At 29.2% G+C, this 377,575-nt stretch carries 330 protein-coding genes and 1 tRNA gene; 138 read left to right on the forward strand and 193 right to left on the reverse strand.

Annotated features, from left to right (window positions below; genetic code table 11):
* Positions 1-133 precede the first annotated feature (133 nt).
* From DS884_RS05915 to DS884_RS05930, 4 genes are all read left to right on the forward strand, one after another.
* A complete protein-coding gene (locus DS884_RS05915; protein WP_113786116.1) occupies positions 134-841 on the forward strand; it encodes a DUF547 domain-containing protein in 708 nt (235 codons plus the stop codon).
* A 72-nt stretch (positions 842-913) separates the two neighbouring features.
* A complete protein-coding gene (locus tag DS884_RS05920) occupies positions 914-1,249 on the forward strand; it encodes an arsenosugar biosynthesis-associated peroxidase-like protein (RefSeq protein WP_093869767.1) in 336 nt (111 codons plus the stop codon).
* A gap of 77 nt (positions 1,250-1,326) precedes the next feature.
* Positions 1,327-2,379 carry an arsenosugar biosynthesis radical SAM (seleno)protein ArsS gene (arsS, locus tag DS884_RS05925; RefSeq protein WP_093869766.1) on the forward strand — a complete coding sequence of 351 codons (1,053 nt, stop codon included), beginning with the start codon at positions 1,327-1,329 and terminating at the stop codon, positions 2,377-2,379.
* A 26-nt stretch (positions 2,380-2,405) separates the two neighbouring features.
* Positions 2,406-2,930, forward strand: coding sequence for a rhodanese-like domain-containing protein (locus tag DS884_RS05930; RefSeq protein WP_113786117.1), 525 nt, complete (start codon positions 2,406-2,408; stop codon positions 2,928-2,930).
* Here the strand turns inward: DS884_RS05930 and DS884_RS05935 are convergent.
* Genes DS884_RS05935 through DS884_RS05950 form a run of 4 tightly spaced genes read right to left on the reverse strand, consistent with a single transcriptional unit; the run spans position 2,927 to position 6,804 of the window.
* Positions 2,927-4,189, reverse strand: coding sequence for an outer membrane protein assembly factor (locus DS884_RS05935; protein ID WP_113786522.1), 1,263 nt, complete (start codon positions 4,187-4,189; stop codon positions 2,927-2,929). The two genes, DS884_RS05930 and DS884_RS05935, sit on opposite strands and share 4 nt — an antisense overlap.
* Positions 4,189-4,920 carry a hypothetical protein gene (locus DS884_RS05940; RefSeq protein ID WP_113786118.1) on the reverse strand — a complete coding sequence of 244 codons (732 nt, stop codon included), beginning with the start codon at positions 4,918-4,920 and terminating at the stop codon, positions 4,189-4,191. The genes DS884_RS05935 and DS884_RS05940 overlap by 1 nt, the downstream gene beginning before the upstream one ends.
* Positions 4,910-5,911 (reverse strand): glycoside hydrolase family 113, encoded by a 1,002-nt coding sequence (locus DS884_RS05945; protein ID WP_113786119.1) that lies wholly within the window; start codon positions 5,909-5,911, stop codon positions 4,910-4,912. The genes DS884_RS05940 and DS884_RS05945 overlap by 11 nt, the downstream gene beginning before the upstream one ends.
* 23 nt (positions 5,912-5,934) lie before the next feature.
* A complete protein-coding gene (locus DS884_RS05950; RefSeq protein ID WP_093869762.1) occupies positions 5,935-6,804 on the reverse strand; it encodes a transporter in 870 nt (289 codons plus the stop codon).
* A 141-nt stretch (positions 6,805-6,945) separates the two neighbouring features.
* On the opposite strand from DS884_RS05950, the gene DS884_RS05955 reads away from it, so the two are divergent.
* The 6 genes from DS884_RS05955 to DS884_RS05980 are packed head-to-tail and all read left to right on the forward strand — an operon-like array spanning position 6,946 to position 14,059.
* Positions 6,946-8,289 (forward strand): NAD(P)/FAD-dependent oxidoreductase, encoded by a 1,344-nt coding sequence (locus DS884_RS05955; RefSeq protein ID WP_113786120.1) that lies wholly within the window; start codon positions 6,946-6,948, stop codon positions 8,287-8,289.
* Between the two features lie 4 nt (positions 8,290-8,293).
* Entirely contained in the window at positions 8,294-9,916 is a 1,623-nt protein-coding gene (locus DS884_RS05960; RefSeq protein WP_113786121.1) for a 4Fe-4S binding protein, read from the forward strand.
* Positions 9,906-10,454, forward strand: a complete 549-nt coding sequence (locus tag DS884_RS05965) for a toxin-antitoxin system YwqK family antitoxin (RefSeq protein ID WP_233487117.1) — start codon at positions 9,906-9,908, stop codon at positions 10,452-10,454. The genes DS884_RS05960 and DS884_RS05965 overlap by 11 nt, the downstream gene beginning before the upstream one ends.
* A gap of 3 nt (positions 10,455-10,457) precedes the next feature.
* The gene (locus tag DS884_RS05970; RefSeq protein WP_113786122.1) at positions 10,458-11,150 is read left to right on the forward strand and encodes a glycosyltransferase family 2 protein; all 693 of its coding nucleotides are present in this window, start codon (positions 10,458-10,460) and stop codon (positions 11,148-11,150) included.
* The gene (locus DS884_RS05975) at positions 11,150-12,640 is read left to right on the forward strand and encodes a cellulose synthase family protein (RefSeq protein ID WP_113786123.1); all 1,491 of its coding nucleotides are present in this window, start codon (positions 11,150-11,152) and stop codon (positions 12,638-12,640) included. Before DS884_RS05970 ends, DS884_RS05975 begins: the two co-directional genes overlap by 1 nt.
* Entirely contained in the window at positions 12,641-14,059 is a 1,419-nt protein-coding gene (locus DS884_RS05980; RefSeq protein WP_233487118.1) for a mannosyltransferase, read from the forward strand. It abuts the gene before it with no gap.
* 65 nt (positions 14,060-14,124) lie between these two features.
* On the opposite strand, the gene DS884_RS05985 is transcribed toward DS884_RS05980, so the two are convergent.
* The 8 genes from DS884_RS05985 to DS884_RS06020 all read right to left on the reverse strand — a co-directional run bounded on the left by DS884_RS05985 (position 14,125) and on the right by DS884_RS06020 (position 27,218).
* Complete coding sequence (locus DS884_RS05985; protein WP_113786124.1) at positions 14,125-14,709, reverse strand: acyltransferase; 585 nt, start codon at positions 14,707-14,709, stop codon at positions 14,125-14,127.
* Between the two features lie 45 nt (positions 14,710-14,754).
* Complete coding sequence (locus tag DS884_RS05990; RefSeq protein ID WP_158530820.1) at positions 14,755-15,510, reverse strand: energy transducer TonB; 756 nt, start codon at positions 15,508-15,510, stop codon at positions 14,755-14,757.
* Positions 15,511-15,620: 110 nt separating this feature from the next.
* Positions 15,621-16,343, reverse strand: a complete 723-nt coding sequence (locus DS884_RS05995; RefSeq protein WP_093869755.1) for an energy transducer TonB — start codon at positions 16,341-16,343, stop codon at positions 15,621-15,623.
* A gap of 61 nt (positions 16,344-16,404) precedes the next feature.
* Positions 16,405-16,785 (reverse strand): VanZ family protein, encoded by a 381-nt coding sequence (locus DS884_RS06000; protein ID WP_113786126.1) that lies wholly within the window; start codon positions 16,783-16,785, stop codon positions 16,405-16,407.
* On the reverse strand, positions 16,757-17,137 hold the full coding sequence (gene gcvH / locus DS884_RS06005; protein WP_093869753.1) for a glycine cleavage system protein GcvH: 381 nt from the start codon (positions 17,135-17,137) through the stop codon (positions 16,757-16,759). Before gcvH ends, DS884_RS06000 begins: the two co-directional genes overlap by 29 nt.
* A 30-nt stretch (positions 17,138-17,167) precedes the next feature.
* Complete coding sequence (sprA, locus tag DS884_RS06010; protein ID WP_113786127.1) at positions 17,168-24,253, reverse strand: cell surface protein SprA; 7,086 nt, start codon at positions 24,251-24,253, stop codon at positions 17,168-17,170.
* Between the two features lie 20 nt (positions 24,254-24,273).
* The gene (gene ruvA, locus DS884_RS06015; protein ID WP_093869751.1) at positions 24,274-24,855 is read right to left on the reverse strand and encodes a Holliday junction branch migration protein RuvA; all 582 of its coding nucleotides are present in this window, start codon (positions 24,853-24,855) and stop codon (positions 24,274-24,276) included.
* A gap of 80 nt (positions 24,856-24,935) precedes the next feature.
* A complete protein-coding gene (locus DS884_RS06020) occupies positions 24,936-27,218 on the reverse strand; it encodes an NADP-dependent malic enzyme (RefSeq protein ID WP_113786128.1) in 2,283 nt (760 codons plus the stop codon).
* Positions 27,219-27,353: 135 nt separating this feature from the next.
* Here DS884_RS06020 and DS884_RS06025 point away from each other — a divergent pair, with 135 nt between their 5' ends.
* From DS884_RS06025 to DS884_RS06040, 4 genes are all read left to right on the forward strand, one after another.
* Complete coding sequence (locus DS884_RS06025; RefSeq protein WP_093869749.1) at positions 27,354-27,962, forward strand: PAS domain-containing protein; 609 nt, start codon at positions 27,354-27,356, stop codon at positions 27,960-27,962.
* A 106-nt stretch (positions 27,963-28,068) separates the two neighbouring features.
* The gene (locus DS884_RS06030) at positions 28,069-28,689 is read left to right on the forward strand and encodes a PAS domain-containing protein (RefSeq protein ID WP_113786129.1); all 621 of its coding nucleotides are present in this window, start codon (positions 28,069-28,071) and stop codon (positions 28,687-28,689) included.
* A 458-nt stretch (positions 28,690-29,147) separates the two neighbouring features.
* Entirely contained in the window at positions 29,148-29,483 is a 336-nt protein-coding gene (locus DS884_RS06035) for a hypothetical protein (RefSeq protein WP_113786130.1), read from the forward strand.
* A 2-nt stretch (positions 29,484-29,485) separates the two neighbouring features.
* Positions 29,486-29,812 carry a hypothetical protein gene (locus DS884_RS06040; RefSeq protein WP_113786131.1) on the forward strand — a complete coding sequence of 109 codons (327 nt, stop codon included), beginning with the start codon at positions 29,486-29,488 and terminating at the stop codon, positions 29,810-29,812.
* Between the two features lie 17 nt (positions 29,813-29,829).
* Here DS884_RS06040 and queG read toward each other — a convergent pair whose 3' ends face one another.
* The gene (queG, locus tag DS884_RS06045) at positions 29,830-30,759 is read right to left on the reverse strand and encodes a tRNA epoxyqueuosine(34) reductase QueG (protein ID WP_113786132.1); all 930 of its coding nucleotides are present in this window, start codon (positions 30,757-30,759) and stop codon (positions 29,830-29,832) included.
* 124 nt (positions 30,760-30,883) lie between these two features.
* Here queG and DS884_RS06050 point away from each other — a divergent pair, with 124 nt between their 5' ends.
* Positions 30,884-33,505, forward strand: a complete 2,622-nt coding sequence (locus tag DS884_RS06050; protein ID WP_113786133.1) for an AsmA-like C-terminal region-containing protein — start codon at positions 30,884-30,886, stop codon at positions 33,503-33,505.
* A gap of 254 nt (positions 33,506-33,759) precedes the next feature.
* The gene (locus DS884_RS06055) at positions 33,760-36,225 is read left to right on the forward strand and encodes a DUF5686 and carboxypeptidase regulatory-like domain-containing protein (protein WP_113786134.1); all 2,466 of its coding nucleotides are present in this window, start codon (positions 33,760-33,762) and stop codon (positions 36,223-36,225) included.
* Positions 36,226-36,549: 324 nt separating this feature from the next.
* On the opposite strand, the gene DS884_RS06065 is transcribed toward DS884_RS06055, so the two are convergent.
* On the reverse strand, positions 36,550-37,632 hold the full coding sequence (locus DS884_RS06065; RefSeq protein WP_113786136.1) for a CNNM domain-containing protein: 1,083 nt from the start codon (positions 37,630-37,632) through the stop codon (positions 36,550-36,552).
* Positions 37,633-37,713: 81 nt separating this feature from the next.
* Positions 37,714-38,097, reverse strand: a complete 384-nt coding sequence (locus tag DS884_RS06070; RefSeq protein WP_093869716.1) for an ankyrin repeat domain-containing protein — start codon at positions 38,095-38,097, stop codon at positions 37,714-37,716.
* 176 nt (positions 38,098-38,273) lie between these two features.
* On the opposite strand from DS884_RS06070, the gene DS884_RS06075 reads away from it, so the two are divergent.
* The 3 genes from DS884_RS06075 (at position 38,274) to DS884_RS06085 (ending at position 42,350) form a co-directional block, all read left to right on the forward strand.
* A complete protein-coding gene (locus tag DS884_RS06075) occupies positions 38,274-39,221 on the forward strand; it encodes an OmpA family protein (protein WP_113786137.1) in 948 nt (315 codons plus the stop codon).
* Positions 39,222-39,244: 23 nt separating this feature from the next.
* The gene (locus DS884_RS06080) at positions 39,245-39,832 is read left to right on the forward strand and encodes a hypothetical protein (RefSeq protein WP_113786138.1); all 588 of its coding nucleotides are present in this window, start codon (positions 39,245-39,247) and stop codon (positions 39,830-39,832) included.
* 187 nt (positions 39,833-40,019) lie between these two features.
* Positions 40,020-42,350: a GH92 family glycosyl hydrolase gene (locus tag DS884_RS06085; protein WP_113786139.1), complete on the forward strand. Its 2,331-nt coding sequence runs from the start codon at positions 40,020-40,022 to the stop codon at positions 42,348-42,350.
* 41 nt (positions 42,351-42,391) lie between these two features.
* On the opposite strand, the gene DS884_RS06090 is transcribed toward DS884_RS06085, so the two are convergent.
* The 8 genes from DS884_RS06090 to DS884_RS06125 form a co-directional block, all read right to left on the reverse strand.
* Positions 42,392-43,531, reverse strand: a complete 1,140-nt coding sequence (locus tag DS884_RS06090; RefSeq protein WP_113786140.1) for an ATP-binding protein — start codon at positions 43,529-43,531, stop codon at positions 42,392-42,394.
* Between the two features lie 6 nt (positions 43,532-43,537).
* Positions 43,538-44,290, reverse strand: coding sequence for an SDR family NAD(P)-dependent oxidoreductase (locus DS884_RS06095; RefSeq protein ID WP_113786141.1), 753 nt, complete (start codon positions 44,288-44,290; stop codon positions 43,538-43,540).
* Between the two features lie 136 nt (positions 44,291-44,426).
* Positions 44,427-45,353 carry a hypothetical protein gene (locus DS884_RS06100; RefSeq protein WP_113786142.1) on the reverse strand — a complete coding sequence of 309 codons (927 nt, stop codon included), beginning with the start codon at positions 45,351-45,353 and terminating at the stop codon, positions 44,427-44,429.
* 152 nt (positions 45,354-45,505) lie between these two features.
* Positions 45,506-46,357: a DUF3078 domain-containing protein gene (locus tag DS884_RS06105; RefSeq protein ID WP_113786143.1), complete on the reverse strand. Its 852-nt coding sequence runs from the start codon at positions 46,355-46,357 to the stop codon at positions 45,506-45,508.
* Positions 46,358-46,433: 76 nt separating this feature from the next.
* Positions 46,434-47,282, reverse strand: a complete 849-nt coding sequence (locus tag DS884_RS06110; RefSeq protein ID WP_093869708.1) for a DUF3078 domain-containing protein — start codon at positions 47,280-47,282, stop codon at positions 46,434-46,436.
* 28 nt (positions 47,283-47,310) lie between these two features.
* Positions 47,311-47,817, reverse strand: coding sequence for a DUF2480 family protein (locus DS884_RS06115; RefSeq protein WP_093869707.1), 507 nt, complete (start codon positions 47,815-47,817; stop codon positions 47,311-47,313).
* Between the two features lie 8 nt (positions 47,818-47,825).
* The gene (locus tag DS884_RS06120) at positions 47,826-48,146 is read right to left on the reverse strand and encodes an iron-sulfur cluster assembly protein (RefSeq protein ID WP_093869706.1); all 321 of its coding nucleotides are present in this window, start codon (positions 48,144-48,146) and stop codon (positions 47,826-47,828) included.
* 10 nt (positions 48,147-48,156) lie between these two features.
* On the reverse strand, positions 48,157-48,582 hold the full coding sequence (locus DS884_RS06125) for a SufE family protein (protein ID WP_093869705.1): 426 nt from the start codon (positions 48,580-48,582) through the stop codon (positions 48,157-48,159).
* 190 nt (positions 48,583-48,772) lie between these two features.
* On the opposite strand from DS884_RS06125, the gene DS884_RS06130 reads away from it, so the two are divergent.
* Together DS884_RS06130 and DS884_RS06135 are read left to right on the forward strand one after the other, a co-directional pair.
* A complete protein-coding gene (locus DS884_RS06130) occupies positions 48,773-49,699 on the forward strand; it encodes a PfkB family carbohydrate kinase (protein WP_093869704.1) in 927 nt (308 codons plus the stop codon).
* A 79-nt stretch (positions 49,700-49,778) separates the two neighbouring features.
* A complete protein-coding gene (locus DS884_RS06135) occupies positions 49,779-51,677 on the forward strand; it encodes an amidophosphoribosyltransferase (protein WP_093869703.1) in 1,899 nt (632 codons plus the stop codon).
* A gap of 87 nt (positions 51,678-51,764) precedes the next feature.
* Here the strand turns inward: DS884_RS06135 and DS884_RS06140 are convergent, their stop codons facing one another.
* From DS884_RS06140 to DS884_RS06175, 8 genes are all read right to left on the reverse strand, one after another.
* The gene (locus tag DS884_RS06140; RefSeq protein WP_093869702.1) at positions 51,765-52,163 is read right to left on the reverse strand and encodes a hypothetical protein; all 399 of its coding nucleotides are present in this window, start codon (positions 52,161-52,163) and stop codon (positions 51,765-51,767) included.
* 107 nt (positions 52,164-52,270) lie between these two features.
* The gene (locus DS884_RS06145) at positions 52,271-54,937 is read right to left on the reverse strand and encodes a TonB-dependent receptor (protein ID WP_093869701.1); all 2,667 of its coding nucleotides are present in this window, start codon (positions 54,935-54,937) and stop codon (positions 52,271-52,273) included.
* A gap of 146 nt (positions 54,938-55,083) precedes the next feature.
* Positions 55,084-56,652: a glucose-6-phosphate isomerase gene (gene pgi / locus DS884_RS06150; protein ID WP_093869700.1), complete on the reverse strand. Its 1,569-nt coding sequence runs from the start codon at positions 56,650-56,652 to the stop codon at positions 55,084-55,086.
* A 2-nt stretch (positions 56,653-56,654) separates the two neighbouring features.
* On the reverse strand, positions 56,655-57,932 hold the full coding sequence (locus tag DS884_RS06155; protein ID WP_093869699.1) for a M23 family metallopeptidase: 1,278 nt from the start codon (positions 57,930-57,932) through the stop codon (positions 56,655-56,657).
* Between the two features lie 88 nt (positions 57,933-58,020).
* On the reverse strand, positions 58,021-58,797 hold the full coding sequence (locus tag DS884_RS06160) for a DUF3108 domain-containing protein (protein WP_113786144.1): 777 nt from the start codon (positions 58,795-58,797) through the stop codon (positions 58,021-58,023).
* A gap of 87 nt (positions 58,798-58,884) precedes the next feature.
* Entirely contained in the window at positions 58,885-59,805 is a 921-nt protein-coding gene (locus tag DS884_RS06165; protein WP_113786145.1) for a tryptophan 2,3-dioxygenase family protein, read from the reverse strand.
* A gap of 166 nt (positions 59,806-59,971) precedes the next feature.
* Positions 59,972-61,135 carry a 4-hydroxyphenylpyruvate dioxygenase gene (hppD, locus tag DS884_RS06170; RefSeq protein WP_093869697.1) on the reverse strand — a complete coding sequence of 388 codons (1,164 nt, stop codon included), beginning with the start codon at positions 61,133-61,135 and terminating at the stop codon, positions 59,972-59,974.
* Between the two features lie 148 nt (positions 61,136-61,283).
* Positions 61,284-62,441 (reverse strand): homogentisate 1,2-dioxygenase, encoded by a 1,158-nt coding sequence (locus DS884_RS06175; RefSeq protein WP_093869696.1) that lies wholly within the window; start codon positions 62,439-62,441, stop codon positions 61,284-61,286.
* 290 nt (positions 62,442-62,731) lie between these two features.
* On the opposite strand from DS884_RS06175, the gene DS884_RS06180 reads away from it, so the two are divergent.
* From DS884_RS06180 to DS884_RS06210, 7 genes are all read left to right on the forward strand, one after another.
* Positions 62,732-65,140 (forward strand): TonB-dependent receptor, encoded by a 2,409-nt coding sequence (locus tag DS884_RS06180; protein ID WP_113786146.1) that lies wholly within the window; start codon positions 62,732-62,734, stop codon positions 65,138-65,140.
* A 124-nt stretch (positions 65,141-65,264) separates the two neighbouring features.
* The gene (locus DS884_RS06185; protein ID WP_113786147.1) at positions 65,265-65,594 is read left to right on the forward strand and encodes a hypothetical protein; all 330 of its coding nucleotides are present in this window, start codon (positions 65,265-65,267) and stop codon (positions 65,592-65,594) included.
* 2 nt (positions 65,595-65,596) lie between these two features.
* Positions 65,597-65,899 carry a hypothetical protein gene (locus DS884_RS06190; protein WP_113786148.1) on the forward strand — a complete coding sequence of 101 codons (303 nt, stop codon included), beginning with the start codon at positions 65,597-65,599 and terminating at the stop codon, positions 65,897-65,899.
* Positions 65,899-67,965 (forward strand): PepSY-associated TM helix domain-containing protein, encoded by a 2,067-nt coding sequence (locus tag DS884_RS06195; RefSeq protein ID WP_113786149.1) that lies wholly within the window; start codon positions 65,899-65,901, stop codon positions 67,963-67,965. Before DS884_RS06190 ends, DS884_RS06195 begins: the two co-directional genes overlap by 1 nt.
* A 7-nt stretch (positions 67,966-67,972) precedes the next feature.
* A complete protein-coding gene (locus DS884_RS06200) occupies positions 67,973-68,638 on the forward strand; it encodes a class I SAM-dependent methyltransferase (protein WP_113786150.1) in 666 nt (221 codons plus the stop codon).
* Positions 68,639-68,640: 2 nt separating this feature from the next.
* Positions 68,641-69,186, forward strand: a complete 546-nt coding sequence (locus tag DS884_RS06205; protein ID WP_113786151.1) for a flavodoxin — start codon at positions 68,641-68,643, stop codon at positions 69,184-69,186.
* Between the two features lie 185 nt (positions 69,187-69,371).
* On the forward strand, positions 69,372-70,508 hold the full coding sequence (locus DS884_RS06210; protein WP_113786152.1) for a DinB family protein: 1,137 nt from the start codon (positions 69,372-69,374) through the stop codon (positions 70,506-70,508).
* A gap of 26 nt (positions 70,509-70,534) precedes the next feature.
* Here DS884_RS06210 and DS884_RS06215 read toward each other — a convergent pair whose 3' ends face one another.
* From DS884_RS06215 to DS884_RS06265, 11 genes are all read right to left on the reverse strand, one after another.
* Complete coding sequence (locus DS884_RS06215) at positions 70,535-70,870, reverse strand: 2Fe-2S iron-sulfur cluster-binding protein (protein WP_093869688.1); 336 nt, start codon at positions 70,868-70,870, stop codon at positions 70,535-70,537.
* A gap of 6 nt (positions 70,871-70,876) precedes the next feature.
* Positions 70,877-71,224, reverse strand: a complete 348-nt coding sequence (locus DS884_RS06220) for a hypothetical protein (protein WP_113786153.1) — start codon at positions 71,222-71,224, stop codon at positions 70,877-70,879.
* A gap of 11 nt (positions 71,225-71,235) precedes the next feature.
* On the reverse strand, positions 71,236-72,135 hold the full coding sequence (locus DS884_RS06225; RefSeq protein WP_233487119.1) for a sterol desaturase family protein: 900 nt from the start codon (positions 72,133-72,135) through the stop codon (positions 71,236-71,238).
* A gap of 73 nt (positions 72,136-72,208) precedes the next feature.
* Positions 72,209-72,529 carry a hypothetical protein gene (locus DS884_RS06230; RefSeq protein WP_113786154.1) on the reverse strand — a complete coding sequence of 107 codons (321 nt, stop codon included), beginning with the start codon at positions 72,527-72,529 and terminating at the stop codon, positions 72,209-72,211.
* Positions 72,530-72,577: 48 nt separating this feature from the next.
* Entirely contained in the window at positions 72,578-73,633 is a 1,056-nt protein-coding gene (locus tag DS884_RS06235; RefSeq protein ID WP_093869685.1) for an NAD(P)/FAD-dependent oxidoreductase, read from the reverse strand.
* A gap of 131 nt (positions 73,634-73,764) precedes the next feature.
* On the reverse strand, positions 73,765-74,001 hold the full coding sequence (locus tag DS884_RS06240; protein ID WP_093869684.1) for a NifU family protein: 237 nt from the start codon (positions 73,999-74,001) through the stop codon (positions 73,765-73,767).
* A gap of 6 nt (positions 74,002-74,007) precedes the next feature.
* Positions 74,008-75,138 (reverse strand): Mrp/NBP35 family ATP-binding protein, encoded by a 1,131-nt coding sequence (locus DS884_RS06245; protein ID WP_093869683.1) that lies wholly within the window; start codon positions 75,136-75,138, stop codon positions 74,008-74,010.
* A gap of 156 nt (positions 75,139-75,294) precedes the next feature.
* Positions 75,295-75,630 carry an MGMT family protein gene (locus DS884_RS06250; RefSeq protein ID WP_093869682.1) on the reverse strand — a complete coding sequence of 112 codons (336 nt, stop codon included), beginning with the start codon at positions 75,628-75,630 and terminating at the stop codon, positions 75,295-75,297.
* Between the two features lie 3 nt (positions 75,631-75,633).
* Complete coding sequence (locus DS884_RS06255) at positions 75,634-76,245, reverse strand: LysE family transporter (protein WP_093869681.1); 612 nt, start codon at positions 76,243-76,245, stop codon at positions 75,634-75,636.
* A 13-nt stretch (positions 76,246-76,258) separates the two neighbouring features.
* Positions 76,259-76,930 (reverse strand): tRNA (guanosine(46)-N7)-methyltransferase TrmB, encoded by a 672-nt coding sequence (gene trmB / locus DS884_RS06260; protein WP_093869680.1) that lies wholly within the window; start codon positions 76,928-76,930, stop codon positions 76,259-76,261.
* A gap of 12 nt (positions 76,931-76,942) precedes the next feature.
* On the reverse strand, positions 76,943-77,161 hold the full coding sequence (locus DS884_RS06265) for a DUF6341 family protein (RefSeq protein ID WP_113786155.1): 219 nt from the start codon (positions 77,159-77,161) through the stop codon (positions 76,943-76,945).
* Positions 77,162-77,203: 42 nt separating this feature from the next.
* Here DS884_RS06265 and DS884_RS06270 point away from each other — a divergent pair, with 42 nt between their 5' ends.
* A complete protein-coding gene (locus DS884_RS06270) occupies positions 77,204-78,109 on the forward strand; it encodes a DUF6427 family protein (RefSeq protein WP_113786156.1) in 906 nt (301 codons plus the stop codon).
* Positions 78,110-78,111: 2 nt separating this feature from the next.
* Here DS884_RS06270 and upp read toward each other — a convergent pair whose 3' ends face one another.
* The 5 genes from upp to DS884_RS06295 all read right to left on the reverse strand — a co-directional run bounded on the left by upp (position 78,112) and on the right by DS884_RS06295 (position 83,958).
* A complete protein-coding gene (gene upp / locus DS884_RS06275; protein WP_113786157.1) occupies positions 78,112-78,765 on the reverse strand; it encodes a uracil phosphoribosyltransferase in 654 nt (217 codons plus the stop codon).
* Positions 78,766-78,848: 83 nt separating this feature from the next.
* Positions 78,849-79,397, reverse strand: a complete 549-nt coding sequence (locus tag DS884_RS06280; protein WP_113786523.1) for a hypothetical protein — start codon at positions 79,395-79,397, stop codon at positions 78,849-78,851.
* A 74-nt stretch (positions 79,398-79,471) separates the two neighbouring features.
* Positions 79,472-81,847: a TonB-dependent receptor domain-containing protein gene (locus DS884_RS06285; RefSeq protein WP_113786158.1), complete on the reverse strand. Its 2,376-nt coding sequence runs from the start codon at positions 81,845-81,847 to the stop codon at positions 79,472-79,474.
* A gap of 140 nt (positions 81,848-81,987) precedes the next feature.
* Positions 81,988-83,115 carry a helix-turn-helix domain-containing protein gene (locus DS884_RS06290; RefSeq protein ID WP_093869675.1) on the reverse strand — a complete coding sequence of 376 codons (1,128 nt, stop codon included), beginning with the start codon at positions 83,113-83,115 and terminating at the stop codon, positions 81,988-81,990.
* 69 nt (positions 83,116-83,184) lie between these two features.
* Positions 83,185-83,958: an alpha/beta fold hydrolase gene (locus DS884_RS06295; protein WP_113786159.1), complete on the reverse strand. Its 774-nt coding sequence runs from the start codon at positions 83,956-83,958 to the stop codon at positions 83,185-83,187.
* 65 nt (positions 83,959-84,023) lie between these two features.
* Here DS884_RS06295 and brnQ point away from each other — a divergent pair, with 65 nt between their 5' ends.
* Positions 84,024-85,316 carry a branched-chain amino acid transport system II carrier protein gene (gene brnQ, locus DS884_RS06300; RefSeq protein ID WP_113786160.1) on the forward strand — a complete coding sequence of 431 codons (1,293 nt, stop codon included), beginning with the start codon at positions 84,024-84,026 and terminating at the stop codon, positions 85,314-85,316.
* 75 nt (positions 85,317-85,391) lie between these two features.
* On the opposite strand, the gene DS884_RS06305 is transcribed toward brnQ, so the two are convergent.
* The 6 genes from DS884_RS06305 to DS884_RS06330 all read right to left on the reverse strand — a co-directional run bounded on the left by DS884_RS06305 (position 85,392) and on the right by DS884_RS06330 (position 92,828).
* Positions 85,392-85,892 carry a DUF3575 domain-containing protein gene (locus DS884_RS06305; RefSeq protein WP_093869672.1) on the reverse strand — a complete coding sequence of 167 codons (501 nt, stop codon included), beginning with the start codon at positions 85,890-85,892 and terminating at the stop codon, positions 85,392-85,394.
* A 62-nt stretch (positions 85,893-85,954) separates the two neighbouring features.
* A complete protein-coding gene (locus tag DS884_RS06310; RefSeq protein ID WP_233487120.1) occupies positions 85,955-89,308 on the reverse strand; it encodes a hypothetical protein in 3,354 nt (1,117 codons plus the stop codon).
* Positions 89,309-89,513: 205 nt separating this feature from the next.
* The gene (locus DS884_RS06315) at positions 89,514-90,728 is read right to left on the reverse strand and encodes a 6-bladed beta-propeller (protein ID WP_113786162.1); all 1,215 of its coding nucleotides are present in this window, start codon (positions 90,726-90,728) and stop codon (positions 89,514-89,516) included.
* On the reverse strand, positions 90,718-91,398 hold the full coding sequence (locus tag DS884_RS06320; protein ID WP_113786163.1) for a DUF4974 domain-containing protein: 681 nt from the start codon (positions 91,396-91,398) through the stop codon (positions 90,718-90,720). Before DS884_RS06320 ends, DS884_RS06315 begins: the two co-directional genes overlap by 11 nt.
* A 136-nt stretch (positions 91,399-91,534) precedes the next feature.
* Positions 91,535-91,804: a hypothetical protein gene (locus tag DS884_RS06325; protein ID WP_113786164.1), complete on the reverse strand. Its 270-nt coding sequence runs from the start codon at positions 91,802-91,804 to the stop codon at positions 91,535-91,537.
* 241 nt (positions 91,805-92,045) lie between these two features.
* Positions 92,046-92,828, reverse strand: a complete 783-nt coding sequence (locus tag DS884_RS06330; protein ID WP_113786165.1) for an amidohydrolase — start codon at positions 92,826-92,828, stop codon at positions 92,046-92,048.
* A 78-nt stretch (positions 92,829-92,906) separates the two neighbouring features.
* On the opposite strand from DS884_RS06330, the gene DS884_RS06335 reads away from it, so the two are divergent.
* Positions 92,907-95,660 carry a PD-(D/E)XK nuclease family protein gene (locus DS884_RS06335; RefSeq protein ID WP_113786166.1) on the forward strand — a complete coding sequence of 918 codons (2,754 nt, stop codon included), beginning with the start codon at positions 92,907-92,909 and terminating at the stop codon, positions 95,658-95,660.
* A gap of 25 nt (positions 95,661-95,685) precedes the next feature.
* Here the strand turns inward: DS884_RS06335 and DS884_RS06340 are convergent, their stop codons facing one another.
* Positions 95,686-96,219 carry a GNAT family N-acetyltransferase gene (locus DS884_RS06340; protein WP_093869668.1) on the reverse strand — a complete coding sequence of 178 codons (534 nt, stop codon included), beginning with the start codon at positions 96,217-96,219 and terminating at the stop codon, positions 95,686-95,688.
* Positions 96,220-96,267: 48 nt separating this feature from the next.
* A complete protein-coding gene (locus DS884_RS06345; protein ID WP_113786167.1) occupies positions 96,268-96,690 on the reverse strand; it encodes a molybdenum cofactor biosynthesis protein MoaE in 423 nt (140 codons plus the stop codon).
* Positions 96,691-96,797: 107 nt separating this feature from the next.
* Here DS884_RS06345 and DS884_RS06350 point away from each other — a divergent pair, with 107 nt between their 5' ends.
* The 3 genes from DS884_RS06350 (at position 96,798) to DS884_RS06360 (ending at position 99,617) form a co-directional block, all read left to right on the forward strand.
* Positions 96,798-97,088: a YciI family protein gene (locus DS884_RS06350; RefSeq protein ID WP_093869666.1), complete on the forward strand. Its 291-nt coding sequence runs from the start codon at positions 96,798-96,800 to the stop codon at positions 97,086-97,088.
* Between the two features lie 59 nt (positions 97,089-97,147).
* Entirely contained in the window at positions 97,148-98,335 is a 1,188-nt protein-coding gene (locus DS884_RS06355; RefSeq protein WP_113786168.1) for a phosphoglycerate kinase, read from the forward strand.
* Between the two features lie 241 nt (positions 98,336-98,576).
* Positions 98,577-99,617 (forward strand): NADP(H)-dependent aldo-keto reductase, encoded by a 1,041-nt coding sequence (locus DS884_RS06360; RefSeq protein ID WP_113786169.1) that lies wholly within the window; start codon positions 98,577-98,579, stop codon positions 99,615-99,617.
* A 99-nt stretch (positions 99,618-99,716) separates the two neighbouring features.
* Here the strand turns inward: DS884_RS06360 and DS884_RS06365 are convergent, their stop codons facing one another.
* The 3 genes from DS884_RS06365 to DS884_RS06375 all read right to left on the reverse strand — a co-directional run bounded on the left by DS884_RS06365 (position 99,717) and on the right by DS884_RS06375 (position 105,475).
* A complete protein-coding gene (locus DS884_RS06365) occupies positions 99,717-100,994 on the reverse strand; it encodes a hypothetical protein (protein WP_113786170.1) in 1,278 nt (425 codons plus the stop codon).
* Between the two features lie 82 nt (positions 100,995-101,076).
* Complete coding sequence (locus DS884_RS06370) at positions 101,077-102,594, reverse strand: G-D-S-L family lipolytic protein (RefSeq protein ID WP_093869662.1); 1,518 nt, start codon at positions 102,592-102,594, stop codon at positions 101,077-101,079.
* A gap of 4 nt (positions 102,595-102,598) precedes the next feature.
* Positions 102,599-105,475, reverse strand: a complete 2,877-nt coding sequence (locus DS884_RS06375) for a TonB-dependent receptor (protein ID WP_093869661.1) — start codon at positions 105,473-105,475, stop codon at positions 102,599-102,601.
* Positions 105,476-105,666: 191 nt separating this feature from the next.
* Between DS884_RS06375 and DS884_RS06380 the strand changes: the two genes are divergently transcribed.
* From DS884_RS06380 to serS, 3 genes are all read left to right on the forward strand, one after another.
* A complete protein-coding gene (locus DS884_RS06380; protein WP_113786171.1) occupies positions 105,667-106,605 on the forward strand; it encodes a bifunctional riboflavin kinase/FAD synthetase in 939 nt (312 codons plus the stop codon).
* A 151-nt stretch (positions 106,606-106,756) separates the two neighbouring features.
* A complete protein-coding gene (locus DS884_RS06385) occupies positions 106,757-106,984 on the forward strand; it encodes a helix-turn-helix domain-containing protein (protein WP_158530821.1) in 228 nt (75 codons plus the stop codon).
* A gap of 68 nt (positions 106,985-107,052) precedes the next feature.
* A complete protein-coding gene (gene serS, locus DS884_RS06390; RefSeq protein ID WP_113786172.1) occupies positions 107,053-108,327 on the forward strand; it encodes a serine--tRNA ligase in 1,275 nt (424 codons plus the stop codon).
* 57 nt (positions 108,328-108,384) lie between these two features.
* On the opposite strand, the gene DS884_RS18555 is transcribed toward serS, so the two are convergent.
* Complete coding sequence (locus DS884_RS18555; RefSeq protein WP_176974359.1) at positions 108,385-108,528, reverse strand: hypothetical protein; 144 nt, start codon at positions 108,526-108,528, stop codon at positions 108,385-108,387.
* 207 nt (positions 108,529-108,735) lie between these two features.
* On the opposite strand from DS884_RS18555, the gene DS884_RS06395 reads away from it, so the two are divergent.
* The 5 genes from DS884_RS06395 to mgtE all read left to right on the forward strand — a co-directional run bounded on the left by DS884_RS06395 (position 108,736) and on the right by mgtE (position 113,272).
* Positions 108,736-110,511, forward strand: coding sequence for a tetratricopeptide repeat protein (locus DS884_RS06395; protein WP_093869657.1), 1,776 nt, complete (start codon positions 108,736-108,738; stop codon positions 110,509-110,511).
* Positions 110,512-110,593: 82 nt separating this feature from the next.
* Positions 110,594-110,923, forward strand: a complete 330-nt coding sequence (locus DS884_RS06400) for a DUF4286 family protein (RefSeq protein ID WP_093869656.1) — start codon at positions 110,594-110,596, stop codon at positions 110,921-110,923.
* A 2-nt stretch (positions 110,924-110,925) separates the two neighbouring features.
* Positions 110,926-111,120, forward strand: a complete 195-nt coding sequence (locus tag DS884_RS06405; protein ID WP_093869655.1) for a hypothetical protein — start codon at positions 110,926-110,928, stop codon at positions 111,118-111,120.
* Positions 111,121-111,129: 9 nt separating this feature from the next.
* Positions 111,130-111,942, forward strand: coding sequence for a 16S rRNA (adenine(1518)-N(6)/adenine(1519)-N(6))-dimethyltransferase RsmA (gene rsmA, locus DS884_RS06410; RefSeq protein ID WP_093869654.1), 813 nt, complete (start codon positions 111,130-111,132; stop codon positions 111,940-111,942).
* On the forward strand, positions 111,923-113,272 hold the full coding sequence (mgtE, locus tag DS884_RS06415; protein ID WP_093869653.1) for a magnesium transporter: 1,350 nt from the start codon (positions 111,923-111,925) through the stop codon (positions 113,270-113,272). Before rsmA ends, mgtE begins: the two co-directional genes overlap by 20 nt.
* Here mgtE and DS884_RS06420 read toward each other — a convergent pair.
* Complete coding sequence (locus DS884_RS06420) at positions 113,259-113,945, reverse strand: LysE family translocator (protein WP_113786173.1); 687 nt, start codon at positions 113,943-113,945, stop codon at positions 113,259-113,261. The genes mgtE and DS884_RS06420 overlap by 14 nt on opposite strands.
* Positions 113,946-114,004: 59 nt before the next feature.
* Positions 114,005-115,048 (reverse strand): ferredoxin--NADP reductase, encoded by a 1,044-nt coding sequence (locus tag DS884_RS06425; RefSeq protein ID WP_113786174.1) that lies wholly within the window; start codon positions 115,046-115,048, stop codon positions 114,005-114,007.
* 163 nt (positions 115,049-115,211) lie between these two features.
* On the opposite strand from DS884_RS06425, the gene DS884_RS06430 reads away from it, so the two are divergent.
* The 5 genes from DS884_RS06430 to DS884_RS06450 are packed head-to-tail and all read left to right on the forward strand — an operon-like array spanning position 115,212 to position 118,240.
* The gene (locus DS884_RS06430; RefSeq protein ID WP_113786524.1) at positions 115,212-115,550 is read left to right on the forward strand and encodes a PadR family transcriptional regulator; all 339 of its coding nucleotides are present in this window, start codon (positions 115,212-115,214) and stop codon (positions 115,548-115,550) included.
* A 2-nt stretch (positions 115,551-115,552) separates the two neighbouring features.
* Positions 115,553-116,209 carry a hypothetical protein gene (locus DS884_RS06435; protein WP_113786175.1) on the forward strand — a complete coding sequence of 219 codons (657 nt, stop codon included), beginning with the start codon at positions 115,553-115,555 and terminating at the stop codon, positions 116,207-116,209.
* The gene (locus DS884_RS06440; RefSeq protein WP_113786176.1) at positions 116,209-116,877 is read left to right on the forward strand and encodes a hypothetical protein; all 669 of its coding nucleotides are present in this window, start codon (positions 116,209-116,211) and stop codon (positions 116,875-116,877) included. Before DS884_RS06435 ends, DS884_RS06440 begins: the two co-directional genes overlap by 1 nt.
* Positions 116,878-116,879: 2 nt before the next feature.
* Complete coding sequence (locus tag DS884_RS06445; RefSeq protein ID WP_113786177.1) at positions 116,880-117,536, forward strand: hypothetical protein; 657 nt, start codon at positions 116,880-116,882, stop codon at positions 117,534-117,536.
* A complete protein-coding gene (locus DS884_RS06450; protein ID WP_093869647.1) occupies positions 117,533-118,240 on the forward strand; it encodes a hypothetical protein in 708 nt (235 codons plus the stop codon). Before DS884_RS06445 ends, DS884_RS06450 begins: the two co-directional genes overlap by 4 nt.
* A gap of 10 nt (positions 118,241-118,250) precedes the next feature.
* On the opposite strand, the gene rsmI is transcribed toward DS884_RS06450, so the two are convergent.
* A complete protein-coding gene (gene rsmI / locus DS884_RS06455) occupies positions 118,251-118,922 on the reverse strand; it encodes a 16S rRNA (cytidine(1402)-2'-O)-methyltransferase (RefSeq protein WP_113786178.1) in 672 nt (223 codons plus the stop codon).
* A gap of 65 nt (positions 118,923-118,987) precedes the next feature.
* Here rsmI and dxs point away from each other — a divergent pair, with 65 nt between their 5' ends.
* Positions 118,988-120,754 (forward strand): 1-deoxy-D-xylulose-5-phosphate synthase, encoded by a 1,767-nt coding sequence (gene dxs / locus DS884_RS06460; protein WP_113786179.1) that lies wholly within the window; start codon positions 118,988-118,990, stop codon positions 120,752-120,754.
* Positions 120,755-120,815: 61 nt separating this feature from the next.
* On the opposite strand, the gene DS884_RS06465 is transcribed toward dxs, so the two are convergent.
* The gene (locus tag DS884_RS06465) at positions 120,816-121,322 is read right to left on the reverse strand and encodes a hypothetical protein (RefSeq protein ID WP_113786180.1); all 507 of its coding nucleotides are present in this window, start codon (positions 121,320-121,322) and stop codon (positions 120,816-120,818) included.
* 52 nt (positions 121,323-121,374) lie between these two features.
* The gene (locus DS884_RS06470) at positions 121,375-124,056 is read right to left on the reverse strand and encodes an Ig-like domain-containing protein (RefSeq protein WP_113786181.1); all 2,682 of its coding nucleotides are present in this window, start codon (positions 124,054-124,056) and stop codon (positions 121,375-121,377) included.
* Between the two features lie 191 nt (positions 124,057-124,247).
* Between DS884_RS06470 and DS884_RS06475 the strand changes: the two genes are divergently transcribed.
* On the forward strand, positions 124,248-125,126 hold the full coding sequence (locus DS884_RS06475; protein ID WP_113786182.1) for a hypothetical protein: 879 nt from the start codon (positions 124,248-124,250) through the stop codon (positions 125,124-125,126).
* A 66-nt stretch (positions 125,127-125,192) separates the two neighbouring features.
* Here the strand turns inward: DS884_RS06475 and atpG are convergent, their stop codons facing one another.
* The 28 genes from atpG to gdhA form a co-directional block, all read right to left on the reverse strand.
* Positions 125,193-126,053: an ATP synthase F1 subunit gamma gene (gene atpG, locus DS884_RS06480; RefSeq protein ID WP_113786183.1), complete on the reverse strand. Its 861-nt coding sequence runs from the start codon at positions 126,051-126,053 to the stop codon at positions 125,193-125,195.
* A gap of 63 nt (positions 126,054-126,116) precedes the next feature.
* Positions 126,117-127,697, reverse strand: a complete 1,581-nt coding sequence (atpA, locus tag DS884_RS06485) for a F0F1 ATP synthase subunit alpha (protein WP_093869641.1) — start codon at positions 127,695-127,697, stop codon at positions 126,117-126,119.
* A gap of 21 nt (positions 127,698-127,718) precedes the next feature.
* Positions 127,719-128,276: an ATP synthase F1 subunit delta gene (atpH, locus tag DS884_RS06490; RefSeq protein ID WP_093869640.1), complete on the reverse strand. Its 558-nt coding sequence runs from the start codon at positions 128,274-128,276 to the stop codon at positions 127,719-127,721.
* A 7-nt stretch (positions 128,277-128,283) separates the two neighbouring features.
* On the reverse strand, positions 128,284-128,781 hold the full coding sequence (locus DS884_RS06495) for a F0F1 ATP synthase subunit B (protein WP_093869639.1): 498 nt from the start codon (positions 128,779-128,781) through the stop codon (positions 128,284-128,286).
* A gap of 93 nt (positions 128,782-128,874) precedes the next feature.
* Complete coding sequence (gene atpE, locus DS884_RS06500) at positions 128,875-129,063, reverse strand: ATP synthase F0 subunit C (RefSeq protein ID WP_053973883.1); 189 nt, start codon at positions 129,061-129,063, stop codon at positions 128,875-128,877.
* A gap of 54 nt (positions 129,064-129,117) precedes the next feature.
* A complete protein-coding gene (gene atpB / locus DS884_RS06505) occupies positions 129,118-130,257 on the reverse strand; it encodes a F0F1 ATP synthase subunit A (RefSeq protein WP_113786184.1) in 1,140 nt (379 codons plus the stop codon).
* A gap of 136 nt (positions 130,258-130,393) precedes the next feature.
* Positions 130,394-130,774 (reverse strand): DUF6168 family protein, encoded by a 381-nt coding sequence (locus DS884_RS06510; protein WP_199488190.1) that lies wholly within the window; start codon positions 130,772-130,774, stop codon positions 130,394-130,396.
* Entirely contained in the window at positions 130,767-130,997 is a 231-nt protein-coding gene (locus DS884_RS06515) for an AtpZ/AtpI family protein (protein WP_093869637.1), read from the reverse strand. Before DS884_RS06515 ends, DS884_RS06510 begins: the two co-directional genes overlap by 8 nt.
* Positions 130,966-131,373 (reverse strand): polymer-forming cytoskeletal protein, encoded by a 408-nt coding sequence (locus DS884_RS06520; RefSeq protein WP_093869636.1) that lies wholly within the window; start codon positions 131,371-131,373, stop codon positions 130,966-130,968. Before DS884_RS06520 ends, DS884_RS06515 begins: the two co-directional genes overlap by 32 nt.
* 22 nt (positions 131,374-131,395) lie before the next feature.
* Positions 131,396-133,639, reverse strand: coding sequence for a tetratricopeptide repeat protein (locus DS884_RS06525; RefSeq protein WP_113786185.1), 2,244 nt, complete (start codon positions 133,637-133,639; stop codon positions 131,396-131,398).
* Positions 133,640-133,728: 89 nt separating this feature from the next.
* Complete coding sequence (locus DS884_RS06530) at positions 133,729-134,424, reverse strand: ABC transporter ATP-binding protein (protein ID WP_093869634.1); 696 nt, start codon at positions 134,422-134,424, stop codon at positions 133,729-133,731.
* A gap of 12 nt (positions 134,425-134,436) precedes the next feature.
* A complete protein-coding gene (locus DS884_RS06535) occupies positions 134,437-135,915 on the reverse strand; it encodes a DUF5687 family protein (RefSeq protein ID WP_113786186.1) in 1,479 nt (492 codons plus the stop codon).
* Positions 135,916-136,032: 117 nt separating this feature from the next.
* Positions 136,033-136,434 (reverse strand): hypothetical protein, encoded by a 402-nt coding sequence (locus DS884_RS06540; RefSeq protein WP_113786187.1) that lies wholly within the window; start codon positions 136,432-136,434, stop codon positions 136,033-136,035.
* The gene (locus DS884_RS06545; protein WP_113786188.1) at positions 136,435-136,914 is read right to left on the reverse strand and encodes a pyridoxamine 5'-phosphate oxidase family protein; all 480 of its coding nucleotides are present in this window, start codon (positions 136,912-136,914) and stop codon (positions 136,435-136,437) included.
* A 7-nt stretch (positions 136,915-136,921) separates the two neighbouring features.
* Positions 136,922-137,533 carry a hypothetical protein gene (locus tag DS884_RS06550; protein WP_113786189.1) on the reverse strand — a complete coding sequence of 204 codons (612 nt, stop codon included), beginning with the start codon at positions 137,531-137,533 and terminating at the stop codon, positions 136,922-136,924.
* A 53-nt stretch (positions 137,534-137,586) separates the two neighbouring features.
* Entirely contained in the window at positions 137,587-138,168 is a 582-nt protein-coding gene (locus DS884_RS06555; RefSeq protein WP_113786190.1) for a Crp/Fnr family transcriptional regulator, read from the reverse strand.
* Positions 138,169-138,306: 138 nt separating this feature from the next.
* Entirely contained in the window at positions 138,307-138,807 is a 501-nt protein-coding gene (locus DS884_RS06560; RefSeq protein WP_113786191.1) for a DUF1761 domain-containing protein, read from the reverse strand.
* A 197-nt stretch (positions 138,808-139,004) separates the two neighbouring features.
* Positions 139,005-139,994: a DUF4837 family protein gene (locus DS884_RS06565; RefSeq protein ID WP_113786192.1), complete on the reverse strand. Its 990-nt coding sequence runs from the start codon at positions 139,992-139,994 to the stop codon at positions 139,005-139,007.
* 5 nt (positions 139,995-139,999) lie between these two features.
* Positions 140,000-141,529, reverse strand: coding sequence for a lytic transglycosylase domain-containing protein (locus tag DS884_RS06570; RefSeq protein WP_113786193.1), 1,530 nt, complete (start codon positions 141,527-141,529; stop codon positions 140,000-140,002).
* Between the two features lie 37 nt (positions 141,530-141,566).
* The gene (locus DS884_RS06575; RefSeq protein WP_113786194.1) at positions 141,567-142,328 is read right to left on the reverse strand and encodes an exodeoxyribonuclease III; all 762 of its coding nucleotides are present in this window, start codon (positions 142,326-142,328) and stop codon (positions 141,567-141,569) included.
* Positions 142,329-142,335: 7 nt separating this feature from the next.
* Complete coding sequence (locus DS884_RS06580; protein ID WP_093869623.1) at positions 142,336-143,115, reverse strand: hypothetical protein; 780 nt, start codon at positions 143,113-143,115, stop codon at positions 142,336-142,338.
* Positions 143,115-143,342, reverse strand: coding sequence for a hypothetical protein (locus tag DS884_RS06585; protein ID WP_113786195.1), 228 nt, complete (start codon positions 143,340-143,342; stop codon positions 143,115-143,117). Before DS884_RS06585 ends, DS884_RS06580 begins: the two co-directional genes overlap by 1 nt.
* Before the next feature lie 2 nt (positions 143,343-143,344).
* Positions 143,345-144,001 (reverse strand): 3-oxoacid CoA-transferase subunit B, encoded by a 657-nt coding sequence (locus DS884_RS06590; RefSeq protein WP_093869621.1) that lies wholly within the window; start codon positions 143,999-144,001, stop codon positions 143,345-143,347.
* A gap of 2 nt (positions 144,002-144,003) precedes the next feature.
* Positions 144,004-144,705: a CoA transferase subunit A gene (locus tag DS884_RS06595; RefSeq protein WP_093869620.1), complete on the reverse strand. Its 702-nt coding sequence runs from the start codon at positions 144,703-144,705 to the stop codon at positions 144,004-144,006.
* A gap of 20 nt (positions 144,706-144,725) precedes the next feature.
* Entirely contained in the window at positions 144,726-147,029 is a 2,304-nt protein-coding gene (locus DS884_RS06600; protein WP_093869619.1) for a penicillin-binding protein 1A, read from the reverse strand.
* The gene (locus DS884_RS06605; RefSeq protein WP_113786196.1) at positions 147,029-147,532 is read right to left on the reverse strand and encodes a gliding motility lipoprotein GldH; all 504 of its coding nucleotides are present in this window, start codon (positions 147,530-147,532) and stop codon (positions 147,029-147,031) included. Before DS884_RS06605 ends, DS884_RS06600 begins: the two co-directional genes overlap by 1 nt.
* Positions 147,513-149,078, reverse strand: coding sequence for a regulatory iron-sulfur-containing complex subunit RicT (gene ricT / locus DS884_RS06610; RefSeq protein ID WP_113786197.1), 1,566 nt, complete (start codon positions 149,076-149,078; stop codon positions 147,513-147,515). The genes DS884_RS06605 and ricT overlap by 20 nt, the downstream gene beginning before the upstream one ends.
* Positions 149,079-149,344: 266 nt before the next feature.
* Complete coding sequence (gene gdhA, locus DS884_RS06615; protein ID WP_113786198.1) at positions 149,345-150,688, reverse strand: NADP-specific glutamate dehydrogenase; 1,344 nt, start codon at positions 150,686-150,688, stop codon at positions 149,345-149,347.
* Positions 150,689-150,879: 191 nt separating this feature from the next.
* Here gdhA and pheS point away from each other — a divergent pair, with 191 nt between their 5' ends.
* The 4 genes from pheS (at position 150,880) to DS884_RS06635 (ending at position 154,100) form a co-directional block, all read left to right on the forward strand.
* Positions 150,880-151,899: a phenylalanine--tRNA ligase subunit alpha gene (pheS, locus tag DS884_RS06620; RefSeq protein ID WP_093869615.1), complete on the forward strand. Its 1,020-nt coding sequence runs from the start codon at positions 150,880-150,882 to the stop codon at positions 151,897-151,899.
* A 4-nt stretch (positions 151,900-151,903) separates the two neighbouring features.
* Positions 151,904-152,443 (forward strand): phosphatase PAP2 family protein, encoded by a 540-nt coding sequence (locus DS884_RS06625; protein WP_093869614.1) that lies wholly within the window; start codon positions 151,904-151,906, stop codon positions 152,441-152,443.
* The gene (locus tag DS884_RS06630) at positions 152,444-152,839 is read left to right on the forward strand and encodes a hypothetical protein (protein WP_093869613.1); all 396 of its coding nucleotides are present in this window, start codon (positions 152,444-152,446) and stop codon (positions 152,837-152,839) included.
* A 256-nt stretch (positions 152,840-153,095) separates the two neighbouring features.
* Positions 153,096-154,100 carry a hypothetical protein gene (locus DS884_RS06635; protein WP_113786199.1) on the forward strand — a complete coding sequence of 335 codons (1,005 nt, stop codon included), beginning with the start codon at positions 153,096-153,098 and terminating at the stop codon, positions 154,098-154,100.
* Positions 154,101-154,162: 62 nt separating this feature from the next.
* Here the strand turns inward: DS884_RS06635 and DS884_RS06640 are convergent, their stop codons facing one another.
* From DS884_RS06640 to DS884_RS06660, 5 genes are all read right to left on the reverse strand, one after another.
* Complete coding sequence (locus tag DS884_RS06640; protein WP_113786200.1) at positions 154,163-155,329, reverse strand: hypothetical protein; 1,167 nt, start codon at positions 155,327-155,329, stop codon at positions 154,163-154,165.
* A gap of 286 nt (positions 155,330-155,615) precedes the next feature.
* A complete protein-coding gene (locus DS884_RS06645; RefSeq protein ID WP_093869610.1) occupies positions 155,616-155,978 on the reverse strand; it encodes a cupredoxin domain-containing protein in 363 nt (120 codons plus the stop codon).
* Positions 155,979-156,012: 34 nt separating this feature from the next.
* The gene (locus DS884_RS06650; protein WP_093869609.1) at positions 156,013-156,570 is read right to left on the reverse strand and encodes a carboxymuconolactone decarboxylase family protein; all 558 of its coding nucleotides are present in this window, start codon (positions 156,568-156,570) and stop codon (positions 156,013-156,015) included.
* Between the two features lie 396 nt (positions 156,571-156,966).
* Positions 156,967-157,812 carry a helix-turn-helix domain-containing protein gene (locus DS884_RS06655; RefSeq protein WP_093869608.1) on the reverse strand — a complete coding sequence of 282 codons (846 nt, stop codon included), beginning with the start codon at positions 157,810-157,812 and terminating at the stop codon, positions 156,967-156,969.
* A gap of 67 nt (positions 157,813-157,879) precedes the next feature.
* The gene (locus DS884_RS06660) at positions 157,880-158,452 is read right to left on the reverse strand and encodes a DUF3109 family protein (protein WP_093869607.1); all 573 of its coding nucleotides are present in this window, start codon (positions 158,450-158,452) and stop codon (positions 157,880-157,882) included.
* Positions 158,453-158,600: 148 nt separating this feature from the next.
* Between DS884_RS06660 and DS884_RS06665 the strand changes: the two genes are divergently transcribed.
* The 5 genes from DS884_RS06665 (at position 158,601) to DS884_RS06685 (ending at position 163,211) form a co-directional block, all read left to right on the forward strand.
* Positions 158,601-159,182: a MarC family protein gene (locus tag DS884_RS06665; RefSeq protein ID WP_093869606.1), complete on the forward strand. Its 582-nt coding sequence runs from the start codon at positions 158,601-158,603 to the stop codon at positions 159,180-159,182.
* Positions 159,183-159,794, forward strand: a complete 612-nt coding sequence (locus DS884_RS06670; RefSeq protein ID WP_113786201.1) for an FAD-dependent oxidoreductase — start codon at positions 159,183-159,185, stop codon at positions 159,792-159,794. It abuts the gene before it with no gap.
* Positions 159,795-159,798: 4 nt separating this feature from the next.
* On the forward strand, positions 159,799-160,713 hold the full coding sequence (locus DS884_RS06675; RefSeq protein WP_113786202.1) for a glutaminase: 915 nt from the start codon (positions 159,799-159,801) through the stop codon (positions 160,711-160,713).
* A 131-nt stretch (positions 160,714-160,844) separates the two neighbouring features.
* The gene (locus tag DS884_RS06680) at positions 160,845-162,128 is read left to right on the forward strand and encodes a metal-dependent hydrolase family protein (RefSeq protein ID WP_113786203.1); all 1,284 of its coding nucleotides are present in this window, start codon (positions 160,845-160,847) and stop codon (positions 162,126-162,128) included.
* A 72-nt stretch (positions 162,129-162,200) separates the two neighbouring features.
* Positions 162,201-163,211, forward strand: a complete 1,011-nt coding sequence (locus DS884_RS06685) for a hypothetical protein (RefSeq protein ID WP_113786204.1) — start codon at positions 162,201-162,203, stop codon at positions 163,209-163,211.
* A gap of 9 nt (positions 163,212-163,220) precedes the next feature.
* On the opposite strand, the gene DS884_RS06690 is transcribed toward DS884_RS06685, so the two are convergent.
* Together DS884_RS06690 and DS884_RS06695 are read right to left on the reverse strand one after the other, a co-directional pair.
* Positions 163,221-163,910: a LytR/AlgR family response regulator transcription factor gene (locus DS884_RS06690; protein ID WP_093869601.1), complete on the reverse strand. Its 690-nt coding sequence runs from the start codon at positions 163,908-163,910 to the stop codon at positions 163,221-163,223.
* A 7-nt stretch (positions 163,911-163,917) separates the two neighbouring features.
* Positions 163,918-164,598, reverse strand: a complete 681-nt coding sequence (locus DS884_RS06695) for a sensor histidine kinase (protein WP_233487122.1) — start codon at positions 164,596-164,598, stop codon at positions 163,918-163,920.
* Positions 164,599-165,066: 468 nt separating this feature from the next.
* On the opposite strand from DS884_RS06695, the gene DS884_RS06700 reads away from it, so the two are divergent.
* Genes DS884_RS06700 through DS884_RS06710 form a run of 3 tightly spaced genes read left to right on the forward strand, consistent with a single transcriptional unit; the run spans position 165,067 to position 167,897 of the window.
* The gene (locus tag DS884_RS06700; protein WP_113786206.1) at positions 165,067-166,560 is read left to right on the forward strand and encodes a hypothetical protein; all 1,494 of its coding nucleotides are present in this window, start codon (positions 165,067-165,069) and stop codon (positions 166,558-166,560) included.
* A gap of 40 nt (positions 166,561-166,600) precedes the next feature.
* Positions 166,601-167,491 carry a tetratricopeptide repeat protein gene (locus tag DS884_RS06705; protein WP_113786207.1) on the forward strand — a complete coding sequence of 297 codons (891 nt, stop codon included), beginning with the start codon at positions 166,601-166,603 and terminating at the stop codon, positions 167,489-167,491.
* A 19-nt stretch (positions 167,492-167,510) separates the two neighbouring features.
* On the forward strand, positions 167,511-167,897 hold the full coding sequence (locus DS884_RS06710) for a DUF1573 domain-containing protein (RefSeq protein ID WP_093869598.1): 387 nt from the start codon (positions 167,511-167,513) through the stop codon (positions 167,895-167,897).
* A gap of 291 nt (positions 167,898-168,188) precedes the next feature.
* Here the strand turns inward: DS884_RS06710 and DS884_RS06715 are convergent, their stop codons facing one another.
* The 3 genes from DS884_RS06715 to DS884_RS06725 are packed head-to-tail and all read right to left on the reverse strand — an operon-like array spanning position 168,189 to position 171,650.
* Positions 168,189-168,935, reverse strand: a complete 747-nt coding sequence (locus DS884_RS06715; RefSeq protein WP_093869597.1) for a succinate dehydrogenase/fumarate reductase iron-sulfur subunit — start codon at positions 168,933-168,935, stop codon at positions 168,189-168,191.
* 9 nt (positions 168,936-168,944) lie between these two features.
* A complete protein-coding gene (locus DS884_RS06720; RefSeq protein WP_093869596.1) occupies positions 168,945-170,960 on the reverse strand; it encodes a fumarate reductase/succinate dehydrogenase flavoprotein subunit in 2,016 nt (671 codons plus the stop codon).
* 12 nt (positions 170,961-170,972) lie between these two features.
* Positions 170,973-171,650: a succinate dehydrogenase cytochrome b subunit gene (locus DS884_RS06725; RefSeq protein WP_113786208.1), complete on the reverse strand. Its 678-nt coding sequence runs from the start codon at positions 171,648-171,650 to the stop codon at positions 170,973-170,975.
* Between the two features lie 266 nt (positions 171,651-171,916).
* On the opposite strand from DS884_RS06725, the gene DS884_RS06730 reads away from it, so the two are divergent.
* On the forward strand, positions 171,917-172,111 hold the full coding sequence (locus DS884_RS06730) for a hypothetical protein (RefSeq protein ID WP_113786209.1): 195 nt from the start codon (positions 171,917-171,919) through the stop codon (positions 172,109-172,111).
* Positions 172,112-172,215: 104 nt separating this feature from the next.
* Here the strand turns inward: DS884_RS06730 and DS884_RS06735 are convergent, their stop codons facing one another.
* From DS884_RS06735 to DS884_RS06745, 3 genes are read right to left on the reverse strand one after another with little or no spacing between them, the layout of a single operon-like run.
* On the reverse strand, positions 172,216-172,899 hold the full coding sequence (locus tag DS884_RS06735) for an alpha/beta fold hydrolase (RefSeq protein WP_113786210.1): 684 nt from the start codon (positions 172,897-172,899) through the stop codon (positions 172,216-172,218).
* Positions 172,899-173,519 (reverse strand): DUF6973 domain-containing protein, encoded by a 621-nt coding sequence (locus tag DS884_RS06740; RefSeq protein WP_113786211.1) that lies wholly within the window; start codon positions 173,517-173,519, stop codon positions 172,899-172,901. Before DS884_RS06740 ends, DS884_RS06735 begins: the two co-directional genes overlap by 1 nt.
* Before the next feature lie 11 nt (positions 173,520-173,530).
* Positions 173,531-174,331: a S24 family peptidase gene (locus DS884_RS06745; RefSeq protein ID WP_113786212.1), complete on the reverse strand. Its 801-nt coding sequence runs from the start codon at positions 174,329-174,331 to the stop codon at positions 173,531-173,533.
* 317 nt (positions 174,332-174,648) lie between these two features.
* Between DS884_RS06745 and DS884_RS06750 the strand changes: the two genes are divergently transcribed.
* The 22 genes from DS884_RS06750 to DS884_RS06845 all read left to right on the forward strand — a co-directional run bounded on the left by DS884_RS06750 (position 174,649) and on the right by DS884_RS06845 (position 195,505).
* Complete coding sequence (locus tag DS884_RS06750) at positions 174,649-178,158, forward strand: hypothetical protein (protein WP_113786213.1); 3,510 nt, start codon at positions 174,649-174,651, stop codon at positions 178,156-178,158.
* A gap of 227 nt (positions 178,159-178,385) precedes the next feature.
* On the forward strand, positions 178,386-178,754 hold the full coding sequence (locus DS884_RS06755) for a hypothetical protein (RefSeq protein ID WP_113786214.1): 369 nt from the start codon (positions 178,386-178,388) through the stop codon (positions 178,752-178,754).
* Between the two features lie 290 nt (positions 178,755-179,044).
* Positions 179,045-180,400 (forward strand): HNH endonuclease, encoded by a 1,356-nt coding sequence (locus DS884_RS06760; protein WP_147239378.1) that lies wholly within the window; start codon positions 179,045-179,047, stop codon positions 180,398-180,400.
* Complete coding sequence (locus DS884_RS06765; protein WP_113786216.1) at positions 180,397-180,813, forward strand: SMI1/KNR4 family protein; 417 nt, start codon at positions 180,397-180,399, stop codon at positions 180,811-180,813. The genes DS884_RS06760 and DS884_RS06765 overlap by 4 nt, the downstream gene beginning before the upstream one ends.
* Before the next feature lie 441 nt (positions 180,814-181,254).
* Entirely contained in the window at positions 181,255-182,028 is a 774-nt protein-coding gene (locus DS884_RS06770; protein ID WP_113786217.1) for an HNH endonuclease, read from the forward strand.
* Positions 182,025-182,450 (forward strand): SMI1/KNR4 family protein, encoded by a 426-nt coding sequence (locus tag DS884_RS06775; protein WP_113786218.1) that lies wholly within the window; start codon positions 182,025-182,027, stop codon positions 182,448-182,450. The genes DS884_RS06770 and DS884_RS06775 overlap by 4 nt, the downstream gene beginning before the upstream one ends.
* Before the next feature lie 139 nt (positions 182,451-182,589).
* Positions 182,590-182,718, forward strand: a complete 129-nt coding sequence (locus DS884_RS06780) for a hypothetical protein (RefSeq protein ID WP_113786219.1) — start codon at positions 182,590-182,592, stop codon at positions 182,716-182,718.
* A 4-nt stretch (positions 182,719-182,722) separates the two neighbouring features.
* On the forward strand, positions 182,723-183,136 hold the full coding sequence (locus tag DS884_RS06785; protein WP_113786220.1) for an SMI1/KNR4 family protein: 414 nt from the start codon (positions 182,723-182,725) through the stop codon (positions 183,134-183,136).
* 85 nt (positions 183,137-183,221) lie between these two features.
* Entirely contained in the window at positions 183,222-183,362 is a 141-nt protein-coding gene (locus DS884_RS18410; RefSeq protein ID WP_158530822.1) for a hypothetical protein, read from the forward strand.
* Between the two features lie 217 nt (positions 183,363-183,579).
* Positions 183,580-183,987 (forward strand): hypothetical protein, encoded by a 408-nt coding sequence (locus DS884_RS06790; protein WP_113786221.1) that lies wholly within the window; start codon positions 183,580-183,582, stop codon positions 183,985-183,987.
* Positions 183,988-184,218: 231 nt separating this feature from the next.
* Positions 184,219-184,650: a TIGR02594 family protein gene (locus DS884_RS06795; RefSeq protein WP_113786222.1), complete on the forward strand. Its 432-nt coding sequence runs from the start codon at positions 184,219-184,221 to the stop codon at positions 184,648-184,650.
* Entirely contained in the window at positions 184,643-185,062 is a 420-nt protein-coding gene (locus DS884_RS06800; RefSeq protein WP_113786223.1) for a phage holin family protein, read from the forward strand. The genes DS884_RS06795 and DS884_RS06800 overlap by 8 nt, the downstream gene beginning before the upstream one ends.
* 91 nt (positions 185,063-185,153) lie before the next feature.
* The gene (locus DS884_RS06805) at positions 185,154-185,861 is read left to right on the forward strand and encodes a phage tail protein (RefSeq protein WP_113786224.1); all 708 of its coding nucleotides are present in this window, start codon (positions 185,154-185,156) and stop codon (positions 185,859-185,861) included.
* An 89-nt stretch (positions 185,862-185,950) separates the two neighbouring features.
* Positions 185,951-186,640, forward strand: coding sequence for a hypothetical protein (locus DS884_RS06810; RefSeq protein ID WP_113786225.1), 690 nt, complete (start codon positions 185,951-185,953; stop codon positions 186,638-186,640).
* A 135-nt stretch (positions 186,641-186,775) separates the two neighbouring features.
* Positions 186,776-188,440: a hypothetical protein gene (locus DS884_RS06815; RefSeq protein ID WP_113786226.1), complete on the forward strand. Its 1,665-nt coding sequence runs from the start codon at positions 186,776-186,778 to the stop codon at positions 188,438-188,440.
* 5 nt (positions 188,441-188,445) lie between these two features.
* Positions 188,446-188,616, forward strand: coding sequence for a hypothetical protein (locus DS884_RS18415; RefSeq protein WP_158530823.1), 171 nt, complete (start codon positions 188,446-188,448; stop codon positions 188,614-188,616).
* A complete protein-coding gene (locus DS884_RS06820; protein ID WP_113786227.1) occupies positions 188,613-189,473 on the forward strand; it encodes a hypothetical protein in 861 nt (286 codons plus the stop codon). The genes DS884_RS18415 and DS884_RS06820 overlap by 4 nt, the downstream gene beginning before the upstream one ends.
* A 141-nt stretch (positions 189,474-189,614) precedes the next feature.
* A complete protein-coding gene (locus DS884_RS06825; protein ID WP_113786228.1) occupies positions 189,615-190,214 on the forward strand; it encodes a hypothetical protein in 600 nt (199 codons plus the stop codon).
* Between the two features lie 13 nt (positions 190,215-190,227).
* On the forward strand, positions 190,228-192,933 hold the full coding sequence (locus DS884_RS06830) for a hypothetical protein (protein ID WP_147239380.1): 2,706 nt from the start codon (positions 190,228-190,230) through the stop codon (positions 192,931-192,933).
* Between the two features lie 5 nt (positions 192,934-192,938).
* Entirely contained in the window at positions 192,939-193,487 is a 549-nt protein-coding gene (locus tag DS884_RS06835; protein ID WP_113786230.1) for a hypothetical protein, read from the forward strand.
* 285 nt (positions 193,488-193,772) lie between these two features.
* Complete coding sequence (locus tag DS884_RS06840) at positions 193,773-195,032, forward strand: hypothetical protein (protein ID WP_113786231.1); 1,260 nt, start codon at positions 193,773-193,775, stop codon at positions 195,030-195,032.
* Between the two features lie 44 nt (positions 195,033-195,076).
* Positions 195,077-195,505 (forward strand): hypothetical protein, encoded by a 429-nt coding sequence (locus DS884_RS06845; protein ID WP_147239381.1) that lies wholly within the window; start codon positions 195,077-195,079, stop codon positions 195,503-195,505.
* Positions 195,506-195,576: 71 nt separating this feature from the next.
* Here DS884_RS06845 and DS884_RS06850 read toward each other — a convergent pair whose 3' ends face one another.
* The 4 genes from DS884_RS06850 to trxA all read right to left on the reverse strand — a co-directional run bounded on the left by DS884_RS06850 (position 195,577) and on the right by trxA (position 201,169).
* The gene (locus DS884_RS06850) at positions 195,577-196,914 is read right to left on the reverse strand and encodes a deoxyguanosinetriphosphate triphosphohydrolase (RefSeq protein ID WP_113786233.1); all 1,338 of its coding nucleotides are present in this window, start codon (positions 196,912-196,914) and stop codon (positions 195,577-195,579) included.
* Between the two features lie 80 nt (positions 196,915-196,994).
* Positions 196,995-199,394, reverse strand: coding sequence for a ribonucleoside-diphosphate reductase subunit alpha (locus DS884_RS06855; RefSeq protein ID WP_093869578.1), 2,400 nt, complete (start codon positions 199,392-199,394; stop codon positions 196,995-196,997).
* 175 nt (positions 199,395-199,569) lie between these two features.
* Positions 199,570-200,541 carry a ribonucleotide-diphosphate reductase subunit beta gene (locus tag DS884_RS06860; protein ID WP_093869577.1) on the reverse strand — a complete coding sequence of 324 codons (972 nt, stop codon included), beginning with the start codon at positions 200,539-200,541 and terminating at the stop codon, positions 199,570-199,572.
* Positions 200,542-200,809: 268 nt separating this feature from the next.
* Complete coding sequence (gene trxA / locus DS884_RS06865; RefSeq protein WP_093869576.1) at positions 200,810-201,169, reverse strand: thioredoxin; 360 nt, start codon at positions 201,167-201,169, stop codon at positions 200,810-200,812.
* A 173-nt stretch (positions 201,170-201,342) separates the two neighbouring features.
* Here trxA and DS884_RS06870 point away from each other — a divergent pair, with 173 nt between their 5' ends.
* Positions 201,343-203,502 carry a prolyl oligopeptidase family serine peptidase gene (locus DS884_RS06870; protein ID WP_093869575.1) on the forward strand — a complete coding sequence of 720 codons (2,160 nt, stop codon included), beginning with the start codon at positions 201,343-201,345 and terminating at the stop codon, positions 203,500-203,502.
* A gap of 139 nt (positions 203,503-203,641) precedes the next feature.
* Complete coding sequence (locus DS884_RS06875) at positions 203,642-205,720, forward strand: M13 family metallopeptidase (RefSeq protein WP_113786234.1); 2,079 nt, start codon at positions 203,642-203,644, stop codon at positions 205,718-205,720.
* A gap of 93 nt (positions 205,721-205,813) precedes the next feature.
* Here the strand turns inward: DS884_RS06875 and DS884_RS06880 are convergent, their stop codons facing one another.
* Genes DS884_RS06880 through DS884_RS06890 form a run of 3 tightly spaced genes read right to left on the reverse strand, consistent with a single transcriptional unit; the run spans position 205,814 to position 207,003 of the window.
* Positions 205,814-206,032, reverse strand: a complete 219-nt coding sequence (locus DS884_RS06880; RefSeq protein WP_093869573.1) for a hypothetical protein — start codon at positions 206,030-206,032, stop codon at positions 205,814-205,816.
* Positions 206,033-206,035: 3 nt separating this feature from the next.
* Positions 206,036-206,458, reverse strand: coding sequence for a hypothetical protein (locus DS884_RS06885; RefSeq protein WP_113786235.1), 423 nt, complete (start codon positions 206,456-206,458; stop codon positions 206,036-206,038).
* A gap of 5 nt (positions 206,459-206,463) precedes the next feature.
* Positions 206,464-207,003, reverse strand: coding sequence for an RNA polymerase sigma factor (locus DS884_RS06890; protein ID WP_113786236.1), 540 nt, complete (start codon positions 207,001-207,003; stop codon positions 206,464-206,466).
* Positions 207,004-207,137: 134 nt separating this feature from the next.
* On the opposite strand from DS884_RS06890, the gene DS884_RS06895 reads away from it, so the two are divergent.
* Positions 207,138-208,073, forward strand: coding sequence for an ABC transporter ATP-binding protein (locus DS884_RS06895; protein ID WP_113786237.1), 936 nt, complete (start codon positions 207,138-207,140; stop codon positions 208,071-208,073).
* Positions 208,074-208,150: 77 nt separating this feature from the next.
* Here DS884_RS06895 and DS884_RS06900 read toward each other — a convergent pair whose 3' ends face one another.
* Positions 208,151-208,600 carry a 3-oxoacyl-ACP synthase gene (locus tag DS884_RS06900; RefSeq protein ID WP_113786238.1) on the reverse strand — a complete coding sequence of 150 codons (450 nt, stop codon included), beginning with the start codon at positions 208,598-208,600 and terminating at the stop codon, positions 208,151-208,153.
* A complete protein-coding gene (locus DS884_RS06905; RefSeq protein WP_113786526.1) occupies positions 208,597-209,703 on the reverse strand; it encodes an NAD(P)/FAD-dependent oxidoreductase in 1,107 nt (368 codons plus the stop codon). The genes DS884_RS06900 and DS884_RS06905 overlap by 4 nt, the downstream gene beginning before the upstream one ends.
* A 70-nt stretch (positions 209,704-209,773) precedes the next feature.
* On the opposite strand from DS884_RS06905, the gene DS884_RS06910 reads away from it, so the two are divergent.
* Positions 209,774-210,253 (forward strand): hypothetical protein, encoded by a 480-nt coding sequence (locus DS884_RS06910; protein WP_147239382.1) that lies wholly within the window; start codon positions 209,774-209,776, stop codon positions 210,251-210,253.
* Between the two features lie 71 nt (positions 210,254-210,324).
* On the opposite strand, the gene DS884_RS06915 is transcribed toward DS884_RS06910, so the two are convergent.
* From DS884_RS06915 to DS884_RS06925, 3 genes are all read right to left on the reverse strand, one after another.
* On the reverse strand, positions 210,325-211,866 hold the full coding sequence (locus DS884_RS06915; protein ID WP_113786240.1) for an aldehyde dehydrogenase family protein: 1,542 nt from the start codon (positions 211,864-211,866) through the stop codon (positions 210,325-210,327).
* 334 nt (positions 211,867-212,200) lie between these two features.
* Positions 212,201-215,377, reverse strand: a complete 3,177-nt coding sequence (locus tag DS884_RS06920; RefSeq protein ID WP_113786241.1) for a M4 family metallopeptidase — start codon at positions 215,375-215,377, stop codon at positions 212,201-212,203.
* A 136-nt stretch (positions 215,378-215,513) separates the two neighbouring features.
* Positions 215,514-216,392 carry a helix-turn-helix domain-containing protein gene (locus DS884_RS06925; protein ID WP_158530824.1) on the reverse strand — a complete coding sequence of 293 codons (879 nt, stop codon included), beginning with the start codon at positions 216,390-216,392 and terminating at the stop codon, positions 215,514-215,516.
* 364 nt (positions 216,393-216,756) lie between these two features.
* Between DS884_RS06925 and DS884_RS06930 the strand changes: the two genes are divergently transcribed.
* Complete coding sequence (locus DS884_RS06930) at positions 216,757-217,809, forward strand: isoaspartyl peptidase/L-asparaginase family protein (RefSeq protein WP_113786243.1); 1,053 nt, start codon at positions 216,757-216,759, stop codon at positions 217,807-217,809.
* A gap of 78 nt (positions 217,810-217,887) precedes the next feature.
* Here the strand turns inward: DS884_RS06930 and DS884_RS06935 are convergent, their stop codons facing one another.
* From DS884_RS06935 to DS884_RS06965, 6 genes are all read right to left on the reverse strand, one after another.
* On the reverse strand, positions 217,888-219,750 hold the full coding sequence (locus DS884_RS06935; RefSeq protein WP_113786244.1) for an ABC-F family ATP-binding cassette domain-containing protein: 1,863 nt from the start codon (positions 219,748-219,750) through the stop codon (positions 217,888-217,890).
* 291 nt (positions 219,751-220,041) lie between these two features.
* Positions 220,042-224,418: a GEVED domain-containing protein gene (locus tag DS884_RS18640; RefSeq protein WP_233487123.1), complete on the reverse strand. Its 4,377-nt coding sequence runs from the start codon at positions 224,416-224,418 to the stop codon at positions 220,042-220,044.
* 75 nt (positions 224,419-224,493) lie between these two features.
* Positions 224,494-227,946 (reverse strand): GEVED domain-containing protein, encoded by a 3,453-nt coding sequence (locus DS884_RS06950; RefSeq protein WP_113786245.1) that lies wholly within the window; start codon positions 227,944-227,946, stop codon positions 224,494-224,496.
* Between the two features lie 232 nt (positions 227,947-228,178).
* The gene (locus tag DS884_RS06955) at positions 228,179-231,661 is read right to left on the reverse strand and encodes a M4 family metallopeptidase (RefSeq protein WP_233487124.1); all 3,483 of its coding nucleotides are present in this window, start codon (positions 231,659-231,661) and stop codon (positions 228,179-228,181) included.
* Between the two features lie 68 nt (positions 231,662-231,729).
* Positions 231,730-234,420, reverse strand: coding sequence for a GEVED domain-containing protein (locus DS884_RS06960; protein ID WP_233487125.1), 2,691 nt, complete (start codon positions 234,418-234,420; stop codon positions 231,730-231,732).
* Positions 234,421-234,693: 273 nt separating this feature from the next.
* Positions 234,694-237,408, reverse strand: a complete 2,715-nt coding sequence (locus DS884_RS06965; protein ID WP_113786246.1) for a GEVED domain-containing protein — start codon at positions 237,406-237,408, stop codon at positions 234,694-234,696.
* A gap of 179 nt (positions 237,409-237,587) precedes the next feature.
* On the opposite strand from DS884_RS06965, the gene DS884_RS06970 reads away from it, so the two are divergent.
* From DS884_RS06970 to DS884_RS06995, 6 genes are read left to right on the forward strand one after another with little or no spacing between them, the layout of a single operon-like run.
* A complete protein-coding gene (locus DS884_RS06970; RefSeq protein ID WP_113786247.1) occupies positions 237,588-239,246 on the forward strand; it encodes an ABC transporter ATP-binding protein in 1,659 nt (552 codons plus the stop codon).
* 51 nt (positions 239,247-239,297) lie between these two features.
* Complete coding sequence (locus tag DS884_RS06975) at positions 239,298-240,314, forward strand: sugar phosphate nucleotidyltransferase (protein ID WP_113786248.1); 1,017 nt, start codon at positions 239,298-239,300, stop codon at positions 240,312-240,314.
* Positions 240,292-241,290, forward strand: a complete 999-nt coding sequence (locus tag DS884_RS06980; RefSeq protein ID WP_113786249.1) for a tetratricopeptide repeat protein — start codon at positions 240,292-240,294, stop codon at positions 241,288-241,290. The genes DS884_RS06975 and DS884_RS06980 overlap by 23 nt, the downstream gene beginning before the upstream one ends.
* 20 nt (positions 241,291-241,310) lie before the next feature.
* Entirely contained in the window at positions 241,311-242,078 is a 768-nt protein-coding gene (locus DS884_RS06985) for a DUF4292 domain-containing protein (protein WP_093869555.1), read from the forward strand.
* Positions 242,079-243,290 (forward strand): murein hydrolase activator EnvC family protein, encoded by a 1,212-nt coding sequence (locus tag DS884_RS06990; RefSeq protein ID WP_093869554.1) that lies wholly within the window; start codon positions 242,079-242,081, stop codon positions 243,288-243,290.
* A 22-nt stretch (positions 243,291-243,312) separates the two neighbouring features.
* Entirely contained in the window at positions 243,313-244,347 is a 1,035-nt protein-coding gene (locus DS884_RS06995; protein ID WP_093869553.1) for an AI-2E family transporter, read from the forward strand.
* 48 nt (positions 244,348-244,395) lie between these two features.
* Here the strand turns inward: DS884_RS06995 and DS884_RS07000 are convergent, their stop codons facing one another.
* Together DS884_RS07000 and DS884_RS07005 are read right to left on the reverse strand one after the other, a co-directional pair.
* A complete protein-coding gene (locus DS884_RS07000) occupies positions 244,396-244,908 on the reverse strand; it encodes an acyl-CoA thioesterase (protein ID WP_093869552.1) in 513 nt (170 codons plus the stop codon).
* Positions 244,909-244,978: 70 nt separating this feature from the next.
* Positions 244,979-245,881 (reverse strand): SPOR domain-containing protein, encoded by a 903-nt coding sequence (locus DS884_RS07005; RefSeq protein ID WP_113786250.1) that lies wholly within the window; start codon positions 245,879-245,881, stop codon positions 244,979-244,981.
* 96 nt (positions 245,882-245,977) lie between these two features.
* On the opposite strand from DS884_RS07005, the gene dprA reads away from it, so the two are divergent.
* Positions 245,978-247,075, forward strand: a complete 1,098-nt coding sequence (gene dprA, locus DS884_RS07010; RefSeq protein WP_113786251.1) for a DNA-processing protein DprA — start codon at positions 245,978-245,980, stop codon at positions 247,073-247,075.
* Between the two features lie 45 nt (positions 247,076-247,120).
* Here dprA and DS884_RS07015 read toward each other — a convergent pair whose 3' ends face one another.
* On the reverse strand, positions 247,121-248,521 hold the full coding sequence (locus DS884_RS07015; protein WP_113786252.1) for a PKD domain-containing protein: 1,401 nt from the start codon (positions 248,519-248,521) through the stop codon (positions 247,121-247,123).
* 69 nt (positions 248,522-248,590) lie between these two features.
* On the opposite strand from DS884_RS07015, the gene DS884_RS07020 reads away from it, so the two are divergent.
* A complete protein-coding gene (locus DS884_RS07020; protein ID WP_113786253.1) occupies positions 248,591-249,649 on the forward strand; it encodes a hypothetical protein in 1,059 nt (352 codons plus the stop codon).
* A gap of 1 nt (position 249,650) precedes the next feature.
* Here DS884_RS07020 and DS884_RS07025 read toward each other — a convergent pair whose 3' ends face one another.
* The 11 genes from DS884_RS07025 to DS884_RS07080 all read right to left on the reverse strand — a co-directional run bounded on the left by DS884_RS07025 (position 249,651) and on the right by DS884_RS07080 (position 260,025).
* Entirely contained in the window at positions 249,651-250,364 is a 714-nt protein-coding gene (locus tag DS884_RS07025; protein ID WP_113786254.1) for a DUF6503 family protein, read from the reverse strand.
* 113 nt (positions 250,365-250,477) lie between these two features.
* Positions 250,478-251,377: a hypothetical protein gene (locus DS884_RS07030; RefSeq protein ID WP_113786255.1), complete on the reverse strand. Its 900-nt coding sequence runs from the start codon at positions 251,375-251,377 to the stop codon at positions 250,478-250,480.
* Between the two features lie 89 nt (positions 251,378-251,466).
* The gene (locus DS884_RS07035; protein WP_113786256.1) at positions 251,467-252,327 is read right to left on the reverse strand and encodes a DMT family transporter; all 861 of its coding nucleotides are present in this window, start codon (positions 252,325-252,327) and stop codon (positions 251,467-251,469) included.
* Positions 252,308-252,865 (reverse strand): metal-dependent hydrolase, encoded by a 558-nt coding sequence (locus DS884_RS07040; protein ID WP_113786257.1) that lies wholly within the window; start codon positions 252,863-252,865, stop codon positions 252,308-252,310. The genes DS884_RS07035 and DS884_RS07040 overlap by 20 nt, the downstream gene beginning before the upstream one ends.
* Before the next feature lie 11 nt (positions 252,866-252,876).
* On the reverse strand, positions 252,877-253,515 hold the full coding sequence (locus DS884_RS07045; RefSeq protein WP_093869542.1) for a LysE family translocator: 639 nt from the start codon (positions 253,513-253,515) through the stop codon (positions 252,877-252,879).
* 57 nt (positions 253,516-253,572) lie between these two features.
* Positions 253,573-254,160, reverse strand: a complete 588-nt coding sequence (locus tag DS884_RS07050; RefSeq protein WP_113786258.1) for a Crp/Fnr family transcriptional regulator — start codon at positions 254,158-254,160, stop codon at positions 253,573-253,575.
* A gap of 4 nt (positions 254,161-254,164) precedes the next feature.
* Positions 254,165-257,509, reverse strand: coding sequence for a transcription-repair coupling factor (gene mfd, locus DS884_RS07055; RefSeq protein ID WP_113786259.1), 3,345 nt, complete (start codon positions 257,507-257,509; stop codon positions 254,165-254,167).
* A gap of 344 nt (positions 257,510-257,853) precedes the next feature.
* The gene (locus DS884_RS07065) at positions 257,854-258,186 is read right to left on the reverse strand and encodes a biotin/lipoyl-containing protein (RefSeq protein WP_113786260.1); all 333 of its coding nucleotides are present in this window, start codon (positions 258,184-258,186) and stop codon (positions 257,854-257,856) included.
* Positions 258,187-258,225: 39 nt separating this feature from the next.
* Complete coding sequence (locus tag DS884_RS07070) at positions 258,226-258,729, reverse strand: nuclear transport factor 2 family protein (protein ID WP_113786261.1); 504 nt, start codon at positions 258,727-258,729, stop codon at positions 258,226-258,228.
* Positions 258,730-258,810: 81 nt separating this feature from the next.
* The gene (locus tag DS884_RS07075; protein ID WP_113786262.1) at positions 258,811-259,401 is read right to left on the reverse strand and encodes a hypothetical protein; all 591 of its coding nucleotides are present in this window, start codon (positions 259,399-259,401) and stop codon (positions 258,811-258,813) included.
* A gap of 60 nt (positions 259,402-259,461) precedes the next feature.
* Entirely contained in the window at positions 259,462-260,025 is a 564-nt protein-coding gene (locus DS884_RS07080) for a YceI family protein (protein ID WP_113786263.1), read from the reverse strand.
* A gap of 117 nt (positions 260,026-260,142) precedes the next feature.
* Between DS884_RS07080 and DS884_RS07085 the strand changes: the two genes are divergently transcribed.
* Positions 260,143-261,012, forward strand: a complete 870-nt coding sequence (locus DS884_RS07085) for a winged helix-turn-helix domain-containing protein (protein WP_233487126.1) — start codon at positions 260,143-260,145, stop codon at positions 261,010-261,012.
* A gap of 11 nt (positions 261,013-261,023) precedes the next feature.
* Here the strand turns inward: DS884_RS07085 and DS884_RS07090 are convergent, their stop codons facing one another.
* Both DS884_RS07090 and DS884_RS07095 read right to left on the reverse strand, forming a co-directional pair.
* Positions 261,024-262,322 carry a restriction endonuclease PLD domain-containing protein gene (locus DS884_RS07090; protein WP_113786264.1) on the reverse strand — a complete coding sequence of 433 codons (1,299 nt, stop codon included), beginning with the start codon at positions 262,320-262,322 and terminating at the stop codon, positions 261,024-261,026.
* A gap of 1 nt (position 262,323) precedes the next feature.
* Complete coding sequence (locus DS884_RS07095) at positions 262,324-263,538, reverse strand: DNA cytosine methyltransferase (protein ID WP_113786265.1); 1,215 nt, start codon at positions 263,536-263,538, stop codon at positions 262,324-262,326.
* A gap of 505 nt (positions 263,539-264,043) precedes the next feature.
* Here DS884_RS07095 and DS884_RS07100 point away from each other — a divergent pair.
* Both DS884_RS07100 and DS884_RS07105 read left to right on the forward strand, forming a co-directional pair.
* Positions 264,044-264,478, forward strand: coding sequence for a TerB family tellurite resistance protein (locus DS884_RS07100; RefSeq protein WP_113786266.1), 435 nt, complete (start codon positions 264,044-264,046; stop codon positions 264,476-264,478).
* A gap of 50 nt (positions 264,479-264,528) precedes the next feature.
* Entirely contained in the window at positions 264,529-265,116 is a 588-nt protein-coding gene (locus tag DS884_RS07105) for a hypothetical protein (protein ID WP_113786267.1), read from the forward strand.
* Positions 265,117-265,167: 51 nt separating this feature from the next.
* On the opposite strand, the gene gltX is transcribed toward DS884_RS07105, so the two are convergent.
* Both gltX and DS884_RS07115 read right to left on the reverse strand, forming a co-directional pair.
* The gene (gltX, locus tag DS884_RS07110) at positions 265,168-266,682 is read right to left on the reverse strand and encodes a glutamate--tRNA ligase (RefSeq protein ID WP_113786531.1); all 1,515 of its coding nucleotides are present in this window, start codon (positions 266,680-266,682) and stop codon (positions 265,168-265,170) included.
* Between the two features lie 143 nt (positions 266,683-266,825).
* Positions 266,826-267,665 (reverse strand): hypothetical protein, encoded by an 840-nt coding sequence (locus DS884_RS07115; RefSeq protein WP_113786268.1) that lies wholly within the window; start codon positions 267,663-267,665, stop codon positions 266,826-266,828.
* Between the two features lie 415 nt (positions 267,666-268,080).
* Between DS884_RS07115 and DS884_RS07120 the strand changes: the two genes are divergently transcribed.
* From DS884_RS07120 to DS884_RS07135, 4 genes are all read left to right on the forward strand, one after another.
* On the forward strand, positions 268,081-271,401 hold the full coding sequence (locus DS884_RS07120; RefSeq protein WP_113786269.1) for a DUF4175 family protein: 3,321 nt from the start codon (positions 268,081-268,083) through the stop codon (positions 271,399-271,401).
* Positions 271,402-271,460: 59 nt separating this feature from the next.
* The gene (ybeY, locus tag DS884_RS07125) at positions 271,461-271,877 is read left to right on the forward strand and encodes an rRNA maturation RNase YbeY (protein WP_093869531.1); all 417 of its coding nucleotides are present in this window, start codon (positions 271,461-271,463) and stop codon (positions 271,875-271,877) included.
* 31 nt (positions 271,878-271,908) lie between these two features.
* Complete coding sequence (gene mnmG, locus DS884_RS07130; protein WP_093869530.1) at positions 271,909-273,786, forward strand: tRNA uridine-5-carboxymethylaminomethyl(34) synthesis enzyme MnmG; 1,878 nt, start codon at positions 271,909-271,911, stop codon at positions 273,784-273,786.
* 1,148 nt (positions 273,787-274,934) lie between these two features.
* Positions 274,935-275,795: a class I SAM-dependent methyltransferase gene (locus DS884_RS07135; RefSeq protein ID WP_093869529.1), complete on the forward strand. Its 861-nt coding sequence runs from the start codon at positions 274,935-274,937 to the stop codon at positions 275,793-275,795.
* A 139-nt stretch (positions 275,796-275,934) separates the two neighbouring features.
* On the opposite strand, the gene DS884_RS07140 is transcribed toward DS884_RS07135, so the two are convergent.
* The gene (locus tag DS884_RS07140; protein WP_113786270.1) at positions 275,935-276,333 is read right to left on the reverse strand and encodes a DoxX family protein; all 399 of its coding nucleotides are present in this window, start codon (positions 276,331-276,333) and stop codon (positions 275,935-275,937) included.
* A gap of 124 nt (positions 276,334-276,457) precedes the next feature.
* Between DS884_RS07140 and DS884_RS07145 the strand changes: the two genes are divergently transcribed.
* Both DS884_RS07145 and DS884_RS07150 read left to right on the forward strand, forming a co-directional pair.
* Positions 276,458-277,384, forward strand: a complete 927-nt coding sequence (locus DS884_RS07145; RefSeq protein ID WP_093869527.1) for an SPFH domain-containing protein — start codon at positions 276,458-276,460, stop codon at positions 277,382-277,384.
* Between the two features lie 18 nt (positions 277,385-277,402).
* The gene (locus DS884_RS07150; RefSeq protein ID WP_093869526.1) at positions 277,403-277,720 is read left to right on the forward strand and encodes a heavy metal-binding domain-containing protein; all 318 of its coding nucleotides are present in this window, start codon (positions 277,403-277,405) and stop codon (positions 277,718-277,720) included.
* A 64-nt stretch (positions 277,721-277,784) separates the two neighbouring features.
* Here the strand turns inward: DS884_RS07150 and tatA are convergent, their stop codons facing one another.
* From tatA to rnr, 3 genes are all read right to left on the reverse strand, one after another.
* Positions 277,785-277,976, reverse strand: coding sequence for a twin-arginine translocase TatA/TatE family subunit (gene tatA / locus DS884_RS07155; RefSeq protein WP_113786271.1), 192 nt, complete (start codon positions 277,974-277,976; stop codon positions 277,785-277,787).
* A gap of 33 nt (positions 277,977-278,009) precedes the next feature.
* On the reverse strand, positions 278,010-278,687 hold the full coding sequence (locus DS884_RS07160) for a head GIN domain-containing protein (RefSeq protein WP_093871964.1): 678 nt from the start codon (positions 278,685-278,687) through the stop codon (positions 278,010-278,012).
* A gap of 123 nt (positions 278,688-278,810) precedes the next feature.
* Positions 278,811-281,006 carry a ribonuclease R gene (gene rnr / locus DS884_RS07165; protein ID WP_113786272.1) on the reverse strand — a complete coding sequence of 732 codons (2,196 nt, stop codon included), beginning with the start codon at positions 281,004-281,006 and terminating at the stop codon, positions 278,811-278,813.
* 117 nt (positions 281,007-281,123) lie between these two features.
* Here rnr and DS884_RS07170 point away from each other — a divergent pair, with 117 nt between their 5' ends.
* The 4 genes from DS884_RS07170 to DS884_RS07180 all read left to right on the forward strand — a co-directional run bounded on the left by DS884_RS07170 (position 281,124) and on the right by DS884_RS07180 (position 283,768).
* Complete coding sequence (locus DS884_RS07170) at positions 281,124-282,038, forward strand: diacylglycerol/lipid kinase family protein (protein WP_113786273.1); 915 nt, start codon at positions 281,124-281,126, stop codon at positions 282,036-282,038.
* Between the two features lie 76 nt (positions 282,039-282,114).
* Positions 282,115-282,273 carry a hypothetical protein gene (locus DS884_RS18420; protein ID WP_158530825.1) on the forward strand — a complete coding sequence of 53 codons (159 nt, stop codon included), beginning with the start codon at positions 282,115-282,117 and terminating at the stop codon, positions 282,271-282,273.
* A gap of 620 nt (positions 282,274-282,893) precedes the next feature.
* A complete protein-coding gene (gene rpiB, locus DS884_RS07175; protein ID WP_093869522.1) occupies positions 282,894-283,328 on the forward strand; it encodes a ribose 5-phosphate isomerase B in 435 nt (144 codons plus the stop codon).
* Positions 283,322-283,768 carry a GNAT family N-acetyltransferase gene (locus tag DS884_RS07180; RefSeq protein ID WP_199488191.1) on the forward strand — a complete coding sequence of 149 codons (447 nt, stop codon included), beginning with the start codon at positions 283,322-283,324 and terminating at the stop codon, positions 283,766-283,768. Before rpiB ends, DS884_RS07180 begins: the two co-directional genes overlap by 7 nt.
* A gap of 22 nt (positions 283,769-283,790) precedes the next feature.
* Here the strand turns inward: DS884_RS07180 and DS884_RS07185 are convergent, their stop codons facing one another.
* Positions 283,791-284,360, reverse strand: coding sequence for a pseudouridine synthase (locus DS884_RS07185; RefSeq protein ID WP_113786274.1), 570 nt, complete (start codon positions 284,358-284,360; stop codon positions 283,791-283,793).
* A gap of 224 nt (positions 284,361-284,584) precedes the next feature.
* Entirely contained in the window at positions 284,585-286,039 is a 1,455-nt protein-coding gene (locus tag DS884_RS07190) for an ArnT family glycosyltransferase (RefSeq protein ID WP_113786275.1), read from the reverse strand.
* Positions 286,040-286,195: 156 nt separating this feature from the next.
* Here DS884_RS07190 and recA point away from each other — a divergent pair, with 156 nt between their 5' ends.
* The 6 genes from recA (at position 286,196) to DS884_RS07220 (ending at position 298,913) form a co-directional block, all read left to right on the forward strand.
* A complete protein-coding gene (recA, locus tag DS884_RS07195; protein WP_093871962.1) occupies positions 286,196-287,203 on the forward strand; it encodes a recombinase RecA in 1,008 nt (335 codons plus the stop codon).
* A 202-nt stretch (positions 287,204-287,405) separates the two neighbouring features.
* On the forward strand, positions 287,406-292,682 hold the full coding sequence (locus DS884_RS07200) for a GEVED domain-containing protein (protein WP_113786276.1): 5,277 nt from the start codon (positions 287,406-287,408) through the stop codon (positions 292,680-292,682).
* Between the two features lie 141 nt (positions 292,683-292,823).
* Positions 292,824-295,571 (forward strand): lamin tail domain-containing protein, encoded by a 2,748-nt coding sequence (locus DS884_RS07205; protein WP_113786277.1) that lies wholly within the window; start codon positions 292,824-292,826, stop codon positions 295,569-295,571.
* Between the two features lie 123 nt (positions 295,572-295,694).
* Positions 295,695-296,555: a GyrI-like domain-containing protein gene (locus DS884_RS07210; protein WP_113786278.1), complete on the forward strand. Its 861-nt coding sequence runs from the start codon at positions 295,695-295,697 to the stop codon at positions 296,553-296,555.
* 28 nt (positions 296,556-296,583) lie between these two features.
* Complete coding sequence (locus DS884_RS07215; RefSeq protein ID WP_199488192.1) at positions 296,584-298,266, forward strand: amidohydrolase; 1,683 nt, start codon at positions 296,584-296,586, stop codon at positions 298,264-298,266.
* 110 nt (positions 298,267-298,376) lie between these two features.
* The gene (locus tag DS884_RS07220) at positions 298,377-298,913 is read left to right on the forward strand and encodes a GNAT family N-acetyltransferase (protein WP_093869515.1); all 537 of its coding nucleotides are present in this window, start codon (positions 298,377-298,379) and stop codon (positions 298,911-298,913) included.
* Here the strand turns inward: DS884_RS07220 and dut are convergent.
* Complete coding sequence (dut, locus tag DS884_RS07225; protein WP_113786279.1) at positions 298,910-299,341, reverse strand: dUTP diphosphatase; 432 nt, start codon at positions 299,339-299,341, stop codon at positions 298,910-298,912. The genes DS884_RS07220 and dut overlap by 4 nt on opposite strands.
* Before the next feature lie 95 nt (positions 299,342-299,436).
* Between dut and DS884_RS07230 the strand changes: the two genes are divergently transcribed.
* The 3 genes from DS884_RS07230 (at position 299,437) to DS884_RS07240 (ending at position 302,597) form a co-directional block, all read left to right on the forward strand.
* The gene (locus DS884_RS07230) at positions 299,437-300,432 is read left to right on the forward strand and encodes an NAD(P)H-dependent glycerol-3-phosphate dehydrogenase (RefSeq protein ID WP_093869513.1); all 996 of its coding nucleotides are present in this window, start codon (positions 299,437-299,439) and stop codon (positions 300,430-300,432) included.
* Between the two features lie 223 nt (positions 300,433-300,655).
* Positions 300,656-301,315, forward strand: a complete 660-nt coding sequence (locus DS884_RS07235) for a hypothetical protein (RefSeq protein WP_093869512.1) — start codon at positions 300,656-300,658, stop codon at positions 301,313-301,315.
* Positions 301,316-301,325: 10 nt separating this feature from the next.
* Positions 301,326-302,597 carry an MFS transporter gene (locus tag DS884_RS07240; RefSeq protein ID WP_113786280.1) on the forward strand — a complete coding sequence of 424 codons (1,272 nt, stop codon included), beginning with the start codon at positions 301,326-301,328 and terminating at the stop codon, positions 302,595-302,597.
* A 2-nt stretch (positions 302,598-302,599) separates the two neighbouring features.
* On the opposite strand, the gene DS884_RS07245 is transcribed toward DS884_RS07240, so the two are convergent.
* A complete protein-coding gene (locus DS884_RS07245; RefSeq protein WP_093869510.1) occupies positions 302,600-303,133 on the reverse strand; it encodes an RNA methyltransferase in 534 nt (177 codons plus the stop codon).
* A 113-nt stretch (positions 303,134-303,246) separates the two neighbouring features.
* Between DS884_RS07245 and mutS the strand changes: the two genes are divergently transcribed.
* Positions 303,247-305,856, forward strand: a complete 2,610-nt coding sequence (gene mutS / locus DS884_RS07250; RefSeq protein WP_113786281.1) for a DNA mismatch repair protein MutS — start codon at positions 303,247-303,249, stop codon at positions 305,854-305,856.
* Positions 305,857-305,859: 3 nt separating this feature from the next.
* Here mutS and DS884_RS07255 read toward each other — a convergent pair whose 3' ends face one another.
* Positions 305,860-306,309, reverse strand: coding sequence for a type II secretion system protein GspG (locus DS884_RS07255; protein ID WP_093869508.1), 450 nt, complete (start codon positions 306,307-306,309; stop codon positions 305,860-305,862).
* An 83-nt stretch (positions 306,310-306,392) separates the two neighbouring features.
* On the opposite strand from DS884_RS07255, the gene DS884_RS07260 reads away from it, so the two are divergent.
* Positions 306,393-307,730, forward strand: coding sequence for an MATE family efflux transporter (locus DS884_RS07260; protein WP_113786282.1), 1,338 nt, complete (start codon positions 306,393-306,395; stop codon positions 307,728-307,730).
* A 105-nt stretch (positions 307,731-307,835) separates the two neighbouring features.
* Here DS884_RS07260 and DS884_RS07265 read toward each other — a convergent pair whose 3' ends face one another.
* Positions 307,836-310,682, reverse strand: coding sequence for a glycoside hydrolase family 2 protein (locus tag DS884_RS07265; protein ID WP_113786283.1), 2,847 nt, complete (start codon positions 310,680-310,682; stop codon positions 307,836-307,838).
* 329 nt (positions 310,683-311,011) lie between these two features.
* Here DS884_RS07265 and DS884_RS07270 point away from each other — a divergent pair, with 329 nt between their 5' ends.
* The gene (locus tag DS884_RS07270; protein ID WP_113786284.1) at positions 311,012-311,779 is read left to right on the forward strand and encodes an enoyl-CoA hydratase/isomerase family protein; all 768 of its coding nucleotides are present in this window, start codon (positions 311,012-311,014) and stop codon (positions 311,777-311,779) included.
* Here DS884_RS07270 and DS884_RS07275 read toward each other — a convergent pair.
* The gene (locus tag DS884_RS07275; RefSeq protein ID WP_113786285.1) at positions 311,776-312,657 is read right to left on the reverse strand and encodes a sterol desaturase family protein; all 882 of its coding nucleotides are present in this window, start codon (positions 312,655-312,657) and stop codon (positions 311,776-311,778) included. The two genes, DS884_RS07270 and DS884_RS07275, sit on opposite strands and share 4 nt — an antisense overlap.
* A 244-nt stretch (positions 312,658-312,901) precedes the next feature.
* A complete protein-coding gene (locus DS884_RS07280) occupies positions 312,902-313,774 on the reverse strand; it encodes a GyrI-like domain-containing protein (protein WP_113786286.1) in 873 nt (290 codons plus the stop codon).
* Between the two features lie 237 nt (positions 313,775-314,011).
* On the opposite strand from DS884_RS07280, the gene DS884_RS07285 reads away from it, so the two are divergent.
* Positions 314,012-314,461, forward strand: a complete 450-nt coding sequence (locus DS884_RS07285; RefSeq protein WP_093869502.1) for a 6-pyruvoyl trahydropterin synthase family protein — start codon at positions 314,012-314,014, stop codon at positions 314,459-314,461.
* 158 nt (positions 314,462-314,619) lie between these two features.
* Here the strand turns inward: DS884_RS07285 and pth are convergent, their stop codons facing one another.
* The 3 genes from pth to DS884_RS07300 form a co-directional block, all read right to left on the reverse strand.
* Positions 314,620-315,186 (reverse strand): aminoacyl-tRNA hydrolase, encoded by a 567-nt coding sequence (gene pth / locus DS884_RS07290; protein ID WP_093871961.1) that lies wholly within the window; start codon positions 315,184-315,186, stop codon positions 314,620-314,622.
* A gap of 119 nt (positions 315,187-315,305) precedes the next feature.
* Entirely contained in the window at positions 315,306-315,890 is a 585-nt protein-coding gene (locus tag DS884_RS07295) for a 50S ribosomal protein L25/general stress protein Ctc (protein ID WP_093869501.1), read from the reverse strand.
* A gap of 22 nt (positions 315,891-315,912) precedes the next feature.
* Positions 315,913-316,854 (reverse strand): ribose-phosphate pyrophosphokinase, encoded by a 942-nt coding sequence (locus tag DS884_RS07300; protein WP_113786287.1) that lies wholly within the window; start codon positions 316,852-316,854, stop codon positions 315,913-315,915.
* A 192-nt stretch (positions 316,855-317,046) separates the two neighbouring features.
* Here DS884_RS07300 and DS884_RS07305 point away from each other — a divergent pair.
* A tRNA-Leu gene (locus DS884_RS07305) sits at positions 317,047-317,130 on the forward strand.
* 236 nt (positions 317,131-317,366) lie between these two features.
* Here DS884_RS07305 and DS884_RS07310 read toward each other — a convergent pair.
* The 12 genes from DS884_RS07310 to DS884_RS07365 form a co-directional block, all read right to left on the reverse strand.
* The gene (locus tag DS884_RS07310; RefSeq protein ID WP_113786288.1) at positions 317,367-318,458 is read right to left on the reverse strand and encodes a helix-turn-helix domain-containing protein; all 1,092 of its coding nucleotides are present in this window, start codon (positions 318,456-318,458) and stop codon (positions 317,367-317,369) included.
* A 2-nt stretch (positions 318,459-318,460) separates the two neighbouring features.
* Positions 318,461-320,989 (reverse strand): ATP-binding protein, encoded by a 2,529-nt coding sequence (locus DS884_RS07315; protein WP_113786289.1) that lies wholly within the window; start codon positions 320,987-320,989, stop codon positions 318,461-318,463.
* A 53-nt stretch (positions 320,990-321,042) separates the two neighbouring features.
* Positions 321,043-321,963, reverse strand: a complete 921-nt coding sequence (locus tag DS884_RS07320) for a Wadjet anti-phage system protein JetD domain-containing protein (RefSeq protein WP_113786290.1) — start codon at positions 321,961-321,963, stop codon at positions 321,043-321,045.
* Position 321,964: 1 nt separating this feature from the next.
* Positions 321,965-325,141, reverse strand: coding sequence for an AAA family ATPase (locus tag DS884_RS07325; protein ID WP_113786291.1), 3,177 nt, complete (start codon positions 325,139-325,141; stop codon positions 321,965-321,967).
* Positions 325,134-325,823 (reverse strand): condensin complex protein MksE, encoded by a 690-nt coding sequence (locus DS884_RS07330; RefSeq protein ID WP_113786292.1) that lies wholly within the window; start codon positions 325,821-325,823, stop codon positions 325,134-325,136. The genes DS884_RS07325 and DS884_RS07330 overlap by 8 nt, the downstream gene beginning before the upstream one ends.
* The gene (locus DS884_RS07335; RefSeq protein ID WP_113786293.1) at positions 325,793-327,091 is read right to left on the reverse strand and encodes a hypothetical protein; all 1,299 of its coding nucleotides are present in this window, start codon (positions 327,089-327,091) and stop codon (positions 325,793-325,795) included. The genes DS884_RS07330 and DS884_RS07335 overlap by 31 nt, the downstream gene beginning before the upstream one ends.
* A gap of 136 nt (positions 327,092-327,227) precedes the next feature.
* On the reverse strand, positions 327,228-328,916 hold the full coding sequence (locus tag DS884_RS07340) for a hypothetical protein (protein ID WP_113786294.1): 1,689 nt from the start codon (positions 328,914-328,916) through the stop codon (positions 327,228-327,230).
* Positions 328,913-330,379 carry a hypothetical protein gene (locus DS884_RS07345; protein ID WP_147239383.1) on the reverse strand — a complete coding sequence of 489 codons (1,467 nt, stop codon included), beginning with the start codon at positions 330,377-330,379 and terminating at the stop codon, positions 328,913-328,915. The genes DS884_RS07340 and DS884_RS07345 overlap by 4 nt, the downstream gene beginning before the upstream one ends.
* Positions 330,380-330,517: 138 nt before the next feature.
* Entirely contained in the window at positions 330,518-331,630 is a 1,113-nt protein-coding gene (locus tag DS884_RS07350; RefSeq protein WP_113786296.1) for a UvrD-helicase domain-containing protein, read from the reverse strand.
* Entirely contained in the window at positions 331,627-333,267 is a 1,641-nt protein-coding gene (locus tag DS884_RS07355) for an ATP-dependent nuclease (RefSeq protein ID WP_113786297.1), read from the reverse strand. The genes DS884_RS07350 and DS884_RS07355 overlap by 4 nt, the downstream gene beginning before the upstream one ends.
* A gap of 13 nt (positions 333,268-333,280) precedes the next feature.
* Entirely contained in the window at positions 333,281-334,396 is a 1,116-nt protein-coding gene (locus tag DS884_RS07360) for a Fic family protein (RefSeq protein ID WP_113786298.1), read from the reverse strand.
* 278 nt (positions 334,397-334,674) lie between these two features.
* Positions 334,675-335,280 carry a tyrosine-type recombinase/integrase gene (locus tag DS884_RS07365; protein WP_113786299.1) on the reverse strand — a complete coding sequence of 202 codons (606 nt, stop codon included), beginning with the start codon at positions 335,278-335,280 and terminating at the stop codon, positions 334,675-334,677.
* 503 nt (positions 335,281-335,783) lie between these two features.
* On the opposite strand from DS884_RS07365, the gene DS884_RS07370 reads away from it, so the two are divergent.
* Positions 335,784-336,392, forward strand: coding sequence for a hypothetical protein (locus tag DS884_RS07370; RefSeq protein ID WP_113786300.1), 609 nt, complete (start codon positions 335,784-335,786; stop codon positions 336,390-336,392).
* Here DS884_RS07370 and DS884_RS07375 read toward each other — a convergent pair whose 3' ends face one another.
* Positions 336,393-337,190, reverse strand: coding sequence for a hypothetical protein (locus DS884_RS07375; protein ID WP_113786301.1), 798 nt, complete (start codon positions 337,188-337,190; stop codon positions 336,393-336,395).
* Between the two features lie 366 nt (positions 337,191-337,556).
* Here DS884_RS07375 and DS884_RS07380 point away from each other — a divergent pair, with 366 nt between their 5' ends.
* The 3 genes from DS884_RS07380 (at position 337,557) to DS884_RS07390 (ending at position 339,306) form a co-directional block, all read left to right on the forward strand.
* Positions 337,557-338,276 (forward strand): hypothetical protein, encoded by a 720-nt coding sequence (locus tag DS884_RS07380; RefSeq protein ID WP_113786302.1) that lies wholly within the window; start codon positions 337,557-337,559, stop codon positions 338,274-338,276.
* 286 nt (positions 338,277-338,562) lie between these two features.
* Positions 338,563-338,886, forward strand: coding sequence for a hypothetical protein (locus DS884_RS07385; RefSeq protein WP_113786303.1), 324 nt, complete (start codon positions 338,563-338,565; stop codon positions 338,884-338,886).
* A gap of 135 nt (positions 338,887-339,021) precedes the next feature.
* The gene (locus DS884_RS07390) at positions 339,022-339,306 is read left to right on the forward strand and encodes a hypothetical protein (RefSeq protein ID WP_113786304.1); all 285 of its coding nucleotides are present in this window, start codon (positions 339,022-339,024) and stop codon (positions 339,304-339,306) included.
* 174 nt (positions 339,307-339,480) lie between these two features.
* Here the strand turns inward: DS884_RS07390 and DS884_RS07395 are convergent, their stop codons facing one another.
* The 10 genes from DS884_RS07395 to DS884_RS07440 form a co-directional block, all read right to left on the reverse strand.
* The gene (locus DS884_RS07395; RefSeq protein WP_113786305.1) at positions 339,481-340,059 is read right to left on the reverse strand and encodes a DUF1835 domain-containing protein; all 579 of its coding nucleotides are present in this window, start codon (positions 340,057-340,059) and stop codon (positions 339,481-339,483) included.
* An 82-nt stretch (positions 340,060-340,141) separates the two neighbouring features.
* A complete protein-coding gene (locus tag DS884_RS07400; RefSeq protein WP_113786306.1) occupies positions 340,142-343,159 on the reverse strand; it encodes an efflux RND transporter permease subunit in 3,018 nt (1,005 codons plus the stop codon).
* Positions 343,152-343,556: a DUF1573 domain-containing protein gene (locus DS884_RS07405; protein ID WP_113786307.1), complete on the reverse strand. Its 405-nt coding sequence runs from the start codon at positions 343,554-343,556 to the stop codon at positions 343,152-343,154. Before DS884_RS07405 ends, DS884_RS07400 begins: the two co-directional genes overlap by 8 nt.
* Complete coding sequence (locus tag DS884_RS07410; RefSeq protein ID WP_147239384.1) at positions 343,557-344,738, reverse strand: hypothetical protein; 1,182 nt, start codon at positions 344,736-344,738, stop codon at positions 343,557-343,559.
* Positions 344,739-344,803: 65 nt separating this feature from the next.
* Positions 344,804-345,085 carry a hypothetical protein gene (locus DS884_RS07415; RefSeq protein ID WP_147239385.1) on the reverse strand — a complete coding sequence of 94 codons (282 nt, stop codon included), beginning with the start codon at positions 345,083-345,085 and terminating at the stop codon, positions 344,804-344,806.
* Positions 345,086-345,205: 120 nt separating this feature from the next.
* Positions 345,206-346,276, reverse strand: coding sequence for an efflux RND transporter periplasmic adaptor subunit (locus DS884_RS07420; RefSeq protein WP_113786310.1), 1,071 nt, complete (start codon positions 346,274-346,276; stop codon positions 345,206-345,208).
* A gap of 67 nt (positions 346,277-346,343) precedes the next feature.
* Positions 346,344-347,390, reverse strand: coding sequence for a hypothetical protein (locus DS884_RS07425; protein WP_113786311.1), 1,047 nt, complete (start codon positions 347,388-347,390; stop codon positions 346,344-346,346).
* A 12-nt stretch (positions 347,391-347,402) separates the two neighbouring features.
* Complete coding sequence (locus DS884_RS07430; RefSeq protein ID WP_113786312.1) at positions 347,403-347,804, reverse strand: DUF1573 domain-containing protein; 402 nt, start codon at positions 347,802-347,804, stop codon at positions 347,403-347,405.
* Between the two features lie 4 nt (positions 347,805-347,808).
* Positions 347,809-348,930, reverse strand: a complete 1,122-nt coding sequence (locus tag DS884_RS07435; RefSeq protein WP_113786313.1) for a DUF4221 family protein — start codon at positions 348,928-348,930, stop codon at positions 347,809-347,811.
* A gap of 57 nt (positions 348,931-348,987) precedes the next feature.
* Positions 348,988-349,221 (reverse strand): hypothetical protein, encoded by a 234-nt coding sequence (locus DS884_RS07440; RefSeq protein WP_113786314.1) that lies wholly within the window; start codon positions 349,219-349,221, stop codon positions 348,988-348,990.
* 285 nt (positions 349,222-349,506) lie between these two features.
* Here DS884_RS07440 and DS884_RS07445 point away from each other — a divergent pair, with 285 nt between their 5' ends.
* Positions 349,507-352,608 carry an efflux RND transporter permease subunit gene (locus tag DS884_RS07445; RefSeq protein ID WP_113786315.1) on the forward strand — a complete coding sequence of 1,034 codons (3,102 nt, stop codon included), beginning with the start codon at positions 349,507-349,509 and terminating at the stop codon, positions 352,606-352,608.
* Here the strand turns inward: DS884_RS07445 and lepB are convergent.
* Positions 352,603-353,622, reverse strand: coding sequence for a signal peptidase I (gene lepB / locus DS884_RS07450; RefSeq protein ID WP_113786316.1), 1,020 nt, complete (start codon positions 353,620-353,622; stop codon positions 352,603-352,605). The two genes, DS884_RS07445 and lepB, sit on opposite strands and share 6 nt — an antisense overlap.
* A 169-nt stretch (positions 353,623-353,791) precedes the next feature.
* Here lepB and katG point away from each other — a divergent pair, with 169 nt between their 5' ends.
* Entirely contained in the window at positions 353,792-356,065 is a 2,274-nt protein-coding gene (katG, locus tag DS884_RS07455; protein WP_113786317.1) for a catalase/peroxidase HPI, read from the forward strand.
* Positions 356,066-356,132: 67 nt separating this feature from the next.
* Here katG and DS884_RS07460 read toward each other — a convergent pair whose 3' ends face one another.
* The 6 genes from DS884_RS07460 to DS884_RS07485 form a co-directional block, all read right to left on the reverse strand.
* Positions 356,133-357,248: a molybdenum cofactor guanylyltransferase gene (locus DS884_RS07460; RefSeq protein ID WP_113786318.1), complete on the reverse strand. Its 1,116-nt coding sequence runs from the start codon at positions 357,246-357,248 to the stop codon at positions 356,133-356,135.
* A complete protein-coding gene (gene moaC / locus DS884_RS07465; protein WP_113786319.1) occupies positions 357,241-357,717 on the reverse strand; it encodes a cyclic pyranopterin monophosphate synthase MoaC in 477 nt (158 codons plus the stop codon). Before moaC ends, DS884_RS07460 begins: the two co-directional genes overlap by 8 nt.
* Positions 357,718-357,842: 125 nt before the next feature.
* The gene (locus DS884_RS07470) at positions 357,843-358,133 is read right to left on the reverse strand and encodes a GIY-YIG nuclease family protein (protein WP_113786320.1); all 291 of its coding nucleotides are present in this window, start codon (positions 358,131-358,133) and stop codon (positions 357,843-357,845) included.
* A 96-nt stretch (positions 358,134-358,229) separates the two neighbouring features.
* Positions 358,230-359,438: a molybdopterin molybdotransferase MoeA gene (locus tag DS884_RS07475; protein ID WP_113786321.1), complete on the reverse strand. Its 1,209-nt coding sequence runs from the start codon at positions 359,436-359,438 to the stop codon at positions 358,230-358,232.
* Positions 359,439-359,611: 173 nt separating this feature from the next.
* Positions 359,612-360,604: a GTP 3',8-cyclase MoaA gene (gene moaA / locus DS884_RS07480; protein WP_113786322.1), complete on the reverse strand. Its 993-nt coding sequence runs from the start codon at positions 360,602-360,604 to the stop codon at positions 359,612-359,614.
* A 69-nt stretch (positions 360,605-360,673) separates the two neighbouring features.
* Positions 360,674-362,443: a MutS-related protein gene (locus tag DS884_RS07485; RefSeq protein ID WP_113786323.1), complete on the reverse strand. Its 1,770-nt coding sequence runs from the start codon at positions 362,441-362,443 to the stop codon at positions 360,674-360,676.
* A gap of 70 nt (positions 362,444-362,513) precedes the next feature.
* Here DS884_RS07485 and uvrC point away from each other — a divergent pair, with 70 nt between their 5' ends.
* Both uvrC and DS884_RS07495 read left to right on the forward strand, forming a co-directional pair.
* Positions 362,514-364,304 (forward strand): excinuclease ABC subunit UvrC, encoded by a 1,791-nt coding sequence (gene uvrC, locus DS884_RS07490; RefSeq protein WP_113786324.1) that lies wholly within the window; start codon positions 362,514-362,516, stop codon positions 364,302-364,304.
* A gap of 2 nt (positions 364,305-364,306) precedes the next feature.
* The gene (locus DS884_RS07495) at positions 364,307-366,508 is read left to right on the forward strand and encodes a patatin-like phospholipase family protein (protein WP_113786325.1); all 2,202 of its coding nucleotides are present in this window, start codon (positions 364,307-364,309) and stop codon (positions 366,506-366,508) included.
* A gap of 3 nt (positions 366,509-366,511) precedes the next feature.
* Here DS884_RS07495 and DS884_RS07500 read toward each other — a convergent pair whose 3' ends face one another.
* Positions 366,512-367,552 (reverse strand): sensor histidine kinase, encoded by a 1,041-nt coding sequence (locus DS884_RS07500; RefSeq protein ID WP_093869489.1) that lies wholly within the window; start codon positions 367,550-367,552, stop codon positions 366,512-366,514.
* A gap of 64 nt (positions 367,553-367,616) precedes the next feature.
* Entirely contained in the window at positions 367,617-368,315 is a 699-nt protein-coding gene (locus tag DS884_RS07505) for a response regulator transcription factor (protein WP_113786326.1), read from the reverse strand.
* 324 nt (positions 368,316-368,639) lie between these two features.
* On the opposite strand from DS884_RS07505, the gene DS884_RS07510 reads away from it, so the two are divergent.
* A complete protein-coding gene (locus DS884_RS07510; RefSeq protein WP_113786327.1) occupies positions 368,640-369,356 on the forward strand; it encodes a 3'-5' exonuclease in 717 nt (238 codons plus the stop codon).
* 3 nt (positions 369,357-369,359) lie between these two features.
* Here DS884_RS07510 and DS884_RS07515 read toward each other — a convergent pair whose 3' ends face one another.
* The 5 genes from DS884_RS07515 to DS884_RS07535 are packed head-to-tail and all read right to left on the reverse strand — an operon-like array spanning position 369,360 to position 372,697.
* Complete coding sequence (locus DS884_RS07515; protein WP_093869486.1) at positions 369,360-369,758, reverse strand: hypothetical protein; 399 nt, start codon at positions 369,756-369,758, stop codon at positions 369,360-369,362.
* Between the two features lie 10 nt (positions 369,759-369,768).
* The gene (locus DS884_RS07520) at positions 369,769-371,088 is read right to left on the reverse strand and encodes an outer membrane beta-barrel protein (protein ID WP_113786328.1); all 1,320 of its coding nucleotides are present in this window, start codon (positions 371,086-371,088) and stop codon (positions 369,769-369,771) included.
* Positions 371,089-371,628 carry an RNA polymerase sigma factor gene (locus DS884_RS07525; RefSeq protein ID WP_113786329.1) on the reverse strand — a complete coding sequence of 180 codons (540 nt, stop codon included), beginning with the start codon at positions 371,626-371,628 and terminating at the stop codon, positions 371,089-371,091.
* A 24-nt stretch (positions 371,629-371,652) separates the two neighbouring features.
* On the reverse strand, positions 371,653-372,369 hold the full coding sequence (locus tag DS884_RS07530) for a hypothetical protein (protein ID WP_113786330.1): 717 nt from the start codon (positions 372,367-372,369) through the stop codon (positions 371,653-371,655).
* A gap of 13 nt (positions 372,370-372,382) precedes the next feature.
* Positions 372,383-372,697 (reverse strand): DUF4377 domain-containing protein, encoded by a 315-nt coding sequence (locus tag DS884_RS07535; protein WP_113786331.1) that lies wholly within the window; start codon positions 372,695-372,697, stop codon positions 372,383-372,385.
* A gap of 71 nt (positions 372,698-372,768) precedes the next feature.
* Between DS884_RS07535 and DS884_RS07540 the strand changes: the two genes are divergently transcribed.
* The 5 genes from DS884_RS07540 (at position 372,769) to DS884_RS07560 (ending at position 377,304) form a co-directional block, all read left to right on the forward strand.
* Complete coding sequence (locus DS884_RS07540; protein WP_093869481.1) at positions 372,769-373,743, forward strand: acyl transferase; 975 nt, start codon at positions 372,769-372,771, stop codon at positions 373,741-373,743.
* A gap of 69 nt (positions 373,744-373,812) precedes the next feature.
* Positions 373,813-374,577, forward strand: coding sequence for an NYN domain-containing protein (locus tag DS884_RS07545; RefSeq protein WP_093869480.1), 765 nt, complete (start codon positions 373,813-373,815; stop codon positions 374,575-374,577).
* A gap of 65 nt (positions 374,578-374,642) precedes the next feature.
* Complete coding sequence (locus tag DS884_RS07550) at positions 374,643-375,098, forward strand: YHS domain-containing (seleno)protein (RefSeq protein WP_113786332.1); 456 nt, start codon at positions 374,643-374,645, stop codon at positions 375,096-375,098.
* 3 nt (positions 375,099-375,101) lie between these two features.
* Positions 375,102-375,539 (forward strand): YHS domain-containing (seleno)protein, encoded by a 438-nt coding sequence (locus DS884_RS07555; RefSeq protein ID WP_113786333.1) that lies wholly within the window; start codon positions 375,102-375,104, stop codon positions 375,537-375,539.
* Positions 375,540-375,657: 118 nt separating this feature from the next.
* The gene (locus DS884_RS07560) at positions 375,658-377,304 is read left to right on the forward strand and encodes a glycerol-3-phosphate dehydrogenase/oxidase (RefSeq protein WP_113786334.1); all 1,647 of its coding nucleotides are present in this window, start codon (positions 375,658-375,660) and stop codon (positions 377,302-377,304) included.
* The last annotated feature ends 271 nt before the right edge of the window (positions 377,305-377,575 follow it).

Here is a 377,575-nt window from a genome sequence, read left to right on the forward strand (position 1 = left end):
TTCAAGTCCCGCCTTCAGTACAAAACCTTAACATTTATTTGTTAAGGTTTTTTTGTTTTATGATTCTGGAATATTTTTTGTAATGTATTAATTAATTACCCGTCTAAATCACCAGTTTAAAACAATATGTAAAATGCGAAAAATATTTTTAATCCTTAGTCTTTCTTTTTTTATAAATTCATTTAGTCAAACAGCTGTTTTTAATTCATTATTAAAAACACATGTTGATAGTAAAGGAAATGTGAATTACAAAGCATTCAAAAAAGATGAAGCTAAACTACAAACCTATCTAGATTATTTAGCTAAAACTTCTCCTAAAAAAAATTGGTCTGCTAATAAAACCAAAGCTTTTTGGGTAAACGCTTATAATGCCTATACTATTAAATTGATTTTAGACAATTATCCTTTAAAAAGTATTTTAAAAATTAAAAAGAAAGGTAAAGATGCTTGGAATATAAAATTTGCTAAAGTTGGTAATAAAACATATACTTTAAATCATATTGAACATAAAATATTACGTAAACAATTTAACGATCCAAAAATTCATGTTGGAGTGAATTGCGCTTCTGGCTCATGCCCTCAATTGGGTAACTTTGCCTTTACTGAAGATAATTACGAAAGTAAAACAACAGATTTAATGAAAAAATTCATTAATGACCCTAAGCGAAATAAAATATCTGAAAAGAAAATTCATTTATCTAAAATCTTTGAATGGTTTGAAGGAGATTTTACCAAAAATGGGAGCTTAATTGATTTTTTAAACAAATACTCAAAAACTAAAATTAGTAACAAAGCCAAGATTAGTCATTTACAATATGATTGGAATTTAAATGGAAAATAGCAGTGCCTCTAGCAAAAGTAATTGCAAAAACAATTTGTATTTTTACTTTTCAACCAAAAAATAATTGAACAAATGTCTAAAACATATTACGACCCAGCTGACTTAAGAAAGTTTGGTAAAATAACGGAGTGGAACGAAGAATTAGGTACTAAATTTTTTGATTATTACGGAAAAGTATTTGAAGAAGGAGCTTTAACTGCACGTGAAAAAAGCTTGATTGCTTTAGCTGTTGCTCATACTGAACAATGCCCTTATTGCATTGATGCTTATACTAAAGATGGATTACAAAGAGGTGTAACCAAAGAAGAAATGATGGAGGCTATTCATGTTGGTGCTGCTATTAAAAGTGGAGCTACCTTAGTGCATGGAGTGCAAATGATGAATAAGGTAAATAAATTAGAAATGTAATATTTCTATAAAAAATTACTTCGAACATAGCTATTATATAATATTTAACTACGTTCACCCCTACTCAATATTAAAGTATGACTAAAAAATCGCTTTTAGCAAGAAATAATGATTTAGCAAATACACAGCGTCAAATAGAAATTTTATCAAATGGAATTTTTAAAGATGAACTGCCAACTTTTGCTAAAAAAATTAGAGAAACAAACCAATTTCCTCTTCGCCCTAAAAAGTTAGAGGTATTACAAATTAATTTAGGCTACATGTGCAATCAGGTGTGTGCTCATTGTCATGTTGATGCAGGTCCTGATCGAAAAGAAATAATGACAAAGGAAACTATGCATCAATGCTTAAAAGTCATTAAAACTACTGGCGCCCATACATTAGATTTAACTGGAGGTGCTCCTGAAATGAATCCTAATTTTAGATGGTTTGTTGAAGAAGCTGCAAAGGCTGGAATTAAAGATTTTATTGTTCGTTCAAACTTAACAATTATAAGAGCCAATAAAAAGTATTACGATTTACCTGAATTTTTCAAAAAACACAATGTTCATGTTGTTAGCTCTATGCCACATTGGACTCGTGGAAAAACTGATAAACAGCGTGGTGATGGTGTTTTTGATAAATCTATCAAGGCTTTACAAGAGTTAAATGCAGTTGGTTATGGTATAGAAAACACAGGATTGAAACTAGATCTTGTTTACAATCCTTCTGGGGCCTTTTTACCTGGAGATCAAGCTTCGATGGAAAAAGACTTTAAAAAAGCTTTATCTGATGATTTCTCTATAACTTTTAATAGCTTATTTGCTATTACTAATTTACCTATAAGTCGTTTTTTAGATTATTTAATCGCTTCAGAAAATTATGAAGATTATATGCATGCTTTAGTTGAAGCATATAACCCAATGGCTGTAGAAAATGTAATGTGTACCAATACATTATCTATTAGCTGGGAAGGTTATTTATACGACTGCGATTTTAACCAAATGTTGAATTTAAAAGTAGCTAGTAAAGTAAAACATATTTCAGAGTATAACGAAGAATTACTTCAAGATAGAAATATTATTATAAATCAACATTGTTATGGATGTACAGCTGGTGCTGGAAGTAGCTGTCAAGGCACAGTAACTTAAAAAGTTATGTTTTATATCAACTCAAAATGAAAAATTTAATTTACATCTTTTTATTCTCTTTAGCTTTTTCTGTTAATGCACAGAAAAACTTAAATGAATTGTTAAAAAAGTTTAATACCGAAAACATTCCTTACATCACAAGCAACGATTTAAATAAATTAATACAGCAATCTATTATCTCTACTCAAAATAATGATCAAATTATTTTACTTGACTCTAGGGAGCCTAAAGAATATAAAGTAAGTCATATTAATAATGCTATCTGTGTTGGATATGATCATTTCAATATAAAAGAAACTATAAAAAAACTACCCGTTAACAAAAACACGAAAATCATAGTTTATTGTTCATTGGGAATTAGATCAGAGGATATTGCTGAAAAACTAAAAAAAATAGGTTATACAAACATTTATAATCTTTATGGAGGCATTTTTGAGTGGAAAAACCAAGGCAACCAAGTAGTAAACAAACAACAAAATACTACTGAAAAAATACATACTTTTAATAAAGAATGGAGTAAATGGCTTTTAAAAGGTGAAAAAATTTATTAAAAATACTGACCTATCCCAAAAACAATTCCTTTAGATGCGTTTTTAGTTAATCCGAATCCATAATCTATTCTAAAAACTGCATTGAATATTTTTTTATTAATAAATCGCAAGCCTATACCTGAGTAAACTCTAATATTTTCACTTTGGTAGAAATCACTTAGGTCTCCTCCTGGCTCTCTCCAAGAACCAAAATCAGTAAATGCATTTCCTTGTAATACAAACCATTTCTTTTCAAAAAGAGTATATCTATACTCTGTATTCCAAACTATACTTCCAGTACCTCGATCTACTAAAATACCTACACCTCTCAAATTAACATTATTATCTAATGCAAATGGAGCGAAAGGGCTTTTTAAATTCGATGACAGCCCTACTCGTAAACGATTAGCCCAGTTTCCTTTTTCACCAATTCGTTTAAAGTAAAATAAATCATTCCATGCTACTAAAAAATCATCTTGATATGCATTTTTACTAGTAACATACTGACCATAAAACTGGCTTTTAAAACCATCTATGTAATGATAATAATAGTCCAAATCATCATAAGTATAAACTAGCTTAAGTAATTTTTTATTAATATTCAGTTTTTGAGGTACATTACTTGCTGTATGACCGCTCAAGTAATTATACCTTTCTTTAAAAAAATTTATTCCAAACTGGATGTTATTCTTAAAATCTATTTGACACAGAGCTAAAATTTCATAAGAAATATTTTGATATTTATAGTTTGCAGATTTATCATCAAAATACAAAGGCTCTTCACTGCTCCAATTCTGATGGTTTACAGCTAACCCAAAATGCTTTGAAAACAATGTAGGTGCTTTAAAATTTACCCCATAAGAATCAAACCCATTTTGTTGATAAAAGGCACCTAGAGTCATATTTCTACCTAAAAAATTATAATCATACAATCCTAATTTATATGCTAATCTTTTATTCGTTGTTGTCCATAAATTTACTTCAGGAATTATTGTAAAATTTTCTTCAATATGTATAAAAACATTGTAGTAATTTTCATGAGAATGAAAAACTTGAAAATATGCATGAGAAACAGCAGGTAACCTTTTTAAACGAATAATATCTTTTTCTATTTGTAAAGAATCTAATAAATTACCTCTCTTAGTATCTAACAGTTTTAAAACTGTTTCTTTTTTAGTTTTTTTAATTCCTTTTACTTTTACATCAACAACTATTTTCTTTTGAGAAAAGGTTGAAAATGAAAACAATAAAACAATTAAAACTGCGTACAATTTTTTCATTATTTCCCTATAAATTGCTTTTGAATAACCAAGTTTACCCAATTATCTTCACTCACTCCCATCATTGTAAAATGGTATTCTTTATTTTTTATTAAAATTGGCGGATTATCTCTAGTTACATTTAAAACCACATTACCTGTTTTATAATATTGAAACCATTTATCGTAAGTATAGGTTCCAGATAATAAATCATTATCTGAATTTGTTACTACTTGAAAATAAATAGCATTTTCTTTTACTTTTCCGTCTCCCCAAGAAAACTTTGGCATTAAAGGGGTACTTGTATCTATTGAAACACTAGTAGACCATTCAGTAGGCTTTGAACTATTTTTTAGCCTTATTGGATTTGAAATATGTAGCTTATTATTAGATTCATAGGTTACAATACTCCAAACTTCATTTTTACTTTCACGAACAAATCTTTGTAAATACCCATTAAACACATCCTCTTTTTCAAGTGAAACCTTATTATATAAGGTAAAATCATTTTTATCTGAATTTACACTCTCGGTTTCAAAATACTGAATATTGGTTGCTCCCAATATTGGATAATAAAAAATATAAGAAACATCCGTATTGTTTTTATCACTTGCAGCACAAGCAATAACTTCATCCTTTGCTAAATGACTTTTTTGAGTTATATATGTTTGTAAAGTATCTGTTGTAATTTCATTTTTTGAACACGACAAAAGTAACAACACTAAAAAAAAATATATTATTTTATTGTTCATACGCCTTTTTTATTATCAATTCAGCAGGTTTATTTTGTGGAGTAAATCTATTGTTTTTGATCCCTCCTACTTTAGTATGATCATGAAACCACTTCCATAAAAAACCACCGGCAAACCAATTCTCTTTCCAAAACTGTTGATAAATTGCTTCTAAGGCATTACTCTGATTTTTTAAATCTACATTACCTTCTACCCTATCTGAATTCCATGGTTCTTTACCTGTATAATGAACACTTCTGTATCCAAATTCTGTAAATAAAACAGGCTTATTTACCTTTTCCCTAACTTTAATTATTTGATTTTTATGCGATTGCCATCCATCAATAAAATCTTGAATTGTTGGTGATTTTTTGGTACTTAAAGGAAAATAAGCATCAATCCCTATAAAATCTACATCAACCCAAAATGGCACCCTCTTAAATTCATCCCAGTTAGCGGCATATGTGAGTTTTCCTTTGTAAACTTCTCTGATTTTAAGAATTAATTTACTCCAATAATCTGGTCGATTTTCAACAAATTTTTCTAACTCCGTACCAATACATAGTATTTCTGCATTTATTTTTTGAGCTAATTTTGCATACGTTAAAATAAATTCTGAGTAAGATGCCTCTAAAATCTTCCAGTTTTCTTCTGAATTCATTCTTATAAATCCTGTATATTCTCCTCTCCAGACCCATAACTGAGGCTTCAACATTACTTTAATATCATTTTTTCTAAATTCAGTTGAATATTGCTCTATTCCTTTTTCAGTTTCACCAAACCATTGTCTTGAAGAATTAAAAGTAATCTTAGGAGAATTCAAATCTTTAATAAAACCAAAAGGCATCAACGTAACATAATTCGCTGACACCTTTTTTATGGGTATAATATTATCTTGATTAATTTTGTTTGGGGATGCAACAAAACTAATTCCATTTATTTTTTTTGTTTGGCCATCACAAGACCAATATAAAAAAACAACACTTATTAAAATGAGCCATTTATTTTTCATAGCTCCAATTTACATTTTTTCCATTAAAACAAAGCTCTAAGTCCAATATTAAAACTCTGACCTAATCCAGTATTTTCTCCTCTAACAAACTTACTATACAATGCTTCTAAATTAAGTGTTTTAGATAATTGATATTTTCCTCCAAAACCTAAAGCTGTATAATTTTGTGTAAAATCACCGAAGCGTTGAGCATGTTGAACAAAGGCTAATACAGTAGATTCATCCGATGGGAAATAACTTAAAAAAGCTCCTGGAACCAATAAAAAAGTGTTGTTTGCAAAACTTTTTTCTTCTCCAAAATTATATTCAGTATTTAACTCTGTAAACACTTGCCATTTTCCACTATCAAATGTGTAATCATAAAAAAATCTATTTTGAAATGTCCATGCTGTTTGATCTAAAAACACTCCATTTGCATCAGACTCATCACTTACTAAAGGAATATGTATTGCAGACTGAATAGAGAAGTTACCTACACTTTCAAGTGGCTGAAACTTTATAGCTGGTGCAATTGACGTGATACCTTTTCTATCTGTATTTGTATCTTCTAAACTAAAAACAGATAAAGCTTGACGACCACTAATTGTATTTGATCGGAACTCTACTATAGCTCCAACATTTATTCTATTATTATCAGAAATACCAGTAAAGGCTTCTACTGTAGAAGTAAAGTAATTTTCTCTAGGTTTATCAGCTGTAACGCCATTAAAATTACCTTTTGTTTCTGTATATAAGTTATTAAAAAACTTAATATCCCATTGTCCTTTATCTAATAATCTTGATGGTGTATACGTTTGAATATTGCTTTTTGTATTCTCCTCTTCTTCTTGTGCAAAAGATTGAAAACCTATTAATACCAAAGCAAAAAATAAATACTTAGTGCTATTTCTCATTATAAATTATTTTAATTAAAGCTTAGGTCGATAAAAATAAAACCTACTTACATCAACCTTTTATTTATACTGATTCTAAATTTAATACTCAAATTAAGTTCTTAACTTTAAGTGCGACCTAATTTGCAAATCAACTTATTTATGGAACACGTTGTAATTATTGGTAATGGTATTTCTGGTGTCACTGCTGCTAGACATATTAGAAAACTATCCGACAAACAGATCACTATCATTTCTTCAGAAACAGATTTCTTTTTTTCAAGAACAGCCCTAATGTATGTTTACATGGGACATATGAAGTTTGAACACACACAGCCTTATGAACCTTGGTTTTGGAAAAAAAACAATATCAATTTAAAAAAAGGGTTCGTTTCTAAAGTTCATTCATCAAAAAATGAAATTGAACTTAAGGGTGGTGAAACCGTTAATTACGATACTTTAATTATAGCTACGGGCTCTAAACCTAATAAGTTTGGTTGGCCAGGACAAGATGCTAAAGGAGTAATGGGAATGTACCATAAACAAGACCTAGAGAAATTAGAAAAATATGCTCCTGATAATGCAACATGTAAAAGAGCAGTTATTGTAGGTGGCGGGTTAATTGGTATTGAATTAGCAGAGATGCTTCACAGCAGAAACATTCCAGTTACTTTTCTTGTTCGTGAAACTAGTTTTTGGAATACTGTTTTACCTAAACAAGAATCTGCTATGATTAATAATGAAATTATTGATAATCATATAGATTTACGTTTAGGTGTTAATTTAAAAGAGATAAAAACTGATCAAAACGGCAAAGCCACCTCTATTGTTATTGCTGAAACTGGTGAAGAAATTTCTTGTGATGTTGTTGGTTTAACTGCTGGTGTTTCTCCAAATGTTGATTTTATAAAAGATTCTGAAATTGAAATTGGACGTGGAGTAAAAGTCAATCGTTTTTTAGAAACAAATATCTCAAATATATATGCTATTGGAGATTGTGCCGAACAACATGAATCTATTGGGCAAAGACGTCCTATTGAAGCAGTATGGTATACTGGAAGAATGATGGGAGAAACTGTTGCTCAAACAATTTGTGGTAATCGCATAGAATACAAACCTGGACACTGGTTTAATTCAGCCAAGTTTATTGATATAGAATATCAAACTTATGGTTGGGTTTGGGCTGAACCTAAGAAAAATGAAAGTCGTTTTTACTGGGAACATGAAAGTGGAAAGAAGTGTATTCATATAAATTTTAACAAAAAAACGAATGAATTTATTGGTATTAACACCTTTGGAATTAGGATGAGACATGAGTTTTTTGATCGAGTTTTAACTGAAAAACAAACTATTGAATACGTTCTTGAACATTTATCAGATGCTAACTTCGACCCTGAATTTTACAAATTACATGAAGCTGAAATTGTAGCTAAATTCAATCAAGAAAACAACACCAACATTCAACTAAAAAAGAAAAGCTGGAAACGAATCTTTAGCAAAGCTTAAAAATATGAAAACAATAAAACAAATAGGATTAATACTATTCTTAATAGGACTAGCCATTTTTACAGGAACCATTTTTACAGGTTCTTTTAGTTTAACTGAATCGGAATTGAATTCTTTTATTAACGAAAAAGGTTATAAAAGTGAAGTCATAAAAAAAGAACTTAGCAGTGCTATTGTTACAAATGAAGATTTAAATATTTTTAAATTTTCTAGTAGAGTTAGAAATGCATATAAAAATTCTAATGATCATTATGATCAATTGATTTCAAAATATGATTCAGAAAAAAACTGGGCAAAAAAAGGAGAACAATATCAATTCAAAATATATGGAAAGCCACATACTTTAAGTTATGAATTAGCAAAAAAAGCTGGTAAAGGATTAATGAAAAATAATGCTGGCTTACTTTGGCTACTTACTTTTGGATTAGGTATTATAGGGGCACTTTTATTTATACTTCCTAATTTTATTCTTTTAGGAAATGAAGGAATTAAAAATAACGGAATTTACTTAGATTCTTCAACTAATAAAGGTTGGATAGCATGGTTGGTACTTATATATCTTGTATCATTCTATTTATTATTATACTTCTTACCAGATTATGTGGTTAATTGGACTTATATTTTAGATCCGATTAGTAAATCACTTAATGGTGGGCCAGCTAGTCAATGGTTTGTATATGGTTTCTTATATTGTGTTATTATGCTTGTTATGGCTGTAAGAATGTATATAAAATACAGACATAATAAATATCAAATTATAAGAACGACTTCAGTTTTATTTTTTCAAATTGTATTTGCTTTTTTAATTCCTGAAATCATGACTAGCCTTAACATGCCTGGATATGATTTTAAAAATGCATTTCCTTTGGATTATGATTTTTTCTTTGAATGGAATTTAGATAGCTTAACCAGTAGCGGGTCCATAGGTATATTTATTTTAGTTTGGGGAATACTACTTACATTGGTAATTGTTCCTGTAATGGTATATTTCTTTGGAAAAAGATGGTACTGTTCATGGGTTTGTGGTTGTGGTGGTTTAGCTGAAACTTTAGGAGATCCTTATAGACAACATTCAAATAAAAATATGAATGCTTGGAAACTTGAACGTTGGTTAATTCATTCTGTTTTAGTATTTTCTTTAGTTATGACAATAGTAACTTTGCACTGTTATTTTACTGGTACACAATCATTTTTAGGCATAAAATCTCAATGGATTAAAGATACTTATAGTTTTTTAATTGGAGCTTGGTTTGCTGGTGTAATTGGAACTGGGTTTTATCCAATTTTCGGAAACAGAGTTTGGTGTCGTTTTGGTTGCCCTTTAGCAGCATACATGGGACTGGTACAACGTTTTAAATCTCGTTTTAGAATTACTACCAATGGAGGTCAATGTATTTCTTGTGGTAATTGTTCTACGTATTGTGAACAAGGAATTGATGTACGATCATATGCCCAAAAAGGAGAAAATATTGTTAGAGCAAGTTGCGTAGGTTGTGGTATTTGTTCAGCAGTATGTCCTAGAGGTGTTTTAAAACTAGAAAATGGTCCAGAAGAAGGTCGTATTAACCCAACAGAAGTTTTATTAGGTAATGATGTTGATTTAATGAAACTAGTTAATGAGAAATAAAAGGTTACATGCTATTTATTCTTCTAAAAAAAGGAAGAGTATTTCATTACTGTCATATAAAAAAAGAATTATCATTTTTATAATATTCTTTTCATTGACTTCTATATTATATGCTCAAAAAAAATATTCTAAAGTTTACTATAATAATGGAAATTTAAAAGAAGAAGGCTGGTTAAATAATAATAAAAAAGTAGATTTTTGGAAGTTTTATTACAAAAATGGTGTTTTAAAAAAACAAGGACACTTTAAAGCTAATTTTCCAGTAAAGTATTGGTACTTTTACCGTAAAAATTCATCAAAAGAAAAAGAAGGGCATTTTATAGGAGGTAAACAAAATAAATGGTGGTTATATTATGATAAAAAAGGTACTATAAACCATAAATGCCAACTTAAAAACAACAAAAAACATGGGTATTGCCTAGTTTATAAAAAAAAGGAACTAGTAAAAGCTGTGAGGTTTAGAAATGGTAAAAAAGTAAATGAATGGACGGATTTTTCTTCATTTAAAGAAGAAAATAATTTGACGGATTTAAAATAAAAGATGAATCAACTAATAAAAGTTATTATTCCTGCATATAATGAACAGGATTCAATAGCTAATGTCATTAAAGACATCCCTTCTGTAGTAGATGAAATTATTGTTGTGAGTAATAACTCAACAGACAACACTGAAATAAATGCTAAAAATGCTGGCGCAACAGTATTACTAGAAAATCGAAAAGGATATGGATATGCTTGTTTAAAAGGAATGGAGTACATTGCTAATCAAACAAAAAAACCTGGAGTTGTTGTTTTTCTTGATGGGGACTACTCTGATTATCCTGAACAACTTACAGAAGTTATTGCACCAATTATAAATGATAATATTGATTTTGTAATAGGATCACGAGTAAAGCGACTACGTGAACAAGGTTCTATGACTCCACAACAAATATTCGGCAATTGGTTAGCAACCTTTTTAATGAAACTTTTTTTTGGTGCAAACTTTACTGATCTTGGTCCGTTTAGAGCTATAAAATATGAAAAACTACTAAACTTAAATATGGAAGACAAAACATATGGATGGACAGTAGAAATGCAATTAAAAGCATTAAAACAAAAATTAACGTATGTTGAAGTTCCTATGAAATATCGTAATCGTATTGGTATTTCTAAGGTTTCTGGAACAGTAAAAGGCAGTATATTAGCTGGCTTTAAAATTTTAGGTTGGATATTTAAATACAGTTTTAAATAATGGTTTTACAATACACAATAATTACATTATATACAGTATCATTGATTCTTATTTTAATGTATGCGTTAGCACAATTAAACTTACTCTTTAATTATTTAAAAGCTAGAAAAAAGCAAGATGACTCTCCTAAACTTGATTTAAGCAATCCTAATGAAATTCCTTTTATCACTATACAGCTTCCTGTATATAATGAGTTATACGTAATGGAACGTTTGTTAGATAATATTGCAAAAATTAAATATCCTAATGAAAAATTAGAAATACAAGTTTTAGATGATTCTACAGATGAATCAGTAATTTCTACAAAAAAACATATTAAGAAACTTCAAGAATCAGGACTAGACATTCAACATATTAGAAGAGAAAATAGATCTGGCTTTAAGGCTGGAGCTTTAAAAGAAGGGTTAAAAATTGCAAAAGGAGAATTCATTGCTATTTTTGATGCCGATTTTTTACCAAAACCTTGTTGGCTAGAGAACACAGTTCCTTTTTTTAAAAATCCAGAAATAGGAGTTGTACAAACTCGCTGGGGACACATAAATAGAAACTACTCTACTTTAACAAAAATTCAAGCATTTGCTTTAGATGCACATTTTACACTAGAACAAGTTGGAAGAAATAGTCAAGGGCATTTTATCAATTTTAATGGTACTGCTGGTATATGGCGTAAAGAATGTATTTATGATGCTGGAAATTGGGAAGGAGATACTTTAACTGAAGATTTGGATTTGAGTTATAGAGCTCAATTAAAAAAATGGAAATTTAAGTATTTAGAAAATGTTGAAACTCCTGCTGAATTGCCAGTTATTATCAGTGCTGCTCGTTCTCAACAATTTAGATGGAATAAAGGTGGAGCTGAAAACTTTCAAAAGATGTTAAAAAAGATCATTGTGAGTAAAAACATTTCTTTTAAAACTAAAGTTCATGGAGTTTTACATTTATTAAATAGCTCAATGTTTACTTGTATATTTTTGGTTGCAGTTTTAAGTATTCCTATGTTATATATAAAAAACGAATATGGACATTTAAGACTTTACTTTCTAGTCATGAGTTTTTTCGTTGTAAGTACTATTATTTTTTTTATATGTTACTGGTATATGTACAAAAAAACGTACGGAACTGGATTTTTTAATTTTATAAAATATATCGGAGCATTCTTTTCATTCTTTTCTATTGCAATGGGATTTTCTTTACATAATACTATAGCTGTTTTTGAAGGTCATTTTGGTAAAAAAAGTGAATTTGTAAGAACACCAAAATTCAATATTAAGTCACTTAAAGACAATTGGAAAAACAATAAATATATACGTGCAAAAATTTCACCAAATGTTATTATTGAAGGCCTTTTGGCTATTTACTTTGCTTTTGGTATGTATAGCGCTTTTATAGTTGGCGATCAGGGTGGTGATTTTGGTTTATTTCCATTTCACTTAATGCTATTTATTGGCTTCAGTTATGTGTTTTTTAAATCAATTTTTTCTAAAGCATAAATGTGGAATTACAAAAAATATAATTACATAATTTTAACAGGTTTTGCACTAATCTTATATTTTTTATTTGCTTATTTATTAGAAAGAACATCTTTTTATAAATTACTTTTTTTATGGATTAGTTTATTTAGTTGCTCCTATTATTTATACAGAAGTAGAATTACAGATTTTAGTTTTTTAGTTTATATTTCTATTTTATTTAGATTCATTTTTTTATTTTCAGATCCAAATTTATCTCAAGATTTTTATCGATTTATATGGGATGGACGAATGCTTTTAGAAGGTTATAATCCATATTTATCATTACCTGAAACATTTATTGAACAAAGAAACTACCCCATTAACCAGACTGTAGAATTATATAATGGTATGGGAGCAATGAATGGTAGCCATTATACAAATTACCCTCCTATTAACCAGCTATGCTTCTTTATTGCTTCATTGATTGCTAATAATAGCATCATAGGGTCAGTCATTGTTATGCGATTAATTATAATCCTAGCTGATATTGGTATTTTATTTTATGGTAAAAAACTGTTAGAAAAACTACAATTACCAGCATCTAATATTTTTTTATACCTATTAAATCCATTTGTTATTATTGAACTAACAGGTAATTTACATTTTGAACCTGTAATGTTATTCTTTTTAGTTTGGGGTTTATATAAGTTGAATCAAAAAAATTGGGTACTAGCTGGTGTCTTATTTGCTGTTTCAATATCTGTTAAGTTAATCCCTCTGCTATTTCTACCTATATTTTATCAATTATTTATAAAAAAAGAGGAAACAATTTTTAAAGGCTTAAAAAAACTAATTGGATTCTATCTTGTAATTTTTGTAACTATATGTTTATTGTTTCTTCCATTTTTTTCTTCTACGTTTATTAGTAACTACAGTAAATCTGTAGGATTATGGTTTAAAAATTTTGAATTTAATGCTAGTATTTATTACTTAGCTAGAGAAATAGGATATTTGTTTAGAGGGTATAATGAAATCGCTATTATCGGTAAAATAATGCCAGCTTTAACAATAGTTTTTCTAAGCTTAATTAGTTTTTACAAGAAAAACAACTCAATGAAACAAATAATAACCTCCATGTTATTTGGTTTATCTTTCTATTATTTTACAACAACAACCATGCATCCATGGTACTTATCGACTCTTATTATACTTTCTGTATTTACAAAATACCGTTTTCCAATTATTTGGAGTTTGGTAGTTATTTTAAGTTATCAAGCTTACGCCAATACTCCATGGAAAGAGAATCTATGGTTTATTACCTTAGAATATTTAGTTGTATACGGATTTTTGATTTATGAAGTGTTTATAAAAAACAAACCCACTCAAAAATTGAGTGGGAAAAATTGCTATGAAAAAGAAAAAGAAAGTGGTTTGTTCAACCACAACTCAAATATATAAATATTTTTATTTTTTACAAAATTTTTTTTACAAAAAAATAACTATTTCATAATCAAGACTATTTTCTAGTTCATTTTATCAACTAATCCATTATCTTTTATATACTTGTCACCTGACTCAACGCACTCAGCAATTCCATTTTTATCAAAAATTAAACGATGTCCAAATTCACTAACCCAACCAATTTGTTGAGATGGATTCCCTACCACTAACGCATAGGGTAGCACATTTTTCGTTACTACTGCTCCAGCTCCTACAAAAGCATATTCTCCTATTGTGTTACCACAAACAATTGTTGCATTAGCTCCAATACTAGCGCCTCTTTTAACATTTGTTACTTGAAATTCATTTTGTCTTTTTATTGCACTTCTTGGATTTATTACGTTTGTAAAAACCATAGAAGGTCCTAAAAAAACATCATCTTCACAAAACACTCCAGTATATATAGAAACATTGTTTTGAACTTTAACATTATTTCCTAAAACTACTTTTGGAGATACAACTACATTTTGGCCAATATTACAATCGTTTCCTATAATACAGTCAGGCATTATATGACTAAAGTGCCAAATTTTAGTTCTTTCACCTATAATACATCCATCATCAATAATAGATGTTTCATGTGAAAAAAATCTTTTTATTTTACCCATATTACAAAAATAAAAAACTCAACTTAAAAAGTTGAGTTTTTAAAATTATTCTACCATGAATGTTATGGGCAGTGTATATCTTACTTTTACTGGAACATTATTTTGTTTACCTGGTGTAAACTTAGGAATTTTATTTACTAAATTTTTAACCTCCTTTTTTAACTTTATATGTGGTGCTCTTATTTTTAAATCTACAATATTTCCTTCTTTATTGATTACAAATTGTGTTGATATTCTATACTTACCAGACCTCATCCCTAAATCTTGCGCTATTTCTGAATTAAAGTATCTTTGCACATGCTGTTTTATTTTTCTTTCCAAACACTTTCTACCTTGTTTCTCACTTAACCCTTCACAGCCTCTAAAAATTGGTGCATTTTGTAAGTTACGCATAGTTACAGGGTCATCATTTTTATTAATTATTTCATCCTCATCAGACTCTGGTAAATCTGTTACATCTATTATAGGCTCATTATCTGTTACAGGTAAATCAATAACATTTTTAATTACCTCATCGTTATCAACCTTTTTAATTTTTGTTAAGTCAAGCTTTACTTGCTTTTTTGGTGCTGTTTTAATAGCACTCTTCTTTACTTCCTTAACAAATATTTTAGGTAATTCGTCAATTGAATAATTCTTAGGAATTTCTTCTCCAAAAGTAACAGGCATATTTTCTTTTTCTTTAGTTTCATATTCTAAAGCAAAGTATACAATAGACAAAGAGAACACTAGACCTAATTGCATAAATATTGTTGAAAATTTTTCTAACTGTTTTCTTGGCATTTTTTTTGGCAATTTCATAGTTATAAGTTTTAATGTTAATGCTATGTTAAAATCAAGAAACATGCCAATAAAAAAAGCAACTCGAAAATGAGTTGCTTTTTTATATCTATAAGTATATTGTGTCTATGCTATTCTACATTAAAAGTAATTGGCAATGTATATCCAACTCTTACTGGTCTTCCTCTTTGTTTACCAGGTAACATTTTAGGTAACTTTTTTGCTATACGAATAGCCTCCTTCTTTAATCTTGGGTGAGGTGCTCTAGCATTAATTTGTTCGATATTTCCAGTTTTACCTATTTTAAAAACTAAATAAATTTTCTTTTTCCCTGGAGCTAAACCTAACTCATTAGCTAATTCAGCGTCAAAATAACGTTGAACGTGTCTTTGCATCTTTTTATTTAAACATGCTTTCTTTTGAGCTTTAGTTCCTGAACATCCTGGAAATACAGGTACATCTTCAATAATTGAAAATGGCACATCTTCTACAACTTCTTCTTCTTCTTCAGCCTCTTCAATTTCTTCAACTTCGACAGCCTCAGACTCATCAGTTTCAGTAGATTCGATTACAGTTTCCTCAACTTCTTTTTCGTCCTCTACTATCTCAATCTTTTCAGGAGCTGGTGGTGGTGGTGTATTTTGAGGTGGCTTTGGTGCTTCAGGTTGAATTTCGATTGTTTCTTCTTCAATTTCTGATGCCATATTAGCCATCCCTAAATCTCCGTATTCTTTATCGTATGTTTTATTTTCAATTGCTACATATGTAACAAATAAAGCTAAAACCAAACCTAGTTGCATAAACAACTTACTATAATTCTCTAAGTTTGATTTTGGATTTTTTTTGATTTCCATCCTTTCTGTTTTTTAATAGTTCGCTAATTTAATTAATTTATTTCAACTTATACAAGCTAATTTACCAAATAGTATCTTTTTTATAAAAAAAGACGCTAAATAATGTAAATGCCAAAAGAACTCCTACTGAATTTGCTATTACATCATAATAGTCTCCAGTTCTATATACCGTAATTGTAGCTTGTAAAACCTCAATAATTATGCCGTAAATCAAACAACAAATAGATACAATATAGGTTTGATATTTTGTTTTAACTAAAGCTAACAACCAAGAAAAAGTAAGAAAGAAATAAGCAATTGAGTGTTCAATTTTATCAATATTGCTAATTGAGATTGGTTGTTTACCTAGCTTTATTAAACTAAGAATAGCGATACTTATTGTAATAAATATCGCTATTATGATTCTGTTTTTCTTATCCTTGAATAAGTTCTTGATAAGCATCAGCACTTAATAAACCTTCTAATTGTGATTCATCTGATATTTTAATTTTAATCATCCAACCTTTTCCATAAGGATCTGAATTCACCAATTCAGGCTCATCTTCTAAACCTTCATTGAATTCTGTAACCTCTCCAGATAAAGGCATAAATAAATCTGAAACTGTTTTTACTGCTTCTACTGAACCAAAAACTTCTTCTATTTCTAATGTGTCATCTAAAGAATCTACATCTACATAAACGATGTCTCCTAACTCTCCTTGTGCAAAATCCGTAATTCCTATAGTTACTACGTCTCCTTCAACTTTAACCCATTCGTGGTCTTTAGTGTATTTTAATTCTGATGGAATGTTCATTGTATTGTTGTTTTATATTTTTGTTTGTTTTTAATTTCCTAAGTTATATACTAAATTAATACCAGCATTGATTGATTGTCTAGGGAAAGTAGTTGAAACTGCATAATTAAATGTTTGGTGATTGTAATAAAAAGATGCAGTTAGATTTCTACTTAAATTATAATCTGCTAAAAATTTTATTCCAAATAACCTTTCTCCCCCTGTTACTTGATTGTTCTCTTTATCAACACTTCTTATTAATGTTAAATTGTCTCTTAATGATATATCTGCTCTAAAGTTGATGTCTCCTTTTAATGTTTCTTTTTTACCCGTAAATCTGGTTACAAATTTAACATCTCTTATCTTATATCCAAATCCAATTACATATTCTGTTCCATTTATATCAGTTATTGTATTATTGTTAAAATTTAGTGTTAAACTTCTATCTCTTCTAATTTCACCTTTAAAGGATAATGAATTTTTCATTCTAAAATCAACCTTAATTAATGGTGAAAATTCATCTATTAAAGTTGCCGACGAAATTAATAATTCTGGATGATAATTACCAGAAGTATTTACTTTGACTGATGTTGGACCTTCATACTGTAAGTTATTAGTATAATTACCTATCGTATAAGACGATTTATATCCATGAGACACTGTAAACGAAGAGAATGTTTTCTTAAACCATTTAAACTTCATTAAACCGTTATAACGAAGCGTCCAGTTAGGTATAGGAATGTTTTTAAAGATTCCTGTACTTACAGAATTTGGACTACTACCAGAATAAGCTGCTAAAAAAGCTGGTAACATTGCTTGTTGTCCACTTTCTTTAAACCCATTGACTGGTTGAGCTGTTGTAGCTAATCTATTTGCAATTGTTGTTCTATAATTTAAAAAGTTTTGATACAAAACTTCATTATTTGTGAACATTGTACCTAACATAAAATGACTGATACTATAATTTCCTGTTTCAAAAGATTTAATATTTGGATTTTGTTCAAAACCACCATTTCCATCAGAAATTACATCTAGTTGTTGGGTAATATTACTCGTTTGAATTCTATTACCTCTAAAATCGATTGTTAAACTTTTTAATGGTTTTACAGAAATGGTATAATCTAATTTTCTGTTACTAGTTCTACCATAGTTTTTATTATAATATTCTTGCCCAGGAATACTTCTAATAATCCAATTATTATCAATCGCTGTTCTTAAAATATCAGTTTGGCTACCAAATACAAACCCAAAAGTAGGAGCAAGACCACCATCAAAATTATTTCTACCAAGAAAACCAACAGTTGGTTTATATCCTTGTAATAAAGTTCCGTTGTTTTGGCTATAATTAATTTTAGCTCTCTTTACTGACGTTAAAACATCATATAACCCTTTCAATGCTTTTTTTCCAAAACCAGCATTCTTTTTTAGTTTTGCTTTTTGAGCTACTTGTTTACTTCCTAATTTTAAAGATCCTTTCTTAATTGGTCCCTTCTTAGCTCCTCTAATTAGCAATTTATCTAGCTTTAATACCTTATAGAATCGTCCGAAATCTATTGTAGTGTTTAAATTATGTGTGTTGGCATTTTGTATCATATTCCCAACTTTATCTACATAACTTTGTGAAGCCGCCTTCCAATCAAAATCTGCTGTATATCCATAATCAGCAGATATAAAACTTAAATAAGGTAATTTATTAATAGGAACCTTATATGTTGCATTTAATTTTTGGTGGTAATTATTAGGACGTCCAATACTAAAAAACTTATCATATATTTCTAAGTCTTCATCCCTACCAAAACTATCATAAATATAATTATTAGTAGCATTGAAGTTTAATTTTAACGACTTTGTTAAATCAAAACCAATAGTATAATCCCAATCAAAAACAAAATTACGTTGTTTAAGTTCTGGCTGTGGTGATAACCCTTCTATTAAATTTCTTGATTGTTGTGCACTATAATTTCTATTAATTCTTGAATTTACTGCAATATTTTTAGGAACAGGATTAATATTTAAATCTTTAATAAATCGTAAATATCTATTACTAAACATTTTTGATTTTTTGAATGGCTCAACTATCCAAGGTTTAAAGTTAAAATTATAACTAGCTCCAGCCATCACATTTTGATTGACATATTTTTGAATATTGTAATCTTTATGAAACTCTTCATTAAACGAATATGAAACTGAAAAATTTTCTACATCATAAAATTTCTGCTTCTTCTTACTTTCAGGGTTTCTATTCTTTTTAACGTTAATGAAACTTATGCTTTTTCTTCTAGTATAATCTTGAGAATTTTTACTGTTAGGGTTTTTATCTAATGCATCTTCTAGTTTTATATCTTGAAATTGCGGATCATATTTAGGATCTCTAAACTCTTCTCCATAACTATAACTCATAGGTATTTGCATGTTCCATTTTTTGGGCATCATTTTTCCTACCTGAACATTTGTTGCTACATTATATTGTTTTACTTCTTCAATACTTCTTTGCTGTACTCTATCTTCAACATTTCCAAAACCAATTGTAGACATTCTTCCGCCTATTGATACATCTGCAACATCAGCAAAATTAGCATCTGCATTTAAAACAGCTGCCCATCCTCCTTTATTATCAAAACCAACAGCTCGCAACTCATTAAACCAAACCTCAATTGTTTTAGGTACAGCAGAATTATTCTTCACACCTAACATTACTGTTCGTATTTGTGCTAACGTTGGATTACCTTTTACCGATATCTTTAACCCATTTGTACTTACTCCAGAAAATACATCAGTTAAAGACCCAGTCCTTTCCAGTTTAAGATTAGCTAACTCTTCTAAGAAAATATCTAAATTATTTTCCTCTGGCCATACCTTATCTGACTCAGGTGTTCCAGTAGTACTAGAATAAATTAATGGTTTTTCAATTTCATAATAATTTTCATTTAAATCTGTTCCTAAACGAATAATAGCTACACTTTCAGTGTTTTCTCCTTGTTTTGCTATTCTATTAGGATCTTCAGCATGCACAAACATTCGTAAATTTTTATATCTACGCATATCTATACTTATGTTTTTATAGATAGTTCTAAGTGAATCAGCAGGTAAATCAGAAACTTTTAAAGTAACAGATTGTTCATTTTGGCGTTGAACTCTATTCGTTCCTTGTAACTGTTCTCTTTCAATACCAGGAGGTAGAGCATACTTATCACTATTTTGCTCTATATTAACAATTCCTATTTCAAATTTATTAATTTCAGTGTTAGGAACATTTTTTGTGTATCTCCTCCAATCACTACGAACCAATTCTAATTCTCCAAAACGTAATACAACTGGTATTCTAAACTGTGTAACAAACATTCTTACAAAACGAATACTATTAAAATCAGTAATTCCATTTACTGGTGTACCACCTTTTACTGGTATTCTAAATTGGTACCATCTAGTTGTTCTTGATTGACCATTTGACAAAGTAACTGTGCTATTTTTAACATCAACTATATTGTTAAATCCAACACCTTTATCTAACTCTGTTTTATTTAACGGTATTTCATATTCAAAATAACTATTAACAGGATTCATCGTTTGATCCTTATTAATATCTTCTGTATCTGGATATGTAGATGATGATGTAGGATATGCTTCTGTTGACTGCCCTGAAGTAGGTGAGTTACCCTGAGTATTATTAAAATTCTTATAACGAGTTAAAATAGATGCATTAACAGCATCTAACTCACTACCTCTAAAAAACTGAAAATTATCTCCAGACGGATCTGATAAAGCTTTGTATTCAGCTGGAAAAGATGATATACTGTGAAAATCACTTTTCTCTTCGGCATCACTTAGCCCATCTAATCCAACATCTTGATTTGTTCTAGCATTGTCATCTGAAGCAAAAGCATATAAGATGGAAGGATTAATTGGAGTGTAACCCCAAACTGATTCTCTAACATTACTACCATTAGTTTTAATACCTGTTTCTGGTAATCCATTTTCATATTGCTTACTACCATCACGTAAAATATCTTCTGATATATTTCCTAAATTTATCAATAACTTACCATGGTTAATTGCATCTTTAGGATTTGCACCAACTGGTAATCCTTCGGATTCAGTTATAGAATAGTTTTCATACGGATCCATTAACCAAAACTGAATATACTCAACATTTGCCTGTTCAAAATTATTTGTTGTTAATGGACGCATAATACCACCCCAACTTTCTTCAGGTTTTTTAAGTGTTACCTTATCATTTCCTGCATCAATATCAACTTCAGTTGTATTTGTATTAAAATTATAAGGACCTCTTTCATTAGGATAGTACGCTAAATCTAATGTTCTTACTAAATTTTGTTGTGTAATATCTAAATCTACATCGAATAATTCTTCATATCTAATTTGACGAACTTCATCTCTTGACAATTCATTTTCATTGATATTACCTGGTCTATTAGTACTTCCATAAAAAAGTTGATCGACATTATACCAAGCTATCTTAGCTCTTTTATTATTATAAACTAAATTATTTACTTCTTTTCCTTCAACTTCTAACCCTTGTGATTCAGGTGTACTTGCCAAAAACCACTGTTGAGGAGAATTTAAATTAATAGGAATCTGTGATGCTTCAAAATCATCTAAATATGAGGTAGCTGTTCCATTTACATCAATACCGCTAGGTGATCCCGGTAGTAAATATGCCATATCAGCTCTTACTGATATTTTTGAAGGAACATCAGTCTCTACATATGGTAATTTATTTGCTAGTTTCGTAAAATAAGGTACTTCAGATGAATAATCTAAATTGAAACCAATCATTGTGTTATCAATTGGTTCTCCTCCAAAATTAACTTTTGGAGTAATAGGCTTTTCACTAACATTTAAAAATGTACCACCTATAGTAAAGTTCTCTGCAAATCGATGTTCAACATCTATTCCGATAAATGTTTTTCTTTGTTGATTAAAAAAAGTATTGTTTTCTACAGTAGCATTAATAGGTGTTCCTGAAGCTTCTAATCCAGGGTCTAAAACTTGCACTCTCCCTAATTGATAATCTACCACATAATCAATACCTTCAACTAATTGTCTTCCTCCAGCTGTAACTTTTACTGAACCCCTCGGTATATTAAATGCTCCTAATGATATTCCTCTACTTGATTCTGATTTAAAGTATCCTTTTAAAAAGTATTTATCCTTATTTTGAAATTCATTTTTTGCTTGAATTTTAGTTGTCAAGTATAAATCTTTAAATAGATATTTACTTTTATCGGCTCCAACTAATTTTGAATCTAAATATGAATTTTCTCCAAATGGTTCAGGATCTGGAAATATAATATATCCTTTTTGTGAATTTACAGTTGCTCCTTCTATAAAATCAAAAAAACCATCACCTCCTGCTACTTCATACTGACTTTGATCTAATCTATCAATATGTAAAACTTGCATTAAAGGGGTTTCTTTTATACTGGAACTACTGGCATTTTGTAATGTATTTTGTAAAGTTCCAGTTTGATCATCACGATATAATAAATCAAAACGAAAACCTTGTTGCTGTAAAGGATATGCGCCTATCGCATATACATTTTTCATCATTAATCTCCATGTAGGAAATGACTCATCTAAATTAGTAACAGAATTTTTTCTAACCGTAGTTAATATTTCACTTCTAAGTAATTTTACTACTAAATTTGCTGGGGCAACAACTCCATCATTTGAAAACTCCCCTACTTTAAAAACCGTTTCATTATTAGATGCTCCAACTACAGTATATTCATAGGCTACAGCTAAAACCTCTCCATCATTTAATCTTCTATTTAATGATATAAAACCTAATTGTGGATGTAACTTATATTCATTAGCCTGAAGTTTACGTGCATTTTGCAAATATGAAAAATCTGTACCTTGAGTAGCTTTTTGAGGAGCAACAACTCCATCTAAAGTACTATTCATTGTTGCGATATCTCTAAGACCACTAGTATTTGTTAACAACCCTCCAAATTCGTTTACTTCATTATAAGGTATTACTTTTCCGTTAACAGTAACTAAGTTTGGATTATTAGTTACTTGAGTTTTCACCTTATTTTCATCTTTAGACTCTCCTATATCAGCAAGTGCAACAATACTTCTAAAGTCAGTAACACTTTGTGTTCTATTGGTAACCCAAACTTCTACTCTGGTTATATTTATTGAACTATTTATTAAAGGATATTGTTTTAGTGCATCCTTATAGTTTTCTCTAAAATATTGTGATAAAAAGAAGTGACGATCATTATCATAATCAGAAGCTCTTAATTCAAACTCTTCAATCGTAGCTCCACCTTCGGCTACAACTGTTTTTGATTGCGAATTTTGTTGAGAAAATGCAGCTGTAACACGAGTTTTTCCAAATTGTAATTCTGCCTTTACCCCAAATAAAGCCTGAGCACCGTTTATTAATGAATTTTTAATAGGCATACTTATGTTACCTGCATCAATACCTTGAATAATATCGTCTTCAGTTGGTGTGTATTCTAATTTTATAAGATTTTGGAAATCAAAAGTAGATTGCGTATCATAATTAGCAGTAACTTTTAATCGTTTTCCTACTTTGGCTTGTAAACTTGCACTTATTTGTTGGTCAAAATCAAAAGTAAAACTACTTTGATTATCTATTGATATTTGTGGATTTTCATTATTTTGATAAACACCTCCTAATTTAATATTTACTTGTCCTCTAGGAATAACCTCAACTTCATTTCCTCCAAAAACAGATTCAAAAAACTTTGAGTTCACATAATATTTTGGTAACAAGTTTTTTCTAGCTTTATTATTTCCTTTTTTTCTTGAATTAGTTGCATCAACTTTTTCTTTAAAATAGTCTTTCATATCGTTTTTTAAACGATACTTTTCATATTCTCTTGGAGTCATAAAAACTGGAGTCCCTATATAATAATCTCCAATTTTTTCAACTATTACAAACTTATTTATAGCTTTATCGTATCTGACTTGAAACTGTGAGGGATTATTTAAAAAAAGTTTTCCTTTTTGACTAAAATTAAAATTATACTTAAGTGGTATAACTGTATCTTTTTTTACTCCTTGTTTATTATTATTCGTAATACTTTGTGAAAACGAAACAACACTTACTAGCAAAGTAAGTGTTGTAAATAATTTATTCATAAATGTCTTTCCCAACTCTATTATAAGTTTTTTAACGCCTGCTTTATAAGCTCTTCTACAGTAGCTTCAGGTGTTACTTTTAATATATTATTAACTACTTTATCTGCTTGTTTCCGAGCAAATCCTAATACCTCTAAAGCAGATAACGCTTCTTCTTTATTTGTATTGTTTTGTTTTAATGAAACTTCATCTAAATCAAAGGTTTTTAGAATTTTATCTTTCAAATCAACAATAACTCTTTGTGCTGTTTTAACACCAATACCTTTAACTGATTGAATTAACTTTACATCTTCAGAAGCTATTGCTTGTTGAATTTCTTCAGATGTCATAGAGGAAAGCATAGTCCTTGCTGTACTAGGTCCAACCCCAGATACTGAAACTAATAATCTAAAAATTTCTCTTTCTGTTTTATTAATAAATCCAAACAAAGTATGTGCATCTTCTCTAATTGATAAATGCGTATATAACACGATGTTCTCATTTTCTGGTAATAAAGAAAATGTATTTAAAGAGATATGTAATAAATATCCAACTCCATTACAATCTACTACCACATAGGTTGGATTTTTCTCTACAAGTCTTCCTCTAATTTGTGTTATCATTCATTAATTTTTTGCGTTGTCTAAAGTAGAAAAAATATTTGTTTTTAAAAACACTCATTTTCAAGGTTTTTCCCCCTCTTTTACATTGTTTTTTTTAATGATTTATTTTGTGCATCAACTACAGCAACTGCTGCCATATTAACCATTTCATCAACACTAGCTCCTAATTGTAATATATGAACTGGCTTGCTCATACCTAACAAAATTGGCCCAACAGATTCAACTCCGTCTACCTGCTTCATTAACTTATACGTAATATTAGCGGCATCTAAGTTTGGAAATATCAATACATTAACTCTTTTTCCATTTAATTTAGAAAACGGAAATTCTTTTGCTAACAAATCTGGGTTTAATGCAAAATCAGCTTGTAACTCACCATCAACCACAACATTTGGGTAATTTCTATGAATATAAGAAACTGCTTCTCTAATTTTTGCAGAACTTTCTGACTTTGATGATCCAAAGTTTGAAAAACCTAACATAGCTACATTTGGCTTCATTCCAAACATTTTTGCCAAAGTAGACGTTAATTGTGTAATTTTTGCTAAATCTTTGGCCGTTGGATTGATATTAATAGTAGTATCAGCTAAAAACATTGGTCCTTGCTTAGTAAGCATTAGGTTTGTTGCTGCTACTCTAGTAACTCCTTTATCCTTTTCTATTAGTTCTAATATTGGTTTTACTACTGATGAATAAGGTCTAGAATATCCTGTAATCAAAGCATCAGCTTCACCACTATTTACCATCATAGCTGCAAAATAATTACGCTCACGCATTAATTTTTTAGCTTCAAATAGAGTTACCCCTTTTCGCTGACGTGTTTCCCAGAAAAAATCAGCATAACGATTTCTTCTTTCCTCTTCTTCATCTATTTTTGGATCGATAATTTGAACATCACCTGTAAAGCCAAGTTCTTCTTTTAATTCCAAAATGACTTCTTTTCTACCTAATAAAATTGGAATACCAATTTTCTCTTCATAAACTCTTTGAGCTGCTTTTAATACATCTAAATGATCAGCTTCAGTAAATACAACTCTTTTTGGATTTTTCTTAGCTCGGTTATGTAATAATCTTATTTCTTTACTTCCTGTACCTGATCTATCCATTAACTCTTCTCTATACTTCCCCCAATCTTCAATAGGCTCTTTAGCTACTCCTGAATCCATAGCTGCTTTCGCAATTGCTGGAGGGATTTCATAAATTAATCTTGGATCAAATGGCTTTGGTATAATATAATCTTTTCCAAAAGAAAGACTTATTTCATCATACACTATATTCACTTGCTCTGGCACTGATTTTTTAGCTAAATCTGCTAATGCATGTACAGCCGCCATTTTCATTTCTTCATTAATTTTTGATGCTCTTACATCCAATGCACCTCTAAAAATAAAAGGAAACCCTAAAACATTGTTAACCTGATTAGGATGATCAGATCTTCCTGTTGCCATAATAATATCTTCTCTTGTAGCAACTGCCACATCATAAGAAATTTCAGGATCAGGATTTGCCATAGCAAACACAATAGGATTTTTTGCCATTGATAATAACATCTCTGGTGTAACTACATTACCTTTAGATAACCCTATAAAAACATCTGCATTATGCATTGCTTCTTCTAAAGTGTTTACATCCTTATGTGTTGCAAATTCTGCTTTTTGTGAAGTAAGATTATCTCTATCATTTCTTATTACACCTTTACTATCACACATAATAACATTTTCCCTTTTAGCTCCTAGAGCTAAATATAAACGAGTACATGATATCGCAGCTGCTCCTGCTCCATTTACTACAATTAGAACTTTAGAAATATCTTTACCATTAATTTCTAAAGCATTTTTTAATGCCGCTGCAGAAATAATAGCTGTACCATGCTGATCATCGTGCATTACAGGAATATCTAATTCTTCTTTTAACCTTCTTTCTATCTCAAAAGCTTCAGGTGCCTTAATATCTTCAAGGTTTATACCTCCAAAAGTAGGTGCAATTGCTTTTACAGTTTCTACAAATTTATTTACATCAGTTGCATCAACTTCAATATCGAATACATCAATATCTGCAAATATTTTAAATAGTAATCCTTTTCCTTCCATCACAGGCTTTGATGCCTCAGGACCAATATCTCCTAAACCTAAAACCGCCGTTCCGTTTGATATTACTGCTACTAAATTACCTTTAGCAGTATATCTATATACATTGTCTTTATCTTTTGCTATTTCTAAACAAGGCTCAGCAACTCCTGGGGAATATGCCAAAGACAAATCGTGTTGAGTTGCATACTTTTTAGTAGGAACTACAGAGATTTTTCCTGGCTTTGGTTTTGCATGATATAATAAAGCTTCTCGTCGTTTTCTAGATTCGCTCATAATAATGTTGTTTGTATTAACTGACAAATATACATTTTGTTCTGTTGTAAAAACAATTTAGAAACTGATAAAAATCATATTTAATTATCCTTTATTAATAGATTTTTGCGGCAACCAAAATAAAAAAACTAAATTATGGAAACTCCCCCAAAACAAATTATTAACGAAGAGGTAAAATGGGACAAGACCCAAACAATTGTAAGTAAAACGGATTTACACGGAACGATTTTATATGCTAATGATATTTTTACACAAGCTTGTGAGTATAGTGCCATTGAATTAATTGGCGAACCTCATAACATAATTAGACACCCAGATATGCCTAAAGTAGCATTTAAAGTCTTATGGGAAGCTTTAAAAAAAGGTGAAAACTTTCATGCCATCGTTAAAAACTTAACTAGAACTGGAAGATATTATTGGGTTATTACTGATTTTACAGTTGATAAAAATGAACAAGGTGAAGTTACTGGTTATACAGGACGAAGAAAAGCTGTTCCAGAAGGTGTTATTAAAAAAATTGAGCCACTATATAAAACATTACTTGATATTGAAAAATTAAAAGGCGAAAAGGTCAGTGAATTATATTTTGAAGGTTATTTAAAAGAAGAAATAGGCAAGAACTATAACGAGTTTGTTGTTGATTTATTTAAAGAGGAAAGTAAAAAAGAACAGTACGATACTCCAGCTAATAAAGATAAAATTAAAAAAGGCTTAAATTGGTTTTTCTTTGGTGATTTCCTTTAGCAAACCACCCCTATTTTAAAAATAAAAAACAGTAACTTTTATTTAAAATTAAGGTTACTGTTTTATTTGTTTTAATTATTTTTGTTTAGACTAAATAAAGTATTAAATGACAAAGATATCCCCCAAACCAATCAAGATTATAAACGAAGAAGTAAAATGGGATAAAACCCAGACAATCATAAGCAAAACGGACATTCATGGTACAATTTTATACATGAATGATGCTTTTGAAGAAGCTTCTGAATACAATAAAATTGAATTAATTGGTGAGCCCCATAATATTATTCGTCATCCTGATATGCCTAAAGTGGCATTTAAAGTTTTATGGAACGCTTTAAAAAAAGGTGAAAATTTCCATGCTATTGTTAAAAACTTAACAAGAACCGGTAGATACTATTGGGTGATTACCGATTTTACAGTTGATAAAAATGAGCAAGGTGAAATTACTGGTTATACCGGACGAAGAAAAGCTGTACCAAATGGTGTTATTGAAAAAATTGAGCCTTTATATAAAACACTTCTAGAAATAGAAAAAATAAAAGGAGAAAAAGCAAGTGAGTTATACTTTGATGCTTTTTTAAAAGAGGAAACTAAAAAAACTTACGATGAATTTGTTATCGATTTATTTCAAAGTGAAATAAGAGACACCAAAATCCTAGAAAAAGACAACAAAGAAAACAAAATTAAAAAAAGCCTTAATTGGTTTTTCTTTGGTGATTTTTTATAGAAAAGAATAAAACTATTTAAATATTAGTTTGCTAAAAACAAAAAGCCGTTTCTATCTAAACGGCTTTTTTATAAATCTATAACCAAGCTTACTTACTTTATTTTTCAAATAAACACGAACAAAAACTTAACAATTTGATAATAATTACTTAGTCTATTTTATTCATGACATTTAACTTTTGTATTCAAATCAATTTTTACTATGCTTGGGTTTTTATTTGCTATTTTTAATTTAAATGGTTCACTGTAACGTCTAATGACTTTGTCATTTCTATACATAATGTATAAAATTATGTAGCCTTATTTCAGGACGGGTCATTGTAAATACTAACGGTAACGAATGTGTAAGTAATAGATAATAAGAAAAGGGATTTTGTATTTTAGCTAAACAAATAAGTTATATCTTAAAATTTAATTAAATACAAATAATCTTATTCACTTCACTGAAACAAGAAAATAATGAAAACTAAAAACAGCAAAAAAGACATCTATTTTATTCTTATGATTTGTATAGGATTAGCTTCATTTGGTTATTATCTTAGTTCAGAAGAAAAAAGACAATTAGAGAAAAGTCATTTATATACTATTGGTACTATTATTAAAAAATATAGAATACCAAAAAGAGGCTATCGTATAAGATATAGATACTCAATAAACGGTTCTTCTTATGAAGAAAACCAAGATTTAACAATAAAAGTAGACTTGGTCAAATTAGGGGATAAATTTAAAGTTAAATATTCTGACGAAGACCACTCTGTAAGTGAATTGATTTTTGAAAAAAGAATAAACAATTAGTAATGAAAAAAAACAACTTAATTTTTCTTTTAGTAAGTATTTTAATTATGATTTTTTTCTCAGTTTATAATAGTAATATAAGTCTTTCAAAAAATAAGAAAATAGAAATTATAGGAGTAATTAATGATATAATCTATGATTCAAAAAAAATCCCATCAATTTTTGTTAAAGGTGAGAAGTATTATCTAGCAAGGTTTAATATAAGAAAAAGACATGATTTACAAATAGGTGATTCAATTTTCAAAAAAAAGAATAGTAAAATATTAGAATTACATTCAAAAAGTAGTAATGGATATATCAATACTGAAAATTTTGAATTAAAAAAATAAATAAATTCCCTATTTATTTAATCACCCTTCAAAAAAGAAATAGTACGTTGCAAACCAATAAATTTGGTTCGTTTTACTGCCGATTTTTTAAATACTTTACTAAATGTTTCTTGCGTTAACTCTTGCCAATCTCGCTTAGTTATTTCTAATAAATTTTCTTGAGATGAAAACAAAGGTTCAGCATGTGGTTTAGAAAAACGATTCCATGGGCAAACATCCTGACAAATATCACATCCAAACATCCAGTTTTCCATTTTTTCTTTGAAAGTTGAAGGAATGGAATCTTTAAGTTCAATTGTTAAATATGAAATACACTTACTACCATCAACCGTATTATTTGGTAAAATAGCTTCTGTTGGGCATGCATCAATACAACGAGTACATGATCCACAATGATCAGTAGTAAATGGATGATCATACACCAATTCTAAATCAATAATTAATTCGGCTAAAAAGAAAAAAGACCCTTGCTGTTTCTGTATTAATAATGAATGCTTCCCATTCCAACCCAAACCTGCTTTTTCTGCCCAAGCACGTTCTAAAACAGGAGCAGAATCTACAAAACAACGCCCAGACACCTCCCCTATTTCATCATGTATAAGCTGTAATAATGCTTTTAACTTACCTTTTATAATTTGATGATAATCTTGCCCATAAGCATATTTAGAAATCTTATAGCTATCTTTTGATTGAACTTCCTCCGGAAAGTAATTATACGTTAATGATATTACAGATTTTGCGCCCTCTACTAACAATGTTGGATCTAATCGCTTATCAAAATGGTTTTCCATGTACTTCATTTCACCATGAAAGTCATTTTTTAACCACGCTTCTAAACGAGGTGCTTCTTTTTCTAAAAACTCAGCTTTTGCAATACCACATTCTAAAAACCCTAATTTCTTAGCTTGGGCTTTTATAAAATTAGAATATTGCTCTTTTTTACTCATTTATAGTTCGTTTTCAAAAGCAAAATTACCAAAACTTTTATTTTTATAGTTTTCTTAGCGATATGTTAACAAATAAATACTGAACTTTGCCCGTTAGTAATATATACTTTAAAATATTTCCTCTATGAAAAAAGTTTATAAAATATTGATTGGCTTTGTTTTAGTCATTTTCATTTTATTAGTAAGCATTCCTTTATTATTTCAAGATAAGATTCTTGGTTTGGTTAAAGAAACTGTAAACAACAACGTAAATGCTAAGGTTGATTTTTCTGATGGTAACTTAAGTTTACTAAGGAATTTCCCAAATGCATCTGTTACACTTTCTAATGTTTCAGTAATAAATCATAAGCCTTTTGATGGAGATACTTTACTGTATGCGAAAGACGTTGTTTTAAAACTAAAACTTACTGAACTTTTTAAAGCTTCTTCTGACCAATTAAACATAAAATCTTTTACTATTGACAATGCTTTGGTAAGCGTAATGGTTAATGAAAAAGGAAAAGCAAATTATGATATTGCTAAACCTTCTACTGAAGTTACAGTTAACGAAGAAGCTTCAAAAGAAAGTGAACCGTCTACTTTTGGATTATCAATTGACGGTTATAGTATTAGTAACACCACTATTAAATACAACGATAAAAAAGGAAAAATGTCTCTTTTATTGAACGACTTTAATCATAGTGGTTATGGTGATTTTTCTCAATCAAACTCAGAATTAACTACCAAAACAACATCTACCATTTCATTTGGAATGGACAATGTTTACTATGCCAAAAATCAAAAGATATCTTTAGATGCTATTCTTGGAATGGATTTAGTAAATAAGAAGTTTTCATTTTTAAAAAATGAAGCTAAGCTGAATAACCTAGCTCTTGTTTTTAATGGTTTTGTTCAAATAAATGAGAATAACCAAGAAGTACATATTGATTTTAAAACTCCATCATCTGACTTTAAAAATTTTTTAGGCTTAATTCCAGAGGTTTATGCTAAAAACATCGCTGATGTTAAAACCACAGGAAACTTTAGTGTAGCCGGAAAAGTATTTGGAACCATTGATGAAAAGAACATTCCAAAACTGGATATAGCTGTAAATGCTAAAAACGCCTCTTTTAAATACCCTGACTTACCTAAAAGTGTTCGCAACATAAATATCAACGCTCAATTAAAAAACACTACTGGGAAGGTTAAAAACACCTTTATAACCATTGATAATCTTTCTTTTAAAATTGATGAAGATGTTTTTTCTGGAAAAGGAAGTTTATACAACTTAACTACAAATCCGTTAGTAAAAGCAAATTTAAACGGAACTTTAAATTTAGCCAATATTAACAAAGCCTACCCTGTAGATTTAAAAAATGAACTAAGTGGTAAATTAAAAGCAAATTTGCGCACTAGCTTTGATGTTGATGCTATTAAAAAGAACATTGTTAGGCGTATTAAAAATGATGGTACTATTGAGGTAAGCGATTTTGTTTTTTCTTCAAAAGATATTGTAAACCCTCTTAAAATAAAGAACACCAAAATTAATTTTGATCCTAAAGTTATTTCACTAACAAAGTTTGATGCTAAAACTGGAAAGAGTGACATGAATGCTACTGGAAAAATTAATAACCTTCTTGGGTTTTTATTGTCAAACAAAAAACTACAAGGTACTTTTAATGTGAAATCTAACAATTTTTATGTGAGTGATTTCATGCAAAAAAACACAGATACTCCTACCAACGATGATACTTCAAAAGAAGAATCGGAAACTAAAGAGATTTCAACAGAAGAATCACTAAAAATTCCAGCTTTCTTAGATTGTAAAGTTTTAGCAGATGCTAAAACTGTTCATTATGACAACTTAACTTTAAAAAATGTAAAAGGAACTTTATGGTTAAAGGATGAAAAAGCTATTTTACAAAATGTAAATGCAGGAATTTTTAACGGACAAATAGCATTAAATGGGGAAGTAAATACCCAGAAGAAGCAGCCTACTTTTGCTATGAAATTAGGAGTTAAATCATTTGATATTTCTCAATCTTTTACTCGTATGGATTTATTAAAATCATTAAGCCCAATTGCTGGTGCTATGAATGGAAAATTAAATTCAGACATTAATTTAAGCGGTAGTTTGAATAAAGATTTCACCCCAAACTTAACTTCAGTTTCTGGAAAAGCTTTAGCTCAACTTTTAACTACTAAAATTAACCCTGAAAATTCAAAAGCTTTAAGCTTATTAGATAATAAATTATCATTTATAGATTTAACAAAACTAGATTTATCAGACATAAAAACACATTTATCGTTTAAACAAGGAAAAGTAGCAGTAGCTCCTTTTAAATTAAAATATAAAGATATTGGCATTAATATAGGAGGAAGTCATGGTTTTGATCAGAGTATGAATTATAACGTTACTTTAGATGTTCCTGCTAAATACTTAGGAAGTGAGGTATCTGGCTTATTATCAAAACTAAGCGCTAAAGATCAAAACATAACGGTACCAGTTACTGCAACGATTACAGGAAACATGACATCTCCAAGTGTTACTACTGATTTATCTTCTTCTGTTTCAAAATTAAGTCAGAAATTAATTCAACAACAAAAAGACAATTTAGTTAAAAACACGTTAGGAAATTTACTAGGAAAATCTAAAAAGGATACAACTAAAACCTCAACAAGTACCAAAGATGCAACCGTTAATAAAGTAAAAGATGTTTTAGGAGGTTTATTTGGTAAAAAGAAGAAAGAAAAGAAAAAGAAATAACTATCTGCTTCTTTTAGCAATAATACACATAAGGTTTCCTAAATTGATTAGGAAACCTTTTTTATTTATCAATACCTATGCTGAACTTTTTATACCTTAAACTTTTTAGCTAAAAAAATTATTCAGGCAACCATTTATAAAAAACGTGTGTCTATGTTTTTAAGATTTCTTTGTAACATCTTTAACATTTTGTAGTCATATTACTGATTTTATATCTGTTAAGTTTGTTACCAAACTAATATTAAACCAAAACTATGAAGAAAATAACTACATTTATTTTTTTACTTTCCTCTATTATTAGCTTTTCTCAAATGAAAGGTAAAATTACTGACACTAAAGGAAAATCACTCCCTTTTGTTAGTGTTTATTTAGAAAACAGCATCACTGGAACTACTTCAAACAACAATGGTGATTATAATTTAAACATTGAAAAAACAGGAAACTATACTATTATTTTTCAATTTTTAGGATATAAAACAGCTAAAAAAAATGTAACAATTAACAAGTTACCTTTTATTCTTAACGTTTCACTTCAGGAAGAACAAGTTTCTTTAGATGAAGTTCAAATTAATTCAAAAGAAAACCCAGCAAATGCAATTATTAGAAATACCATTGCAAATAAAAACAAGAATACAAATAAGCTAGGTAAATACACTTCAGACTTTTATTCTCGTGGAATGTTTAAAATTAAAAACGCTCCTAAAAAAATTCTAGGTCAAGAAGTTGGTGATTTAGGCGGAGGGTTAGATTCTACCCGTAGTGGTATTATGTACCTTTCAGAAACTATTTCAAAAATAACATATCAAAAAAAACCAAAGAAATTTAAAGAACACATCGTTGCTTCTAAAGTTTCTGGTCAAGATAACGGTATAAGCTTTAACCAAGCAGATGAAGTAAACTTCGATTTTTATGAAAACTCATTTGATTTAGCTGGAAAACAAATGGTTTCTCCAATAGCAGATGGTGCTTTTGGATATTACAAATATAAATTAACTGGTGTTTTTTACAATAAAAATGGTAAGCTCGTTAACAAAATTGAATTACTTCCAAAAAGAAAAAACGATCCTGTTTTTAATGGTTTTATATACATTGTAGAAGACGATTGGTCAATATATGGTGCCGATGTTAATGTTTCTGGTTCTCAAGTAGGTGTACCCATGGTTAAAAGTTTACATATTAAACAAAACTACAATTATGTACCTGCTATAAAAGCCTGGACTTTGGTTACACAAACTATAGATTTTAATGCTGGTATGTTTGGTATTAACTTTAATGGTCGTTTTTCAGCGGCATACTCAAACTACAATTTCACACCAAACTTTACTGAGAATACATTTACAAATGAAGTATTATCTTTTGCCGAAAATGCAACTAAAAAAGATACCACCTACTGGAATACTATAAGACCTGTTGCCTTAACTAATGAAGAAGTTTCTGATTACAAGTTAAAAGATAGTATTAAAGTAATACGAAAATCTAAAAAATACTTAGACTCTATTGATCGTAAAAGAAACAAATTCAAACCTCTTAACATTCTTACAGGGTATAGCTATGATAACTCATATAAGAAATGGTCTGTTAATTTTTCTTCACCTATAGAAAACTTAAATTTTAATACTGTTCAAGGATGGAACTCAGGTTTAAGTTTGAACTTTAATAAACGCTTAAACAAAACAGGAAAAGGGTTTAGCACAGGTGTTGCTGTTAATTATGGACTATCTGATAAAAAAGCTAGGCCAACAGGATATTTCTCATATAAATGGAACAATACTTCTCGACCTATTTTAAATATTTCTGGAGGAATAACTACAAGTCAATTTGATGCTAAAAATCCAATTTCTAAATTTTGGAACACCATAAGTTCTACCATGTTTGAAAGAAACTACATGAAAATTTATGAAAAATCTTTTGCAAAAGTATCTTTTTCTCAAGAAGTGATTAATGGATTACGTTTATATTCAAGCATAGAATTTGCTGACAGAAAGCCTTTATTCAATACAACAGACTATGTAATGTTTCCAAAAAAAGACATAGCATACACTTCTAATAACCCTATTCAGCCCTCAAACTTTAATAGTTCTTTTACACCTCATCAAATGTGGTCATTTAATCTAGGGGCATCAATACAATTTGGTCAAAAGTACTGGTCGTATCCAAATAGAAAAATAAACATTGGTAACAAAAAATACCCTTCATTATACATTGGATATAAAAAGAACTTTGGTTCTGGAAATAGTAACTGGAATTCAGATGTTATTTATTCACAATTATATCAAAACATTGGACTTGGAAATTGGGGAAGATTTAAATATAAAATTAAGGGAGGACTATTTTTAGACAAAAAAGATATACCTTTTATGGATTATGCCCACTTTAATGGAAATCGCCTATTAATAGCTCCGAATAGTAATTATTTAAACGGCTTTTTAGCGTTACCTTATTACCAATTAAGCACAAATGATAAACATGGTGAACTACATGCTGAACAAAACTTTAAAGGCGCACTATTAAGTAAAGTACCACTTTTAAATCAATTAAACTTTCATTTAGTAGCAGGAGCTAAAGGTTTATTTACTGGTGGAAACAAGCCGTATTCAGAATTCTCATTAGGGTTAGATAATATTGGCTTCGGAAAATGGCGCTTTCTTCGTGTAGATTTTGTACGTTCTAACTTTAATGGGCAAAAAGAAAATAGAGTTCTTTTTGGAATTAAATTATAACTTATATCCTATACCAAATAATATAATTCTAGGCATTATATATGTTCTAGTATCAAGAAATTAGATAGTCTGAAAAACTATTGCTCTGTTTAAATGTTTCATCTGTTAAATTTTGAGCAGTAATTTTAAAATTCCAAGGGCTATCTTCTTTTTGATAAAATAAAGATGCATTTGTTATACTATACCTATTACTTTGGTCTTCTGTTTGATTTTTATAATTGTAATAACTATAATCAAAAGTCAACTTAAAAACTAGTCCTTATAATTTAAAAAAGCGAATAAATAATTTATTCGCTTTTAATATTTTATAAAACAGAAAACAACTTATTCTTTTTTTTCTTCCTCATCCTCACTAACGATCCCTAAGCGTTTAGCTCTTTGTTCCCAGTTTTTTCTAGCAAAACTTTGTAAATCTGCAACATTATCACTCTCATCCATAATTTCAAATCCTAGCAAGGTTTCAATTACATCTTCTTGAGTAACTAATCCGCTTACTGTTCCAAATTCATCAACAACCAACGCTAAATGTTCTCTTTGTTCAATTAATTTATCAAATAAGTTAGGAATAGAAAGCTCTCTATCTGCAATAATAATATCTCTTTTAATACTTTTTAAAGGCTCATTTCCTTTATTATTAATTAGAGAAAGTAACAATTGATCTTTTAAAAAATACCCAGTAATAGTATCTGGATTTTCAGAATAAACTGGTATTCTAGAAAAACGTAATGCTTTATGTTCGTCAAAAAACGACTGTATTGTTTGATTTTCATCAGCTGATTTTAAAACTGTACGTGGTGTCATGATATGTTTTGCTTGTACTTCTTTAAATCCTAACATATTACGTATCACATTACTTTCATTTTCATGAAAAACACCTTCTTGTTCAGCTATATCAGTCATAGCAGTAAAATCTTCTCTACTTAAAACACTTTCACCATGAGCTCCTTTACCAAACATTTTTGTAAATAACTGTAAAACCCAAATAAGTCCTGTATACTTACATACAAATATTAATATATTTAAAGCCTTAGTAGAAAAACCTGCTAAAGACTTCCAATAAGTAGCTCCAATAGTTTTAGGTATAATTTCTGAGGCAACAAGTATTAATATTGTCATTATTGCAGATACAATAAAAACTCCATTTCCATCGTCACTAAAAGCTTTTTTTGCCTCAGCACCAACCATAATAGCACCTACAGTATGGGCAATAGTGTTTACAGTTAAAATTGCTATTAATGGCTTATCTACATCCTTTTTCAAAGTTTCTAAACCTTTCGCAAACGCTTTTCCTTCTTTCTTTTTTACATTAACAAAAGTTGGTGTTACACTTAACAGAACAGCTTCTAAAATTGAACATAGAAATGAAAAGAGAATAGATAAAGTTGCGTAGATTATTAATAAAGTCATGTTTTTAATTTTTTTGCTAAATTAAATAAAAAAAGACTGTCCTTTATAGACAGTCTTCATTCAAATAATTATATGCTATTTTTAGTTTTTCTCTAAGGCTCCTTTTAAAACTTCGTAAGCCTCATTTGCCTTAGACATTTTTGCATACTGTAAAGCAGTATATCCTTTATTTGATTTTGTTTTTAACTTAGCTCCGTTACTTATTAAAAGCTTAAGTATTTTTACTTTATTATACCTGGCTGCAAACATTACAGGAGTTAGTCCCATAGACTTTCTATTGATGTTTGTTCCATTATTTATAAAAGCTTTTACACTTTCATAATTTCCTTGTTTTATCATTTCGCAAAACGTACTAAGTTTTACATATTCAACAGAAGTTTTTATAGGTGCTTCTATTGTGTTAGATGCTTTAATTGTGTTAGCAGATACAAGAACGATTAATGCTGTAAATAATAATTTTTTCATGAGATTGATTGTTAAGTTATGTTTCCTATAAGACTATGTTTTTATAAAAGTGTTTCATTAATTTATACACCTTAACATTTATTTAGCAGTAAGTCTTAAAATTTCGTGAAAAACAAAATTTTATTTTTCAATTAATTTTTAATAATTTAACAATCAATAATTTAAACCATAAATTAATGAGTAAAAAATCAATTTATTTATTAGGTATTCTGCTAACCATTATTATTGGATCAATTTTATATTGGTATATGTGTTGTACTGTTTGCTATGCTGAAAGTTGCGATAGTTCTAAACAAAAAAACCAAAAAACAAGTAATGAAGAAGTAAGTAAACCTAAAACTAAGCACCCAACTTCACTACCTTTTAGTATTAAAGATACTCGTGGGAATTTAGCCTATGAAATCAATGAAAATTTCAATTTTAACACCTCCGGTTTTTCCATTCGTGACTCTGTATCTACTTCATTAAATAATGGGATTTCAATGATTAGAGAATATTTAAACTCAGATGAAAACAAACGCCTTAATATTACGGGGTATTATATGAATGATGAAAACAACAACTCAGCATTTCCTAACTTAGGGTTAGCTCGAGCTAACTCTGTTAAAAATTATATGGTTTCTCAAAATATTTCGTCAAAACTAATTAATACCTACGGAGAGTTAAATAATGATTTAGTCGCTAATAAAAACAACATTTTATATGGCCCTTTAAAGTTTGATATTTTTACAAGAACTGATGAGGCTTTAAAAAGTGATGAAACTCTAAAAAAAGCTTGTGAAACTATTAAAGAAAGCCCATTGTTTATATACTTTAAAACAGGGCAAGCAAGTATTAATTTAACTCCAGAACAGCGTCAAAAATTTGCTGATATCTCAAAATGTGTAGATAAATTAGGTGTCATAATTCAAGTTACTGGCCATACAGATAATACAGGAAATAAAGATGGGAACATGAAGTTAGGTTTGGATAGAGCTAACTTTATAAAAACATATTTAATTAAAAATGGGATTTTATCTCAAAATATAACTGTTGCTTCTGAAGGTCAAAATACTCCTATTTCAGATAACACAACTGAAGAAGGTAGAGCAAAAAACAGAAGAATTGAAATAACTATTAATTAAAATAATCATAAAAAATTAAAAACATGACTTTATTAGCAATCCATATACCATGTTGGTTAATTCCATTATTAGTTGGTGCCATTTGTGCTTTTCTAGGATATTTATTAGGTACTAGTAAAAATAACAACAACGATACCCTTAATGATAAAATTGCAAGATTAGAGGCTGACTTAGCTGCTTGTTCAAAAGCAAAATCTACATTACAAGCAGATTTAGATCTTTGTACTAAAAACGCTAAAAATTTAGAAACTAGTTTAGAAACTGCTAAAACAAATATTGCTTCTTCACTTACAAGTAACGCAAACAATAATATACCTTTTAATGCTACTGATGCAAAAGCTGCTTTTGGTAAAAAAATAAAACAAGATGATTTAAAAGTGGTTGAAGGAATAGGTCCCAAAATTGAAGGTCTTTTTCATAATTTCGGAATTAAAACATGGAAGTCCTTAGGGGAAACTTCAATAGAAAAATGTCAAGAAGTACTAAAGAGTGGAGGAGATAGATATAAAATACACAAACCTGGAACTTGGCCTAAACAAGCTCAACTTGCTTATGAAGGTAAATGGAAAGAACTAAAAGACTGGCAAGACAAACTTGATGGTGGTAAATAATAAAAATACGTTCTATTAAAACAATAAAACCTTGATTAATTCGAGGTTTTTCTTTTTTTGTTTATTAATTAACAAAAAGAATTATTTTGTTTGAATTCGATAATTATTGATATAAAAATATTTTTAAGGAGGTTTTTAGATGTTTTTTTGCTTTTTTAGCACTACAAACACCTTTTTATTAAAAATTATGAAACCTTCAATTAAATTCCCTTTTCTTTTAAGCTTATTTCTTTTAGGAATAAGTTGTCAAAAAAAATCAACAGATAATATTGTTGAGAGTAAATCAAATATAGATTTTACAAAATATGTGAATCCTACTATAGGAACCAGTAAAATGGGACATGTATTTCCTGGAGCAACTGCTCCTTTTGGAATGGTTCAACTAAGCCCTCAAACTAACTTTGAAGTAATGTTCAATAAAGATGGTTCATACAATAAAGAAACGTATGAATATTGTGCAGGATATCAATATAAAGATTCAACCATTATTGGTTTTGCTCACACTAACTTTAGTGGAACAGGTCATGCAGATTTGGGTGATTTTTTAGTAATGCCTACTACAGGTAGTTTAGTACTAGATCCTTTAAAAAAGGCAGACAATTCTAAAGGTTTTTATTCTACATTTTCTCACACTAAAGAAAAAGCATCACCTGGTTACTATAGTGTAAATCTGGATAGCTATGGCATAAAAGCTGAATTAACAGCTAGCGAACGTGTTGGTTTTCATCAATATACTTTTCCAAAATCAGAAGATTCACATATTATTTTAGATTTAGTTTATAATGTATATCATCACAATAATAAAAATGTATGGACATTTATTCGTGTAGAAAATGATACGTTAGTAACTGGATACAGGCAAACTAAAGGATGGGCAAGAACTAAAAAAGTTTTCTTTGCTATGCAGTTTTCTAAGCCATTTAAAAGTTATGGTCATAAGAAATACAATAAAGAAACTTATGATGGCTTTTATAGAAGGTTTAAACAAAATAAAAACTTTCCTGAAATGGCCGGAAAAGATATTAGAGCCTATTTTAATTTCAATACTGAAGAGGGTGAAAAAATAAATATAAAGTTTGCTTTGTCTCCAGTAAGTACTAATGGAGCTTTAAATAATTTAAAAACTGAAATACCACATTGGGATTTTAACAAAGTCAGAGAAAAAACTAAAGCTAATTGGAACAAAGAACTACAAAAAATTGAAGTAGAAACATTAACCGAAAATGATAAAACTACATTTTATACTGCTTTATATCATACCAACTTGTCACCTATTTTATATGAAGATGTAGACGGAAAATATCGTGGATTAGATCAAAACATTTATACTTCTGATGGTTTTACCAATTACACTATTTTTTCTCTTTGGGATACTTATAGGGCATTACATCCTTTATACAACATTACACAACCTAAGAGAAATAACGACATGATAAAATCAATGCTAGCCCATCATGATCAAAGTGTACATAAAATGCTACCTATTTGGAGCCATTATGCTAATGAAAATTGGTGTATGATTGGATATCATGCTACTTCAGTAATTGCAGATGCTATGGTTAAAAACGTAGGGGATTTTAACAAAAATCATGCTTTAAAAGCTTCAACTAATACGGCAACTGTAAAATATTTTGACGGCATTGGTGAATACATGAAATACAAATATGTTCCAGATGACAAAAGCCATTCTTCAGTCTCAAAAACATTAGAGTATGCTTATAATGATTGGTGTATTGCTCAAGTAGCTAAAAAAACTGGAGATATTAGTATTGAAAAAGAATACTTATCAAGATCAGAGTACTATAAAAATGTGTATGATTCTTCCATTGGTTTTATGAGACCAAGATTAACTAATGGTTCTTTTAGAGAAAATTTTGATCCAATGGACACTCATGGACAAGGATTTATTGAAGGAAACGCGTGGAACTATGGCTTATATGTACCACAAAATATAGATGAAATGATTAAAATGATGGGAGGAAAAGAAAAGTTTAGTAAACAATTAGATGAATTATTTACCACAGAAATTGATGATAAATACATAGCTAATCATGAAGACATAACTCGTGATGGAATTATAGGTAATTATGTACATGGTAATGAACCTGGGCATCATATTCCATACTTATATAATTGGACAGGGCATCCAGAAAAAACTCAAAAACGTGTTCGTATGATTATGGACAGTATGTATGCGTCCTCTGTAGAAGGGTTATGTGGGAATGATGATGCGGGTCAAATGAGTGCTTGGTATATATTTAGTAGCCTAGGGTTTTACCCCGTAACTCCTGGATCTCCTTATTATGCCATTGGTAGCCCTAACATTAAGAACGCTACAATTCATTTAGAAAATGGAAAAACATTAAAAATCACAGTAAAAAACCAAAGTAAAGAAAATGTATTTGTAAAAAATGTTTTGGTTAATGGTAAAAAACTAGAATCCTTTTTGCTTTCGCATCATGATATAACTAATGGTGGTGAAATAATTTTTGAAATGAGTAACCAACCTAATAACTAGTTTTTCAAAAAAGGCGTTGGTAAATAAACACTAACGTCTTTTTAACTATACTTTACTTTACGTAATACACGTAATGCTTCTTTATACTTTACATAAGTTGTTTTATCCTCCAAATCTCGAATATAGTTTTTTGCTTTCTTTAATTGTTTTGATGCCTCTAAAAAACCATTCAAATAACAAATTAAATAAGTTGTAGGAAGCTTTAAAACATCTACCTGCTCAGTTAAAGTTAAAGAAATTTCTTTTTCAATTTTTGAAACTATACTATTATTAGTATTGTAAATATGGTGCAATATTTTTTTATCAAATTGAGGGGGTTCAAACAAAAACTCTGAAGCTATATCGTGTATTCCATTATCTTTAAAATGAATAATTGTTTTCTCTAATGGATATCTTTTTTCACTAGTATCTATACCTAACAAAATATATTCAGTTATAATAAACGAATTCTCATTGAAAGAAATTTGAACATCATCTAAATCAGAAAAGAATAATCGTACTTGTTCATTAACTAACTCTATGTCTACTCGTGAAAAATAAACCTCTTTATTTATTAAAGTTTCTTTTCCTGCCCAGCACAACACAAATTGCTCTTTAAACACCTTATATTGAGGATTGTATTCTTTTTTATGTTTTTTAAAAAAATCAAAAACCCCATTCAATGTTAACTCTATATTATTCCTAGCATTTTTTTCAATAGCCTCAACAATAGGTTGATTTGTATTTTTTACTTCAAAAAAACCTTCAACTGGTATTGAATTACTTCCTCTTCTATAAAAAACCGCTCCTTTTGGATACTTCCAAGCTGTTTTTTTTAACGATGACATTTCATTATTAGGGTATATAGTAACTAATCCTACTACTTTATAGCGAGGTAATCTAGGAAATGGTACATTTTCATACTCAATCTTAGGAGGATTATTTAAATATGCATTTACCAAATTTTGGATTTTGCTATCATCAAAAAAATCAACTCCAATAATTTTATTCTTCTCATCTTCTACCCCAATAACTATATATGAATTATTATCAGGATTAGAGTTAGACAGTGCACAAACATGCTTTATAAATTTAGCCTTTCCTTCTCTTGAATTTAATGACAACTGTTGCTTCTTATCATAAAAGCTATTTTCATCATTTTTAGAAAGTAAATTCTTAATTAAAAGCCGTTTGTTAATCACTTTTTATTAATTTTTATTTAAAACTGTAGCGCTTGCTTGCGCAGTAGGATACACTATTAAATCTTCAATATTTACATGATAAGGCCTTGTTATCACAAAATGAATAATATCAGCAATATCTTCTGCTTGTAATGCTTTATATCCCTGATAAACAGTTTTAGCTTTATTTGTATCTCCTTTAAATCGTACATCTGAAAACTCTGTTTCAACTAAACCTGGATGTATTGCACAAACACGAATATTATGTTTATTTAAATCTAAACGCATTCCTTTATTTAAAGCATTTACAGCAAACTTAGACGCACAATAAACGTTACCATTAGGATACACTTCTTTTCCTGCAATAGAGCCTATATTTACAATAAAACCATCATTTCTCTCAACCATTTGAGGAATTATTGATTTTGAAACATATAATAGTCCTTTTACATTACCATCAATCATAGCATCCCAATCATCAATACTTCCTTCTTGAATAGAACTTAATCCATGAGCGTTTCCTGCATTATTAATAAGAACATCTATTTTTTTAAAGTCATCTGGCAAACTATTGATTGCTTTTTCTACTTGATCTTTAAAACGAACATCAAATTGTAATGTATGTACTTTAGTATATTTTAAAAGCTCTTTTTCTAGAGTTTTTAACTTTTCAACACGCCTTCCGCAAATTACCAAGTTAATATTGTTTTTAGCAAAAAACATAGCTGTCGCTTTTCCTATTCCTGATGTAGCACCTGTTATAAAAGCAGTTTTTCTCATTTTAAGTGTAATTTCTATAAAGGTAATTTTTTTTATGTAAACAAGATGTTATAAAAAATAAAAAACCGCTCCTCTCGGAGCGGTTTATTTCAATTGGTTATTAAAAATAACCAACCAAAAATCAACTAACCAAACTTTATTTTAAAACCTTTCTTTGAACGGTTTGTCTCTTTATCTTAGTACGTTTTCTTCCACTGTTCCTTACAGCTTGTTTCGCACCTCTTTTTTTATCTCCTTTTAAATATTGTACAAATCCTCTTCCAGAAAATGTATACGTTGTTTCAGATCGTAAATGGTATAATGATACCGTTTCATCATTTATAACGCTTAATTCGAATTTCTCAGTATCTCCACTATCATAATTAAGTGTTAAAACTTTTAGATCATTATATCCTCTAACATCAGCTACTTCATAGCCTCCAATGAAATCCCACTTTATATTATCAATATTTGTGCCAAACACATCATGAGATGAATAAAAAGTCACGTCATTTTCTGGTGTGAACTGTAAAAAATGCTCTTTATCAAACACATTTGAGGTTCCTCCTTTAGCATCAGTTCTTTCCCAAGCTATGTATTCTTGTAAAAAATATTCTATATTCTCGTAAAACAATTTATCATAATCAAAGTTATTAACCTGGTATCCAACTAAATAATAACTAACATTTTGAGATAAATAATCAATTCTTATTTCATTATCAGATAATTGAACTACTTCAAAATCATAATTTCCATCTAAACTATGACTAGTTTCAAGAACATTATTAAAAACACCATATCGTCCAACAGAGATCCCAAGACCATTTCCTGTTTTTCCTATATCTACTATATTATTATTTGCATACATTCTACCACTTAAAAATGATACCGTAAAAGCTTTGGATATAAAAGGAACACCTCCTGAACCTTGAGTTTTATGATAATCTATATACCATAAATCGTAACTAGAAATAAGTTCATTTAATGAAACAGCATCATCTATAAATTCATCATTTGTAACAACACAAGAGGTTAATGTAGTTCCTGTTATTATTAATAGTAAAAGTAATTTTATACGTTTCATAAGCACTAATTATTATGGTTATGCTTAAACATTTTCAAATTTTGTGCCAAAAACAATTTTGCTTACAAGATCATAATTTCATATAACCAAATTCAAACAAAAAAAGACTGCCTAAAAAGACAGTCTTTATATAAAATATTTTTATTATTATCTTAGAAATTATAGTTTACTCCTAAACCAAAAATTTCTCTTGTTTGAAAACCTTCATACGCATTATCATCATAAATTGCTTGTAGTGCTAAATTAGCTGATAAGTATTTATTAATTTTCATAACAACATTAACTGTATAATCAATATCTACATTTTGAGCTTCATCTAAATAATTACTATATAAATTTAAGATATTTTCAACAGATACATTTTCCATAATATTTATTTTATAATACCCATTTATTGCAGCTCCAAGTTCATATCTAGTAGTTTCGCCTGGTTTAACACCAAAATAACTTGCTCCAGCAGGTAAACCAGCAGTAAATTGATTATCAACAATAATTAATTTTGAAGTTGCTGGTGCAAAATTAACTTTTAAATTTTCCGATTTTTTCCATAACATACCTGGACCAAACTGAAAGTAAGCAGGAGAGAAAAAATGAGATTGTTGAACACCTTCATTATATGTTGAAGACATTTGTGTTTTAAAATTAAAAAAAGCAGAATAATACCAATTTCCAGAAGCTTTTTTACCTGCTAAAGAGTTAAACTCAAAACGATCATCTGTTTTTTTAGCACCTTCATTTTTTATTTTTGTTAAACCATAAGAAGCAATAATTTTATTATCCCAAGTCCAATCTCCTTTAGCATAATTGAAATCGTAATTTATCCCTAATGTTCCTGAAATATTATTAACACCTCCAGCTAACCAATTATTAAATGCAGATTGATTGAATAAAAAAGAAATGTTTCCTCCTCTTTTCCATCCTTCTTTTGGCTCTTCTTTTTTTTCTTGGGCGTTAACTACTAACGTTCCAAATAACATTGCGATAGCTACTATTTTTTTCATCATTTTAAAATAATTTAAATTTTAGGGGCGCAAAAGTACGCCTTTACTTTTGTTTAAGACAACCTAATTTTTACAAAAGTCACCTTTTATGGAAAATATAATTTAGCCCTAAACCAAATACCTGTTTGAACTGTATTTTACTAGAGGCATTATCATCTATGATGGCATGAAAACCTAAATTCATAGAAAGATACTCATTTATCTTGATAAAAAATCGCATTTGATAGTCAATATCAATATTTTGAGGGCTATTTAAATAATCAGAATACACAGTTAAAATATTCTCCATTTGAACATCCTTCATAACATCAAACTTAAAATATGCAGACAAGTTAAACCCTAAACTAAAACTTGAATTATCACCTTGAGCCACACCATATTTTCCAGAAAACTCATCAGAAACAAATGTAAATCTTGCAGTAGCTGGCGCTATATTTATTCTTTGATTGTCAGATTTTTTCCACAACATACCAGGCCCAAAACTCCAATAAGCTGGTGATAAAAAATCTGAAATAGGTAACTTTGGTGTTTTTTTATAATCGTATCCTCGTGTATATTGAGTTCTAAAATTACTTAAAAAGGAAAAAAACCAATATTTATCTGCTTTTAACCCTAATAAAGAGTTGTATTCAAATCGGTCTCCTGTTTTTCTAACCCCTTGCCCATCTACATAACTTAACCCATAAATTGAAGTAATCTTATTATCCCAACGCCAATTATTTTTGTTGTAATTAAAATCATAATTTATGGCAATATTTCCAGCAATAGTATTACTACCACCAGCAACCCAATTAGAAAATGTAGATTGATTAAACAAAAAAACAAGCTTACCTGTAACTTCCCATTTTTTAGGGATACTGTCTTTTTTTTCTTGAGAAAAACTAATTAATGAACAACTAATTAATAGCGTAAAAAGAATTTTCTTCATTTTACAAATACTTTACAAATAAGATTAATTATTTTCTTTTAAATAAAGGTACTGTTGAACATGCTTCACCAAACATAATAGTTTTTGCTATAGGTTGAATTTTTTCAATTAGCAAAGTATATGCAGAAGGAGGTATAGGTTTATTAGCACATCCTTTAATTATTACAGGCTTATCTTTAAAACTATTAATATCAAGTTCATTAATTATTCCTTGGTATAAAACAGTTTCAAGTAGCTCTAAATTACCAATTACTACTTTTTTTGCATACAGTGACAATTCCGTAGTTAATAACAAGTATGCCCAAGAAGGTATTATAGCATCTGAGCTGCAAGTTAAAGCAACAAACGAATTTTCATATTGAGACCAATCATGATTTTTAACATCCTGTCTAAAGTCTTTTTCTTTTAAAATTAACTCTTGAAAAAGCCAATCTTTAATATCAAAAACTACTCTAGTACCATTTGGATAATAATCTTCTAAGTCAATAGTAATTAATTTACTACTTGCTACTCTATTTATAATTTCTTCAGCCATTTTTAAACTTATAAAAGACCTAACTCTAATTTTGCTTCTTCACTCATCATATCTTGCGTCCAAGTAGGGTCAAAAGTAATTTCTACTTCGCAATTATTAATCTCTTTTAATGTTTTCACTTTTTCTTCTACCTCTACTGGTAAAGTTTCAGCTACTGGACAATTAGGAGATGTTAAGGTCATTAAAATTTTCGCATCATTTTCCTCAGATATAAAAACATCATAAATCAATCCTAATTCATAAATATCTACAGGTATTTCTGGATCAAAAATTGTTTTTATAACACGTACTATTTTATCTCCTAAATCTTCTAAATTCTCTTCAGTCATAATTAATATTTTAATTTGTCAATTTAGTTTGCTGAGCTATCGCATACATTTTTATTTGCTTGACCATAGACACTAACCCATTTGCTCTTGTTGGACTTAAATGTTCTTTCAACCCAATTTCATCAATAAAACCAGTATCCGCTTCTAAAATAGCTTTAGGTGTTTGATTTGAAAAAACTCTTAACAATAAAGCCACTATACCTTTGGTTAAAATAGCATCACTATCGGCAGTAAATGTAACAATATCTCCTTCTAAATTAGAATGTAACCATACTTTAGATTGACATCCTTTTATTAAATTCTCATCTAATTTATAAGTATCATCTATTAAAGGTAATGATTTGCCTAATTCAATAATGTATTCATAACGTTCCATCCAGTCATCAAACATTAAGAACTCATCAATAATTTCTTCTTGTATTTCTTTGATAGTCATTTTTTAAAACTATTTTTGCACAGTCTAAGACTGGTTTTGTATTAAAAGTGCAAAATTACGACAAAAAAGGCATTTTTATGCTTATAAAAAATAAAGTGAACATAATTATTAATTTTTGTTAGGTATTGTTATAAAACCTGACTTAAAACAGTAAAAAGTTCTTTCCTTTTGGAAAGGTTAAATTAAACTTATGAGTAAATTATTAGCGGTTGGTACTGTAGCTTTTGATGCTATTGAAACACCTTTTGGTAAAACAGATAAAATTTTAGGAGGATCAGGAACATTTGTAAGTTTGGCTGCTGCTCAATTTGGCGTTGAAACTGGTGTAGTTTCTGTTGTTGGTGGTGATTTCCCAGAATCATATTTAGATATGATGAAGAACAAAGGAATTAATACTGATGGAATAGAAATTGTTAAAGATGGTAAAACGTTTTTTTGGAGTGGTAAATATCACAATGACATGAACTCTCGTGATACTCTTATTACTGAATTAAATGTTTTAGAACATTTTAAACCAGTAGTTCCTAAAGTATTTAAAGATTCAGAAATTGTGATGTTAGGAAACTTACATCCATTAACTCAAGCTTCTGTATTAGATCAAATGAATGAAAGACCTAAGTTAGTAGTTTTAGATACTATGAATTTCTGGATGGACATTGCTTTAAATGATTTACATGAAGTATTAAAGCGTGTTGATGTAATTACTATTAATGACGAAGAGGCTAGACAATTGAGTGGTGAATATTCTTTAGTAAATGCTGCAAAGAAAATTCATGAAATGGGGCCTAAATATGTAGTAATAAAGAAAGGAGAGCATGGAGCTTTATTATTTAATGAAGGTAAAATGTTTTTTGCTCCTGCATTACCTTTAGCTGAAGTTTTTGACCCAACTGGTGCTGGTGATACTTTTGCTGGTGGTTTTTGTGGATTTTTAGCAAAAACTGAGGACATTTCTTTTGAGAATATGAAAAACGCCATTATTTATGGTTCAAACTTAGCTTCTTTTTGTGTTGAAAAGTTTGGAACTCAACGAATGGAAGAACTTACGAAAGATGAAGTTCAAGAACGCTTACAAGCGTTTAAAGAGCTAACACAATTTGACATAGAATTATCATAACATACAAGTCCGCAGATAAACTGCGGATTTTTTTATACACAACAACACTAAAAAACACAACTAATAAACACTTTTATAAATGAGCGACGCTTTAAAACATGAATGTGGAATTGCTATGGTAAGGTTATTAAAACCTTTAGAATACTACAAGGAAAAATACGGTACCGCATTTTATGGAGTTAACAAAATGTACCTGCTTATGGAAAAACAGCACAATCGTGGTCAAGACGGTGCTGGGATGGCAAGTATAAAATTCAATGTAGAACCTGGAACAAGATATATTAGTAGAGTTCGTTCAAATAAATCACAACCAATACAAGATATTTTTGGTCAAGTTAATGAGCGAATCAATGGTATTTTTGAAAAGAATCCTGATAAAATTGATGATGTTCAATGGCAAGAGGAAAATATGCCATATATCGGAAATTTATTTTTAGGTCACGTTCGTTACGGTACATTTGGAGGAAATAGCATAGAAAATGTACACCCTTTTCTACGTCAAAGTAACTGGAGACATCAAAGTTTAATTGTTGCTGGTAACTTTAACATGACTAACTCTAAACAATTAATGAAAGAATTGATTGATTTAGGACAACACCCAAAAGAATCTGCCGATACAGTTACTGTAATGGAAAAAATTGGACACTTTTTAGAAGATGAAGTTTCTGATACATATTTAAAAGCTAAAGATGTTGGTTTAAATAAAAAGGATGCTTCTCCTTTTATTGAAGAACATCTAGATATACAACGTATTTTAAAACGTTCATCAAGAAATTGGGATGGAGGTTATGCAATGGCTGGTTTATTAGGACATGGTGATGCATTTGTTTTAAGAGACCCAGCTGCTATAAGACCCGCTTTTTATTATCAAGATGATGAAGTGGTGGTTGTAGCTTCTGAACGTCCAGTTATACAAACTGTTTTCAATGTTGACATTGATAAAATTAAAGAAATTGATAGAGGTCACGCTTTAATTATTAAGAAAAACGGAAAAACTACAATGGCTCCTATTCTAGAACAAAGACCTAAGAAAGCTTGTTCTTTTGAACGTATCTATTTTTCTAGAGGTAGTGATGCTAGTATATATGAAGAGCGTAAAAATTTAGGGAAATTTGTTTTTCCTGAAGTTTTAAAATCTATTAATAGTGATATAGAAAATTCTGTATTCTCTTATATTCCTAACACAGCCGAAACCTCATTCTTTGGAATGATGGAAGCAGCTGAAGATGTATTAAATCAACAAAAAACTGACGCTATTTTAGCCGGTGGTGGGAAATTATCTAAAGAAAGAGTTATTGAAATTTTATCAACTCGTCCGCGATTTGAAAAAATAGCAATTAAAGATGCAAAATTAAGAACATTTATTACTGATGATAGTAGTAGAGATGACTTAGTTGCCCATGTTTATGATGTTACTTATGGAGTTGTAAAGCCTACTGACAATTTAGTTATCATTGACGATAGTATTGTTCGTGGAACAACTTTAAAGAAAAGTATTATTAAAATATTAGACAGATTACAACCTAAGAAAATTGTAATTGTATCTTCAGCTCCACAAATTCGTTATCCTGATTGTTATGGTATTGACATGGCAAGAATAGGTGATTTTATAGCATTTAAAGCCGCTTTAGAGCTACTTAAAGAAACAAATCAATATCATATAGTATATGATGTATATCAGAAGTGTATAGAGCAGCAGAATAATCATGATAAAGATATTGTTAATTATGTAAAAGAAGTTTATGCTCCTTTTACAGATCAACAAATTTCTGCTAAAATAGCTGAAATGCTTAAAACTCCTGAAATTAAATCAAATGTTGAAGTGATATACCAGCCAGTAAGCAAGCTACACAAAGCATGTCCTGAAAACTTAGGAGATTGGTACTTTACTGGTGATTATCCTACTGATGGAGGTCATAGAGTAGTAAACCAAGCTTTCATCAACTTTTATGAAGGTAATGACAAAAGAGCTTATTAAATAGTAACTCTCTTAGGAATACTAAAAAAACAAAAAAGCTAGATATATAAAAATATCTAGCTTTTTTTATAAACTACCTATTAAAGTTTATTTTTTTTGTAAAACATACTTCGTTCCATTAAACTCAACATTCATAACAAAAACATCATCTCCTGGCTTCCATACATTATAAGAAACAGCAAGTTTTTGTCCTTTTTTGTAGTTAGGAAAATTATTTAATAGAATCTTACTGATTTTTGCTAACCTAACCATTACAGTTTCCTCATCGTACCCTTCTCTTATATCAAAATTACTAAAACCATTGCCTACTAATGAATAATCGTCATCAGTTAATGTATATTTAATCACATCATTTTGTGGCTTAAATTTAGATGTTTTCTCTATAGAAGTAATTGGGGAATTATCTTTTGAAAAAGTTTCTGTAGTGCTAATTAAAATGCAAAATAACACTATAAAAAACCCAAATGAATTATTACTCTTAACCATCTTTTGTTAAATTTTAATTGGGCACAAATTTACTAAATTTATATATATATAAAAACCACCTCATATGAGGTGGTTTTAAATTATATTTAATTAGTAGTTAAATACTATTAAAATTCAAATCTAACAGAAGTATTCCATGTTCTTCCGAAACCAAAGTATACTCTATTTCTTACATCAATTCCTCTATAAGTAGTTGAACCAGATGTAGCATGAATATTAGTTGCTGAATCAGAAATATAAACTTCATTAGTTAAGTTGTTAACGTTAAAACGGAATTTTAATTTCATTTTATCATTAAGCTTTAATTTATATGATACACCTGCATTTATTAATGAGTGACCAGGAAGCTGTAAAGATCCTAACGCTGCTGTAGTTTTACTAGAAAAAGCAGCTGGAGATATACTAGCATATAACCTAGAAGCATAAAATTGATCAATATCAAATTTTAAAGACTCAGTAGCTTCATATGTAAAACCAACTCTAGCTGTTGTTTGTGCTTGATTACCAGCTTTAGCTCCATCTAAGTAAAAAGTAATGTTATCTTGTACTAAATCGTTGTTTTGATCGTACTCAGTACCAATAGCTTCACCTTTGTACTCAAAGTCACCTAAAGATATCATACCTTCAATTTTCAGTTTACCAAACTTAGCAAGAGTTTCTAATTCAATTCCAGAGTGAACTTGCTCAACTCCGTTAATTTGTACAAAGTTACCTCTAACTGAACCTCTTCCTCTTAAAAATCTATCTTTCCATGAAGTTCTATATGCATTTAATTTAACAGCATAGTTTTCATGACTAAATCCATAACCAACTTCATAATTTATGATTTTTTCATTAGTTAAGAATGGATTAATATCATTGTTAGTAAAACTTGTGTATACTGAGTTAAAGAAAGGTTGTTTAGAAATAAAACCAGCATTAAAGAATACGTTATGTGCTTCATTAATGTTCCAGTTAAGTCCCCCTTTAATATTACCTCCAATTAAATTTTTAAAAGAAGATGCTTGTTCAGTACCGTTATGAGCTCCTAAGTTAAAGTAATCAACTCTTTGGAAACCTTGTTGAGAAATACCCCCTTGTAAGTAAGTAGATATTTTATCATTTTTGTATTCAACTTGTCCAAAAGCACCTAACCAACGTACATTACCATCATTGTAATATTCAATTTTTTGTTGATCAGAAATATTTTGCCAAGGGTTAAAGCTTGGAGAAGCTTCAACGAAATCAGTAATATTTCTATTTGGGTTATTTCTATCTCTGCTATCAACATAACCAGTAGCTCCTAATAAGTTGTTTACAACTCTATAGTGAATTCCTTTATAAGTTCTTACGTCAATACCTAAATCCCAACTTAAGTTTTCATTTGCATCATTATGGAAGTTAACAACTGCTCCATACCAGTTATGAGAATTCATAGAAGCTCTTCTTGTTAAACCGTTACTTCTATCACTGATAGTACTAGTTCTATCTGCTCCGAAATCAGGAACACTTCCTCCAGCATTCCACTTAGCGATATCATCAAAACGAACAATACCATTAGAATCTCTTAATCTTGAATCAAAGTCTCTGATGTTATTTACATCTCCAATAGGACCTGTTCCTCCTCCACGTCCCCATGAAGCATAAACTACAGTTGATAATTTTGAAGCATCAGAAATTGTCCAGTCATGGTTTAATGACATAACAGGCTTGTGGTAAAAGTTTCTTCTAAATGAAAACTCTTCTCCATTTAAATATCCCCAAGCTGCGTTGTATTTAATATTTGGCTCTCCACCTACTCCATATTTTTGGTAAGTAGAAATAGATTCAGCATAACTTCTTTGGTTGTGCCATTGTGGAGCTCCTGTAAAAGTAAATTCTAATTGGTGATCATCATTTACTGCATACCCTAATCCAATAAAATAGTTATGCCCAACAGCTTTTGTACCATCAACGTAACCATCTTGTTGTGTTCTACTTAATAAAATAGAAGCAGAAAGACCGCTTTCTAATTTCCCTGTAGAATATGATGCTCTGTATTTCATATAGTTATCATTACCATAACTAAATCCTACATTACCACCTTCTCTTTGTTGTGAAGTTTTTGTTACAATATTAACTGTACCTCCAACAGAAGCATTAGCTAATTTAGAAGAACCTAAACCTCTTTGTACTTGCATAGCTGAAGTAACATCAGATAACCCCATCCAGTTAGACCAGTATACTCTACCATTTTCCATATCATTTACTGGAACACCGTTAATTAAAACAGCAACATTTTCTTGATCAAAACCTCTAATAGAAAGTCTAGAATCACCAAAACCACCACCTTGTTTAGTTGCATAAACTGAAGGTGTAGATTTTAAAATTTCAGGAAACTCTTGAGATCCTAACTTCTCTTGAATTTCTTCAGCTCTAATAGTAGAAGATGCAACTGGAGTTTGTCTATCTTTAGCGATATCAATTACTCCTGTAATAACTACTTCCCCTAATACATTAGATGGTTGTAATTGAATTTGTCCTAAATTGGTTTTAGCTGATGTAAAAGATACATTTTTAGTGTCGTAACCAACAAAAGAAACCTCAACTACTCCTGAATTAGATTTTGAGTTCAACGTAAATTTACCGTTGAAATCAGTTCCAATTCCGTTAGTAGTCCCCTTAACTACAACGTTTGCTCCTGGTAATGGTTCACCCATTTCGTCAACCACAATACCAGTAATCTTGGTTTGTCCTACAACTGCAGCAGTTATAAAAAACAAAGCCACAAGTAATACATTTTTAATTTTTTTCATTATCTAATCTAATTTGTTATTAAATGCTTGGCAAAATTCCTGATTTTTAACTTTACCAATATTAACTTAACGTTAACATTTTTTCAGATAACCTAAAATAAATCACTTATTTTCAATGATTAGAAACAATTCTAATTAATAAAATTTTAACTATATAGTATTTTTTCTGTTAATTCCTTCCCCAATTCAACACCAAATTGATCATAAGAGTAAATATTCCATAAAACTCCTTGAGTAAATACTTTATGTTCATACATTGAAATTAACATTCCTAAAGACTCAGGTGTCAGCTTTTTAAATATAATTGTGTTGGATTGTTTATTCCCTTTAAACACCTTATACGGAAGTAGTTTGTTAACTTTTTCAAATTCTCCTTTAGTTTTCAATTCTAAATGCACTTCTTCTTTAGTTTTACCAAAAGACAATGCTTCTGTTTGAGCATAAAGGTTTGCCATTAATTTTTTATGATGATCTGCTAATCCATTCAATGGTTCTTCAAAACCTATAAAGTCAGCAGGAACTATTTTAGTTCCTTGATGCAATAACTGCATAAATGCATGTTGCATATTGGTACCTGTTCCACCCCAAACTATAGTACCCGTTTCATAAGTAACTTCATTACCATTTCTATCTACCCCTTTACCGTTACTTTCCATAACAGCTTGTTGCAAATATTCAGGTAATATATTTAAATATTGAGAATACACAAAAACACCTTCAGTATCACAACGAAAAAAGTTGTTATACCACAGGCTTAATAATGCTAAAATTACTGGTATGTTTTTATCAAAATCAGTCTCTCTAAAATGAATATCCATTTTTTCTGCTCCATTTAACAAACGCTTAAAGTTATCGAATCCAACAGATAAACTTATAGATAACCCAACAGCTGACCATAATGAAAAACGACCACCTACCCAATTCCACATTGGGAAAACATTTTTCTTATCTATCCCAAAATTCAGTACCGCATTAATATTTGATGAAACAGCTACAAAATGTTTTGCTACATCAAAAACTGTTGCTGACTTTAAAAACCAATCTCTTATTGTATTTGCATTAGTTATCGTTTCTTTTGTACTAAATGATTTTGATACAACTATAAATAATGTAGTTTCTGGATTTAATTTTTTTAGTATTTCAAAAACATGGTCTCCATCAACATTTGAAACAAAATGTGTATTTAATTTATTTTTATAAAACTTTAACCCTTCAACAACCATTTTTGGTCCTAAATCTGAACCACCTACTCCTATGTTAACTACATCTGTTATAGCTTTACCTGTATAACCTTTCCATTTTCCTGAAATAACCTTATTACTAAAAGCCTTAATTTTTCTTAAAGCGGTTTGAACAGGAGGTTTTACATCTTTACCATCTACAAAAACAGGTTCATTACTATTACTTCTTAATGCTGTATGAAGAACAGACCTGTCTTCTGTCACATTAATCTTATCACCTGTATAATATTTTTCTATGGCATCTTTCAAATCTATTTCCTCAGCCAAGGAAATAAGTTTGCTTAAAGTTTCTTTTGTTATATGATTTTTAGAAAAATCTACATGTAACTCTTCAAAATTTATAGAAAAGTTTTCTTTTCTATTTTTATCTTCTTTAAACAACTTTCTAAGCTGATAATTTTTAGCTTCTCCATAGTGCTTTTCTAATTTCGCCCAGGCTTCTGTTTTTGTAGGATTAATGTTTTTTAAAGGCATAATTACTTGGTAGCTAATGTTTCTTTTTCAACAAAAATAGCTGTAGTTTTTTTAAAAAAAGGAATGCTATCTAATTGTTTTTTTAAAGGTTCTATAAAATTAAAATATCTTGGCTTAATGCTATCTTTTAATGGCTTAGCTGAAGGTAATTTTTCACGAAATGGATCTACTTGTCTACCGTTTTTCCAAAAACGATAACATACATGAGGTCCACTGGTATTACCTGTCATACCTACTAAACCTATAATATCTCCTTGCTTCACATAATCTCCGACTCTCACCTTTCTTCTTTTCATATGCAAATACTGAGTACTATATGTGCTATTATGTTTCACTTTAACATAATTACCATTACCTCCTCTTCTAGCTGATTCCACAACTGTTCCACTCGCAGTTGACATTATTGGAGTTCCATAAGGAGCAGCAAAATCAGTTCCTCGGTGTGCTCTAACTCTACCATATAAAGCTATCTTTCTTCTTAAATTATAACGTGAAGATATTCTATACTGAAACTTTATAGGTGATTTTAGAAAAGTACTCCTTAACATATTTCCTTTTTCATCGTAAAATTCAGCTATATTCTTTATAGAGTCAGCTACAAACTTATAAGCATATAAATCTTCTCCTTTATGATTAAACAAGCCAGCTTTTACTTCTCCATACCCAACAAAAACAGTATCATTAATAAATTTCTCTTCATAAATAAGTTTAAATTTATCACCTTTTTGCAATCTATAAAAATCTAATGTCCATGCATAGATATCTGCTACTGTGTTAGTCAATGTAGGTGTTAACCCTAAACTATCCATAGTAACAGATAAATTAGAATAAATTTCTCCTGCTATTTCTTTTTCTACAATTTTAACTTTCTTTTTATGCTTATATGCAGAAATTACAGAATCTTTAAAATTTATAATTGTTGCATTGACTTTATTATGTTTATAAATAAATACCTGAGCTTTTTTAATTGAATCTTTTGATGTCAATATTGTATATGGTTTTCCAGATCTAACTCTTCTTACATCAAAAGTTTCTTTAATTGTAGTGGCTATTTTATTTATTTTAGGATACATTACATGATGTCTATCTAAAATAAGTCCAAAACTATCTCCATTTTTTATTGTATCATGTACAACATTATAATTATCTAAATTAAACCCATACAAGAGCACTGGTTTTGGTTTTTCAATTACCTTAGTCTCAATTATCTCTCTTTTTTCTTCTTTTTTACAAGAGAATAAAAAAGTAAATAACACTAGTAAAATGGTGATTTTTCTCAAGGAGGTTGTTTTTAATTGCCTATTCTCGCAAAAATACAAATATTTATATTTGTATTTAACACTTTAACAATACTTAAACAACTTAAAGTTAATCTACTATTATTTCGAAAGGATTAGCCAATCCTCTGTATGCTTCTAATTCTGCTCGTAACGACCCAACAGCTAGTGATGCTTTCATTTTAATTGGCACTTTATTATCATCTGCAGTTATCCAAACCGTAACACTTTCTTGTGCCTTAAAAACCCTACCAGCCTGAACTAAAGGCCTGAATTTCTGAGTTTTAACCTTTCCGAATTTTGTTTTTAAAGTTTCATAACCTAAAAAACGAAGTTTAAAAGGGTAACTTTTATCATCAAAAAACATATCTACATTAATCTCTTCTCCCTTTTTCATTTTCTGAGTATCATAACTTCTTAAAAAATAAAAAGTAGATATCATATCTTGAGGACTCTTTATTGAAATAACACTATCTTTTTGCTTTGTAAAATCTTGTACATAAGCTGTATTATTTTCATAGTTAAAAGACACATTTCTTTTTTTCTTAAAACCTCCTTCATTAATATCCCTTTTAAATAAATATGGCCTTACCTCATCAGCTGTAAAATAGCTTTCATACTTATCTTTCACTTCAAAAAACCAACTTATCATACCAGTAGTCCAACCTCTTCCTGTTGCATGAATTACATTTCTATTTTTTAACTTTTCATCTTTTAATTCTAACACGGCAGTTCCAGCTCTTAAAAAACCACTGTAACTCATTTTATAACGCAACCATTCTCCTCCTTTAAAAGCCACAGGCCTTTCTTGAGATGAAACATTTATTGCTAAACAAAGCAATACTATTAATAGTTTATTTATTTTCATAATATTCAAACTTATGAAATTTAATAGACAATTACCATTCCAAAAATAAAAAACCATTAATTCAATAAATTAATGGTTTTTTATTTTTTAAAAGGTTCCCCAATTTTTCAATTCTTCTTCACTCCATAAATAAGGAAAAAATATTCTACGTTGGTATTTTGGATGCATATATTTGCGCCAATTACTTCCTCCTGTTGCTTCTAAATCTTTTTCTCCACCACCTAAATATTTTCCTGCAGCATTATAATGTGCCATTACCCATTTTACATTTACAGTATAATCATAATGACGCATAGCTTTTACTAATTCTTCATTCTTTTGAACATCCTCAGGTAATTCTTTGAATTTTTTAGACAAATTACAGTCATTGTAATCTTCCATAAACTCAATAAACTCTCCCATATATTTTTTCTCGAAAAGCTTTATAAGTATTGTTTTCTCTCCTGTTTGATGATTTTTACCAGCCGCTTGCCAATACAAATGCTCAAACGCATTTTTAAAAGATGAATCTCGATCAATTGTATCTCTATATCTAACATCAATTAAGTTAATTAACTCTGTTGAAGCAAACTCTATTTTACGATATTGCGCACTTTGAAACCCACTAGCTGGTGCCAAAGTATTTCTAAACTTTAAATACTGATCAACATCCATTCCTTCTCCCATTACACTAAATGAACTGCACAGCATATCAAAATACCTGCTTACCCTCATTAAGTGTTTTGAAAATTTTTCTGCTGTTATTACTTTTTTTGAAAGTGAAATTTGATCAATTTCCCATAATATCATTTTAAACAACAGTTCATTTACTTGATGATACATGATAAAAACCATCTCATCTTTTTCTGTTGTTCTAGGAATTTGTAAACCTAACAAAGCATCAGTTTGGATATAATCCCAGTATGTAATAGGTGTACTATGCAACAATCCTTCTAAAATAGTATTTAAAGGTACACCTAATTTTTCATACTTCTCTTCTAATGCTTTTAATATATCGTCTTTACTCATTTATCTATTTTTTAATTAAAATTTATTTTATATTCTGATTAAAATAAATTTTATGAGAAAGGTGATTTAATATTTTTAAAAATCTGATTCATTTTTTTATAAAAAAGAGAACCAAGAATTTAGAGTTTTATCTTTTTCTTGGTTCTGTTAATCTTAAGATTTAGGTTTAGAGCGTTCCTCTTTTTGCTTGTTCTCTTTCTATAGATTCAAACAACGCTTTAAAATTACCTGCTCCAAAACCTCTTGCTCCCATTCTTTGAATTATTTCAAAAAACAACGTAGGTCTATCTTCAACTGGTTTTGTAAAAATTTGTAATAAATATCCTTCTTCATCAGCATCAATCATTATTGATAGCTTTTGTAACTCACCAATATCTTCTTTCATCATATCTCTATGCTCTCCTAATCTATTAGGAATATCATCATAATATGCTTGTGGTGGTGGTGGTAAAAACTCAACTCCTCTTGCTTTTAATTGACTTACAGTAGAGATTATATCATCAGTAGCTACTGCAATATGTTGTACTCCTGCTCCTTCATAGAAGTCTAAATATTCTTCAATTTGAGATCTTTTCGCTGCTTTAGCTGGTTCATTAATAGGAAACTTAATACGTCCGTTTCCATTAGACATCACTTTACTCATTAAAGCTGAGTATTCAGTATGAATTTGCTTGTCATCAAAAGACAAAAAGTTTTCAAACCCCATTACTTCTTCATACCATTTAACCCAAACATCCATTTGGTTCCACCCTACATTTCCAACCATATGATCAATATATTTTAATCCTACTGGCGTTGGGTTATAGTCAGATTCCCACTTTTTGAATCCTGGCATAAACGTACCTTTATAATTTTTACGCTCAACAAACATATGAACCGTTTCTCCATAAGTATAAATTCCAGCTCTAACAACTTCACCATGCTCATCTGTTTCAACAGTTGGCTCCATATAAGATTTCGCCCCACGCTTGGTTGTTTCTTCATATGCGCTTCTTGCATCATCTACCCAAAGAGCTACTATTTTTACACCATCACCATGCTTCACAATATGATCATTAATAGGTGATTTACTGTTTAAAGGAGTTGTTAAAACTAAACGTATTTTATCTTGAACTAATACATAGCTTACTGAATCAGTAGAACCTGTTTCTAAACCTTTGTAGGCTAATGATTGAAAACCGAATGCCGTTTTATAAAAGTGTGCTGCTTGTTTTGCATTACCAACATAAAACTCTACATAATCTGTTCCTAACAATGGAAGGAAATCTTGTGCTCCTTCAAATATTTTTTCTAAACCGTAGTTTACTGATTTTACTTCTTTTTTACTCATAATAAAACCCCATCCTAACCTTTCTTTGACAGAAAGAAACTCTTAACTGGGAATTAAAAGTCTTTAATTTTTTATTTATTAAACTATAACCTATGTTAAAAAGAAATAGTTTTATTTACCTTATACTCAATCACTAATACTGAACTAATTATTCTAACCAAGATTTGTAATAATCTTCATCTGCAATTTTCATTGCCTCTTCAGTAACTTGTAATGGTTTAAATGTATCAACCATTACAGCTAATTCTTCAGTTTCAGTATGACCAATACTTCTTTCAGCTGCTCCTGGGTGTGGACCATGAGGAATTCCCGCTGGATGTAAAGAAATATGGCCTTGATCAATATCATTTCTACTCATAAAATCACCATCTACATAATATAAAACTTCATCTGAATCTATATTACTATGATTATACGGTGCAGGAATTGCTTTTGGATGATAATCATATAAACGTGGCACAAAACTACAAATTACAAATGCATTAGTTTCAAAAGTTTGATGAACTGGTGGTGGTTGATGAATTCTACCAGTAATTGGTTCAAAGTCATGTATAGAGAACGCATATGGAAAATTATAACCATCATAACCTACTACATCAAAAGGATGAGATGCATATACCATTTCTATAATTTCTCCTTGTTTTTTTACTTTAATTAAAAAATCACCTAACTCATTATACGTTTCTAATTCTTCCGGCCTTCTTAAATCTCTTTCACAAAAAGGGGAATGCTCTAGTAATTGGCCAAACCAGTTTCTGTAACGTTTTGGTGTATATACAGGTGAATATGATTCTACAATGAATAATCTATTATTTTCATCATCAAAATCTAGTTTATAAATAATCCCTCTAGGGATCACTAAGTAATCTCCGTATTTGAACTCTATGTTTCCTAACATAGTACGAAGTTTCCCTGTTCCTTTATGAATAAAAATTACTTCATCAGCGTCTGTATTTTTATAAAAGTAATCTTTAGTAGACTCTTTCGGAGCTGATAAAATTATATTACAATCTGAATTTGTTAATACAACTTTTCTACTTTCTAGATAATCATTTTCAGGAGGAACTTGAAACCCTCTGAAACGATAAGATTGTATATTATTAGCTTTTGCTATTTTTGGCGCAACTGAATACTGTTTACGAATTTCTTTGACCATTGTTGGTCTATGTTCATGATAACTATTAGTAGACATTCCGTCAAAACCAATAGTTCCAAATAATTGTTCGTAATACAAACTTCCATCTTCCTTACGAAATTGAGTATGACGCTTTGGTGGAATTTTTCCTAATTTATGATAAAAAGGCATATTTATTTTAGTTTAAAGATTAATACTTAAATTTTTATTGTCTTTAAACTTTATTATTCGGGATTTCTCTTTATGAGAAACTTTAGAAGTATAAGCAAGTCTTCAAAAGGACTACAAGCCATCATAATTTATAATTCTTCTTACAAATATACAGAATATTCTATCTATTAAATATCGAAACTTCAAAACATTAGTTTTTTTTATTTAAATTTAATCTAAATAAGTTTTGCTGTTACATTTTAATGAAATATTTTTGCTGAATTAAATTTTATTAAATCTAAATAAATACAATGAAAGGAGTAATAACCGCCATTATGCTATTTTTAGTAATGGCTAATTCTGTAGCGCAAGGGGGATCTATCAGCGGAACAGTAGTAGACAACAATAACGAACCTTTAATAGGTGTTAACGTAATAATTAAAGGAACTAAAAATGGAACTCAAACAGACATTGATGGTAATTTTAAATTAAACACTAACAATAGAGGTGAAAAAACACTTGTCATTTCTTATATCGGATTTAAAACTAAGACTTTAGTAACCGATGGGAATTCAAAAAAATTAACAATTACAATTTATGAAGGAAATGAATTACTTAATGAAGTAATTGTAGACACAAATAGAAAAAATAAATTTTCGAGAAAAAAATCAGCTTATGTAGCAAAATTACCTTTAAAAAATATTGAAAACGCTCAAGTTTACAGTACTGTTACCAATCAATTATTAATTTCTCAATCAGTTATTAGTTTTGAAGAGGCGCTAAAAAACACTACGGGTGTAGAAAAATTATGGTCATCAACTGGTAGAAGTGGTGATGGTGCAGGTTATTATGCAATTCGTGGTTTTTCAATTCAACCTCAACTAGTAAATGGAGTACCAGGAATAACAAATGGATTTATTAATCCTGATAATGTTGAAAGAATTGAAGTTGTTAAAGGACCATCTGCTACTTTGTTTGGAAGTACTGTGACTTCTTATGGTGGTTTAATTAATATTGTAACTAAAAAACCCTACAAAGGAACTGGAGGAAACATTACTGTTGGTGGAGGTTCTTTTGGGTTTAAAAAGTTAACAGTTGATTTTAACACGAACCTTGAAGATAACGAGGATATTTCATTACGATTTAATGCTGGATATCAAACTGAAGATAGTTTTCAAGATGCTGGATTTAGAAAATCTTTATTTTTAGCTCCTGCCATTTCTTATAAAGTAAATAATAGGTTAACATTAAACTTTAACTATGAGCTTTCATCTACTGATCAAACTAACCAAGCTTTTTTATTTTTAAATAGAGGAGCTGCGTTAACTTTTAAAAATTTAGGTGAACTAAATTACGACAGAAACAAATCATTAACTAGTAATGATATTTCTATTAAAAACCCAACTCAAAATTTCAGAGGAGAGATTGCTTATAAAGTTTCTGATAATTGGTCATCACAAACAATTATTGCTGGTGGTAATGCTAAATCCAAAGGACATTACACTTATTTATATAATCTTCGCGCAAATTTATTCGGTTTATATGCTCAACAAACAGATGCAGAAACTAATACATTAGCATTACAACAAAACTTTACTGGTGATTTTAAATTAGGAACTATTAGAAACAGAGTTGTAATTGGTGTTGATTATTTAAAATCTCAAATTATGGATAATAGTTCTGGTTTCAGAGGAATTAATGTTACAACACCACAAGGTCAATTAATTCCAGTACCAGCAGCTTTTGGTTTCGCAAATTTGCCTACAAATCAAGCTAGCCTTAGTGCTGTTTTAGCAAATGTTCCAAGATCAAATACTGATATTAATCAAGATGTTCTTAGTGGATATATTTCAGACGTAGTAAATATTTTACCAGAATTATCTGTTATGGCGGGAGTTCGTTATGATAGATTCAAATATGATGGTGATGCAAATGATGCTACTGATGATCAAAAAGCATATTCAAAATCTACTTTTTCACCTAAGTTTGGAATTGTTTACCAACCTATACTGAATCAATTATCAGTATTTGCTAATTATCAAAACGGCTTCTCATACGTAAACCCAGAAATAGTACCTATTGATGTAGCTAACCCTGCTGCTGGAACAAAATTACAATCATACGATTTAGAACAAGCTAACCAATTAGAGTTTGGTGTAAAAACAAACTTATTCAATAATAAATTAGAAGCTTCTCTTAGCTACTATGATATTACTGTAAAAGATAAAATAATGGGATTCGGTGCTAGCAAGCAACAAGACGGAACTGTTAATAGTAAAGGTTTTGAGTTAGAACTAAATGCTAATCCTATAGAGGGCTTAAACCTCCGTGGTGGATTTAGCTATAATGATGCTAAAGTAACAAAATCAGTTTCTAGGCCAGATTTAATTGGAAAACGTTTAGCTGAAGCTGGTCCAGAAACATCATACAACTTTTGGGCTGATTATAAATTCTTAGAAGGAATTGCTAAAAACTTTGGTTTAGGTTTCGGTGTTAATGGTGCTAGTGATTATAACACTATGGTTGGTTACCCTATAGCTGGTGATTTTATTCTTCCAGCATACACCATTTTTAATGCTTCTCTTTACTATGAGCATGATAAATTTAGAATAAGTGTAAAAGCAAACAATTTAACTGACAAAGAATATTATAAAGGTTGGAGTACGGTAACTCCGCAAGCACCTAGAGCATTTTTAGGAACTTTAACATATAAATTTTAATAATAATTTTCACATAAATTGTGTCTATTATAATTTGAATTGTCATTTATTAAATGCGAGCATAACTCATTGTTTTTGAACTTTGAGTTATGCCTTTTTAAATAATTACATAAATAACTTAAAGATGAATACAGTTATACTATTATTAAATTTTATGAGTGTTTTTATGTTATTAAACACTTCTAAGGAAGCAATTTTGCATAATAATTTATTAGAGAAGTTGATAAAAAACAATGCCTTAAAAGTTAAAATTATTGGCCTTATAGTAGTCCTACTTTCTTTTACTACTTCTGCAGTAACATATGGAATAACTACTGGTATATTAATAAACTTAACTCTTTTATTATTAACTCTAAGTATACTCATACTTTTTAACCCTATTAAGGAAGCAAATTATAAATTTCTCATTCTTCTTTTTATAATAAGTATAACTATAGAGTTTTTAACATCATAAACATGCCTGCAAACACTAAATATTTAACAAAATCACCTTCACAACAATTCGCTAAAGTATCAGCAGGAGTTTTAGGTGGTTATATAATCAGTGCATTATTGCATATGGTTTTAGCACTATGGTTACCATATTCAAAAGAAATAATGGTTACTTCAATCTTTAGTACGTTTATAGTATGGTGCACTTGCTTAATTATTCCGTTTCTATTTAAAAATGGATGGAAAGCTTGGGCTTTATACTTAATCATTTCCTTGCTGTTATACATAGCATATTATTTTGGTAACCAAAACAATCCCTTTTTATAATGAGCAATCGAAACTACAATGTTTTTTTTAACACGCACACTATTAGTGGAATTGTAATTAGTGTTGCTTTATATATAATATTCTTTGCAGGTGCTTTTGCTTTATTTAAAGAAGAGATTCAACTCTGGGAAGAAGGAAAATCGATTAGTCATACTGAACGAAAAAATATAAATTACAATGATATTTTATCTTCGTTAGATAAAAATTACGAATTAACAGGAAGAGATTTACATATTAATTTTGGAGAAAAAAGCGATCATATTTTTGTTAATATGACTGCAAGTAAAGACACATTAGCTTCTGCTAAAGGAAAGGTTCCTAATTACTTTTATGTAGATATTAAATCAAAAGAAACCAAATCTTATATTGAACAATATAGCCTTGGAGAATTTCTATATCGTCTTCACTTTTTTCAACAGTTTCCTGTTATAGGTATTTATTTAGCCGGTTTTGTTTCCTTATTTTTTTTATTTGCTATTGTAACAGGTGTCATTGTACATTGGAAAAAAATTATTCCTAAATTTTATTCTTTTAATCCTAAAGCAATTTTAAAAAAGGTTTGGACTGATGCTCATACAGCACTTGGAATTATAGGTTTACCCTTTCAATTTATTTTCGCTGTTACTGGAACCTATTTTGGGTTAAGCATTTTAGTATTACTTCCTGCTAATTTTTTATACAATGGTAATCAAGATAAGTTATTAGAAGACTTACGTCCTGAACGTAAAAACTATGAATGGGTTTCAACATCAAATGAAGAGATGCCTAGTTTTAATTCTTTTGTTCAAAAAACAGCTGATCATTGGGAAGATTTTCACCTTACGCAAGCGTTTATAAAAAATTATGGTGGTGTAAATATGAAATATACCATAATTGGTGAATTAAAGGAGAGTAATCGTTTTGTTGGAATAGGAAGATTAATTTTTGACCCTTATACTGATAAAATAGAAGTAGAGAAAAATCCAAATAATTTAAATTATAATGAAGATACTCAACGTGTATTAACACGTTTACATTTTGGTGATTATGGAGGGTCATTTATCAAAATCATCTATTTCATTCTTTCATTAATCACTTGCTTTGTCATTATTACTGGCGTTTTAATATGGATTGAGGCTCGTAACAAAAAAAGTATGACTATACGTCAACGTTTATATACTGCAAAAGTTGGACATATTTACCTTTCCATTTGTTTATCTATGTTACCCGTTACTGCGTTAGCTTTTTTATTTGTAAAACTCACCAACGGATATTATACTGACAAACAAACTAGTATCTACTATTTTTACTTTATTACTTGGCTAATATTTATTGCTTTTTACAGATTTAAAAGAGACAATTACTACACCAACAAAACATCTTTATTGCTTGGTACTATTCTTGGATTTTTAATCCCAATTAGTAACGGTGTTATAACTGGGAATTGGGTTTGGAAAACATACATCAATCATCAATTTGAAATTTTATGTATTGATTTATTATGGACTTTCATTGCACTGTTTTCATTGCTGTTTTACTTTAAAATAAAACCAACTATTAAAACTAAAAGTGCCTTTTCTAAAGCACCTATAGATTATAAAAACTTAAAAGCTTTAAAAGAGGAAGAAGCTTTAAAAAACAATACAACTCCTCAAAATAAAACTACTATTAACACTAATACACAAATACCAATGAAAACAAAAATTTCACTTTTATGGATATTCATCGCTATCGGATTTATTTTTCATCATATATACGGTTTAGCAACAGTATTTTTTAACGAGTCTGTCTTTATTGAAGGATCAACAGGAGAAACACCATTTTGGGCACACCAATGGCGTATTTTAATGGAAGGACTAGCACTTACATTTGGATTATTAACTATTGAAGTTTCTAAAAAGTGGTATATTTTAACATCATTTGTTTGGGCTTTTATTTTAGGTTTATTTAATGTTTATCATATTATTACTGCTGTTATATATGAAGCCTCAAATATATCTGAGATTTTAATTTTATTATTATTAGTCATAGCAAATGTGTTTTTGATTAAGAACATAAACGAATGGAGAAAAGAAACTATTAACTAAAAATACAATGGAAAAGAAGCTCACAAAAGAAGATTTAAAAGAAATAGAAAACCAATTGAGTTGCCCTAATGGTTCAAAAGGTATAGAAATTGCAAACTCTATGAATGTTAATAACATTAGCATGACCAAAACTTCTATTGAACTTCTAAATATTGCTAACAATGATATTGTTTTAGAAATTGGCCACGGTAACTGTGGCCATCTGAAATACCTTCTAAACAAAGCATTGAATATTCATTATATAGGTTTAGAAATTTCTAAAACAATGAATCAAGAAGCTATACTTAATTCAAATAATATAGATAGCGCTATAAATGCATCTTTTCAACTATATAACGGGGAAAAACTTCCTTTTGAAAACAATTCAATAGATAAAGTTTTTACAGTAAATACAATTTATTTCTGTAAAAAACCAATAGCTTTTTTACAAGAGATCTCAAGAGTTTTAAAAAAAGACGGTGTTTGCATTTTAACTTATGCTAAAAAAGAATTTATGAAAACACTTCCTTTTGTAAATTCAAAATTTAAACTATATACAACTGAAGATATAAGATTATTGTTGAAAAACACTCCCTTTAAGATAACTAACACAATACATAAAACAGAAAACAGAAAAAGTAAAACTGGTGATTATGTAAATAGAGAATATACATTAACCATATTAAAACAATGAACATGAATAATAAAATAGGAATAATTTACGGATCAGACACTGGTATGACAGAAGAAATTACTCATAACATTGTAGATGAATGGAATGTTAGTGATGTTGAAGTTATAGAAGTTTCAAATGCAAGCTTGTCAGATTTTGAAAGATTTGATTTTTTAATTTTGGGGCTTTCAACATGGTATGATGGGGATTTACAAAGCGACTGGGAAAGTTATTTTGATGAATTTAAAACTATTGATTTTTCAAACAAAACAGTTGCCATTTTTGGTTTGGGTGATCAATATGGTTATGGAGAGTATTTTATAGATGGTGTTGGTATTCTAGCCAAAGTTGTTATTGCAAATGGTGGAGAAATAATAGGAAAATGGTCTACAAAAGGCTATGACTTTACCGAATCAAAGGCCGAAATTATAGGGGAAGATTTATTTTATGGCTTAGCTATAGATGAAGACAATGAGCCAGAACTAACTCAAAATCGTATTAATAACTGGTTAGCCATTTTACAAGAAGAATATAATAATGTTACTGTTGAATTAGCTCTCGGGGGCTAATTCAACTTCTAAGCTAACTACTTTTAGTTTTATCTATTATCACTTTAATAGATATTTCATAAAAACCAAGAGGTAAACAATTAAATCAATAGTTTATTTATATTTTAACTTTTCTATTAAGGTTTTCTTTAAAAATTATATTTTCGCCTAAATTTTTAATTCACTAAACGTAATTATTTAAAACCATGAAAAAGTTATTTTTTATTTTCTTTTTATTCAGTATCTCTATTTTTTCTCAATCTAAAAAAGAAATATCTAGAAGCTGGACTTCTTTTACACAATCTATTGATATAACATCTGATTCTGAAATAAAATTCAAGTTAATTGGAAGTATTAAAGTTGAACCTGCTGACAAAATTGCTTGGGCAGGCTTATGGGCAAGAGTAGATACAAAAAACTCTGAACGAGGTTTTTTTGATAATATGCAAGATAGAGGTGTAAAAGATAACAATTGGAAAGAATACACCATTGAGGGTACTTTGAACAAAAACTCTAAAAGTTTAAATTTTGGGGGATTATGTATTAATAATGGTAAGTTTTATTTTGACAATATAAAATTGTTCATAGAAGATGAAAATGGAGAATTTAAAAAAGTTAGCATTCTAAATAGTGATTTCGAAAAAAAAGTAGCTAATCAAGAAATAAAAAGCTGGAGAGAATCTACTAATAAGAAAAAAATTAGACGAATAAAAGAATTTAAATTATCATCTAGTTCAGATGCAGTTTCTGGTAAAAGATCATTATTAATCATCGGCTCAGGTATTAAAGTTCCTGAATATGAGTATGGTAAAATAGGTAAAAAGGATGCTGAAAACCCTCAAATTGACAATATGATTTCTATGCTAGAAGATTTAAAAGCTAGAGTTCATCGAATAGTAAAAAACCTACCTCTTGAACATGTTGATCACTTACACGATCCTAAAGCAAATCGTATTGGTGCGTTGGTAATGCATTTAGCTGCAGCCGAAGTTTATTATCAGAAATACACGTTTGGCAAATCTGTTTTTGAAGAAAAAGAACCTGAATTATGGAAAGCTGGAATGGATTTAGATGAAAAAGGTAGAGAAATACTTAAGGGCAAACCAATAAGTTATTACTTGGAAATATTTGATGCAGTTAGAAAAAAAACTATTGAAGAATTACGAAAAAGAGATGATAAATGGTTTAAAGAAGTAAACCCTGGAAAAACATTATCTAATCAATGGTCTTGGTTTCACATTATGGAACACCAATCTAGTCATTTAGGTCAAATTTTATTTTTGAGAAAAAGATTACCTCCAATCAAAAAAGAAGTAAAGATTAAAGAACAAGTTAAAAATTAAATTTAACCAACAATAACACAGTTGAATTAGCTCTCAGGAGCTAATTCAACTTCTAAACCATCCATTTCAGGAGTCATTTGTATTTGACACCCTAAACGACTGTTATCTTCTACATCAAAAGCTTCAGCTAACATTGCATCTTCATCATCAGTCATTTCAGGTAATTCATGATCAGATTTCACATAACACTGACATGATGCACACATTGCCATACCTCCACAAATACCTATTGTACCTTCAGGAGCTAATTCATAAGAACGAACAACTTCCATTAAATTCATTGCCATATCAGTAGGTGCAATAACCTCATGAGTAACCCCTTCCCTATCAGTAATTTTTATTTTTATATCCTGAGTATCCATTATTAATTATATATATAATTGTAATCCAAAAAGCTTAAATAAAGGAGTTGTAGCAACTAATACTATTAAAACATATATGATTGCTTTAACCCAAATTGAAGTACTCTCTCCTATTAAATAATTGCTTTCTATAGTTCTTTCTTGTAAAAGAATATCTTTTGAATCGTAAATTGAAGCACTTACATTTAACTTGATTGTTTGGCAGCTTGATATTTTACCATAATACCAAATCAATAAACTAACAACAATGCATGACCCTAAGAAAAAAGCAAATAAATCATAACCTGACAAACCCGTTTTATAACTTAATCCCAAACAATTAATTACTCCTAATAAATCAGCATTTAAATTCATAGTTTACTTTTTTAACAATTCACTTTCTTTTTTCTCAAAGTCTTTGCTCTTTTATCTTCTCCGTCATGGCTCCAACCTGGTGAGTTAAAAATATAATTTAGCTTATCTTTCAACTTACTAGCTCTCTTAACATCCTTCCAAATTGCTCCATATTCATGAGTTGCTACTTTAATAGGGTTGAATGTTTCAATATTTACTGTTAATCCATATACAGGTTTATCAATATTGGTTAATTCTTTAGAAAATGTGCCAAAAATTCTATCCCAAATAATTAAAATTCCTGCATGATTACAATCCAAATAACGAATATTTGAGGCATGATGAACTCTATGATGTGATGGCGTATTAAAAATAAACTCAATTGGTTTAGGCAACTTATTTACTAACTCTGTATGTACAAAAAACTGATAAATTAAACTTACTCCCATCATAATAAACATCATTAATGGATCAAAACCTAAAAGAGGTATCCATAACCAAAAGAAAAACTTATGAACACGTTCACCAACTCCTTGACGCAATGCTGTTCCCAAATTCATATGGATTGATGAATGATGCGGTACATGGCCAGCCCAAAATAAACGAACTTCGTGATTTAAACGATGAAACCAATAATACGCAAAATCATCTGCAAATAATAAAATAACCCATGCCCACCATTGACGTTGAACGATATCTTTCAAAGGACTTATTTCATGTAAATAGAAAAAAGCTACGAAAGCAAGAATCTTAGGAATAAATTCAATTATTGCAGAAAAAACCATCATTAATAACGAAACGCCAGTGTCTTTACCATGATATTTTTCTTTTGCAAATTGATATTCAACCAACATTGAAATAAAAAATACTGGTAATGCAAAATATAAAAGCTTATCGCTTGCTAATTGTTCTATGTAATCAGTTAATGTCAATTATTTTTTTCTTAATATAAATTCAACTTTCTTTCTTAAGATACTTTTTTAATGTGTTGTTTAAACAAGTTATTTATAAAAAGTATTCAATACCTAATAACTCATGCAAAGGAGTAATAATAACTATAAAAACAAAAGCAATTACAAATAAATCAACCCAAATAGAATTTTTATCTTTTGTAAAGTAATTATTCTTTCCTTGTAAAAGAATGTCTTTAGATTTATAGATTGGAATATCTAATTCAAAAACAGTAGCCTCTTCCTTTCTTTTTATAGATTTTTCTATATATTTAAGATAAGAAATTAAAATAAATAAAGAACTTATAACAAAAACATCAAAACTTGTAATCAAGTTTTCAAAAGGATTAATTATTAAGAAATTTAAAGCAATCATATTTTTAATTTAATTATTATCTAAAGTAAAACTTAAACTCTAATTGAGTTACTCAATTTTTTTAACTACAGCTTTAGGCGCCTCTTTTCTGGTTCCATCAAAACCATCAACACCACCTACAGTAGTATATTTCATTACATATTTTTTATCTGGGAAAATTCTTTTATAAGCGCTTTGGCACATCAATGTTGCTTCATGAAACCCGCATAAAATTAACTTTAATTTACCAGGATATGTATTAACATCACCAATTGCGTATATACCAGGAATATTAGTTTGATAATCTAATGCATTGTTTACTTTTATGGCATTTTTTTCAATTTCTAACCCCCAATCAGCAATAGGACCTAATTTTGGAGATAAACCAAACAATGGAATGAAATGATCCGTAGGTAAAGTAAATGCTTCTTTATCTTTTTGTTCAACTATAACACCTTCTACCGTATCAGTACCAACGATTCCTTTTACTTCAGCTGGTGTTATTAACATTAACTTTCCAGCATCTTTTAACTCTTGTACTTTGTCAACAGAATCTAATGCTCCACGGAATTCATTTCTTCTATGAATTAAAGTTACAGATTTAGCTATATCAGTTAAGAATATTGACCAATCTAAAGCAGAATCGCCACCTCCAGCAATTACTACGTTTTTATCACGATACAACTCAGGTTCCTTAATAATGTATTCAACTCCCTTATCTTCAAAATCAACTATATTTGGAATAGGTGGTTTACGTGGTTCAAAACTTCCTAACCCACCTGCAATAGCAACTATTGGTGCTTGATGTTTAGTTCCTTTATTTGTAGTAACAATAAAGCTTCCATCATCTTGTTTTTCAATAGTATCTGCTCTTTCTCCTAAAGTAAACCCTGGCTCAAATTGTTTAATTTGCTCCATTAATTTATCTGTTAGATCACCTGCTAATATTTCTGGGTAAGCTGGAATATCATAAATTGGCTTTTTAGGATATATCTCTGAGCATTGACCACCTGGTTGTGCTAAAGCATCAATTAAGTGACATCTAAGTTTTAGTAGCCCTGCTTCAAAAACCGTAAATAATCCTGTTGGTCCTGCACCTATAATTAATATGTCTGTTTGTATCATTTCTTTTACAAAAATATTCTTTTTTTATACTGAGATTCCTGTCTTAAAATATAAAGACAGGAATATTTTTTAAATAATTAAATGTTCAAATTTACAGTGTAAACTTAAATTAAAAACTGATTTATATCAGCCTATGCTACATTAATCACCTCTTTAATTTCTGGTGCATATTTTTTAATAGTAGCTTCAACTCCATTTTTCAAGGTCATTTGATTTACTGAACATCCACTACAAGCACCTTCTAATTGAACTTTAACTGTATTTTCTTCAATAGATAACAACTTAATATTTCCTCCATCACTTACTAAAAAAGGACGAATTTCTTCTAAAGCTTTCTCTACGTTATTTCTTGTTTCTGTTGCTGCCATAACTACTTATTTTGTACTACAACCACTCATTGTTGTTATTCTAACAACTTCTGTTGGTGGTAAATTTGCATTTCTTTTTAATAATTGTGAAACCATTTCTTTTGTAGCATTTGTAAACGCTTCTGCTAATGGTGTATTTTCTTGTAACGCTACGGGATGACCCACATCACCTGCTTCACGAATACTTTGCACTAAAGGTATCTCTCCTAAAAAGCTTGTATCTATATCTTCTGCTAAATTTTTAGCTCCTCCTTGACCAAAAATATAATATTTATTATCAGGTAATTCCGCTGGTGTAAAATACGCCATGTTTTCAACAATTCCTAATACTGGTACATTGATGCTTTCTTGTTTAAACATTGCTACTCCTTTTTTAGCATCAGCTAAAGCAATGTTTTGTGGAGTACTAACTACAACTGCTCCATTAATTGGCACAGCTTGAACTATTGATAAATGTACGTCTCCTGTTCCTGGAGGTAAATCAATTAATAAAAAATCTAGCTCTCCCCAATCTGCATCAAATATTAATTGATTTAATGCTTTTGAAGCCATTGGGCCTCTCCAAATAACTGCTTGATTAGGGTCTGTAAAAAAACCTAAAGACAATAACTTTACTCCATAATTCTCAACTGGCTTCATTTTTGAACGCCCTTTAACATTTACAGCTAATGGTTTTTCTTGGGCTACATCAAACATTAAATGTTGTGAAGGCCCATACACATCGGCATCTAAAACACCAACTTTAAATCCCATTTTTGCTAATGAAACTGCCATGTTAGAAGTTATTGTAGACTTCCCTACACCTCCTTTACCAGAAGCTATAGCTATTATATTTTGGATGTTTGGAATTTCTTTTCCTCTTATTTGATTTGGGTTTTCTTTAGGCGCTACCTCAACTTTAACGTTTACCTTAACGTCTATCTTTTGATCTACATGCTCATGAATTGCTTTCATGATTTCAACTTCAATTTTCTTCTTTGCTTGTAAAGATGGATTATTGATTGTAACATCTACTATTACCTCTTCACCAAAAGTTACAACATTCGTTACATTTTCGTTTTCTACTAAACTTTTACCTTCTCCTGGAGCAGTTATTGTTTCTAACGCTTTGTATATATCTTGTTTTTTAAAACTCATTTTGTCATTAACTTTATACAACTAGCTTTAAACAGGTTGTTTATATCTATTTTATCTCAGCTACAAAGATACGTTTTAGCCCTTAGAAAATAAAGCCTTTAAATTAGGAATATTTATAAGGCAATAAGTAGTATTTATATAGCTTATCATCTTATTTTAACTCAATTCTTCTAAAGGATTCCAAAACACATTTTTAAAATTTTGAATTTGGTTATCAACAACTTCAATCCCTTCGCTTTCTAACAATTGCTGCATTAAATTTGTTCCATCAAAATGATGTTTTCCAGTAAGAAGTCCTTTTCTATTCACTACTCTATGTGCTGGAACTTCTTCTTTTTGATTACTTGAGTTATTCATAGCCCACCCAACCATTCTTGCAGATTTGGCCGCTCCTAAGTAGGTAGCAATTGCACCATAACTTGTTACTTTACCATAAGGAATTAAACGTGCTACATCATACACTCTTTCAAAAAAATTATCTGATTTGCTCATGCTTTAAAAATACGATATTAAAAAAGAGTACAAAGCAACTAAGCTCATTACAATTCCAATAAAAACATTGAAATATTTTGTTACCCTTAACAAATTGTTTTCAAACTTATTAACCAAAAAAACATAACTTGATAGTACCAAAAACACTCCTAATACAGAGCCTAATCCAAAAAAAATAGTTGAACTTGTCGTTTTCATTAGCCAACCATACATTAAAAAAAATTTGTACTCTACAATAAAAAAAGGAATGGCAAACATATTTATTAAAGACAGTACCATTCCTAAAGAAAAGCTATTTTCAATATATACTCTATTTTCTGATGTTTTTTTGGTAAGTCCTTTTTTAATAAAAACTATTGAAAGTATAAAAAAAACTATTGCAGCAATCTTTTTAAGATAAGCAATTAGTTCAGGGTATTTATTCAAAAAAGACATTAATGAAATTGAAACAAATAATTGAAGAACTACAATTAATAAAACTCCTAAAATAAACTTATGAGCTTCATTTTTACTTTTCTCTAACCTTATCTTGCTTGCTGTAATATTTAACATGCTCGGAGACATGTAACCAATGTAAGATGTTACAAAACCAAGAACCAAGTTAGACAAAATCATTTTTTAGGTGTTTTTAATATTTCACCCTAAATTTGACGTATGTTATTGGTTTTCCTTTCTCCAAATATTGTTTTTCGTAAAAAGTTTGAGTACCCGTTACTTCCTCTGGCGAGTAATAATCTTTATATACATCATGATTAGCATGCAATATTTCATGCCCTTCACCATGCAATAAACCTAATGTATAACCATGCATAAATTCACTATCAGTTTTTAAATTAATAGTTCCTTCAGGCTTTAATATATGGTTATACTTCTTTAAAAATTCAGAATTTGTTAAACGATGTTTTGTTCGTTTATATTTTATTTGTGGGTCTGGAAAAGTTATCCATATTTCATCAACTTCATTTTCTGCAAAAATAAAATTAATTAATTCTATTTGTGTTCTAATAAAAGCAACATTTTTCATGTTGTTTTCAATAGCAGTTTTTGCACCTCTCCAAAATCGAGCTCCTTTAATATCAATTCCAATAAAATTTTTATCTGGATTTTTTTCAGCTAGTGCTATTGTATATTCACCTTTACCACATCCTAATTCTAAAACGATAGGATTTTCATTCTCAAAAAAGCTTTTCCACTTCCCTTTGTGCTGAAAGTTGTCTATTACTTCTTCTCTTGTAGGTTGAATAACGTTAGGAAACGTATCATTTTCTTTGAAACGTTTTAATTTGTTTTTACTTCCCAATGTATGTAGAAATTAAGCTTTGTCTTCTATTCCTTCATTTTTGAAACGTAAAGATTCTTTCATCCAATACGCTAATAAAACGATAAGAACTAACAAAAACACCCAGTTTATAAGGTTAGAAGTCCACCAACCAGCATCTGATTTTGCCACTTCTAAGCGTAACCACTTAAATGGTATTAATATGAATTCAAAAAAATCTCCTATTAATCTAAAAATATTTAAACCTAACATAACTTGATTATCTTTACGTTTGCAAAAATATAAAAAGAATCGATGTTAGCCAATTTTTTCAGCAAATCTAAGCCTGTAAATTTTATAGTGCTTTTTCTACTGTTTTTGAGTTACTATTTTGTAACCTTATTTTCGAAAAATATTACGCTTTTTTCTATTGGTAAAGAACTTTTTTTATTTATCGTGCTTTTTTCTATTTACATTTTTATAATCACTAAAAATGAAGTAACATTCGATAATTCTTATGCCTTTCTTTTTTATACTATTTTAATAGGTTTTTTCATCAAAAATATTGCAGTAGGTTCTGTTTTTTATGCCAACTTAACCATTTTACTTTTTCTTAGAAAAGTATACAGCTTACAATCTTCTAAAAACATTTTTCATAAACTTTTTGACGGAGGGCTATGGTTAGGTATTTCTTTTATAATTGAGCCATTTACAATCTTTTTTGCTTTATTACTTTATGCATCAACATACTTACATCAACGCTTTACTTATCAAACATTATTAACTCCTGTTTTAGGATTTATCTCTCCTGTTTTTTTATATTTCACCTATTGTTTTTGGTATAATGTTTTAGAAAACTTTTTTCTACTTTTTTCTTGGAAGGCTCCTTCTGACTTTAGCTTATATTTAGAAAACGATTATTTATTTTCTATTGTTTTTATTGGTTTTTTTACATTATTCGCCATATTATTAAAAACTCCAAAAGCTTTGGCTGTTCTTAATCGTTTTAGAAAAAATTGGATCTTAGTTTTATTTCATCTTATTGTTTCTGGAGCTGTATTTGTTTTAATACCAAACAAATCAGGTATTGAATTTTTATTTTTATTATTTCCTACATCAGTTATTTTAGCTAATGGACTAGAAATATTTCAAAAAAAATGGTTTGCTGATGTTTTCATTATAGTATTTGTAATTGCTTCAATTACTGTGTTTTTTCTATAACTTTACATTTTAACTCCAAATGCTAAATCGCCAGCATCACCTAAACCAGGTACTATGTAGCCTTTTTCATTTAAATTTTCATCAATAGCTGCTATCCATAAATCTGTATTATCAGGAAAATACTTTTTTATATAATCAACTCCATCAGATGACCCAATAACTGATACAATATGTATTTTTTTAGGACTTCCATATTTTTTAATAGCTTCATGAACTGCTACTAAAGATTTACCAGTTGCCAGCATTGGATCAATTAACAATAATGTTTTATCGTTTATAGATGGCGAAGCAAAATACTCTACCACAATTTCAAATGCTTCATCATTATTTGGATGATGCCTATAAGCAGAAATAAAAGCATTTTCTGCATCATCAAAATAATTTAACAAGCCGTTATGAAGAGGTAATCCTGCTCTTAAAATTGAACACAATACCACATCATTTACTGGAATCTCTTTTTTCTTTTCACCAAGCGGTGTTGTTGTTGTTATTGAAGAAAAGTCTAATTTTTTACTTAACTCATATCCTAATATTTCTCCTATTCTTTCAATATTTCTTCTAAAACGCATTGCATCTTTTTGAACTGAAACATCTCTTATTTCTGATAAGAACTTGTTTAAAATAGAATTTTCTTGAGATATGTGGTGTATTTTCATAAAAAACAGATTTAACGCTAAAATACAAAAAAGAAAGCTTTACTATTAACTAGTAAAGCTATTAAAACATATCGTATTTTCTTTTAAAATCTATACCCTACTCTAAAGCCTAAGTCTACTCCAGTTCCTCCTTCATTGAAATCAAAATCATAAACATATCCTACTCCAACAGAAAATTCATATTCAAAATTTTTAGCAAAACTTCTCCTTAATCCCCATTTTGGAATCACTGTAATATGATTATGTACATAACTATTGTAATTTGAAATTGTAAATAAATTAGGGTTATAACTTGTTTTTAAACTAAAATAGTTACCGTTATTATTTGCTATTTTTTTATTAAGTTTTGTTCTTCTATTTAAATTATAATAATATCTAGGTTCTACAGAAATTGTAGGAAATAAAATATAACCTGTTTTTGGATAAGAAGTTCCTCCCCAAATGCCCATATTTAATCCTAACTCTGTTCTTAAACTTATAGTATTTGATAGTCTCGCTTCATTGTAGCCCCAAATTCCAAATAAACCTGCTTGAACGCCAAATATTGACTTTTCTACAGAAACTTCTTTCTCTTGAGCAAAAGATGAGACACTTAACACAATAGCAATTAAAAATAATAATTTGTTTTTCATAATAGTAGTAATTTGTAGTTTTAAACAGCCTGTGATTAAACAATAACTATACCATAAAAAATTAAAAAACATATTTATTGAGTTCTATTTTTCTCATCTTCATTACCAAAATCTCTCTTATTTTCTTTTACTTTTCTATTTCCAAAATCATACGATAATCCCAGTTGAATACTCCTTGAACTTGGATTATTAAAATATGTTTGTTTTATCCCATTTACAATAGATTCATAATTGTTTAAACTAGCAGTATTTAAAATATCATTTGCAAAAATTGACATTTTTATATTACTCTTCTTAAAGTTATGTTGTAAACCAAAAGACAAGTTATACATACTGCCAACACTATATAAACCAGTGCTAACTTTTGAATTATACCAAGAGTTAACTTGTAATTTTGTGTTTTCGGAAAGTAAAAATGTATTATTTGATGAAACACGTACTCCAAATCCATTTTTAGGTTGTGAACCGACTTCTTTAGTAAAAGTAGTTTTATATCCTATAAAAGTTATATCATTTTGACTTTCCCACCAAGATATTTTATTATATGAAAAACTTTCTGTGAAACCATAATTATATTGATTATAATAATTCTGCCTTGTTACTATTTGAGTTTGGTTAACTTCATTTGAAGTAAAAACAGTACCTCTTCCTTCATTTGTGCTATTAAAAAAAACACTAGAAATTAAATTTCTCTTATATGAATGTGTTAACTCAAAACTATCTGTAAAAGAAGGTTTTAAAAAAGGATTTCCTTCGCTATAACTATTATCACTAACATATACTCTAAATGGATTCAAATTACCAAAAGAAGGTCTACTTATTCTTTTACCATAAGAAAAATTAAAGTTATTAAAGTCATCCTTTGAATATGAAATGTAAAGAGTAGGAAATAATTTAGTGTAGTTATTATTATTTATCTGATTAATTGTCAAGTTCATTCCTTCCGTTATTGTATTTTCTATTCTTAAACCAAATTGTAACTCTAACTTATCATTTAATTTAGTGTTTCCTGATATGTAACCTGCATAGTTATTCTCATTATATTTAAATTCATTAGAAATATTTTTATCTAACACAGGAACTCCAGTAATAGTATTAAAAAACAAAGCATTACTAGCAGAACTAACAAAACTAGCTTTTACTCCGAATGACAAGTTCACTTTGTTTAAAGGGTATTCTACATCTATTTTTGAACTAACGTTTTTAATTTCTTGAGTTGATAAATTTAATCCTGCTGAATTTATCCCTATAAATGAATTATTACCATCAAAAGTTTCTGTAATAAAATCACGTTTTTTATCAGAAACATATTCAAAATAATCAACATCAAAAGATATATTTTTCTTAGAGTTCTCAAACTTTTTTATTCCATGAAAATTAAAACTGTTATTTGTATTATTAATATCAAAATCACCTTTATTTACCAATCTCTTTTCTAATTGATTATTTGAATTATAAATACTCGATGTGGTAGTTGGTAAGTAATCAGGCTGGCCAAAATTACCTAAATACTGTACTCCCAAAGTAAATGTTTTTGACACTTCATAATCAACTAAAAAACGCCCAGAAACATTATCTTTTTTTGACTTATTATCAACTTCCATGTTCCAGAAATTTGATGGATATGCAATTTGCAAATTTTCAAAGTTTAGAAAACTTCCTTTGGTAACATTTATACTAGCCGTCAATGAAATCTTATTTTCATTTAAAAAAAAGCTATTTCTAAGACTAGCATAATTATACTTATTCTGATTATACGTTAAACTAGTAGTGTTTTTCCAAGAGTTTTGTACTCCTTTTTTTAAGATAATATTAATTAAGCCTCCATTTCCTGCTGCTTCATACTTTGCTGGCGGATTAGTAATAACTTCAATACTCTTTATCTCATTAGCTCCTAACCCACTTAAAAAATCAATTAACTCTTCTCCTCTCAAAGGTGAAATTCGTCCATTTATCATTATTCTAGAAGCACCTTTTCCTATAATTTCTATAGCCCCATTCTGAACTTGTACTCTTGGTGAAACTTTTAAAATATCAACACCATTTCCAGTAGAAGCTATAATACTCTTTTCTACATTAAAAACTAACCTATCTACTTTTCTTTGAATTACTCTTTTTTTTGTTTTTACAACAACCTCATCTAATGTTTCAGCATCTTCATTTAAAGTAATTGTTCCTAAGTTTAAATTTTTAGAAACAATCAATTGTTTACTCCAGCTTTCATAGCCCAAAAAAGAAATAAGAATTGTATAAGTTCCTTCTTTTACTTTAACACTAAACTTTCCATTATCATCAGTTGTAGCTCCAACTATTATTTTATTTGTACTATTTTTTATAATAACATCAGCAAATGCAATATTTTCTGTAGTATCTTTTACAGTACCTACAATTGTTTGAGAAAATGTACTTATTGATACAAATACTAAAAAAGTTAAAATTAAGCGTCTCATTTTATTTTGTTTTTATTTCGATGAGACAAAAGTGCACAAGTGTATAAACCTATACGACCGAAAACACAAAGCCGAACTGATTTACACTAAAAAAATCAGTTCGACTATTTTTTAAAAACGTTCGACTTTACGTTAAACCTTTAATTTACAGAAGATTTCCTGTATTGAGTTGGTGTTAATCCTGTATGTTTTTTAAATGCGGTATTAAAAGATGATTTTGAATTAAAACCAACTTCATATAAAATTTCAAGCACAGTTTGTTTGCTTTTCGAAGTATCTTTTAAAATATGTTTTGCTTTTTCTATACGATATTCATTTACAAAATCGAAAAAGTGTTGTTTTAAATCTTGGTTTATTAATACCGATAATTCTCGCATAGGTATTTTTAATTGCTCGGCAAGATTTCTAATAGTTAGTGAAGGATTTAAATAAGGTTTTTCTTCATTCATATAATCTTTCAATAGCTTAATTTGTTGATTATTTTTAGCTTCTCCACCTACATTACCTTTCATTTCTTTTGATGTATTTAAGTTTACATCAACTCCTCTAAATAATTTAGGCGAATTTAACGCCTTAAACACTAACCAGAATATAAAAAACACTCCAAAAAGTAGGGTCACTATTCTAAGTACATCGGTAGTTTCTGAAGAATAAAATCCCCTAGAAACGTTTTTAATAACTGTGATAATTTGTCCAATGGTTAATAAAACTAATAATTGCTTAAGCCAATTGTAATTTTTAAAAGCATTTTTATCTGTATAATTTTCTAATAATAATTTTCGATATCTAATCACATAATATATTTCAGAAAACAGATAAGCTAGAGAAACTAAATATCCAAAAACATTTAAAAATTTTCCTTCCGGTTTTTCATCATAACTATTAAAAAAATCTAGCTTAGTAGCATTATCTGCTAAAAAAAAGTTTGGCATTAAAACTATTATACCTAATAACCAAGGAACAGCATAAATTAAATGTATTTTTTTTAACTTGAAATTTGAATAAATAATTGATAAAATATATAGAAAAAGTAATGGGTCTTTAAAACTCGAAATCTTTATTCGTAACATTTCTATTGCTAATGGCAGCTCTATAAAGTTTGAATAAAAAAACGCACTGATATCAATTGCTGTAACTACTAAAAAAGCAGCCAAAAGATAATTACTTGTTTTTTTTTCGGTTTTAACTGTAAATAAGAAAACAGAAAAAAACAGAAAAAGTAATACTATAATAACACCTAAAACACTTATAATTGATGAATTATCCATGATTCAATTTACTTTTCTATATTTTAAAAACATTCAATTCAAATATAGCTCTTATTCTTTTTTATAAAATCAACTTCTTATAAATTCTAATAAAGTTTCAAGCAATTCTTTCTTATTCTCAATATGACTCATATGCCCATTAGCTAGTACCTTCAAATCTGTATTAGTTCTTATCGCTTCTCTTTTTATAGATTCGTAATTTAAAACAGGATCTTCTTTACCTGCAATAATTATTCTTTTTTGTATTTGTTCTAAAACTTCTTCACTATTTTTTCGTAATCGCATACCTTCATTAGAGGCCATATAACCTCTTACAGGAGTTTTTAGAGCCTCATTTAGCACTTTTTCTATTTCATTAGAAAAAAGTTCTTTTGATGTTGAAGCAAATAAATTATTTATCGCCATTTTAACCATCATATTAAAGTTTTTCCGAACTATTTTATTTGCCTTTTCGCGAATTTCTTTTCGTTCATCATCATCAGCTTGTGCTGTTGAGTTCATTAAACAGATTCCTTTAACATTCTTAAGGTATTTATTAGCAAAGACTAAAGAAACATATCCCCCCATAGAATGCCCTACAAAAATAGCTTTACGAATTCTCAAATGGGTTAACACTTGCTTTACTGCTTCGGCCATATCTTCCATAGTATGTACATACCCTAAACAATCTGATTTTCCATGCCCCAGTAAATCAATAGCTATAACACGATTTCTCTTTGAAATTTCTTCAACAAGTCCATTCCACATTGTTGAGTTTTCTAAAAAACCATGTAATAACACAACAGCACTACCTATACCCTTTTCCGTATAAAAAATATTTACTCCTTTATATACTACAATCATTTTTAACTTATCTTCGGCAAAGATAGCCTCATTGTAGCAATAGGCAGAAATAATTAGTACTCAAAATGAATAAAACAAAAGAAATTCTCGTTACAGGTTTTGCACTATTTTCACTTTTTTTTGGAGCAGGAAATTTATTATTACCTCCTCTTTTAGGTTATAATGCAGGTGATAATTGGTTTTGGGTAACCCTTGGTTTTATGATTACTGCTGTTGTAATTCCTATTCTTGGAATTTTAGCACATGCTAAGCTACAAGGTACTTTATATGACCTTGGAAAAAAAGTATCTCCTACTTTTAGCTTACTATACTGTGTAATTATTTATATTATTTCAATAGCTATTCCATCACCCAGAACAGCCTCTGCAACTCATGAAATTGCTATTCATCCTTTTTTTGGAACAAGCCCTTTGATAACTAGCTGTTGCTATTTTGCCTTAGTATTAATCTTTGTTTTAAATAGGTCAAAAGTTTTAAACCTAGTTGGTAAATACTTAACTCCTTTTATTGTACTTATTTTAGTGCTAGTTATTGGTATTGGATTGTTTTCTAGTGATATGATCATGAATCCTAGTATGTTCAAAACCCCTGTTGTTAGCGGTTTACTAGAAGGATATCAAACTTTTGATGCCATTGGAGCCGTAGTAGTTGGTGGTGTTGTTATAATTTCTTTAAATTTAAAAGGGTATAGCTCTTATACAGATAAAAAAGAATTAATTAAAAAAGCTGGATTCATTGCAGGAACTGGGCTTTTTATAATATACGCTGGTTTAATTTCGGTTGGTGCTTTTTATGGCTCTGAAATATTAGTTGACGGTACTCTAAGTAGCGATATGCAAAGAGCTAATTTATTGCGAGGAATTAGCATAGCAACACTAGGTAATATTGGCGCTGTATTTTTAAGTGTTTTGGTTGCTTTAGCTTGCTTTACTACTGCAGTTGCAATAATTACTGGTACTGCTGATTACTTTAAAGGACTATTTAAAAACTCACAAAAAGCATATGTGATTACTGCGGTAATTAGCTGTTTATTTGGGGTTTTAGTTGGACAATTAGATTTTCATTCTATTATTGTAATAGCTCTTCCTGTACTAATGTTTATTTATCCAATTACAATTGTATTAATTTTATTAAATATAGCTCCTAAAAAACTAGCCACTCCTATTGTTTTTAAAATTGTTGTTTTAATTACTTTTATTTTTAGCATTCCTGATTTTCTTCAGTTTATTATTGATAAAAAACAATTGGTAAGTATAACTAACTTAATTCCTTTTTCAAAACATCATTTAGGATGGGTTATCCCAGCTATTTTAAGTTTTATTGTAGTCAATCTTATAAAAAACATCAAAAGAAATTAATTAAAAACATGATCTTTTGTAAATAAAAAAAGTCCACGAATGTGGACTTTTTTTATTTATTACCTGATGATTTTCCTAGAATCTGTATCCAACATTAATACCAACTCTTGGAACTACTGAATAGGAATCAGAAGAAAACATGTTTCTCCCTAAACCTGCATAAGCACCTACTACTAAACCTCCGTTAGATACATATTTCGACCCTACTGCAACTCCTAAAGCTCCATCAGTATATTTTTTATATCCGATTGTTTTTCCTCCAGCTTCAATAGCTGTTTCTCCAGAGTTTATTCCTAAAAATATTTCTCCAAAATGATTCCAGTTACGATTCGTAGTAAAATAATGACGAAAGTATGGCGTAAACATTTCATTTTCATTATATCTAAAATCTGAACTCTTCTTTTCAAAATTAAACAACGCTGATATACCAACTGATGACTGTTCACTTAAATAGTATTCATACGACACTTCTAAAGTTTTCATTACTAAAGCATCTGCTATATCTACCTTTATTTCTTGCTGTGCATTTGCAAATGAGCTGATAAAAATTACAGCTGCTAAAATTACTTTCTTCATGTATAAATTTTTATTAATTAATATAATGTTGTTACTATGCAATTATAATACCACAAACTTACTTAAAAAATAGCTTTTAATTGTACAGTACCCGTATGTATTGCACTAGAATTCGTACTTTTTCTACCTAAATAAGATACTGATAAATTTAAAACAGATGTTAATTTTTGATTCAATTGCAAGTTCCAGGTATAGTTCCTACCAATCTGGAGTCCTTCTAACATTTGATACCCTACTGGTGAATTTGAATTTCCTGTAAAATCATTTAAAAACATAGCAGTATCTGCACTAATTTGATTCTTTTTTGAACTTATAAAAAAATAAGAAAGTCCTATTTTTTGCTGCTGTAACTTTTCAAAATTCAACATATTGTTTTCTTTATTCTTATAATGATAAGAAACTGAAAAACGATGATCTTTATTGTATAAAAATGTAAATTTAGGCTGTAATTCTTTTACTAAAATTTCATAATTTCTATTTGCTAAGTTTTCTGTTTTTAATTTATTTTCTCCTACAGATGCTTTTGTTTCAAACAACCAGAATTTTGTTAGTTTATGTTGAAATTCTAATTGATGAATAAATGAATTTCCTTCTTGATTTCCCACAGAAAACTGTTGTTTGTTTTGCGATTTACCAAATGTATAAGTCCAACTATAATTCTGAAGGTTTCTATTAAAGTAAAAGCTATTTCTAAAGTTAAAATTTAACCCTAATAACCCATCACCAGATGTATTGAAAGGATTCCAATTAAAACCACTTCCAGCTCGTAAACGTTCGTTATCAATAGTTACATACGTTTGATTATAAAAATGTGAAAGTGTTTTTTTAAATCCTTTTTTACTACCCCATTGTTTAGGGTTTAAAGTAATGGATTGTTTCCATTTTACACGTTGAGTAGCAAGAAATCGTATGTTAGGTAACGCTATTCGTAAATAAGTGGCTTGGTCTTGAAATTGCGCTATTTCAAACTCATTAAACTGTTGTTCTCCATCATTATTATAATCTATCCAAGTATAATATCCTTGCCCTGGTTCTGTTTTTACATAAATAAAATCCTGTCGCGCTATATTACCTGAAGATGTTTCATAAGCCGTTCCTAAAGTTAAAAGGTTTTTAAAAAATCGTTGATTATATAATATTCTAGAATTCAATGTTGTTTCATTATCAGCTAATCTATTTTCTGTAAACCTATAATTAGCATAGAGTGATAAATTTGTAGTTGTATTCTGTATTATTTTACTATTAATATAAAAAGTTTTACGGTTATTAATTTGTGTAAATGCGTTACTCTTTATACTATCATTCGTTCTATAATTCACACCAAATTTCGCAAATACTTTAGTACTATCACCAATTCCATAATATCCTTCATACTCCTTAAATTGATGACTTGTTATATCAAAATTATTAGTAGACGTTTCTTTCTTTTCATTAGTTTCAAAATTTACAAAACCTCCTAACCATGATTTCTCAAAACTATGTTCAACTTTTGATTGCCCCCTAAAAAAATTATCTTTTCTAGTATTTGTACTATTTTTTAACCAACTTCCATTCACCCATACACTAGTACTATCAAATTTCACCTTTGATTGAAGAGTATGCTTACTTCCTGAAAAGTTATTGCTAAACTTTAAATGATGAAATCCATAAGAAATAGTAGTTTTTTTATTTTTTTGAGCAGTTAAAACAGTTCCTATTTCATGTTGATCTCCTGTTGGACTGTCTAAATTCCAGTTTCTATTAAATTCTACCGCTTGAAATCGTTGTACTGTTTGAAAATTATTTTCAATAAACTTGTAGTTCACATCACTGGTAATTTTCCAGTCTTTATCTAACAATCGTTGATTCCATCCAATCTTAGTAGCTATTCTCTTATTTTTAGAATCGTCAATGTTTGAAAATAAATTCACATCATTATCACTAAACGCTAGTTCAGCTTGTATCGTTGTTTTATCTGAAGGTGAATACTTTGAGTTTACAACAGCTACTTGTAGTTTTGAAGGAGCTACTAACTGAACTACAGGATTATAACCTCCTTGGTTTTTACCTAGATATTTATAAATAGTTCCAATAGCAATGGTTTTATCAACAACATAATCTCCTTTACCAGCTCCTACATTTGAAAAAACCACCGAAAATACCTCATCATTCTCATTAGTGGTATATTCAAAAACCTCATTTCCACTGATTATTGTTTTTTTATATTGAATCCTATTAACAGAAAATTCATCTGCAAAAAAACTAGGCGCCATCATTTTAGTTATATCATTACCTGCATTCGCTAAAATTTGTTTTTGAGCATCTGTAAGCGCTTGTTGTATGGGTTGACTTTTGGCATCATTCTCATTATAAAAATAACCAGCTATTGAAAAGTTATCCTTTTTATATTGAGCTTTTTCATAGGTAATAAATCGTGTGTAATTTCTATCAGAATATTGAAATTCAACACGAACACGCATATCATTAGTTATAGGATAGGTTGTATTAAATCTAATTTCTGCTAAATTATAATCAATAGTATAGTCTTTATTTTCTCCTCTTTGCAACAACACCCCATTTACAAACACTTTATCACTCCCCGAAACTATAATAATACCCGATTCATTATTTGATCCGAAAATTTTATACGGCCCTTGATTCCCTTCAACACCAACAAAATTAAATGACGAAAACCTACCACGAACAATAGCTCCAGATGCTAAAACGTTAGTACTTTCACTTAAATTAGCTCCTACCTCAACTCCTGAAACCTGCTTGTTGAAATTCAAAAAGTAACTGTCTTTATTCTCTAAACTTACATCTCCTCCTTTAACTCGCCAGTTCTTACTGTATAATTCAACAAAAATTCGATCAAAATCAGTGATTTTTTGTGAATATCCATTTTGTTGCAACGGAATGTTAGTGTCGAAAATATTTGCTCTAATCCCTACTTTATCTGATAACTTCCCAGAAATTGTTAAATCTAACGATGAATTTGTTACTGCATTTTGGTTGTTCCCTCCAGTAACACCTCTGGTAATAAACCCTTGTGTAGTTAAACCATCAAAAAAACGAACATCCGAAGTTTTTTTATTCGTAGTTTCACTATATAATTTCCCTGTATTTTTAGTGTTTTCTACAATTAATCGCTTGTCAAAAGGAGAATACTCTTTTGTTATAAATTCTGGATATCGATAATATTCAACGGTTATTTCTGAATACTTTTCTTTATCAATAATCAGTTGAGACAACCCAAAATTAACTTTATAATTTGATGGATTTATAAGACTACCTTCTTTAGAAAGAAGTTTGAAGCTGGTTGGGTTAATACTTACACTATCAATTTGAATTGTATCTTTTTTTACTTGTATTTTTTTTAAACGAAATTCTTTTGGTTTTGTTTGTGCATACGCAACAACACCGATTAAAAAACACAAAACACAAAAGATTTTTTTGATCATACCTTAACAACGTAGCATCAGCAAAAATAGTTTAAAATTAGACATCGCCTTGCTTATTATATATCAACAATATTTATTAATTCATTTTTTCATATGCTTATACCTCCTATTAAACAACTTAAAAGGCTACAATTAAATTTAATCATAGCCTTCTTTATAATTGAAAATAATGTAAAATGACTTAAAAATCCTTTAACTTAAATTTTACTATTATTTGGTTTCCATCTTCAATATTATTAGATAAAATTTTATTAATCTTATCAATTAACTTCTCTTTACCTATAATTGGGTAATTTGATTTATTCAATTCTTCTTTTATGAACTCAAGAGATATAGGATATAAAGCAGAATAAAAGAAATCATCACTAACCCCTTTTATTTCAAAAAGATCTTTGTAATAAGATTCACTATATTTCTTTGGAAAAGAATAGTTTTTAATCTTTAGACTTTCTTTTGATTTAAAAACATAAAATGATTTGGTTCCATTATTTGAAAAATTATAAATAAATGATTTTTTAGTTATTCCTTTAATACTAGAAAAGAAGTCATACCCTTTAAACTTATTAATGTCCTTATTTAAATCTTCAATTATTTTCTGATGAGAAGCTGTTTTAAAGTCATTATCAAGGGTTTTTTCTTTATACTTAAAAAGAGCAGTTGAACCTATATTTTTACTTGTAATTGTATAAAGAGAATCTGAAACTATATCACTAAAAACAACTGAATTACTATCCATTAAATTATGAAATGGGTTTTTCCCATGAATTCTTACAGAAGGAAATTTTTCATAATCAAAAGGAATAGATTTCTTTTTTATATTCCTTAAAGAATCTAATAAAATTAAATCATAATCTATAAAACTGTCATTAATTTTATTTCGGTGTTTTCCAGTAAAAAGAACTAAACTATTATCCTTTAGAAAACTAAAATTTAAAAAATTATATCCAATGTTTTCAACTCTTAAAAACTTCAATTTATCATTAAATATATAAAAACGTTGTTTTTGAAAATCATAAAGATATAATTCCTCATTTTGTATATTAAAAGAAATATCCTTAATCTCTCGATATTCATCAGGTCCAAAACCTGTTTTATTCATGTTTTTCAAAAGACCACCCTCATTATTTATTAAATAAACCTCATGTGTTCCTCCTTGTATGAATATTTTATCCTTATTAGGTATTATCTTAATTACATCATGTAAATCAACAACTTCTCCAGATTCGTTTTTTATTTCTATTAATTCCAATTGAGAGATTAAATCAAAAATATTAACTTCTGGCTCAATTGATGAATCTACATAAAAATCTTTTTTTAAATTAACATCATCTTTTTTACAAGAAAAAACTATCAAAATTGAAGTAACTAAAATAAATATAAAATTATTATTTTTCATTTTTGTATAAGTTTATTGTTCTTACTTCTTTGTATCCCTCTTCAATTTTAATTGAATAATAAAATTTTAATTCCTCAATTATTTCTTCTACAGAATTAGCGTGATGAATAGTTATATTATATTTTTCATTTCCATATTCTTCAACAAACAACTTTATGTCATACCATTTTTCAATTTGATTGACTATAGTTTTAATAGAAACACACTTCCCTCTAAAAGTTCTATTAATAATTTGTACTACCTCTCTATTATTTTTGTCATCACATTTTACTAACCTTGATTTATCAACTATTTTTTTGAGCGTCTTTACCTTTTTCTGAGATTTATCATACTTAAAAACCAAACCAATTTTTTCAATTAATAATCTTTGTAATTGCACTATTAATTTCTTTTTACTTATTCTAGAAGAGGATGTTGCCTTAAATTTAATTAATGGATTTATACCTGATTCATTACTTATATACTGAATAGGTGTGCCAGTTATTTTAGATATAAAATCAACCAATCTAAAATTATTAAATTGAATAAGTTTTTCCCCAGTTGCTTTTGAACTGACAAAATTTTTCTTCATCTCAAGAACCTCTAAATCAATTTTTATTGAATCGTTATTAGCATTAGAGAAAGCTATTTTCCATGAAAAAAAGAAAATAATTAAAACTACTTTTTTCATTTATTCTTTTTTAAATTTTTATAAAAACACCATACCTTGTTTAACACAAACTATATATTGTTTTTACTTTTATCAATATAACAATAGACAATATAGCTTTAAGTAAAGCCATATTGTCTATTTATTTTTAGGCCAGTTATTTTCCTGCCGGACTCATCATTACATTATTAGTATAGCACTTGGCACCACCAGTAACCCCTGCTTTACAACAAGCATAATATCCTGCACCACAAGTTACAGAAAAAGTAGTAGAAATTTCTACTGAAGCTGCTCCTGTCGTGAAAGTGATGGTACATGATGTTGAACCTACTCCTCCAGCGTCACAACCTGCATAAGAATTAAAAGAAGCAAATAATAATGATACTGATAGTATTCCTGAAATTAGGATTTTTTTTGTTTTTTTCATTTTTTAAAATTTAATAATTAAACAATTATATACTTATCGAGTAAGTATATTTAATAATAAATAATTAAAAAAGAATGTATTGCAATTTTTTATAAACACTCTTTCTTTTTGCTAGCAATATTATTTTAAAAACATAGCTAATTTTTTAAAATAACAATGCAAATATATAAAAACAAATAAACAAAAAAAGTTTTTTTACAAATACACTAAATTAATCTCTTTATTATCAAGCGTAAAAAGACTACTCTAAAAAACGAAAAGCATCACTATCTTCTAAAAAACGAAATTTATCTCTATAATTATTTTGTATTTCCTTATCTAACTCAACAATTAAAATCGATTCTTCTCCTTTATCACTTTTAGCCAAGCAATTTCCCAGAGTGTCATAACAAACGGTATTTCCCGAATACTCATAATTATTTGCATCAACCCCTACTCTGTTCACCCCTATAGTATAACTCATATTTTCAATAGCTCTAGCTTTTAACAAAGAATCCCAAGCATTAATTCTAGGCTTTGGCCAACTAGCAATATACATAAGTAAATCGTAGTTATTTGTGTTTCTTGCCCAAACAGGAAAACGTAAATCATAACAAATTAATGGGCGGATTCTCCACCCTTTAAACTCAATTAAAATATTGTTTTGACCGGCAGTATATGTTTCATCCTCTTTTGCTAACGTAAATGTATGTTTCTTATCATATGTTTCAATCTCTTCTGATGGGTGAACAAAAAGAAGTCTATTAAAATAATGTTCATTCTCTTCAATTATAATACTCCCTATTACAGCTACATCTAAAGAACTTGCTATCCCTTTCATCCATTGTATGGTTTCACCTTCCATGGTTTCAGCATTTTCACTAGCATTCATAGTAAACCCTGTAGAAAACATTTCTGGCAGAATAATCACATCTACTTTTGATGTAATTCCTTTTATTTTTTCTTCAAAAAACATTCTATTTGCTATAGGATCTTCCCAAACTAAATCTGATTGAATTAATGCAACACTAAGCTTTTTTGTCATTTTATTTTAATTGAAATGAGGTGTTTTATATCTCAAAAATAAGATAAAAATTGTACTTTGCTCCTATATAATTAGCCAATGCAATCATTTATTTCTGATACATTAGATAGTATTTTAAAAACAACCAAATCATTTGAAGATGTTGAGTTTATACTACCTTCTCAAAGAGCAGGAGTATTTGTTAAAAAGGCATTGAAAGATAAAATCTCTACTGGTTTTCTACCTAAAATAAGTAATATTGGTGATTTTATAGAGGATGTTTCTGGAATGAAGAAAGCAGATTCTGTTCAACTACTATTTTATTTCTATTCCATTTATAAAAAAGAAGAATCGAAACCCGACACTTTTGATGTTTTTTCTTCCTGGGCTTTTACCGTATTGCAAGATTTTAATGAAATAGATCAACACTTAATAAATGCACGTGAAATTTTTGTGTATTTAAGAGATATACATCGCTTGAGAAAATGGTCAGTTTCTGGAACATTCCAAGAAACAGAATTGATGAAAGATCATTTTGCTTTTATGGAAAAACTACATAAGCTTTACACCATTTTTTATGAGTTTTTAATTTCGGAAAAGAAAGGATATCAAGGAGTGATTTATAGAGAATCTATAAAATTAATTGATGATTATATTCTAAAAAACAAAAAAAAGAAATTCTTTTTTATAGGTTTCAATGCATTAAATGCAGCTGAAGAGTTGCTCTTTCAAAAAATGTTAGAAGCCAAAAACACTGAGGTATACTGGGACATTGACCAAGCTTTTTATGAAAGTAACCACCAAGCTGGAAGCTTTATTAGAAAATATAAAACCCGATGGAAATATTATCAAAAGAACCCTATACAAACAGTTGCGACACATTTTTCATCTCCAAAGAATATTCAAGTAATTGGAGCATCAAAAAACATAACGCAAATAAAGTATGCTGGAGAGTTATTATCAAAATTTTCTAACCATAACAATACAGCATTAGTATTAGCAGATGAATCTTTACTTCCAATAACCTTAAACTCATTACCTGAAAATGTTGATGCAATAAATATTACAATGGGATATCCGTTAAAAGATGTTCCTACCACAAGTTTATTACTCATTATTTTTCAGCTTTTTATAAATCAAGAAAAATTACAAAAAAAAGACCACCATCTTTTTTATTATAAAGATGTAATAGCTTTACTAAAACACCCAGCTATATATCAATTATTATATATTGAAGAACATAATATTGCAGACAGTATTTCTGAAGTAATTGTAGCAAGTAATACAACATTTGTCAATCAAGAAAAAATTACAGAGTTTTTTACGCAAATACCCATAGAAACGCAAAATGTTATTTTACCTCTTTTTAACCCTTTTACTACTGTTGATGACTTTTTATCACGTATTTTAAATGTTATTATTGTTTTAAAAGAAGTTGCTAATGAGTTAGAAAAAGAATACTTATATCGTTTTTTTACTGCATTTATACAGTTACAAAACTTACATGACACCTTTAATTATATTCAAGATTTAAAAACACTTCAGCAGTTTTTTAAACAACTAATACAATCTGAAAGTTTATCCTTTCAAGGAGAACCTTTACAAGGTTTACAACTAATGGGAGTATTAGAAACTCGTGTATTAGATTTTGAAAACGTAATCATTACCTCAGTAAACGAAGGAGTTTTACCAGGTAATAATCAACAAAATTCTTTTATCCCCTTTGATGTAAAAATAGAGTTTGGATTACCTACCTATAAAGAAAAAGATGCACTTTTTTCATATCACTTTTTTAGATTGTTACAACGTGCCAAAAACATATACATATTATACAATACAGAACATGATGTTTTTGGAAGTGGAGAAAAAAGTCGTTTTGTTACTCAGTTAGAAATGATGAGAGGTGACTTAAAAGAAGAAATTATAAGTCCTAAAATAATTACAACCGTAACCCAACAAAAAGAGATAACAAAAAATAAGGAAGTTTTAGAAAAATTACGAGAACTAGCTAAGAAAGGGATATCTCCATCAGCCTTAACCAACTATTTATACAATCCGATAGCTTTTTACAAACAAAAAATATTAAAAATAAAAGAGTTTGATGATGTAGAAGAAACTGTTGCTGCAAATACTATGGGAACTGTTGTACATGACACTTTAGAAGCTTTATACAAGCCTTTTGAAGGTAAATTTATATCAGTTGAGATCATTACTAAAATGCAACAAAAAACTAAAGAGTTAATTGTTTTCTATTTTTCAGAGCATTTTAAAAATGGAGACATTAGCACTGGTAAAAATCGATTAATTTTTGAAGTTGCTAATCGTTTTGTTATTAATTTTTTAAAACAAGAAAAAGAACTTCTTAAAGATGACAATAACCAATTAAAAATAATTGCTACTGAACAAACATTAGCTACTCAAATAACTATTGAAGGGTTTGATTTCCCGATTAAAATTCATGGCCAGGTTGATAGGATTGATGAATTAAACGGAGTTACTAGAATTATTGACTATAAAACAGGTAAAGTAGATGCGTTAAACTTAAAAGTATTAGATTTTAGTTTATTACCTGAATTAAAATATCATAAGGCTATTCAAGTAATGCTGTATACATTCTTGTATACACAACATACTAACTATGATTTTTCAAAACCATTAGAAGCAGGTATTATTTCATTTAAAAATTTAAAAAATGGTTTTTTAAAAATGAATTTCTCTTCAAATTATAAAACTCCTGACAATGAAATTACAGAAGAAAAATTGGAAGAATTTATGCATGAAATAAAAGAAATACTAAAAGATCTTTACCACCCAGAAACTTCTTTTATTGAGCCTACAGATTTGAAGTATTAGATATTTAAAAAAGTAAATTTAGTTACTAAATATCCATAAACACTACAACCCACGTTTGATTGTTATAATCGTAACGTACTAATTCTTCAAAACCAACGGCTTTATGTGCATTTATTGAACGAATATTTAAGGCATCTATTTCAGTAATTATACAATCATATGTAGCTGTAAAAGCATCTCTCATCTTTGCATACAAACCTCTAAAAACACCTTTTCCTCTATATTCTTTGCCAATACAAACCTGTCCCATAATAATATAATTACTATCAGATTTTATAGAATTATCTATTTCAGTAAACATAGGAGCTAAAACAGCTATTTCACCTCTAAATTTTTTAGACATAGATAAAGCATACCCAATAACATTTCCTTTACAGGTAGCAATACTATGCGCATGTACTTCATGCATGTTTTTTAATATTGCTAAATCATGTTGTACGGTAACAAAACCCTGCTCCTTTTTGTCAACTTCAGTTAAATTAACAGGTATATTTTCAGCTTGTAATGCTAATATTTGCTCTAGCTCTAATAGATTTTCAGTTGTTTTAAATTCAATCATAAATTCACTTTTTAATGAAATATTACCAAGTTTGGATTGGTATTATTTTTATGGATGTGCATTTACCCATACTTCGCCATCAGAAAAATATTCTTTTTTCCATATAGGCACAGTCTCTTTAAGCGTATCAATAGCATACTGACAAGCCTCAAAAGCAGCTCCTCTATGCGGAGAAGAAACTGTTATAATAACAGGAATATCTCCAATAGTTAATAAGCCCTCAGCATGATGGATTGCTATTTTTTTTACTGAAAATTTTGTTAAGGCAATATTAGCTATCTTTTTCATTTCTTTTATAGCCATAGGCTTATAAGTAGAAAAGTCTAACTGAGTTACTTCTTTATTTTTTGTAGCGTTCCTAACTGTACCTACAAATACAGCGATTCCTCCACAAGAAGGATCTGCTACAAAATCATAACATTCTTGTAAATTTAGTTTTTCAGACAGTATTTTTACAGAAATAGTATCCATTCTTTTTTAACAAATATATAAGTTTGTTATTAAATCAAATCCTATTTTAATATAGTTTTAAATAGTTATTTTTGTTGAAGAAAAAGAACAGTATTAAAATAGTAAATATGTTTATTATAAATCTTACCTACAAAGCTCCTTTGAAAAAAATTGATCAATTTTTAGAAGCACACATACAGTTTTTAAATAAACAATATACAGACGGTTTTTTTTTAACATCCGGAAGAAAAGAGCCTAGAAACGGAGGAATTATACTCTGTAAAGCAAAAAATAAAGATAATGTTGAGCAAATTATAAAACTAGATCCTTTTAAAATAAATAATTTAGCAGATTACGAAGTAATTGAATTCACACCAACGAAAACTAATGAAAAACTTAAGTTTTTAATAGAGCACTAAAAACTATTTGCTTTTTAAATACAATTTTTTTGACAAGAACAAACACACAATAACAATACATGAAAACACTAAACGATTATAATTTTGAAAACAAAAAAGCATTAATACGCGTTGATTTTAATGTTCCTTTAAATGATGTTTTTGAAGTAACCGATGACACAAGAATTCAAGCTGCAAAACCAACAATTATTAAAATTTTAGAAGATGGAGGAAGTTGTGTACTTATGTCACATTTAGGACGCCCAAAAGGTGTTGAAGAAAAATATTCATTACGTCATATTGTAGAAACAGTAACTACTATTTTAGGTGTAAAAGTTTCTTTTGTTGAAGATTGTATTGGAGATAAAGTTGAAACTGCTATCTCAAATTTAAAAGCTGGTGAAGTTTTATTATTAGAAAATTTACGTTTCTATGGTGAAGAAAAAGCTGGTGATGTTGCATTTGCTGAAAAACTTTCAAAATGGGGAGATATTTATGTAAATGATGCTTTTGGAACTGCGCACAGAGCTCATGCATCAACTGCTGTAATAGCTCAGTTTTTTTCTGAAAATAAATGTTTTGGAAATTTATTAGCTCAAGAAATTGAAAGTATTGATAAGGTTTTAAATAATTCAGAAAAACCAGTTACAGCAATTTTAGGTGGCGCAAAAGTATCTTCAAAAATTGGAGTAATTGAAAATATTATTGATAAAGTAGATCATATTATAGTAGGTGGAGGAATGACATTTACTTTTATCAAAGCTTTAGGTGGAAAAATAGGAAACTCTTTAGTTGAAGATGATAAATTAAATTTAGCATTGGCTATTTTAAAATTAGCAAAAGAAAAGAATACTGAAATTCATTTACCAGTTGATGCACTTATTGCTGATTCTTTTAGCAATGAAGCAAATACTAAAACGGTAAACACTAATGAAATCCCTGACGGTTGGATGGGACTAGATTGTGGTCCACAGACCTCTGAAAAATTTGCAGAAGTTATCTCAAAATCTAAAACTATTTTATGGAATGGACCATTAGGAGTTTTCGAAATGGAAAACTTTGCAAGCGGAACTATTGAATTAGGAAAAGCAATTGCAGAAGCAACCAATAATGGAGCATTTTCATTAGTAGGCGGTGGTGATTCAGTTGCTGCAGTTAAACAATTTGGCTTTGGAAATAAAGTAAGTTATGTATCTACTGGTGGTGGTGCAATGCTAGAAATGTTAGAAGGTCAAACCTTACCTGGTATAGAAGCGATACTTCAATAAGTATACTTATCATATTAAAAAAATAAATCCCGCAATTTTCGGGATTTATTTTTTTATAAAAACTTTACATTTTTCTTTTCAGAAATATTGGTATTTTTATGTTTTTAAGTAATTAAATCAACATTCAAAAAAGAAAGATTTAAAAGAATTTGACTCTCATCAAATTTTATTGAATCAGCTAAGGAGTGTAAAAGAAGAAATTGCTAGATATTCATAAATTAAATGACTAAATATTTCAAAAATGAAATACACAACATTACCAAATACTGATGTAAAAGTTTCTAAAATATGTTTAGGAACCATGACTTGGGGAAATCAAAACACTGAAGTAGAAGGGCATGAACAAATGGATTACGCTTTAGAGCAAGGGGTAAACTTTTTTGATACTGCTGAGTTATATTCCGTACCTGCAACTCCAGAAACTTATGGAGCAACAGAAAAAATTATTGGATCATGGTTTAAGAAAACAGGAAATCGTGATAAAGTTGTTTTAGCTTCTAAAATAGCTGGTGGTGGCGATTATACAGCTCACATTAGAACTGGAGGTTTTAACAAAAAAAATATTTCTGATGCTATTGAAGGAAGTTTAAAACGCTTACAAACTGATTATATTGATTTATACCAATTGCACTGGCCTGATCGTGGCGTGAATTGTTTTGGTGTTCGTGATTACCCATATAAAACCTCAACTAAAGAAGCTGAAAAGCATTTAGAAATTTTAGAAACCCTTAATGATTTTGTTAAACAAGGGAAGATAAAACATGTTGGTTTATCTAACGAAACTCCATGGGGAACCATGAAATATTTGCAAACTGCTGAGAAGCATAATTTACCCAAAATGGTAACTATTCAAAATTCATATTCATTAATTCACAGAAGTTATGAATATGGAATGAGTGAAGTTTCAATGAGAGAAGATGTTGGATTGCTAGCTTATTCTCCACTAGCGCAAGGTGTTTTGTCAGGAAAATATTTAGGAGGAAAGAAACCTGAAGGAGCAAGAGGTACATTGTTTCCACGTTTCATTTCTCGTTACATGGGTGAAGGATCTAAAAAAGCAGTTTTAGAGTATCAAAAAATAGCTGATAAACATGGATTAACATTAACACAATTATCACTTGCTTACATTAATCAATTACCATTTGTAACAAGTAATATTATCGGAGCTACAAAAATGAGTCAATTAAAAGAAAATATTAACTCTATAGATATTGAGCTTAGTGAAGATATCTTAATGGAAATTGAAATAGCTCACAATAAGATGCCAAATCCTGCTCCTTAAGGATTTTTATTGTTTTTCAACCCTTATGTGTTAAAACTCAAAATAAACACTTCTATCAAATAAAAACCCGATGAAATAAATCTCATCGGGTTTTCAAATTTAAAAAGTATACCCAATTGTTATGGACATAGTACTGTATTTTGAACTTATGTTAGAATATGTCGTTAAAAAATCACGATTATTTTGATATGTCAACTCTAAACTATAATTGTTCTTATAAACATATCCTATATGAAAACCAATACTACTACTAGTTCTTATAATAAAATCTTTAATAATAGCCCCATCAGTTCTTGTATATCTTAAGTATGAATCAAAATTAAAATCTAAAACAACAGATCCACCTATAAACATTTTAGAAACATCGTTCAGAAAAAAATAGCGTTTAATCCCAATTGGAACTTCAATAGATTTATAATTAGTTTCTACTATTATTTTTTTCTCAACTAAAAACGCAAAAGGAAGTTCTTTTTTAGCACTAAAAAATTGAAAAGTTGGTTCTACAAATAAAGACCATTTATTTTTGTTAAATGGCAAAAAGTATTCACCTTCCACTCCTATTTTGTATGTAGTTTTAGAATCGAAACTAATACTTGGTAAAAAACTAGAAGAATTGTCAATATCTAAAGTAGTATTTCTTACTCCTCCTTTTAAAGAAACTTTAAAAACCCCCTTGGTTTCTTTTTCATACTGATCATCAATTAAATACCCTGAACATTTATTGTATTTAATAAAAAACTTACTTAGACTTTGCTTTTTATATCTTAACTTCTCTATCTCTTTTAAAGAAATCGTTTTACAAGTTAAATTTTTAAATAACTGCTGCTTATACCTTTCATTTACATAAATAAAATTTCGATTAAGATTTTTGTTTACAATACTTCCGTTAAAAGAACTCAAGTTAGCATTATGCTTTGAATTTAAGTATCTTTTATAAATAAGAGGTTTAATAGATTTCTCTTTATTACTATAAAAAAACCTTTTTAAATTACCTCTCTTGTATCTATATAAATTTGACTTACCTTCTACCAACACTTTTAAAAAAAGAGTTTTTTTTTTTAAAATAGGTTTTCTAGAACCATCCAATTTACTAGTTTCATTACTTGACTGATCAACATCAACATTTCCTCTTGTGTACTTTGAAAAATTATAAACTCCAAATTCTTTAACTGATTCTATAGTATTAAAAATTTCAGGAGCACCATGATTAAGTTTATATTTAAATTTCAAAGGATTATTATCCCAATCTTCATTTTTTATTAAACATTCTACTCTTTCATTATTATTTTTTATAAAATAACCTTTTTCGAATTCAATTTGTGAGTAACAATTAATTGTTGCTAAAAAAACAGCAACATAAAATAGCATTTTTTTCATTAATTCTTTTTTTTAAAATTTTCGCAAAAATAAAAAAGCCTATCAAATGATAGGCTTTTAATATATTTATTTTCAATAAGAATTAATTCAACAAAGCTGGAGAGTAATTCGTTGGGTAATCAGCAGCTTTAGCTAAACCTTTAGTAGCTTTCATAAAGTTAGAACCATATTTACCATCAATAGCTTCTAACATTTTATTTGCCATTAAAGCATAACCTCTAGCAGTTAGGTGAATTCCATCTAAACTAACTAAACCACCAAAAATTAAACTAGTATTCAACGTATACTCATCAAACTGTAAACCAGAAGTTGAGGCAGTTTTTAAAATAACATTAAAATCTACAAAAGCCAATCCTTTTGAATCTGCCATTGCTTTAATGGTTGTATTATAACCATCTGTAGCTGTTTTTATAGCGTCAACCTCAGTTTTTGTTAACACCCATTTATCTTCTAATGGAACTGAAACTCCATTAACTAACAAAGGATTACCTCCTACAGTAGTACCAATAAAAGTAGAACTAGGTAATACTAATAAATCTTCACTAGTTGCTTGTCTATAATTTTTTAATCCTGGATTAATCGCTGTTAAATTTGTTAAATTTTTATCTACAATAACAACAGCATTTTTCCCTTCAGAAAAATTAATTGTTCTTTTTGCTATTTCAGCATCAGCCATAGCTTGAGTCATAGGAGTATTAGCTACTAAGAAAGCAAAAGCTTGTTTTATACCTGCATTATACAGTGCAAATCCCTGATTAGAAGCAGCAGCTACTGTAGCTGTCATAGGCACTGGGTTATGAGGCACTGTTGTAAAATGAGGTAATGTAGTTATGTACGGTAAATTTGCAACAACTCCTTTAGCCCCTTGTGCAGTTAATGTATTAATAATAGCACCAAAAGCGGCATCAAAAGTAGCTTTTGGAGTAATTGCTCCACTAGCACCTCCGGCCACAGCATAGTCTAATACATCATTTCCACCAACTTCAGAAAGCGTAAAAAATGTTGGTAATTTTGACGCTGCCTCAGCTAATAATGTAGATTGCGTTGGCATCATTCTTACAAAGTAAGGGTTTGCAGTTGCAGGAACTGTAGCTAAACCAGCTGCACTTCCATAATTAGGAGCTAAAAAATGAAAACTTTTTGCTCCAGGAATACCATAATTATTAAAAGCAGGTGCATTATCTGCTGGAAAACCTACTTTAGTTGTTGGTTTAACTGTTAACCTTGTAGGTCCTGAACCATTAAAATAAAATCTAGGCTGTAAAGCTACATTAGCTCCGCTTACCATTCCTCCAATATTATCTTTCATTAGAGGTTGGTTAAAATCACCTCCTTTAGCCATTGAAAACTTACTAGCTAAAATATTTGGGAAAGAATTTTTTTGAGCTTCCTTAAATAAAGCTCCATCTGTAAAACCTGCAGTAAAAGAAGCTCCTAATGATATATATTTAGAAAAATCTGCTGTTCCTTCTGTCACAGCAACAACTGGAACTTCTGGGGTATTATCCTTAATTGGATCTAAATCATTATTTACATCACAAGCTACTAATCCTATAAAAAGAACTGGTAACCAATTATATTTAAAATTTATTTTTTTCATCTTTTTAGTTGTTAATTGTCCAAGAAAGGAAATACTGAGAACCTATTGCTCCAACACCTGGTGCACTAAAGTATTCTTTTCCTGTTAAGTTAGCTCCTCCTAATTTAATTACTGACTTCCATGCTGGAATTCTATAATTCACCTGTGCATCTAACACAGTTCTTGAATCCACATCTCCTTCGAAGAAAGAAGACTCCCAGTAAAATTCATTCTGCCATCTAGCACTAACATTAAAACCAAAGTTTTTAAATAAATCTGTTTTACCTAATTGTAATTTTACTTTGTGCTCAGGAGTATTAAATCCTGCTTCAAAATCTGGATCAGAAGTTTGATCAAAATCAAATTTAGACCAAGTATAGTTTAATCCAACGTTAAATCCATTGAAAACTTTAGTAGTTAACCCTAAACCAACTCCATAAGAAGTAATATCTGCTGCTGAATTTGTTCTAAAACCAACACCTGCGAAATCTCCATTTCTTAATGCTAATAAAGCTAAATCACCTTGAGTAGCACCTGGCACTCCACTAGGAGCAGTACTTCCTACTTTTCCATAAAAAGGAACTGCAATATTTTTAATAGCAATAAAGTCTTGATAATCGTTATAATAAGCACTAAAATCAACACCTACTTTTTTATCTGAAACAGATAAAGCACTTCTATATCCAACTTCAAAAGAGGTTACTTTTTCAGGTTTAACTAAACCAAAATTTGCTTTAGATGGAGCTCCTGCTTCGATTGAACTTAATGAAAAGGCATTCTCAAAAGCATCTCTACCTGTATATGTTGTAGTAGCACCTAAACCAGATACAGCTCTACCAGCTGGACTTACACCTATTGGTAAAGAAGTAAAACGATCTAAGTTATCTTCAGCTGTACCTATTAATGTACCACCACCAGTTGTTAAACCAATATATTGATCTTGTGTCGTTGGGTTTCTAAATCCTGTTTGAAAAGATGCTCTAAAGTTATGATTCTTAAATTCTCCAGCTGAATATGCTAAAGATAAACGAGGAGAAACATTTCCTTTAAAGTTTTTAGCTTTATCATAACGAGCTGAACCAGTAAACTTTAAACGGTCTTCTAAAAATTTCTTTTGTATTTGTGTATATACACCATACTCATCATAAGCAATAGGACTATCAGCATCCGTAAATATAGTTCCAAAAGAATTTAAATTAAATTGTCTATATGAACCTCCTACTTGAACCTCTGCCCAATCAATATAATCACGTAAATTTAAATTTGCATCAACATGATATAAACTAGTTTGATCTTGAAATTTAGAACCACTTGTTAAATCTGGATCTTTAGTTACCTTATCAAAAGCAGCTTTAAATTCAGGAGTACCTGGCATATAACGACCTTGATCAGCAAAACTTCTAGCCGCAACATGAGCATTAGCAGGATTAGCACCACCTTGTGTAGCAGCGTTAAAATACCCTAATACATATCTTGCAAACCAAGTATTATCTGCATCTTTTGGATTAGCTAATTGACCAGTAGCTGGATTTATAACCCATTGGTTGTTTATGTTTAAACCTGCAAATCTTGTATCATAAGAATCTCCAGCATCTTCTCCTGTATAATATCCTCTTACAAAGAAGTTTTTACCTCTAAACTCTAATTTATGTTGCTCCATAAAGAAGTTAGCAATATTATATCTGTTTTGACCTTGGTAAATAGTATTACCAGTACCATACTTAGAATTCCAAATAATTTCTAAACGGTCATTACCCCAAGGGCGGTAATGTAAAGAAGCACCAAACTTTAAACTTTTTGCTTCATTACTCATTAAATCTACCTCATTGTAACCTGTTCTACTAACTCTAACGTTAGGAACAACTCCTTGTGCAGATGCTGGTAAAGTTCCATTTGCTACTAAACCATCAACTACTCTTTTCAAATCAGTAACTGCCTCATCTCCATAAACATTAAGTCCATCAAAATCTAGTCTTGAGTCTCTATCTCCTGGTAAATAATTCCCACCTACTCCACTTGTATTTCTATAATCTGTAGCGTGCCACTCTTCTCCTTTTAAGTAAGAAAACGTAGCTTTAACAGCAAATTTGTTATCAAATGCATGAGCCATACGAATACTAGCATCATCAAAACGATTGTTTCCAGCAGCTTGCTGAACTGTATATCCTGTTTTATAAACAACACTTATACCTTGATCGTCAAAAGGATTTTTACTAGTCATTAACATAATACCATTAAAGGCATTTGCCCCATATAATGCAGAAGCAGCTCCTGGTAATATCTCAACTGTTTTTACATCTAATTCAGACATCCCTAAAAGGTTACCTAATGCAAAGTTTAAAGCTGGAGAAGAATTATCCATTCCATCAACTAACTGAACAAATCGTTCGTTTGCAAAAGCAGCAAAACCACGAGTGTTTACTGATTTAAATGTTAATCCACTTGCGTTAATATCAACTCCTTTTAAATTTTCTAAACCATCATAAAAAGAAGGAGAAGATGTGTTTTTTATCGCTCTTGAATCAAAACGCTCAATTGTAACAGGAGATTCCATAATACGCTCTGGCGTTCTTGATGCTGAAATAACTACCTCATCTAATGAAGTTGCATTTTCAGTTAAACTCACCTCTACTATTTGGTTATTCTGTGTTATTTCTACTTTTTTTGTTTCATACCCTAGCAAAGAAATTTCAAGAGTAAAAGGAGGAGTGTCGGTTACTTTTAAAGTAAATTTCCCATCAAAATCGGTACTAGTTCCGACTGCCTTTCGGGAAACCTTAATGTTTGCACCTGGCAGCGGTCCACCAAGCGATGCGTCATTTACTGTACCCGTAATAGTAGTCTGTGCAAACATCCCACTACTAAGCACTGCAAATGCAACAAGTAATAATCTTTTCATCATAATGTGTAAAATAATTTGTTAACTTACCGCAAAATACGATTTTTTTTCATTTTCAAAATATTTGTGTTAAATTTTATTAAAAATTAAATAATAACTCAATCTTTATTGCTAATCACAATTCTCTCATTATTACTAACTATGCTTTTACTATATGTTATACATATTGTACATTTGCTAAAACTTTTTAAAAATTGGAAATAACTCACTCAATTTTTGACTTTACTCCTACTCAAAAAACATTTGTTACCATTGGTACCTTTGACGGTGTACATATAGGACATCAAAAAATTATAAAAAAGTTAGTTGATGATGCTAAGTCAGCCAACATGAAATCGGTTTTATTAACTTTTTTTCCTCATCCAAGAATGGTACTTCAAAAAGAAGTTTCAATTCAATTAATAAATACGATTAAGGAACGCACAAAGTATCTAGAACAATTAGGGCTAGATTACCTAATAATCCATCCTTTTAGTAAGGAATTTTCTAGATTAACAGCGTTAGATTTTGTTCGTGATATTCTGGTTAATCAACTTAACACTTCAAAATTAATTATTGGTTACGACCATCATTTTGGAAAAAATAGAGAAGGTAACATTGAACAATTAACTGAGTATTCTCACTTATACGATTTTGATGTTGAAGAAATTCCTGCACAGGATATCAATGATGTTTCTGTAAGTTCTACTAAAATTAGAAAAGCCTTATTAGGTGGCAAACTTAAAACTGCAAACAAATATCTTGGCTATAATTTTCCGCTTGCTGGCAAAGTTGTAAATGGAAAACAACTAGGTAGTAAAATAGGGTTTCCAACTGCTAACATAGCCATTATTGAAAATTATAAACTTATTCCTAAAACAGGTGTTTATGTAATTAAATCTAAAATTAACAATGAATTATTTTTTGGTATGATGAATATAGGTAACAGACCTACAGTTGATGGGAAAGATCAAACTATTGAAGTTCATTTTTTTGATTTTAATCAAAATATTTATGATCAAGAAATAAGTGTTAATTTACTTTACTTTGTAAGAGATGAACAAAAATTTGAATCTATAAACGATTTAAAAAATCAATTAAAAATCGACAAAGAAACTTCTATTAGTTTTTTAAAAAGTTACGCCAATTACTAATTTTAAATTTCATTTAAAGCCCCCCGGTTTTAAACATTACATAGTTTGTTTGACGTAACTTCCAAGGCAAAGTTAGTCTTTTTAATTTCTTAATAATGACAGACTTGTCATTATGTTTTCAATATGTTTTTTAGAATTTGTATCAAAAAAAATGATACTTACCAAAGACGAGATAATTTTAAGAAAAATAGCCCTTTGTATTAAAACTTTACGAACTAAATACGATGTTACTTTAAGTGAATTTTACATTGATACAGGCATTCATTTAGCAAGAATAGAACAAGGAAAAACAAATGTAACGGTTTTTACTATTCAAAAAATATGTGATTATTTCAATATTACACTATCTGATTTTTTCATGATGCTCGAACAAATTTAGTATCAAAAACACATTGCTTAAATGTATTACATCCTGTATCTTTGCCTTTCTTAAAAAAATAATAAAAGATGTTACAGGTTCAGTTTATTCGAGAAAACAAACAAGCTGTTTTAGAAGGATTAGCAAAACGTAGTTTTACTAATGCTCAAACAATAATTGAAGAAGTATTAAGTACTGATGAAACCAGAAGATCAACTCAGGTTTTATTAGATAATATTTTAGCTGAATCAAACAAACTGTCCAAAGAAATTGGTAATTTATTTAAATCAGGAGAAGCACAAAAAGCTAATCTTTTAAAAGAAAAAACAGGTCAGTTAAAAGATCAATCTAAAGAGTTAACAGAAAAGTTAAATATCGCTACGAGTGAGTTGCAAGAGTTATTATACCAAATACCTAATATACCTCATACTTCTGTTGTAGCTGGAAAGAACGAAGAAGATAATGAAGAGATTTTTTCTGAAGGAATTATTCCTGAGTTAAATGAAAACGCACTTCCACACTGGGAATTAGCTAAAAAATACGATATTATTGATTTTGATTTAGGCGCAAAAATTACTGGAGCTGGTTTTCCTGTATACAAAGGAAAAGGGGCTCGTTTACAACGTGCTTTAATCAACTATTTTTTAGATAAAAATATTAAAGCTGGCTATAAAGAGGTTCAAGTACCACATTTAGTTAATGAAGCTTCTGGTATAGCTACAGGTCAGTTACCAGATAAAGAAGGACAAATGTACCATGCATCTGTAGATGATTTATACTTAATTCCTACTGCTGAAGTACCAATAACTAATATACATAGAAATGATTTAGTAAAAGAAGCTGATTTGCCTATTCAATATACAGGCTATACACCTTGCTTTAGAAGAGAAGCCGGAAGTTATGGTGCTCATGTACGAGGATTAAATCGTTTGCATCAATTTGATAAAGTTGAAATAGTAAGAATTGAACATCCAGATAATTCTTATAATGCATTAAATGGAATGGTAGAGCACATTAAAGAAATTTTACGTGAATTAAAATTACCATATAGAATTTTACGCTTGTGTGGTGGCGATACAGGATTTGTTGCTGCCTTAACTTTTGATTTTGAATTATATTCAACTGCGCAAAAGCGTTGGTTAGAAATAAGCTCTGCTTCAAACTTTGAAACTTATCAAGCAAACCGTTTAAAGTTACGTTTTAAAAACAGTGATGGAAAAAGTCAATTAGTACATACTCTTAATGGTAGCTCGCTTGCTTTACCTAGAGTTTTGGCTGGTATCTTAGAAAACTACCAAACAGAAAATGGAATTAAAATACCTGAGGTATTAATACCTTATTGTGGATTTGATACCATTGACTAAATTGCAAACAAATAACTAAAATTAAAAAAGTAAGTTTCAAGTTTGAAACTTACTTTTTTAATTTGCTATAATAGCTGTCATTATTTTTTTGCATTTATTCATTTCTAAAAGTGCCTCAAAATATTGAGATATTTGACCTTTCTTCATAAACTCATTTGCTCTTTCTTTTGCCGAGTTGTATTGTATAGATAAGTTTTTCATACTAGTATTTGTTTAGTTCTTTTATTAGTAAGACAAAGTTCGTGCCAAAATGTTACAAAGACTTTAATAAAAAACATAATTTTAATGAATTTTTAACAAAAAAACACATGTTTTACTAAACTTTTAAAAGGCTAAATATTTGATTATATGGTCTTTTTTCAAGAAGTTTGTGTACATTGTATTCAAAATAAATACATTTAATTTTTAATGAAAAAACTTATCTTCTTATTTACTTTTTTTATTTCCAGTCTATTTTGTTATTCTCAACAAAACGGTTTTATAATTGCTGAAAATTATTTTAGAAATGGTGAATATGAAAAAGCAATACAATTGTATAAAGAGCTTCATAACAAAAGTCCTTATAATACAACTTATTTAAAAAGATTAATTAGTTGTTACCAAGAAACTAACCAATTTTTAGTTGCTGAATCTTTACTTCTCAAAAAACTAAAAAAATACCCAAAACAAACATACACATATGTGATGTTAGGGTATAATTTTGAACGTAAGCAAGAAATTAACAAAGCCGATGAGCAATATAAAAACGCATTAGAATCTGTAAAAAACAATAGTGGATATGGTGGTATAATAGCAAACCTTTTTAAAAACTATAACAAGTTAGATTATGCTTTAAAAGCTTACAATGGCATTATGGATAATAATCCAAAAGCAAATTACGGATTTCAGCTTGCTCAAATTTATGGTGAAAAAGGTGATTTTGAAAAGATGTTTGACTCGTATGTTAATTTAGTTGATAGAAATGAAAAATACCTCAATAATATTAAACGATATGCGAGTAAATATATTAACGATGATAGCGAGAATGAGAATAATACTTTATTAAGAAAATCAATTTTAAAAAAATCAATTAGTAAGCCCAAAAATGTGTGGAATGATTTGCTTGCTTGGTTATTTATTAAACAAAAACAATATCAAAAAGCACTAATACAACATAAAGCTTTACTTGCTAGGGACGCTGATAATTTATCTGGTATAAAAAATTTAGGTAAAATAGCTTTTGAAAACAAAGACTACGAAACCGCTAAAGAATGTTTTGATATCGTAATAGAAAAAACTAATTACCCTACTGATAAATTCAGAGCTGTTTATATGAATTTACAGGTTGATATTGTTACAAAACAGCCTAATATTGAAGAGAAGTTTCAACAAATATTTACTAAGTTTGGCTCAAACAGAAATACATTATTTATTCAATTAGCTTACGCAGACTTTTTAACCTTTACCAAAAATAACCCTGAAAAAGGAATTAAAGTTTTAGAAAAAGCAATGAGTTTTACTAATTCAAAATTCACCAAAGCTTCCGTTAAACTTAAACTAGGAGAAATATTAGTTTTTACTAGAAACTTCAATAAAGCACTCATTTATTTTTCACAAGTACAAACTCAATTTAAAAATCACTTTTTAGCACAGGAAGCTCGTTTTAAAGTTGCTCAAGCCTCATATTTTAAAAATGATTTTAAATGGGCTAAAGCACAATTAAAAATATTAAAAGGATCTGCAACTCAACTTATAGCCAACGATGCCGCAGAGCTTTTTTTAACAATTTCAGACAATCAATCTAAAGACAGTATATCTACTGGACTAAAAGAATACGCAAAGGCAGATTTATTAGCGTATCAAAATAAAAATAAAGAAGCCATCGGTTTATTATCAGAAATAATAACAACTTATAAAAGTCAACCAATTGAAGATGAAGCCTTATATAAACAAGCTCAGTTATTTGTAAAACAGGAAGCATATGCAAATGCTATTGATAACTTTACTAAAATTTTACAATTAGATCCTGAAGGAATCTTAGTTGACAATAGCCTATATGAATTAGGAGAGTTATATAATAAAAAATTAAATAATCCTGAAAAGGCATCTGAATACTACCAAAAGATTATTTTTGACCACGCTTCCAGTATTTACTTAGTAGATGCTAGAAAAAAATACAGAAAATTAAGGGGAGATAATATTTAATTAACTATTTATATCATATACAATAGCCACAAGAATTAATCTTTGCTATTACACTTATTGATATAGTATTACATTACAAATTATGTATATATATAACGTAACAATAAACGTAGACGAAAGCATTCATAATGAATGGCTTATTTGGATAGAAAAACACATACCTGAAGTATTAGCTACAGGTAGGTTTATAAGCGCTAAAATGACACAGGTTTTAGTGGAAGAAGAAATGGGGGGTGCTACCTACTCTATTCAATATACAGCAAAAACAAGAGAAGATTTAGACAATTACTATAACCATGACGCAAATAAACTTCGTACTGATGGAATGAAGAAATTTGCTGACAAAATGTTGGCCTTCAGAACTGAATTAAAAGTAATTAACGAATTCTACCCTACGGTAAGCAGCAATTAAAAATGCAAAACAAAATTTACCAAAACAGAAACACTATTCTTTATTTAAGTGTTTTTTTAATAGTTTTAGGTGCCCTAATAACCTACTTTTACTATGGTATTGAACCTTGGGAAACAATTGGAGGCTTTTTAGGTGGTTTTGGATTGGGAGCACTTATAATTGTATTTTCAATAAAAAAACCTACTATAAATAATTAGTATTAGAACATGACAGTAAGAGCAAAAAAACATTTAGGACAACATTTTTTAAATGACGAGAGTATTGCTAAAAGAATAGCAGATTCTTTAACCGAAACAGGATATGAAGATGTACTTGAAATTGGTCCTGGAATGGGTGTTCTAACTAAATATTTGTTAGAGAAAAAGTCAAAAGTTACGGTTATGGAATTAGACACTGAATCTGTAACTTATTTAAAAGAAACCTTTCCTTTAGAACATTTAAAACTAAATACTTCTTCAGAAAAATTTACCATAATTGAAGGCGATTTTTTAAAACAAGATTTCACAAAAGTTTTTAATAAAAAACAAGTTGCTATTATTGGCAATTTCCCATATAATATTTCTTCTCAAATAGTTTTTAAAGCAATTGAAAACCGTGAGTTTGTTCCTGAATTTTCTGGAATGTTTCAAAAAGAAGTAGCTAAACGAATTGCGGAAAAAGAAGGGAGTAAAGTATACGGTATTATTTCTGTATTAACACAAGCTTTTTTTGATGCAGAATATTTATTTACAGTTCCTCCTACTGTTTTTAATCCACCACCTAAAGTAGATTCTGGGGTTATCCGTTTAACTAGAAAAGAAAATTACACGCTTCCGGTTGATGAAAAATTATTTTTTAGAGTTGTAAAAACTGCTTTTAATCAGCGAAGGAAAATGCTTCGTTCTAGTTTAAAATCTTTTAATCTTTCGGTTACTTTAAAAGAAGACCCTATATTTGCGAAGCGTCCCGAACAATTGTCGGTACAAGACTTTATAAGCTTAACGTCTAAAATCGCAAACGATGGCATTAGAGATCACTAAAGACCTTATTGATAACGTACGAGAATTAATAAAAAATCAAAAAGACACTGCTCTTTCTAATTTTTTTGCAGAAGTACATCATGCAGATATTGCTGAAGTATTAGATGAGTTATCATTTGATGAAGCCGTTTATATTATTCGTTTGCTTGACTCTGAAACCACTTCAGAAGTGTTAATGGATGTTGATGAAGATGTTCGTGAAAATGTACTAGAACAACTATCTGCCAAAGAAATTGCTGAAGAAATTGACGAACTTGATACAGATGATGCTGCTGATGTTATTGCTGAATTACCTGAAGAACGTAAACAGGAAGTAATTCAAAAAATTGAAGATAAAGAACATGCTAAAGAAATTGTTGAACTTCTACGTTATGATGAAGATACTGCTGGTGGTTTAATGGCTAAAGAGTTAGTAAAGGTTAATGAAAACTGGAATGTGCTTACTTGCGTAAAAGAAATGCGTAAACAAGCAGAAGAAGTTACCAGAGTTCATTCTATTTATGTAACAGATAATGATGGAAAACTAAAAGGACGTTTATCATTAAAAGATCTTTTAATGGCCTCTACTCGGTCAAAAATTGCTGATGTATATATTCCTAAAGTAGATTTTGTTGACGTTCATGAAAAAGCTGAAGATGTTGCTAACATTATGCGCAAATACGATTTAGAAGCGATTCCTGTAATTGATGAATTGGGTGTTTTAGTTGGACGTATTACTATTGATGACATTGTTGATGTAATTAAAGAAGAAGCAGAAAAAGATTATCAATTAGCTGCAGGTATTACACAAGACGTAGAAGCTGATGACACTATTTGGCAATTAACTAGAGCACGTTTACCTTGGTTATTTTTAGGTTTGATAGGTGGTGTAGGTGCAGCAAGAATTATGGGTTTTTTTGATGATGCTATTGCTGAAAACGCAATTCTTTTTATGTTTACTCCGTTAATAGCTGCGATGGCTGGAAATGTAGGTGTACAATCATCAGCTATTATAGTTCAAGGTTTAGCAAATGATGATGTAAAAGGAAGCATTACCGATAGGTTATTAAAAGAAGTATCTTTAGCAATGATTAATGGACTTGCTTTGGCTATTTTACTTTTTATATATGTTTTTGCTACTGAACAAGACATGAATATAGCTAGTGCTATTTCTGTATCTCTTTTTGTAGTTATTATTGTAGCTGGTTTGGTAGGTACTTTTATTCCTTTATTTTTAAATAAAAGAGGAATTGATCCGGCAATAGCTACCGGTCCATTTATAACTACAAGTAACGATATTTTTGGAATTTTAATTTACTTCTGGATAGCCAAAGTTATTATTGGTTTTTAGTTGTTTGCTCTACTTTTTGGAGCAAACTATCTATTTGATCTTTAGGTATAAAACTTTTTAACATTATAAGCGCTCCAAAAACTATTAATAAAACTCCCATCCCCCTTTTTATTCTATATATTACCAATGGTGTTAACTTGCTTTTTAATTGTTTCGCTAAAAGTATTTTACCTAGATCGCTTAAAGCATACCCAATTATTACGGTAAAAAAGTACCAAAACATATAACTAGGATTCATATTTAATGTTGGACCTACTACCACAATTATACCTAACCATCCTGCCAAAACACCAACATTAATAAAATTTAAAGCGAATCCTTTTAAAACTAATTTCAAATAGTTGTTGCTTTCTGGAATATCTACTTCACAAACTTCAACCTCCTTTTTATTACTTTTATCTAAGTAAGTTATTAATCCGTATACAATTAATATTAAACCCCCAATTAAAAATAATCGAGGGTCATCTTTAATTTTTTCTAATAAACTTCTACTTCCAAAATATGCTATAAGCATAAAAAATATATCGCCTAAAATTACACCAATATCAAATGCAATTGCTGCTCTAGCGCCTTTTAAAATACTTGTTTTAATAAGCATAAAAAACACCGGACCAATCATAAAAGACATTACTACACCTACAAAAAAGGCATTTTTTAAATCGTAAAAATCCATTAATTTTTATTTATTTATAAATAATAGCCATCATTTAAACTACTAGAGTATTCAACAAATTATACCTCGTCGTAATCTACAGTTACTTTAGCTGTCGTTGGATGAGCCATACAGGTTAAAACTAATCCTTCTTCTAACTCATCATCTGTTAAAATAGAGTTTTTAGTCATCACAGCTTTACCTTCAGTTACCAAAGCTATACAACTACTACAAACACCTCCTTGACATGAATATGGAGCATCAAGTTTATTTCGTAAACTTGCAGCTAACAACGTATCTGTTTGTTTCATTGTAAAGGTAGTTTCCTCATCATCTAACATCACAGTAATTTCTGTTTCACCATCTTTTATTTCAGAAACATTTTCCTCATTAACTGACGCTGTAAACAATTCAAAATGAATCTCATTCTCACTTAATCCATTTTCACTTAATGCTGAAGAAGCTATTTTTATCATTTCTTCAGGACCACATAAAAACGCTTCGTCAAAAGAAATTTCTTTATATAAATTCTTTATAAAATAATTAACATTGCCTTTATCTATTCTACCAAATAACGATGGTTCATTACGCTCCCTACTAAAAACATAATTCAACTTAAATTGCTCAGGATATTGTTGTTGTAAATCACCTAATTCTTTATAAAAAATAGTATCAGCAACACTTTTATTTCCATACACCAATGTAAATGTAGAAGTAGAATTTTCTAATGTTGATTTTATCATTGAAAGCACAGGAGTTATTCCACTTCCTGCAGCAAATCCAATATAATTTTTATTAGTTGCTGGTTGCAATATAAATTTACCTTCTGGTGCAGTAACCTCTATTTCATCACCTGCTTTAAGTTCTGAAGTTGCATACGAAGAAAACCTCCCGTTTTCAACAGCTTTTACTGCTACTTTAAGCTCTCCACTTTTAGGTGATGAACAAATAGAGTACGCTCTTCTTACTTCTTCTTTTTTTATTTCTTTCTTTAAAGTAACGTATTGTCCTGCTACAAAAGAAAAAGTTTCTTTTAATGTTTCAGGAATTGTAAATAAAATAGAAACTGCATCAGTAGTTTCTTTAATAACTTCTTTTATAGATAATTTGTAAAATTTTGCCATTCTTTAAGTAATATCGTGCAAAAGTAACAAACTAATAACGAATGAATAGTTAGAGTTTCCATAAAATAATACCTAAGAATTTTATACATAAGAAAATTATGCATACATTTACACCATGTTTTAAGCGTTTTTTAAAATGCAAAACAGTAAGACAGGTAACGAAATGGGAAATCAAAAATTATATAAAGGTTCATTACAAACCATCATTTTAAAACTTTTAGCACAAAATGATAAAATGTATGGCTACGAAATAACACAAAAAGTAAAAGAACTAACAAAAGGAGAATTGCAAATTACTGAAGGCGCTTTGTATCCTGCTTTACACAAACTAGAAGCTGAAGGTTTATTAGATGTAGAAGTAGCTAAAGTTGGAAACAGATTACGAAAGTACTATAAGTTGACTGAAAGCGGTACAAAAGAAACGGCTAATAAATTAGCAGAAATGCAAGAGTTTTTAAAAACTATGCAGCAATTAGTAAATCCAAAATTAAGTTTAGATTAAGTATGGAGCTAACTAAAAACCAAACACAGCAAGTAAAAAAGTATCTAGATAAAAAAATGGTTTACTATATAGATATTAGAGTTGAAGTACTTGACCACATAATTTCGGAAATAGAAAGCACTATGCTTACTGAAAAAGACTTTGATCATTCATTTAATAAAGCAACTGAAAAATGGAATGTTCTTTTACAAAATTCTTCTAGTATTTATTTAGGGTATTGCTATGTAAAACCTTTACTTATTATAAATAAAATGAAAAAATATGGAAAACCACATGCTATAAAAATATGGAGTATATTTATTCTAATGCTACTCTCAATAGGTTTCAATGATAGTATTTCTTTAAATGTTTCAACCCTTATAACGGATATCGCAAACATTACTTTTCAAACCGTATCCTATGCTCTTTCTTTATTAATCATATTAGGTTACGTCCATATATATTCTACGAAGCAAAAAACATCTTTCAGGTTTTTATATGAAACTCAAGTGTTGGCTGTAGTTTTATTTCCTTTTATGATTTCTGGTTCTTTTATAACCAAACATGATGGCTTAGATTTATTAAAAACAATGATTTTAGTTGTTAGTTTATTTATGTTTCAACTAGCTATAAAGCTTTATAAAAAGCACTTTACATTGTTAAAAAAATATTCTTTTTAATGGAATTAACTAAGGAACAAGTACAACAAATAAATAATTTTTTAGAAGCTATTGGTGTCGAATATATCGACATCCGATTTGAAATGGTAGATCATATTGCTTCAGACATAGAAAATAAAGTGAGTAATATTCCTGCTTTTTATGAAGACCAACGACTTCATACTCATTTTTTAAAATATATGTTAAGTAGAAAAAAAGAGCTAAAAAAAAGGTATGATTCAATATTGAAGAAAAAGTTTTGGTCTGATGCTTTATTTATTTTAAAAGATATGGTTCAACAGGTAATTAAACCAAGAAACTTAGCTATAATAAGCATAGTCGCTAGCATTAGTTTTTATATGAATAAATTACAAAGCATAAACACTTTGTATTTTCCAATAATTTTATTGATTGGATACATCACATATTATGTATTAAAAACAAGAGAATTTATAAAAACATTTGGAAAATTAAAAATTGTTCATTCATACTCTTTAGCAGGAGGAATCATAATCAATATAGCTTTTCAATTTTTTAATTTATCAAAAATTGGTAATAATAATGGTGATTGGAATTCTTCCCTTTTTAATACAATGCTTATTTCTTTTTTTGGTTTATTTCTTTCAGGAGAAAGCTTTATCTCAAAAATGAATACTATCAAAGAAAAATATAATTACTTAATTGAATAAGTATGGAATTAACTAAGGAACAAATACAATTCATAGATAATTATTTAAAGGAAAACGGAATTGAATATTGGGATCAAAGGATAGAAATGGTGGATCACTTAGTCTCTGATATTGAATTAAATTCTGAAACTACACTTTTTAAAAGTGAATTTAAAAATGCTTTAGAAAGATGTGGTTGGAATAAAAACTTACGTGAAATCCATAAAAACGGTTGGAAAACTATAAATACTCTTTACAGAAAACAATTTTCTAAAATGTTTATAGATTTCTTTAAATCATTTAAAAAAGTATTAGTTTTTTTCACACTTACATTAACCTACTTTTTTTTAGCTCAAAGTATTTCTTTGAAATATTTTAAACAGCTAAACATTATCTTGTACATAATACCTATTGTTTTTTGTTTAATACACACAGTTATACTCTATTTTAAAAAATTTGGGAAATCTGTTCATATAAACTATGGGATTTTCTATTTCTCTTTTACTTTTTTAATTCTTAACATGGTTATCCAATTTATACCATACACTTCTGAAGTAATTCAAAAAAAAGTGTGGTTATTATTAATTCCTTTATACTATGTAGCAATGCATACAGGTTACAAAATTTTTCGAATGGCATACACTAAAATTGAAAACATAAAAAGAGAATTATCATTATGAAAAAGCTAACAGAAAAACATATAGAAGAGTTGTATATATTTACCCGACAGCATTATGTAGAATATTATGATGTACAAACTGAACTTGTAGATCATTTAGCTAATGATATTGAGCAAATATGGGATAATAAACCACAACTATCTTTCGAAAAAGCAAGAGATATTTCTTTTAAAAAATTTGGAATATTTGGTTTTATGGATGTAATTGAAGAAAAACAAAAGCAACTAAATAAAAAATATATTAAAATTGTATTTCAATTTATTAAAGATTGGTTTAAGCTTCCTAAAATCATTTTAACTGTATTAATGTTATTGTCTTTTTATCAAATTCAACAACTAAATTTTGCTTATTACATATATACTACGACCTATTTATCTCTTTGTTTACTACAAACCATAGCAGTTTATTATTCTAGCAAAAATTTAAAGAAAAAAAATAAGAAAACAGGAAAAAGATGGATGCTAGAAGACATCATAAAAACTCAAGGCATTGGAAGTCTTACTCTTATTCTTTTTTACATTTTCGATATTAGTTTACCTACCAACAAAGATTTTTATGAAATGGGACTATTCTTTTGTATGTTTTCTTCTTTCATGATTGTCTTTTCAATAATTATAACATATATAACCCTTAAAGTTATTCCTGAAAAATCAGAAAAATTATTACAAAAACAGTATCCAGAATATCAATTAGTTTCTTTTTAAAATGAGAAACCTATTTTTTACCATCAACAATAATAACTATTTCACCTTTAGCAGGTTTAACTGTATAATATGATAACACTTCTTCTACGCTTCCTCGTTTGGTTTCTTCAAATAATTTTGTTAATTCTCTAGATACTGACACTTGCCTATCGTTACCAAAATATTCACCAAAATGAGTTAATGTTTTTAAAAGCTTGTGCGGACTTTCATAAAATATCATGGTTCTAGTTTCTTCAGCAAGTAATTTTAAACGAGTTTGCCTTCCTTTTTTAACAGGCAAAAAACCTTCAAAAACAAACTTATCATTTGGTAAACCAGAGTTAACTAAAGCTGGAACAAAGGCTGTAGCACCAGGCAAACATTCAACATCTATTTCGTGTTGAATACAAGCTCGTGTTAGTAAAAAACCAGGATCAGAAATTGCTGGAGTTCCAGCATCAGAAATCAATGCAAAAATTTCACCACTTTGCAAACGCCTAATAATTGTATCTACCGTTTTATGTTCATTATGCATATGATGAGATTGCATTGGTGTTGCAATTTCGAAATGCTTTAATAGCTTCCCACTTGTACGTGTATCTTCAGCTAAAATAGCATCAACTTCTTTAAGAACTCTAATTGCTCTTAAAGTCATATCTTCTAGGTTTCCAATTGGCGTTGGCACTACATATAATTTACTCATACTACAAAACTACAAAGTTTTATGCTTACAGTAGGGTTATATAATGCTTTTTGTACATTTGTTTAATGTCAGAAAGCCTATTACATACTATCGAATATCCCTCTGATTTAAGAAAAATCACTGTAAATAATTTACCTACAGTGGCTAAAGAATTACGCGATTTTATTATTGATGTAGTTTCAACTAAAGAAGGGCATTTAGGTGCTAGCTTAGGGGTAATTGAATTAACAATTGCATTGCATTACGTTTTTAACACTCCTGAAGATTTATTAGTTTGGGATGTAGGACACCAAGCATATGTTCATAAAATTTTAACTGGTAGAAAAAATGTATTCCATACAAATCGTCAGTTAAATGGAATTTCTGGATTTCCAAAACGTAGTGAAAGTGAATATGATACTTTTGGCGTAGGGCATTCTTCTACTTCAATATCTGCAGCTTTAGGTATGGCAATAGCTTCAAAACTACAAGGAAAAAACAAACATCATATTGCTGTTATTGGTGATGCATCTATTGCTAGCGGAATGGCATTTGAAGCGTTGAATCATGGAGGAGACACTAATGCAAATTTACTAGTTATTTTAAACGACAACGCTATAGGGATTGACCCTTCTGTAGGTGCATTAAAAGATTATTTAACTCGTATAAAATCTACTCGAAACGATGTAGAACAACATAATATTTTTGAAGGATTAAATTTTGATTATTCTGGCCCTATAGATGGTCATAATCTTGAAGAATTACTAAGAGAACTTGAACGTTTAAAAAAGGTTCCTGGCCCTAAGTTTTTACATGTAATTACTACAAAAGGAAAAGGATTACGCCAAGCAGAAGAAAATCAAGTAAAATATCATGCTCCTGGTAAATTTGATAAAATTTCAGGTGATGTTTTACCGAAAGAAAAAAATGAGTTTACTAAATTTCAAGATGTTTTTGGAAAAACAATTGTTGAATTAGCTCATAAAAACAAAAAAATAGTAGGTATTACTCCAGCTATGTTAACTGGAAGTTCATTAAAATTTATGTTGGAAGAGTTTCCTGAACGTACTTTTGATGTTGGTATTGCTGAACAACATGCAGTAACTTTAGCTGCTGGTATGGCTACTGAAGGATTAATTCCTTATTGTAATATTTACTCTACTTTTTTACAACGTTCATATGATCAAGTAATTCATGATGTAGCGCTACAAAATTTACCAGTTATTTTTTGTTTAGATAGGGCTGGACTAGTAGGTCAAGATGGAGCTACTCATCATGGTGTTTTTGACATTGCTTACTTACGATGTATTCCTAATTTAATAATATTTGCTCCTAGAAACGAAATAGAACTTCGAAATATATTATACACTGCTCAAAAAGAATTAAAGCAACCAATAGCAATTCGCTATCCAAGAGGAAGAGGAAACATCAAAAACTGGCAGCTTCCTTTTAATAAAATAGAAATTGGCAAAGCAACTTGTTTAAAAGAAGGTAATAAAATAGCTATACTATCAATTGGCACAATAGCTAAAAATGTCACTGAAGCGATATATAATATTAAAAATAAAGATCTTGTTGCTCATTATGATATGCGTTTTGTAAAACCATTAGACATTGAAATACTTAAAAATATTTTTAAAACCTTTAATAGAATAATTACTATTGAAGATGGTTGCAAAAATGGTGGATTTGGAAGTGCTATTATAGAAATTGCCTCAAACTATAACTATCAAGGTAAAATAGAAGTCTTAGGAATTCCTGATAATTTTATTCATCACGGAACTACTGAAGAGTTACAACTACAATGTGGAATTGATCCGCAAAGTATTATAAATAACATAAAAAAAGGTTAGCCTTTCAGCTAACCTTTTTTTATGTTAAAGAGTTATTAACTCAATTTCTTTTAATAACTTTTTACTTCTTTACACTAAATGAACCTTTTGTAATATTAATAGTTCCTAATATATTACTCTTATTACTCTTCTCACAACTTTCAATTTTCCCAGAGAAATTACCAGAAAAACTAGTTCCGTCATTTTTTGATGTAATAAAAGTTAATTTAGTATTGTCTGAACAATTTAAAAATGATAAAACTTCATTGAATCGATATTCCTTTCCATTATCAATATAAGTAACCTCAGCTAAAGATCCAGATCCAACTTTATTTTTTAAAAGGACAATCGTTATAACCTTATCTGTTGAACCATTAATTGTACCTGTTAATTTTGATGCATCTCCTCCATAAGCGTGATAGTCATCAATACCAATAGCAACCTTATTAAAAACAATATTCTTTCCGTCTATTGTCATTTTAATTTCATTAATCGTACCTCCATCAAGAGCTTCTTCTTCATTACTAGAACAAGATGAGAAACACACAATACTTAATAATAAAATTGTTTTAAATAATACTTTTTTCATAGTTTATGATTTTAATTTTAAGATAGCAAATCTATATTTTTTTTATTTAATTTCAATGTTTCTTTATTATTTTTTCTGACAGTTTATTCTCACCAAATTCATTAAATATTTCAATAAAATAAATTGAATTATTAGTTAAGTTTGAAATATTTATAGAACTATTTATTACAGGTACTTCAAGTATTTTTTTACCAGAAATATCAAGAACTTTCGCTATCCATAATAATGTGTTTTCACCTCCACTAATGAATAATCTATCAGAAGTAGGGTTCGGATAAAGAGTAATTTTTGATTTTAATGATGTTTCTTTCTTTTCTTTTTTTCTTGCAGAAGTATTCATTAAACAAAATTGTTTAGTATCTGAACTTGTAAAACTACCACCAGATACCAAAACTGTACCGTCAGTTTTCGTTACTTTATATGAACCGTTTCCATAATCACAACAAATTCCATCTCCATAGGTGTCATTAATACTAAAATCATAACACCCAACTGGTAAGCACTTAGATACCGTAATTGACTCTCCATTTCCTTGGGTATAATTCCCTCCACTCATAACTACTTCGTTGCTACTATTTTTCAATGTCCATGATGTTTCTTTTGAATATTTATCAAACACTAGAGTTACATAAACATCTTCACATTTTGGAGTATTTCCTCCTCCGTCGGAACTACCAGTTGTATACGTTATAACTAATTTTGGAGCTTTACTACTACTTCCTTCATATGATTCAGCAGTTCGCTCTCCTGTTCCTGAGATATAAAACATCATTGAGTTACCAAGACTCCAACTCGATTTATTTATTATTTTTTGTACTAATTCTTTTAACTCTGGTGTTTTTTGTTTATTTCCAGATTCTCCAACTGTAGTCCATGAGTTTGGATTCCAATTAATCGTTTTATTATAATACGATCTTGATGTAATATTATACCCTTGAGAAGTTATATTTTGAGCATTTGACGAATCTTCAATCTTTATCCCTAATGAAGTATTTCCTGAATTAGTTTCATCTGTAGTGAATTGAATGTATGCACTTGTAATCGTAGCATTTGTAGGTATGTTTAAATTTCTAAATAATAAACCAATGTGTTGGTTCCCTTTTGAACTTCCATCATACACTAATTCTAAATCAGAACTATTCATATACATTTTACCAGATGATTCATATTGTTCAGCATCATCATCTCCACTATTAATTGTTGATGTTATTGTTTTTGATACCTCTCCTACAAAGATTGAAACTTCTTTTGATATTGTTTCATTTCCATCATTATCTATTGCTACAGTTTTTAAAATATATGATTGATTATTAACACTAGGTGTCCAACTGGTTGAATACGGTGAACTTGTATCAGTTTTTATTAAGTTATCATTTACATAAAACTTCACATTAGCTATTGTTCCATCGCTATCCGAGGCATTCGCATTGATAGTTATTGCTATATTAACTTTATGAGTTGAACCATCAATCGGGTTAGTTAGAGTTACTTCTGGATAACTCACGTTCGAGTTTATAATAGTTACAACACTTCCATTTGACGGGTTCCAAACATCTATATTAGAAGGGGTAGTAAATGGATTATCATTAGTTACTGAACCTACATTATTTGCATTATCTACTTTAATTGTTCTAACTTCAATTTTTGATTCTTCAACAAAAATCCATTTAAACTGATTAAAAGTACCATTATTTCTTGTCCAGTTTTTTGCATCATTTGAAGAACGTAATGGAGCTCCCCAACAACCTTCTCCAACATAAGTAGTTCCATTGTTATTATCTCTTATAAAACCATCATCACATCCACTTCCACCTGAACAAGGTTTCACAGGCCAAGTTGTTTTAACTGTATGTGAATCCGATTCAAAAACTAAATTAACACCTTTATCATAAAATAACTGAGCCCAGTTAGCATATTCATCATTACCTTCAGATTTTGAAGATACGTGAGGTCTCATTGGTTTATGATATTGAGCAGATTTCCATATAGAACTATTTCCGTTTAGTTTTTGGTTCAACCAAGAATATTGATTTCCGCCAGCAGAAATTTCAGAATTTAATGTATAAATTGTATACAAATTATTTCCAAAAGTAATATCATAATATACATTAGATGAAGAAACATTAAATAAATTATAAATGCTATTGTTTGAATCTTCATGATTTCCTCTAGCTGGTATTATTGGAAACATTCTTCCATCAGTAGCTATTGTATATTGCCAATCATTAAACCAACCTTGCCATTCTGAACTTGAATCTCCGTTAGTCATATCACCACCAAAAAAAACAGCTGTTGGTTTTAATTTTGACACTAACAAGTTAGCATTTCTTCTAGGGGTTCTATTATTCCTAGAATCTCCTCCTGCAATGAATGACATTCTTTGATTATTACTAGGAGCAGTTTTAAACCAGAAACGGCTACTGGTTCCTTGACTATCTCTAATAACGAAATAGTAATTGGTATTTGGGGTTAAACCAGTCAATTTAGCAAAAGTATTACTCATTCCTTTATAAGAAATTGATCGATCTATACTATTTGAACTTGGATAATTTTGCCAATTTGTTCCATAATCTGTAGTGCCGTAATGCACTTTAGGACTTGTACCAGAAATCTGATTCCAACCAATCATAATTGTAGTCGCTGGATTATCTGTTAGAATTAATCGGTACTTATCATTTGATGCGTAAGAAGTAACTACTAAAAAAAGTAGTATGTTTAAAAAAGATTTTTTCATCTTGAAGGGGGGATTATGTTTAGTTAATAGAATTTAGTTACAAATATATTTTTACTGATAATTAGTATATAACCAAAAAAAAGAATTAATAGTATAATAAACTACTAAACAATATGTTAACCCTATAAACACAATCTACTAACGCATAGTTAACAAAGGAAAATCGTGGTAATTATATATTTGATCTTTTTATGAATCGAACAACTCTTCTTAATTTTTTAAAAATCAGTACCTTTTTTATTTTTTCTGGTAGAGCATATCAACATTTGTTTTGGGATGCTCCTTATCGAAGTGTATTTTGGGATCAGCAACTATTAGAACCTATAATTAATTTTGTTTTTAATACATCTTGGCAATCGTATGTTACAAACTTAAATACTGATCATGCTATACAGTTTTTAACCAAAAGTATAGGTGGCTTATACACTGTTTGTGCAATAATATCACTCACTATTACTGAAACTTCTAAAAAATGGCAACTAACAATCTTGAAATTAGGAGCAGTTAGTATAGTAGTATTAGCGATGCTAATTACTAAAAATAAGTTTTATCACTTAATTATGTTCTTTGAACATGCAATTCAATTTGGAGTTCCAATAGCATTAGTATATTATTTAAAAACTCGAAATATTCATCAATTGATATTTAAGTTAAAAATTTTCATTGCTTTAGCTTTTACTTGTCATGGAATGTATGCTATTGGTGTTTTTTATCCGTTACCAGGTAACTTTGTTACAATGACGTTAAATATATTACCCATCACAGAAACAAGCGCTAAAAACCTATTATTTATAGCTGGGATTATAGATTTTATTATTGCAATTGGTTTGTTTATACCTAAAGTAGCAAAAACGATGTTGCTATATGCTTGCTTTTGGGGTTTTATTACCGCTTTTGCAAGAATAATAAGCGGTCTAAGTTATGATGTATCATTGAGTATTGTGCATCAATACATGTATTTAGTATTATATAGAATACCGCATGGACTCATTCCCTTATTAGTTTATCTATACTTAGCAAATAGAAATAATCAAAAATCCAAGGCAATTAAAAACTTAGTATCTATTTAGTTTAGAAAATAATGTAAAAAAAAGCGAACCAAGTTGGTTCGCTTTATATATAAGATAAATAATTTCTTAATTATTCAATGCTTCTGCACCACCAACAATTTCTAAAATTTCATTAGTAATCGCAGCTTGACGTGCTTTGTTATACGTTAGTAATAATTCGTCACGTAATTCAGTAGCGTTATCAGTTGCTTTATGCATTGCAGTCATACGAGCTCCATGTTCAGCAGCAAATGAATCACGAATAGCTTTGTATAACTGAGTTTTTAATGATTTAGGAATTAACTCTAAAACAATTTCTTCTTTTGATGGTTCAAAAACATAATCTAAATTTACGTTTGCATCACCTTCAATCGGTTTAATAGGTATGAACTGTTCAACTTGTGGTATTTGAGTTGCAGCATTCTTAAATCTATTGTAAATGATTTCTATTTTATCATAAGAACCACCTACGTATAAATCCATTAATTGCTCTGCAACTATAGCTACGTTATCAAAAGTTAACTCATCAAAAATATCATTTCTATTTTCAATAACATTATTTTCTTTTGATAAGATATCGTTTCCTTTTTTACCAATTGTAAATAAGTCAACAGTAACTCCGTTGTATGTTTCATTAATCGTTTTAACTGTTTCTTTTATAATTGAAGAATTAAAACCACCACATAAACCTCTGTTTGAGGTTATCGTAACTAACAACACTTTGTTTACTTCTCTTTGCGTTGAATATGCTCCACCTGCATCACTATCTAAAGTAGCGCTTAAGCTTTGCAATAATTCAGTAAGCTTAGATGAATAAGGACGCATTGCCGTAATTGCATCTTGAGCTTTTTTCAACTTAGCAGCCGATACCATTTTCATGGCAGAGGTAATCTGCATTGTTGATTTAATTGAAGTAATCCTGTTTCGTATTTCTTTTAAGTTTGCCATGTAATTGCACTTAAAATTTATAAGATTCCCGCAAAATTTGCGGGAATATTGTTTTAACTATTATTAAGCTGAAAATTTAGCTGAAATCTCTTTAGCAGCTGCTGTTAAAGTATCAATTACTTCATCAGTTAATTTACCTGCTTTTAATGTATCTAAAGTATCTCTATGCTTAGCATTTAAGTACTCTATATAATCTTTCTCAAATTCTTTTACTTTCTTAACTGGAACATCTTTTAACAAGTTTTTAGAACCTGCATAAATGATTGCTACTTGATCTTCAACAGTAAAAGGATCGTTTTGAGCTTGTTTTAAAATTTCTACATTACGTTGTCCTTTAGAAATCACATTCATTGTAGCTGCATCTAAATCAGATCCAAACTTAGCAAATGCTTCTAATTCACGGTATTGAGCTTGATCTAATTTTAAAGTACCAGATACTTTTTTCATAGATTTAATTTGAGCATTACCACCAACACGTGATACAGAAATACCAACGTTAATTGCTGGACGTACACCTGAGTTAAATAAATCAGACTCTAAGAATATTTGCCCATCAGTAATAGAAATTACGTTTGTTGGGATATATGCTGAAACGTCACCTGCTTGTGTTTCAATAATAGGTAATGCAGTTAAAGAACCTCCACCTTTTACAATTCCTTTTAAAGAATCAGGTAAATCATTCATTTCACTTGCAATTTTATCATCATTGATCACTTTTGCAGCACGCTCTAATAATCTTGAGTGTAAGTAAAATACATCTCCTGGATATGCTTCACGTCCTGGAGGTCTTCTTAATAATAAAGATACCTCACGGTAAGCAACTGCTTGTTTAGATAAATCATCATAAACAATTAATGCTGGTCTACCAGTATCACGGAAGTACTCACCAATTGCAGCTCCTGCGAAAGGTGCATATACCTGCATTGGAGCAGGATCAGATGCATTTGCAGCAACAATTGTTGTATATGCTAAAGCACCTTTTTCTTCTAACATGTTAGCAATAGCCGCTACAGTTGAAGCTTTTTGACCAATAGCTACATAGATACAGTACACTGGTTGCCCTGCATCATAAAATTCTTTTTGATTTAAGATAGTATCAATAGCAACTGTTGATTTACCAGTTTGACGGTCACCAATAATTAACTCACGTTGACCACGTCCTACAGGAATCATTGCATCAATAGACTTGATACCAGTTTGCATAGGTTCAGTTACAGGCTCACGATAAATAACACCAGGAGCTCTACGCTCTAAAGGCATTTCGAAAGTATCACCCTCAATTGGTCCTTTACCATCAATTGGTTGACCTAAAGTGTTTACAACACGTCCTACAATTCCTTCTCCAGCTCTTAAAGAAGCAATTCTTTCAGTACGTTTTACAGTAGAACCTTCTCTTACAGATGTAGAAGCACCTAATAATACAACACCTGCATTATCTTCTTCTAAGTTTAATACGATACCTTCTAATCCGTTATCGAATTCAACTAATTCACCGTATTGTACATTTGATAAACCGTAAACACGAGCAATACCATCACCTACTTGTAATACAGTTCCTACTTCATTTAACGAAGCTTTCGCTTCGAAATTTGTTAATTGTTCCTTTAAAATTGCTGATACTTCAGCTGGTTTAATTGCTGCCATCTTATATCTTTTGACGTAAAATTAAATTTTTGGAATATAATGACTGTTGTCAAATTCTCTCCTTAATTCATTAAATTGATTAGAAATACTTGCATCATACTGCACATCTCCAACACGTAAAATAAACCCTCCTAAAATAGATGGATTTACTATATTTTCTATACTAGCACTGTTACCTGTTAGGTCAACAATTTTTGCTTGTATTTTATCTTCTAACTCTTTAGTTAAAGCTACCGCAGTAGTAACTTTAGCAACTTGCATACTTTTATGATAATCATAAATAATAGTGTATTGCTTAGCTATTGGTTCTAACATAAGCATACGTTTGTTCTCTTCTAATAAATTAAACAAACCTTTTACTATAGTATCTACTTTATCACCAAAAAGCGCAACTAAAACTTTTTGCTTATCCTTAGCTTTGATTATTGGACTTTTTAACATTGTCTCTAAATCATCACTTTCAGCAATAGTATTTACGATTAGCTGCATGTTTTCATTTACTAAAGCATCATTACCTGATTCTTTAGCTAAATTTAAAACTGCTTTTGCATAACGTAATGCTGGTCTTGCTCCTTTCATCGATTAATTAGTTTAAAGTAACGTCTTGTAACATTCCTTCAACAAGTTTTAATTGTTCGTCTTGTGAAGCTAATTCTTTTTTAACAACAGATTGTGCTATACCTATAGATAATTCAGCAACATTCTTTTTTAACTCAGCAACAGCTGCTTGTTGTTCTTGCTTAATAGTTGCTTTAGCATTTTCAATCATGATAGAAGCTTGTTCTTGTGCTTCTTCTTTTGCTTCTGCTATAATGTTATCTTTAATTTCACGAGCATCTTTCATCATTGCATCTCTCTCTGCACGTGCTTCTTTTATCATCTTTTCATTATCAGCTTGCAAGTTTTGCATTTCTTTACGAGCATTCTCTGCTTGATCTAATGCATTTTGAATACCTTCTTCTCTTTCATCTAAAGAATTTAAAATAGGTTTCCATGCAAACTTTGCTAATAAAAATAATAATAGAATTAAGATAGTTAATTGCATTGCAAATAATCCTATCGAAAAATCATTAAAAATATCCATAATACTTAATTATTGTCTTTTTGTTGTTTAATTTTAAAAACATTTCTGCAACCAACCGTTGCAGAAAATGTTTTCGTTGTTTTTGTTTCGGAATTATTTTCCTAAAAGTAAAGCACCAAATGCTAATCCTTCTAATAATGCTCCGATAATGATCATCGCTGTTTGGATTTTACCAGCAGCCTCAGGTTGACGAGCAATTCCTTCCATTGCTTTTCCTCCAATTTGACCTAATCCGATTCCTCCACCGATTACGATTAATCCTGCTCCAATTAAATTGTACATACTAATTGATTTATATTAAATTAAACAAATTCTTATTCTACTCTATAATAATTCTTAGTGATCATGTGCATGATCATGCTCTTCTACTGCCATTCCAATAAACAAAGCAGAAAGCATTGTAAAAATAAATGCTTGTAAAAAAGCTACTAATAATTCAATAATTGTTAAAAACATAGTTAACAAAAATGAAATACCTGTTGCACCTACTGTTCCAAATTCAGTTTTCAACAACACCATAAGTGCTGCAATACCCATTACTACTGAGTGACCTGCTGTAATATTTGCAAACAAACGTACTAATAATGAAAATGGTTTGATTAGTAAAAACCCTGCTAATTCTAAAACAGCTAATACTGGCCTTAAAATCTTTGGAACACCTGGCATCCATAAAGTATGCGCCCAAAAATCTTTCGATCCGTTAGTTATATAAACTACTAAAGTAAACAATGCTAAACATACAGTTACTGCAATTTGACCTGTAACATTAAAACCTAATGGTGTTAATCCTAATAAGTTTAATATCCAAATAAAGAAAAACACCGTTAATAAATATGGCATAAATCTTTTATATTTTTTTTCTCCAATATTTGGCCTTGCTATTTCATCTCTTACGTATAAAACCAATGGTTCTAAAACACGACCAACTCCAGTAGGAATCGCTCCTTTTTTATACCCTTTAGCTAACGAACCAAAACCTAAAAACATTAACAATCCTGCTAATAAAATTCCAAAAACACTTTTTGTTATAGATAAATCTAACACCTTGTGTGCATTAGTTGCATGATGAGTTTCATCAAAAGCAACTGTTGTAGCGTTAGCATCTAACTCATAAATTTTACTATGAATTTTAGTTAACTTAACACCTCCAGCATCAACAACTAACTTACCATCATCATTATGATGAAATTTTGACGACATAAATGTTTTCAAACCTTTACTAGTCCAAACAATCACTGGTAAAGGAAAGCCTACATGCTTTCTTTCACCTGCATCGTTTGAATAAGAAAACAATGAAAAATCATGTGAATCCGCTAAGTGATGCTTGATGTAGTTTTTAATTTCTTCTTTGGTGTCTACTTTTCCACCGTCGTTTTCGGAAGATTTCTTATCTCCTCCACCAGCAAACACTCCAAAAGAAGTGAAAACCAATGCTAAAACTGTTAAAAATTTGATAGATTTTTTTGCTATCATCATACCTTTTTAAATATAGGGTTGTGGTCTCTAAATTTCCGTGCAAAGGTAAACAATTAATTAAAACTACAAACCGTTTTTTTATTTAGTTTTTATGAGAATGTTTTCATGAGATTTATTTCTAGTAAAAACTAGCAAACTATTTGCTGTTCAATAGTTTTGAAACAGCAATTGCTTCAAGAATTAAAAACAAAAACAACGGAATTACTAATGAAAACCTTTCTGGCTTAGTAAGTTGTTCATTTGTAAAAACTGAAGCTTGAAAAACTAACACGAAAAATCCGATTTTTAAAAATATGGAAGCTAAGTATGCATAACCTGCTTGATTGGGCATTTTATCTGCCACAAATTCAACTATAAGATACACTATAGTTGCTGATACCACATGAAACAAATATACTCCTAGTAATGAGAATGATAATTGAATTTCTTTTGCTATTATAACATAATTATGCGGAAAATAACTTACTGCTAAAACTATAAGTACTGCAGCAAGAAAAAACAAAATTCGTTTAATCATTGTTTTTTGAAATTTTTGTAACTTGTTGAATAACGGAGAACATTGCTAAAAAAACGGCCACTAATGTACATATTTTAGCATATAAGCCTCCTTCATTTGAATATTTGGTATCTAACCATTCACCTAGTAAGTTTCCTAAATAAATGGTTAAACCCATTTGAAAAGCAATAGTGGTAAACCGAATGTATTTGTTAAGCGGTTTTTTCGGCACGTTTTTGCCCATCTTTCTTCAATTCTTTTATTGCTCCTTTCATAGAACATGTTGCATTGAATGTAGCTCCTGGCTCTACTGATAACTTGCCTATAACTACATCTCCGGTAATATTAGCTGACGTTTTTACGGTTAACGTATTTGAAACTTGTAAATCTCCTGAAAATTTCCCTTCAACATCTGCGTTAGTACATTCAGCTTTTCCTTTAATGAAACCTGTTTCACCAATAATAATTCTTCCTTTAGTTTCAATGTTACCTTCTAAAGTACCATCAATTCTAAAATCACCTTCAGAAATAATATCACCAGTTATTTTTGTGTTTTTTCCAATTACATTTCTTTCTGAGACAGATTTAACATTCGTTTTTTTACTTTCTTTACTAAACATATTTAAGGGGAGTTTTATAAGGTTATTTTATTTTTTTCAGTTTTTTCATGATCTCTTTTGCCTTTTTTCCTTCAATAGTATTTGCATAACTTAAAGACACAAACTCTAAAGCTTTAGCATAAGCTACTTTATCTTGATACTTACCTATTGACAAGGCTTTTAGGAGTGCTAATTTAGGAATTAAATTTGAATTTTGAATTGATGAAGAAAACTTATCAATTTCAACTACTGTTTCTTCAAATTTATTTTCTTTGTACAAATAATAAATTTCTTTATACTTTTTTACAACTTGATCTTCTTTTTTATTTTCAATTAATTTTTTGTTTGGAGATTTTATTACTTGTGCAAATTTAGTTTCAGGGTACTTGTTTAATACAATATTCTTGTTGTAATCTGCTTTCTCTTGATCATTTATCTGACTATAAATCTGATATAAATGGTAGCTAATTGCTAACTCCATTTTATCATCTTTTCTAAGTTCCTTTAACTTTTCAAGGTTTTTTATTGCTAACTCAGAATTTTTAAATTGTTCTTTATAAATTAAGCCTAATTGATATAATGCTTCATTACGGTCATCACTTAGTTTATCAATATCCTTTGATTCTTTAGGAATAGCATCAATATACGTTGATAGTTCATATCTTGGGTCAACTTTCACCTCTGTAGGAGAATCATTTTCAGAGCTTTCTTCTTCACCTAAAAGTGAATTTTTGTCTGACAACCTCCAATTATCTTCTAAAACTCTATTTCCCCATACTCTTTCAAAAGCTACTTTACCAAACGCTACACTTTGTGTATTATAAAAATACCATTTCCCTTTTTTACCACTATTATTGGCTCCAATACCTCCAAATGAGCTACCAAAGTTTTGAGAATTCAACATTTGTTGTTTATTCTCTTCATCTTCTTTTTTTATTTTTTCAATATACTTTTCAAAAAACAAAACTTGTTCATCTTTACTCATCGCTACAAGGTTCAAAACACTATCGTTTGTTTTTACAGTTTCTTCAAACTTCCTAAGGGTTGTTAATCCTTTATTTTTTCTACGTATTCTTCGTATTCTTTTTTCTTGATCGAACTCTTTAGATGTAACAGTTAAAACACTATCATAATAAGCTCCTGCGGAAACATATTTTTGCTTGTTAAATGCGATATTCCCCAGTTGTTCATATGTATATGTTTTTTGATAATCATCATTATTTTTAGCTGCTAGTGACTTTTTAAAGTAATTTATAGCATTCTGTGTTTTATTTCTACCAACTTCTAAAACTCCTGCTTGGTAGTATAATACATTTAAAAACTTACGATTATCTGTATTTTTGATTAATTTTTTTAACCTACTCAACACCAGCACTGATGATGAATCATTTGCTGTATTTTTGGCTAATTCAACATTTGCTCTTATTCTATATTTATAAGGTGATTTTTTATAATCAGCTAATTTTTTAAATACCATTCTAGCTGAATCTTTCCTATCTAATTCACTATAAATCTGTCCTAAAACAAACATATTTCTAGCTGACTGTTCTTTATTTTTAAATATTGTAACTGCCTTTGTTAAATGCTCAATTACTTTCTGAATTGTATCTGTTTTTTCATAAGCCATAGCCATAGCTGTATGTGCTTGTTCTCTTATTTCATCAGGAAGTTCTTTTTCATTTTCTTGAACTTCTAATAAAAATTTTAATGATTCTATTGCTAGCTTTTCATTGTCTAAACGAATGTTAGTTTTAGCTCTCCAAATTTTAGTTTCATTTATTAGATTAGCATTTGGATAGTTTGCAATTACATAATTGAAAGACTCTATTGCAGGAATGAAACGTTGCGTATAATACCTTGCTTTCCCTAGTAATAAATAGGCATCATCTATTTGACGATTTTTTTCATACCCATTAATATTCATCGAATGTTTTTGAATTGCTTTTACAGCCTTTTCTTCTGCCTTATCAAAATTAGTAAGGTTTTTATTTTCTTCTACCGCATCATCATTTCCAAAACCACTACCTGGTTTTAATGATACTTGTTGTATTTTTCTATCATTAAACGTAATTGGTTCAATAGCTAATCGCTTCCAGAAGTTATCTTTATGCTTGTTTTCAATCTCTTTAAGCCCTTTTAAATATGCTTGCTCTCCATTGAACAGCACATTATATTTGGTAGTTAATGCATGGAAGTTTCGACTTATAATAGAATTCTTTTTCACACTACATGATACTATGATAGTTAGAACAATACTGAAAACTAATATATTGGATAGTTTTTTCATAAAAAAATACGCATTTACTTTAACAACAACTATACCTTTAAGTTATTGTGTAAATGCGTAAAAATAGTAATAAAATGGTAATTTTTATATTATGCTGAAAAATAGCTCTCCAATTCTTTCAAAGTTTCTGTTGATGTATTTAAATCTTTTACAACATTTCCTTTATCTAGTACAACTATTCGCTCACAAACTTCTGTTACGTGACTTAAATCATGACTAGATATCAACACTGTAACTTCTTTGTTCTCAGTAAGTTTTTTAATGATTGTTTTTAATCTAATTTGAGTAGTTGGATCTAAATTAGCAAAAGGCTCATCTAAAACAACTACTTGTGGGTTCCCCATCATTGCTGCTATAATTCCAACTTTTTTCTGATTCCCTTTACTTAAATCTCTTAAGTACTTTTTCTTTCCTAAAATTTCATCATTAAAAAAATCTTCAAATTGACTTAAATAGCTTTTAACATCTGCTTTATTCATTCCTCTTAAATCGCCAACAAATTCAAAATATTCTTGAGGTGTTAAATACCCTATTAAAAAACTTTCATCTATAAATGAACCTGTAAATGTTTTCCAATCTTCACTTTTATTAACTAACACATTATTATTAGATATTTCACCCGTTGTTGGTCGAATTAAATCTAAAAGTATGTTAAAATATGTTGTTTTACCTGCTCCATTGTTACCAACTAAACCAAATGATTGTCCTGTTGGAATTTGTAATTCTTCTATACTTAAAACTTGAGCGTTCCCGTATTTTTTAGTAAGTTTTGTTACTTGTATCATAATGTTTTCTGATTAGTTTTCTTGATCAAATGCGTGTATCATAGCGTACTTATTAGCTATGTATTTTCTAGTAATAGCTTTCATAATTTTTTGGTGAAATACAATACCTAAAAGCCCTAAAAAAATTAATGAGATTATAGCTATTTCAAAATTTACCAACCAACTTACAAGACCAAATATCCCCATTGGAATAAGCATTAATGGAATACCTATTATCCATTGAACTGCTCCAGTTCCTTGATAATTAAATGCAGCTTTTTCGTCTAAATTAATTTTCTTACGATTAAATGTACCTCCATACATAATTACATGTGTATTAACTCCAATATTATAAATGGCAGCTGCAAAATGAGCTAATAAAATTTTCCATCCAAAATAAACATAAGGCATTCCTAATAAAAAAAGAATAATTACACTCATACTCATTAACATAAACTTAGATTTTAAATATCGTTCATATTTAAAATTTTGACTCATAATCATTTTATAATATCCACTATCCCAAGCCGGAATAAATTGCCCAAAGTTTATTAAAAAAATACCTGTTGTAAATATTCCTATAAATGCAAAGAAAAATTCTTTATCTGCATATTGTGGTTGAGGATAAAAAAACAACCCGTACAAAAGCCCAATTATTAACATCCAAAGAGTAGATTTTGTTCTTTTATTACGCATAATTAGTTTTAAGTCTAATTGCATAAAAGGAGCAATATCTCCAAAACGCTCTGTCCAAGTATAATCTGAAGTTTTAGCTTCTTCTACTTTATTTTGTACCGCAGAATCTAGAAACAAATTACTTTTTAAAATTAAATAATTTGCATAGTATAAACCAACCAACAGTAAAAGAGGTATAGAAATTAAAATTGGATTGTTTGATATTCCTAAAATTCCTTTTGAAACCAAGTTAGAGAAAGAAACTATATTAAAATAATCTAAAGCAAATAGTCCTGAAGAAATAACTATCAACGGTAAAAAAGACAAATCACTTTTAGCACTTGCATTTTCTATTACAAAATTCAAAAAATTAATGATTAGAACCACTATTATCATAGTTATCATCCATATAGAAATTTGAACTGTATCATATCCTTTTGTTAATAAAACAACACCAAAAGGAATAATTGCAAATAGTGGTAAAAAATTAAAAAATGACGCAGCAGACTTACCTAAAACGTAATTAATAATTTTATTCTTTTTCACAGGTAAAGTTAGCAGTGGTTTTATTGTCATAACTGGTAGTTTTTGAAGAAAAAAACGAGCAATTAAATCACCCATAATCCAAAAAAACAGAAATCCGTTAACTATTATAAAAGGATCCTTATCAGGGAACATTTTTTTTAATGCAGGAAATATCCCTACCCCTAAGAACAGAAACATTATAACAAAATATAAAGCAAAAAAACCTAATAAAATTTTAATTCCAATACTCCTTTGCCAATATGATGAACGAAAATATTGTTTCCATTCTAAATTTAAAAAGCGTGTAATCATTTTGGTTAATTATTTAGTTGACACTTATATGTATAGTTTTTACCTATTTCGTTACATAAAAAAAGTATCAATATTACTATTGACACTTTTCTTATATTTATACTTATAAAATAAAATTTACATTATTTTACAAGAAACAACAATTAAAAACCCTATTAACAATAGTATAAACCAACCAGGATGTTTCCCTTTTGTTCCAATCAAAACCAAAATTGCTCCAAAAAACATGGTAGAACTAATTAGTTCTAATATAAAATTAACTAGTTCAATTTCTTGAAAGTTTTCTATTAATGATATTTTTATTAATAGCCCAGCAATACAACACCCAAATACTGATGCTAAATGCCATGTAGACCATAAAATTCTTAAGTGCCTTTCTCTTAATTCTAAACTATCTTTTGAAGGAACTATTTCTTTTTTTATTCTTTTCTTTTTAAAAATTAAATATTCACCTAAAACCGAATGGATTACTCCTAAAAGAAAAGATAAGATACCTGCTATAAATAAATAGTTGTTCATTTATATATCTTTAGTCATTTTTCCCAAATTTATTTTCTCTGCTCTTGTAAATTTAATTTCACGTACGTATTCCATACTTTTCCATAAATAAGTATTCCCTTTTAAACCTTTGGTTAATTTCATTCTTCTATTTAACCTAGCTATTTCTTTAGGTGTTGCTTTACGTTTTTCTCCTAATTCACCATAAAGTTTAATTCCTGGGCTTGTAGAAAACCTTTCTTTAAATAAAGAGGATATCCAAAAAAAACTACGACTGTTAACTCCTAAAACACAAATATTCTTTTTTTTGCTTTCTTGTAACTTAGATGTAAACTTTTCAAAATAAAAACCAGCTTGATTATCATTCAAAAACATAGAACCAATTGGTGTTACAGTTGGGTTACCGTCTGAAGTTATTGATGCAATTGAAACATGAAAATTTGAACGAAAACTTTTATTAAAATGATTTCTTATTTTTCCCCAATTTGTAGTTAAATCCATTTATATTTTATTTACCTATTAAAACATTATATTCTTTTGGAATTTCAATCCCTTTGAAACCATCTGTTAATCCATAAAGTATTACGATAGAAAACAACACTCCAAGAAATAAAATTATATATCCTTGTTTAGTAGGGCTAGTTCCTAACATGTTTTTTTTCATTTTCATATTATGTATTGATGCTAAGTGACCAAAAAAAGAAATAATAGCTAACCCATAATATGGGATAAAAAACAAAAAAAAAGGAAACGTATTTAATCCAGCTACTCCGAAAAAAATATTAGTATCTAATTTTAAAAACAGTCTACCTACAAAAACAGCACTAAGATGAATAACTAAGAAAAAAGCTATATAAAGACCACTCCATGACTGGAGTTTTTCAAAAAAATTCTTTGCACTATTTATTTTAATCAAAAAGAGTTTCACTCCAGATACAATCTGAATTAAGATTGAAAACAATAACAATATTTCAAAAAACAGATTTCTATAAAACATACGAAGTGTATCCATAACGTCAATATGTTTTTCTATCCCTACCAAACTGTAAAAATGATTATATAGATGGAGGCTTATGAAAACAGTTATTACTATTCCTGATATAGAATGAATTTGTTTCACCTTACTTTTTTTACAAAGGTCTATTCATTTTATGAATTATCATTTGATTTATATCAAATTCGGCTATGCAACTTTCTAATTCTACTTAATGTTTCAAGAGTAATTCCAATAAATGATGCTATATGTGTTAAAGGCACTCTTTGGGTAATTTGTGGATAGGCTAATAGAATATTTTGATATTTTTGTTCGGCTGATTGAAATTGCATAGATACAATTCTAGCCTGAAGTTTTAACATTGTTTTTGTGGCTACTTTATTAGTTAATTTTTCAAAAGCATGATACTCATTTGATAATTTCATTATATTATCTCTTGAAGTTTCAAGCAGTAGCGTTTCTTCTAAAACTTCTATATAGTGTGGACTTGGTATTTTTTGAAAAAAACTATTAATAGCACATATAAAATCATTTTCAAAAGCAAACCAATCTGTGATATCTTTCCCATCTTTTAAATAATATGCTCTTGCACTTCCTTTTACTATAAAGAATGCTTTATCTGAATTTTGTCCTTCTTTTACTAATACATCTCCTTTTTTTAAAGTTAATACCTTAGAATTTCTTGCAAATTTTAATTTGCATTCATCATTCAAAGGAGCATATTTCTCGTTTATAATGTTTATAATTTTTTCCTTATCCATAAGTATAATATTATAATTCTAAAAATAGTATAAACACCTAAATGAAAAGCGTTTTCTTTTATATAAAAAAACAGAAACTGTTTTCTACTATTGAAAACAGTTTCATTAAATATTATTTGCCGACTATTTTTTATAAAATTATGCCCATTGACAAATTATTCCACCCATTAACGCTAACGTTACAGTCCAATAACCAACATTTATAGCTATGTATTTAAATGATTTTCTTTCAAACAATGCTTTTGTACCTATAATAGGCAAAGCAATAAACAAACCGCTTATAACTCCATGCAACACACCATGTTTAAAAGTTCTAAAACGATCTCCAAAATTACTCATAAATTCTTCATAATAAGCAAAACCTCCTCCAGTCTTTTCCATAAAACCAGGTTCACCTGCTAATGTTGAAAATACACCTAATTGATGAATAACCAAGAATTGTATTGCAAAAGCAAGCATAATACTAAACACAAAACTTACTCCAAATATCAAAAGCATATTACCTCCTTCTAAATCTTTTAAAGTAAAATTCATTTCTTTCATCCATGCCTTTTGAAAGAGCATTGGTCCGTACCAAAGAAAGCCTATAACCATAGGGATAAAAGCTGCACCTAAAATTGCTAAATAATTTATTTCCATTACTTTAAGTTTTTAGTTAATTGTATCAAATATAATTAAAATAACTTTTCTTATTTAATCTATTCATTAAAACCAACGGTTTTAAAAACTTAAAGTCTATGTTTTACATTTCTATAATTTTATTTCATCAAAAAAAAACAAGCTCATTAAATTAATTAATGAGCCTGTTGGTTGTATTATTTCTTAGGTAATATTCTCTATTTTATTTTCATTGACTTTGCAATCGCTTCTAATTCAAATAGAAAATTTCTTTTATTTACTGAAGGAGCATAAGTAAACCCTTCAAAAACTATTAATCTATTATTTTTTTTATCAACTACTGTATAATTTAAAAAAGGACCAGCCATGAAATCGTTTTTAACTTCCCATTTCCCCCTAGTTTCATATGCCTTTTTCCCATCAATTTCTGCTTTGTAAGTAAAAGGTGTGTATGCTTGTTCAGTAATCATATACATTCCTTCTTTACTTCCTGGAATATATTTTTTTCCAATAGAATCTCTAACTTCTGTGATATTATCAGCAACACTTCCTTCATTAATTAACGGAACACTATAAATTAAAACATTATTTGTTCCATCACCTCTTGCAATTCCACTTTTTAAATGCTGACGTAACCATAAAAAATCTCCAGTATCGTCTACCAATTTAAATCTTTTCGGAATATCAATTGAAATACCTAAATTTTGCGTTGTTTTAAATTTAGTTTCATCAAGACGTTCTTTTTTAAAAATATTTTGAATAAATTTAATATCCTCCTTTTGAAATATTTTAATTATCTCTTTACCTCTTTTGTTTATTAAATTTACGATTCCTTCTTCATTTTTGGCCGTAGCATAAACGATTACTTGAGGAGCTGCATATTTGTTTTTTTCAACAGTAACACTTTCCTTTTGCCCCTTTTTTATAAAAAGGATTGCTTTTCCGTTTCTCATAAATGATTTAAAGCCTGTAGGATCTATTTGACTCACAGAAAGTAACGTTTCTGGTTGTGGTAATCCAACCTGGTGTTCACCAAAAACAGTCCGTATTTCGTCTCCTATTTTACCTGCCCATTCATTACCCTTAGCAACAACTAATATTTTATTAGTGTTTCCTATTGATGTTGGTAATGTCACACTAGATTTTGTTCCTTTTTCGCAAGAAATTAACAAAAGTGTGGCTATTAAAAATGACATTATTTTTTTCATATCTATTAGCTTTTAAATATTTTTAGCTTCATACCTGGTTTAAGATTTTTTATACTCCAAATATTATTCCATTTTTTAATTTGTTCGACAGAAATTTTTGGATATTTTTTTGCAATAGTCCATAATGAATCTCCTTCTTTTACAATATACACTTCATGTTTCCCTTTTGGAAGTTTATTTTGTTTTTTTGAAACCTTTTTAGGTATCGCTAATTTTTTAGGATAAATACTTAAACGCTGCCCTATTTTTAAACGATGAGAACGCATACCGTTCCATCGTTTTATATCTTTTACACGTACACCAAACTTACTTGCTATTTTACCTAAATAATCACCACTACGTACTTTATAACGTATACGCTTATCCATTTCAAAATACTTCGGTAAAGGTTTTTCTCTTTTGCTATCATCTTCATCTGCCAATGCATAAATTTCCTTTTCTTTTTCTAAAAAAGTTATCATTTCTTTGCGTGGAATACGAACAGCATAACTTCTATTTTCTATAAATGGTATTATATCTAATTTATATGCAGGATTTAAAAAAGAAATTAAATCAACATCAATACCTGTTTTTTCAGAAATTTGATCAAAACTTATTGTTCTTTTTACATGAATAGTATCAGTTTCAAAATGAAAAATTTTGGGAGCTTCTGGATATAAATCATGCTTCTCAGCATATTCAAAAATATACATTGTAGCATAAAAAGCAGGAACATACCCCGCAGTTTCCCTTGGCAAAAAAGGTCTAATATTCCAATAATTTTTATACCCTCCTGATCGTTTTATTGCTTTTGAAACATTTCCTGGCCCTGAATTATATGCAGCTAACGCTAAATCCCAATCACCAAAAATTTTATATAACTGACTTAAATACTTACATGCCGCAACAGTTGCTTTTACAGGATCTTGTCGCTCATCAACATATGAACTTATTTTTAAATCAAATTGTTTTCCTGTTCCATACATAAACTGCCATAAACCAGTTGCTCCAACATAAGAACGAGCATTAGGACGAAGAGCAGATTCAACTATTGCTAAATATTTCATTTCTAACGGAACATCATACTGATCAAGGTATTGTTCAAACATGGGAAAGTAATACTTTGCTTTAGCCATTAAAGCAGGATAGTATTTTTTTCTATACTTTAAATAACTATTTATAACCTTGTCTAATGACGGGTTATATGCTAAATTAAATGGAGTATTCGCATTTAAATTAACCAATCGCTTTTTAAGTAGTTCTGTTGATAAAATTTTAGTTGAATTTCCAATAATATCTTTATCGTTTATTACATATTGGATACTATCAAACAATGAAGAATTAAACTTTTCTTCTACTAATAAACTATCAATTTTTTTTAAGTCAGCATCAGAAAAAAGGGTATCTATTTGTCTGTTTTGGGCGGTATCTTTCGCTATAAAAATAGAATCAACAGCTATTTCAACACTATCAACAGGAATATAAATACTATCAATAGGCTGTTGCGCAATAACTGTTCCTGTAAAAACTAATAGTAGTTTAAGTAACGTTTTCATTGTTTTTCTTTTAAAAAGAAGGGTAGTTCAAATTTAATTACACATCTAATTCTACCACGATAGGGCAGTGATCAGAATGTTTTGCTTCTGGTAAAATATAAGCTCTTGTTATTTTTTCCTTTAATGGTTCAGTTACCATAGCATAATCTAATCTCCAACCTTTGTTATTAGCTCTAGAGTTTGCTCTATAACTCCACCAAGAATATTCTTGTCGTTCCGGATTCATAAAACGAAAACTATCAATAAAACCGCTGTCTATAAACTTACCTAACCACTCTCTTTCTTCTGGTAAAAATCCTGAAACTCCTTTCATTTTTGGGTTATGAATGTCTATAGCTTCATGACAAATATTATAATCACCACAAATAATTAAGTTAGGAATTGATTTTCTTAACTCTGTAGCATATTCTAAAATCTCATCCATGTAATTAAACTTATAGTCTAAACGAGCGCTATTAGTTCCAGACGGTAAATACATACTCATAATAGAAACATCATCATAATCTACCCTAAGATTTCTACCTTCAAAATCCATTGTTTCAATTCCTGTTCCATATTCTACGTGTTTAGGTTCTTTTTTACAAAAAACTGCCACAGAAGAATAGCCTTTTTTTTCTGCTGAAAACCAATAATGATATGGATAACCAGCATTTTCAAATTCGGTTACATCTAATTGTTCTTTATGTGCTTTAGTTTCTTGAATGCAAATTACATCTGGTTTTGCTTGCTGTAACCATTCTAAAAATCCTTTTTTTAAAGCTGCTCTTATTCCGTTTACGTTATATGAGATTATTTTCATTTAAAAATTATTCAATAATTATTTTTTCTAAATTATCAAGTTCTTTATCAATACTAGACATATTTAAAAGTTTTGAAGATTCTATATCATAAATAGCAAATTTTTGTTTTTTGTATTCTTCTCTGATATTTTCTCTATCGGTATATTTAATAAAAATTTGAGAGTTCGAATTCGTAAATTCAAATCTATCAAGATTAATACTATTTGTAATTCTTATAAGATTTTTACCATTTAAATCTGAAAGATATAAATCATGATTATCTCCAGAATTTAACTTCCCATCTTTATTTGAGTCTTCAAAAGCTATTAAATATGCAATATATTTTACAGTCTTATCTAATTCATCTCTCTCTAATTTATATCTTTTCCTCTGAGGCTTTATTTGAAGGATAGATGCTTTCTTTTTCAATAAAGAAGTTATAACCTGATAGTTTTCGTCTACAAAAATAATATTTACAAATTTTAAAAGAGAGTCTCCAATATCATTAGCTACAGATACTAAATTTTTCACCCTCTTTTCTTCTTCATAAGTTAACAAAGAAATTGGAAGGTATTTATTTTTAGAATTGTATAAATCTATAGGAGTATAATATTTTAACCCTTGTAAAACAAGACTATCCTTTTTTGCTGTTTCTAATTCTTCTCCCAGAATAATCCCATCAGGGAAATTATTATTGTTTGGAAAAAACTCTTTAGTTAATTGAAATAAAAGAAAAATTAGAATAACAGGGAGTAATGTTCCATTTAAAATAATTAAAAACTTAATATATTTATTTGTTATTTTCATTAATCTAAGAAAATAGGTTTTTTAAGAAAAACCCAAGTTAATTGGGTTCTTTCTCCTGTTTGTGTTTGAATAATCTTTTTTCTTGGTGATAAAAAATAGGCTAAAGCTACTGCTATTGCTATTCCTAACCAAGATGGTTCTATTTGTATACCTTTATCAAAAATAAGGATAAATAAAATCGCTAATATGGGATATATTCCTCTATAAAACTTTTTTATGAATGTCATTTTTAAATTTCCATTTCTGGAACATCTCCATTAATTACTAATGTTCCTTCAGTAGCATTTTGGATTTCTTCTACACTAACTCCAGGAGCTCTTTCTAACAAATGGAATGTATTATCTTTTACTTCTAAAACTGCTAAGTTCGTTACTACCTTTGTAACACAACCAACTCCAGTTAACGGTAAAGAACATTTTTTTAAGATTTTAGATTCTCCTCGCTTATTAGTATGCATCATTGCTACAATAATATTATCTGCGCTTGCTACTAAATCCATTGCTCCTCCCATTCCTTTTACCATTTTCCCAGGTATTTTCCAATTGGCAATATCTCCATTCTCAGCTACTTCCATTGCTCCTAAGATAGTAAGATGTACATGTTTTCCTCGAATCATTGAAAAACTTGTTGCTGAATCAAAAAAACTTGCACCAGGCATAGTAGTTATCGTTTGTTTTCCTGCATTAATAATATCAGCATCTTCTTCTCCTTCAAATGGAAAAGGCCCCATACCTAGTACTCCATTTTCACTTTGAAATTCTACTTCTATATCCTCTCTAACAAAATTGGCAACTAATGTAGGTATTCCAATACCTAAGTTTACGTAATATCCGTTTTTAACCTCTTTTGCAATACGTTTTGCTATTCCGTTTTTATCTAAAGCCATAATTAGTTTCTTTGTCTTACTGTGCGTTGTTCGATTCTCTTTTCATATTTTTCTCCTTGAAAAATACGTTGTACAAAAATTCCAGGTATATGAATTTGATTTGGATCTAACTCACCAACTGGAACTAATTCCTCTACCTCAGCTACAGTAATCTTAGCTGCACCACACATATTCGGATTAAAGTTTCTTGAAGTACCCTTAAATACTAAATTTCCTGCTGCGTCACCTTTCCATGCTTTTACAAAAGCATATTCTGCTTTAAAGGCTGGTTCTAACACATACATTTTCCCATCAAACTCACGTGTTTCTTTTCCTTCTGCTACTTCAGTACCATAACCAGCAGGTGTATAAAATGCAGGAAATCCTGCTTGTGCAGCTCTACATTTTTCCGCTAAAGTTCCTTGAGGAGTCAATTCTACTTCTAATTCACCTGATAACATTTGACGTTCAAACTCATCATTTTCTCCAACATACGATGAAATCATTTTTTTTATTTGACGATTTTGTAATAATAATCCTAATCCAAAATCATCAACACCAGCATTATTAGAAATACAGGTTACTTCTTTAACTCCTAATCGTACAAGTTCAGCTATAGCATTTTCCGGAATTCCACATAATCCAAATCCTCCTAGCATTAATGTCATTCCATCGCTTACACCATCAACAGCTTCTTGCACATTATTTACTTCTTTATTAATCATATTAGTTGTTTGTTTCTGTTTTAAAAATCTGTATCCTCTTCTTCCTTTTTTTCCTCTTTCTTTTCTTCTCCTTCTTTTACTTCTGGTTCTTTTTCACAATTAATATTAATTGTTAATTCTCCTGGAGGTTTTTCAAAATCTTCTTTACTTATATTTAGTGTTTTATCTTCATAACACTTTTTCATAAACAACCCCCAAGTTGGTAATGACATTGTTGCACCTTGACCTAAACCAATACCATAAAAATGTGTTGCTCTATCTTCTCCACCAGTCCAAACTCCAGTTGCTAAATTTGGAACAATCCCCATAAACCATCCATCAGATTGATTTTGAGTAGTTCCTGTTTTTCCAGCAATAGGATTTGTAAATTTATATGGAAAACCTGTAGTTGCTTCTTTTCTTCTTGTCCATGCTGAACGAAGTCTAGCACCTGAACCTGATAAGGTAACACCTTTCATCAAATCTAAAATTACATATGCAGATTCTTCACTTAAAACCTCTTTCGTTTCAGGAACAAACTCTTGTAAAACTGTCCCATTTTTATCTTCTATACGAGTAATCATCATAGGACTAACACGTAATCCTTTATTTGCAAAGGTTGAATACGCACTTACCATTTCAATTAATGATAAATCAATGGCCCCTAATGCTATTGAGGGATTTGCTTCTATTTTTGATTTAATCCCTGCAGAAGCTGCTAAACGAGCTACATTTATTGGTGATACCTTATCTATTAACTGAGCAGTAACAACATTGGTAGATTGCGCTAATGCGTCTCTTAAGGTTAATTCACCACCGTACTTATCATTTGAGTTCTTAGGTGTCCAATCTTTTGGCATTCCATATTTTTCTTTTGGAATTGTATAAGGCGTATTTGGCAACTTATCACAAGGTGACATTTTTAATTGATTAATAGCTGTAGCATAAACAAAAGGTTTAAAAGTAGAACCTACCTGACGCTTTTGTTGCTGAACAGCATCATACTTAAAGTATTTATTGTTAATCCCTCCAACCCATGCTTTTATATGTCCAGTTTGTGGTTCAATAGATACTAAACCAGAACGCAAAAAATATTTATAATAACGTATTGAATCGTACGGAGTCATTACAGTATCACGATCTCCTTTCCAAGAAAAAACTCGCATATCTGTTTCTGTTTTAAAAGCCTTGTCTATTTCTTTTTCAGATTTACCTGCAGCTTTCATTCTTTTATAACGATTAGAGTTTTGCTTAGCTCTTCGTATCGTACTAGCTATTTCAGACTTTTCTAAATCATAAAAAGGAGCTGTTTTATTATTCTTTTGCTCTTTATTAAAAAAAGATTGCAAATTTGCCATATGTGTTGTTAAAGCTTCTTCTGCATATTTTTGCATTCGAGAATCGATAGTAACATATACTTTTAATCCGTCTTTATAAATATTGTATGACTCTCCATTTGATTTAGGATTATCCTTTGCCCATCTTTTCAAAAATTGTTTCAAATTTTCTCTAAAATAAGTAGCTAAACCATCACTATGGCTTTCTGGTGTAAAGCTTATTTTTAATGGTAACTTTTGTAATGAATCTTTTTCTTTATCAGTTAATAACCCATTTTTTTTCATTTGAGAAAACACAACATTTCTACGTCGTAAAGATTTCTTTTTTGAACGTTCTCTGTAAGGATTATACTGTCTAGGGTTTTTTAGCATTGCTACTAAAATAGCAGACTCTTGTATATCTAATTCTTTTGGCTCTTTTCCAAAATAAATACGAGCTGCAGAACGTATACCTGTTGCATTAAAAAGAAATCCTTGCGTATTTAAATACATAGTTATAATTTCCTCTTTAGTATATTGTCGTTCAAGTTTAACAGCAACTACCCATTCTTTAAGTTTTTGAAGAACCCTTTTAATTTTATTTGTTGAAGCTCTTCCTGTAAAAAGATTTTTTGCAAGTTGTTGAGTAATAGTACTTGCTCCTCCTCCAGCTCCTAATTTAGAAACTGCTCTGGCCAATCCTCTAAAATCAATACCTGAATGTTCATAAAAGCGTTCATCTTCAGTTGCAACGAGAGCTTTTACTAAGTTTTGAGGTAAATCTTTATATTGAATTGGGGTTCTATTAGCTTTTACATAATATTTCCCTAATGTTTTTCCGTCAATAGAAATTACTTCTGTAGCTAAATCACTCTTAGGATTTTCTAACTCTTCAAACGATGGTAATGGTCCAAAAGCTCCCCATGATGCCAATAAAAATAGCAAGCAAATAGAAAGAAATCCACCTAAAATGATTCCCCAAAACCATTTAATATATTTTCTAAAATTAGTTGTTTTTTCTTCTGTCATTATTCTGTTTTTTCAATTCTAAACCCTACATGAGTAAGCCCATCTAACTCTTCTATTCCATCAACATTTCCATTTTTTCTCATAGATTGACGTACTTTAAAAGTATAGGTTCCTTTAGCAGGAAATATTATTTTTTCTTTGTAAAAAAGTTTATTGTCTTTAATATCTAAAGTACCTTCTCCTAAAAACCTCCCAGCTCCATCAGCCATATCGTACTCTAAAGTATCAGTAATTACATTTCCGTCAGGGAAACTCATCTGAGTAATTATAAATAAATTACTAAAAGGATAATCTTTATTATTTCTAACATTAATAAAAAGATTATGTTTTTGTAATGTGTCTGTTGCTGTAAAAGCAAATTGTAATGTATTGTGTTTACTCCATTTTTGATTTGATATTGGTAAATACTCATCAAAAACCCTTTTTTTATCACACGAAATGAATAAAAAAGTTACTATAAAAAACATTATCAATACACTACTTTTATTTATTGTCTTCAGCATTTTTATTACCGTTATTGTTCCCTTTTTTATTATTATTTCTTCTTCTTTGATTATTCGGTTTATTACCTGTAGTCTTTTTTTGCTGATTAGGATTTTCACCTTTTGGTTTAGGGCCTTGAGTTCTTTTTTGTTGATTTGGATTCTTTTTTATTTCATCCTTTGGTTTAGCCCCTTGAGTTCTTTTTTGCTGGTTTGGATTCTTCTTTACCCCTCCCTTTGGTTTAATACCTTGTGCTCTTTTTTGTTGGTTTGGATTTGGTTTCTGTTTTACCTCCCCCACTTTTGACTTATTATTATTTTTAGGTCTATTTGGCCTAGGTTTTCTGCTATCTGTTTTTTGATTATCAGCTACAGTTTTATTTGGCCTAGACACATTAGTTTTATTCTCTTTTGCCTTATTATTACTAATTCTTTTGCCTCTTCTTTTATTTCTTCTCGGTTTTTTTGGAGCATCAAAACGTGTTAAACTATCTTGTCCAACCACATTTTCAAAATCAACTTTTGGTTCTTCTACAATTTCTGATTCATATTCTTCTAACGGAGAAGCCAATTCATTATTGGCATTTAACTCGATAATTTCTTGAGTTTGCTCTAATGATATTCTATACCATTTGAAGCTCTCTTCTTTGTATGTATACCAAAGTAACCCTTTAAAAATATCCATCTTTACAAAAACAGCATCACCTTTTTCTGTTTTAAGTACCAAATCTTGTTTAGGAAACTTTTTTAATGCGTCTAGATAAGTATCTAACTCAAAATTTAAACAACATTTTAATTTACCACACTGACCTGCTAATTTTAATGGATTTAAAGATAACTGTTGGTAACGTGCTGCAGCTGTATTAACTTTTCTAAAATCAGTTAACCATGTTGAACAACACAACTCTCGTCCACAAGAACCGATACCACCTAATCTGGCAGCTTCTTGACGCATTCCTACTTGGCGCATCTCTACTCTAATAGAAAAAGCACTTGCCAAATCACGAATTAATTGACGAAAATCTACCCTATCATCAGCAGTATAGTAAAAGGTTGCCTTGGTACCATCTCCTTGATACTCTACATCTGACAACTTCATTTTCAACCCTAATTTACTAATAATTTCTCTACCTTTCCTTTGAGTTTCTTGTTCTCTTTGTCTGGCATTATGCCAAACATCAATATCTTTTTGAGAAGCTTTTCTATATATTTTTTTTACCTCTTCACCATCTGACTCAATTTTTCTTTTTTTCATTTGTACTTTCACAAGTTCACCTGCTAAAGAAACTATTCCGACATCATGTCCTGAAGTTCCTTCTACAGCAACTATATCACCCATAGAAATAGTTAATTTCTCTAAGTTTTTGTAAAAATGTTTTCTTCCGTTTTTAAAACGTACTTCGTAAATATTAAAAGGTGCTTCACCAGTTGGCAAAGTCATATTCGATAACCAATCAAAAACAGCTAGTTTATTTCCACTTCCACAAGATCCTGTAGCACAATTTCCATTGCTTTTACACCCCTTAGGAACGCCATCTTTGTTAGTTGAGCAACCGCTACAACTCATAATTTATATGTATGTTTTTAGAATGCTTTTTAAACCTGAATACTTTCAGTATCAAAAAACACTTTATATTATTGATTTTTAGCTAGATAAAATCCCACTCCAGAATCTTCTCTTAATCAGTAAAGATACATATTATAACGGAATGTGAAAATTGATTTTTTTTCTTAACCAAGTTCTTTTTTATAACCCCTAAATACTTTCGCAGAAAAAGGCCTTACAGATTAAAATCTATAAGGCCTTTTTAATATTATTTGTAGTAAATAAACTTACACTACTCCTTGATCTAACATTGCGTCTGCAACTTTTACAAAACCTGCAACATTAGCTCCTTTAACGTAATCTACATATCCGTCTTCTTGCGTTCCGTATTTTACACACGCTTCATGAATACTATTCATAATACCATGTAATTTACTATCTACTTCTTCACGTGTCCAAGACAAACGTAATGAGTTTTGAGACATTTCTAAACCAGATGTTGCTACTCCTCCTGCATTTGAAGCTTTTCCTGGTGCAAATAAAATTTTTGCATTTTGAAATACTTCAATAGCTTCAGGTGTTGATGGCATATTAGCTCCTTCAGCAACACATATACACCCATTAGCTACCAATGCTTTTGCTTCCTCTCCGTTTAACTCATTTTGAGTTGCACATGGTAAAGCTACATCACATTTAACACCCCAAGGTCTTTCTTTTGCAAAGAATTTAGCTGATGGATATTTCTCAACATATTCACCAATTCTACCACGGCGAACATTTTTGATTTCCATAACAAATGCTAATTTATCAGCATCTATTCCTTCTTCATCGTAAATGTATCCTGAAGAATCAGATAAAGTAACAACTTTAGCACCCAATTGAGTTGCTTTTTCAGTTGCATATTGCGCTACATTTCCAGAACCTGAAACTGCTACTGTTTTCCCTTTAAAAGAATCTCCTTTATAGTTTAACATATTTTCAGCGAAATAAACATCTCCATAACCAGTTGCTTCTGGACGAATTAAAGAACCTCCCCAAGAAGCACCTTTCCCAGTTAAAACACCAGTAAATTCATTACGCAAACGTTTATATTGACCAAACATAAATCCGATTTCTCTTCCTCCAACACCAATATCTCCAGCTGGAACATCAGTATTTGCTCCAATATGACGAGATAATTCAGTCATAAAAGATTGACAAAACTTCATAACTTCGTTATCTGACTTCCCTTTAGGGTTAAAATCCGATCCACCTTTTCCACCACCCATTGGTAATGTAGTTAATGAGTTTTTGAAAACTTGTTCAAATCCTAAAAATTTTAAGATTGATAAGTTTACTGAAGGGTGAAAACGTAGCCCTCCTTTATATGGACCAATTGCAGAGTTAAACTCTACTCTATAACCTCTGTTTACTTGAGTTTCTCCATTATCATCTACCCAAGGCACTCTAAACATTAAAGTACGTTCTGGCTCAACCATACGCTCTAATAATTTTTTTCCTTGGTATTTTGGATTGTTTTCTATAAACGGAATTACAGTTTCTGCTACTTCGTGTACAGCTTGCAAAAACTCTGGTTCGTATGCATTACGTTCCTTAACGTAATCCATAAAAGCATTTATTTTAGATTCCATAAATTAATTGTTGTGTTATTATAATTTTAACAATTTTACTTGGCAAATATAATTAATTTACAATTTCTTAAATTTGATTTTGTACTTTATTTTTCACTTTTCTACATCGTTTTCGTTATTAGGTGAAATCTCCTCATTTTTTAACTAAAAAAGCTTAAATTTGCAACTTAATTTTTTTGGATTAATAAATAATGTTAGATAAGGTAAAGGAATTGATTGGTGACGTAAAAGCTTTTAAAGCAACGTCTAAAGAAGAAGTTGAAACATTCAGAATTAAATACTTAGGAAGCAAAGGATTGTTAAAAGATTTATTTGCTGAATTTAAGAATGTTGATGCTGAATTGCGTAAAGATTTTGGGCAAGCTTTAAACAATCTAAAAAAATCTGCTGAAGGTAAAGTTGCTGAATTAAATGATGCCTTAGATAATGCTATTGAAGACAAAGGGATTTATGGCGATTTAACTCGTCCTTCTGAACCAATAGAATTAGGTTCACGCCATCCTATTTCTTTAGTAAGAAATCAAATTATTGAGGTATTTAATCGTATTGGGTTTACTGTTTCTGAAGGACCTGAAATTGAAGATGATTGGCATAACTTTACCGCTTTAAATTTACCAGAGTATCATCCTGCTCGTGATATGCAGGATACATTTTTTATAGATAAAAATCCAGACACTTTATTAAGAACGCATACATCATCTGTACAAGTTCGTTACATGGAAAATAACGAACCTCCAATTAGAACCATTTCTCCAGGAAGAGTATTCCGTAATGAAGACATATCTGCTCGTGCGCATTGTATTTTTCACCAAGTAGAAGGTTTATATATTGACACTGATGTTTCTTTTGCCGATTTAAAACAAACTTTATTATATTTCACTAAAGAGATGTTTGGAAAATCTAAAATACGTTTACGTCCTTCATACTTCCCTTTTACTGAACCTAGTGCTGAAGTTGATATTTATTGGGGACTTGAAACTGAAACCGATTACAGAATTACCAAAGGTACTGGATGGTTAGAAATTATGGGCTGTGGAATGGTTGACCCTAATGTTTTAAAGAACTGTAATATTGACCCTACTAAATATTCTGGGTATGCTTTTGGAATGGGAATTGAGCGTATAGCAATGCTTTTATATCAAATTCCAGATATTCGTATGTTCTATGAAAATGACAAACGTTTTTTAGAGCAATTTAAATCTATCATCTAAAAACATGAGGCATTTTTGTCTGATTTTTTTTATTTGCTCTTTTAGTATTAATATTTTTTCACAAAAAAGCTTTGTAGAAAGATCTGGAGACATTATTCAGATTGGAATTCCTATAATTGCTTTAGGTAGCACTTTTATTTTTGAAAATAACGATAAACCTTATTGGCAATTTATAAAAGCTTTTGGGGTTTCTTTTATAGCTACCCATACATTAAAAAGAATTATTAATAAAAAAAGACCAGGTGGAGGAAACTATAGTTTTCCTTCAGGACATACCTCAGCTGCTTTTACCGGAGCTGCTTTTATCCAAAAAAGATATGGTTGGAAATATGGTTTTCCTGCATACTTATTAGCTAGTTATGTTGGATACTCAAGAATTTATGCAAAAAAACATGATGTTTATGATGTAATTGCTGGGGCAAGCATTGGATTTATATCTTCATACCTTTTTACCAAAGCCTATAAAAATAATAAAATTAAAATATCATTAAATAGTAACCTTAACAAAGATACTATAGCTATAAGTTTAAATTATTCTCTTTAGATGAAAAAAGACATACAAATACCAGAAGTTTCAGGTGTAGAAATGGCAATTGTTTTAGAGCACAATGAAGTTCATAAAACAGATGACTGGAACGTATATATTATTAATAAAAAAGACATTGCTATTGAAATGGTTGTCATTGTTTCTCAAGGTTTTTCAGAAACTAAAACCACTTCCGTTTTTCGTAAAAAAATAGACCTTTTGCCAGGTAATTCTATTGCCAAAATTGAATTAATTCAACCAGAATTATTTGCTTTAGACAATCGTTTTCAAGTAACTTTCTTTGAAAACAATACACTGCAAGACAAAACTTTTACTTTTAAGAAAGACACAATAAAAGAGAGTAACTTACAAATAATTCAACCTTTTAATAAGAGAGGAGTAATAATATCATAATATTATTTTTTCGTATATTGCTAGCTATCAAACTATTATTAAGCTAGTATTATAAACAGAAATAGCCTTCCCTTAAAAGAGAAGACTATCATTAAAGAATTCTTGCAATACATACAAAATCTCTATAAGAAAGAATATACACCCTTCAAAAAGTATACTCTATCATAATACAAATAAAATTCATTTCCTATAAAGAAGAACGCAAAAAATTACATTTTTTGAAATTTTGATTTGCATTTTTTACAAAAGACAACAAATGAACGAAGAGATAGAATATTTTTTTTGTCAAATTAAACAAAAGTTACCTAACAATATTTCTCTAGTAGAAGAAATAGCTAGCGTTTTAGATATAAACTACGATGCGGCCTATAGAAGAATAAATCATAAAACTGAGCTTTCTTTTAAGGAAGCTCTTTCTCTTGCCAAGTTCTACAAAATTTCATTGAACAATATTTATAGCTTTAAAGAAAAGGAATCAATAGTGGTTCAAAAAAACTATAACTTTCAAACGAATAACACCCTAGAATCTTTCTTTATAAAAAGTAATAAGTTAGTTAATCTATTTTCCAAACTAGAAAACTCTGAAGTATTATACGCTGCAAAAGATATACCCTTATATTATTTTCCACAAAACAGCTTACTCCAAAGGTTTCAAATATATATTTTATTAAACTTACCTAATTCAAAAGAAAATTCTAAAAAAGGAGAGATAGCTTTTGAAAAGTTTAATATTTCTTCAAGCTTAATATATGAATCTATTTGTTTTAAAAATGCGTTTAAAAAGGTTAATTGTATAGAAATATGGGATGATCATACAATTAATAGTATCTTATATCAAATATATTATTGTTATAAAATAAAGTTAACAAACCAAGAACAAGCAATACAATTATGTGATGAATTAAAATTAATGATTACAAGTATAGAAAACAAAATTAAAAAAGAATCTAGGGATGAAAATTCAAGTATAAAAAACAAAATGTATTATAGTAAATTAGTTTGTTTAAATAACACTGTAGTTTTCAATTCAAAAAAAACAAAAACACTTCTAATACCCTACATAAGAACATCTTATTTACGAATAGATGACAATCTTATTTGCGAAGAAACTATTAGCGCATTTAATAAAAAAATTCAATTATCAAAAAAAATATCAGGAAATGCCGAAGTGGATCGAAAATTATTTTTCTCTTCTATGTATCAAAAAATAAACGGCATTTATAATCAAATAATAAACGAGGAAACATTATTCTCATTATAAAAAAACCTCATCATAATTTATGATGAGGCAATACAATCAAGTTAATACATTATCAAAACAAGTTATTTTAATTGTACTGTACATGCTTTGTTTATTTTTTCAACTTCTGCAATAAATCCTTCAACATCATTGTATATATTTTCAAAAACATTTAGTTCATTTACAAGGTTATTTATAGGGTCAATTGCTTTCATTACAAATGAATTTAAATCTTCAGATAAATCATTAAGAATACTCAGCCCTGGTATAGATGGTAAATGTATATTTAAGTTTAACGCTCTTAATACTGGTTGTAAAACTGCATTCATAGCTTTATTTAACAAATCCATAACTGGCCCTATAACACTCAGTCCTCCTTTTATAATTTGTTCTACACTAAATGAAAAGTAAACGGTATGCCAACCACACGGATAAGGTACTTTTACTCCTAAAACATGTTTATAACAAACTTTAGGATACCCTCCATAAGGAACACGTATTGTATGACTTAATACATTTTTAACTGAGTTTAAAGCAGAAATTAAAGGATTTAAAACATTCATCACTGCATTAATTTGATTTTCTAGACTTACTAGCCCCATTACTAAGTGTTTAATTTTCTCAACTTCCTCAGTAGCTTCAGCTATACCATTTAAAATTTTTATTTGAGCATCATCAAATGTTAAAACTACAGGATCAACCTTACCTGCTGCTGTATCAATTTCGTTTACTAACTCCGTTTTTACTGTTGAATTTGGAAGACTATTAATACAATTTATTGCACCTCCTAAAGTAGCTATAAACTGATTTTCAGCATTCATTAATTTTAATAACACCTCGTCAATTTGTTTTACTTTGGGCTCTACTTTTTCAATAGCATTTCTAATTGGCGCAACTACTTTTTCTACTTTATTAGAAACATCAAGAGCCTCATCTATAGGTTTTTTGAACGTTGATAATACGTTTTTTAACTCTGATGCTTCAGTTCCTATTTCTGGAATTATTGAAACTACTTCTAATAACTCTACAGCTTCACTTAATGCAGAATCTAAATCTTTTAATTTTGTATTTATCGTTTTAGACATTGTTAAATCATTATCTATTGTTTGTAGATCTTGACTAACTGTTTTAACATCTGCTTCTAATTTTGCAGTATTTCCTTCAGTTGTACTAACATCGTGCATTAATTTGTTTGCTTCATTCATGCTAGTGGTAACCGCATCTGTAATTTGACTGTTTACTGTTGACATAATTTTAAGTTTAGTTTATATGTTTAATTAGACACTAAAAAAATCAACAAATCAAACAAAGCACCATACTATTTCTCTTATTTTTAAGGAAATCAATATCGTGATTTATATTTCTTTTACTCAACTTTCTTAGCTATCTCAAAGTTTAATATTTTAAACCTATGATCTTAAAAAAAAACCGTAAGCGACTATTTTTCAAACATTAGCGTACTTAAAACAATAATATATACATAAAAACCTCTTCATTTTACTGAAGAGGTATACTAAAAACTACGTAAACAATGTATTACTTCACTGTTAATGTATATTGTGGTGTTGGGTTTAATGGGCAAAAATAAACATACTCTCCTTTTTTAAGAGTTACTTTTTTAGAAGTAGACTTTCCATTGTTTTTAACTAATGAAGTTACATATGCATTTTTTATATGATCTTTCTGCTCAACTTTTCCTTTGGGAGCTAACACAAAACCAACATCATGACCAACTTTATTATTTGCTATTTCAAAAACATAAGTTCCCTCTGATAGTGTTAATGATTTTTGTGTAAATTCTCCTTTTGTTTGTTCTAGAGCTACAGTTTTTACTTCTTGTGCATTTGCTTGAAATGCAAATCCTACTAACACGATTAAAATTGCTATTACTTTTTTCATGTGTTCTTAAATTTTAAATTATTTATTATTTTTATTATGCCTTTACTGTATATTTTCCAGCTTCTACTTTTGGAAAATCAATTTCTGTTTCTGCAATATGATTTACGTAGTTAGTTAATGTATTAGCTACAACATTTAACACTACTTCTAAAACATCACTATCATTATATCCTGCTTCTTTAAAAGCCTTAATTTCTTCTGAAGTTACATTTCCTCTATTTTTAGTTATGCTTTGAGCAAATTGCAACCCTACCTGTACTTTTTCTTCCGAAGCTTTACCTTTTCTATTTTCTTCAGTTTCTTCTTCAGACAAACCATTCATTTTACCAATTGCTGTATGAGCTGATAAACAATAGTTACATTTATTTTCTTCAGCAATTGCTAACGCTAACTGTTCTCTAAATTTATTAGAAAAATTACCACTTGCTGTTAATTCACCTAAGCTTAAATAACTTTGTAACGTTGCTGGTGAATTACCAAAAACTTTAATTAAATTTGGAATAAATCCTAATTTGCTTTGCACAGCATCAAATAACTCTTTTGATTTTCCAGTAGTTGTGTCAGGGTTTAATGTTTCAATTCTTGTACTCATAATTTTATTTATTTTAAATTTTATTTATTTGTTTTTTCACAATGACACATTTCTCTTTCAGGAAATTGATCATCGTACTCTTGATATCCCCAACAGTTAGGGCATTGGATATTTTCTGCTCTCATAATTCTTTGTTTTTAATTCTGATACAAAGATGCGACGGAGACACACTTTAAAAAATGGACAAAAGTTCCTGTTACTTGGACAAGTATGAAATAAATAAAAAAAGAAGTTTATTAACCTATGTTAATGTTTTGAATTACAGCTTGCTATATATTTGCTAACCTAGACAAACAACAAGCTAACAAATGTTATTTATCTAGAATTAAAACCCTTCTATACTCGTAGCTTCCCCTTGTGTTACGAGTTTTTTATAAAGTTAAATATTAGAAGAGCTTATGACTTTTGCTCTTTTTGAAATTGCTTTGGAGATTGCCCCGCTGATTTAGTAAAAAAACGAGAAAAATAAGCTGGATCATTAAATCCTAAATCAAAAGCAATGTGTTTTATTGCATCAGAAGAATAGATAAGCTGTCTTTTAGCTTCTATAATTATTCTGTTCTTAATAAAATCACTTGGAGTTTGTGTACCTATTTTCTGAAAATGTTTTGTAAGAGATTTTGGAGATACTCCTAATCGTTTAGCGTAATCAGTAACGCTATGTAGTTTTTTAAAATTTTGTTCTACTAATAAACTAAAATCTTTAAATAATTTAGTTTCTAAATCTTCCTTTACAGTATCATATCCTTTTTTAATTCGTACAGAATAAATAATAAACTGCTTAAGAAAGGACTGCAACATATCATATTGCGCGGTTTCTTCTAATTCAAATTCTTCTATCAAGTTACTTAATATAAAGTTTAATTTTTCAGTATCTCTGTTTGTAGGAGATACAAATGGAGTTTCATAAACATTATTAAACAACACACCATTACATGCTATTTCAGTATCATGAGTTTGAATGCAATAAAAATCTCTTGAAAAACTTAATTGATATGCTTCTTTTATTTTTTCTGAATCTACTGTAAAAACTTGTCCTGGTGATAAGAAAAACAATACATTTCCATTAAAAGAATAACTTTTAAAATCGATATTATAAGTTCCTTTTCCTTCTTTTATCCAAAAAATTTTATAATCATCAACTTGTTTAGGCTCATTAACAATGCAAGCTTTTTCAAACTCCACTAACTGTAATGAAAATATACTTTGAAAATTATATGTTTTTACTTCTTGAATTGCCATCAATGTACTTTATTTATTCTTGGTCGTAAAAAAGAAGGTAGCTGACACAAATATTAATTAAAAAACACTACTTTTTTTTATGATTTTCTGCTAACTTTTCTAATTCATCATACCAATTTTGTCCAAATTTCCTTACTAATGCTTGTTTCACAAACTTATAAACAGGAACCTGTAACTCTTTTCCTAAAGAACAAGCATCATCACAAATTTCCCATTTATCATAATTTACTGCAGAAAACTCACTGTAGTCTTTTATTCTTACAGGGTACAAATGACAAGATACTGGTTTTTTCCAATCGACTAAACCTTGATTATAGGCCTCTTCAATAGCACACAAAGCTGTGTTTTTTTCATCAAAAATAACATACGCACAATCAGCATCATTTATTAAAGGAGTTTCAAGCTCACCAAAATCACCTTTAATCCAAGTTCCTTGTTTTTCAATGGCATCAATACCTTCTTTACGTAAAAAAGGTTTTATCGTAGGATAAATTTTTTCTAAAATCTTAGTTTCTTCTTCATCTAAAGGAGCTCCAGCATCACCATCAATACAACAAGCACCCTTACAGGCAGATAAATTACAAACAAACTCTTTTTCTATAAGGTCCTCTGAAACAATTGTTTTTCCTAGTTGAAACATATATTGTTTTATATTATTTATGTTTGAAAATTAATTAATTTCACAAACTAAAAGATAAAGTCTTATATTACGTTTGTGTAAAATTTAATGCAAAAATAACAGATTGTAAGTTTACTTATCTAATTTTGCAGATGAAAAACAATGTATCATGAATTTTAATTTAAAAGAAATTTTTACAGCCTTTATGGTATTATTTGCGGTAATCGATATTATTGGTAACATACCTATAATTATTGACTTACGTAAAAAAGTAGGACATATACAATCAGAAAAAGCATCTGTTATTGCTGGTGTTATTATGATAATATTTCTGTTTTTAGGAGAACAGCTATTAGGTTTTATAGGAATTGATGTACATTCTTTTGCCGTAGCTGGAGCTTTTATTTTATTTTTTATTGCTTTAGAAATGATTTTAGGTATTACCTTATATAAAGAAGATGATGATGAGGCACTAAATGCTTCTGTATTTCCAATTGCATTTCCATTAATAGCAGGTCCTGGTAGTTTAACTACATTACTTTCTTTAAGAGCTGAATATTCTTGGGAAAACATTTTAATAGCTATCCTTTTAAATGTATTTTTAATTTATGGGGTATTAAAAACTTCTGCTAGAATTGAAAAGATGATAGGTCAAAACGGTATTAAAATTATTAGAAAAATATTTGGTGTAGTATTATTAGCTATTGCTGTTAAATTATTTGCTGCAAACATTAAAATGTTAATGGCGTAAATGATTTTTAATACTTTAATTGTTGGAGGTGGTGTTGCTGGTATGCAATGTGCCTTAGTTTTAGGGTCTGCTCAAAAAAAAGAATATGCTTTAAATAAAAAAATTGGTATAATTTTACATCAACGTTCTTCACATTTAAAAGATGCTTTATTTAATAATGTTTTAGGATTACCAGCTGGCACCTTAGGTAAAGATATTTTAACAGAAGGTAGAGACCAATTAAAAAACTTATATCCAAACGTTTCTCAAATAGAAAACGAAAAAGTTGTTGCTGTGCTTGACGATAAAAAAGGGTATAAAATTGTTACAAATAAAAATGAATATTTCAGTAAAAACGTTGTAATAGCATTAAACTATTCAAAGCCTTTTGATATTGCTGGACTTGAACAATATATTGAACGTCATTCAAGGGCCAATGCCATGAAAGATAGAATTCAACTACGCAATTTTAATCACTTAATAAAAGAAGGATTATATGTTTGTGGAACGCTTGCTGGTTGGAGAAGTCAATTTGCTATAGCTGCAGGAAGTGGTGCAAGTGTTGCTACTGATATTTTAACAGTTTGGAATAATCATGTACCTACAAAAGTACATGATAAAAAAGTAGAATAAACAAATGAGTTTTGATACTATTATACAACGTCTTTTTCTTGAAATAAAGAAGATTGAAGATACAGGGGAAATCGCTTCTTATATCCCTGAATTACAAAACATTGACACTAATAAATTTGGTATATACATTGCTTCAACCAATAACTCTAATTACGGAGTTGGTGACTATGCTGAAAAGTTTTCTATTCAAAGTATTTCAAAAGTATTGTCATTAAGTTTAGCATACAACATACTTGGTGAAACCATTTGGAATAGATTAGGTGTTGAACCTTCTGGCACAAGTTATAATTCATTAATACAACTTGAAACCGATAAAGGAATACCTAGAAACCCATTCATTAATGCTGGTGCTATAGTTATAGCTGATATTTTATTAAGTAAATTAAAGTATCCTAAAGAGGATTTTTTATCTTTTATCAGAAATTTATCTGGTTCTGAAAAAATTAACTATTCTAGTAAAATAGCTACTTCTGAAAAATCTGTTGGCTATAGAAACATTGCCCTGTGTAATTTTATAAAGTCTTTTAATAACATTCAAAATGCCCCTTCTGAAGTACTAGATTTTTATTTTGATATCTGTTCTCTTGAAATGAGTGCTAAAGAACTATCAAACACTTTTTTGTTTTTAGCTAATAAGGGTATAAATCCACATACTAATAATCAAGTTTTAACACAAAGTCAATCTAAAAGAATCAATGCTCTTATGCAAACATGTGGTTTTTATGATGAGTCTGGTGAATTTGCTTTTAAGGTAGGTTTACCTGGTAAAAGTGGTGTTGGAGGTGGTATTGTTGCTGTACATCCTGGACATTATGCAATTACAGTTTGGAGTCCAAAGTTAAATAAAAAAGGAAACTCTTTTAAAGGAATACAATTTTTAGAAAAGTTTACTACAGCTTCTAAATTATCAATCTTTTAAACAATAAACTTTATATTTTCTTATTTCTCATTAAAATTTATTAAAAACAAACTTTTTTGTGAATTCTAAAGAGTACTATTATTTAGTTTTTTAAAAGCTTATATTTAGGGTTTTATTAACCACGATATACTATGACTAAAATAAAATTTCTACTATTACTTCTAATCACAACTATTTCAATTCAAGCTCAAACTACGTATATATTGTGTGGTAAATTAGTTGATACCAAAGAAGGAAAAATCAAAGAAAAACAAACAATTATAGTTGAACAAAATAAAATTGTTAATGTTATTGATGGTTATGTAGCTTCAAAAAGTAAAACTGCAAAAACAATCGATTTAAAGAACAAAGTGGTTATGGCTGGGCTTATTGATATGCATGTGCATATAGAGCAAGAATTTAGTGCTAAAACACGTTTAAATAGATATATTTTAAATGAAGCTGATGTTGCTTTTAATTCCGTTGGTTTTGCAAAAACAACATTGTTAAAAGGTTTTACAACTGTTAGAGATTTAGGTGGTACTGGAGTAAACATTGCTATTAGAAAAGCTATTGACGCTGGTAAAATTCCAGGGCCAAGAGTTTTCACTGCAGGTAAGTCATTAGCAACCACTGGAGGTCATGCTGACCCAACAAATGGTAGTAGTAGAGTTTTAACAGGTAACCCTGGACCTAAAGAAGGGGTTGTTAATAGTGTTGAAGATGCAAAAAAAGCTGTACGCCAACGTTATAAAAATGGTGCTGATTGTATTAAAATAACGGCTACGGGTGGTGTTTTAAGTGTTGCTAAAAGTGGAGATAACCCTCAATTTACCATTGAAGAAATTAAAGCTATTTGTGAAACAGCCAAAGATTATGGAATGCATGTAGCTGCCCATGCTCATGGTGATGAAGGTATGCAACGTGCCATTTTAGGAGGAGTTAAAACTATTGAACACGGTACTTACATGAGTACTACAACAATGGAATTAATGATTAAAAACGATGTATACTTAGTTCCAACGATAACCGCTGGAAAAGAAGTAGAAGAAAAAGCTAAAATAAAAGGATTTTATCCTGACATAGTAGTACCAAAAGCTTTAAAAGTTGGCCCTCAAATTCAAGGAACTTTTGCAAAGGCATATAAAAAAGGAGTTGGTATTGCTTTTGGTACTGATGCTGGTGTTTTTAAGCATGGTAATAATGGAAAAGAATTTGGGTATATGGTTGAGGTAGGTATGCCTGCTATGGAAACAATTCAAGCAGCAACCATAACCAATGCCAAAATTTTAAAAATGGACACTGAAATTGGGCAAATAAAAAAAGGTTTTTATGCTGATATTATTGCTGTAAATGAAGATCCTACTGTAAATATAAATACTATGGAAAATGTTGTTTTTGTAATGAAAAACGGTATCGTTTACAAGAGAAAATAATTCTAAAAAACCGTAACAAAACACATTTTAAAGCTACTAATTATTAGTAGTAATTTAAATAATAGGAGTGTTATGCAAAATACTTTTAAAACAAGAGAAAGCTTAATAGTTTACGGAATTCCTTTATTGATGATTTTATCACTTATAGTAATGGTAAAATCATCTTTTTTTACTCCCAATTTATCTCCTTTTGTAATAATCGATTTTTTAATTACTATACCTTTAGTTCATTTCTTTTTAATTAGAAAAAAAGAGATCTCTAAAAAATCTATTATAACTGTTCTTATTTTAGGTTTTGTTATTTCAAATTATATTCTTCCAAAAGAAAACTTAGAAGTATTATCTAGAATACAAGTAGTATTAATACCATTATTAGAAACTTCTTTACTAGTATATATAATTATAACTGTACGAAAATCAGCCAAAGAAATAAGAAAAAACAATGATGCTACTTTAGATTTTTTTGATCAGGCCCAACAGGTTTGTACTAAAATTTTACCTTCAAAAGCAGGAATTATTTTAGCTACTGAAATTGCAGTTATTTACTATAGTCTTTTAAATTGGAAAAAACGACAATATGATGATTTAGAGTATACCTATCATAAAGAAGGAACGGCTATTAGTTTAGTTCTTGGTTTTTTATTAGTTGTAATTATAGAAATGTTTGTTACACACACTATGATGAAACAGGGTAATATTAATGGTTCATTAGTTTTAGGTATTTTAAGTGCCTATACTGCTCTTCAGGTAATTGCAGTTATGAAATCATTATCTAAAAGACCTTGTTATATTGATACTGAAAAAAAACAATTAATATTAAAGTTTGGTATTTTATCAAAAGCCGCTATACCTTTTGAAAATATTGAAAAAATAGAAATTTCATCTAAAGAATTACCAGAAAAAACTACTATTAAGTATTTTTCACCTTTTGGAAATTCTTTAGGTCATAATTTAGTTGTACACTTAAAAAATGAAATTTTATTTAACAGTTTTTATGGTTTCACTAAAAAAGCAACATCTTTAGCGATTTTTATAGATCAAAAAGTTGAATTTAAAAATGAACTAAGCAAGCATATTTCTTAGTAATACTATTTAACTCTTACTAGAATTAATACTTTCTGAAAAACTATTTTTATACGTTCTTCCTAACGGAAGCTTTTGTGTATTTATAAAAACGTTACTTCCTGAGTATTTTTCAATCTTTTTTATATTTATAATATATGATTTATGTATTTGAATAAACTGTTTTGAACTCAATACTTCTGCCCACTTTTTTAAAGAATCAATAACACTTAGCTTTTTATTTTGAGTAAAAAATGTAACATAATTTCTGTCAGATTCTATATATAATATATCTTCTACATATAGTTTATGTATTGTTTTGTCTATATTTAAAAAAATGGCTTTTTTTTGTGTTTTTTCCTGATGATTAATTCGATTTTCAGCTTTATTAATTGCCTTCAAAAACCGATCAAAAGAAAAAGGTTTCACTAAATAATCAACAATGGTATCCAGTTCAAAACTATCAACTGCATAATCTGGGTAAGCTGTTGTCATGATAATTTTTGGTGGATTTTTAATAGTTTTAATAAAATCTAACCCAGATATATCTGGTAAATTTATATCTAACAACACAAGATCAACAGTTTCTTTTTTAAAAAATTCATTAGCATTCGTAGCTGTTTGAAAATTATCAAGAAGTGTTAAATCAGGAATTTTATTAATATAATTTTTTAAAATTCTTTGCGCTGGCATTTCATCTTCTATTATAATACAATTCATAATTTACCTACGCTAAGTTTAATATAAGTGTAACAATGTATTGACCACGATTTTCTACTAACAACTCATAATCTTCTTTATACAATAAATCTAATCGTTTTTTTAAGTTATTTAACCCTATTGTATTTTCATTTACTTTTTTAGTATTATCATAATCATTTTTACAAACACACTTTAATCGGTTGTTTTTTACCGTTAATTGTATATCTACAATACTATTAACACTACTATGCTTAAAAGCGTTTTCAATAATCGTTATAAGTAATAAAGGAGCTATTTGATGGTAATCCTTATCAACAAATACTTCATAATTTATTTGTTTAAGACCTTCAGTTCTAATTTTATGAAACTCAATATAGTTTTTAATAAAATGGATCTCCTTTTTTAAACTAACTTTTTTAGCATTACTCTCGTATAAAACATGTTTTAAATTATCTGATAATTTTAAAATCAAATCTGGTGTTTCATTCGGTTTTTCAATTGAATAAGAATAAATTGTATTTAAATTATTAAATAAAACATGTGGATTTATCTGTGATTTTAAAAATTTCAATTCCATTTCTGTTCTCTCTTGCTTAATCTTTTCTACTTCCTTAGTTTGATCAATATATCTGAATAAAATCCATACAAATGCAAAAAAGATAAGCGGTACTAGAGTTTGCCATAAATAATCACTTAAGCACTTCATAATTGAGCAACCACAAAGTGCAAATACATTACAATATAATTGTGTTGCTAAAAATGAAATTAAAAGAAATAAGAAAGTATACAAAAGATACCATTTCTTCCTTACAAAAAATGGAAGCAATAATTGGTTATTAACATAAACTAGTACAACCAATATAAAAAAGTACTGTAAAAATGGATTTTCAGCCCAATAATAGGGAGTGAAAACAAATAAAGATACAAATACAAACAACATCCAAAAAAGAAGATGAATTAGTATTTGTGTACTATGTTTTTTTAGTGTTTGCATAAATTATTTAGGAAGGTATGAAAATAGCTCCATTAATCAAAAAACAAGTATCAACTACTATTTAAATAGTACGTACTGCGGTATTGAGGTTGTTAATACAAGTTTTTATGCTGTAGGTACTTATCTTTTTTTAACTAGCTAGATCTGTAATATTTTCGTGAAGATCATTACATCCAATATATGAGAAACAAGTACACAACATTGAACATAAAACAAAAAGTGCGTATTTATAGTATACCCTTTTTAATTATTTCAGTTTTAATAGTAACAATGGAGTCTTTCTCAACAACTACACCTCTTAAAAAATGTTGGGAAAAGCAGGGTAAAATTATAGATAAAAACCTTGTTACGTTTTATTTTAATGAAGAGTTAAATAAATTAGGACATAACTTTAAACCTTGGGAAAAAACAAAATATTCAATCTGTGGAAATATATGGGTTAATCAAAACCGCTTTTTAAAAAATGATACATTAACAACCAAACGTAAAAGAAAATATTATTCTAAAATTGAATATTATAAAAACACATTATTGCATGTAGATTATGGTAAAAAAACATTAAGTCCAATTACCAATAAAATGTACTTGGAACAATTAATTAAATCTGCTAGGTACTCCCCTATTTATTTACTTAATTATTTTGTTGAAAACACAAATAAATTAGCCACAAAAACAAGCCCAGAAAGCAACATTTACTCAATAAATATTGGTAAAACCCCTGTTGAATTACATATCAATAAATCAACAAATCTAATTAATAAAATCACCTATTTAACCTACGATGAATTGTATGGAGATGTGGTTACATCTTATATATATTCATCGTATAAAAAAAGTAAAACGTTAAACTATCCGAGTAAAATTAAAATTAAAAAAATTAATGGAAAAGTAGTTGATAAAGTAGCAATTTATAACTTAGAAATAATACCTGATAAACTACAGCTACTTTACAAACCTAATGATTACAAATTTATTCCTTCAACCATAGAAACCAAAACTCAAATAAAAACAGAGAAGTACAATGATTTTATTCATTTCATAAATCTAATACATACTGAAGATAAAATTATGGTTGTTGAGTTTGAAGATTTTATGTTAGTAGCAGAAGCGCCTCTTAATAGTAGAAATGGAGAACTTATTATATCGGAAGTAAAAAAAATAGCTCCTTCTAAACCAATAAAGTATTTTGTTTTTGGTCATCATCATCCTCACTATTTAGGAGGAGTAAGAGCTTTTGTACATAAAGAAGCAACTATTTTGTGTACAAAAATTAGTAAAGAATATATTGGATATATAGGGAATGCACCCCATAGTATTCAACCTGATAGTTTACACTTTGAACCAAAAAAATTAAAAACTCAAACAATACAAGATAGCCTTATAATTGGGAATAAAAACAAGTTGAACATTTACTTTATAGGAGAAAAGTCAGCACATACTAAAGATTACTTGATATACTACTTCCCTAAAGAAAAACTACTATTCCAAGATGACCTTTGTTGGATTCCAAAAACAGGAGTTATTGGTAAAGCCAATGCTAGACAAAGAGGATTATATAATAGTATCCAAGAGTTAAAATTGAATGTAAAAACTATTATTCAATCCTGGCCAGTAGAAAGTCATAAAGTAAAAACTATTATTCCTTTTCAAGATTTAGAAAAATCAATGCAATAGGAGCTTTAATTAAAAAATAAGGTTTAATAATCAATATAACATGAAAAAAACGATAACAATTATTTTTCTTCTAACAAGCTATTTTATAACAGGACAACAACTCAACACTCTATCAAAAGATAGTAAAGGAAAACCAATGCTTTTGGGAAAAACAAACAAAAAAGCTTTTGAGAATGAAAATTTTAAATGGTTTAAAAAAAATTACGATAGTTATTTAACAAATGATAAAATTATAACCCAATTAAAAGATTCTATTCAAAATTATACTATTAAAGCTTTTTATGGAAGCTGGTGTGGAGATAGTAAACGAGAATTACCAAAATTTTATAAAGTAATTGATGAAACTCATTTTAATAAAAGTCAATTAGAGGTGATTGCTGTAGATAAAAAGCCAGAAGCCTATAAAGAATCTCCTAATGGAGAAGAAAAAGGATTAAATATACACAGAGTGCCAACATTCATTTTTTATAAAAACAACAAAGAAGTAGCACGAATAGTAGAATACCCAAAACAAGATTTTGAAAGAGACATACTTACTATAATAAGTGGGAAAAAATATTCACCACAATACATTGTGGTTGAGTATTTACATAAAATGCTGGAGAAAAAAACAATTAAAGAATTAAAAAATGAAGAAAATAAACTAGCCGCTTCACTAGCAGAATTTACCAAGGGTAGTAGAGAGTTAAACACTTATGGGTATAAATTATTACGCTCAAATCAACTAGAAAAGGCAGTATTCGTTTTTGAGTTAAACACCAAAATGTACCCATACAAAGCAAATGTTTTTGACAGTTTAGGTGAAGCTTATTTTACCACTAAAAATTATAATAAAGCTTTAAGTAGTTATAATAAAGCACAAAAATTAGATCCTAATGATAAAAACATAGCTAATATGATTAAGAAAATTAAAACAGAAATAAACCAGTAATACCCTAAATTTATATATTATGAAAACATTATTATTATTTACAGTTATTTGCCTATTATCAATAACAAGTTCAGCCCAAGAGTTCAAATTTGAAAAAGAGACTATCAATTATGGAAAGATAGCTCAAGGATCTGAAGGAACAAGAACATTTGAATTTACTAATATTGGAGACGCTCCTTTAATAATTAAAGAGATTAAATCTACTTGTGGGTGTGCTGTTCCAAAAAAACCAGAAAAACCGATTATGCCTGGTAAAAAGGGTCAAATAGAGGTTTCTTATGACACAAACAGACCTGGAAGTTTTTCAAAAGCGGTAACTATCTATTCAAACGCTAAAAACAAGAGAACAATGATTAAAATAAAGGGATTTGTTTCAAAATTAAAAAAAGATAAAACCAAGGTTTAATTATAAAACCTAATTAACCTATTTGGTATAACAAACAAAAACCTGAGTTTTCACTCAGGTTTTTTTTATAAGTTTAAATAAACTTATAAAACCTTTGAATTTGTGATTGTTTTTACATTTCAATCCCCCCGAATTTTAATGCTTGGTTAATCAACAAAAATCAAAAGTATCTCTATTTTCACTTACTAAATAAAAAAAACCTTAAGCGTTCTAATATTAGGAATAAGTGAAGAATATAAAAAAGCGAAGTTGATCAACTTCGCTTTTTTTATATGCAAAAAAAAATATTTTTTATCCTTTGAAGTTTGCTTTTAAAAACTCAGAATTCATTCGAGCAATATTTTCTAAAGAAATACCTTTAGGACACTCTATTTCACAAGCTCCTGTATTAGTACAGTTACCAAAACCTTCTAAATCCATTTGAGCTACCATGTTTTTAACACGTTCAGTAGCTTCTACTTGTCCTTGAGGTAATAAAGCATATTGAGACACCTTAGCACCAACAAATAACATTGCAGAAGAATTTTTACAAGTTGCTACACATGCTCCACAACCAATACAAGTTGCAGCATCCATAGCTTTATCAGCAGCTTCTTTTGAAATAGGAATAGCGTTAGCATCTTGAGTATTTCCTGAAGTATTTACAGAAATATATCCACCAGATTGTTGAATACGTTCAAAAGAACTTCTATCAACTACTAAATCTTTTATTACAGGAAAAGCAGCAGCTCTCCATGGTTCAATAGTAATTGTATCACCATCTTTAAACATACGCATGTGTAATTGACATGTAGTTACACCACGATCAGGCCCATGAGCTTCTCCATTAATATACATTGAACACATCCCGCAAATTCCTTCACGACAATCATGATCAAAAGCAACAGGCTCTTCACCTTGATTAATTAATTGTTCATTTAATACATCCATCATTTCTAAGAAAGACATATGCTCAGAAATGTCGGTCACTTTATAATCGACCATCTTTCCTTTATCACTTGCACCCTTTTGACGCCAAATTTTAAGTGTTAAATTCATAATACTATCTTATTTGTATGAACGTTGTTTTAATTCAATATCGTTAAACTCTAATTCTTCTTTATGTAAAACTGCATCAGCTGGTTCACCTTTATATTCCCAAGCTGCTACATATGCATAATCTTTATCATTACGCTTAGCCTCACCTTTTTGAAGCCCATCTAACTCAACAGACTCTTCTCTAAAGTGACCTCCACAAGATTCATTTCTATCTAAAGCATCTTTAGCAAACAATTCACCTAGCTCTAAGAAATCGGCTACACGACCTGCTTTTTCTAGCTCAGGATTCATTTCATTCGCATCTCCAGGTACTGTTACGTTTTTCCAGAAATCTTCACGTAAAGCTTTAATTTCAGCCATTGCTTCTTTTAAACCTTTTTCGTTACGAGCCATTCCACATTTTTCCCACATAATTTTTCCTAACTTTTTGTGGTAATAATCTACTGAATGCTCTCCTTTATTATTTACAAAGAAATTAATTCTATCCGTAACTTCTTTTTCAGCTTCATCAAACTCTTTAGAATCTGTAGGAATTTTACCTGTACGAATATCTCCAGATAAATAATCTCCAATTGTATATGGTAATACAAAATACCCATCAGCTAAACCTTGCATTAATGCAGAAGCCCCTAAACGGTTTGCTCCATGATCAGAGAAGTTTGCCTCTCCAATACAGTATAAACCATCAACAGTTGTCATTAAGTTATAATCAACCCAAACACCACCCATTGTATAGTGTGTTGCCGGATAAATCATCATTGGTGTTTCATATGGATTGTCATCAACAATCTTTTCATACATTTGGAATAAGTTACCGTATTTTGCTTCTACAATAGCTTGTCCTAATTCATATATCTTAGCAGCAGATGCATTACTAATACCTTTTAATTTTGCTTGCTCTTTACCATAACGGTCAATAGCTGATTTAAAATCTAAATATACAGCCTCACCAGTTGCATTAACACCAAAACCAGCATCACATCTCTCTTTTGCTGCACGTGAGGCAACATCACGAGGTACTAAGTTACCAAATGCAGGATATCTTCTTTCTAAATAATAATCTCTTTCATCTTCTGACAAATCAGTTGGCTTTTTACGACCTTCTCTAATTGCCATTACATCTTCCATGTTTTTTGGTACCCAGATACGTCCATCATTACGTAATGATTCTGACATTAACGTTAACTTAGACTGATAATCTCCTGAACGTGGAATACACGTTGGGTGAATTTGTGTATAACAAGGGTTAGCGAAATACGCTCCTTTTTTATGTATTTTCCATGCTGCAGTTGCATTAGAACCCATTGCGTTTGTTGATAAGAAATATACATTTCCATACCCTCCTGAAGCAATAACTACTGCGTGAGCAGAATGACGCTCTATTTCACCAGTAACCAAATTACGAGCTATAATACCACGAGCTTTTCCATCAACAATAACTACATCTAACATTTCATGACGATTGAACATTTCAATCTTACCACGAGCAATTTGACGATTCATTGCAGAATATGCTCCTAACAATAATTGTTGTCCAGTTTGACCTTTTGCATAAAAAGTACGAGATACTAATACTCCACCAAACGAACGGTTATCTAACAAACCACCATAATCACGAGCAAAAGGAACTCCTTGTGCTACACATTGATCAATAATATTTGCAGAAACCTCAGCTAAACGATGAACGTTTGCTTCACGTGAACGGTAATCTCCTCCTTTTACAGTATCATAGAATAAACGGTAAAATGAATCACCATCACCTTGATAATTTTTTGCAGCATTGATTCCTCCTTGAGCAGCAATAGAGTGTGCTCTACGAGGTGAATCTTGATAAGCAAAAGCTTTTACGTTGTATCCTAACTCAGCTAATGTAGCTGAAGCAGAACCACCTGCTAAACCTGTACCTACAACAATAACATCTATTAAACGTTTGTTGGCAGGGTTTACCAAGTCAATTTTATCTTTATAAGTTGTCCATTTATCTTTTAATGGACCTTTTGGAATTTTTGAATCTAAAGTTGCCATACTTGTTTCGTATTATTGATTGAAATGGTGAAATAAAGCGATAATTATAAATCCAACAGGAATACCTATTGCATAAACTTTACTAAATGTTTTCAATCCTTTAGTATATTTATTGTTTGCTCCAACTGATTGGAATGCAGAATTAAACCCATGTAATAAGTGCATTGCTAAGAATCCGAATGCTACAACGTAAGCACCAACTCTTGCTGGGTTTAAAAATTTGTGTTGTAACTCATGGAAGTATCTTAACTTTCCATCATGTAATCCACTCCAATCACCTTTTATAAATTTGGTGTTGATTTCTGGAAACCAAAAATCAATAAAGTGTAATACCACGAACGCCAAAATCGCTAAACCAGACCAAATCATGTTTCTGCTCATCCAAGTAGAATTTGCTGCTCCGTTATTTTTAGCATAACTTACTTTACGTGCACTCTTGTTTTTTAATTCTAAGACGAATCCCATTACAAAGTGAAAAACAACTCCGAAAATTAATACAGGTTGCATTACATATTGAATTAACGGATTTGTCCCCATAAAGTGCGACATTTTATTGAATGTTGCTCCATCATCTGGAAAAATCGAGGTAATGTTAATTGCAAAATGTTGTAATAAGAAAAACATCAGGAAGAATGCCGAAAGTGCCATGGCAAACTTTCTTCCGATAGAAGATTTTAGTAATCCGCTCATTATTTTGTTTATTGATTAAATAATAAGTACAAATTTAAGTGGTACATGCTACTTGAACAAACTTTACGAATTGTTTTATTAAATATTTAGAATGGGTATAAATAAACTGCTTTCACTAATCATTAGTAGAAAATGAAAAACACTATTACAAACTGAAAAACAGCACATAACGACATCAATAGCTTAAAAGAATCACCCGAAAAGGGTGAGTGAAAAGTAAAATACAACACTTAGTTTTGAAATAACTAACCAAAAAGTAAAAGAAAATGAAAACTCAATTAGATTTTTTAAAGTCATCAATTCTTACAAAAGAAGAGCAAAAAGAAATTCTAGGAGGAAAATTAGACGTTCGTTATTGCGCATATGCTACAAATAATGGAGGTATTGAAAAAAGATTAGACACAGGAAGTGGCTGTAATACTTCCGTTAACTGTTTAGGATGTTGGTGGGAAAAAATTTAATCTAAAAATTGAAATCCCCCCATTTTAAAATTTTAAATAGTAAAGTAGGTTTTAATCTAAAATAATCCTTGAAGATTTAACCTTAAGGATTATTTTTTTAGCAACTATATTATGATTTTTAGCATCTCAGCTATCTCTTCTGGTTTTTCAAGAGGAATCATATGTCCACAGTTTTTAACACTAACATACCTCCCCTTTAAGGCATTATTAGCAATCACTTTTATCTCTTTTGATGAAACTAAAGCATCATTTTCGGCCGAAATAAATAAAATAGGGATTTTTAATTTTGAAACTTCCTCAGAAATATCAAATCTTGAAGAAGTAGCTTTTAGTTGACGTATTAAAACCTCTTTACCTAAATCACTATCCATTTTTTTGATAATAGATATAACTTTTTCATTTTGATGGTTGCTAAAATGGAGAAACTGCTGAATTCTAACTTTTGAAATACCTTTATATTTATGTTTCTCTAAAAAATCAATTGTGCTTTTTCGTAATTGAATTTCATTCTGATTCAATCCGTTAGTATTCGCTGCAATTACTACTAATTGCTTTACCTTTTCTGGATAAGTAACAGCGAAATTCATAGCAGAAAACCCACCTAAAGAAAACCCTACAATTATCGCTGGCTCTTCAATTTCAGTTAAAATAATATTATTAATTTCACTAAAAGAAATAGCATGCGTAATATCAATATGAATTAGCTTTACATTTTCTAATTTAGGAAACACAAATTGCCATAAATCAATGGTACACATAGTGCCTGAGATAAAATATACTTTTTGCATCAACTTTTTTTATTAGAAAACACCAAACACTTATTATTTACCCATTTCCCTTGTAACGATTCATTTGAAATAACAGCACCTTTACAAGTTAAAAACTTACCTCGTTTATCTTTTTTAATAATCTTTAATCTTCCTTGATGTATGGCGTTTATTATCTGATAAATCAATCCTTCTTTAGAGGCTACACTTCCTTTTTTAGTAAAAGTTAACCCAACATCATTATTAAATAAATCCATAGAAGAAGATATTTTATCAGGAACAACACCATCTTCTAATTTACGCTTTTGAAAAGTCTGATAATTTTCTTTTTCATGAGCTCTACCTAGAGAGCGGGCAGCCTTTTTACCTATTTTTTGACGTAAACGAGCCATCCAAAAAGCATGACGAAAAGCGTCTACTTGCCCACCAGAAGCATCACCATCTAATAAAGGTGATTTTTGTATGGAGTCCGCAACTCTATTTGCTTCTTTTGAAATAAGCAATGCTTTTTTAGCTTTGAATGGATGAAAAAACACCCAAACCTTTTTTGGAGTAGACAGCTGTTTAAATTTCCCCCAATTTGATTGAGAAAACAAAGAAGTGCTTGTAAAAATGAGCAACAACAGAATTTTTTTAAACATGAATGTTTATGTTAGTTTTTGCTATTAACCTGCTCTTGTAATTCAACAATTTTACTTTCTAAATCATGCAACCTATCATAAACATCAACTGGCTCAGGCATTTGCTTAGACGCAAACATAGAAACATACCAAACCTCCATAATTTCCTCTGCATTTATAGTATACATTGGATAATTACCATCCTTGTTATCGCTTTTTAAAATAAGCTTACCACGTTCATGAATTCTATTAATAACTCTTTTTAACACGATACCATCATTTTTACTAACTATAATATACACACGACCATCTTTAATGTCAATAAGGTTTTCAACATACTTACCAAAAACCAAATCGCCGTCAAAAAACGTTCGCACCATAGAATTACCTTGTACTTCAAAACAACGGAAGGTTCCATTATTTAAATGTGGCATATGAAAAGAAGGTAATTGTTCAATATAATTAGAATCTCCATAACCATTTAAATACCCAGCTCTTGCTTGAATAGGTACATAAATTACATTTTCATTACCTGATTCATTTACAGAAACCACCTGAGGAACTCCAGAATATGTTGGAGTATTTTTTACTTCAGACGTTAGCATAATATCACTTTTTCCAAATAAATAATCAGGATTTATATTAAATTCATTAATAATCGCAGTAAGAACATCATATCCAGGCTTCGTTTTTTTTCTAGTTCCATCTGCCTGTGGCCTTCCATTAATTATACTGTCTACGGTAGTTCCAGTAACTCCAATTCGTTTTGAAAAAGAGAAATTATTTAAATTAAAAGCGTTTCTAATAGTTGCTATTTTTTCTGATATCCCCATACCTTCATGTTTTTGAAAAAATTAAACATTTTACACAATTAATTAAACTTTTGTTTTGTTTAGTTTGTAAAATGTGTTATATTTGCACTGTAATTAATTGCTAATATACAAAAAAACTTTAAAAATCAAACATTTGTATAGTTTTGGTAATTGCGTTTTAGAGATTTTAACTTGATTTCAATCATTTTTTTAAAACCTCATCCTTTTAATTCAAACATTTTATTGAATTAAGTTCAAAACACGAAGCAGAAACTGTTAGAAAAGCAAAAAACAGTTGCTCAATTGAGCTTATTTAAAAAAAATTAAAATCTATTAAAATGAGTAAAAAACCAATTAAATCAAACCTATTTAGGTTTGTAACATTACGAAGCCCACAAACAATTGAAGAGAAAAATTTAAATATTGGATTTGTATCTTTTCCTGAAGAAAAAAGAGCTGAAAGCCTTGCTTTAAAAGCAGTTGAAACAGTAACTACAGAAGAAGAGAGAAAAACAGCACTAAAAACTGCTTACGATACTGGCTTTACTCCTGTTGCAAAAAGACAAGAAGTAAAAAACCTACATGACAACCTTTATATGTTTTCAAATTGGTTAATGCGTAATAAAGCAAACGTATCTTATGCTTCTATTAAATCAAATTCAACTGGTGCACAAGAGCTTACTCTTGACCAAGAGCGTGTTATTTGGGACAATTTATTTTATCAAACCATTCATAAAACATCTACAAACGTTAGAGAAGCTTTAATACAAGTACTAGTAGCAAATAAATTCTTAAAAGCATTTAATGCTTTCACTAATAGTTTATCTCCAGAATTGGCAGGTGAAATTGTTTTCACAGAAGAAAATGAGAAAGAATTTATACGAAGAGCTAACGCTAGTATAATTGTACCTAAAGAAGTTGTTCTTTCTAGCAGAAAACAAACATTAGAGAACACCTCTAAATTACCTGCTAATGTAGCCAATTACATGAAAGCAAACCTGGAAGTAGCACAAACACAAAAACGCTTACAAAACTACGAGGCTATACTAGGTGAAGTTCAAAAAATTGAAAAACTATACACCAAAAAAGAACAAGCAAGATACCAAGTTGCCTTAGAAGCCCATACCTCACAAGTTGAAGCATTAAAAAAAGCTGCAACACCAACTATTCAAAAGTTCTTAGATTTCGAATCAGGTTTTGAAAAAACATTAGAAACTTTTCCAGAATTAGAGTTACCAAAGTTTGAATTTATTAAAAACCCTGAAATTGACAGAAATATTAATACTACAGATCCTGATTTTCAATTTTCTCAAAATGCATTAAACCTTTTAAATTCAGAAGATTTTAAAAACTTAGATACACTATCAGAAGTTAACAAAACACTTGAGCAAAAAATAAAAACTCAATATCAAACAATCTTTAATACAACACCAGAAGACACCAAAAACGTTAACGTACGTGGTGAAAACATTAGTATAAATGTTGAAAATCAAAAACCTTTATACTCATATACTGGTTACTTAAACAGCAATTCAAATAAAGAATCTAGCGTAATTGTGCATTTAAAAGTTGAAGATGCAAACAACATCTCAGTAACTTCAGCTACCTATGAAATTACCAACCCAAACAATGAAACACTATATTCAGGCACCACTGTAAAAAGTAAAAAAAGCAGTTTAGACTCAGTACTAGAAATTGAATTTTTCCCAGAGAAAACCAATTTCATAAGCGAAGGAAGCTATAAAATAAAAGCTGAATTTACTTTAAGTAGCGGAGAAACATTAACATTTGGATTGGACGATTTCACAATTTATACAGATGATGGTTACTTAGAGTCAAAAGGTATTTTTGGTCAATGTGTCATAAAAGCCTCTACAGAAAATGTAGACAAAAGTGGTAACGGAATATTATACGGTATCTCTCAATTAGGTATTGCCGATTTTAGACGTGTAGAGCAAGAAGTATGCTGCTATGTTCCTGGTGAAGTATCTCATATTGAGAATATAATGGCCAAAGAATACAAAGAGCGAACAACAAGAAACTTATCAAGCAGGGAAACTTCTACAGAAAGAAACTCAGAAAGAGAAGTTGAAAACCTAACAGACACAAGCACAACTGAACGAAATGAAATGCACAATGAAGCTTCGTCAATTGTAAATAAAGACACAGCTACAAGTTTTGGAGCCAACGCCAGTTATACAGGTTTTGGAGCAACTGTTGGCATGAATTACAACAGGTCTTCTTCAAATGCCATTTCAGATTCAAATACACAAGCAAAAACATATGCACAAGACGTTACTGAAAAAGCATTAGAGCGTGTAATTCAAAAAACAAGTACAAAACGTACTTCGAGAATATTACAAGAATATGAAGAAAACAATTCTCATGGGTTTGACAATAGAAAAGGTGATAAACACATTAATGGAGTTTATAGATGGGTAGACAAAGTATACAAAAACAAAGTAGTAAACTACGGTAAACGATTAATGTATGAATTTGCTTTACCAGAACCTGCTAAGTTTTTAATAAACTCACAAATAGAAAACAACGATGATGCCCAAATTATTACTGCTCCTAAAAAGCCAGTTCATCCAAAAGATTTAAAAAATCTATCAATAAAAAGCCCTAGCGACTTAAGTGAATCAAATTATCAAATATTAGAGAGTATTTATGGAATTGATATTGATACACCTTTAGCTAACCAAATAATTGTAAACAAAAGTAAAAGTGGTGTACTTCAAAAAGGAGGAGGGTCATCGAGTTTTATAGCAGAAATACCTGACAACTATGAGAGTAATTATTTCACAGTTACGTTAAGCGGAAGTGTTGCAGCCGGTGGAGTAAAAGAACACATGAGCATGGTTGCTGTAGTTGGTGGAATAACTCCTCCAGCTGGAAAATATAAAGAATTTTTTAGCAACAAAGGTAGCCTTGATAAGGTTAAAGATGAACTACCATACTCAATACATACTTGGGATGTTGGTGCTTATACCTTAAGTCTTAAGCTTAACTGTAACCTTACAAATAAAGCTAAAGAAGAATGGAAAAGTAAAGCGTACAAAAAAATAATTGATGCATATAATATAAAACTTCAAGACTACAACATTAACTTAAAAGAATATGAAGATCAATTAAAATTACAAAAGGAAGAACTTAAACGTAAAGAAGAAGAAAAATCTGTAAAAGATAAAGGAGGATTAGCAAACAGAGCTATTGAAAAAAGAGAATTAAAGCGTATCGCTATAGATTTACTAACTAAACCTTTTGATTTATCTACTGCTGAAAGTCATTATATCAATGAAGACTACAAAACAGTAAATAGAAGCGAAAGCTTTCATAAACATAATGAGGTAATAAAATTCTTCGAACAAGCATTCGACTGGGAAATTATGGCATACACTTTTTACCCTTATTTTTATGGAGCTAAAGCTAATTGGAACGAATCGTTAAAACTTGAAGAAGGAAACGACCCGATATTTAAAGCCTTTTTACAAAGCGCTATGGCTAAAACTATAATTCCTGTTCGTCAAGGATTTGAAGATGCTGTAAACTGGTATATGAAAACTGGAGAAATTTGGAATGGTCAAGGTATGGTTACCAATATGGATGACGATTTATACGTGTCTATTGCCGAAGAAATGAAAACACTACAAGGTGATGTTGAAGGTACCTGGGAAACAAGAGTACCTACCTCACTAACTGTATTACAAGCAGATTCTGTAGCGTTAGACGAAGGAGGTTTACCATGCAACCCTAATTGTGAAGAAAACGGAATATTCAGCAGTGTAAAAACATCACCAGATGGTGTTAACTTTGATATTGTTGGTCAAACAAATACCGTAGCTTAAGTGTTGTTAAACACATTAACAACAAACTTTACCTAAGTGTTTTATTAGAATAAAGTTCGTTTTAGATGAATTTGTGATAGGGACAATAATTTTTACAATTGCTCCCTATCACTTCTAATATCTTTTTTTAAAAAATTTGGTTTTAAATAGTCACAACTATTTATTCTAAAAACCTACAAATACAAAAGGTAAAGTTTGTTTTTTATCAACCTTAAAAAACAAACGCTATGCATTCACATATATACGGAAAAAAACACTTTGAACATAAAACTAATTTTGGAGATACACTAGTTTTTTCAGACATAGTACAAAACAAAATCAAAGAAACAGAAACCATTAACGAAGTCCTTTTTATAGAGATAGAAAAAGGATATAAAACACTAAACAAATGGTATATTCATTTTGACAGAATATTATCTTCAGAGTATGGAACATTCTATTTAGATCAAAACAATCAAACTTCAGGATATGCAAAAACAGAAGAAATTGAATACGAAGTAACTGAAAAAACTTTTAGCATAATAGAAGCTCATAAACAGGACTTTCAAGATGGGAAAATACCTTATTACCCAAACTTCCTGAAGATGGTATTCTAGACACCAAAGGATTAACAAGTAAAATATACACAACATATATAGCTCCGTTAGGTGAAAGATTAGTTTCATTTGAAAAACAAATTCAAGAACATAGCTTTATAAAAAAATTAGTACGCTTTGATGCAACAAAGTTTGTAAATGTTCTTAAAAGCATCCCGGAAATACTCGATACTTTTTTTGAAGCAATAAATGATAAGTTACATGAATTTTACTATTTTATTAATGGATTATTAGTAGGTTTAATTAATAGTATTGTAGAATTTTTTAAAGCTATTTTTGATATATTAGCATTGTTACTGGATATTATAAATGGTGTAATCCAGTCAACCAAGTTCTTTGAAAACCCAACTAGTTACTTAAGTATGTTTGTTGAAAGTTTTGAAAACTTTATAGATGTTATTACAAACGCTTTTACAGTTAAAAACCTTAAAAAGATTGTTTCCTTTTTATCAGAATTACCTAAGTTATCCTTTGCTTTAATAAAAGGACTTTTTAACAAGGTAAGCAATATAGAGATTGACCCAGGTGCACTAGGGTACTATTTAGGCTTTTCAATTGGTTTTATAGCTTCAGAAGTAGTTACTTTTTTCTTAACTGGAGGCTCAGGAAATATTGCAAAAGGAATAAAAACCGTATTTCAATCGTACAAATCTTTAGCAAATACAACAGGAAAAGCAATTCGAAAAACAGTAACTTTTACCTTCGATACTTTTATTAAAGTAGTTAAAAAATTATTAGACTTTTCTAAAAACATTCCTAAAAATATTGATGCTTTAAGAAGATTGATTTTGGAGTTTATTAGGAAATTAAATAAAGGAGTTCTTATCTTTTCTGATGAAGTATTAACATTATATAATAAATTAGGTGTTATTATAAAAAAAGTACCACAACAGCCCGTTTTAGCGAGTGGTATTCCAGTACCTATTGGAGATAATATTTATGCACTTATCAGAGAAGGAAAAGAAGTTTTTAGAGGTTCTAAGAAAGAAGTAGAAAAACTTGCTGAAAAGCTAAAAAAACTTAGTAAAGAAAGTTCTAAAAAATATTTTGACGAGTTCTTGGACGCCAAGAATTATGAAAATCAATTATTAAAGGTTGCTAATGGAGAATATATTAAAAAGCTTCTTACCTCTAATATTGATATTTTTGATAAATTTGGAAAAAGAATTTTTAGAGTAAGTAAAAAAGATTTCGATACCTTTATTAAATTTACGAAAAAAACGACAAAAGAACGAAAAAAAATAATAGAACAAGTAAATAAGGAGCTAAGATTAAGAAAAGCGAAATATAACCCTCAAACTGCTAAACAAAAAGGGTATAATGTTCCTTTAAGTAAAAATGGTACCTCTCCAGATTTCGAGGGAACACCTTATTTGTATAATGATAAAAGTGTTGTTAAAATACAAATAAAAGGAAGTCGAGATTTAGATTTTAAGGAGTCATTTGAAAAAATAGGAATAACAGATAGAAAAAAGCAAAAAGTTATTTTGAAAAACTATACATGGCATCACTTAGACGATTTAGATGAAACTTTAGGATGTACTATGCAATTAGTTTTGAGAAAAACTCATAAAGCAACCTATAAACATTTTGGATCAGCAGGACAATCTGTTTTTTCAATACCATTAACAAAATATTTAACATGATTAGTTTTATTTTAACAGAGAAAAATATCAAAAGTGAAGATTTAGTAGTTTTTGAAAAGAAATTCAAGCTCAATTTGCCAGAAACATACAAAATGCATATGTTAAAATTTAATGGAGGAGCTCCTGATAAAGATTATTTTAAAGGCGTAAATATAGCTCACTTTAACCCAATTAAAAATGGTGATGACACCCTAGAAGATCAAATAGAATCTTTAAAAGATCTTTTACCCTTAGGTTATCTTTCTTTTGCATATGACCCAGGAGGTAATCAGATATGTATGGATTTAAATGAAGGAAAGGACTATGGAAAGGTGTATTATTTACCCATGGATATGGGAGATATAGAACCCGAGTTTCTTTCCAATTCATTTGAAGACTTCTTGAGTGGACTTTCTGAAGATGATGATTATTAAAGAATAAGTAAGTTCTCTTTAAAATAAAAAAGGTTGTCAAATATTTGACAACCTTTTTGTTATAATAAAATCACTACTTTTTTCTTAACAGGAGGATCAGGAAATATTGCAAAAGGAATAAAAACCGTATTTCAATCGTACAAATCTTTAGCAAATACAACAGGAAAAGCAATTCGAAAAACAGTAACTTTTACCTTTGATACTTTTATTAAGGTAGTTAAAAAATTATTAGACTTTTCTAAAAACATCCCAAAGTATGTTGATGAATTTAAAAAAATAATTTTAGAATTTATTAATAAACTAAACAGTGTTGTTAACCAAATTTTTAATGGTTTAGAAGCCGCTCTTGATTTATTATATGACTTAGGAGTTGTTATTTCTCAAAAACTAGATCCTAATACAGGAAAAGTACTTGGTCAAGATGCGGATGGAGCAATTTATATGGTAAAACATAATGGGAAAACCATTATGGAAGGCACGGAAGATGCGGTAAGAAAATTTGCACAACGAATTGATGAGATTCGTACTAGTGGAGGAAACGCGAAAAAGAAAGTTCAACATTATTTGGATGAATTAGCAAATGAATTCAATTTTAAATACAAAAAGTTTCTTGAGTCCAATGGCTTAAAGATTGAAAAACCCAAAGGAGCAAGGAGTAATCTCCAGATCGTAGACAAAAAAGGGGATATCTATTTTTATGGCAAACCTAAGGAAATAGATGAGTTTATCTGGTTAACAAATAGAACTAATGCAGAGAAAATAGCAGATTATAAAAAAGTAATTGAGTATTTTGATTCAAGTACAGCTCGATACAGAAGAGAAAAAATTTGGGATAATGATGTTGTTTTGAAGTTCAGTAAACACAATAACCCACCTTTAAGTGTTGACTTTAAGTATACACCCCAGTTTTTTTATGGGAAAAAGAAGGGAAAACCTGGTACAGTTAAAATCAAGTTAACAGGAAATGATGAGATTGATTTTAAGATGGCTTACAAAAATTCTGGAATATCAGAAAAAGAGATTGACAATATTGACTCATTATATACATGGCATCATTTAGATGATTTTGACCCATTAACAGGAGAATGTTCTATGCAACTTGTTTTAATGCAGGTTCATAAAGCTTCTTGTCCACATATCGGCGGAGCGGGTTTATACAAGGCATTTATGGGTATAGGATATCCTAGTAGAAAAATAAAAACGAATTTAAAATGAATAAAATAAATTTTAAAAAAGTAAATAAAAAAATAGAATTATCGGATTTAATGGATTTTGAAATCCAGTTTGGTTTTACAATTCCTGAACACTATAAAAGCTTTTTAATTGAAAACAATGGAGGGGTTCCTGTGGAAAGAGTTTTTTGGAATGGAGAACTAGAATTAGGAGTTGGTGCTTTTTATTCTTTAAAACATGGTGACTCTAATTTAGGAGATATTCTTAATATTGTTTATGGTGATAATTCTTTACCGAGGTTTTTTTTACCTTTTGCTCACACAAGAGGGGGAAGTGATTATGTAATTGACTTAAGAGAAAAAAGATTAAACGATATATATATATATCACTACGATGGATCTGAACCATTTAAAATTGCAAATTCTTTTGAGGAATTTATAAATAATCTTGAAAAGGGTGAATAAGAGTATAGATTATAACAATTTATAGCTTCTATAGAATTTCTTTAAGATAAATAATTAGGAAAATCACCTAATAGTTTAGGTGATTTTCTTTTCACATGTCTTAGCCTGCTGTATTTCTAGTTTTAGTACTTGGCATCATATGGATGATTTAAATACAGGTTTAAAAAGTACTTTTCAGTTAGTACATAGAAAAGTGCATGCTAAAACTACTCAACATATGGGAAGTTTTTACCAAATAGAAAAATTATTAGAACTCATAAAATTATAAAATAATGGAATTTATACCAGCAGACAAGTTGATAAATAAAGATGAACTTATAGAGTTTGAATATGGCTTAAATGGATTAAAATTACCTGACGATTATAAAAAACATATGTTAAGATATAATGGAGGTGAAACAGATGAAATTTATCTTTGGAAATTAAATGAAGAAATTGAGTTTCATGATCTCAATCCTATAAAGTATGGTTATGGGACTATGGAAGAACGTTTTAAAATTGATAGAGTTGAAGTTTTACCAGAATCGGATATTTTTATTGGAGTAATTAGGGGAGGTGATATATGCATATCATTAACCGAAGCAGGAAGTTATGGTTCTGTCTACATTATTTATTCTGATGGTAAAAGAATAAATTTAGCTTCATCATTTACAGAGCTTTTAAATGGGTTTGTCGTGGAAAGCTAAAGATAGATATCTCGATAGCGCAGATATATAATCCTTACCGAGTATGATTAAGTAACTAGAATTATATGAAAATATTTTTAAAAGAATGCTTAGAGTTACTAGTGTAAATTTTAGTAATGAGATCATATACGAATATTTAATGAATTTCAAATCCTTTATGGAAAATGAAGAGTTTAGTTTGTTAGCAGATGATCGACCAACCAATCGTCCTTGGATGCAAAAATAACCCAAGAACCTGGTCATACTTCTGACTCATCACTTTTATGACACGAGTAAAAACCAGCTTTCAAACCACCTAAAAATTTAGGTGGTTTTTTATTGAAATAAAAAATAGTCAATAAATTTAAAATCATACTTTAACAAAACAATAGTATCATTTTAACAGCGTTTTAAAACATATGTTTGTATGTTTAACATGCATATGAAATTAAAAACAAAACGCTATGAAAAACCCACCACAAAAAGCACTGCCTTTTTTCTATGAACGAATCTTTAAGATTTTAAAAAAAAACAATGTAGTTGATTTATCAGAATCGCTTTCTATTATCAACAATAAAGCATCAAAATATTTCTTCGAAAAGGAAATTTTCCAACTAAGCTTCTCAGTACTCATTAAAGGAACTACAAAGCTATTTAGCATATTGGTAACCGCTAATGAATGTATTAATCAAGAAGACTGTAATGAACTTCAAAACAAGTTAGGCATTGAAATTGAAGGATATGGAATGCGATTTACCATTCTTAATTTTGTATACAGTTTTACACTACAAATAGACCAGAAGAACAGTGTATTTACTGACACTGCTTCTGTGAAAAATGGATGTATCTATTTCAATAAAGAAATGCACTAAAAACCAAACCCTTAAAACATTTTACAAATAAATATGTAATTTGTTTTGATTTAATTAGTAGTATGTTATATATTTGTATTGCTTTTCTAATAGTTCATTTATTTATTAACCTTTTTAATGTTAAGCAGAAACCGAAAAAGTTAGATTAAACCTCCGTCAGGTATAGAAAAAAAGAAAAAGAATCTGAAACTTAAAAGTTTTGTCTGCTAACGCTTAAAATCAAACATTTGTATGAATAGTTTAATATCAACAGCGTTATCACAATATGGCGTAAAAGAAATAAGAGGCTCTAAAGATCACCCCCAAATTGTAAATTACTTTACATCATTAGGGTTTGATGGAGCAAAATTTAAAGACGAAACAGCTTGGTGTAGTGCCTTTGCTAGCTGGGTTGCCAAACAAGCCGGTTACGAACACTCAAGTAAATTAACAGCTAGAAGTTGGTTAACCGTAGGCACCTCATCAAATAATCCTCAACCAGGTGACGTAGTTGTTTTATGGAGAGAATCTCCTAACAGTTGGAAAGGACATGTTGCTTTTTTAATAAAAGAATCTAAAAGATATGTTTATCTGTTAGGCGGTAATCAAGGAAATAGTGTAAGTATAAAAGCATACCCAAAAAAAAGAGTGCTAGAATATAGAAAACTAAGAAAAAATGGATAAAATAACACATATCATTTTTTGGTTGTTAGCTTTACTATCACCTTTAAATGGAGTGTTAACTACCATGATGTTTTTAATTATGGTTGATTTTATAACCGGAGCATATGCTGCATTAAAATTGCAAATACCTATAAAAAGTGGAAAAATTGCAAATACAATATCAAAGTTTTTTATCTATAATTTAGTAATTATATCCGCTTATTTTTTAGAAAAACACATTGTAAATGAAGTTCCTTTCTTAAAAATAATTGCAGGTTTTATAGCAGTAACTGAAATAAAATCAATACTAGAAAATTATAATAAAATTTATGGCGTTAACCCCTTTAAGGCACTACTTAATTTATTAAAACAAAGCGGTCTAAAAGACACTTTAGATCAAATAACTGAAGAAGAAAATCAAGAAAAAAAATAAGAAAAGAAAAAGTATAGTCGCTAACAGCTAGTTTTTAGTGACTCTTTTTTATCAAAAAAAAAAATTTAATAAACCGATAAAAAAGTAAAAAATGAAACAAGACAAAGAAACTTTAAAAACATATTTTGAAACTGGTGACAAACCAACGCAACAACAATTTTCAGATTTAATTGATAGCTTAAATATCCCTTTTATTGGAGAGATTAAAACAGTCTCTTTTCACGGTATTCCTGAAGGCTGGGCAAGATGTGAGGGTCAAATCTTAAATATTTCTGAATATCAAGATTTATTTAGCTTTATAGGAAACACCTATGGTGGTAATGGAACATCAACTTTTGCTTTACCTGATTTAAGAGGAAGAATTCCTTTAGGAGCAGGAAACAGTACTAATTTATCAAATTATTCTACTGGTCAAAAAGGTGGTGAAGAAACTCATGTTTTAAAAGAAAATGAAATGCCTTCGCATACACACATTGCAGTAGTAACTGACCCCACTTCTGGTATTGCAAATATAGAAATTCCAGCATTTGATGACCTTGGAGATTCTTCTGATCCTAGTAATACTGGTATTTTAGCTAAGTCTGAAAACACAGTTGGAACCGAAATGAACCTTTATTCAAATAAGACACCTGACACAAGCTTAAAACCATTTACTGCTTCAGTAGATAGTATAACTGGTGGATCAGTTACAAACCTGAACAATGGTGAGAACCAACCTCACAACAACCTCCAACCCTATTTAGCAATCAATTATATTATTGCTTTGAAAGGAAGAATTCCTTTCGTTAATCCGCATTAAAAAGTGAAAAGTTTAGTCGCTAACAGCTAGTTTTTAGCGCCTCTTTTTTATCAGAAAAAAAATTTAATAAACCGATAAAAAAGTAAAAAATGAAACAAAACAAAGAAACTTTAAAAGCATATTTTGAAACTGGTGACAAACCTACTCAAGAACAGTATTCCGATTTAGTAGACAGCTACATTGATGCTAAACAACCAACTGGTGGAGCAAACCGAAGATTTGTTATTAATAAAACTGGAGATGTTAATGTAACTTCTGAACAAGCAATACCAGAATATTCACTATCTAACATAGTTAACAATAAGTTTTCTATTATTAAAGATGGAAATGTAATAAAAGAGCTAGATTTAACACAATTTGCAAATGACAGTTCTTCTATTGGTCAATTACCTAAAAAAAGTTATGATAATACTTACTCTACTAAATTTCATGATGTAGTTTTAAATACCGAAAACAATTTACTACATACTCATACGTACACAGACTGGGTAGATGTTCCATTAAACAGTGGGTATTCTGCCAGTTATCTTAAAATAAAATTAGAAGGGAAGTTTATGTTAATTTCTGGTTTTAACTTAACTGGGAGTTCTGACGACAATATAATTACATCTCAGTTACCATATACAATTCAAACCACTCAATACTTTAGAGGTGGCGGTGGTGGTCCGACTGGCATGCAAGATTATAAAGTTCAAACAAATTCTACCTCTTTACATAGCATTGGTTCACTTACCGGGTTTAATGAGTTTTTTGCAATATTAATGATACAAACCAACTAAAGAAATTTAATATTAAGTTGGTTTTCAAATACTTAATATAATTACAAAAAGAAAACAGCTTACTAATATAATATTTGGCTGAGCAAACATATAGTGTTTGCTAGCCATATTTATGAATAATCAATTCAATAAAAAATGAAACAAGATAAAACAACAATTAAAACATATTTTGAAACTGGTGACAAACCAACACAACAACAATATTCCGACCTTATAGACAGCTACATTGATACTAAACAACCAACTGGTGAAGCTAATCGTAGGTTTGTAATTGAAGAAACTGGAGACGTAAGTATAGCTTCAGAACAAAAAACACCTGAATATACCTTATCAGAAATCACGAATAATAAATTAGCCTTATTAAAAGATGGTGAAATCGTTAAAGAAATAGATTTAACTCCATACATAGACGATACGAATTTATCTCGCTTAGTTTCTGGAACAGTTGATGCTAATGGCGTAGCTACTTTTACTCGTGATGACAACTCTACTTTTACTGTAGATTTAAGTAATTTGAATGTAGGGGTTCCATATACAGGTGCTACAAAAGATGTGGATTTAGGTCAGCATACTTTAAAAATTGGTAAACAAGAAATTAATAGTGGGTTTTCTAAACATGAAATTAGTCTTCTATCCACTCAAAGTGGACTACCTTTAATAAGGAAACAAACAGAATATTTAAATAGTACAAACAACTTTATAACAACATTTGGCTTAGGGTTTGGTGAAGAAACCATAAAAAACAACAGAGGTGTAAACTGCCTAGGTATAGGACATTATGCTTTAACAAACAACACAGGAAACTATACTATTGGAATAGGTGGAGAAGCGGGGCGTTTTAATACTGGTAACAACTCTATATTTAGCGGTTATTCTTCTGGTCAAAACAATACTGGCTCAAATACAAATGGTTTTGGTATTAACGCTTTATTAAACAATTCAGGAAATGAATCATCTGGAATAGGAGCGAACGTATTGTCAAATAACACAGGAAATAACGTAAACGGGATAGGGCTAGGTACTTTATCTGAAAATTCTGGTCATGACTCAAATGGACTTGGATCTTATGCTCTTCAGTTTAACAAAGGAAATAATAGTATTGCTCTTGGACATAAATCTTTACGATATAATGAAGGGATTAACGCAATAGGTATTGGCTATAATGCTATGCAAAAAAACAAAGGTGAAACCTCTTTAGGTATTGGATATAACTCTTTATTTTACAATTTAGGAAGTTTATCTAACGGTATAGGAAATCAAACATTAATTTACAACCAAGGAGATAACAACAATGCTTTAGGAAACAATTCTTTTTCTAATTTTCAAGATTACCTACCTAATAAACAAGAGTTTAACTCTACCAATGTAGATAACTCTCAAAACAGAATTTCAATCACATCTCATGGGTTTGGAACCCCAGGTAAATTAATTATGTTAAGATATAATAATGTTTCAGGCTCTAAATTAGGAAGTTTTAATAACTCAAGTCTTTATCAATTTAAAATAATAGACCCTAACACTATAGAAAGTTATCAGTCTATTACTTCTACTAATACAGGAACACATGAGTTAACCCCTCAATATACTTATAACAACACTACTACTATTGGCGCCTATTCACAACCAACCAAATCAGATCAAATAGTTTTGGGAAGTTCAGGTATAAAAGAAGTAACCACAGCTGGAGATTATATAAGTACTGGAATAGGTAAAGGTTTAATTCTAAAAACTCCTGACGGTAATAAATCATATAGATTAAGTATAGATAATTCAGGTAACATAACAACTACTTTAATATAAAATCAATGAAAAAAGAGCAAAAAAAAGCATTAAATAGTTTGATAAATGGAATTGAATTTTCACAATCTAAAGGGGTTTTTTCACTTTTTGAAGCTAGTGAGCTTTATAAATCTATCAACGTATTAATTCCTTTAATTCAAGAAAAAAACAACCTTATAAAACATAATGAAAAATGAAACAAGATAAAAAAACAATTAAAACATATTTTGAAACTGGTGATAAACCAACTCAAAAACAATTTGAAAACTTAATAGATAGCTATGTAGATAGTAAACAACCAAAAGGTGAGACTAACCGCAGGTTTATTATTGATGAAACTGGTGAAGTGAGTGTAACCTCAGAACAAAAATTTCCTGAATACACCTTTTCAGAAATTACAGGAAACAAATTAGCATTATTAAAAGATGGTATAACTGTTAAAGAAATTGATTTAACTCCATATATTGATGACACTAATTTGGCTAGATTAATTTCTGGTACAGTTGACACTAATGGCATAGCTACTTTTACTCGTGATGACAATTCTACTTTTACTGTGGATTTAAGTAATTTGAAAAATACTCAAATTCAATCAGACTGGAATCAAACAGATAACTCACAGCCTAATTTTATTAAAAACAAACCCAGCATCAGCAACACACTTCCAACAAATTTTTACGAAGAAGGAACGTTCACTCCAGCTTTTAATGGACTAGGAGCTAATTATACAGCTACTGGTTTAGGAGCCAATTACATTAGGGTAGGCAATATAGTAACTGTAAATATAAATGCATCTGGGATTAATGGTAATACAGGAGAGTTTAGTATAAGCCTACCATTTACAGACAAACACATATCTACAGCAGGAATTATACGCATTTTAATCGGGTCAAATTTAACAGATATCCAAAAAGGGAAGCTAAAGGTATTAACGACTGGTAATAACATGAAAATTATACAAATGGATAATGATACTGTTATGAGTAGTATAGGTTTTACGAACGGTGGAATATCGGCACAAATAACCTTTGAAACCAACGTTTACACACCATAAACTAAAAAACAAAGTCTAACCGCTAACAATACTTTTAGCGGTTCTTTTTCCTTTTTTTAAACTCCGTGTTTTATGTTATTTCTATGAATACTCTTCACTTTAGAAAACATACACTTTTTTTCAAATCATAAAACACAAATCATGAAGCTTACAAACCTCAAAACCAATAGCATAATATTGGTCGGCATATTATTGCTGTTACTTATCAATTTATTTTCAAGAAGAACAAATAAAACTACAATAGAAAAACCTAAAATAACTATTGTTAGAGATACTATTTGGCAACCTAAAATAGACACTTTTAAAGTACAAACTATAAAGTATAAAAAAGTATATGTTCATAAAAAAGATATTACCAAAATTATAAAAGACACCATTTTTATAAAAGACACCACCAATTTTGTAGCAGCAAAAATATACCGAGATACTTTAAACAATACCGATGTAGAAATTTATAGTTACGATTTGGTAAAAGGAAAATTGTTAGACAGTCAGTTATCCTATAAACTCAAGGTTCCTAGAGAAATCACTATTACTAAAACTATTGAACATCCAAAAACCTATAGAAGCGGACTATATCTATTTTCTGAAGTTGGAGGAAATGCACAAAAGTTTGACAACCTAAGTTTAGGAATACAATACAATAGAAAAGGAAAATGGTTTGCTAGCTATCGGTTAAATGTAAATCAATTTAGCCAACCTACCCATAACATTGGGTTTGGTTATCGATTATTCAATTAAAAAAAGAAAGAGAATGAACACTATTACAACCATAACAGACTTAATTAAATTTTTAAAGGTAGGGACTTCCAACGGGAAAACGAATCAGGAAGTGTTGGTTAAAAAAATAACCCGAGATGCTACTTATGAAGAAAGTACTCAGTCTTTTCGCGATTTTGGATCACAACACAAAGAAGTCAATATTCCACAAACCATATATTTAAATAAGGATAATAATGCATTTTTAAAACAACAGTATACCACAGGTATTTTTTACAAACCTATCACCTATCAAAAAGATTCAGCATTGTATCCTGAAGAAGGAATAAAAGAGTATATAAGAGAATTCAATATTACAGATGAATTATATAATGGCGGATATGGTTTTTATGTAAATCAAGAAGACACTCTAGTTACTTCAATTCAAATAACAACCCTAAATAACTTAAGTAACTATGCTGCTTACCAAGCAAGTGCTTTTTCCTATTTAAAAAGCTACCCCATTGTTCCTTATAAGTATACAAGTGTGTACGGAAATTCAATAGCAGATACTATTAAAGTTGTTCCGAACACTAAAAGTGGCTTGATTCATAAATTTCCTGTTATTACAAAATCCTTTGGAACAGGTTTTAGCTATTGTTTATCCTATTATTATAAAAAAGATAGTACTGAAATAAGAAGCATACCTCCGGCAGAAGAAGATTACCAATTTATAGGGCTACGTATTTATTGTAAAGATATAACTACGGTACTACAATTTTTAAACGAAACAATTTTTAGCTATTACAATGAGTATACAGACTTTCAATCTAAATGGCGTAATTTATTTCTAATTAAATTGATTGAAAAAATAGCTCCTGCGTATAATAATAGCAAGCGACATAATAAAGCAGCTATTGTATATCATTTAGCGCAACCCTTATACTATGCATTTAATATTGACTCTCTTTGGAATTTACTAGAAGGGTTAGCCAAAGGATACATACGAAACTATTTAAGTATTAATGAGGAAGATTTAATTATAAAAACATTACGAATACTCTATTTTAGATACACACACAGGCAAAAAACAAAAACCATAGACGGCTCAAAAGTACTAGAAGAAAAAGACATTGGAAATAAAGAAATAAACGATCTTTTTATTGAAAACTTATTAAGAGCAGATAAAAAAATACTTTTATACAAGCTAATTGATGGTTTAAATGGAGAGCATTTTCAAACCTATGTATATTTTATTTGGAGTATCTGGAAAAGTAGTTCGTATGCTAATATCAACCCAAAAACGAATAAATTAATAGCTATTACTGATAAAACCCCTGTACTTTTAGCATATCAATCTAAGAAAATTTTAGGATTTCATTCTGATAATGCTACCATAAACTGGAAGGGCGACCAACCTCTAATAGATATTTCTGTTAGTGTAAAAACAGGTAGATTTGAAGAAAAAACAATAGAAAGAGAAGATGGAAATCAAAAAATAATAGTAGAAAAGCAAGAAAAACACCAATACAGCTACCATCCGTTTTCACCATTGGTATTACAGAATGGTAAAAACCCTGCATTTCTACTAAAAGACAAAGATCAAAAAGAAGGCACTCGTTTTACAAAGCTACCTGCGTTCTTATTATACGCTAATGACCAAAAGGCTTTTTGGGAAAATGTATTGACCGGAGTAGAATATGGAGTTGATATACTAACCACCGTATCAGGTGTTGGTAACCTAATTAAAGTAGGACGTTTATTAAAACTCCTTAAAAACGGAAAAAAATTGTTGTATAAAACCAAACAAGTAACTACAGCAATTGCAATAACAAAAGCAGTAGCTGGGGCTATAGAAGTAAGCTCAGGAGTCGTAAACACTTTGTTAAATCTCACTAGTATTGATGATACCGAGTTAGGAAAAAGTATTTCTAAATATTTGTTTTATTTAGAAATGGTAGCGTTGACTGGTGAAGTTTCGTTTTTTTTAAAGGGAAAACTACAGAAAACAGCAAAAGAAATTGTAGAAAACTCTAATTTTACAAAGTCGTTAGATGAGTTAGTTGAAAAGGAAAAGATTGATGAAAGATTAAGGAATAAGGTTTTTGAAGAGATAAACTCTATAAAACTATTCGATGAACCACTAAAAATTACTTCTTTTATAGCAAAAATTTCGAAAATACTTCCAAAAGTTATTGATGATGCTCCAAAAGTATTAAAAGAAGCTGAAAAAATAATTCTTAAAAAAGCAAATTTAATCGAAGATATAGAGAAACAGCTAGAATATGCTTTTGTTTGGAATACTGAGAAAAATTTTAAAAACTTAAAACCATTTACCTCAGGAGAAGTTGATGGTGTAATTATTGGAGATGCTTTTGGAAAAGGAGCAAAAATGACTAAGCAAAGAAGATTAAGTTTAAAAGGAGCTATAATGACTCATAACCATCCTAATTTTACTAGATTTAGTGATGATGATATTAAAGCTTTTCTTAAATATCAATTAAAGGAATTAAGAGCCATAAATTCAAAAGGTATTATATACAGTTTAAAACTAAAATCTGGTTCTAAAATTTCTAAAGAAGAGATAACTAAAATGTATAAAGATTTAAATGAAGCCAAAACAAAATTTGCAGTTAAAAATCTTATAAACGCCCAAAGTTATGCTGATAAGCAAAAATTAGTTTCTAAATTTAATGTTTTTGAAGAAGAGTTTGTTTTAAATAAAATAAAAGATAGAATTGAATATATTATATATAAATAAAAAGTATGATTACAAATAAAGAATTGACAGATTGGTTATTTTATGAATCTCGTTACAAAGATGCATTAGATAAGAATGAGTACTCGGACCCTAAGTATTTAGATTTAAATTTCCCTCATAGAGAAAATTTTAGAAATAAACTTCTAACATGTACATTAAAAGATTTTGTAAGCACATTAGTTTGGATTTTTAAAGATAAATACCCATGGGAGTACCCACATATTGAAACAGGTCAGATGCAATGGGATAATAAAAACAGGACACTTATTAGCAATACTAATATTAGAGAGGCTCAAGATATTTATCCTTTAGAATTTGTAGAAGATGAACAGGTTATAGGCTATTTATTATCTTTAAAAATTCGTTTTAAAAATCCACAATTTGAAGCTATAAACTGGGTTGAAAAAGCTCTTGAAGGTAAAAACTATATCAAAAAAACAAATGATGATGATGGTATATATATATATATAGTAGAAGACTCGATAATTGATTATATAGAAACACATAATGATTATGTATTAATCACCATTGATAAAGAAAAACACTTTTCATAAAAAGTATGAGTAAATAACAAAAAAAACATAAAAACTACTTTACAAACATCTTGTAAGGTAGTTTCTATATTTCAATTATATACTAAAATAAATTGGACTCCCAGCTAGCGCGCTAATTTTTCGGATTCCGTTTCTGAAGAGACAGTATAAACATTTAATTAAGTTTGCTAAAAATCGTTAATACTTTTTATAATTTACTATAAAAAACTTTAGTAACTCTCAATTAAGATAATTACTAAAGTATACAGTTATAACATATTGTAATGTTGTAAGAACTAATCGCCATTGGTATTACAAAATGGTAAAAACCCTGCATTTCTACTAAAAGACAAAGATCAAAAAGAAGGCACTCGTTTTACAAAGCTACCTGCGTTCTTATTATACGCTAATGACCAAAAGGCTTTTTGGGAAAATGTATTGACAGGAGTAGAATATGGAATTGATATACTAACTACTGTATCAGGTGTTGGTAATCTGATTAAAGTAGGGCGTTTAGTAAAACTCCTTAAAAACGGGAAAACCTTATTGTATAAAACCAAACAAGTAACTACAGCAAAGGCAGTAGCTGGTGTAATAGAAGTAAGCTCAGGAGCCGTAAACACTTTGTTAAAACTTACCAACGTTAATGGTACCGAGTTAGGAAAAAGTATTTCTAAATACCTTTTTTATTTAGAAATGATGGCACTGACTGGAGAGGTTTCAGTTTTTTTAAGGGAAAAACTTAAAAACAGTGCAAGAAGTATTCTAAAAGAGCGTAAGGAGTTAAATAAACTTTTAAACAAATCTGTTAAAGATCCCGAAAACCTATTAACTCCGGAAGGGAAACAAGTGTTGTTAAAAGAAATTGAAAATATAGCAGAGTTAGAATTAGAAAAAACTTTAAAAAACTATATTGATTTTAGACCAAAATTTATTTATAATGTAAGTGAAACCACAAGGTTATGGAGAGCTAAATCATTAATTCCTATTACTAAGGATGAAATTATAGGGTTATTTACAAAACATTTAGATGAATTTCCAGGATTAGTAAAAGGGCATAACCAGGCCGATTTTAATATTAAATTTTTTGAAAATGGAAAACAACTTGATGAAGTTAACGAGTTTTCTTTATCAGGTGATAAAGATAAAATTCTAACAACTTTTGGGGTCTCTCCCCTATTACCTTCAAATACCATTGATGTATTTAAAAACTATGATGAATTTATTACATTTGTTACAGGAGCTTATGATTTAACTGGTCGTGCCAGAAAATACGATAGTGAGATAAAATTTGTGTATAACTTTCTAAAAAACCATGTTCATAAGGCAGATGAATTTGTGATTGAAATCAGTAATATTTTTGCTACTTGTTCAAGTTGTTCTCGTGAATTTGTAATGTTAGAAGAATACCTGAAATCTATCGGAAAAAAAGTAAAATTCATTGTGAAATCTGATGAATCTGTAAAAGGGTTTAAGGAATTAAAAATAAAGTATCCTGTTATTAACAAGAACATTAAGAAATATTATAAAATTTATAAAAGAAATAAAAAATTAAAAAAGAAATAAAGATGAAATTAAAATATATGCAAAAATTAAAAGATAACCCAAACTTGATTGGGGAATCTTGGGCAGTAAATAAAGGGCTTTCAAAAGAAGATACCTTGATCCTTTCCGATAAGTTTAATGATGGCAAAGAATTCCCTTTGGTTTTTAATGAGTTTTTAACTTTGGCTGGAGAGTCAAACGGACTTGATATTGTTGCAATATCGGATGACTTTGAACAACTTAGAGAAGATTGTGAAGAATCATTAGAGTACACAGGTTACAAAATGGATAGACCTTATTTTGTGTTTGATCAATTAGATAGTCAGTATAGTATTTTCTTTTTAGATGAAGACAAGGAAGATCCCGATATATATATACTGGATGCTTATGCTAAAAAAGAAGAAAATTGGCCTTTGTATAGAGATGTCAAATACACCTTTAGTAAAATGATTAACGATGCTATTTACAGAAGGTTAAATAACATTCCTTTATAAAATTAAATAAGGGATGAATAAAACAGTATTCATCCCTTATTTAGTTATTTTTAATATAGTTATAATTTCACCTAAACAATATTTCCCATTATTTTTCTATGTAAACGAATTGCAAAACCATCAGATAAACCAGCAATATAACTACATATTTGCATTACTCTATCGTATAAGTTTTCACGTTCTTGCTGATATTCTTGTGGTAACAAATTCAATACTAAGGTATCGTAATTTGACTGTTTGTTCTCAAATTTATTATTTAAAGCAGTTACAAAAACATCTAATAAATCAGCAATAATTTTATATCCAGCTACTTCTTTTTCTACGACCTCTTTGCTTTTATAAATTTTAGCAACACTAATTTTTATAATGTCGTTTATTTGAGCTTCATATTGGCATTTATCTAACAAGCCTTTATCAAAAGTTCCGTTTAAAATAGCTTCTTCATTTTCTAAAAATATGGCTACTGCCTCATTAATTAAAACTCCAATTGCCAACGCTCGTAAATAGCTAACCCTATCTTTTTTATGTTTTAAAGAATGGTATTTTGCGCTATCTATTGTGTTTTTAACTAGCTTAATCATATACTCTAAAGCATAATCTTCATCAATTAAACCTAAGTTAATACCATCTTCAAAATCGATAATTGTATAACAAATATCATCTGCAGCTTCTACTAAATACGCTAACGGGTGACGATAATAGGAGATTCCTGCACTTTCTTTCTGCTTCAATCCTAAATCTTCAACTAAATCTTGAAAAGCAGTCTTTTCCGACTGAAAGAAGCCATATTTCTTATCTACTATATGTTTGGTTGGCTTTTTAGGTAAACTCTCTTTAGGGTACTTAATAAAAGCTCCAAGTGTAGCATACGATAACCGTAAACCACCCTCAACACCATCTCTACTCTCCGTTAAAATTTTTAAACCGTTTGCATTTCCTTCAAAGTCTATTAAATCTTGATATTCCAGTTCTGTTAAGGCTTCTTTATATTGAAGTCCTTTTCCTGTTTTAAAATATTCTCCTATCGCTTTTTCTCCTGAATGACCAAAAGGCGGATTTCCAATATCATGCATTACAGAAGCTCCCGCAACAATAGCACCAAAATCGTTAAACGTATATCCTAATTCTACTAATTTAGGATGACGCTTTAACAGCTCCTTTCCTACTCTTCTACCTAATGTACGACCTACAACAGATACTTCTAAACTATGCGTTAAACGGGTATGTACAAAATCGGTTTTTGATAATGGAATTACCTGGGTTTTATCTTGTAAACTTCTAAAAGCTGATGAAAATATAATTCTATCAAAATCTACTTCAAATCCTAAACGAGTTTCATCTTGTTTAGCTCTCTCACGTTTTTGTGTATCTCCAAATCGTTTTAACGATAGTAATTGCTCCCAGTTCATTGTTTGAATAAAATTTGTCGAATTTACTAAAAAAAGAGAAGCCTTTCGACTTCTCTTTTTTTCACTTATAATTTATTGTTTTAAGATCCACACATTAAGCAATCATCGTCTGGCGCTCCATTTTTAGAAGCGTCTACCATTGCTTTAAATTCAGAAGCACTCATTGGTTTATCATCTTCAATTACTTCTTCTTTCTTCTCAATGTTTAATGTAAACTGTTTTGCGTTTACTGCCGATTTAGTACGTAAATAATACATTCCTGTTTTTAAACCACTTTTCCAAGCATAGAAGTGCATTGATGTTAACTTACCAAAATCTGGATCTTTCATAAATAAGTTTAACGATTGAGATTGATCGATAAAATATCCTCTATGGCGAGCCATATCAATAATATCTTTCATACTCATTTCCCAAACTGTTTTATATAAATCTTTTAAGTCTTGAGGAATTTCTTCAATATGCTGGATAGATCCGTTTGCACGCATAATATCTTCCTTCATGTTGTTATCCCATAAATTCAACTCTACTAAATCTTCTAGTAAATGTTTATTTACTACAATAAACTCACCCGATAATACTCTACGTGTATAAATATTAGAAGTATATGGCTCAAAAGCTTCATTGTTTCCTAAAATTTGAGAAGTAGATGCAGTAGGCATTGGTGCAACCAATAATGAATTACGAACTCCATGCTCCATTACTTCTTTACGTAAATTACTCCAATCCCAACGACCACTTAAATCCTCTTCTTTAATTCCCCACATATTGTGTTGAAACTCTCCTTCAGACATTGGTGAACCTTTAAATGTTGAATATGGTTCTTTTGCTTTTGCAATTTCCATTGATGACGTTACAGATGCAAAATACAAAGTTTCAAATATTTCTTGATTTAACTTTTTAGCTTCATCAGATGTAAATGGCATACGTAACATAATAAATGCATCTGCCAATCCTTGAATTCCTAATCCAACTGGACGGTGACGAACATTCGAATTCTCCGCTTCTACAACCGGGTAATAATTTCTATCAATTACCGTATCTAAGTTTCTAATAACTTTTTTAGTTACTTTAAATAACTTATCATGGTCAAAAAACTTATTTCCATTTTCATCTTCACCAACAAACATTGGTATTGCTATAGAAGCTAAATTACATACTGCTACCTCATCTTTAGCAGTATATTCCATAATTTCAGTACATAAATTTGAAGAACGAATAGTTCCTAAATTCTTTTGATTTGATTTACGGTTAGCAGCATCTTTATATAACATGTACGGAGTACCTGTTTCAATTTGCGATTCTAAAATTTTCTCCCATAAATCACGTGCTTTAATGGTTTTTCTACCTTTTCCAGCGGCTTCGTAACTTGTATATAAACGCTCAAACTCTTCACCATAGCTATCAAATAAATGCGGACATTCATGTGGACACATTAACGTCCAATCAGCATCTTTTTGCACACGCTCCATAAATAAATCAGAAATCCACATCGCATAAAATAAATCACGTGCTCTCATTTCTTCTTTACCATGATTTTTCTTTAAATCAAGAAAATCATAAATATCAGCATGCCAAGGTTCTAAATACATTGCGAAAGAACCCTTACGCTTTCCTCCTCCTTGATCTACATAACGTGCAGTATCATTAAATACTTTTAACATTGGTACAATACCGTTTGATGTACCGTTTGTACCAGCAATATAACTACCTGTTGCACGAATATTATGTAGAGACAAACCAATACCTCCCGCAGATTGCGAAATTTTTGCAGTTTGTTTCAATGTATCGTAAATACCCTCTATACTATCATCTTGCATTTGTAATAAGAAACAAGATGACATTTGTGGTTTAGGTGTACCTGCATTGAATAATGTTGGCGTAGCATGTGTAAAATATTTTTTACTCATTAATTCGTATGTAGCGATTGCTTCGTCAATATCTTCTTTATGAATACCAATAGACACACGCATTAACATGTGCTGTGGGCGTTCAACAATATTCCCATTTAATTTTAATAAATAAGAACGTTCTAAGGTTTTAAAACCAAAATAATCGTAATTAAAATCACGACTATAAATAATAGTAGAATCTAATTTATCAGCGTTTTTCATGATAATTTCATACACATCATCAGCTAACAAAGGAGATTTTTTTTCTGTACGTGGATTTACATATTCATATAAATCAATCATCGTTTCTGAAAACGATTTCTTTGTATCTTTATGTAAGTTTGATACAGCAATTCTTGCAGCCAACTTTGCATAATCAGGATGAGCTGTAGTCATTGTCGCAGCTACCTCAGCCGCTAAATTATCTAATTCTGAAGTAGTTACTCCATCATACAACCCTTCAATAACACGCATCGCTACTTTTACCGGATCAACAATTTGGTTTAATCCGTAACACATTTTTTTAACCCTTGCTGTAATTTTGTCAAACATTACAGGTTCTTTTCTACCATCTCTTTTTGCTACATACATATTATTACTATTGGTTTTTAAGTTGGTTTATAGAGTCACTAAAGCATCATGCTTATAATAACTCATACATGTTAAAATAATTTTATTTCTTTTTGAAAATATTATGATGCTAAAAACACAATCGTGTTTTAGCAAAATTTACCGCATGTAGGGGGTAGCAGTATGTCGTTCTTATTTAAAAATCAGCATCGAAGCTAATGTCTCCTGTACCACCAGATGATACTCCTGCTTTTTGATACTCAGATACTCTTTTTTCAAAGAAGTTTGTTTTTCCTTCTAATGAAATCATTTCCATAAAATCAAATGGATTAGTAGCATTGTATTCTTTTTCGCATCCAAATTCTAGTAATAACCTATCGGTTACGTATTCTAAATACTGTGTCATTAATTTGGCATTCATACCAATTAAACTCACAGGTAAAGACTCAGTAATAAACTCTCTTTCAATACTTAACGCATCAATAATAATAGCTCGAATTCGGTCTTTAGGTACTTTATTTACAATATGATTATTGTGTAAATGAACTGCAAAATCACAGTGCATTCCTTCATCACGAGAAATTAGTTCATTAGAAAAAGCTAGCCCAGGTAATAATCCTCTTTTCTTTAACCAGAAAATAGAACAAAATGATCCTGAGAAGAAAATTCCTTCAACCGCTGCAAAAGCGATTAAACGTTCAGCAAATGAATCTGACTCTATCCATTTTAATGCCCATTCAGCTTTCTTTTTAATAGCAGGAAAAATTTCGATAGCTTTAAATAACCTATCTTTCTCTGCTTCGTTTTTCACATACGTATCTATTAATAATGAATACGTTTCAGAATGAATGTTTTCCATCATTATTTGAAAACCATAAAAGAACTTTGCTTCAGAATACTGAACTTCATTTACAAAGTTTTCAGCTAAGTTTTCATTTACAATTCCATCAGAAGCTGCGAAAAAAGCTAACACATGCTTAATAAAATAACGCTCATCATCTGATAATTTAGTTTCCCAATCTACAACATCTACAGATAAATCAATTTCTTCAGCAGTCCAAAAACATGCTTGTTGTTTTTTGTACCATTCCCATAAGTCATTATGTTGAATTGGAAAAATTACAAATCTGTCTTTATTCTCTTGTAAAATTGGTTCAATACTAGCCATTCTGTAAACTAAAATTTAATGTGTTATTTTTAGGTTGTTAGGGGAAAACAAAGATTGGAATTTTTACTAAAAATTGAAAGCCATACTTATTCACAAATCCCTTGAAGTTTTTAACAAAATGATGTTTTTAAGTTTTTAACGCTCTAAAAACACAATTCTTAAAAAACTACTAATCAAATAATTAAAAACCAAAAAAAAGCTTCCGTAGTGATAATCACTGAGTTTCTTAAAACAGTTCATTTCATAAAAAAAAGTGATGTTTTTAACATCACTTTTTTATTTTTAAAACGTCTCCAATTATTTGTTCAATTTGTTTTTTGGGGAGTGCTCCATTTGCCATTTGTGGCTCTTCACCTTTAGGACAAAAAAGCATAGAAGGTATACTTCGAATACCAAACGCTGCAGAAAGTTCTTGTTCTGCTTCCGTATCTACTTTATAAATATGTATTTTACCTTCATACTCATTACTTAAATCTTCTAAAACAGGAGCTAATGCCTTACATGGACCACACCAATCAGCATAAAAATCAATAATTGCTGGAATTTCACCTTCAAAACTCCATTCTTTATTCTTTTCATAGTTAAAAACCTTTTCAAGAAAAGTTTCCTTTGTTAAATTTTCTGTCATTTTTTAAAATTAATTATAACCTTACTTTTACTTTAAATCTCTTAATTGTAAAATTAGTCGTTTTAACTGATAATAATTACAAAAAATGGATTTATGTTAAAATCCTCTTAAAATGTAACACTCTTGCCTATTTTTCTTCTAACTTTGAGAGAACTATCTAATTCTTTTTTAAGATGAAAAAACTAATCATTCCTATTCTAATTACTGGCTCTATATTTATGGCTTGTAAAGAATCAAAAAACACAAAAAGAGACATTACTGTGAACTACCCTGAAACTACTAAAATTCCCGTAGTTGATGATTATTTTGGAACAAAAATAACAGACAACTATCGTTGGTTAGAAGATGATAAAAGTAAAGAAACTGAAGCTTGGGTTAAAGCTGAGAATGAAGTTACCTTCGATTACTTAGATAAAATTCCTTATCGTAAAGAATTAAAAAATCGATTGTCTGAATTATGGAATTACGAAAAACTAGGCGTTCCTTTTAAAAGAGGCGACTATACATACTTCTATAAAAACAATGGTTTACAAAACCATTATGTTTTATATAGAAAAGACAAAGATGGTAAAGAAGAGGTTTTTTTAGACCCAAATACATTTGCAGAAGACGGAACTACATCATTAGGTTCGGTTAGCTTTTCAAAAGACAAAAAAACGTTAGCTTATTCAATATCAGAAGGCGGAAGTGATTGGAGAAAAGTAATCATTATGGATGCTGAGTCAAAAGAAATTAAAGAAGACACTATTGTTGATGTTAAATTTTCTGGAATATCATGGAAAGGAAACGATGGTTTCTACTATTCAAGCTATGACAAGCCTAAAGGAAGTCAGCTATCTGCTAAAACTGATCAACATAAATTATATTACCATAAATTAGGAACAAGTCAAAAAGAAGACAAGGTAATTTTTGGAGCTAAACCTGAAGAAAAACATAGATATGTTAGTGGTGGTGTTACCGAAGATGGTAAGTATCTTTTTATTTATCCAAGAATATCTACTTCTGGTAATAAATTATTAATGAAAGATTTATCAAATGACAACAATCCTATTGTTACAATTTTAGATACTGACAATAGTGATACTTATGTTATAGAAAATAAAGGAACTCAGTTATATTTAGTTACTAACCTTAATGCACCGAATCAAAAAATAGTTACAGTTGATGCATCAAATCCTACAGAAAAGAACTGGAAAGATTTTATTCCTGAAACAGAGAATGTATTAAGTCCGTCAACTGGTTCTGGTTATTTCTTTGCTGAATATATGGTAGATGCTGTTTCAAAAGTATTACAGTATGATTACGATGGAAAATTAGTTAGAGAAATAAAATTACCTGGAGTAGGATCTGTTGGTGGTTTTGGAGGAAAAAAAGAAGCTAAAGAGTTATATTTTTCATTCACCAATTATAACACTCCTGGATCTTCATATAAATTCAATCCAGAAGATGGTACTTATGAGATATACTGGAAACCAAATATTGCTTTTGATGCTGATGGATATGAAAGTAAACAAGTATTTTACACTTCAAAAGATGGTACAAAAGTACCTATGATTATAACGTATAAAAAAGGAATAAAGCTTGATGGAAACAATCCTACTATACTATATGGTTATGGAGGATTTAATGTAAGTTTAACGCCAAGTTTTAGTGTTGCAAATGCCGTTTGGATGGAACAAGGTGGTGTGTATGCTGTACCTAATTTACGTGGTGGTGGTGAATATGGAAAAAAATGGCACGATGCAGGAACTAAACTAAAAAAACAAAATGTTTTTGACGATTTTATAGCCGCTGCTGAGTATTTAATTAAAGAAAAATATACCTCATCAGAGTATTTAGCTATTCGTGGTGGATCAAATGGAGGTTTATTAGTTGGAGCAACTATGACACAACGACCAGATTTAATGAAAGTAGCGCTACCTGCAGTTGGAGTATTAGATATGTTACGTTATCACACATTTACAGCTGGAGCTGGTTGGGCTTATGACTATGGAACTTCTGAGCAAAGTAAAGAAATGTTTGAATACTTAAAAGGCTATTCACCTGTACATAATGTAAATAAAGATGTAAAGTATCCTGCAACTATGGTAACAACTGGTGACCATGATGATAGAGTGGTACCAGCCCATAGTTTTAAATTTGCAGCTGAACTACAAGACAAACAAAAAGGAGCTAACCCTGTTTTAATTAGAATTGAAACAAATGCAGGTCATGGAGCAGGTACCCCAGTAGCAAAAACTATTGAACAGTATGCTGATATATTTGGATTTACATTATTTAACATGGGCTTTGATCAATTACCAAACCCATCTAAATCAAAAATTAAAAGTTAAGCTTTGTAACATTTTCTCCCATTTATTGTCTTATTAAATAAACCTGGCGAAAAAGTTTATTAAAGAAAAGGATGAAAAATACTATTGAAGAGAAAACATCTAAGTTTTGCATTTAATTAAATCAATCTAATTATATATAATGAAAACCATACATAAACTTGTTTTTACAACAGCTGTAGCCTCTTTAGGTGTTGTTGCTTGTAAAACTGAAAAAAAACCTGAAGAGAAAGCTCAAGGTATCATATTAGAAAACATGGACACATCTGTTAAACCTACAGATGATTTTTTTAGATATGTTAACGGAACTTGGATGGATAAAACCGAGATTCCTGCCGATAGAACTTCTTGGGGTGGCTTTGGAGAACTTCGTAAAAAAACGGATGCCGATGTATTAGCTATTTTAAATAAAGCTATTGAAGAAGGTAATTTTCCAAAAATAAAAGATTCTAAAGGAAATGAAATAGATTCAGATCAAGAGAAGGCAGTGAACTATTATGAAAGCATCATGGATACTGTATCACGTAATAAACAAGGTATAGCTCCTGTAGCACCATATTTAGCTAAGATTGATGCTATAAAAACTAAAAAAGATGTTGAAACATATTTAACTAATATGGCTCAATACGGAGGTGGTGGTTTTTATGATTTTGGTGTTTTTAACGACTTAAAAAACAGTAGTATGAATGCTGGTTATTTAAGTGGTGGTGGTCTTGGTTTATCTAGAGATTATTATGTAGATCAAAAAGTAAAAGACAAATTAGAAAAATACCAAGAGTTTGTTGCTAAAATGTTAGTTAAATTTGGTGATGATGAAGCTACTGCTAAAAAAAATGCAGCAAATATTGTTGCTTTTGAAGCTAGTTTAGCTGAACCAATGATGACTAAAGAAGAGCGAAGAGACACTCGTAAAATGTATAACCCAATGACAGTTGCTGAACTTCAAGAATTAGCACCTGCAATTGATTGGGATGCTCATTTAAAAGGAATTGGTGTTAACAATATTGAAAAAATAATTGTTACTGATCCTGGGTACTTTAAAGCAATGAATGATATTTTTACAACTCGTTCTGTAGAAGATATCAAATTAGTATTACGTTGGAATACTATTAACACTTCACTTAACTTATTAAGTACTGATTTAGAAATAGCAAACTGGGAGTTTTACAGCAAAACAATGCGTGGTGCTAAAAAACAACGCCCAAGAAATGAGCGTGCTTTAGGAAACTTAAACGGTGCTATCGGTGAAGCTTTAGGTAAATTATACGTTGATGCTAAATTTCCGCCAGAAGCAAAGAAAAAAGCTAAGGAAATGATTGATAATGTGATGTTAGGTTTCGAAAAACGTATTGCTCAATTACCTTGGATGAGTGAAGAAACTAAAGAGAAAGCTTTAGCAAAATTACATAAGTTAACCGTTAAAATTGCATATCCTGATAAGTGGAAAGATTATTCTGCATTACAAGTAAAAGGCTTAAAAAATGGAGGTACATATTTTGAAAATGCAATTAATGTAGCTAAATGGAATTATAATAAAAACATGGCTAAATTAGGTAAGAAAGTTGACAGAACTGAATGGGGAATGTCTCCTCAAACTGTAAACGCTTACTTTAATCCAGTAAATAATGAAATCGTATTTCCAGCAGCAATTTTACAACCTCCTTTTTACAACTACAAAGCTGATGAAGCTGTAAACTATGGAGGAATTGGAGCTGTTATCGGTCATGAAATTTCTCATAGTTTTGATGATTCTGGTGCTCGTTTTGATGGTGATGGAAACTTAAAAAATTGGTGGACAGAAGATGATTCAAAAAAGTTTAAAACTATCGGAGACAAGTTAGTTAAACAATACAGTGATATTATTGCTATAGATAGCATGCACTTAAACGGTAAATATACATTAGGAGAAAATATTGGAGATTTAGGAGGAGTTCAAGCTGCTTATGAAGGTTTACAAATTTTCTTAAAAAAGAATGGTCGTCCTGCTGATATTGATGGTTTTACTGCTGAGCAACGTTTCTTCCTTTCTTGGGGTACTATTTGGAGAACAAAAATGCGTGATGAAGCTTTAAAAAACTTAATCATGACCAATACACATGCTCCTGGACAATATAGAGCTTATATGCCTCTTAAAAACGTAGATGCTTTTTACAAAGCTTTTGACGTTAAAGAAGGTGATAAAATGTATATAACACCTGAAGAAAGAGTTAGAATTTGGTAAACAAACTTTAGTCTTAAAATATTACAATTCTTAAGAATTGCTTTTAAAATAAAAACCGATACATCTGTATCGGTTTTTTTTATCTTTCTTTACTTAATCAACTAACTCCACACAATGGAATCCTTTCTTTTCAACTTTATTAATAATATCAACTTCTTCTATATAATCAGTTGCTTCTATTCGTAAAACATTATCAATATCTTCAATATCAATTGATACATCAATTATATTACTATCTTCATTAAATAGTTTATGAATCGATTTCACTTTATGTTCAGTATTTATATCTGTTCCGTAAATAAATAATTTCATAATTTATTCTTGTTTAGTATCTGTATTACTGTGTTCATCCATACGCTCTTTGAATTTTTCGTAAGCGTCACTCCCCTCCTCTTTCCAGAATTTTTCATAATGTTCCCAGTCAGAAACATTCTTATTACATCTGTTTTTATCAAAAGATCTAAATTTATGCTTCTTTTTTTCTCTTGGAGAGCAGTCCGAGCTATGTTTTCCTCCAGAGCATAATAAAATTTTAGACAAAATAAATAATCCTACTGCTTGCCAATAACTAATAACTGGTAACCCAAAAATCTCTGGCATTAACGTATTCCATAACCACATAATTACATATCCAAATAATATGGCTAATCCAATAATTGCTATCACTCCAAAAACTATTCTTCCTATAAATATCCCTAAAGATTCTCCTTTAACCCTTTCTTTAAATAAATTTTCCATCTGTTTTAATTCTTGTTATTTTTTAATTCTATTTTTTTTAATAAAAGTCCTAATGCTCTATGTCTTCTAGACATTAATGTTCCTATTGGTACTCCTAAATCTTGTGATAATTCATTATATGTATACCCTTCAAAATCGATAGCTATAATTATTTCTTTATATATTGGCTTTAAACTCAACATTCTTACTTTAATTTCTTCCTTCATTGCTTCTGAATAAACATCTTCAGAAGCTCCATATAAAGCTTGTGTAAGCTCATTTAACTTTAAAGCATCAATATCTTCATCTGAAATATTTTGTTTGTTCTTCCTCATCCTATCAATAATCTTATTTCTTAATGACCTGTATACAAAACTTGCCACGTTATTAATAGGAGAATATCCACTTACACCTGAAAACAATTTAAGCGCAACATCTTGAATAATATCTTCAGCATCTTGATTAATATTTTGCTTTATTTTAGACCTAACGTAAGATTTAAGAACATTATATTCTTTATCAAAAAATGCTTTGAGTTTTTTATTATTTTCTGATTTGTGGTTCATTTATAAGCTTTTTAATCGCTCTTCAATTATAAAGACGTAGCTTTTATAATCTATTGCATTTTTTTATAAAAAAATTAAAAATCATCGTTTAATATAAAGAGGTATTATTTTATTCCTTTGCTTATTTTTGCTCTATGCTACACGTAAATAATATTTCTTTTCAATATTCTACACAAAACAACACTTTACAAAATGTAAGTTTTACACTACAAGAAGGAGAAAACCTATGCATAATGGGAGAAAGTGGCTGTGGAAAATCTACATTGTTGAAAATTATTTATGGCTTATTAGATGTAAATAAAGGTACTATCTTTTGGAAAAAATCTCAAATTTTAGGACCTGCTTATCATTTAGTTCCTGGCATGGATTTTTTTAAATATGTGGCGCAAGATTTTGACTTAATGCCTTACACTACTGTAAGTGAAAATATTGCAAAATTTTTATCACGTTTTTACCCTGAGAAAGCACAACAACGAACAAAAGAGTTACTTGAAGTTATTGAAATGACCGAATTTGCTGATGAGAAAGTTAAAAATTTAAGTGGTGGACAACAACAACGAGTTGCTATTGCTAGAGCGCTTGCTAAAGAACCAGAGCTACTATTGCTAGACGAACCTTTTGGGCAAATAGATAATTTTAAAAAGAACTCTTTAAGAAGAAATTTATTTACTTATTTAAAAAGTAAAAACATTGCATGTATTGTAGCTACGCATGATGGTGGTGATGCTCTTTCTTTTGCCGATAAAATGATTGTAATTAGAAATAATCAAATACTTGCTAAAAACACTCCAAAAAACCTATATAACGCACCTAGAGAAAAATATATAGCTTCTTTATTTGATGATGTAAATGAAGTAACAGTTAACAATACAAAATTACTTTTGTATCCTCATCAAATTAAAATTGTAGAAAAATCAACTATTATAGCTACCGTTTTAAACTCATATTATAAAGGGTTTTACTGGTTAATAGAAACTGATTTAGCAGGTCAAAAATTATTTTTAAATCACAATAGTTACTTAGATAAAAAAACAACAGTTTCACTAGAGATTAATAGTGAAACTGTTTAAAAATTCAAACTACTCGTTATAGATTGATAATTACTTCTTATAAAACAGTTAGAAGTTACCAATCCCTACTTTTAGTATTAAAGTATATTTTTTATAGCTATCTTTTTTCCATTAAAAGTAAGCTCGTCATTAACAGTTTTTCCTAATAATAACTTTCCTATTGGGGAAGAAACTGAAACTGCAAAAAAAGTTTTATTACTAATAATTATTTTACCTGCTGAAATACTTAAAAAGTAAGTAAACGAATTTGTTTCAATAATACTACCAAGGCAACTAGTACTAGAATTGGCAGTTAACACTATTCTTGCTAAGGTTTCTTTCATTTGCTGAACTCCATTTAATTGTTGGCCAGCTTTTTCCATTTCTAATTGTAACATAGCACGTCCTGTTTCATGCTTATCACCTGCTGAGCTTTTTGTTTCAGAGTGTAATGCTTTCTTATTTGAACTTATAATGCTCTCAATTGTTTGTAAACGATTATTTACAAAAGCCTCACATTCATTATATAATAATTCTTTTACATTCATGTTAAATCTGCTAATTCCTTTCCTATTAAACTACCTATTGCAACTCCCATTCCACCTAAACGAACTCCACAATAAACATTATTTGACACCTGTTTTACTATTGCTTTTTTTTGATTTCCTACTCCCATTATTCCACTCCATCTATAATCAACCTCAACTTTCTTATTTGGTAAAATAACTTCTTGTAAAATTTCATCTAACTTATTTTGAATTAAGTCGGTTTGTTCAAAACTAGTAGTCTCTTCTGTTTTGAAATCTAGGTTTCTACCTCCACCTAATAATATTCTATTATCAATGTTTCTAAAATAATAATATCCTTTATCTAAATGAAATGTTCCTTTTATCTGTAAATTCTCAATAGGCTTAGTAACCAATACTTGAGCTCTTGCTGGCTTTACGTCTTCTTTTAATAATTCTTTAGCAAACCCATTCGTTGCTATTAATATTTTTTTGGAAAAAAACTCAATTTTGTTTGTTTTGATATGTACCTTGTTTTGTGCTTCAATAAAACTTTCTAAAGCAATTCCATTCAATATTTTTATATCTAAATCTTGTGCTTTTTTCAATAGTTGAGTAACCATTTTACCAGTATCTATTTGACCTTCTAAAGAATTAGTTATATAGTTTTTATAGATATTCTCAAACCTAAAAACATTGTCATTAACAGTAAATACATTTCTTTTAAATAATGGATTTAATAACATGTTTATTTCATCTATCTTATCTAAACATTCGTTATAAAAACCTGTATCTAAAAATAATTCATGTCCTTTATTTTGTTGAAAGCTTATATTTTCATCCCCTAAATTAGTTCGTAATAACTGTAAGCCTTCCCATCTTTTTTTTACCAAATTAAAAACCTCTTCTTTGCTGTGTGTTTTTAAATCATCTATAAGTTCAGATAAACTACCAAAACAAGCAAATCCAGCATTTTTACTGCTAGCCCCTTGGGGTAAAACTCCTTTTTCAAGTATAACTATTTTGGCTTTAGGATATTTATTTTTAAGTTGAAAAGCACAATTTAACCCCACAATTCCACTTCCAATAATGGTAAAATCAATATTAGAAAACCACTCTTTTAACTCCCAATAACTATAATTCAACATTTTTTAATCTATAATAAATTAGTAACTTGGCATACTCCTTGAATTTAATGAAACTAAATAATACAAAATGAAAATAATGAAACTCTTCAGTCTATTAGTTTTAACTATTAGTTTTACTCAGTGCGCTAGCATGCAATTTGAAAAAACTCCTCCTTTTACAATTAAAGGAGCTAGCTATGTAAATATCACTGGTGGTATGCCTGGTAATAACAGTACAGATGTAAAAATAGCTTTTTCTTCTCCAAAAAAAGTAGTTTTTGAAAAACTCTATTTTATGAATAAAATTATAGACGTAACTATAGAAACTAAAGAAAACTCAAAATATATTATTGGAAGACACTATTATTCTTCAGGAAATACTAAGTATGACTTACAATTACATGATGATCCTAAAAAAGAATACGGTAATACTACTAAAAAAACAGAAAAGAAGTTTCCTTTTGAATTAAAAGAAAATGAAGCTGTTTTAAGCTATAAAGAAACTGGTAAAACAAAATATTTTAAAATAGAAAACATAAAAAAAGGGAAAGATGTAATTATGCAATAATTTTTCTTAAACCCAATAAAAAACCCCATTTAAATATTTTAAATGGGGTTTTTAGTATTATTAAAACACTATTATAAATCAAATTTGATTCCTTGAGCTAATGGTAACTCATCAGAATAATTTACTGTGTTTGTTTGACGACGCATATATACTTTCCAAGCATCAGATCCAGACTCACGTCCTCCACCTGTTTCTTTTTCACCACCAAAAGCACCTCCAATTTCAGCACCTGAAGTACCAATATTTACGTTTGCAATACCACAATCAGAACCAGCATATGATAAAAACTTCTCAGCTTCTTTCATTTCACTTGTCATAATTGAAGATGATAAACCTTGTGCTACACCATTTTGTAATTCAATAGCATTTTCTACTTCTCCAGAATATTTCATTAAATATAAAATTGGAGCAAATGTTTCATGCTGTACTATTTCAAAATGATTTTCTGCTTCAATAATCGCTGGCTTAACATAACATCCACTTTCGTATCCTTCTCCTTCTAAAACTCCTCCTTCTACTAATACTTTTCCTCCTTCAGCTTTTGCTTTTTCTATTGCAGCTAAATAGGTATTTACAGCATCTTTATCAATTAATGGTCCTACATGATTATTTTCATCTAATGGGTTTCCAATTTTAATTTGCCCATAAGCACCAACTATCGCATCTCTTACTTTATCGTAAACTGATTCATGAATAATTAATCTACGTGTAGATGTACAACGTTGACCACAAGTTCCTACTGCTCCAAATACAGCTCCTGGAACAACCACTGTTAAATCTGCAGTTGGTGTAATAATAATTGCATTGTTTCCTCCTAATTCTAATAAAGATTTACCAAAACGCTCAGCAACTGTTGCTCCAACAATACGTCCCATTCTTGTAGATCCAGTAGCAGATACTAATGGAATACGAGTATCAGTAGTAATATACTCTCCTACTTTATAATCACCATTAACAATACAAGAAATACCTTCTGGTAAGTTATTTTCTTTTAAAACATCTGCAATAATATTTTGACATGCTACTGAACATAAAGGAGCTTTTTCTGAACCTTTCCATACACATACATCACCACAAATCCAAGCTAAAGCAGTATTCCAAGCCCAAACAGCTACTGGGAAGTTAAATGCAGAAATAATTCCTACCACACCAATTGGATGCCATTGTTCTCTCATTACGTGTCCTGGTCTTTCTGAAGGAATTACTTGTCCGTTTAATTGACGAGATAAACCTACTGCAAAATCACAGATATCAATCATTTCTTGAACTTCTCCTAAACCTTCTTGATAAGATTTACCCATTTCATAAGAAACTAATTTACCTAATGGCTCTTTTAATTCTCTTAATTTATTTCCAAACTGACGAACAATTTCTCCTCTTTGTGGAGCTGGCATTGTTCTAAAAGTTTTAAAAGCCGAAGTAGCGGCATCCATTACCTTATCGTAATCTTCTCTAGTTGTAGTTTTTACTTTTCCTATTAACTTACCATCAACTGGAGAGTATGATTCAATAATTTCTCCATTAGAAAAATTTACAGAACCAGTTGAAGTTCCATTGTTTATTTCTTTTAAGCCTAATTCTTTAATAGCTTTATCAATTCCAAAATCAGTCATTTATTTCTAGTTTAATTATTGTTCAACTTTTATGGAAACAAAACTACGAATAAAAATACATTTCAAAAATTAAACATTCAAAGGTTTTTTGTTGTTTTTTATAACTTTTTGTATTAAAAAAAACAAAACGACTAGTTACTAAAAAAACCATCTATAAAAACATACAGTTTATATAGATGGCACACTTTAAAACCCAGAAGTAGGATTATTGAATTGTAAAAACTCAATTTATTTATAAATCTAATTTCCCCTTAAAAAATAGATGCTTTTTATAAAACACTCAAATACTTAGTATTTACAAGTAACCTACTTCTTTTTTGTAAAAACAAATCAATTATTCTACTATTAATTTCTTAGTCATTCCATTAACATTAATAAAGTATACTCCAGTTTTAAGATTTGGAATAGCTATTTCATGCTGTGAATTAAATGAATTTACTTTTAATTTAGTTAATATCCTTTTAACAAGAATATTTCCAGAAAAGTCAGAAATATTTACATGAATCTTTGTTCCTTTTAAATTATTAAAAGATACTATTACCACTCCTTCTTTTGCAGGATTTGTTATTATGTTAAAACTTTGCTTTACAGTTAAGTTGTTACAAGGACCTAAATTTGTCCAATAACCATAAATTGGAGCCCACCAAACTGTAATTTGAGCTTCAAACACATTTCCGTTGTATACAACCTTATCACCTTTTTGGTAAAAAACACCACTTCTATATTCTGGTATTCCATTACATCCTCCAGTAGTGCCTTCAGTTACAAAACTTACGGTATTTGAATATGGCGACTTATCTCCATTACTACAAGTATAACGAACTCTTAATTGATATGAAGTACTTGCACTTAAATTAGTAAATGAATACGATGAACTAGATACGTTAACTAAATTATAACTGCTATCAGAAGATTTTTTATATTCTAATTCGAAAGAAGTTATCCCTAAAACTGGTGACCATGAAACATCTGCACTATTTGTTGTAATACTAGAAATATCAATATCATTAATTGCTTCACAAACATTTGTATCATCTTGTAATGTAGTAAACCTAATTTCGCTTGAATAAGGTGAATCGTTTTCTAAAGCTGAAAAACTAGAAGAACATGGTCCTAAGTCTTTCCATAAGTATGAATGTGTATTACCAGTAGGGGGAATATTGTATAAATTATCAGCTAAACTTTCATATTTTTTCCCATTATAAGTAACCTTATCACCAGTCATATAAATAGACGGATATGCTTGATATGCTGAAACACCATCACAGCCAGTATCACCTCCACCGTCATTACAACTATATTTAATTCTAGCTAAGTAAGTTGTATTTGGTAATAGCCCATTAATTGAAATAGATGATCCATTTGCTGAGGTAATTGTATAACTATTACTAGTTTCTTTTCTATATTCAACGGTGTAAGAATTAATAGAAGGAACACTGTTCCAAGAAAGAACTACAGAGTTTTTAGAAACATTAGAAATATTTAATCCAGTAACTGGATCACACTTGGGAGGATCTATAATATTTTTTGTTCTAAATGAAATAACAGATGAATATGTAGCTAATTTCCCATCACATGTATAAGTTACTCTAACTTGATATAATGTATTTGAACTAAGACCCGTCAAGTTTTGAGAAGCTCCATTTACAGTAGTTTGGGTATAATTAGTATCAGTAGATTTCTTATATTCAAGTTGATAATTAGAAACCCCTGATTTAGCTGTCCAATTTATAGTTGCACTTGCAACTGATACATTTGAAGCTATTACATTTTCAATCACTGAACAGTCAGAGGTACTACACCCAGAACCTGAATATTTTGAGCCAATACCTACAGCATACATTGCATCAGTAGTAGCTACTAATTCACAAGAATTTGCTCCATATAAATCGGTTGCTGCATTTATAACTGCATTTCTTGCTGATGAATAATTAGAACTTGAAGTTAAATACCTTGTAAGTGCCCTGTAAGCAACTTGAGCTGCTTTTTCGATACCTATTCCTTTTACATTATATGAACTTCCTTTATCATTTGAACCTTGCTTACCTTGTGATAAAATATAAAACCAGTGATTTAACACTCCACTATTAATATGAACACCTCCATTATCACCAGAGCCTGTATACCAATTTGTACCATTGTAAGTGTCTGGTTGCCTATGTTGTTTAGGATTCGATAAAGAACGTTGAAAAGAAATATTTTCTCCTAAGGTCCAAACATTAGAGTCTAGCCTATTGAACGCATAATATTCAGCATAACATCCAAAAATATCACTAAACCCTTCATTCATAGCTCCAGATTCATTTCTATACACTAAACCCGCTGAGGTTTGAGTAACTCCATGTGCTATTTCATGACCAACTACATCAAGAGGAGTGAAAGGAGCTCCACTTGAAGCATTCCCAAAATATGTCCAAGATCCTACCCAAAATGCATTATTATCTGCTCCTTGACCTGAGCCATTAACGAATATATTAACTTTTCCACCTGAACCATTATAGCTTGACCTACCAAAAACACTTTTAAACATGTCCCATGTTTGTTCTGCTCCCCAATAAGCAGCCATATAATAACCTTCATTACCAGAATTTCCAAAACCATTAGCAGTAGTACTAGAAATAACAGAACCTCCAGATGGTGGTGTACTTCCAAAACCTATACTTCTACCGTTTAAATTAGTAATAGAGATATTTCTGTTTCCTGTTTGAGAAGCAGTATACCTTCCTGTTGAACCAGAAACTGTAATACTTTTAGTTCCATAAAATCTAGTTTGGGTAGAACCTGTAGCAAACATTTCTTCTTCTTTTGTATGCGATTCTTCTTTACAAGAATGTTTCTCCATTCCAGGAAAAGCGGAATGTTTTAATACCTCAGTAAAAACAGTTTCTCCATTTGATGCGTTTATATATACTTTTTTTCTTTCAAAAGGCTCTTCAGAATATAAATCAAATTTATACACCAGCTCTAATTCACTTGAATTTAAGTTATTTCCTTTAGATATATAAACTAAATTATCATCTTTTACTTTAGATTTTATTTGATTATGGCCCCAAGTAAGGGCTTTTCCTGTCAATTCTTTCAAAGCAAACCTTAACGCTTGATCAGATGATATACTTGATTTTTTTTGAATTCCAGTAGTTTTTAATATTGTTTTAAATATTTCACCATTTACTGAATACACTTTTCCTTTTCGAGCATGTAAAACATAGTAGGCGTTTTCAACTGGTATATCATTTAAATACTGTTGATATTTTATATGGGTTATACCAAGTTCATCCGTTTCATTAGACACTTCAGTAAAAGTAAAGTTTGAAGAAATTTTAAAATTTTTTCTTAAAAAAACGATTGCTGAATTAATAGCTGGTTGACTGTTTTCTTGTATTTGTACGTACCTAGGAGCCAAACCTTTTTCTCCGTTTTGAAGAATAATAATATTGTTTTGGGAATACGTTATTCCAGTTATCATTGATAAAAACACAACGATTAAAAGTTTATTTAATTTTGTTTTCATTGTTTAGAAAGGTTTATGATTAAAGGTGCTAATTACCACAAAAACAAAATATTAAACAAAGCAACAATGTCTCTAAACATGTTTAGAGACATCTCAAAAAATTGATACAATTAATAACTTATAAATAAATACTATTTTATTTATTTTTAATAAAATCATGTGGTGAAACCCCCACAATTATTTTAAAGTTTTTATAAAACGAAGCTCGTGAATTATACCCTACTTCATGAGCTAAAGCTTCAATACTATATTTTTCATATTTTTTATCTAAAACTAATCTCTTAAACTCTTCAATTCTGTATTCATGTACAAACCTGTTAAAATTCTTGTTCTTAATTTCATTAATAGATTTTGATATTAATCGATCTGGGATTTTAATATAGTTTGACAGAAAAGTTAAATTTAGTGAAGGATTTAAATACAATTTTTCACTTGTCATATAATGATCAATTGTTTTACAAACATCGATAAGTTCTTTTTGAATTTCATTAAAAGAAACTTTATTTAAGTTAATAACGTTTGATATGTTAATTTGAACTAAACTAGCAATGGTTATATAGTATAACGAAATCAAAAATAGTACTTCAATTAATATGTGATAACTTTTATTATTCAAAAATAAAAATCGTCCAAAAAAACCTAAAAAATTTAAAACTATACATATAACACAAAAAGCTGTAAGCCATAATAGTGTTTTATACTTTACATCCTCATAGTACTCTAAAAGTTTCTTTTTATGTATTAAATTAATTTTAATTATTCTGATACAGAAATAACCTATAAATATTGACGATGAAAACATATAAACATCCATAAACCCATAAATAAAAAGTTTTTCTATAAGGCTAGGAACAAACCAAACAAGAATAAACAATACAGAGAACACTACTATTTCTATAATTGCTAGTAGATAATATTTAAACTTGTTTTTTATTATAACACCAGATGTTTCTGATGCATAAAAAAATAAGAAAACAATGGTTAAAAAATTAAAATTTACTGGTAAAAAAATCAAGTGAATATTATGATACGTTCTTAACAAAATTATTTTTACTGTTTCAATAAAAAGGGTAAGAAAAAAGAAACCTAAATACCTGTTTAATTTAAATTTTTGAGATTTGTATAAAAAAAATATTAACGTTATTAGTAATGTTTGTACGCTACTTATAAAGTAACAGGAATTTAACATGATATTTGTTTAGTTAGTTCATTTTGTTTGGAATTTAACTAAGATAAATAATTAATTATTAATATTTTAAAAACAAATAAACATCAAACAAATAATTGAATTTTGTTAAAAACTAAAATATTAAAAGTAACATAAAATTGAAAAGTCATATTTTTGATATCAAATTAATTATCAAACACTAACACAAAAAATGAAACAAATAACTACTATTTTACTATTGCTGTTGTTTTTAAGCAGTTGTAAAAACGATAAAAAACAAAAAACAAAAAACACTAAAAATATCAAACAAAATGAGTTTGCTATTATTATTCACGGAGGTGCTGGTACTATTTTAAAAAAGAATATGACTCCAGAAAAAGAAAAAGCATACCAACAAAAATTAGAAGAAGCTATAAAAGCAGGATATTCGATTTTAAAAAAAGGTGGTTCGAGTACTAAAGCAGTTGAAGCATCAATACATATTATGGAAAACTCTCCTTTGTTTAATGCTGGTAAAGGTGCAGTTTTTACAAATGCTGAAACCAATGAAATGGATGCTTCTATAATGGAAGGTAAAACTCTAAATGCTGGTGCTGTTGCTGGTGTTAAAACAGTTAAAAACCCTATTTCTGCAGCCATCCAAGTTATGAATAATTCTAACCACGTATTATTATCAGGAATTGGTGCTGATAATTTTGCTAAGGAAAAAGGATTAGAGATTATGGATCCAAGTTATTTTTATACTGAAAAACGATTCAAATCTTTACAACGAATAAAAAATAAAAAGAAGACACAATTAGACCATGATGAAAAATCTGCATTTTATGATACTGATATTAAAGATAGTAAATTTGGTACTGTAGGTTGTGTTGCCTTAGATAAAAAAGGAAATATTACTGCTGGTACTTCTACTGGTGGAATGACTAATAAACGTTGGAATAGAATAGGAGATTCTCCTATAATTGGAGCAGGTACATATGCAAATAATGCTACATGTGGGATTTCTTCTACAGGATGGGGTGAATATTTTATTAGAGGTGTTGTAGCTCATGATATTGCAGCACAAATGGAATATAAAAACGTTTCTTTAAAAGAAGCTACCAATGATGTTATTCAAAACAAACTTACGAATCTTGGTGGAACTGGTGGTATCATTGCTCTTGATAAAAATGGTAACATGTCGTTTGAGTTTAATACAGCTGGTATGTATAGAGCATCAATGAATGATAAAGGAGAATTAATCGTAAAGATTTATAAAGAATAAAAGCTATTGTTTTTAAAATTAAAACCCACATTTTTTATGTAAAATGTGGGTTTTAATTTTACTCTATGATATACTTATTTATTCACCTTCAAGTTTCATCGAAAGTTCAAGCCATCGTTCTTCTTTTTTTTCTAAACTATCAATTGTTTCTTGAAGTTCTTTTGATTTATCATTAATCTCTTCAGGAGAATATTCAACATTCATAAATTTCCCTTCAATCAATTGTTTCTTTTTTTGAAGTTTTTCAATATCTTTTTCTAATAAGCCCCATTCGCGCTTTTCATCAAAACTTAATACTGCCTTTTTAGCTGTTTTAACAGGCTTTATAACTTCTTTCTTTATCTCCCTTGATTCTTTTACCTTTGAGTCTTCATAAGCCCTAAAATCAGAGTAATTCCCTGGAAAGTTATCAATTTGTCCTTCACCTCTAAACACAAATAAATTATCAACTATTTTATCCATAAAATAACGGTCGTGAGATACCACCATTAAGTTACCAGGATAATCTAATAAGAAGTTTTCTAATACATTTAAGGTTACAACATCTAAATCGTTTGTAGGCTCATCTAAAATTAGAAAATTAGGGTTCTGTATTAAAACAGCACATAAATACAATCGTTTTTGCTCACCTCCACTTAATTTTTCTACAAAATCATGCTGCTTTTTCCTATCAAAAAGGAAACGTTCTAACAATTGTCCTGCTGATATTTTTCGTCCTTTTGATAATGGAATATATTCACCAAACTCTTTAACTACTTCAATTACTTTTTGTCCTGGTTTTATTTCAATACCATTCTGAGTGTAATATCCAAACTTTACAGTTTCACCTATAACAACTTTTCCACCATCTAAAGGTATACCACCAGTTAGCATATTCAAAAAAGAAGATTTTCCTGTACCATTTTTACCAATGATACCTATACGTTCTCCACGCTTAAAAACATATTCAAACCCGTCTAAAATTACTTTATCATCAAATGATTTTCGCATTTTATGAAGCTCAATAATTTTACTTCCTAAACGCTCCATATTAATTTCTAACTGAACTTCATGTTCGTTACGTCGTTTATGGGCTTTTTCTTTAATTTTATAAAAATCATCTGTACGAGATTTAGATTTTGTTGTTCGTGCCTTAGGCTGACGACGCATCCAGTCTAATTCTTTTTTAAATAAACTTTTTGCTTTCCCTAAATTGGTTGCTTCAAGTGCTAATCGTTCTTCTTTATTTTGTAGGTAATATGAATAATTTCCTTTGTATTTAAATAACTTTCCTTCGTCTAGTTCAATAATTTCATTACACACACGCTCTAAGAAATAACGATCATGTGTAACCATAAATAATGTTATTTTTTCTTTAGCAAAAAAAGCTTCTAACCATTCAATCATTTCTAAATCTAAATGATTGGTAGGCTCATCCAATATTAACAAATCTGGTTTTTTTATCAATACGATTGCCAATGCTAAACGTTTCTTTTGACCCCCAGAAAGTTTACCTACTTTTAACTGTAAATTTTCTAATTTTAATTTAGATAAAATTTGCTTGTATTGAGTTTCAAAATCCCATGCATTATGTTGTTCCATTAACTCAAAAGCTTCTTGATATGCTTCTACATTATCTGGATTATCTAATGCTTTTTCGTATTGTTGAATAATCGATAAAACTTTGTTATCTGTAGAAAAAATTGTTTCTTCAATAGTTAAATCGGCATTTAAATTATCTGCCTGTGATAAATAAGCAATATCAATGCCTTTTCTACTAACTACTTGTCCAGAATCAGCTTCGTCTACTCCTGCTACTATATTTAAAATAGAGGTTTTACCACTACCGTTTTTAGCAACAAAAGCTATTTTTTGATCTTTATTTATTCCAAAAGAAATGTCATGAAATAACACTTTTTCTCCATAAGCTTTTGCTATATTCTCAACCGATAGGTAATTCATCTTCTAAATTTTATACAAAGAAACAAAAACCCAAACAAAATGCTCGAGTTTTAAAAACTATTAATTTAAGATGTCTAACTTTTTATTTTACTTTGAGTTTATAAACTACAGTTTCTTCCACTCTTTTAAATCAAATTATATCAATTTCTGTTTTTAACCATTACTATTATAAATGCTAGATGAAATAAGTTAGTAACTCTTTAAGAAAATTAAGTTAACAAAAATGAATAAAAAAACCCTGAGCTTTTGCCCAGGGTCATCATTAGTTAAAGAAAGAAGGGTTTTAAAAAATTATCTTTTAACTAATTTAGTAGTCAATGATTTTTGACCATCATTTGCTTCTAATAAGTAAATTCCACTTTTTAAACTAGAGATATTTACTGTGTTATTCATAGTTTCACCTTTTAACACAACTTGACCAATTGTATTAGTGATTCTGTAATTTACATTTTCATTGTTACCAAATTTTACAATAATGCTGTTAGTTGCAGGATTAGGATATGCAATTAAACTTGGTAAACCATCTCTATCTAATGATTCAGCAGATAAATCATTTGAAGAAGTAGTTCCAGCTAAAGAAGAAGACGAACTAACGATATTAACCGTATAATCTTCTACTTCACCATCAGCAAATGTTTCACATGCTGTAGACGCTGCGTTATACTTCATAGAAACGCGCATTCTTGTTTGACCTAAAGTTGCTCCTGCAGGTATTGATATATTTGCAGATCTATTTGAAGCTGAACTAGAAGAACCTAAAGAGGTTTGCTCACTACTTTCAAAAGTTCCATTTCTATTATAATCAATCCATACTGTAAAGTACTCAGTATAAGAAGAACTATTAAATCCTGCACTTACTACTATTTGATTGGTAGTTCCTTGAGTAACTGTAGCTACCTTAGAAGTAAAATCACCATACCCACCATTTGCAGCAGTTGTATTTGTCATTCCTCCGAAAGAAACATAATCAATCCATTCATAAGTAACTCTATTTCCTTTTGAAGCACAATAATTTACTACATTACTCAATGTTGTAACATTTACTACATTACTTGCAGAAGAAACGTTTCCAGCAGCATCTTTTGCCTTTACTGAGAATGTATATGCAGTATTTGCAGTTAACCCTGTTACATTATAAGAAGTAGTTGTTACAGTTGCTAACTTAGTAGTACCTCTAAAAACATCATATCCAGTTACTCCTACCGCATCAGTTGAAGCTGTCCAACCTAATGTTAATGAAGTTTGTGTAACACTTGAAGAAGTTAAACTACTAGGAGCTGTAGGTGCCTGTGTATCTGGCCCATCATTAACTGCTGTTACAGATAAATCATCAACAGCGATATCACTAGACCAACCACTACCAGTTGTTCCTACAATTCTTAACTTAACATTAGCACCTAAATAAGCACTTAAATTAACATTAATAGAATTCCATTGGTTCCCTTTACTTCCTGAATCAGACCATAAGTCAGTCCAAGTTGTTCCATTCGAAGATCCTTGAACTTTTAAAGATCCTATATTATTCCCATACATATGGTTTTTGAAACTAAAAGAAGCTGAAGATTTATCAGATAAATCAAAACAAGCACTTTCTAAAATAGCTGTTGCATTTGCTCCAATTTTTCCTGGACTATTATTCGTTGAAGCTTCTAAAAACATATAAAAAGAACCTTGAGTTGCTGAACTTGGTCCAGTTCCGTTAGATGGTGTACTACCACTTTTTCTTACCCAGTTTCCATCATCACCAGTTACTTGTACCCATCCATCATTAGATTCGAATCCTTCACTATAAGGAAATGATGTAATTGTTGATGAACAAGACATTGTAATAGCTGTAGTAGTAGCACTTGCTGTATTACTTGCCGTTGAGATATTTCCAGCTGCATCTTTTGCTTTTACTGTAAAAGTATATGCTGTACTTGCTGTTAATCCTGTTACATTATAAGAAGTTGTTGTAGACGAACCTATTTTAGTAGCCCCTCTAAACACATCGTATCCAGTTACTCCTACATTATCAGTTGAAGCTGTCCAATTTAAAGTTAAACTAGTAGCTGCAATTGAACTAGTTGCTAAACTAGCTGGTGCTGTTGGTGCTTGTGTATCTGCTACTGCATTACTCGTAAATGTTCCTGTAAATACTCCTCTACCATAGGTAGAAGCAATTACTTTATTAGTTGCATGATTTCCACTTACATTCCAATAATCAAACGATGTTACACTAACATCACTCATTCCATTGTATGCTTGTGTCCAGTTTGGATTAGCATCATTAAAGTTTGACGTTGACCAAACTCCTAATTGTGTAGCTAAAATAACTTCAGTTCTATCTAATGGATTTTGTAATAAATCTCTTACAGGGATATTTGGTAAATTTCCTTCTTTATTAACCCAATTAGTACCTCCATTCGAGGTAGCCCAAACACTAGTTACACCATAATTATGAATTGTAACAAAAATATCATTTGCAGTAGCTCCAAATCGAACAGATGAAACAGACCCTACAAAAGGTGTATTAATTTGACTCCATGTCGCTGTTGTATTTGTAACATTTGTTAATTGTAAAAGGTTTCCATTAGTTAATCCAACATACCATGTATTATTTGCAAACGGTGAAGCTCTAAAAGCTGAAGGAGCAGCTGTTAATAAATTATTTCTAAGCTCTCCATTCGTGTTAGCAGCTACATTAATACTTCTTATAGAACGATGTGTTAATGCTCTTGTAGTACAATCAAAAGGACTCCCATCTGTTAAAAGTCTATTAGCGCTGCTATCATAATCCATAGGGTTAACAAACTGTCCAGAACATTGATTGTTATATATAGTAGTTGCTCCTCCTTGTATTCTACTTACCCCATTCCATGGCAAGTTAAAACGATAAATTACATTATTTACGTAAGTTGCAATCATGTACTGACCATCTTTGTCAATAAACGTATTAAATCCATCACCTCCAGAAACTTCTGTAGAACTATTAACACCTGCAACTGCATTTCTAAATCCTTGTGTTCCGTTATCTTGAGCTCCAGCACTAAAAATTCCATTTACGTCTCCAACCCCATCTGGTCCAATACTTGCTTTTACAAATTGTGTTACGTTATAACCTTTGTTACGTACATTTATATTAGTTCCTGAATTTCCAGAATAATAAACTCCTCCATCATTTCCAAATAATATTTTTGAGGAATCATTATTTCCAAAAGCTATCGAATGTTGATCAGCATGTACATTTTGATGACCAAAACCTCCATACCAATGAGATAATTGAGACCATGATGTTCCTCCATTAGTGGTTTTAAATAAGTCAATACCACCAACATAAACGATATTATCATTTGTAGGGTCAGCTTCAATTACTAAATCGTAAAATGCTTGTCCTCTTGTAAAATCTGTTGAAGATATGTTTGTATCTGAGTCATTTGGTAATGACGTTGAAGTTACTGAAGTAAAACCGTTTGTTGTTTTATAAATATGAACTGGTGCAGCAGAAGTTGTTCCTTGAGTTAATGCATAAATTTTATTAGCATTGGTAGCAGAAGTTTCTAACTCTACTCTATTTGAGTTTGTTAAAGGTGAAGCTGCAGCTTCAGTCCAAGTAGAACCATTTGTTGAACTATATACTCTACCTCCACTATTTGCATCTAAAGCAGATTTAATCGTTCCCATCCAAATCGTATTATTAGCACTTACCTCTAAATCATTTGGTACATAATAATAATCATTACCGCTAAATGTATATCTCATGTTAGCAGATTCTATTCGATTCCAAGTAGTTCCATTATTTGTAGAACGATAGATACCAGCTGATTGTAATCCTAGCCAATTCTTAGGACTAGATGAATCTCCATATACATGAGCTCCTACGGCTACGAATAATTCAGTAGACGCCCCATTATCCCATGCAAGGATATCATTTACATAATGTATTCCTGAAAGGAAAATATTACTTGCATTATGATTAATAATCGCTGTACCTGAAGCAGGTATATTAATAGCATTCCACGTAGTACCTCCATTAGTAGTAACATAAACTCCATTACCTACAACATCACCAGCAGTATATTGTTCTCCAGTACCCACATACCACGTATTAGAGTTTCTAGGATCAACAGTAATAGAAGTTACCGATAAGTTACCTGGTACATTCTGTACTCTTGTCCATTGAGTATTAGCGTTACTAATGTTGGTGTTTTTCCATAAACCACCACTTACACCACCAGCGTATACTGTATTATTTGTTGCATCATTTGGATCAAACAAAATTACTCTTGTACGTCCTCCAACATTATTAGGGCCTCTTTCTACCCAAGAATTTCCAGCATCTCCAGGGCCTCTTTGTTGTGTATTATTTCCTTTAGCTGATCTACTTTTTAATAAATCTTCTCTTAACTTAGCTAATGTTCCATCTTCCATTTGTCCGGTAGCTGGGTTCATAGTAAGTAATTGCATTTGATCATAATACCTATTAGGAGGTAATCCTTTTAATTTTCTTTCTTTTTTCCCCCATTTTAAAGATTCATTTAAAGGGCTTTCGTCTAAAAAGGTTTTATGAACCTCTCGTTGCTCAGCTATTGTAGCTGAAACGTCTTGCTTCTTTAAATAATCAGATCCAATAATTGAAATTGCTGCAACTGATAAGCCGCCAATCAAAAACTTAAATTTATTGTTCATTTGATTAATGTGATTAGTAAAAAATAGCTAGGGATGACTCCCTAACTATTTTTTGTTTATAAATAAATGTGTAGATTATTTTTTTACAATCTTAGTCTTTAATGATTTTTGACCATCATTAACCTCTAACATGTATATTCCTGAATTTAGGCTTGAAACATCTAAGTTTCTAGATTTCATTTGCCCAGATTTAACAACACTTCCTATAGTATTTACAATTCTATAAGTCATATTTTCTGCTTTTGATGCAAACTTAACTTGAACAAAGTTTGTAGCTGGATTAGGATATGCCATTAAGTCTAATACATCTTGATTAGAGAAAGGCTCTCCTGTTACAGTAACATCTGAGAATGTAGTTAAACTAGCACTAGAAGCAGTAATGTTTACCGTATAATCTTCTACTTCTCCATCTCCAATATTAGCTTCACAAGATGTTGGTGCTGAATTATATTTCATAGAAACACGCATTCTTGTTTGTCCTAATTTTGCATTTCCTGGTATTGTAATATTTGCTGTTCTGTTTCCTGAGCTTGTTGAATTACCTGAAGTTACTTGTTCTCCACTATCAGTAAAGTCTCCATCTCCATTGTAATCTATCCAAATAACAAAATACTCATTGTATGCAGTACTTCTAAATCCAGCACTTACTACTAATTGATTAGTACTTCCTTGAGCTACAGTTGCAACTTTAGATGTGAAATCTCCATATCCTCCGTTTGCTCCAGTTGTATTAGTCATTCCTCCAAATGATACATAATCAATCCACTCGTAAGTAACTCGTGTACCTTTTGAATCACAATACGACACTACAGTACCTAAAGTAGTAACACTTGCAGTATTACTTGATGATGATACATTTCCTGCTGCATCTTTTGCTTTTACTGTAAATGAATATGCAGTATTTGCTGTTAATCCTGTTACATTATAGCTTGTTGCAGTGGTAGTTGATCCTATTTTTGTTGATCCTCTAAAAACGTCATATCCTGTTACCCCTACATTATCTGTTGAAGCTGTCCAGTTTAATGTTAATGTTGTTTGAGCTATACTTGCTGCTGCTAAACTACTTGGTGCACTTGGTGCTTGAGTATCTGATACTGCTCCCTGAACATTTACTGTATAATCTTCTACTTCTCCATCAAAGTTTGTTTGACATGAAGTTGGGTTTGCATTATACCTTGCTGAAACTCTCATTCTTGTTGCTCCTACTTTTGCATTTGCTGGAACTGCTACTGCTTTAGTTGGTAACGCTCCATTTGATACATTACTTATGTTTCCTAAGTCATATGTTTCTCCACTATCTGTAAAATCACCATCTTGATTCCAGTCAATCCATGCTATTGCATCTGCTCTGTAGTTACCATCTGTATTTACAGATACTGTAAGGTTTACTGATGAAGATTGAGATACTGTAGTACTTAAATTAGTAAAGTTTTCATATCCAACATTTTTAGCTGGTCCATCTGCTTTATCGATAGATCCAAATACTACTCTTGTAACTCCTGTTGCATATGATGTGTTTCCACTAGATGCACAATAGTTTATTTGTACTGCTGTAGTTGTAAAGTTTACTGAAGCACTATAATTAGAGTTTCCTGATGAACACTTGCTACGAACCTGAACTTGGTATTGTGTAGAAGCTGATAATCCACTTAATGTAGCTGATGTAGTTGATGATGCATTAGTTATCCATGAGCTAGTTCCAGCTTGACGGTATCTAACATCATACGTTGCTCCTGAAACTGCTGTCCAGTTTACTGTTGCTCCTGTTGCAGAAACTCCACTTGTTGAAACTCCTGTTGGTACTGTTGCATTACAAACTACTGGAGTACCTGTAATTCCTGTTACTATTAAAGAATAATTTTGACTACCTCCTGTTAAAGAACCTTTATGAGTTACTGTTATAGTATATGTTCCTGAAGCTCCAGAAACATCAACTCTTTCAAAAGGATCAACATTATTATCTCTTTTTGCATTTGTAGTTGCACCTGTTAATTCATAAGGTAAATTAGTTGTTCCACCTTTAGTAACTCTTAAGTCTAAATCATTTACTAAAACTGGTGTAGTAGAGTTTACAGTTGTATTAGCTGTACCTGGTCTATCTGTCCATGAAATTGATGCTAATAACGGGTTTGTTCCATCAGAATCAACAGTAATAGTGTAGGTTTGACCAGAAGTTAATGTTAACTCTTCTATTTTTGATTGATTTCCTTTTTGAGTAATTACTTGAGCTGCTTTTTTAGCATTTAATAATCCCCAACCAAAAACCGCATCAGGACCAGAAACTCCTGCATCATCAGCAGTATGTAAAGCTAAACCTTTAAGAGTTGCAGCTCTCATATAAGAATTATGTGTATTGTTATTATGCTGTTGTAAAAGTAATAATGACCCTGTTACATTTGGAGAGGCCATAGATGTACCTGTAATACTTTTATAATCATTAACAATATTTCCATCAGAAAGATTTTGTCCAGTAGCAGCATCCCAACTAGGAAAATGAAAACTAGAATATACATTTGTACCGTTACCAGTTATATCTGGTTTTATTCTAAAATCATCTGTTGGCCCTTCACTACTTGAACTATTAATAGATACAGAAACTAAATTTCCACTAGCATCAACATTAGCATCTTGTGCATTTGCAACAACTAAGTTGTTTTTAGAAGTAGAATGTCCAGTTAATTTATCAAAACCGGAACCTCCTGTAGGATTATTATTAGCAGTGTTATCATCACCATCGTTACCAGCTGCTACAACCATTAAATAATTTGGAGCATTAAACATTATCTCATCCCAAGCACGAGATTCTGTTATATAACCTCCAAAATAATGTTGAGGTAATTGCACTTGACCAAATTGATTTCTTGTTGCATAACCATATGAGTGATTAGAGATTAACATACCATTAGAAGCTGCGGTTGTAGCTTCAGCCTTATCACTATTCCAATCATGCCCAACAACTTTAGAGTGTGAAGCCATACCTTTAGCATTAGCAACAAAACCAGAAGCCATAATTGTACCTGTTACATGTTCAGCATGAAAGTTTCGTGTATTTGTTCCATCTCCAATAGAAAAACGATTATTTCCTCCGGCACCGTCATATTCTTGATGTGCAGGATTAGCTACACCTCCATCCCATACATAAGCAGTCATGTTCTGACCCATTAAATTTAAACCTAATGAACCTCCAGAATTTAAGTGATTTGTTCTCGTTGATTTTGCAGCGGCTACATTAAAGGTAGTATAATAAATAGGTTTTCCATCTACAACTCTCTGAATTTCAAGCATACGTCCATCTTTAGTTGTAAACTTAGTTTTCCAGCCATTTCTTTTTGCTAATCGTAAAGCTTGTTGTTTTTCATTTGAAGCATTTTCTTGAAATTTTTGCTTCATAACATTCAGTTTGGTTAAATCGTATTTACTACGAATTTTTTCAGCCTCACCTTTGTTTTGAGCTTGTAGTTGTGCTTGGAAACTTAATCCAATTAACGCACCTGTAACTACAAGACTTTTAAAGTACTTGTGTTTCATTTTTAGAAGGGTTTTAATTTAGTGTTTGGTTTTAATTTATTACTATTTATTTAAGGTAAATAATCTTAAATTCTTAGTTTTTTCATTAAAACAATGCCAAATATATAATTTTTTTTTTAACAAAAAAATAACAATTAAAAAAACACCTTAAATAACTTACTGAAAAACAACAAAAAACCCTGAGTTTTACTCAGGGTTTTATTCATATTAAATTAATATTATTTTAAATTTTTTACTTTTTTACCAATTTAGTTTTTAATTGTTTTTGACCATCATTTACTTCTAACATATAAATTCCAGAATTTAAACTTGAAACATCTAAATTTGTTGATGTTATTCTTCCAGATTTTACTACACTTCCTATAGTATTTACAATTCTATAAGTAATATTTTCTGCTTTTGAAGCAAACTTAACTTGAACAGTATTAATAGCTGGATTTGGGTATGTCATTAAATCTAAAACTCTTTCATTTGTAAGAGCATCTGCTTTAATTGTTGATGTTAAAGTATTAATAATTGAAGCACTAGCTGTAGTAATATTTACAGTATAATCTTCAACTTCCCCATCAGCAAAAGTTTCACATGCTGAAGAAGCTCCGTTGTATTTCATTGATACACGCATTCTTGTTGTTCCTAAGCTAGCTCCTGATGGTACATTTACGTTGTATGATAAATTCCCTGAACTTGTTGAATTTCCTGATGCTACTTTTTCACTTGATTCAAAAGTTCCATTCTGGTTATAATCAATCCATATTGTAAAAAACTCATTATAAGCTGTGCTTCTAAAACCTGCACTTACCACTAGTTGATTTGTACTTCCCTGAGCTACCGTTGCCGTTTTAGATGTGAAATCTCCATATCCACCATTTTTTCCAGTACTGTTAGTCATTCCTCCAAATGATACATAATCTATCCATTCATAAGTAACTCTATTCCCTTTAGAAGTACAGTAGCTTACTACTGTTCCTAAAGTAGTTACATTTATAACATTACTTGAACTTGATTCATTTGATGCTGCATCTTTTGCTTTTACTGAAAAAGTATATGCTGTATTTGCTGTTAATCCTGTTACATTATAGCTTGTTGCTGTTGTTGTTGATCCTATTTTTGTTGATCCTCTATATACATCATAGCCTGTTACTCCTACATTATCAGTTGATGCTGTCCATCCTAAACTTAAACTTGTTTGTGAAACACTTGATGCAGCTAAACTACTTGGTGCACTTGGTGCTTGAGTATCTGCTTGTGCTGATCCTATCACTACTGTATAATCTTCTGTCTCTCCATAGTTGTATGATCCACATGCACTTGGAACTGCATTATAACGCAATATAACTCTCATTCGTGTTGCTCCTTCACTTGCTCCTGATGGTACTGTAAAAGAACCACTTACTGATGTATCTTTTGAAGCTGCTTTTGTCCAAACTGTTTCGCCTGAATCTGAAAAATCTCCATCTTTATTATAATCAATAAAAACTCCATAACCTTCATTGTAAACCGTTCCTGTCCATTTTGGCGTAATCGTAATACTATGAGAAGTTCCTTTTGCTAAATTGGTAGAGATAGAAGTGTGATCTGTATATCCATTTCCTCCTGTTGAAGTATTACTTATACTTCCTAATTCTACTTTTTGAATATATTCATCTGATACACTATTTCCTTTTGATGAACAATAATTAACTGGAACTGTTCCAGTAGTTGTTACACTAACATTAGATGCTGCTCCATCTCCTCCTGATGAACATTTTGCTTTCACTACACATGCATAAGCTGTTCCTGCAGTTAAGCCAGTAATTACCTTAGATGTTCCATTAACTGTACTATCTGTTCCATTAACTGTTACTGTATAAGAGCTTGCTCCTGTAACTGCTGTCCATGTTAAAGTAAATCCATTATCATTAATACTAGAACCTGCAAAATTAGTAGGTGCTGCTAATGCACAAGATTCAACAAATGCATCTCCTACACCAACAGCATGCCAAGCATTAGTTACTGATTTTACCTCATCACTATTAGCTCCGTATAAATCTGTAGCTGCCGATATGGCACCATTTCTAGCATCCTCAAATTTAGAATTAGCAGATAAATAATTTACTTCTAAACGATAAGAAATTTTAGCTGCTTTAGTCATTCCAATACCAGTAACATTAAATGAATTATTAATGTCATTTGTTCCAGATCCACCTACAGTTAATAAATAAAACCAATAATTTAATACTCCTGAGTTTGTGTGTACACCACAATAATCATTTGATTGTGTTGGTGTTCCACAATTTGGTTCTTTCCAATAAGTTCCTCCATAAGTATCAGGTTGATTTCTTTCATTAGGGTTACTCATAGAACGTAAAGCTACTGCGCCAGTTCTTCTATCTATTTCATCACCTATTAACCAAACTGAAGCGCTTGGTGCACTATCATTACCATTTCCTTTTGCAAAATGCTCAACTGCAGCTCCCCAAATATCAGAAAACCCTTCATTTAATCCTCCAGATTCTCTTTGATAAGCTAAGTTTGCAGTATTTGAACAAACAGCGTGACCTATTTCATGAGCTGCAACATCAATAGATGTTAAAGCATCAAAATTACCATTTCCTTCACTTCCATTTGATGATCCATCACCATAAGTCATTACCGAACCATTCCAAAAAGCATTATCATAACCTAATCCTCCTGCTATATTATCGTAATGTACATAACTATTTATTGCTGCTCCAGATCCGTTAAAACTATTTCTATTGTGTTTAGATTGAAAATAGTCATATGTTTTCTCAGCTCCCCAGTGCGCATCTAAAGCTGCATTATCTTTTGCTACATTATCAAATTCTGCCGCTGTCCAATTATTATCAGCATCTGTAAAATTTGTTGATGGATAACTCGGTTGACCTCCACTATTATAAGTGTTAACTCCATTTCCTCTAGTATTATCTCTTAACGCATAACTACTACCAATTACCCTGGTAGTTATAGACTGTGTTCCACTATACCTAGTTGCTGCATTACCAGTAGCTAAAGTTTCAATAATTTTATCTTTTATACTATTATTTACAGTTCCTAAATTCTTTGAAGAATGTGCATGTTCATCTAAATGCTTAATTATTGCATTAAAAAACAAAACTTCCCCAGTATGAGCATCTATGTATAGATGACCTCTACTTAAAGGCTGTGTTGCATAGATATCAAATTTATATGCCAATCTTGCTTTATCTTTTCCTATAACTTCTCCTGGAAGTATTAACAATTCTCCCACTGGTTTTTTATAATTATCCATTTCTTTTGCTGCTTTAGGAGAATCCCAAAGGTATTTTTCAGCACCTGTATGAGTTATAGCTCTATTAAAAGCTATTTCTTTAGATAATTTTGGAACTATATTCACACTACTTACATCATAAAGTTCTCCATTCATACTCTGTAAGTTCCCATTCTTTGCATGCGCCATGTAGGTAGCAAACTCAACCTTAATCCCTTTAAATTTTTGTTGATATTTATTATGCGTAAAACCTAATTCATCTTGCCTAGATTGTACTTTTATTAAATTATCTTCAGAAGATAATCTAAGCTTTTCTTTAATTAAAACTGGAGCTTTAGTTAAAGCGATTTTTGAAGAGTTTTTAAATTTAATTTGTCTCGGTTTAGTGTTATCTTGAGCGTTCATAGTGAACACACCAGGCAACAAAAAAGCCAAAAACATTGCGTTTTTAACGTAACTTTTTTTCATTTTTAGATGGGTTTAATTTAAAATTGTAAAAAAACCCTGAGAGAACCTCAGGGCTTAGTAGTTAGTTTTTACTTTTTAATAAATTTGGTTGTTAATGATTTTTGACCATCATTAACTTCTAGAATATAAACCCCAGAATTTAATTTCGAAACATTAAGAATAGAAGAGTTCAAATCACCAGATAAAACAACACTTCCTATAGTATTTGTTATTCTGTAAGTTGAATTTTCAGCTCTTGAAGCTAATTTTACTTGTACAAAATTTGTTGCAGGACTTGGATAAGCCATTAAATCCAAAACATTTTCATTTGTTAATGGTGCAACATTATCTAGAATTGTACCTCTACTTACGTTTGAAGTAATATTTACCGTATAATCTTCAACTTCACCATAAGAAAATGCTTCACAAGCGGTTTGAGCTGCGTTCCATTTCATAGATACACGCATTCTTGTTGTTCCTAAACTAGCTCCTGATGGTACATTTACGTTGTATGATAAATTCCCTGAACTTGTTGAGTTTCCTGATGCTACTTTTTCACTTGACTCAAAAGTTCCATTCTGGTTGTAATCAATCCATATTGAGTAATATTCATTATAGGCAGTACTTGTAAAGCCTGCACTTACTATCAATTGATTTGTACTTCCCTGAGCTACCGTTGCCGTTTTAGATGTGAAATCTCCATATCCACCATTTGCACCTGTAGTATTAGTCATTCCTCCAAATGATACATAATCAATCCACTCGTAATTTATATTGTTTCCTTTCGAAGCACAATAAGATACTGTGTTTGATAAAGTAGTTACATTTACAACATTACTTGAACTTGATTCATTTGATGCTGCATCTTTTGCTTTTACTGAAAAAGTATATGCTGTATTTGCTGTTAATCCTGTTACATTATAGCTTGTTGCTGTTGTTGTTGATCCTATTTTTGTTGATCCTCTATATACATCATAGCCTGTTACTCCTACATTATCGGTTGATGCTGTCCATCCTAAACTTAAACTTGTTTGTGAAACACTTGAAGCAGCTAAACTACTTGGTGCACTTGGTGCTTGAGTATCTGCTTGTGCTGATCCTATCACTACTGTATAATCTTCTGTCTCTCCATAGTTGTATGATCCACATGCACTTGGAACTGCATTATAACGCAATATAACTCTCATTCGAGTTGCTCCTTCACTTGCTCCTGATGGTACTGTAAAAGAACCACTTACTGATGTATCTTTTGAAGCTGCTTTTGTCCAAACTGTTTCGCCTGAATCTGAAAAATCTCCATCTTTATTATAATCAATAAAAACTCCATAACCTTCATTGTAAACCGTTCCTGTCCATTTTGGCGTAATCGTAATACTATGAGAAGTTCCTTTTGCTAAATTGGTAGAGATAGAAGTGTGATCTGTATATCCATTTCCTCCTGTTGAAGTATTACTTATACTTCCTAATTCTACTTTTTGAATATATTCATCTGATACACTATTTCCTTTTGATGAACAATATGATATCGTTACTACAGGTGTTGTAAAGTTTACTGATGCACTATAAGCAGAGTTTCCAGACGTACATTTACTACGTACCTGAACTTCGTATTGAGTAGAAGCTGATAACCCACTTAAACTAGTTGAAGTACCAGTTACTGCATTCGTAGTCCAAGAACTTGTTCCTGTTTGACGGTATCTTACATCATAGGTAGCTCCAGACACTGCTGTCCAAGAAACTGACGCTCCAGAAGAAGTAACACTAGATGTACTAACACCAGTTGGTACAGTTGCAGTACAAGCGGTAGATCCTCCAGTTTTATCAGATAATGCTAACGAACGTCTAACTCCTCCAGCATCTAAAACAGCTCTCATTCTAGTCTTTTGACCTGCTGTATATAAATTCATACAAGCATCATCAGAATAATCCATATAGTTTTGTACCATATCTTCAGAACCACAAGAAGTATGACCAGTTACACATCCATAATTAGCTGCATCAGATTCAGGTGTATCAGATACGAAATCATCAGTACCACATGCTCCATCACCCCAAATATGGCGTAAGTTTAAGAAGTGTCCTACTTCGTGTGTGGTAGTTCTTCCCTTATCGAATTTAGCAGCTAAATAAAAACCAGTACCTTTATCCTTACTACCAAAATATTGTGGACTCATTACAACTCCATCAGTTGCAGCACTTCCTCCTGGGAATTGTGCATATCCAAGGATTCCTCCACCAATATTACATACCCACATATTTAAATACTCGGCAGTATTCCAAGGATTTACTCCTCCTTGAGATAACTTTTTCATTGCATCACTGGTTCCCCATGATGTTTTTGTAGATGATTTTCTTGTAATACCTGTTGTAGGGTTTCCATTTGGATCAACCTTCGCTAAATAAAACTCTATTTCTGTATCAGCAGCTTGAGACCACTTATTTGTTTTATCAGCATTTGTTCTTCTAAAATCTTCATTAAGAACATCAATTTGAGATTGGATTTGAGCAACACTAATGTTTTCTTGTGAATTACTATAAATTACATGTACTACTACTGGTAATTGAATAACATTACCTACTATTTTGTTTTTAGTGTTTTGCATTTCTTTTACTCTTTTTTGAGTAAAAGCTTCAATTTTTTGCATTCTTTCTTTTAATAATGGATCTTGAGATTGACGGTGTTCAAGATTTTCCATTGCATGGCAATTTCTTTTTTCTTGGGCGAAATTAGCACCCACAAAAAACAAGCACGTAAGTGCTAAAATAATTCTTCGTTTCATTTTAGAAGGGTTTGGTTTAAAGTTTGATTTATAACTAAAAATAGTTATTCAAGATATATAGCCTGTTGTAGTAGTAAATTTTTACAAAACTTTTTGATTATGTAGTAGTTATTGTTGTTGTTTTTTGTAAAAACTCTGTCAAATATATAATTTTTTTGTTAAAAAAAACAAAAAACCTCATTATTTAAACCATATAACTTACTTATACACAACAAAAAAGCCCTAGAGAAGGTTCTCTAGGGCTTTTTATTATTAAGATCTATTGAATAAATCTTACTTCTTTATAAATTTAGTTCTTAATGATTTTTGACCATCATTAACTTCTAACATATAAATTCCTGAATTCAAGTTTGAAACATTTAAACTTCTAGACATCATTTTTCCTGATTTCACAACGCTTCCTATAGTGTTTATAACTCTATATGTAATGTTATCACTTTTTGATGCTACATTAACTTCAATGAAGTTAGTTGCTGGATTTGGATACGCCATTAAGCCTAAACCACTTTCACTTCTTAAAGTTTCAATATTACTTATACTAGTACCTTTACTTGTATTAGCTGTAATATTAACCGTATAATCTTCTACTTCACCATCTGCGAAAGTTTCACATGCTGTTGATGCTGCGTTATACTTCATAGAAACACGCATTCTTGTTTGTCCTAAACTAGCTGAAGATGGTATAGTTATGTTTGAAGATCTATTTGTTGAACTTGATGAGTTTCCTGAAGCTACTTTTTCACTCGCCTCAAAAGTTCCATTTTTATTATAATCAATCCAAATTGTAAAATACTCATTATAAGCTGTGCTTCTAAACCCAGCACTTACTATTAATTGGTTTGTACTTCCTTGTGCTACTGTTGCCACTTTAGATGTGAAATCTCCATATCCTCCGTTTGCTCCAGTTGTATTAGTCATTCCTCCAAATGATACATAATCAATCCACTCGTAAGTAACTCTATTACCTTTTGATGCACAATAGTTAACTACAGTTCCTAAAGTAGTAACACTTGCTGTATTACTTGATGATGATACATTTCCTGCTGCATCTTTTGCTTTTACTGTAAATGAATATGCAGTATTTGCTGTTAATCCTGTTACATTATAGCTTGTTGCAGTGGTAGTTGATCCTATTTTTGTTGATCCTCTAAAAACGTCATATCCAGTTACTCCTACATTATCTGTTGAAGCTGTCCAGTTTAATGTTAATGCTGTTTGAGCTATACTTGCTGCTGCTAAACTATTTGGTGCACTTGGTGCTTGAGTATCTGCTACTGCTCCTTGTACATTTACTGTATAATCTTCTACTTCTCCATCAAAGTTTGTTTGACATGAAGTTGGGTTTGCATTATACCTTGCTGAAACTCTCATTCTTGTTGCTCCTACTTTTGCATTTGCTGGAACTGCTACCGCTTTAGTTGGTAATGCTCCATTTGATACATTACTTATGTTTCCTAAATCATATGTTTCTCCGCTATCTGCAAAATCTCCATCTTGATTCCAGTCAATCCATGCTATTGCATCCGCTCTGTAATTACCATCAGTATTTACTGATACTGTAAGGTTTACTGATGAAGATTGAGATACTGTAGTACTTAAATTAGTAAAGTTTTCATATCCAACATTTTTAGCTGGTCCATCAGCTTTATTAATAGACCCGAATACTACTCTTGTAACTCCTGTTGCATATGATGTATTTCCACTAGATGCACAATAGTTTATTTGTACTGCTGTAGTTGTAAAGTTTACTGAAGCACTATAACTAGAGTTTCCTGATGAACACTTGCTACGAACTTGAGCTTCATATTGTGTAGAAGCTGATAATCCACTTAATGTAGCTGATGTAGTTGATGATGCATTAGTTGTCCATGAACTAGTTCCAGCTTGACGGTATCTAACATCATACGTTGCTCCAGAAACTGCTGTCCAGTTTACTGTTGCTCCTGTTGCAGAAACTCCACTTGTTGAAACTCCTGTTGGAACTGTTGCATTACAAGTAGTTCCACTTCCAAACTTATCAGATAACGCTAAACTACGTCTAGAACCACCTGCTTCTAATACAGCACGCATTCTATTTTTTTGTCCTAATGTAAATAGGTTCATACATGTATCATCCGAATAGTCCATATAATTTTGAACCATATCTTCAGAACCACAAGAAGTATGACCAGTTTTACAACCATAATTAGCTGCATCAGATTCTGGTGTATCAGATACAAAATCATCTGAACCACATGGTCCATCACCCCATATATGACGTAAGTTTAAAAAATGTCCAACCTCATGAGTTGTTGTTCTACCTCCATCAAATGGAGATTGCGCAGTACCAGTTGTACCAAAATACTGGTCAGCCATTACTACTCCATCAGTAGAAGCTGCTCCTCCTGGAAATTGAGCAAATCCTAAAATTGTACCTGAACCTCTTGTTAATTTATCAACAATCCACATGTTAAGATATTCAGAAGTATTCCAAGGGTCAACCCCACCTCTAGATGATTTCTTCATATCATTACTAGTGCTCTGATTTTGAAGATCCCAAGTAGATTTACTAACTGAAGTTCTAGTAATACCTGTTGTAGGGTTACCATTAGGGTCAATAGTTGCTAATTTGAATTCAATTTGAGTATCAGCAGCTTGTGACCATTTATTAGTTCTATCTGAATTTGTTCTCCTAAAATCAGCATTCAACACATCTAATTGTGATTGAATTTGTGCCGTACTAATATTATTAGTTGAATTTGTATATAATATATGAACTACTACAGGTAGTGTAATTATTGATCCAGAAATTTTTCTCTTGGTATTGTTGTTCTCTTTGATTTTTCTTTGGGTGAATCTTTCAATTTCATCCATTCTTTTTTGTAATGTAGGGTCTTGTCTTTTTCTATTTTCCAAGTCTTCCATTGCATGGCAAGTTCTTTTCTGTTGGGCAAAGGTAGCTCCAGCAAAAAATACACACATTAATAACAAAGTAATTTTTTGTCTCATATTAGAAGGGTTTTAAGTTAAATTATTAATTATTTTATTGTTTTTTACATAAAAATATATAGAAAGTTCGGCAAATATATAAAATTTATAAAATAAAACAACAAACAGCCTCAGTTCGGTACATTATTCGTAAAATAAAATCTAATAAAAAAGGTTATTTTTACAAAAAACACCTATAAATGCTACATATTAAAAATTTATCTATTTCTTTTAAAACAAATGAAATTTTAAACAAAGTTTCATTTTCAATATATAAAAATGAAATTTTAGGTATTGTTGGAGAAAGTGGTAGTGGAAAATCTATTAGTTCACTAGCTATTATGGGTTTAATAACTAAAAATGCTACAGTTTCAGGAGAGGTTCTTTTTGAAAACAGAAACCTACTATCTCTAAAAGAAAATGAATTTCAAAAAATTAGGGGAAAGGAAATCGCTATGATTTTTCAAGAACCCATGAGTTCTTTAAACCCAACTTTATCTTGTGGTTTTCAAGTAGCAGAAATTTTACACCAACATAATTCTTTTACCAATAAAGAAATTAAGCAAGAAGTAATTAAATTATTCAAAAAAGTAAAACTACCAAGGCCAGAACAATTATATAATTCATATCCTCATGAAATTAGCGGAGGGCAAAAGCAACGAGTTATGATAGCCATGGCAATAGCATGTAAACCTAAAGTTTTAATTGCTGATGAACCTACAACAGCTCTTGATGTTACTGTTCAAAAAGAAATTATTTTACTATTAAAAGAACTTCAAGAAGAACATAAAATGAGCATTATTTTTATTTCTCATGATTTAGCTTTGGTTTCAGAAATTGCAGATAAAGTTGTTGTTATGTATAAAGGGAACATTGTTGAAAAAGGAACTGCTTCATCTGTTTTTTTAAATCCAAAAGAAAACTACACAAAAGCATTAATAAAATCAAAACCAACTATAGATAAACGGTTAAAAAAACTACCTACTATTAGTGATTTTATCAATGGTACTGTTAAAAATACAGTGTATACTAATGAAGAACGAGAGTTATTTCATCAAAAAATATACAATCAAACTCCTTTATTAGAAATAATTGATTTAAAAAAAGAATTCATTACTAATGGCTCATGGTTCTCTAAGAAAAATAAAGTTGTAGCAGTAAATTCAGTTTCATTTAAAATCTATGAAGGAGAAACCTTAGGTTTAGTAGGAGAAAGTGGTTGTGGAAAAACAACCTTAGGTAGAACAATTTTACAACTAGAAAAAATAACCTCTGGACAAATAATTTACAAAGGAAATGATATTACAAAACTTTCAAAAAAGGACTTAAAAAGTATAAGAAAAGAAATTCAAATTATATTTCAAGATCCTTTTTCTTCTTTAAACCCCAGAATTACTGTTGGAAAAGCTATTATAGAACCTATGATAGTTCATAATATTTTAACATCTAACAAGGAGCGTAAAGAATATGTTTTAAGCCTTCTTAAAAAAGTAGGTTTAGAAGCCGATCATTTTTATCGTTATCCTCATGAGTTTTCTGGTGGTCAACGTCAAAGAATTGGAATTGCTCGCACTATCGCTTTACAACCCAAACTTATTATTTGTGATGAATCTGTATCTGCTTTAGATGTATCTGTTCAAGCACAAGTTCTTAATTTATTAAATCAATTAAAATCAGAATTTAATTTTACATATATCTTTATTTCTCATGATTTATCAATTGTAAAATATATGGCCGATCAATTAGTTGTTATGAATAAAGGGCTTATTGAAGAAATAAATGATGCCGATATTATTTACAACAACCCTAAAACAACGTATACAAAAACGTTAATTGAAGCAATTCCAAAAGGGTTATAACTTTTTTCAAAGATTATTTAATAGTATATTGCAGCATTAAAAAAGAAACATATGAAAATTATTGTTCCTATGGCAGGAATTGGGTCTAGATTACGACCTCATACTTTAACTATTCCTAAGCCATTGACTGTTATAGCTGGTAAACCTATTGTACAACGTTTAGTTGAAGATATTACTTCTGTTGTTAATCAACCTATTGAAGAAATAGCTTTTATTATTGGCCCTGCAGCAAAAGGTTTTCCTTCAAATACTAAAGATGAACTTTTAAAAATAGCCTCTAGTTTAGGAGCAAAAGGAAATGTATATGTACAAGAAGAAGCTTTAGGTACAGCACATGCAATTCATTGTGCAAAAGATTCTTTAAGTGGACCTTGCGTTGTAGCTTTTGCTGACACTTTATTTAAAGCAGATTTTACATTAGATGCAAATGCAGATGGTGCTATTTGGGTAAAACAAGTAGAAGATCCAAGTGCTTTTGGTGTTGTAAAATTAAAAGAAGGTGTAATCTCTGACTTTGTAGAGAAACCAAAAGAATTTGTTTCTGATTTAGCGATTATTGGAATTTACTACTTTAAAGATGGTGATAAATTATTAAATGAAATTAATTATTTAATTGATAATGATATTAGACCTTCTGGAGAGTTTCAATTAACTGAAGTTTTAGAAAATTTAAAGCAAAAAGGAGCTCAATTTATTCCTGGAAAAGTAGATGCTTGGATGGATTGTGGTAAAAAAGACCCAACAGTGGATACTAATAAACAAGTATTAACTTTTGAACAAGCTGATGGTAATAATTTAGTGTCAAAAGACGTTATATTAGAAAATTCAGAAATTATACAACCTTGTTACATTGGAGAAAATGTAGTTTTAAAAAACACAAAAGTTGGACCTTATGTTTCTATAGGGGCTAATAGTGTAATTGAAGATTCTACTATTGTAAATTCATTAATTCAAACCAATGTTCAAATATCTAATGCTAATTTAGATAATGCTATGATTGGTAATCATGCAAAATATAATGGTAAATATACATCAGTAAGCATAGGTGATTATACAGAACTTACATAAAAAAAACTTTAAAATTTGGATTGAAAGTAAAATTAGTAAACATATTTTTTGTGCTTTTTTTACTTTCATTTTACTCCTCATTCCTTCTTCATTACTTTCTCAAGACAGTATTCCTTTAGCTGCTTCTGTTGATGAGCAAAAAAGTATTGATTTTCAAAAGCATTTTTTTAAAGCAATCACTCATAAAGCCATTAACAACCATCAAAAAGCTATTGAAAGTTTAGATGAGTGTAATCAACTTATTCCAAATGATGTAAGTGTTCTTTTTGAGCTTTCTAAAAACTATCACAAGTTAAATAAATATATTGAAGCTGTTGAGTATGCTAATAAAGCGTTAGTTTTAAAACCAAATAATCTTTGGATTTCTGAGCATTTAGTTCAAGTGTACAGAAGAAATAATGCTTTAGATCAAGCTGTAGAAATACAAAAAAACATTTCAAAACAGCATCCTAAAAAAAAACAATATCTAGTCTATTTATACTTACAAAAAAACGATATTGATTCAGCTAAATCAGTTTTAGCTGAGCTTGAAGCTGCTAAATTATTATCTCCTAGACTTAGGCGAATAAAAAAAAGGTTGACCTATCCTAACAATACTAAAAATCAATTATCAAAAAATATTGATAATACTACCAAGGCTAACTATGAAAGTCAATTCAAAAAAAATAAATCTTTTTCTACATTAAAAACACTACTTACAAAGTTAGATTTAGAAAACAATTCTAAATTACTAGTGTATAGTAAAGAAGGTATAACACTCTTTCCTGCACAACCTTTAGTGTATTTAATGAATGCAAGAGCAAACAATAAAAGCAAAGAATATAAAAAAGCTATTGCTAGTTTACAAAATGGTATTGATTTTGTGATAGATAATCCTGTTATGCAAACTAACTTTTATAATGAGCTTATTAAATCCTATCAAGGTATTGGAGACACTAAAAATGCTAATAAGTATCGTAAAAAAATAAAAAAATAATTTTTCAAACCTATAAAAGAATGAAATTATTAAAATACATACTTGTTTTATTAGTTGTTTTTACTTCGTGTAAATCAAATAAGTCAATAACTACAACCAAAGTTGTAAAACAAATGTCAGCTAGAAGAGTTGCTAAAAAACACACAGCTGAAAATTTTGAAAAAAGAACTATTGACGCAAAGTTAAAAGTAAATTACAAAGACAATAAGGAGAATATAGGTTTTTCAGTAAGAATGAAAATAAAAAAAGATGAAGTAATTTGGTTAAAAGGAACTAAGTTTATTACTGTTTTTAAAGCTAAAATAACTCCTACAAAGGTTAGTTTTTATTCTCCTTATAAGAAGAATTATTTTGAAGGTGATTTTTCGATGTTAAAAAAATTACTTGGTACTGACATAAATTTTAAACAACTTCAAAACATGTTACTTGGTCAAGCAATATTTGATGTAAAATCACAGCGTCAGAACGTTGAAATCATCAAAAATTCGTATCAATTATCACCCAAAAAACAACCTAATTTGTTTGATGTATTTTTCTATATAAATCCATTACATTACAAATTAGATAAGCAATCATTAGTAAACGCTATTAAAAATCAACGCTTAGATATTTCATATCCTACTTATATGAATAAAGAAAACATTGTTTTTCCTAACAAAATAAACATCTTAGCAAAAGAAAGTTCTAAATTTACTAATATTAATATGACGGTACGATCTGTTAATTTTAATACTAATTTAAATGTTGATTTTTCAATTCCAAAAGGATATAAAGAAATACAGTTATAAATGAAAAAATCTCTTTTTTACATATCATTTTTATGTCTGCTTTTAACTAGTAGTTTTTCTTCTTATTCACAAACAAGAAAAGAACTTGAAAAACGACGTTTTAATATAAAAAAAGAAATTAAACAGGTAAATACTTTGCTTTTTAAAACAAAAAACAAAAAAAGTAATGCCTTAGATGATTTAAAAGACATCAATCAAAAAATCAGTATTAGAGAACGTTTAATTGAAACAATTGAACTTGAAACTGAAACACTTGATAAAGAAATTGAAAAAAATAAAAAGCAATTAGTAAACTATAATGAGCAATTAGTTAAGCTTAAAAAAGATTATGCTGATATGGTTGTAAAAACACATAAAAGTAAATCTTTACAAAGTAAAACTATGTTTTTACTTTCTTCTCAAAGTTTTTACCAAGCCTATAAAAGGCTTAAATACATGGAGCAATACAATAATTTCAGAAAAAAACAAGGAGAAGAAATTATTGTAAAAACAAAAGATATAGAGAAGTTAAATGATTCTTTACTTACTAGAAAAAAAATCAAAAAACGTTTAGTTGGTGAGGAAAAAGAAAATAAAGAAGAAATTGAAAGTGATAAAGAAAATCAAGAGAAATTAATTTCGAAAATTAAAAAACAAGAAAAGAAATATAAAAGAGATCTTTTAAGAAAACAAAGAGAAGAAAAAAGAGTAGTAGCTAGAATTGATAAATTAATTAGAGACGCTATTGCTAGATCAAATAAAAAGAAGAAAAAAGGAACTAAAAAATCAACTGAATTCAGTTTAAATGCTGAAGAAAAAGTTTTACTTGCTAGCTTCGAGCAAAATAAAGGTAATTTACCTTGGCCTGTAAAAGGTATTATAACTAGAAAATATGGTGTTCAACCTCACCCTACATTTCCTGGAATAAAAATAAACAGTCCTGGATTGCATTTCGTAACAAAACAAAACTCAAATGCTAAAAGTATTTTTAATGGAAAAATACTGGTTGTTCAAAGGCATGCAGATGGAAGAAAATCAGTTTACGTTCAACATGGTAATTATATTTCTACGTATAACAATTTAGAAAAAGTATATGTAAAGAAGGGAGATGCCATTAAAACCGGTGATAAACTTGGTAAAATATTTACTGATAAAATAACAGGTAAAACTAAATTAAGTTTTGTTTTATATAAAAACACGAACCGTTTGAATCCTTCTGACTGGATACAATAAAAGTTTATAATCAAAAGAAGAAGTGAAAAACGCAGCATACTTTATCGTTATTACTATAGCTATTCTAGCAACGTTAGTTATTGGAAAAGGAATTCTAATTCCTTTTATTTTTGCTTTAATTTTTTGGTTTTTAACAAGAGAAATACGAAAAACTATATATCGTATTCCATTAACTAAGAAATATATTCCTAAATGGCTATCTAATGTATTTGTTTTCACTTTAATCATACTTAGTTTTAGCTTTATTTCTGAAATAATAACAAATAGTATTACCACATTAACCTCATCATATCCAAAATACGAACCTAATATTGATGCTATCATTACTAAAGTTGATAGTTATTTTCATGTTGATATTATTAAATCTGTAAAAGGTTTTATTGGAAAATTTAATTATGGATCTATTTTAGGTGATATTGCAAATGGTATCAGTAGTATTTTAGGTGATACTTTTATGATAATAATTTATGCCTTATTTATATTTTTAGAAGAATCTAGCTTAAAAAAGAAATTGCATAAAATGTTTCTTAACGACGAGGAAAATTATAATAATATGCAAACCATGTTAAGTAAGATAGAAGAGTCTATTTCAAACTATTTACGCTTAAAAACATATGTGAGCTTACTTACAGGTATTCTAAGTTATATTGTTTTACTTTTAGTAGGTGTTGATAGCGCACCCTTTTGGGCATTTTTAATATTCTTATTAAACTATATACCAACTATAGGATCTTTAATTGGTACGGTTTTTCCTGCCATATTTTCCTTATTACAATTTGGGGAGTTAACACCTTTTTTAATTGTTTTATTTGCCGTAGGAAGTATTCAAGTAATTGTTGGTAATGTTATAGAACCTAAACTTTTTGGAAAATCATTAAACTTAAGTCCTCTAGTAACTATAATATCACTTGCTGTTTGGGGTAAAATATGGGGTATTACAGGTATGGTGTTAAGTGTACCCATAACAGTAATCATGATTATTATATTTTCACAATTCGAAAAAACAAAATCAGTTGCTATTATTTTATCTGAAAATGGTGATATAGAAGAAATTTAATCAAAAGGTTAATTTCTTTTATACATTTTTAAAACGTTTTAAAGCCTTTTAAGACGTAAACAACGCTTTTAACTCTGTAGCGTTCTTTGGTTCCATTTTACCTGCTAAAACCAAGCTTAATTGCTTTCTACGTAAAGCACCATCATAACGTTTTTGTTCTAATTCTGTTTCTGGTTCAATTTGTGGAATTGGTACAGGCTTTCCAGTTTCATCAACAGCAACAAATGTATATATACCTTCATTTACCTTTGTTTTCTCTCCAGATTGACGGTCTTCAATCCATACATCAACATAAACTTCCATTGATGATTTAAAAGCACGTGAAACCTTTGCTTCAATAGTAACAACACTACCAACAGGAACAGACTTTGTAAAAGCAACATGATTTACTGTAGCAGTTACCACAATTCTTCTAGAATGACGACGAGCAGCAATACTACACGCTCTATCCATGCGTGCTAATAATTCACCTCCAAAAAGATTATCTAAATAATTTGTTTCTCCAGGTAAAACTAAATCTGTAAGTGTAGTTAACGATTCTCTAGGTGCTTTTGCTCTCATCTTATAAGTTTGATGCAAAGATATACATAATGCAACAAAATAAAAGAGCTAAAAAAAGATATAAAAAAGACTATTTTTCTAGTAGCCACGCATCTTCAGAAACAGTTTCTTTTATGCGTAATAATTCCTTACGAGCCAATTCTTTAGTTTTATAACCATCAAATGCTACTTGCGTTAATCCCCAAGAGTTTTTACCAAGAATTTTTGCATCAAACCCTTGTTTTTTTAATTCTTCAACCTTTTTAACAGCATTTTCTTCTACTTGAAATGCACCTGCAACAATATAAAAGTTTATTCCTTCTTCTTTTGTTACATTTAAATTTATTGTAGGTAATGGACTATCTATTACAAAAGTTGCTGATTGTATTTTTTTCTCTAAAGATTTTTCTTGACTAGCTAGCATTTTTTGTTGCTGTTTATTTTGAACTCCATTCCATCCAGTATAAATAACCCCAACAACTGCCGCTGCAACTGCCGCTCTTTTAACAAAAATAGGAATCACTTTTTTAGTTTCATCTTCCTCTAATGAAGGTAATGTTTTAACCTCTTCATTGAATCGTTTAATTTCTTTGGATTCAGTCTCTGATAAACCAAAAGATTCTACTAAAAAGTTACTATTATTATTAGGTTCAAAAATTAACTGCTTATCTTCATTTAAAGTAAGCGTACCAACTTTATCAACCTTAACAAGTGAAGTTTCTAATTGTTCCTTCCATTTAGTAACTTCAATTGAAATTTTCTCAGTAGCTTTTTCAAAAGAAATTTTTTCTACCGAAGCAATATGGTTTGCCAATAAACCATCATTATGTTGTAAATACGCATTAAATGTTAATTTCTTTTTAGGCGGATAAAAAGTACTTGTAGAAGCATTTATTTTTGCACCAATTTTATTGGTTACGAACCCTCCAAAATTAGGAACAATTACGCAGTCGTATCTATATAATAATTCGTTTATGTAGTTGGCTAATGTCATAAAAACAAAACTAGTAATTTTAATAGTTGTTTCTATTTTTTTATTAGAATACTTATTAACACTTTTTTTGTATATTGATACTCAATTTTTTGCGCTATGAAAAAAGAAAAATTACTGGCCATTCTTAGGCTACAGGCTACAAAAAATGTAGGAGATATTGTTGCGAAAAAACTTATTTCTGCTACAGGTAGCCCAGAACAAGTATATAAAGAGTCTCCTAAATCACTTGCAAAAATACCTGGAATTGGTTCGCATATTTTGCAGCATTTATTTGACAAAAATACATTGTATAAAGCTGAAAAAGAACTCTGCTTTTTAGAGAATAATAACTACTCATTTTCATACTTTTTTGACAATGATTATCCTAATAATTTAAAACAATGTATTGATGCTCCTATTTTAATTTTTAATGATGGAAACATAGACCTCAAAAATTCTAAAATTTTAGCAATTGTGGGCACACGAAATATTACTTCCTATGGAAGAGAATTTTGTGTTGAACTTATAAAAGACTTAACACAATACAATCCAATAATTGTAAGTGGTTTTGCGTATGGTGTTGATATTTGCGCTCATAAAAACGCTATTAAAAACAACTTACAAACCATTGCTGTTTTAGCTCATGGATTAGAAGAAATATATCCAAAAACTCATAAAAAACATATTCATTCAGTAAATAAAAATGGAGGATTTATAACAGAGTTTTGGCATGATGAACAACCTGTTAGAGAGAATTTTTTAAAAAGAAATCGTATTGTAGCTGGGTTATCACAAGCTACTATAGTTATTGAATCGGCTAAAAAAGGAGGTTCATTAGTTACAGCAGATATTGCAAATTCATATAACCGAGATGTTTTTGCTTTAGCAGGAAGAGCAACCGACGTTTTTAGTACTGGTTGTAATGATCTTATTAAATCTAACAAAGCACATTTACTAACTTCAGCCAACGATATTGCTAAAATGCTTAATTGGGACTTACAACCATCATCTGCACCAAAACAAATTGAACTGTTTGTAAACTTAAATGAAAAAGAACAAAAAGTATATGACTATCTTACTATAAGAGGAAAACAATTATTAGATATTATAGCTTTAGATTGTGACATTCCTGTTTATCAATTATCTTCTATTCTTATCCAAATGGAATTAAAAAATGTTATTACCCCTTTACCTGGTAAAATGTTTGAGGTTTAATAAACTATTCTTTTAAAAAAAGAGCCTATAATTAGGCTCTTTTTTTTAATTTAAGTTAATCAAATTAAGGTTTTCATCAACTGCTCCTATAAAGGTTTTAACTAAAGATAAGTTACCGATACCAGCAACTTCTTCAGTAGTATTATAACCTGAGACGAAGAAAATTTTATTGTCATATTCAATTAAATTTGGTGTAAAATCTCCTTTAAATTTAAATGACTTTAACTCAACTCCATCATTTGAATACTTTCTAATAAATTCATCTTCTGTAATTATAAATCCATCATTTACAACTATCAATGATTGTATTCTGGAAGTGTAATACCCCGAAAAATTGACCTTCTTTAATTCTTTTCCTTCTTTAGTAATAATCCTAAGTTCACTATGACTATAAGCTACGTAATTACCATTATTTAATTTCTTTAAGTTGAAAACACCACTTAAATCATTATTTGTTTTAACGACCCCACCTAATTCAGTATCATAAGTTTTATGGCTTAAGAACTCTAATTTATCATTAAAAAATAATATTATAGGTTTATAATTTTTAAAAGTTGAAAAATCAATTGGTTCTGTTTGCCCACCAAAAGCTATATACCCAGTAGTAGTTTTTAACATAGCACCTATAAAACCTTGCTTTATTTGATTATATATCTTTCTTTCTATAAACTTACCTTCTTTATCTCTAATTTCAATTGTAGGGTTATGATAATCTTTATCTCTGTACGAACCATAGTATAAAAATTGATCTGATTTTTTCATAAAACCATAATAAGCTTTATAAGAAAAATTTTCGTTTTTTAAGCTATTCCAAGTAGCATCTAATAAAACCTCTTTTCCACCATTTCTATCACTTAATGTTCTTGAAAAAACAATGTTTTTAGTTGAGTTTTCTAAAAAATTTACAAAAGCTCTACTTGCATTGTAATACTTATCAGCAATATATTTTTTAGTAAATTTTTTAGTAGCAAGATCAAACTCCACAAAATTAAACACGTTTTTTGAAGAATTAGAAGCAAAATTAGTATGCCTCTCTATATAATACAGTTTACTATTATACACTCCTGAGTTTATTGGAAAAAAGTTATCTCCAAGAAAAGAAGGCACTTCTACATAACTACTTTTTACGTTTGTTACTGTTATATTAATTGTTTTTTTTAAAAACTCCCCTTTACTGTTTTTTACAGTTAGAGTTACTTTTTTTTCACCGTCATTATCAAATAATAATACAGGATTTTTTTCTGTTGTTGTTTTCTTATAATCATACTCAAAAAGATATGAAACTGCATTTTTTGAACAGTTTGTAATAGTAACTGGTTCATTCACTTTAACAACCATTTTATCAACTTCAAAACAAACAGTAAGCTTAGTATCTATAACATCTTCTGAACTACATGATGTCAAAACAACAAATATTAGTATTAAATTAAAAAATCTATTTTTCATTTTTATTGTTTATAATTAAAAAAAGGCAAAACTAATATTAATTTATCTATTTTTGAGAAAATCCCATCTATGTCTTCTGAAGAAAAATTAATGTCGCAAAAAAAACCTGCGTTTCCTGTAACTAATCAATTAAACAATTACTTAATTGAGCATAGTAGGAACATTAAAATTCCCATTTTTTATGATGACTTATTACGTTTTCAAGGATCTATTGTGGTTTATGATAAAAACGATGAAGACACCTTATGGGTACGTACGTATTATTCAGAATTTGAACGTCAAGAGATAGATTTAAGCCTAAAAAAAGTATATACTATTTTACATTCAAATGGTAATGATGATACCATTCCTTATTTAAATGTCGATGCTATTGATTATTGCACCTTTGGTAATTCAAAACCTTTTAGAGTAAAAATTCGTAATGTTTTAAATGATAACTATACTTATTTTTATGTAAAAAAAACAGATGCTTCTAGAATATATGGATTAGAATTAGAACATATTTTATCTCCCTACAATCTTAATTTTTTGGTATATAAAGACACTTTAATTGAAGAACATATTGCTGGAATACCTGGTGATGATTTTATTAAAGATTTTTTACCTAAATGTACTGAGTCTGAAAAAGCTCAAATTGCTAAAGAGTTTGTAAAGTTTAATGAACGTTGTATGATTCGTTTATTGGGCGATATGCGTTCTTATAATTATGTAATTGTTCCTACTCATGATTTTGACCATGTAGTTTATAAAATTAGGGCTATTGATTTTGACCAACAATGCTTTGAGGGTAAGTTTAAAGTATATTATCCTCAATTTTTCAAAGAAAACTTCCCTATGGTAACCTTAGTAGGTCAAAAACTACAAGAAGCTTCTATTAATCAATACAAAATAGAAGAAAGATCTATTGTTGCTAAACGTATTCTAAGTTCTGAAACTAGAATTCAAGAACTAGTTTCTTGTATGAAAAATGATATAGTTTCTACTGAAAAAAACGTAAAAATATTAAAACAACAAATTTTCGATTTCACCAAAGATGTTCTTTTTAAAAAGAACTCAAATATGGGAGAAATATTAGAAACCGCATTACAATTTGTAAAACGTAACTATGAGAACATGAGAGTTTCTTAATTTATTTTATTAAAATATCGCTTCCAGAATAATTAGAATTCAACTCTCTCCAATGACGAATTCTAGGGATATTTATTGAATTTATCATATATTTTCCCTCAAAAATTAATCGTTCACCTTTTTCTGGATTATTTGGAAAAATCATTTCCAAACCTAGTATTTTGAAGTTTTCTTTTGCTACATATAATATCCAATGTTTTGAAAATAGCTCTTTGTGTAATTCTATAGATAGTTTATAACTTTTTGTAGAATTAAAAAGGGTTTCTTCTACAGAGTCTATTTGTTTAATTTCAGAAGGCAATGACATTGGTAAGCCTAAAAGGGTTTTATAAAATCGATGATACCCTTTATTTCTCGTAGGTTCTAATCTATATTTTTTTACTAAAACAGAATCTGTAATTATTTTTCCATCAAGAAAAGTAATAGAACTTTTTTTATTTATTCTATGAATTGAAACATGTTTATTTCTATTACGTTGTAATTCAAAAAAATCAGAGGCATTATTTAACTCAACAATCGAGTATCTATATGGATTTCTTATTCTTGGCTCTTGAATATGTACTTTAAAATGAGAAGTTTCCCATTCATTTTTAGGATCATGAAACTGAATACTCTTCTTTAAAATAGTTTCTTTGTTAATGATAGCTTCTTTTTTATTACAACTACCAAAAACAACTACCATTGTTAGTATTGTTAAATATCTAATTAAAAACATTTTATAAAGTACGATACTATTTTATAAACATCCTAATAAAACATTATTAAAACAACTAAAAAACGTGTTTGAGGTATCAAACACGTTTTTTAACTTATTAAAATTTATTTTCCTTAGTTTTTGTACACTAACCCTAAAGAGAAACCTCTTTCATTTCCAAAATTTCGTCCATCCAAATTAAATCCATATCCAGCAGAAACACCAAAATTGTGTTTAAAAACTGGAACATATACATCAAAAGAAAAGTTAGTATAATCAACCTCTGTTTGCGATAAAGCAAGAGGCCCTCCGTTAGCTCCAAACTCAGCAGATCCAATATCATAACCTGATGTAGCATCTTGAATACCTAACTTTGCATGTGCATATATCCACTCGTTATAATAACCAAGTTTTACACTATACAATAATGCATTAGGGATTGTAAAGTCAGAATTACTTCTAATACTATATCCTGATTGTAATTCAGCAAATAAATTAAAGTTTGTTGTGTATTGAGCAACAACTAAACCATCAATAGCAGTTGCTTTATTTCCTACTGATAAAATACCGTTTCCTTCATAATTACTAAGAGGAAAACTAATTCCAGTGGAACCACCAAAAGAAAATTTACCACCATCATCAAAGTTTTTTTCAAATAACCTTGCTTTCAAAAAAAGAGATAAATCTTGAATACCACTTACCTTATTTTTTTGATGGACAGGATCTACATTACCTTCACCACTTTTTACTGAGATGTATGGAAAAGAAGCAATGGCAGATAGCCAATTATTTATTCCGTACTCTCCATAAACACTTACAATAGACGAAGAAATCTCTCCTAAATTAGCTGGATTAGTGTCGGTTAAAGTAGCTCCACGATAAAACTTATCGTAACTTTTATTAGAGTAACTCATAGCAATAGTAAAGCTGTTTTTTTGAGGATAAAATCCACTAATTGGAGTTTGAGCTTTTGCTACAAATGAAAAGCACAAAAGCATAGCTGACCCAAAGAAGGTAGTTTTTAGTTTTAGCATGATAGGTAGTTTTTAGTTGTATCGTTAGACGAAACTAAAAAACAGCCCTTACAAAATAATTTAATCCCTATTATCCAATAGTTTATAAGTTACTTTCTCTTACTCCTTATACTTTCAATAACAACAGTAGCTAAAATTAAACTACCTCCTATAAAGGTATTGATAGTAGGCATCTCTTTTAAGAAGAAAAAAGCCAATATAATACCAAATATAGGTTGTACACTACTTATAATACTTGCAGTTGATGCTGAAAAAAACTGTAACGAATGTACCATTAAACTATGACCAATAGCGGTTGTTAGCAATGCTAACAATAATAAATATGGCCATTGAGTTTGAAAACCTGAAATATCCATAAAAAACAATACTGGCAGTAAACATATTGTTATTATTAGTGTTTGATAAAACATTAACATTACTCCATTGTATTGAAGTACGTATTGCTTTAAAATTAGCAATCTTATTGAATAACACAGGGCCGACAATAATCCAAACAAAATGCCTTGTGCATTTGAATTTTCGAGATTAAAATCTGGCGATAAAATATACAAACCAGCCAAAACTAAAACCCCTAAAACAAGGTAAATAGGATTAAATTTTATTTTAAAAAACAAAGGTTCTAAAAAAGCAATCATAACCGGAAATGTATATAGAGACAACATTCCAATGGCAACATTTGATAATTTTAAAGCATAAAAATAGGTAATCCAGTGTGCAGCCATAAAAACACCACCAACAATAAATGGTCCATAATGTTTGGATGATTTTATGCGAATATCTATTTTTTTATATTTACAAAACACAAATAAAAATACCATAGCAAAAGATGAACGAAACCATATAATTACTTCTGAAGGCATAGCAATATACCTACCTAAAACACCAGAAGTACTTATAAAAAGTGTGGCTAATAATAATCCTAAAATATTTTTAATGTGATTGTTTTGCATTGGTGCTTTGTTTTCGCCTATTAAATAAGTTCAGTGCAATATATAAAATAGCAGGAATACCAATCCAAATAAGTTCACTATAAATAACTCTTAACCCCCATTTACTAAAAAATTTACTAGCTCCAATTGGGGAAACTTGAATTGGTCTCCATGAAAAAAAGTAACGTGTATTATCAAAAGGAGAAAATAAGGCTACTCCTAGCCCACCATTAGTTAAGGCATCTAATATAGCATGAGACATCGTACAAAGTGTAAAAAAAAATATATATAACACTCCCTTTTTAGTCAAAAAATGTTTTCTGTAAAAGAGAAATGTAATAACTCCTCCTAGTAAAATTGAGAATACAAAAGAATGAGAAAAGCCTCGATGCCCCCAAAAGCTTTCATACTTAATACCAAAACTAAATCCCATTACATCAGCATCAGGTAAAATGGAACAAATAATGCCTAATATCCAAAACTTTTTATTTTGAATGGTTTTTGAAAAGCTAGTTCCTAAAGCTACAGCCGTTAGTGCATGTCCAAATATTGATGCCATATTAGTGAAAGTTACATTTTAGTGAAAAACATTAAAGAAAACAATCCTATACCTATATAAATAGCTCCAATAACGTAACTTTGAGTATTTGGCTTAAAAAAATCTCTTTTAAAATACTTTATAAATTTAGTATATATTGATACTACAAAAATTCCCCAAAGTATTGCTATTAATATAAAAATTAATCCCAGAAATAATATTTGGGACGCTTCTCCCTTTTTAGAAATTGTTATAAACTGAGGTAGAAAAACGATAAAAAACAAAATAGATTTAGGGTTAAAAAAACTAATAATAAGACCGCCAAAAAACACATTCTTTGATGGCTCTTTTGTCTTTTTTTTCTTCTTTGAAATCCCTTTAGTTTTAAGTATCTTATTCATTCCCAAAATTATTAAATAAAACACACCTCCATATTTTAGTATAGTAAACCCAAATCTAGAATGGATTAAAATTTCTGAAAACCCTATGGTTATCGCAACAACATGAATAAATGTTCCAGCTTCAATACCCAATACAGATAATATTCCAGCTTTATATCCTTTTTCTACTGTTCGTGCTATAATATAAACAATAGCTGGTCCAGGTGTAATTATTAAAAAAATAGAAGCTATAATAAATAGTAAAACATTTGTTAGATCGGGTATTGTCATTTTTTTGATTTTTTTATCAAAAGTAGCCCCGATTAAACAACAAAATCTTAATCTGTATTAAGGTTTTGTTGTTTCATTTTTATTACGAAGTGAACTCAAAAACTCTGGACTTACTCCTAAATAAGAGGCTATTTGCCTTTGTGATAACCTCAACTCAATTTTTGGGTAATCACTTAAAAAGTCATTATATCTTTCTTTAGCTGAACAAGAAAGACTTTGTTTTATTCTTCTCTCTTTTTTATACAACATTTCATTTCCTAACAACCTAAAGTAACGTTCAAACTTTGGAACTTTTATTAATAATTTATCTATATCTGATCTCTTTAATTCAAAAACTTCAGTGTTTTCAATAGCTTCTATTGTATAAATAGAAGATGTCTCTTTCCAAAAACTTTGCATATCTAAAATCCATTGATTTTCTATACCAAATTCAAAAACTCTTTCTTTTCCTTCTGTATTTATATAATATTTTCTTATACAACCTTTTACTACAAAAAATTTAGATAAACATGTACCCCCTGAAATTAACAGTTTTTCTTTTTTAGTAATTTTTTTATAGCTTACTAAAGAAACAAAAAACTCTTCTTCTTCTTTACTTAGTTCAATATGTTTATGTAGAGATTTTAACAATAAATTAAATTCCATTTGTTTAAATATCTTGCAACGTTTTCAACGCTTTATTTACTGAATCTATTTTAATAAACGTGATTAATAAACGTAAACCATTTTTGGTTTCCTTTTCTTTCATAACACAACTTTTTGAATGTTTTTGAACATACTGTAGCATCTTAGAAAAAGCTTCTGTTTGATAAAAATCGCTTTGCTGATTAGAAACAAAATACCCAATCATTCGTTTTTGTTTTAAAATCATTTTTTCCAAGCCTAACTCTTTCGCTAACCACTTTATACGAACACTGTCTAATAAATCGGCAACTTGTGTTGGATATTCTCCAAAACGATCAATAATTTCACTCTCAAATACCAATAGTTCTTCTTCAGTAGTTAGGTTAGATAGTTTATTATACAAGCTTAATCGTTCAGACACAGAATTTACGTAATCATCAGGAAATAGGATTTCAAAATCAGTATCAATTTGGACTTCTTTTACATATTCTTTAGGGCCTTTATCTTCTGTATTATAAAGCTCTTTAAACTCATTTTCTTTCAGTTCTTCAATAGCTTCATGAAGTATTTTTTGATACGCATCAAAACCAATATCATTAATAAAACCACTTTGCTCACCTCCTAATAAATCACCAGCACCACGAATTTCTAAATCTTTCATAGCTATATTTAATCCACTACCTAAATCAGAAAATAACTCTAGTGCTTGAATTCTTTTACGAGCATCTTCAGTCATATGATGATACGGTGGTGTTATGAAATAACAAAAAGCCTTTTTATTAGAACGCCCTACACGACCTCTCATTTGATGTAAATCAGACAGCCCAAAATTATTTGCATTGTTTATAAATATTGTATTTGCGTTTGGAACATCTAATCCACTTTCAATAATCGTAGTAGACACCAATACATCAAACTCATTATTCATAAATCCTAACATGAGTTCTTCTAACTTCTTACCTTCCATTTGTCCATGTCCAATACCAATTTTAGCATCAGGGACTAAACGCTGTAATAAACCTGCTACTTCTTTAATATTTTCTATTCGATTATGAATAAAAAATACTTGCCCCCCTCTAGAAACCTCATAAGAAATAGCATCACGTATAGTTTCTTCAGTAAAGCGAATTACGTTTGTTTCAATAGGATGACGATTTGGTGGTGGTGTTTTAATTACTGATAAGTCACGTGCAGCCATTAAACTAAATTGTAATGTACGTGGTATAGGTGTTGCTGTTAGTGTTAGTGTATCAACATTTTCTTTAATCGTTTTCAATTTATCTTTAGCAGAAACTCCAAACTTTTGTTCTTCATCAATAACTAACAATCCTAAATCTTTAAATTTAATACTCTTATTTGTTAGCTGATGCGTTCCTATAACTATATCTACACTTCCTTCTGCAATTCCTTCTAAAACTCCTTTTCGTTGTTTTGCGGTCCTAAATCTATTTAAGTAATCAATTGTAACCGGAAAGTCTTTTAATCGACTAGAAAAGGTTTTAAAGTGCTGAAACGCTAAAATAGTAGTTGGCACTAACACTGCCACTTGCTTTCCATTATCTACAGCTTTAAATGCTGCTCGTATGGCAATTTCAGTTTTTCCAAATCCAACATCACCACAAACCAATCGATCCATTGGTTGTTCTTTTTCCATATCAGCTTTTACATCTTGAGTTGAAGTAAATTGATCTGGAGTATCTTCATATAAAAAACTTGCTTCTAATTCGTGTTGCATATGAGTATCAGGTCCAAATGCAAAGCCTTTTTCTAACCTTCTCTTAGCATATAATTTTATTAAGTTAAAAGCTATTTCTTTAACTCGTTTCTTCGTTTTTTGTTTAACTTTTTTCCAAGCACCTGATCCTAGTTTATATATTTTAGGTGCTTTTCCATCTTTTCCATTGAATTTAGATATTTTATGTAGCGAGTGGATACTTACATATAAAATATCACGATCTCCATATATTAACTTTATGGCTTCTTGCTTTTTACCTTCTACATCAATTTTTTGTAATCCTCCAAATTTTCCAACTCCATGGTCAATATGTGTTACATAATCACCAACATCAAGTTTTGTTAATTCTTGAAGTGTGATTGATTGCTTTTTTGCATATCCGTTTTTTAATCTAAATTTATAATAACGCTCAAATATTTGATGATCTGTATAGCAAACAATTTTCTCGTCTTCATCTATAAATCCTTGGTATAATGGAAATACAATAGTCTCATAATGTACTTCCTGTTCAGCATCATCAAAAATATCTTTAAATCGCTGTGCTTGTTTATCATTCGCACAAAAAATATAATTGGTAAATCCGTTATTATGATTTTCGTTTAGGTTATCAATTAATACATTGAATTGTTTATTAAACGAGGGTTGTGGCTTTATGTGAAAAAGAACATCTTTATTAGTATTTTCTTTTTTTAACTCTGAACGAAATGAAATTTCTGCTACAGTAAAATTCTCTAATTGTTTTTTAATTTCATTACCGTTACTAAATAAAGCTGATGGCTCTGAATGGTTTATTTCTTTTGATAATTCACTAAATGCAATTTCTGCTTTTTGAAAAAACTTATCTAACTGTGCCCCTATTAATTCAATATTTCTAGCAAATATTATTGTTTTTGAAGAAATATATTTTAGAAAACTCTCTCTGCTTTCTTGCAAAGTTTTATTTTCTACATTAGGCATAATACTAACCTTACTTAATTTATCTTTAGAAAGTTGTGTTTCTACATCAAAAGATCGAATACTATCAACTTCATCACCAAAAAACTCAATTCGGTAAGGTTCGTCATTAGAAAATGAGAATACATCAATAATACCTCCACGGACCGAAAATTCTCCTGGTTCGGTAACAAAATCAACTCGATTAAAATTGTATTCAAACAGTACTTCGTTTACAAAATCTAAAGATACCTGTTCACTAACCGCTAACTTTAAAGTGTTTTTTTCTAGTTCTTTTTTAGTAACTACCTTTTCAAAAAGTGCCGTTGGATACGTAACTATAATTGCTGGTTTTTTACGTGAATTAATCCTATTTAATACTTCAGATCGTAATAATACATTTGCATTATCTGTTTCTTCTATTTGGTACGGTCTTCTGTAAGAACCTGGATAAAACAGTACATTTTTTTCTCCCAATAATTGTTCTAAATCATTGAGATAATAAGCAGCTTCTTCCTTATCATTAAAAATTAATAAATAGGGTTTGTCTGCTTGTTTAAAAGTTTCTGAAATAGTAAAAGACAACGAAGAACCGACCAAATTCGTTATTTGAAAATGGTTTTGTTCTTGTTGAAGCTGGTTTACAATCTGTTTTACTTTACCAGATTGTTGGTAATGATTTACAATAGTTTGCTTACTCAACGTAAAAAATTTTACACAAAAGTAAGATTATTATTTTTTGTAATGACCTTGAAGTTATTTTGATTGCATATAAAAAAACACCTATTTTGGTTTCTTAAACAATTGCTATATGAAAAACTTACTTTCTATTATACTCTTCTCTATTTCTACTATTCCATTATGGTTATACATAGTTGATGGTTATTATCAAAAAAATATAAAAAAAGGATTTCATTATATACTTACATTCATTAGTATTATTATAATTTCTTTTATTATGTTAAGTATATACAGGTTATATTTTGTTTTTACTCTTCCTTTAATTATATTCATTTTTATTATTCAAACTAAAAGAAAAAAATAATTTAAATACTCTTTATTTTACAAATTTCTTTATTAGGTAAAACAATGACTCCGGTAGGATAAGTATATAGGATTACACCTTCAAAAGCACTTTCAAACTCTAAAAGAGCTTCTTCATTTTCTAATTCACATAATATAGCTCCTTCTTTGATTAGATCTCCCTCGTTAACATGCCATTTCTTTATTTTTAAGTTTTTAATTTCTTTAAAATCTGGAACAATGATCGAAGATTCTTTTCCTTTTTCTAAAACAAGACTCTTTTCTTCATTATTATCAATCAGTTTTTTTTCCTCATTAATAATTTTAAAAATATTTTTAAATAGTTTTTTTATCATTTTAAAACACTTTTTTATTAAAATTAAGTATAAAAATTCTTAAAATATCAAAAGTGTTCCTTTATTAAAATATTCAGCAGTTATTTTTGTTCCATTAATAACATCTGTATCCCAATCTTGAATTATAAGCCATTTGTTTTTGAGTTTGTTAATTACTACATGAAATCTTCCATAAGTAACAAAAGGTTCTTTATTTTTTTCAGTGTATTTAATGCGATAATATCCTACTTCGTACCCTATGTTTTTTTTATAAACTCTTTGTTCAAAACTGAAGTCTATTTGCCTTTTTCTAGTACTTATTTTTTGATATGATGACTTTACTGTGTTTTTATACTCCTTACCCATTCGTATACCATAACTGTTAACTCGTAGTACATCATCGGTATGTAACTTGTTAAATTCCTTCCAATTTTTAGCTTCAAAGTGTTTTTTAAACGGTTTCCAAAGTTCTTGATTAACTTCACGAATAATAGCTTTTTTATTTTGTGAAAAACTACATATGCTTAAAAAAGCAAAAATCAGTAATGTATACACAGATTTCATAAATATTTTCTTTATAATTGACCTGTTAACAAGTTACTGATTTTTATTTACAATGCTTATTTTTAGATAGTTTCTAAAAATTTACTTGTTTTGACAATAGTTTTCTTTCAGTTTTACATTATGTAGTTTTTTCCATATTTGATGTTCAAATGGTTGTGGTGAAAATCGAAAAAGGGGCATGTACTTTTTTGTTTTTTTACAATAAAAACTCTCTACAGATACCTGAAGTGTAATCAACTTTTTTGTTCTGAAAGAATCGTGGGTAATTACCTTTCCTGTAAACGTAGGTATTCCTTTTATTATTCCTTTGAAAACAACTGATACTTGTGTTTCAGGTATCACTTTTTCTCTTTCTTTATTTACCGCTTTCATTAATCCATCAAAATATAACTTCAAATTATCTTGAAAGAATTTAGCATTTGGTTTCTCTTGCAAGTTTATATTCCAAACAAAAACGTACGACCAAAATTCTGAACTTTCAATATTACCCCAGCCTTTTGCAAATCGAATATCTTCATAGCCTTCAAAGTCAATTTCTGGTGCAAAACCAAAAGGTAAATGAATAACTTCTTTACCCCAAGTACTATCTGCTACTAACAAAAGGTTCTCTTCTTTTTGTCCAAATGTTCCTATAGTTGTTAATAGTAGTGTTATTACAAGTAGTTTATTCATGTTTTATTTATTTTTAAATATTTATCAAAGAATACAGTTGAAAATCTCTTCTCTATTATATTACAATTGTAAGGTAACATCAAAACCAATAGCATCAGATATTGCTCCATCTCTAACTTTACTTGTATAGTTAACTTTCCAACGTCTTCTATCTATTTTAAATTTTGTTGTTAGTCTTTTATTATCATAATCCATTGTAGCATTAAAGTTAATAGGTTTTGTAATACTTTTCATGGTAAGATTTGCTTCAATTCGAACCGCTCCATCTTTAAAATATTTCACTTTTGTAATTATCAAACTTGCTTTAGGGTGTTTTTGAACATCAAAAAAATCAGGATCTTTTAAATGGTTTTCCAAATTTGTCTTCGCTTTACCTTTTTCAATATCAGTACTCACTAAAGTATTCATATCAATAATAAATGAACCGCCAGTAATTTTATCGTTAGTTTTAATAAAATACCCTTCAGTAAAGTTAATAGTTCCTTCATGACCTCCAAAATAAAAAGTATAGTATCCATTCCATTTTATGGTACTGCTTTTTGTGTTTATTATTAATTTTTCTTGAGCCTTAATATTCATTGATAGACTCATAATACTGATAATTACAATTAAAAAATTTTTCATGATATTTATATTTTGAAGTAAAACTAAAAGGGCTTTAAAATATAAGTGTGAAAAAAGTGTAAAAGAAGTGTCAACAGTTGTAAAATGTCAGATAATTGTATGTTATTTACCAAAATTATGAGCAAAAAAAAGATTTATATATACTGTAGTTTGGCCAGTATTCTATTATTAGGGTCATTCTTTTCTTATTTTAATTCTGATGAAAATGATTTTTCTGAAAGAGTAAAAGTATCATTACGTTCAGTAGGTAATCAATTATTACTTTCAAGTAATGATAGTACTTCTTTAGTTTTACCTATTCGTGAAATAGGTTCTTATAAATATAAGCTGTCTTTTCAGAAAAATCTGTCTTTTGAACCTAGTGATTTAACAACAATTATTAAAAATAGTTTTGATAAATCATCACTTCCTAATTTTTATAGAATAGCAATTTTACGTTGCTCTGATAGTGAAGTTGCTTATAGTTATGAAATAAAAAATCATAGTGAAAAAGATATTATACCATGTAAAGGCAGAGTATTGCCTAATACTTGTTATACTGTTAATGTTAAATTTACCAACAAAACAGAACAATTTTTAAAAAAACACATTTTTCTATTAGCATTTCTCCTACTAATCATAATTGTTTTTTTAGATTTCCTTTTTTCAAAAAATAAACTTACTCATTCATCAAGTACTTCTTCTAAAAATAGAATTACTATTGGAAGTTTTAGATTTTATCCTGATCAACATAAACTGATACGTGAAGCTGTTGAAATTACCCTTTCTAAAAAAGAATGTGAATTGCTTGCAATTTTTGCCGACAGCCCAAATCAAATTATTAAACGTGATGAACTTTCTAAAAAAGTATGGGAAGACAATGGTGTTTTTGTTGGTAGAAGTTTAGACACCTACATTTCTAAATTACGTAAAAAGTTAAAGGAAGATTCTTCAATTAAAATTACCAATGTTCATGGTGTAGGATATAGTTTAAAAATTGAGGAATAGGAATTTGTTAATTATTCTTCCAATGGAATTTGTTCATCGTTCATAAATGCTTCAAAAGAACCTAAAGGAGCAAAATCAATATTAATTATAGAGTAATCATTTTTTTTTCGCCATAACCTAACTGAGTCTGTTCCCTTCATTTTTAACCAATCTCTAGTTACTTTTTTTCGTTCTTTTAAACCTAATACATCAACTAATAGCCATTGTCCTAATGCATTTTGACCGTATCTTTTTCCATTTTTGTCTTTTTCAGTATTACTACCAGATTGTAACGCTTTTGTATTACTTTGAGTAACTAATGAAGGAATTTTTTTACCGTTTGGAAGTTCTAAATAAAAACGCACTTCTGGTTTATCCTTCTTATTTCCTTGGTGATTTTTTCGTTTTTTCTCAAACTCAAAAATATCATTTACAAAAAAACTTGGATGTTTTTTATGAAATTCTCTGGGAATCGGAATATAAACTTCATTAAGAGGTCTTGGGATATTACTCCCCTTAACCTTAGGTGCACCTCTCCATGCATTTAATCCAGATTTATCTTCAACTTCCTGGGTTTGGTAAGAATATAAAGGCAAATAAACTTCAATAGTTTCTGTTTCAATTTCTTTTGAAGAATCAATTAAACTTAAATAAGCTTTCATTAAAAATTCAAATGGATCATCAATAATTTCAACATCAAACTGATTTAAAATTAAAGTGCCATATTTTTCAGAATCAAATTTTTGCCATATTTGAGAATCTCCAAATGTATATTTATAATCTTTATTTCCGTCTGACCAAGTAAAAGATGTATTTGTTTTATTAAAATCTTTTAGATTATTAATATCAATCAAAGGATAAGCACATTCGTTTATAGTAAAACGCCCTTTATCACGAGTAATATAATGATAAATATTATTGTTTTCAATTAACCCCAAGCGCTCATAGTCACTTTTCATTTTTTCGTTTTTAATTTCAGAAACCTTTAAAGCTAAAGCTTCAATATCATTCTGGAGTATATTGATTTCATGCTGATAGCGCTTAAGTTGCATTACTTTTTGAAAAGAAGGTTTACTACTCATCCAAGTTTTTAAACCAATACCAATTCTATTATCTCCAAAAACTGATAAAACATCATGTGGAGTGTTACCTATATCAACATTCTTTCCTTGAAATGTTTTTGCAAAAACTGTTTCTTGAAATTTGGAATCTAAATAAGGAATTAAATTACCTTGTTTTTGACGAAATAAGTTCGATAATGCACCATATACTTGTAAAAACTTAATATATTCATCTCTTTGTTCTTTAGAATATTGTTCCCAAACACTCATTCTATAACACTTTTAATATTTCATAACTAATTCTCTCTATTAAAGTTGTTGTTACTGAATTTCCTGCTTGCATATATAACTTACTATTTGCAAGATTTGGCAATATAAAATTTTGAGGATACCCTTGAAATGAAAAACATTCTCTAGGAGTTAACTTCCTAATCCCAAAATTATCTCTAATTAAAGGAACATTATGTCCACCTGTACCCATATTAGCAGTTAAAGTTGGGCATACGTTACTCTTATTCTCTCTCACATAAACTCTTCTCCATTGATAAACAGTATCCTTTGAAACCATAGTTTTATCTAATTCAGGGTAATATTGATGGTCTTTAGAATAATAATATTTATCTTCTTGTTTCCCTTTTTCTAAAATATTGTGAATAGTTTTTTTAAGTTCAATTTTTTCAGGAAATTTAAATGTGGTAAAGTTGGGTACTTGTTTTGGATCAAAGGCAACTATAAAAATTCGCTCTCTATTTTGTGGTATGTTTGCGTGTGTCATTGAATTTAAGACAGAGCTGTAAGCTTTATAGCCTAATTTTTTTTCTAAAATCTCAATGATTGTTTTAAATGTTTTTCCCTTATCATGAGAAACTAAATTTTTAACATTTTCAAGAAAAACTACTTTTGGTCTATGTTTATCTATGATTTCTTCTACGTCAAAAAACAATGTTCCTCTTGTGTCAGCGAACCCTTTTCTCTCACCTGCAATAGAAAACGCTTGACATGGAAAACCAGCACATAAAACATCAAATTTTTTTGGTATATAATTTTTTGTATTTTCTTTTGTTATATCACCAAATGGTGTTTCACCAAAATTATCTCGATAAGTTTTTTTTGCGGCTTTTTCCCATTCACTGGTATAAACACATTTACCTCCAACGTTTTGTAAAGCCAATCTAAAACCTCCAATTCCTGCAAATAAATCAATAAATTTAAAAGTATATTTTTTCGGTGTTGGAAAAGGAACATTTTCAACTTCAAAAAGTAGCTGTTGTAGAGCTTCTTCTTCTACAATAGAAATGTTTTCATCTTGCTTGTATTTTACAAAGCTTTTTAACGCTTTTAATGCACTTTCTTTATAGTGTTTTGAAACTCCATTATGAAAATTGTGTAAATAATGGGTTATTATTGCTTTATCATCTGGTTCAACTAATCTTATTTGATAATTTTTACCATCTAGTTCCTCAATACTTACATTATGTTTTTCCATTATCAAACCTCAAAATCTATATACTTACAAAAGTAATATATTATTTCTAAAATTTTAAAAAGTTGTTTGGCTTTCGAATATTTTTCATTATTTCAAATAGCTTACTTATTTTAAAAAAAATAGTTTTTAATATTTTACTCTTTCATAATAAAAAAAGATAGTTTAGTTTTCATCATTTCGTTACATCAACAAGTTTCTTATTTTCATAAATATCCCTTGTTTATTAAAAAAATAGATTTTAACCATATTTTTTTAAGTGATAATATCAACTGTAACTAATCTATCTCCTTTTTTTAAAACTTTCTTAAAAAGCGCATTAAAAAGAGCCGTTTTAATTAATCATTTTTATACTATTTAAAACATCGTATAAGAAAAATTGATAATGAATTTTAGTGATAGATTTTGCAAAAATTTACATTTTTTTGTTTGTGACTTTTTTTAAAATTGCGCTTCTAAAAAATACAAGATTGTTTACTTTTACATTAATTAAAAAAATAAAAAAATTATGTCTATATCAGATTTATATGCAAGTGGAAAACACAAACAAGAAATAGGTCATTTTGCAAGTGTAGTTAAAATAGCAAAGATTGATAATGTGATTTCAGAAGGAGAACAAAAATTATTAGATAGAGCTGCAGTAAAATTAAATATTAGTTCTGAAGAGTATACAGAAATTTTAAAGAATCCTGAAAAATTTCCTGTAAATCCTCCAGTAAGTTATGATGAACGTATTGAACGTTTATACCGATTAACAAAAATGATTTTTGCTGATGAAAGCGTTGATAGAGATGAAGTAATTATTATGCGTAAAATTGCTGTTGCTTTACAATTTCCTACTGATAATGTAGAAAAAGTTTGTGATGAAGCTATACACTTAATATTAAATAATAATGAGCTTGATGCTTTTACCGAAGCTATAAAAAAGGTAAATTTAATTTGATTATATACTAAATTTACATAAATTTAGTTTTTAGTATAAACTCCTCCCTTATGAAATCAACGTTTTTCTTAGTACTATTTTGTTGTTCATTAACAACATCTATCATTTCGCAAAACTTAAATGAGTCATGGCAAATTGGTGTAGGTTTTGGTATTACAAAATTTAATGAAAGTGATGCTGGTTATATTGGTGATCAATATATTTTTCAAACACCTAGATTAAATTTAACAATGCCTATTGGTGAGCGTTTATCTGTTGATGGTGCTATTTCATTTAATACCATAAATGATGTTGGTATTATGACAAACTCTGTTAAATACTTTTCAATGGATGCTTCAATACGTTACAATTTTGATGCAATTTTAAATAATTTTAGTCCGTACCTTTTTGTTGGTGGAAGTATTGTAGATTCAGAACGTAAAATGACACCTACTTTTAACATTGGTGCGGGTGGTATTTATTGGGTTTCTGATAGAATAGGAATTAATCCTCAAGTATATTACAAGCATTCTTTAGAAAGTTATGAAAGCATGCGTTCTCATATACAAGGTGCCTTAAGTATAATAATTAAATTAGATTGGAATAATCTATTTGAAGGTGGTAATCACGCAGCTAGATCATCTGGATCATGTAATTAACACTTACAATATAAACAAAAAAAAGAGCGGTTTAAAACCGCTCTTTTTTGTTTATAATTTATTTACTGCATTCTGTAAACGTTGAATGGTATTTTCTTTACCAACCATTTCAATTATATCAAATAAGTGAGGCCCTTTTAAAGCTCCTACTAAACTTAATCGTAAAGGTTGCATTACTTTACCAAAACCTACTTCTTTTGAAGTAATCCATTCTTTAACTATTTTTTCAATGTTCTCAGAAGTGAAATCTTCAATACTAGAAATTACAGTTATTAATTCTTCCATTAATATTGGAGTTCCTTCTTTCCATTGTTTTTTACTTGCTTTTGCATCGTATTCGCTTGGATTAACAAAGAAAAAGTTAGATAACTCCCAAAAATCAGCTACAAATGTTGCTCTTTCCTTAATTAACGAAACTACTTTTTCAATATATTCATTGTCTTTTTCAATTCCTTTTTCCTTTAAAATTAATGAAAACAGTGCTGTTAATTCTGAATTTGATTTTTGTTGCATGTATTGCTGATTAAACCAATTAGTTTTTTCAGGACTAAATTTTGCTCCAGACTTACTAACTCTAGTTAAATCAAAATTTTCTACTAATTCTTGTAATGAAAATAATTCTTGTTCAGTACCAGGGTTCCATCCTAAAAAAGCCAACATATTTATAAATGCATCTGGAAAATATCCATCTTCTTTATAACCACGTGAAACATCTCTTGTTTGCTCATTAGTATATTCTAAAGGAAATACAGGAAAGCCTAATTTATCACCATCACGTTTACTTAATTTTCCTTTTCCAACTGGTTTTAAAATAAGTGGTAAATGTGCAAATTTAGGCGCTTCCCAAGCAAAAGCTTTATACAAAAGTATATGCAATGGCATAGATGGCAACCATTCTTCTCCACGAATTACATGAGAAATTTCCATTAAATGATCATCAACAATATTAGCTAAATGATATGTTGGCATACCATCTGATTTATACAGTACTTTATCATCTAAGGTATTCGTATCTATTTTTATTGTACCACGAATTTCATCTTGCATAATTAAAACTTCATCTTGTGGAGTTTTAAAACGTACTACATATTTTTCACCAGCTTCTAATTTAGCTGTAACCTCTTCTTTAGATAATCCTAATGAACTTTGAAGTTTTTCACGATTGTGCCAATTATAAATAAAGGTTTTCCCTTCTGCCTCATGCTGTTTACGATGTGCATCCAACTCTTCAGCAGTATCAAATGCATAATAAGCCCATCCGCTTTCAATTAATTGATTAGCATACTGTTTATATAATTCTTTTCTTTCTGACTGACGGTATGGTCCAAACTTTTCATTTTTACCTGGCCCTTCATCAAAAGGTATATTACACCATTCTAATGAATCTATGATATACTTTTCTGCGTTAGCCACATAACGAGTTTGATCAGTATCTTCAATACGTAAAACAAAAGTTCCATTATGTTTTTTAGCAAATAAATAATTAAATAAAGCGGTTCTAACACCACCTATGTGTAAAGGTCCTGTAGGACTTGGAGCAAAGCGTACTCTTACGTTATCAGTCATTTTTTGTACTTTTAAATCTGTGTGTACCAATTTTGAAATCACAAAGATACTTATACCTATCAAAGTTTAAAATTATACATAACAAAAATGCTCTTCAAAAAAATTTGAAGAGCATTTTTAAAATCGTAATTGATTATTTTTTATTAAAATTTATAGTAAACTCCAAAATTTAAAGCTGCTTTTTTTGCTACATTTCTTCCGCCAAAAGCTCCACCAAAACTAGCATTTGCTCCAAAGTTTTGATTAATTTCTCCAATTAACTTTAAACCAAAAGCTGCATAACTTTGATCATTCACATACAAACCTGTAAGATTATTACTTAATGGTAAAGCAATATCTCCGTTTTTTAAAGACATTACACCATCTAAAAAACCTGCAACCCAAAGCCAATCAATAGCTTTATATCCTAACTCTCCTCCTAATTTATAAGCACTACTATAATCATTTGTTCTAATATCAAATCCAGTAAATGCTTGAATATACCAAGAATTGAAACCTCTTCCTGCTAAAATTAATGGAGTAACTGTCCAAGCATCATAACCAGTTCTTAATCCGGATGCTTGATTGAAACTTCCTGTGTTTGCTTCAATTCCTAATTGTCCGGATAAAATCCATTTTTTATTATAAAAATTATGCTTTACTCCAAATTGAACATTTCCAATTGAAGAAGTAGATTCTTTTGTTGTAAAAGGAATTGGTAATAATGTTTGACCGGCTATATCTCCAGATTGAACCATTTTTAAAGGAATATTTGCAAATAAAGTCGTTTTATCAGAAATTCCATATTCACCATACAATTGTAACGTATTATCAGTAATTTTTCTTTCGGTATTATAATCAGGATTACCAAAAAGTTTATCATAATTTGAAATAGTTGTGAATGATAATTGTACATATCCTTCATTCTTCTTTTTTGTCCACGGACTTTGAGCAAACACTGAAGTTGCAAATAATACGGTTACTAAAACGCCTAGTTTTTTCATGTCTTTGTTTTTATTTGAAATTAATAACACTTATTCTGTTATTCACTATAAATATAAAATTAGTAATACTATTTTAAAGTTCTATACAACTCAAAAAGTTATTAATTATAAGGTTTAGTGGTTTACTTTTGGTTTTTCTTACAAAAAACACTTCAAATATTTTATTATAAAAGTAGTATTTTTATAAGTTATAAAAAATGAATAAAAGAGAAAGATTTAGAATAAAGATGCTTAAGTACAAGAAAAGACTTAAGATTTTAGGAATAAATGAGGTTGAATATGAGAATTTGTATGCATATAGATCTCATGGCAAACCATGTAGTTGTTTTTTATGTAGAAGTGAAAAACACAAAAGAAAAATAAAACACAAAAAGAGCTATATCATATAGCACACTAATTTTAAGAAGTTACTTATATGGAAGTGTTCAATTCAATAGAACAAAAACTACAACAGTTTAGTAAAAAATACTATACAAATGAATTAATAAAAGGAGGAATATTATTTTTTTCATTAGGATTAATATATCTTTTTTTTACTTTATTTATTGAATATTTCTTATGGTTAAAACCAACAGCTAGAACCTTATTATTTTGGTTGTTTATATTAGTAGAACTACTGCTATTCTTTCGTTTTATTTGCTTTCCTATTTTTAAACTGGTTGGTCTTCAAAAAGGTATTTCTATTAAAGATGCTTCAAAAATAATAGGTAATCACTTTCCTGAAGTTAAAGACAAATTATTAAATGTATTACAACTTAAAGATAATACAGATAAGTCCGATCTTTTAGTAGCTAGTATAGAGCAAAAGTCAAAAGAATTACAACCTATTCCCTTTACAAAAGCTGTAAGTTTTAAATCAAATTTGAAATACGCTAAATATGGATTAATTCCTGTTTTAATTTGGTTTTTAACCTTAATAACAGGCGTAAATACTAAGCTTAGTCAAAGTTTAAATCGTGTAATAGATTATAAAACAGCTTATGCTCCGCCAGCTCCTTTTTCATTTTTTTTAACCAATGATATGTTAAATGTTATAAAGGGTAAATCAATAACAATTTATGTAGAAACAAAAGGAGAAATAATTCCTGAAGAAGCTAAAATTTATTTTAATAATCAACAATATTTTTTACAAAATAATGGTAACGGATTGTTCTCCTATACTTTTAGTGAAGTACAAAAACCAATATCTTTTTATGTAAAAGCAAATAATGTTTCCTCAAATGATTATCAAATAAATGTTATGAAAACTCCTTCTATTCAAAACATTTCACTTGAATTGAATTATCCAAATTATACTAAAAAGAAAAAAGAAATTATTGCTAATTCTGGAAACATAAATGTTCCACAAGGAACATTCATTACTTGGGCTATTAAAACATCTGAAACTGATAGTGTTGCATTTATTAATGATCATAAAAAATATTTTTTTAATAAAATTAGCGAAGACAGTTTTAATTATAAAAAACAAATTTTAAATAATACCAATTATATAATTTCAACTTCAAACAAAAATTTAAAAGGGTATGAACAATTACAATTTTCTATTAATGTTATAAAAGATGAGTTACCTAATATCACCGTACAATCTAATATAGACAGCCTAAAAAGAGGTGATGCGCAATTTATTGGTCAAATTTCTGATGACTATGGTTTCACAAAGCTTGAAATTGTATATAAAGAAGAAAATAAAACTCAAAACACTGATTATCAATTAATTAAAATAAATAATAAAACAATACAAAGCTTTTATTATGAGTTTCCAAAAGGAATAAAATTAAAAAAAGGAGTTAATTACGAAGTTTTTTTTCAAGTATATGATAATGATAAAGTTAATGGTAGTAAAAAAAGTATAAGTAGAAAATTTTATTACCGTCAAAAATCAAAAAATGAAATTGATGATGAACTTCTAGAAGAACAAAAGAACTATATAGATAAATTAGAAAAGTCTTTACAAAAACAACAAAACAGTAAAAAAGATCTTGAAAAGATTCAATTTGATTTACAAAACAGAAAAAATCTGAGCTGGAGTGATCAAAAAAACATTAAAAGTTTAATTAAGCGTCAAGAACAATATAAACAAATGATGCAACGTCAAACCGATAAAATACAAGAAAACTTCACGGAAAAGAATGAAAAAAACGAAGATTTAAACAAGAAAAAAGAAGATTTAAAGAAACGTATAGAAGAACTGAAAAAGCTTGATAAACAACAAAAACTATTAGATGAACTGAAAAAATTAGCTGAAAAGCTAAATAAAGAAGAACTTGTTAAAAAAGCTAAGGAATTATCTGAACAAAACAAACAAGAGGAAAAAAGTCTTGAACGCATTTTAGAAATGACAAAACGTTTTTATGTTGAGCAAAAAATGAATCAAATCGCTAATAAACTTGATGACTTATCTAAAAAAGAAGAAGAAGAATCGAAAAAAGAAGATCAAGTACAAAACAAAGATCAAGCTAAAGAAACTCAGAAAAAATTAAATAAAGAATTTGATAAAATAAAAAAAGACCTTAATCAATTAAAAAAAGAAAATGAGAAGTTAAAGCAACCAATGGATATTCCAGAAATGGACAAACTAAAGGATGAAACACAAAAAGAACTTAACAAATCATTAGAAAAACTAAAAGAAAATAAGGGGTCTGATGCAAAAAAAAGTCAAAAGAAGGCATCAGAAAAAATGAAAAAAATGAGTCAAAAAATGCAAGAATCTATGCAAGCAATGAGTGCAGAAATGCAAGAAGAAAACATGGAAGGCCTTCGACAAGTATTAGAAAACTTAATTACTTTTTCATTTAATCAGGAAGAATTAATGAATACTTTTTCAAATACATCATCATCACATCCAAATTTTGGTTCAAATTTAAAAAAGCAACATCAATTAAAAACATACTTCGAACATATAGATGATAGTTTATTTACACTGTCAATACGTGTACCAACAATTAGCACAAAAATTCAAGAAGAACTTGCCAATGCACATTACAACATGGACCAATCATTAGAAAATTTTGCTGACAATAATTTTAGAAATGGAATATCTAATCAGCAATACGTAATGACTTCTGCTAATACGTTAGCTGACATGTTAAGTAATACCTTAGATTCAATGAAAAATCCAAAGCAAGGACAAGGTAAAGGAAAAGGAAAGGGAAAATCATTTAGTTTACCTGACATCATAAAAAAGCAAGGAGAATTAATGAAAAAGATGAAAGATGGAATGAAGAAAAGTTCTCAGGGAAAACCAAAAGATGGAAAAGGAAATAAAAAAGGAGAAAAACAGGGACAAAAAGGAAAAGGAAACAAGCAAGGGGAAGAAATGAATGGAGAACTATATCAAATATATAAAGAGCAATCAAAATTAAGGCAACAATTAGAAAATGCTATAAAAAACGGTAAGGATGGAAATGGAAGTGGTAAAAAAGCTTTAAAACAAATGGAAGAGTTAGAAAATCAAATATTAGAAAAGGGTTTTACACAAGAAAGTCTTAATAAAATGAAACAATTAAACTATGAACTTTTAAAGTTAGATAAAGCAGCTTTAGAACAGGGTAAAAAGAAAGAAAGAAAGGCAAATACCAATTTGAAAGATTATATAAACACCAACAAAAAAGAACTTAAATTTAAAAAGCTCTTTTACAATCAAACAGAAATTTTAAACAGACAATCACTACCTTTGCGCCAGAACTACAAAACAAAAGTTAAAAAATATTTTACAACTACAGAAAAGCAAATTTAAACTGTTTACATAACATGTTTTTACTTAAAAATAAATATGCCTTTCGATAATTCAAAAGAATGATACAATTTAATTACGAAACTGATTTCAAATTATTAGATGAAACTAAAACTAATAGTTGGATAAATGAATGTATAGAAAAAGAAGGTTTTGAACTAGGTGAAATCAATTATATTTTTTGTAATGATGAATATTTACATAAAATAAATATTGAGTTTCTACAACATGATACATTCACAGACATTATAAGTTTTGACTACACACTGGGTAAAGAAATTAATGGTGATATTTTCATATCAATCGAAAGAGTAGAAGAAAACTCAAACAAATATGCTACTTCTTTTCAAGATGAACTACACAGAGTTATTATTCATGGTGTTTTACATTACGTAGGATTAAAAGATAAAACTGATGATGAAAAAGAAAAAATGCGTCAAAAAGAAAATGAATACCTAACAATTTTTAATAAAAAATAAAACGAGTTCCACGTGGAACTGAATATAAAATATGAGTTTATTTAGTACAACATACGATGTTATTGTAGTAGGTGGTGGTCATGCAGGAAGTGAAGCAGCTGCATCTAGTGCAAATATGGGTGCACATACTTTGTTAATTACAATGAACCTTCAGAACATAGCTCAAATGAGTTGTAACCCAGCTATGGGTGGAATAGCTAAAGGTCAAATTGTTCGTGAAATTGATGCTTTAGGTGGATATAGTGCAATAGTAACTGACAAGACAGCTATTCAATTTAAGATGCTTAATAAATCAAAAGGACCTGCTATGTGGAGTCCTAGAGCACAATCAGACAGAATGCAATTTGCTGAGTGTTGGAGGAACATGCTTGAACAAACTGATAACTTAGACTTTTATCAAGATTCTGTAAATGGTTTAATATTTAAAAATAATACTATTGTAGGTGTAAAAACTGCCTTAGGTTTACAAATAAAAGCTAAAACAGTAATTGTAACAGCTGGTACATTTTTAAATGGTTTAATCCATATTGGAGAAAAAACTTTTGGTGGTGGAAGAGCTGGTGAAGGAGCTTCAACTGGTATAACTGAAGATTTAGTAGCAAAAGGCTTTGAATCTGGAAGAATGAAAACAGGTACTCCTCCACGAGTAGATGGTAGATCATTAGATTATTCTAAAATGACAGAGCAGCCTGGTGATGAAATAACCGAAAAATTTTCTTACTTAAAAACAAGTAAACCTTTACAAAAACAACGTTCTTGTTACCTAACATATACTAATCCTAAAGTGCATGAATTATTAAAAGAAGGTTTTGAAAGGTCTCCAATGTTTAATGGAAGAATTAAATCTACAGGTCCAAGGTATTGCCCTTCTGTTGAAGATAAAATAAATCGTTTTGCAGAAAAAGATAGACATCAGATATTTGTAGAACCAGAAGGATGGAATACTGTAGAAGTATATGTAAATGGTTTTTCTACTTCCTTACCTGAAGATATTCAAGACAAGGCTATACGATCAATTGAAGGTTTTGAAAATGTAAAATTTTTCAGATATGGCTATGCAATAGAATATGATTACTTCCCACCAACTCAGTTAAAACATAATTTAGAAACAAAATTAATTGAAAATCTATTTTTTGCTGGTCAAATAAATGGAACTACAGGTTATGAAGAAGCAGCAGCACAAGGTTTAATGGCTGGTGTTAATGCTGCCCTTAAGACACAAAATAAAGAAGCTTTCATCCTTAAAAGAAACGAAGCTTACATTGGCGTTTTAATAGATGACTTAATAACAAAGGGAACTGAAGAACCATATAGAATGTTTACTTCTAGAGCTGAATATAGAACTCTATTAAGACAAGATAATGCAGATTTGAGATTAACAGAAAAAGCATACCGATTGGGGTTAGCCTCTAAAGAAAGATTTGAAAGAGTATTAGATAAGAAGAAAAAAACGGAGCTTACAGTTAATTTTATCAAAAATCTAAGTGTTACTAAAGAAGAAATCAATCCTATTTTAGAAAGCAAGAAACTAGCTATAGTAAATCAAACAATGAAGTTATATAAAATAGCTTCACGCCCACAATTAAATTTCAACGATCTAAAAAAGGTCACAAAGTTAGCATCTTTTATTAATGAAAATAATATAGATAATGAAATAATAGAACAGGTAGAAATAGATTTAAAATATTCTGGATATATAGAGAAAGAAAAAAACAATGCAGATAAATTAAATAGATTAGAGAACGTTCCTATACCTTCTAACTTTAATTATAGTAAAGTAAAATCACTTTCATATGAAGCTAGAGAAAAACTATCAAAAATACAACCTACTTCAATATCACAAGCAAGTAGAATAAGTGGTGTTTCACCTAGTGATATATCGGTATTACTTGTATACATGGGACGATAATTATATTTAAAACATTTATAAAAAAGGACGATTCAAATGAATCGTCCTTTTTTATTTATAACATAAACAAATAGATAACAATAGTAAAAAAAACAATTAATAATTTATATTTAACCTTATAATGATAACTAATCATTTCAAACCAGGTAGAATAAAACAACATATGTTTCATGTGGAACATAATTATTATTTAGAAATAATATATAATTACTCATCAAAAAAAAACAATAATTCAAACCGTAATTATAACCACACTTCTACTCTATTAAAAATATTAACTAAATTTATTAAAAATAAAAATTAATAAGTGATAAAATATTAAACAAAGAGCGTAACAAATAAAAAAACTCCTACTCTATTTATACTATAAAACAGAAACTAGACTATTATTAATTAATATAAAATAAACAGATAATAAAATGTTTCATGTGGAACATAAATAATCTAAAGAACCCCTACACTATTTATACTATTAAACAAAAACTAGACTATTATTAATAAATACTAAAACCAAAACATAATGTAATGCTTCATGTGGAACATAAATAATTTAAAATACTCCTACTATATTTATACTACTATACAAAAACTAGACAATTATTAATTAATATAAAATCAATAGATAATAAAATGTTTCATGTGGAACATAAATAATTTAAAGAACTCCTACTATATTTATACTACTAAACAGAAACTAATCAATTATAAATTAATATAAAAATCAATAGATTATGAAATGTTTCTTGTAGAACATAAATAATTTAAAGAGCTCCTACTATATTTATACTACTAAACAGAAACTAGACTATTATTAATTAATATAAAATCAATAGATAATAAAATGTTTCATATGTTCCATATGAAAGTTAAAAACACTCCTACTATATTTATACTATTTAAACAGAACTTGATCAATTATTAGTTAATATGAAAAACGATAGATAACATATGTATAAATAATCATTTACTTTATATTTAAAAATAGCTTATTAACACAAATACATAAAAATAACTTTCAAATTTTATAAGTAGTCTATTAAAAATAATTAAAAAATAAAGATGTTCCATGTGGAACATCTTTATTTTTTTATGTAATATTGTCCTAGGAAAATTATTGTTCCCCGTGGAACATTATAAAATATATAATAATGAGCAAAGAAAAAGAATTTTATAAAAATCTTCATCCATATCTAAATTGTATAGATTATACTGTTTCAAATGAAAGTTATGAGGTTATGCATAATAAAGAATACGACATGTTAGTAACCTCTCCTCTACCAAGTAATTTAGATAAATATTATAAAAGTGAAGATTACATTTCACATACTGATGGTTCAAAAAATATATTTGAAAAAACATACCAATTAGTAAAATCTTACACATTAAATAAAAAATTAAAATTAATAAATTCATTAAAAACTGATAGTAAAACAATACTTGATATTGGTGCTGGTACAGGCGACTTTTTAAAAACTTGTAAAGAAGGAAACTGGTCAGTATTTGGAATTGAACCTTCAGTAGATGCAAGAAAAATAGCTAAACAAAAAAAAATAAATTTAGTAGATAATTTAGAACTAGTATATGATAAAAAGTTTGATGTTATAACACTTTGGCATGTACTTGAGCATATTCCAAATTTAAAAGAATATACAAATAATATTAAAAAATTACTAAAGCCGAATGGAGTATTAATAATAGCTGTTCCTAACTATAAAAGTTTTGATGCTAATTATTATAAAGAATTTTGGGCAGCTTACGATGTACCAAGACATGTGTGGCATTTTTCAAAAACATCTATAAATAAAATTTTTAATGAAATTAAAATGGATGTAATAAAAATACTTCCTATGAAGTTTGATTCTTATTATGTATCATTGTTGAGTGAAAAATATAAAAAGGGAAAAATGAATTATATAAATGCTTTTTATATTGGTATGAAGTCAAATTTTAAAGCAAAAAGAAATTTAGAGTATTCTTCTTTAATTTATTTAATAAAAAACACTAAATAATCATTTTAAATACACTTATTTGTATTTAATTAAAAAACATATACAAATACCTTATTAAAAATAAAAAACCTCTTAAAACTATGTTTTTAAGAGGTTTTTTAATAATTAAAATATATAATAATACTATACAATATAAGAATTATTTATTTAATAAAAACATGCCAAAAACTGTAATTAAAAAATAAACAGCTAATGTCATAGCTCCTGCATAATCTTTTGCAAGTCGTTGACCTATTAATAAAAATATTAAAGTTAATGCAGAAAGTTGAACTCCTAATAAAGCTAATTCTTTTGAACCTGTAGTTATAATATTAAAAATACCTACAAACATAAAAGCTCCTGCAATAATTTCAATAACTAAAATTATTCCTAATAATAATGGTACCAGGTTTTTAAATGGTGAATTTTTGAAGTGATCTTTAATAAAAGATAAATTACCATTCCAATCTGTTACTTTATCAACACCCGATTGTAAAAAAGTGACAATTAAAAAAAGTAAGATTAAAATTTCTGTAGCGTTGTTTTGAATAAGTTCCATAAAATTGATTTTAGCAAATATAAGTTATAAATAAAAAAATGTAACATTTATTAAAAATTACGTCATATAGTTGTTAATTGTTATATTTAGCTTAAAAACTCAATCAACTTAAAACTTTCAAATTATGCCAGTATTTTTATATCCAATTATTTTCTTAGGGATAGTACTTATATTATCTTCTTTCTTTACAGTAAAACAACAATCAGCAGCTATTATAGAGCGTTTTGGTAAGTTCCATAGTATTCGCCAATCAGGTTTACATCTAAAAATTCCACTTATTGATAGAATAGCTGGGAAATTAAGCTTAAAAATTCAACAATTAGATGTAATTATTGAAACAAAAACTTTAGATGATGTTTTTGTAAAATTAAAAGTATCAGTACAATATAAAGTAATAAAAGATAAAGTATATGATTCATTTTATAAGTTAGATTATCCACATGACCAAATTACATCTTATGTATTTGATGTAGTTCGTGCAGAAGTTCCAAAAATGAAGTTAGATGATGTTTTTGTTAAAAAGGATGATATTGCTATTGCCGTAAAATCAGAATTAAATGAAGCAATGATGACTTATGGATATGATATTATTAAAACATTAGTAACTGATATTGATCCTGATGCTCAGGTAAAAGAAGCTATGAATAGAATTAACGCTTCTGAACGTGAAAAAGTAGCAGCTCAATACGAGGGTGATGCCCAACGTATTTTAATAGTAGAAAGAGCAAAAGCTGAAGCTGAGAGTAAGCGTTTACAAGGACAAGGTATTGCAGATCAAAGAAGAGAAATTGCACGTGGTTTAGAAGAATCTGTAGAAGTTTTGAATAAAGTTGGAATTAACAGTCAAGAAGCATCTGCTTTAATAGTTGTTACACAACATTATGATACTCTACAATCTATTGGTCAAGAAACTAATAGTAATTTAATATTATTACCAAACTCACCACAAGCTGGAAGTCAAATGCTTAATGATATGGTTGCAAGTTTCACAGCTAGTAATCAAATAGGAGAAGCTATGAAGAATAGTAAAAAAAATGACAATAAAGAATAATAAAAACTAAAAAAAGTTATGATAGTTACTACAACACCAACTATAGAAGGAAAACCTGTTAAAGAATATTTAGGTATTGTTACAGGTGAAACAATTATTGGAGCTAATATTTTTAAAGACTTCTTTGCAGGAATTAGAGATATTGTAGGTGGAAGATCTGGATCTTATGAAAAAGTACTTAGAGAAGCTAAAAATAGCGCTTTAGAAGAAATGGAAGAGATGGCAAAGCAATTAGGTGCTACTGCTATTGTTGCTGTCGATTTAGATTACGAAACTGTTGGACCCAATGGTGGTATGCTAATGGTTACTGCTTCAGGAACAGCTGTTGTTATATAATAAATGTACAAACATTAAAAGAAAAGCCCAATCAATTATGATTGGGCTTTTTTATTATACTTAATTATTTTTTTTCTTCTATTTGTTCTTCTCCATCTTCAGTTTTAGTAGCATCTTTAAATTCTTTAATACCTGTACCTAAACCTCTCATTAATTCAGGAATTTTTCTACCTCCAAAAAGTAATAATACTACAACAACGATTAATGCTATGGATGCTCCTCCAGGAATAGCTAAGAATATATTATTTGATATCATTTTAAACTAATTTATAGTAGCAAAGATACAAAATTAACTTCGGTGTTCAATTACTCCTCCTATTACTTTTTTGTCTTTTAAAACTTCAGGGGTTCCTTTATAAAAAATAGATCCACCAAATGACACTTTAGCATCTAAAACTTCACCAGATTGAACTTCAGCTTTTGCCCCAGAACCAGCTCTAATAATATTCATACTAGATACAGTAACATTAAATCCATGATAATTTGCACCTAAGTCAACTTTTACAGTTTGATTTTTAGTTTTACCAGATAACTTAATTACTGAAGCAGAAGTACTTTTTACTTTCAAATGTTTAACATCGATAACCATGTTAATAAATGCTCCTTCTTGAGCCTTCACTTCTACTTTTTGTTGTTTAATACTTTTACTTGTTATAATTGCACCTTCATTTGCGTCAATAATTGCTATATCATTTGCATAATACAAAGTAATTTTTGCCTTACCTTCAGCTGTAGTTTCAGGAAAAGAAAGAACTATTTTTAATGTATCATTAATAGCTTTAAATTTTACTTTATTAGCCTTCTGCCCTGTTACAACTGCATTAAATTTATCAGATTTTACTAATTCAACATCAATACCATTATACACTTTAAGAGTTGTAAAACTTCCTAAATCTTTAGTAATACTATTTTGAGCAACGATTATAATACTTACAAAAAACAGACTTAAAAAAATAAATTTTTTCATTTTTATTATATTTAATTTGTTTAACATTTAATAAGTTAAACAAGCATAGTATGATTATTATGACAATAACTATACCATTACTATAAAGACAAATATTGAAATTTATTGTTACATTTTAAAGAATTAACTAGTTATTAATTCAAAATCTAAGTGTTTACGCTCTAAATCAGTATGCTTAACTTTAACAACAACTTCATCTCCTAATTGAATCATGTTTTTAGTTGATTGACCAACTACAGCGTATTGTTTTTCATCAAAAATATAGTAATCATCTTTAATATCTCTGATTCTTACCATACCCTCACATTTATTAGATTTTATTTCAACATAAATTCCCCATTCAGTTACTCCAGATACTACTCCTTCAAACTCTTGGTTTTTATGATCTTGCATGTATTTAACTTGCATATATTTTATTGAATCTCTTTCTGCCTTAGAAGCTAACTCTTCCATTTTTGAAGAATGTTTACATTTTTCTTCGTAAATATCAGCTTTAGGTGAATTTTCTCCATCTAAATAATGTTGTAACAAACGATGTGTCATTACGTCAGGATAACGTCTTATTGGTGAAGTAAAATGTGAATAGTAATCAAATGCTAATCCATAATGACCTATATTTTGAGTAGTATATTCAGCTTTACTCATAGATCGTATAGCTAAAGTTTCTACCATATTAGCTTCACCCTTTCCATGAACATCACTTAATAGTTGGTTTAAACTTTGAGAAGTTTTTTCTTTTGTTTCGGTATTAATTTTATAACCAAATTTACTTATAATGTTTTGTAATGAAGCTAATTTTTCAATATTAGGCTCATCATGCACACGATATATAAAAGTTTTGTTAGTTGCTTTTCCTTTAGAAAAACCAATAAATTCAGCAACTTTTCTATTAGCTAATAACATAAATTCTTCAATTAATTTATTAGCATCTTTAGATTCTTTAAAAAATACACCTACAGGGTTGGCATTTTGATCTAAATCGAACTTCACCTCTACTCTATCAAATGAAATTGCACCTTCTTTCATACGCTTTTTACGTAATTTTTTAGCCAATTCATCTAATTTTAAGGTAGCTTCAACAATAGCCTCATCTACCATATAAATTTCACCTGTTAATGAAATTTCTGCAGGAATAGTATTTTCTTTAGTTTCAATAATCACTTGAGCTTCTTCATAAGCAAATCTTTTATCAGAATATGTTACAGTTCTTCCAAACCATTCATTTACAATATGAGCTTTCTCATTAACTTCAAAAACAGCAGAAAAAGTTAATTTTTCTTCATTAGGACGCAATGAACATACTCCATTAGATAGCATTTCAGGTAACATAGGTACTACCCTATCAACCAAATATACAGATGTTGCCCTATCATAAGCTTCATCATCTAATTTAGTTTTAGGTTGTACATAATGCGAAACATCAGCAATATGAATTCCAATTTCGTAATTACCATTTTCTAATTTAGTAAAAGACAAAGCATCATCAAAATCTTTTGCATCTTTAGGATCAATAGTAAAAGTAAGATCATTTCTCATATCTCTTCTTTTTGCTATTTCTTCTTTAGTAATGTCAAATGATAATTTACCTGCCTCTTCTTCTATTTCTTTAGGAAAATCATACGGTAAACCGTATTCTAACAAAATAGAATGTATTTCTGTATCATGTTCACCTGGTTTTCCTAAAACTTGAGTAATTTTTCCAAAAGGATTTTTAGAATTATCTGGCCAATCAGTAATTTTAGCTAATACTTTATCACCATGTTCTGCTCCATTAAGTTTACTTTGTGCAATAAATATATCTGCATACATTTTATTACTGTCAGGTAATACAAAACCAAAATTTTTATTCAATTGTAATACTCCAACAAAATCTTGCTTTTCACGTTCAATAATTTCAACTACATCAGCTTCTAACTTATTACTTTTTCTTTTTTTGTAAAGATAAGCTCTTACAACATCATTATGTAATCCTTTACCTAAGTTTACTGACGGTACAAAAATGTCGTTTTCAAAATCATCAGAAATGAAATATGCATTACCATTTGAAGTAACATCTAAAGTTCCTATATGATATTTCCTATCTTCATTAATTTTATACTTTCCTCTTTCTACTTCTTTAATTTTTTTAGTTGCTGTTAATTCTACTAATTTTTGAAGTATTTGAGTTTTACCATCAGTACCAGTAACACCTAATGCCGAAGCTATTTGTTTATAATTATATTGTTTGTTACTATCTTTATTAAGTATTTTGAAAATATTTCGGGTTAAATCTTTAATTACTTTACCCTTTTTTTTGTAGATTTTTTTCTTTCTAGTCATTAATCTTGCTTCTTATAAAATTTGTACCAAAGTACAAATAAATTTATACCTCAACTTATTAAATAACTGTTATGAATACATTTTTGTATTTTACAACCTTATTAACTTTCTTTTTATATGACAAAATCTTGGTTTCTAATTGTAAATCCAACAGCTGGTAATGGTAATTTTAATAAGCTATGGTTAGAAATAAAACATGAATTAAAAATACAACAAATAGAATATTCATTTGTGTTAACAAACTATCATAAACATGAAATTGATTTAGTTCATGAAGCAATAAATAAAGGTTATAAACATATAATATCTGTTGGTGGTGATGGTACTTTGCACCATATAATTAATGGAATTATGACACAAAATGAAGTAGAAAGTAATCAAATTACTGTTGGTATAATACCTTTAGGTACTGGTAATGATTGGATTAAAACATATAATATTTCTAAAAATATTAAAGAAGCTATTTTATTAATAAAAAAAGAAAATACTATTTACCAAGATATTGGTTTTCTACAATTAAAAAATACGTCAGCATATTTTAATAATGTTGCCGGTATTGGCTATGATGGTTATGTTGTTAATAAACTTAATAAATTAAAACGTTTTGGACCTGTTGCTTACTTATTAAGTGGAATTGCTGGTTTAATTTTTTATAAAAAAACAACTTTTACTATAGCTATTAACAATCAAATTGTTAGTACTAAGTGTTTAATGACATTATTTGGAATTTGTAAATATTCAGGAGGTGGTATGCAATTAACTGATTATAAATCTCCTAATGATGGCTTATTAGATGTAAGTATTGTAAAGAATTTAACTTTTTTAAATTTATTATTTAATTTGCCTAAACTGTACAACGGCTTAATTACTAAACATAAAAAGGTTAATACTTACTTATCAAACGAATTGTTAATAACCCCTCAAAATATAGAACAATCTATATATATTCAAGCTGATGGAGAATTAATAGGAACTGGTAAAGTTAAAGTAACTCTTTGTAAGGAAGCTATACGATTTGTTATCAATAGTTAATTTTAGTTAAAAAAATCTTAATAAAATTGTAACGTTTTTAAAATTTATTCGTCTTTATAATAGAAAGGCTTTAAAAATGAAAAACTTACGAAAAATAATAGCTTTATTTTTACTTATATTTATTACAGGAATTATAGTTACTGTGATAAGTATAAACACTTCTTTCAAAAAAAATACTTCAGAACAAAAAATTACCTCAAAAGATAGTATCTATTTATTAAAAAAGAATATTTAAAAAACTCTTTTTACTTTTATTCATTCTTCACTTATAAGAAGTATGTTTATTTAGTATATTAAGTTCTATTTTTAAATTTTGAAATACTTTTTACAGTTATTAACATATTATATTATTAATATAAAGAATTTTTAAAATTTAAAAAAAAGAATGATTGTTATTATAGCTTGTGAATATGTAGAGTAAAAAGTTTATTTAAAATTAGGTTTTCTTACTTATTAAATAAGTTAAACAAGTTATCATTTATTTAAGTTCTTTAAAATCAATTATGAAATGTAGTTATTAACAAAAGTTATAAACACTAGTTAACTAACTTTATTGAATTACTTATTTCAATTTCATTGTAAATAAATTGTAAATTTTATGTTGATAAATGTTTCTTAAAAAATCAAAAAAAAAGTTGCATATCTAATATCTATTCTTGTATTGTAAAAAAAAATGTAAAAAATCAAATTTTCTTTTTAAAATCTACAAATAGTTCTTAACATTTTAATAATACAATTAAGTACTTAAAAATTAATAGGTTATTAATAACTCTAAAAAAAGCATTGTTAATTACTGTTGATAACCGTTAATAATGGTATTTTTGTGTTTCACAACTAAATTAAAATCAACATATTATGATTATTGCTGTAGGAAACGACCATGCTGGTACTGAATACAAGTTTGAAATAGTAAAACTTTTAGAAGAATTAGGACACAAAGTGATTAATTTTGGTACTAATACAAATGATAGTATGGACTATCCTGATACAATTCATCCAACAGCGGAAGCTGTAGAAACAGGACAAGCTGAAATAGGTATAATTTTATGTGGTAGTGGTAATGGAGCTCAAATGACAGCTAATAAACATCAAGGTGTTAGAGCAGCATTGTGTTGGAATAATGAATTAGTAGAATTAACTCGCCAGCATAATAATGCTAATGTGTTAACAATTCCTGCTCGTTTTGTTTCATTACAACAAGCTTTAGGTTTTGTAAAAATATTTTTATCTACTGAATTTGAAGGAGGGCGTCATGCTAATAGAGTTAATAAAATAGCATGTGAATGTTAGTGAAATTTGTAGTAAAAAACTTTAAAGAATTAACAGCTTCAGAACTATATGATATACTTCAATTACGTTCTGAAGTTTTTGTTGTTGAGCAAGATTGCGTATACCAAGATATTGATGGAAAAGATGATATAGCATTACATGTTTTAGGTATAAAAAATAATAAGATTATTGCTTATACTCGTTTGTTTGATGGAAATCAATATTTTGATACACCTAGCTTTGGAAGAGTTATAGTAGCAAAATCTGAACGTAAATTTGGATATGGTCATGATTTAATAAAATCGTCAATTGAAGCAATTTATAGTAATTATAATACTAAAAAAATTACGATTTCTGCACAAACTTATCTACAAAAATTTTATAAATCACATGGGTTTGAACCTATTGGAGAAGAGTATTTAGAAGATGGAATACCACATATAAAAATGATAATGAATTAATATGTTTTTTATTTATTTAAAATTATATTAATTCATTTACTTCTTTTATGTCACCTGGTTTTAAGTTTCCTATAAAAATTTCTCCAATTCTAACTCGTATTAAACGAAGTGTAGGAAAACCAACAGCAGCAGTCATTTTTCTGACTTGTCTAAATTTTCCTTCTGTAATAGTTATAGCTATCCAACTTGTTGGGCCATGTCTTTCATCTCTAATTTTTTGAGTTCTATCAGGGAAGTTAGGCTTAACTATTGAAAAAGCTTTACCAGGTTTTGTTATATATTTTTTACCATTAAAACCAATTTCTACTCCTTTTTGAAGCTTATTAATTGCATCTTGAGAAATAATTCCATCTACTTGAACATAATATTCTTTTTCTATTTTATTACTTCTTACTTGTTCACTTACCTTACCATTAGTTGTTAATAAAAGTAAACCTTCTGAAGGAACATCTAAACGGCCAATTGCCATTGTTCCTTCTGGAAAATCATATAACTCTCCTAGCATTTTTTTCTTCCTTTTTGTTTGATTATTAATAAATTGAGAAAGAAAACCATAAGGTTTATGAATTATAAAATGACGGTGTTTTAACATAAAAACAAAAGTAAAACTATTTTAAATTAAATAGAATTTAGAATATATAAATAATTAGACCTCTTATTATAATTTGAATTAAAGTATGATTTTTACTCATGAATATTGAACTATTGGAACATCTCCGGAAATTAAAATAAGTAAACTTAGTAGTTTATTTAACACTAAGAATTTTTATTTCTTTGACATAGCTCCATATACTTCGATAAGTTTTAAATATATTTTTATTTAAAAATACCTTTATATAGGTAATAACATTTAATATTATAATTGTATTTAGTTATAGTAATGGTATCAATACTATTAATTTCAGAAAAAAGAGAAATTAGTTCATTATTTAATAAACTTCTGTCATCTGTTAAAATCAAGCCTTTTGAATTAGTTTTATAAGAAATATTTTTTGTCCAATAATTAAATTGATCAAATCTTGACGAGTAAGAATATATTTTAGGGTTATTTATAGAAAAAGCTAATAAAGAAGCATTTCTATAAGAAGAAGTTAGTATAGGTATTTTATTATTTTCTTGATGTTTTAATACTTTACTTTTTATTTTATGCCAACCATAATGATAGGTACTATCTTCATCTTTACCACCAAAAATTAAAGTTAATGGAACACCGCCGAAATGAATAGTTATAGCAATAATTAGAATAGAAGAAAATATTAAAGAAGATATTTCTTTTTTTTTCTTTATAAGAAAGTTAATAGCCAAAGGTGTTATGAAAAGTAAACCTACAATATTCCAATAATATAAAACATTTGAAAAAATAGATAAGAATAAAAAAGTTATGGTAGATACTAAAAAAATATGCTTAGAAAATTTTATATAAACAATTGTATAAGAATTAATTTCATTATTTTTTTTCTTTTTAAAAAGTTCAATAATTCCCCACCATATAAAAGGAGAAAGCATTACTAAACTACCTAAAATAAAACCAATATAGTTACCTTTAAAGAATTCATAATTTATAAAAGGATCTATGGTTCTTTGTTGAATATTAAATTCAAAAGAACCAAACTTATTTTTAGCATTCCAAATAAGAATTGGAGAACTAACCATTAGTATAATTAATAAACTTAAATAAAGTCTATAATCTTTAAAAATACAATGGAGTTTTTTAGTAAAAATTAATAAAGAAATAATTCCTAATCCTAAAAATATGGCATTGTATTTTGATATAATTGCTAACCCTAAAAATAAACTTCCTAAAAAAATATTTTTAGTAGTGCCTTTTTCATTTACCCATATTTCATGTATAAAATTTATGTAAAAATAACCAGATATAAAGCAATTGGTTATTAGTATGTAATCGTTCCAAGCAAAAGAAGTAAATAAATAAAATAAAGGACTTGAAAAGAATAGAATGAGATACAAATAGGGAGTGTTATAATTTAATTTTTTTATTATAAGAATTAATATATATGAAATACAAATAGAAGATAAAAAAACTGGAAGTCTTAAAATAAATAAAGACGTTCCAAAGAATGAAGTGAACATATTTTGAATTAAAGCTTGTAATGCTGGATGATCATGGTAAGATAAATCAGGATGTTGGCCCCAAAGCCAGTAATATGCTTCATCTGGATTAGGAAAAATAAAAAACCAGTAGTAAATTTTAGTAGCAATTGTAATAAATGCTAAAAAGAATATAAATGTTCTTTTTGTAAAAGTATTCAACACTATATTTTTTGTTTTCAAAAGTAAATTAAGTAAGTATATTGTATGTTATTATATTGTGATTTTACTGATAAAAAAAAAATATAAAAATGAAAAGTATTGCTACTTTTTTATAACTTAGCAACTCTTATTTTTACACTAATTTTAGCAGATTTTATGGCAGCAGATAAAGAAAAAGAAGCAAAATTAAAAGCGCTTCAACTTACACTAGATAAGTTAGATAAAACTTATGGAAAAGGAGCAGTAATGAAATTAGGTGATAGTCAAGTAGAAGATATTGAGGCTATTTCATCAGGATCATTAGGTTTAGATTTAGCTTTAGGCGTAGGAGGATATCCAAGAGGAAGAATTATTGAAATTTATGGACCAGAATCATCAGGTAAAACTACTTTAAGTATACATGCAATTGCTGAAGCTCAAAAGGCAGGAGGTATTGCTGCTTTTATTGATGCTGAACATGCTTTTGATCGTTTTTATGCAGAGAGCTTAGGAGTAGATGTTGATAATTTAATCATATCTCAACCAGATCATGGTGAACAAGCATTAGAAATTGCTGATAATTTAATACGTTCAGGTGCAATTGATATTGTGGTTATTGATTCAGTTGCTGCATTAACACCTAAATCAGAGATTGAAGGTGAAATGGGAGACTCTAAAATGGGACTTCATGCTCGTTTAATGTCACAAGCATTACGTAAATTAACAGGTACTATTAGTAAAACTAATTGTACAGTTATATTTATAAACCAATTACGTGAAAAAATTGGTGTTATGTTTGGAAATCCTGAAACAACAACAGGTGGTAATGCCTTAAAATTTTATGCTTCAGTTCGTTTAGATATCCGTAGAAGAACTCAAATTAAAGATGGCGATAAAGTTATTGGAAACAGTACTAAAGTAAAAGTTGTTAAAAATAAAGTAGCACCACCATTTCAAATGACTGAGTTTGATATTATGTATGGACAAGGTATTTCTAAAGTAGGAGAAGTATTAGATATTGGTGTTGAATATGGAATTATAAAGAAAAGTGGTTCATGGTTTAGCTATGGAGACACAAAATTAGGTCAAGGTAGAGATGCTGTAAAAGGTGTTATAAAAGATAATCCTGAGCTAATGGAAGAACTTGAAAATAAAATAAAAGAGGCTATTGAAAATCAAGATTAAGTATATACATTAAAAGTTCAAACTATTACTAATCAAAGCTGTAGAAGTTAATTCTATAGCTTTTTTTTATGGTTTTTATGTTTTATTTAATAGTAATGTTAATTTATTACCATATTATAATATTATATTAACTATTAATGTTGTTTAGGTGTTTTTAATGTTAAATTGCTGAAAATTTAATATTTAATTAACTCTTCTAAACATGAAACAACTAACTAGAACTATCCTATTATTAATTGGATTACTATCATTTTCAACCTATTCTCAAGAAAGTGATGATATACCAACTCGGTGTGATACACCATCACGACAAAACTATTTTTTGCAAAATGATAAAGCAAGAATAGAAGCAGAAAAACATGAACATTTAACTAAAAAATTTATAAAAAAAAGAAAAGAAGAATTTAAAAAAGGAACAGCAAATAGAGCTTCTAAATATGTTATACCTATTGTATTTCATGTTTTTGGTACTGATTTCGTTGGTAAAAAGGTTGATGATGCTTTAGTTAAAGATGCCTTAAAAAAAACTAATGAAGATTTTAATGGGCTTAACAATGATTTTCATGATGTATCTGATAGATTTAAAAACCTCAGGTCAACCTTAGATGTTGAATTTCGTTTAGCTGAAGTAGATCCTAACGGAAATCCAACAACAGGTATAAATTATTATACAAATAGAGCCGGATTTGGAGCAGATAACATTTATGATGAAGAAATTGCCAAGTTTGCTTGGGATAATTATAAATATTTTAATGTTTATATTTTATTAGACTTAAAAAAGGATGGCAAACTTAATAGATCTGGAGTAGCATGGTATCCAAATAAAGATCAATCAGATAGAAATGTAGCAAGAGCAGTTTTTAATGGGAGATATTTAGGAACTAATAGTAGTGAAAACTTTAGAAGAATATTAACTCATGAATTTGGTCACTATTTAAATTTAGCACACACTTTTGAAGGTGGGTGTTCAGGTACAGGAGATAATGTAGATGATACTCCAGCAACTACAGTTAGCTTAGATTGTATAGTTACACAAGAAAAATGCTCAGGAGCAGGAATTCCAAATTCTGAAAATTTTATGGATTATTCTGATTGTTATAGAATGTTTACAAGAGGTCAAATACAGCGTATGCAAGCTGCTTTAGATTTCTCTTCAAGAAAACCTTTATGGCAAACAAGCAATCATGCTGAAGTATTTTCACAAAATACAAATGAACCAAGATTGTATTATGATTACACTACATTTACTGAAAGTTTTGAAAATGATGGAACCATTGGTGGAGGAAGAGATGTAAAAATTACATTAGTAAATGGCCCAAAATTTTCAAATGTAGGAACATTACCTAGTAATAGTTATACAGTTGAAAACTTACCTTCTGGTTTAAATGTACAAGTGATAAGTAATAGTACTACTGAAGCTGTAGTTCGTTTAACTGGGAAAGCTGTAAGCCATGTAAAAGATAATAACATAAGAAACTTAAAGTTAACATTTAATAATGCTGCTTTTACTGGTTTTAATGCTGTAAATATTAAAGGATATAGCCGACCAGATTTACGTATAGAGTATAATAATGCTTATGAAAGTACATATTTAACTTTTGATGAATTAAGACAAGTAGCTATAGACGGAAATAACTTTGTAGGTTTTGGAATAACCCCAGGTCAACAACGTCCTAGGTATGAGCTTTCTGTAGATGATAATAAATTAATGATCGGATTTGATGCAGGAACTAAACATGTGGCGGTTAATGCTAGCAAACAAGTTTTATTAATTGAGGAAGGTACTACAATTGGGCCTAATTTAAACTGGGATCATGATGACAGAGATAGACTTTTATTAGATAATACTTATCAAGTATGGAAAGGTAAAAGAGGTTTTGTAGGTATGAGAATTGAAAGAGAATCTTTTCCTGGAAAATATTTTTATGGATGGGCAAGAGTTGAGGTATCTTCAGATGGAAAAATAGCACGATTTATTGATTATTATTCGCATAAAAACCCAGAAGCAACTGTTAAAGCAGGTATAGGAGATAAACCATCTATTGCATTATCTAAGCCAGTTTTTTTTGAAGACGAAGTTAATAACGGAACTTTTTCAGAAGAAATAGATATTATTCTAGAAGGTAGTGCAAATTTTACTTCTCAAAATTTAGCTAATGGTATACATTTTACAATTACTAATTTACCACCGGGATTATCAGCTAGTATTCAAAAAGTAACTAGTAAATTAGGGAAGTTAAAAATACAAGGTACTGCAAGTAGTCATGTTGTAGGTGATGGAACATTAGCAAAAATTCAATTTAATGAATCAGCATTTACTATTGCTCCAAGCAATAAAACGAATTTTGACTTACAAATTAGATTTTTTGATCCTTATGATATTACATACATAAGTACAGAAAATTTAACTCCTTGGATTAATAGTAGTAACACCAATAGATGGATCTATATAGATACAGATTTTGATTTTGGTGATAATTCTAGGTATTCTATAACTCATTATACTGATAATTCTAATAATGGAGAATATGTAGTATTAAATGCTAGAGGAAAAGGATTTACAATGGATGCTACTACCCTACATCCTATTTCTCTTAATGTTGGAACGCAAGTAAACGCATCAAGTAGTTTTGTTTCTACTGGTTATGGGGTTAATAATGCCCCAAGACTATCAGGAACTGGTGTTCCTCATAATGGAAAAATTACTTATACAGGATTACGTTTTAGAGACCGAGCAGGAAGATTACACTATGGATGGATGAAATTTGAATCTAGACCAAACGGATTTGAAGCTAGGTTACTTGCTATAGCTTATAACAAAAGACCAAATGAAGCAATTACGGTAGGTCAAATACCTAATGATTATTGTTATGCAGCTGCAAATATTAATGAGAAATATGATGATTATTCTAGTGCAATAGGAACTTTTAATTTTGAACAGTTTTCTCAAAAATCAGATTTTCCTCAAAACTATACTGACTTTACAAGTAAAACGATAAAAGTACGTCCTGGTGCTAATAATTTTTCTATAAAAGATGATGGAATAAAAACATCAGGAACAAATATTCTTGGTATTTGGATTGATTTAAATGGAGATAAAGATTTTGAAGATAATGGAGAACAAATTCATATGTCAAACCCTTATCCAGCAGGAAGTGATTATGGAGGAGAAGTAACATTACCAAATGTAAACGGAACTTATACATTACGTATTACAATGAAAAATGAAACAGAATCAGATAATCCTAAACCATCTCCTTGTGATTTCTTTTTACATGGTGAAGTAGAAGATTATACTATTAATATTTCAAATTCAAATCCAATATATCCAGTAGCTAAATTTGAAATGCCTGAGAGTATTTCTGCCAAAGAGTTATTGGTAGTAACAGATGCTTCTACTAGAGAACCAGATTCATGGAATTGGGAATTTGAAGGAGGAGTTCCAGCTACGTTTAATGGTAAAACTCCACCTAGTATTTATTATGAAAATGTAGGTACTTTTAAAGTGAAATTAACAGTTAAAAAAGGAAGTGTTTCACAAAGTATTGAAAAATCATTAAAGGTTAATCCACATCCAACAGAGTATTGTCAAGTTTCAAGAAGAGGAACTTATCCACGAAGAAATGATGTAACAAAAGTTGTGTTTGGTGATATTAACAATGTAACACAAAAAGGTGGAACTGGATATGGTGATTTCACTAGTTTATCTACAAGTTTAATACAAGGACAAACATACCCTATTGAGTTAACAACATATCAACAAATTACAAATGCAACTAGTGAAGCAGGAACTAATTTAGTTGTTTGGATTGACTGGAACAGAAACAATGAATTTTCTGATAATGAAATAGCTTATGAAAGAAGAGCAGTAGCTTCAGATACTCCAGATATGGTATTAAATGGAAATATAACTGTTCCTAAAATTTATTCAAATGGAACATCTTTAATGAGAGTAATTCGTTATTATTCATACGACAATAATGATAGGCCAAGATGTGGTGAAATAGTTGAAGCTGATATAGAAGATTATACAGTTAATCTTACAGGAACAACAGTTCAAGCTCCAGTAGCTAATTTTGAAGCAAATTCAACTACAATTACAGAAGGAACAACAGTTGTTTTTACTGATAGTTCTACAAACAGTCCTACAGGATGGTCATGGTCGTTTGATGGAGGTACTCCAACTACATCAATAGAACAAAACCCTTCAATTACTTATAATTCAGAAGGTACATTTAAAGTAACGTTAACAGCTAGTAATTTAGGTGGTGATAATACAATGACAAAAGAAGGGTATATTACAGTAAATAAAGGCTCAAGTATTACCTATTGTGAATCAGCAGGAACACGAGTACAATACGAATGGATTTCAGGAGTAAAAGTAGGTAGTTTTATAAATAACTCAGACGCTCAAAAGTATTCAGATTTTACATCAAAAACCATAACATTACCAGGAGGTTCATCAAATGAAATAACGTTAACACCAGGGCATTCAGGATCTGCTTATAAAGAGTATTTTAAGGTTTGGATAGATTATAATCAAGATGGAACTTTTGGAACAGATGAGGTAGCTTTTGATGCAGGGTCAGCATCAGCAACAGCAGTAACTGGAACAATAGAAGTACCAGCAAGCGCAAAATCTGGAAATACAAGAATGCGAGTATCGATGAAATATAATGCTGCTCCAAATCCATGTGGTAGTGTTGGAGATGGAGAAGTAGAAGATTATACTGTAAATATTTCAGGGTCAACAAATCCAAACCCTATTACGTATTGTGAATCCGCAGGAACACGAGTACAGTATGAATGGATTTCAGGAGTAAAAGTAGGTAGTTTTATAAATAACTCAGATGCTCAAAAATATTCAGATTTTACATCTAAAACAATATCATTAGGAACTGGGTCTTCAACAGAAATAACGTTAACACCAGGGCATTCAGGAACTACTTATAAAGAGTATTTTAAAGTATGGATAGATTATAATCAAGATGGAACTTTTGGAACAGATGAAGTAGCTTTTGATGCAGGATCTGGATCAACGACTGCAGTAACTGGAACAATAGAAGTACCAGCAAGTGCAAAATTAGGAAATACAAGAATGCGAGTATCAATGAAATATAATACTGCTCCAAATTCATGTGGTAGTGTTGGAGATGGTGAAGTAGAAGATTATACTGTAAGTATTAATTCTAATGCTCAGTCAAGACTCAATACTTCTGATATACAGTTAGATGAAACTACAATATACCCAAACCCTGTTAGTCGTGAATTAATAATTACTTTAAGTAATAAAACTGTAATTAAAAATTCAAATATTAAAATTCAAATATTAGATATTACAGGTAAAAATATTACAGAAAAAAGAAATATTAATAGTCAAAAAATCAGATTTAATTTAGAAAATTTAGAAAATGGAACTTATATTTTACAAATTATAAATAGAAATAAAAAAGAACATAAAATATTTATTAAAAAATAAAATAAGTTTAAACATTATAAAAACTGCTAAAAATAATTTTTAGCAGTTTTTTTGTTTTTAGCATAGGGTAAAATTTTAGTTAGACGTATTGTAATTAATGAATCACTTAATAGTGGTATATCATTATAAAAACCTAACTATATGAAACAATATTATTTTTTAGTATTATTATTAACTACTACTTTAGTAACTGCACAAGAAATAGTTATTAATGAAATTCAAGCAAAAAATTTAAGTACTTATAAAAATCCAAAAACAGGAGAATACTCTGATTGGATTGAATTAAAAAATACAACAAGTTCATCAATTGACCTTAGTGGTTATTTTTTAACTGATGACAAAGAGAACTTAAAAAAGTGGACTATTCCTTCAGGAACAAAAATATTAGCTAATGGTTTTTTATTAATAATAGCAGATAATACAAATTCTGGTTTAAGTACCAATTTTAAGTTATCAACTACTGGAGAAGAAATTATACTTTCTAAAAAAGATGGCTCAGAAATACATAAAATAGAATACCCTTTAATTCAAAATGATGTTTCTTATGGTCGTTTAGTTGATGGTTCTTATTCTTTTATGAATAAACCAACGCCAAGTTCAGAGAACTCAGATAGTTCTGCATTTACTTTATTAGATTCTGATATTAAAATAAACATACCTACAGGTTTATATAGCGCTAATCAAACTATAGAAATAACAAAAAAAGGAGAAGGGAAATTGTATTATACATTAAATGGAACAAAACCATCATTGAGTTCAATATTATATTCTGGACCAATAACTGTTGATAAAAACACAGTGTTAAAAACAATAGTAATTAAATCATTAACAGAGTATAGTAATATTGAAAACCGATCTTATATTATTGGAGCTACTCATAATTTACCTGTAGTTTTATTAACGTCAGATAATTCTTATTTGAATTCAAATAAGAAAGAAGTAATTGATGGAAGAGTTCAATTTAATTTTATAGAGAAAGATGGTACAGTTGCTATTAATCAGTATGCAAATTTTAGAGAGTCAGGAAGAACATCAAGAAATCAACCTCAATTAAATGGTAAAGTAGAAGCTGATGGAGTATACGGAGATGATGATTTTGATTATAAAATGTACCCAAATAAAAAAACAGATGAATTTGAGAGTTTTTTACTAAGAAATGCAAGTCAAGATTGGTCAGAAACACATATGAGAGATGCTTTTATAGCTAGGTTATTAGGTCAAGATAATTTAGCAGATTTTCCTTTTGAAGGATATCGCCCTGCAGTTTTATATGTAAATGCAAAATATCAAGGTATTATTAATGTAAGAGAAGATGATGATAATGATTATGTGAAACATAATTATGATTTAAAGAAAGGAGAATTTAAAAAAAATGGTAGAGATTGGATTCCATATACTTTTACAACAGATAGAGAAAAATTTGATAAAATATTGAATTTTAATGATCATGTAAATGCTCAATTTTTAATTAGTTATGCTGAGTTAAATGAATATGGATTTGGAAGTTGGAAAGATTTATCAGGTAAAACAGCTCATGAAAACCACTATTTTATGCATGATTATGATGCTACTTTTGGTTTACTTGGAGAAGATCATGTTCCTTTAACTGGATCGATGCCGGTATCATCAATTATACCTTCTGAAATGAAAGCACATGAGGCTTATAAAACAGAAGCTATACAATTTATTAGCGCTACTATAAATCATATTTATAATAAAGACCGAGCAATTACTATTTTAAATAAAATGGAAGAAGAACTGGAAAGTGAAATTCCAGCACATGCAATTATAAATTCTAAATTAGCTGTTGATCAAGGTTATAATAAATATAATAAACCTCCTTTTGCAAATTTAACTGAATGGAAAAATAATGTTGAAGCGCTTAGAAAAGATATAAAAGGAAGATTTGATTCTACTATTTTTAATAGAATAAAAAATGAATATTCACTAGAAGATCCAATACTAGTAACTTATGAGAGTTCAGATATAACAAAAGGAATTATAAGAGTTCATAATGTGAAATCTGTTAAAGAAACATTTACAGGAACATATTTTAAAAATATACCTATTCATTTTTCTGCTGAAGCTTTACCAGGATATAAATTTGTTCGATGGGAAGGAGATTTTACAAGTACAGATTTAAATATTTCTCCAGTTTTTTCAACAAATTCTAGAATTAAAGCAGTTTTTGAACCAGTAACATCATCACCAACTAATTTAGTTATAAACGAGGTTCAGGGAAAAAATGACACAACTATTGCTGATGAAAAAGGAGAATTTGACGATTGGATTGAAATTTATAATCCAAATGATAAACCAGTAAATTTAGCAGGTTATTATGTATCTGATAATCCATCAGAACCATTAAAGTGGAAAATTCCAAATACTAATGTTAGTAAAACAACTATTAAAGCAAAAGGTTTTTTGTTACTATGGGCTGATAAAGATGTAGATCAAGGAGAAAACCATTTAGGTTTTAAATTAAAAGGTACTGACCAAGTTGTTTTAACAGCACCTGATGCAACTAAAAAAATTCAAGAAATTTCTTTTACAGCTATTGATACAGATTTTTCTTACGGAGCAAAAGTAGATGCAAGTACTGAGTACGTAGTTTTTACTAAACCAACTCCAGGAGTCTCTAATAATTCTGTATTAAGTACAGAAGGTTTTGAAGGAATTACTTCTAAAATAGAAATATACCCAAATCCAACAATTGATGTAATTACGATCAAAGGAATATCTGAAAAATTGAATTGGAAATTATACGATATTACAGGAAAAAAAATAAGAAAAGGAATAAAAAAAGTAATACAATTAAATGATTTAGAAAAAGGATTATATGTTTTAATTATAAATGATAAAACATCATTAAAAGTCTTAAAAAAGTAAGCTATAATTTATTGTTTATACTAATTTAAAAAAGTGATTGATATTTCAATCGCTTTTTTTGTATTTTAAAGGTTGTCAATTTAAGACAAAAGTAAAACAGTAATCCTAGTATACATTTGCATTGTGGAAACAAAAGAATTCTATAAAAACCGGTTGCAACAAGTTGTTTCTTATTTACGATCTAAATACAATGAGAAAATTTCTATTCAAGAACTTGAAGAGTTTTCGAGTTTTTCATATAGGAATCTTCAGCGTGTATTTAAAGCATACTATAATGAAACTATAGGAGCTTATGTTACAAGAATAAAGGTGGAAAACGGAGCAAAGATGTTAGTATATTCTTTAAAAGAAATTAAGTTAATAGCTGAAGAAATAGGATATTCAGATGTACAAACATTTAGTAAATCGTTTAAAAAACACTTTGGAATTTCACCAGCAAAGTATAGAAATAAAAAAGAAGAATTATTTCAAAAGAAGAACAAAAATAACATAAAAACCATGCCTTTTTTTGAAGAAAGAATTACTGTTTTACCTGCTCAAAAAGTAGTATATACTACTTTTAAAGGCGATTATTATAGTACGAAATTAGATAGAGCTTGGGAAAAGTTTTTAGAAGACGCTTCTAAACTTAAAATAGATGTTAATACAGCAGAATTTTTTGGAATTATATGGGATGAACCTATAATATCTGAAATAATTAATTATGATTATGATGCTTGTATTGTAATTGATTCTATTGAAACACCTCCAAAAAAGTTTAAGGTGAAAACTATTCCTGAGCAATGTTATGCAGTATTCAAACATATAGGAAGGTATCAAAGTATTTCTAAAACGTATGATAAAATTTTCACCAGATGGTTATTTACAACAGATCTTGAAGTTTCAGAAAAACCTTTTATTGAAAAGTATACGAAACATGAAGGAAATACAAATAATGAGAGTGAATTTGAAACAGAAATTTATATACCTTTAAAAAAAGGCTGATTTATAATTAGCCTACAACATGAAACAAATGAAAATTATAATTATATTATTTAGCTTTTTATTTACTTCTAAGTCATGTACTAAAAAAGAAGAGATAAAAATGAACACTCAACAAGTATCAATTCAAAAGCTATATTTTAATGCTAAAATATATACAGTTAATGATGCAAAACCTTGGGCTGAAGCAATGCTTATTGAAAAAAACAAAATAGTTTTTATAGGAACAAATAAAGAAGCAGCATTAAAAGCTGATAAGAATGTTGAAAAAATAGACTTAAAAGGAAAATTAGTATTGCCTGGCTTTCATGATGTTCATATGCATCCTATGGAAGTAGGGTCTACAACAACTTCTTTTGTGTTAAATGAAAATGAAACAAATGCAGAAAATTATATTTCAGAAATAAAAAAAGCATCAAAAAAAAATCCAAACGTTAAATGGTTAATAGGATTTGGACACTCAATTAATACATTATTAGATGCAAAAAGAAACCCATTAACTATTATAAATGAAGCTATTTCTGATAGACCTGTAATTATAATGGAACAAACCTCTCACTCTATGTGGTTAAATTCAAAAGCATTAGAACTAGCAGGAATTACTAATATTAGCCCTAGCCCTCAAGGAGGAATTATAATGAAAGATAATGGGAAGTTAAATGGTATTTTAATTGATAATGCAGGAGATGTAGTTTTTCAACAAGCCATAAAAGCAGTTAATAACCCTAATGGAGAATATGATGGAATGGTTTCTTATGTACTTCCTGAATTAGCAAAAAATGGTATTACTTCGGTTTCTGATGCAAGAACATATTGGAAAAGAAAGCAACATAAAACTTGGGAAAATTTAGCTACTGATGGTAAACTAACAGCTCGATTTAATTTAGGTTTATGGGCATATCCAACAGAAAAAGATAAAGATCAAATTGCTTCATTAAAAGCATTATTTTCTAATGATGAAAACAGTTTATTAAAAATTAACCAAATCAAATTGTATTCAGATGGTATTACTCATAATACAACCGCTGCATTACATTCGAATTATAAAGAAGATTTCTTTGGTTTATCAACTAATAATGGGTTGAATTATTTTACAGAAGAAAGAATTGGAAAATATATTCAAGAATTAGAATCAGTAGGATTTGATTTTCACATTCATGCAATAGGTAATAGAGGTGTTCATGAAGCACTCAATGCAATTGAAAAGAAAGGTACTACTATTGGAAGGCATAGATTAACTCATGTAGAAATGGTTGATATTTCTGATTTAAGTAGGTTTAAAAGATTAAATGTAACAGCTGATGCTCAGGTTACTGGAGATTTTACTCAGCCTCAATACTGGCATGAAAACAATCATTTATTAGGAAGTACATTAGCCAATAATCAAGTACCTATAAAATTATTAAAAGAAGCTGGAGCAAGATTAACTTTGAGCAGTGATTGGAATGTAAGCACATTAAATCCATTTGTTGGAATTCAGAATGCAGTTACAAGAGTACCACAAAATATATCATTAAAAGAAGCAATAAAAGCATATACAATTAATGGAGCTTATGTAATGCGTCAAGAAGATAAAGTTGGGTCTTTAAAAGTAGGGAAACTAGCAGATTTTGTTGTTTTAGACAAAAACATTTTCACAATATCTTCAAATCAAATTAAAACAACTAAAGTTATTATGACAGTATTTAATGGGAAAGAAATTTATAAAAAGTAGTTTTCGAATAGTTTTTTGTTATAAAAATTAAATAAAAAAATGATTTAGTATAAATCTAAACCAATAAATAATTATACTATAATTATAAGTAAATTCGTATTAAAAAACGAATGATTCATATATCAGAAGACATACAATTAAAAGAGATTTTGAATTCAGATTCTGAATCTCTTTTTAATTTAATGAAGGAAATTTACCCAGCAGCTTATAGTCATTTCTGGAAAGATGGGGGAGAATGGTATGTGCAGAGTCAATATTCTGAAAAGAACATTTTAAAAGAACTATTACAAGAAAACACAGATTATTATTTTGTAATTTACAAAGGAGAAATTATAGGTAATTTTAGAATTATTTGGAATAGTGAATTAGAAGGTTTAGAAAATAAGAAGTCTGTAAAACTTCATAGGGTTTATCTACATTCAAAAACACAAGGAAAAGGAGTTGGTAAAAGTTTATTAAATTGGTTAGAAGAAGAAGCAATAAAAAAACAATATGAATTAATATGGTTAGATGCTATGGATGAGCAACCGCAAGCTTTTGAGTTCTACAAAAAAAAGGGATACCAATATCATTCACATTGTTTTTTAGATTTTGACTTATTACATGATGAGGTTAGAAAAATGAGTCAGGTGTATAAATTAATTTAAACACCAGTGCTTCCAAAACCACCAGCACCACGTTCAGTTTCGTCAAGAACAGTTACTTCTTTCCAGTTAATACGTTCATGTTTTGCTATTACCAATTGAGCAATACGTTCACCATTATTTATAACAAAATTTTCATTAGAAAGATTTACTAAAATAACTCCAATTTCTCCTCTATAATCTGCATCAACAGTTCCAGGAGCATTTAAAACAGTAACTCCTTTTTTTGCAGCCAATCCACTTCTTGGTCTAACTTGAGCTTCAAAACCAACAGGTAAAGCAATAAATAAACCAGTTTTTACGATTGCTCTTTCTAAAGGTTTTAATGTTATTGCTTTTTCAATATTAGCACGTAGGTCCATCCCTGCAGAACCTTCTGTTTCATATGCTGGAATTTGGTGTTTTGATTTGTTAATAATTTGTACGTTCATCTGCTTTTATTTTTTCAAGTTCAAATATAATAACCTTAAGTTTTAGATAGTAGTTTCTATATTTATTAATTTCGCATTATTAAACAAACTACTTTATGAAAGACACTAAAAGGATAGCCGTTTTAGGAGGCGGAAGTTGGGCAACAGCTATTATAAAAATGCTTTCTGAAAATTTAGAAACCATAGGTTGGTATATGCGAAGTGTATATGCAATTGAACATATTAAACGTAATAAGCATAACCCTAGTTATTTAAGTTCAGCAGAGTTACATCCAGAACAATTAGATTTATCAGATGATATGAACGTTATAGTTGATAATTATGATATTTTAATTTTTGCTATTCCTTCAGCTTTTTTAAAAACAGAATTAGATAAACTAACAACATCTTTAGAAAATAAAGTTATTTTTTCTGCCATTAAAGGAATCGTTCCCGAATCTGGCCTTATAGTTGGTGAACATTTTCATGAAAAACATGCTATTCCGTTTGAAAATATAGGAGTTATAACTGGGCCTTGCCATGCAGAAGAAGTTGCTATGGAGCGTTTATCATACTTAACATTAGCTTGTCAAGACCAAGAGAAAGCTAAAGATTTAAGCAATTTTATTGCAGGACGTTACATAAAAATTAAAATTTCAGATGATATTATTGGTACCGAATATGCGGCAATGCTTAAAAATATTTATGCTATTGCAGCTGGAATAGCTCACGGATTAGGATATGGAGATAATTTCCAATCAGTATTAATGAGCAATGCTATACGTGAAATGAAACGTTTTATTAAGAAAGTACATAAAATGAAACGTAATATTAATAACTCTGCTTACTTAGGAGATTTATTAGTTACAGGATATTCTGTATTTAGTAGAAATAGAATGTTTGGAAATATGATAGGTAAAGGATATACTGTTAAATCAGCAATGTTAGAAATGAGTATGGTTGCTGAAGGATATTATGCAGCTAAAAGTGCATATAACATTAAGAAAGATAATGGGGCTAAAACACCTATAATCGATGCAGTTTATAATGTTTTGTATGACAAGAAAGAAGCGAAAGATGAGTTTAAAAAGTTAACAAATAGATTAGATTAGTTGTTTGCATTTGTACAAATAACCTCTTCTTATAAATAAGAAGTCTCATCAATCGCTTCTATAATTGAGTTGTGTGTGGTTTTGTATAGAAATACAATAGCGACAAATTTAGGCTAAAAATCTGATTTACAAATTTTTTTATAAAAAATCTTACTTTAAGATAAAAAGTATATTTTTACACTTTAAATAATTTTTATTACTTTTAGTTTAAAATTTAACAAAAATGAAAACAATTCAAGAAGCTGTTGAAATTACTATCAGAAAAACTCCCTTTATAGAAGAGGCTTTAAATGAAAAGTTAATTAACGTATCATCACTAGCTAGAGAAATATTACCTGATGTTTCTAAGTTACTTAAAAAAGAAATAAAAGTAGGTGCTGTAATGATGGCTATTAATAGGTTATCTCCAGTAAACGAATTACGTATTAGAAAAAATATTAAAAAACTAGCATTAGATTTAGGAGATGTTATAGTTCGTTCTGATTTGTGTGATTTTACTTTTAAAAATACTACTTCTTTACTAAAAGAAATAGCAAAGATTTTAAGTAAATCTGCTGATAGTAATGATTACTTTTTAACCGTTTCTCAAGGAATTTTTGAAACTAATATTGTTACTAGTAAAAATTTACAACCTTTTGTTGAAGATATCTTTAAAAGCGAAATATTAATTAACAGTGTTAATGATTTAGCTTCAATAACAATTAAACTTCCAAAAGAAAATTTAGAACAATCAGGTGTTTATTATTTTATATTAAAGCAATTTGCTTGGGCTAATATAGCTGTGCAAGAGGTAATATCAACTACCCACGAAATGACCGTTGTAGTTAAAGAAGAAGATGTTAATGAAACTTTTGCCATTTTAATGGACTTAAAATTGAATTAGAATAGAAAGAATGTCAAAGAAAGACCCCTATGCTTCGTTAAGAATTAAAGAGTTTAATATTTTTCTTTTAGTACGATTTGCATTAGTTTTTGCATGGTCCATGCAATTTATTATTATAGAATGGCAGGTTTATTCATTAACTAAAGATCCTTGGAGCTTAGGTTTAATAGGTGCTTTTGAGTTTTTACCAGCTTTTTCTATGGCTTTGTTTGCTGGGCATATTGTTGATCAAAAAGAGAAGCGAAATTTATTAGCACTGTGTATAGGTTTATTTTCTTTAATAAGTTTAGGGTTATACTTTTTAACAGACCCTAATTTTGTAGAAGGATGGAGTTCTAACACCGTTTTATATTCTATATACGCATTAGTTTTTTTTGGTGGTTTTTTACGTTCATTTTTTGGACCAACTATTTTTTCATTAATAGCTTTAATAGTTCCTAAAAAATTATATCCTAATGCAGCTACTTGGAGTAGTACAACATGGCAAATAGCAAGTGTTTTAGGACCAGCTTTTGCAGGGTACTCTATTCACCTTTTAGGTGTAAACCTTTCATTATGTATTGTATTCGGATTGGTATTATTTTCTTTTTTTATGGTATTTTTTATTAAAAGAAAACCTATTATGAACCCTAAAAAGGGAGAACCTATAAGAAAAAGTTTAGGAGAAGGAATTTCTTTTGTTTTTAAAACAAAAGCTATTTTAGGTGCAATTACGTTAGATATGATTTCTGTTCTTTTTGGTGGAGCAATTGCTTTATTACCAATATTTGCACAAGATATTTTAGAAGTAGGTGCCAAAGGTTTTGGCGCTTTACGAGCAGCTCCAGCAATAGGAGCGTTCTTAACCATGTTAATTACTGCTTATATACCCATTAGTAAAAATGCTGGTATGAAGTTATTAAGTGCAATATTTGGTTTCGGACTTTGTATTATTGTTTTCGGATTATCAACGTCATTTTATATTTCTCTAGTAGCTTTATTTTTTAGTGGAGTTACTGACGGAATATCTATGGTTATTAGACAAACCATTTTACAGTTAAAAACACCTGATCATATGAGAGGTAGAGTATCTTCAGTAAATTCTATGTTTGTTGGATCATCAAATGAATTAGGAGCTTTAGAAAGTGGTTTAACGGCTAAATTAATGGGGACTGTAACTGCAGTTGTTTTTGGAGGAACAATGACATTAATTACCGTAGTTTCTACTGGTATTTTAAATCCAACACTTCGCAAATTAGATCTAACCAAAGATCTTGAAGAACATGAAAAAGATGAAAGTTAAAATTACTTTTTTTTAGTCTTAGTAAATAAATCCCATAAAACTACACCGCAACTAACAGATATATTTAAAGAGTGTTTGGTTCCTAGTTGAGGTATTTCAATACAGGTATCAGAAATAGAAACTACTTCTTGTTGTACTCCTTTAACTTCATTTCCAAATACAACAGCATATTTTTGGTTGTCTTCAGGAGTAAAAGTATCTAACATTGTACTATTTTCTGCTTGTTCAATACTTAAAACCTTTATGTTTTCATTTTTTAAACGCTTAACTAACTCTATGGTGTCTTCTATATGTTCCCAAGCTACCGATTCAGTAGCACCTAAAGCGGTTTTGTGAATTTCTTTGTTAGGAGGTGTAGCTGTAATACCACACAAATAAATTTTTTCAATTAAAAAAGCATCAGAAGTTCTAAAAACTGAGCCTACATTGTTTAAGCTTCTAATATTATCTAAAACTACTAGAATTGGTGTTTTTGAAGTTTGTTTAAACTCTTCAACACTAATTCTACCTAATTCGTTGTTTTTAAGTTTTCTCATTGCTGTTCATATTAATTAAAAATTCTAGGTTTTTAGTATAAAAAGACTACTAAAAACCAACAACTAGTCACTTTTTTTTATCTTCGCAAAACTAACTGAAAAAATCCATAAACTTGGCAAAAGCAAAGGCAAAAAAGGTAACACCATTAATGCAACAGTATAATGGAATTAAATCTAAATATCCAGATGCAATGTTGTTATTTAGAGTGGGAGATTTTTATGAAACCTTTGGTGAAGATGCGGTAAAAGCATCTGAAGTTTTAGGCATTATATTAACTAAAAGAGGAGCCGGAAGCGAAAGTGAAACAGCCTTGGCTGGTTTTCCTCATCATTCATTAAATACATACTTACCTAAATTAGTAAAATCAGGTTTACGTGTTGCTATTTGTGATCAGTTAGAAGATCCAAAAATGACAAAAAAGATTGTAAAACGAGGTGTTACTGAATTAGTAACTCCTGGTGTTGCTTTAAATGATGATATTTTACAATCAAAATCGAATAATTTTTTAGCATCTGTTCATTTTGGAAAAAAACTAATAGGAGTTTCTTTTTTAGATGTTTCTACTGGTGAGTTTTTAATAGCGCAAGGAAATGAAGAATATGTTGACAAACTATTGCAAAATTTTGAACCAAGTGAAGTACTTGTTCAAAAACAGTATAAACAACGTTTTTTAGAATTATTTACAAATAGATTTCATACTTTTTATATAGAAGATTGGGTGTTTCAAAAAGATTATGGTTTTGAAACGTTAACTAATCATTTTAAAGTAAATAATTTGAAAGGTTTTGGTGTTGATGAATTGGAATATGGTATTGTAGCTGGAGGAGCAGCTATGTATTATCTTTCAGAAACACAACATAATAAATTAGAACATATTCAATCTATAAGCAGAATTGCAGAAGATAATTATGTTTGGATGGATCGATTTACTATTAGAAATTTAGAATTACACGGTGGTAACTCAGTAAACTCTGTTTCGTTATTAAATATTATTGATAAAACGATTTCTCCTATGGGAGGAAGGCTATTAAAGCGTTGGTTAGCTCTTCCTTTAAAAGAATTAGATGCTATTAATCAACGTCATGAATTAGTAAAGTTTTTAATTGATACAGATGAGTTTTTAGAGACTGTTACTTACCAGTTAAAACAAATTTCAGATATAGAGCGTTTAATATCTAAAGTAGCTACAGGAAAAGTATCACCAAGAGAGGTTATTTTACTTAAAAACTCTTTAAAAGCAATAATTCCTATAAAAACAGCTGCTGAAAATAGTAAAAACGGATCGGTAAAATTAATAGGAAAACAGTTAAATGATTGTAAAGAGCTTATTGATAAAATATCAATAACTGTTTTTGAAGAAGCTCCAGTAAATATTAATAAAGGAAACGCTATAGCCAATGGAGTTTCTGAAGAATTAGACGAGTTACGTAACATATCAAATTCGGGTAAAGAGTATTTAGATGAAATGCTTGCACGTGAAACGAAACGAACTGGAATTACGAGTTTAAAAATAGCTTTTAATAATGTTTTTGGCTATTATATTGAAGTTAGAAATACACATAAAGATAAAGTTCCAGAAGAGTGGATTCGTAAACAAACGTTAGTAAATGCTGAACGTTATATTACTGAAGAACTTAAAGAGTATGAAGCTAAAATATTAGGAGCTGAAGAAAAAATACAATCATTAGAAACAGAAATTTTTGGAAAACTTGTTAATTATATCATTGGTTTTGTTCAACCAGTGCAACATAATGCACAATTAATAGCTCAAATTGATTGTTTGTTATCATTTGCAACACTTGCAATTGATAATAATTATGTTCGTCCTATTGTTGATAAAAGTACAGATATTGAAATTAAAAATGGAAGGCACCCAGTTATTGAAAAGCAACTTCCAATAGGAGAAGAATATATTGCTAATGATGTTGTATTAAATAGAAATCAACAACAGGTAATTATGATTACAGGACCAAACATGTCTGGTAAATCAGCTATATTACGTCAAACTGCTTTGATTGTTTTACTTGCTCAAATGGGAAGTTATGTACCTGCCCAAAATGCACGTATAGGTTTGGTCGATAAAATATTTACTAGAGTAGGTGCTAGTGATAATATATCAATGGGAGAATCTACTTTTATGGTAGAAATGAATGAAACAGCTTCTATTTTGAATAATATTTCTGAAAGAAGTTTAGTACTGTTAGATGAAATTGGTAGAGGAACTTCTACCTATGATGGTATTTCAATTGCTTGGGCAATTGCTGAATATTTGCATGAACACCCCTCTAAAGCAAAAACATTATTTGCTACGCACTACCACGAACTTAATGAAATGACTACAACTTTTGATAGAATTAAAAACTTTAATGTATCTGTAAAAGAATTAAAAGATAGTATTATTTTTTTAAGAAAATTAGTATCTGGAGGTAGTAACCATAGTTTTGGAATTCATGTAGCAAAACTAGCAGGAATGCCTGGAACAGTTATTCGAAGAGCAAATAAAATTCTAAAACAGTTAGAAGAAAATCATGCACATAAAGAGGTAAAAGATACTTTGAAAGATATTAACAATGAAGAAATGCAATTAAGCTTTTTTCAGTTAGACGATCCTTTATTAGAAGATTTACGTGAAGAAATAGTAACTACAAATATTGATACATTAACGCCTATTGAAGCATTAATGAAGTTAAATGAAATTAAACGAATGTTAATAAAGAAATAGTAGTTATTTAATATCATCTTCAGTTCCAAAAACACCATCTTTACCAGAAGAACTTAATACATATTTATTTCTATTTATAAATTCATATTGAAAGTTATTATTCCAATAGTCTTTTGTTAAGTTAGCTCTTAAAGGATTGTTTCTAATAACCATTTCTAGTTTTTCAGGATAGGTACCTAGAATAGATTTTTCATTATCTAATAATTCTTTAAGTTCCTTTATTTTTTGAGTAGTTATTGTGGTTCCTTTTGATGAAGGTATTAACATAAAAAAAGTTATAAAAACAATCATAACTCCTACTATTATAAAGACTCTTTCATAGGGTGAAATCATTCTTTTTTTAGGAAAACTATTCTCTTTTTCATACGCACGTTGCTTTTTTCTTTTTTTTCTAAAGAAAAACTCTTGAATATCTAAAATAATTTCAGAGATGCATTCTATCAAGTCTATCATAAAATACTATTCATTTATCAAAAATAAGTATAATCAAAACTACAAAATGAAGAATGAATATTCCTACTTTTGATTATTATATCATGAATCAAGAAATTACATTTAAACGAATAAATAAATTAGCAATACCTGCATTAATTGCTGGAGTTGCTGAACCGTTATTGTCTACAACTGATTTAGCTATTGTTGGTAATATTCAACAAAATGCTACTGAAAGTATTGCAGCAATAGGAATTGTTGGGGCATTTTTATCTATGTTAATTTGGGTTTTTGGTCAAACACGAAGTGGCATATCATCAATAATTTCCCAATATCTTGGTGCTAACAAACTAGATGAAGTTAAAGAGTTACCAGCACAAGCAATTTTATTAGTGGTAAGTATTAGTTTTCTTATTTTGGCAATAAGCTATCCTTTTACCAAGGAAATATTTCAATTTTACAATGCCTCAGGAACTATTTTAGAATATTCAATAACCTATTATAAAATTAGAGTTTTTGGTTTTCCTTTTACATTATTAGTTATTGCCATATTTGGCATTTTTAGGGGATTACAAAATACGTATTACCCTATGCTTATTGCTATAGTTGGTACTATTGTTAATGTTGTTTTAGATATTGTATTAGTGTACGGTATAGAAAATTATATACCTGCCATGAATATTGAAGGAGCAGCTTATGCAAGTGTTTTTGCTCAAATAACAATGGCATTAATGGCTATATACTTATTGTTAAAAAAAACAAGTATTTCATTAAAATTTACGCTACCTTTTAATAAAGAAATCCGTCGATTTATAGTTATGGTAGCAAACTTATTTGTACGTACAATAGCTTTAAATGTAGCATTGTATTTTGCTACTTCTTATGCTACAGATTATGGAAAAGAATATATAGCAGCGTATACTATTGGTCTCAATATTTGGTTAATGGGAGCTTTTATGATCGATGGATACTCGAGTGCTGGGAATATTTTATCTGGAAAATTAGTAGGAGCTAAAGCATACAAAACATTAATTTTATTAGGAAGAAAATTAATTATTTATGGTCTAATTTTTGGAGGGGGATTAGCGTTAATAGGTTTTGTTTTTTATCATTTTATAGGAAGAATATTTACACAAGAAATAGTTGTTTTAGAACAATTTTATAATACTTTTTGGATTATTTTAGCAATGCAACCTATTTGTGCAGTTGCTTTTATTTATGATGGTATGTTTAAAGGCTTAGGAGAAACTAAGTATTTACGAAATATACTATTACTTTCTACGTTATTAGTTTTTATACCAGTATTGTTAATTTTTGATGCTATGAACTATAAGCTATATGCTATTTGGATAGCATTTTATGGATGGATTATAGCACGTAGTATTCCATTAATTTTTGTGTTTAGAAAAAAGTTTTTCTTGTTATCAAGAAAAGAAAATTAAGCTCTTATAAATAGAATTTAAGAATTAAAAATAGTTGATTTAGAATTATGTTTATGACCGTTAAAAATATTTTTTAACGGTCATAATATGTTTTTTGGATAAAAGTTATTCCCAAATAACTTTTATTTGTTGCCATGTTTGGTTCCACCCTTTTAGCCACAACTCAGGTTTTTGACTGTTAGTTAAAGTAGATTCTTCAAACTCAATTTCAATATTTTCTTCTGATTTCCCTAGCATGGAAAAATAGTTTTTATCATAAAAAACTGGTAAAACTCTTTCTATATCCATACCTTTTTTTACTGGTTTTCTTACTTGCAATCGGTTCCAAAAAGAAACCAAAGCTCCATTATTATTGGCAGTTAATTGAATTTTATAACTTCCTTTTTTAGCTATAATACCATTTGCTGTACAAGTAATTATTGAGTTTTTATAGGTCTCTAATTCATCAAATTGACCATTTGTACTCAACCAATAAAAATTCTCTGAAGTTATCCCTTTATTTGTAGTCATTTTTAATTTAAGGAAATATACTTTTTCATCTGTTTTTAGCTTAGAAAGAACAGTTTTAAGATCTAAAGAATATACTAAACCAGTTGATGACCCAACAACAATACCTTTGTTTAATTGTGATTCCATAGAAATATTTCCAGTTCCTATCATTTCAGAACAACTATAAACGTTCCATTCTATAGAGTTACTTTGAATTTTATTTACAGTATGGTTTACAATGTTAATGTCAAAAGTAGAAGAATTTGGGTAATTGATTAAGTTTAATTGTACATGTATAGCTTCACAAGCATTTTTTACACCCCAATAACCACCTGTTGATTCTAAAAACCAATCGTATAGTTTTGCACGTAAACCTGTCCATGGCCCTTGAGATTTCCATATTATAAGTCCTGTATATCGTTGCCACATATATGTCAAATACCCTTCCCACAATTCTTTGTAATGAAAATAACTTGCTAATTGAGCACGTTCACAAAAATCTTCAATATTTTTTGGAGTTCCATAAGTATAGATTTGATCATTTAAAGGTGTACCAGATGGTGAATTAATAAAATATTGACTGTATTTTAAATGCTGCCAACTAGGTAAAACATCTGATGTTTTTGCATTTCTTTTAGGAATAGTTTTATCACCTAATGAATTTTCATCTAGTACCAAACGCATACTTTCTACTGGTGGTACTCCTAATGAACCAATTTCAGGATTGAATGACCCAGTAAATCCATCTGGTAGCCATTTGAAATATCTATCGGGGTTATATATACCATAAGGACCATCATTTTCAACTTGTCCTGAGATAGCTTTAGAATTTTCAATAAGAATTCTTTGAGTGTCCAAAGATCCTTTAGCACCAATATAAGTTTTCAGCTCAACTAACAATTCTTGTGGTGGTATAGATTCATTTGCTGCACACCAAAATAATAAGCTAGCATGATTTCGTAACATTTTTATAGTGTCTACCGCGCATTTTGTAAATGTTTTTCTGTAGGTTTCTGGAAGGTTACTATTGTTATAAATAAATTCACTAGAAAACCAAAATTCTTGCATTACTAAAATCCCAAATTCATCACAAGCTTCATAAAATTCAGGTCGCTCTGCAATTCCACCTCCCCAAACACGAATCAAATTTATATTCATTTCTTTGTGCATTCTAACTTCATTACGATAACGGTCTGCTCCCATTCGAAACAATGCATCTGTTCCCATCCAATTTCCTCCTCTAATAAAAATTGGATTTCCATTTACAAAAAACTTTCGACTTTTTCTTTTTGAAGGACTTGTTGGGGCGTCTACTTTAAAATCATTCTTTATAGAAAACTCTCTGATTCCGACACGGACCTTTTTTTGATCAGACAAGGTTTCAGAACTTATATTCTCTCCTAAGTAGATGTATATATCTAAATCATACAGTTCAGGAAGTTTGTCGGTTCCTGAAGGATCACAACCATGAGGCCACCATAATTTCGGATTCGAAATTATTATTTCTGGAAAAGTAACTTTTTTAGCTTCAGTTGATGGAGGTATTTTAATAGATAACTTTTCTATTTTTTCATTTAAAACATACTTGAGAGTTCCTATTTGTATTTTATTTGTAGAATTGTATACTTCAACAGAGATATTAACTTTCGCATTGTTTGTTAAGATACCATTTTCGAGAACAGTTGTTGTTATATGCGGGTTTTTTAATACCAATGATTTGGTAGTTTCTATTGAAACCTGGTCCCACAAACCTGTACTTCTATCAGGAATTGTAGCCATCCAATCCCAACCAATAGGGTAACGCATAGTAACATTCTCTCCAATATTTGGGACCCCTTGAATACCACCATTATTTGATAAAGTTGGTATTCCAACAGGGTTAGGTGGTACTATACGAACAGCTATTCTAGTAACACCATCTTCACTTGGAAATGTAGAAATATCAAAATCATTTCTAAAAAACATACCTTTTAACTGTTCTTTATTTAGTTGTTTCCCATTGATAAATATATCTGCAGTATAATTTATTCCTCTAAATTTTAACCAAAAATGTGAGGCATCATTAATTTCAGGTAATTTTATTTCTGTATAGTACCAATATGTATAAAATGTAATTCCCTTGTTATTTACATCTGGAATATGTAATAAGTTAGTATCAAAATACGGATTAAAAAAAGTAGTGCTACCAGGCTGTTCGCTTAATATTTTTGAAGGAATGTTTTGTTTAATCCATTCCGAATTATGAACTAGTGTGTTTAAGGTAGTTCCTGGTATAATTGCATCAATCCAATTTGTAGGTTTATAACTTACTGAGGTATATTGAATTCCTTTTTCTTTTATTTCTATTGCCGACGGCTTTTCTGGTAAGTCATCTTTTATTGCCAACCATTTTACTAGAGTTGAATTTAAAATGATAGGTGAAGAAATTTTAGGAGTTACGATTGTTGTATTAGGTTTGTCCATAATATTTAGTGTAGGTATGTTTTGTACTTTTTTATTTATATTAATAAATAATTCTAGTGTTCTTAAACAGTTTAAATTTAGTTAAGTAACTATCTAAATTTTGAAAGAATGCCATAAGTACTATGTATTTTTAAATGAGTGGAAGTATTATAGGTATAAATGAAAATAGAATAGTTTACTTATTAAGAGTAAAAAACATGCTTAATAGTTTATAAAAAAGTAGTTAGAAATTAAGAATTGTAAGAAAGGGAATACTAAAAATAAAGTATTAAATTTGAAAAATAAAGTTGCATATTTTCATGCATTAATTATACATAAACGAAATTTTTATGACCACTAATAGAGCAAACGGAAGTTTATATACTAGCGTAGAAAATAAGATTGCAACAATTGAGTTTGGACATCCAGCAAGTAATTCTTTTCCTAGTGAATTATTAGAGCGACTAGCTAATAAATTAGATGAATTATCAAGTAATGATGAGGTAGCTGTAGTAGTGTTAAAATCGGAAGGAGAAAGAGCTTTTTGTGCAGGGGCTTCTTTTGATGAGTTAGTAGCAATTGATAATCTTGTAGATGGGAAAAAATTCTTTTCAGGCTTTGCAAATGTTATTAACGCAATGCGATCATGTTCTAAATTAATTGTTGGCCGTGTACAAGGAAAAACTGTAGGTGGAGGAGTAGGTTTAGCTGCTGCTTGTGATTATGTTTTAGCGACTGAACATGCAGCTATAAAATTATCAGAATTTACTATAGGTATTGGTCCATTTGTAATAGCACCCGCAGTAAAACGTAAAGTTGGAGTAAGTGGATTGGCCGAATTAACTTTAGATGCTAGTAGTTGGAAAAATGCATATTGGGCAAAAGAGAAAGGTTTATATGCACGTGTTTTTGAAAATATTGAAGAGTTAGACAAAGAACTTGAGGTGTTTACTGAAAAATTAGCCTCTTATAACCCAGAAGCTTTAGATGAAATGAAAAAAGCATTGTGGATTGGTACAGAAAACTGGGATAGTCTTTTAATTCAGAGGGCTGAAACCTCAGGTAAACTAGTGCTTTCTGATTTTACTAAAAATGCATTAAAAAAATTTAAGAGCTAATTTTTAGCTCTTTTTTTATAAAAATAATCAGGCTTCCATATTAGGTTTCCAAAAATAATTCTCAGTTTATGGCTTAATGTTTTACATTTTTTAACATCGGTCCATATATTTTTATATTCAATAAAGTTTATTTTAATAGGGTTATTAGTTTTAATGTTTTTTGTTAATCCATAAATAACCTTTTCTTCTTCTCTTTGAAATGTACCAAATATCTTATCCCAAATAATTAAAAAACCACCATAGTTTTTATCTAAATATTTGTTGTTAGATCCATGATGTACACGATGAACAGAAGGAGTATTAAAAAATTCATCTAACCAGCCTAATTTACCAATATATTCGGTATGAATCCATGTTTGAAATTGGGCAACTAATACTAATCCAATAATTGCTTGAAAAGGAGAAAAACCGATTAAAATCATTGGAATTAAGAAAATCCATTCAAACATGCCTTCTACAATACTTAAACGCATTGAAATAGTAAGGTTATAATCTTCTGAAGAATGATGTACACTATGACTAGCCCATAAAATTCTATGTTCGTGTTCTAATCGGTGCATCCAATAATAGGTAAAATCAGCGACTAAAAAAGTTAATATCCATGTATAAGTATTCATAGATATTGATAAAGGTGTTATCCAATGAAATGGCATTAAACATATTACACCAATAGAACCTATAATTGTTTTTTCAATTAGTTGATTTAAGAAAAAAATAGAAATGTTAGCAAATGAATCTTTCCAACGTCTTTCCTTTTTAATTAAAAAATCAATAAATAATTCAATGATTATTAAACTTGTATTAAATAAGAAAAAGTAACCTACATATAGCATGATATTAGATTCTTGAAACAAGGATATTATTTTAGAAAAACTCATTTTTAATTGTTTTTATTTTCAGGAATAAAATATGAAAACCATAAAAACCACAATAGGTTTGTAAGTACCCATGCTGAGTTATTACCTTGAAAAAATAGTATTATAAAAGGTATATAATAGAACCCAATAAGACCAAAAAACCCTAAATACCAATAGCTGTTAAATTTGTAACCTTTCATATTATTCATAATTATAATACAAAATTAAGTTATGAATGAAAGGTTTGTTTGTTCAATTAGGACATTTACAGAATAGGAATGTATATTTCTGTAATTAGATCTTTTTTAGGAGTAACATCATCGTCATTTGGGTAAAATTCTAGTATAGGCTTGTCATCAAACTCTAAACCAACGTCAATCATCCAACGAGCATAAATATCATTATAGGTTTCAAAACAACTTTCATGACTACCTTTATGAATAAATTTAGCATATTTTTGAGATGGAATTTCTTTTACTATAAATAGACCTTCAGAATTAAGAGATTGATTATCATTTAAAACTATACAAGCATTATATCTACAATGAATTGAAGAAGAAAGTTCATTATCGTCTAGGACTTCACCAAGAACAATTGTTTTTTCTGACAACAACTTTTTTTTATAAGCATATTTTAAAAGCTGTTTCCATGTTTTTTCAATTTCTTTAATGTTTTCATACGACCCTTTATATTGTATGTAGACTATTTTAATTGTAGGAAGTGTTTCGACTTCAAAATTTAGCTCTTGAGTATTCTCATGTTGACTCTTATTCTTTAAAATTTCATTTGTTATTTTTTGCTGTAAAGAAAACGACTTTCTAAATTGAGTAGGATTACATCCGAAATGCTTTTTAAAAGATTTACTAAAGGCAGCTATATCTCCATACCCTATTTCCAGGGCAATATCAGAAATTTCAATAGTTGAGAACTTTAAATATTCTGCAGCTTTTTCTAATCGACGTCTTTTAATAAATTGACCAATAGTTTCATGTTGCAAAGCCAAAAATATACGGTTGATGTTCCGATAAGAATAAAATGAAACCTCTTCTATATCTTCTGCTTTAATAGTAGACTTGAATTTCTTTTCAAGAAACTCTATTAATTTAACATAGCGATTTAATTGGGTTTGATTTTTCATATGCCAAAGTTAAATATACTATTATTTTCAATGTTTGTTAATTAAGGACAAGTTAATTATTGAGCTAAAGGAACAAACATTGAAAATTCAAGTAAATTAAATTCAAAGTTGTATTTTTGACGCGTAAAAACATTTTGAAATTATGGGTGGAGATTATTTATTTGCCGTATTAGCATTTTTAGTGGCTATCGTATACTTTTTTAATAAATACAGAAGTAATAAAAAATTTAAAAGGTAGTGGCTAATATTAGAATTACAAAGCAATTTAGTTTCGAAACAGGACATGCATTATATGGTTATGATGGTAAGTGTAAAAACGTTCATGGTCATAGTTATAAACTTTCTGTAACTGTTATAGGTGAACCTATTAGTGATACTTCAAATGTTAAATACGGAATGGTAATTGACTTTGGTGATTTAAAAAAAATTGTAAAAGAAGATATTGTTGATGTATTTGACCATGCAACGGTATTTAATAAAAACACACCGCACGTAGAGTTAGCTAAAGAATTACAAGATAGAGGACATCATGTAATTTTAGTTGATTATCAACCTACAAGTGAAATGATGATTATTGATTTCGCTAGTAAAATTAAAAAGCGTCTTCCTGGGAATATAAAATTACATTCTTTAAAGCTACAAGAAACAGATACTAGTTTTGCAGAATGGCACGCTAGTGATAATTAATTATTTAATTTGTAACATATTAATATATTTTGCTACTTATTATTAGTAATCAAAATAAATTAATTATGACTAGAACTATATTTGAAAAGCTTTGTAAATTTTATAAATGTGAACTTAACACCTTTAATAAAATTTTAGGAATTTATAAATAAAGGTATTTATTTACCATTAAATTCATTCATAGTATTAGCTAATCCTGCATTTATAAAAGAAGTTACTGCGTTAACTGAGGTAGGTATACGTTCTATCATTGCGCTTTCTTCTTCTTTACTCCAGTTTCCTAATACAAAATCAACTTGGCGACCTTTTCCATAGTCGGCACCTACTCCAAAACGAAAACGAGGATATGCTCCGGTATTAAACTTATCTTGAATATCTTTTAAACCATTATGACCTCCAGAGCTACCTTTTCCTTTAATACGAAGTTTACCAAAATCAATATTTAAATCATCTGTAATAACCAGTAAATTTTCAACTTTAATATTTTCTTTTTTCATCCAATAAACAACAGCTTTTCCACTTAAGTTCATATAGGTACTAGGCTTTAAAACAATAACAGTTTTACCTTTAATTTTTAATTTGGCTATATCACCTAATTTATCAGTTTCAAAGCTCTCTTGATGCTCTTTTACAAAGGCATCAACAATTTTGAATCCTATATTATGACGAGTATCATGGTATTTTTCACCAATATTACCTAAACCAACAATTAAAAATTTTTTCATGGTGCTTTTCTTTTTTGAATTAAAAATAGTTTTAAAGAAAGAGATGATATTCATAGTGCAAACATAAAAAAAGCGTTACACAATGGTAACGCTTTTCTATATTTTTAAATAGTAGAAGCTTATTCTTCTGTTGCTTCTTCTTCAGAAGCAGCTTTAGATGCATTACGAGACATACGTACTTGAGCTACCACAGTGTTTTCTGGATGTAAGAATGTATATTTTTCATTCTTTAATTCAGTAACATATAATTTATTACCAATTTCTAATTCAGTAATATCAGCTTCAATAAAATCAGGTAAGTTAGCTGGTATAGCTTTTACTCTTAATTTACGTAAGTTATGACGTAAAGCACCACCTACCATAACACCTTTAGAAGTACCTACTAAACGTACAGGAATTTCCATAGTTACAGCTTTATCATCGAAAAGTTGATAAAAATCTACGTGTATAATTTTATCTGTTACAGGATGAAACTGAATATCTTGTAAAACTGCGTTATAAGATGTTCCACCTAATTCAATCGTTGCAGTATATACATTTGGAGTAAACACTAAACTTTTGAAAGATAATTCTTCTGCTGAAAAGTGTACAGGTTTGTCTCCTCCGTATAATACGCAAGGAACCTTTCCAGCATTACGTAAGGCTTTAGTTGCTACTTTACCTACGCTTTCTCTTTGAGATCCATTGATTGTAATTGATTTCATTACTTGTTTATTTAATTAAAATTTACATTAAAAATTCATCGCTTATTGATGTATTATCTTGCACTTTATGCATTACATCTGCGAATAAAGTGGCGCAAGATACACTTTTTATTTTAGATACATTCTTTTTTAAAGGAATTGTATCTGAAACAATTAACTCTGTTAATTTAGAGTTTTGTATTCTTTCGTAAGCTTCACCAGAAAGTATAGGGTGTGTACAAAGAGCACGAACACTTATAGCTCCTCGTTCCATCATTAAATCTGCGGCTTTTGCAAGAGTTCCTCCCGTGTCAATCATATCGTCAACAAGAATAACGTTTTTACCTTTTACATCACCAATTAATTCCATATGAGAAATTACATTGGCTTTTTTACGTTGTTTATAACAGATAACAACATCACTTTCTAAGTATTTAGAATATGCATAAGCTCTTTTTGAACCACCCATATCAGGAGATGCAACAGTTAAGTTATCTAATTTTAAACTTTTTACATAAGGTAAGAATATAGATGATGCATATAAATGATCAACTGGTTTTTCAAAGAAACCTTGAATTTGATCGGCATGTAAATCCATTGTCATAATTCTTGTAGCACCAGCTTCTTCTAAAAGTTTTGCTACTAATTTTGCTCCTATTGCTACTCTTGGTTTGTCTTTTCTATCCTGACGAGCCCATCCAAAATAAGGTATTACGGCTGTTATATGTCTTGCAGATGCACGCTTCGCAGCATCAAGCATTAATAACATTTCCATTAAATTGTCAGCATTAGGAAAAGTAGACCCTACTATAAAAATACGTCTTCCTCTTACTGATTCTTCAAAAGCAGGTTGAAACTCTCCATCACTAAAACGTGATATTTTTACATTTCCTAGTTCTGTTCCAAAACTTTTAGCAATCTCTTCTGCTAGCTCAGTACTTTGAGAACAAGCAAATATTTTTGGAGTTAATTGATTTGTAGGCATTTAACGAGGTTTATTTTTTGTTAGTGTTGTTGTGAGGGGCAAAAATAGAACTATTTTAAGAGTTTAAAAGTATTTTAACGAATTAACTAAAATATTTTATAGATTTGCAATCCATTTACTAAAATGCTCGAGTGGCGGAATTGGTAGACGCGCTGGATTCAAAATCCGTCCTTGAAATTGACATATTGAAATGCCGAAGTGGTGGAATTGGTAGACACGCGGGATTCAAAATCCCGTGCTAGCAATAGCGTGAGGGTTCGAGCCCCTCCTTCGGTACAATTTTTAAAAGCCGGTGTTTTTGCATCGGCTTTTTTCTTTCCTAAAACATACCTAAAACAAATAGTCTTTTTTTGAGTTAAATAATCAATCTTAATAACCTGAAAGTAACTATATAAAGTTTTGTTGTGACCTCAAGAATAATAAGCTTTTTGGTAAACAGGTAGTTTTTTGTTTTATACTTTCCAGAAAATTTTCTGATTCTGTTAAAATTCTTCGATAAAATTAACCACTCACTATTCAAATTCAATGTTACTTTCTGTAGCAAGTTTATATTTTGTAATTGCAGACTTATCTATTTCGTCAACAATTTTAGAAAGAAGGATAAGACTATCGCAAAGGCTGTCTATTGGAATTTGATATTCATCATTTAGTTTAAGTTGTCCTCTATAGTGTTTCAGAAATTTTTCATCAATAATTCCATTTCTATGGGTAAATAAATGCCTTATTTGAAGTATTAATTCGATTTCTTTTTCTTTAGTTTTATCAATTACATTCAAATCCCTTATTTGCTTGTTATCTTTAATAAAATTTTTAACACTCCCTTTTTGAAGTTTTCCTATTTTTTGATTTGCACAATACTTAATAAAATCTTGTAAATCAGAACAATTTAAAACTTCCTCTACCGTTACTTCCTGCTTAGATTTTAAAGTAGAGGGGTTTGCCAAAAATATTTCATAGAGAAGCTCAGATAGATATGTCTCAAAATTATCTGCAAAAGAAGAATAAAGTATTCTAGTCAAAATCTTTCCCTCTTGACTAGAAGTAGGTTTTTTAGGAGATTCAGGATAAAGAATATGTTGCAGGTCATCTATTATCCTCAAAATACTTTGATAGTGTTCTATTAATCTTAATTTTGAATTAGTAATATTTATTTTATAATTATTGAGTTCATCATTTAAGGTTTTAATCCTCGTATAACTATTATTAGTGAAATCAATTTTTTGAGGGTTGGTTAATACAGATTTATTCTCTATACGCTTATAAATTTTCCCCTCTAAATTAATTTTGGTATTAGATTTTTCTGTATAGATAGCATACAGTTTTTTATTATTATAATTTAAATATTGGTATTCAACTTTTGGGGATGGTGTTAGTAAATCTAGTGCTTTATGAGTTATACTGTTTGCATGAAAATCTTGACTTAAACCATTTATCTCTTTGCTGTTTACTGCACCTAAAATAATATATCCTCCGTTAGCATTAGCAAAAGAAGATATTAGTCTTGCTATATTTCTAGCTGGGGGCAAGACAGCTTTATACTCAATTTCATTGCTATTGTTTTTTTTCTCTTGGAGAATCTTTATTATTTTGTCTTCAATACTCATATTTATACTGGTATTTTATTTATTCCGGTATTCTTTATTATTTTTCCTAATGTTACTCTTTTAGGTGTATCAATACCATTATCAACCCATAATTCGGAATTTTCATAATCCAAAATATCTTTTTCCGACCCATAATAAACTATTATAAAACCATTATCTGAAGGACGAGTAACAATGTAAATTGATTGTCCATTTTTTTTAATACCACCAATGGCTGATTTTGAAATATCAACATCCAATTCACTGCAATCGTATTCATCAGGAAGGTTTTTCAAATGTTCTATGATTCTGTTTTTAGCTCTAGAGATTAGTTTTTCAGCATAAAGAAAGGAATTAACATTTTGATTAGAGCTATGAAACATTCTGGTAAGATCTTTATCCTTTAAAGCTTCTTCTAATTCCTCTATTGATGTCACTCCTAATCCAGCTAAATCTTCTTGTGTTAACTCAGAACTTTGGAAATTCCCTACGTTTTTAGATGAATCTAATATTCTTCTCAACTCAGTAACATCATTCAGGTTATAATCATTCAGGAGTGATGTGAGTTCTCCATTATTTTCTAAAACTTTAGGATTTTTATCAATTACATCTGCAACTTTGGATAAATCAGTACTACTTTTCATTATTCGATAAAGACTCTCTTTATCAGGAATAGTATTCATGAATAGCTCAGCTTTTTTTCTATGCAATTCAGAAAACAAACTTTTTATATCATCAGGATTATTATATTCAAACCATTCGGAAAGAAGAATTATAGCTTTATTGTAATTTTCATCTCTTTGATTAGGACGATTAACTTTATCTGTGATTTGACTTGCAATGTCTTTTTTTTCTTTAACATGATATCTTCCAAAACCAATATTTTTGTTAATTAAAATATTATTCCAATCATCTTTCAACAATTTAAGAATTTCAATAAGTGGTTCATCCTTTATTTTGTCGATAAAGAGCTCATTTTTTTTAAGAAACTCTCCATTACGGTTAGGAACAATTGCATATTTTTCAATTAGAAATTTGTTTGCATCTTCTTTAAGTAAAAATTTTCCAACACTGTTTAGCCACTCATAGCAATCTTTATTCTTTAATGCTTTCGTAAGTTTATCTACATTTTTATATTCTTCTATATCTTTTGCTAATTCTTTATAATCTAAGAAATTCCATTTACCCCAAGATTTGTTTAACCATTTATCACTTTGCTCTTTTTGAGAAACAGCATCTGGAAATAAATCATAATTAAACTCCCATAGTTTACTCTTTTCCTCTTTCGTATATTCTTTAGAAGGAAACCAGATATCTTTTATAGCTTTTTTCTCTTCACTTTCTAATTCAACAATCTTTATATTAGTTAAAAAATTACGTAATGGTATTTGAATTTTTTCTCTATACCATTCTTTATTAATATGTTCCACATTAGGAACCTTAGTTTCAATCACGTTAAAGAAGTTTGAATAATTTTTATCTGATAATTCTTCCAATAACTCTTTATACAAAAAAAGAGCTTCTTGTATTAAATTTTGATTTTCTATAACTTCATTATCGTTTTCTTTTTTTAACCATATGCCATTTCTTTCAGTGAGCGGATTGAAATAAAAACTATTCACGATCATAGGAAAACTAAAATTCTCTGTACCAATTAAAGGAAAATCACAAAAAAGCTTAGGAAGATTTTCTATTTCTTTAAAATAATAGGAATCATTTATTTTTTCTAATTGACAAGCTATAGATGTATTCTCCCCAGAATGTTTTAAAATATAGATTGTAGAATCAATTCCATTTTCTGTTTTTTTAATAGAGGTTATAAATTTCTGTATTTTCGTAGTATCATTTTTGAAAGTAATATCTTTTTGTTCAATATTATTTATGATTTGAATACTTTCTATTTTAGGTATAAAAGCTAAAACGTATGGTAATAATTTAATAAATTCATCAATTCCTGTTTTAGTAATTTGTTTTTGTTCATCAGTGTTAAGAGAATAGCTGAAACAAGTATTATAATCATTTTTATCGTATAGCTCCGGAGTTATTTCGGTTGCTGATTTGTGAAATTCTTCCCAAGCAACATCTATTTTTGGAGTTAGGTCTTTTATTGTTTTACCATCTCTATTTAATGGAAATTCAAAACGATAAAAACTTCCATTTTTGGCTTCAAGAGTACCATTAATGAAAACAGTTCGAGATAATAAATGTGTGGTTAAGAAACCTGTTCCGAAGCGTCCAGTTTTTCTTGTTTGTTCTCCTTCTTCCACCTCTTTAGAAGAAATTTGATTAATTAGCCCTCTAATATCATGTTCGGTAAAATGTACTCCGTTGTGTTTAAATTGAACTTGATTATCGTTTAATATTATTTGAACAGAAATTTTATGATTTTTATGATCAACAGTACTATCTTTTGCATTTTGCAACAGTTCCCACGCCCATCTTCCTTGATTATATTCTACTGTTTTGTCTAAATCATGTAATCGTTTAATGATTTTGTCAGCAATTGATCTATTACCGTCTTCTTTTCTACCTTCTTCTAGTGATTTTATCATTATTGGTTGTTTTATTTTAAATTATCTACTAACTCTGAGATTCAAAAAATAATTTAGTGCATTGCTTCAATCATTTTTTTTAAGTCATTGGCCTCTTCTACAATCCAGTAATCTGCTTTGATGAGCGATTTTATTTTCTCTTGATAATTTAGAGGATATAACGATTTATTTAACCCAGAAAGTAGTTCAGGCTTTTCTGGATGCTTCCATAAGCTACTGTGGTCAGTATCTACTATACTTTTACCTTCAGCGGTTGGATATAACAATTCTATTTGAGGGATAATCGCTTTTGCCAATTCAAAAATTTCCAAGCCGTCCTTATCCCAATCCCCTGAATAGAAAATACGGATTCCTCTTGTGTCTGCGTATTTTAGCTTTTTTACATTTCTACCACCAGCATACCATAATTCTATATTGTTTGCTCTTGGCATTTTATCTTTTCTCAAAAAGTCTAAATTCTCACAGAGTACTATTGTTTTAGGGTTGTCACATTGAAGAATATACAAATATTGTTGGTCTTTATTTTCGACTAGTTTTATATTTAGAATAGTATTTATGGCATCAATAAGTGAATCTTTCCTGTCTAGATATTTGTCGTGTTTAAAGAACATAGTTGAAAAACCTCTTACGGTTTCTTGTGCTTTAATCAACTGCTCGCGTGAAGGAATAAGAGTTTGAGCATCATTCTTAGTTTCCAGCTCAATCAATTTTTTAATGTCACCTTCCTCAAAACGCTTTTTTAAAAGATTGTATTTCTCTAGGAATCCATAGTAAATACCGAAGTTTTCAAGATGATGTTTTTCATAATATTGATTGTACAACTGCTCGTTAGGTATATAGAATTTATCATTGCTTCTTATCTCTTTGGTGTCTATTAAGAGACAGAATTCAGAATCATTTTCTAGTGAAGCCTTTTTTTTGACTTTCCTATGATGATAAAGCTCATTAAGTGATTTGAGGACAGTCCAATTCATATTAATTTAACTGTGCTTTTAAGTAGATTTCTAAATCCTCTCTACCCTCATTAGTTTTAAAGTAACTATTAGGTGTTGGATAGTTGATGTTTTTATCACCTGCACCTTCAATTAGGTGGTGTAGATACCAACCTTGTTTGGTGTCTGAGCCAAAAGGCCGTGGGGTCATTGTTAAAATTTGATACCCAAACTCTTCAGCGATATTAGGAAATGTGCTAAAGTTCAAACTATCCAAATTGGACACTTCTTCTAAGATAAGGAATTTAAGACCTGGACGGTTTGCGTCTAACACTACAGATAACCTACCGATACCAAGCAGAACGATTGCTGTATAGTTTTCACCAGTACTTCCATCGGGTTTTTCAACGTCAAATTCATCTGTAAACTTGGTCTTCAACTCAAAATAAGTTTTTGGGTCGAGAAGGTTAGAGAACTTAATACGTTGGTTGAATTTTGGTGTAGCTTTAATAAAGAAGTCCTCAACAAATTTTTCTACTGAATCCCCAACTGGTAGTTCGCCACTTTTATATACTTGTTGCGATGATACTTGTAACTCATTAATCCATTTAATATCAAAATCTTCTGGTGCGTTAAACTCTATTTGGAAATAATATTTATCACTGATTTTTTTGCCCTTGAAGAATTTGTTAAGATTCTTGACGGTATCGCGGTACTCGTTATACTTGCCTTTAGTCTGCTTGAAAATGCTTAACATAGTTTCGTGTATAGCTTCAAACATTCCATATCTACTGCTGTTAAGTTGCTTCAGCTCTTCACTGATATTCTGGGTGTGTTTAATTTTGGGGCCAAGTAATGTGCTTTCAATAACCTCAAAATTAAAAGTTTTCTGTTCTATCTGTTCAATGATTTCAGGGGCGTTCTCAATAGTTGGAAATTTATTGATGACCCCTTTATAATCACCTATGTAATTGGTTTTTTTATCATTGAATTCTGAAAAGACAGATGTTCTTTCGATATTTATGAATTGTTTTTCTTCAATCTTTTTAAATTCAAAATCAGGGAAGAAACCCAAGAAATTTTTGGTTACTGTAGTCAGTTGGATTTTGAGTTTTTCTATAGTGTCTTGATATTCTTTGGGTTGACTTTTAAGCGTTGTTATCAATTCCATTTTGTCACTAAGCCTACCTTTATCTGCTTTGTGTTGAGCACTAAGTTCAACTTCTTCTCTTTTTAGACTTTCAATCTTCTCTTTTAAGGATTTAATTTGAGCAGCGATGTCTTTTTTCTCAATTGGAAAATTAATCTTGGCTTCTAGTTTAGAGAGCGTTTTTTCTTCTTTTGAAATCTCAAGTTGATAGGTCTCTTTTTTATACTCTATATTTTGCATCAAGCCCAAGGTCAATTTTAAATCATTAAACTGGGAAAAATCACGTATGCGCTGGTCGAGAGATGCATCAACATTAATCAACCTGTCATTGTAAGTTTCACCCCTACCAAATGATTCTATTTCTGATAGCTCTTTGTTAATTTTAGTAATATCTTTATTTATCTTATCTTCTTGATTTTTAAGTGCTTGCTTTAGGATTTTAATATCACCAAACATTCGTTTGTCATCGGTTTCAGGCACAAATTCCCGTACACCACCTAAATTGTACCAATAGCCCTTGTGTTCCTCGTCTTTTTCAATGTTCTTTTTATCAATAAACTCGAAATCGGTAACGTATCGAATTCCGGAAACTACATTTTCGGGCTTTTCCCATTTAACATTTTGAAGCACTTTGAAAAGGATGGTTTCCTGTGCAGGCGATAGTGTTTTTTGTTGTAATATCAGCTGTCCCAAAAAGGAACTTTTATCTTTTTTTGTAAGCAGTTTCAATAAGTCGTATAAACCAGCCTTTTTCGTAGAAAGTATATTCTTTCTATCCTCTAGCTGTTGCTGTTGCAATTCCGTTTTGTCTTCGATACCTGTTAGAGAGCAATACTTTTGGTATAATATAGTAAATTCTTTAACCCTTCTTTTTATTTCAGGTGTTTGATAATTCTCTAAATTCGGGATATCAATAAAAACCTCATTTTCTATTGGTGGTAAGACGATGTCATCCAGTTCCTTTATGTCCTTTTTCAAGGTTTCAATCCTATCGAATATGTCTTTATAAGGGTTTAGAAACTCTAGAGATTGCTCTAATTCTTGATACCGCTTTTTAGTCTGAGCTATTTGCGTCTCTAGCCTTGGATTACCAGTTCTTAAAATCCTAACTGTTTCGTCTGCCTTCGATAAATCCTTTTCAACCTTCTTTAAACGCTTCTCTTTTTCCGATATATCTTTCTTTATTTGTACGTACTCGACACAAAGATGTTCCTTGAAAGTGTCAAGGTATAATTCGTTGAGCGCATTAAGATTTTTTAGAGCTTCCTGTTTGTTTTCAAGAGTATCTATGAGTGTCTCTAAGTCTTTGTAATCTGTAATGAGTTTTTCTAGATTCTTTTTATGTTTTTCGTATTCAGATTGGATATCGTCCATCTTACCATCAAAAAGAAAACGCTTTAGGCTTTCATCGCTATCTGTATCCAACGTTTTTGCCTTGGAAAAAGACTGAATCACCTTGGCAAAAGCATCTAAGTTAGAATCTAGTGCAAGGTTTATAGGTAGAATCCCTTTTTCAAACAAGAAACTGTAGAGTTCTTTTTTCTGTGGTTTGTCTGAAAAACTTCTGAGAAACAACCTTTTTTCTTCTCTAAGATGAATCATCAACTTATCTATTGGTGGGATAGTATTGCCAATTAGAAAATCTTTGTAGAAGGGGATGTTGTCCTTATGGATTACCAAGTCAATGAGTTCTTCGTTATCATCTTTTCCGTAGGCTTGATTCAAAATCCAAAAAGACCGTAACGGTCTGCTTTTTTTATTAGGAATATTAACGCCCAGTGTTATGAAATAGTCCTGTTCAGTTTCTATGTTGATAAAGACATAAGCATCCGATGTTTCATAGGGTAATGTCTCAATTTTCCTTGAGTCTTTTTTATTACTTTCTGTACCAAAGGCAATCTTCTTTTTGTCGGAAACAAAAAGTATTTGCAGTAGATCTGCAATGAGTGATTTCCCAATACCATTTTTACCAGTAAAGTCAGTTCGTATAGGGTGTAATAAGTAATCTTGGTTGTAATGCATAATAACACCAACCGTTGAGATAGAATATATGCGTGGATATTTAATCATTGGTTTGAAGTAGATAGTTTTCTATAAATTCATCAAAGTTTGAAATCTCTTTTTCGTAAAGTTTTTGAAAACGATATATAGGCTCTTTAAGCCTAAATCGAATTTCTTCACCTTCGTCTGGGGTCATAGATTCTACCCAGCCCAATTTGTCAAAATCCCTAACGGTGTTTTTGATATTGGTTTTAACACGTTTCCACTCTGGAGGTGAATATTCTTCACGTATTTCGTTAAACCATAGTTTTTTATAACTCTGGCTATTTTCGCCTTCGATAATTTCTTTTTTAATATCTAAAAAGGTGACTTCTTTTACATCATCAAAGTATTTGTCATAGTACATGTTAAGAAGCATTAAACCTGTTACAGTTTGTGATGGGGATAATTCTTTATAGCGGTTGTTTGAACTTAACGCACCTCTGGTTTCCTCATTGAAATCGAGGAAATAAAATGTGATACTATCTTTAAACTCTCTTTCAAGTCTAAGGTTGTAGAAATAGTCATAATAATATCTGAGCTTGTCATAATATTTATTAAGCAGTTGGTAGAGGTAATAATTACCACTTTTTTGAATATGTCTACCTCTCAAAAGTTCAATATTAAGATCTGCAAATTTTTCTTTCACATCATTGTTTTCCAAAAAATTGAAAGGTGCTTCTATATTATTTGTCGTATTTTCATTTTCCATATTAAGATGTCTTTTTTTGTAGAAACATCAGATAGTTCTCGTTGAATATCAATTTCATACCTGGGATTTCTGTTAGCATATTGAAACAGGTCGAATCCTACGCTTAACGCAATCTCACTATCGTTTTCTTCTTCTAAAATTTTATAAAAGTGTTCGGTAAAATCAAATTCCTTTTCTTTTTCAAAAATAGCTTTGTATTCACGGAACAGTCTTGCTACATTTTCTTGTCGCTGCAAATCCTTTTGAATCTTATTTTGCTCTTTTTGTGCGTGTTCCTTGTCATATAGGACGGGAATGATTTTATTCTTTTTAATCCCAAAAGAGTCATAATAGGGTACTTCAATAAATTTAAATTGCTCTATTGGTAATATCTTTTTTGGGAATAATACAGGTAGTTTTACAATATCGTTTTTAGAATACGAGGCCTGTTCCAACGTAAACTTCAATAGGCGTTTTAAGTTTATTCGTATTCTCGACTGACTTCTAAAGTTATTTTGAAGATTTCTTAATTGATTGTTGGCATATAGCGAACGATCCATTAACTGTTTCAAGCGGTAATCTACATCATTAAAAAAGTCAATGACATCGTTTTTAATTTTTACTGCTTTTGAATAGTCAGCATTCAGCTGTTCAAATGCTATTTGCTCTTCTTCATTTTCTGGATGTTTAAATGATTCAATTTTATGGTAGAAAAAATCAATTACGTTTTCAATCTCGATACTTAGCGTGTTACCCAATCTAAGGGTGTATTTTATTTCTTCTGATTTATTACTAATTTCTTCAAATACCAAAGCAAATTCCTTGGTTAACGTTATTAGGTCTTCAGATTCTGCCTTTAAAAGACTGTTAAGTCTGCTAATTGATGTTTTAACTACATCTTTTAGAGCCTCTAAGTGGTCTATGATAATCTGCTTGCCAGCAGTACTAAATTCCAGTCTATGCCATATTTCAAAATCTTCTAAATTCTTTATTTCCGAAGCTTTAAATTTTGTGAATTTTTTAAAGGTTTTCTTTAAAGGGAAATTTTTTAAAGGACTATGTAATTTTTTATCAATTAATTCGATAAACTTTTTTGCATAGTCTGTAATAGCAAATTTAAGTTCATCATTTGGTGGTCTTTCAATAAAGAAGTGCAGAAGGCTCTTGACGATTTTTTCAGTTTGTGGTGTTGAGCCTACTTCAATTTTTGAACTTTCTGCAATACACTTTTCAATATCACTATAAGTAAAGTGCTTTGATAATTTTCCAGTCTTGATTTTTGAGTCCAATATATAAATGACCATTCCAGCCTCCTTCGACGGAATCAGATAACCATATAATTGGTGTATGTCTAATATATTTGAATCTATGGTAGTTAATAGGCTTGGTTAAGACTCCTAAAGATAATTATAAAAAGTGTTGTATTTAAAGTTTTTGAGTTTCTTTTAGTTTTTTAATCGGTAGCCTCCAAAATACAGGGAAAGGTTGTACTCTAAAATGTCTACTAGCTAAATGCCCCATCAGATGAAAACCAGAAGTATAAAATTCAAATTTATCTTCTTTAAGAAATAAATCGATTTCTTCAATGATTTCTTTTCTGTAGTCTTCCATGTTTTCATAAACTACTATTGAATGTTTTAGTTTTCCTTCTCTAGCGCTGTAATTTTTCGAACAAAAAACATTTTCAATTTCTTCCGTAGCGAACCACATTTGAAGGTTGATTTTTGGAAATTGCTCATGAATAAGTGATCTTATTTTTTGATATAATTCAGCATTATCAAGTAGTACGACATACTCTAATATAATAGTTAGAATCATAGAGGATTCAGGTTCATGTATTTCATCTCCATTATGAATATCTACCAACTTATCAAAATTGGTTCTAAAAAGAGGGAAGAATTTATATAGATGAAAATTATTATGAAAAGCCACCACCATATTAGAAATCCATTTTCTAATAACTTCAGTTTTGCCAGTTTTCCATAGTAGCTGTAATGATAATGCAATTTCTATAGAATGTTCATCATACTGAGGGTAATTAAGAGGAGGGGTATTGAAAATAAATATTTCTAGCGCATTAGAAATTGATAAGGCACTTGTGTAATGTAGTTTAGCCTCTTCATTTTGGTTTGTAGAGGCTTTAAATACCAACTCTTGTATTTCTGTCAGACCAACTGTAGCTAGTAAACCTAATTCATTCCAACTATTTAAACTGTATTCTAAATAATTTTTTGAATATTTAGATAGACTATGTTTGGTTTTATAGTGATTTGCTACTTTATTAAAATAGAAAACTCCTAGTTTTCTTTTTAAAAGATGTAAATTATAGAACTCGGCTTTTACGTAATTTCTTTCAAAAAGATTATTTTCTTCAATCCAATTCCAAGTGACCAACAATGCTCGTTCACTAGCAATAAGTGAAGGTTTTAAATTATCTATGTCTTGTGACCATTTAAAAATGATTCCAGTACATAATCTAATAAGTCTAAGCTTTTTTAGAACTCTTTGTTTCTGTTTTTCAGGTTTACTTAAAATTTGGTCTAATAGTATATAGAAGTGAGAATAGTCATAGTCGGATAAATCTAAAAAAGCTAATGTTTTTCTTAACAATGATTGATACTTAGATGGAAATAACTTTTCATTATCGAGGTATATATCTAGCATATTAGCCAGTTCACCTGTTCCCCAAAACTCATATGTTCTTTTCTTTTTAGTATGTTTATCTACATAATTTTTCCAATTAGTTTGAACATTTTGAACCATCTCACCATTGGTAGCCACTATAATTTTTATAGGTAATTTTTTATACCTTTTATCCAACATAGTTGGAATATAGACATCAATAATTTCATTTAAACTTGGACGTACAGAATTAACTTCACTATCCCAACTACTTCTCGTTAAGTTTTTTTGCTTTACAGCAATTAAAAAAACTTTTCTCTTATTATCAATCGGATCAATACCAACAGCAGCTATGTCTACACCATGTTGTCTACCCCTTTGTGGTTTTGATATTGGTGTAATTTTCATTCCTACCAATAAATCAGTTATTAGAGTGTCAAGCTCCCCATCTTCTTTTAATAGTGTTATATATTCACTTAGTATAAATCTCATTGTCTTCTAATAAAATTTTGGCTTTCCAACCTTAAAACTGCCTGCCCAACTGGATCAATATTTTCACCTCTAGGCATTTCTTCACTTTGTGAAAATAACTTTGGCTCCATTTCTTGACTATATTTTCCTCCAAATTTTCCAAAAGCTTTTTTGCCTGCTCGAAAGTGAAGTGAAGTGATTTGACTTAGGAAAGAAGTATCATTTTTTTCATTTTCTTGATGTGCTTTCTGCATTTTTTTATTTTGAATTTTATCGATATACTTTAACCTTTCTCTTGAAGGTTCAAACTCTTTTAGAACGTCTAAATCAGAATAAACCAAGTATAATTTTTCACCTTCTTTGATAATTTGGGAAATAACCTTCTTTAATTTTGAAGGAGCTTTTTTATTTTTTTCTTTAAGAAAATCAATAGTTGAATAATAATTAAAGATTAAATAATCGACAAAAACCCATTTCATGATTGGTACTATTTCAGTATCTTCATACTTGGAATGTAATATCGAATAGAGCATTGACCTAGAAAGCTTTCGGTCATAAACAAAACCAATTATTTTAAACGTTATATACTCAATGTCATAGAAGCTATAATCTTTTAAAAGTGATGTAGATAATTCTATTGATGAAATATTTCTATAGCTCATTTCCCTCATAAGGCTAAATGTCGCTATTTGAAAAGAGACATTATCATCATTTAGCCAACGTGTAATTATTTCCTGAAAATCAGGTATTGATGTATCATGGATCTCATTAAAAACAGATTGAAATAACTTAATATTCTTTGAATTTTCATTACTGAACGTTATCCATTCATTCAAAAACTCCATAACCAATTCTAGATGATTTTTTACAAGCCTACTCAGCATATAATCAAAACTCCTATAATAACCAATGAAAGAAATGTCAAAAGAGACAAGTGAGGTTAAAATAGTTTTATAGAATTCTTTTTCAGTATTTATATCTAGTGCAAAATTCAATATATCTATAAGATGAATTTTGATTTGAGAATGCTCATGATTTAATAATGCAGTTATATGTTGATCGCACTTTGGAAGATAGTTTCGTTTACAACGACAAACAAATAGAATAGCTGCAAGTATATCGACACTTTCATCATTTTTAATTAATTCTGAAAACCTATTATCTAAATAATTTAAAAACTCTTTAGATGGATGCTTATCAAAATCAAAACGAGCAATACTAGATATACCTTGAACGATTTTAGCAGTATCGGTATCTGTGATAAGTTTTTTTGTTTTTTCTTTTGCAGAATTTGGGTCTATTTTAAATAAACCAGAGATTATGTTACCTAAAGCATTTTGAAAATCATCAGTTTTATGGGTTAGTAGCTCTTCATAAAGCTTCTCTGCATACTGTTGATCTTTTGAAGAAGCTAATTCTATACTTTCGTAAAATTGGTAAGTAGAATGATTTTGTTCTTTTAAATATTTAATAAGAATCGGCATTATTTCAATTAACTTTTCGATCTCGATAATCTCAATTTGATCACAAAACCTCCTGTATTTCGCCCAAAATTGATCAACCTCTATGCCAATACTAATCTCTAATAAGAATTTTTCCGTCTCATTCATTTTCTTTCATTTTTAATCAAAGTTATAAACAGGTAAATTGCTTATTTTTTTTATGTCTTTATCCTTTAATACTATTGCTACACTGTGCTTTGCTCTAGTCAAAGCCACATATAGTTTAGCCCTTGCAGCTTTTGAAATTAAAGTATCCTGGTTGGTGAGCCATTTTACCATTGGTCCAGATGGGTAAATTATTACTCTTTCTAGAGTTAACCCTTTAGATTTACCAAAATTAAGAGCCTGATATTCTTCGTTTACTTTAGTTCTAATAGAATCCCGAAGCTGAAGTGGATTATATTTTTTTAGATACTTATCCAAGTTTTTGATTGAAAGCAGAAATAATCCATCATGCCCTGTAATTTGACTGTTTTCTGAATTACTTTTTGGTAAATCAGGATAAAGAAGATTTGAATAATCACAGATTGATTGAGGGCATCTATAATTAACTTTTAAAGAGGTATCATCTGTTTCAATTTGAAGCTTACTATCTTCAAAAAAGTTTATAATTTCTGACTTAACGTATTTTTTATTTTTTCTTGAATTATTAGTCGAGTATATAGCTTGCCTAGGATCTCCCACCAAAGTAATATTTGTAGTTATTTTGAAGAGATAATCTAAAACCTCTAAATCATATCCTGCCAAATCTTGAACTTCATCAATATAAATAACATCAAAACATCTGGAAATACGATCAAACACCTTTCCTTTAGATGCTATTTCACATTTAATCACAAGTTGAGCTAATTTGTCAGAATATATTTTGCGTTGAGAACTGAAATAGAATTTTTCAAAGTTTTCTTCTTCACCCCAATAAACGGGAAAGCGACCTTTAAATTTTAACCCAGATCTGCCATTAACTAAAATCATACCTTTAGTGTCAAATGAAAACAATTGACCTTGATAAGGTTTCACGCCATGAGATATTAAAAATGAAAACCAAGTCTGTATAAATATGTTCTCTGGAATACAGCCATATTCATCAATGATTTTTTGGTAAATTTCACTTTCACAAGCTTCGGTGAAAGTTGTAATTAGGATTCTTTTACCTTGCAATGCTTTTTGAAGCGCATCTTTTACTATAAAAGTTGTCTTACCAGCACCAGCAGATGCAATAATCAATTTATTCATGTTATTGCGTCTAATATATATTGAGGGTACTTAATTTTTTCATTTGCTTGGAATATTTTCAAAGCGCATTCGGTTTTGTTGTTCCTCATAAATTTATGGAGATCATTTATTTCTTCATATTCAGTTCCAAACATTTTATTTATTGTAGTCAAATCATTAGCTTTTAAAAGTTTTGGTTCTAATGTATTATAGTTAAAAGGCTTGTCTCCAATTTTTAGTGTCCCAGTATCAATTATATTATCAAAACAAATTTTAATATTTAATTTGGTATTACCCCCTAAATAGTCTTTATACTTTTTCTTTAAAGCTTCGATATTTCCGTCATTATCAGTGACAATACTAACGGGTTGATTTAACTTTTCTGCTATTTCCAAAAACCTTAAAAAAGACACACCTACGGAAATAACTTCTATTTCATCGTTAATAGGTAGCTTTCCCTCATTTCTATCTTGATAAGCTCTTTGAACAATAAGCTCATCTGAATCTCCTTCCACCAAGATTGCCTTTTTACACAACATTAATCTTAATGTGTCATAGCCTGATATTTTCTCAAAAAACGTTTTGGTTTCAGGTGAAAGATCATCAAGCTTTAATGTTTTCCTATCATTAAGTAATATTAGATCATCTAACCCCAGCTTATTTGCCACATAACTATTATGAGTTGTAACAATTATCTGTTTATCATCATCTCCTTCTTTAATTGCATCTATGAGCTGGTTTAATTTTGAGTGAGATAGATGATTTTCAGGCTCTTCAAGAAGAATAACATTAGCTTCTTTCGCCTTATTATGAGCTAAAGCAAGATTAGTCTTAATAATACTTTGCTCACCCTTACCAATAAAATGAAAAGGAATATTATCTAAATAAGTCGTTAGCCCTGTTTCCCAAGCGTTTCTTGAAGACAACTCTACAGATATTTTAATCTCTTTGTTTGAAATTTTACCTGCCTCACTAATCTTATGATTGATAGCTTCGATAGATGGAGCATCCATAAATTGTTCTTTCATTTGTCTGTGTGATTGCGATACACTTACAATCTCATCTTCAGATAAAAGTTCTTTTACAATTCGCCCTATATACACATCTGATCCGTTTTTGTTTCTTGAACTACTAGAATCTATATAGGCAGATTTGAGAGGTATGTTTCTGGCAATAATGGCGTCTCTAGCAAAACTTCTCCATACTACATGATAATATTCAATTGGAATTGTTTTAACATCTCCTGTTTTTAGTAATGCTTCGTAGGAGGACTTATAAATTTCATTAAACTCTATGCTAAATGAAATACCACTATGACCAATTCCATCACTGTTTTTATCTCCCTCTAAGGGAGCTACTTCAGCTTTTCCGATAATAAACAATTCTATACAAATGCTTGGAGGCGGAAGAGGGCTATCATCTTTAATACTCTTAATATAGTCGCTTACAGCTTTTTCATTAAATAAGTATTGAGAAAGTTCATTACGAATGTATCTTCCATTGAACATACCAGTCAAAGCTAAATTTATAGCTTCAAGAATTGTAGACTTACCAGCTTCATTGTCGCCTACAATAATGTTTAATCCACTATTTAATATGATAGTAAATTTGTCTTTAAAGCCTTTGAAATTTGTTATAACAACTTTTTTTATTTCCATAGTTTAATAAGTATTATTTTAAATTAAGATAATATCGTGTGCTTTTTAATTCACCAGTTTTAGTCAAAATATTTTTATCAACTAAATCTTTTAAATCCCTTGTTGCAGTTGAGGCAGAAGTTTTGGCGATACGTGTGTAATTTACTGCGCTTAGTCCACCTTTAAACCCATGATGTCCTTCTTTAAATATACGACGTATAACAATCGTTTGACGTTCATTCATCATTGAAGCAAAACGATCAAAGAATTTTGCTTTATTAATCAGGAATTCAATAATTTTTATAGTGTTATTTTGGGCATCAATAACAGTTTGTCCAAAATAAAGAAGCCAGTCGGTTAAATCCAATTTAAAGTTGTGAGCTTCAAGTGAAGCATAGTAAGCCTTTTTGTTTCTCTCTATCATTTGAGATAGGGAGATTAGGGCAGGGCGCTTTAAATCTAAAGAGATAGATTTTTCTGACAAAGCTCTCGCTATACGACCATTTCCATCTTCAAATGGGTGGATGGCTAGAAAATAAAAGTGAGCTATACCTGATTTAGCTAAGGGTAACATTGTGGAATTTTCTTTAGAATGTAACTTGTTAAACCATTTAACAAAAAGGTTCATTTCTTCAGTCATGTTTTTAGAGGGGGGGGCTTCATAATGCACCGTCTTTCTATCCACTCTTCCGCCAGAGACTATCTGCATAGGTTCTTCATGAGTTCGATAACGTCCAATATCTATTAAATCTCTACGACCATTTGTTAGCATTCTATGCCATTGAAAAAGATATTCATCAGTTAATGATTCATCATAAGTTTGATAGAGGTTTACCATCATCTCCGAAATACCAAACTCAGCAGCAGGAAGCTTTCTGTTTTCTATAGATAACCCCAAATTTCTTTTAATGGATTCTTGAATACTATCACGGTCAAGATATTCACCTTCTATTTCAGAGGTTTTTAATGCTTCATCAGACAATACTTCAATAAGTAATTGCTCTTTTTCATCATCAGAAACATGCTTAAAAGCTCCCAATGCAATGCCACTGGATTGAACAAATTCATATTCCAGTTCCTTTAAAGCCGTTTCATCATAGGTGAATTCAGGCCAATTTTTATGTTGCCAATTCCATTTAAAAGCAGTCATGAGCTATAAACTTTTTACTTATAGCTCAAATATAAACATTTTTTGAGCCATATTTCAAGTTTTTTTAGCTCAAAGTAAAATTTACTTATTATTTAAAGGGTGAAGGATGGGTACTGATGAAATAAATCAACATTTTTTCAAAAAAAATACTTGACATCAATATTTAAGTAGTGTAAAAGCCATCATTCATTGAATGTAACTTTCCAAAAATCATAGAAACACCATTGAAAATGTTGTAGTCTTTCTACCAGTTCATTGGCTATATAGCTATGAACATATCAGGTAAGGTTATCTGTAATGCCTCCATTAATCCAAAGCCTTTTTGCTATTTCTCGTTCCTCTGTACCAATAACATTCAAATAAATTGCTGTTGTCTCCAAGGCACTATGACCTAGCCATTTTTTAACGACGGTTATAGGAGCTTTATCTACAGCATGAACTGCAAATCCGTGACGAAGCCCTCTGGCGCATCCTCTAACGCCAGTAATACCAGCTTCAATCATAATGGTTTTGATATGCCTTGATGCGCTACGTAATGAAAAACTCCAGAGGCGTTGATAACTTCCTTCTCCTTGTTTTATCTCGTGAATATAAGCTTCCAAATTTTCTAATAGGAAATCAGGCAGGGGGATTTCCCTATAAATTCCGCGTTTTCTTTTTTTAAGAGTTTCAAGTACTACTGTCTTATTAGATAAATCAAGACTGTCCACTGTAAGATTATGTATCTCGGCAATACGTGCGCCTGTGTAGTAGAGCAACTGACAAAATAATTTTATAGCTACAGGGCGACTTGCTGTGCATTTCAAAAATCGCAAACGTTCCGCATGGTTTAAGTATTTACGCTGTCCTTTAGAGTCATGCAGGGAGATCGTTTGTTTATACATTTTTGTTTTTTTGGTTAAAATTCAACTGTCTGATTATTAGATATATTCGGTCATATATTCAAATAAAAAGAGGTGTTTTTTTCAATTTTAACTAAAAATCAGGCCTTTAAGAACCGAAACACATGAGATTTTAATGAAAAAGCATTCTGATACTCCTTATGATGGCAGAGTATATCTAATTTTCGGACAAATTCAGGACAGAGGTACAAAATATTTTCAAAAAGAAGTGTTTTAAGCACTCCTGAAAACTGAAAAAGACTAATTCTTAAATCTGCAATCATGGAAAAAGCTAAACAAGAGTGTAGCTCAAACCACAAGCAAACATGTTCTATGTGTAATGGAACGGGGCGTATTTACAATGCCCGAAAAGGAAGTGAAACCTGTCCTTCTTGCCAGGGGCGTGGATATATTTGGGTATAAAATCAGCATTAAAAGCAATAAAAAGTGCATTTAAATACTCATTTTAAACAATCAATACCGTAAATCTTAACATCTTAATACTTATGACATCACAAGATTGCTCACGAATTGAAATACATGGTATAAACAACCTACAGAAATGGAATAAAATTATGAATGCCAAGAAACAACTAGCAACATTAAGTCTTATTGCCCTTAGTGCCTTTGGCACTTTGAAGGCGCAGACCTCTAATGATAATTTGTTGGCCTTTAATGATGTATCAAAAGCTAAGACTGAAAAAACAGCACCTGCCTCTATGAACGCACCAGTTGTGAAAGAAGGAAATAGCAATACTGCTTATATGGCTTCAAAGAATAAGAGAATTGCTATTTATGTTTTTGGAGGCACGCAGGGAGAGAGAACTGCTGCTGAAAATGCAAAAATCCTAGCCAGTGCTTTTGCTGACAGACGTTTTACTGATAAGCCTATGTACATTACAGCGGTACATAGGGAGATTAACGAGGATCAACCTAGCTACGTTAAAATATTTATGGATGGTAAAACCTATACTAAAAATAATGCTGCTACATTCACGCCCCGTCAAGTAGGCGGAGGAATTGATGTGATTGCCGAAGATTTTGTTGACGATCATGGAAATCACTTGATAATTCCGGAACGGGTTCAACCAATTAAAGTTGCTACACTAAATTGATTATCCAAAAGGATTCGGAGATGCTGACACTGTATTGAAAGGGTTGGTTTCACTTTTATTAGAAGTAAAAGGATCTGGTACATTTTTGTTATCATTATCCAAGTCAAAGGGATTAGAAGCCTCATTATTAACTGCTTTATTGAAGTGATCTTTTATTGTTGAGTTTTTAGCTATAATCTTTTGTGTATCTACCTGTTCGATAAAGTTTTCTGGAGCTTTCTCTCTAAACTGATCTAGAGTAGCACTAAATTTTTCAACCCCATGTTCGGCTTGCCATTGTTGAAGTTGTATCACTTGTTCCTCGGTAAGACCATTTGCTTCATCATAATTAGCAATCATGACTTCCATTTGGTCATACAGCGTGTTTACTTCAGTGGTAATTGTAGACATTTCTTGATTATGGAGGGTATCCCAATTCTCAGTTGTCAAATTGTTGATAATCTCAGGATCATAACCCCGTTCATTAATCATTATTAGTTGCCATGTCTCCAAATTTCCACTTTCATATGCCGCTTGTAATCTTCTTTGAGTATCTAAAAGATCATCAATATCACCCATGATATTTTCTAATTCTTTCATCAAATCATCAAAGCTCATATTGGCAATTTCTAAGAGCATTTTTTGAACAAAATCTTCTTCTTTCTTTTTTGCTTCTGTCTTTTGGGCATCAACAATATCTGCAATATATGTATTGGCAATATCCACACGATTACCAGATTTTACAGCAAGCAGTAGTTCGTTTTCAGCTATCGCCTCAACTGTCGCATTATCTTGGATTTGCTTGTTATCATCAGACATTGGTTTTCCCTCATTTTCCCATAGTCATATAATATTTTACACAACATATTTTAATATTATGTAAATAGATGGTATTTGAAATAAATTCTAAATACAATTTATCTATCCCTAAAAGATGCATTAAAAATAATCAGTTAAGTACGTTTTTGAACATTGACGCAGATTTAACCACTTTTAAAAATATATAATTATTTAATGAGGTTGCTTGACGCAGAAAGTATTTTATAAAGTAGTTTTTTATGATGAGTGGGTAAGGTATTTACCCTCCAAAGAAAACACACCATAAACGAAAAGGGTTAATGAAAGTTTAATGAGTTTTGTGTAATACTATTTTTTTGAAGCTTATAATTGATGGAGAACTAAGTATTGTCAGAGCAAGAAAATAATAAAGACTATGCTTTGAGATCAGGCTTTATTCCTGTAACTACGGATATCATTCATAAAATCAAACAAGAAGCCAAAAGAACAGGTGTAAGCCCTCGTTTATTAGCTAAAAAGTCTGATTACGACAGCAATTTCCGATTTATCTATAAGCTTTATTGTGGACAGCAAAAAAGTATTTCTAAAGATAAGCTAGATACAATTTATAGACTATACGAGCAAATACCCGATAAAAGTGGTAATCTCAAAAGAGGTTGCCGCAATGGATATACCCCAATTACACCAGACATTATTGAAGAAATCGAACATCATATAGAACGTACAGGATTAGGAATATATCGTTTTATGAATCTATATGGATTGAATTACATTGGTATTGCTAATGTAAAGCATTGGGTAAAAGCACGGGCTAAAAGTGCTTTGAAAGAGCATGTAGAAACGCTTTTAAATACTTGGAAAACATTACCTGATAATTACTACATTAGTATTATTCCTGAAATGTCAGCGTATGTGAAAAATGAAATTGAACGTACAGGCATTGGTGTACATAAAATTCTTAGAGGGAATACAGAGGCAAAAAAAGTGGGCATTACCTCATCTCAAATCAAATCGGTAATCGAGTGTAGCAGTCGTAAAATGAAAGCTACAATGGTTCATCAAATACTAGCTTTGTGGAATGACATTCCTGATAAAAAAAATTTCTAGTGATATATATACCTGATATAAATCCAATAATCGGGCATTGTTGAAATAGAATAACTCTCACAAAATCGAGTTATTTCCAGTTCAACAAGCTTTAAAACATCATCATAAGTTTCAATTTAGATTTATTTCCCGTTTTGTGGGGATGTAGATATTTTTAAAAAAAAACAACAATTACTTACATACGTTTGTACTCTTTTTGTTCTTTTTCTTGACTGTGAGGGCACATTAATTTACATAGCGCAATTCATTGAATTAAGTAACGTTATAAAATACAAAAGGAGCATTAATGAATCAGCATATCTATTATGCACAAATTAGAAATCAAATTGTATTAGAACTTTTAACAAATTCAAAAAATCCATTTGATGTTGATGAAAAAGTAATATTTGAAAATAAAGAAGAAACCATTTTTACAATTTGCTCAGAGGCATCGCGAATTTTTAACGTTGTTAAAAAACTTTCAAATCTTCCTCATACTTTAGATTTAACACAAATCGTAAATCAATATACGCATCAAATCTTTAGGGAATTGAGCGTTGGTAAAAATCTTACATCTATAGATTTGATTGTTATGGCTGCCAGTATTATTCAACAAACTTTTCAAGTTTAATTAGACGTTTTGTTTGAGTCATTCATATTCAAATAGATCTCAACCATTTTATAAATTTTTCATCAAGTGGGGCAACATCATCACACCCCACACATGATGATGTGTTCCCACGTTTTAACCACCGAAAGGAAATCAATGAACGAAAAACAAATACGAGAAACACTACATTATATTATCAAAAACGACCCCAATTCTATAAAAGCCTTTGTCGCAAAGGAAGCTTTACAGAGAAATAATCTAAAAGGTTTTTTTCAGAGTATCAAAAAACGTGGTTGTATCTCAGGAATAATTAGTACGCTTAATTATTACCCACAAACCCATAGTTTTTTTGAGACTTACTATGATGAAATTGAGAAATTAAGAATGATGATTTTACCTAAAACATACCTAAAACAAATTATGGTTTTATATGGAGTTTAATACATTTATTTAAATACAAAAATAATGTAACTAATTGATTATAAGTATAAATAAAAACAAGTAATTGCAAAACACGTTGGATTCAAAATCCAGTTCTTTCGGGAGTGTGGGTTCGATTCCCACCTCGAGTACAAAAAAAGCTTCAACAATTTGTTGAGGCTTTTTTATTAGAATTTAATTATTTATTGAATCTTGTAAGTACCTAAATTTATTAGAGAATTCATCATAGTTAAAATGAGTGTTTTTTGTTGCATAAGCATCCCAACAGTTTTTTAGAAACTCTAAATTTGGCAATGTAATTTTTACTTTATAGCCATAAAGAATAGAAAACTCTTCCGAAGTATAGTTTGTTAATTTTTGTAACTCTTTTTTACCTTTATGTTTACCAGAGCACACTAGAAAATATTGAGTATTTTTAGAAAAATGTTGTGCTAAAAAACAACCTAAAGCCATTAAATTAATTTGAGATAATTTAGTATAATCTAACCATAGTGTTACTTCAGAATATATGCTTAGGTCTTCTAATTGTAAAATAGGTTTTATAGTAGCGTCAAAATAATCTATTCTCAATTTTTGATGCTTGGTTTCAAAATAAGAATAACGTTCAGACCAAAAGTTATCGGAAAAAACATCTTTGGTTAAAGGCCCTTCGATTAAATTTTCATCAAAAAAAATGGTACTTCCTTCAATAGAAGAGTTTTTGAAAATTGTTAATGCTTTATTATTACAAAAAATGTGTAATACGTTATTCATACTTTTCTTATTAAACTCCAAAAATAGTTAAAAACATAAACGAAATTGCTGTCAGTGAACATATATAATTTTATTTTCGATTTTAAATCGCATTTGTTTTTTTACTAAGTATTGAATACATTAAAGGTATAAAATACAAACTTATAAAAGTACCAATAAGCATTCCTCCAATAACGGTTAATGCTAAAGGTTTTTGTAATTTGGCTCCTAAACCATCCATAAATAAAAATGGTAATAAAGCTAAAATAGTGGTTAAAGAAGTCATTAAAATAGGCTTTAAACGTAGTTTTCCACCTAGTTTTATAGCGTCATTAATTGTATGTCCTTCTTTTCGTAACATATTTATGGTATGCAACTTTAAAATACTATCATTTATAATAACACCACTCATTACTACAATACCAATAGCAGCCATTATATTTATTGTACCTCCAAAGATCCATAAAAGTAAAAGTGCTCCTCCAATATCAATAGGTATTTCTAATAAAATGATTATTGGTTGCCATAATGATTCAAATTGAGCAGCCATAATAAAATACAATAAGAAAACAGCAACTAATACAACAATTAATAACTCATTTCCTAATTCTTTTAAATCAAAAAAACTACCATCAAAACGAACATTGAAATTGTTTTGAACTTGAAAATCATTTTGAATTTCACGTATTTTATTTTGAACATTATCTTCTGTTTTAATGTTAAAAGATAAATATTCACCACTTCTATTTGCTGTAATTTTTTTATACTGCTTTGCAGGATATGTTTTAATTAAATTTCTAACTGCAATTAATTCATTGTTTTTATTTTTAACAAATAGCTCTGAAATCATTTTTTCAAAAGTTTCACTTTTATAATTAAGTTTAATAGGAATGAACTTTTGGGCCGTTTTTAAATTGTCAATGAAATTTTGATTAAAGGTTGTTTTTAATTCATTAATTAATGAGTTATAAGAAACATCATACAGCAAAACATTTTCATGTAATATTTCAATAAAAGCTGTTTGTTTTAAAGGTATTTCAGTTGAAGTACTTTTTTTTAGTAGTGGCTCAATTAAAGGCAATTGATTTTCAGTTGGAACCTCTAACGAATTTTTTGAAAAAACATGAGCTATTAAGTTGCTTTTATCATTAGAAAATAAATATTGAAAAATATTTTTAGGTTCATTTATGTTAACTGTTGCTTCAGGATATAAGTTTTTTACTTTTTGTTGAAAGGTGTTTTTTAAACTTTCAATTTCATCAATAGCAGAAGTTTTAATATAAATAGATGCTTCAGAAAAACTTTTGGCATTCTCACGTTGTAATAAAAACTGTTGCTCTCCAATTTGTGAGAAAATCGTTTTTATAGAAGTATCGTTTTTGAATAGGGTAGAAATTCTTTTTTGATTTTCTTTTACATTAATATTTTCATTCCAGTCTATAGTTACAATGGCTTCATTCTGGTTAATTTTTGGTAATTGAGAATAAGGCATTATAAAAAACAAAAGAACGGCTATTAATGAACTAGCTATTGAAATGCCAAAAACTAACTTTTTTCTATTGAAAAAATAATGATACCCTTTCTCATACCAATCATCTATGTGTTGTGTTTTTACATCAAGCTGTAACCATTTTTCAATTTTAAAGTTTTTGTTTTTAAGTTGTTTGTAAATAACAGGAATTAAAATAATTGAAACTAATAAAGAAGCTCCTAAACCAATTGCAACTGCCATAGCTTGATCATAAAATAAAGCGCCAGTAATACCGCTTAAAAACAATAACGGTAAAAACACGGAACAAGTGGTAAGAACTGAACTGATAAGTGGTGTTATAATTTCATTCGTTCCTTTTACACAAGCATTAATTAAGTTGTTTCCTTGCTCTAATTTTTGAGTAATATTATCAATAACAATAATGGCATTATCAATCATCATTCCTATACCCAAAATAAGTCCGGATAAAGAAATAATATTAATTGATAGTCCAAACAAGTACATAAAAAATACACTTAGTATTAAAGATACAGGAATACTAATAGCAATAATTATAGGCGATTTTACATCTTTTAAAAAGAAAAACATAATTATAATTGCTAAGCAACTACCTATCCATAAACTTGATTTTAAATTATCAATAGATAATTTTAAAAGCTTTGATTGATCTTGATTGGTAGAAAACTCTAAATTAGGATAGTCTTTTACAAAAGAGGCGGTTAGTTTTTCTAAAGATTCTTTTAACTCATAAACTCTTGCATCTGCTTGTTTTATAATAGCCATTGCTATGGCCCTTTTTCCGTTTATATAAATTAAACCTCTATCTTGTTTAGGTTGAATACTAACGGAAGCCAAATCTTTTAACTGAAACAGTTTATCATGTATGTTTAGATAAATAGTTTCAATATCCTTTTTGTTTTTTAGTGGATTAGCAAACTTAAAATTATATTGATAAATCCCGTTTTGAACTAATAAATTCCCTAGCTCAAAATTATTTTGTTTAATTACATTGATTAACTCATTTGGGCCAATTCCTAAGCTTTGTAATTTATTATTATTTGGAGTTACTAGTATTTCAGGTTTAGTAACACCACTAATATCAGCTAAAGCAATATCTGGTAATTGTTCAATACGTTTTTTTAAAACAGTTTCAGTAAAATTACTTAATTCTAAAAATTTTTCATCAGAGAAGTTATCTTTTAAAGAAACAGTAAAGTTAACAATGGGAATATCGGTTGCTGAAGCTTTAATTACTTTAGGACGATCTAAATCTCTTGGTAAGTAATTTAAAGAAGCATCTACTTTTTCATTAGTTTCTACAAAGGCTAAATTGGTATTGGTACCGTATTTAAATTCTAATTTTAAAGTAGAAAAACCATCCCTGGTTTCTGAAGTAATATTTTTTAAATTGGCAACTTGTAATAGTTGATTTCGAAGTGGTCGAACTACATTGGTTTCTAATTCTCTTGCCGTATTGTTTGGATAACTTAGTTGAACAGTAATTTCAGGTATAGGAATATCTGGCATTAATGAAGTAGGTATTTTAGTAGAAGCTACAATACCTAGTAACAGTAATGCCAAAGATGCCATAAAAACAGCAATAGGCCTTTTGATTAGAAATTTAATCAATAATATTAGCTTTTAAAGTGATTTTATAAAATTTTGTTTCCGTATTAGCTTTAATGACAGCGTGCAAAATATTCTCCCCATATTTTTCCTTAGTGTTTAGAGTTAATGTTATTACACCTTTTCCTTTTGGAGGAATGACTTTTGAACTAATGGTATATCCTGTACAAACACAATCAGGGTTTACATATTTAATTTTTAAGGTGTCTTCACTTGGATTTATGAATTTATATTGAGCGTTTAAGATTTTTCCTCGTTTTACATCTTTATAATCAATAATTCTAGAAGTTAATTTTAATTTTGGATACTTATCCTTAAGCACTATTTTTTTTTCTGATTTACAAGAAAGAATGATAGTGAAGAACAAAAAAAGAGGTAAAAAAAATATTTTTTTTTTCATTTATTCTTTTAAATTAGGTAGAGAAAATCTATAACTTTTCAAAGACAATTCATCTTCTGATAAAACAGCTTCGGAATAAAAATAAGGTTCAATATAACCAATAACTTTAAACCAGCTTGGAACATCTAAATCTGCTACTAGAGTAGTACCTTTATAAATTTGTAACCCATCACTTCTTTTTGAATTAGGTTTATGATAGCTCCTAAATAATAAATCTTGCTTTTCAAATACTTTAATCATCGTATAAAAACCAGTCTTAGGCTTTTTTTTATTTGCTTCCTTTATAAACTCATTATTGTTATTAATGTTTTTACTGTTAAATTCAGCAAATTCAGTTTTAAATCTACCTGAATTACCAAAAGAATACAAGTTTTTATAATTTTTATTATAGACATAAACTAATGAATCTGGCTGAAAACTTACATAAAAACGCCCTTTACTATCTGTTTCATAATCAAAGGTGTCGTAAAAACCTAAGTACTTATATTTCAAGTATTCTCTAGATTTTTTCCCAAATAAAGTTTCAATTTTACCATTATTTAAGTTTAATTTTGCAAAAATTCTTGCATCTTCATAATACTTTTTTGAATTAAAACTATTAAAAAGTAGATGTTTTGCTTCAATAGGAAAATAAATTTCATCACTAGATGGTGCTTCAAGTTTAAAATTCATATAGTGAGGAGAATAAAGTTTATGATTTAGAGGGTCTAAATTATCAAGTGTTATTTTATGATCTTTAGTTGTAAAATTCCATTTCATTACAAAGGTTTTTTCTCTTTCAAAATCATTTTTATGAATATGTACATCATAAGATGATCCTATAAATAGATGTTTACCATTAGGTAACCTTTTATAAGCATCAATATAACCAGTATTTATCTCTTTAGGACCTCCACCTTGCCCTAGTTTTTTAGAAATTAATTTTCCATTTTTATCAAACGTGAAAAACCAACCGAAACGTCTATCTATAAAGTTTATTTCATTTTTATAAATTTTTAAAAAACCACTATATGAAGATTCAATAGAATCAAAAAGAAGTGTGTCAATTTTTATTTTATTTATAAGAATATTTTTTTTAGAAATATTCTTAGCATTGAATAAATCAGAATCGTTTTTTGTGAAATTATTTTTACCACAGCTTACAATTGCTAGCATCAATAATAAAAATGCTTTTTTCATCATAACTTATATTAACATCCCTTATTCTAATTATTAAAATAAGGGATGAGTTTTTTAATTAAATCTTATTAATTTACACAATTACCGTCATATTTCCAACACTGAACATTTCCTCCAGGTTTACTTTGTGCGCAAAGTGTACCACTAGTCCCAGCTTTACAAACAGTACTAAAATTACCATTTGAATCCGAAACAAGTGTACAATAACACTTAATAACTGTTCCGTTACCACCACCTTGTCCTTGTGGAGGTTTTGTTAAACCAGTATCTTGGGCGTTAGAGTGTTGAACAGTTAATGCAGAAATAGCTAAACCAGCTATTAAAGTTGCAGTAAATAAAATTTTCTTCATTTTGTTTTCATTTATTGTGTACTGCATACAAATACACAGTTAATAATTAAATACTAAAGAAATAGCATGCAATTTTTTTAAATTATTTCTTCTTTCAAATTTTTTACAAATGTATATAAATTATTGAGAGCGAACCAAATTCATTTTTACTGTTGTATCATGTGCTAGGTTTAGGTTACCAGAAATAATAATAGTATCTGTTGGTTGTAATCCTTTTTTAATAGCATAAGTGTTACTATTTTCTCCTGCTAATTTTACATAATTCCATTTTGCAATTCCTTTTTTAACTGTAAAAACAACTTCTTTATTAGAACGTAATACTAAAGCTTCTTTTGGAATTACAATAACATTTTTCAGTGGTTTATTAATAAAAACCTTCACATTCATACCGTCTAATAACCTAGTTTTTGTAGAAGACACTTTAGCCTTAATTTTGATAAGTCCATTTTTATCTACTAACGGATTAATTTCTGTGATAATCCCAGTAAATTTTACATCTTCACTATTAAAGGATTGAATTTCTATTTCTTGGTTTTTAGAAACAAAAGGATATTCACTTTCTAAAATAGAAAAAGAGACTTCTAAATTATGAGGATTTATAAGCGTACAAAACACTTCAGAACTAGCTATAAAATCCCCCTCTTTTTTTTCAATATTAGCTATAATTCCTGAAAAAGGAGCTCTTAAAAAGGTTTGGTCATATTCTATAGTAGCCCTTTCAAAGTTGTTTTTAGCACTTAATACACCACTTTTAATTTGAATGTTTTTTACTACTCCAGTAGGAACTTCTTTTTCTTTTTTTCCATAAAAACCATAATTTATTTTTTCTTGTTGTAGTTTGTTTTTTGCTTCAAGTAGTAGTATTTCAGTGTTTTTAACTTGGTTTTTTAGTAAGTTATTATCTAAGTTAGCAATTAACTCTTGTTTTTTAACTGTTTGACCATTTAACCGATTAATGTTTTTTAGCGTATTACTAGTTTTAAAGCGTAAGTCAGCTTTTTGTATGGCAATCACTTTACCATTAGCAATTAATTGTTTATTAAAAGTAGTGCTTGAAATAGTTGTGGCAGTAATACCAATACTTTTAGAATTGATTTTTTTATCAGATTCATTATTTATATCGTCATTGTTTTTTTCTTTTTTACAAGAAAAAAATAATATAAACCCTATGATAATAAATTTTTTAAGCATTCTTTTTTTGCCAAATATAGTGTTAATTTTAATTATGTTTTTTAGATTACAGTATCACTAATTACAATTAAATTTTAATGTGGTATTTCATTGTTTTTTCTTGAAGTATACTAACTCCAATAATTGTTTTGTTTTCTTGATCAACCGTTATAAAATTTAAAGATTCATTGGTGCTTAAAACATGTTTTAAATTATAATTCCAATCATATATTTTTATTCTTGTAGGTGAACTTTTTTCAAAGTAATCAGACATTGAGTCACCACTATAGAGTGCATATATATATTTATCAGTAAGAAATAAATCAGCATTAAATATTTTAGCTTTTCTATTATATTCTTCTATGTCTTTTATTGGTGTTTTGATATTGTCAATAGATTTAATAAAAGTACCGTTGGTATTAAACACATCAATTTTATCCATAGAAACCATAGCAGAAACCAGCTTGTTCTGTTTTTTATTATATCGCATAGTGCTTAAAAAAAGAGTATTATAATTTTGCTGGGTATAGTTTATATCGTTTTTTTTAGGGTTGTCAATTTTGGTCAATAATTCAACATTTTTGGTAATAGAATTATTTAAAGGATTGTAAAATTTTAACCTATTCATTTTAAGAGTAAGATTATCTTGATTACCTACAATATTATTATCATTTATAAAATATAATTCTTTAAATGATAATCCTGGTTTTAATCGTATGCTTTGGCTAATAACTATTGACTTAGTATCTATAGATTTTGTTAAATTAATTTGACTAAATTTATTTCTATTCATTTCATATACCCATAATTTGATGCCATCAGAGTCAGTTGTATATTGGCTTGTATAATAAACACTTTCTTCAAACTCATTAGGACCATCTCCAATTTTTCCAAAATTATGAATAGGTGTATGTTCATCATCATTTTTAAAAATACTAAAAAGATACCCCTCTTTAGTAGAAATATTTTTTACTAACACTAGAGAATCTACTAAGTAAACATTTTGAATATTGAATTTATCTTTAAAAATTTCCTTTCCTTTTATTAAAGATGCTTTTATTTCTTTCTTATTTTTATCAGAAATTTGACAAGAATAAATGATAATAAGACCTAATAAAAGTGTTTTTTTTAGCATTGTATGTATAATTTATTTTAAAACTTCTCCAGTTATATTTAACTGTTTTGGTTTTTTAAATTGTTTATAATAAACGTAAAAATTTTGAGAAAATTTACCATAAGATGTAGAGTTAAATTTTACTACGATTGTATCAGAATCTAAGGGTTTTATAACTTTTTTAGACCAAATTGGTTGAACGCAACCACAATCTTTTATAATATCTTTAATTTCTATGTTTGTTTTAGAATTATTTTTAAAAATAAAATTATAAGATACTTTTTCGTTTTTACTCAATTTTCCAAAATCATATGTATTGCAAGAAAAAACAACATTTGGAGTTTGGTTAAAACTATTGTTTTTTTTCTTTATGATCTGTATAAGTATAAATGAAGAAGAGAAAACAAGAAACAAAACAATTATTTTTTTAATCATAATATTAAAACTTAAAAAAATAAAATTTTAAACACTCATCATTTCCAGAACAATCTTCCTTATGAAATGGTTTTAAACTAATATATATACCATCTTTTTTAACAAATGAATACCATCCACTAACCTCATATGGTAATTGATTTTCACTAATTAAATTAAATGATTTATCAAATACTAAAACTGACATTGTTAAATCTACCAAATCATAATCTTTATCAAAATCTTTCTTTAAATAGTAACAAAACCTATAATATTGTTGTGTTTCTTTATTGTAAAATAACTTTGTATAATAACCATTTCTATAAAGTTCGTCAAAAGCTTTATTACTATTATTATCTTTATTTTTAATAGGAGAAGCATTTTTAATAAATTTACTTTTAGCAGAGAATTTTTTAATTAAATTACCATTTAAATCATACTTATAAACGTAATGAGATTTACCAAAGCTTATAAAAATACTTGAATCATTTACTAAAGAATAGGCTTTTTGGTATTCTTTTTTCCATCCTTGATTTTTAAATTCTTTAGGGTAATTAATAATTCTTTTTTGATTACCATTTTTAAGATTAATTTTTGTAAGAATATTTGCTTTATTAGAATATTCAGAAGTATATTGCTTTAGGTACTCAGTACCGTGAATAAATATCTGGTCTTTATATACAAATGCATTTTGATGAATTCCAGATTCTATGGAGAATTTATTATCTATTGGATATTCTTTAGTTTTAGTAGAAATTGAATCAAATAGAAGTAACTTATCAGCATATCCATTTAATATATAGATTGAATCTTTATTCTGATAAAATAAACCAGAAGATCCACCATATCCATTCGGACCTTCTCTTTCAAAATATTGAGTTTTTAATACCTCGCCCGTAAAAACATCAATTTTATTAAGTTTTACAGGGTTGCTACCTTTATTAATTAAAAAAGATCTATTATTTTCTTCTATAAAGTGATAATAAATTAATGATAATTGTACTTTTTCATCAATCTTTAAATTTAAAGAATCAGAAGGAGTTTTTTTAGTAATTATCACCTTATTGTTTGAGTTGTTAATTATCTTCTTATCTCTTTTACAAGAAGAAAAAAGTATGAGTAGAATAATTATAGAAATATATCTCATTTTATTATTATAAAAACTACCGAATGTTAAATACAAACGGTAGTGTAGTTAAAAATTTTAACGCCCTTCTTCCTTTATTATATTTTTATTTGAAAGAGTAGACCATTTAGATGAACAATCATTTCCTGACCCATCACATTTAGTTCTTAACCAACCTCCAGGTAATTTCTCTGTAGAGATTGCATAAACGTCTTCACTTGCTTGAGCAGATGCTGTTTCATATGAAAGACTAGTTAACCCTCCTAAAACTAGGGAACAGGTAACCAAAATAGAAAAACTTATTTTTTTCATTTTTTTAAATTTAAGTTATTAAACAAATATTACACGTCCATTATATAAATAATGTCGTATAATTTTTTAAATAAAAAAGAATGGCATGCAATTTTTAAACATTCTTTCTTTTAAGCTATAGCAATGTTATTAAAGAAAACTAGCTACTTTTTCTGAAATAACGGAACGAATATATAAAAAATTAATATAGTTACTCTTTTTTTATAAAAAGTTTTTTAAGTTTGGAGTTCTGAAAAACAAGTTGCTATAAAAAAAAACACCAAAATATCATCATTTAAAATTTTAATGGTGGTTTTAATTTTTTGTTCTTTAGGGATATTTATTATTCCTAAATTATCAGTTAAATTAAACCCAAGCACAACATTACCTTCAATAACTATAAGTTATAGTTGGAGCAGTGCTTCACCTTATGCTATAGAAAGAGAAATAACAAGTGTTTTAGAAGCAGGTTTTAGTACCATAAAAGGAATGACTAAATTAAGTTCTAAATCTTCTAAAGAAACGGGGTCTATTACTTTAGCTTTTGACAAGCATACAAACATAAATCATGCTCGTTTTGAAGTAGCAACGATTATACGTCAATTGTATAAAAAATTACCAGAGAGGGTTAGTTACCCAATTATTAGTATTAATAAACCTAATGAAAATTACTACCAACGTGCTTTTTTATCTTATACTGTTAATGCACCACAATCACCCTTTATAATTCAAAAAACGGTTAAAAATCAATTAGAACCGATTATAGGAGCGATACAAAATGTAGATAAAATACAGGTTTATGGAGCAATGCCTAAAGAATTTGTTATTACTTATGATTTTAAATTGTTAAAATTACTGTCAATAAGTAAGCAAGAAATTATTGCTGCGCTAAGAAAACAATTTGTAAATGAAAGTTTAGGAGAAGTCTATTACAAAAATAATTTTATTACTCTCTCGATTAATTTAAATACCAAAAAAGTCGATTGGAACATTCCTATAAAAAAGCTTAATGATAGAGTTGTTTATTTAAAAGATATTGCAACTGTAAAACAACAAGAACAAGAAACTAGAAATTATTTTAGGGTTAATGGTAAGAATGCAATTACGTTAGCTATTTATGCTTCTAAAAATGCAAATACAATTGCTTTAGCAAAAAAGGTAACAAAAAAACTTAAAGAACTTAAAGAGGAATTACCGAAAGAATATTCTATAGTAGAAACCTATAATTCAACAAAATATTTAGAAGCAGAACTTACTAAAATTTATGAACGTAGTGGGTATACTGTTTTTATTTTATTGGTTTTCATTTTATTAGTTAGTAGGAGTTTTAGTTATTTATTAATAACAATATTAAGTTTAATTGGTAACTTAGGTATTGCATTTCTGTTATACTATTTTTTTAAAGTAGAAGTACAATTGTATTCATTGGCTGGAATTACTATTTCATTAGGATTAATTATTGATAATAGTATAGTAATGATTGATCATATTAAAAAACAAGGAGATACTAGGGTATTTGTGCCAATTTTGGCTTCTACTTTAACAACGATCGGAGCATTAATTATTATTTACTTTTTAGATGATAAGTACAAGGTTAATTTGATAGATTTTGCTTTAGTAATTATAATAAATTTAAGTGTTTCACTATTTGTAGCCTTACTTTTAATACCTGCTTTACTTGATAAAATTCCACTTACCAAAGTAAAAGTAAATCAAAAAAGTGGGGGTTTGCAAAAAAACATGTATAGTTTTTATATTAGATTATTAAATAGTTTATTACGATTTAAAAAATTAGCTATTATTAGTATTGTATTTGTTTTTGGAGTGCCGTTTTTTATGTTACCTCAAAAAATGGAAAATAATGATACTATTATTGAGAAAGCCTATAATAGTACATTTGGAAGTACAGCCTATAGAGAAAACTTAAAACCATATATTGATAAATATTTGGGAGGAACTTTTAGATTATTTAATTATTACGTTTTTGCGAATGCATACTATAGTAAAAATGAAGAGACTAAACTTTATGTAACAGCTTCAATGGAAAAAGGTGCTACAGTGCATCAAATGAATGAAGCTTTTTTAATAATTGAAAATTATTTAGAACAATTTACAGAGATTAAACAATATACAAGTACCGTTTATAGTGGTAATGATGCACGTATTGAGGTTACATTTAAAAAAGAATATCAAGAGTCTTCCTTTCCATTCGTTTTAAAATCACGTTTGGTAAGAAAAGCTATTGATTTAGGAGGAATAGAATGGAATATTAGCGGAGTAGGAAATGGATTTAATAATGGAACAAACAGTAGCGAGTCTATTAGTTTTACTGTAGGGGGAAAAGGATATAATTATGATAATTTAAATAGCTGGGCAGATACATTAAAATTTTCTTTAGAAAAACATCCTAGAATACAAAAGGTGATCATAAAAGAAAACTCTTATTGGTCAAGAAAACCATCGTTTGAGTATCGTTTTAAGCTTAATAAGGAGCAGTTAGCGATACAGAATAGTAATCCATCTCAAATATTTAATGAATTACAATCACTAACGCTTTCTAAAGTATCTGCTATTTCTTTAAATATTCAAGGTATCCATATGCCTGTAAGAATAGTATCAAATAATTCTAAAAAATTTGATTTATGGAATATGAAAAATAGTCCGATAGGTAATTTTGATGCTCCAGTTATATTAAATACAAGTACACAAATTTCAAAAGAGCGAGAAGAAGAAAGTATTTACAAAGAAAATCAAGAATATATACGTTTGGTACAATTTCAATATACAGGATCTCCTAAGTTCGGTTCAAGATTTTTAAATAAAAAACTGATTGAATTAAAAGATAAATTACCTTTGGGTTATAGGTTTGAACGTTCTGATAGTGCGTGGAATTTTAATGATGATAAGAATAATAGTTATGCTTTTTTATTACTTTTAGTATTGGGTATTATTTATTTAATATGTGCTGTTTTATTCGAAAGCCTAAAACAACCGTTTATTATTTTAAGTGTAATTCCTATCTCTTTTATTGGCGTTTTCTTGACGTTTTACCTGTTTGATTTTAATTTTGATCAAGGTGGTTTAGCAAGTTTTGTGCTACTAAGTGGTATAACAGTGAATGCTTCTATTTTTATTATTAACGGATTTAATAAGTTGAAAAAAGAACAACCAAAAGAGAATTATATTAGTTTGTATATCGAAGCATTTAAACAAAAAATATTCCCAATTATACTAACCATTTTTTCTACAATCATTGGATTTATTCCTTTTATAAAAGATGGTCAAAATGAGGTGTTTTGGTTTGCTTTAGGAGCGGGAACTATTGGGGGCTTACTTTTTTCTCTATTGGGTATTTTAATCTATTTGCCACTTTTTACTTTAAAGAAAGAAGTTATTAAAGCTTTATAATATTTTAATCATTTTACCTTGAATATAACTTTCAGGAACAAAACCAAAGCTACGTGAATCAACAGAATTATGCCTGTTGTCTCCCATCATGAAATAGTAATCTTTTTTAAAAGTATATGTGTTGGTTTTTAAGTTTCTTAAAATTACATTTTCAAATTTTTGAACAGTATTTTTATAAACTGCAATATTTTCTTGAGTTAAGAATATTTTCATTCCTTTTTTAGGAATTATTAATTTACCATAATTGTCTTTTGTCCAACTATCGTGTTTTTTAGAAGGAAAAATAAAATAGTTATTATTCGGTTTTAATTGAAGGTCTTTTTTATATTTTCCTTTGTTTATAGTTGAGAACTTGGCAAATTCTTTGTTTGAATAATTCTTAAATAAGGATAACTTATTGCCCTGTTCATAAATGTAGTTGTATGAGTAATTATCTTTTTCTTTAGCTTTTTTTGAGTTAACAAAGACTATACTATTTTTTATTTCGATAGTGTCTGAAGGCATTCCAATAATTCTTTTTATTAAAAATTTATCAGAATCATCAACAGCTTTAAAAACTACAATATCTTCTTTCTCTAATTCTTCAAAAGAGCTTAAAGAAGTGTATAGATTGTAGTTGTTTTCAGGAGGGTTGAAAAAACTACCAATAACTGGTGTGTTTCTTAGATGCTTAGGTACTCTTACTCCATAACTAAATTTATTAATTAGTACATAATCACCAGGAAATAAAGTAGCTTCCATAGAACTAGAAGGAACATAATAAACATCTATGAAGAATGTTCTAAAAAAAACAGCAATGAAAAGTGGTAACAGAATTATGTAAGAATACGTGACTATTTTGTATATAGAAGTTGAAATATATTTCTTTAATAGTTTTGAGACTATTTGTTTAGTAAAACTATCAAGAATTAATAATAGTATGGTAGAAACTATAATGAGTTTTGACCAAACAAAAAAAAGGAATATGATTAAAAACCCCAAGGTATAAAATAGTAAAGAAGCAATTTTTTTCATTCTTCCAAAAATAATAAAAATTTATTGAGCTAAATAGATAGTTTAATTTATGTTGAAAGAAGCAATTTTACATTTCACCACATACCATTATAAATTATTTCTATTTTAAATGAAAATATAATCATTTTGTTTTATTTAAATTTACTATTAAACTTAATCCATTAAAAAAATGAAAAAAATTTATTTAGTAGTAGCAGCAAGCTCATTACTTTTCGCTTGCAGTAGTGGTGAAAACCATAGTGAAGTAAAAGAAAAAGGAAAGTGCCCTTTTGGTTTTGATAAAGGACATAAAAAAGAGCAAATTTCACAAAAGAAGTCTAATAAAGACTGGTGGCCTAATAAACTTGACTTAGATATTCTAGCGCAAAACTCAGCATTGTCTAACCCAATGAAAAAACAGTTTAATTATGCTGAAGAATTTAACAAACTAGATTACGCGCAATTAAAAAAAGACCTTACAAAGTTAATGACAGAGTCTCAAGATTGGTGGCCTGCAGATTATGGTCATTACGGGCCATTATTTATACGTATGGCTTGGCATAGTGCAGGAACTTATCGTACAGGTGATGGAAGAGGAGGTACACGTATGGGACTTCAACGTTTTGCTCCTCAAAATAGTTGGCCAGATAACGGAAATTTAGATAAAGCTAGAAGGTTATTGTGGCCTATAAAACAGAAATATGGTAAAAAAATTTCTTGGGCAGATTTAATGATTTTAACGGGTAATGTAGCGATTGAATCAATGGGATTAAAAACGATTGGTTTTGCAGGAGGAAGAGAAGATGTATGGGAACCTCAAAAGGATGTGTATTGGGGATCAGAATCAGGATGGTTAGAAAGTAGAAGACTGAATAAAGAAGGAAAGTTAGATTTAGATATTGAAAATCCTTTGGCAGCTGTACAAATGGGATTAATTTACGTAAACCCAGAAGGGCCAAATGGAAAGCCAGATCCTGTTGCTTCTGCAAAAAACATACGTATATCTTTTGCTAGGATGGGGATGAATGATGAAGAAACTGTTGCTTTAATAGCTGGAGGTCATACTTTTGGAAAAACGCATGGAGCTGGACCTGCAGATAATGTAGGAGCTTCTCCTGAAGCAGCTGGTATTGAAGAACAAGGTTTAGGCTGGAAAAGTAGTTATAAAACAGGAAAAGGTAAAGATGCTATTACTTCAGGTTTAGAAGTTATTTGGACGCCGACACCAACAAGATGGAGTCACGCTTTTTTAAATACATTATTTGATAACGAATGGGAATTAACTAAAAGTCCTGCTGGTGCACATCAATGGTCTGCAAAAGGTGTTGGAGAAGTTTTTCCTGATGCTTTTGATAAAAACAAAAGACATAGACCTACCATGTTAACTTCAGATTTAGCACTGAAATTTGATCCTGATTATAAAAAAGTATGTCAAAAATTTTTAGAAAACCCTTTATCTTTTGATGAAGCATTTGCAAAAGCTTGGTTTAAACTTACACATAGAGATATGGGACCAAAATCAACGTATTTAGGTTCTGAAATTCCTAAAGAGAATTTTATTTGGCAAGACCCAATTCCAACACGAACGGATAAATTAATTACAAAATCTGAAATTAAAATACTTAAAAAAGAAATTCTTAATTCTGGAATTCCTCATAATCAGTTGGTAGAAACAGCATGGGCATCGGCTTCTACTTACAGAGGTTCAGATAGAAGAGGTGGGGCTAACGGTGCTCGTATTCGTTTAGAGCCACAAATTAATTGGGAAAGTAATAATCCAGCTCAATTAAAAAAGGTGTTAGGTGTTTATAAAAAAATTCAATCTGAATTTAACAATACATCTAGAAAGGTTTCTATTGCCGATTTAATCATTTTAGGAGGATCAGTAGCAGTAGAAGAAGGAGCTAAAAAAGCAGGGTTCTCAATAGAAGTTCCTTTTAATCCTGGAAGAACGGATGCTACACAAGAACAAACAGATGTTGCATCATTTGCTGTTTTAGAACCAATGGCAGATGGATTTAGAAATTATCAGAAGAAAAAATATACGCTTACAACCGAAGAGTTGTTAGTAGATAAAGCGCAGTTATTAACTTTAACAGCTCCTGAGATGACAGTTTTAGTTGGAGGAATGCGTGCATTAAATGTAAGTTATGATGCTTCAACTAAAGGAATTCTTACTAAGACACCAGGTGTTTTAACAAATGATTTTTTTGTAAACCTTTTAGATATGAGTACTTATTGGACTCCTGTTTCTGAAGAAAAAATGGAATTAGAAGGTAAAGACAGAAAAACGAATGCTGTTAAATGGAAAGCTACTAGAGCTGATTTAATTTTTGGATCTAATTCTGAATTAAGAGGTTTAGCAGAAGTGTATGCAAGTAATGATGCTAAAGAAAAATTTATTACTGATTTTATTGCTGCTTGGGTTAAAGTAATGAACTTAGATAGGTTTGATTTGAAATAAGAAAATATTCTTTTGTATATACTCTAAATTGGGGTAAAAGTTTATCCCAATTTAGAGTATTTTTAATTTACACACTCTTTTTAATTTCTTGAGAAGCTGTTTTAAAATCTTCAGGAGTATTGATGTTTCTGATAAATGTATCTTCAATTTCTACAATTTTAACATCAGAATTGATGAGCATTTTACGAGGGCAAGAATATCCTTGTGCTAAATACTGTAATAATTTTCCGTAAGCTTTAGGCTCATATATGGTAATTAATGGTTCTGGAAATTCTTTTCCTTTTCCTTTAATAGCGGTTGCTACTTTACTAGAGTCTCTGTTTTCTAATAAAAGTTTAATAATTTCTTCATTTACAAAAGGAATATCAGTAGCCATAACTAACCATGCTGCGTTAGGGTCTTGTTGAAAAGCAGAGCAAATTCCACCAAAAGGACCTAGATTTAAAAATACATCATGAATTTCATTGTCTTTTTCTGAAGGCTTCTGAACAGAGAAAAAAGTTGGTAAAGAGCATTTTTCTAAGACTTCTTTTACATACTCTTTTTGAGGTTTCCCAAAGTAATTTAATTCAGATTTATCGGTACCCATTCTAGTACTTTTTCCCCCAATTAAAACTAAACCTTTTATAGGAGCAATATGTTCTTGTATTAAGTTATTTATATGATTTGTGATTTTTTCAACCTGATCAATAGTATAACAAGTTATGTTTTCAATATTTGGGAACTTCTCTGTTAAACAATCAAAATATGGAGTATTGTCATTCAATTTTATGATGAATTGAATGTTTGTTAGTTGTTCTAAGCGTTTTTTTACTGAAGCTTCTTTTTCATCGTCTAAAATTAAAATTTGTTTAGCACCTTTATAATGATTTCCGTTAATAAATACGAAATCATGATTGTAAAACTGTAATCGTTGTTCGTATTTATTTATGGGAGAAGTTGTATTTATTTGAAGGTTTCCTTCATGATGAAAGGTATACTCAGAGAAATTATTTTGTGGAACATCTTTAGCATGTGAAGCATCAAAATACCCAAGATTATAATGTGATAGTTTGTTTGAAACTTCAGTCACTAAATCAGCTATAATACCACATTTTGTTCCCAAAATAGCTACTTCATTAGGAGCGAAATTATCGTTTTGTTTTTTAGTTAGTTTGGTGTGTTTTGAATGCTTTTTATCCATTTTTAATATCCGATTTACCTCCTGTTTTTTCTACTAATTTAATTTCTTTAATTATCATTTCCTGACTAATAGCTTTGCACATATCATAAATGGTTAAACATGTAGCTGATGCTCCGGTAAGCGCTTCCATTTCAACACCTGTTTTTCCTTCAATAGTTACTTTACAAAATACTTCTACTTGTTCTTTATCTACAATATTGATATCAATGTCTACTCCATTAATTAATAATGGATGACACATAGGAATAATATCTGACGTTTTTTTTACTGCCTGAATTCCGGCAATGATGGCTGTTTGAAAAACTGGACCTTTTTTAGTTATTAATTCATTGGTATTAAAATGACTAATAATTTCTTCACCTAAAAACATGGTAGCCTTTGCAATAGCTGTTCGTTTCGTGATTTTTTTATCAGAAACATTCACCATTTTAGGATTGTTTTTTTCGTTTATATGGGAAAAATTGCTCACGTTATTAGTTTTAAATTTTAATATCCTAATATATTATTTGTTCTCGATACAAATTCACTCGAACTGACACTACGAATCGTCACTTCGAGTGATTTTCGATTTTATGAGAAAATTGTATCGAGAAGTTATTTAAACTTCTTCTTTGCTAAATTAGGAAGTTTTTCAAATTCATTGTTAATTAATGCCTCCTTTTTAGCTTTAGACCATTTTTTTATTTTCTTTTCAGTTTTAATAGCAAAACTTACTTCTGAAAACTCGGCATAAAACATCAATTTTATAGGTCTTCTTTTGTAAGTATAACTTTCTGAATGTTTACCCTCTTTGTGTTCAAATATTCTTTTTTCTAAATCAGAAGTAATACCTGTATAGTATGTTTCATCCGAACATTTTAATATATAAACGTAATAGATTTTCATAACTTTTATTGTATTGTTCTCGATACAATTTTATTTCGTTAACACTTCACAAAATCACTCGAACTGACATTGTTATTTCAAATTACTTTATAAAGTTTATCTATATTTAATTACTGGAAAAACACTACCTTTTTTAAACTTAGTTTCTTCTGTTTTTGGAATTTCAATAAATCCATCTGTTGAAACTAAACTAGCTAAATCACCTGAGCCGTTTCCTTTTATAGGAGTTGCTATTAAATGACCAAAACGATAGCTTAATTTAACTTGTAAAAAATACGTTAGGTTGGGTTTAAAATTTACATCTTCAGCAAGAATTGCCGTTTCTTTTTTGGGTTTGATACCTACAGATGTATAATACCAATCATAAAAATAAACCATACAATTTACATAAGTTGAAATAGGGTTTCCAGGGAAAGCAAAAACAACCGTACTTTTTGTATTAGCTAAAGCACCTGAGCGTCCGAACCAGAATGGTTTTCCTGGGCGTTGTGCCACTTTATGAAACAGTTTTCTAACTTTTAACTCTTCTAAAACTTCAGGTAGAAAATCGAATTTTCCTTTACTAACAGCACCGCTAAAAAGAAGTACATCATATTCTTGTAAAAAGGCGGCTATTTTTTCTTTTAGAACAGGTTTTTCGTCTGCTATGTGAGCTGTTTCTGAAGGAATATTTAATTTTTCTAACAAAGAAACTAAGGTGTACACATTACTTCTTCGAATTTGGTGAGCTAACGGATTTTTATCTACTTCAACTAATTCATCACCAGTAGAAACAATCATCACTTTAGGACGTTTAGCTACTTTTACAGTTGCTCTACCTACCGTTGCCAATACTCCAATTTCAGCAGGAGAAATACATGTGTTTTCTTTAATTAATAAATCACCTTGTATTTTATCAGATCCCTGTTTGTGAATATTTTGTTGATTTTTAATAACATCTACAATAATAGTTGCAGTACCATTTGTTATTTGTACATCTTCATATCTAATTACTGTATCAGTATTATTTGGTAAAGTAGCACCAGTCATTACTTCATAACAATTGGCTGCATTTTTAAGTGTTTTTTGTATACTCCCAGCTGGTTGAACACCTTCTATTTTAAAATCATGAATTCCTTCTTTAAAAAAACGATAATTGATAGCAATTCCATCCATAGCTACACGATTGAATGGAGGGAAATCTCTATCGGCAACAATATTTTCTTTTAAGATTCTACCAACTGACTGTATAAATGGAATTTCTTCAATTCCAAAGTTTTGTGTGTTTTCTAAAATTATATGTTTTGCTTCTTCTACTGTTGTCATTTTACGACTCTTTAAATAATTCAATAATGCCAATTACAATTAGAATAAAACCTCCTATAAATCCACTAAAAGATGTTGATTTATCCCATAAGTTGTTGTCTCGGTTTTTTAATTTAAAGACAAAATAAATAGATATCAGACCTATTAATATGTAAAGAATACTATAAATCATTTTACCCCCCAATAGTTGACATACTTTCTGAAACGTTTCCTTTTTTTCTATTTGCTTCTGCAATAAAACCATTTTCAGGTTTTTCTTTTACTAAAGATAAAAACAACTCTTTTAAATCGTCGTTACTTGCTCCATTCCGAATAAAGTCACGTAAATTAAAAACACCATCATCAAACAAACAATTTTTAAAAGTACCTGTTGAGGTAATTCTAATACGGTTACAATCGTTACAAATAGTTCTAGTAAAAGCAGGAATTATTCCCACAGTTCCTAGGTGGTTTTTTGCTTGGTAATTTCTAGAGGTCGATGATTTTTTTGCAGGAACTTCTTCAATATCAAATTCCGATTGTATTTCTTGTAAAATTCTTGTAAAATTCCAATTTTCTTTTAAGTCACGTTGCCCACTTCCGTTAAAAGGCATTTCTTCAATAAAGCGAACATCAATATTTTTTTCTTTTGTTAAACGAACAAAATCATTGATTTCATCTGTGTTGAAACCAGATTGTACAACTACATTTAATTTTAAGTTTAACGAGCTTTTTTCTAATAACTCAAAGGTTTTATATACTTCAGGAAAAACATCACGTCTTGTTATGGTTTTAAATTTCTCTTCCTGTAAACTATCAATACTTAAATTGATGTTCTTAATCTTTTTAAGGCTTTCTAATTTTTCTAAGTGTTTAGAAACTAACGCTCCGTTAGTAGTAACATTTATGGTATCTAATAAATCGTTATAAGAAAGCATTTCTAAAAAGCCAACAAAGTCTTTTCTAACAAAAGGTTCTCCACCAGTTAAACGTACTTTATTTACACCTAATTCAGTAAGTACTCGAATAATTCGATACATTTCTTTATAGGTAAGCAATTCTTTTCTTGGAACAATGTCAATACCATGAGCAGGCATGCAATATTGACAACGCAAGTTACATCGATCAGTTACTGCTAACCGAACATAGTTAATTTGTCGTCCGAAACTATCAAGAAGTGTATGCATTTAACAAAGGTACGTATTAATGAATCAATTTTTTCCTGTCATTTATCATAGTTTATTGAAAACTAAGATTTATACAATTTCCATTTTTTGTAATAAAAAAGAAGCGTTCATATTTTTGCAAACACCATTTTTCATTTCATAATCAAAATACAGTTCATTATTAACAATTTCAGCATCAAAATAATAATTAGCTATTTGTGAATGTTCATTTGCTAATTCACATAAACTAACATCGTGAGTAGCTATTATTCCAGTAGATTTTGAGCCGTTTAGTTTTTCAACAAACTTTTTTGAACCAATAGCCTTATCTTTACTATTGGTACCTTTTAAAATTTCATCTAGTATAATAAAATAAGTATCAGTTTTTATTTCATCAACAATAAATTTTAAACGTTTTAACTCTGAATAAAAATAAGATTCATCATCTGTTAATGAATCAGATGTTCGCATACTGGTTATTAACTTTATAGGTTTGTAATTGTAACCTTCAGCGCATACAGGTAATCCACAATTGGCCATAACTATTGATAAAGAAACAGTACGTAAAAATGTACTTTTCCCGGCCATATTTGCTCCAGTAATAATAAAAAATTGCTCGTTATTAATAGTAAAATTATTATCTATTCTTTTTGATGGATTTAATAAAGGATGTCCTAAATTTTTTGCTTGAATAGTTGTTTCTTTTTCCTGAATAATAGGGAAAACATATGAAGGTTGATTATAAACAAAGTTAGCAAGTGAGTTTTGAGCATCAAAAAAGCTAACAGTTTTAAACCATTTATCAACAGTGTTTTTGTATTGATTAATCCAACGCTCAGTTTTAACAGCGTTTAAAATGTCCCATAAAAACAACCCGTTACCAACTACAGCTATAATGATGTTGTTTCTTTGGTCAAAAGCATCCAATATTTTAGAAAATTCTTTAAAAATTGCAGATGCTTTTTTATTTTCTGAAGTAATATCTTGTTGTTTGTTTTTTAAAATACTAGAAGTAAAATTTTCATTTTCTATTTGTTCTAGTAAAAGATGATATTGTTTAAAGATATCTTTAGCATTACCGGCTTCAGTATATAGTTTTTGTGTTTTTTTTATAGTATATCCAGTAATTGCTAAACCAATAAAAAACCATGTTAATACTATTGAAAATGTAATTATTTTGAAACTAAATAAACCAATAAGTAGTATTGAAAAGATAGAGAAAATTTTAGAAAACATAGCTAAAAAAGCAGGCAATTTTGAGGTGTAATTAGTAATCCAATTAGTAATTTCTGTTGTTTCTTTTTTAGAAGAAACAGCAGTTTCTAACGCAGAAAAATGCTGACGCCACTTAATTTTTGAGGCTAATTCTTGTAAAGCAAGTTGTTTTTCTTTAATGCCTGTAATAGCATTACTTACCAATGTTAAAGCAAGTTGCTTTTTTCCATCATTGGTTACAGTTCTGTTTATATATTGAAAAAAAGAACCTATTCCGAATAAATCAATATCGTTACTAAAAAAGTGTGATGGATTTATAAATTCTTCACCAGTATCTAAATCAAAATAGCGCCTGTTTAACACATTAATTTCAGTAGTATTAATTGCTTTTTTTGCAGTAATAATTTTTCGGTTGTCTTTTAGTTTTTCATGTTTTAATACTAAAAAAGCAAAAAGAAGTAATCCTACTATACCTAGCATTAAAGGAATCTTAGAAAGTTGAAAAGTAAAGTAAATACTTATTGTTGTAGATAAAAAAATTACAAAACGTAAAACACGAACAGTAATAATTTTTTTTGTAATTGTTGTGTAGCTTTCTTCTAACTCAACAAGTTGTTTTTTATAAAAATCTAATGGTTTTTGCATCTAAAAATAAATATGGATAAATGTACGTTATTACAGTTAATTTCTTTTTATAAAATTGTATTTTCGTTGTATGCCTACAGCTTTAGAATTACAAGTTAAAACACTACCAGATTCACCCGGAGTATATCAGTATTTTGATAAGGATGATGTTATTATATACGTGGGTAAAGCTAAAAATTTAAAGAAGCGAGTATCATCTTATTTTACTAAGAATCACGACAATGGAAAAACACGAATTTTAGTAAAGAAAATTGTACGAATTGAACATGTTGTAGTTGATACGGAAACTGATGCGTTACTTTTAGAAAATAACCTAATTAAAAAATACAAACCTCGATATAATATTTTATTAAAAGATGATAAGTCATATCCATGGATTTGTATTAAAAAAGAGCGTTTTCCACGAATATTTTCTACTCGTAGGGTAATTAAAGATGGATCTGAATATTTTGGACCCTATACAAATGTTAAAACCGTATATGCTTTATTAGACTTAATTAAAGAGTTATATCCGCTTCGAACGTGTAATTATGATTTGCATGAAACTAAAATTAATGCAGATAAATATAAAGTTTGTTTAGAATATCATTTAGGAAACTGTAAAGGACCTTGTGAGGGGCTACAAACTGAAGAAAACTATTTGCGAGATATTAAAGCAATTAGAGATATTATTAAAGGTAATTTTAAAGAAAGTTTAGAACAATTTCATCAAATAATGCTTGATTTTGCAACTGACATGAAATTTGAAGAAGCTCAAAAGATTAAAGAAAAATTAGATTCTTTACAAAATTACCAAGCAAAATCTACAATCGTTAATCCATCTATTAATAATGTAGATATATTTTCTATTATTTCTGATGAAACTCATGGTTATGCTAACTTTTTTAAGGTTATGAACGGTGCTATAGTGCAGTCGTATACCACAGAAATAAAGAAGAAGTTAGATGAAACAGATAAAGAATTACTGGAGTTATTTATTATTGAAACTCGCCAACGATTTAATTCATTATCAAGGGAAATATATGTGCCTTTTAAAGTGAATCTAGGAGAGCATATAAAAGTTACAGTTCCTAAGTTAGGTGATAAAAAACGGATAGTTGAGTTATCAGAAAGAAATGCAAAATATTACCGTCAAGAACAGTTTAAACAAATTAAAATTGTAGATCCTGAGCGTCATGTAAAACGTATTATGGGACAAATACAAAAAGATTTACGATTACATGAAGAGCCAAGACATATTGAATGTTTTGATAATTCAAATATTCAAGGAACTCATCCGGTTGCTGCTTGCGTTGTGTTTAAAGATGGAAAGCCTAGCAAAAAAGAGTACCGCCATTTTAATATAAAAACGGTTGAAGGACCTGATGATTTTGCTTCAATGGAAGAAGTAGTATACCGAAGATATAAACGTTTATTAGAAGAAGAAAAATCATTACCACAGTTAATAGTAATTGATGGTGGAAAAGGACAGTTATCATCTGCTTTAAAGAGTTTAGATATTTTAGGGTTAAGAGGAAAAATAGCTATTATTGGTATTGCTAAACGTTTAGAAGAAATCTATTATCCAGGTGATAGTGTTCCTTTATATTTAGATAAAAAATCAGAATCTCTTAAAATTATTCAATACTTACGAAACGAAGCACACCGTTTTGGAATTACTTTTCATCGTAACAAGCGAAGTAAAAGTGCTATACAATCAGAATTAGAAGAAATACCAGATATTGGTAAACAAACCATTACTAATTTATTACGTACATTTAAATCAGCAAAAAGAGTTAAAAGCGCTAATTTAGATGAATTAAAAGAAGTGGTTGGCTTGTCTAGAGCTCAAAAAATTTACCAGTATTATCATAAAAAATAACTATGAAAAAAATACTTTTTTTATTACTTATTCCAACTTTTTTATTTGCTCAAGAGCAACCAAAAATCGGATTAGTTTTAAGTGGGGGTGGAGCAAAAGGGTTTGCCCATGTTGGTGTACTTAAACAACTAGAAAAGGCAGGAGTACAAGTTGACTATGTTGGAGGTACTAGTATGGGAGCAATTATTGGTGGGTTATATTCGGCTGGTTATTCTGCAAATCAAATTGAAAAAATTATTGAAGGGGCAGATTTTATGTCGTTACTTCAAGATAAAGTAAGTAGAAATAACAAACCATTTTTTATGAAACAACATGGTGAAAAGTATGCTATTTCACTACCTATAAAAAAAGGAGGAGTTGGATTGCCTTTAGGATTATCAAAAGGACAAAATGTACTTAATTTTTTAACTGAATTATTAGCTCCTGTTGATAATGTCAATGATTTTTCAAAACTACCAATTCCGTTTTATTGTATTGCAACAAATATTGAAACTGGTAAAGAAGTTATTCTTGAAAAAGGATCTTTGCCCTTAGCTCTTAGAGCAAGCGGAGCTTTTCCTTCGTTATTAAATCCGGTAGATATTGATGGTAAATTATTAGTTGATGGTGGTGTTGTAAATAATTTTCCTGTTGATATTATGAAAACTAAAAACATGGACCTTATTATTGGGGTGAATGTTCAAGGTGAATTATTAAAGAGAAAAGAATTAGAGTCGGTAGCTTCTATTTTATTACAAATCATTAATTTTCAGATGTATGAAAAAGCTGATGAGCAGGTAAAATTGTTAGATATTTGTTTAAAACCTAATATTTTAGAATACAGTGTTATTTCTTTTGATAAAAAGCAAGAAATTTTAACAGAGGGAATTCGTGTAGCAAAACCTTATAAAGTTGTTTTTGATAGCATTGCTAAATTGCAAAAAGCAAAGAAAAGAAGACCTCAATTAAAATTTTCTAACGATAAAATATTAGTAGATAGAATAATTATTAAAGGGAATAAAAATTATACAAATAATTATATTTTAGGAAAACTACAGTTAAAAGAAGGTGATAGTGTTTCGTATCATGATATTTCAAAAAAAATTAGCTCATTAACAGCTACTAAAAACTTTGAAAGAATAGATTATCATTTTGAAAAATCATTTAAAGGAAAAAAGTTAGAACTTAAAGTTAAAGAAGATAATATTAAATCTTTTTTACGTTTTGGGTTGCATTATGATTTGTTATACAAATCGGCAGTTTTATTAAATTATAGTCATAAAAAATTATTAAAGCAAAATGATGAGTTTTCTTTTGATGTAGGAATTGGTGATAGAATTCGTTATAATTTAAATTATTTTATAGATAATGGGTTATTACCTAGTTATGGTTTTTCTTCAAGATACAATTCTTTTAGAGGGGCTTTTCTATTTAATGATGCTGTTATTAATAGAATTAACATTAGATATATAGATTTTACAAACGCTGTTCATTTACAAACTACAGTTGATAAAAAGTTTGCTTTTGGTATTGGATTAGAGAACAAAAAAATTAAAATAACTTCAGAAACAATTTTAACGAATGATAAAGAAACTGTTTTTGATAATAGTAATTATGTAAATGCTTTTACATTTTTAAAGTTAGACACTTATAATAAAAAAATGTTCCCAACAAGTGGATTTTATGCTGATGTTGATTTTAAATGGTTTATTTGGTCTGATAGAAATGAAAATATTAATCAAAAAGAGATTGTATTAACAAATAAATATAGTCAGTTCTCACAGTTGTCAGGAACTTTAGGTTTTGCAAAAACTTTTTACGACAAGCTTACTTTTCAATATACATCAGAAGCTGGATATACATTAGGAAACGTAGCTTCAGGAATATTTGATTTTAACTTAGGGGGATACAATAAAAATTATATTAATAATTTTAAATCTTTTTACGGTTATGAAATAGGTGCTCTAAGTAATCAATCTTTTTTAAAATCAGAATTTAATTTTAGATACAGTGTTTTTGATAAACAATACGCAACATTTATAGCAAATTATGCACGTGTTGAAAATGATATTTTTGCTGACGGTAAGCTGTTTAAAAACACAAAATCTGGTTACGCTTTAGGTTATAGTGTAGAAACGCTTTTAGGACCTGTAGAAATCAAGTATTCTTGGTCTCCAGATCATAAAGAAAAATATTGGTTATTTAACTTAGGTTTTTGGTTTTAAAAATCACATTGCTTTTTCTAAAGTAAAAGAAAACTCTGAGCCTTCACCATAATTACTTTTTAAAAGTATAGTTTCACCATGTGCTTCAATTATATGTTTAACAATTGATAACCCTAAACCTGAGCCACCTTGTTCTCTAGAACGGCTTTGATCAACTCTATAAAAACGTTCAAATAAACGTGATAAATGTTCTTGCTTAATTCCTTCACCGTCGTCAATAACTTTTATAATAAACTTGTTTGGATTATAGCTTTCTATACTAACTGTTGTTACTCCACCTACTTTACCATATTTAATAGAGTTAACTACTAAATTAATTAACACTTGTTCAATACGTTCAACATCACCTTTTACAAAAAATGGAAACTCATATAGTTTATCAAACTTTAGTTTAATGTTACGTTTTTTTGCTTTCATTTCAAACAAATCAAAAACGTTTTGTATTAATTCTAAAATATTAAAAGGCTCAATATTCATTTTCATTCCCTCAGTTTCAAGCTTAGCAATCATATCTAAATCTTTAATAATAGAGGTTAATCTTTCTACTCCTTTATTAGCTCTTTCTAGGTATTTTGTTCTAATTTCTTGATCATCAGCAGCACCTTCTATTAAGGTTAAAATATATCCTTGAACGGTAAAAAGAGGTGTTTTTAATTCATGAGCAACATTTCCTAAAAAATCTCTTCTAAAAGAATCTCTTTGTGTTAAATGAGCAATTTCTTCACTTTTTCCTTCAACATATTCTTGTACAGTTTTTGTTAAAGCTTCGATATCTGTTGTCACTTTTTTTCGTTTTAAATCATTAATATCTAATACAGAAATATCTTCATATAATTTTTTTATTCTTTGATATATAAAATGCTCTGTTCTATATTGAATGATAAAAAAAGAGATTATAAAAAAAAGAATTCCAAAAATAATAATGGTAATACCACCTATGAAATTATAAAATAAAAGATAAGAAAGCGCAGCAAAAATTATTGAGAGTAGAGTTAAATATAGCGCTGACCAAAGGGCGTATTTATATGTTTTTTTTATTTTCATTTTTAGTATAAATAAAAGTAGATTGCTGAAAAGCAATCTACATAAATATTTTTATATGATTTTATTAGTTATCTAGTTCTTCTAAAACAAATTTATAACCAACACCTTTTACAGTTTTAAAATAATCATCACCAATTTTTTCACGTAGTTTTCTAATATGAACATCAATTGTTCTTCCACCTACAACAACCTCATTTCCCCAAACGCTATCTAAAATAACTTCTCTTTTGAATACTTTTCCAGGTTTTGAAGTTAATAAAGAGAATAGTTCAAATTCTTTTCTTGGTAATGAAATTTTAACATCACCTTTAAAAACAACATATTCATCTCTGTTAATAACAATATCTCCAATTTTAGTAGTTGTATCAGCTTTTTCTTCTGTTTTTAAACGACGAAGTAAAGACTTTACCTTACTAACCAATACCTTTGGTTTTACTGGTTTTGTAATATAATCATCAGCACCAGCATCAAAACCAGCAACTTGAGAATAATCTTCACCTCTAGCAGTTAAAAAGGAGATAATAACGTTTTCAAGAGACTTTATATTTCTAATTTTTTCACAGGCTTCTATACCATCCATTTCAGGCATCATAATATCTAATAATATTAGATGGGGATTTACTTTTTTTGCCGTTTTAACTGCTTCAGCACCATTGTTTGCGGTAAAAACTTGATATCCTTCAGATTTTAAGTTATAACCAACTATTTCTAAAATATCTGGTTCATCATCAACTAATAAAATCTTAATATCGCTAGTATTCATACATTATTTTTTAGTAGTAATACCCAAAAGTAACGATAAAATAACAAATTGTCCATACTCCTAGTTAACTTAACATTGATTTAATGTTTTATAAACTTTAGAAAAAATTACTAGTTAAAAATCAGAAACTTACCATTTTTATAGCTTGGGTATTGTGTTGTTTTTACTTTTAAATATAGAAAAATGAATTAAAGTCAATTTTTGTATATTTAAAAAAATTGATATTATGAAATGCATCACCACACTAAGATGGTTTACTGTAAAATGTAAACATAATTTTAAGTTATTCATCCCAAACTCTTTAATAATATTAAAAAGGAGGTTATGTTAAATAAGTTAGCGTTACAAAATGTATTATTTTTAGATATTGAAACAGTACCTCAATATGAAGGGTGGAATCAAGTATCTGAAAACGAACAAGAATTATATGCTTTAAAAACGCAGTATCAACGAAAGGAAGAGTTTTCTCCTGAAGATTTTTATGATAAAGCAGGTATATGGGCAGAATTTGGTAAAATAATTTGCATTTCAGTTGGGTACTTTATTATTAAAAATAATAAAAACCAACTAAGAGTTACTTCATTTTATGGAGATGATGAAACTATACTGTTGAAAGATTTTAAAAAATTATTAGATAAGCATTTCAACTTAAAAAAACATCTTTTGTGTGCTCATAATGGAAAAGAATTTGATTTTCCATATATCGCTAGACGAATGGTTGTGCACCAAATTCCATTACCAGATATGCTTAACTTATTTGGAAAAAAACCATGGGAAGTTAACCATATTGACACACTGGAATTATGGAAATTTGGTGACTACAAACACTATACCTCTTTAAAACTATTAACACATATTTTAGGAATACCTTCACCAAAAGAAGATATTGACGGAAGTGAAGTTGCTAATGTGTATTATAAAGAGAAAAATTTAAAACGAATTGTTGAGTATTGTGAACGTGATACTATTGCAGTTGCCCAACTAATACTTCGTTTTTGTAATAAACCGTTATTAGACGATACAGCTATTGTAAAAGTTTAATATCTAATTAACAGGTATTGTTTTTTCTTCGAAAATATCATTACCATTATTGTCTTTACCTTTCCAGAATTTAAAAATATAATCTTCTTTTTGTTGAATTTGGATTGGTATTTTTAATTCTTTAGAGATAGTTTGCTGTGAACAATTTGCATTTAGCTTTTCTAAAGCTCTAATTGCAATAATTCTTGCATTCCCATCACTTTGATAGTATAAACTAAAAAAAGAGTGACAGCTGTTAGGTAAGGTATATTTTACCTTGATAGTATCTTTAGATTTATAGGTGAAACTTTGTGGAGTAAAAGATTCATCGATAGTTAATAATTTAACAACCTGGTTGTCTTCACTATCTAGAGAACATGCTGCAAGAGATAAAGCAAAACATAATAAAAGTAATTTTTTCATGACATAAATTTTAAAATTGATAACTAATTCCTGAGTATACACCAAGTGTGTATGGTTTAAATCCGTTTGAGTTTTTTGAAAAAGTGTTTAAGTGTATTTTAAACATTGGATTTACAACGAATTTTATTTTTTTATTAATTGAATATTCGAGATCGAGTCCTAAATTCCCACTAAAATTGAGTGTGTTTAAATTAGAAGCTTTCCCAATGGTTTGTGATATTCTTTCTGATGTTACTGAAACTTCATTTTGATTTAAAAATAATGAGCTAAAGCCAGTAACTATTTTGGTGTTAAATTTTGAAGTTTTTAAGACAGCGTACTTTAGTTCAATAGGAACTTCAATATAACTATATGTTTGGTTTAAAGATGCTTCACTAGTAACGATACTCGCGCTACTTAATGTGTTAACATCAGTTGTGTTATTAGATTGACTTAAAATAAGTAAGGGGCTAGATGTTAGTTCTACACTTTCTAAACCAGCTCCTCTTACATTTGCCATAACCGACAAGTTTTTATTTGTAAAACCAACTTTTTGTGTAAATAACCCTGATTGTATAGACCATTTATTATTTAGTTGATAGGCTACTCTTATACCATAAGAAATATTGTTATCACCTGTTAAACTAGCTGAGGTTAAACTTTTATCTAAAGCTGAGCTTTGCGTAAGAGAGTTAGCATGAGTTAACGCAAAAACAGGAGATACAGACCATTTATCCTTATTTGTTTTGATAGTTAACACACTATCTTTTTTACTTATTTCAGCAAGAAAGTCTTTTTTTGTAAACAGTTTTTTTAGAGTATCTTTTTTAACTACATTTTTTTCTTTTTTCTTTTTTTCAATAATAATCTTTTCCATAGCTCTTTTTTTATCCGATAAAACCCCTTCAACTATTTTACCAGATACTATCTTTTTACGTGCAATTAATTTGTTATTTGTAGCTCTTTTTTTTGATGAAACATTTATAGTTTTCTTTTCTGCTATTATTGTGTTTTTTTCTTTTATACTATTGTTACTATTCTCTGTTATTAAAGGTATATCAGTATCTATTTCTTTTTTATGATTATTAAAATCATCAGGAGTTTTAACAATGTTTTCAGTTGGGTTAATAACCGGTTCTAAAGGAATAGTACTTTTAAAAAAAGGATATAAAACAAAACCTAATATAAAAACAGCCGTAATACCACTATACAACCACCACATAGGTAAAACTCTTCGTTTTTTCTTTTTAAGTTTAGCCTCAATATCATCCCACATTTCAGGCTTAGGTGAAGCTTCAAATCCATTAAGCTTTTCTTCAAATAATCTGTCTATGTTCTTTCTATCATTCATTTATGCTTCCTGTTGCATTTTTTGATAAACTTCAATTTTTCTTTTTAATAATAATCTTGCTCTTGATAAATTTGACTTAGATGTTCCTTCAGAAATTTGTAGCATTTTGGCTATTTCTTTATGTGAAAATTTATCTAAAACGTATAGGTTGAATATCAGCCTATACCTGTCTGGTAATTCTTGAATTGTTTCTAATAAAAAAGAGACACTTATTATAGAATCATCGTATTCAACTTCTTCAATATCTTCAATAGACTCTTCTTTTACTATTTGTAAAGGAGATTTCTCTCTATATTTTTGAAGAGCAGTATTTATAGCTATACGTTTCATCCAACCTTCAAAAGAACCTTTGTTATTATATTGTTTAATTTTTTTAAAAATAGTTAAAAAGCTATCTTGTAAAGTATCCTGAGCATCTTCATAATTTCTAGAATACTTTAAGCAAAGTCCAAAGAGCTTATCAGAAAAAAGTTGATAAACCTTTGCTTGTGCCTTAATATTTTGCTGGCAACATTGCGCTATGATTTCTTTTAAATTAATGTGTTAAATATTTTTTTAAAAATACTAATATTTTAACACTGCTACTCCATTATCACACTCTATATTAGTAGGTTTTGGAGGAATGTCGCAAGTAGAAACAATTCCCCACTTTTTATTATAAATATCTTCAGCTTTTGTATAAATATCTACCTTTTTTAAAAAAGTAGAGACATCAATTTTTTTAGAGTATGCAATATAACCTTGTGGTCCCCCACAAGCTTTGCTTCCATAATTAGTATATGCCCAATCATTTGAATTTTCACAAGTTTTACTTGTAGCTATAGTATGAAATATGCTATACATTTTTAGCAATTCTTGATGTTCTTTTTCTCTTTCTGTTAAGGCAGTTTTTACAACTAACTCTTTCTCAGTTAAAGAAACAATTTCCCAATTAAAATTTCCAGGAAAATTATCTAATTGCACTTTTATTAATACTTTGTCAGCATTATAAGTACCTTTGTCATCATAAAAAGTTAAAGGAGGAGTACCACAAAACCCTGAAGTTTTCTGTATAAAAACATTAGCATCATTAAATGCAACACCATACTCTTTTTCTGGTAATGATTTAACACGTTTAAAAGTTATTGTTTCTCCATTATGTTTAGCTTTAGCCCAAACACCTTTTAGTAAATTATTAGAATCAAAAGGGATATCATTATTATTACACCCAATAAGTAATAAGCTAATAAAAGCAGTTAAAATACAAATAAAGGTTAGTAGTCTGTTCATTTTAGTTTTCATAATATTTTGTTTGTTAGCAAGGTAAGTTTTCAGAAAGTTTCTTTGTTTTTGTTAGTATTCTAACTAGGGAAAACGTTTTTTCTATATCATTTTCAGAAACTATTAATTCATATTCATAACCATCTTCATAAATAAAGCCTTTAATATCCCTATTATAAAGAGTCCAATCATTAAAGCTTTTTTCTTTAATTAAAATTCCTTTTTTTAAAGAATTTATGTTGTTGACTATTCTTTTAGATGCAATAGTTATTAACTTTTCTTTTTTTTGCTTTTTAGATATGGTTCTTGTAAAAAGCGAACTTATTTTGGTGTAAATCATGGTTCCCATACGTTGTCTTTTATACAAGATGCAGAAAAACTTAAAAGGTTGCGTAGAATACTCTTATTTTTGTAAAAATTATGCAAAACAAGGTTTTTAATATACAGTCAGAAAAAGAGTTTAACGAAGTAGCGTTATCCGTTTTTAAGCATCAGTTTAAAAATAATAAGATATATCGTTCTTTTTGCGATTTATTATATATACATCCATCAGATGTTGATACTATTGATAAAATTCCATTTTTACCAATACAATTTTTTAAAGATAAGCAAGTAGTTTCATCAAATGACGAGGTTCAAGAAGTTTTTACAAGCTCAGGAACCACAGGGACTTCTACAAGTAAGCACCATGTAACAGATTTATCATGGTATGAAACTAGTTATTTAAAAGGTTTTAAACATTTTTATGGCAATATTCAAGAGTATGTTGTTTTAGCATTACTTCCTAATTATTTAGAACGAAAAGGCTCTTCTTTAGTATATATGGTTGACGATTTAATTAAGCGTTCTGAAAATTCTGAAAGTGGTTTTTATTTGAATAATTTATCTGAATTGGCTGAAAAACTTATCAAATTAGATAAACAAGGTCAAAAAGTACTACTTATAGGAGTTTCCTTTGCTTTACTAGATTTAATTGAAAAATATCAATTCAATCTTCAAAATACCATAGTTATGGAAACTGGAGGAATGAAAGGTAGAAGAAAAGAATTAATACGTGAAGAGTTGCATCAAATATTAGGTAACGGATTTGGTGTTGAAAATATTCATTCTGAATATGGAATGACTGAATTATTAAGTCAAGGATATTCCAACGGTAAAGGAGTTTTTAATTGCCCTCCCTGGATGCGTCTATTGACTAGAGATACAGAAGATGCATTAACTATTTTACCAAAAGAAAAGTCAGGAGGAATTAACGTAATTGATTTAGCAAATTACAATTCTTGTTCATTTATAGCAACACAAGATTTAGGAAAAGTACATACTGATACTAGTTTTGAAATTATTGGTCGATTTGATAATTCTGATATACGAGGTTGTAATTTACTCGTATTATAATTTACTTGTTTTTTATCTTGTTTTTAAATATCTTTCCCTAGTAAAAAAAGCTTGTAAAAAGTTCATTATATGGATGTAAACTCAAATTTAGCAGTACTTATTGATGGTGATAATATTCCCTCAGCTTATGTAAAAGAAATGATGGAAGAAATTGCTAAATATGGTAATCCTACTATCAAAAGAATTTATGGAGATTGGACAAAGCCAAATTTATCAAAGTGGAAAAACTTATTACTAGAAAATGCGATAACACCTATTCAGCAATATGGGTATACTACTGGTAAAAATGCAACAGATTCAGCAATGATAATTGATGCAATGGATATTCTTTATTCTGAAAAAGTAAATGGTTTTTGTTTGGTATCAAGTGATAGTGATTTTACAAGATTAGCTACTAGGTTAAGAGAGGCTGGAATGCAAGTAATTGGTATAGGTGAAAAGAAAACCCCGAATCCGTTTATTGTAGCTTGCGATAGGTTTATTTATATAGAAATATTAAAAAGTAAAACTGCTATACAAAATATAGAAACTGGTAAGGAAGAATCAACAAAATATAATGTTGATAAAATTACTAGAAAAGAAATTGAATTAATAAGCACAACGATAGCTGATGTATCTGATGATGATGGTTGGGCTTTTTTAGGTGATGTAGGTAGTTTATTGCAAAAGAAACAACCTAATTTTGATTCAAGAAATTTTGGTTTTGATAAGCTTACTCCTTTAATAAAGTCAATTGATAAATTTGAAATTGAACAAAGAGAAAGTCCAAAAGGAAGACACAAATTAATTTTTGTAAAAATCAAAGAAAAAAAAACAAGAAGCAAACGTCGTTAAATAACTATTCTATAAATTTTAATTAAAAAATGTAAGTACTCTTACTTTTTTTCGACTCTCTCTTTATGAAAAACATATATACTCTTCTAATAGTGATGTTTTCTGCATCACTTTTCGCACAAACAACAGATTATAATACTAAAAAGGGCTACATAGCTGAAGGTTATGATGTTGTTTCGTATTTTATAAATGCAAAACCTAAAAAAGGAAAATCAAAACATCAAACAACGTATGATGGAGTAAAGTTTAAATTTTCATCTGAAAAAAATAAAAATTTATTTGAAAAAAATCCAACTCAATATATTCCTCAATACGGAGGATATTGTGCATATGCTATAGCTGCAAAAAAAACAAAGATGTATATTGATGCTGAAGCTTATGAAGTTAGAGATGGTAAGTTGTACTTGTTTTACAGTTCTTGGTTATCTAATAAATTAGAAGATTGGCAAGAAGGTGATACTAAAGAGTTACAATCAAAAGGAGATAAAAACTGGGAAGAAATAAAACACATTAACAAGTAGAGCATGAATAAATTAATCTACGTTTTATTTTTTGTAACATCTTTTGTTGGTGCACAAAACAATTACAATTTAAAAAAAGGAGCAGTAGCAAATGGGTACGATGTTGTTGCTTATTTTAATAATAATGTCTTGAAAGGAAGTAAAAAAATAACAGCAAAACACGATAATGTTACTTTTAGATTTTCTTCTGAAAAAAACTTAAAAGCTTTTAAAAAAGAGCCTCAAAAATACATTCCTCAATACGGTGGGTACTGTGCTTATGCAATAGGTAAAAATGGAGAAAAAGTATCTATAAATCCTAAAACTTTTGAAATTAGAAATGGTAAATTATACCTTTTTTACAATTCATGGGGAACAAATACATTGAAGTTGTGGTTAAAAGAAAACCCAGAAGAACTTCAAAAGAAAGCTGACCAAAATTGGCAAAAAATTAATCAATAAATAATTATTGATTTTAGTCCGGGGGGACTATAAAAAGAGCTGAAAATTTTTCGGCTCTTTTTTTATAGCTTAACAACTCTTTTTTATTCTTATTTTTGTTGGAAAACACCTTTCTACTATGAACAATTTTTCGTTTTTTAACCGTACAAATATTCAACAAGAACTTGAAACCACTGAGTTTGATATGTTAATTATTGGTGGTGGAATTACAGGAGCTGGAATTGCTTTAGATGCAGCATCAAGAGGAATGAAAGTTGCTTTAGTAGAAAAAAATGATTTTGCTTCTGGAACAAGTAGTAAGTCAACTAAACTAATTCATGGTGGTTTACGATATTTAAAACAATTTGATTTCTGGCTAGTTAAAGAAGTAGGTACAGAGCGAGCAATAGTACATAAGCTAGCTCCTCATTTGGTAATTCCTGAGAAAATGATTTTACCACTTATTGAAGGAGGAACTTATGGATCATGGTTAACATCTATAGGGCTAAAAATATACGACGTATTAGCATCAGTTGAAGGTGATGATAAACGTAAAATGTTAGACAAAGAAGAGGCGCTAGAAAAAGAGCCATTATTGCCAGATAGTATTTTAAATGGTGCTGGGTTTTATGCAGAATATAGAACTGATGATGCTCGTTTAACGATTGAAATATTAAAAACTGCTAGTCAATATGACGCGCAAATTTTAAACTATGTGCAAGCTGATGAATTTATTTATGAAAATAAACGTGTAGTTGGAGCTAAAGTTACCGATGTTTTAACTGATAAAAGTTTTAATATTAAAGCGAAGTATGTTGTAAATGCTGCAGGACCATGGGTAGATGAACTACGTCAAATTAACAATTCAAAAATTGGAAAACGTTTACATTTAACTAAAGGAGTCCATTTAGTAGTAGCTCATGAAAAATTACCAGTAAAGCAATCGGTGTATTTTGATATTCCTGATGGACGAATGATGTTTGCTATTCCTAGAGGAAAAGTAACTTATTTTGGAACCACTGATACCAATTACCAACAAGATAAAGACAACGTAGAAACTAGTATTGTTGATGCACTCTATTTAATAGAAGCAGTAAATAATATGTTCCCAGATATAACACTTACATTAGAAGACATTCAGTCGTCATGGGCAGGTTTACGACCATTAATACATGAAGAAGGAAAATCAGCGTCAGAGTTATCTCGTAAAGATGAAATATTTGTGTCAGACACGAAGTTAATATCTATTGCTGGAGGTAAATTAACAGGGTATCGTAAAATGGCTGAACGTATTGTAGATATAGTAGCTAAAAAGATGACCCGTAGGTTTGAAAAAGAATTTGAACCCATACAAACAGAAGACCTTATTTTATCAGGAGGACCATTTTTAAATTACAAGTCTGTAAAAATTTACACGAATCAGGTATATAAACGTATAAAATCATTTGGTTTAACAGAGAAAGACGCTAGTTATTTAGTACATAACTATGGAAAGCAAACCGATATTATTTTAGATAAATTTGATGAGTTATCAGAAGAAAATTCAGAAAAACAATTATTAAAAGCTGAGATTTGGTTTACAATTCAGCATGAAATGACGTGTACACCAACCGACTTTTTTATGAGACGTACAGGACGCTTGTTTTTTGATAAACCAAGTGTTGATAATTATAAGCAATTTGTACTAGACGAGTTTATAAAACACTTTGAGTGGAACTCTAAAACTTCTTCAAATCATTTACAAGAATTAGAAGATAAAATGGCGTTAGCAATTGGGTTTAAATAAACTCCTGTCAATGCGATAAGGCACGAAGAAGCAATCTTTTTAATAATAGTTGTTAATTATATTTTGAGTACAAGATGAACAGACTACTTCATTTCACTGCGTTTTATTCGTAGTGACGATTGTTAATGTCATTGCGAGGAAGTATGACGAAGCAATCTCTCGAATAATAGTAGCAATTATATTTTCAGTACAATATAAACAGGCTACTTCACACCATTACATTATGTTCGTAGTGACGGTTTTGAATGTCATTGCGAAGGAGGTTACGACT

Origin of the sequence: Tenacibaculum sp. E3R01 (genome assembly GCF_003318185.1) — a bacterium.
GTDB lineage: Bacteria > Bacteroidota > Bacteroidia > Flavobacteriales > Flavobacteriaceae > Polaribacter > Polaribacter halocynthiae.

Excerpts from the sequence above, each read along its gene's own strand:
- DS884_RS05915 (WP_113786116.1), top strand. The coding sequence starts at position 134 with ATGCGAAAAATATTTTTAATCCTTAGTCTTTCTTTTTTTATAAATTCA.
- DS884_RS05920 (WP_093869767.1), top strand. The coding sequence starts at position 914 with ATGTCTAAAACATATTACGACCCAGCTGACTTAAGAAAGTTTGGTAAA.
- arsS (WP_093869766.1), top strand. The coding sequence starts at position 1,327 with ATGACTAAAAAATCGCTTTTAGCAAGAAATAATGATTTAGCAAATACA.
- DS884_RS05930 (WP_113786117.1), top strand. The coding sequence starts at position 2,406 with ATGAAAAATTTAATTTACATCTTTTTATTCTCTTTAGCTTTTTCTGTT.
- DS884_RS05935 (WP_113786522.1), bottom strand. The coding sequence starts at position 4,189 with ATGAAAAAATTGTACGCAGTTTTAATTGTTTTATTGTTTTCATTTTCA.
- DS884_RS05940 (WP_113786118.1), bottom strand. The coding sequence starts at position 4,920 with ATGAACAATAAAATAATATATTTTTTTTTAGTGTTGTTACTTTTGTCG.
- DS884_RS05945 (WP_113786119.1), bottom strand. The coding sequence starts at position 5,911 with ATGAAAAATAAATGGCTCATTTTAATAAGTGTTGTTTTTTTATATTGG.
- DS884_RS05950 (WP_093869762.1), bottom strand. The coding sequence starts at position 6,804 with ATGAGAAATAGCACTAAGTATTTATTTTTTGCTTTGGTATTAATAGGT.
- DS884_RS05955 (WP_113786120.1), top strand. The coding sequence starts at position 6,946 with ATGGAACACGTTGTAATTATTGGTAATGGTATTTCTGGTGTCACTGCT.
- DS884_RS05960 (WP_113786121.1), top strand. The coding sequence starts at position 8,294 with ATGAAAACAATAAAACAAATAGGATTAATACTATTCTTAATAGGACTA.
- DS884_RS05965 (WP_233487117.1), top strand. The coding sequence starts at position 9,906 with ATGAGAAATAAAAGGTTACATGCTATTTATTCTTCTAAAAAAAGGAAG.
- DS884_RS05970 (WP_113786122.1), top strand. The coding sequence starts at position 10,458 with ATGAATCAACTAATAAAAGTTATTATTCCTGCATATAATGAACAGGAT.
- DS884_RS05975 (WP_113786123.1), top strand. The coding sequence starts at position 11,150 with ATGGTTTTACAATACACAATAATTACATTATATACAGTATCATTGATT.
- DS884_RS05980 (WP_233487118.1), top strand. The coding sequence starts at position 12,641 with ATGTGGAATTACAAAAAATATAATTACATAATTTTAACAGGTTTTGCA.
- DS884_RS05985 (WP_113786124.1), bottom strand. The coding sequence starts at position 14,709 with ATGGGTAAAATAAAAAGATTTTTTTCACATGAAACATCTATTATTGAT.
- DS884_RS05990 (WP_158530820.1), bottom strand. The coding sequence starts at position 15,510 with ATGAAATTGCCAAAAAAAATGCCAAGAAAACAGTTAGAAAAATTTTCA.
- DS884_RS05995 (WP_093869755.1), bottom strand. The coding sequence starts at position 16,343 with ATGGAAATCAAAAAAAATCCAAAATCAAACTTAGAGAATTATAGTAAG.
- DS884_RS06000 (WP_113786126.1), bottom strand. The coding sequence starts at position 16,785 with ATGCTTATCAAGAACTTATTCAAGGATAAGAAAAACAGAATCATAATA.
- gcvH (WP_093869753.1), bottom strand. The coding sequence starts at position 17,137 with ATGAACATTCCATCAGAATTAAAATACACTAAAGACCACGAATGGGTT.
- sprA (WP_113786127.1), bottom strand. The coding sequence starts at position 24,253 with ATGAATAAATTATTTACAACACTTACTTTGCTAGTAAGTGTTGTTTCG.
- ruvA (WP_093869751.1), bottom strand. The coding sequence starts at position 24,855 with ATGATAACACAAATTAGAGGAAGACTTGTAGAGAAAAATCCAACCTAT.
- DS884_RS06020 (WP_113786128.1), bottom strand. The coding sequence starts at position 27,218 with ATGAGCGAATCTAGAAAACGACGAGAAGCTTTATTATATCATGCAAAA.
- DS884_RS06025 (WP_093869749.1), top strand. The coding sequence starts at position 27,354 with ATGGAAACTCCCCCAAAACAAATTATTAACGAAGAGGTAAAATGGGAC.
- DS884_RS06030 (WP_113786129.1), top strand. The coding sequence starts at position 28,069 with ATGACAAAGATATCCCCCAAACCAATCAAGATTATAAACGAAGAAGTA.
- DS884_RS06035 (WP_113786130.1), top strand. The coding sequence starts at position 29,148 with ATGAAAACTAAAAACAGCAAAAAAGACATCTATTTTATTCTTATGATT.
- DS884_RS06040 (WP_113786131.1), top strand. The coding sequence starts at position 29,486 with ATGAAAAAAAACAACTTAATTTTTCTTTTAGTAAGTATTTTAATTATG.
- queG (WP_113786132.1), bottom strand. The coding sequence starts at position 30,759 with ATGAGTAAAAAAGAGCAATATTCTAATTTTATAAAAGCCCAAGCTAAG.
- DS884_RS06050 (WP_113786133.1), top strand. The coding sequence starts at position 30,884 with ATGAAAAAAGTTTATAAAATATTGATTGGCTTTGTTTTAGTCATTTTC.
- DS884_RS06055 (WP_113786134.1), top strand. The coding sequence starts at position 33,760 with ATGAAGAAAATAACTACATTTATTTTTTTACTTTCCTCTATTATTAGC.
- DS884_RS06065 (WP_113786136.1), bottom strand. The coding sequence starts at position 37,632 with ATGACTTTATTAATAATCTACGCAACTTTATCTATTCTCTTTTCATTT.
- DS884_RS06070 (WP_093869716.1), bottom strand. The coding sequence starts at position 38,097 with ATGAAAAAATTATTATTTACAGCATTAATCGTTCTTGTATCTGCTAAC.
- DS884_RS06075 (WP_113786137.1), top strand. The coding sequence starts at position 38,274 with ATGAGTAAAAAATCAATTTATTTATTAGGTATTCTGCTAACCATTATT.
- DS884_RS06080 (WP_113786138.1), top strand. The coding sequence starts at position 39,245 with ATGACTTTATTAGCAATCCATATACCATGTTGGTTAATTCCATTATTA.
- DS884_RS06085 (WP_113786139.1), top strand. The coding sequence starts at position 40,020 with ATGAAACCTTCAATTAAATTCCCTTTTCTTTTAAGCTTATTTCTTTTA.
- DS884_RS06095 (WP_113786141.1), bottom strand. The coding sequence starts at position 44,290 with ATGAGAAAAACTGCTTTTATAACAGGTGCTACATCAGGAATAGGAAAA.
- DS884_RS06100 (WP_113786142.1), bottom strand. The coding sequence starts at position 45,353 with ATGAAACGTATAAAATTACTTTTACTATTAATAATAACAGGAACTACA.
- DS884_RS06105 (WP_113786143.1), bottom strand. The coding sequence starts at position 46,357 with ATGATGAAAAAAATAGTAGCTATCGCAATGTTATTTGGAACGTTAGTA.
- DS884_RS06110 (WP_093869708.1), bottom strand. The coding sequence starts at position 47,282 with ATGAAGAAAATTCTTTTTACGCTATTAATTAGTTGTTCATTAATTAGT.
- DS884_RS06115 (WP_093869707.1), bottom strand. The coding sequence starts at position 47,817 with ATGGCTGAAGAAATTATAAATAGAGTAGCAAGTAGTAAATTAATTACT.
- DS884_RS06120 (WP_093869706.1), bottom strand. The coding sequence starts at position 48,146 with ATGACTGAAGAGAATTTAGAAGATTTAGGAGATAAAATAGTACGTGTT.
- DS884_RS06125 (WP_093869705.1), bottom strand. The coding sequence starts at position 48,582 with ATGACTATCAAAGAAATACAAGAAGAAATTATTGATGAGTTCTTAATG.
- DS884_RS06130 (WP_093869704.1), top strand. The coding sequence starts at position 48,773 with ATGAGTAAATTATTAGCGGTTGGTACTGTAGCTTTTGATGCTATTGAA.
- DS884_RS06135 (WP_093869703.1), top strand. The coding sequence starts at position 49,779 with ATGAGCGACGCTTTAAAACATGAATGTGGAATTGCTATGGTAAGGTTA.
- DS884_RS06140 (WP_093869702.1), bottom strand. The coding sequence starts at position 52,163 with ATGGTTAAGAGTAATAATTCATTTGGGTTTTTTATAGTGTTATTTTGC.
- DS884_RS06145 (WP_093869701.1), bottom strand. The coding sequence starts at position 54,937 with ATGAAAAAAATTAAAAATGTATTACTTGTGGCTTTGTTTTTTATAACT.
- pgi (WP_093869700.1), bottom strand. The coding sequence starts at position 56,652 with ATGCCTTTAAAAAACATTAATCCTACAAAAACAGAAGCCTGGGCGAAA.
- DS884_RS06160 (WP_113786144.1), bottom strand. The coding sequence starts at position 58,797 with ATGAAAATAAATAAACTATTAATAGTATTGCTTTGTTTAGCAATAAAT.
- DS884_RS06165 (WP_113786145.1), bottom strand. The coding sequence starts at position 59,805 with ATGAGTAAAGACGATATATTAAAAGCATTAGAAGAGAAGTATGAAAAA.
- hppD (WP_093869697.1), bottom strand. The coding sequence starts at position 61,135 with ATGAGTAAAAAAGAAGTAAAATCAGTAAACTACGGTTTAGAAAAAATA.
- DS884_RS06175 (WP_093869696.1), bottom strand. The coding sequence starts at position 62,441 with ATGCCTTTTTATCATAAATTAGGAAAAATTCCACCAAAGCGTCATACT.
- DS884_RS06180 (WP_113786146.1), top strand. The coding sequence starts at position 62,732 with ATGAAAGGAGTAATAACCGCCATTATGCTATTTTTAGTAATGGCTAAT.
- DS884_RS06185 (WP_113786147.1), top strand. The coding sequence starts at position 65,265 with ATGAATACAGTTATACTATTATTAAATTTTATGAGTGTTTTTATGTTA.
- DS884_RS06190 (WP_113786148.1), top strand. The coding sequence starts at position 65,597 with ATGCCTGCAAACACTAAATATTTAACAAAATCACCTTCACAACAATTC.
- DS884_RS06195 (WP_113786149.1), top strand. The coding sequence starts at position 65,899 with ATGAGCAATCGAAACTACAATGTTTTTTTTAACACGCACACTATTAGT.
- DS884_RS06200 (WP_113786150.1), top strand. The coding sequence starts at position 67,973 with ATGGAAAAGAAGCTCACAAAAGAAGATTTAAAAGAAATAGAAAACCAA.
- DS884_RS06205 (WP_113786151.1), top strand. The coding sequence starts at position 68,641 with ATGAATAATAAAATAGGAATAATTTACGGATCAGACACTGGTATGACA.
- DS884_RS06210 (WP_113786152.1), top strand. The coding sequence starts at position 69,372 with ATGAAAAAGTTATTTTTTATTTTCTTTTTATTCAGTATCTCTATTTTT.
- DS884_RS06215 (WP_093869688.1), bottom strand. The coding sequence starts at position 70,870 with ATGGATACTCAGGATATAAAAATAAAAATTACTGATAGGGAAGGGGTT.
- DS884_RS06220 (WP_113786153.1), bottom strand. The coding sequence starts at position 71,224 with ATGAATTTAAATGCTGATTTATTAGGAGTAATTAATTGTTTGGGATTA.
- DS884_RS06230 (WP_113786154.1), bottom strand. The coding sequence starts at position 72,529 with ATGATTGCTTTAAATTTCTTAATAATTAATCCTTTTGAAAACTTGATT.
- DS884_RS06235 (WP_093869685.1), bottom strand. The coding sequence starts at position 73,633 with ATGATACAAACAGACATATTAATTATAGGTGCAGGACCAACAGGATTA.
- DS884_RS06240 (WP_093869684.1), bottom strand. The coding sequence starts at position 74,001 with ATGGCAGCAACAGAAACAAGAAATAACGTAGAGAAAGCTTTAGAAGAA.
- DS884_RS06245 (WP_093869683.1), bottom strand. The coding sequence starts at position 75,138 with ATGAGTTTTAAAAAACAAGATATATACAAAGCGTTAGAAACAATAACT.
- DS884_RS06250 (WP_093869682.1), bottom strand. The coding sequence starts at position 75,630 with ATGAGCAAATCAGATAATTTTTTTGAAAGAGTGTATGATGTAGCACGT.
- DS884_RS06255 (WP_093869681.1), bottom strand. The coding sequence starts at position 76,245 with ATGATTTTGTCTAACTTGGTTCTTGGTTTTGTAACATCTTACATTGGT.
- DS884_RS06265 (WP_113786155.1), bottom strand. The coding sequence starts at position 77,161 with ATGTTAGGTTTAAATATTTTTAGATTAATAGGAGATTTTTTTGAATTC.
- DS884_RS06270 (WP_113786156.1), top strand. The coding sequence starts at position 77,204 with ATGTTAGCCAATTTTTTCAGCAAATCTAAGCCTGTAAATTTTATAGTG.
- upp (WP_113786157.1), bottom strand. The coding sequence starts at position 78,765 with ATGAAAATACACCACATATCTCAAGAAAATTCTATTTTAAACAAGTTC.
- DS884_RS06280 (WP_113786523.1), bottom strand. The coding sequence starts at position 79,397 with ATGAAAAACAAATTATTATTTTTAATTGCTATTGTGTTAAGTGTCTCA.
- DS884_RS06285 (WP_113786158.1), bottom strand. The coding sequence starts at position 81,847 with ATGAGACGCTTAATTTTAACTTTTTTAGTATTTGTATCAATAAGTACA.
- DS884_RS06290 (WP_093869675.1), bottom strand. The coding sequence starts at position 83,115 with ATGGATAATTCATCAATTATAAGTGTTTTAGGTGTTATTATAGTATTA.
- DS884_RS06295 (WP_113786159.1), bottom strand. The coding sequence starts at position 83,958 with ATGATTGTAGTATATAAAGGAGTAAATATTTTTTATACGGAAAAGGGT.
- brnQ (WP_113786160.1), top strand. The coding sequence starts at position 84,024 with ATGAATAAAACAAAAGAAATTCTCGTTACAGGTTTTGCACTATTTTCA.
- DS884_RS06305 (WP_093869672.1), bottom strand. The coding sequence starts at position 85,892 with ATGAAGAAAGTAATTTTAGCAGCTGTAATTTTTATCAGCTCATTTGCA.
- DS884_RS06315 (WP_113786162.1), bottom strand. The coding sequence starts at position 90,728 with ATGAAAAATAATAATTTTATATTTATTTTAGTTACTTCAATTTTGATA.
- DS884_RS06320 (WP_113786163.1), bottom strand. The coding sequence starts at position 91,398 with ATGAAAAAAGTAGTTTTAATTATTTTCTTTTTTTCATGGAAAATAGCT.
- DS884_RS06325 (WP_113786164.1), bottom strand. The coding sequence starts at position 91,804 with ATGAAAAAAACAAAAAAAATCCTAATTTCAGGAATACTATCAGTATCA.
- DS884_RS06330 (WP_113786165.1), bottom strand. The coding sequence starts at position 92,828 with ATGACAAAAAAGCTTAGTGTTGCATTAATTCAATCAGATTTAGTTTGG.
- DS884_RS06335 (WP_113786166.1), top strand. The coding sequence starts at position 92,907 with ATGCAATCATTTATTTCTGATACATTAGATAGTATTTTAAAAACAACC.
- DS884_RS06340 (WP_093869668.1), bottom strand. The coding sequence starts at position 96,219 with ATGATTGAATTTAAAACAACTGAAAATCTATTAGAGCTAGAGCAAATA.
- DS884_RS06345 (WP_113786167.1), bottom strand. The coding sequence starts at position 96,690 with ATGGATACTATTTCTGTAAAAATACTGTCTGAAAAACTAAATTTACAA.
- DS884_RS06350 (WP_093869666.1), top strand. The coding sequence starts at position 96,798 with ATGTTTATTATAAATCTTACCTACAAAGCTCCTTTGAAAAAAATTGAT.
- DS884_RS06355 (WP_113786168.1), top strand. The coding sequence starts at position 97,148 with ATGAAAACACTAAACGATTATAATTTTGAAAACAAAAAAGCATTAATA.
- DS884_RS06360 (WP_113786169.1), top strand. The coding sequence starts at position 98,577 with ATGAAATACACAACATTACCAAATACTGATGTAAAAGTTTCTAAAATA.
- DS884_RS06365 (WP_113786170.1), bottom strand. The coding sequence starts at position 100,994 with ATGAAAAAAATGCTATTTTATGTTGCTGTTTTTTTAGCAACAATTAAT.
- DS884_RS06370 (WP_093869662.1), bottom strand. The coding sequence starts at position 102,594 with ATGAAAAAAATAAATTTTAAATATAATTGGTTACCAGTTCTTTTTATA.
- DS884_RS06375 (WP_093869661.1), bottom strand. The coding sequence starts at position 105,475 with ATGATGAAAAGATTATTACTTGTTGCATTTGCAGTGCTTAGTAGTGGG.
- DS884_RS06385 (WP_158530821.1), top strand. The coding sequence starts at position 106,757 with ATGATACTTACCAAAGACGAGATAATTTTAAGAAAAATAGCCCTTTGT.
- serS (WP_113786172.1), top strand. The coding sequence starts at position 107,053 with ATGTTACAGGTTCAGTTTATTCGAGAAAACAAACAAGCTGTTTTAGAA.
- DS884_RS18555 (WP_176974359.1), bottom strand. The coding sequence starts at position 108,528 with ATGAAAAACTTATCTATACAATACAACTCGGCAAAAGAAAGAGCAAAT.
- DS884_RS06395 (WP_093869657.1), top strand. The coding sequence starts at position 108,736 with ATGAAAAAACTTATCTTCTTATTTACTTTTTTTATTTCCAGTCTATTT.
- DS884_RS06400 (WP_093869656.1), top strand. The coding sequence starts at position 110,594 with ATGTATATATATAACGTAACAATAAACGTAGACGAAAGCATTCATAAT.
- DS884_RS06405 (WP_093869655.1), top strand. The coding sequence starts at position 110,926 with ATGCAAAACAAAATTTACCAAAACAGAAACACTATTCTTTATTTAAGT.
- rsmA (WP_093869654.1), top strand. The coding sequence starts at position 111,130 with ATGACAGTAAGAGCAAAAAAACATTTAGGACAACATTTTTTAAATGAC.
- mgtE (WP_093869653.1), top strand. The coding sequence starts at position 111,923 with ATGGCATTAGAGATCACTAAAGACCTTATTGATAACGTACGAGAATTA.
- DS884_RS06420 (WP_113786173.1), bottom strand. The coding sequence starts at position 113,945 with ATGGATTTTTACGATTTAAAAAATGCCTTTTTTGTAGGTGTAGTAATG.
- DS884_RS06425 (WP_113786174.1), bottom strand. The coding sequence starts at position 115,048 with ATGGCAAAATTTTACAAATTATCTATAAAAGAAGTTATTAAAGAAACT.
- DS884_RS06430 (WP_113786524.1), top strand. The coding sequence starts at position 115,212 with ATGGGAAATCAAAAATTATATAAAGGTTCATTACAAACCATCATTTTA.
- DS884_RS06435 (WP_113786175.1), top strand. The coding sequence starts at position 115,553 with ATGGAGCTAACTAAAAACCAAACACAGCAAGTAAAAAAGTATCTAGAT.
- DS884_RS06440 (WP_113786176.1), top strand. The coding sequence starts at position 116,209 with ATGGAATTAACTAAGGAACAAGTACAACAAATAAATAATTTTTTAGAA.
- DS884_RS06445 (WP_113786177.1), top strand. The coding sequence starts at position 116,880 with ATGGAATTAACTAAGGAACAAATACAATTCATAGATAATTATTTAAAG.
- DS884_RS06450 (WP_093869647.1), top strand. The coding sequence starts at position 117,533 with ATGAAAAAGCTAACAGAAAAACATATAGAAGAGTTGTATATATTTACC.
- rsmI (WP_113786178.1), bottom strand. The coding sequence starts at position 118,922 with ATGAGTAAATTATATGTAGTGCCAACGCCAATTGGAAACCTAGAAGAT.
- dxs (WP_113786179.1), top strand. The coding sequence starts at position 118,988 with ATGTCAGAAAGCCTATTACATACTATCGAATATCCCTCTGATTTAAGA.
- DS884_RS06465 (WP_113786180.1), bottom strand. The coding sequence starts at position 121,322 with ATGAAAAAAGTATTATTTAAAACAATTTTATTATTAAGTATTGTGTGT.
- DS884_RS06470 (WP_113786181.1), bottom strand. The coding sequence starts at position 124,056 with ATGAAAAAATCTTTTTTAAACATACTACTTTTTTTAGTAGTTACTTCT.
- DS884_RS06475 (WP_113786182.1), top strand. The coding sequence starts at position 124,248 with ATGAATCGAACAACTCTTCTTAATTTTTTAAAAATCAGTACCTTTTTT.
- atpG (WP_113786183.1), bottom strand. The coding sequence starts at position 126,053 with ATGGCAAACTTAAAAGAAATACGAAACAGGATTACTTCAATTAAATCA.
- atpA (WP_093869641.1), bottom strand. The coding sequence starts at position 127,697 with ATGGCAGCAATTAAACCAGCTGAAGTATCAGCAATTTTAAAGGAACAA.
- atpH (WP_093869640.1), bottom strand. The coding sequence starts at position 128,276 with ATGAAAGGAGCAAGACCAGCATTACGTTATGCAAAAGCAGTTTTAAAT.
- DS884_RS06495 (WP_093869639.1), bottom strand. The coding sequence starts at position 128,781 with ATGGATATTTTTAATGATTTTTCGATAGGATTATTTGCAATGCAATTA.
- atpE (WP_053973883.1), bottom strand. The coding sequence starts at position 129,063 with ATGTACAATTTAATTGGAGCAGGATTAATCGTAATCGGTGGAGGAATC.
- atpB (WP_113786184.1), bottom strand. The coding sequence starts at position 130,257 with ATGATGATAGCAAAAAAATCTATCAAATTTTTAACAGTTTTAGCATTG.
- DS884_RS06510 (WP_199488190.1), bottom strand. The coding sequence starts at position 130,774 with ATGATTAAACGAATTTTGTTTTTTCTTGCTGCAGTACTTATAGTTTTA.
- DS884_RS06515 (WP_093869637.1), bottom strand. The coding sequence starts at position 130,997 with ATGGGCAAAAACGTGCCGAAAAAACCGCTTAACAAATACATTCGGTTT.
- DS884_RS06520 (WP_093869636.1), bottom strand. The coding sequence starts at position 131,373 with ATGTTTAGTAAAGAAAGTAAAAAAACGAATGTTAAATCTGTCTCAGAA.
- DS884_RS06525 (WP_113786185.1), bottom strand. The coding sequence starts at position 133,639 with ATGAAAAAACTATCCAATATATTAGTTTTCAGTATTGTTCTAACTATC.
- DS884_RS06530 (WP_093869634.1), bottom strand. The coding sequence starts at position 134,424 with ATGATACAAGTAACAAAACTTACTAAAAAATACGGGAACGCTCAAGTT.
- DS884_RS06535 (WP_113786186.1), bottom strand. The coding sequence starts at position 135,915 with ATGATTACACGCTTTTTAAATTTAGAATGGAAACAATATTTTCGTTCA.
- DS884_RS06540 (WP_113786187.1), bottom strand. The coding sequence starts at position 136,434 with ATGAACAACTATTTATTTATAGCAGGTATCTTATCTTTTCTTTTAGGA.
- DS884_RS06545 (WP_113786188.1), bottom strand. The coding sequence starts at position 136,914 with ATGGATTTAACTACAAATTGGGGAAAAATAAGAAATCATTTTAATAAA.
- DS884_RS06555 (WP_113786190.1), bottom strand. The coding sequence starts at position 138,168 with ATGGATAAGGAAAAAATTATAAACATTATAAACGAGAAATATGCTCCT.
- DS884_RS06560 (WP_113786191.1), bottom strand. The coding sequence starts at position 138,807 with ATGGAAATAAATTATTTAGCAATTTTAGGTGCAGCTTTTATCCCTATG.
- DS884_RS06565 (WP_113786192.1), bottom strand. The coding sequence starts at position 139,994 with ATGAAAAAAATAATGTCATTTTTAATAGCCACACTTTTGTTAATTTCT.
- DS884_RS06570 (WP_113786193.1), bottom strand. The coding sequence starts at position 141,529 with ATGAAAACGTTACTTAAACTACTATTAGTTTTTACAGGAACAGTTATT.
- DS884_RS06575 (WP_113786194.1), bottom strand. The coding sequence starts at position 142,328 with ATGAAAATAATCTCATATAACGTAAACGGAATAAGAGCAGCTTTAAAA.
- DS884_RS06580 (WP_093869623.1), bottom strand. The coding sequence starts at position 143,115 with ATGAAAATAACAAATAAATATATTAAGTTTTTAATTATTTTAAATGGA.
- DS884_RS06585 (WP_113786195.1), bottom strand. The coding sequence starts at position 143,342 with ATGACATTCATAAAAAAGTTTTATAGAGGAATATATCCCATATTAGCG.
- DS884_RS06590 (WP_093869621.1), bottom strand. The coding sequence starts at position 144,001 with ATGGCTTTAGATAAAAACGGAATAGCAAAACGTATTGCAAAAGAGGTT.
- DS884_RS06595 (WP_093869620.1), bottom strand. The coding sequence starts at position 144,705 with ATGATTAATAAAGAAGTAAATAATGTGCAAGAAGCTGTTGATGGTGTA.
- DS884_RS06600 (WP_093869619.1), bottom strand. The coding sequence starts at position 147,029 with ATGACAGAAGAAAAAACAACTAATTTTAGAAAATATATTAAATGGTTT.
- DS884_RS06605 (WP_113786196.1), bottom strand. The coding sequence starts at position 147,532 with ATGCTGAAGACAATAAATAAAAGTAGTGTATTGATAATGTTTTTTATA.
- ricT (WP_113786197.1), bottom strand. The coding sequence starts at position 149,078 with ATGAGTTGTAGCGGTTGCTCAACTAACAAAGATGGCGTTCCTAAGGGG.
- gdhA (WP_113786198.1), bottom strand. The coding sequence starts at position 150,688 with ATGGAATCTAAAATAAATGCTTTTATGGATTACGTTAAGGAACGTAAT.
- pheS (WP_093869615.1), top strand. The coding sequence starts at position 150,880 with ATGTTAGATAAGGTAAAGGAATTGATTGGTGACGTAAAAGCTTTTAAA.
- DS884_RS06625 (WP_093869614.1), top strand. The coding sequence starts at position 151,904 with ATGAGGCATTTTTGTCTGATTTTTTTTATTTGCTCTTTTAGTATTAAT.
- DS884_RS06630 (WP_093869613.1), top strand. The coding sequence starts at position 152,444 with ATGAAAAAAGACATACAAATACCAGAAGTTTCAGGTGTAGAAATGGCA.
- DS884_RS06635 (WP_113786199.1), top strand. The coding sequence starts at position 153,096 with ATGAACGAAGAGATAGAATATTTTTTTTGTCAAATTAAACAAAAGTTA.
- DS884_RS06640 (WP_113786200.1), bottom strand. The coding sequence starts at position 155,329 with ATGTCAACAGTAAACAGTCAAATTACAGATGCGGTTACCACTAGCATG.
- DS884_RS06645 (WP_093869610.1), bottom strand. The coding sequence starts at position 155,978 with ATGAAAAAAGTAATAGCAATTTTAATCGTGTTAGTAGGATTTGCATTT.
- DS884_RS06650 (WP_093869609.1), bottom strand. The coding sequence starts at position 156,570 with ATGAGTACAAGAATTGAAACATTAAACCCTGACACAACTACTGGAAAA.
- DS884_RS06655 (WP_093869608.1), bottom strand. The coding sequence starts at position 157,812 with ATGGCAATTCAAGAAGTAAAAACATATAATTTTCAAAGTATATTTTCA.
- DS884_RS06660 (WP_093869607.1), bottom strand. The coding sequence starts at position 158,452 with ATGTTTCAACTAGGAAAAACAATTGTTTCAGAGGACCTTATAGAAAAA.
- DS884_RS06665 (WP_093869606.1), top strand. The coding sequence starts at position 158,601 with ATGAATTTTAATTTAAAAGAAATTTTTACAGCCTTTATGGTATTATTT.
- DS884_RS06670 (WP_113786201.1), top strand. The coding sequence starts at position 159,183 with ATGATTTTTAATACTTTAATTGTTGGAGGTGGTGTTGCTGGTATGCAA.
- DS884_RS06675 (WP_113786202.1), top strand. The coding sequence starts at position 159,799 with ATGAGTTTTGATACTATTATACAACGTCTTTTTCTTGAAATAAAGAAG.
- DS884_RS06680 (WP_113786203.1), top strand. The coding sequence starts at position 160,845 with ATGACTAAAATAAAATTTCTACTATTACTTCTAATCACAACTATTTCA.
- DS884_RS06685 (WP_113786204.1), top strand. The coding sequence starts at position 162,201 with ATGCAAAATACTTTTAAAACAAGAGAAAGCTTAATAGTTTACGGAATT.
- DS884_RS06690 (WP_093869601.1), bottom strand. The coding sequence starts at position 163,910 with ATGAATTGTATTATAATAGAAGATGAAATGCCAGCGCAAAGAATTTTA.
- DS884_RS06695 (WP_233487122.1), bottom strand. The coding sequence starts at position 164,598 with ATGAAGTGCTTAAGTGATTATTTATGGCAAACTCTAGTACCGCTTATC.
- DS884_RS06700 (WP_113786206.1), top strand. The coding sequence starts at position 165,067 with ATGAGAAACAAGTACACAACATTGAACATAAAACAAAAAGTGCGTATT.
- DS884_RS06705 (WP_113786207.1), top strand. The coding sequence starts at position 166,601 with ATGAAAAAAACGATAACAATTATTTTTCTTCTAACAAGCTATTTTATA.
- DS884_RS06710 (WP_093869598.1), top strand. The coding sequence starts at position 167,511 with ATGAAAACATTATTATTATTTACAGTTATTTGCCTATTATCAATAACA.
- DS884_RS06715 (WP_093869597.1), bottom strand. The coding sequence starts at position 168,935 with ATGAATTTAACACTTAAAATTTGGCGTCAAAAGGGTGCAAGTGATAAA.
- DS884_RS06720 (WP_093869596.1), bottom strand. The coding sequence starts at position 170,960 with ATGGCAACTTTAGATTCAAAAATTCCAAAAGGTCCATTAAAAGATAAA.
- DS884_RS06725 (WP_113786208.1), bottom strand. The coding sequence starts at position 171,650 with ATGAGCGGATTACTAAAATCTTCTATCGGAAGAAAGTTTGCCATGGCA.
- DS884_RS06730 (WP_113786209.1), top strand. The coding sequence starts at position 171,917 with ATGAAAACTCAATTAGATTTTTTAAAGTCATCAATTCTTACAAAAGAA.
- DS884_RS06735 (WP_113786210.1), bottom strand. The coding sequence starts at position 172,899 with ATGCAAAAAGTATATTTTATCTCAGGCACTATGTGTACCATTGATTTA.
- DS884_RS06740 (WP_113786211.1), bottom strand. The coding sequence starts at position 173,519 with ATGTTTAAAAAAATTCTGTTGTTGCTCATTTTTACAAGCACTTCTTTG.
- DS884_RS06745 (WP_113786212.1), bottom strand. The coding sequence starts at position 174,331 with ATGGGGATATCAGAAAAAATAGCAACTATTAGAAACGCTTTTAATTTA.
- DS884_RS06750 (WP_113786213.1), top strand. The coding sequence starts at position 174,649 with ATGAGTAAAAAACCAATTAAATCAAACCTATTTAGGTTTGTAACATTA.
- DS884_RS06755 (WP_113786214.1), top strand. The coding sequence starts at position 178,386 with ATGCATTCACATATATACGGAAAAAAACACTTTGAACATAAAACTAAT.
- DS884_RS06765 (WP_113786216.1), top strand. The coding sequence starts at position 180,397 with ATGATTAGTTTTATTTTAACAGAGAAAAATATCAAAAGTGAAGATTTA.
- DS884_RS06770 (WP_113786217.1), top strand. The coding sequence starts at position 181,255 with ATGGTAAAACATAATGGGAAAACCATTATGGAAGGCACGGAAGATGCG.
- DS884_RS06775 (WP_113786218.1), top strand. The coding sequence starts at position 182,025 with ATGAATAAAATAAATTTTAAAAAAGTAAATAAAAAAATAGAATTATCG.
- DS884_RS06780 (WP_113786219.1), top strand. The coding sequence starts at position 182,590 with ATGGATGATTTAAATACAGGTTTAAAAAGTACTTTTCAGTTAGTACAT.
- DS884_RS06785 (WP_113786220.1), top strand. The coding sequence starts at position 182,723 with ATGGAATTTATACCAGCAGACAAGTTGATAAATAAAGATGAACTTATA.
- DS884_RS18410 (WP_158530822.1), top strand. The coding sequence starts at position 183,222 with ATGCTTAGAGTTACTAGTGTAAATTTTAGTAATGAGATCATATACGAA.
- DS884_RS06790 (WP_113786221.1), top strand. The coding sequence starts at position 183,580 with ATGAAAAACCCACCACAAAAAGCACTGCCTTTTTTCTATGAACGAATC.
- DS884_RS06795 (WP_113786222.1), top strand. The coding sequence starts at position 184,219 with ATGAATAGTTTAATATCAACAGCGTTATCACAATATGGCGTAAAAGAA.
- DS884_RS06800 (WP_113786223.1), top strand. The coding sequence starts at position 184,643 with ATGGATAAAATAACACATATCATTTTTTGGTTGTTAGCTTTACTATCA.
- DS884_RS06805 (WP_113786224.1), top strand. The coding sequence starts at position 185,154 with ATGAAACAAGACAAAGAAACTTTAAAAACATATTTTGAAACTGGTGAC.
- DS884_RS06810 (WP_113786225.1), top strand. The coding sequence starts at position 185,951 with ATGAAACAAAACAAAGAAACTTTAAAAGCATATTTTGAAACTGGTGAC.
- DS884_RS06815 (WP_113786226.1), top strand. The coding sequence starts at position 186,776 with ATGAAACAAGATAAAACAACAATTAAAACATATTTTGAAACTGGTGAC.
- DS884_RS18415 (WP_158530823.1), top strand. The coding sequence starts at position 188,446 with ATGAAAAAAGAGCAAAAAAAAGCATTAAATAGTTTGATAAATGGAATT.
- DS884_RS06820 (WP_113786227.1), top strand. The coding sequence starts at position 188,613 with ATGAAACAAGATAAAAAAACAATTAAAACATATTTTGAAACTGGTGAT.
- DS884_RS06825 (WP_113786228.1), top strand. The coding sequence starts at position 189,615 with ATGAAGCTTACAAACCTCAAAACCAATAGCATAATATTGGTCGGCATA.
- DS884_RS06830 (WP_147239380.1), top strand. The coding sequence starts at position 190,228 with ATGAACACTATTACAACCATAACAGACTTAATTAAATTTTTAAAGGTA.
- DS884_RS06835 (WP_113786230.1), top strand. The coding sequence starts at position 192,939 with ATGATTACAAATAAAGAATTGACAGATTGGTTATTTTATGAATCTCGT.
- DS884_RS06850 (WP_113786233.1), bottom strand. The coding sequence starts at position 196,914 with ATGAACTGGGAGCAATTACTATCGTTAAAACGATTTGGAGATACACAA.
- DS884_RS06855 (WP_093869578.1), bottom strand. The coding sequence starts at position 199,394 with ATGTATGTAGCAAAAAGAGATGGTAGAAAAGAACCTGTAATGTTTGAC.
- DS884_RS06860 (WP_093869577.1), bottom strand. The coding sequence starts at position 200,541 with ATGGCTAGTATTGAACCAATTTTACAAGAGAATAAAGACAGATTTGTA.
- trxA (WP_093869576.1), bottom strand. The coding sequence starts at position 201,169 with ATGACAGAAAATTTAACAAAGGAAACTTTTCTTGAAAAGGTTTTTAAC.
- DS884_RS06870 (WP_093869575.1), top strand. The coding sequence starts at position 201,343 with ATGAAAAAACTAATCATTCCTATTCTAATTACTGGCTCTATATTTATG.
- DS884_RS06875 (WP_113786234.1), top strand. The coding sequence starts at position 203,642 with ATGAAAACCATACATAAACTTGTTTTTACAACAGCTGTAGCCTCTTTA.
- DS884_RS06880 (WP_093869573.1), bottom strand. The coding sequence starts at position 206,032 with ATGAAATTATTTATTTACGGAACAGATATAAATACTGAACATAAAGTG.
- DS884_RS06885 (WP_113786235.1), bottom strand. The coding sequence starts at position 206,458 with ATGGAAAATTTATTTAAAGAAAGGGTTAAAGGAGAATCTTTAGGGATA.
- DS884_RS06890 (WP_113786236.1), bottom strand. The coding sequence starts at position 207,003 with ATGAACCACAAATCAGAAAATAATAAAAAACTCAAAGCATTTTTTGAT.
- DS884_RS06895 (WP_113786237.1), top strand. The coding sequence starts at position 207,138 with ATGCTACACGTAAATAATATTTCTTTTCAATATTCTACACAAAACAAC.
- DS884_RS06900 (WP_113786238.1), bottom strand. The coding sequence starts at position 208,600 with ATGAATGTAAAAGAATTATTATATAATGAATGTGAGGCTTTTGTAAAT.
- DS884_RS06910 (WP_147239382.1), top strand. The coding sequence starts at position 209,774 with ATGAAAATAATGAAACTCTTCAGTCTATTAGTTTTAACTATTAGTTTT.
- DS884_RS06915 (WP_113786240.1), bottom strand. The coding sequence starts at position 211,866 with ATGACTGATTTTGGAATTGATAAAGCTATTAAAGAATTAGGCTTAAAA.
- DS884_RS06920 (WP_113786241.1), bottom strand. The coding sequence starts at position 215,377 with ATGAAAACAAAATTAAATAAACTTTTAATCGTTGTGTTTTTATCAATG.
- DS884_RS06930 (WP_113786243.1), top strand. The coding sequence starts at position 216,757 with ATGAAACAAATAACTACTATTTTACTATTGCTGTTGTTTTTAAGCAGT.
- DS884_RS06935 (WP_113786244.1), bottom strand. The coding sequence starts at position 219,750 with ATGAATTACCTATCGGTTGAGAATATAGCAAAAGCTTATGGAGAAAAA.
- DS884_RS18640 (WP_233487123.1), bottom strand. The coding sequence starts at position 224,418 with ATGAACAATAAATTTAAGTTTTTGATTGGCGGCTTATCAGTTGCAGCA.
- DS884_RS06950 (WP_113786245.1), bottom strand. The coding sequence starts at position 227,946 with ATGAAACACAAGTACTTTAAAAGTCTTGTAGTTACAGGTGCGTTAATT.
- DS884_RS06955 (WP_233487124.1), bottom strand. The coding sequence starts at position 231,661 with ATGAAAAAAAGTTACGTTAAAAACGCAATGTTTTTGGCTTTTTTGTTG.
- DS884_RS06960 (WP_233487125.1), bottom strand. The coding sequence starts at position 234,420 with ATGAAACGAAGAATTATTTTAGCACTTACGTGCTTGTTTTTTGTGGGT.
- DS884_RS06965 (WP_113786246.1), bottom strand. The coding sequence starts at position 237,408 with ATGAGACAAAAAATTACTTTGTTATTAATGTGTGTATTTTTTGCTGGA.
- DS884_RS06970 (WP_113786247.1), top strand. The coding sequence starts at position 237,588 with ATGCTACATATTAAAAATTTATCTATTTCTTTTAAAACAAATGAAATT.
- DS884_RS06975 (WP_113786248.1), top strand. The coding sequence starts at position 239,298 with ATGAAAATTATTGTTCCTATGGCAGGAATTGGGTCTAGATTACGACCT.
- DS884_RS06985 (WP_093869555.1), top strand. The coding sequence starts at position 241,311 with ATGAAATTATTAAAATACATACTTGTTTTATTAGTTGTTTTTACTTCG.
- DS884_RS06990 (WP_093869554.1), top strand. The coding sequence starts at position 242,079 with ATGAAAAAATCTCTTTTTTACATATCATTTTTATGTCTGCTTTTAACT.
- DS884_RS07000 (WP_093869552.1), bottom strand. The coding sequence starts at position 244,908 with ATGAGAGCAAAAGCACCTAGAGAATCGTTAACTACACTTACAGATTTA.
- DS884_RS07005 (WP_113786250.1), bottom strand. The coding sequence starts at position 245,881 with ATGACATTAGCCAACTACATAAACGAATTATTATATAGATACGACTGC.
- dprA (WP_113786251.1), top strand. The coding sequence starts at position 245,978 with ATGAAAAAAGAAAAATTACTGGCCATTCTTAGGCTACAGGCTACAAAA.
- DS884_RS07015 (WP_113786252.1), bottom strand. The coding sequence starts at position 248,521 with ATGAAAAATAGATTTTTTAATTTAATACTAATATTTGTTGTTTTGACA.
- DS884_RS07020 (WP_113786253.1), top strand. The coding sequence starts at position 248,591 with ATGTCTTCTGAAGAAAAATTAATGTCGCAAAAAAAACCTGCGTTTCCT.
- DS884_RS07025 (WP_113786254.1), bottom strand. The coding sequence starts at position 250,364 with ATGTTTTTAATTAGATATTTAACAATACTAACAATGGTAGTTGTTTTT.
- DS884_RS07030 (WP_113786255.1), bottom strand. The coding sequence starts at position 251,377 with ATGCTAAAACTAAAAACTACCTTCTTTGGGTCAGCTATGCTTTTGTGC.
- DS884_RS07035 (WP_113786256.1), bottom strand. The coding sequence starts at position 252,327 with ATGCAAAACAATCACATTAAAAATATTTTAGGATTATTATTAGCCACA.
- DS884_RS07040 (WP_113786257.1), bottom strand. The coding sequence starts at position 252,865 with ATGGCATCAATATTTGGACATGCACTAACGGCTGTAGCTTTAGGAACT.
- DS884_RS07045 (WP_093869542.1), bottom strand. The coding sequence starts at position 253,515 with ATGACAATACCCGATCTAACAAATGTTTTACTATTTATTATAGCTTCT.
- DS884_RS07050 (WP_113786258.1), bottom strand. The coding sequence starts at position 254,160 with ATGGAATTTAATTTATTGTTAAAATCTCTACATAAACATATTGAACTA.
- DS884_RS07065 (WP_113786260.1), bottom strand. The coding sequence starts at position 258,186 with ATGATAAAAAAACTATTTAAAAATATTTTTAAAATTATTAATGAGGAA.
- DS884_RS07070 (WP_113786261.1), bottom strand. The coding sequence starts at position 258,729 with ATGAAATCTGTGTATACATTACTGATTTTTGCTTTTTTAAGCATATGT.
- DS884_RS07075 (WP_113786262.1), bottom strand. The coding sequence starts at position 259,401 with ATGAATAAACTACTTGTAATAACACTACTATTAACAACTATAGGAACA.
- DS884_RS07080 (WP_113786263.1), bottom strand. The coding sequence starts at position 260,025 with ATGAAAAATTTTTTAATTGTAATTATCAGTATTATGAGTCTATCAATG.
- DS884_RS07085 (WP_233487126.1), top strand. The coding sequence starts at position 260,143 with ATGAGCAAAAAAAAGATTTATATATACTGTAGTTTGGCCAGTATTCTA.
- DS884_RS07090 (WP_113786264.1), bottom strand. The coding sequence starts at position 262,322 with ATGAGTGTTTGGGAACAATATTCTAAAGAACAAAGAGATGAATATATT.
- DS884_RS07095 (WP_113786265.1), bottom strand. The coding sequence starts at position 263,538 with ATGGAAAAACATAATGTAAGTATTGAGGAACTAGATGGTAAAAATTAT.
- DS884_RS07100 (WP_113786266.1), top strand. The coding sequence starts at position 264,044 with ATGTCTATATCAGATTTATATGCAAGTGGAAAACACAAACAAGAAATA.
- DS884_RS07105 (WP_113786267.1), top strand. The coding sequence starts at position 264,529 with ATGAAATCAACGTTTTTCTTAGTACTATTTTGTTGTTCATTAACAACA.
- gltX (WP_113786531.1), bottom strand. The coding sequence starts at position 266,682 with ATGACTGATAACGTAAGAGTACGCTTTGCTCCAAGTCCTACAGGACCT.
- DS884_RS07115 (WP_113786268.1), bottom strand. The coding sequence starts at position 267,665 with ATGAAAAAACTAGGCGTTTTAGTAACCGTATTATTTGCAACTTCAGTG.
- DS884_RS07120 (WP_113786269.1), top strand. The coding sequence starts at position 268,081 with ATGGAAGTGTTCAATTCAATAGAACAAAAACTACAACAGTTTAGTAAA.
- ybeY (WP_093869531.1), top strand. The coding sequence starts at position 271,461 with ATGATACAATTTAATTACGAAACTGATTTCAAATTATTAGATGAAACT.
- mnmG (WP_093869530.1), top strand. The coding sequence starts at position 271,909 with ATGAGTTTATTTAGTACAACATACGATGTTATTGTAGTAGGTGGTGGT.
- DS884_RS07135 (WP_093869529.1), top strand. The coding sequence starts at position 274,935 with ATGAGCAAAGAAAAAGAATTTTATAAAAATCTTCATCCATATCTAAAT.
- DS884_RS07140 (WP_113786270.1), bottom strand. The coding sequence starts at position 276,333 with ATGGAACTTATTCAAAACAACGCTACAGAAATTTTAATCTTACTTTTT.
- DS884_RS07145 (WP_093869527.1), top strand. The coding sequence starts at position 276,458 with ATGCCAGTATTTTTATATCCAATTATTTTCTTAGGGATAGTACTTATA.
- DS884_RS07150 (WP_093869526.1), top strand. The coding sequence starts at position 277,403 with ATGATAGTTACTACAACACCAACTATAGAAGGAAAACCTGTTAAAGAA.
- tatA (WP_113786271.1), bottom strand. The coding sequence starts at position 277,976 with ATGATATCAAATAATATATTCTTAGCTATTCCTGGAGGAGCATCCATA.
- DS884_RS07160 (WP_093871964.1), bottom strand. The coding sequence starts at position 278,687 with ATGAAAAAATTTATTTTTTTAAGTCTGTTTTTTGTAAGTATTATAATC.
- rnr (WP_113786272.1), bottom strand. The coding sequence starts at position 281,006 with ATGACTAGAAAGAAAAAAATCTACAAAAAAAAGGGTAAAGTAATTAAA.
- DS884_RS07170 (WP_113786273.1), top strand. The coding sequence starts at position 281,124 with ATGACAAAATCTTGGTTTCTAATTGTAAATCCAACAGCTGGTAATGGT.
- DS884_RS18420 (WP_158530825.1), top strand. The coding sequence starts at position 282,115 with ATGAAAAACTTACGAAAAATAATAGCTTTATTTTTACTTATATTTATT.
- rpiB (WP_093869522.1), top strand. The coding sequence starts at position 282,894 with ATGATTATTGCTGTAGGAAACGACCATGCTGGTACTGAATACAAGTTT.
- DS884_RS07180 (WP_199488191.1), top strand. The coding sequence starts at position 283,322 with ATGTTAGTGAAATTTGTAGTAAAAAACTTTAAAGAATTAACAGCTTCA.
- DS884_RS07185 (WP_113786274.1), bottom strand. The coding sequence starts at position 284,360 with ATGTTAAAACACCGTCATTTTATAATTCATAAACCTTATGGTTTTCTT.
- recA (WP_093871962.1), top strand. The coding sequence starts at position 286,196 with ATGGCAGCAGATAAAGAAAAAGAAGCAAAATTAAAAGCGCTTCAACTT.
- DS884_RS07200 (WP_113786276.1), top strand. The coding sequence starts at position 287,406 with ATGAAACAACTAACTAGAACTATCCTATTATTAATTGGATTACTATCA.
- DS884_RS07205 (WP_113786277.1), top strand. The coding sequence starts at position 292,824 with ATGAAACAATATTATTTTTTAGTATTATTATTAACTACTACTTTAGTA.
- DS884_RS07215 (WP_199488192.1), top strand. The coding sequence starts at position 296,584 with ATGAAAATTATAATTATATTATTTAGCTTTTTATTTACTTCTAAGTCA.
- DS884_RS07220 (WP_093869515.1), top strand. The coding sequence starts at position 298,377 with ATGATTCATATATCAGAAGACATACAATTAAAAGAGATTTTGAATTCA.
- dut (WP_113786279.1), bottom strand. The coding sequence starts at position 299,341 with ATGAACGTACAAATTATTAACAAATCAAAACACCAAATTCCAGCATAT.
- DS884_RS07230 (WP_093869513.1), top strand. The coding sequence starts at position 299,437 with ATGAAAGACACTAAAAGGATAGCCGTTTTAGGAGGCGGAAGTTGGGCA.
- DS884_RS07235 (WP_093869512.1), top strand. The coding sequence starts at position 300,656 with ATGAAAACAATTCAAGAAGCTGTTGAAATTACTATCAGAAAAACTCCC.
- DS884_RS07240 (WP_113786280.1), top strand. The coding sequence starts at position 301,326 with ATGTCAAAGAAAGACCCCTATGCTTCGTTAAGAATTAAAGAGTTTAAT.
- DS884_RS07245 (WP_093869510.1), bottom strand. The coding sequence starts at position 303,133 with ATGAGAAAACTTAAAAACAACGAATTAGGTAGAATTAGTGTTGAAGAG.
- DS884_RS07255 (WP_093869508.1), bottom strand. The coding sequence starts at position 306,309 with ATGATAGACTTGATAGAATGCATCTCTGAAATTATTTTAGATATTCAA.
- DS884_RS07260 (WP_113786282.1), top strand. The coding sequence starts at position 306,393 with ATGAATCAAGAAATTACATTTAAACGAATAAATAAATTAGCAATACCT.
- DS884_RS07265 (WP_113786283.1), bottom strand. The coding sequence starts at position 310,682 with ATGGACAAACCTAATACAACAATCGTAACTCCTAAAATTTCTTCACCT.
- DS884_RS07270 (WP_113786284.1), top strand. The coding sequence starts at position 311,012 with ATGACCACTAATAGAGCAAACGGAAGTTTATATACTAGCGTAGAAAAT.
- DS884_RS07275 (WP_113786285.1), bottom strand. The coding sequence starts at position 312,657 with ATGAGTTTTTCTAAAATAATATCCTTGTTTCAAGAATCTAATATCATG.
- DS884_RS07280 (WP_113786286.1), bottom strand. The coding sequence starts at position 313,774 with ATGAAAAATCAAACCCAATTAAATCGCTATGTTAAATTAATAGAGTTT.
- pth (WP_093871961.1), bottom strand. The coding sequence starts at position 315,186 with ATGAAAAAATTTTTAATTGTTGGTTTAGGTAATATTGGTGAAAAATAC.
- DS884_RS07295 (WP_093869501.1), bottom strand. The coding sequence starts at position 315,890 with ATGAAATCAATTACAATCAATGGATCTCAAAGAGAAAGCGTAGGTAAA.
- DS884_RS07300 (WP_113786287.1), bottom strand. The coding sequence starts at position 316,854 with ATGCCTACAAATCAATTAACTCCAAAAATATTTGCTTGTTCTCAAAGT.
- DS884_RS07310 (WP_113786288.1), bottom strand. The coding sequence starts at position 318,458 with ATGAGTATTGAAGACAAAATAATAAAGATTCTCCAAGAGAAAAAAAAC.
- DS884_RS07315 (WP_113786289.1), bottom strand. The coding sequence starts at position 320,989 with ATGATAAAATCACTAGAAGAAGGTAGAAAAGAAGACGGTAATAGATCA.
- DS884_RS07320 (WP_113786290.1), bottom strand. The coding sequence starts at position 321,963 with ATGAATTGGACTGTCCTCAAATCACTTAATGAGCTTTATCATCATAGG.
- DS884_RS07325 (WP_113786291.1), bottom strand. The coding sequence starts at position 325,141 with ATGATTAAATATCCACGCATATATTCTATCTCAACGGTTGGTGTTATT.
- DS884_RS07330 (WP_113786292.1), bottom strand. The coding sequence starts at position 325,823 with ATGGAAAATGAAAATACGACAAATAATATAGAAGCACCTTTCAATTTT.
- DS884_RS07340 (WP_113786294.1), bottom strand. The coding sequence starts at position 328,916 with ATGAGATTTATACTAAGTGAATATATAACACTATTAAAAGAAGATGGG.
- DS884_RS07345 (WP_147239383.1), bottom strand. The coding sequence starts at position 330,379 with ATGCCGATTCTTATTAAATATTTAAAAGAACAAAATCATTCTACTTAC.
- DS884_RS07350 (WP_113786296.1), bottom strand. The coding sequence starts at position 331,630 with ATGAATAAATTGATTATTGCATCTGCTGGTGCTGGTAAGACAACTTTT.
- DS884_RS07355 (WP_113786297.1), bottom strand. The coding sequence starts at position 333,267 with ATGGAAATAAAAAAAGTTGTTATAACAAATTTCAAAGGCTTTAAAGAC.
- DS884_RS07360 (WP_113786298.1), bottom strand. The coding sequence starts at position 334,396 with ATGACTGCTTTTAAATGGAATTGGCAACATAAAAATTGGCCTGAATTC.
- DS884_RS07365 (WP_113786299.1), bottom strand. The coding sequence starts at position 335,280 with ATGTATAAACAAACGATCTCCCTGCATGACTCTAAAGGACAGCGTAAA.
- DS884_RS07370 (WP_113786300.1), top strand. The coding sequence starts at position 335,784 with ATGACATCACAAGATTGCTCACGAATTGAAATACATGGTATAAACAAC.
- DS884_RS07375 (WP_113786301.1), bottom strand. The coding sequence starts at position 337,190 with ATGTCTGATGATAACAAGCAAATCCAAGATAATGCGACAGTTGAGGCG.
- DS884_RS07385 (WP_113786303.1), top strand. The coding sequence starts at position 338,563 with ATGAATCAGCATATCTATTATGCACAAATTAGAAATCAAATTGTATTA.
- DS884_RS07390 (WP_113786304.1), top strand. The coding sequence starts at position 339,022 with ATGAACGAAAAACAAATACGAGAAACACTACATTATATTATCAAAAAC.
- DS884_RS07395 (WP_113786305.1), bottom strand. The coding sequence starts at position 340,059 with ATGAATAACGTATTACACATTTTTTGTAATAATAAAGCATTAACAATT.
- DS884_RS07405 (WP_113786307.1), bottom strand. The coding sequence starts at position 343,556 with ATGAAAAAAAAAATATTTTTTTTACCTCTTTTTTTGTTCTTCACTATC.
- DS884_RS07410 (WP_147239384.1), bottom strand. The coding sequence starts at position 344,738 with ATGATGAAAAAAGCATTTTTATTATTGATGCTAGCAATTGTAAGCTGT.
- DS884_RS07415 (WP_147239385.1), bottom strand. The coding sequence starts at position 345,085 with ATGAAGAAAATTTTATTTACTGCAACTTTAATAGCTGGTTTAGCTATT.
- DS884_RS07420 (WP_113786310.1), bottom strand. The coding sequence starts at position 346,276 with ATGCTTAAAAAATTTATTATCATAGGGTTTATATTATTTTTTTCTTGT.
- DS884_RS07425 (WP_113786311.1), bottom strand. The coding sequence starts at position 347,390 with ATGCTAAAAAAAACACTTTTATTAGGTCTTATTATCATTTATTCTTGT.
- DS884_RS07430 (WP_113786312.1), bottom strand. The coding sequence starts at position 347,804 with ATGATTAAAAAAATAATTGTTTTGTTTCTTGTTTTCTCTTCTTCATTT.
- DS884_RS07435 (WP_113786313.1), bottom strand. The coding sequence starts at position 348,930 with ATGAGATATATTTCTATAATTATTCTACTCATACTTTTTTCTTCTTGT.
- DS884_RS07440 (WP_113786314.1), bottom strand. The coding sequence starts at position 349,221 with ATGAAAAAAATAAGTTTTTCTATTTTGGTTACCTGTTCCCTAGTTTTA.
- DS884_RS07445 (WP_113786315.1), top strand. The coding sequence starts at position 349,507 with ATGGTGGTTTTAATTTTTTGTTCTTTAGGGATATTTATTATTCCTAAA.
- lepB (WP_113786316.1), bottom strand. The coding sequence starts at position 353,622 with ATGAAAAAAATTGCTTCTTTACTATTTTATACCTTGGGGTTTTTAATC.
- katG (WP_113786317.1), top strand. The coding sequence starts at position 353,792 with ATGAAAAAAATTTATTTAGTAGTAGCAGCAAGCTCATTACTTTTCGCT.
- DS884_RS07460 (WP_113786318.1), bottom strand. The coding sequence starts at position 357,248 with ATGGATAAAAAGCATTCAAAACACACCAAACTAACTAAAAAACAAAAC.
- DS884_RS07470 (WP_113786320.1), bottom strand. The coding sequence starts at position 358,133 with ATGAAAATCTATTACGTTTATATATTAAAATGTTCGGATGAAACATAC.
- DS884_RS07475 (WP_113786321.1), bottom strand. The coding sequence starts at position 359,438 with ATGACAACAGTAGAAGAAGCAAAACATATAATTTTAGAAAACACACAA.
- moaA (WP_113786322.1), bottom strand. The coding sequence starts at position 360,604 with ATGCATACACTTCTTGATAGTTTCGGACGACAAATTAACTATGTTCGG.
- DS884_RS07485 (WP_113786323.1), bottom strand. The coding sequence starts at position 362,443 with ATGCAAAAACCATTAGATTTTTATAAAAAACAACTTGTTGAGTTAGAA.
- uvrC (WP_113786324.1), top strand. The coding sequence starts at position 362,514 with ATGCCTACAGCTTTAGAATTACAAGTTAAAACACTACCAGATTCACCC.
- DS884_RS07495 (WP_113786325.1), top strand. The coding sequence starts at position 364,307 with ATGAAAAAAATACTTTTTTTATTACTTATTCCAACTTTTTTATTTGCT.
- DS884_RS07500 (WP_093869489.1), bottom strand. The coding sequence starts at position 367,552 with ATGAAAATAAAAAAAACATATAAATACGCCCTTTGGTCAGCGCTATAT.
- DS884_RS07505 (WP_113786326.1), bottom strand. The coding sequence starts at position 368,315 with ATGAATACTAGCGATATTAAGATTTTATTAGTTGATGATGAACCAGAT.
- DS884_RS07510 (WP_113786327.1), top strand. The coding sequence starts at position 368,640 with ATGTTAAATAAGTTAGCGTTACAAAATGTATTATTTTTAGATATTGAA.
- DS884_RS07515 (WP_093869486.1), bottom strand. The coding sequence starts at position 369,758 with ATGAAAAAATTACTTTTATTATGTTTTGCTTTATCTCTTGCAGCATGT.
- DS884_RS07520 (WP_113786328.1), bottom strand. The coding sequence starts at position 371,088 with ATGAATGATAGAAAGAACATAGACAGATTATTTGAAGAAAAGCTTAAT.
- DS884_RS07530 (WP_113786330.1), bottom strand. The coding sequence starts at position 372,369 with ATGAAAACTAAAATGAACAGACTACTAACCTTTATTTGTATTTTAACT.
- DS884_RS07535 (WP_113786331.1), bottom strand. The coding sequence starts at position 372,697 with ATGGGAACCATGATTTACACCAAAATAAGTTCGCTTTTTACAAGAACC.
- DS884_RS07540 (WP_093869481.1), top strand. The coding sequence starts at position 372,769 with ATGCAAAACAAGGTTTTTAATATACAGTCAGAAAAAGAGTTTAACGAA.
- DS884_RS07545 (WP_093869480.1), top strand. The coding sequence starts at position 373,813 with ATGGATGTAAACTCAAATTTAGCAGTACTTATTGATGGTGATAATATT.
- DS884_RS07550 (WP_113786332.1), top strand. The coding sequence starts at position 374,643 with ATGAAAAACATATATACTCTTCTAATAGTGATGTTTTCTGCATCACTT.
- DS884_RS07555 (WP_113786333.1), top strand. The coding sequence starts at position 375,102 with ATGAATAAATTAATCTACGTTTTATTTTTTGTAACATCTTTTGTTGGT.
- DS884_RS07560 (WP_113786334.1), top strand. The coding sequence starts at position 375,658 with ATGAACAATTTTTCGTTTTTTAACCGTACAAATATTCAACAAGAACTT.